The sequence below is a fragment of the Phocaeicola vulgatus ATCC 8482 genome, assembly GCF_000012825.1.
GTDB lineage: Bacteria > Bacteroidota > Bacteroidia > Bacteroidales > Bacteroidaceae > Phocaeicola > Phocaeicola vulgatus.
In genome coordinates, this window is sequence record NC_009614.1 from 3,574,507 (window position 1) to 4,035,879 (window position 461,373).

Annotated in this window: 394 protein-coding genes, 15 tRNA genes, 13 pseudogenes and 6 riboswitches (2 of these 428 cut by a window edge); of the genes and pseudogenes, 219 read left to right on the forward strand and 203 right to left on the reverse strand. The window is 42.0% G+C overall.

What is annotated here, in order from left to right:
• From BVU_RS14105 to BVU_RS14145, 10 genes are all read left to right on the forward strand, one after another.
• Nucleotides 1–1,133 carry the 3' portion of an efflux RND transporter periplasmic adaptor subunit gene (locus BVU_RS14105; protein ID WP_005843408.1) on the forward strand. 91 nt of this gene lie to the left of the window's left edge, so the window shows 1,133 of its 1,224 coding nt (coding positions 92–1,224); the start codon falls outside the window, past its left edge; its stop codon occupies nt 1,131–1,133.
• 41 nt (nt 1,134–1,174) lie between these two features.
• On the forward strand, nt 1,175–1,918 hold the full coding sequence (locus BVU_RS14110) for an ABC transporter ATP-binding protein (protein WP_005843409.1): 744 nt from the start codon (nt 1,175–1,177) through the stop codon (nt 1,916–1,918).
• 18 nt (nt 1,919–1,936) lie between these two features.
• Nucleotides 1,937–3,157: an ABC transporter permease gene (locus tag BVU_RS14115; RefSeq protein ID WP_005843410.1), complete on the forward strand. Its 1,221-nt coding sequence runs from the start codon at nt 1,937–1,939 to the stop codon at nt 3,155–3,157.
• 193 nt (nt 3,158–3,350) lie between these two features.
• Entirely contained in the window at nt 3,351–4,406 is a 1,056-nt protein-coding gene (locus BVU_RS14120) for a sensor histidine kinase (RefSeq protein WP_005843412.1), read from the forward strand.
• Complete coding sequence (locus tag BVU_RS14125) at nt 4,403–5,128, forward strand: LytR/AlgR family response regulator transcription factor (protein ID WP_005843414.1); 726 nt, start codon at nt 4,403–4,405, stop codon at nt 5,126–5,128. Before BVU_RS14120 ends, BVU_RS14125 begins: the two co-directional genes overlap by 4 nt.
• 378 nt (nt 5,129–5,506) lie before the next feature.
• Nucleotides 5,507–6,688, forward strand: a complete 1,182-nt coding sequence (locus tag BVU_RS14130; RefSeq protein WP_011965738.1) for a phage integrase SAM-like domain-containing protein — start codon at nt 5,507–5,509, stop codon at nt 6,686–6,688.
• Nucleotides 6,689–6,797: 109 nt separating this feature from the next.
• Nucleotides 6,798–6,959: a hypothetical protein gene (locus BVU_RS22550; RefSeq protein ID WP_172773460.1), complete on the forward strand. Its 162-nt coding sequence runs from the start codon at nt 6,798–6,800 to the stop codon at nt 6,957–6,959.
• 40 nt (nt 6,960–6,999) lie between these two features.
• Nucleotides 7,000–7,422 carry a DUF5053 domain-containing protein gene (locus BVU_RS14135; RefSeq protein ID WP_011965739.1) on the forward strand — a complete coding sequence of 141 codons (423 nt, stop codon included), beginning with the start codon at nt 7,000–7,002 and terminating at the stop codon, nt 7,420–7,422.
• A 275-nt stretch (nt 7,423–7,697) separates the two neighbouring features.
• Complete coding sequence (locus BVU_RS14140) at nt 7,698–7,922, forward strand: hypothetical protein (RefSeq protein WP_041174460.1); 225 nt, start codon at nt 7,698–7,700, stop codon at nt 7,920–7,922.
• A gap of 277 nt (nt 7,923–8,199) precedes the next feature.
• A complete protein-coding gene (locus BVU_RS14145; protein WP_011965740.1) occupies nt 8,200–10,704 on the forward strand; it encodes a fibronectin type III domain-containing protein in 2,505 nt (834 codons plus the stop codon).
• Between the two features lie 171 nt (nt 10,705–10,875).
• On the opposite strand, the gene BVU_RS14150 is transcribed toward BVU_RS14145, so the two are convergent.
• The 5 genes from BVU_RS14150 to BVU_RS14170 form a co-directional block, all read right to left on the reverse strand.
• On the reverse strand, nt 10,876–11,121 hold the full coding sequence (locus BVU_RS14150) for a DUF6965 family protein (RefSeq protein ID WP_011965741.1): 246 nt from the start codon (nt 11,119–11,121) through the stop codon (nt 10,876–10,878).
• 95 nt (nt 11,122–11,216) lie between these two features.
• Nucleotides 11,217–11,750 carry a hypothetical protein gene (locus BVU_RS14155; RefSeq protein WP_011965742.1) on the reverse strand — a complete coding sequence of 178 codons (534 nt, stop codon included), beginning with the start codon at nt 11,748–11,750 and terminating at the stop codon, nt 11,217–11,219.
• 3 nt (nt 11,751–11,753) lie between these two features.
• Nucleotides 11,754–12,152: a D-Ala-D-Ala carboxypeptidase family metallohydrolase gene (locus BVU_RS14160; RefSeq protein ID WP_011965743.1), complete on the reverse strand. Its 399-nt coding sequence runs from the start codon at nt 12,150–12,152 to the stop codon at nt 11,754–11,756.
• Nucleotides 12,149–12,535 carry a hypothetical protein gene (locus tag BVU_RS14165; RefSeq protein ID WP_005846666.1) on the reverse strand — a complete coding sequence of 129 codons (387 nt, stop codon included), beginning with the start codon at nt 12,533–12,535 and terminating at the stop codon, nt 12,149–12,151. Before BVU_RS14165 ends, BVU_RS14160 begins: the two co-directional genes overlap by 4 nt.
• Before the next feature lie 281 nt (nt 12,536–12,816).
• A complete protein-coding gene (locus tag BVU_RS14170) occupies nt 12,817–14,040 on the reverse strand; it encodes a site-specific integrase (protein WP_011965744.1) in 1,224 nt (407 codons plus the stop codon).
• Nucleotides 14,041–14,150: 110 nt separating this feature from the next.
• Here BVU_RS14170 and BVU_RS14175 point away from each other — a divergent pair, with 110 nt between their 5' ends.
• A complete protein-coding gene (locus tag BVU_RS14175) occupies nt 14,151–14,390 on the forward strand; it encodes a pyocin knob domain-containing protein (protein WP_011965745.1) in 240 nt (79 codons plus the stop codon).
• 36 nt (nt 14,391–14,426) lie between these two features.
• Nucleotides 14,427–14,822, forward strand: coding sequence for a hypothetical protein (locus tag BVU_RS14180; protein WP_041174461.1), 396 nt, complete (start codon nt 14,427–14,429; stop codon nt 14,820–14,822).
• Between the two features lie 385 nt (nt 14,823–15,207).
• On the opposite strand, the gene BVU_RS14185 is transcribed toward BVU_RS14180, so the two are convergent.
• The 50 genes from BVU_RS14185 to BVU_RS14425 all read right to left on the reverse strand — a co-directional run bounded on the left by BVU_RS14185 (nt 15,208) and on the right by BVU_RS14425 (nt 58,263).
• Nucleotides 15,208–15,477, reverse strand: coding sequence for a pyocin knob domain-containing protein (locus tag BVU_RS14185; protein ID WP_229108267.1), 270 nt, complete (start codon nt 15,475–15,477; stop codon nt 15,208–15,210).
• 36 nt (nt 15,478–15,513) lie between these two features.
• Complete coding sequence (locus BVU_RS21050) at nt 15,514–16,086, reverse strand: hypothetical protein (RefSeq protein ID WP_011965748.1); 573 nt, start codon at nt 16,084–16,086, stop codon at nt 15,514–15,516.
• Nucleotides 16,087–16,098: 12 nt separating this feature from the next.
• Nucleotides 16,099–16,596, reverse strand: coding sequence for a hypothetical protein (locus tag BVU_RS14195; protein WP_005853467.1), 498 nt, complete (start codon nt 16,594–16,596; stop codon nt 16,099–16,101).
• A 1-nt stretch (nt 16,597) separates the two neighbouring features.
• Nucleotides 16,598–16,870 (reverse strand): hypothetical protein, encoded by a 273-nt coding sequence (locus BVU_RS14200; RefSeq protein WP_005853470.1) that lies wholly within the window; start codon nt 16,868–16,870, stop codon nt 16,598–16,600.
• A gap of 14 nt (nt 16,871–16,884) precedes the next feature.
• Nucleotides 16,885–20,967 carry a hypothetical protein gene (locus BVU_RS22830; RefSeq protein ID WP_011965749.1) on the reverse strand — a complete coding sequence of 1,361 codons (4,083 nt, stop codon included), beginning with the start codon at nt 20,965–20,967 and terminating at the stop codon, nt 16,885–16,887.
• Nucleotides 20,964–21,791 carry a hypothetical protein gene (locus tag BVU_RS14220; protein ID WP_011965750.1) on the reverse strand — a complete coding sequence of 276 codons (828 nt, stop codon included), beginning with the start codon at nt 21,789–21,791 and terminating at the stop codon, nt 20,964–20,966. Before BVU_RS14220 ends, BVU_RS22830 begins: the two co-directional genes overlap by 4 nt.
• Before the next feature lie 3 nt (nt 21,792–21,794).
• Entirely contained in the window at nt 21,795–24,473 is a 2,679-nt protein-coding gene (locus BVU_RS14225) for a hypothetical protein (protein WP_011965751.1), read from the reverse strand.
• A gap of 160 nt (nt 24,474–24,633) precedes the next feature.
• Entirely contained in the window at nt 24,634–24,966 is a 333-nt protein-coding gene (locus BVU_RS14230) for an SH3 beta-barrel fold-containing protein (protein ID WP_011965752.1), read from the reverse strand.
• Between the two features lie 105 nt (nt 24,967–25,071).
• The gene (locus BVU_RS14235; RefSeq protein WP_011965753.1) at nt 25,072–25,557 is read right to left on the reverse strand and encodes an RNA polymerase sigma factor; all 486 of its coding nucleotides are present in this window, start codon (nt 25,555–25,557) and stop codon (nt 25,072–25,074) included.
• Nucleotides 25,554–25,823: a hypothetical protein gene (locus BVU_RS14240; RefSeq protein WP_011965754.1), complete on the reverse strand. Its 270-nt coding sequence runs from the start codon at nt 25,821–25,823 to the stop codon at nt 25,554–25,556. Before BVU_RS14240 ends, BVU_RS14235 begins: the two co-directional genes overlap by 4 nt.
• Nucleotides 25,824–25,923: 100 nt before the next feature.
• Nucleotides 25,924–26,493, reverse strand: coding sequence for a hypothetical protein (locus tag BVU_RS14245; protein ID WP_011965755.1), 570 nt, complete (start codon nt 26,491–26,493; stop codon nt 25,924–25,926).
• Nucleotides 26,490–30,353, reverse strand: a complete 3,864-nt coding sequence (locus BVU_RS14250; protein WP_011965756.1) for a phage tail tape measure protein — start codon at nt 30,351–30,353, stop codon at nt 26,490–26,492. Before BVU_RS14250 ends, BVU_RS14245 begins: the two co-directional genes overlap by 4 nt.
• Before the next feature lie 2 nt (nt 30,354–30,355).
• On the reverse strand, nt 30,356–30,514 hold the full coding sequence (locus tag BVU_RS14255) for a hypothetical protein (protein WP_241510164.1): 159 nt from the start codon (nt 30,512–30,514) through the stop codon (nt 30,356–30,358).
• Nucleotides 30,515–30,551: 37 nt separating this feature from the next.
• The gene (locus BVU_RS14260) at nt 30,552–31,073 is read right to left on the reverse strand and encodes a hypothetical protein (RefSeq protein WP_011965757.1); all 522 of its coding nucleotides are present in this window, start codon (nt 31,071–31,073) and stop codon (nt 30,552–30,554) included.
• Nucleotides 31,074–31,114: 41 nt separating this feature from the next.
• Nucleotides 31,115–31,291 (reverse strand): hypothetical protein, encoded by a 177-nt coding sequence (locus tag BVU_RS22555; RefSeq protein WP_169757510.1) that lies wholly within the window; start codon nt 31,289–31,291, stop codon nt 31,115–31,117.
• Nucleotides 31,288–32,121: a hypothetical protein gene (locus tag BVU_RS14265; protein ID WP_011965758.1), complete on the reverse strand. Its 834-nt coding sequence runs from the start codon at nt 32,119–32,121 to the stop codon at nt 31,288–31,290. The genes BVU_RS22555 and BVU_RS14265 overlap by 4 nt, the downstream gene beginning before the upstream one ends.
• On the reverse strand, nt 32,121–32,687 hold the full coding sequence (locus BVU_RS14270; RefSeq protein WP_011965759.1) for a hypothetical protein: 567 nt from the start codon (nt 32,685–32,687) through the stop codon (nt 32,121–32,123). The genes BVU_RS14265 and BVU_RS14270 overlap by 1 nt, the downstream gene beginning before the upstream one ends.
• Nucleotides 32,684–33,205 carry a hypothetical protein gene (locus BVU_RS14275; protein ID WP_011965760.1) on the reverse strand — a complete coding sequence of 174 codons (522 nt, stop codon included), beginning with the start codon at nt 33,203–33,205 and terminating at the stop codon, nt 32,684–32,686. The genes BVU_RS14270 and BVU_RS14275 overlap by 4 nt, the downstream gene beginning before the upstream one ends.
• Before the next feature lie 2 nt (nt 33,206–33,207).
• Nucleotides 33,208–33,630, reverse strand: coding sequence for a hypothetical protein (locus BVU_RS14280; protein ID WP_011965761.1), 423 nt, complete (start codon nt 33,628–33,630; stop codon nt 33,208–33,210).
• A 5-nt stretch (nt 33,631–33,635) separates the two neighbouring features.
• The gene (locus BVU_RS14285) at nt 33,636–35,324 is read right to left on the reverse strand and encodes a phage major capsid protein (protein WP_011965762.1); all 1,689 of its coding nucleotides are present in this window, start codon (nt 35,322–35,324) and stop codon (nt 33,636–33,638) included.
• Between the two features lie 25 nt (nt 35,325–35,349).
• On the reverse strand, nt 35,350–36,399 hold the full coding sequence (locus tag BVU_RS14290) for a hypothetical protein (RefSeq protein WP_049764323.1): 1,050 nt from the start codon (nt 36,397–36,399) through the stop codon (nt 35,350–35,352).
• On the reverse strand, nt 36,353–37,780 hold the full coding sequence (locus tag BVU_RS14295; protein ID WP_011965764.1) for a phage portal protein: 1,428 nt from the start codon (nt 37,778–37,780) through the stop codon (nt 36,353–36,355). The genes BVU_RS14290 and BVU_RS14295 overlap by 47 nt, the downstream gene beginning before the upstream one ends.
• Nucleotides 37,781–37,908: 128 nt before the next feature.
• Nucleotides 37,909–39,927 carry a PBSX family phage terminase large subunit gene (locus BVU_RS14300; RefSeq protein ID WP_011965765.1) on the reverse strand — a complete coding sequence of 673 codons (2,019 nt, stop codon included), beginning with the start codon at nt 39,925–39,927 and terminating at the stop codon, nt 37,909–37,911.
• Between the two features lie 63 nt (nt 39,928–39,990).
• Nucleotides 39,991–40,536 carry a terminase small subunit gene (locus BVU_RS14305; RefSeq protein ID WP_011965766.1) on the reverse strand — a complete coding sequence of 182 codons (546 nt, stop codon included), beginning with the start codon at nt 40,534–40,536 and terminating at the stop codon, nt 39,991–39,993.
• Between the two features lie 95 nt (nt 40,537–40,631).
• Nucleotides 40,632–41,435 (reverse strand): NAD-dependent epimerase/dehydratase family protein, encoded by an 804-nt coding sequence (locus tag BVU_RS14310; RefSeq protein WP_011965767.1) that lies wholly within the window; start codon nt 41,433–41,435, stop codon nt 40,632–40,634.
• A 51-nt stretch (nt 41,436–41,486) separates the two neighbouring features.
• Nucleotides 41,487–42,266 (reverse strand): DUF3560 domain-containing protein, encoded by a 780-nt coding sequence (locus BVU_RS14315; protein WP_011965768.1) that lies wholly within the window; start codon nt 42,264–42,266, stop codon nt 41,487–41,489.
• A gap of 41 nt (nt 42,267–42,307) precedes the next feature.
• On the reverse strand, nt 42,308–42,880 hold the full coding sequence (locus BVU_RS14320; protein WP_011965769.1) for a hypothetical protein: 573 nt from the start codon (nt 42,878–42,880) through the stop codon (nt 42,308–42,310).
• A 113-nt stretch (nt 42,881–42,993) separates the two neighbouring features.
• Nucleotides 42,994–43,746, reverse strand: coding sequence for a hypothetical protein (locus BVU_RS14325; protein WP_011965770.1), 753 nt, complete (start codon nt 43,744–43,746; stop codon nt 42,994–42,996).
• On the reverse strand, nt 43,715–44,368 hold the full coding sequence (locus BVU_RS14330; RefSeq protein ID WP_011965771.1) for a ParB N-terminal domain-containing protein: 654 nt from the start codon (nt 44,366–44,368) through the stop codon (nt 43,715–43,717). The genes BVU_RS14325 and BVU_RS14330 overlap by 32 nt, the downstream gene beginning before the upstream one ends.
• A gap of 57 nt (nt 44,369–44,425) precedes the next feature.
• On the reverse strand, nt 44,426–44,719 hold the full coding sequence (locus tag BVU_RS14335) for a hypothetical protein (protein ID WP_011965772.1): 294 nt from the start codon (nt 44,717–44,719) through the stop codon (nt 44,426–44,428).
• A 116-nt stretch (nt 44,720–44,835) separates the two neighbouring features.
• Complete coding sequence (locus BVU_RS14340) at nt 44,836–45,705, reverse strand: phosphoadenosine phosphosulfate reductase family protein (protein WP_011965773.1); 870 nt, start codon at nt 45,703–45,705, stop codon at nt 44,836–44,838.
• 26 nt (nt 45,706–45,731) lie between these two features.
• On the reverse strand, nt 45,732–46,724 hold the full coding sequence (locus BVU_RS14345) for a restriction endonuclease subunit M (protein ID WP_011965774.1): 993 nt from the start codon (nt 46,722–46,724) through the stop codon (nt 45,732–45,734).
• Nucleotides 46,681–47,787, reverse strand: coding sequence for a tyrosine-type recombinase/integrase (locus BVU_RS14350; protein ID WP_011965775.1), 1,107 nt, complete (start codon nt 47,785–47,787; stop codon nt 46,681–46,683). The genes BVU_RS14345 and BVU_RS14350 overlap by 44 nt, the downstream gene beginning before the upstream one ends.
• Before the next feature lie 17 nt (nt 47,788–47,804).
• The gene (locus tag BVU_RS14355) at nt 47,805–48,284 is read right to left on the reverse strand and encodes a hypothetical protein (protein ID WP_011965776.1); all 480 of its coding nucleotides are present in this window, start codon (nt 48,282–48,284) and stop codon (nt 47,805–47,807) included.
• Nucleotides 48,285–48,307: 23 nt separating this feature from the next.
• Entirely contained in the window at nt 48,308–48,979 is a 672-nt protein-coding gene (locus BVU_RS14360; RefSeq protein ID WP_011965777.1) for a hypothetical protein, read from the reverse strand.
• A 200-nt stretch (nt 48,980–49,179) separates the two neighbouring features.
• Entirely contained in the window at nt 49,180–49,497 is a 318-nt protein-coding gene (locus tag BVU_RS21740; protein ID WP_011965778.1) for a hypothetical protein, read from the reverse strand.
• Complete coding sequence (locus BVU_RS14370) at nt 49,494–50,843, reverse strand: PcfJ domain-containing protein (protein WP_011965779.1); 1,350 nt, start codon at nt 50,841–50,843, stop codon at nt 49,494–49,496. Before BVU_RS14370 ends, BVU_RS21740 begins: the two co-directional genes overlap by 4 nt.
• Before the next feature lie 2 nt (nt 50,844–50,845).
• On the reverse strand, nt 50,846–51,265 hold the full coding sequence (locus BVU_RS14375; protein WP_011965780.1) for a PcfK-like family protein: 420 nt from the start codon (nt 51,263–51,265) through the stop codon (nt 50,846–50,848).
• 5 nt (nt 51,266–51,270) lie between these two features.
• On the reverse strand, nt 51,271–51,435 hold the full coding sequence (locus BVU_RS22390; RefSeq protein WP_158303738.1) for a hypothetical protein: 165 nt from the start codon (nt 51,433–51,435) through the stop codon (nt 51,271–51,273).
• Nucleotides 51,436–51,525: 90 nt separating this feature from the next.
• Nucleotides 51,526–51,723: a hypothetical protein gene (locus BVU_RS22250; protein ID WP_105093543.1), complete on the reverse strand. Its 198-nt coding sequence runs from the start codon at nt 51,721–51,723 to the stop codon at nt 51,526–51,528.
• Entirely contained in the window at nt 51,705–52,361 is a 657-nt protein-coding gene (locus BVU_RS14380; RefSeq protein WP_373259863.1) for a hypothetical protein, read from the reverse strand. Before BVU_RS14380 ends, BVU_RS22250 begins: the two co-directional genes overlap by 19 nt.
• Nucleotides 52,246–53,187: a DUF4373 domain-containing protein gene (locus BVU_RS22835; RefSeq protein WP_241510162.1), complete on the reverse strand. Its 942-nt coding sequence runs from the start codon at nt 53,185–53,187 to the stop codon at nt 52,246–52,248. The genes BVU_RS14380 and BVU_RS22835 overlap by 116 nt, the downstream gene beginning before the upstream one ends.
• Before the next feature lie 29 nt (nt 53,188–53,216).
• Nucleotides 53,217–53,591, reverse strand: coding sequence for a RusA family crossover junction endodeoxyribonuclease (locus BVU_RS14395; protein WP_011965783.1), 375 nt, complete (start codon nt 53,589–53,591; stop codon nt 53,217–53,219).
• A gap of 2 nt (nt 53,592–53,593) precedes the next feature.
• Nucleotides 53,594–54,751, reverse strand: a complete 1,158-nt coding sequence (locus BVU_RS14400; protein WP_011965784.1) for a DEAD/DEAH box helicase — start codon at nt 54,749–54,751, stop codon at nt 53,594–53,596.
• The gene (locus BVU_RS21745) at nt 54,748–55,023 is read right to left on the reverse strand and encodes an HNH endonuclease (protein ID WP_011965785.1); all 276 of its coding nucleotides are present in this window, start codon (nt 55,021–55,023) and stop codon (nt 54,748–54,750) included. Before BVU_RS21745 ends, BVU_RS14400 begins: the two co-directional genes overlap by 4 nt.
• Nucleotides 55,023–55,724, reverse strand: a complete 702-nt coding sequence (locus BVU_RS14405) for a hypothetical protein (RefSeq protein ID WP_011965786.1) — start codon at nt 55,722–55,724, stop codon at nt 55,023–55,025. The genes BVU_RS21745 and BVU_RS14405 overlap by 1 nt, the downstream gene beginning before the upstream one ends.
• Nucleotides 55,725–55,747: 23 nt before the next feature.
• Entirely contained in the window at nt 55,748–56,200 is a 453-nt protein-coding gene (locus BVU_RS14410; RefSeq protein ID WP_011965787.1) for a hypothetical protein, read from the reverse strand.
• Nucleotides 56,200–56,577 carry a single-stranded DNA-binding protein gene (locus BVU_RS14415; RefSeq protein WP_011965788.1) on the reverse strand — a complete coding sequence of 126 codons (378 nt, stop codon included), beginning with the start codon at nt 56,575–56,577 and terminating at the stop codon, nt 56,200–56,202. The genes BVU_RS14410 and BVU_RS14415 overlap by 1 nt, the downstream gene beginning before the upstream one ends.
• Complete coding sequence (locus BVU_RS14420) at nt 56,564–57,484, reverse strand: PD-(D/E)XK nuclease family protein (RefSeq protein WP_011965789.1); 921 nt, start codon at nt 57,482–57,484, stop codon at nt 56,564–56,566. The genes BVU_RS14415 and BVU_RS14420 overlap by 14 nt, the downstream gene beginning before the upstream one ends.
• On the reverse strand, nt 57,481–58,263 hold the full coding sequence (locus BVU_RS14425; RefSeq protein WP_011965790.1) for a Rad52/Rad22 family DNA repair protein: 783 nt from the start codon (nt 58,261–58,263) through the stop codon (nt 57,481–57,483). Before BVU_RS14425 ends, BVU_RS14420 begins: the two co-directional genes overlap by 4 nt.
• A gap of 119 nt (nt 58,264–58,382) precedes the next feature.
• On the opposite strand from BVU_RS14425, the gene BVU_RS22395 reads away from it, so the two are divergent.
• Nucleotides 58,383–58,541 (forward strand): hypothetical protein, encoded by a 159-nt coding sequence (locus BVU_RS22395; protein ID WP_158303739.1) that lies wholly within the window; start codon nt 58,383–58,385, stop codon nt 58,539–58,541.
• A gap of 89 nt (nt 58,542–58,630) precedes the next feature.
• On the opposite strand, the gene BVU_RS22335 is transcribed toward BVU_RS22395, so the two are convergent.
• The 6 genes from BVU_RS22335 to BVU_RS14450 all read right to left on the reverse strand — a co-directional run bounded on the left by BVU_RS22335 (nt 58,631) and on the right by BVU_RS14450 (nt 60,163).
• Nucleotides 58,631–58,737, reverse strand: a tRNA-OTHER gene (locus BVU_RS22335).
• Nucleotides 58,738–59,196: 459 nt separating this feature from the next.
• Nucleotides 59,197–59,268: transfer RNA gene (locus tag BVU_RS14430), tRNA-Gly, on the reverse strand.
• Nucleotides 59,269–59,344: 76 nt separating this feature from the next.
• Nucleotides 59,345–59,418 (reverse strand) — tRNA-OTHER (locus BVU_RS14435).
• A 40-nt stretch (nt 59,419–59,458) separates the two neighbouring features.
• Nucleotides 59,459–59,659 (reverse strand): hypothetical protein, encoded by a 201-nt coding sequence (locus tag BVU_RS14440; protein WP_011965791.1) that lies wholly within the window; start codon nt 59,657–59,659, stop codon nt 59,459–59,461.
• Complete coding sequence (locus BVU_RS14445; RefSeq protein WP_229051060.1) at nt 59,656–59,910, reverse strand: hypothetical protein; 255 nt, start codon at nt 59,908–59,910, stop codon at nt 59,656–59,658. Before BVU_RS14445 ends, BVU_RS14440 begins: the two co-directional genes overlap by 4 nt.
• A 43-nt stretch (nt 59,911–59,953) precedes the next feature.
• Complete coding sequence (locus tag BVU_RS14450) at nt 59,954–60,163, reverse strand: hypothetical protein (protein WP_041174468.1); 210 nt, start codon at nt 60,161–60,163, stop codon at nt 59,954–59,956.
• A 113-nt stretch (nt 60,164–60,276) separates the two neighbouring features.
• Between BVU_RS14450 and BVU_RS22255 the strand changes: the two genes are divergently transcribed.
• Nucleotides 60,277–60,729 (forward strand): hypothetical protein, encoded by a 453-nt coding sequence (locus tag BVU_RS22255; RefSeq protein ID WP_011965793.1) that lies wholly within the window; start codon nt 60,277–60,279, stop codon nt 60,727–60,729.
• Nucleotides 60,730–60,745: 16 nt separating this feature from the next.
• Here the strand turns inward: BVU_RS22255 and BVU_RS14460 are convergent.
• The 3 genes from BVU_RS14460 to BVU_RS14470 all read right to left on the reverse strand — a co-directional run bounded on the left by BVU_RS14460 (nt 60,746) and on the right by BVU_RS14470 (nt 61,618).
• Nucleotides 60,746–60,815, reverse strand: a tRNA-OTHER gene (locus BVU_RS14460).
• A gap of 272 nt (nt 60,816–61,087) precedes the next feature.
• Nucleotides 61,088–61,276: a hypothetical protein gene (locus BVU_RS14465; RefSeq protein ID WP_041174470.1), complete on the reverse strand. Its 189-nt coding sequence runs from the start codon at nt 61,274–61,276 to the stop codon at nt 61,088–61,090.
• Nucleotides 61,277–61,306: 30 nt separating this feature from the next.
• The gene (locus BVU_RS14470; protein ID WP_041174471.1) at nt 61,307–61,618 is read right to left on the reverse strand and encodes a hypothetical protein; all 312 of its coding nucleotides are present in this window, start codon (nt 61,616–61,618) and stop codon (nt 61,307–61,309) included.
• 116 nt (nt 61,619–61,734) lie between these two features.
• Here BVU_RS14470 and BVU_RS14475 point away from each other — a divergent pair, with 116 nt between their 5' ends.
• The 9 genes from BVU_RS14475 to BVU_RS14515 all read left to right on the forward strand — a co-directional run bounded on the left by BVU_RS14475 (nt 61,735) and on the right by BVU_RS14515 (nt 69,211).
• Nucleotides 61,735–62,133 carry a helix-turn-helix domain-containing protein gene (locus BVU_RS14475; RefSeq protein ID WP_041174561.1) on the forward strand — a complete coding sequence of 133 codons (399 nt, stop codon included), beginning with the start codon at nt 61,735–61,737 and terminating at the stop codon, nt 62,131–62,133.
• Nucleotides 62,134–62,182: 49 nt separating this feature from the next.
• Complete coding sequence (locus BVU_RS21060; RefSeq protein ID WP_049764328.1) at nt 62,183–62,719, forward strand: hypothetical protein; 537 nt, start codon at nt 62,183–62,185, stop codon at nt 62,717–62,719.
• A 10-nt stretch (nt 62,720–62,729) separates the two neighbouring features.
• Complete coding sequence (locus tag BVU_RS21065; protein ID WP_011965797.1) at nt 62,730–63,851, forward strand: hypothetical protein; 1,122 nt, start codon at nt 62,730–62,732, stop codon at nt 63,849–63,851.
• A 459-nt stretch (nt 63,852–64,310) separates the two neighbouring features.
• The gene (locus BVU_RS14490; RefSeq protein WP_005843416.1) at nt 64,311–64,775 is read left to right on the forward strand and encodes a TspO/MBR family protein; all 465 of its coding nucleotides are present in this window, start codon (nt 64,311–64,313) and stop codon (nt 64,773–64,775) included.
• Nucleotides 64,776–64,900: 125 nt separating this feature from the next.
• Complete coding sequence (locus BVU_RS14495) at nt 64,901–65,596, forward strand: hemerythrin domain-containing protein (RefSeq protein WP_005843418.1); 696 nt, start codon at nt 64,901–64,903, stop codon at nt 65,594–65,596.
• On the forward strand, nt 65,593–66,204 hold the full coding sequence (locus BVU_RS14500; protein WP_005843420.1) for a response regulator transcription factor: 612 nt from the start codon (nt 65,593–65,595) through the stop codon (nt 66,202–66,204). Before BVU_RS14495 ends, BVU_RS14500 begins: the two co-directional genes overlap by 4 nt.
• 311 nt (nt 66,205–66,515) lie before the next feature.
• On the forward strand, nt 66,516–67,256 hold the full coding sequence (locus BVU_RS14505; protein ID WP_005843421.1) for a (Fe-S)-binding protein: 741 nt from the start codon (nt 66,516–66,518) through the stop codon (nt 67,254–67,256).
• On the forward strand, nt 67,253–68,620 hold the full coding sequence (locus BVU_RS14510) for a lactate utilization protein B (protein WP_005843424.1): 1,368 nt from the start codon (nt 67,253–67,255) through the stop codon (nt 68,618–68,620). Before BVU_RS14505 ends, BVU_RS14510 begins: the two co-directional genes overlap by 4 nt.
• Nucleotides 68,621–68,623: 3 nt before the next feature.
• Entirely contained in the window at nt 68,624–69,211 is a 588-nt protein-coding gene (locus BVU_RS14515; protein ID WP_005843426.1) for a LutC/YkgG family protein, read from the forward strand.
• 101 nt (nt 69,212–69,312) lie between these two features.
• On the opposite strand, the gene pflA is transcribed toward BVU_RS14515, so the two are convergent.
• Together pflA and pflB are read right to left on the reverse strand one after the other, a co-directional pair.
• Nucleotides 69,313–70,041, reverse strand: a complete 729-nt coding sequence (gene pflA / locus BVU_RS14520; protein ID WP_005843429.1) for a pyruvate formate-lyase-activating protein — start codon at nt 70,039–70,041, stop codon at nt 69,313–69,315.
• A 68-nt stretch (nt 70,042–70,109) separates the two neighbouring features.
• The gene (gene pflB, locus BVU_RS14525) at nt 70,110–72,338 is read right to left on the reverse strand and encodes a formate C-acetyltransferase (RefSeq protein ID WP_005847919.1); all 2,229 of its coding nucleotides are present in this window, start codon (nt 72,336–72,338) and stop codon (nt 70,110–70,112) included.
• Nucleotides 72,339–72,533: 195 nt separating this feature from the next.
• On the opposite strand from pflB, the gene BVU_RS14530 reads away from it, so the two are divergent.
• Nucleotides 72,534–72,875 carry an ISAon1 family transposase N-terminal region protein gene (locus tag BVU_RS14530; RefSeq protein ID WP_005844522.1) on the forward strand — a complete coding sequence of 114 codons (342 nt, stop codon included), beginning with the start codon at nt 72,534–72,536 and terminating at the stop codon, nt 72,873–72,875.
• A gap of 10 nt (nt 72,876–72,885) precedes the next feature.
• Entirely contained in the window at nt 72,886–73,854 is a 969-nt protein-coding gene (locus tag BVU_RS14535) for an ISAon1 family transposase (protein ID WP_418792646.1), read from the forward strand.
• 117 nt (nt 73,855–73,971) lie between these two features.
• Here the strand turns inward: BVU_RS14535 and BVU_RS14540 are convergent.
• The 5 genes from BVU_RS14540 to feoB all read right to left on the reverse strand — a co-directional run bounded on the left by BVU_RS14540 (nt 73,972) and on the right by feoB (nt 78,020).
• A tRNA-Glu gene (locus BVU_RS14540) sits at nt 73,972–74,044 on the reverse strand.
• Between the two features lie 355 nt (nt 74,045–74,399).
• Nucleotides 74,400–74,486: transfer RNA gene (locus BVU_RS14545), tRNA-Ser, on the reverse strand.
• A 211-nt stretch (nt 74,487–74,697) separates the two neighbouring features.
• The gene (locus BVU_RS22840) at nt 74,698–74,871 is read right to left on the reverse strand and encodes a hypothetical protein (protein WP_005847918.1); all 174 of its coding nucleotides are present in this window, start codon (nt 74,869–74,871) and stop codon (nt 74,698–74,700) included.
• 293 nt (nt 74,872–75,164) lie between these two features.
• Nucleotides 75,165–75,239: transfer RNA gene (locus BVU_RS14550), tRNA-Cys, on the reverse strand.
• A 312-nt stretch (nt 75,240–75,551) separates the two neighbouring features.
• A complete protein-coding gene (feoB, locus tag BVU_RS14555) occupies nt 75,552–78,020 on the reverse strand; it encodes a ferrous iron transport protein B (protein ID WP_005847890.1) in 2,469 nt (822 codons plus the stop codon).
• A gap of 120 nt (nt 78,021–78,140) precedes the next feature.
• Between feoB and tilS the strand changes: the two genes are divergently transcribed.
• Nucleotides 78,141–79,445, forward strand: coding sequence for a tRNA lysidine(34) synthetase TilS (tilS, locus tag BVU_RS14560; RefSeq protein ID WP_022509096.1), 1,305 nt, complete (start codon nt 78,141–78,143; stop codon nt 79,443–79,445).
• A 138-nt stretch (nt 79,446–79,583) separates the two neighbouring features.
• On the opposite strand, the gene BVU_RS14565 is transcribed toward tilS, so the two are convergent.
• The 6 genes from BVU_RS14565 to dnaN all read right to left on the reverse strand — a co-directional run bounded on the left by BVU_RS14565 (nt 79,584) and on the right by dnaN (nt 87,077).
• On the reverse strand, nt 79,584–81,284 hold the full coding sequence (locus BVU_RS14565; RefSeq protein ID WP_011965800.1) for a serine protease: 1,701 nt from the start codon (nt 81,282–81,284) through the stop codon (nt 79,584–79,586).
• A gap of 36 nt (nt 81,285–81,320) precedes the next feature.
• Nucleotides 81,321–82,088, reverse strand: coding sequence for a 23S rRNA (guanosine(2251)-2'-O)-methyltransferase RlmB (gene rlmB, locus BVU_RS14570; RefSeq protein ID WP_005847884.1), 768 nt, complete (start codon nt 82,086–82,088; stop codon nt 81,321–81,323).
• Between the two features lie 50 nt (nt 82,089–82,138).
• Nucleotides 82,139–83,800, reverse strand: a complete 1,662-nt coding sequence (recN, locus tag BVU_RS14575; RefSeq protein ID WP_005843444.1) for a DNA repair protein RecN — start codon at nt 83,798–83,800, stop codon at nt 82,139–82,141.
• Nucleotides 83,801–83,931: 131 nt separating this feature from the next.
• Complete coding sequence (gene coaBC / locus BVU_RS14580) at nt 83,932–85,128, reverse strand: bifunctional phosphopantothenoylcysteine decarboxylase/phosphopantothenate--cysteine ligase CoaBC (RefSeq protein WP_005847882.1); 1,197 nt, start codon at nt 85,126–85,128, stop codon at nt 83,932–83,934.
• Nucleotides 85,125–85,901 carry a 3'-5' exonuclease gene (locus BVU_RS14585; protein ID WP_005843449.1) on the reverse strand — a complete coding sequence of 259 codons (777 nt, stop codon included), beginning with the start codon at nt 85,899–85,901 and terminating at the stop codon, nt 85,125–85,127. The genes coaBC and BVU_RS14585 overlap by 4 nt, the downstream gene beginning before the upstream one ends.
• 51 nt (nt 85,902–85,952) lie before the next feature.
• The gene (gene dnaN, locus BVU_RS14590; RefSeq protein ID WP_005843451.1) at nt 85,953–87,077 is read right to left on the reverse strand and encodes a DNA polymerase III subunit beta; all 1,125 of its coding nucleotides are present in this window, start codon (nt 87,075–87,077) and stop codon (nt 85,953–85,955) included.
• Nucleotides 87,078–87,230: 153 nt separating this feature from the next.
• On the opposite strand from dnaN, the gene BVU_RS14595 reads away from it, so the two are divergent.
• A complete protein-coding gene (locus tag BVU_RS14595) occupies nt 87,231–87,608 on the forward strand; it encodes a DUF3127 domain-containing protein (RefSeq protein WP_005843453.1) in 378 nt (125 codons plus the stop codon).
• Nucleotides 87,609–87,857: 249 nt separating this feature from the next.
• On the opposite strand, the gene BVU_RS14600 is transcribed toward BVU_RS14595, so the two are convergent.
• Nucleotides 87,858–89,288 (reverse strand): DUF4270 domain-containing protein, encoded by a 1,431-nt coding sequence (locus tag BVU_RS14600; protein ID WP_011965802.1) that lies wholly within the window; start codon nt 89,286–89,288, stop codon nt 87,858–87,860.
• Between the two features lie 19 nt (nt 89,289–89,307).
• On the reverse strand, nt 89,308–90,132 hold the full coding sequence (locus BVU_RS14605) for a glycogen/starch synthase (protein WP_005843457.1): 825 nt from the start codon (nt 90,130–90,132) through the stop codon (nt 89,308–89,310).
• Between the two features lie 351 nt (nt 90,133–90,483).
• On the opposite strand from BVU_RS14605, the gene panC reads away from it, so the two are divergent.
• Entirely contained in the window at nt 90,484–91,332 is an 849-nt protein-coding gene (gene panC, locus BVU_RS14610; RefSeq protein WP_005843459.1) for a pantoate--beta-alanine ligase, read from the forward strand.
• Nucleotides 91,333–91,353: 21 nt separating this feature from the next.
• The gene (gene panD / locus BVU_RS14615) at nt 91,354–91,704 is read left to right on the forward strand and encodes an aspartate 1-decarboxylase (protein WP_005843461.1); all 351 of its coding nucleotides are present in this window, start codon (nt 91,354–91,356) and stop codon (nt 91,702–91,704) included.
• 246 nt (nt 91,705–91,950) lie between these two features.
• On the opposite strand, the gene BVU_RS14620 is transcribed toward panD, so the two are convergent.
• From BVU_RS14620 to BVU_RS14640, 5 genes are all read right to left on the reverse strand, one after another.
• Nucleotides 91,951–93,309: a transposase gene (locus BVU_RS14620; protein ID WP_011965174.1), complete on the reverse strand. Its 1,359-nt coding sequence runs from the start codon at nt 93,307–93,309 to the stop codon at nt 91,951–91,953.
• A 216-nt stretch (nt 93,310–93,525) separates the two neighbouring features.
• On the reverse strand, nt 93,526–95,526 hold the full coding sequence (locus tag BVU_RS14625; protein WP_005844705.1) for a fructose-1,6-bisphosphatase: 2,001 nt from the start codon (nt 95,524–95,526) through the stop codon (nt 93,526–93,528).
• A 9-nt stretch (nt 95,527–95,535) separates the two neighbouring features.
• Nucleotides 95,536–97,197: a putative transporter gene (locus BVU_RS14630; RefSeq protein ID WP_005847874.1), complete on the reverse strand. Its 1,662-nt coding sequence runs from the start codon at nt 97,195–97,197 to the stop codon at nt 95,536–95,538.
• Nucleotides 97,198–97,273: 76 nt separating this feature from the next.
• Nucleotides 97,274–98,071, reverse strand: coding sequence for an NAD(+) diphosphatase (gene nudC, locus BVU_RS14635; RefSeq protein ID WP_011965803.1), 798 nt, complete (start codon nt 98,069–98,071; stop codon nt 97,274–97,276).
• A 22-nt stretch (nt 98,072–98,093) separates the two neighbouring features.
• Entirely contained in the window at nt 98,094–100,223 is a 2,130-nt protein-coding gene (locus BVU_RS14640; protein WP_011965804.1) for a Tex family protein, read from the reverse strand.
• Between the two features lie 174 nt (nt 100,224–100,397).
• Here BVU_RS14640 and BVU_RS22265 point away from each other — a divergent pair, with 174 nt between their 5' ends.
• The 3 genes and pseudogenes from BVU_RS22265 to BVU_RS14655 all read left to right on the forward strand — a co-directional run.
• Nucleotides 100,398–100,619, forward strand: coding sequence for a hypothetical protein (locus tag BVU_RS22265; RefSeq protein WP_041174472.1), 222 nt, complete (start codon nt 100,398–100,400; stop codon nt 100,617–100,619).
• 125 nt (nt 100,620–100,744) lie between these two features.
• Nucleotides 100,745–101,863, forward strand: coding sequence for a PDDEXK nuclease domain-containing protein (locus BVU_RS14650; protein ID WP_011965805.1), 1,119 nt, complete (start codon nt 100,745–100,747; stop codon nt 101,861–101,863).
• An 8-nt stretch (nt 101,864–101,871) separates the two neighbouring features.
• Nucleotides 101,872–102,570: pseudogene (locus tag BVU_RS14655) on the forward strand (outer membrane beta-barrel protein); the annotation flags it as partial.
• A gap of 345 nt (nt 102,571–102,915) precedes the next feature.
• Here BVU_RS14655 and BVU_RS23125 read toward each other — a convergent pair.
• Complete coding sequence (locus BVU_RS23125; protein WP_368326776.1) at nt 102,916–103,200, reverse strand: hypothetical protein; 285 nt, start codon at nt 103,198–103,200, stop codon at nt 102,916–102,918.
• A gap of 11 nt (nt 103,201–103,211) precedes the next feature.
• Nucleotides 103,212–103,877 carry an Abi family protein gene (locus BVU_RS14660; RefSeq protein ID WP_011965808.1) on the reverse strand — a complete coding sequence of 222 codons (666 nt, stop codon included), beginning with the start codon at nt 103,875–103,877 and terminating at the stop codon, nt 103,212–103,214.
• Nucleotides 103,878–105,140: 1,263 nt separating this feature from the next.
• Here BVU_RS14660 and BVU_RS14675 point away from each other — a divergent pair.
• The 13 genes from BVU_RS14675 to BVU_RS14735 all read left to right on the forward strand — a co-directional run bounded on the left by BVU_RS14675 (nt 105,141) and on the right by BVU_RS14735 (nt 132,727).
• A complete protein-coding gene (locus tag BVU_RS14675; RefSeq protein ID WP_011965810.1) occupies nt 105,141–107,765 on the forward strand; it encodes a glycoside hydrolase family 2 protein in 2,625 nt (874 codons plus the stop codon).
• Nucleotides 107,766–107,890: 125 nt separating this feature from the next.
• Entirely contained in the window at nt 107,891–112,294 is a 4,404-nt protein-coding gene (locus BVU_RS14680) for a hybrid sensor histidine kinase/response regulator transcription factor (protein WP_011965811.1), read from the forward strand.
• Between the two features lie 165 nt (nt 112,295–112,459).
• Nucleotides 112,460–113,344 carry a sugar phosphate isomerase/epimerase family protein gene (locus BVU_RS14685; protein ID WP_011965812.1) on the forward strand — a complete coding sequence of 295 codons (885 nt, stop codon included), beginning with the start codon at nt 112,460–112,462 and terminating at the stop codon, nt 113,342–113,344.
• Nucleotides 113,345–113,373: 29 nt separating this feature from the next.
• A complete protein-coding gene (locus BVU_RS14690; protein ID WP_011965813.1) occupies nt 113,374–116,829 on the forward strand; it encodes a SusC/RagA family TonB-linked outer membrane protein in 3,456 nt (1,151 codons plus the stop codon).
• Between the two features lie 20 nt (nt 116,830–116,849).
• A complete protein-coding gene (locus tag BVU_RS14695) occupies nt 116,850–118,859 on the forward strand; it encodes a RagB/SusD family nutrient uptake outer membrane protein (RefSeq protein WP_008667374.1) in 2,010 nt (669 codons plus the stop codon).
• A 168-nt stretch (nt 118,860–119,027) separates the two neighbouring features.
• Nucleotides 119,028–120,761: a hypothetical protein gene (locus BVU_RS14700; RefSeq protein WP_005847858.1), complete on the forward strand. Its 1,734-nt coding sequence runs from the start codon at nt 119,028–119,030 to the stop codon at nt 120,759–120,761.
• Nucleotides 120,762–120,785: 24 nt separating this feature from the next.
• The gene (locus BVU_RS14705) at nt 120,786–121,454 is read left to right on the forward strand and encodes a DUF3826 domain-containing protein (protein ID WP_005844681.1); all 669 of its coding nucleotides are present in this window, start codon (nt 120,786–120,788) and stop codon (nt 121,452–121,454) included.
• A gap of 198 nt (nt 121,455–121,652) precedes the next feature.
• Complete coding sequence (locus BVU_RS14710; protein ID WP_011965814.1) at nt 121,653–123,335, forward strand: polysaccharide lyase; 1,683 nt, start codon at nt 121,653–121,655, stop codon at nt 123,333–123,335.
• Between the two features lies 1 nt (nt 123,336).
• The gene (locus BVU_RS14715) at nt 123,337–126,423 is read left to right on the forward strand and encodes a DUF6298 domain-containing protein (protein ID WP_011965815.1); all 3,087 of its coding nucleotides are present in this window, start codon (nt 123,337–123,339) and stop codon (nt 126,421–126,423) included.
• A gap of 186 nt (nt 126,424–126,609) precedes the next feature.
• Nucleotides 126,610–127,164: an RNA polymerase sigma factor gene (locus BVU_RS14720; RefSeq protein ID WP_005844675.1), complete on the forward strand. Its 555-nt coding sequence runs from the start codon at nt 126,610–126,612 to the stop codon at nt 127,162–127,164.
• 48 nt (nt 127,165–127,212) lie between these two features.
• Nucleotides 127,213–127,497: a hypothetical protein gene (locus BVU_RS14725; RefSeq protein ID WP_032938975.1), complete on the forward strand. Its 285-nt coding sequence runs from the start codon at nt 127,213–127,215 to the stop codon at nt 127,495–127,497.
• Between the two features lie 34 nt (nt 127,498–127,531).
• Entirely contained in the window at nt 127,532–130,732 is a 3,201-nt protein-coding gene (locus tag BVU_RS14730; RefSeq protein WP_005844670.1) for a SusC/RagA family TonB-linked outer membrane protein, read from the forward strand.
• Between the two features lie 24 nt (nt 130,733–130,756).
• Nucleotides 130,757–132,727, forward strand: coding sequence for a RagB/SusD family nutrient uptake outer membrane protein (locus BVU_RS14735; protein ID WP_005844668.1), 1,971 nt, complete (start codon nt 130,757–130,759; stop codon nt 132,725–132,727).
• Nucleotides 132,728–132,819: 92 nt separating this feature from the next.
• Here the strand turns inward: BVU_RS14735 and BVU_RS14740 are convergent, their stop codons facing one another.
• Complete coding sequence (locus BVU_RS14740; protein ID WP_011965817.1) at nt 132,820–134,475, reverse strand: IS1182 family transposase; 1,656 nt, start codon at nt 134,473–134,475, stop codon at nt 132,820–132,822.
• A gap of 527 nt (nt 134,476–135,002) precedes the next feature.
• Here BVU_RS14740 and BVU_RS14745 point away from each other — a divergent pair.
• Both BVU_RS14745 and BVU_RS14750 read left to right on the forward strand, forming a co-directional pair.
• A complete protein-coding gene (locus tag BVU_RS14745) occupies nt 135,003–138,107 on the forward strand; it encodes a SusC/RagA family TonB-linked outer membrane protein (RefSeq protein WP_005840245.1) in 3,105 nt (1,034 codons plus the stop codon).
• A gap of 14 nt (nt 138,108–138,121) precedes the next feature.
• Nucleotides 138,122–139,987 (forward strand): RagB/SusD family nutrient uptake outer membrane protein, encoded by a 1,866-nt coding sequence (locus BVU_RS14750; protein ID WP_005840243.1) that lies wholly within the window; start codon nt 138,122–138,124, stop codon nt 139,985–139,987.
• A 276-nt stretch (nt 139,988–140,263) separates the two neighbouring features.
• On the opposite strand, the gene BVU_RS14755 is transcribed toward BVU_RS14750, so the two are convergent.
• Nucleotides 140,264–141,622 (reverse strand): transposase, encoded by a 1,359-nt coding sequence (locus tag BVU_RS14755; RefSeq protein ID WP_008667781.1) that lies wholly within the window; start codon nt 141,620–141,622, stop codon nt 140,264–140,266.
• Between the two features lie 233 nt (nt 141,623–141,855).
• On the opposite strand from BVU_RS14755, the gene BVU_RS14760 reads away from it, so the two are divergent.
• Both BVU_RS14760 and BVU_RS14765 read left to right on the forward strand, forming a co-directional pair.
• The gene (locus BVU_RS14760) at nt 141,856–142,866 is read left to right on the forward strand and encodes a methylcobamide--CoM methyltransferase (RefSeq protein ID WP_005840312.1); all 1,011 of its coding nucleotides are present in this window, start codon (nt 141,856–141,858) and stop codon (nt 142,864–142,866) included.
• On the forward strand, nt 142,859–143,545 hold the full coding sequence (locus tag BVU_RS14765; RefSeq protein ID WP_005840314.1) for a vitamin B12 dependent-methionine synthase activation domain-containing protein: 687 nt from the start codon (nt 142,859–142,861) through the stop codon (nt 143,543–143,545). Before BVU_RS14760 ends, BVU_RS14765 begins: the two co-directional genes overlap by 8 nt.
• A 291-nt stretch (nt 143,546–143,836) precedes the next feature.
• On the opposite strand, the gene BVU_RS14770 is transcribed toward BVU_RS14765, so the two are convergent.
• The 5 genes from BVU_RS14770 to rho form a co-directional block, all read right to left on the reverse strand.
• Nucleotides 143,837–145,408 carry a sodium:solute symporter gene (locus BVU_RS14770; protein WP_011965818.1) on the reverse strand — a complete coding sequence of 524 codons (1,572 nt, stop codon included), beginning with the start codon at nt 145,406–145,408 and terminating at the stop codon, nt 143,837–143,839.
• A 33-nt stretch (nt 145,409–145,441) separates the two neighbouring features.
• Nucleotides 145,442–147,244, reverse strand: coding sequence for a corrinoid protein (locus BVU_RS14775; protein ID WP_011965819.1), 1,803 nt, complete (start codon nt 147,242–147,244; stop codon nt 145,442–145,444).
• A gap of 5 nt (nt 147,245–147,249) precedes the next feature.
• A complete protein-coding gene (locus BVU_RS14780) occupies nt 147,250–149,496 on the reverse strand; it encodes an alpha-xylosidase (RefSeq protein ID WP_011965820.1) in 2,247 nt (748 codons plus the stop codon).
• A 10-nt stretch (nt 149,497–149,506) separates the two neighbouring features.
• Nucleotides 149,507–151,387, reverse strand: a complete 1,881-nt coding sequence (locus BVU_RS14785) for a right-handed parallel beta-helix repeat-containing protein (protein WP_172773455.1) — start codon at nt 151,385–151,387, stop codon at nt 149,507–149,509.
• A 220-nt stretch (nt 151,388–151,607) separates the two neighbouring features.
• Complete coding sequence (gene rho / locus BVU_RS14790; protein WP_005840325.1) at nt 151,608–153,617, reverse strand: transcription termination factor Rho; 2,010 nt, start codon at nt 153,615–153,617, stop codon at nt 151,608–151,610.
• Between the two features lie 427 nt (nt 153,618–154,044).
• Here rho and BVU_RS14795 point away from each other — a divergent pair, with 427 nt between their 5' ends.
• From BVU_RS14795 to BVU_RS14915, 24 genes are all read left to right on the forward strand, one after another.
• The gene (locus BVU_RS14795; RefSeq protein ID WP_005840327.1) at nt 154,045–154,422 is read left to right on the forward strand and encodes a RidA family protein; all 378 of its coding nucleotides are present in this window, start codon (nt 154,045–154,047) and stop codon (nt 154,420–154,422) included.
• Nucleotides 154,423–154,584: 162 nt separating this feature from the next.
• Nucleotides 154,585–155,775 (forward strand): hypothetical protein, encoded by a 1,191-nt coding sequence (locus BVU_RS14800; RefSeq protein ID WP_005840329.1) that lies wholly within the window; start codon nt 154,585–154,587, stop codon nt 155,773–155,775.
• Between the two features lie 9 nt (nt 155,776–155,784).
• Nucleotides 155,785–156,576: an MBL fold metallo-hydrolase gene (locus BVU_RS14805; protein ID WP_005847828.1), complete on the forward strand. Its 792-nt coding sequence runs from the start codon at nt 155,785–155,787 to the stop codon at nt 156,574–156,576.
• A gap of 17 nt (nt 156,577–156,593) precedes the next feature.
• Entirely contained in the window at nt 156,594–156,971 is a 378-nt protein-coding gene (locus BVU_RS14810) for a VOC family protein (protein WP_005840337.1), read from the forward strand.
• Nucleotides 156,972–157,013: 42 nt separating this feature from the next.
• Nucleotides 157,014–157,847 carry a DUF3805 domain-containing protein gene (locus BVU_RS14815; RefSeq protein ID WP_011965822.1) on the forward strand — a complete coding sequence of 278 codons (834 nt, stop codon included), beginning with the start codon at nt 157,014–157,016 and terminating at the stop codon, nt 157,845–157,847.
• A 7-nt stretch (nt 157,848–157,854) separates the two neighbouring features.
• Nucleotides 157,855–159,720, forward strand: coding sequence for a ribosomal protection-like ABC-F family protein (abc-f, locus tag BVU_RS14820; RefSeq protein ID WP_011965823.1), 1,866 nt, complete (start codon nt 157,855–157,857; stop codon nt 159,718–159,720).
• An 83-nt stretch (nt 159,721–159,803) separates the two neighbouring features.
• Nucleotides 159,804–161,006: a tyrosine-type recombinase/integrase gene (locus tag BVU_RS14825; RefSeq protein ID WP_005840344.1), complete on the forward strand. Its 1,203-nt coding sequence runs from the start codon at nt 159,804–159,806 to the stop codon at nt 161,004–161,006.
• A 618-nt stretch (nt 161,007–161,624) separates the two neighbouring features.
• Complete coding sequence (locus BVU_RS14830) at nt 161,625–162,458, forward strand: transcriptional regulator (protein WP_011965824.1); 834 nt, start codon at nt 161,625–161,627, stop codon at nt 162,456–162,458.
• Nucleotides 162,459–162,474: 16 nt separating this feature from the next.
• Nucleotides 162,475–163,899, forward strand: a complete 1,425-nt coding sequence (locus tag BVU_RS14835) for a hypothetical protein (RefSeq protein WP_008652196.1) — start codon at nt 162,475–162,477, stop codon at nt 163,897–163,899.
• A gap of 569 nt (nt 163,900–164,468) precedes the next feature.
• Entirely contained in the window at nt 164,469–165,584 is a 1,116-nt protein-coding gene (locus BVU_RS14845) for a polysaccharide pyruvyl transferase family protein (protein WP_008652194.1), read from the forward strand.
• Between the two features lie 48 nt (nt 165,585–165,632).
• The gene (locus BVU_RS14850; RefSeq protein WP_008652192.1) at nt 165,633–167,165 is read left to right on the forward strand and encodes a hypothetical protein; all 1,533 of its coding nucleotides are present in this window, start codon (nt 165,633–165,635) and stop codon (nt 167,163–167,165) included.
• A gap of 6 nt (nt 167,166–167,171) precedes the next feature.
• A complete protein-coding gene (locus BVU_RS14855) occupies nt 167,172–168,455 on the forward strand; it encodes a Coenzyme F420 hydrogenase/dehydrogenase, beta subunit C-terminal domain (RefSeq protein WP_011965825.1) in 1,284 nt (427 codons plus the stop codon).
• Between the two features lie 400 nt (nt 168,456–168,855).
• Nucleotides 168,856–170,010 (forward strand): non-hydrolyzing UDP-N-acetylglucosamine 2-epimerase, encoded by a 1,155-nt coding sequence (gene wecB, locus BVU_RS14860; RefSeq protein WP_008652188.1) that lies wholly within the window; start codon nt 168,856–168,858, stop codon nt 170,008–170,010.
• Between the two features lie 153 nt (nt 170,011–170,163).
• Nucleotides 170,164–171,165, forward strand: a complete 1,002-nt coding sequence (locus BVU_RS14865) for a hypothetical protein (RefSeq protein WP_151851013.1) — start codon at nt 170,164–170,166, stop codon at nt 171,163–171,165.
• Between the two features lie 4 nt (nt 171,166–171,169).
• Nucleotides 171,170–172,336, forward strand: coding sequence for a hypothetical protein (locus tag BVU_RS14870; protein ID WP_011965826.1), 1,167 nt, complete (start codon nt 171,170–171,172; stop codon nt 172,334–172,336).
• A gap of 12 nt (nt 172,337–172,348) precedes the next feature.
• Nucleotides 172,349–173,458 carry an EpsG family protein gene (locus BVU_RS14875; protein WP_011965827.1) on the forward strand — a complete coding sequence of 370 codons (1,110 nt, stop codon included), beginning with the start codon at nt 172,349–172,351 and terminating at the stop codon, nt 173,456–173,458.
• A gap of 23 nt (nt 173,459–173,481) precedes the next feature.
• Complete coding sequence (locus BVU_RS14880) at nt 173,482–174,447, forward strand: glycosyltransferase family 2 protein (RefSeq protein WP_011965828.1); 966 nt, start codon at nt 173,482–173,484, stop codon at nt 174,445–174,447.
• Nucleotides 174,444–175,166: an IspD/TarI family cytidylyltransferase gene (locus BVU_RS14885; RefSeq protein ID WP_011965829.1), complete on the forward strand. Its 723-nt coding sequence runs from the start codon at nt 174,444–174,446 to the stop codon at nt 175,164–175,166. The genes BVU_RS14880 and BVU_RS14885 overlap by 4 nt, the downstream gene beginning before the upstream one ends.
• A complete protein-coding gene (locus BVU_RS14890) occupies nt 175,166–176,224 on the forward strand; it encodes an NAD-dependent epimerase/dehydratase family protein (RefSeq protein WP_011965830.1) in 1,059 nt (352 codons plus the stop codon). Before BVU_RS14885 ends, BVU_RS14890 begins: the two co-directional genes overlap by 1 nt.
• Nucleotides 176,221–177,054: a LicD family protein gene (locus tag BVU_RS14895; RefSeq protein ID WP_011965831.1), complete on the forward strand. Its 834-nt coding sequence runs from the start codon at nt 176,221–176,223 to the stop codon at nt 177,052–177,054. Before BVU_RS14890 ends, BVU_RS14895 begins: the two co-directional genes overlap by 4 nt.
• 104 nt (nt 177,055–177,158) lie before the next feature.
• Complete coding sequence (locus BVU_RS14900) at nt 177,159–177,971, forward strand: glycosyltransferase family 2 protein (RefSeq protein WP_011965832.1); 813 nt, start codon at nt 177,159–177,161, stop codon at nt 177,969–177,971.
• 11 nt (nt 177,972–177,982) lie between these two features.
• Entirely contained in the window at nt 177,983–178,996 is a 1,014-nt protein-coding gene (locus BVU_RS14905) for an NAD-dependent epimerase/dehydratase family protein (protein WP_008781500.1), read from the forward strand.
• Entirely contained in the window at nt 178,993–179,802 is an 810-nt protein-coding gene (locus BVU_RS14910) for a YjbH domain-containing protein (protein ID WP_011965833.1), read from the forward strand. Before BVU_RS14905 ends, BVU_RS14910 begins: the two co-directional genes overlap by 4 nt.
• Nucleotides 179,803–179,879: 77 nt before the next feature.
• Nucleotides 179,880–180,842 (forward strand): PD-(D/E)XK nuclease family transposase, encoded by a 963-nt coding sequence (locus BVU_RS14915; protein WP_011965834.1) that lies wholly within the window; start codon nt 179,880–179,882, stop codon nt 180,840–180,842.
• A 258-nt stretch (nt 180,843–181,100) separates the two neighbouring features.
• On the opposite strand, the gene BVU_RS14920 is transcribed toward BVU_RS14915, so the two are convergent.
• The 6 genes from BVU_RS14920 to BVU_RS14940 all read right to left on the reverse strand — a co-directional run bounded on the left by BVU_RS14920 (nt 181,101) and on the right by BVU_RS14940 (nt 186,042).
• Nucleotides 181,101–181,619: an N-acetylmuramoyl-L-alanine amidase gene (locus BVU_RS14920; protein WP_011965835.1), complete on the reverse strand. Its 519-nt coding sequence runs from the start codon at nt 181,617–181,619 to the stop codon at nt 181,101–181,103.
• A gap of 61 nt (nt 181,620–181,680) precedes the next feature.
• Nucleotides 181,681–181,791 (reverse strand): smalltalk protein, encoded by a 111-nt coding sequence (locus BVU_RS22400; protein ID WP_007852218.1) that lies wholly within the window; start codon nt 181,789–181,791, stop codon nt 181,681–181,683.
• Between the two features lie 275 nt (nt 181,792–182,066).
• Nucleotides 182,067–182,561 carry a DNA-binding protein gene (locus BVU_RS14925; RefSeq protein WP_011965837.1) on the reverse strand — a complete coding sequence of 165 codons (495 nt, stop codon included), beginning with the start codon at nt 182,559–182,561 and terminating at the stop codon, nt 182,067–182,069.
• A gap of 368 nt (nt 182,562–182,929) precedes the next feature.
• A complete protein-coding gene (locus tag BVU_RS21760; protein WP_008667139.1) occupies nt 182,930–183,124 on the reverse strand; it encodes a DUF4248 domain-containing protein in 195 nt (64 codons plus the stop codon).
• A gap of 383 nt (nt 183,125–183,507) precedes the next feature.
• Nucleotides 183,508–185,313, reverse strand: a complete 1,806-nt coding sequence (locus BVU_RS14935; protein ID WP_011965839.1) for a DUF3987 domain-containing protein — start codon at nt 185,311–185,313, stop codon at nt 183,508–183,510.
• Nucleotides 185,314–185,385: 72 nt separating this feature from the next.
• A complete protein-coding gene (locus BVU_RS14940) occupies nt 185,386–186,042 on the reverse strand; it encodes a BT4734/BF3469 family protein (RefSeq protein WP_011965840.1) in 657 nt (218 codons plus the stop codon).
• A gap of 159 nt (nt 186,043–186,201) precedes the next feature.
• Between BVU_RS14940 and BVU_RS22560 the strand changes: the two genes are divergently transcribed.
• The 6 genes from BVU_RS22560 (at nt 186,202) to BVU_RS14965 (ending at nt 191,541) form a co-directional block, all read left to right on the forward strand.
• Entirely contained in the window at nt 186,202–186,351 is a 150-nt protein-coding gene (locus BVU_RS22560; protein ID WP_005847786.1) for a hypothetical protein, read from the forward strand.
• 1 nt (nt 186,352) lies between these two features.
• Complete coding sequence (locus BVU_RS14945; RefSeq protein ID WP_005847784.1) at nt 186,353–186,514, forward strand: hypothetical protein; 162 nt, start codon at nt 186,353–186,355, stop codon at nt 186,512–186,514.
• A 162-nt stretch (nt 186,515–186,676) separates the two neighbouring features.
• Complete coding sequence (locus tag BVU_RS14950) at nt 186,677–188,245, forward strand: ATP-binding protein (protein ID WP_041174565.1); 1,569 nt, start codon at nt 186,677–186,679, stop codon at nt 188,243–188,245.
• A gap of 182 nt (nt 188,246–188,427) precedes the next feature.
• The gene (locus BVU_RS14955; RefSeq protein WP_005846765.1) at nt 188,428–188,736 is read left to right on the forward strand and encodes a nucleotidyltransferase domain-containing protein; all 309 of its coding nucleotides are present in this window, start codon (nt 188,428–188,430) and stop codon (nt 188,734–188,736) included.
• Nucleotides 188,733–189,134 (forward strand): HEPN domain-containing protein, encoded by a 402-nt coding sequence (locus tag BVU_RS14960; protein ID WP_005846767.1) that lies wholly within the window; start codon nt 188,733–188,735, stop codon nt 189,132–189,134. The genes BVU_RS14955 and BVU_RS14960 overlap by 4 nt, the downstream gene beginning before the upstream one ends.
• A gap of 103 nt (nt 189,135–189,237) precedes the next feature.
• A complete protein-coding gene (locus tag BVU_RS14965) occupies nt 189,238–191,541 on the forward strand; it encodes a DEAD/DEAH box helicase (protein WP_011965843.1) in 2,304 nt (767 codons plus the stop codon).
• 109 nt (nt 191,542–191,650) lie between these two features.
• Here BVU_RS14965 and yihA read toward each other — a convergent pair whose 3' ends face one another.
• A complete protein-coding gene (gene yihA / locus BVU_RS14970; RefSeq protein WP_005846771.1) occupies nt 191,651–192,253 on the reverse strand; it encodes a ribosome biogenesis GTP-binding protein YihA/YsxC in 603 nt (200 codons plus the stop codon).
• Nucleotides 192,219–193,700 (reverse strand): sodium:solute symporter, encoded by a 1,482-nt coding sequence (locus BVU_RS14975; RefSeq protein ID WP_016270447.1) that lies wholly within the window; start codon nt 193,698–193,700, stop codon nt 192,219–192,221. Before BVU_RS14975 ends, yihA begins: the two co-directional genes overlap by 35 nt.
• A 78-nt stretch (nt 193,701–193,778) precedes the next feature.
• Between BVU_RS14975 and recR the strand changes: the two genes are divergently transcribed.
• Genes recR through BVU_RS14990 form a run of 3 tightly spaced genes read left to right on the forward strand, consistent with a single transcriptional unit; the run spans nt 193,779 to nt 195,420 of the window.
• Entirely contained in the window at nt 193,779–194,396 is a 618-nt protein-coding gene (gene recR, locus BVU_RS14980; RefSeq protein WP_005846775.1) for a recombination mediator RecR, read from the forward strand.
• A gap of 20 nt (nt 194,397–194,416) precedes the next feature.
• The gene (locus tag BVU_RS14985; RefSeq protein WP_005846777.1) at nt 194,417–194,887 is read left to right on the forward strand and encodes a hypothetical protein; all 471 of its coding nucleotides are present in this window, start codon (nt 194,417–194,419) and stop codon (nt 194,885–194,887) included.
• A complete protein-coding gene (locus tag BVU_RS14990) occupies nt 194,884–195,420 on the forward strand; it encodes a GNAT family N-acetyltransferase (RefSeq protein ID WP_011965846.1) in 537 nt (178 codons plus the stop codon). The genes BVU_RS14985 and BVU_RS14990 overlap by 4 nt, the downstream gene beginning before the upstream one ends.
• Here the strand turns inward: BVU_RS14990 and BVU_RS14995 are convergent.
• On the reverse strand, nt 195,413–196,003 hold the full coding sequence (locus tag BVU_RS14995; RefSeq protein ID WP_005846781.1) for a YqgE/AlgH family protein: 591 nt from the start codon (nt 196,001–196,003) through the stop codon (nt 195,413–195,415). The genes BVU_RS14990 and BVU_RS14995 overlap by 8 nt on opposite strands.
• A 230-nt stretch (nt 196,004–196,233) precedes the next feature.
• On the opposite strand from BVU_RS14995, the gene BVU_RS15000 reads away from it, so the two are divergent.
• Nucleotides 196,234–196,307, forward strand: a tRNA-Asp gene (locus BVU_RS15000).
• A gap of 161 nt (nt 196,308–196,468) precedes the next feature.
• Here BVU_RS15000 and BVU_RS15005 read toward each other — a convergent pair.
• The 3 genes and pseudogenes from BVU_RS15005 to BVU_RS23040 all read right to left on the reverse strand — a co-directional run.
• Nucleotides 196,469–197,854, reverse strand: coding sequence for an energy transducer TonB (locus BVU_RS15005; protein ID WP_005846784.1), 1,386 nt, complete (start codon nt 197,852–197,854; stop codon nt 196,469–196,471).
• A gap of 29 nt (nt 197,855–197,883) precedes the next feature.
• Complete coding sequence (locus BVU_RS15010) at nt 197,884–198,351, reverse strand: immunoglobulin-like domain-containing protein (protein ID WP_011965847.1); 468 nt, start codon at nt 198,349–198,351, stop codon at nt 197,884–197,886.
• A 96-nt stretch (nt 198,352–198,447) separates the two neighbouring features.
• Nucleotides 198,448–198,766 (reverse strand): annotated as a pseudogene (locus tag BVU_RS23040) (mobilization protein); the annotation flags it as partial.
• Between the two features lie 209 nt (nt 198,767–198,975).
• On the opposite strand from BVU_RS23040, the gene BVU_RS15020 reads away from it, so the two are divergent.
• The gene (locus BVU_RS15020) at nt 198,976–201,435 is read left to right on the forward strand and encodes a glycoside hydrolase family 95 protein (protein WP_005846788.1); all 2,460 of its coding nucleotides are present in this window, start codon (nt 198,976–198,978) and stop codon (nt 201,433–201,435) included.
• Nucleotides 201,436–201,514: 79 nt separating this feature from the next.
• Here the strand turns inward: BVU_RS15020 and ric are convergent, their stop codons facing one another.
• Both ric and hcp read right to left on the reverse strand, forming a co-directional pair.
• Complete coding sequence (ric, locus tag BVU_RS15025) at nt 201,515–202,246, reverse strand: iron-sulfur cluster repair di-iron protein (RefSeq protein ID WP_005846790.1); 732 nt, start codon at nt 202,244–202,246, stop codon at nt 201,515–201,517.
• An 11-nt stretch (nt 202,247–202,257) separates the two neighbouring features.
• Nucleotides 202,258–203,916 carry a hydroxylamine reductase gene (hcp, locus tag BVU_RS15030; RefSeq protein WP_032939140.1) on the reverse strand — a complete coding sequence of 553 codons (1,659 nt, stop codon included), beginning with the start codon at nt 203,914–203,916 and terminating at the stop codon, nt 202,258–202,260.
• A gap of 114 nt (nt 203,917–204,030) precedes the next feature.
• On the opposite strand from hcp, the gene BVU_RS15035 reads away from it, so the two are divergent.
• Nucleotides 204,031–204,621, forward strand: a complete 591-nt coding sequence (locus tag BVU_RS15035; RefSeq protein WP_005846794.1) for a Crp/Fnr family transcriptional regulator — start codon at nt 204,031–204,033, stop codon at nt 204,619–204,621.
• 280 nt (nt 204,622–204,901) lie between these two features.
• Here the strand turns inward: BVU_RS15035 and BVU_RS15040 are convergent, their stop codons facing one another.
• On the reverse strand, nt 204,902–206,449 hold the full coding sequence (locus tag BVU_RS15040) for a sulfatase family protein (RefSeq protein ID WP_011965849.1): 1,548 nt from the start codon (nt 206,447–206,449) through the stop codon (nt 204,902–204,904).
• 478 nt (nt 206,450–206,927) lie between these two features.
• On the opposite strand from BVU_RS15040, the gene BVU_RS15045 reads away from it, so the two are divergent.
• The 17 genes from BVU_RS15045 to BVU_RS15130 all read left to right on the forward strand — a co-directional run bounded on the left by BVU_RS15045 (nt 206,928) and on the right by BVU_RS15130 (nt 224,758).
• Entirely contained in the window at nt 206,928–207,665 is a 738-nt protein-coding gene (locus tag BVU_RS15045; protein WP_005846801.1) for a NigD-like protein, read from the forward strand.
• Between the two features lie 220 nt (nt 207,666–207,885).
• Entirely contained in the window at nt 207,886–208,563 is a 678-nt protein-coding gene (locus BVU_RS15050; RefSeq protein WP_005846803.1) for a response regulator transcription factor, read from the forward strand.
• Nucleotides 208,564–209,850 carry a sensor histidine kinase gene (locus tag BVU_RS15055; RefSeq protein WP_005846805.1) on the forward strand — a complete coding sequence of 429 codons (1,287 nt, stop codon included), beginning with the start codon at nt 208,564–208,566 and terminating at the stop codon, nt 209,848–209,850. It begins immediately after the preceding gene.
• 102 nt (nt 209,851–209,952) lie between these two features.
• The gene (locus tag BVU_RS15060) at nt 209,953–210,390 is read left to right on the forward strand and encodes a PepSY-like domain-containing protein (protein WP_005847755.1); all 438 of its coding nucleotides are present in this window, start codon (nt 209,953–209,955) and stop codon (nt 210,388–210,390) included.
• Nucleotides 210,391–210,566: 176 nt separating this feature from the next.
• Nucleotides 210,567–211,370 carry a UDP-2,3-diacylglucosamine diphosphatase gene (locus tag BVU_RS15065; RefSeq protein WP_005846809.1) on the forward strand — a complete coding sequence of 268 codons (804 nt, stop codon included), beginning with the start codon at nt 210,567–210,569 and terminating at the stop codon, nt 211,368–211,370.
• Nucleotides 211,367–212,494 carry a glycosyltransferase family protein gene (locus BVU_RS15070; protein WP_005846811.1) on the forward strand — a complete coding sequence of 376 codons (1,128 nt, stop codon included), beginning with the start codon at nt 211,367–211,369 and terminating at the stop codon, nt 212,492–212,494. The genes BVU_RS15065 and BVU_RS15070 overlap by 4 nt, the downstream gene beginning before the upstream one ends.
• Before the next feature lie 135 nt (nt 212,495–212,629).
• The gene (locus BVU_RS15075) at nt 212,630–214,696 is read left to right on the forward strand and encodes an RNA degradosome polyphosphate kinase (protein WP_005846813.1); all 2,067 of its coding nucleotides are present in this window, start codon (nt 212,630–212,632) and stop codon (nt 214,694–214,696) included.
• Between the two features lies 1 nt (nt 214,697).
• Complete coding sequence (locus BVU_RS15080; RefSeq protein ID WP_011965850.1) at nt 214,698–215,612, forward strand: exopolyphosphatase; 915 nt, start codon at nt 214,698–214,700, stop codon at nt 215,610–215,612.
• Between the two features lie 142 nt (nt 215,613–215,754).
• Complete coding sequence (locus BVU_RS15085) at nt 215,755–217,302, forward strand: M28 family peptidase (protein ID WP_022509051.1); 1,548 nt, start codon at nt 215,755–215,757, stop codon at nt 217,300–217,302.
• Nucleotides 217,303–217,497: 195 nt separating this feature from the next.
• Nucleotides 217,498–219,033 (forward strand): F0F1 ATP synthase subunit beta, encoded by a 1,536-nt coding sequence (gene atpD, locus BVU_RS15090; RefSeq protein WP_005846820.1) that lies wholly within the window; start codon nt 217,498–217,500, stop codon nt 219,031–219,033.
• An 8-nt stretch (nt 219,034–219,041) separates the two neighbouring features.
• Entirely contained in the window at nt 219,042–219,296 is a 255-nt protein-coding gene (locus BVU_RS15095; RefSeq protein WP_005846822.1) for a F0F1 ATP synthase subunit epsilon, read from the forward strand.
• A 424-nt stretch (nt 219,297–219,720) separates the two neighbouring features.
• Nucleotides 219,721–220,812 (forward strand): F0F1 ATP synthase subunit A, encoded by a 1,092-nt coding sequence (gene atpB, locus BVU_RS15105; protein WP_012055505.1) that lies wholly within the window; start codon nt 219,721–219,723, stop codon nt 220,810–220,812.
• 31 nt (nt 220,813–220,843) lie between these two features.
• On the forward strand, nt 220,844–221,098 hold the full coding sequence (gene atpE, locus BVU_RS15110; RefSeq protein WP_005846828.1) for an ATP synthase F0 subunit C: 255 nt from the start codon (nt 220,844–220,846) through the stop codon (nt 221,096–221,098).
• Between the two features lie 10 nt (nt 221,099–221,108).
• Nucleotides 221,109–221,609: a F0F1 ATP synthase subunit B gene (gene atpF / locus BVU_RS15115; RefSeq protein WP_005846830.1), complete on the forward strand. Its 501-nt coding sequence runs from the start codon at nt 221,109–221,111 to the stop codon at nt 221,607–221,609.
• A gap of 5 nt (nt 221,610–221,614) precedes the next feature.
• On the forward strand, nt 221,615–222,172 hold the full coding sequence (locus tag BVU_RS15120) for a F0F1 ATP synthase subunit delta (protein WP_005846833.1): 558 nt from the start codon (nt 221,615–221,617) through the stop codon (nt 222,170–222,172).
• A gap of 121 nt (nt 222,173–222,293) precedes the next feature.
• A complete protein-coding gene (gene atpA, locus BVU_RS15125; protein ID WP_005846835.1) occupies nt 222,294–223,886 on the forward strand; it encodes a F0F1 ATP synthase subunit alpha in 1,593 nt (530 codons plus the stop codon).
• Between the two features lie 2 nt (nt 223,887–223,888).
• Nucleotides 223,889–224,758, forward strand: a complete 870-nt coding sequence (locus BVU_RS15130) for a F0F1 ATP synthase subunit gamma (RefSeq protein ID WP_005846837.1) — start codon at nt 223,889–223,891, stop codon at nt 224,756–224,758.
• Between the two features lie 87 nt (nt 224,759–224,845).
• Here BVU_RS15130 and BVU_RS15135 read toward each other — a convergent pair whose 3' ends face one another.
• On the reverse strand, nt 224,846–225,580 hold the full coding sequence (locus BVU_RS15135) for a class I SAM-dependent methyltransferase (RefSeq protein ID WP_012055506.1): 735 nt from the start codon (nt 225,578–225,580) through the stop codon (nt 224,846–224,848).
• A 250-nt stretch (nt 225,581–225,830) separates the two neighbouring features.
• Here BVU_RS15135 and BVU_RS15140 point away from each other — a divergent pair, with 250 nt between their 5' ends.
• The 3 genes from BVU_RS15140 to BVU_RS15150 all read left to right on the forward strand — a co-directional run bounded on the left by BVU_RS15140 (nt 225,831) and on the right by BVU_RS15150 (nt 230,033).
• Complete coding sequence (locus BVU_RS15140) at nt 225,831–227,453, forward strand: AAA family ATPase (protein WP_012055507.1); 1,623 nt, start codon at nt 225,831–225,833, stop codon at nt 227,451–227,453.
• On the forward strand, nt 227,425–228,738 hold the full coding sequence (locus tag BVU_RS15145; protein WP_049764444.1) for a vWA domain-containing protein: 1,314 nt from the start codon (nt 227,425–227,427) through the stop codon (nt 228,736–228,738). Before BVU_RS15140 ends, BVU_RS15145 begins: the two co-directional genes overlap by 29 nt.
• Before the next feature lie 143 nt (nt 228,739–228,881).
• Nucleotides 228,882–230,033: an OprO/OprP family phosphate-selective porin gene (locus BVU_RS15150; RefSeq protein WP_012055509.1), complete on the forward strand. Its 1,152-nt coding sequence runs from the start codon at nt 228,882–228,884 to the stop codon at nt 230,031–230,033.
• A 67-nt stretch (nt 230,034–230,100) separates the two neighbouring features.
• Here the strand turns inward: BVU_RS15150 and BVU_RS15155 are convergent, their stop codons facing one another.
• From BVU_RS15155 to BVU_RS15165, 3 genes are read right to left on the reverse strand one after another with little or no spacing between them, the layout of a single operon-like run.
• Nucleotides 230,101–231,189: a 2-aminoethylphosphonate--pyruvate transaminase gene (locus BVU_RS15155; RefSeq protein WP_012055510.1), complete on the reverse strand. Its 1,089-nt coding sequence runs from the start codon at nt 231,187–231,189 to the stop codon at nt 230,101–230,103.
• A 6-nt stretch (nt 231,190–231,195) separates the two neighbouring features.
• Nucleotides 231,196–231,984 (reverse strand): phosphonoacetaldehyde hydrolase, encoded by a 789-nt coding sequence (gene phnX, locus BVU_RS15160; RefSeq protein WP_012055511.1) that lies wholly within the window; start codon nt 231,982–231,984, stop codon nt 231,196–231,198.
• Nucleotides 231,985–232,026: 42 nt separating this feature from the next.
• Nucleotides 232,027–233,385 (reverse strand): DUF5690 family protein, encoded by a 1,359-nt coding sequence (locus BVU_RS15165; protein ID WP_005847737.1) that lies wholly within the window; start codon nt 233,383–233,385, stop codon nt 232,027–232,029.
• A 246-nt stretch (nt 233,386–233,631) separates the two neighbouring features.
• Between BVU_RS15165 and BVU_RS15170 the strand changes: the two genes are divergently transcribed.
• On the forward strand, nt 233,632–234,510 hold the full coding sequence (locus tag BVU_RS15170) for a hypothetical protein (protein ID WP_012055512.1): 879 nt from the start codon (nt 233,632–233,634) through the stop codon (nt 234,508–234,510).
• A gap of 379 nt (nt 234,511–234,889) precedes the next feature.
• Here the strand turns inward: BVU_RS15170 and BVU_RS15175 are convergent, their stop codons facing one another.
• The 5 genes from BVU_RS15175 to BVU_RS15195 form a co-directional block, all read right to left on the reverse strand.
• Nucleotides 234,890–236,947, reverse strand: coding sequence for a HelD family protein (locus BVU_RS15175; protein WP_005846861.1), 2,058 nt, complete (start codon nt 236,945–236,947; stop codon nt 234,890–234,892).
• Nucleotides 236,948–237,264: 317 nt separating this feature from the next.
• Nucleotides 237,265–240,918, reverse strand: coding sequence for an ATP-binding protein (locus BVU_RS15180; protein WP_005846864.1), 3,654 nt, complete (start codon nt 240,916–240,918; stop codon nt 237,265–237,267).
• A complete protein-coding gene (locus BVU_RS15185; protein ID WP_005846867.1) occupies nt 240,902–241,483 on the reverse strand; it encodes a condensin complex protein MksE in 582 nt (193 codons plus the stop codon). Before BVU_RS15185 ends, BVU_RS15180 begins: the two co-directional genes overlap by 17 nt.
• Nucleotides 241,484–241,488: 5 nt before the next feature.
• A complete protein-coding gene (locus tag BVU_RS15190; RefSeq protein WP_005847734.1) occupies nt 241,489–242,712 on the reverse strand; it encodes a hypothetical protein in 1,224 nt (407 codons plus the stop codon).
• Nucleotides 242,713–243,024: 312 nt separating this feature from the next.
• Nucleotides 243,025–244,200 (reverse strand): iron-containing alcohol dehydrogenase, encoded by a 1,176-nt coding sequence (locus tag BVU_RS15195; RefSeq protein ID WP_005846871.1) that lies wholly within the window; start codon nt 244,198–244,200, stop codon nt 243,025–243,027.
• 88 nt (nt 244,201–244,288) lie between these two features.
• Here BVU_RS15195 and BVU_RS15200 point away from each other — a divergent pair, with 88 nt between their 5' ends.
• Complete coding sequence (locus BVU_RS15200; RefSeq protein WP_005846873.1) at nt 244,289–245,956, forward strand: formate--tetrahydrofolate ligase; 1,668 nt, start codon at nt 244,289–244,291, stop codon at nt 245,954–245,956.
• A gap of 31 nt (nt 245,957–245,987) precedes the next feature.
• Here the strand turns inward: BVU_RS15200 and BVU_RS21770 are convergent, their stop codons facing one another.
• Complete coding sequence (locus BVU_RS21770) at nt 245,988–246,215, reverse strand: hypothetical protein (protein WP_005847732.1); 228 nt, start codon at nt 246,213–246,215, stop codon at nt 245,988–245,990.
• Nucleotides 246,216–246,338: 123 nt separating this feature from the next.
• Between BVU_RS21770 and BVU_RS15205 the strand changes: the two genes are divergently transcribed.
• Together BVU_RS15205 and BVU_RS15210 are read left to right on the forward strand one after the other, a co-directional pair.
• Entirely contained in the window at nt 246,339–246,575 is a 237-nt protein-coding gene (locus tag BVU_RS15205) for a hypothetical protein (protein WP_012055515.1), read from the forward strand.
• Between the two features lie 32 nt (nt 246,576–246,607).
• On the forward strand, nt 246,608–249,322 hold the full coding sequence (locus BVU_RS15210) for an alpha/beta hydrolase family protein (protein WP_012055516.1): 2,715 nt from the start codon (nt 246,608–246,610) through the stop codon (nt 249,320–249,322).
• Between the two features lie 283 nt (nt 249,323–249,605).
• On the opposite strand, the gene gcvP is transcribed toward BVU_RS15210, so the two are convergent.
• The 4 genes from gcvP to BVU_RS15230 are packed head-to-tail and all read right to left on the reverse strand — an operon-like array spanning nt 249,606 to nt 254,645.
• Nucleotides 249,606–252,455: an aminomethyl-transferring glycine dehydrogenase gene (gene gcvP, locus BVU_RS15215; RefSeq protein ID WP_005846879.1), complete on the reverse strand. Its 2,850-nt coding sequence runs from the start codon at nt 252,453–252,455 to the stop codon at nt 249,606–249,608.
• Nucleotides 252,456–252,490: 35 nt separating this feature from the next.
• On the reverse strand, nt 252,491–253,129 hold the full coding sequence (locus BVU_RS15220; RefSeq protein WP_005846881.1) for an MBL fold metallo-hydrolase: 639 nt from the start codon (nt 253,127–253,129) through the stop codon (nt 252,491–252,493).
• Nucleotides 253,130–253,146: 17 nt separating this feature from the next.
• Nucleotides 253,147–253,776, reverse strand: a complete 630-nt coding sequence (gene rsmG, locus BVU_RS15225; protein ID WP_005846883.1) for a 16S rRNA (guanine(527)-N(7))-methyltransferase RsmG — start codon at nt 253,774–253,776, stop codon at nt 253,147–253,149.
• Nucleotides 253,777–253,796: 20 nt separating this feature from the next.
• On the reverse strand, nt 253,797–254,645 hold the full coding sequence (locus BVU_RS15230; protein WP_005846885.1) for a DUF3298 and DUF4163 domain-containing protein: 849 nt from the start codon (nt 254,643–254,645) through the stop codon (nt 253,797–253,799).
• 178 nt (nt 254,646–254,823) lie between these two features.
• On the opposite strand from BVU_RS15230, the gene BVU_RS15235 reads away from it, so the two are divergent.
• Entirely contained in the window at nt 254,824–257,037 is a 2,214-nt protein-coding gene (locus BVU_RS15235) for a heavy metal translocating P-type ATPase (RefSeq protein WP_008781508.1), read from the forward strand.
• Nucleotides 257,038–257,124: 87 nt separating this feature from the next.
• On the opposite strand, the gene BVU_RS15240 is transcribed toward BVU_RS15235, so the two are convergent.
• A complete protein-coding gene (locus BVU_RS15240) occupies nt 257,125–257,673 on the reverse strand; it encodes a hypothetical protein (RefSeq protein WP_005846888.1) in 549 nt (182 codons plus the stop codon).
• Nucleotides 257,670–258,371, reverse strand: a complete 702-nt coding sequence (locus tag BVU_RS15245; protein ID WP_005846890.1) for a phosphohydrolase — start codon at nt 258,369–258,371, stop codon at nt 257,670–257,672. Before BVU_RS15245 ends, BVU_RS15240 begins: the two co-directional genes overlap by 4 nt.
• Nucleotides 258,372–258,583: 212 nt before the next feature.
• On the opposite strand from BVU_RS15245, the pseudogene BVU_RS22845 reads away from it, so the two are divergent.
• Together BVU_RS22845 and lipB are read left to right on the forward strand one after the other, a co-directional pair.
• Nucleotides 258,584–258,808: pseudogene (locus BVU_RS22845) on the forward strand (GNAT family N-acetyltransferase); the annotation flags it as partial.
• 66 nt (nt 258,809–258,874) lie between these two features.
• Nucleotides 258,875–259,525 carry a lipoyl(octanoyl) transferase LipB gene (lipB, locus tag BVU_RS22850; protein WP_032934762.1) on the forward strand — a complete coding sequence of 217 codons (651 nt, stop codon included), beginning with the start codon at nt 258,875–258,877 and terminating at the stop codon, nt 259,523–259,525.
• Between the two features lie 209 nt (nt 259,526–259,734).
• Here lipB and BVU_RS15255 read toward each other — a convergent pair whose 3' ends face one another.
• The gene (locus BVU_RS15255; RefSeq protein ID WP_005846895.1) at nt 259,735–261,399 is read right to left on the reverse strand and encodes a long-chain fatty acid--CoA ligase; all 1,665 of its coding nucleotides are present in this window, start codon (nt 261,397–261,399) and stop codon (nt 259,735–259,737) included.
• A gap of 211 nt (nt 261,400–261,610) precedes the next feature.
• Nucleotides 261,611–262,093 (reverse strand): PepSY-like domain-containing protein, encoded by a 483-nt coding sequence (locus BVU_RS15260; RefSeq protein ID WP_005846896.1) that lies wholly within the window; start codon nt 262,091–262,093, stop codon nt 261,611–261,613.
• 246 nt (nt 262,094–262,339) lie between these two features.
• On the opposite strand from BVU_RS15260, the gene BVU_RS15265 reads away from it, so the two are divergent.
• The 7 genes from BVU_RS15265 (at nt 262,340) to uxuA (ending at nt 267,927) form a co-directional block, all read left to right on the forward strand.
• Nucleotides 262,340–262,654: a hypothetical protein gene (locus BVU_RS15265; RefSeq protein WP_005846898.1), complete on the forward strand. Its 315-nt coding sequence runs from the start codon at nt 262,340–262,342 to the stop codon at nt 262,652–262,654.
• A 168-nt stretch (nt 262,655–262,822) separates the two neighbouring features.
• Complete coding sequence (locus tag BVU_RS15270) at nt 262,823–263,032, forward strand: hypothetical protein (RefSeq protein WP_005846900.1); 210 nt, start codon at nt 262,823–262,825, stop codon at nt 263,030–263,032.
• A gap of 652 nt (nt 263,033–263,684) precedes the next feature.
• Nucleotides 263,685–263,758: transfer RNA gene (locus tag BVU_RS15275), tRNA-Ala, on the forward strand.
• Between the two features lie 62 nt (nt 263,759–263,820).
• The gene (locus BVU_RS15280) at nt 263,821–264,126 is read left to right on the forward strand and encodes a DUF4286 family protein (protein WP_005846656.1); all 306 of its coding nucleotides are present in this window, start codon (nt 263,821–263,823) and stop codon (nt 264,124–264,126) included.
• Nucleotides 264,123–264,692, forward strand: a complete 570-nt coding sequence (ruvC, locus tag BVU_RS15285; protein WP_005846654.1) for a crossover junction endodeoxyribonuclease RuvC — start codon at nt 264,123–264,125, stop codon at nt 264,690–264,692. The genes BVU_RS15280 and ruvC overlap by 4 nt, the downstream gene beginning before the upstream one ends.
• Nucleotides 264,693–264,696: 4 nt before the next feature.
• Complete coding sequence (gene pulA / locus BVU_RS15290; RefSeq protein ID WP_005846652.1) at nt 264,697–266,691, forward strand: type I pullulanase; 1,995 nt, start codon at nt 264,697–264,699, stop codon at nt 266,689–266,691.
• Between the two features lie 57 nt (nt 266,692–266,748).
• On the forward strand, nt 266,749–267,927 hold the full coding sequence (gene uxuA / locus BVU_RS15295; RefSeq protein ID WP_005846650.1) for a mannonate dehydratase: 1,179 nt from the start codon (nt 266,749–266,751) through the stop codon (nt 267,925–267,927).
• Here uxuA and BVU_RS15300 read toward each other — a convergent pair.
• Nucleotides 267,910–270,129, reverse strand: a complete 2,220-nt coding sequence (locus BVU_RS15300; protein ID WP_012055519.1) for a patatin-like phospholipase family protein — start codon at nt 270,127–270,129, stop codon at nt 267,910–267,912. The two genes, uxuA and BVU_RS15300, sit on opposite strands and share 18 nt — an antisense overlap.
• A 198-nt stretch (nt 270,130–270,327) precedes the next feature.
• Between BVU_RS15300 and BVU_RS15305 the strand changes: the two genes are divergently transcribed.
• The 3 genes from BVU_RS15305 to BVU_RS15315 all read left to right on the forward strand — a co-directional run bounded on the left by BVU_RS15305 (nt 270,328) and on the right by BVU_RS15315 (nt 272,656).
• Nucleotides 270,328–270,816 carry a 3'-5' exonuclease gene (locus BVU_RS15305; RefSeq protein ID WP_005846646.1) on the forward strand — a complete coding sequence of 163 codons (489 nt, stop codon included), beginning with the start codon at nt 270,328–270,330 and terminating at the stop codon, nt 270,814–270,816.
• Nucleotides 270,817–270,849: 33 nt separating this feature from the next.
• Nucleotides 270,850–271,452: an IMPACT family protein gene (locus BVU_RS15310; protein ID WP_005846644.1), complete on the forward strand. Its 603-nt coding sequence runs from the start codon at nt 270,850–270,852 to the stop codon at nt 271,450–271,452.
• A 190-nt stretch (nt 271,453–271,642) separates the two neighbouring features.
• The gene (locus BVU_RS15315) at nt 271,643–272,656 is read left to right on the forward strand and encodes a porin (RefSeq protein ID WP_005846642.1); all 1,014 of its coding nucleotides are present in this window, start codon (nt 271,643–271,645) and stop codon (nt 272,654–272,656) included.
• Nucleotides 272,657–272,822: 166 nt separating this feature from the next.
• Here BVU_RS15315 and uvrB read toward each other — a convergent pair whose 3' ends face one another.
• Nucleotides 272,823–274,856 carry an excinuclease ABC subunit UvrB gene (gene uvrB / locus BVU_RS15320; protein ID WP_005846639.1) on the reverse strand — a complete coding sequence of 678 codons (2,034 nt, stop codon included), beginning with the start codon at nt 274,854–274,856 and terminating at the stop codon, nt 272,823–272,825.
• A gap of 165 nt (nt 274,857–275,021) precedes the next feature.
• Between uvrB and BVU_RS15325 the strand changes: the two genes are divergently transcribed.
• The 3 genes from BVU_RS15325 to BVU_RS15335 all read left to right on the forward strand — a co-directional run bounded on the left by BVU_RS15325 (nt 275,022) and on the right by BVU_RS15335 (nt 276,912).
• Nucleotides 275,022–275,858 carry an outer membrane protein assembly factor BamD gene (locus BVU_RS15325; protein WP_005853238.1) on the forward strand — a complete coding sequence of 279 codons (837 nt, stop codon included), beginning with the start codon at nt 275,022–275,024 and terminating at the stop codon, nt 275,856–275,858.
• Nucleotides 275,859–275,874: 16 nt separating this feature from the next.
• Nucleotides 275,875–276,210: a DNA-directed RNA polymerase subunit omega gene (locus BVU_RS15330; protein ID WP_005846636.1), complete on the forward strand. Its 336-nt coding sequence runs from the start codon at nt 275,875–275,877 to the stop codon at nt 276,208–276,210.
• Between the two features lie 249 nt (nt 276,211–276,459).
• The gene (locus BVU_RS15335) at nt 276,460–276,912 is read left to right on the forward strand and encodes a DUF4293 domain-containing protein (RefSeq protein WP_005846634.1); all 453 of its coding nucleotides are present in this window, start codon (nt 276,460–276,462) and stop codon (nt 276,910–276,912) included.
• A gap of 83 nt (nt 276,913–276,995) precedes the next feature.
• On the opposite strand, the gene BVU_RS15340 is transcribed toward BVU_RS15335, so the two are convergent.
• Both BVU_RS15340 and BVU_RS15345 read right to left on the reverse strand, forming a co-directional pair.
• A complete protein-coding gene (locus BVU_RS15340) occupies nt 276,996–277,679 on the reverse strand; it encodes a porin family protein (RefSeq protein ID WP_005846633.1) in 684 nt (227 codons plus the stop codon).
• Nucleotides 277,679–279,487, reverse strand: a complete 1,809-nt coding sequence (locus BVU_RS15345; protein ID WP_005853240.1) for a PBP1 and LysM peptidoglycan-binding domain-containing protein — start codon at nt 279,485–279,487, stop codon at nt 277,679–277,681. The genes BVU_RS15340 and BVU_RS15345 overlap by 1 nt, the downstream gene beginning before the upstream one ends.
• Before the next feature lie 154 nt (nt 279,488–279,641).
• On the opposite strand from BVU_RS15345, the gene uvrA reads away from it, so the two are divergent.
• The 3 genes from uvrA (at nt 279,642) to BVU_RS15360 (ending at nt 284,738) form a co-directional block, all read left to right on the forward strand.
• On the forward strand, nt 279,642–282,470 hold the full coding sequence (uvrA, locus tag BVU_RS15350) for an excinuclease ABC subunit UvrA (protein ID WP_012055521.1): 2,829 nt from the start codon (nt 279,642–279,644) through the stop codon (nt 282,468–282,470).
• A 14-nt stretch (nt 282,471–282,484) separates the two neighbouring features.
• Nucleotides 282,485–282,970: a Cys-tRNA(Pro) deacylase gene (ybaK, locus tag BVU_RS15355; protein ID WP_012055522.1), complete on the forward strand. Its 486-nt coding sequence runs from the start codon at nt 282,485–282,487 to the stop codon at nt 282,968–282,970.
• Nucleotides 282,971–283,076: 106 nt separating this feature from the next.
• Nucleotides 283,077–284,738 carry a peptide MFS transporter gene (locus BVU_RS15360; protein ID WP_012055523.1) on the forward strand — a complete coding sequence of 554 codons (1,662 nt, stop codon included), beginning with the start codon at nt 283,077–283,079 and terminating at the stop codon, nt 284,736–284,738.
• Nucleotides 284,739–284,801: 63 nt separating this feature from the next.
• On the opposite strand, the gene BVU_RS15365 is transcribed toward BVU_RS15360, so the two are convergent.
• Nucleotides 284,802–285,422, reverse strand: a complete 621-nt coding sequence (locus BVU_RS15365; protein ID WP_005846620.1) for a lysine exporter LysO family protein — start codon at nt 285,420–285,422, stop codon at nt 284,802–284,804.
• Nucleotides 285,419–285,697 carry a LysO family transporter gene (locus BVU_RS15370; protein WP_005846617.1) on the reverse strand — a complete coding sequence of 93 codons (279 nt, stop codon included), beginning with the start codon at nt 285,695–285,697 and terminating at the stop codon, nt 285,419–285,421. Before BVU_RS15370 ends, BVU_RS15365 begins: the two co-directional genes overlap by 4 nt.
• Nucleotides 285,698–286,315: 618 nt before the next feature.
• On the opposite strand from BVU_RS15370, the gene BVU_RS15375 reads away from it, so the two are divergent.
• Nucleotides 286,316–287,167 (forward strand): DUF4373 domain-containing protein, encoded by an 852-nt coding sequence (locus BVU_RS15375; protein WP_012055524.1) that lies wholly within the window; start codon nt 286,316–286,318, stop codon nt 287,165–287,167.
• Between the two features lie 177 nt (nt 287,168–287,344).
• Here BVU_RS15375 and BVU_RS15380 read toward each other — a convergent pair whose 3' ends face one another.
• The 3 genes from BVU_RS15380 to BVU_RS15390 form a co-directional block, all read right to left on the reverse strand.
• Nucleotides 287,345–288,649: a Na+/H+ antiporter NhaC family protein gene (locus BVU_RS15380; protein ID WP_005846612.1), complete on the reverse strand. Its 1,305-nt coding sequence runs from the start codon at nt 288,647–288,649 to the stop codon at nt 287,345–287,347.
• Between the two features lie 145 nt (nt 288,650–288,794).
• Nucleotides 288,795–290,285 carry a UxaA family hydrolase gene (locus BVU_RS15385; RefSeq protein ID WP_012055525.1) on the reverse strand — a complete coding sequence of 497 codons (1,491 nt, stop codon included), beginning with the start codon at nt 290,283–290,285 and terminating at the stop codon, nt 288,795–288,797.
• A gap of 21 nt (nt 290,286–290,306) precedes the next feature.
• Nucleotides 290,307–291,380 carry a LacI family DNA-binding transcriptional regulator gene (locus BVU_RS15390; RefSeq protein ID WP_012055526.1) on the reverse strand — a complete coding sequence of 358 codons (1,074 nt, stop codon included), beginning with the start codon at nt 291,378–291,380 and terminating at the stop codon, nt 290,307–290,309.
• A gap of 243 nt (nt 291,381–291,623) precedes the next feature.
• On the opposite strand from BVU_RS15390, the gene BVU_RS15395 reads away from it, so the two are divergent.
• The 9 genes from BVU_RS15395 to BVU_RS15435 all read left to right on the forward strand — a co-directional run bounded on the left by BVU_RS15395 (nt 291,624) and on the right by BVU_RS15435 (nt 302,000).
• Nucleotides 291,624–292,646 carry a sugar kinase gene (locus BVU_RS15395; RefSeq protein WP_005846604.1) on the forward strand — a complete coding sequence of 341 codons (1,023 nt, stop codon included), beginning with the start codon at nt 291,624–291,626 and terminating at the stop codon, nt 292,644–292,646.
• A 109-nt stretch (nt 292,647–292,755) separates the two neighbouring features.
• Nucleotides 292,756–293,430, forward strand: a complete 675-nt coding sequence (locus BVU_RS15400) for a bifunctional 4-hydroxy-2-oxoglutarate aldolase/2-dehydro-3-deoxy-phosphogluconate aldolase (RefSeq protein ID WP_008668653.1) — start codon at nt 292,756–292,758, stop codon at nt 293,428–293,430.
• Nucleotides 293,431–293,683: 253 nt separating this feature from the next.
• The gene (locus tag BVU_RS15405) at nt 293,684–294,502 is read left to right on the forward strand and encodes a M48 family metallopeptidase (RefSeq protein ID WP_005846598.1); all 819 of its coding nucleotides are present in this window, start codon (nt 293,684–293,686) and stop codon (nt 294,500–294,502) included.
• A gap of 498 nt (nt 294,503–295,000) precedes the next feature.
• Nucleotides 295,001–295,834, forward strand: coding sequence for a helix-turn-helix domain-containing protein (locus tag BVU_RS15410; protein ID WP_005846596.1), 834 nt, complete (start codon nt 295,001–295,003; stop codon nt 295,832–295,834).
• Nucleotides 295,835–296,042: 208 nt separating this feature from the next.
• A complete protein-coding gene (gene ileS, locus BVU_RS15415) occupies nt 296,043–299,531 on the forward strand; it encodes an isoleucine--tRNA ligase (protein WP_012055528.1) in 3,489 nt (1,162 codons plus the stop codon).
• Nucleotides 299,532–299,554: 23 nt separating this feature from the next.
• The gene (locus BVU_RS15420; protein WP_005846592.1) at nt 299,555–299,935 is read left to right on the forward strand and encodes a TraR/DksA family transcriptional regulator; all 381 of its coding nucleotides are present in this window, start codon (nt 299,555–299,557) and stop codon (nt 299,933–299,935) included.
• 109 nt (nt 299,936–300,044) lie between these two features.
• Nucleotides 300,045–300,683, forward strand: a complete 639-nt coding sequence (locus tag BVU_RS15425; RefSeq protein WP_005853257.1) for a lipoprotein signal peptidase — start codon at nt 300,045–300,047, stop codon at nt 300,681–300,683.
• Between the two features lie 3 nt (nt 300,684–300,686).
• Nucleotides 300,687–301,661, forward strand: coding sequence for a DUF4296 domain-containing protein (locus BVU_RS15430; RefSeq protein WP_016270477.1), 975 nt, complete (start codon nt 300,687–300,689; stop codon nt 301,659–301,661).
• Nucleotides 301,662–301,676: 15 nt separating this feature from the next.
• Nucleotides 301,677–302,000, forward strand: coding sequence for a hypothetical protein (locus BVU_RS15435; protein WP_005846585.1), 324 nt, complete (start codon nt 301,677–301,679; stop codon nt 301,998–302,000).
• 71 nt (nt 302,001–302,071) lie between these two features.
• Here the strand turns inward: BVU_RS15435 and BVU_RS15440 are convergent, their stop codons facing one another.
• Nucleotides 302,072–302,827: an RNA methyltransferase gene (locus BVU_RS15440; RefSeq protein WP_012055530.1), complete on the reverse strand. Its 756-nt coding sequence runs from the start codon at nt 302,825–302,827 to the stop codon at nt 302,072–302,074.
• A gap of 101 nt (nt 302,828–302,928) precedes the next feature.
• Here BVU_RS15440 and BVU_RS15445 point away from each other — a divergent pair, with 101 nt between their 5' ends.
• From BVU_RS15445 to BVU_RS15460, 4 genes are all read left to right on the forward strand, one after another.
• The gene (locus BVU_RS15445) at nt 302,929–305,253 is read left to right on the forward strand and encodes a BamA/TamA family outer membrane protein (protein WP_041174474.1); all 2,325 of its coding nucleotides are present in this window, start codon (nt 302,929–302,931) and stop codon (nt 305,251–305,253) included.
• Between the two features lie 16 nt (nt 305,254–305,269).
• The gene (locus tag BVU_RS15450) at nt 305,270–305,518 is read left to right on the forward strand and encodes a DUF6965 family protein (protein WP_005846577.1); all 249 of its coding nucleotides are present in this window, start codon (nt 305,270–305,272) and stop codon (nt 305,516–305,518) included.
• A gap of 52 nt (nt 305,519–305,570) precedes the next feature.
• Nucleotides 305,571–306,155, forward strand: a complete 585-nt coding sequence (locus BVU_RS15455; RefSeq protein ID WP_005846575.1) for a DUF6845 domain-containing protein — start codon at nt 305,571–305,573, stop codon at nt 306,153–306,155.
• A 461-nt stretch (nt 306,156–306,616) separates the two neighbouring features.
• The gene (locus tag BVU_RS15460) at nt 306,617–306,835 is read left to right on the forward strand and encodes a hypothetical protein (RefSeq protein WP_005846573.1); all 219 of its coding nucleotides are present in this window, start codon (nt 306,617–306,619) and stop codon (nt 306,833–306,835) included.
• A 133-nt stretch (nt 306,836–306,968) separates the two neighbouring features.
• Here BVU_RS15460 and BVU_RS15465 read toward each other — a convergent pair.
• The 5 genes from BVU_RS15465 to BVU_RS15485 form a co-directional block, all read right to left on the reverse strand.
• Nucleotides 306,969–307,041 (reverse strand) — tRNA-Lys (locus BVU_RS15465).
• 20 nt (nt 307,042–307,061) lie between these two features.
• Nucleotides 307,062–307,134 (reverse strand) — tRNA-Lys (locus BVU_RS15470).
• A gap of 24 nt (nt 307,135–307,158) precedes the next feature.
• Nucleotides 307,159–307,231 (reverse strand) — tRNA-Lys (locus tag BVU_RS15475).
• A gap of 88 nt (nt 307,232–307,319) precedes the next feature.
• Nucleotides 307,320–308,123: an MBL fold metallo-hydrolase gene (locus tag BVU_RS15480; protein WP_008668668.1), complete on the reverse strand. Its 804-nt coding sequence runs from the start codon at nt 308,121–308,123 to the stop codon at nt 307,320–307,322.
• Between the two features lie 153 nt (nt 308,124–308,276).
• On the reverse strand, nt 308,277–309,239 hold the full coding sequence (locus BVU_RS15485; RefSeq protein ID WP_005846569.1) for a winged helix-turn-helix domain-containing protein: 963 nt from the start codon (nt 309,237–309,239) through the stop codon (nt 308,277–308,279).
• 181 nt (nt 309,240–309,420) lie between these two features.
• Between BVU_RS15485 and BVU_RS15490 the strand changes: the two genes are divergently transcribed.
• The gene (locus tag BVU_RS15490) at nt 309,421–310,620 is read left to right on the forward strand and encodes a peroxiredoxin family protein (protein WP_012055532.1); all 1,200 of its coding nucleotides are present in this window, start codon (nt 309,421–309,423) and stop codon (nt 310,618–310,620) included.
• 88 nt (nt 310,621–310,708) lie between these two features.
• On the opposite strand, the gene uxaC is transcribed toward BVU_RS15490, so the two are convergent.
• A complete protein-coding gene (uxaC, locus tag BVU_RS15495; RefSeq protein ID WP_005846562.1) occupies nt 310,709–312,115 on the reverse strand; it encodes a glucuronate isomerase in 1,407 nt (468 codons plus the stop codon).
• Between the two features lie 325 nt (nt 312,116–312,440).
• Here uxaC and BVU_RS15500 point away from each other — a divergent pair, with 325 nt between their 5' ends.
• Nucleotides 312,441–313,880 (forward strand): tagaturonate reductase, encoded by a 1,440-nt coding sequence (locus BVU_RS15500; protein WP_005846561.1) that lies wholly within the window; start codon nt 312,441–312,443, stop codon nt 313,878–313,880.
• Between the two features lie 101 nt (nt 313,881–313,981).
• Complete coding sequence (locus BVU_RS15505) at nt 313,982–314,395, forward strand: hypothetical protein (protein ID WP_041174566.1); 414 nt, start codon at nt 313,982–313,984, stop codon at nt 314,393–314,395.
• On the opposite strand, the gene BVU_RS15510 is transcribed toward BVU_RS15505, so the two are convergent.
• A complete protein-coding gene (locus BVU_RS15510; RefSeq protein WP_012055533.1) occupies nt 314,358–315,086 on the reverse strand; it encodes a precorrin-2 C(20)-methyltransferase in 729 nt (242 codons plus the stop codon). The genes BVU_RS15505 and BVU_RS15510 overlap by 38 nt on opposite strands.
• A gap of 103 nt (nt 315,087–315,189) precedes the next feature.
• Between BVU_RS15510 and BVU_RS15515 the strand changes: the two genes are divergently transcribed.
• From BVU_RS15515 to BVU_RS15525, 3 genes are read left to right on the forward strand one after another with little or no spacing between them, the layout of a single operon-like run.
• Entirely contained in the window at nt 315,190–316,341 is a 1,152-nt protein-coding gene (locus BVU_RS15515; protein ID WP_012055534.1) for an ABC transporter substrate-binding protein, read from the forward strand.
• An 11-nt stretch (nt 316,342–316,352) separates the two neighbouring features.
• On the forward strand, nt 316,353–317,390 hold the full coding sequence (locus BVU_RS15520; protein ID WP_008668681.1) for an iron ABC transporter permease: 1,038 nt from the start codon (nt 316,353–316,355) through the stop codon (nt 317,388–317,390).
• 2 nt (nt 317,391–317,392) lie between these two features.
• The gene (locus tag BVU_RS15525; RefSeq protein WP_012055535.1) at nt 317,393–318,412 is read left to right on the forward strand and encodes an ABC transporter ATP-binding protein; all 1,020 of its coding nucleotides are present in this window, start codon (nt 317,393–317,395) and stop codon (nt 318,410–318,412) included.
• A 21-nt stretch (nt 318,413–318,433) separates the two neighbouring features.
• Here BVU_RS15525 and cbiD read toward each other — a convergent pair whose 3' ends face one another.
• From cbiD to BVU_RS15555, 6 genes are all read right to left on the reverse strand, one after another.
• Nucleotides 318,434–320,230 (reverse strand): cobalt-precorrin-5B (C(1))-methyltransferase CbiD, encoded by a 1,797-nt coding sequence (gene cbiD, locus BVU_RS15530; protein WP_012055536.1) that lies wholly within the window; start codon nt 320,228–320,230, stop codon nt 318,434–318,436.
• 25 nt (nt 320,231–320,255) lie between these two features.
• Nucleotides 320,256–322,067, reverse strand: a complete 1,812-nt coding sequence (gene cobM / locus BVU_RS15535; RefSeq protein WP_005853285.1) for a precorrin-4 C(11)-methyltransferase — start codon at nt 322,065–322,067, stop codon at nt 320,256–320,258.
• 21 nt (nt 322,068–322,088) lie between these two features.
• On the reverse strand, nt 322,089–323,270 hold the full coding sequence (locus BVU_RS15540) for a bifunctional cobalt-precorrin-7 (C(5))-methyltransferase/cobalt-precorrin-6B (C(15))-methyltransferase (RefSeq protein ID WP_041174567.1): 1,182 nt from the start codon (nt 323,268–323,270) through the stop codon (nt 322,089–322,091).
• Between the two features lie 4 nt (nt 323,271–323,274).
• Nucleotides 323,275–324,681, reverse strand: coding sequence for a precorrin-3B C(17)-methyltransferase (cobJ, locus tag BVU_RS15545; protein WP_012055538.1), 1,407 nt, complete (start codon nt 324,679–324,681; stop codon nt 323,275–323,277).
• Between the two features lie 678 nt (nt 324,682–325,359).
• Complete coding sequence (locus BVU_RS15550) at nt 325,360–325,920, reverse strand: flavin reductase family protein (RefSeq protein ID WP_005853288.1); 561 nt, start codon at nt 325,918–325,920, stop codon at nt 325,360–325,362.
• A gap of 5 nt (nt 325,921–325,925) precedes the next feature.
• Nucleotides 325,926–326,462, reverse strand: a complete 537-nt coding sequence (locus tag BVU_RS15555; protein ID WP_005853289.1) for a flavodoxin — start codon at nt 326,460–326,462, stop codon at nt 325,926–325,928.
• 136 nt (nt 326,463–326,598) lie between these two features.
• On the opposite strand from BVU_RS15555, the gene BVU_RS22565 reads away from it, so the two are divergent.
• Nucleotides 326,599–326,772, forward strand: a complete 174-nt coding sequence (locus tag BVU_RS22565) for a hypothetical protein (protein ID WP_016270485.1) — start codon at nt 326,599–326,601, stop codon at nt 326,770–326,772.
• Here BVU_RS22565 and BVU_RS15560 read toward each other — a convergent pair.
• Together BVU_RS15560 and BVU_RS15565 are read right to left on the reverse strand one after the other, a co-directional pair.
• Nucleotides 326,764–327,867 carry a PDDEXK nuclease domain-containing protein gene (locus BVU_RS15560; protein WP_008668694.1) on the reverse strand — a complete coding sequence of 368 codons (1,104 nt, stop codon included), beginning with the start codon at nt 327,865–327,867 and terminating at the stop codon, nt 326,764–326,766. The genes BVU_RS22565 and BVU_RS15560 overlap by 9 nt on opposite strands.
• A 146-nt stretch (nt 327,868–328,013) precedes the next feature.
• On the reverse strand, nt 328,014–328,814 hold the full coding sequence (locus tag BVU_RS15565; protein WP_008668696.1) for a GNAT family N-acetyltransferase: 801 nt from the start codon (nt 328,812–328,814) through the stop codon (nt 328,014–328,016).
• Nucleotides 328,815–329,484: 670 nt separating this feature from the next.
• On the opposite strand from BVU_RS15565, the gene BVU_RS15570 reads away from it, so the two are divergent.
• The 3 genes from BVU_RS15570 to BVU_RS15580 all read left to right on the forward strand — a co-directional run bounded on the left by BVU_RS15570 (nt 329,485) and on the right by BVU_RS15580 (nt 333,259).
• A complete protein-coding gene (locus tag BVU_RS15570; RefSeq protein ID WP_005853290.1) occupies nt 329,485–330,393 on the forward strand; it encodes a helix-turn-helix domain-containing protein in 909 nt (302 codons plus the stop codon).
• A gap of 31 nt (nt 330,394–330,424) precedes the next feature.
• A complete protein-coding gene (locus tag BVU_RS15575; RefSeq protein WP_005853293.1) occupies nt 330,425–331,312 on the forward strand; it encodes a helix-turn-helix domain-containing protein in 888 nt (295 codons plus the stop codon).
• A gap of 186 nt (nt 331,313–331,498) precedes the next feature.
• On the forward strand, nt 331,499–333,259 hold the full coding sequence (locus BVU_RS15580) for a 1-deoxy-D-xylulose-5-phosphate synthase (protein WP_012055540.1): 1,761 nt from the start codon (nt 331,499–331,501) through the stop codon (nt 333,257–333,259).
• A gap of 107 nt (nt 333,260–333,366) precedes the next feature.
• On the opposite strand, the gene BVU_RS15585 is transcribed toward BVU_RS15580, so the two are convergent.
• Together BVU_RS15585 and BVU_RS15590 are read right to left on the reverse strand one after the other, a co-directional pair.
• Entirely contained in the window at nt 333,367–334,524 is a 1,158-nt protein-coding gene (locus tag BVU_RS15585) for an ABC transporter substrate-binding protein (RefSeq protein ID WP_012055541.1), read from the reverse strand.
• A gap of 13 nt (nt 334,525–334,537) precedes the next feature.
• On the reverse strand, nt 334,538–336,715 hold the full coding sequence (locus BVU_RS15590) for a TonB-dependent receptor (protein WP_012055542.1): 2,178 nt from the start codon (nt 336,713–336,715) through the stop codon (nt 334,538–334,540).
• 53 nt (nt 336,716–336,768) lie between these two features.
• Nucleotides 336,769–336,972: riboswitch (cobalamin riboswitch) on the reverse strand.
• 182 nt (nt 336,973–337,154) lie between these two features.
• On the opposite strand from BVU_RS15590, the gene BVU_RS15600 reads away from it, so the two are divergent.
• The 3 genes from BVU_RS15600 (at nt 337,155) to metF (ending at nt 341,197) form a co-directional block, all read left to right on the forward strand.
• Nucleotides 337,155–337,535 carry a hypothetical protein gene (locus BVU_RS15600; RefSeq protein ID WP_005853300.1) on the forward strand — a complete coding sequence of 127 codons (381 nt, stop codon included), beginning with the start codon at nt 337,155–337,157 and terminating at the stop codon, nt 337,533–337,535.
• Nucleotides 337,536–337,643: 108 nt separating this feature from the next.
• Complete coding sequence (locus BVU_RS15605) at nt 337,644–339,947, forward strand: TonB-dependent receptor (protein ID WP_012055543.1); 2,304 nt, start codon at nt 337,644–337,646, stop codon at nt 339,945–339,947.
• Between the two features lie 296 nt (nt 339,948–340,243).
• On the forward strand, nt 340,244–341,197 hold the full coding sequence (metF, locus tag BVU_RS15610; RefSeq protein ID WP_005846514.1) for a methylenetetrahydrofolate reductase [NAD(P)H]: 954 nt from the start codon (nt 340,244–340,246) through the stop codon (nt 341,195–341,197).
• Between the two features lie 90 nt (nt 341,198–341,287).
• Here metF and BVU_RS15615 read toward each other — a convergent pair whose 3' ends face one another.
• From BVU_RS15615 to BVU_RS15655, 9 genes are all read right to left on the reverse strand, one after another.
• Complete coding sequence (locus BVU_RS15615; RefSeq protein WP_005846512.1) at nt 341,288–342,337, reverse strand: ribonucleotide-diphosphate reductase subunit beta; 1,050 nt, start codon at nt 342,335–342,337, stop codon at nt 341,288–341,290.
• A gap of 162 nt (nt 342,338–342,499) precedes the next feature.
• Nucleotides 342,500–345,019: a ribonucleoside-diphosphate reductase subunit alpha gene (locus BVU_RS15620; RefSeq protein ID WP_005846509.1), complete on the reverse strand. Its 2,520-nt coding sequence runs from the start codon at nt 345,017–345,019 to the stop codon at nt 342,500–342,502.
• Between the two features lie 61 nt (nt 345,020–345,080).
• Nucleotides 345,081–345,294, reverse strand: a riboswitch (cobalamin riboswitch).
• Between the two features lie 127 nt (nt 345,295–345,421).
• The gene (locus BVU_RS21780) at nt 345,422–345,631 is read right to left on the reverse strand and encodes a hypothetical protein (RefSeq protein WP_005846507.1); all 210 of its coding nucleotides are present in this window, start codon (nt 345,629–345,631) and stop codon (nt 345,422–345,424) included.
• 26 nt (nt 345,632–345,657) lie between these two features.
• Nucleotides 345,658–346,215: a hypothetical protein gene (locus tag BVU_RS15630; RefSeq protein ID WP_005846505.1), complete on the reverse strand. Its 558-nt coding sequence runs from the start codon at nt 346,213–346,215 to the stop codon at nt 345,658–345,660.
• Between the two features lie 19 nt (nt 346,216–346,234).
• Complete coding sequence (locus tag BVU_RS15635; protein ID WP_005846503.1) at nt 346,235–347,923, reverse strand: putative transporter; 1,689 nt, start codon at nt 347,921–347,923, stop codon at nt 346,235–346,237.
• 125 nt (nt 347,924–348,048) lie between these two features.
• Entirely contained in the window at nt 348,049–349,581 is a 1,533-nt protein-coding gene (locus BVU_RS15640; RefSeq protein ID WP_005846500.1) for an acyl-CoA carboxylase subunit beta, read from the reverse strand.
• A gap of 2 nt (nt 349,582–349,583) precedes the next feature.
• Entirely contained in the window at nt 349,584–350,099 is a 516-nt protein-coding gene (locus BVU_RS15645) for an acetyl-CoA carboxylase biotin carboxyl carrier protein subunit (RefSeq protein ID WP_005846497.1), read from the reverse strand.
• Between the two features lie 24 nt (nt 350,100–350,123).
• Nucleotides 350,124–351,635 carry an acetyl-CoA carboxylase biotin carboxylase subunit gene (gene accC, locus BVU_RS15650; RefSeq protein WP_005846494.1) on the reverse strand — a complete coding sequence of 504 codons (1,512 nt, stop codon included), beginning with the start codon at nt 351,633–351,635 and terminating at the stop codon, nt 350,124–350,126.
• On the reverse strand, nt 351,601–351,852 hold the full coding sequence (locus tag BVU_RS15655) for a cysteine-rich CWC family protein (RefSeq protein WP_005846492.1): 252 nt from the start codon (nt 351,850–351,852) through the stop codon (nt 351,601–351,603). The genes accC and BVU_RS15655 overlap by 35 nt, the downstream gene beginning before the upstream one ends.
• Before the next feature lie 63 nt (nt 351,853–351,915).
• Nucleotides 351,916–352,122, reverse strand: a riboswitch (cobalamin riboswitch).
• 92 nt (nt 352,123–352,214) lie between these two features.
• Nucleotides 352,215–352,434: riboswitch (cobalamin riboswitch) on the forward strand.
• A 129-nt stretch (nt 352,435–352,563) separates the two neighbouring features.
• On the opposite strand from BVU_RS15655, the gene nrdD reads away from it, so the two are divergent.
• Both nrdD and nrdG read left to right on the forward strand, forming a co-directional pair.
• Nucleotides 352,564–354,657, forward strand: a complete 2,094-nt coding sequence (gene nrdD, locus BVU_RS15660; RefSeq protein ID WP_005846490.1) for an anaerobic ribonucleoside-triphosphate reductase — start codon at nt 352,564–352,566, stop codon at nt 354,655–354,657.
• A complete protein-coding gene (gene nrdG, locus BVU_RS15665; RefSeq protein ID WP_005846488.1) occupies nt 354,641–355,108 on the forward strand; it encodes an anaerobic ribonucleoside-triphosphate reductase activating protein in 468 nt (155 codons plus the stop codon). The genes nrdD and nrdG overlap by 17 nt, the downstream gene beginning before the upstream one ends.
• Before the next feature lie 49 nt (nt 355,109–355,157).
• Here nrdG and BVU_RS15670 read toward each other — a convergent pair whose 3' ends face one another.
• The 3 genes from BVU_RS15670 to BVU_RS15680 all read right to left on the reverse strand — a co-directional run bounded on the left by BVU_RS15670 (nt 355,158) and on the right by BVU_RS15680 (nt 360,647).
• Nucleotides 355,158–356,354 (reverse strand): sirohydrochlorin cobaltochelatase, encoded by a 1,197-nt coding sequence (locus BVU_RS15670; RefSeq protein ID WP_005846486.1) that lies wholly within the window; start codon nt 356,352–356,354, stop codon nt 355,158–355,160.
• 33 nt (nt 356,355–356,387) lie between these two features.
• Nucleotides 356,388–358,448, reverse strand: a complete 2,061-nt coding sequence (locus BVU_RS15675) for a TonB-dependent receptor plug domain-containing protein (protein WP_005846484.1) — start codon at nt 358,446–358,448, stop codon at nt 356,388–356,390.
• A 131-nt stretch (nt 358,449–358,579) separates the two neighbouring features.
• Nucleotides 358,580–358,779: riboswitch (cobalamin riboswitch) on the reverse strand.
• A gap of 41 nt (nt 358,780–358,820) precedes the next feature.
• Nucleotides 358,821–360,647: a TonB-dependent receptor plug domain-containing protein gene (locus tag BVU_RS15680; RefSeq protein WP_367998260.1), complete on the reverse strand. Its 1,827-nt coding sequence runs from the start codon at nt 360,645–360,647 to the stop codon at nt 358,821–358,823.
• A gap of 2 nt (nt 360,648–360,649) precedes the next feature.
• On the opposite strand from BVU_RS15680, the pseudogene BVU_RS23130 reads away from it, so the two are divergent.
• Nucleotides 360,650–360,697 (forward strand): annotated as a pseudogene (locus BVU_RS23130) (hypothetical protein); the annotation flags it as partial.
• On the opposite strand, the pseudogene BVU_RS23135 reads toward BVU_RS23130, so the two are convergent.
• Together BVU_RS23135 and BVU_RS15690 are read right to left on the reverse strand one after the other, a co-directional pair.
• A pseudogene (locus BVU_RS23135) lies at nt 360,684–360,998 on the reverse strand (carboxypeptidase-like regulatory domain-containing protein); the annotation flags it as partial. The pseudogenes BVU_RS23130 and BVU_RS23135 overlap by 14 nt on opposite strands.
• A 52-nt stretch (nt 360,999–361,050) precedes the next feature.
• Nucleotides 361,051–361,257: riboswitch (cobalamin riboswitch) on the reverse strand.
• Nucleotides 361,258–361,390: 133 nt separating this feature from the next.
• A complete protein-coding gene (locus tag BVU_RS15690; RefSeq protein ID WP_005846477.1) occupies nt 361,391–363,079 on the reverse strand; it encodes a putative transporter in 1,689 nt (562 codons plus the stop codon).
• Nucleotides 363,080–363,314: 235 nt separating this feature from the next.
• On the opposite strand from BVU_RS15690, the gene BVU_RS15695 reads away from it, so the two are divergent.
• The 26 genes from BVU_RS15695 (at nt 363,315) to BVU_RS15820 (ending at nt 384,133) form a co-directional block, all read left to right on the forward strand.
• Nucleotides 363,315–364,643, forward strand: coding sequence for a cobyrinate a,c-diamide synthase (locus tag BVU_RS15695; protein WP_005846475.1), 1,329 nt, complete (start codon nt 363,315–363,317; stop codon nt 364,641–364,643).
• A complete protein-coding gene (locus BVU_RS15700; RefSeq protein ID WP_008668718.1) occupies nt 364,640–365,215 on the forward strand; it encodes a cob(I)yrinic acid a,c-diamide adenosyltransferase in 576 nt (191 codons plus the stop codon). The genes BVU_RS15695 and BVU_RS15700 overlap by 4 nt, the downstream gene beginning before the upstream one ends.
• Nucleotides 365,215–366,705: a cobyric acid synthase gene (locus BVU_RS15705; RefSeq protein WP_012055547.1), complete on the forward strand. Its 1,491-nt coding sequence runs from the start codon at nt 365,215–365,217 to the stop codon at nt 366,703–366,705. The genes BVU_RS15700 and BVU_RS15705 overlap by 1 nt, the downstream gene beginning before the upstream one ends.
• Nucleotides 366,698–367,708, forward strand: coding sequence for a threonine-phosphate decarboxylase (locus BVU_RS15710; RefSeq protein ID WP_012055548.1), 1,011 nt, complete (start codon nt 366,698–366,700; stop codon nt 367,706–367,708). The genes BVU_RS15705 and BVU_RS15710 overlap by 8 nt, the downstream gene beginning before the upstream one ends.
• Nucleotides 367,690–368,622: an adenosylcobinamide-phosphate synthase CbiB gene (gene cbiB / locus BVU_RS15715; RefSeq protein ID WP_008668725.1), complete on the forward strand. Its 933-nt coding sequence runs from the start codon at nt 367,690–367,692 to the stop codon at nt 368,620–368,622. Before BVU_RS15710 ends, cbiB begins: the two co-directional genes overlap by 19 nt.
• A 35-nt stretch (nt 368,623–368,657) precedes the next feature.
• Nucleotides 368,658–368,730 (forward strand) — tRNA-Gly (locus BVU_RS15720).
• A 129-nt stretch (nt 368,731–368,859) separates the two neighbouring features.
• A complete protein-coding gene (locus BVU_RS15725; RefSeq protein ID WP_012055549.1) occupies nt 368,860–370,074 on the forward strand; it encodes a site-specific integrase in 1,215 nt (404 codons plus the stop codon).
• 70 nt (nt 370,075–370,144) lie between these two features.
• A complete protein-coding gene (locus tag BVU_RS15730) occupies nt 370,145–371,002 on the forward strand; it encodes an AbiH family protein (RefSeq protein ID WP_012055550.1) in 858 nt (285 codons plus the stop codon).
• Between the two features lie 11 nt (nt 371,003–371,013).
• Nucleotides 371,014–371,988, forward strand: coding sequence for a hypothetical protein (locus BVU_RS15735; RefSeq protein ID WP_012055551.1), 975 nt, complete (start codon nt 371,014–371,016; stop codon nt 371,986–371,988).
• A 247-nt stretch (nt 371,989–372,235) separates the two neighbouring features.
• Nucleotides 372,236–372,823, forward strand: a complete 588-nt coding sequence (locus BVU_RS15740; protein WP_007569752.1) for a hypothetical protein — start codon at nt 372,236–372,238, stop codon at nt 372,821–372,823.
• A gap of 68 nt (nt 372,824–372,891) precedes the next feature.
• Nucleotides 372,892–373,323: a hypothetical protein gene (locus BVU_RS15745; RefSeq protein WP_005942262.1), complete on the forward strand. Its 432-nt coding sequence runs from the start codon at nt 372,892–372,894 to the stop codon at nt 373,321–373,323.
• The gene (locus BVU_RS15750) at nt 373,320–375,050 is read left to right on the forward strand and encodes a DEAD/DEAH box helicase family protein (RefSeq protein WP_005942266.1); all 1,731 of its coding nucleotides are present in this window, start codon (nt 373,320–373,322) and stop codon (nt 375,048–375,050) included. Before BVU_RS15745 ends, BVU_RS15750 begins: the two co-directional genes overlap by 4 nt.
• Nucleotides 375,051–375,536: 486 nt before the next feature.
• Nucleotides 375,537–376,553 carry a DUF3871 family protein gene (locus BVU_RS15755; RefSeq protein ID WP_012055552.1) on the forward strand — a complete coding sequence of 339 codons (1,017 nt, stop codon included), beginning with the start codon at nt 375,537–375,539 and terminating at the stop codon, nt 376,551–376,553.
• 70 nt (nt 376,554–376,623) lie between these two features.
• The gene (locus BVU_RS15760; protein ID WP_005942273.1) at nt 376,624–376,896 is read left to right on the forward strand and encodes a hypothetical protein; all 273 of its coding nucleotides are present in this window, start codon (nt 376,624–376,626) and stop codon (nt 376,894–376,896) included.
• A gap of 661 nt (nt 376,897–377,557) precedes the next feature.
• Nucleotides 377,558–378,058 (forward strand): DUF6717 family protein, encoded by a 501-nt coding sequence (locus tag BVU_RS15765; protein ID WP_012055553.1) that lies wholly within the window; start codon nt 377,558–377,560, stop codon nt 378,056–378,058.
• An 86-nt stretch (nt 378,059–378,144) separates the two neighbouring features.
• The gene (locus BVU_RS15770; RefSeq protein ID WP_007569762.1) at nt 378,145–378,411 is read left to right on the forward strand and encodes a hypothetical protein; all 267 of its coding nucleotides are present in this window, start codon (nt 378,145–378,147) and stop codon (nt 378,409–378,411) included.
• 650 nt (nt 378,412–379,061) lie between these two features.
• Entirely contained in the window at nt 379,062–379,532 is a 471-nt protein-coding gene (locus BVU_RS15775; protein ID WP_007569764.1) for a hypothetical protein, read from the forward strand.
• Between the two features lie 11 nt (nt 379,533–379,543).
• Complete coding sequence (locus tag BVU_RS15780; RefSeq protein ID WP_007569765.1) at nt 379,544–380,050, forward strand: hypothetical protein; 507 nt, start codon at nt 379,544–379,546, stop codon at nt 380,048–380,050.
• Between the two features lie 18 nt (nt 380,051–380,068).
• Nucleotides 380,069–380,461, forward strand: a complete 393-nt coding sequence (locus BVU_RS15785; protein WP_007569766.1) for a hypothetical protein — start codon at nt 380,069–380,071, stop codon at nt 380,459–380,461.
• A gap of 59 nt (nt 380,462–380,520) precedes the next feature.
• Nucleotides 380,521–380,814, forward strand: coding sequence for a hypothetical protein (locus tag BVU_RS15790; RefSeq protein WP_007569767.1), 294 nt, complete (start codon nt 380,521–380,523; stop codon nt 380,812–380,814).
• A gap of 12 nt (nt 380,815–380,826) precedes the next feature.
• Nucleotides 380,827–381,171: a hypothetical protein gene (locus BVU_RS15795; RefSeq protein WP_007569768.1), complete on the forward strand. Its 345-nt coding sequence runs from the start codon at nt 380,827–380,829 to the stop codon at nt 381,169–381,171.
• 13 nt (nt 381,172–381,184) lie between these two features.
• Nucleotides 381,185–381,562, forward strand: coding sequence for a hypothetical protein (locus BVU_RS15800; RefSeq protein WP_007569769.1), 378 nt, complete (start codon nt 381,185–381,187; stop codon nt 381,560–381,562).
• Nucleotides 381,563–381,585: 23 nt separating this feature from the next.
• Entirely contained in the window at nt 381,586–382,446 is an 861-nt protein-coding gene (locus tag BVU_RS15805) for a penicillin-binding transpeptidase domain-containing protein (RefSeq protein ID WP_012055554.1), read from the forward strand.
• Nucleotides 382,446–383,081: an XAC2610-related protein gene (locus tag BVU_RS15810; RefSeq protein ID WP_012055555.1), complete on the forward strand. Its 636-nt coding sequence runs from the start codon at nt 382,446–382,448 to the stop codon at nt 383,079–383,081. The genes BVU_RS15805 and BVU_RS15810 overlap by 1 nt, the downstream gene beginning before the upstream one ends.
• Nucleotides 383,082–383,101: 20 nt before the next feature.
• On the forward strand, nt 383,102–383,521 hold the full coding sequence (locus BVU_RS15815) for a hypothetical protein (RefSeq protein WP_012055556.1): 420 nt from the start codon (nt 383,102–383,104) through the stop codon (nt 383,519–383,521).
• A gap of 514 nt (nt 383,522–384,035) precedes the next feature.
• Nucleotides 384,036–384,133 (forward strand) — tRNA-Gly (locus BVU_RS15820).
• Nucleotides 384,134–384,750: 617 nt separating this feature from the next.
• Here the strand turns inward: BVU_RS15820 and BVU_RS15825 are convergent.
• Together BVU_RS15825 and BVU_RS22855 are read right to left on the reverse strand one after the other, a co-directional pair.
• Entirely contained in the window at nt 384,751–386,004 is a 1,254-nt protein-coding gene (locus BVU_RS15825; protein ID WP_008781520.1) for a hypothetical protein, read from the reverse strand.
• Between the two features lie 63 nt (nt 386,005–386,067).
• A complete protein-coding gene (locus BVU_RS22855; RefSeq protein WP_256187025.1) occupies nt 386,068–386,190 on the reverse strand; it encodes a hypothetical protein in 123 nt (40 codons plus the stop codon).
• Between the two features lie 863 nt (nt 386,191–387,053).
• Between BVU_RS22855 and BVU_RS15835 the strand changes: the two genes are divergently transcribed.
• On the forward strand, nt 387,054–388,667 hold the full coding sequence (locus tag BVU_RS15835) for an IS1182 family transposase (RefSeq protein ID WP_012055558.1): 1,614 nt from the start codon (nt 387,054–387,056) through the stop codon (nt 388,665–388,667).
• Nucleotides 388,668–388,805: 138 nt separating this feature from the next.
• On the opposite strand, the gene BVU_RS15840 is transcribed toward BVU_RS15835, so the two are convergent.
• A complete protein-coding gene (locus BVU_RS15840; RefSeq protein WP_012055559.1) occupies nt 388,806–389,099 on the reverse strand; it encodes a hypothetical protein in 294 nt (97 codons plus the stop codon).
• Between the two features lie 205 nt (nt 389,100–389,304).
• On the opposite strand from BVU_RS15840, the pseudogene BVU_RS15845 reads away from it, so the two are divergent.
• A pseudogene (locus BVU_RS15845) lies at nt 389,305–389,898 on the forward strand (phage integrase SAM-like domain and Arm DNA-binding domain-containing protein); the annotation flags it as partial.
• On the opposite strand, the gene BVU_RS15850 reads toward BVU_RS15845, so the two are convergent.
• On the reverse strand, nt 389,894–390,646 hold the full coding sequence (locus BVU_RS15850; protein ID WP_008669163.1) for a hypothetical protein: 753 nt from the start codon (nt 390,644–390,646) through the stop codon (nt 389,894–389,896). The pseudogene BVU_RS15845 and the gene BVU_RS15850 sit on opposite strands and share 5 nt — an antisense overlap.
• Nucleotides 390,647–391,249: 603 nt before the next feature.
• Here BVU_RS15850 and BVU_RS22860 point away from each other — a divergent pair.
• Together BVU_RS22860 and BVU_RS15865 are read left to right on the forward strand one after the other, a co-directional pair.
• Nucleotides 391,250–391,653, forward strand: a pseudogene (locus BVU_RS22860) (hypothetical protein); the annotation flags it as partial.
• A 418-nt stretch (nt 391,654–392,071) separates the two neighbouring features.
• Nucleotides 392,072–392,314, forward strand: a pseudogene (locus tag BVU_RS15865) (DUF6965 family protein).
• A 124-nt stretch (nt 392,315–392,438) separates the two neighbouring features.
• On the opposite strand, the gene BVU_RS15870 reads toward BVU_RS15865, so the two are convergent.
• From BVU_RS15870 to BVU_RS15900, 7 genes are read right to left on the reverse strand one after another with little or no spacing between them, the layout of a single operon-like run.
• The gene (locus BVU_RS15870) at nt 392,439–392,780 is read right to left on the reverse strand and encodes a DUF1622 domain-containing protein (protein WP_005846452.1); all 342 of its coding nucleotides are present in this window, start codon (nt 392,778–392,780) and stop codon (nt 392,439–392,441) included.
• A gap of 51 nt (nt 392,781–392,831) precedes the next feature.
• Nucleotides 392,832–393,362, reverse strand: coding sequence for an alpha-ribazole phosphatase (cobC, locus tag BVU_RS15875; protein WP_005846450.1), 531 nt, complete (start codon nt 393,360–393,362; stop codon nt 392,832–392,834).
• Nucleotides 393,356–394,105, reverse strand: a complete 750-nt coding sequence (locus BVU_RS15880; RefSeq protein ID WP_012055562.1) for an adenosylcobinamide-GDP ribazoletransferase — start codon at nt 394,103–394,105, stop codon at nt 393,356–393,358. The genes cobC and BVU_RS15880 overlap by 7 nt, the downstream gene beginning before the upstream one ends.
• 2 nt (nt 394,106–394,107) lie before the next feature.
• On the reverse strand, nt 394,108–395,145 hold the full coding sequence (gene cobT / locus BVU_RS15885; protein ID WP_005846445.1) for a nicotinate-nucleotide--dimethylbenzimidazole phosphoribosyltransferase: 1,038 nt from the start codon (nt 395,143–395,145) through the stop codon (nt 394,108–394,110).
• A gap of 8 nt (nt 395,146–395,153) precedes the next feature.
• Entirely contained in the window at nt 395,154–395,663 is a 510-nt protein-coding gene (gene cobU / locus BVU_RS15890) for a bifunctional adenosylcobinamide kinase/adenosylcobinamide-phosphate guanylyltransferase (RefSeq protein WP_012055563.1), read from the reverse strand.
• A 4-nt stretch (nt 395,664–395,667) separates the two neighbouring features.
• Nucleotides 395,668–396,192, reverse strand: a complete 525-nt coding sequence (locus tag BVU_RS15895; RefSeq protein ID WP_005846443.1) for an FHA domain-containing protein — start codon at nt 396,190–396,192, stop codon at nt 395,668–395,670.
• A gap of 15 nt (nt 396,193–396,207) precedes the next feature.
• A complete protein-coding gene (locus tag BVU_RS15900) occupies nt 396,208–397,338 on the reverse strand; it encodes an SPOR domain-containing protein (protein WP_012055564.1) in 1,131 nt (376 codons plus the stop codon).
• Nucleotides 397,339–397,456: 118 nt separating this feature from the next.
• Between BVU_RS15900 and BVU_RS15905 the strand changes: the two genes are divergently transcribed.
• The 3 genes from BVU_RS15905 to BVU_RS15915 are packed head-to-tail and all read left to right on the forward strand — an operon-like array spanning nt 397,457 to nt 399,907.
• Nucleotides 397,457–398,770, forward strand: coding sequence for a UDP-glucose dehydrogenase family protein (locus tag BVU_RS15905; protein ID WP_005846440.1), 1,314 nt, complete (start codon nt 397,457–397,459; stop codon nt 398,768–398,770).
• Between the two features lie 23 nt (nt 398,771–398,793).
• A complete protein-coding gene (locus BVU_RS15910) occupies nt 398,794–399,582 on the forward strand; it encodes a DUF4738 domain-containing protein (RefSeq protein ID WP_012055565.1) in 789 nt (262 codons plus the stop codon).
• A gap of 49 nt (nt 399,583–399,631) precedes the next feature.
• Nucleotides 399,632–399,907, forward strand: coding sequence for a hypothetical protein (locus BVU_RS15915; protein WP_012055566.1), 276 nt, complete (start codon nt 399,632–399,634; stop codon nt 399,905–399,907).
• A 385-nt stretch (nt 399,908–400,292) separates the two neighbouring features.
• Here BVU_RS15915 and BVU_RS15920 read toward each other — a convergent pair whose 3' ends face one another.
• Together BVU_RS15920 and serB are read right to left on the reverse strand one after the other, a co-directional pair.
• The gene (locus BVU_RS15920; protein WP_005853389.1) at nt 400,293–401,570 is read right to left on the reverse strand and encodes a DEAD/DEAH box helicase; all 1,278 of its coding nucleotides are present in this window, start codon (nt 401,568–401,570) and stop codon (nt 400,293–400,295) included.
• A 20-nt stretch (nt 401,571–401,590) separates the two neighbouring features.
• Nucleotides 401,591–402,823 (reverse strand): phosphoserine phosphatase SerB, encoded by a 1,233-nt coding sequence (serB, locus tag BVU_RS15925; protein WP_005842290.1) that lies wholly within the window; start codon nt 402,821–402,823, stop codon nt 401,591–401,593.
• A gap of 272 nt (nt 402,824–403,095) precedes the next feature.
• On the opposite strand from serB, the gene BVU_RS15930 reads away from it, so the two are divergent.
• Both BVU_RS15930 and BVU_RS15935 read left to right on the forward strand, forming a co-directional pair.
• Nucleotides 403,096–403,590: a TlpA family protein disulfide reductase gene (locus BVU_RS15930; protein WP_005842288.1), complete on the forward strand. Its 495-nt coding sequence runs from the start codon at nt 403,096–403,098 to the stop codon at nt 403,588–403,590.
• 158 nt (nt 403,591–403,748) lie between these two features.
• Nucleotides 403,749–404,369: an HAD family hydrolase gene (locus BVU_RS15935; RefSeq protein WP_005842285.1), complete on the forward strand. Its 621-nt coding sequence runs from the start codon at nt 403,749–403,751 to the stop codon at nt 404,367–404,369.
• On the opposite strand, the gene BVU_RS15940 is transcribed toward BVU_RS15935, so the two are convergent.
• From BVU_RS15940 to lon, 3 genes are read right to left on the reverse strand one after another with little or no spacing between them, the layout of a single operon-like run.
• On the reverse strand, nt 404,370–405,542 hold the full coding sequence (locus tag BVU_RS15940; RefSeq protein WP_005842283.1) for an LptF/LptG family permease: 1,173 nt from the start codon (nt 405,540–405,542) through the stop codon (nt 404,370–404,372).
• Between the two features lie 10 nt (nt 405,543–405,552).
• Nucleotides 405,553–406,683, reverse strand: a complete 1,131-nt coding sequence (gene tgt / locus BVU_RS15945) for a tRNA guanosine(34) transglycosylase Tgt (RefSeq protein ID WP_005842281.1) — start codon at nt 406,681–406,683, stop codon at nt 405,553–405,555.
• 2 nt (nt 406,684–406,685) lie between these two features.
• Nucleotides 406,686–409,163, reverse strand: coding sequence for an endopeptidase La (gene lon / locus BVU_RS15950; RefSeq protein ID WP_005842279.1), 2,478 nt, complete (start codon nt 409,161–409,163; stop codon nt 406,686–406,688).
• A gap of 181 nt (nt 409,164–409,344) precedes the next feature.
• Between lon and BVU_RS15955 the strand changes: the two genes are divergently transcribed.
• Complete coding sequence (locus BVU_RS15955; protein ID WP_005842277.1) at nt 409,345–410,049, forward strand: tRNA1(Val) (adenine(37)-N6)-methyltransferase; 705 nt, start codon at nt 409,345–409,347, stop codon at nt 410,047–410,049.
• Between the two features lie 80 nt (nt 410,050–410,129).
• Here the strand turns inward: BVU_RS15955 and BVU_RS15960 are convergent, their stop codons facing one another.
• Complete coding sequence (locus BVU_RS15960; protein ID WP_005853394.1) at nt 410,130–411,164, reverse strand: diacylglycerol/lipid kinase family protein; 1,035 nt, start codon at nt 411,162–411,164, stop codon at nt 410,130–410,132.
• A gap of 244 nt (nt 411,165–411,408) precedes the next feature.
• On the opposite strand from BVU_RS15960, the gene spt reads away from it, so the two are divergent.
• Both spt and BVU_RS15970 read left to right on the forward strand, forming a co-directional pair.
• The gene (spt, locus tag BVU_RS15965; protein WP_005842272.1) at nt 411,409–412,596 is read left to right on the forward strand and encodes a serine palmitoyltransferase; all 1,188 of its coding nucleotides are present in this window, start codon (nt 411,409–411,411) and stop codon (nt 412,594–412,596) included.
• Between the two features lie 87 nt (nt 412,597–412,683).
• Nucleotides 412,684–413,571 (forward strand): DMT family transporter, encoded by an 888-nt coding sequence (locus BVU_RS15970; RefSeq protein ID WP_005853396.1) that lies wholly within the window; start codon nt 412,684–412,686, stop codon nt 413,569–413,571.
• A gap of 7 nt (nt 413,572–413,578) precedes the next feature.
• On the opposite strand, the gene BVU_RS15975 is transcribed toward BVU_RS15970, so the two are convergent.
• The 8 genes from BVU_RS15975 to BVU_RS16010 all read right to left on the reverse strand — a co-directional run bounded on the left by BVU_RS15975 (nt 413,579) and on the right by BVU_RS16010 (nt 427,570).
• Nucleotides 413,579–415,831, reverse strand: a complete 2,253-nt coding sequence (locus BVU_RS15975; RefSeq protein ID WP_012055567.1) for an ABC transporter permease — start codon at nt 415,829–415,831, stop codon at nt 413,579–413,581.
• 59 nt (nt 415,832–415,890) lie between these two features.
• Nucleotides 415,891–416,565, reverse strand: a complete 675-nt coding sequence (locus BVU_RS15980; RefSeq protein WP_005853399.1) for an ABC transporter ATP-binding protein — start codon at nt 416,563–416,565, stop codon at nt 415,891–415,893.
• A gap of 19 nt (nt 416,566–416,584) precedes the next feature.
• Nucleotides 416,585–418,984, reverse strand: coding sequence for an ABC transporter permease (locus BVU_RS15985; RefSeq protein ID WP_012055568.1), 2,400 nt, complete (start codon nt 418,982–418,984; stop codon nt 416,585–416,587).
• Nucleotides 418,985–419,004: 20 nt separating this feature from the next.
• A complete protein-coding gene (locus tag BVU_RS15990) occupies nt 419,005–421,374 on the reverse strand; it encodes an ABC transporter permease (RefSeq protein ID WP_012055569.1) in 2,370 nt (789 codons plus the stop codon).
• 13 nt (nt 421,375–421,387) lie between these two features.
• On the reverse strand, nt 421,388–423,784 hold the full coding sequence (locus BVU_RS15995; protein WP_012055570.1) for an ABC transporter permease: 2,397 nt from the start codon (nt 423,782–423,784) through the stop codon (nt 421,388–421,390).
• A gap of 10 nt (nt 423,785–423,794) precedes the next feature.
• Nucleotides 423,795–425,045 (reverse strand): efflux RND transporter periplasmic adaptor subunit, encoded by a 1,251-nt coding sequence (locus BVU_RS16000; RefSeq protein ID WP_012055571.1) that lies wholly within the window; start codon nt 425,043–425,045, stop codon nt 423,795–423,797.
• Between the two features lie 84 nt (nt 425,046–425,129).
• Nucleotides 425,130–426,599 carry a TolC family protein gene (locus BVU_RS16005; protein WP_012055572.1) on the reverse strand — a complete coding sequence of 490 codons (1,470 nt, stop codon included), beginning with the start codon at nt 426,597–426,599 and terminating at the stop codon, nt 425,130–425,132.
• A 47-nt stretch (nt 426,600–426,646) separates the two neighbouring features.
• Nucleotides 426,647–427,570, reverse strand: a complete 924-nt coding sequence (locus BVU_RS16010) for a tetratricopeptide repeat protein (protein ID WP_012055573.1) — start codon at nt 427,568–427,570, stop codon at nt 426,647–426,649.
• A 223-nt stretch (nt 427,571–427,793) separates the two neighbouring features.
• Here BVU_RS16010 and BVU_RS16015 point away from each other — a divergent pair, with 223 nt between their 5' ends.
• The 11 genes from BVU_RS16015 (at nt 427,794) to BVU_RS16065 (ending at nt 438,600) form a co-directional block, all read left to right on the forward strand.
• On the forward strand, nt 427,794–429,161 hold the full coding sequence (locus tag BVU_RS16015; RefSeq protein WP_012055574.1) for a sigma-54-dependent transcriptional regulator: 1,368 nt from the start codon (nt 427,794–427,796) through the stop codon (nt 429,159–429,161).
• On the forward strand, nt 429,158–430,489 hold the full coding sequence (locus BVU_RS16020; protein WP_012055575.1) for a sensor histidine kinase: 1,332 nt from the start codon (nt 429,158–429,160) through the stop codon (nt 430,487–430,489). The genes BVU_RS16015 and BVU_RS16020 overlap by 4 nt, the downstream gene beginning before the upstream one ends.
• 159 nt (nt 430,490–430,648) lie before the next feature.
• A tRNA-Pro gene (locus BVU_RS16025) sits at nt 430,649–430,723 on the forward strand.
• 118 nt (nt 430,724–430,841) lie between these two features.
• Complete coding sequence (locus BVU_RS16030; RefSeq protein ID WP_012055576.1) at nt 430,842–432,056, forward strand: site-specific integrase; 1,215 nt, start codon at nt 430,842–430,844, stop codon at nt 432,054–432,056.
• Between the two features lie 526 nt (nt 432,057–432,582).
• Nucleotides 432,583–433,068, forward strand: coding sequence for a hypothetical protein (locus BVU_RS16035; protein ID WP_012055577.1), 486 nt, complete (start codon nt 432,583–432,585; stop codon nt 433,066–433,068).
• Nucleotides 433,065–433,559, forward strand: coding sequence for a hypothetical protein (locus BVU_RS16040; protein WP_012055578.1), 495 nt, complete (start codon nt 433,065–433,067; stop codon nt 433,557–433,559). The genes BVU_RS16035 and BVU_RS16040 overlap by 4 nt, the downstream gene beginning before the upstream one ends.
• 56 nt (nt 433,560–433,615) lie before the next feature.
• The gene (locus BVU_RS16045; RefSeq protein WP_012055579.1) at nt 433,616–435,436 is read left to right on the forward strand and encodes a hypothetical protein; all 1,821 of its coding nucleotides are present in this window, start codon (nt 433,616–433,618) and stop codon (nt 435,434–435,436) included.
• Nucleotides 435,437–435,931: 495 nt separating this feature from the next.
• Nucleotides 435,932–436,957 carry a DUF3871 family protein gene (locus tag BVU_RS16050; RefSeq protein WP_012055580.1) on the forward strand — a complete coding sequence of 342 codons (1,026 nt, stop codon included), beginning with the start codon at nt 435,932–435,934 and terminating at the stop codon, nt 436,955–436,957.
• A gap of 84 nt (nt 436,958–437,041) precedes the next feature.
• The gene (locus BVU_RS22865; protein ID WP_032946272.1) at nt 437,042–437,317 is read left to right on the forward strand and encodes a hypothetical protein; all 276 of its coding nucleotides are present in this window, start codon (nt 437,042–437,044) and stop codon (nt 437,315–437,317) included.
• Between the two features lie 41 nt (nt 437,318–437,358).
• Nucleotides 437,359–437,820 (forward strand): JAB domain-containing protein, encoded by a 462-nt coding sequence (locus BVU_RS16060; protein WP_012055582.1) that lies wholly within the window; start codon nt 437,359–437,361, stop codon nt 437,818–437,820.
• Between the two features lie 105 nt (nt 437,821–437,925).
• Nucleotides 437,926–438,600, forward strand: a complete 675-nt coding sequence (locus BVU_RS16065; protein ID WP_012055583.1) for a recombinase family protein — start codon at nt 437,926–437,928, stop codon at nt 438,598–438,600.
• A 164-nt stretch (nt 438,601–438,764) separates the two neighbouring features.
• Here the strand turns inward: BVU_RS16065 and BVU_RS16070 are convergent, their stop codons facing one another.
• Nucleotides 438,765–439,139: a DUF4405 domain-containing protein gene (locus BVU_RS16070; protein ID WP_012055584.1), complete on the reverse strand. Its 375-nt coding sequence runs from the start codon at nt 439,137–439,139 to the stop codon at nt 438,765–438,767.
• The gene (locus tag BVU_RS16075; RefSeq protein ID WP_012055585.1) at nt 439,139–439,957 is read right to left on the reverse strand and encodes a DUF134 domain-containing protein; all 819 of its coding nucleotides are present in this window, start codon (nt 439,955–439,957) and stop codon (nt 439,139–439,141) included. Before BVU_RS16075 ends, BVU_RS16070 begins: the two co-directional genes overlap by 1 nt.
• 529 nt (nt 439,958–440,486) lie before the next feature.
• Between BVU_RS16075 and BVU_RS16080 the strand changes: the two genes are divergently transcribed.
• The 3 genes from BVU_RS16080 (at nt 440,487) to BVU_RS16090 (ending at nt 445,050) form a co-directional block, all read left to right on the forward strand.
• Entirely contained in the window at nt 440,487–441,260 is a 774-nt protein-coding gene (locus BVU_RS16080) for a hypothetical protein (RefSeq protein WP_012055587.1), read from the forward strand.
• 18 nt (nt 441,261–441,278) lie between these two features.
• Complete coding sequence (locus BVU_RS21070) at nt 441,279–443,657, forward strand: leucine-rich repeat protein (protein ID WP_012055588.1); 2,379 nt, start codon at nt 441,279–441,281, stop codon at nt 443,655–443,657.
• A gap of 616 nt (nt 443,658–444,273) precedes the next feature.
• Complete coding sequence (locus BVU_RS16090) at nt 444,274–445,050, forward strand: phage integrase SAM-like domain and Arm DNA-binding domain-containing protein (protein WP_229035913.1); 777 nt, start codon at nt 444,274–444,276, stop codon at nt 445,048–445,050.
• 77 nt (nt 445,051–445,127) lie between these two features.
• Here the strand turns inward: BVU_RS16090 and istB are convergent, their stop codons facing one another.
• The 4 genes and pseudogenes from istB to BVU_RS23050 form a co-directional block, all read right to left on the reverse strand.
• Entirely contained in the window at nt 445,128–445,883 is a 756-nt protein-coding gene (istB, locus tag BVU_RS16095) for an IS21-like element helper ATPase IstB (protein ID WP_004288784.1), read from the reverse strand.
• A gap of 11 nt (nt 445,884–445,894) precedes the next feature.
• The gene (istA, locus tag BVU_RS16100) at nt 445,895–447,493 is read right to left on the reverse strand and encodes an IS21 family transposase (RefSeq protein ID WP_012055590.1); all 1,599 of its coding nucleotides are present in this window, start codon (nt 447,491–447,493) and stop codon (nt 445,895–445,897) included.
• Between the two features lie 138 nt (nt 447,494–447,631).
• Nucleotides 447,632–448,096: an immunoglobulin-like domain-containing protein gene (locus BVU_RS23045; protein WP_309582934.1), complete on the reverse strand. Its 465-nt coding sequence runs from the start codon at nt 448,094–448,096 to the stop codon at nt 447,632–447,634.
• Nucleotides 448,097–448,432: 336 nt separating this feature from the next.
• Nucleotides 448,433–448,702, reverse strand: a pseudogene (locus BVU_RS23050) (hypothetical protein); the annotation flags it as partial.
• Between the two features lie 788 nt (nt 448,703–449,490).
• On the opposite strand from BVU_RS23050, the gene BVU_RS16110 reads away from it, so the two are divergent.
• The 8 genes and pseudogenes from BVU_RS16110 to BVU_RS16140 all read left to right on the forward strand — a co-directional run bounded on the left by BVU_RS16110 (nt 449,491) and on the right by BVU_RS16140 (nt 458,425).
• A complete protein-coding gene (locus tag BVU_RS16110; RefSeq protein ID WP_241510161.1) occupies nt 449,491–452,529 on the forward strand; it encodes a SusC/RagA family TonB-linked outer membrane protein in 3,039 nt (1,012 codons plus the stop codon).
• A gap of 18 nt (nt 452,530–452,547) precedes the next feature.
• Nucleotides 452,548–454,220, forward strand: a pseudogene (locus tag BVU_RS16115) (RagB/SusD family nutrient uptake outer membrane protein).
• Between the two features lie 61 nt (nt 454,221–454,281).
• Nucleotides 454,282–454,973: pseudogene (locus BVU_RS23055) on the forward strand (potassium channel family protein).
• A 284-nt stretch (nt 454,974–455,257) separates the two neighbouring features.
• Nucleotides 455,258–455,557 (forward strand): annotated as a pseudogene (locus BVU_RS16125) (transposase); the annotation flags it as partial.
• A 434-nt stretch (nt 455,558–455,991) separates the two neighbouring features.
• Nucleotides 455,992–456,261, forward strand: coding sequence for a hypothetical protein (locus tag BVU_RS22875; RefSeq protein WP_049764364.1), 270 nt, complete (start codon nt 455,992–455,994; stop codon nt 456,259–456,261).
• Nucleotides 456,254–456,850 (forward strand): DUF1573 domain-containing protein, encoded by a 597-nt coding sequence (locus BVU_RS16130; RefSeq protein ID WP_229035951.1) that lies wholly within the window; start codon nt 456,254–456,256, stop codon nt 456,848–456,850. The genes BVU_RS22875 and BVU_RS16130 overlap by 8 nt, the downstream gene beginning before the upstream one ends.
• A 265-nt stretch (nt 456,851–457,115) precedes the next feature.
• Nucleotides 457,116–457,373, forward strand: a complete 258-nt coding sequence (locus BVU_RS16135; protein WP_012055598.1) for an NVEALA domain-containing protein — start codon at nt 457,116–457,118, stop codon at nt 457,371–457,373.
• Nucleotides 457,367–458,425 carry a BF3164 family lipoprotein gene (locus tag BVU_RS16140; protein ID WP_012055599.1) on the forward strand — a complete coding sequence of 353 codons (1,059 nt, stop codon included), beginning with the start codon at nt 457,367–457,369 and terminating at the stop codon, nt 458,423–458,425. Before BVU_RS16135 ends, BVU_RS16140 begins: the two co-directional genes overlap by 7 nt.
• A 220-nt stretch (nt 458,426–458,645) precedes the next feature.
• Here BVU_RS16140 and BVU_RS16145 read toward each other — a convergent pair whose 3' ends face one another.
• Genes BVU_RS16145 through BVU_RS22880 form a run of 3 tightly spaced genes read right to left on the reverse strand, consistent with a single transcriptional unit; the run spans nt 458,646 to nt 459,875 of the window.
• The gene (locus BVU_RS16145; RefSeq protein ID WP_012055600.1) at nt 458,646–458,921 is read right to left on the reverse strand and encodes a hypothetical protein; all 276 of its coding nucleotides are present in this window, start codon (nt 458,919–458,921) and stop codon (nt 458,646–458,648) included.
• A 28-nt stretch (nt 458,922–458,949) separates the two neighbouring features.
• The gene (locus BVU_RS16150) at nt 458,950–459,717 is read right to left on the reverse strand and encodes a KilA-N domain-containing protein (protein ID WP_049764365.1); all 768 of its coding nucleotides are present in this window, start codon (nt 459,715–459,717) and stop codon (nt 458,950–458,952) included.
• A 35-nt stretch (nt 459,718–459,752) separates the two neighbouring features.
• Complete coding sequence (locus tag BVU_RS22880) at nt 459,753–459,875, reverse strand: hypothetical protein (RefSeq protein ID WP_256192615.1); 123 nt, start codon at nt 459,873–459,875, stop codon at nt 459,753–459,755.
• A 171-nt stretch (nt 459,876–460,046) separates the two neighbouring features.
• Here BVU_RS22880 and BVU_RS16155 point away from each other — a divergent pair, with 171 nt between their 5' ends.
• Complete coding sequence (locus BVU_RS16155; protein ID WP_005852383.1) at nt 460,047–460,304, forward strand: hypothetical protein; 258 nt, start codon at nt 460,047–460,049, stop codon at nt 460,302–460,304.
• 253 nt (nt 460,305–460,557) lie between these two features.
• On the opposite strand, the pseudogene BVU_RS21790 reads toward BVU_RS16155, so the two are convergent.
• Both BVU_RS21790 and BVU_RS16160 read right to left on the reverse strand, forming a co-directional pair.
• Nucleotides 460,558–460,721, reverse strand: a pseudogene (locus BVU_RS21790) (transposase); the annotation flags it as partial.
• Nucleotides 460,722–460,845: 124 nt separating this feature from the next.
• Nucleotides 460,846–461,373 carry the 3' portion of an alpha-1,2-fucosyltransferase gene (locus BVU_RS16160; protein ID WP_005843472.1) on the reverse strand. It continues 318 nt past the right edge of the window, so only the last 528 of its 846 coding nucleotides appear in the window; the start codon falls outside the window, past its right edge; the stop codon is at nt 460,846–460,848.

Consider the following 461,373-nt stretch of genomic DNA (forward strand, 5'->3'; position numbering starts at 1 on the left):
GTACGGTCGATTTCTCAACGGAAACCGTAACGAAAGGTAATGTCAGCAATTTCATTACTGCTACCGGAACCATAGAGCCGGTGACAGAGGTGGAAGTGGGTACGCAGGTATCTGGTATTATTGACAAGATTTATGTGGATTACAATTCTGTGGTAAAGAAAGGAGAATTGATAGCCGAGATGGATAAAGTGACACTGCAAAGTGAACTTCAGTCGGCAAAGGCCACTTATGACGGCAATGAGGCCGAGTACGATTACCAAAAGAAATTATATGACCGCAACCGTAAACTGCACGAGAAGCAATTAATCAGCGATATGGACTATGAAGAAACGGTTTATAATTTCCAACGTGCCCAAAGTGCATTGGAGCAAAGCAAGGCGGCTCTGGCAAAGGCTGAGCGTAACCTGTCATACGCAACCATCACCTCGCCTATCGATGGAGTGGTGACCAGCCGTGATGTGGAAGAAGGACAGACCGTAGCATCCGGTTTCGAAACTCCGACACTGTTCACCATCGCTGCCGACTTGACCAAGATGCAGGTGGTGGCCGATGTGGATGAAGCCGATATTGCCGGGGTGGAGGAAGGAACCCGTGTAACCTTTACCGTGGATGCTTATCCCGACGATGTGTTCGAAGGAGTAGTCAGACAGGTTCGTTTGGGAAGTACGAACAGCACGAGCAGCAGCTCTTCAACAACCACCAGTACCACTGTAGTTACTTATGAGGTAGTGATAACAGCTGATAATCCCTATTTGAAACTGAAACCGCGTCTTACCGCCAACGCTACCATTTATACATTGACCAAGGATAATGTGTTGACCGTTCCCAACAAGGCTTTGCGCTTTACTCCCAACAAAGACATAGTGGGAGGTCGTAAGATAAACGATTGCCAGAGCAGTCATAAAGTGTGGACACTGGATAACAATACCTTTACCGCCCATCCTGTGAAAATAGGTATTACTGATGGCAGCAAGACAGAGATTGTGAGTGGCATCACTGAAAATACGCCGGTAGTGACAGAAACGGTAGTGAAAGGTGCTATGCCTGGAATGGAAGAGCCGTCTGCCGGAGAAGGTGAGAGAAGTCCGTTCATGCCAGGCCCTCCGGGAAGCAATAAGAAAAAGAACAAGTAATAAAAGGTAATGCTTCCGTTTACATTGAAAGAATAAATCATATGAAAAAGATAATCGAATTACAAAATATAAAACGGAACTTCCAGGTAGGCGATGAAACCGTCCACGCTCTGCGTGGCATCTCTTTTACCATTTATGAAGGAGAGTTTGTCACTATCATGGGTACTTCTGGTTCCGGCAAGTCCACTCTGCTGAATACTTTGGGATGTCTTGATACCCCTACCAGTGGTGAATACCTGTTGGATGGTGTGTCCGTGCGTACCATGAGCAAACCTCAGCGGGCTGTGTTGCGCAACCGTAAAATAGGTTTTGTATTTCAGAACTATAATCTGTTGCCTAAGACGACTGCCGTAGAGAATGTGGAGTTGCCCTTGATGTATAACTCGTCCATATCGGCTTCCGAAAGACGGAAACGTGCCATTGAATCACTGATAGCCGTGGGGCTAGGTGACCGTTTGGAACATAAATCCAACCAAATGTCCGGCGGACAGATGCAGCGTGTGGCCATTGCCCGTGCTCTGGTGAATAATCCTGCCGTTATTTTGGCTGATGAAGCGACCGGTAATCTGGATACCCGTACCTCTTTCGAAATTCTGGTACTTTTCCAAAAGTTACACGCCGAAGGCCGTACACTTATTTTTGTCACTCACAATCCCGAAATAGCCCAGTATAGCAGCCGTAATATCCGCTTGCGTGACGGGCATGTAGTGGAAGATACCATCAATCCTCAGATCCTTTCGGCCGCTGCCGCGCTGGCTGCCTTGCCCAAGAATGATGAGGACTAACCATAAAAAAGAATCATTATGAACGGAACGAATCTATTTAAAATAGCTCTCCGGGCTCTTGCCAACAACAAGCTCCGCGCTTTCCTCACCATGTTGGGGATCATCATCGGTGTGGCATCAGTCATTGCTATGCTTGCCATCGGTCAGGGCTCGAAAAAGAGCATCCAGCAACAAATCTCGGAGATGGGGTCAAACATGATTATGATTCATCCGGGAGCAGAGATGCGTGGAGGGGTCCGCCAAGACCCTTCGGCCATGCAGACACTGAAACTGGAAAATTATGAAAAGTTGAGCGAAGAGTGTACTTATCTCTCCGGCATTAGTCCCAACGTTTCTTCTTCGGGACAACTTGTTGCGGGGGCCAACAACTACCCGTCTTCGGTGAGTGGTGTAAGTATGGATTATCTTACCATACGTCAGCTCACCGTGGAACAGGGGGAGATGTTTACCGAGAATGACATCCGTACGGCAGCCAAGGTTTGTGTTATCGGTAAAACCATTGTCGATAATCTTTTTCCCGACGGATCGGATCCGATAGGGAAAGTGATTCGTTGTAATCAAATTCCTTTCCGGGTAATTGGTGTGCTGAAATCAAAAGGGTATAACTCGATGGGCATGGACCAGGACGATGTGGTACTGGCTCCTTACAGTACGGTGATGAAACGATTGCTGGCACAGACTTACCTAAGTGGAATTTTTGCTTCGGCTCTGACAGAAGATATGACCGATGAGGCTGTAGATGAGATAACGACCATTCTGCGTCGTGAACATAAGCTGAAAGAAACGGATGATGATGACTTTACCATCCGCACCCAGCAGGAGCTGAGTAGTATGCTCAACACTACAACAGACCTGATGACTACCTTGTTGGCTTGTATTGCCGGTATATCTTTGGTGGTCGGTGGTATCGGTATCATGAATATCATGTATGTGTCTGTAACAGAGCGTACTCGTGAAATAGGTTTGCGTATGTCGGTCGGGGCTCGAGGAGTAGATATCCTGAGCCAGTTTTTGATAGAGGCTATCCTGATCAGTATCACGGGGGGGCTGATAGGAGTGATTATCGGTTGTGGAGCCAGTTTTATGATTAAAACGATAGCACATTGGCCTGTATTTATCCAGCCTTGGAGTGTGTTGCTTTCATTTCTGGTATGTACCGTCACCGGTGTGTTTTTCGGATGGTATCCGGCGAAGAAAGCTGCAGATTTGGATCCGATAGACGCTTTGCGTTACGAGTAGGGATGAAAAGGTGTGGGGGTGAAGCAGAATTGATTTATGGGAATGCTAGTTGGGTTCCGGTCTTTTCCCGATTATCTGTTTATAATGTTTTTTGTAAATCAATTTTGTTTCACTGATTCCTGCCAGTCTTATTTTATGGAATAAGAATCATGGAAATCTTATTTCTAATCTAATCTTTCTTATCTTTGCCTGTATGAAACAGTTATTTTCACAACGACGTTTTTTGGAAATGAGTATCCATATTGTCAGTTGGTTGCTCGTTTTTGGCTTTCCGCTTGTATTCATGGACCGTGGAAGCGGCTTCAATCTGGCCCAATTCTTGAGGCATAGTTGTGTTCCTTTGTGCTATTTTATTATCTTCTATGTCAATTACTTGTGCCTGGTTCCCCGCTATATGTTCACGGACGAAATGCGTAAGTATATTCTGAGCAATGCCGTGCTGATACTTTGTCTGAGTGTGCTTCTTCATGTATTTCTGGAAAGTATAAGCACTCCTCCGCCTCCTGAGTTTGCACGTCATATTCCGCCCCGTTGGATATTTTATGCGCGGGATATGGGGATGATGATTTTTGTTGCCGGATTGGGTGCGGCCATTCGTACCAGCCTGCGTTGGCGTCAGGCGGAAGAGCGGTTGATAGAAGCGGAGAGACAAAAGACGGAAGCGGAACTGAAAAACTTGAAGAACCAGTTGAATCCTCATTTTCTGCTCAATACATTAAATAATATCTATGCTTTGATTGCTTTTAATAGTGACAAGGCACAAGAGGCAGTACAAGAGCTGAGTAAATTGTTGCGGCATGTGCTTTATGACAATCAGCAGACTTTTGTTCCGCTTGAAAAAGAATTGGACTTTATCCGTAATTATGTAGCTCTGATGCGTATCCGCCTGCCACAGCAGGTAGAAGTGAGTGTGAATTTGGAGGCAGACTCTGGAGGTGCGTTGCAAATCGCTCCCCTTATTTTCATATCGCTGATAGAAAATGCCTTCAAGCATGGTATCAGCCCCACGGTAGACAGTTTTATCAGTATCTCTATCTTTGGGCATACGGATGGTACGGTGAGATGTGAGATCCTTAACAGCAATCATCCGAAGTCCGGGCAAGATAAAAGTGGAAGTGGAGTGGGGCTGGAACAGGTAAGCAAGCGGTTGGAACTGATTTATCCGGGACATTACGAATGGATAAAAGGGATCAGTGAAAACGGACAGGTATATTCTTCTATATTAACTATACAGACTAAAAGTTTATGATACTGAATTGTGCTATTGTAGATGATGAGCCGCTGGCTTTGGAATTGCTGAGAAGCTATGTGGAAAAAACGTCTTTCCTCCGGTTGGTAGGGAGGTATTCCAGTGCGGTGCAAGCTATGACAGAAATTCCTCTTCACGAGGAGGTGCATGTCTTGTTCCTTGATATTCAAATGCCCGAGTTGAACGGTTTGGAGTTTTCACGCATGGTCAGTCCTGAAACAAGGATTATTTTTACTACTGCATTCGGACAGTATGCCTTGGATAGTTATAAAGTCAATGCCTTGGACTATTTGTTGAAACCTATCAGCTATGTCGATTTTTTGCAATCGGTGAATAAAGCGGTGCAATGGTATGAATTGAAACAAAAGGCGGATAATGGTGTTGATGCCGATGAGGCGGATGATTGTATATATGTAAAAAGTGATTATAAATTGCTCCGAATTGCTTTAGACCGGATATTGTATATAGAAGGGTTGAAGGATTATATTAAAATACATGTGGAGGATGAGCCGAAAGCTATCCTGTCACTTATCAGTATGAAAGCTATGGAAGAGAAGCTTCCTTCCAGTCGTTTTATTCGCGTACATCGCTCGTTTATAGTGCAAAAGAGTAAAATTAAGGTGCTTGATCGGGGGCGGATTGTTTTCGGTAAAGAGTATATTCCGATTTCCGATAGTTATAAACAGGAGTTACAGATATATTTGAATAGTCATTCTGTTTGAAAAATGTGATATTTGAATGATAAAAGTTGATATTTTGTCGATATCCTTTTGCAAAAAAGAAATAATCTTTTTATATTTGCAGCATAGACAAGGGAAGTTGTGAAACTTCTTAATAGAATAGTTTAGTTAAGTCTAGTTTAGTTTTTGTGTTGTAAATCGGGAGCCTGCAAGAGTGCACGAGCTCCCGATGTTTTTATATTGATTTTCAGGATTTTATGATATAGAATCAAACTATTAAGCCACTTTTTAGTATCAATGTTTATAGTAAATAAATGTCAAAAATGCGACGATTTTCTTGTCGGATTCTTGTCGAAAACGCGTTTTTGTTTCCGTTTTCTTGTCCAAGATTTCCGACTTTATTACTAAAAAAGACTAGTTATGGCAAATTTTTCATTGGTAATCGTTCCTGCAAAAGTATTAACAGGAGGAAAACATAAGGTGAGAGTGATGGTTTCCCACAATGGACAAACCAGATATATCCCCACTGATATAATCATTGATTCGATTAGTGAATTTAAAGAGGGTAGGGTAGTGAAACGCCCCGACAAGGATATCCTGAATCTCCGGCTTAAAAAAATATGTGATAAATATTTTGAGAGGTATATGGAACTGGAATTCTCCAATTGCCTGACATGTTCCCAGCTTGTCAGGCTCATTACAGACAATGGCAGGGACAAATGCCATACATTTGAAGAGGTGGTGGATGAATACCTTTCACAGATAGATGAAGAGGACAGAGGCAAGACATATAAACTCTACAGGCTGGCAGCGAACAAGTTCATCCAGTTCACAGGAACCGGAGCGCCTATGGAGCATATCACTCCAATCCGAATTAATGGTTATATAAGCGCTCTCAAAAAACAACGTCTGTCAAATACGACAATCAACATCTATATCACTTTGCTTAAGGTACTCATCAATTATGCGAAGAAGATGCAATATGTCAATTTCAAGGTTGATCCGTTCGTCACCGCAAAAGTACCGTCATCCAGAAAACGTGAAACCTTCATCACCGTGGAGCAGTTGAAAAGGTTACGAGATCTTGATGTGAAGAAACATAACATGATGATAGTGCGTGATATCTTCATGCTGACATACTATCTTGCGGGTATGAATCTGGTTGACATGCTGGATTATAATTTCAAGAATACTGACGAGGTGAACTATATAAGGAGAAAGACCAGAAACACCAAAGAGGGAAATTCCATGGTGTGTTTCACAATTCCCGATGAAGCTATGCCTCTTATCATGAAGTATATGGATAAAAAGACTGGGAAACTTGTTTTCGGCAAATACAGAACTTATGTGAGCTGTTATAATACTCTGACAAGGAAAATGAAGAACCTGGCTCTTGAAGTAGGTATAAGGCATGATTTTACATTGTACTCTGCAAGGAAAAGTTTTGTCCAGCACGGCTTCGACTTGGGAATCCCCTTGAGCACATTGGAGTATTGCATAGGGCAAAGCATGAAGGAAGACCGCCCGATATTCAATTATGTGTCTATAATGAAAGTACACGCGGACAAAGCTATCAGGATGATTTTGGACAATCTGAAATAAATATGATAAAAGGCAGAATAATTTCTTTAAAAGTTTGTACATAATATTTTTATTATGTAAATTTGTATCGTCATAAAGAAACAGAGTATTAACCATTAAACACAAATCAATGACAGATGAAGAGCTAAAGCAGGAAATTGAGAAAGTTAAAAAAATGATTTCAGATTATGAAAGTTTGAAAACGGTGATTGCTCCAACTTCTGAAGAGTATGAACGACAGATGAACATTTTGCTCGACAGGCTGGGCAATCTATTGAAGATGAAAGATTAACAAAAAGCCCCTCTTGGGAGGGGTTTTGAAACTATACGATATGGATAATTTACAGGAAAAATTAGCAGAACTGAAAACCTATATAGGGAAAACGGACGAAGAAAGCAAGGCCAGATTCGATTCCTTGTCTGCGGAAATAAAGGCAATGAAGTTGACGGATGAAGAGAAAACCATCTTCAGTAACTTTATGATGCAGGGACTGGAGGATATCAGTAACAGTATGGATGTCATAGAACGGGAATTAAGAATCAGGGAACAGCTAAAAGAGGCTGTTGAGATATTGCCTTTGGCTTATATTGCTAGAAACTACTTTGGAAAGAGTGCATCTTGGCTGTATCAGCGCATAAATGGATATAAGGTGCGAGGAAAGGTCTATACGCTGAATCATGAGGAAATAGGTATCTTCAACCGTGCACTGAAAGAAATAGGAGAAAAAATAGGCTCACTGTCCATTACTGGTTAATGGCTGTTTCTTATGACACCTGATCCCCATGGTTGAGCTGCCATGGGGATTTCTTTTTATTGGATAATGCCGAGAAAATTCATATCTTTGCAGTCACAAGTATGTAGAACATAATTCTTAGTGCTTGGTTTGACTTTGGTGAGGGGGTGGTTCCCCTCACTTTTTTTATATCGGAAATCTTTGTTTATTGTTTAGTATAATGTCTATAAATTGTATGACACCTTTGAGGTTATATTATGTAGAAGCAATGTCGCATCTATATAAACAATTTCATAATGAGTAGAATTATAAAGAATTGTCCATGTACGTTAGAAGTATGGAGTGGTCCAGATGAACCGATTTTAAAAGAATGGAATATGTATTTTAACTGTAAAAATGAAATAAAAGAGTATTTAAACAGTAAACTTCAAGAGTTTAAAGGGAATATGGTAGAATGTTATGTTTATCAACTGCATAAGGGCAAACTTAGTGAAGTATCGGTGTGTTTGGAAGTAAAGTAAAGAAAGTTTCCAGAAGGATATTGAAAAGGCAGCTTATTCGGCTGCCTTAGTTTTTTTTCTTTTGGGACTCATTATATCCTAAATTGCCCCAAATACATATTATGATTTTATGAGAGGATAAAAATATTCTAGTTCAGTTTAAACTGAATAACCCCTATTTTTTCACTTTTAGCTCCTTAATAATGTATTATAGTGTATATACTACATAGAGCAGTTTTGATTTATTCAATTATTTTAATACATTTGTGTCATTAAGTATAATATCAATCGTTGTAGTATGAAAATAAGTATTTTTTCTTATGCATTATTGTGTTTGTTGGGAATTTCGTTGGCTTGTTGTGAATCCAAAGATGAAAACTTAAAAAGTGGAAGTAGTCCAAATGACAAATGGGAATTTGCTTATGAAAAAAATTTTGTAGATAGTTTAGATGCTATTTATAATAAAAAAGAAGGTGTTATAGCATTATTTGGTTATAAAGATATTCCTACTGGATTAAATATTACCAATGAAGACTTTATTGTGAATAAAGGACGAATTATTTGTATAACAAGAGTAAATAAAGATACTCAAACTCTTGATGAATCTATGGCAACAATAATTGTATGTGATTCAACTTTATTCCCTATACGTATTGCAAATAAAGATATAAACATTATTGCATCGAAAAGAGACGAGTATCACTTTGATTGTATTTTTTATAATTTGCAAAAAGATGAATGGATAGAATGCAATAATCTTGAATATAATTTGAAGAATATCGAAGAAGTTTCTTCAACTCGTGCTTTAGCAACAGGAGGATATTCTGAATTTAATCCAAATAGTGTATTAAAAGTAATAAGTATAGCAACTAATATTGTAAATGGAATACGAAAAGGATGGAGCGATGATGTATTGGGGTTCTTTTATGAAAATTTGCAGATTTTAAGCCAATATAACGATGAGGTTGGATTAGCTGTAGGTGTAATTGCAACACCTGGGTGGTTTAAACTTCTTCCCGTAGCTGAATATTTAACAGCGAAACTCGATAAGTTGATTCTAAAAGAAATGGGGAAAGTACATTTTACACTTGAAGACCCTAAGATCATAGACGGAACTACATGCGAAATTTTTTATGAAATTGACGGGCTTCATCAATATGGAATTGTAAATACTGAAATTGGAATGGAAATATATAATAAAAGTGGATATTTCAATTATTCTTCATTAAAATCAGGAAATTATAAAGGTTCGCAAATTTGGGCAAATCTGTCAACTGGTCAATATACAGTCGAACTTTATGTAAGATCTAAGAAATTTCAATGGTTGGAATTTCGAGCTATGAAAACAATTTATATGTTTGAACTTGAATTAGACCATTATGACATTAATCCTAAAATAAAATATGTCAATGATGAAGTAACTTTTGATATTGATGTATATTTAAAGGGAGATAACAATGAATTGAACGAATGGATAAAACGTGGAGTACAATTCGGATATTATATAAAATATTCCAATAATACCCCTGAATATTATCCAGTTGCAAATTTTTCATCAATATTTGAAATGACTCCATTAACATGTAAATTGATTATAAATAAAAATAATTTCCCAGAGGAATATAAAAATTATTCAACTTATGAAGCAATCGCTATAGATTATTATATCGGAACTTATGCGACTTTTAGCAAAGATAATATTACTCATTTGGATGAAAAGCCGATAGACGGTCTTATTTATAAAGAAAAGCCTTTCACCATAACACAAGAAACTATATCGACAACAGAAACGTCGGCTACATTGGTATGTGAATATGGCAATAATTCCTTTTGGAATCTTACATGTGGAGTTGAATATTATTGGAAAGGAAATAAATCTGAAATAGATTTAGGACCTTTAGAAGATGGGGAACACAAAATAACGTTGACTGGATTAAAACCTAGTACAACATACACTTACAGATCGTTTATGAAACATGGGAATAAATATTTATATGCTGATAATGAAAAAACTTTCACTACAAATAGTGGTTGCCACATAGATTTTAATATTGAATATCCCAATTATTCAGATTCCAAAGCGGATGAAGTTGTATGCAGAATTGCCCTCTTGCCTGTTTATGAAAATGAGGATCAACGTAATAGTATAATAAAAAAGTATGCAGTATTATATAAAGACGGGAAAGAAGTAACAAGGTCATCATATGAATATTCAGATAGGATTATATTGACACATGTATTTAAACGTGAAGAATTGTCAGTAGACTATGTGAACTATACTGCTGTACCTAAAGATGGACATTGGCAGGCATCAATGGAATTTGAAAAACTGAATGAAAAAGGGGAAATTATAACTATGCCAACTGATGTTATGAAAGATGTGAATTTGAAATATGACACTAAACCGGTGATGGTAATTTATAAATGTGATATTGGTCGTTGTGATGCCTACCCAGACCCCAATTATACACATGATGAACATCGTTTCTTAATTAAAATGAGTAGTTTTACAAGAGGATCATTTTGGCGCAAGTCTTGGATAGGCATTTCTTCTAATGAGGTTATAGATGGAAAAGTCCATTGGTTTGGAGATGATTTTTCTTTAGGAGGAAACTGGGGAGTGGATTATACTAATAACAATAAACCGAATCAGTTATTGATGGAATTTAAAGACTATAATGGGAATGTTATTAAAAGTAACTCCATACCAATTCAGACAAATGAAAAAGGATGTGTTATAGAAAGTCATTATGATAATACTTCTGAGGTTATATCAAAGTATGGCAAGCAATGGAATTTCTAGGATGACATTTTTTACTAGGAATAATTTTAACGGTATGAGGCTGTCTTAAAAATGAGACAGCCTTTACTTTTGTTGCAAAAATAGCTTCTATTTTAACCCCACAGGGCATAAATACGAAAATCCCATTTTCCCCAGTTGATTGTATAATCCGATTGGAAAATTAAAGGCTGCTTATTCGACTGCATTTTCAAGGTTCTCTCTGATTTGTTGGAGCATCCGGAAAGCCTCGGCCATCTTATAGTTGCCCAGACATTGCTTAGCCTGCATGATACAACTTTCAACAGTAAGTTTCAAATCCGGGGTAAAAGCCGCTTTGTTAATCTGCATTTCTTTTGGAAGTTCATCAGCATGGTTATTGAACCATACGATCATTTCATTCAATTCCTCTTCGGAATAAGATTCTTTTTTTTCAGCCATAATACATAAGTTAATGTTAGTTCCGGCAAAGATAACAAAAAAAGTCCCGACTCATCACGAGCTGGGGCAGTCCAATTTATAAATTTAAAGTCTTATTATGAGGAATCATTATTACGCCAATGTTTTTTCGTCACCAGCCCAACAATAATCAGTACGGTTACACAAACACAGGCAAAACCTATTTGTTTAAGCAGCGTGGATTCTTTTTTCTCTTTTATGGTTTCTGACCGGTTTTCCTCACGGGTATTGGAAGTGGTTTCCTTGTCAGCTTTCACTTCCGTACTGTCTTTGGTTGCAGTTTCCTTCTTTCTATTCTTGCTGAAATCACCTTCTACGTGACCATCAGCCAGTAACGGAGGTTTCCCGGTCAGGCTGTCGGGCGGTTTTCGGGTATCATAGATACGAAAATCAATCACATAGTTACTATTAGTGGTAATGAGTTCGCTCAAAGAAGTACTTGATCCGTGTATGATGTTGACAGATTCACGTGTACTATCTTTCTGTATAATCTCAGTGTCTGAATTGACAGATTTATACGAGCTGCCACATGATCCGAACAACAGGAACAGACACATGAAAGGAGCCAGCAATATGTGCCGGCTTATCCAGTTCATAACTCTAACCAACATAGTCTACAACTTAAGAACTTGCATCCTGTTATTTCCGTCAGCCCGATAACTGACGTGCACCCAAGCGAAGTTAGACTCGTCAATCAATTGATCATAGGGCAGGTTCTTGCGGATATATTCAAATAACAGCTTGTTTTGCTGTCTGTCTCCAGTGTCAATATCAGCAGCTTCCCCCTTCATGTGCTGCGAGGTCTTACTTCCCTTGACGGCCGCATTAAGTTCCGGACAGCGATAACCACTGTTTACTGTTATAGGCTTTCCCCACCATGTGCGTAACGGGTCCAGTACGTTGTCCACCAAGGCAGTCAGAGCAGTCACATGCTCCTGTCTGCATCTGTTATTGATACCCAAGCGGTCAGCAGTTGTTGACTTGCAGAGTTCCGCAATCGTAAAAAACTTCATTTCTTTTCCTCCTTATCTTTAATTAATGTAGCCCTGCGTGGTGGAATACGACGGCCGCATTCGCTGTCGGGCCTGTCACAACGGTTATGTTCGGCATCTTTCAATTGCAGTTCCAGCTCGTGGCACTTATGAATCCATGCCAGCTTATCAGACTGTTCATTACGAAGCTCAACGTATAACGCATCAATCTTGGCGTCACGCTGGGCGATACGTTCTTCCAGCCAGTCAACCTGCTTGCGCTCGTTCTCATCCTCCATTGAATCGGCGGACGCATCCTCTTTCCGTGCGTTAGTCTTGCGGTTCACCCAGAACGTGACACCCCAACGGACAGCCTCCAATCCTCCGAAAGCCCCGATTATAGCCAACCAGTCGTTTAATTCCATTCTGTCTATTGTTTATCTGATTATAATACTACTTCAAAGATATGTCTATTTACTTACGTCATTGTTGCAGAATTACTTAAATCCATTGCCACGATATGACAATAAAAAAGAGCCTGATGACAATATTTATTGCCATCAAGCTCCTGGTTACACTGCAAAGATAGTGAAAACTATTCCATATTCAATCCATATTGAAAAAAATAATCAGGAGCAATATTTCGATTATCCGAAGAAATTAAAGAGTCACAATATTAATAGAAAACAAATAGGAAACATGAAATCTACCGGTTGTCTATAAAATCAGATGTTCTCAAGCCTTTATCAGGAAACATCTTTACTTTTTTCCTTTTCCTTTGAACATTTTTCAAGTCACGCACAATGGTGCTGGAAAGTACCTCCGAATAAATCTGTGTGGTCTTTACGGAAGTATGTCCGAGCAGCTTCTGGACTGTTGTAATCGCAACTCCCTGATGAACCAGCAGGGTGGCACAGGTATGACGGCTCACATGGTAGGTTATCCGTTTTTTGATACCACACAATCCGGTCAGCTTTCGAAGCTGCTTATTCACTTCCGAGTTACAGGGTAGGGATACAAGACTACCTATATCCGGATAACGGTCAAGAATGCCCAATGCCCTGCTTTCAAACAGCAGATGTAACGGCAGACGGATTTCCACCCCTGTCTTGACGGATTTGAAGTACAGCCACCGTTTGCCGTTTACTCTAATGAAATTCTCAGGTGTGAGCTGGCAGAAGTCAGAATAGCGCAATCCGGTATAACAGCAGAACAGGAAGGCATCGAGCACATGGCGCATGGACTTCTCTTCCACTTCGACCGTTTCCAGCTTCTTCAGCTCGTCCGGGGTAAGAAACTCATGTCTGCCTTTCTCCTGTTTGATTTTGTACTTTCTGAACGGATAAGCGTCCGCGTGCATATATCCCTGGTTGATTGCCTCATTGACCAAGGTACGGAGCTGTCTCATGTGCTTGGCTATCGTATTGACCGCATTGCCCTTTTCCCTTAAATATTGCTCAAAATCACGAAGGAATGTATAGGTAAGATCCTTGAAGTCCAATCCGGAACGGAAGTCATTCAGGACCGCCAGTGTCGAGTGCAGGTTGTCCTTGGTGGACTGCTTCTTGTCCGAATTGTCAATGGCTGATTTGGCGAAAGTGGAGAAGCTGACATTCACGGCACTTTTCTTCTTGACAGCATCCTTCAGTAGTGAGAGTGTGGCAGGTATTCCGCGCTTCCAATACCCCAACTCTATGCCTTGCAGATACAGGATGTATTCATAGAGCATTGCGTTGAGTTCGTTAGATTGGGGGTGGTTAATGACTTGTGCCCCCTCACGGCTCCAGCACTCCGGTTTGAGGTAAACATTGGTCTTCAGGTAGATTTTCCTTTGGTTCAAATAGGCTTCAACCTGTACAAGGGCCGTGCCTTGCTTATTCAGTTTCTTTTGGCGGTTAAAGACCAACCTGTATCGTATCTTCTCTAGCATATTTTTATTTTAAATTTAGCTATTTCCTCCAAAATAATCAAATTCGACAATATTAATCTTATAATCTTGACCTGGGAGAACTAATGAACAGTTTGAAGCTGTTCCCTTTCATGAATAAAGGGAGATTAACAGGAACAGATGACTTAAATAATGTATTAACATCAGGAATCTATGAAATTAGTGCCCCTACAACAGGGGTACTAAATGGGAAAGATATTCAATACGGAATCTTAATAGTATTCTCAGCAGGACAAAGAATACAGTTATTAGGTAATGGCTTATACGGAAATGCATATTTTAGGACAGGTAGAGATAATGGAAGATGGTATGATTGGGTATCTATATATTGACATAAAATCTATTCGAAACGAGAGCTGGGAGAACTTTTGCCACTTTCGACAAATACTAATAAGGGATTAACAAGGAGAACAGCATATTTTGATTTAATTCAAGGCAAATTATACAAGATAGCATATAAAGAGGAACTATATGTATATAAACCTGTAATATGCTTACTATATGTGCTAAGAAATGGAATATCGTCTTGCTATGTAGCTTCATTAAGTGGGTATCGTAATGGAGTTTCCCATTTTAAATTGATATGTGGAAATGATATCCAATTTAAGCTGTATCAAAAGTTGAATAGCGCTAATTATTTTGACATCATGCTGGAATGCCCTGATAATTCAGCTGGCATTATGGAGATAAAAGCCATGGATGATTTAACGGTTATTGAAACGACAGAACCATTAAGGGATTGGCAACAAATTGCAACAGAATAATAGCATAAGTTGAGAGCTGGGAGAACTCATCGGGATAAATGATACGTGGTTAAGGTTCAGAGATCAGAAAGGAATAGAATCTCAAGACGAATTAGATTCTATGCAATATAGCGGAATATACTTACTATCACAAAATTCAAAATTAGAATATGTCCGTAATCGTGTATTAGTTGTAATCGGCAAACCTAATATCTGTTGTATTCAGAATCTATATAATTATAGCGGAGATATTTATAAATATCGAGTGAAATGGTTTAGTAACAGTTGGGGTAATTGGCAAACCGTATCTTTGACATGATTAAAAAACGGGTGGTCCGGTACAAGCCGGTGCCACCCGATCCTGATATGCACAACGCCATGTGCGGTGCAAAGGTAATCCATGTTTCTAAGAAGCCAATACAAAAGACCTAAAATCTCCCCATACCCCATTATAATTACGGCGGAAACCAACAACATCCTCACCTAGACGGAATGTCATTTGAATGACATATCCTTGTCCATCGTTAAAAACTATCATTATGGAATAATTTGAAACAACACTAATTCCGTCTCGTCCGAATACATGATACATTCCGCTTGCAGTTGCACTATTTACCTCTTCGTCTGTACTTAATATACCTTTGGGCATAAACGGGAACAGCTTCAAACTATTCATCAGTCCTCCCAGGTCGGTTACGAAGTAAATTTTATGTCAATTATTACTGTGAATTATTATCTTAGGATCTTCCCAAGTTGAAACGTCTGGATAATTCCTTTTTCTAAATATTAATGTTCCGTCTATTGCTATTCCGAAGATGAAAACAGCATCTTCTAATTGTTTTATAACCAATCCTTGAACGACATTACCGTAGAATCCTTCTCCAGCAAAAGCATTGAAATTGGAAACGAAAGGTTGAATTGTTTTTATAGGCATTTCATTTACAAAATCCGTAAATTCACTCCATGAAGAAAACGATTTTGTTCCCTTCGGATTTCCCAACAGTTCTCCCAGGACTTTCGCGGCAGCCGAAGAAGATGTCAAAGTTGGGTTCTTGGAACCGTCCAAAGTACGGAGCCAAGAGAAGGTGTCGGACTGGGGCAACTGGTCCTCAAACTCATCTGTTCCGGCTGCCGCAGCGGCAGCAAATGTTGATATTTCTGATGCAGCGGAAACAATCCGTGCGGAAACTAATTCTGTCATCTCATCGACGGTCACCTGTCGTTCGTTGCCGTTTTTATCCACAGCTTTAAAGCCAACTATATTTTCTAAATTCAAATCACTCATAATATCCAAATTTTATAAAGTTCTTATATAAGTTTTCCACGCTTTTGAAGTGCCGCCAATCGATTTGTACAGCTTCTTCCTGCCACCTTTTATCTTGTACCGGGAAAGGTTGCTTCCGTCATAGTTCACGGGATAATCCAAATTGCCCTCGTTGGCATACGCCTCCATTTCGTATGAGATGGTATAATATGCCGAACTCGCAGGATGGCAGATAGGGTTTCCCTTAACCCACTCGACAAAATACCGCCAGTAGTATTTTACCCATGAGCCGATAACCTGTGCCTGACGCAAGTGTATGGTTTCGTGCGTCATACTCTCCTTACCCGCATAGGTCTGCATATACCTATCTATGTTCTCCTTGTTCTCGGCACGGTATATCATCCGTCCGCACCACATCATGAAACGGTATCTCTTGAAAGGATAATGCTTCATGGGAAGCAGCTCAGGAGTATCAAAATCACCCGGCTTGCTTGAGAACAGCATCTTGATTAATTGCCATAATTCTTTCATACTACTCCTTCTTTTTATCCAGATAATCATTCAGTGAGTCCGCCAGCAGACCGGGCAGCATGGAGGTGGAGCGTCTTATGATATCCACCTCCTCTTCGTCAAGTTCCACACCATCTACAGTCGACTTGAAGATTTTCTCCGCAAGGAGATGCGCCTTCAAGCCCGCTACGTTCTTATATATCCAGTCACCGAAGGCCTCAGTGATGTTACTGGCTATAAGCTTTTCTTTTTTAATCCCATCATAAATAGGGAATTGTGCAAAATTTATTCTCATACTTTATATTTAAATTATCCGCAATAAAACATAACCCAATAATTACCCATACACTTAATGAAGCCGGATGCAAAATCCAAATCAATATAAGACACCTCCTGTCCTCCGGGAGCAGGCAGGATCCGTCCTCCTGTCAATCTTACTCCGCCGCTCATACGTTTGAAGTATATAGTATGTCCCGGAACATCCGGAGGAAGCGTCACTTCTATATTGTCTCTATTAATAAACATCACATTATCATCGTTGTTGTTCAATGAAGCTTTGACAGAGATATTCCTCCAGTTGCCAACTATGCCACGAAGAGAAACATAGCTGTCATTGTTCGGATGAAGGAAAATGTTACCTCCCTCCACGAATAGAGGAATGCTCGGAGTCTTGATGTGCATCCCGATCATGGCATTTGGACTCTGTATGTCAATTCCAGCATCATACTTAATCCCTTCAATGGTGACAAACTGCGTGTTTCCCCCGATTCTTACGTTTGCAAATGTCCTTTCGTTATAAAACTCAATTTGTCCGGCAGACAAATTGAAACCGACGTATTTATTTGTTTCATTTTCATAAAGGATCTTTGAGGACAATATTCCCGAAGCGATGGAGAACGGACCGATACGTCCTTTATCCGCTGTGATTGTTCCTGTAATCTCTGCATTCTTACATTTAAAATACCCGGTTACGCCGTTGATAAGAAGAGTTTCACCTTTGTCATTAAAAGATTTGAGAACCTTGTCTTTGAACATGAAGCCGGCTACATTCGCACCATCGGCAAACAGGGTGTCAGTGGCGATATTCACAAACTTCTGCATAGCTTCCCAATTGGAATCACCGTTGACAGATGTGGGTGCAGCGGTAACGGAAGCGCCGTAATTTTTTACAAGGAAATTATAATAAACTCCCCCTATCAGATATATGACCTTATCCCGGTAATCCGCATTCCAGACGTAAGTCTGTCCGGAAGCCCATACGCCTCTGTCACGGGGAAACGCCCCTGTTGCTCCTGTCGCTCCTATGGAACCATCATTTGCAACACCCACCCCTTTTTCAGCGACAAAATTATTATTCCATGCGTTTGCGTCCGACGCGGATTTATAAGCCCGGACGGCAAACTGGGTGTATCCGGCTGTCGCTGGAACGGATATCTGATTGCTTAGGGTAGCACCTACGTGAGCCAGCCAGCTTCCGTTGTATTTGCGGGCTGCCAGATAAAGCGTGCTGCACGTGCTTACATTGCCTGCCACATTCTGTTTGCAAGTGACAAGGAATCCAGACGGGGATGGCGTGCCTGTTGAAGTGAAGTTGATCACGCTGACAGGACTGTCCAGCCAGTAGGATGCCGACGGTCCGACGGGAGCAACCATCTCCTGCCAGTCCGCATGTACCGTCCGGTTCGCAGATCTGCCGGCGAGGATGTATCCGCCGTCTCTTTTCCTGCGGAGTCTGCCGTTTCTGAACTTGGCGATTTTAATCGGAGGGTTGGAGGTTTCAACCTTGCTTAAGTAAGATCCTCCGGCAAACGATACTGTACTGTTCTTGGCATACGGAGTATTGGCGGATTCCCAATGACCGGCTGCTGTGATGCTCTCACCATCCTTTCCGTCACTGCCGTCCACAACCATCGGGACAGTTTCGACATCAACCGCCTGACCGTTCACGTAGAACACGAACTTCAAGCTACTGGTAAAATTACCGGAAGCCACCCCGACACCATCACCGATGGGAACCTCGGCCGCACCGTCACGACTGTACTTTAACTCCCCGTCCGTTGTGGCCGTAGTGACCGCACCGACTGTCTTCATACGCCGACAGGATACCGAAGCTACACTGTAACCGCCGTTCTTGTTCTTGCTGACCATCGTGGCCGAAGTGACAAGGCTATAAATTACCGCATCGGAACCGTCCGCCCCGCCACGGACACCGGTTATCTTGAAAGTCAGTTCACGGGTATAGAGCTGCCCGTTCTTCATTGCAGCCAGTGTGATGGTGACCGTATTCTGTTCCGGAACCGACTTTCCGGCAGCGACGGATATCGCCACCGCTCCGGTGGCCTTGCTTGTGCTTGCCGTGAAACCGGCAGGCGTGCTGACTGTTAAAGTCTCAAGGGTGAGTTTCTCGGTACCGTACCACATGGATACATGGGTAGTCCATGACTGTGCGGAAGTAGTAACACCGGTACTGGTAAGAGCGACGCTCACCATCTCATTGTCAAGGTCGGCCATGATATTCGACTCCCCGTCCTTACTCCAACGGTGCACAGGGGCCGGAGTGCTCCATTCACTCCATACTCCATCACGCTTCACACGTTTGCACGCCCATTCCACCTGATGGTCTGCATCCACGCCAAGAAAATCATCTGTCCAGCCTTCCGGTATATAATCATCCTGCTGCTTCGAATCCGGCTTGTCAGGGGTAAGGCCGATGATGTTGGTACGGGTGTAGATCCACTCGTAACCTTTGCCGTCCTTACCGTCAGTCCCGTCTTTGACCATGACCATCCACAAACCATTCCGGTATATGTAAGTACAATGGTCAGCCGTATTTCGGTAGCTGTCACCCTCCTTGGGATTGGACGGATGGGATGCGAACTCACCCAAGAAGGTGATACTCTCACCTTTAAGTTCACGACCGTCCAGCAGCATCTCCCAGTCTTCATGCACGGTCCAGTCGGCTGATTTCCCGGCAAGGATATAACCGCCATCCTTTTTCTTTCGATAATTGCCGTTCCTGAACCTTGCAATTTTAATCGGAGGATTGGATGTTTTCACCTTGGAGATAAAAACACAGCCCGCCAAAGTGACCATGGTATTGACCTCGTATGGGGTCTTAGAGGATTCCCAATGACCGCCACCTATTACAGACAGTCCCGGATCACCCTTGTCACCTTTGGCGGCTGATACAAGCCAGTCCGGATTGTTTTCGGATGGCTCGGAAGTAGTGCCCTTGTCATTGACGCACAACCATGTGGAACCGTTATGGGGCACACGGGAATAATACGCATACTTCCTGCCCGGCTCCCAGCTAGGGAAGTCGATAGGAACGCGGACTGTGCTACCGGTAATTTCATCAATTTGAAAAATCAATCCCGTCATGATGATATCCTGCAATACTGCCGAGAACCTGTCGCAGTTGATCCCGTTGATGGTCATACCCTTCTTCTTGCCGAACCAGCTCTTCATCTGTGCCGGCTCCGGGTCCCAGGTGTTGGCATTGTCAACAAGGGTGATGCAGCAGTTACCGTCACGCACGTCTATGATGATATAAGTCTGACGCTCCTTGTCGGTGAAGTTCCCCGTCTGTCCGAGACGCATCTCGTTATGGGGAACGAACTCATATCCGGGACGCGGAACCATCACGAATGTATTCTCGTCGTAATCTGCGGAAGTGATACGGTACTGTATTTTTCTGAAACCAATAAAGTCACCGGTAGTGACGCTTTTGTCATGCCAGAAGCCCAGGAGGATATCGTCCGGCTTCTGTCCCAGCGGTACACCATCCTCCAGATCAGGGGTGACAGTATAGCTGCCGTCACTATTGGCGACAAAGCTTTTTATCTTCAGCCCTCCGCCGGGACTTATAGTATTATATCCTTCAAAATAGGTCTGACGGTTGAAACGAAGTTCTGGTACACTCAGAGAGCTGCGCAGGACCAGAGCCTCCAGCTCGGCACGGGCGTCCTCACCGATGTAACCGCCCTGAACACCGGTGATAAAGTCACCGACAGTAAGACTTTTACCTATTTTTGCCCCACCCAAGAGTTTTAGTAGATATTTTGTTTCATCATCCTGATCCTTACGTAGGTATATTTTTTTAAGTTCTTCAAGCGCTTTAGAGATTTCAAACAGGACACGAAGAGATGAGAATACATTGTTGTCGGTGGGGATTGTTTCATTATCCAGTTTGGAAATAATCTCAAGATAAATGCCATAGCCACGGATGAACTTGCGTAAATCATCTAATGAAACTTTGCGCCCGCTGTTCAGTTCCAGAAAATCCATGCCGGTTAACACATTGGTTTGTGTCAACTGGTCTATAGTAAGGCTGTCAGCTTTTAGCTTAGCTATGATCTTATCGGTGAGTTCCTGTAATTCAAGTTCCGTCATACAGTCAATATTTTATTGGCAACTTTTCTAAAACTTTTGTCATCAACCCGACGTATCTTTATCAGGTTCTCGCTTTCTGTATAGTCCACAATCTTTATATCCTGCAGTATCTGTTTGAAGATATAGCTCTTATAACCCTCAATAGGCTGGCTCATTTCAGGGACATTGGCATCAGCCCGTATAAAGCGTTCCCCTTCAAAATAGACATAAGTACAGCAGAGGATTCTGTTCAGTAACTCTCCGAACCATACGGGACATCCTTGTGCGTTACCAAGCGTGAATGTCTTCTGGGTAGTTTCCAATGCGTAAATTTCAGACAGATTGTTATCATATGTGGTGAACTGTTCATTATTCACACCGAATACCCAGTTGTCATCCATGAAACCGCCGGGAGCACGCCAGTCAAAGAAATACTGAGTGTCGGAAATCCAAAAGACAGCATCCTGTCTTTGTCGGTTGTCCTTCATCGAATACTGTATAAGGGTGGTTCGGGATAATTCAGACGTGTCAGACGTGATACGGAAAGGTTCGGAAACCATCCCGTTGATATCAATGCGGTAACATCCTTCAGCCAGTGCGGTCAGAACATGATAATAAATCTTATCAGTATGGTTCATGCTCCATATTTGCCAGTCAATGACTGTTTCATGACCGGTCACTATGTTGATTACCTTGCCTGTAATCGGTCGTGATTCGGAGCGTGTTATAACCTGTATCATGACTTCATCAGACGGGGCGAATATTTGCATATATTTGCCGGAAGCCCTGCACATATCTGTAGAAGGCTTGAAAAAAATAGGAGTGAACGGACTTACTATATACATAATTTACACTATCTCTATCAATTCATATTTAAGTGCTTCGGTTTCTTGCGGCTTGACATCCAGAGACATGAGATTCCCCTTGAAAATCATTCCGTTCCATTCTATCTGTACAATCGTATTGTTCCAATCTTCCGGAAAAATGAAGCTGTCTGTGGAAAATTTGATATTTCCAGGACCGAATAGCGGGTCATCCAAGGAGACGTCCGTATTCACAGCCCTGTCATCCAGTTTGATGCCGGCATTACCTTCAGTTGATGCGAACTTTAACAGGCTGGTGAAGGAAGCCAGATAACGTTTGTTCGCCTCAATCATATAGACAGGAGCCAGCGGTGCATTGAATACGCTGTTGGTATAGGCACCCTCAACCATAATGGTTCGGTCTACAATATATTTTCCCCCGTTGTTGATGCATTTTACGGCAAACACCTGTTTATCGCTGTCAGAACTGCTTGTTTCCTCACCCCGTTTCCCTATGAGCTCTTCAAATCCGTAACAATCGGCACGGTATGGGGATATAAGCGACAGTTTGCTGTTGTTCAGTGTTACACCTGTTGTATAGGTGGTGCTGAAATTGAACTCATCATTGCCATTGTTTCCAAGATCATAATCCTGTTTCTCATAGCCAATTTCAATTTCGGAATAAATCCGGCTGCTGTCAACGGAGTATTCAGGCTCTGATATGGAGTGTATGGTTTTCAGATTGGTACTTCCGAAAACCTCATCACGATGCTTGAATACGACATAAGGAACCTTCTCACCCTCATTCACGTTTTCCTTCAAAGTGCATTTCATAAGGCTGGTACCGACAATCACATAATATTGCTCATTTGTAAAAAATACCATATCCGTTCTGGCGCGGTCCGCAATGTTATAATTGGATGAACCGGTGAAAGAACTGTAATATTTGTCATTGTCCGAATACATGAATTGTTTGCTTCTACGTACATACAGGATATTGGATTCATCCACTGGACCTGTGAATGAACCGGAGTCAGTCTCAACGGAGATTATTGTCCCTCCGAAAGTCTGTACACCCTCATAGTCGGATAGTCCGATATCATAAAGCTGGCATTCGAGTAACGAGGTCTTTTTTGAACCGTCATCATAAACTGCATGATAATACATATCATCCACTGTATCATGATAGTATCTGTCTTCGTGCACTTTATATGATTTGTTGGCATTGTCGTAAACCTGATATCTTTCATAACCGGGGAAATTGGGGGAACGGTCAAGAGTGATGGAAGCATACACAATGGCTAGGAAGTAACCGTCTGTGGTTGAGAAATGTAGGGTGAAATTATCTGTTATGGATGTAATATTTGCTTTGTATGTGGTAAATCCTTCAAAATCATGACTATTGTTTAGTATGTCCGCATAGGGCAGGTCGGTATTGGGCCGGCTTTTCATTTCAATGGTATAAACATATCCGAATACGGTTTCCATCCATTCACAGAACTTGCTGAAGGAGGAATAAATTTTCGCTTTCTCAAAGTTTCGTATGCTTTCGGCTGCCACAAGACGGGAACCGTTCAACCGCCAGTTGTCCTTTTCTGTAAAGGCGTTTGATATATATGTGCGGATGGTCGGTTTGATGCTGCAATAAATACGTTCGCTGTTGGCGCTAATGGACTCCAGTAGGCGGCTGAGCAATTTCAAGGGTGATATCACATCAATATTGACAGGATCGCCCAAGTCATTCCATGATGTGATACCGGTATTATTATGAATTCTGACCGTTCTTCCATCTTGAACGGACATACGCTGATGGTTGAATATAGCGTATTGCAATCTCTCACCGGCAAGTAGCTTCCCGCTCCATTTGACTGCGCTTGTGTTCGTATTCGCATCAAGACCCAGAAGATTTGAGTAACCGCATGTCAGAAGCTGTATATTGCCTGATGTGGTTATTTTACATAGTACATGACCGAATTTTTTAGATTCTATGTAAAAGTTGGAAAAATCTACTGTCACATAATTATCTTCGATGCATTCCAGAAAAAAAGATGAGGTGCATGAGTTTGCAGGAAATCCCCATCCGCAATCTGTTCCGAATTTCAAGAAGGTTTCTTCCTGGTCCATTGTGACAAAAGAACGGTTGTTCACTTCATTGGTAACGGTATAATTTACATACGGAATCCACCACCACGCATCTTTAGGGATAAATTTTTCCATATATTCCTTGTCTTCCACGGTTTCCCCGATAATTTGGAAGGAAACCTCATTACGGATACGCACACCATCATAATTCAAAGGAATGTCTTCACGCATCTCAGATACAGGATACTCATATATTGTACCTTTATTCGCCTTTATCAATGCGGCGGCGGAGTTATCTATACAGCCTATTCTTGCCCGGTATGAATCATATCTGAATGTGGAGAAGTCATGGGGACATTCAAAAAGTTTGTTGTAGGTCCAGTTATTGCTGATGCCATAAACGGCAAAGGAGGCCAGTGATTTTAATTTGTCCTTGTTATATAATGAAATGAACCGCTCTCTGGCTTCCTCAACGAATTCTATCGTACTGCCACATTTACGGACAACACCCCCCAAATCCACACGGCTGTATGTGGTCTTTATATCACTGATATTGGCAATCATACGTGATACGTCGATACAACTGTTGCCAGCTGTATCGACCGTATCGGAACCAATCATCAGATAATATTTGCAAATCATACAATCATAGTTTTACTTTCGGACAAATATAGAGAAAAAGCCGGCCGATGCTCCGGCTGGCTTTAATCTTGGAAATTCTTGGAAAGTATGACTGTAAATTAATATATTGATAATCAGTGAGATTTTCTTCTAGTGGAATGGAATGCGATTTTATTCAGACTTAATAGACTGTAATCAGATTCTCTATCCTGAAGCATCTCATTTCGTTCTTTCGGGCATCAAAATAAGCGAATGTCTTATAGCTGGGTTTCGTTATTCTTTTACCTCTTACGGTAGCGCCGGCAGGGAGGTTCATCAAAGTGCCTTCGGTGTATCTGATGGAGCCGTCTGTCTTTTCATAAGCGAATCTGACTGTTTCAGTTCTCATTTTCTTAGCCAGCCTGTAGAGTTCCCATGCCTTGAGCATACAATATCTCCAGCTCTTTCCCGTAGCTTTTAATAACTGGTGTGCATACTTCATTACCCTCACTCTGAAATTTGTTCTTGTTTCCATAAGTTCTGTTTTTGGTTTGACTTGTTGTTTTTTATTGTACTATAAAGATAATCATAATAAACAAGTTTTACAAACAGGAACTCTTCCATTTAAAATGTACGAACTCTATTTAACGGTTAAATCCAGTTCGTTCCTCAGCAGTTCCCGACCGTAAGAGATACGGCTTCTTACGGTATTTACTGGTATTCCGACCATTTTGCCTATTTCTTTGTATGAATATCCGTGTGCGTAGTAAACCACACAGTCCATACAGCAGGTTCTGTTATGGCATCTCCTTATTGCAGCCTGAATGTCATGTACCATCAAGTCATCAGAGGCTTGATTATGGGAGAATATCTCTTTAATGTTGTCACACCCCACAAATCGGATTAGTGATCTTCGATTATAGGCAGTGATATAGGTGTTCAGCATGATAACCTCACACCAGGGTTTCAGAGCCCTGCCCTCCTTGAATTTTTCTTTATTGCTTAAAACCTTATAGATGGTGTCACCGACAAGATCCTCGATATCGCATACGGATGAACAGTATCTTCTTGCTATTTTGAAAAGCCATGGATACAAATCTGCTATCTCACGATTGAAATCAGTCATTTTTTCACAATTTTAAGGGTGAATAATGATAATTCCTCACTCAGATTCTTTTCAAGCTCAAGATGATACATCTGCGCCTGTTTTAATAATTCACTTGCGGAATTTTCCAGTTTGTCGATAAGCGTGTCAATATTCCTTTCAGAGTGGCGGAGGGTGCTTTTCAATTCTGATAACTCGGAAATAATCCTGTTGCATTTCTGATCCAAACGATCCAGACCCGGCAATATGAGAGCAGCCAGGGCATTAACTATTCTTTTATTATTCATAAGTAAGTTGTTTGTAATTTCAAGAATAGTTACTAACTGTCTGTCCGAAAATTCGATACGTATTTAAAAAAGCGGGTGGAAATAAAAAGAATAAGGAGTTTTATCTGCTCCTTGTTCTTAATCTTATTTCAGTATTGGCGCGCTGGACTATGTTAGCGTAAACAGCGGCATTTATTGTATGTATGTCAATTTGCATTTTAAAATAAGTCATGACAAACGCTATTTCAGAATCAAAGGAGGCACGGATCGCATTTTCATTTATGGCAGGGTTATCTGCTACAGCCATATCCTCTGTTCTTTTTTTATAGAATTCAGCCTCATGTAACATATTCTCAACGGCCTTTTTGAGCCGGTCATCCGTCAGGTTAGCAGGGAGGCTCTCTTTTAGAGCTTCCCTCACCTGTTCGTATCCTTCAAGAATACAAAGCGATTTGCATAGTTTTAACAGGAAGATCCGGGCGTCAATCTTCAAGGCATTTTCTTTCTCAGCCATTATGGCTTTTACACCAGTTGGATTCATGAGTGTCCTGTATTCAAGGATGAACCGGGATGCAAGTTGTTTCATTTCTTTCTCAGAGGCATTCTCATTTTCTTCAAGCAACACAGAATTGTCACCACAGGACAATTCAATGAATTGTGCCAGTGACAGCTGGTTCAATCTCTCAATCATAATCTGGTTCTTTTATAAAGTTCATAATTAAAATCATAGGCATCACGATGCTGCTGCTTTGCCATCTTACGCATATCACTACGCATTCCTTTCAATTCATGGTTTAAGGAGGAGTAATCGTTGTTGACCACAATATTGTTCTCTGTTTTTCCAACGTGTTGCTGGCTGATATTGGGAAAGTCAACGGAGGACAGATGGTATAGGCCGGCATCGGGGAGTACTTGGGTCCCACGGGGAAGGTCTACAAGCGTAGGAACATCAGGTGTTATCCATGCTTTGCCACTGTAGACGACAATTTCTTTCTTGCCGCCATCGCCGACAATGGCAGGACCTCCTGTATGGTTGTCAGTTCCTTTGGCATATTTGGGAATCGGAGTTGCCATGATAGTGGCGACTTGTACAGCGCCCATGGCTCCGACTAATGCAGCCAGTACAAAATTAGGTAGTGCTTCGGTTATTGCTAGTGCTGTTGCTATGCTAGCATTGGCGATATTTGCAGCTTTATCCCAAACAGCCTGTTTATATTGGATATCCTGACGTCTTTTTTCCAATTCTTCTTCCTTTTTACGGGTCTTGTCCTCTGCGGCACGCTTTCTGGCCTGCGCTTCTTCCTCAGAAATAATTTTCTGCTCCTTTAGCAATTCTATTCTTTCTATTTCCGAGTCATGGGCATCAGTGTTCGCTTCGGACTCTTCCTCTATCTTATCCAGTTGCCCGTCATACAAGGTTCCGACCAGATCGCCGATGGTACTGACAGCCTGTGATGCTGTCTGAAGCCATTTTTTCAGATTCTTGATGCGTTCCTTGTAAGCTTTTTCTTCCGCCTTGTTAATTTTTTCAATGGCTGTAATCTCGGCATCTGCTTCCTTATTAGCCAGATCAGCTTTCAACTTACATAATTCCTCGGTAAGTTTCTTCCGGTCTTTTGCGCTTAAGTTGTCAACATTCAATTCCTGTTCAATGGCATCAATGGCGGCTTCTGTAGTTTTACGGACATAATCAAGTTTGATTAGGTATTCTTCTTCTGCATATTGCTCGGAAGACATGTTCTCTGTTTCTTTGCGTCTTTTCAGATTTAATAAATCTGTCTGGAACTGCCTGTCACGCACAGCCTGTTCGGCTGCCGCATTATCAGCAATTTGGAGAATCTGTTCGGATGCGAATTCTTCCAACAGACCCTGTCTTTTTTTCTTATACTTTTCATCAATAAGAAAGACATCCTCACCGGATTTCTCGGCGGTGTTCATCTCCTCCTCACGCTCCAGATCAAGCATCTTTATCTTAAGGTCTAGTTCTTCCTGAGTACCTTTTTGTATTATGGCCATACGATTTGAAAGATTATTTTTTTCAGCGTCTAGGGCAAATTTGATTTTAGCATCAGAGATTTCCTTTTCCATCTTTTCAGCAAGGTTATTTCTAGTAGCGCTTTCCTCCTCACTGTTACCTCTGATTGCTGCGATTTGCCTGCTATAATTCAGACTGATGGATTTAATCTGTTTTTCAAGTCCTTCATCCATCAATGCCAGTTCGCTTTGCTGATATTTCTCTTTTATGGCTAACCTTTCTTTCTCAGCTTTTTCAAGGGCTTTCTTCTCCTTGTCTGTCAGTCGGGTGGTGCCGATAGTTACATCAGTGGAATTTGATATTTTCCTGATATCCGCAATCTGTTTTTCCAAAGAAGTCACTTTAGTTACTTTATCCAGATATTCATTCCAGGTTTTTGTCTGTTCCTCGCTGAATTCGGCATTTGTCTTTTCCAGTCCAAACGCCTGTTTGAAGAATGAAGCATCTCCCATATCTTTCCATAACTGCTGGTTCTCATTATAGAATTTATTCCTTAAGGACTGTTGCTTTGATAACTCCTGCTCCAAAATGGCAATTCTTTCATTTTTGGCTTTTTCCAATGCTGTCGTTTCGTCATTCCCGGCCTTCAGATATTCATCTTTCAAACGGTTTATGGCAATAATCTCAGATTTTATGGATTCCTCCGCATAAGGGGATGCTGCTCTCTTGGCTGTTTCAACTTGCTTATCCGCAAGTTGTTCCGCGTTCATTAGCCATTCATTTATTTTGCGTATGCCATTTGTTGCCATGTCGATAAAATCCTTCATGGCTCCGGTATTGTCCATTATAGTCAGCATCAAAGATTCCCAGGCTGATGATAAGTTATACAATGCGCCTTGTACATTGTTCCCCATAGTATCGGCCATTTTATTCAAGTCATCTTCCACTCCTGTAATCTGGTCACGGAGAGGAACGATCTTGTCTGATGCGGTCAGAAAGGCGTTAAAAGCTGCCACACTTCGTTTATCGGTCATTTCCAGTGTGGAATTCAGATCAATCCCTTGTTCTTTTAATCTTTTCAATCCGTCAACCAATTCCGGTAATGTCTTAACCGGTCCACCAAGAGCTTGTGCTAATTTACCACTGCCATCAGCCAAATTCAGTAATATATTCCGGGTGGCTGTAGCCGACATGGAAGCATCAAATCCTGCGTCTGCCAGTTTGCCCAATAAGGCCAATGTGTCTTCTATTGTGAAGTTGAAGGCCTTGGCAACAGGTCCGACGATGGGCATTGCTGTCTGAAGGTAGGAAAAGGAAAGGGCGCTCTTGGTTGTTGCGACAGCCATTGCGGATACGTACCGTTCCGTTTCTTCCGTATCAGCCCCGAACATACGTAGAGCCGCACCAGCCAAAGCAGCAGCTTCCGGCAATTCAGCACCAGTAGCCTGGGCAAATTTCAGCACTCCCTCGGTCATATCAAGTATCTCTGTCTTGGAAAAGCCTAATTTGGATAATTCTATTTGCAGGTTGGTCGCTTCTGAGGCGGTGTATTTTGTCGCTTCTCCCAAACGCCTAGCATCTGCTGTCAAGTCTTTTATCTCTCCTTTGGTCGTACCCAATATGGCAGCGAGCTTACTGTTTGCCGCTTCAAAATCAATAGCTGTATTAACTCCTTGTCTGATAGCTCCTGTCAGCTTTTGAATTCCTGCAATAACCGCTTGAGCACCTAGCATTCCTTTGATCATACTGCCGACACCGATTGTTACTTGGCTTATTCCGCTGTTGAAGCTTGTTTTCAACAGATTGCCCGTACTTTTAGCAATGATTCCCATGTTCTTCATGGCGGAATTACCTCGTTGAATCTCCATCCATGCACGTTTTATGGATTCGGTATAATCACCAACAGTCATTTTCTGCTGGGTGTACCGGTCAGAATTACGCTTCACATAATCAGTATTAACCCCGATGGTGGAGTTTAGACGTCCGATAGTCTGGATATATTCCTCATCCGTGTCCCGTACAAGTTTCACAGCCTTGCGCAACAGCCTGTTCATGTCGTTAGCTTCCTGAATGCTATGGATTTCCTTGTAAGTGGCGGCAATGGCATCAGTTATAATCTTTTGACGCTCCTGTTCTGTTACGTTGGCAGATTTTTTAGCCGTATTCGAGGTTCTTTGAGCCTTTTCAACTGTAGCCTCTGCTTTGGCCAGTTTCTCCAATGATTCGGCATTTTTTTTGCTGGCATCGGTAAGCTTTTTCATCTGTGTGGCTGATAAGTTGCCACTCTTGATTTGTTCATCGAGGCTTTTGGCAACTCTCTCAGCCAATTCAGATTGTTTTTTTAATGCTGCATTCAAATCATTGGTCGCACCGTCAGCTTTTTTAGCCTGGGTTATAATGACAGCGTTTAGCTTGTCCAAGTCACCGACAACTTCGACATTCATTTTTAATCCTTTAGCCAGTTCCTTGGCTGCATCGCCGTAAATAGACTTTACTTTCTCTATTTCCAGACCAAGCTGTTTTACCTGTTCTATCTCTTTCTCATCAACAAGATCGGTTATCTTTAATTCTGTCATAATTACAAATAATGTCTGTATTCTACAATCGTGCCTTTTATCTCTGTGCCCAGTCGGTCAAATGAGTAACTGCCGTCAGCTTTCAAGTAGATGACATAAATACATTCGTCCAGCATGGCCGCTTTACGGGCGAGTTCACTTACACGTTTAAGTTCACTCATTTCTTTTTTTATCTTACAACCGCATGACATGATAATATTATTTATATCTACATTCTTTGAAAAAATTCTCAATCCATGGTCTGAGGTGCATTATGATGAAGTATTCCTTTGCGGAAGAGCCTAAAGCGAATATATTGTCACCATATTTCTTTTGGATATCGGGACCGTCTATAAATCCTTCCGTAAATACGCTCATACTCCTGTTCAATCTTTCCAACCTGATGCTGTCATAGAAAGTACCGGTAATGAAAAGGTTGGGAATCTCAGAAGGGCGCGGGGGCAGGTTTAACAGAAAACTGACTACCGGAGGTGTGATTTTTTCTTTCCATCGCTTGTACTTTTCAGGCTTATTCTGCCAGGGACCCGGCTCATTGAAATAAGGATCGTTGTCATAAGTAGGGCTCAGACATCTGTCTGTTCCGTCCATACCGCTATATAACTGTTCCTGAATACAGTCTCTGATAATGCTCTTGTTTGCATCCATGCAGTTCAGACATTCCTCTTCAAGTCCGGCGGCTATGGCATTGATTGTTTTTGATACTTCATATATGTTTGCCATAAATTAAAGATAAGGCCGGACAATGACGTCCGGCCGGGTTGTCAATCTTCTTTCGTAGCTTCCTTCCCCACAATCTTATCGTAGGTGTCAGAGAGCATCTTTTTGCGTGATGCCTCTTTGCGGTCTTGCCATAATACTTTAATGTGTCTTTCAATGAACTCTTCCTTTGTCATGGATTTTACAGCGTTCTCTACAAATGTCACTCCTTCGATTTTCATACCTGCTCGATATATTTGATATTGTTTTCAAATAGGATGGAAGGTGCCTTTAGAGATGGAGTTCCGGAATCTTTCGGAGTAATGGTCAGCACACCGTCAGCGTAAGTAGCGGTTGTTGCATTATCCAGCACTTCAGCGGCTTTGTCTGCTATGAGTTGTCCGAATTCAGGAGTACGGTCATAAGCACCAATCTTTTCAATAATCTTGTATTTATTGCTGGTCATGCTGACAAGTTCCACACCGATCAGCCCTCTGAGGGAATACTTGGGATCGAATCCTAATTGGATGAAGTCGAAATTCAGCAGGCTGTCTTCAATATCCATGTGGCAGAAACTTATTGTCATTGTTGATTTGGCGCCACTTGCCGGGTATTGGGTTACAGTTGGATAAACAGTGGACATCGGAATACCTGCAAGTAAGTCTGTACCGTCATTATACCCGATAAGCATATAGTCCTTGTTCCAGAAATAGACGTCCCATTCCCTGTTTGCTGCTTTCAATAGTTGTGCGTTCAGCACTTCATCAAAGCCTGCCAGAGTGAATGTATCCGTTTGTGCATTGAGTCCGTTAAACTGGTTGGGACCATATCCGACCGCGCTTATCTGGGCCTCTCCGCCGTTTTTTGCATATTCGAAAAACGGGGAGATTGGATAAATCCGGCCGGGGCGGTCCGCATGGCACATCTCTGCCAATTTTTCTGCTGTAACATCATCAGGAAGTTTTGTTCCCGGTTCGACCAGAATCGCTCCTTTAACTTTTGACCAATCAATCTTACAAGCCGAACTACCCGAATTAATATGGGTTCCGGCACAAGTTCTAATCTTTTTCATTATCTTCTACAATTGGGATTATTAATAGTTATTTCCATCGAGCTGATATCAATGGCATCAATAGGATCGCTCACTTCCTGTCCGGTGGCTGTCATTGCACCGTATCTGCCATAAGAATAGTTCTCGGAATAAACATGCCTTACTTTGTCATCCGCTCCCCAGTCAAACCGGTTGTCTTCGAGTAATACATCAAGTAACCTTCCATAAATCGGGCGCAAGATATTCTTGAAAGAGTTTACCTCGCGTTCCTCGTTTGTCCAATCTTTGGTTGACGGGCAGGCGATAACTAATGAAACCTTTGACTTTGAATAGTAATGCCGGCTGTCACGTCTCTCACTTATCGGACAAAATAAAGCGACAAGAGGAAACTTCAAAGGCAACTGCCGCTCAGACTGACTGTATACATCAAGAGTATCCTTGATATATTGACTGTTCCCGAAGATATAGTTCAATGGCGGATTATCCACCTCCTGAAACCCTCCGTTGCCGTCAGGACATAGAATCTTAAGATTCCGGGAAGCCTTGGAAACTACATCACGAAAGATATCCACTATATCCATTGTCATAGGTTAAAGCTGTTTATTGGAGTTAACAGATTCTTGTTGACGTTCACTTTGAACGGGCATTCATCGGAAGAAGCCCAACAAACGAATTGTTTGTTTCTTTCAACCATTGTATTCCATGTGCTTACCTGACGTTGGAGCGGGGAAACATGCTTGTTGGATGATTTCAACTGTATAAGTCCGGTAACAGTCGCATCTGTATTCATGTCACGTAAAATATGATAGAATACATAATCGGCAAAAGATTCACGTAACTGCCTGCACACATATTCATAAGGAGAAACAGTATCATTCTTTGTTTTTGGGGATTCATTTTCAATCATCTTAAGATAATCCGTAATCTGACCAGCAAGCGTGAATCCGACAACATCATTCAGGAATTTCCGTTGAAAAGAACGGATATACCCGTAAATGACATTGTTGGCGGAAAGTCCTTCAGCGGTCGGCATTTTGGCAGTAGTGGCGTTTCTTATCTGCCGGGGGCCGGATATGAAATATGATACATCAACAAGCATAGACATGACTACTTCTTTTTAGTTGTTTTCTTTCCGCTGGTGTTCACAGATGGATTGACATTATCCATATCTATGGACATGGAATCATCTTCTGGCAGATTATTGCTGTCGGTGATATTCAGTGTCTTACTGTCTTTCATATCGACTTCCTTTTCATCCGTTTCAGGCATACTGCCGCTGGCTTCCATCTCGGTCATACGTGCTCTCAGGGAATCTCGTTCACTGGTAAGTGATTCTATCTGCCCATCTTTCAGGGCCAATGTATCTGTCAGTTCTTTGACTTGGGCTTCAATGGCTTTTAACGCATAGTCCTCATGGACCAGCGTACCGGAGATAGGAGTGATTTTTATCAGCCCTCTACCTATACGGATACGCTGCTCACGAAGCACACGCCCGAGTTCCTTTTCGTCACCTTCAAGTATGTACTTCATATTCTTTATGCGGATTTAGTGATTGCTTCCAATACATCGTCCAGATCACCATAAGCGAATGCCCAGGGCATGTAGACAGGCATCATCAGTTCTTCCTGAATCATGACTGTGGTCATGTTTTTCAGTTTGGTGTTGACATCATCTGCGAATTCGATTGCCAGAGTGGTGTAGTCTATCAGAGAACAACCGTTCAAAAGGTCACCGGCAAAGTATTTGCCGACACCGATGGCGTTACATTCGATAACAGGTACGTTGCCGATATATTTACGACCGTTCACTTCGGTAATTAACTCAAGATTTCTGCCGGTTGTATCCTTGGCGGTGGAAATAGTGAAGACTGTGGACGGATGCAGAACCAAGGCATTAGGTGAATACTGGCCAAAATTAAGTACGGCGAAGATAGCGTTCACGACATCCTTCATGTTCGGGTCCTCCACAGAACCGAACATACCGCTTTTAATGGCTCCGGACATTTTGGCTACTGAAGTTTCGGTTCCCTTATAGTCAAAATCAATAGCGAATTTACGGTCATTGATTTTATGAATATCGAAAGTATCGTTCAAGCCTGTCTCTACTGTCGCACCTGACAGGGTCACCTTCATCTTGTCAATAATCTTGTCATTGGCTGCGGCTAGAGTTATGATTGTCTGGCCGTTTGCAGCCTCGAGTGACTCAATGGCACCGGCAGAGATGGTAACATAATTATCGGCAATGAATTTGGAAACACAATCCACGCCTTCATAACGGGTGATACCTTTCAGATTGTCCCCGGTACCGTCACCGAACATAATCTGATAGTTCTCGGAGAATTTGACCCATAAAGGCAGACGGTTGAGGATGAATGATACTACATACTGCTTTGCCTTCAACAAACGTTTTGACAGATTCATGTGGGTACCGATACGTTTTACATTCGTGAACTCTTCCTTGAATTTCAATGATGATTCAGCCAACATACCGTTTTCTGCTACAACCATGACATTGCGGTCAAAATCATAGACCTGTTCGTATGAGATGGACAGTGCGGACGGATCACCCTGTTCAACCATCATCAGATCACGGAGATTCAGTTTCTGTTCGTTGACTGCGGTGACAACACGTCCTGTCGAGCGGTTGTTGCTTCTTGGCGTATTGGAACTTTCGGTGATGGATACGATGCCTTTTAAATCAAGATTCATGGAACCGGATGTCTTGGTGCGGTTCGCAAAATAATCCTGGCATGCAGGACTGTCAAGAAATTCACCAACAGCTTTCTCCACTTCATTGACGGAAGTCATATGACCGCCTTTTTCCTTGATCTTGTCGAAAGCCTCCGCCAGAGCTGTCACCTTTTCAGCCTGTTCATCATAGGACTTTTTAATATCTTCAAAATTGGAAAGATGTTTCAACTGTTCTGTGATATTCTTGGAGATATCCTTGAACCTGTTCTCAATATCTTCCTTTGTCATCAGACCTTCGGCAAATTCATCACATACTTGTTTGCATTTCAACTGGATACTGCCCAAAAGAGATTTTTCCTCATCGGTCATGTCCTTTTCCTGTTTGGCGAAAGAAATCAGGGAGACAGGTGCTGCAACCAAAAGTCCGGTTACATGTTCCGGACCATTCAAGGCACATACTGTACAAACGACAGCCACAATGGCAAACATAATAAGGGATTGGTATTTCCCCACAATTTTTAAAAAAGTCTTCATTTCAAATTCGTTTTTGGGTTAAACATTAAATAAATTGACTCAATTTTGCAGCAAGCGAGAGATTCGTTTCGTGCTTCTCATTTCCCTTGTCATCAGCAGGCTGCCGGGTGTCATCTGACGGCGCGACAGCAGCTTCAGGTTTGGTATCTGCAATCTTGGAAATCATTGTTCTATATACACGGCTCCAGCAGTGAGGACAACGAACATAGCTTACGATATCCTCTATGCTTTTGCCTGTCAAGTCAACATCAAGGCTTTTATGGGCGTCAAGGACAGCTATAACCTGTTCACGGATTTCAGGTTTCAGTTTATCCATTTCGGTTCGGACAATATCCTCTACAATCCATCTCTGATACATGGCGGCAAGGTCAAGCACCTGATTGTTGAACGTGGTTTCAGCCTGTTGGTCATAGTCGAATGTATGACCGCATTCTGGACAGGTAACCATATTGCTGTTTCCTGTCAATGCCTTTTCGATAAGATCCAGTTTCATACTTAAATCATTTAACCGCTCATCCGAATATCTCATGTTCAGAGCTTTGTTTATCATTTCAAGAGATGATGTAAGTTTCGCGCGCTGTGTGTCAATACTGTCATCACTCTTTATATCCACAAGAAATGTCTGAGGGTTTGATCCCCATGCTTGTAAGGTGGAGGCTTCCCCAAGAAACCATTCTTTGACATGGGCCGGATCATTCACATCCCTGCGGACGGCTTTCACACCGATGGAATGCTCCAGTGTCTTGCCACATTCAGCATAAAGTTTGTAATCTTCAAATGTTTCCCGTCCGATCTGTTTGTTAAGGTTCATTTTGGATACGATAACCAGATTCATGTTATCTTCCCTCGCTTCAATAGGGCAACCTATAAGTTTTGTCTTGTCATGGTCCAGTAGATGTTTGCCACGTTTTAAGAAAAACTCGTTGATCGTTTTATTGAAAGAACCGCTATCAGAGATATCACCTTGCGTATCTTTAATACCGATACCATTAACGGCAATCGTAACAATGCCTTTCTGCTCATCAACATCATTCGCCTTCGTCTTCAACTGAAGGCTTCTCAACTCTTTGTCCATTGTCATTTGATTTTTTAGTTATACTTAAGATTTTCTTTACTCTCTCAAGCTCCTTGTCAGACATCTCGTACAGAAGTTTGTCAAACAGGGAGTTTTCAACTTTGCTTTCCCCGATACGGGCACGGTAATCATTCAGGGTGATGATACCATTCTGAAATTCGCCCATCGCACGTTCCGATATGATTTTAGAAACTTCCTCCTTTTCCTTCTGCCCTTCCTGAAGGCAGTCCACGTGACTGAAATCGACATCAATGTAATATCCGTCACGGTCATATCCCAACATACGTGTCAGTTCACTGGCGTAGCGCCTGGCTGCCGGGATTATCTTGGAGGTGTAGACTCCCTTCTCAGCGGATTTCTGATTATTGAATGTACTGTGGTCCTTGCGTGGTACAAGTTCCGGCGGAACACCAAATACACCGGCAATTATGATGGCATCATTCAATGTTTCTTCAAAAGGCTGTAATTCCTGAATGCTGAGGTTGGTGCGGATGAAATCCATAGGAACATCACTTAATCCATACGGAAACCTGCTGTTGTCAAGGCCGTAATTCCCGTTGAATTCCTCACGGAGATTTCTCTTTTCATCTTCGGTCATGGCAACTGTACCCGTTTCGTCCTTTTTTTCGGAAACGAATATTCCCAAGGCTCCACGTTTCATGTATATCACATTTCTAGCCTGATAAACAGGAATGAGATTGTCAATGGCCATCTTTACGGAATACAGCCGCGAATGACCTTTTATAAAGTTGTCATTTCTATAATCTGTGTTACCGTCCTGATCGTGATAAATGAAATTAGGATTGATCTGTTCAGCATAGTTCAGCCCGTACTGTAACAGGTAATAGTCAATTATATCTTCTTTCTCGGCATTACCGAATAAGGGGATATAGTTCTTCAATCGGATGGTAACCTTATCTGATGGAAGCACCCAATAATTTTTGCATTTTTTGTAAATTGGGGTCTTTAATGTTTGAAATGCTTCAGGTACAACGCATTTCAAATAGCTGTTACCGGTAGCATATTTATATACAAAATGTTGGTAGACAATCCCTTGAAATGAATTCAAACAATTAGGACGGTCTATCAGGTCATTGAACTGCTTGTTGTTCCATACGACCGAATCATCGGAAGCTTTTTTGAGCATGAACCTACCCCCAGCAATGCGGCTGGCAAGAAAGTCGATAGGGAAGAATATCTCACCGACGGTGTTGAAAAGAGTAAGGAAATTGGAATCAGCCACATATGGGCTGTATATGTCTTCGCTAAGTCTGAATCTTCTTTTTGACAGGGCGGAGAATATCTTGTCAACTTCCTGAGCTACAAGGCTGGAAATATCGGTGCTCTTCTTCTTTCCAAATATATTTTCTAAAATTGTCATATAGGAATCTGTTTCCGGCAAATGTAAAGAGAAGAAGCTTTCATTTTACAAAATACCTCAATCTTGAAAATAGGAGAGGGGAGGAAGTGATATGTAATAACTTGTATACAAGTTGATTATAACTTATTTTAGCTGGAACGCGATTTTATTATGTAGTGCCCCCAACCACTGAGAACCGTACTGGCTCCCTTATTTTCGCAATCAACGTTGTAGTCCATCAGGTTGGTTACAAAATTGCCGTATTCCCGTGATTCTTCAAATTTCTTGGGGGAAAGAAGAAGATTTTTTTTTATAAAGTCAGATGTGGCGGATATGCGTTTGTCTACATCGGAATATTCTTTTATCACTCTGATATCCGCCCCTTTCATCTCTTGTCTCAGCTCCTTTACCATCTGATAATAGACAGGAGAACATTCAAATATATGGGTCTTTGCTTCATGGCACATGATGGCCTTTTTTATCTCGTCAACGGATGATGTGTCTTTAAACATGGCATCTGTCAGATGCCATGTGTTGCCGCAACGGCGCGTATGTACAAGAAGGAATGTTCCAGCCACATTCGGCATTATATAAACCACGCTGTCTGTATAATTATGTACAGTATCCGGATTGAAGAAGTCGAGCATTCCTTTACCTGCGTATAAATTCCGTTTGCGCCGGTTGCTGAACTCGATAAAACTTTCGTGGCACAAGTCATGGACAATATATCGGAACGTGTCGGACAAATGCCCGTGTTCCTCATACGACTGCTTGGTAGTGGAGTTTTTCACTTTTGTTTTTAATATGCCACCATTGGAATCTTTCTGGACACTCATATAGTCCTCAAGAGATATCGTACAACTTTCGTCAATGCAGATTTCAATGCCGGGTATCTGGAAATCGAATATCGCATTGATGAACTCGCCTGTCATGGCAACGGACGGATTTCTGTCACCCACTTTGTCTTCTATGTCGAAACCTTCATTCTTTAATGTTTCGATGAACAAGTCCATCCAGGAGCGTTTCTCATCATCAAAAGTGTTGGCTGATTTGGTGGATGCATCGCCATGGACAAACAGCTTGTCGCAATACCTTATTGATTTCAGATATTTGGCGACCAGTTTGGATGATTTCCTCACTGTGTTATTCGGGGATTCGGCACATGTTTCATGGAACTGCCATATCTTTATGCCTGTAGTGAAATCCACTTGCCAGTAACTGATACTGATGAACGGCAGCACATTATTATCGACAGAAAGATGAACAGGCAGACTCGGATTATACGGGCGCTCTCCCGAATGCTGTCCTCTTTTGAACGAGCCGAAAAATTCACTGCCGGTACGTATGACTCCCCATTCGCCCAGTGCATAGACATTATAGTAGTCCGGATCGTTGATACGGTCTTTCTCGAAGTCGGCGACACACTGTTCATCGTAATAGCCGTATGTGCCGTCCGGAGATCCGACAACCCAGAAGTTATTCAGATAAGTGGACTGGATGAGGACAGTATCGCCCGGATGTTCCACAATCTCTTTCGTCCGGACATTCATAATCTGTTTGGGCTCATTCATTCTTAGTGACTTTACCGTTGTAAGTTCTTCAGGGATTCTCTTGCCACCCAAAGTTACTTCCATCGGGATATCATGCCATTTGTCCTTGTCGAATATCTCTTTCTTAATCCAGTGGGTAATTTTGATGGGGTTAAATGAACAGATTATTTGCTGGCCGTGCTTGCCACGCAGACGTTTCCTTATCTGTTTGAAATCTCCGTGTTCAAAATCAGAAAACTCTTCAAGAAACACACGCTTGTAATTCTCTAGTCCTTTGATCTTTTCGGAATCATCCAGACCGGAAAAAGTAATTTTAGCTCCATTGAACTTGCAGACTATGCGCCTTTCCTTAAAGTCAAAAAGATGATAGACATTCAAAGTCTTTGAAGCTTCCTTGAATGCTTCATATATGGAATCTTTCAGAGCTGCACCGACTTTTCTGAATACTTTAGTGTTCTCGGAATCCTGCAAGGTCATTATAAGGATAGCCTGAGCTATACTGAATGACTTGGCGGATGATGAACCGCCATACAGGATGATGAATCGTAATGAAGCATCCTGCAAATACCTCAAAAGATGAAAACAATTAGGATTGAGTTTCTTGTAATTTATAACCATATACTGTTCTATAAGTAGGTGATTCTCCTAGGGCAGATAAAGAAAAAGTGTTAGTGTGCTGTTCTATTTATCCGATTTGTCGTTTTCGTCAAAACCGATGCGCAGTTCACCGATCTTATCGCCGTCATTTTTTACATTGATGGTCTTTTCGGCATCCCATCCGTTCCATGCACCAAGAAGCCGGGCGGCTTCTGTCTTACCTGTGAACTCATAGGAAACTTCTCCTTTCTTGTTGGTTATCTTCTTCATTGCATTCCGGATACGTTTGGGCATTTGGTCGGGTCGCTTTAATTTTACTTTGCCTGTTGAAGAATCAAGTATATATAAGTCTTTGGGGTCAGCCATTACAATATCATAGAGAACCTTCTCAACCGCCTCACGTCTGACTGCGGAATCTTTGGCACGTTGTTCCTTAATTTGATTTATCCTTTGGGAGACCTTTGGGTTTGACAAGAGAAGGCTGGCTTCAGTCCATACACTTTCTGCCTTCATTTTGGAAGCATTGTAAGCCATGCGGTAGGCTTCGCTTGCATTGCCTTCGATATCTACATAATATTGGCAGAAATTTTCTTGTTTGAGTGTCAGTGGTCTGTCTTCTTTTGATGTCATATGGTTTTATATTTAAGCCTGCAAGAAAAAAAGATGGGGTTAAGACTTCTTTTCCTGCAGGTGGATTAAAACTTAAAAAGTAATTTCATTGGGCGCTATCCTTCCTCCGTCTTGGAATTTTGGGGCGTTTGGTTTCTCCGCCCGGCAAAAATCTTTCTGATTCCATTCTCTACGGAGGTGTAGGACAAAGGTACTAAGAAAATGTACCTGTCCACTACTTGTTCAGAATTGTCATGTTCACGGGTGGTCTCCACCAGTTCAATATCAATGCTTTTATACGATCCCACAATTTCTGCGAAGCTTTTTACGGTGATAGGTTGCATGTTCGCCACATTGACAAGGCGTTTGTGTGAGCCGTAGGCATAGATGAGTCCTTGTACCGCGTCATCAATGTATGTAAAGCAACGGATATTCCGGCCGTAGTTGTACAGTTTGACTTTTCCTCTATTGAGTAAAAACCAGAGAAGAGTTCTTTTACGTGGGAGGGAACCGTACACGTTATGAAGCCGGACGCCTGTCGCGTCTTTGCAATAGAATGAGGCGTACTGCTCGTTGAAGTATTTGGATATGCCATACATGGAGGTTGTGTTGCATGGATGGGCGGCAGACGAACTTGCGTATACCAATTTTACATGATATCTGTTGCAGGCATCAGCGACATTTATGAAAGTGTCAATGTTGTCTTTCCGGATTTGGGGGATGTTTCCATTGAATACGGAAGTCTGTGCGGCCAGGTGGAATACACAGTCTATATCTCCGTTTTTGAGGATGTCGCAAATGCTTGCGGCATCCTTGCCGTTTTTCCGGTCAATTCCGATCACTTCAACATCACGTCTTTTCAATTCCTGACAGAGGGCTTTGCCTATGAAGCCTTCGCTGCCAGTTACAATCATCTTCATCTTTAATCGTTTTAGAGTTAATAAATTGGGTTTTATGGGGTGGTTGTTCTATCACTCGGAAATAATCTTTTTCGCGCTGTCAATATTCCGATGGTTCAGATAGGACTGCCAGCATTCATTGCAGCGTGACCATTTGAAACCATTTTTCTTCAGTTGGTTACGTATGTCTGCATCCGGAATGGAAGGAAAGAACAGTTGCAGGCGGTTTTCTGAATAATTTTCAACCAGACTTACACCATTGATGGTGTATTCCTTATTCTCTGTCATTTTCATTTTTCTGGCTCTCTCAAGCTGTTCTTTGACCCGCCGGATATTAGATCCATTATTGGTAATGATATAACTGGGAAAACCTATTTCACCAAAACAGTCGGGAATGAAGAGTTGTGTTATCCCGTTTTCGGAATATCCTAACTCTTTCAGTTTATCATGTTTCTCAATTTCGGAGAGCTTCTTGGAGCGGAGAATCTTGTTGGTGGCTTTCATTGTTTCCTGTTTCTTTCCAAGGGTGGCCAGCTTTTCTTCCAGCCGTTCTACGGCATCGTCATCTCCCAAGTAAATTGAGGCATTATTTTCTGCCGCCTTGGCTTTCTGTTCAAAATATTCAGCTTTCTCGCTAAGCTTTACCGCTTTTCCCAGCGTATTCCATGAGCGGTCCAGAATTCGTCGATGAGTACTTTCTGAATGGTGCCCTATAAGTACGGGTTGTCCCATGGGGATGTTCTCCACTAACTTATGGCTTTGACTGTAAGCCTCCTTAGATTCTTTCATCGCTTTTTCTGCAAGTTCCCTGTACCTGCCAGTTTTCGCTTCTTGTCTTTCTTTTCTGTTCATAATTCAATGTTATTTGGTTTGACTATATGAAAAGGCCACGACTAATGCGCCGTGGTCTCGTTAAACAAATCCTGTTGTTTTTGGGGAACTATATCATCGAACAAGCCGGGAACACGCGGTTGCAGGGCTTCATACTCTTCCCGGAAAAACTCGGCTTTCGTGCGTCCCTTCTTCTTGCCTTTGCGGGTATGCACATCGAATGTATAAGGTGGAATGGGTATGGGGCTTTGTCTGATATCCTCAATCCATTTTTCTATATCGACATCCTTGCGGTCATAAATGAAGTTCTGCAAGTGGTCGGCATCACGATTCTTCCGGCATTCGCACAGCAGAAGAACAGCTTTGCTTACAAAGATACGCCCTTTGGGTTCTGTGGCTTTCTTGTTTACGACCTCGTGTCCCTGCCATAATGCTTCTATTTCTCCGGTCACGATTCCATAGCAATCCTCGGCGGAGATGGTGAACAAACGCTTCCATACATAATCCCTGTAACCACTGGTCCACAGTTCCAAAGCGAAAAAGCCTGCAACCGCTGCGTCAGCCCTTCTGATCGCTTTCTGCATTGCAGAAGATACTTCAAAAAAATCATAGCCTCCAACAGTTCTGATAGTCATAATTTTTAGTTTTTTGGTTTGACTTATTGTTTATTACATTAGTAAAGATAGTCGTAATTGACAAGTTTTGCAAACAGAATCTTCGCCATTTTATCGCCTTTTTCATCTGATTATCAGTATTTGAATTTACAGGTTATGTTATATTGCACGAGCTGCTTTGTCTTGTCCTTACCGTTGTTGGTTGCGCTCTTCAACAGGATGCTGTCACCAAAGTTTTTCTTGATGAAAAGAATGGACCGCCGTTCCTCTTCCTGATTGCGGATAGAGGCCAGCCCTCCTGCATTGACAAATGTATTTTTCTGCTCGAAGTTGTATCTGAGGTCTGTGAGTACACGCCGTTCCTTATACTTCATGTAACAACTTATCCAGAAATCTTCTTTGAGTCTCAGTTCCTCGTTCCACCAGGTATTTTTGTTATAGATAATTCCGTAACTGCATCCTGTTATCATCTTTGAAAGAGAAAGAAAGCTCGTTTCGTTATACATCACAGGTGATATCCGTGAGGTGAAGCCGAAAAGGTGGATATCCATAAGACTGGCCATTTCATGGAGTGAGAGGATAATCCGGGTAATCTTGTCTTTGTCTTTCACTCTTCCGGACTCGCCTTTCTCCGCATAAAGAGTTTTGCAGGCATGGACATCATCATCGAGCATGAACAGCTCCCCGAAATATCTTGCCATCCAATTACGTTTGGGGATAAGACCAATGATGTCATCGGGATGGGTGACAATCTCGCAATCCGGGTTAAATTCACGATACAGGTCTGCTTGGCTCTCGGCCACACAGACAATGGGATCATTCACCAGCTTTTTGGCGAACACTCTGTCATGCCTTTTATGGCTTGGAATTACTATTTTGCAAGGCATGGCGTACATCTTTTATATCAATGACATTCGATTTGCTTATCTTGCCGGTCTTGTAGGATTTCATGTGCTGCATATCCAACCGTTCACGGAGCCAGTTGCTGTCCACCTCATTACCGGAAATAATGATGAATAGTTCATGTTTCTCATCATATTTGGGAATGAGAGGATACAGGGCGTTGTCATCCGATATGGCGTTGAAACGATCCTTGAATTCATCCTTTTCCTTTTCTGGAGCGAACTCAATACCCCAGTCCTGTAACTCAGCCTTATCCCACTCGTTTTCCATAATATCCATATCATTCTCACCGAAACTTACATTATCTTTTGTGGCGTATTCACGAAGCTTGGCTACGGGTGTATCGTCTGGCAGCACCTTGCAGGGAAGTTCTTTATAGCCCAAATCCTTACAGGCACGTAAACGCAGGTTACCACAAACGACAATGTATCTGCCTTCTGATGGAAAAACGATAAGTTCACGGAGATCAAGCATCTCAGGAGAGTCGGAAATACTTTTTTTCATCGCTTCGAAGCGATAGTCCCGGAAGAAACGTGGGTTCTTCGGAAGCCCGGCGAGCTGGCCCTTGTTGAAGTCCAGCAGCTTTATAGAAATGTTTTTTGTCATAACTCACTATTTATCAACTACACTTAAAATCAACATCACTCAAGTCAGTCACAACACCTATTCATCCTTGTTGTCATTGAACTCTATCGTATCCTTGATCAGTTGCTCGATATTTGCGCATCCGATACGGCTTAGATAAGTTATGGTGGAAATGATGATACCTGCAGCGGCAATCTCCTGTTCTGAATAACCGGGCAGATGCTTGCTGTGATATTTCGAAGCTTCAAGCAATTCCCTCCATTTAACAGAAATCAATAAGATAAAGGCACGCCTGGAGGTATAATTATTGATTTTACCTTTGCGCATTGCTGTTTCAAGGCATCTCTTCGCCAATTTATTCAATGTTATCATTGTTTGACAGGTAATTGTTAGGACTATATTAATATTCTCAAAGATCCTGTATGATCGGGCGACTCTCTTGGTCTGGGATGGGTTATTTTCATTTTTGTTCGGTTATCCGTTAATTATTATTCGCATAATCCATGAAACATACTCATACAGGCGTAACCTCCTTCCGGTTCGAAAGCATCAAGTGTGGCGTTCTTATCGGTCACATACCAAAATACATCTTCTACTGTTGGATATTTTCGATTTGCACAAGCGTATTTGGGAATGAAACCCGACTTAAAGAATGATGCACCGGGACGTAATGCCCGAACTTCATCTTCTACATTCTTTAGCCTGCTACACATCTCCTTATCATTCAGAAGCATCTTTATATTTTGCAAATTTGACATCACACATGGGAAACAACCAACTCGCGAGAATCCTCTTGAATAAAGTGGATTTGGTTTTTGACCAGCATTAAGAATACAATCTATAACTTCTTGAGCAGTCCATCGAAAAACCGATCTTAAAACTGAGGCATCATACATTCCACACCACTCCTTCACATCTTTTTTTCTATATGAGGCGAATTTCCCTTTTTCATTGGGAGTAAAGTATGATTTAAAATACATGCACTCTTCTTCCATAGATGAACGTTTATAACTTTCTGACGCACGTATTCCTTCTATGATAATACAACTCTCTTGGAGAGATAGTATATAGTCAACCATCGGCTTAACTTTGAGGTCAACCGTGCAAAATCTACGAATAGGATCCGGGAAACGTCTGTACTTCTTACATATTTCTATAAAATTAAACTCCGGCTTAAGCGTTGTTATTCTAACACCCATCTGCTTACATACATCCGTTATGTGCTGGTATGTATCGGGATGTTCCCAGCCAGTGTCGCAAAATACAGCTTCTATCTTATCGGCTCCGTATTGCTTAGCAGCTTGGATTAAACATGCTTGAGAATCCTTGCCTCCGGAGAAACTTACTATTATCTTCATTTTATTCCTTTCTTTCTTATTTTGAATTATTTTTTTATAACTACCGCCATTGTACTAATAGAAGTGCCACTCTCTTTAAACTCGCCTGCGCTGATTTCAAACACTTCTCCATGTACTTCTTTCAGCCAGTTGCGGAAATCAATACATTTTTTTTCCGAAGCGAATTTCCAGTGTTGGCTGGTTATTGCTGCAAGGGTTCCACCTTGTTCTAATCGATCATACATAAGCCTGACATGCTCTATATCCTGATTACCGGAAAACGGAGGATTTGCAATAATCTTAGTGTAACTACCTACACTGTCTTTGGTAAAGTCTTCATCAAGCAATATTACGTTGCTAAGGGTATACAAAAACTCTCTGTTTTCCGGCATCAGTTCATAGCATTCCACTGTTACAGAAGGACAAGCTCGATGAATGGCTTTAATGAGAGCACCGCGGCCGGCACTCGGTTCCAGTACCGTATCATTTTCATGTATTCCGCCGGCAAGCATAACCAGCCAGTTCGCCACCTCAGCCGGCGTTTCAAAAAACTGGTATTCCTGCTGAAGATTACAGCGCTTCCCTTCTTTAAGAATTGAGAACACCCTCTCCGGATTGAACGGGAATGTAAACCCTTGAGCCTTTCCACCCTGCCAAGATCCGCCGGCTTCTTCAATCCATTTCTTAGCCTCGGCATACGATTTCTTATTGAACTGCACATTGGGAAGTTTCAACAAACCGTTCTCCAAGGTACAATGCCGCAGTATCTCTTCAACGCTCCAGTTCTTCCCACTGTCAGCTGTACCTTTCTTGCTTTCTTTATTCTCCTCAATGCCTAATAGCCTGTGCAATGATTTTTGTACACCGATAGCAATGGAGGCATTGACTGACATCCACTCCAGTATGGCTGTCAGAAACTCGGTGTCTACATGTCCAGTCTCGTCATAAATGGTTTCCTTGTCAATCAGGGTCGGAAGCTGCTTAAATGGTTCAAGGCTACCATGTAACGTTTCGATTAAAATCTCTTTTTTGCTCGTCATAACTCTTTTGTAAATAAATTCTTGTTGTGTCTACACTCCCATGACCTAAAAGGTCAGCCAGTTGAATAACATCTTTGTTTTTTTTCAGGAACATTTTAGCGAAAAAATGACGAAAGGCGTGTGCGTGCATCTTCCTTGAATCAATACCGCAATGTTTTCCCCATGCTTTCAAGTGCTGGGAAAAGCCCCGCTGTGTGATCGGACCGAATCTCCCTACCGCAAAAATCCCGGTTTTACCATGTTCCTTAGCATAAGCCTTCGCTTCTTGCTGTAGCTGTTTTTGAAAGAAAAATCGACGGTACTTGTTACCCTTCCCTCTTAGTGTTACCTCCCCGGATATAATGTCTTCCCACGTGAACTGCTGGAATTCTGACAGACGGGCACCCGTTGTACCCAATACTTTGATAAAAAAGTAGTAATCCTTGTTGGATTTCGTTTTCAGAAAATCCAGTAGGCGGTTGTACTCCTCTTCTGTCGGGACATTGTTTACATCGAGCTTGCGCTTCATCTTAGGTCGCTTAAGCTCTATCGGTTTTTTTAGCCATTTAGAAAATTTTTCCAAAGCGGTGATACGTAGACGGATAGTCTGTGGGGATAATGATTTTTCTTCTAAAGTCCGTATAAACCGCTTGCAGTTTTCCATATTGATCTCATTCACATATTCAAAGTATTGCTTCAAGGATGTATAATAAATATCCACTGTATGTGGCGAATAATCATTGTTGTCGGTCAACCACACTATAAAATCATTCAACAGTTTTCTATTCTTCTCCGAAATGGCATCAAGTCTTTCTAACGTCTTTATTTTCTGCTCTCGGCGGTTATATCCGATTTTAAGGTGATGTAATAAATCACAAATGGCTTCACTCATCAATGGATAACGTGCCCCAATATTGGCATTTTCACGCTTATAAGCCAGATAGCTACGACGATTGACATCTTCGGCACTTTCAAGAAAATCCGTTACATATTTGATATATTTACCGATGGTATCATAAGTCCTTCTTGTTGTATATAAGTAGGAAATATAATCAGTTAATATCTTCTGTCTGTCACTATTCATGGTTATTTATTGATTTGTTATGAGTAATACACTATTCCTTTATTCTCTACAGTCTTTTTCAGGACACAAACATAATGATCGAAAAAACGACACAGATATTCATTTAATTCTGGCTTTATAACAGACTCGTATTTCTCAAAATCATGCAGTATCTTTTCTGCTACCGTATAATCTATCGCACCTTCACAATCAGATGTTTGCAAAAATTCAATGAATGGCTTACCTATGAAGTTGTTTACGTTATTCCAAACGTACTTTACATCATGTTTCAAAACCACATGTGATATTATATCTCTGAAAATAGAATATTCTGAATAAAAAATATCACAGTCGGAATATAAAACATCAGCTTTATAGCAGCCTTCCTCAACCGTAGGTATATGGTTTATCGGTTCCATTCCGTGCGCTTGATAAACATACCACCCATTCCCGGTATTATCATATTCCTCTCTTGATATTTTATCGCCCAATTTTAAGGCATAAATACTTAATCCCATATTAGCTCCTTTCTTTCTTGGAATCAATATATGTCTCTCGCTTCATCGAATTGGAATACGGTTCTTTTCATTCTTCTAATTTTTGAAAAATAACTGGCCGCAACTCTTGACATATAACTAAACGGCTCCAATACATTACCTTTCCTTTCCGCAATGGTACATAATGTTTCCTCATATATGTAACTCCATACCTCTTCCAGCATTTGTGGCCTGTTTGTGAATTTACGTTTTACGATATAGGCGCATATACGTTTTTTGTACTTACTTAACTCCAATGCTATATCCGTAATGTCTTCGGTATCGTAATACAATTTCACTTTTTGAAGCCAATCCAGCGCATTCAAATTACATTGAACAACCTCTTTACTTGTCATTTGGGGCTTTATCTTGGAGCGTGCAAGTTCGAGAAAATCATATCTTGTTTTCAATTCTATCCTGCCATTGAGTGATACAACCCATACTCTGCCCAACTTGTTGGGATTGATATGGTGGGATACAGCATACATCAGCCGGTTGACACAAATAGCACGTTGTTTTTTTGTATCGTCATCATATAGAAGATATCTGCCATTAACAGGCTTTATTATCCTACATGTAGTTTTATTTCTTACGCGTTCTCCGTTTGTTTCATATTTAGAATATCCTTCTATATCAATCCATTGTTTGGGGGTGTTCTGCATATTGTAAGTTTTCATATTTTTCTTATTTTGAATTTCTTGTTTATTTCCTTTTCTGCCGCCTTGACTCCTTTCTTAAATCCCTCCACAAAGCTGTCAAAACAAGCTCTATGGATTTCTAAAGTACATCTTCGCATAAGTGGACAAATCGAACATTTTTGGCTAAGTCCGGCTGACTTCTTGGCTATTTTCGTTACGTTTTTCATTGGATTTTTAAATTAATTATTACGATTTCTTTCCGCTGCGACTTCACTCATACACATCTTGCACCAGGAGGTGAGACATTGGTATTCCTTATCCCCATATCTGACAGTCCTGTTATAGAACCGGTGGAGCGGAAGGGAACGTCCGCAATGCGGACAAACCTTTCTTCCTGCTTCCGTACCGGCAACCGTCTTGGCTTTACGGTGTACAAGCGTACATCCTCTGCATTCATCCAGTCTGCCTTTGTATTTCCGGCATTTGTGCAGGGAGATGCGCCCGCATGGAGCGAATTTCTCGCAGTCGAATCTGGGTTCTGTGTGATAGATGTTCATGCAGTAAGTTTTTTGATCAGACTCATGTTCTTCTCCACCAGCCGGATAATGCAGTCATGATACTCCGATGTTCCGTTGCATACGGCTCTTGACTGTACTATCTGAAAAGATTTAAGATTCACTTCGATGGTTTCCACATGTTTTTCTCCGACTATGGCTGTCATGATCAGGCATTCACTGCGTCTGTAATACCTGTTGGCGTATACACAATGGTGCATGGCTTTGCCCTCCTTGTAGAACTGGGTTACGCTTTCAAGCGGACGGATGACTATGCCGTCGCCTTTGATTTCCATGCCGAAGAATCTTTCCATCCGGTTGTAGAATGATGCTATATCCTCCTTGAGCTGCTTTTCTTTTTGGATAGCCTTTATTCTGTCCCTTTCCCTTCTTTGCCTTGCCTCAATTTCATTTTTCTTTCTTAGTAATCTGTCGTGCTCGGCTTTTAAATTTTTGGGACATACGTATTTGGCGTTATGCAGATCCTTGTGGAAATAGGACAGCAGGCTTATATAGTCATTCCACATGCTTGCATCTCTGATTATATAACGGTTGCGGTTGCAGATGTTGAAAGACGGTTTATATCGGAGTTGGTAATAGCCCGTTTTGTACATGTGCTTCAACATATCCGTCTGCCCGGTCTTGATACATAATTCCGCATCATTGCCACCTTTCAGAAGGTCTCGTATAAGTTTTGAGGGGGGTACATCGGGGAACCGTTTCCCGATTCCCCGCTTTCTTAATTCCGGGAGCAGTTTCTTTCTTGGGTATATCCATCCCCATATCGCATATAGGTCTCCACGATAATTCCAACTGTAACTGCCGTATTCACCCTTTATGCTCAGTGGTTCCGAATATATCCATCCGCTGCTTCCCATATTCATCGGTTTTGCCATGATGGTGCGTTTCCCCTCGACGGTGATCCATTCCTGAACCACTTCAAAGAAAGCATAGTGAATATAATCCTGTCTGCTGTTCAAATCAAAATTCCTTTTTCTGGCGTACTTGCAGCATAGTATATGTCTTATGATCTGGAACTCTCCGGCGGTCTGTAAGATGGACATGTACTTTTCTTCCTCGACTTTTCGTTTCCGGCTGACCTTTACGTCCAGTTTGTGGTGGCAGTACGGGCATTCGGTCGTATCACCGAGCAGGGTGGTTCTCAGCTCGCTATTGCTTGTGTCTATCCATGTTCCGCCGCACTCGGAACACCATAGCTCATCCTTGCACCTATATGCTTCGTGGATGAATATATGTTCTTTCGCCCATTCTTTTTGTACTTCGGTAACGGCGGACAGTTTGCCGCTTAGTCCGGTTACACGTTTCTCAAGTTTCGTTCTCGGTTTCATGATTAGAACAAGCTCATTTGTTGTACATTATCATCCGCTTTCTTTCGGACGTTTTTCTTCCTGAGTGTCTGGTATTGTTCTTCCGCTAGCCGTGCGATTGCTTTGTCACGTGCCGCTTTCTTATCTTCTTCGGTGAGTTCCACAGGTTTGGCGGAGGATGATACGGACGTTTTCTCTCCGGCAGGCAGCCGGTTTATTTTGATATCGTCCTCATCATAGTAGTGCACTGCCATCCCGTAGACCTCCTCGTCTGAAATCGCTACGGCGTTACCACGCTTCCTGGCTTCACCCATGATATAACTACAGCATTCATCAATGCTTTTCTTCTCATTCGCATATTTGGGGGCGAACAGTGAATCTTCTTCCGCCCGTTTGTCCAGATAGGCTTTGATTGCCTGTTTGAAACTTTCATTACTTGCCATGGTCGTTAGTTGTTTGTCAAAAATGGAATCATGCTTTTCATCTTATAAGCATCGTTAATGTTGATAACATCGCCGCTTTTCTCATCCGGACAGGTGGCTCCATCAAAGCTCTTTCTCGGATTTATCGGAGAAGGACTGATTTTGTTAATCAGAATGTTTTTAATATCCATAGTTTTAATGTATTGGTTTGACTTTTAGTTTGTTATATCAATAAAGATAAACGTTGAGAACAAGTTTTACAAACAGAAACTTCGCCATTTTTACGCCTTTTTACCAGAGGGTAAAACGGTCAGAAAACCACGCCGTACAGTCTCGTTAAAGACAGGCAGGTCCTCAGCTCTGACATACACCTCAGATTCATGATTCAGGGTAAGATATGAGCTGAAACCGAAACGTTCACATATCTCTTTACGTCTTTTCATGCCTTTGGAGCTCCACTTTATTCTGATTTTTTCCATAAATCTATTATTTGCTTGGATTCTGCATCACCGGATTCCGCACGGCGTTTTAGTTCGTTGTACCAGCTCAAAGAAGAATATCCTTCGGGTGGAGTGAATCTTCTGTTCTCTATCTCATTCTGGATTCTCTTTCGGTTTATAGCGTCCAGCTCATAATTCCTTTCTGACCTGAACTCCTTGAAAAAGGCATTGCCAATTCTTCTGGCATCGAAAGAGGCGAATGAATTATCATACTTTCCAGCTTTGTAGCGTGCGAAAAACAACATCAACTCAGAAAGTTTGTAAGCCTTAACCTGTGAGGCAAAGGACTGGCAGAAGATTCTTATTCCATCAGCAACTCCCTTTTCCTTGCTGTTGGAAGCCCCGAATATGCCAGACACCTGTATGTCAATCCAATATTCGGAGGAACCATGGCCGTAAAGCGCATCATACTGCATCAGCGAGGGACAGTCTGCCATATAAGCCTTTTCCGGATTCTGAAGGGTATATCCCCATTGAGTTGGTGAAAATACTCTTTCAACCTCAGAACGGTCTTTCCATTTGGTCAGCCAAGCCTTCTTCGAGGTCTCGCTTATGTTGTTGTAGCAAGCTAAGAGCGTAGGCGTTAGCTTCCTGCTTGCTTGTATAACAGCTCCTATTGTTCCCATTGTTTCGTTGTTTTTCAAGCTCAATTTTCAGCCATCTAGCAAAGTGTGATTTCGCATCCTTTGGTGCTTTCCTTACCTCTCCCTCGTTTTGAAGTTTCTCGAAAAAATGTTTTAAATACGTTTTGAACATATCTACCGTAAAATCCTTGTAACCGGAATTACGTGTATTCATCGTTACGATTTCACTCCAACTCATGTCCCTTGACAATTCCTCATAGCATTCGTCTAATTCTTTGCCTAAAATTTCGGGAGGGGGAAGATTTTCTTTATCTCTCGATAGAGAGATTTCTTTATTATTTCCTTTCCTTTTCTTTGTGGTGTTTTTGCATACATTAATGTCGGCAGTAAAAGGGTTATTGCATACATTAACCCCGCCATTGCAAACATTAACTATATCGCTCGATACATCTCCATCGTCGGAAGAAAAAACTTCCTTGTTTTCGCAACCGCTAACTTTGATTAATAAGTATCTAAAATCATCCACAGATTTACGCCTTTTAGATATTTTGAAATATCGCTTTTGGATGCCCGCACTGGTAAGAACTCCCATCGAATCAAACAGGTCTTTGTCAAAGAAGCCCCATAAGACTAAACGGTTCATTATGCTGTCGAGCAATTCAGAAGACACTCCGGGCAGGTCTCTAAGGAGTTTGAATTTCAGCAGATCATTCCACAATATGAAATATCCATTTCGGTATATCGCACAAAGCAGCTTGATTACAACAATTTCTCCTTTAATCCCGAATTCCCCGGATATGGCTACAATCTTCTCATCATTAAAGAAATCAACGTCAAAAGGGAAATAATCCAATCCCATTTTATTAGGTCTTGCCATAGGCGTTTCCTTTACCCGAATTCAACCGGGGTTATTTCATACTCGACACGCGGTTCTTTCCGGTCAACGAATTTTTCAATCTCTATGTACACGCACTGACGGTCGTTTTTGATTGTTCCCGTCATTTGCAGACAGTCAAGCAGTATCTTCAGTGAGTTGTCCAAATCCGGCCGTTTGCTGTTATAATAGACTTTTGCCCTCAGTCTGAAATATCCCTCAATCATCCGTCCCCGTTCGGGGCATTGGATATAAAAGTTCTTTTCGTATTCCTTGAGCACTTCCTGTTTTGCAAGCGAGGAATGTGTCTTTCGGGTCTTGGGGTCAAAATGAGAAACAATCTTATAACAATTGCTCTTTGATGGTATTTGTCCTCTTATGATATACATGATTATAATATTACGTTAGTTAATTGTTTGCCATTGCTCTTGATGCACCACTTGTCCTTTTCCGGTTGTTCTACCCTTAAATCCTCGACTTTCCCGAATGTCCTGATATTGCCACATAAGTCTATGACCCAGCCGTTCTTGCCGGGGCACGGACGAATGACACGTCCGACCATCTGATAATACAGTGAGAGTGACATGGTAGGTCTGCAAAGCACGACGGTGTCAAGTTCTGGATAGTCAAACCCTGTGGTAAGCACGCCGACATTGGCTACAACTTTTATTTTCCCGGCTTTGAATTCGGCAAGTATTCTCTCACGGTCAGATTTGGTGGTATCCGCGCTTACAACGGCGCTGTCAGGAATCTCCCGTGCAAGCATTTCAGCCTCGGCGGTGAACCGGGTGAAAACAAGCATGCCTTTACGTGCTCCCCCGACTTTGGGATGAAGCAATCGTTTCACTATGGAGATGAGATAGCCGTACAGATCCACACGCCGGAATTCATCAGACAGGCTTGCGTCGTCAAAATCAGCTCCGGAAGAGTTTCTCCTTACTTTGGTCAGGTCAATTCTCGTGACATCGTAATACTTCAACCGGGAAAGAAACCCTTTGGCAAGCAATTCGCTTACCTGGCAATAATACAGGACCTGGGAGAAGACACGCGGACGGGTACGGGTGAGAAACTTAAGCATACTTCCGTTCATGCAGGAATATAACCGGTATGGGGTGGCGGTAAGCCCTACAATCCTTCTTTCAGCCTGTTCGAAGAATCTCTTGTACATTCCATCGCTTGGCTTGACAAGATGGCATTCATCAATCAGAATGTTCTTGAAATGCTGGAAGTCCTTCATATGCCGGATGACACTGCCGATAGTGGCGAATGTGATGCGGCTGATCTCTTTCCGGCCCACTGACGCGGAATATATGCTGCAATCCCAAATTCCGTATGTTTGCAGCTTCGCAAAGTTCTGTTCCAATATTTCTTTATTAGGCTGGAATACAATCAGAGGCTCCTCAAGCCTCGCTGCTATATCCGCTATGATGAGTGATTTGCCCGCACCTGTCGGAAGTACCAAAAGACCGTTCCTGTCTGACTTCATCTTAAAACACATTACAGCGGCATCACTGGCTTTTTTTTGATAATCTCGTAATTGATATTTCATAGTCTGATAACTCCTTTATGAACTTTTTCGTGGCAAGAGGCGCATAAGGTGACAAGGCAGTCCAGATGTTCGAGTTCATGACCGACTATGGACATTCCGTTCACCTTATAGCGCATATGATGTACTTCCAGCGGATAGAGGGCGTTACAATGCCGGCATTTGTGTCCGTCCCTGATACGTATTTCCCTTGCAACCTTCTCCCAATATGGATTCCGTGTCAGGGAGAGCGCATACGCCGACTTGCGTCCCCTCTTATGCCGTAGCCTGCTCATCAGTTTTCTTCTTCGTCAGAATCAACACATCCCAATGCATCGTTCAGATCATCTTCATTGCCTAGCTCATCGTCGCTGTCATCCGGAATCATGTCATGTTCGTTGTCAAAATCATCATCGTCAGGTTTCTCCACTGCCGGAAAATCCAGTCCGAACAGTTCCATCATGGCTGTGCGGTTTCTATCCTCCTGCGCCCACAGGGAAGATTTGTCGTAAGATGAAATCTTTTCAGCCTTGACCAGCAGAACACGGCCGTTTATTACCGAATAGAAAAGGTAGTAGCCGTTCAGGGCTATACGGAATGTCTTGGTTGGCGGCAGCTTCTTTTCCTTTGTGCCTTCCGTCACCTTGGCGGCATAATCCTTGATCTGTCTGCTAACCGAATTAAGAGCCTCCTCAGCGTCCGCCTTCAGTCGTTTGGCCTCTTCCTTTGCACTCAGCAGTTCTGCCTCGGCACTTGGCAGCTCTTTCTCTACGAGCTCACAATACTTCTTTCTGATCTCGTCTTTTTCAAAATTATCCATATATCTCATTGCCAGTTCATTCTCCGGGAACATGACATTGAAATGCTCGTTGACAGCCTTGATGATCTCCTTCTCGTTTTCAGCATTTCCGAATGTCAGTTCAAGAGGGAATGTGTCTTTTACAACTTCCGGCAGGACAAACTGCAGTTCCTCCGGTTCATAATCGTTTGTAATCATAATTATATTTTAATTTGTTATTATTAATATCTGCCTTCATACTCGGCTACAAAGGCGGAATAGTACTTATCGGTAGGCAAGGGGAGTATGATGCCAAAATCATTGTTGACATCAGCCTTCACGCTTTCCATGAAGTTTGTCATTTCCAAGGTATTCAGCTTGCTTGTGCCACGGGATATGGTTTCGGTCTTTCCACCTATGGTCACCTGTTTGCTCAGAAATTTCTTGCAGTAGAGATCATGTATGTCCTGCACACCGTCAGCGGTGCTCCAATATTCCTCTCCTGTGTATTCCCTGAAACAGGCCCCGATACATCGGAACCATTGCCACATGAGGGCATTCTGGTTGAGGGTACGGGGCTTGGTCTTGCGTTTGATGGTGAGGGTATATTCCCCATTTCTCAGCAGGCTTAGCATGAACTCAAACGGTTTGTCAAGAGTTGCTTTACCGTCTTTCTTTATAATAGTGGCTTCCATCAGCAGGGCAACTCATCATCGGAACTGGCATGTTGTGTCTGCTGCTTGACAGTTACCATCTCCATGCTTTCTGCAAATGTCTCAACGACAGTATGCCTGACACCGTTCTTGTCTTCAAACGACCGGCTTCTGATTTCGCCTTCGACATATACCTTATCCCCTTTATGAAGATACTTCTTGGCTGTTTCGGCAATACCACGCCATACTACGATATTATGCCATTCGGTACGTTCGGGAATTTGTGTGCCATTTGGCAAAGTCTGTGCGCGCTTGGTCGTGGCAAGAGAGAACTGGCCGACGGCGACACCGCCCTCAAGATATCTGACATCGGGATCCTTTCCGAGATGTCCTAACAGGATTGCTTTATTCACACTCATTTTCTTTCTCCTTTCTTATGGTTATACGAATAGATGCTTTCTTTTCGACAGATTTCAGATACTTTGAATACAAATCCGGATAGTCAGTCTGGAATGCCTTGGTGTCGAATGACTTGCCTGTTGTGGCGGGAGTGACGGAAGCACGCAGTCGTCCGGCATCCCATACATTCACCCCATTCTCTATCATGGCGTTTTTCAGTCCTTCCTTCATCTGTTCGCTCTGTTCCTTGGCAAAATCCAGCTCTTCCTGGATATCAATAAGCATTTGTACAGCCGCCGCAGTCATCAACTGCAGGTTTCCGGCAGGTGCTATTTCTGTGGAAAGGTATTTCTCACCCTTCACTTCGCATTCCATGAGGCGCATTACTTCTTCATCAGACCTGCGCTCAACAGGAATAAGCTCGGACTTGTCTCCACGGAGCCAGACCCCGTACAGGTTTCTGACTTTCAGTCCGGGATTCTGCCTCTCAAAGAGGTATGCGTATATGGACAACTGCCAGCTAAGGGATTCTTTGTCTATCCGGTAAGTGGTCTTGATATCCGCCAGGCTGATCTCACCTTCCTTTTCCCATACACAGTCGATGTTGGATGCGAAGTACTCCTCATCGGATACTGTGTATTCGTTGGCCAGCGCGTCATATCCGGCATTCATGCGCTCACGTAAATAGTTCTCCGCCTCGATGCTTTCAGGCTCGAATCCTGTCGAGTCTACAAATTCGCATTGTGAATGGATGCGGCTGCCCTTGTCGGCCGCACGCCTCATCACATGGTCGGGAACGCCTTTGTACTTGTCGGGAAACAACTGCCGGCTGATCATACCGGTAATTCCCCGGAGCTGTTTCTCTCCAAGAAAATAGGTGTGGTTCTCTTCATTGAAAACCACAGGGGACTTTACTAATTTTATCATTTCTTTTCAGGATATTTTTTGCCCATTTCAATACAGGCGTTACGAAACTCGTTATTGTTCTGCATGACTGTGTATCTTTTCCAGACAGACAGGACCTGCGCCCGTGACTTGCAGGCATTCATCTCATCAACTGCCTGTTTCAGTTGCGCACCGGTAAAAGCGGCAGGAGCCTGTGCCGGATTTTTAGGCACGGTTCTGGCAGGTGCCTGTTCTTTCACTTTCTCTTTCACTTCACCGAAAACATATCTTACGTCACCTCTGCCGTCAACAATCACCAGTTTGGAGATTTCACGCTGCTGGTTGTATTCAATCGACTGTACGTTGAACTTGGCATTTGTTCCAAAACTCTTGGAGCCATTGTAGCCGGTTTTTTCATATATTTCCGAGGAATCCAACGTTATCCAGATGAAGGGAGCCGTGTAAAGCTCACGACCGATTCCCCAGTTGAAAGCGGCGCGTTTGAAGGCATCGGACGCCTGTCCTTTCTCCTTCTCGGTATTGGACTCCGTACCCACATCCTGTTTGTTTACCCATACGCCTTTATCAGTGTCCCAGACAGATATCGTGCAGAACAGGTTTCCGTTTATCAGTTCGTGGCTACGCTGCCAGTTGTTTGGACCATAGACCTCATCCAGCATACGCATATCAACACGGGCATCTTTATAGAGCAGGAGGGAACAGCCGTTCTGCTTCATCGTGCCGACTCTGCATTCAATCTCGGAAGCCAATAATGTTCTGATTTGACTTCCTTGTGCTTTTTCTTCTTTTTTAGCAGCCATAATTTAATTTTATTGGTTTGACTTTTAGTTGTTTATATCTATAAAGTTATCTTTTATTGACAAGTTTGGCAAACAGAATCTTCGCCATTTTATCGCCATTTTCCCAAAGAATTAGGAGAATGGAAAAGCCAAAGAATACAATTTTACTCTCCAGCTTCCCGTTCCTGATGATGAACTTGGATAGCAACCCCGAAGAGGGATTCTTTGGGGTATATAATACAATCAGCCAATATGCTGATACAATTTATAATTCTAATAGCATGTTTGTAAACCGGTAAAAAGGTGCACTATCTTCACAGACCATGCACCGAAATCACAAACATAAAGTAAATGCGACAAAACTACTAGTCAGGCCTTCACAGGTTCATGGTGGAGAAACCCGGATTCGAACCGGGATGAGTTGCCAGGTCCGCCACATCCAAGGTTGGCCTTCCTGTCATCTAATGGTGCGTCTGCCTATTCCGCCATTTCTCCGTTTTGCCACCGTACCGCTGTACGGTGGGCTTTTCTCATCTTAATCTATTATTATGAAAAAGACAATTATCCTCACGGACGTCACGCATGAGGGTATCGAACCCTCCCCGACGAAGATCAGTTTTCTGAACTCTTGGGAACCCCGGTTGTTTTATGCGTGTTATAGCCACCCCATCCCGTGAGGCGGCCCGCATTAAGTTTCATTTATGTGATTCGAAATTCACCCTCACGGGCTTTGTTCCCGGATAGTCGGTCAGGACACACCGGGATAAATGAAGATATAGAATATAACATATAAAAGAGGGCTTCCACCTCACGCTGTCCTTTCCAGCGGCTTTGGGTTAAATTATTATCTAACAAATTGTTCTCTGCTTCACTGCCTTGAAGTCTCTAACATGGCTACGTTTATACGGGTAGGTACGGCTCCCGCTCTTCAGGTAAAAATATGCAATTGCATCGTGGACGATACGGGACTTGAACCCGCGACCCTCAGCTTGGGAAGCTGATGCTCTGCCTCTGAGCTAATCGTCCATGCGCCCGGACACTTCCGGGCTTGATTGATTAATTAGTATTCAATATGATTGAAAGGTTCACCCTCACGGGCTACTGGTGCGGACGGGCGGACTCGAACCGCCGACCTCACGGAAAACCATGCGCTCTGCCTGACTGAGCTACATCCGCTTTGCCCGGACGCTTCCGGGCTGATAACAAGCAACCAGGATCAATCCTCACGGATCAACTTCTTTATATACCTGACCATATAACCGGGCATCATTCTTTCCCAAAGGAAAGCTGTACATATTGAATATACCAGCCCGATCACATTCAGATAAGTTATATGACCTTCATTATCCAGAGTGAAAGTCATCAGAGTGGGAACAGCCAGCAGGCTGATCCACATAATGAATAGTATTTTTTTCATTCTTGTTTCTTTTTTCCGGTTTTTCCAGTCTTTCTCATATTCCTGCAATGCATTAGTACTTGTGCGGCATTGCAGAACCATTTTCCGTTCTGCGAGTTTCTCGGCTTGACAGCCTCTATCTTGCCTGATTCGATCAGACGTTCCAGTTTTTTCTTTCCGCCTACTATTGCGGCTGCCTTTGTCTGTCCGAAATATTCTCCGGACATCACACGCATGATGTTATCCAGAAGGATATCAGCGGTATTGTCCATAAGCATAGTTGTCCTTACCTTGTTGTTGCATAGAAAAATCATATCACTGGGTTCTGGTTACTGTTACCGTTTTCTTTTCGATATTGGTTTTCGCGGACCATTTGTATCCGTTCGCACGTTCCACAGCCAGATTGGCACCATAAATCGTGCTGCCGATTGATCTGGCCTGACTTAAAGGGAATACCTCACATTCACCGACCGCCATTTTGCGGAGTGTCGGAACGATTTCTTTTTTTTCTGTTGTTTCTGTCATGATTGAAAAAAATTATAGTAATAGTTCTCCCGAGCCGATCCGGTCAGCGGCATCACGCCTTTTTCGGGAGATTTACTTAACTTTGTGGTGTCTAATCAAAAAATTAAGTGGTTATGGAAAAATATGAAATTGAAGAATGTCTTCACAAAGTATTTAAAAACTCACTTGATATGAAAGCCCAATGGATTTTCAAGATACAGAGTACAATACTCATGGTATCTTCAACAATCTTCGCTGTTATGGTTTCTTTTGCCAACGTTTCAAATGGCAGTCTTTGCAATCGTGTCCTCTTGGCATCCGCAATTTTATTAAATTCGGTATGTATCCTTTTCGCAAGCATATCTTTATTCGAGAATCGAGCCATGAGCAATGCATTGTCTCGCATTTCCTATAATAAAATAGTGGAATATAGAATGGGAATCCTTGGAATTGATTCTTCTTCCTCGAAGCAATACGTTGAGCGTAAGCCCATCTTCGCATTTTGTGAAAAAGCGTCTTACGTTTCATTTCTGTTATTTGTTTTAGCTTTGACAGCATGCGCCATATACAAGATTTGTTATACATAATTCAAATCTTAATTAGAGGTGACGGGCGGACTCGAACCGCCGGCCTCATGGGAACCATGTGCTCTGCCTGACTGAACTACATCACCTGTTATATATCGTAAATTGAAATCCATGTTTCAACGGCCCTTACAGGTCTAGCTGATTATTTTTACAACGACACGAGTCTGACCCTTACTCACAGCATTATGTCGTTGGCAGATTATGCTTACTCCCGTAGTCCGGTTTGTGCAGGAGGAAATCTGCGAACTCCTAAATACCAAGATGTCAAAGAACTCTTCTCTGTGTGTTCCCGGTCGCCCACCCAAGAGCATACTGGGTGGCGGTTGCCCGCCGGTGGTTTGGTTTGACTTCGGTGAGGTTACGGCTTCTGTACAAGAGAATCTTTCAAGATGCCTGCTGTAATTGCTATGGATTCAAGGGCAGCCTCAAGAACTTTGCATCTTTTTTCTGCCTCAGTCCAGAATTTTGCATTCTGGTCGCTTTGAAATTTCAGCTCCTTGTTTTGGGCTTCAAGTTCTTCAATTCGTTTTCTTAATTCTTCTTCCATGATGATTGATATTTGATTGGTATGATTGAATTATCTGGTTGCATATCCATTGGCCATGTCACCTGTCGGGTTGGCGTACAGGCTTTTCATCGTGAGTCCTGATTTTGGCAGGCGGGGCTTGATGTTCTGTGAGTAGTTATAGTCTTCCATGGCAAGAATGGCGTCTATCCAAGCTTGTCGTATGGCTGATTTCAAAGTATATCCCTTATAAACTTTCATGAACGCCCATGCCCTCTGCATGATGGCTTTGCGGTTATATTTGCCATCCACAACTAACCTATAGTCGCGTTTTTTTGCGCAACTTTTATTACTATTCGATTGGATATGTGAACTATTATTCATATATTTGTTTATTGATTGATTGGTATTGCAAAAGTAATCCATAAATGGATAATTTGCAATCATTTGTTTGAGTATATTATCCATATTTGGATATATTAACTATTGATTGTATTGGTATGGTTGAAAGAATTAAGTCTATTATCAATTATTATAAGCTAACTGATAGAGCTTTTGCTATTAAATGTAACATTAAGCAGAATACTCTTAGTAGGCAATTGGGAGGTACTAGTGAAGTTAGTCTATCCACTATTGATGCTATATTATCCACTTTTGAAGATATTTCCTCAGAATGGTTGTTGCGCGGGAAAGGAACTATGTTACTTTCGGATGTAGAGCATGAACGGAATATCATACCTGACACTAACATGGAACGGATGAACCGACTTGTAGATACGATTGCGACTCTACAAGGTGCACTCAATGAGAAAGATAAAACAATAAAGTTGCTTGAAGAAAAGGTAAAGCGCTTGGAAACTGAATTGGCAATGGTTAAGAATGAATGGAAAGTAGGATAATATGCTTTCTTCTTCTTTAAATTTATTACTAGAAAATGCAATAATATATATGGATGAACAATTAAACCTACTGAGTATAAAAGAAGGTTTGCCTGGAATGCATAAAGATTTATGCTCTCATTATTATTCAGCATGTATGACTACTTTACACCGTGCAGGTCATATAGTAAATGGAACTATTTTACATCTTGATGGTAATAGAAAAGGTAGTATACCTTTATATTGGGAAGATTATTTTGACGAAACAATTGATCGCTCGTGGAAAGAAATTAATTACTGTACCGATCATGCAGCAGTTTGTATGTCTTGTGTATTAGCTATTCATGAAACAGAATTTACAATTGTGGAACGTTCATGTAAAGGGGATGGCTTTGATTATTGGTTGGGATATAAAGAAGATCATTTATTTAATCACGCTGCAAGATTGGAAATATCAGGAATATTAAAAGAAAGTAGAACTAATACCATTGAAAAACGTTTAAAAGATAAGATGAAACAAACAGAACAGTCTGATGAAACTTGTCTTCCAGCTTATATATCTATAATTGAATTTGGAAAGCCTAAAGCACTATTTATAAAAAAGTAATTTGAGTACTATGGATATAAGGGAATTACATAACGAGGCTATGTATAAAGCGGAATTAGGAGATATACAGAAGTATCAAGGGAATTCTGAGTACGCAATAGATTTATATGCACAAGCGTATGAATTAGAAAAGAATGCGGCCTGTATTGCTTTAGAACATCATATGGGTGAACCAACAATTTCAATTCTTTTAAAGAGTGCAGCTTCTCTTGCTATGAGGTGTAGTTTAAATAGGGATGCAGAAAAACTTATAGGTTTAGCTCTTTCAGGAGAACCTCCAAGAGATATAGCGGAGGAACTTAGGAATATGTTGGAAACTGTTAATTTTCATCGCCATTTAGATTTGAGAGGAGTGATATTACAGGAAGATGAAGTACAATTAGTGATAGCAGGTAAAGGCGTAGGATATGGTTATGCTAAAAGTGATGATGTTTTAGACCGTGTAGATACATTTCAAAAATTAGCAATTAGAACAATAGAAAGAAAAGCCGGAAAGTCTTTTAGAAAAGCGGGGAAAATTCCCAATGAGCTTAAAGATGCTTGTCAACCATTTATAACTGTGCCTAGTGCTGCAAGTATGGCATTTAGAATGAAATTTGGTAGTGTTGAAAATATTACATTGAGTGGATTTGGTACATTCGAGAATGTTATTGAAGATATAAATGATAATATAGAATTAATTGCTAAAGGAGATATTGAGAGTTTAAAGCAGAATATATCAGATGAATCTTACTTTAATAATTTTATAGGTTTAACAAAGCAATTGGCTCCAGATGGAGATAGTGTTAATCTGTTTGGAATAACTTCTATATTAAAGGGAAAAGAAAGAAGAGTTGAGTTAACAAGCCCTAGAACCGAAATATCATTATTTATTAAAAACGCGGGAGTTGTTGTAGGTACTAATGAAAGTGATAAATTATCTGTTAATGCAGATAAAAATATTATTGGAGTTTTATCAGCAGCAGATAATCTTGGGAAAGTTAGAATTACGACTGCTAATGGCGAAAAGTACATAATTACAGTTCCAGATGGGCTTTCTGATATTGTAAAGACATATTGGGAGGAAGAAGTATCTGTTAAATATGTAATTGAAAAAAGAAGAAAAATACTAGTAGACATTGATGGAATATAATAAGCCCTCATTTCTGAGGGCTTTAAAGCATCCAGATTCAACATCACAATCATTCATCATCACAACTTGGACACTCTACATGCAATTACTAATGGTCAGATGAAAAGTTTGATTGGCAAATAAAAAAAATGAACGGTAAAATTGTGCGACAATTATAAGAATAATGGATTAATTTTTAACTTTTATGATATGAAAAGGCAGGATAGTACATAAATAATTACATTTCCGTGCTCTTGTCGGAAGGCAAAAAGCACTACTAATAACTTGTTGATATTTAAAAAGATAGGCTTAAAATTTGCAGACATGTCTAGTTTAGTTTTTGTGTTGTAAGTGCTCCCATCGTAAGCGAACGAATGGGAGCACGTTTTTTAGATACCTGCAGGGGAGAAGTGTTCTGTTTCTGCAACAAATCCGGAGGTTGGTTTGTTAATTATGGCATAAATAGAAACAATTCTCCTTATGAAAAGAATAATCCCCATACTGATTGCTATACTTATCTGTTTTGGTGTAGGCTGTACTGCTTCTTATTTTCAGTCGGAGTCCATACTCAACTGGTATCCTGCATTGGAAAAACCTTCTTGTACACCCCCTGATATAGCTTTTCCCATTGCTTGGAGTTTTATCTATCTGTGCATGGGAATTTCTATCGGGTTGATTTGGCATATATGGACAATAAGACGACAAATGATTATCAGATTATTCGGATTCCAGCTTCTGTTTAATTTTACATGGAGCATTTTCTTCTTTTATTTTCGGAGTCCGTTGCTAGGTTTTGCAAATATTCTGGTGCTGGATGTGCTTGTTATTTATTATATGATAGAAAGTTATCCGGTGAGGAAATCTTCGGCATATCTTTTTGTTCCTTATCTTTTGTGGTTGCTTCTTGCCACTTATCTTAACGGCTATATATTAATGTATAATTAAAAGACTGGCATTGGCCGGTTGAACGGGAATTATGGGTACAAGAGAAAATACCTATTTATAGTGATTGATAACCCTGGTGATTTTCCGTAACTTTGCGGCCATAAAGAGAAACAAAAAACATAACTATGTATAAAACAAGTAAATATACTCCGACGGACAAAATGAGTTATCTTATCTGTGATAACTATACATTGCTACAGGTAATGAGCCGTTTTGATCTTTCGTTAGGGTTTGGAGACAAGACAGTACAGGAGGTGTGCCGTGAAAATGGAGTGGATTGTCGTACTTTCCTTGCGGTGGTAAACTTCATGATTGAAGATAGCGACCGGATGGAGGATGATGTGAAGGATATTTCTATGCCTTCATTGATGAATTATTTAAAACAGGCACATCATTATTTCCTTGATTTCTGTCTGCCTACCATACGCCGTAAATTGATAGAAGCTATAGATTGTTCCACGGAAAACGAGGTTGCATTTCTCATTCTGAAATTTTTTGATCAGTATGCCGGAGAAGTGCGTAAACACATGGATTATGAAGATATGAATGTGTTTACTTATGTAGAGAATCTGATGACGGGACGAGAAACGGGAGGATTCCGTATCTCACAGTTTGCCCGCAGGCATGATCAGATAGATGCGACACTGACTGAGTTAAAAAACATCATTATTAAATATTATCCGGCAAAAGGAAATAACCATTTGTTGAACGCCGTATTATTCGACATATTCAGTTGTGAACAAGATTTGGCATCTCATTGCCGCGTAGAGGATTACTTGTTTGTGCCTGCTGTACTTAGGCTGGAAAAGGAGGGGAAATGAAACGGACAGAACTTGTGCACGTTGCGGTGGCCGAAACTTCAGTCATTGTGCGTAGCGGACTTGTGGCTGTGCTGAAGCGCATGCCTGATCTTATAATACAGCCGGTGGAAATAACTTCTCTTGAAGGACTGCAAAATTGTATGCAGGGACATCAGCCGGATATTCTAATCATAAATCCTACTTTCGGAGGATGGTTTAACGTGGACGAGTTCAAATCGAACTATCCACAGGCATCTGTCAAATGCGTTTCTTTGTTGTGTTCAGTCACAGATACCAATCTGTTGAAGGGATACGATGAGAGTATAGCGCTATATGATGACATCGAAGTTTTAAATAAAAAGTTAGTAGACCTGATGAATCTTGGTGTGGATGAAACAGATGGCGAACAGGAAGCGTTGAGCCAGCGTGAGAAAGAAATTATTTGTTGCGTGGTACGTGGGATGACAAATAAGGAAACGGCGGAAAAACTGTTCCTCTCCATTCATACGGTGATAACTCACCGTCGGAATATTGCGCGCAAGCTACAAATACATTCACCTGCCGGATTGACTATTTACGCTATCGTAAATAAACTGGTTGAACTAAGCGAGGTGAAGATGAACTTATAATACCTACAAATGGTGAGTGGAATAAGATAGAATACCTAAATGAAGTGATTGTGGATGTGGTCCCTAACCTCTATCTTTGCACTATAAGTTAGTCATATAGAAATTACGTAAACCACAAAGTTAGTTATTAGTTAAAAGTGCTCCCTGCGAAGTGATTCGCGGGGAGTACTTTTTTATTAGTAAGGCTTTTGCTCACAATATTATGCTTTTTTACCTATTCCGCTTCATTATTCGTTAGAAATCTCGTTGTTTTCTTAACAAATATCCTCTAACTTTGTTATTCAATATAGGACACATATTAACTAATGACAATGAAAGTAGGTTTATTTATTCCTTGTTATATCAATGCGGTATATCCGCAGGTGGGGATAGCCTCGTACAAGCTGCTGAAAAGTTTGGGAGTGGACGTGGATTATCCTCTCAATCAGACTTGTTGCGGCCAACCGATGGCGAATGCAGGTTTCGAGAATAAAGCGGTAGATTTGGCCCGTCATTTTGACGAACAGTTTAAGAATTACGATTATATAGTGGGCCCTTCGGCCAGTTGCGTCGTTTTTGTGCGTGATAACTACAGTCGTCTGTTGAAAGAAGACAAACATCGGTGTGCCAGCGAAGGTAAGATATATGATATCTGTGAGTTTATTCATGATATCGTCAAGCCTTCTTCGTTGAAAGCCAAGTTTCCACATAAAGTGAGTCTGCAAAACAGTTGTCATGGAGTGAGATTGATGAAACTTTCTTCTGCCAGCGAACTTAATATTCCTTATTTCAGCAAATTGCGTGATTTGCTCTCTTTAGTAGAAGGAGTGGAAGTTGTGGAACCGGAACGCAAAGACGAATGTTGCGGTTTCGGCGGTATGTTTGCCGTAGAGGAAGATGCGGTTTCCGTGCAGATGGGGCATGACAAGGTGATGCGTCATATTGCTACCGGTGCTGAATACATTGTGGGGGCCGACAGTTCGTGCCTGATGCATCAGAATGGTATCATTGCCCGTGACAAACTTCCTATCAAGACATTGCACATTGTTGAAATCTTAGCGGCAGGATTATGAGTACGAAACATTCAAAAGCAGCTGCGGAGTTTCTGAAAAACAAGAAACAGGCCGCATGGCATGACGAAACACTTTGGCTGGTTAGGGCAAAGCGTGACAGACTGAGTAAAGAAGTTCCCGAATGGGAGGAATTGCGTAATATGGCATGTGCTACTAAACTATATAGTAACAGCCATTTGGACGAATTATTGGTGGAGTTTGAAAACAATGCGCGTGCTAACGGAGCTCATGTCTATTGGGCAAAGGATGCGGATGAGTATTGTAACATTGTCTACAATATTCTGAACCAGCACGGAGTGAAGCATTTTATAAAAAGCAAATCCATGTTGGCCGAGGAGTGTGAACTTAATCCTTTTTTGGAAAGCAAAGGGATTGAAGTGGTAGAAAGCGACTTGGGAGAGCGTATCTTGCAATTGATGCATCTGAAGCCGAGCCATATTGTATTGCCTGCTATTCATATCAAACGTGAACAGGTAGGTGAGCTTTTCGAGCGAGAGATGGGTACGGAGAAAGGAAATTTTGACCCTACTTACCTTACACATGCAGCCCGGAAAAATCTCCGTCAGAAATTTATTCATGCTGAGGCGGCTATGACAGGTGCTAACTTTGCTGTAGCTTCTACTGGTGAGATTGTGGTATGTACCAATGAAGGAAATGCGGATATGGGTACTTCCCAGCCTAAATTACAGATTGCGGCTTTTGGTATGGAAAAAATTGTGCCGGATCGTGAATCATTGGGAGTGTTCACCCGTTTGTTGGCCCGTTCGGCTACAGGACAACCCATTACTACATATACTTCTCATTATCGAAAGCCTAGAGAGGGTGGGGAACTTCATATTATTATTGTAGATAACGGACGTAGTAAGATATTAGCCGACCCAAAGCATATCAAGACTTTGAATTGTATTCGTTGTGGAGCCTGTATGAATACATGTCCTGTATATAGACGTAGTGGGGGGTACTCTTATACTTATTTTATTCCCGGCCCTATCGGGATTAACCTGGGGATGTTGAAGGCGCCGTTACATTATTATGACAATGTGTCGGCTTGTTCTTTGTGTTATTCCTGTTCGTTTGTATGTCCGGCTAAAGTGGATTTGGCGGAGCAGATCTATTTGTGGCGCCAGGATTTGGATAAATTGGGTAAGGCAGACCGGATGAAAAAGGTAATGTCCGGTGGCATGGAATTCATGATGAAGCGCCCTTCGATATTCAATATGGCATTAAAATGGGCGCCATTGGTAAACGGAGTGCCGCGTTTTCTTATCTATAACGGATTGAATGACTGGGGGAAAGGACGTGAAATGCCGAAATTTGCTAAGGAGAGTTTCAATGAAATGTGGAAGAAAGGTAAAGTGAAGTAAATTATGAGCAGCAGAGAAGATATATTGCAGAGCATCCGGCGTGCTACACATGTAAAATATGAGAAACCGGATTTAAAGCCATTGGAAGATATGGCATTGACTTATCCCAGTAAGGTAGAACAGTTTTATTTCGTCATGAAGCAAGTAGGAGGAGAAGCCATTTTTTTGGAAAAAGAGGAGAACGTGAATGATTTCATTAAAAAAGCTTATCCTGGAGCCAAACGCATCGCTTCTAATCTGAAGAGTATTACTTGTGCAACATTTAATCCCGATGATTTGGAAGATCCTGCAGAATTGAATGGGACGGATTTGGCTGTCATAGATGGAAAGATTGGGGTTGCGGAGAATGGTGGGGTATGGATAGAGCAGGATGTAAAGCAGCGTGCCATTTATTTTATTGCCGAAAAGTTGGTTATTCTTCTAGATAAGAATAAGATTGTGAACAATATGCATGAAGCATATAAACTGATAGATACAGGCGAATATGGTTTCGGAACCTTTATTTCCGGTCCGTCAAAGACAGCTGATATTGAGCAGGCCTTGGTAATGGGTGCTCATGGGGCACGGGATGTGATGGTAGTGCTGATATAAATATATTGTTTCTTATACATAAAAAGGAGATGAGGCGAAAATTATGGGGCTCATCTCCTTAACGGAACTTAAGTACCGGATAGACGGTAAGTTTGTCTTTTCTAATTTAAATATACGGTATTGAAATATTCACCAAATAACGTTTTGGCTGTTTCCAATTGTTCTAAAGTATTTTCTTTTATTCCGTTCAGTTTGTATTCTTTTCCCATGGCTTCATATTTGTGTACGCCTAATGTATGATAAGGTAGTATTTCTACTCTTTGAATCATGTGATAGTTCTTGAAGTGCTCTCCTAATGCCCGTATGTCTTCCTCAAAGGAACTATAGCCTGGAACTAATACGTAGCGCAACCAAAAAGGTTTTCCGTTTTTTTCAAGCCATTCAGCGGTACGTATGGTTTGTTCGTTGCTACGTTCTGTCAGTTGCCGATGACGCACATTATTAAATTCCTTGATATCTAATAATACGAGGTCTGTCCATTTTAGCAGTTCCTCTACTTCCTCATTCCATATACTGCCGTTGGTATCTATACAGATGTGGATGTTTTGTTCTTTTAACCGCTGGAATAACGGAATCAGTGCTTTTGCTTGCAATGTAGGTTCGCCGCCGCTGAAAGTCACACCTCCTTTTTTACCGAAAAAAGCTTTTTGGCTGACAGCCATACGCACAATTTCGTCTATTGCCGTTTCCGTACTTTCACCTTTGGTGTCAATTGTGTCGGGGTTGGCACAATAGAGACATCGGAAATTGCATCCTTGTAAAAATACGACTAAGCGTAAGCCGGGACCGTCAAACGTCCCCATTGACTCGTAAGAATGTACTCTGATCATAATGGTTTGTCTTTAAACTGGTAAGGGCAGGTTTAAAACCCGCCCCTACGATTAATGTATATGTGATGTTACATTCTTTCGTGGAAAGAACGGCTGATTACTTCCAGCTGATGTTCACGGCTCAATTTGATGAAATTTACGGCATAACCTGATACGCGGATAGTAAGTTGCGGGTATTTTTCAGGATGCTCCATTGCATCTTCCAGCATTTCACGGTTCAGCACATTTACATTCAGGTGGTGTGCCCCTTTGGTGAAATAACCGTCCATCATGGTTATCAGATTCTCTATGCGGGTTTCCCGATCCACTCCTAGTGATTTTGGTACGATAGAGAATGTGTTACTGATGCCGTCCTGAGCATCACGATAGCGTAGTTTGGCTACAGAACTCAATGAGGCGATGGCACCGTTCTTATCACGTCCGTGCATCGGGTTGGCACCCGGAGCGAAAGCAACCCCTTTGGCACGACCGTCAGGAGTGGCACCTGTTTTCTTACCGTACATTACATTGGAGGTGATAGTCAGCAGTGACAGGGTAGGACGGGCGTTTTTGTATACCGGATGTTTCTTTAATTCTTCACTGAAGAAATAAACCAAATCTACTCCTAAGTGGTCTACGCGGTCATCATCATTACCGAAGCAAGGATATGTATTTTCAATATCAAAGCCTTCAGTCAAACCTATATCATTACGTTTGGCACGTACCTTGCCGTATTTGATGGCAGACAATGAGTCAATGGCAATGGACAGACCGGCTACGCCATATGCCAGATTGATACGTGGATCGGTATCAATGAATGCCATTTGAGCCTTTTCGTAATAATATTTGTCATGCATATAGTGAATGATATTCATCGCATCATTATACACACGTGCAATCTGCATTAATACTTTCTTATAATTAGACCATACTTCTTCAAAGTTCAGCAAGTCTCCTGTCAATACAGGAATATCTTTCACCATTACAGTTCCTGTATTTTCGCAACGTCCGCCATTGATAGCTAGTAACAGAGCCTTAGCCAGATTACAGCGTGCCCCGAAGAATTGGATTTGTTTGCCGATAGCCTGATAAGACACACAGCAGGCAATGCCATAATCGTCACAGTTACGCACTTCGCGCATCAGCGTATCGTTTTCGTACTGTATGGAAGAAGTGTCGATAGAAACCTGTGCGCAGAATTCTTTGAAACCTTCCGGCAACTCCGGACTCCACAGTACAGTCATATTGGGTTCAGGTGACGGACCCAGATTGTATAGTGTTTGTAAGAAGCGGAAAGAAGTTTTTGTTACTTTGGTGCGTCCGTCGTTGAATCGTCCGCCGATAGATTCGGTCACCCAAGTGGGGTCACCTGCAAAGATGTCATTGTATGATTGCATACGCAGATGGCGGACCATACGTAACTTGATGATAAACTGATCCACTAGCTCCTGAGCGAATGACTCGTCAATTTTACCATGATCCAAATCATATTGAATATAGATATCCAGGAATGAAGAAACGTTGCCCAATGACATAGCTGCTCCATCTTGTTCTTTCACGGCAGCAAGATATGCCATATAAACCCACTGAACCGCTTCTTGTGCATTAGTAGCGGGACGGCTCAAATCGAGTCCGTAATATTCACCCAATATTTTTATTTCTTTCAGTGCTTTAATTTGTTCGGCTACTTCTTCGCGCAGGCGGATACGGGCATCGGTCATCGGACTGGTGATATTGCGCAAATCTTCTTGTTTTGCTTCAATCAGTCGGTCGATACCATACAGTGCCAAACGGCGGTAGTCACCAATAATGCGTCCGCGTGCATAGTTATCGGGCAGACCGGTCAGGAAACCGAGTGAACGGAAAGAGCGGATTTCTTCGGTATAAGCATCAAATACGCCATCATTATGGGTTTTGCGATAATGAGTAAAGATATCCTTTACTTTTTCATCTACTTCCACACCGTTTTCATGGCAGGCTTTTTCTACGACCTTGATACCACCGTAAGGTTTGATGGCACGGCGCAGAAGTTCGTCCGTCTGAAGACCTACAATCAGTTCGTTTTCACGGTCAATGTATCCTGCTTTATGTGAGGTGATAGTAGATACTGTTACATTATCAAGGGAACGAACTCCGTTATTGGCACGTTCTTCTTCTAGTGCCTTGAGGCATTCGTTCCACACTTTTTTAGTTCGCTCTGTGGGGCCTGCCAAGAATGAGGCATCGCCCTCATAAGGGGTAATGTTGGTATATACGAAGTCTGAAACATTAATTTCCTTACTCCACAATCCATCCTTAAAAACTTTGTTCATTTCCATACTGTCATTATTAAGATGATTTAGGGCTGCAAAGGTACTCCTTTTTTGTGAGCTATGCATCACTATTAGTAGGTATAATGCGAATACTTGTGCATTTTTAAGTATAAAGTAGTCAATAAATGAAAAAATGGGTCAATGTAAAAAGCTGAGGGGTAAATTTATAAATTGTTATCTTTGTCTCCAAATTCATAGCTTATGGAGTTAAACGGTTATCGCCTTCTTCTTCCTGAAGGCACTTTAGATTACTTTGATCTTGTTGATGTGAAGGAAAGCGTAAATGAAGTTGTGTTCTACCTTGAGGAGAAAAATATCGTTCCTGAGAAGTATACAGATCAGGATACTGAGAGTAAAGGCTTTTATGATCCTGTTATTGTTCAGGATTTTCCTCTTCGTGGCAAGAAGGTCTTCCTTAATATTCGTCGTCGTCGCTGGCTCTTAAAGAAGCATAATGAGTATATCTCTCGTAACTGGCGTATGGTGGCTGAAGGTACTCGTATGACGCAGGATTTTGCGTCTTTTTTAAAAGAACTATATTGATAGCTATCCGATCAGTTGCAAGCTCTTAGGTGTTTTATCTGGAGTTGACGGGGATTTATTGGAGCGTCAATACCGTAACCATCTAAGTGGTTATCTCCATTGGGACCAACTTGTTCATGCAGAGGATTGGCTACTATTCGAAAAGAATATCGGTGCTTATATCTGTATTGATGAAGTAGCCCTCTCGCGTGGGGAACTCTATACTGTACTGACCAATAAAGAAGCTCACGGTGGTAAAGGTAGTATGATTGCCATCATTAAAGGTACGGACGTTCATACGGTCACTTCTGTCCTGCTTAAGCTATCCCGTCGCCGCCGTTACCAAGTGCGCGAGATTACTTTGGATATGGCTCCTAACATGGAGCAGATTGCACGCATCTGCTTTCCTGCGGCCAAACGTGTTACCGATCGCTTTCACGTACAGAAGTTAGCTTATGAAGCGGTGCAGGAGATGCGGGTAAAAGCTCGCTGGGAGGCTTTGGATGAAGAGTCCACTCAGATTGCTTATGCAAAGGCCTGTGGAAAGATGTATCATGCACCTGTTTTCGCTAATGGAGATACAAGAAAGCAGTTGTTAGCGAGAAGTATTTATCTGCTTTACAAGAAGGAATCCTTATGGACTCAGTCTCAAAGAATACGGGCTGAAATTCTTTTCAAGGAATATCCCGATATAAAGAAAGGATATTATCTGTCTATGCGGTTAGGCTTAATCTATCATCAGTGTAAGTTTAAGGATATTGCTTTGACAAGGCTGGCAAGGTGGTATGATGAAGTAGATAAATCAGGGTTCCTCACCTTTGGAAGGGTCGCACGTTCTATACAAACACATTATCTGGATATAATCAATTTTTTTGAAAGGAGGGCAACCAATGCCGAAGCTGAGTCATTCAATGCTAAAATCAAAGCATTTAGAGCACAGTTCAGAGGAGTAAGAGATAGAGCTTTTTTCTTATATAGACTTGCTAAATTATATGCTTAAATATAAAATCCCTCAGATTGTTACGTTGACCCGAAAAAATGATAAGTACTCTTTTTATTTTAGTTTTATAAAAAAATAAAGCTAATTGGTGACAATAAACCAATTAGCTTCTAAAGGTAGCGGAACCGGGAATCGAACCCGAGTTTCAGCCGTGAGAGGGCCGCGTCCTAGGCCACTAGACGATACCGCCATCAGTTGCCCTTAACTCTTTTTCTAAGACGCTGCAAAGTTAAAAGTTTGTTTTTAATCTGCAAAATAAAAAATGATTTTTTTTGTGCTGTTACTATAAAATAGGAATTTAATGGTCAGTCCGAAAAAACTGTGGGTATGTTATGTTAATACGCGAAAGTAAGCTATCAGTGCGGTTGGATTAAAAAAAACAACCCAATGCGATTCTGATCGCAATCTACATAAGTTACTACTGGTTATCTTCCCTGAAGTTTTAATGAAGTATTTTGAGCCGTCTTTTTAGGGCTTCCGAAAGCCTTGATCTCAAATCATTGAAAAATAAAAGCGGGTCATAAACTACTTTTATGACCCGCTTGCGGAAGCTGGGGGATTCGAACCCCCGGTACGGTTACCCGTACGTCAGTTTAGCAAACTGGTGGTTTCAGCCACTCACCCAAACTTCCTTCTTTTCAGAAGCGTTATCTCTCAAACGCGGTGCAAAGATAAGGGGATAAATTGAATTATGCAAACATTTTGCTCTTTTTTTAGATATATTTTTTTGATGGAAGTAATAAGATGCTGATAGTGAAGTGCTAATGGATGGAATTAATTTTTCTCCCAAAAATCCAAACATTCTTTAGCCACCTTATTGGGCAATGGTATTTTTTGATATATTCAATGCTGTCGGCGGATAATTGAGAAATTTGGGTTAGCTAATAAACTATCTAGTTTATTATAAATGTCATTTTCTTCAGGGTATACGTTGATGATAGGATGAAGTCTGTCTTTGCCTAATAAGTTGTAATGTTCCTCTTCTGCACCTCCTACAACTATAATTCCTTTGCTCATGGCATATAATGCATTTTAATCCCAGGGGATAAGAATAAAGTTGATCTAACATTATATCGCACCCGTCCATAAAATATTCACATTCGTCATACGGGGTGAAAACGGTTTGTTGTTTGATTTCGCATGCAGATGGATGTCTGTAATATAATTTATAGAGGGAGCTATAAAGCCTCAACATCTCCAGTGGAGTCGCGGGGGTGGAAAGCCCACCCTTCTCTACTTCTACCACAGAGGACGTAAGTTGCTGAAAAACAAAAGGATTAGAAATTTTCATTCTAATCCTTTCTTGCTTTTGGAGGTTCCTGGCGGATTCGAACCGCCGTACACGGTTTTGCAGACCGCTGACTAAGCCACTCATCCAAGGAACCTTGTCGTTAGCAATCTTTGTTTCTCGATTGCGGTTGCAAAGGTACGACATTTTTTTTAATCTGCAAATATTCTGCTATTTTTTTCTCACTTTTTCTGCATTTTTTTCGCAACCGTACTTTGGCTTGTTCTGCATAGACTTCATGGCGCAGTCCGAACTACAGCATTCACACGGATTGCTATTGTTCTTTATGCGCTTGAAATACTGAAAGATACGTATGCTTATCCATATGGTGCAGAGGCATACAGTTGCAATAACTATAATTTGTTGTAACTCCATGCTTGATAAACAAATAATTTTAGGTTTAGGTTTATTAAACGATAAGACTTCCTATTTGAAATACAGTAAATGCAACAAGCCAAGCCAATCCAGTGGTGTATCCTGCTGTGAATATGGCCCATTTCCAACTGCCGGATTCTTGCTTGATTGCTGCGAAAGTGGCAATACAGGGGAAGTAAATCAATACAAACAGCATGTAAGCTAATGCAACCAGTGGAGTAATGGGGATGCGGTTAGAAAGATTCACATTTTCCACATCTCCTTCATTTGTGTATAATACTCCTAGTGTGCTTACTACCAGTTCTTTAGCACCCACACCTGAAATAAGTCCGATTCCTAACTTCCAGTCAAATCCTAGCGGTTTGATAACAGGCTCTATGGCTTTGCCTATTTGTCCGATATATGAATTTTCTTGTTGCTCAGCCACGCTTTCGTAAGCATCATGTTGTGGATAATACCCTAGAAACCAGATAATAATTGAGGCAATCATGATAATGCCTCCCATCTTTTTCAGATATTGTGCTCCTTTTTCCCATGTATGGCGCATGATACTTTTAGAGGTAGGCATACGATAGGGGGGGAGTTCCATCACAAATGGAGAATCTTCTCCTTTCACCAGAAATTTACTGAAAATACGGGCCATTATTACTGCCAATAAAATGCCTGCTGTGTAGATGCAAAGTAACATAAAGCTGGCGCAGTTAGGGAAAAAAGCACCTATCATAACTAAATATATGGGAAGACGAGCACTACAGGACATTAAAGGATTCACCAACATGGTGATTAGTCTGGACTTTCGGTCTTCTATAGTACGTGTTGCCATTATGGCAGGTACATTACAGCCGAATCCCATAATCAGTGGAATAAAGGACTTGCCATGCAGTCCCATCCGGTGCATTATTTTATCCATGATAAATGCAGCGCGTGCCATATACCCCGAATCTTCCAATATAGAAATAAAAAAGTATAATATGAGGATATTCGGCAGGAAAACGATAACACCGCCCACTCCACCGATAATACCATCTATCAGTAAGTCTTTCAAAGGACCTTCAGCCATATTGTTCCGTATCAGGTTGCCCAACTGGTCTACTAGCCATTCAATACCTTGCATAGGGTAGTCACCCAAAACAAAGGTTCCCTCAAACATGATGTAAAGGAACAGGAAAAAAATAGGATATCCCCAAATGCGATGTGTCACAATACTGTCTATCACGCGGGTTGTTTGTTCTTTTTCCAAATGATTGTCGGTGAATGTTTCCTTCAAAGCTCCGGTAATAAAACCATATTTAGCATCCGTAATAGCTTGCTCGCTGTCTTCGTTCATCACTTTACGGATACGTAAGGTTTCCTTGTTGCGTATCGCTATAATTTCTTTGCCATTAGGCAGTGTAGAGATGAAATTTTCTATTTCCTTATCGTTTTCCAGTAATTTGATAGATAGGAAGCGGGTGGAGTATTTATGGCGTATGTCTTCGTTTTGACTGATTGCTTTTTTTACTTCTTCGATACTGCGCTCCAGTTCAGGACCGTGGTTAATGTGAATATGGCGCATATATCCGCGTGGGCGGGCATCTTCCTCTTCTTTGTGGCTTCCGAATTCGTGGTCGGGTACATAGGTTTTGTGCCAGTCTCTCAGATCTTCCAGAATTTCAGAACGTATTTCGCCCTTTTGTGACAGGAAATCCCCGCCTTCGTAAATACCGATGATAACATGGAACAGTTGGTCTATGCCTTCACCCCGCCGGCAGACAGTAGGTATCATAGGCACTCCGATCAATTGGCTTAACTTGATGTAATCCAGTTTGTTGCCGCTGCTTTCCAGTTCGTCATACATATTCAGTGCGATGACCATACGCACATTCATGTCAATCAATTGGGTGGTAAGATAGAAATTACGTTCCAGGTTGGAAGAGTCTGCCACATTGATGATTACATCCGGAGTTTCTTCAATGATATGTTTGCGTACATAAAGTTCTTCCGGAGTATAGGCTGAAAGAGAATAGGTTCCGGGTAAATCTACAATACGGAAATGATAACCTTGGAAGTCGAAAAAACCTTCTTTGGCATCTACTGTCACACCACTGTAGTTTCCTACATGTTCATGGGCGCCGGATGCAATATTGAATAGCGAAGTCTTTCCACAATTAGGATTACCTACTAAGGCTACATTGATTGTACGGCGTTTGCCTTTTGCCAGTGCCACCAGTTCTGATTCGGACACGGGTACATCTTCTGTTATGGAACCATGGTAAGGGTTTTGCATCGTGCGTGCTTCCTGCTCGCTTACCACCTCAATCATATCTGCCTCTTGTCTTCGGAGAGAGATCTCGTAACCTAGTAGTCTGTATTTTATAGGGTCTTTCAAAGGGGCGTTCAAGATTACCTCTACGGTTTTTCCTTTAATAAAACCCATTTCAACGATTCGCTTGCGGAAACCACCGTGACCTAAAACCTTGACTATTACGCCTTTTTCTCCTGTTCTTAATTCGGATAAACGCATCTTGTTTTAAATTTTTCGCAAAGATAAGTTATTACTTAGAAGTATGCAAACTATTTAGATTGTTTTTAAATAAAGAACAGGCACTTTGTTTTTGTCTTGCAGAACCCTTATCTTTGTGTCATGTTTCATTGGAATATTCAGAAGTATATAGAGGAAAAACAACTTTTCACTTTGCATGATAAGGTGTTAGTGGCATTGAGTGGCGGAGCAGATTCGGTAGCTTTGTTGCGTGTCTTGCTTGTTTTAGGGTATCATTGTGAGGCTGCCCATTGTAACTTCCATCTTCGTGGTGAGGAGTCCGATAGAGATGAAAGGTTTGTCAATGAGTTGTGTAAAGGGCTGGGAGTGACTTTGCATGTTACTCATTTTGATACAGTCACTTATGCTTCAAGGCATCATGTTTCTATTGAGATGGCAGCTCGCGAAATGCGCTATGATTGGTTCGAACAACTGCGTAAGGAGAGGGGGATGGCTGTTATTGCCGTAGCCCATCATCGGGACGATAGTGTGGAAACTTTTTTATTGAATTTGATACGTGGCGCGGGAATCAATGGCTTGAAAGGTATCAGTCCGCATAACGGCTGCATTGTACGGCCTTTGTTGGAGGTGAGCCGTCAGGATATTTTGGATTATTTGCGTTGTTTGCGTCAAGGTTATGTTACAGACAGTACCAATCTGCAAGATGAATATATGCGTAATAAAATCCGTCTGAATATTCTTCCGATGTTGCGTGAGCTGAATCCTTCTGTCAGTGAAAGTATAGCTGAAACATCCAGACGTCTGACTGATGTTTCTCTTATATATAATAAGGAAATAGAGGCGGGGAAAGAAAGGGTGATGGAAAAGTCCGGCCATATTCTTATTTCTCGTTTGATGGAAGAGAGTGCTCCGGCGGCTTTGCTGTTTGAGATTCTTCATCCGTTAGGTTTCAATTCCGTTCAGGTAGGAGATGTATTCCGCAGTTTGTCTGCCCAGTCGGGAAAAAGATTCGTTTCTGCCGGATGGGAGGTGCTGCGCGACAGGACGGAGCTGATTATTCGCAGGAGGAAGCCGGCGGATGAGGAAGTGGAGGAAAATGTGCCCCCATTCCGGCTTGCAATGGAAACGCAGGAAATAATGCCGGACTTTGTCATCCCCAGGAATAAGAATACGGCCTGTTTGGATGCGGATAAGGTGGTGCTACCTCTCACGGTGCGTAAATGGAGGCAGGGGGATAAGTTTGTTCCTTTCGGAATGAAAGGGAAAAAGAAGGTCAGCGATTATCTGACAGATCGTAAGTTTTCTCTTTTCCAGAAAGAAAATCAGTATGTGGTTTGCTCAGCAGACCGGATTGTATGGCTGGTAGGAGAGCGTAGCGATGACCGTTTCCGGGTGACGGAAGATACGAAACGGGTACTGATTATACGGCAGTTGGAAGATAAGTAGAATTTTTTTCTTTCCTGCTTTTTCATGAATGACAGGGAATGTTTCCTGAAATCTTGTAGCAAAAATCCGCGAATCATGCAACAAGATTTCAGAAATCATGTAGCAAGATTCGCGGATTTCAGATGGAGCTTCCCGGTATTATTTGCAATACTTCTGTATCAGTCCGTCTACCACTTCATCGCCCAGTTCTTTTGCTTTGGCAAAATTTGCACAGGCTTCTTTGTTTTTCTTTAATTGTATCTGGCAGTATCCCAGCATACGATATGCGGCTGCGGCTTTCGGGTCTAAAGAGATAGCCTTTTCCAATGCTTCTATTGCTTCGTTATGTTGCCCTACACGTAGATGCACCGAACCTTTTTCCACCCACATGGCTATATCCTCAGGAGTCATTTCTATTGCTTTATTAATGTCGTTGATAGCTTGCTGATACATTTTACATTGTATTTCCGCCTGTTCGCGTTGCAGATAAAAGGCGGCTGTAACGCGTCCACCGATAGCATCATAAAAAGTATCATAATCTATTACCGCTTCACGGTATTTGCCTGTCTGGGCTTTTATCTCTGCCCGTTCATAGAAATAAGGAGCCGCTTCCGATGTATAAGGCTTGGTGAAACGTGCCACAGCACTATCCATCAAGGCAATAACCTCGTTCATATCTGTTCCTTCAATCAGTTGTTTGGTTTTGGCTGCCGAGTAAAATGTAGCGGCAGAGGCTATGGAAGACTGGTTCACTTTTTCATAAGCGGCGTATGCCTCAGGATATTTTTTCATAGCAAACAGAATGTCTCCCTCCAATTGTGTGTAAATGGGTTGGTTGTCGGCCTGCATGGCATCATGAATAATGGAGAGAGCTTTGTCGTAACTCCAGTCACCGTATGGTTTCTTGTCACCTAAAGAGATGGTGTACGAATAAATTAATTTAGCGATATTATATTGCGTTTCACTCTTGTTGGCTGTCACTTCCAGTGCTTTCTTCAGGTCAGCATCTGCCAAAGCGTTGTGTTCATCATCATTAAATCCCATATAAGTAGTGGCACGGCGTATATATCCGTCCGCGCTGTTGGGATATTGTTCCAGGAAATCGTTTAATGTGGTGATATATTCGTCCTGATTTTGTTGTGAAGATGCCATGAACAGGTACACCAGTGCTTGGTCTTCTGTTTCGGGCAGTCCTTTTTTGATGCCGATTTTATTCAGTGACATGTCGTTCAAAGAAAGGGCAGTGATGCTCAGCGAGGCACCGTATGTAGCTCCGATGGCATAACTTTCCTTGGCTTCATCCGATGCGTTTTTTTGGATTAAACCTAATACTTCTCCATTGGCATTCATAATAGGGCAACTTACTGTTTTTTCGTTGGTTGTCATTGCCAGTGTATAGTAATATGCCTTGTCGCCGATGGTGTCTACTTTGGTGACGGTCCCTGTCTGGCAGGTTGCCGCTTTTTGAGTCGAGTAGGGTAGCAGATAGACTGTTTCACCTACCGATGCCGGCTGTGATGCCGATTTTAATGCTATGGTCTTTTTATCGGTTTCAGTATTAAATTTTACGATGTCATACATGGAGTTGGCTCCCAAGATACGCAATACAGGCAATTCTTTACTGTCCGCATTAATGATTACTGCACGTTCGGCTCCTTCAAACAGGGTATAATCGGATAATGCCGTTCCATTTTCATTGATATAGAATCCATTTCCTGTATTCTTGATTTTGTTATCTTTATCGTATGTAACGATGGAAAAAACGGCTTTTTTAGCTTTGCCGGCCCACTTTGGGGTTGCTTGTGCATAGCTTAGCTGGGCGGCTATGCCGCATGCCAGTATCAAAAGTACTTTCTTCATGATATAGTTAGTTGTTTGTTAACGATGATACGGTATTTATAAAGCGGATGCCGTTTTGTCTTCTGTGAAGCCGCGTTGCTTTACAGCTTCATAAATCAGAATACCTGCGGCAACCGATACGTTCAATGATTCTATTTTACCCATTAACGGTATTTTGATCCATTCATCGCACAGGGAAAGGTGTTCGTAGGGAACACCTGTGTCCTCGGCTCCCATAATGATACATACAGGGTCTTTATAGTTTGCTTTGGTGTAATCATAATCACCTTTTTCCGTGGCTGCTACAATCTTGAATCCGCAGTCTTTCAGATACTTGATGGTATTAGTCAGATTTTGTTCGCGGCATACGGGAAGAGTGTGCAGAGCTCCTGCTGATGTTTTCATTGCGTCGGCATTGACACTGACACTGTTTTTCGAGGGAATAATAATGGCATCTGCACCGGCACATTCGCAGGTACGGGCAATGGCTCCGAAGTTACGTACATCGGTAATTCCATCCAGCATGACGAATAGGGGTGTTTTTCCTTCTTCAAACAGGAAAGGTACCAGATCTTCTGTTTTCTGGTAGGTGACAGAGGAGATGAATGCTACAACTCCCTGATGGTTTTTCCGGGTAATACGGTTAATACGCTCCACGGGTACACGCTGAACAGGGATGAGGGTATTTTTCAAGCAGGCAAACAGTTCTTTGGACAGTTCGCTCTGTATATCTTTCTTCACCAATACTTTATCTATCTCTCTTCCGGCTTGTATGGCTTCAATAACAGCGCGTACACCGAAAATCATTTCATTCTTTTCTAACATATTTAATAAGTGGTTAATGGTTAGTGACAGGTGGTTAGTGGTAATTGGCACTAGCCACTTATCAGCGCCTTTGCATTGTTCAGGGCTGCCTCTGTCAAGGTAGCCCCACTTAGCATATTGGCAATTTCTTTTACTCTTTCTTCATCAGTCAGGCGGCGGATGTGGCTGTTGGTGCCTGTTTCCGTATCTTCCTTATATACTTTATAATGAGTGATGCCGCGTGCTGCAATCTGGGGCAGGTGGGTGATGCTGATGACCTGACGGTTTTGTTTTCCCATCTCCTGCATGATGAGCGCCATTTTCTCGGCGATGGAACCGGAAACTCCGGTGTCTATTTCATCAAAGATGATAGTAGGCAGTTTCACAGCTCCGGCTATCATGGCTTTCAGCGAAAGCATGACACGGGCAATCTCACCACCCGATGCTACGGAAGCTACATTTTGTAATGTTCCATTCTTGTTGGCCGAAAACAGGAATGTCACACTGTCCATCCCTTTACTGTCCGGTTCCTTGCGCGGATTCAGTTCCACCACAAAGCGCACATTGGGCATACCGAGAGGAACCAGCAGGCTTTGCATCTGTCTTTCAATGTGCTTGCCCGATTGGGAACGGAGTTTTGTCAACACAGCAGCTTGCTTTATCACTTTGTCATATAGCGTTTCTTTTTGGGCGGTAAGTTCTGCTATACGGTCATCAAAAGAAGTGATGGCGTTCAGCTTCTCATGATAGTCGGTTTGCACGGCTATCAATTCCTCTATTGTTTGTACGTGATGCTTCTGTTGCAAAGAGTAGATTAAGTTCAGGCGTTCATTTACATAATCCAGACGGGTGGGGTTGAACTCCACTTCCTCCTGTGCGCCTGCTATTTCATGCGACAGATCTTTCAGTTCTATGTAACAACTGTCTAAACGCCCTATCCATTCCTGGGCACGTGTGTACACTCTCGCTATGTTATGCAGGGTTTGCATACATTCTTTGGTAGCGGACAACAGGCTGGCATCTTCCGAAGCCATTATTTGGTCCACTTTGTACAAGCCCGCTTTTATCTCTTCGGCATGATTCAAGGTTTCGGCTTCCTGTTCCAGTTCGGTTTGTTCTCCTTCCTGAAGGTTTGCATCATCCAGCTGTTCCAGTTGGAACCGGATGTAATCTTCATCCTTCCGGCTTTGCTCGGCTTGCGTTATGAAGTCGGCCAGCTGTTTGCATACGTTCCTGTACTCGGTATAAATATCCTTGTATGCTGAAAGTTCGTTGTCATCCTGTGCCAGGATATCCAATACATTCAATTGGAATCCCTCACTGTTGAGCAACAGGTTTTGATGCTGGCTATGTACATCTATCAGTTTCTCGCCCAGTTCCTTCATCTGCGCCAATGAGGCCGGAGTATCGTTTATGAATGCGCGGCTTTTACCTGATGCATATAACTCGCGGCGGATAATACATTCATCCGGATCATATTCCAAATCTCTTTGGGTAAAGAAAGGCTCCATCTGATAGGCGGAGATGTTGAAACGTGCTTCTACAATACATTTATTGGCGCCTTTCTTGATCGCTTTGATATCGGCCCGTTGTCCCAGTAACAAGCCGATAGCGCCTAGAATAATCGATTTACCGGCACCGGTCTCTCCGGTGATGACAGAGAAGCCGGGGGTGAAACTGATATCCAATGTATCAATCAATGCATAATTCTGTATATAGATAGATTGCAGCATATTCTTGCTCCTTTTTAATAATTTGCTGATTTGTCAATTTGCTAATTTGCTGCGCTGTTGTATTCCGCATGGTAATTAGCACATTAGCACATTAGCACATTGGCACATTGGCAACATGGCAAATTAAGAAATTATTTATTATTTACCAGTCTGTCAATAATATCCCTTGCTACTTCCTGTTTGCTTTTCAGCGGATAAGGAGTTGCTCCCTGACGGTCTATAATCGTTATTTTGTTGGTGTCACAACGAAACCCGGCTCCTTGGTCGTTCAATGAGTTCAGTACAATGAAATCAAGGTTCTTACGTTCCAGTTTTCTTTGTGCATTTTTTGTTTCATCATTTGTTTCCAAGGCAAATCCCACTAATGTCTGTCCGTCTTTTTTCCGGTTTCCCAGTGCGGCGGCAATGTCTTGTGTGGGTTTCAATTGCAGTATTAAATTATCTTTCTCTCTTTTGATTTTATGACCGGCTACGGTTTCCGGGGTAAAGTCGGCCACTGCCGCACACAGGATGCCGGCCGAAGCTGTAGGAAACTCGCGGATGGCGGCTTCGTACATTTCTCCGGCACTTTCCACATCTATGCGGCGGATGTTAGGGTGATGGGCCTGAATCGTTACCGGTCCGCTGATTAGCGATACTTCCGCTCCACGTGAAGCGCATTCCTCGGCAAGTGCGAATCCCATTTTTCCTGAAGAATAATTGCCGATAAAGCGTACCGGATCTATTTTCTCGTAGGTTGGACCGGCGGTAATGACTACTTTCTTTCCGGCCATGTCTTGTTGTTTGGCAAAGAAAGCTTCCAGAATTTCCACTATTTTTTCCGGTTCTTCCATTCTGCCTTTTCCTACCAGATGGCTTGCCAGTTCCCCTTCTGCCGGTTCTATAATATGATTTCCGTAAGAACGGAGCGTGTCCAGATTCTTCCGGGTGGAAGGGTGTGCGAACATATCCAGATCCATTGCCGGAGCTACGAATACGGGAGCTTTCATTGACAGATAAGTCGTGATCAGCATATTGTCCGCTATTCCGTTGGCCATTTTACCAATAGTGGATGCGGTAGCCGGAGCGATAATCATGGCATCCGCCCATAGTCCCAAATCAACGTGGCTGTTCCATGTCCCGTCACGCTGGGCAAAAAACTCGCTGATAACAGGTTTGCTTGTTAATGCAGACAAAGTGATAGGTGTGATGAATTCTTTGCCTGCGGGGGTAATCACGACTTGTACTTCCGCTCCCTTCTTAATAAGTCCGCGAATGAGTATAGCCGCTTTATAGGCGGCTATACTTCCGGTTATACCTAGTACGATTTTTTTTCCTTTCATACTCATTTCATCATTCCCGATTCACGTAGTCTGATTTTTGTCAGTACGTTTTTCGTGTTCAGCGTAAAGTCACCGTTCAGTATCCAGCTGTAGTAGCCCGGATCTTTTTGTAATACTTCGCTGACCGACATTCCTTTGTATTTCCCAAAATTAAAGACTTCCACGCCTTTGTCATCATAAACAATGCGTCCGGCGAAATCTACGTTCTTGTTGAAACTTGAATATTCGGCTAGAAATGCCATATCGTTTTGCAATTCTTCCGGATAGCGGTCCAATTGGGATTTCAGTACTTCGTATGTGGCACGTGTGTCGGCTTCGGCTGTATGGGCATCTTCCAGATTCTTTCCGCAATAGAATTTATAGGCGGCAGACAGGGTGCGCTGTTCCAGTTTGTGATAAATCACCTGCACGTCAATGAATTTTCGTTTCATCATGTCAATGTCTACTCCTGCGCGCAGGAACTCCTCGGCCAGAACCGGAATGTCGAAACGATTGGAATTGAAACCGGCAAGGTCACATCCCTCAATGTCCCGGGCTATCTCTTTTGCCACTTCCTTGAAAGTAGGGCAGTCCGCCACATCTGCGTCATAAATACCGTGGATGGCAGAAGATTGTTCGGGAATATGCATTTCCGGATTGATACGCATGGTCTTCGTTTCTTCGTTGCCGTTTGGGTACACCTTCAGATAGCATATTTCCACTATTCTGTCTGTGTTTATATTTGTTCCCGTTGTTTCCAAATCGAAAAAAACAATAGGATTCTTCAAGTTCAATTTCATTTTCAGCTTGTATTATATATTGTTTTTCCGCCACATGGTGGCGTGTTGTTTTTAGTCGTTCAGCATCATAGGCATCAGCAGCATCAGCAGGTCTTCTTTTTCTTCCTGTTCTACAGGAACAATAACACCCGCACGTGAAGGATCAGCCAGTTCGAAAAGTATTTCCTGTGCCGAGATATTGTTTAAAATATCGATCAGGAATGTTGATTTAAAGCCGATGCTCATGGGGCTTCCTGTATATTGGCAAGTCAGTGTTTCTTCTGCTGAGGTGGAGAAGTCTATGTCTTGTGCGGAGATCTGGATCTGATTTTCACTGAGGCGGAGTTTTATCAAACTGCTTGCTTGTGATGAGAATACAGATACACGGCGGAGCGCACTGATCAGCATCATGCGGTCAATGGTGGCCTTGTGCGGATTATCCTGCGGAATTACTGAATTATAATTGGGATAGCGTCCTTCGATAAGACGGCATATCATGCTGTAGTTTTCTAATGTAAACGTAGCGTTACGGTCGTCAAAATCAATTTGCACATCTCCTTGTTCTTTCGGCAACAGGTTCTTCAGCAGGGTTGCCGGTTTCTTGGGCAGAATGAAAGCGGCTTTTTCATCGCCGTGTGCCACAAATGTTTTATTGCGTACTAATTTGTGCCCGTCTGAGGCTACGAAAGTGATGTCTTCGGTAGTGATATCAAAATAAATACCATTCATTACCGGACGTAACTCGTCATCGGCAGTAGCGAACAAGGAACGGTTGATACCCGCCAGCATCACCGGAGCGCCCATTGTTACGTGTACCGCATTTGCGCCTAATGCGGGAGCCTGCGGATATTCGTCGGCATTTTGTCCCATCAGGCTGTATTTACCATTCTGATATTGTACGGTGATTTCCAGATTCTCTGTATTTACCAGGAAAGTCAGTGGTTGTTCGGGTATTTCTTTCAGGGCTTCGAGTATGGTTTTTGAAGAAACGGCAAAGCGTCCGTCACCGTCACTTTCATTTACTTCCAAAGAAGTGGAGAGGGTCGTTTCGCTGTCAGAGGCAGTGAGCGACAACGTTCCGTCAGTCAGTTCCATTAAGAAACAATCAAGAATAGGTAACGAATTTTTAGAGTTGATTACTCGGCTAATAGCTTGTAAATGACTGAATAATCCAGTACTTGAAACGATGAACTTCATAGTTTTATATTATTATATTTATATTCTATATCTCTATATTCATTTAACTGCCAAAGTTACGAAAAGATTATGGTTCAAGCGCAAAAAATGGCGAAAAAATTAGTTTACTCGCAAGGAAAAGTGTACTTTCGTGGCGAATTTAAATAACGTAATATGGAATTAGCAGGAAAAGTAATAGCAGTCCTCGAACCGAGAGGAGGAGTTTCAAAGACAGGAAATGAATGGAAAGTACAAGAATACGTAATTGAAACGCATGATCAATATCCTAAAAAAATGTGTTTTGACGTATTTGGAGCAGATAAGATAGCGCAATTTAATATTCAGGCAGGTGAAGAGTTGAATGTGTTTTTTGATGTGGATGCCCGCGAGTGGAATGGTCGTTGGTTCAACAGTATCCGTGCGTGGAAAGTAGAGCGTGTGGGTGCCCAGGGACCTGTTGCACCGGATGCTCCGTTTCCTCCCATGAATGCTGCTCCCGCTGCACCGGTAGATTTTGCCGCGACAGACGAGAAGGATGATTTGCCTTTCTAGGGGATAGAGGATTCCCATAAACATAAATAAGCCGGCAGAATCCGTGAAAAGGATTTTGCCGGCTTATTTTATATAGTCTGTTTTTATGGTCATTCTCAATCATGGTGTGAAGTGTTGATGGGATATTTGCGTTCCATGAATTTCCATTTATCATCCGGTGTGGTATGATTACGGTGGAGTAAATTAAACAGGCGGAAACTATATTGCTGTAGTTGCCGCCTGTTCTTTATTTGGTTAAATAAAAAAGTCTTAAAATGTAGTGTAGAAGATTTGCATTTTCAGCTTATTCTCAGGATTCGTTCCACCTTTTAACATAGCGCTTTCCATACCTAAGCTGTTGGATATTTCAACTATTTCATTGTTTGAATTGGATACTGCTTTGACAGGTATGATGACAACTCTGTTCCAGTCCGGATTTTCAGCGTCCCATTTTTTTCCGTCTTCTTCCTTTTCAGGATCTCCACCTGCTGCTGTTATGCCTTTTTTCCGTTCCTCAATACAGTAAGTGATTAAGGGAGCGATGTTGGTAAAGGTGTATGTATTGTTACTGCTGCTATATGAACTTAAGAAAGAAGTCTTGTTGTCGATAATCTTGTTTTCTTCAAAGAACGAGAACATATCTTTCTTTCTGACCATCAATACATATTGGGGGATGCCCATTTTGTATTTGGACTCTTTCTCGTTGTAGCGTGTGAACGATACATTTACACCATTTAGCGTATCTCTTTTATGTTCATTGTAAATCTCTGCAATGGGGAAAGTCGCTTCTGTAAAAATACCTGCCGGACTTTTGAGGTAAGTATGGTCCGGATCTTGGGCTAACTCTTCCAATCTGCTACCGTTACTGAAGTGGTTGGCTTGTATCACTTCCTTGGTTGCTCCAAAGAAATAGGACTTGTAAACCAACGAATCCCGCTTGCCGGAAGAACTTTCTATCAGGGCTTCAAAATTAAGATTCAGGCTTAAACCGTCAATGTATAAAATGGTTCCGTCGCCATGAGTACAGCGAATGTAAACTCCCTTTAATACATTCTTGATAAAACTTTCAGGAGTCTTGAAATACTCTTTGTTCTCCTTGTATTTGTTGAAGATGTGATCGCCTAATGAATTGGGCAATTTGATAGTCTGTATAATTGTTCTTTGCTTGACACCGCTGCTTGTGGTTGTAGTTTCATCTTTGCTTGTAGACGGACCTACTGCCGAATAGGCTTTTACAGCGATAGGCTTTCCTTTTTCGTTGTAATAATCTTTAGGATCCACACTGGTATAGAAAGTACTTAGTTCTTTTTCAGGAATAACCTTGTCCAATGTGTCAACCTGTAAGCGCATGGCATTCAGTGAGTCACCAAAGAAAGACCCGTATTGCAGACTTATATTTACTCCGATGACTTTGGTCAGCTCTTCTTCAAATTTGAAGTTGTCCATACAGGTGAACTGTGCTATAAAGTCGGCAGTAAATTCTCCAAATTGCTCATCGGTATATCGTCCTAAATATGCAGTACTGGTACGTGCATAAACAGAGTCGGCCAACAGAGATTTGGTGGTAAACTCATAACTGTCTGTATTTGCCGGAATCTTATCTCCACCGGGGATAAGATCAGTCCCGATGCCGGTTGTTGAATCATCGCAACTATAAATAAGTGCAGCCAACAACAATGCGCATAAGTATTTGATTTTCATCTTTATTATTCTTAGTGAGTTATTTCTTTTCAAACTCCCATACTTTGTCATAGAACTCATTGAAAGCATCTACATAGGTATCGGCAGGCTGATAGTCGAGCACGGGCACACCCGATTCACGGGCGAACTTCATGACATTCTCGTTCACTTTTTCGCTGTTTTGTATCACACCGTCGGAGTAGGCAATGGCCAGTTTGCACAGCTCCTCGTAATTTGCCGGAGATTTGACGATGCTTTCCACATCATTCTTTTCAATGCCTTTCAGCATGAGTTTTTCAGTCAGATTACCTTCGCAGTCCGATTTGAAATCATCTTCAAACACCGAAAATACTACTTTTGAGTCTCTGAATGACGGTTCATCCTGATAAGCCTTCTTGATATAAAGAGGTACAAATGCACTCATCCACCCTTGGCAATGGATAATGTCCGGACACCAGCGTAATTTCTTTACCGTTTCCAATACGCCGCGTGCATAAAAAATAGCACGTTCGTCATTGTCTTTGTATTCTACACCGTTTTCGTCAGCTACCATTTGGCGGTGCTGGAAATAGTCGTCATTGTCAATGAAGTAAACCTGCATACGTGCAGCTTGGATAGATGCTACCTTGATAATCAGCGGATGGTCCGTATCGTCTATGATTAAATTCATGCCGGACAGGCGGATGACTTCGTGTAATTGGTTTCTGCGCTCATTGACATTGCCCCATTTTGGCATAAAAGTTCTGATTTCTCTGCCTTTTTCCTGAATAGCCTGAGGAAGAAATCTTCCCATGTTTGCCATTTCGGATTCGGGAACGTAAGGGGTAATCTCTTGTGTAATAAATAAAACTTTATTTGCCTTCATCTTAACTTTTTGTTGCTCATAATCATTTTGCAAAGATATAAAAAAAATAGATGAGAGTGGCAAGAAACGAGGAATAATAATTCCTTATGATATGTTAAGTGGCTGGTAATTAGTAATTAGCAGTTGGAAGTTAATGGCCGATGCCTTGCGGAATTAGGTGAAAAATGGGAAAGAACAGGTGGCCGGCCGGTGGCTGAAGAGGGCTTATTGCGCCATATCTGCAAGCTATTAACCACTTATTACTAACCACTCATCATTAATTAAAACTCTTTTTTTCTTCGTTATCTCCCAAATAATGGTTTACTTTGCAGCCGTTTTAAATGAAACTACTCAAACAAAAGAGATAAAAAGATGAAGTTAGTTCAAACAATCAAAGAGCTTCAGTCAGAGCTGGATGCCCTGCGCAGTGAGGGAAAGACAATAGGTTTGGTACCTACGATGGGTGCACTCCATGCCGGACACGCTTCGTTGGTGAAACGTGCTGTTGCAGAAAATGATGTAGTGGTGGTAAGTGATTTTGTGAATCCTACCCAGTTTAACGACAAAAATGACTTGGCAAAATATCCGCGTACATTGGATGCCGATTGTGAATTGTTGGAAAAAGTAGGGGCGGCTTTTGTTTTTGCTCCGTCTGTAGAAGAGATTTATCCTGAGCCTGATACCCGGCAGTTCAGCTATGCGCCGTTGGACACAGTGATGGAAGGCCGTTTCCGTCCGGGACATTTCAATGGAGTATGCCAGATAGTGAGCAAGCTGTTTATGATTGTAAATCCTACCCGTGCTTATTTCGGTGAGAAAGATTTCCAGCAGTTGGCTATTATTCGTGAAATGGTGAAACAGATAGGGTTCAACGGACTGGAAATTGTAGGTTGTCCTATTGTGCGTGAGGAAGACGGGCTGGCATTGAGCAGCCGCAATGCACGGCTTTCTGCGGTGGAGAGAGAGTATGCGCTGAATATTTCGCAGACTTTATTTAAGAGTTGTACTTTTGCAAAATCTCATCCGGTCGCTGAGACTCAGAAGTTTGTAGAAGATGCGATTGCTGCCGCTCCGGGTTTGCGTCTGGAATATTTTGAAATAGTAGACGGCACTACGCTTCAGAAAATAACGGATTGGGAAGATACGGATTATGCAGTAGGTTGCATTACGGTATTTTGCGGAGAGGTACGTTTGATAGATAATATAAAATATAAGGGATAGTGATCGTTAACCATTAGAATTATGATGATTGAGGTATTAAAGTCGAAACTGCATTGTGTCCGTGTAACGGAAGCCAATTTGAATTACATGGGTAGTATTACGATTGACGAGGACTTGATGGATGCCGCCAACATGATTGCCGGCGAGAAAGTGCACATTGTGGATAATAATAACGGCGAGAGGTTTGAAACTTATATTATTAAGGGTGAGCGCGGTTCGGGATGTATTTGTCTGAATGGGGCTGCTGCCCGGAAAGTACAGGTGGGTGACATTGTGATTATCATGTCATACGCCATGATGGATTTTGAGGAAGCTAAATCGTTCAAGCCGACGGTGGTTTTCCCTGATTCGGCGATGAACAAGATTGTATAACGATATTTTTGTTCGGTAATCCAAAAGCCCGGTAGACGTGAGTCTGATACGGGCTTTATTTTTTTAGGGATATTCAGTAAATGTCTCTAAAAAATAAGATGGCATATGAAGATGATAGGGCATGACCATTTCATATGCCATTCTTATTGTCATTTTTCCGTGCTTTCTCACATACTTCTATCCGACAGGACATGACGTTCCGGAAGAAGTCTGATGACCTCTTCTGATTCTGTGAGTAAAATCATATCATGCTGCTTTAGCTGTTTTGTTTCTGATTTTTTCTATCATCAGTATGGCATTTGCCGTATGTATTCCAAAGAAAATCCACAGTATTTCCGTCTTCCTGTTTCTGGCCTTTATCCTTGAGAGCGAGTAATGTTGCTTTTGAGTGCCGAAGCTTCCTTCAAGCCGTGTTGCCCTTTCTTTTGAGAGTTCGCTTCTAAGCACCTTCCTCAAAGGCTCATCTTTGGCCGCCCTTCCCTTGCGCACAAAGGATGTGGATATCCCATATTTTGTACAGAACTTTCTGTTGGCATTATTGGCATATATGGAATCGGCAGCCACACATCTTACCCTTACATTCATAAGCTTCTGCTGCATACGGATACAGTCCTTCAAGCGTATACCCTCATTGAATGCCTTGAACGAGAGGTGTTCGATGAACGATATGCCGTCTATCTGTATATTATTGACCTTTGCACCGAACTCGACGGACTTGTTTTCCTTGCCTCTGACGATGGGACGTACATAATGACGGTCAATGCTGACGATGCGGTCACTGACTTTCCGCCCTTCAAACATTTCCTTTTCTTGTACAAGCACCTTTCTGATGATGGAAAGACGCTTATGATAATCCTGGGTATATCGGAGTAAAGCACCGTACTCGCTATGGATCCCATCCCTTTGACTGAGGAGCTTTTCAAGAAGCTTGATCATACGGCGCTTAAGCATTCTTGTCCTTGAAGCTCTCCTCTTTCTTTTCTTGCAGTAGGACAGATAGGATTCCGCCACATTCCTGTATTTGTTGCGCGGACGCCTTATGCCCAACTCCCTGCAATGCCGGCATATATGCCTGTAGAGCCATTCGAGGCTTTCCCAAAGGAGTTTCATGTCCGTAGGAAAACGCATGTGGCTTTCATAGCATGTGGCATCGGTCATGCAGACGTGAAGGTTATCAAGATAAGGTTTCCAGTGTGAAGCCAGGAGCTCCTGGAAAGAATCAATGTCAAGGCGGGATGCTATCTCATTACGGATGGCACTGACTATCTTGAAGTTGGTTATGGGAAGGGACGGGGGAATCATAATTCCACAGAAAATCTGGTAGTGTATGTTCCCGTTCAGATGTTCCACCAGTTGCCTGTCGGAGAATCCGGTGTATGCCTTCAGGACCATAAGGGCGATCTTTGCGGAAGGACTGAATCTGTTCCTGCGTCCCAGGCGCCGGTCCGACAGGCCGGCGGCTTTTGCCATACATTCAAACGGAAAGACCGAATGAAGCTTGCCAAGCTCACTCTCATTAAAACTCTTGCGGTATTTTTCCAGAATATCAAATTCTGTAAAACCCAAAGTAGGGTGAATTTCTGAAATATTCACTATCTTTGCCATATCTTATTAGTTTGGATATTTCCCCCGTTTTGGCCGTCAAATCTTATTTTCGGGGGAATACCTAAAGATACAAAAAAGCCAACTAATTCGCAATACTTTGTGTATGAATTAGTTGGCTGATTTTGTAATATTTAATGAATGTCCCTTTTTATCCGCAATCATAGGGGGCAATAAACTTTCATTTATTATCCGGTAGTATGATTGCGGATAATCTGTTTATATGGATTTCTCCTTGATAAGTCCTGTCCGGTAGGCCATCAGCAATTTCTTTAAATCGTTGATCTGTGTCACCAGTTCCCGTCCTTTGTCAGTGTCCTTTACCATCATGCGTTGGGTGCTCATTTCTACTATCTGGGTGCTCGATTTGATATCCTGCCCTTCTTCAATGGCTTTTTGCATTGAGGTGAACGGTTCGTGCTGTACCAGTTGGAATCCGCGCGAATGGTATACCAGTGTATATCCGGCAATTCCGGTTTCCGAATGGTACGCTTTAGAGAATCCTCCGTCTATGACCATCATCTTGCCGTTTGCTTTTATCGGATTCTCACCTTGGATGGTTTTTACGGGTACATGCCCGTTGATGATATGGCGGTGTGTTCCTATCACGCCGAACTCGTCCAGCAGCATATCACATACTTTTTCTTCATTGCGCAGGCTGTAATAGTGACCTTTCACTTCCTTGTGCAACTCTTTCTCTTTTAAGAAGTAACGTTCAAAAGTAGCCATTTTGTCTTTGTCGAAAGCAGGGGAGTCTTTGCCACACCACAAGTACCATACATAGTCTACGGCAAAGGGTCTGTCCTCGTTGTCTTCCTCAGCGAAGAAGGCGGTACGGATCAAGTGCCCTACCTTTTCCAGCAAGGCTTTTCCTTTGTACATTTTTCCGGCTATGGACACATCTTTCAGCGTACCGTCGGCATTCAGGGGTATGGAGGCGTGGAACAGCAGATTTGAGTTGCTCACCGTGTACATACATCCGTAACGGAACAGGCAGCGGATATGTTTTTTCAATTTCTCACTGCTGACAAACGAACGATGGAGTTTGTTCATAATCTCCCGTTCTTCGTCTGTCAGCTTATAAGGATCGGCAGGATTTACCGTAGGAAGAAAGCTGTCTTTCAGTTCATATTCTTTTCCATTGGGCATTGTGATAGTCTTACGCTCAAAATCTATACGGTGTAGCAGCATACGGTCGTCCATCTCGAAATCGGGGCGGCGCCTGATAATCTCTGCTTCCAGCTTGAACTGGATAACACTGATTGCTTTGTGCATCTGGCCTATCATGCGCAGTGTCTTGGCATTGTAAGTACAGTCTTCTTTCTCTACTTTCGGTCCGAATAGGGTGCAGGGATCGTCTGCGTATGTTTCCATGGCAAAGGTGGCCAAGGGCAGAAGGTTGATGCCATATCCATCCTCCAAGGCGGCAAGGTTGCCATAACGCATGGCCAGGCGTAGCACGTTTGCCATACAGCAGTCGTTGCCGGCTGCGGCTCCCATCCATAAAATGTCATGGTTTCCCCATTGTACATCGAAATTATGATAATCGCATAATATGTCCATAATGCGGTGGGGGGCGGGACCACGGTCGAATATATCACCCAGCACATGCAGTGTGTCTATGGTGAGCCGTTGGATGAGGTTGCATAAGGCAATGATAAAGTCATCGGCGCGGCGGGTAGAAATGATGGTGCTGATGATGACGTTAATATACGCCTGCTTGTTGGGAACCATTGAGTTTTCGTGCAACAACTCCTGAATGATATACGAGAATTCTTTGGGAAGCGACTTCCGCACTTTGGAACGGGTATATTTGGAGGATACATTCTGGCATACACGTACCAGTTGGTTCAACGTGATGACATACCAGTCGTCCAAATCCGTTTCCACTGCTTTTACCAGATCCAGTTTTTGTTCCGGATAATAAATCAGCGTACATAGTTCTTTTTTTTCATTCTCGCGCAGGGTATTGCCGAATATTTCATTTACTTTTCTTTTGATGGCCCCGGAAGCATTCCGCAATACATGCTGGAATGCTTCGTACTCTCCGTGCAGGTCGGCAAGGAAATGTTCTGTACCTTTAGGCAGGTTCAGAATAGCTTCCAGGTTGATTATTTCCGTACTGGCATCGGCTATAGTGGGGAAACTATGCGACAGCAGTTGCAGGTATCGCATATCTTCCTGTATGGTTTCCGGGGTGATAGAATTATAAGCGTTCATAGCTGGAAATTATATAAAAAACATAAGTATTAATTGGGCTATAATGACCCGGCTGAACATGGACAGCGGATATACGGTGGCATAACTCACTGCCGGATTATCACCGGGTAACGTGTCATTGGCATAGTTCAATGCCATAGGGTTTGCCATGCTTCCACACAGCATGCCACAGGTGCTTCCGAAGTCGAGGTGGCTTATGCGGAGGGCCACTAATGCCATAATGACTACTGGAATAAAGGTGATGGCGAAGCCTACAGCTATCCAGATGGCTCCTTCGGGGCGCATCACTGTCTCGAAGAAATGTGCGCCTGCATCCAGTCCCAGGCAAGCCAGATAGAGGGATAACCCGATACCGCGCAGCATCAGGTTGGCACTCCGGGTGGTATAAGTGATGAGGTGGAAACGGGGGCCAAAGCATCCGATAAGAATTCCTACTACGATAGGTCCGCCTGCCAGGCCTAATTTAACGGGAGTGCTGATGCCGGGGATGGCGATAGGGATGGAGCCTAGTATCAATCCCAGTACAATACCTATAAAAATGGCGGCAAGATTAGGGTCCTTCAACGTTTTAACCGCATTGCCCAATACTTTTTCCACATTCTCTATGGCTTTGGCTTCTCCCACTACGGTCAGCCGGTCGCCCAGTTGGAGGATCAGCCCCGGTGTGGCAAGCAGTTGTACCCCGCTGCGCATCACACGGCTGATGTTGATGCCATAGCTGTTGCGCAGACGTAAAGAGCCTAGTTTTTTCCCGTTTATTTCGGGGCGGCTGATAACGATATGTTTGGAAATCAATTGGCTGTCTATGGCATTCCAGTCGATGTCTTCTTTATTCCAATCCTGGTTTTCCTGTTCGCCGAAAAGAATCGTGAGCGAGGGAGCGTCCTTTTCGGTGGTGATAACCAGCAGGCGGTCATTCTCTTTCAGTATTTTTTCTGAAGTGGGGATGCTTACCGTGCCTTCCCGCCATAAACGGGAGATAACAAATTTAGGATAGCTTAATAAAGCTACTTCTTTTATGCTTTTATTGAAAATGGCGGGATTGTGCACTTTGAAGGTGGCAATGAATGTCTGATTGGTGTCCTCGTGCTCGTGAATGTCGATATCTGAGGGACGGACAAATAATTTGCGTACCAGCAGCATGGCCAGAATAACACCTACCACTCCCAGCGGATAGGTTACGGCGCAACTTAACGCAGCGCCACTGGCGGGTTCCCCCATTTGTTTCAATGTCTGTTGGGCGGCCCCCAAAGCGGGAGTATTGGTGGTGGCTCCACAAAGGATGCCTACCATATCGCTCATCGGTATGCCTCCCAGTTTGCTGAAAAGCACCGTCATGACCGTACCTGTCAGAATAACGCCTATGCCCAGCATATTGAGCTGTACGCCGCCTTTACGGAATGAACTGAAAAAGCCGGGACCTACCTGCAAGCCAAGTTCGTATACAAAAAGCACAAGACCGAAACTCTCGGCGTAATTCAGCATATTCGGGTCGATTGAGAATCCCAGGTGTCCGGCCAGAATACCGGCAAAAAAGACGAAGGTAACTCCCAATGAAATGCCAAACAGGTGGATTTTACCTAAACCGAGCCCCACGGCAATGATAATCGAGAGGATTACAACCGCCTGTAAAGGCGTGTGTTCAAAAAATAAGCTATTTAACCATTCCATATTGCAAAGATAGTACATTTTTAAGTTCTGCAAGCGATAAATAGGTATTTATGGATGGAACATGACTCATCTCGTTCTATAAATGATTCTTTTCCTCCAGCCACGCATCAATCAGTTTTCTTGCCAGGCTCAGCTTTTTGGGTATCTCCGGCAAGTTGTCTTTGGTATAGAAAGCGCCGGCACTCAGTTCTTCTTGTTGTAGTTTGATGTTTCCGCTTTCATAATCGGCGGTGAAGCCTATCATGATTCCGCTGGGATAAGGCCACGGCTGGCTGCCGAAATATTTCAGGTTTTTGATATGGAGTCCTGTTTCTTCCAGTACCTCGCGGTGCACACATTCCTCCAAAGTTTCGCCCGGTTCAAGAAAACCGGCTACCAAACCGTTGAAGGTTCCCCGGAAGTTGCGGGCGTGGACCAGCAGTATGCTGTCTTCCCGGCGTATCAATACAATGATGGCAGGAGAGATGCGCGGATAAATTTCCTGACGACATTGGGGGCATTTTTTAGCAATAGGAGAAATCTGTACGGTAGGTACGCCGCACATGGGGCAATAGCGGCTGTTCTTGTCCCAATTCAGTATCTGGAAGGCTTTGCCACCCACATTGTACTCTTCCCAAGGCAATACGTCGTATGAACTCCGGAGATCCATCATCAGGTGGCGGTCATTTTCGCTGCCGGGCACCGGGGCATGTACGGAGAAAGTCTTGGCAGTGCGTCCCTCTATCTCTCCGATGGTGTGGATAGTGCTTCCCACCGGAACAGGCATGGGAGGCTCTGTTCCGAAAGGTATGGTGTACATTCCGTTCTTTTTCTCTATCAGCAGCTGATCCTTATAAAAAACGAACCAGCCGCAGGTTTCTATATCTTCTTCCATATTCTTTTTTACCTTGTTGCAATTATTGATTCAATCCTTTCATAGTGAGCTGGATGCGCTTGCGCTCTAGGTCTATGCTCATCACTTTCACTCGTACATGCTGATGGATGCTGACTACGGTGGTGGGGTCGCTCACAAATTTGTCGGCCAGTTGTGATACGTGCACCAGACCCTTCTCTTTGATTCCTATATCTACAAAGCAACCGAAGTTGGTAATATTGTTCACAATGCCGGGCAGTTCCATTCCTTCAGTCAAATCCTCTATGGTCTTTACATTCTTGTCAAATTCAAAAACTTGGATTTGTTGCCTTGGGTCGCGTCCCGGCTTGTCCAATTCCTGCATGATGTCTGTCAGGGTGGGAAGCCCCACTGTCGGGGTGACATACTTCTTGATATCAATCCGGCTGCGCAGTTCTTTGCTTTTTATCAGTTCGTCTACGGTGCAGTTCAGGTCTTTGGCTATTTGCTCCACTATGGGATAGCTTTCGGGATGCACGGCCGAGTTGTCCAGCGGATTCTTCGCTTGTGGGATACGCAGGAACCCTGCGCATTGCTCAAACGCTTTCGCTCCCATCCGGGGTACTTTCAATAACTCCTTGCGTGAACTGAAAGGCCCGTTCTCGGTGCGGTAATCCACAATGTTTTGAGCCAAGGCAGGACCTAGTCCCGATATATAAGTCAGCAGATGGCGGCTGGCGGTATTGAGGTTCACACCTACCAGGTTCACACAACTTTCCACTGTCTGGTCCAATGATTTCTTCAATAAAGTCTGGTCCACATCATGCTGGTATTGTCCCACTCCGATAGATTTGGCATCTATTTTCACCAGTTCGGCCAGCGGGTCCATCAACCGGCGGCCTATGGATACGGCTCCACGCACGGTCACGTCGTATTCAGGGAACTCGTCTCGGGCGGTTTTCGAGGCCGAGTAAATGGATGCTCCGTCCTCGCTTACTACAAATACTTGCAATTCACGGTCATAGCGTTGTGAAGTGATGAATTGTTCTGTCTCACGGCTGGCGGTGCCATTGCCTATGGCGATTGCCTCTATCTGATATTGTTCTACCAATTTCACGATGCTGCGGGCTGCCTGTGAGTATTCATTCTTGGGCGGATGCGGATAAATGGTTTCATTGTGCAGCAAAGAGCCTTGTGCGTCCAGACAGACTATTTTACATCCGGTACGGTAGCCGGGATCAATTCCCATGACCCGTTTCTGTCCCAAAGGAGGAGCCAGCAGAAGCTGTCTCAGGTTTCCGGCGAAGACGCGGATTGCCTCCTCGTCGGCTTTCTCCTTGCTCAAGGCTGAAAATTCGGTTTCGATGGAAGGCTTCAGAAGCCGCTTGTACGCATCACGCACTGCCTCACCTACCTGGCGGCTGCATTCATTGTTGCCACGGACATACATTTGTTCCAGCCGTCCGGCGCACTCTTCGTCATCAGGACTTATACTTACTTTCAACAGGCCTTCCGACTCTCCCCGGCGGATAGCCAGCAGACGGTGGGAGGAACAGCGTTTCAAAGGTTCGCTGAAATCGAAATAATCGCGGTATTTGGCAGCTTCTTCCTCTTTGCCTTTCACCACTTTGGAGGTGATGACAGCTTGTCGGGAAAATTGGTTGCGCAGTTGGTTGCGGGCGCGCTCGTCCTCGCTCACTTGTTCGGCTATGATGTCGCGCGCGCCTTTCAGCGCATCCTCTTCGTCTTTCACATCTCCTTTCACAAAAGCGGGGAGACGGCTGTCCAGATGGTTTTCGCGTTGCAATAACAGTAAGGTGGCAAGCGGTTCCAGTCCTTTTTGCCGTGCCGCTTCGGCGCGGGTCTTACGTTTCGGCTTATAGGGCAGATATATGTCTTCCACTTCGGTGGCATCCCAACTCTGTTCAATGCGTTTGCGCAATTCTTCTGTCAGTTTGCCCTGTTCTTCTATGGTAGAAAGAATGGTTTCTTTTCGCTTGGCCAGTTCACACAACTTGTCATTTCTGTCTTTAATTTCGCCTATTTGTACTTCGTCCAGCCCTCCGGTTGCCTCTTTCCGGTATCGGCTTATGAAAGGGATGGTAGCTCCCCCGCCCAGTAGAGATAATGTATTGTCTACTTGATGTACGGAAACCTTCAGGGCTGCGGCAATCATTTTATTGAATAGTTCCATGTCTGTTGTTTTCTTTTGGGGGCAAAGGTATAAAAAAGGTATGGGTTTTTCCGTATAATTTGAGGTTGAAAACAGTGTATCTTATCCGTTCGCTCGGTATTCTCTTGATTTTGAAATGACTGCATCGATCCAGGAAGTCATGGAAACATTGTGTTTATTGGATGACAACTTATCATGGGAAAAGAAAAATACAGGATAAATAATTATTTATGTAAAATCAGAATCACGATGAATGCAAAAGTACTTGTTTTGATATTTTTGTTAGGATTTGTTGTTGAATATCCTATATATTCTCAAGAACATAATGGTAGAACCTATACTATAAAAGGGGCTTATAACTTGGTCGAATTTATAGAAATGCTAAAAGAAAAGACCGGTTGTAAGATAACATTATGACCAACAGCAGAAAAGAGGTTTCTCAATGAGAAGATAGCCCATAATGGGTATAACTAATAATATTGTAAGAATTTGATGTACAATCGAATAAAAAGCGTAACTTTGTGGAAATATCAAAGAAGATTATGACTAAAAAAACAGATAAACAAGCAATTGATAACTTGGCAGATAATTTCAATGGTTATGCGGCACTGCTTCGTAAAATCAAGCAGCGGGTATTGGTTGCCCAACAACGAGCGATTTATGCCGCCAACGAAGAAATGCTCCGAATGTATTGGGATATTGGAGGTATGTTGCAGCAAAGTCAAGATGCAGATGGTTGGGGCAAGAAAACCTTGCAACGCTTGTCCGTGGACTTGAAGAACGATTATTCCGAAATAAAGGGTTTTTCTGTGCGCAACATGCAGTGTATGATACAGTTCTTCAACGAATACAATCAAGAACTTACGATGGTGAAAGGTGCTGATTCTTCAATTGCGCAATCAATGATTGCGCAATTAGGCGAATATAATTTTTCCTTTCCTATCAAACATCTAGGTTGGACGCATAACCTGATACTCTTACAACAAGTCAAGGATATTCGCGCACGGCATTGGTATATGGTGCAAAGTATTACATCGCATTGGAATACACGCTATCTGCAAGAAGCTATCAAACTTGATGACTATGGCAAGCATGGTGCGTTGGCAAACAATTTCACTGAAACCCTGCCTGTTCCCGAAGCAAACGATGTGAAATCAATGCTCAAAGACCCGTATATATTCGATATGCTGACCTTTACCGACCAATACAATGAGCGTGATGTAGAAATCGGTTTGGTGAAACATATAGAGAAATTCCTTGTGGAAATGGGTGCAGGTTTTGCTTTCATGGGACGACAATACCATATTGAGGTGTCAGGAGATGATTACTATATTGACATATTGATGTACAATACCTTCCTACACCGCTATTTGGTGATAGAGTTGATAGATACGGAGTTTATGCCGGAATATATCGGTAAGCTGAACTTCTATTGTTCTGCTGTGGATGACATCCTTTGCCGGGAGGGGGATAATCGAACCATAGGTTTGCTACTTTGTAAAAGCAAAGACCGTATCAAGGCTGAATATGCTTTGCGTGACATTCAGAAGCCAATAGGCATATCCGACTACGAATTAGGGCAAGCCTTGCCGAAAGATTTCCGTGGCAGTTTGCCTACGATTGAGGAAATAGAGAAAGAACTGGAATCTGATAGCCACTAAACATATACGTTACATATCTGAACGGATATTCCGAACTTCAGGGAACACCGGGATTGCGCCCTATGACAAACTATAACCTGAATGGTACGTACATACTGAAACAGAAGTATATTTTCGGTCTGTTCTACACGCATACATCCGATTACTTTGCCCAAACACCTTATCAGGCAACAGGCCGACTGGCATTGATATACAAAAATACCAACTGGAATTATATGCGTATGATAGGTGTGAATGTCATTTTGCCGCTCAGCATGGGAAACTGGTATGATGCAAGACTCACGCTTGTAGGCATGCAGGCACGGCAAAAATGCGACCGTTTTTTTGATGTACCATTTGACCGCAAAAAATGGCTGTTTATCGGCACACTTGACAACAGCTTCAAAGTAGGCAAGAACCTATCCTTTGAATTGATAGGAAACATACAGACACCTTTCATTCAGGGAACGTTGGATCTTGCCAGTTCATTTAATCTCACAGCCGGAATGAAATGGAATTTTGCCAAGGACAGATGTTCGCTTACGGCACGTTGCAGTGATATATCCAACTCCAGTATGCCGGATATGAAGGTTCACTTCAAGGAACAATATTTGGATATGGATAGCGGATACTATACCCGTACTGTATCTCTGAATTTCACATACCGTTTCGGTGGTTATAAAAAACAGAAAGTAAAAGGAGTGGATATATCACGATTTGGACACTAAAAAAAATGAAAAACAAATAGTGCAACGTAATTTGTATTAGATGCTTACTGATAATGGTTTATGCTATCAATGCTCTATTAATCAATAGTTTACTGGTGGTAAGCCGGAAATATGGTCGTAGCCTTTAAGGGTATATTCTAAGTGGTGAATATTTAACCCTTTTAGTTATTATTAACTCATCTACGGTGTCAATACGAGCGATTTATTCTTTTTTTCGGTGCAATTCGTTTCCGATATTTCACTTCTATTTGGGCTCAATGTCTAAGCCAATACAAAGGTACAATATTTTATCCGATATTGTTTGTTACTTATTGTTTTTTGGAAATAATTTTATTGTAGATATTATTACCTCCACAAAGGCTCTTGTTCCCGATTACGAGGGAAGCCCAACAAGCGAGTGTTCACTGATGGATGGCTTATCAAGAGTTGCTTGAAATCGGTAATGAATGTATTTTCAAGAACAATGGAGTTGAGCCAATACACAACACAGCATAATTGTGGATAAAGAGTTTGTTCTCGGAATGAGAAATCAGCAATCCATGTATTTGGCATACGTTCTGGCATCTTTGGTTTTACCGGAAAGACACGGTTGGACAGTCGTGAATGATGAGCACAACAATTACGAAGCACCGCAAGACACTCTAACCAGCTTCTAAAAAATTGTGATGATTCAAACCGAACTCTCTTGCGACAGCATGTTTTGCCGTGGCATTTGAAAAATTGGAATAGAGCTTAGAGAGTGTTCCCATTGAGATAACCTCCAATGTTTTCCATACAGGAGGCAGCTCTGGTTCGTTGTATTTGCGGAAATGCTCAGTAATAAAATCATCGTGTGAGCGTTCCACCTCTTTACGGATAACAGCTAAATTGGTAGTAAAACGAGCCTCATTGGTGGCAAAGTTTTCGTCCATAAACCAAAATGCTCCAAATTCAAGAGCAAAGTGCTTGATTATTTTTGTGCGAACAGCAACTTCAATCGTTTGAATGGCAGTAAAGAGCAAAGCCCTAAGTTGCTTATCAAAGGAATACAGGTCGATAATATCTGCAAAACGACAACCTTCTCTAAATTGATGCGTAGTGTGGTCAGCTTCAAAATGTCGCCAATAACCAGCAAGACGAAAATAGCTTATGATGTCAAGGGCTTTAACAGCTCGCTCAACATCATCAATAAGCAAACCTCTTTCTTTGAGAATATCAATTTGTTGTTCCGTGGTTATGGCTCGATTTGTATACCTGACTCCCATAAATAAAAATGTCCCGCTGGGTACGCTAATCTTACGGGAAGCGAGCGGGATTTGTTGGTGCAAAGGTAATTAATTATTTCTAACCTACCAAACAATAGAGCAAATATCAAACAGATATTTTTATCTTACCGCTTCTTTTTCAAATGTTTTTCCGTAATTCTGTACTCGGATTTGGGTAACCATTTCCATGCATTTGAAAATAAAGAAGCGTTATGCTACTCTTGTAAGTGCGAAGCTTGAGAAACTAAACACAAAATCAACAAGAATAGGCATGGTAGTTCCCACGTTATAGCGTGGGCTGCTTTACCATATCTGTTGATTTAGGTTTTCTCAGGACCTGCACTTTAAAATGTGGTTATTGGCAGTGTCACACTTCTTTTTTAGGAGAAAGTGTTACGACAAAAAGAAAAAAGTCAATAGATCTAGCAGTTCAATCCGGGGCAGCTAACGAAGTTGTGTCTAGATATGGATCGGCCTCAAAAGAACATTTAGTATCCTATTCTGGTGTTGACTCACAGTACATAAATGGGATTAAAATTTGGAATAAATAAATCGGGTGTCTTTCTGCAAAGAAAAAGAGTCGTTCCGATGCGTTTCCAGGGCTCACAAGGCTCAAGGCTCACTTATGCGGTATTTTAAACCTTGGTAGATGTGTAAGTATTTGCTTTACAGTCTGTTTGGTGGGACAAAACGTGCGGGTTGAATATTATTCTTTGGTCTTTGGAAAGTTCAGGATTGTCTTGACTTTGTCTGTCGTTTTATAGAATTTGTGTTTGCTTTGACCAGGCTTGTTTTTTGCCGGGTTTTATTCATAATGGCCGGATCAATGGATATGGGGCACATTCGGATTTTTCACGATGCCCGGAATGACCAAGTGATGATGTCAATAGAAGTTTCTTTTATTTATACATTTTTCTTTCCGGTAAATGTCGGATGCGTTCGTGTATGTCTGGGGCTCATTATATTATTCATTTTATTTTTCAGAATATAGTCTTGTCCCCTTCTTTTTATTGTAATTAATTAAAAATCAGCGCGTTATTAGGTTTCTTGAAGCTTGTTTTGGGCTTAAATACCGCCTAAGTGAGCCTTTGAGCCCTGAGCCTTGGAAAGCTTGGTGAAAAGACCTTGTAATTCCTTTCAAAAGACCTGTTCTTTGTATAAAAAGACCTTGACGTTTTTTTAAAAGAACCTTGTCTTTGACGCCAAACATCAGGACCTTTTTTTAAAATGTCTGGATCTTTTTCAAAAACAACAAGACCTTTTTTCAAAAGGAACGGGTACAAACGGACGGCCGGTCCGTCTCTTTTCCCAGATAGTGTAATAATTATGAAGAAACTGTTTATTTTACTTGTGTGCCTGTTGCCTGTGTTGGCACAAGCTCAAATGGAAACCTCTGTAGCCGGATTCATCCCTTTATCCGGTAGCGGAAGAATAGTATATAATTTCAATCCCGGATGGCGCTTTCATCGTGGAGACATAAAAGGCGCGGAAGCCGTACGTTTTGATGATACATCCTGGCAGGTAGTGTCTGTTCCGCATACTGTGGAACTGATGCCTGCCGAGGCAAGCGGTTGCCGTAACTATCAGGGTGTGGCATGGTACCGGAAACATTTTGTGATTCCTCAAGATATGAAAGGAAAAGAGGTGTCGCTTCATTTTGAGGGAGCTATGGGAAAACAGGTGATTTATTTAAATGGCAAGAGGGTGCAAGAGCACTTGGGAGGATACCTTCCTTTCACTGTGCAACTGACGGAACAGGGGGTACAGCCCGGAGACAGTTGCTTGCTGGCAGTGATGACGGATAATAGTGATGATAAGAATTTTCCTCCGGGAAAACGTCAATATACCTTGGATTTCGCTTATCATGGAGGAATTTACCGGGATGTGTGGATGATAGGAAAATCAAGTGTAGCTATTACAGATGCCTTGGAGGCCGATAAGGTGGCCGGAGGTGGAGTTTTTGTGCATTTTGACAATATAAGCGGGAAAAAAGCGGAAGTGTATGTGGATACGGAAGTGCATAACAGTGGAAAGCAGACGCGTACCGTAGCCGTGGAGACGGTTTTGGCGGATGCCGGCGATGTTCCCGTAAAACGGGTTTCGCAACAGGTGAAGCTGCAAGCAGGGGAATCGAAGACGGTGCGGCAACGGTTTGCAGTTCGCAATCCTAAGTTATGGTCTCCTGACTCGCCTTATTTGTATAGGATACAATCTCGTGTCAAAGCCGGACATGAAGTGTTGGATGGGGGAGTGACACGTGTGGGGATCCGCAAAGCGGAATTTAAAGGTAAGGATGGCTTTTGGTTGAATGGCAAGCCTTTTGGTCAATTGGTCGGCGCGAACCGTCATCAGGATTTTGCATACGTGGGTAATGCGCTGCCCAACAGCCAGCAATGGAGGGATGCCAAACGCTTGCGTGATGCAGGATGTACCATTATCCGTGTAGCTCATTATCCGCAAGATCCGGCATTCATGGATGCTTGCGACGAAATGGGGCTGTTTGTTATTGTGGCTACTCCGGGATGGCAATATTGGAATAAAAATCCGGAGTTCGCAAAGCTGGTACATCGGAATACCCGTGAGATGATACGCCGGGACCGCAATCATCCCAGTGTGCTGATGTGGGAGCCTATTTTGAATGAAACGCCTTATCCGCGCGATTTCGCACTGGAGGCGTTACGGATTACACGGGAGGAGTTTCCTTATCCCGGACGTCCTGTAGCGGCAGCCGATGTTCATTCGAAAGGAGTGGCGGAAAACTATGATGTGGTGTACGGATGGCCGGGAGATGATGAGAAGGCAGACCGTCCGGAACAATGTATTTTTACTCGTGAGTTTGGCGAGAATGTGGATGACTGGTATGCACATAATAATAATAACCGTGCCAGCCGTAGCTGGGGGGAACGCCCGTTGCTGGTGCAGGCGTTGTCATTATCAAAGAGTTATGATGAAATGTACCGCACTACAGGGCAGTTTGTCGGTGGGGCGCAATGGCATCCTTTTGACCATCAGCGGGGGTATCATCCCGATCCGTATTTCGGGGGCATTTATGATGCGTTCCGTCAGCCTAAATACGCTTATTATGCTTTTCGCAGCCAGTCTGCCGCGACATTGAAGCATCCTGTGGCGGAATGTGGGCCTATGGTGTTTATCGCCCATGAGATGTCTCCTTTCTCGGATGCCGATGTGGTGGTGTTCAGTAATTGTGACTCGGTTCGTCTCTCTGTCTATGACGGTACTGAGAGCCGGACGCTTCCGGTTGTTCATGCGCAGGGACACATGCCTAATGCCCCGGTGATATTCAAGGATGTATGGGATTTCTGGGAAGCACGCGAGTATAGTTATAAGCAAAAAAACTGGCAGAAAGTAAATATGGTGGCAGAAGGAATTATAGACGGTAAAGTGGTTTGCACCTATAAGCGGATGCCGTCACGCCGCAGCACGAAGTTGCGTATGTATGTGGATACGGAAGGAAAGCAATTGGTGGCAGACGGTTCGGATTTTATCGTAGTGGTGGCCGAAGTGACGGATGATAGCGGTAATGTGCGCCGTCTGGCAAAAGAAAATATCGTATTTACTGTAGAAGGTGAAGGACGAATTATAGGGGATGCCTCTATCAATGCCAATCCGCGCACGGTGGAGTTTGGCTCTGCTCCCGTATTGATCCGTTCTACCCGCAAGCCCGGCAAAATAAAGGTGAAGGCCCATGTGCAGTTTGAAGGAACGAATGCACCGGTTGCTACGGAAATAGAATTAGAAAGTATTCCGTCAGAACTGCCTTTCTGTTATACGGAGGAGGAGACGGATGCCCAATCAGCCGGAGCAGGACTGGCCGGAAGCCCTGTTAGAACAGAAAGAATGGCGGGGAAAGTTGTGCTGACAGAAGAGGAAAGGCAAAAAGTATTGATGGAGGTGGAGAGACAGCAAACTGAATTCGGTACGGAGAAGTAATATAGATAGAACGCGGACTTATCTCGTTCCAATCTAACCAATAATTGGTATTTAACTAATTTCAATTTAAGTACCAACGGATTTTTTCTTATCTTTGATCTCGGTTTGAAGAAAACTAAATACTTATGAAGAAATATATACTTATTATACTTTGTTGCCTGACAAGCTTTCCTCTGTGGTCATATAATGTGAATATGATTGTGGAACATTATTCTGTAGATCAAGGGCTTCCTAATAATACGGTAAACTGTACCTTGAAAGACAGAGATGGCTTTATCTGGTTCGGAACCTGGTATGGCTTATGTTGTTTCGATGGAGTGAAGTTTAAAACATTCAATAAACAGGAGCACGATTCGGATGTGCCGCCACGTAAGATCCAGCGCATAGTCGAGGATAAAAACGGGTATATATGGGTAAAGACCATTGACCGTAAGTTGTATGTCTTCAATAAAGTGACCGAATGTTTTCATGCTGTTTATGATGACATGAAGAACTATTCGGAGAATATTCAGGTGATAAAATTACAAAATACGGCCGAGGGGGATGTGTTGTTGCTGACCAAAGATAAAAATCTGTTGTTGGCCGGGGTAGATGAAAAGGGGCAGGTAACTATCAAGATTCTGTTCGACTCTCGGGACGAGATAAACAAGCATGATTATACACTGAAACACCATGTCCTGTGCGAAACGGAGGAATATATCAGTTGGATAGGAACTGATTATAAGGTGTCTGCCGTGCATAAAGGAGCGGAATTGGCATCCCGGCCTGCCGATTTCATAACCAGTAAGATTAATTCCGGTGACAAGGATAGTTTTACCAGTTTCTTTGAGGATGGCAGGAAGGTATGGGTCGGAGATCGTGCGGGTATTTTTTACAGTATCGATGTAAGGACCGGTTTGGTAAACCGGTATGTACTTTCCGAAATAAAAGGTGCGATCAGCAATTTGCTGGTTACTCCGGCAGGTTATGTCTATCTCAGTGTGGCCGGACAAGGTACATACGAATATGATTTGGCCGAGCGCAGGTTGCAAAAGATAAATACTGAAATGAATGACGCTATGGTTACTCATGCATTCATAGACCAGTATGATAAAATATGGTTTCACGAAAATGAGAAGGCGCTGATTTATTATGATCCGTTGAACCATACCGCAAAACGGTTTCCGTTTACCATGTTCGGCAAGATAACCACCCTGTATTCGGAAGATGCCGGCGAAAGAGGGCTTTTTTTCCTGTCTCCGGCAGGAGAGGCCTGGTTGTTCGACAGGGAACATGTGGAGATGGTTTATATTAATAAATTGAAACAACTTTCTAATGATAGGGCAAATCAGCAGTTTTATCATCTGATGTTGGATAATGACGGGGTATTGTGGCTTTCCTCTGCCGATGAAGGGGTGTATTGCATGAATTTCCCCAAGAAGCAATTCAATCTGCTTTCGTTGTCTCCGCAATCAGCCGGTCGGGAAAATTATGCGACAGGGGTAAGAGCCCTTTTCCAATCAAAAAGTGGCGATATCTGGGTGGGCACCCGTTGGCAGAGTGTTTATCGGATGGACCGGAACGGTGTAACCAAACATGTTTTTTCGACAGGTGACGAGCATATAGGTAATGTATATCACATCATGGAAGACGACAAGGGAAACCTTTGGTTCTCTACCAAAGGCGACGGATTGGTGAAAGCTGTTCCTGATGAGAAAGCTGCAGGTGGTTTCCGTTTTAAACGCTATCTGCATAATTTGTCTGATTTGTCGTCGATCAGCGGGAATGATGTGTATTTCACTTATCAGGATGAAAAGAAAGGTATCTGGGTGGGTACTTTGGACGGAGGATTGAATCTGCTTTGTGAGGAAAATGGGGAAGTCACTTTTAAGAATAAATATAACGGATTCAAGAACTATCCTACGTATGGCCTTTATATGGAAGTGAGAAATATGATAGAGGATAATGACGGGCGTATGTGGGTAGGTACGATGGACGGGCTGATGTCTTTTAAAAACAACTTTGCCTCAGTGGAGCAGATTGATTTTGAAACCTATCGTGGTTCCAACCGGGTAAATTATGCCGATAGCGATGTGTACGCGCTTTATAAAGACGAGTTCTCTCAGATATGGGTATGTGTGTTTGGTGGAGGATTGAGCAAATTGTCGGGATACGATGAGGAAACGCATAAGCTTTCATTTAAATCGTATGGCTGGGAAGACGGATTGAATAATGATGTGGTGATGTCTATTATAGAAGATGATAACGGTTTTCTTTGGCTTGCTACAGAAAAAGGACTCTCTTGTTTTGACAGAGCGACAAGCCAGGTGCGTAACTATGACAAATATGATGGCTTTCCTCCGGTTGTGATGGAAGAAAACACCGCACTGAAAACGCTGGACGGAGAACTTTGGCTGGGGTGTAAAGAGGGTATCTTGACCTTTTCTCCCGATAAGCTGGAAACGCAAAGATTTGATTATAATACATTTATTGTAGGATGTCAGATATCAAACCGGGATATACGCAGCTATACGGACCATCCCATTATTGACCGGTCCATTACCTATACAGACAGGATTACATTGAATCATAACCAGTCCATGTTTACTTTAGAGTTTGCGGCGTTGAACTATAATAATCAGAACCGTGTGTCTTACAAATATATTTTGGAAGGATATGAAAAAGAATGGCACTATAACGGGAAGAACCGTATAGCATCCTATACCAATGTTCCTCCCGGCAAGTATCTTTTCAGAGTACAGACACTGGATGAGGCAAATCCCGGTTTGGAGTCTTTCCGTGAGTTGACCGTTGTCATTCTGCCGCCTTGGTGGGCCAGTTGGTGGGCGTATGTTATCTATATGATTATAGCCGTAGCCTTATTGCTGGTGGCTATAAAATTATCTCTTTTCATGATTAAGGTGAAGAATGATGTGTATATCGAACAAAAATTGTCCGAATTGAAAATCAAGTTCTTTACCAATATCTCGCATGAGTTGCGTACTCCGCTGACTCTGATCCAAGGGCCTATTCAGGAACTGAGAGAAAAGGAGAAACTATCTCAGAAAGGAATGCAATATGTGGATCTGATGGAAAAGAATACCAAACAGATGCTGCAACTGGTCAATCAGATATTGGATTTCCGTAAAATACAGAACGGCAAGATGCGTCTGCATGTGTCGTTGTTCAACCTGAATGAGATGGTAGACTCTTTTGAGAAAGAATTCAGGGTGATGGCCGAAGAAAATGAAGTCAGCTTCACGTTCCAGCTGGCCGGTGAGGATATCATGGTATGGGCGGATAAGGAGAAAGTGGCTATCGTGATCCGCAACATCATCTCCAATGCGTTCAAGTTCACTCCTGCCGGGGGAAATATTTATGTCACGATGGGAGTGTCGGATGATGACAGGCATTGTTATGTACGGGTGGAAGATAGCGGTGTGGGGATTCCCCAAAGCAAGCTTTCCGAAATCTTCGAGCGTTTCTCGCAGGCTGACAATGCACGTGGCGCTTATTATCAGGGAACGGGCATCGGATTGGCTTTGTCTAAGGAAATTATCAGTCTGCATCATGGGGAAATCTATGCAGAGAGTCCTGAAGGGAAGGGAGCGGTCTTTACCATTGAATTGCAACTGGGTAAGGAGCATTACAAACCGTCGGAAGTCGATTTCTATATGGGCGGGGAAACGGTGAGTGTTCCTGAGGCTGAATCTGTTTCTGCCTCTGCCGGCAAGGAAAGCGAGGAGGAGAAAGAACAGCCTGTCGATTCGTCTTTGCCTACCGTGCTGATTGTAGAAGATAATAAGGATTTATGCAATATGTTGAAGCTGCAATTGGAAGATAAATTCAATATTTATATGGCCAATGATGGTGTGGAGGGGCTGAAGAAAGTACATCTTTATCATCCCGACATGGTAGTCACCGACCAGATGATGCCGAATATGGATGGAATAGAGATGTTGCAACGCATCCGTAAAGATTTCCAGATCAGTCATATTCCGGTGATTATCCTGACGGCGAAAGGTAATGATGAAGCGAAGACCAAAGCGATAAGCATGGGAGCGAATGCCTATATCATCAAACCTTTCAGCAAAGACTATCTGGTAGCACGTATCGAACAGTTGCTGAATGAACGTAAATTGTTCCGTGAACGTGTATGGCAGCAGCCCGAAGAACATAAGGAGGAACAGGATACATACGAACAGTTCCTGGTGAAGAAAGATGTGCAGTTCATTGAAAAGATTCATCAGGTTATAGAAGAGAATCTGGATAATAGTGATTTTAATATAGATACTATAGCATCGACTATCGGGCTGAGCCGCTCGGCTTTCTTTAAGAAGTTAAAGAGCCTGACCGGGTTTGCTCCGGTGGATTTAGTGAAAGAGATTCGTCTGAATAAATCAATAGAGTTGATTAAAAACTCGGATATGAGTATTTCAGAAATAGCTTTTGCCGTGGGCTTCAAGGATTCCGGTTATTTCAGTAAATGTTTTCGTAAGAAATATGATCAGACTCCGAGGGAATATATGAATGAATGGCGTAAAGGTTGATTTCTTGACCTTATAAAGCAGGAATCCCGTAAACAGATGTAGGCGAGCGTCGTGTTTGCGGGATTGTCTTATTTGTTTGCTAAGTTATTTTTGGACTTTATTAAGATTTAGTGATTACATACTTTTTTGTGATTCGTCTTAATTCTAAACAATAACTAGATTACGATGAATGTGAAAAAAATTATCAGTTTAATCATGCTCCTGTTTATGTTACTGCCTTTGGGAGCACAGAATTCAGAGGGAAAACAACGCTATAAAATAGCTGCGTGTGACTGGATGATGCTAAAGCGTCAGAAGATCGGTTCTTTTCAATTGATGAAGGAACTAGGAGGTGATGGCATAGAAATGGACATGGGAGGCTTGGGAAAACGGGATACTTTTGATAATAAGTTCCACCAGCCCCATTTCTGTAAATTATTTAAAGAAACAGCACAGGAACAGCATATTGAAGTCCCTTCTGTGGCGATGTCCGGATTCTTTGGACAATCTTTCTTGACTCATCATAATTATAAAGCTTTAGTGCAGGATTGTTTGAATACGATGAAGGTGATGGGGGCCCAAGTAGCTTTCCTTCCATTAGGCGGCATAAAAGAGGACTGGACAGTAGCGGGTGATGCACGTCAGGAGTTGGTAAGCCGTTTGCACGAAGTGGGAGAAATGGCAGTGAAAGATGGAGTAGTGATAGGTATCCGTACTCCTTTGGACGCCGGAGGGGATATAAAACTGTTGAAAGAAATTAATTCGAAAGGTATAAAGATTTATTATAGTTTTCAAAATGCGTTGGAAAATGGACGCGACCTCTGTAAAGAGTTGAAAAAATTGGGAAAGGATCGGATTTGTCAGATACATTGTACGGATACAGACGGGGTTACTCTTCCTTATAATACCCGTCTGGATATGAATGCCGTAAAGCATACCCTTGATAAGATGGGGTGGAGCGGATGGCTGGTCATTGAACGGTCACGGAATAAGGATGAAGTCCGGAATGTAAAGAAAAACTTCGGGACGAATGTCGCTTATCTGAAACAGATATTTCAACAAGAAAAATAAGATAATATTTTAATTTTAAAAATGATTCTATGAAGAAAGAAAATGCATTTCTTCAGAAGCTGGACAAGATTGGCAACTTGACACAAGTGGTCTGTCTCAGTCTGTTTCTGACAGGAGTTTCTGTTCAGGGAGTATCCGCTGAGACAGGATTTCCTATATCCCAGTCGGTGCAACAGACTAAAACTGTCACCGGACAGGTGGTTGATGAAACTGGTGAACCGGTGATTGGTGCCAGTGTGATGGTGGAAGGAACTACAAACGGTACCATTACTGATTTTGACGGAAGATTTGCTTTGCAAGTCCCTTCGGGCAAGAAGGTTGTCATTTCATTTGTGGGGTATGTGCCGCAAACGATTGCTCCGAAACAAGGAAAAGACTTTAGAGTGGTGCTGAAGGAAGATTCCAAAATGCTGGACGAAGTGGTTGTAGTCGGTTACGGTACTCAGAAAGCAAAAGATGTGACAGGATCTATCGGGGTTATTACTCCTTCGGAAATTTCAGATTTGCCGGTGTCGAATTTGGGTGCTGCGCTAGCGGGACAGATACCTGGTTTGAGTATCAGTGGTGGTGACAGCCGTCCGGGTGAAGGGGCAACTATGTCTATTCGTCAATCTTTCTCGTATTCTAAAGATGGTGGTAGTACTAATCCGATGGTCATAATCGATGATGTGATTCAGATAGATGCCAACAGCGGTCTTCCGACATTAGAAACTTTCAATGCCCTTGATCCTTCTGAAATTGAAAGTATTTCAGTCCTTCGTGATGCCAGTGCTGCCATTTACGGTTCCCGTGCTTCGCAAGGTGCTATTATTGTAAAGACCAAACGAGGTAAATCAGGAGCTCCCAAAATCAATTATTCAGGTAAATTCGGATTTAATGATGCAGTGGGACATCCTAAAACCTTAAAAGGAGCAGCTTATGGACGTTTTGCCAATTCCTTTAATTTGGCCAATAATAAGATAAGTATGGATCCGGATGGAAACTGGATGAATAAAATTTATAATGAAGCGGAACTGGCCGAGATGGATGGCTTGAATTACAATTGGCTGGATGAAGCCTGGTCCGGCGCTTTTACAATGAACCATTCGGTCAATGTAAGTGGCGGTAGCGAGAAAGCTACTTATTTTGCGGGTGCTTCTTACTATACTCAGGGGGCGAATCTTGGAAAACAGGATTATAATAGATGGAACTTCCGTGCAGGTGTGGATATCAAATTGACTTCCGATTTGAAATTTTCTGCAACCATAGCGGGTAACCAGCAGGAAACCACATCGAGTTTTACCAAAGGTTTAAGCAATTTGAACGGTTATGGGGGAACTAAGCCCGGTGAATCCGGTGATTATTTGGTTCTTGCTCATATGCCGAATTATTTGCCATGGGAGATAACATTGGATGATGGTAATACCTATTATACATCTCCTTTGTTGAATAGTTACTCGAGTGCGGGTAATGCAACATCGGGCAATAAAATGAGTACATGGAATTATTTTGCTATGGAGAATAATGACGGTTCTTATTCCACGAATGATAATTTCAGTTATGATGCCAACTTCTCCGTCACTTATGCCGTTCCGTTTATCAAAGGTCTTTCATTCAAGGGAAGCTATGCGTTGAAGCGTAGTGCCAGTGATAGTGAGCAGGCATTTATGCCATTTACGTTGGCTTATCTGAAAGCAAGCGATGCATTGACACCCGGAAATCGTTTTTATAGCGATCATCCGTCTGTTTCCGATTATCAATTAAAAGAATTTACGGGAAGCACTCGTGTGGTATATTCAGACCAGATGGCTAAAAACGAGCAATTGAACTTCTATGTGAATTATGAAGGAAAGTTTGGCAAGCATAGCATTGCCGCCATGGCTGCAGTGGAAAAAATGCAGGCTTATATGCATTCCAAGCGGATGTTGTTTAATAACCCTGACCCGGATGGTTATTTGGGTACTTCGCCAAGTGCGGGAGCGATGGATACAGGTAATTCTATTACATATAAATACAAACAGGGTTCTTTGTCTTATTTAGGTCGTGTAAGCTATAATTATGCCGATAAGTATTTGTTCCAATTCCTATTCCGTAGCGATGCTTCCACTAAATTTGCTCCGGCCAATTATTGGGGCTTCTTCCCGGGTGTTTCCGTGGGGTGGGTAGCTTCGGAAGAAGAATTTATGAAGAAGTTGCTGCCGTCATGGTTTGAATACATGAAAGTACGTTTCTCATGGGGACGTACCGGTAAAGATAATATCAAAGCATGGGGATGGAAGCAACTCTATTCATTGGATCCTAGTAGAGGATATGGATTCGGTTCTAACGGTGGTATCCTGCAAACGGGTATCAAGCCGGGAGCGACTCCTAATCCTGATGCGCATTGGGATAATACCGATAAATTTAATCTTGGTTTTGATTTGCGTTTCCTCAATAACCGTTTAAGTGCGACTGTGGATGTGTACTATGATATAAACTCTGACATCTTGAATCAGAATATCGGTGGTATCATAGGTACTCCTATTTTTGCAGGAGGTGCTTTGACAGAAGTGAACTTTGGGCGTATTGATGCTTTTGGTAGTGAATTCTCTTTGAATTGGCGCGATAAAATAGATCAGGTGAAATATAATATCGGAGTGAATTTTGGATTTAATGGCAACAGGGTAAGAGAATGGCCCCAGTCTGCTCCGAGTTATATACAGGAAAATTCTGTAAGAGAGGGTGCTTCTACTATATTCCCTACATACGGGTATAAAGTATGGAGAGGTACAAGTTCCGGAGATGGTATTTTACGGAACAGTGATGATATTGAGAATTATTGGAACTATTTATCGGCCAATGCAGAAGCCGCAGGCACTTCTCCGGAATATTTGGGCGTAAAAGATGCCAGTCAGTTAAAACCGGGTATGTTGGCTTATCAGGATTTGGGTGGCGTATTGAATGAGGATGGTACGCAGTCGGGGCCCGACGGACGTATTGCCAAGACCCAGGATTATGCCAAACTGAATAAGAGTGGAAAGACATATGGTTTTACCACCAAACTGGGGGCGGAATGGAAAGGTATCAGCTTTAATATGATGATTGCCACTTCATGGGGTGGTTATCGCCAGATTGACGTCAATAAAATCACAACATCCAGTGGGGATATGCTTTGGACACCGGACTCATTCTGGGAAGATATGTTTGATGAAAGAAATAATACGACGGGGAAATATCCTAATTTAGGTTTAGACAACAGAATATCAGGATCAGTAATTGCACCGTCTGATTTTTGGTCTATCAGTACGTTCCGTTGCTATATCCGTAACTTAAGTATCGGTTATACGCTGCCTAAGGCATGGTTGTCACCTTTAAAGATCCAGTCGGCTAAATTAAGTCTGACAGGTAATAATCTATGGGATTTCTATAACCCGTATCCCGATCATTATCGTAATATGTATTGTGGAACAACTTCATTGTATCCTACATTGAGAACGTGGTCGTTGGGAGTAAATGTATCATTCTAAAATTAAAAAGAATCATTGATATGAAAAAGCGCATATTATATACTGTGTTATTGGCAGCCGGATTGGCATTTAGCAGTTGCAGTGACCAGTTCTTGCAGGATATGAATCCGTATGACAGTTATTCACCGGAAAAGACTTTCGGCATCGAATCTAATTTGGACTTATATATTCAGAATGTGTATTATAACTATTTTTATAAGTCGGGTATGACCCCTCCACAGTCATACGGCTTGTCCGGTAACTGGAATGACTATTCAACTTATACGGAGGAGAAATGGGGTATCGAGAAGAAATTTGACGCTTCCAGAAGTTTGAAAAAAGCTACGGACTGTGAAACTTATTTTGGCAGTAATCTGGCTACGAATATAAAGAATGATCCATATAGCCGTATCCGCAGTTGCAATGAAATTCTGGAAGGAGTTGATAAATATGGTCAGGACTTGTCGGAAGCTGCCATAAAAAAAGCGAAAGGACAGGCTTATTTCTTCCGTGCCATGCAGTTGTTTGATTTGGTACGTGTATACGGAGCTGTTCCTGTGGTAAATAAAGTGCTTATGGCGGCCGACCGTGAGGGAGCTAAAGATTATAATCGTGAAAGTGTGGAAACATGTGTCAACCAGATCTTGAGTGATTTAAAAGAGGCTGCGAATCTGCTTCCCACTCGTAAAGAATGGGGAAGTGACCAGTATGGACGGTTGACCAAGGAAGCTGCATTGGCATACAGAAGCCGCGTGGCGCTGGTATTTGCAAGCCCTATCTTTAATGCAGATTGGAATAATACAGGCAGTAAACGCTGGAAAGATGCGTTGGATATTACTCTAGAAGCACAGGCTTTCTTGAGCAGCGAAGGTTATGGTTTGTATGGCAATTCCGCCAAAGACTGGAATGAAATGTTCTACAAGTTTGACAATCAGGAATGTAAGGAGGTGATTATGGTCAAACTGTTGGCTAGCTCTACCTCTAAAAATGATGAACATAGTGGATGGCAGAAAACAATCCGCTTGAAAACAATGGGTGGCAGTGGTTCCGGTTATCATGTTCCTATGGGTATGTTGGATATTTTCCCGATGGCGGATGGTTCCAAAGCTGTAAATGATGATGGTGAGGCGATAAACGGGTACGACCGTTCTTTATTCTTCAAGAATCGTGATCCGCGTTTCTATTACACGTTTACTTTCTCCGGAGCGAAATGGGGATATGATCAGGATGCAGATGCCGTAGTTTGGAATTATCGTTGGAGTGAAACGAAAGAAGATGGTTCTCAGTTGCATTATTACACGGAAAATGAAGGCAGCAGTCCGGCGATAGTACGTAAAATGTCCGATCCGGCTGAAAATAGTGCAAACACATATCAATGGGATGGCACTGATGTATACGAATATCGTTATGCTGAATTGTTGTTGAACCTTGCAGAATGTTATGCAGCTACGGGGGATATAAGTAATTCAGTGAAAACAATTGGTGAAATTCGTGCCCGTGTAGGTATTCCTGCATCCAATAATTATGGCTTGGGAACGATTACCGATAAGAATGAAGCTATTAAGGCTTGTCTGCGTGAGCGTCAGGTGGAATTAGCTTATGAGGGTAAGCGTTATTGGGATTTATGGCGTTGGATGCTGTATAATGATGATGCAAGTGATAACAATACCACCTGTACTACCTTGGGTATTGAGCCGTTAAATGGTACTGCCCGTGTGGGTAAATATTTACAAGTGAAGGATTATGACGGAAAGGCAGATCCTCTTGTTTCTGTCATTGCTGATTTTGAGCCTGTAGATGTGGATAATGCGGCAGACTTACAAGCCGAAATGAATAGGTTGGGAGAGTTCTGGAGCCAGCACTTTGTTTTACAGGATAGAGAAACTCCGGTAGATAATGTGAATGGTCAGGAAGCAGTAATTTCATGGCAGGAAAACTATTACCTGTCCGGTCTGCCCTCTAATGTATTGAATATGAATCCGTGGTTGGAACAATCAAAAGGATGGTTGGATTATTATGAATCAGAAGGCACATTGGATGCTAGGAAATAATTTAATACGATAGTTTTATATCTGCTAGTTTATTATGACAGATACAAGCATTTTTGAGTACATATCCCCGAAAAGTGCGTCTTGAAAAAGATAATTGTTAAGAAAAAGAGAACGGAATATAAATTCCAACTTACTTATAGCACAGATATAATTTTTTAAGAATAAAGTATGAAAAGAAAAATGTTTTTAGGACTGTGTATGGCTACTTTTATTGCTCCAGTGGCAATGGCCCAGTATCCCCAGTTGACTGAGGAAGCGAAGCAAGCCTACCAGAAAATGATGAGTGAAGAACGTCGCCGCTCTGACGAAGCCTGGGCAAAAGCATTGCCTGTTGTACAGAAAGAAGCGAGAGAAGGTCGTCCGTATATTTCGTGGGCTTCCCGTCCATACGATTTGCCGCAGGCACGAATTCCTGCTTTCCCCGGTGCTGAAGGAGGAGGTATGTACAGTTTCGGCGGTCGTGGCGGTAAGGTGATTACCGTGACTAATTTGAATGACCGTGGTCCCGGTTCTTTCCGTGAGGCTTGTGAGACAGGTGGAGCACGTATCATTGTCTTCAATGTTTCAGGTATTATTAAATTGGAATCTCCCATTATCGTCCGGGCTCCATATGTCACTATTGCAGGACAGACAGCTCCGGGTGACGGGGTATGTATTGCCGGAGAGTCTTTTTGGGTAAATACGCATGATGTAGTGGTACGCCATATGCGTTTCCGCCGTGGCGAAACAAAAGTATGGCATCGTGACGATTCTTTCGGAGGCAACCCGATTGGAAATATCATGATTGACCATTGCTCTTGTACTTGGGGATTGGATGAGAACATTTCTTTCTATCGCCATATGTACGACCCCAGCGAAGGACAATATGAATCAAAAGATCTGAAACTGCCTACCGTAAATGTTACCATACAGAATACTATCTCGGCAAAAGCGCTGGATACTTACAATCATGCATTCGGCAGCACTTTAGGTGGTGAGAATTGTGCATTTATGCGTAACCTGTGGGCAAGTAATTCGGGACGTAATCCTTCCGTCGGTTGGAATGGTGTTTTCAATTTTGTAAACAATGTGGTGTTCAACTGGGTACATCGCTCTTCGGACGGTGGCGATTATACCGCTATGTTCAATATGATAAACAACTATTATAAACCGGGACCGGCCACTCCGAAAGATACTCCTGTGGGGCATCGCATCCTGAAACCCGAAGCGGGACGAAGCAAATTGGATCATAAAGTGTATGGCCGTGTTTATGCTGATGGTAATATTATGGAAGGCTATCCTGCCATTACAGAGGACAACTGGGCAGGTGGTATCCAGATTGAAACTCAGCCGAATACAGATGGATATACGGAGAATATGCGTAGCAACCGTCCTTTTGAAATGCCGTACATCCGCATTACTTCCGCACATGATGCATACGATTTTGTACTGAAAAATGCAGGTGCCAACATTCCTTGCCGTGATATTGTGGATGAACGTATTGTAGAGGAAGTGAGAACAGGCGTTCCTTATTATGATAAGAAGATGGCCAAGGATGCTAACGGTGATTTGACCGGGCTGGCTCCTAAATCAATGGGAGAAGACGGACAGTTTAAATATCGCCGCTTGCCGAAAGATTCTTATAAACAGGGTATCATCACCGATATCCGCCAGATGGGGGGATATCCGGAATACAAAGGCACTCCGTATGTGGATACGGATGGTGACGGTATGCCCGATGAATGGGAAAAGGCAAATGGCTTGAATCCTAATGATCCTTCGGATGCTAATAAGGACTGTACCGGTGACGGCTATACAAATATTGAGAAATATATTAATGGTATCAGCACTAGAAATTGTATTGACTGGTCTGATTTGAGAAACAATTATGATACATTGGCTTCTAAAGGAAAGTTGATGTAATAAACGGAGGAAAGAAGACAGGATATGATACAAAAGTCAGGTATAATGTTTCTGTTGCTCATGGCGGTAGTCATTACCGCCGGAGCAGTGGATTTGGACCGTGAAGGCCGCGATCCGGCTTACGTGGAATCTATTGTGAAACGTTCGCAGAAGATTGTAGATAAACTGGAGTTGACAGATACCGTTGCCGCCCGTGAAGTGACAACTATCATAGCCAACCGTTATTTTAAACTGAATGACATATACGAAACGCGCGATGCCAAAGTGAAGCTGGCAAAAGAAACCCTGACGGGCGATGCGAAACAAGAAGCCGTTAAAGCTGCCGAAGCTGAAAAGGATGCGGCGCTTTACCGTACTCATTTCGCTTTCCCGGCCGATCTTTCGCTCTATTTGGATGCCAAGCAGATAGATGCAGTGAAAGATGGCATGACTTATGGTGTGGTAATGGTAACTTATAAAGCTACGGTTGACATGATTCCTACCTTGAAAGAAGAAGAGAAAGCGCAGATTATGGCATGGCTTGTTGAAGCCCGTGAATTTGCCATGGATGCTGAAAATTCAAATAAGAAACATGCTGCTTTCGGCAAATACAAAGGCCGGATTAATAATTACCTCTCTAAGCGGGGATATGATTTAGTGAAAGAACGTAAGGCTTGGTATGAACGTATCAAGGCACGTGGAGGAAAGATATAAATTAATGTTTATTGAAAAGCGGAAAAGGAGCTTGCCCGGTGAAACGGTGTCAAGCTCTTTTTTATGTGCGGATAGAGAGTACAACAGGCTTTCTGTTCCGTCTTTGATATAGAAATACTCGCAATGTGTGTTTGAATCATGTTAAAAGCAGGGTGTTATGTTACGAAGTTATAGAAAAAATAATAATTTAGCGACCAAATGAATCAACTAAAGAAACTATTTGCAGTGGCAGCATTGACTGCATGTGTGTTGCCTGTGGCGGCACAGTATCCTGTAATTCCTGATTCGGTAAAAATCAGAGGAGAAGAACAACAAAAGGAAATAGACCGGAAATCGGATGAGGCATGGGCGAAAGCATTACCTGTAGTAATGTCCGAGGCTGCTCAAGGACGTCCTTATAAACCATGGGCATCCAAACCGGAGGATTTAATAAAGAGCAACATACCTGCCTTTCCCGGGGCAGAAGGGGGAGGGGCCTATACTCCCGGTGGACGTGGAGGAAAAGTAATTGTGGTCAATTCGCTGGCCGACAGTGGGCCCGGAACATTGCGTGAGGCATGTGAGACCGGTGGCGCGCGTATTGTTGTGTTCAATGTTTCGGGCGTTATCCGGCTGAAAACTCCTATAAACGTCCGTGCTCCGTATATCACTATTGCAGGTCAGACAGCTCCGGGGGATGGGGTTTGTGTAACAGGAGCCTCTTTCCTGCTTGATACGCATGATATTATTATCCGCCATATGCGTTTCCGTCGGGGGGCGCAGGATGTGTTCTTCCGGGATGATGCTTTGGGAGGTAACTGTGTGGGTAATGTTATTATCGATCACTGCTCTGCCAGTTGGGGACTGGATGAAAACATGTCTGTTTACCGCCATGTATACAATCGCGATTCCACAGGGCATGGTCTGAAGCTTCCTACTGTCAACATAACTATTCAGAACTCTATTTTTTCGGAAGCTTTGGATTGTTACAATCATGCTTTCGGGGCGACTATAGGTGGGCATAACAGTATGTTTTGCCGTAACTTGTTCGCATCCAATATCAGCCGTAACTGTTCCATTGGCATGAATGAGGATTTTAATCTGGTAAACAATGTGACTTTTAATTGGTGGAACCGTTCTGTTGACGGGGGAGATGAAACCAGCCGTTTGAATATTATTAATAATTATTTTAAACCGGGGCCTATCACTCCGAAAGATAAGCCGATTGCCCACCGGATTGTGAAACCCGAATCAAGTCGTGACAAGAAGAAACCGGATACATTTGGTAAAGCATATGTAGCCGGAAATGTAGTGGAAGGTAATGCGCGTGTGACAAAGAATAATTGGGATGGCGGCGTGCAGGTGTACGATATGCCGGACGCAGGGAAGTTTACAGATCAAATTCGTGTAAACGAGCCTTTCTCAATGCCCCATGTGACTATTATGGATGCCAAAACTGCCTATAATTATGTATTGGAAAATGCCGGGGCTACTTTCCCTAAAAGGGATGCGGTGGATGCCCGTGTGATGAAGACGGTGAAGACAGGGAAAGCTATTTACGTGAAAGACGCTCCTGAATTCGTTAGTACTTATGTAAAAAGACGTCTTCCTGTTGACTCTTATAAACAAGGGATCATTACAGATCCCCGTCAGGTAGGTGGTTTGCCCGAATATAAAGGTACTCCTGTGGTTGATACGGATGGTGATGGTATGCCGGATGTCTGGGAGGTGAGATATGGACTCAATCCTAATGATCCGGGTGATGCGGTAAAAGATTGTAATGGTGACGGGTATACCAATATTGAAAAATACATTAATGGCATAGATCCTGCAAAGAAAGTGAATTGGACGGATATAAAGAACAATCATGATACTTTGGCAAAACGTAAAAGTTTGATGTAAAATGAATTATAAGTTATTATTATTTGGATTTTTGAGTTTGGGGTTTGCGCGGATTTCTGCGCAAACCTTTCCTTTACAGGTGAAGGAAGAAAAACTGACTTATGTGACTGATGAACGCGGAAACCGTATTCTAGATTATTCTTCTTGCGGTTACCGTAACTCGGAACACCCTATACCTGATGTGGCGAATGCCGTTTTTGTTTCATGGAAGCCTGGAGATAATTCCTCTCGTATTCAGCGTGCCATTGACTATGTATCTTCATTGGCTTTGGATAAAAATGGTTTTCGTGGGGCTGTTTTGCTGGATAAAGGAACTTTTGAATTGAATGAGAGCTTGCGTATTTCTGTGTCGGGAGTCGTGCTGCGCGGCAGTGACAGGGAACAGACCGTATTGTTGAAAAAGGGAGTGGACAGAGGAGCTTTGCTTTATATTGAAGGGCGGAATGATTTGGCTGTTACGGATACCTTGGATGTGTTGACATCATACGTTCCTGTAAATACTTGTACTTTTCAGGTAACCAATAATGTACAGCTGGTTTCCGGAGAGCGGGTCCGGATTGTCCGCCCCTCTACGAAAGAATGGATTGCTTCTGTCGGTTGTGATATTTTTGGCGGAGGTATTTCCGCTTTGGGCTGGAAAGAAGGAGAGATGGATTTGGTTTGGGATAGGTCGGTAAGTAAGGCGGATGGAAACCAATTGACTTTGGATGCTCCTTTGACAATGGCTTTGGATAATAAATGGGGAACTGTCAAAGTGTTACGTTATAGTTGGCCGGGCAGAATCGCAGAAGCAGGTTTGGAGAATCTGACATTGGCTTCTGACTATGATAAGAAGTATCCTAAAGATGAGGATCATTGCTGGACGGGGGTATCTATAGAAAATGCCGAAAACTGTTGGGTGCGCAGGGTAAATTTTAAGCACTTTGCAGGAAGTGCTGTGATTGTACAGCGTACCGGCTCTAAAACAACTGTAGAAGATTGTGTATCCACAGAACCTGTTTCAGAGATAGGTGGAATGCGTCGCAGTACATTTTATACTATGGGGCAGCAGACACTTTTTCAGCGTTGTTATTCTAAACAGGGTATTCATGATTTCTCAGCCGGATTTTGTGCGGCAGGTCCGAATGCTTTTGTACAGTGTGATTCGGAAGAGTCGTTAGGATTCAGCGGTTCTATTGATTCCTGGGCTTGCGGGTTATTATTTGATGTGGTAAACATTGATGGCCATGATTTGGTGTTTAAGAATTTGGGACAGGATAAAAATGGTGCCGGTTGGAATACAGGCAACAGTCTTTTCTGGCAATGTACAGCTGCCGGGATAGAGTGTTATTCACCGGCAAGAGATGCGGTAAACCGTGCATACGGTTGTTGGGCGCAATTCTCGGGTGACGGCCAATGGGCGGAATCAAATAATCACGTACATCCCCGCAGCTTGTTTTATGCACAGTTGGCGGCACGTTTGAATAAAGATTGTTCTGACCAGGCACGTATTCTTCCCAGGGCTACCAACGCAACCAGCAGTCCTACCGTAGAAGCGGCAATGGAGATGGCAAAGGAAGCTTATACTCCCCGTCTTACTATGCAAAAATGGATTGAGGAAGCACCTTATACAGCCAGTGTGTCTTCCGGAAAACTGAAATCTTTAGAAGATTTGAAGTTCAAGACACCTATATATAAGGAAAAAGAGGATCATCTGTTTGCCATTATTAATGGACGTATGCAGGTGGATGGCCGGTTACTGGTAGGCGGCAGGCAGGAGGTTCCTTGGTGGAATGGGAAACTGAGGACCAGCTTCTTGTCTAAAGCCAAGCCACATGTTACCCGTTTCGTGCCGGGACGCGAAGGACTTGGGCTGACGGATAGAATTGATTCTACGGTGAATTATATGGTGAAGAATCAGATTTTGGTTTTAGATCATAATTACGGTTTGTGGTATGAGCGTCGTCGTGACGATCATGAGCGTGTCCGTCGCCGTGATGGAGATGTGTGGGGGCCATTCTACGAACAACCGTTTGCCCGCAGTGGAGAAGGTACTGCTTGGGAAGGATTGAGCAAGTATGATTTGAACCGTCCCAATGCATGGTATTGGAACCGGTTGAAGCAGTTTGCCGAAAAAGGGGCGGAGAAAGGTCTTTTGCTTTTCCATGAGAATTACTTCCAGCATAATATCTTGGAGGCGGGAGCACATTGGGTAGACTGTCCTTGGCGGTCGGCCAATAATATCAATCAGACCGATATGCCTGAACCTGTTCCTTTTGCCGGTGACAAACGTATCTTTGTAGCGGATATGTTTTATGATATCAGTCATCCGGTACGTCGTGAGTTTCATAGAAAGTATATTCGCCAATGCTTGGATAATTTTGCCGATGATGCAAATGTGGTACAACTGATCAGTGCGGAGTTTACCGGTCCGTTGCATTTTGTACAATTCTGGCTGGATGTGATAGGAGAGTGGGAGAAAGAAACCGGTAAGAAAGCGACCGTGGCGTTAAGTGCGACAAAGGATGTTCAAGATGCCATTCTGAATGATACGCAGCGTGCGAAATTAGTTGACATTATTGATATTCGTTACTGGCACTATAAAGTGGATGGTCTTTATGCTCCCGAAGGTGGAAAGAACCTGGCTCCCCGTCAGCATGCCCGTAAAATGAAAGTAGGTAAGGTTACTTTTGATGAAGCTTATCGGGCGGTGAGTGAATATCGTAAGAAGTTCCCGGAAAAAGCGGTTACTTACTATGCGCAGAATTATCCGGATATGGCTTGGGCTGTCTTCATGGCAAGTGGCTCTTGCTCGGTTGTTCCGGTTGCCGATGAAAGCTTTTTAACTGATGCGGCTGCTATGGATATGGAGGATACTGGTACAAATAAGTATCAGAAACTGGTAAAATCTGGTATTGGAAGTATCATTTATTCCCATTCTGCAACAGATATTCCTGTTCATTTATCACCTGGGAAATACATATTGAAGTCTGTTGATCCGAAGACCGGAGCAATAACGGTGATTGCTAAACGATTGAATATTAAAGATATATATATGCTTAAAGCAGAGGAAAACAAAGATTGTATTTATTGGTTTCATAGAATTTAGTACATGGAAGGAGAACCGGACTTATTTTGGTTCTCCTTTTTAATGAAAATCTGTATTATTTAGCATATATGTTTTTCAGCAGGTTATCTGTTTTTTCGGTCCAATAATCAAATATTACCTAAAAAAGTAGCGTATCCTCCCTAGTTTTGCATCATCATCAAAACAACCTATAATTAGTATACTGTGATGGAACAAAACTTAAATGATAAGACAGCTTGCTTGGTAACCGCTTTCCAATCGGGAGATGTAAGTGCATTCTCTACATTATATGATATGCATATTAATCTTCTATTTAATTATGGATGTAAGTTAACTACTGACAAAGAATTGTTGAAGGACTGCATTCATGATGTCTTTGTAAAATTGTATACAAAGAAGGCTGAATTGGGTATCATTGACAACTTCAAATCATACCTCCTCATTTCCTTGAAAAACAAGTTATGTGATGAACTTCGCAGACGGATGTTCATGTCGGAAACGGCTGTTGAGGAACTGAATCCCGTTGCAGCAGGTGATGATGTAGAACATCAATATTTGGAAAAGGAAAAAAGTTGTTTTGAAAATATAAAAGTAAAACATTTGTTGGCTCAATTATCTCCGCGCCAACGTGAGGCACTTACCTTATATTATATAGAAGAGAAGAAATATGAAGATATTTGTACCATTATGGATATGAATTACCAGTCGGTACGAAATTTGATGCATAGAGGTATTACAAGATTAAGGGAATTGGTAGGATAATATTTTAAGTTTTCAGGTGAGTACAACTTTGAACCACTATCCGTCATAATGAAAAATGATTGTAACGTGGATACAAAAAAGATGTATAGCAAGGTAGAAGACTTTTTGAAGGATGACGACTTTATCAAGTATGTTCTGGATGATGCTCCTGAATCAGCTTTTCATTGGGATAAGCTTTTAAAGGAGCACGCAGAACTGCTGAAAGTATTTGAAGAGGCCAAGAATGTATTATTGGTTTCTGATGAAGCAATGGAAGTAATGACTTTATCTGAAGAAAGAAAACTAAAACATCGTATTTTTACTACATTAGAGATAAATAATATGGATTATTAATTAATTTGTTAACCATAGAAAAATGAGAAAAGACATGAAGAAATGTCCTAAGCCGTTGGGTTACGGAATCAGACGAACACCTGTTGTGTTAGGATTATCAGCTGCATTATGTATGCCGGCTGCTTTTTCGTATGCAAATGTGGGTGGTAGAATGGATAGTGAGTCGGTGCAGTCTGTTTTGCAAACGCATACAGTTAAAGGTACAATAGTGGATGAAACAGGAGAACCGTTGATTGGTGTGTCCGTGATAGTGAAAGGACAAGCTACTGTTGGAACGATTACTGATTTCGATGGAAATTTCGTTTTAGATATTCCTACAGGTAAGGGGATGCTTGAGGTATCGTATATCGGTTATAAAACTCAGACTGTGACCATAGGTAAGAACACTCAGATCACTATTAAGATGGAACCGGATACTCAGGCTTTGGAAGAAGTGGTAGTTATTGGTTATGGTGCTGTTAAGAAACGGGATTTGACTGGCGCTGTTTCTTCCGTTAAAAATGAGGATATAACTTTGACACCTGCTACTAATCCTATGCAAGCACTTCAAGGACGTGTTGCAGGGTTGGATATAACTCAGGCCTCAGGGCAACCGGGTGAAGGGCCTAAATTGCAATTGCGTGGAACTCGTTCATTTACAGCTAGCGGTGATCCTATGTTTATTATTGATGGTATGCCGGGTGATTATTCTACATTGAATCCTAATGATATTGAGTCTATTGAAGTTTTGAAAGATGCTTCTTCGACAGCTGTTTATGGTGCGGCAGGTGCCAATGGTGTTATTATAATTACTACTAAAAGTGGTAAAGCAGGAAAAATTAATATCAATTTGAATGCCTATGTCGGTTTCAACGGATGGGCCACGGTTCCTGAGATGCGTAGTGGTGACAGTTATATCAATGTACTTCGTGAAGCAAACCAAATTGCCGGAACATATTCTACGGATGAGGCATTATTTTCTTCCCCCGAAGCTTATAAGGCACATTTGAACGGACAATATATAGACTGGGCTGATGAACTGTTGCAGACTGGCGTTACACAAAATTATAGCTTGTCGGTTTCAGGAGGTACGGAAAAAACAAAAGCATATTTCTCTTTAAACTTCTCAGATGAGCAGGGACAATTTACAGGTGATGATTATAAAGTATATTCTACCAATATGCGTATTGACCATGAAATAAAAAAATGGTTAAGTGTTGGTGTGAATATGCAAGGATCTTATGTCTATAGAAATAAAGCATATTCCAGATTTATTAATTCATTAGTGTCTGTTCCTTTGGGAACCGTTTACAATGAAGATGGAAGTATCAATGTAACTCCGGTTCCGGGTGATGGAAATACTATTAATTTATTATTGAATCAAGATAAAAGTGTATACCGTGATAACAATCAAAATTTCAAGCTGTTTTTAAATCCTTATATTGAGATTCGTCCCTTTAAAGGAATGACTATCCAGTCACGGTTGAACGCTAGTCTAGGGTACGATAAAAAGAATTATTTCCAAGGTATCGGTTCCTATCAATATTATGCATCAGATGGTCCTAATGCTTCTGGTACTTCTGCTAGTGTTTATGCCCAGATTGATCAGAACAGAAGCTATAATTATAAATGGGAAAACATTTTCACTTATAATTTTAATATCAAGAAAGACCATGAATTTACTGTAACAGCAGTTACCTCATGGAATCATAATCAAACGGATAAGTCTTGGCAAAAGCAGGATAATATAAAGAATAATTCGTACTTATGGCATAACATGGATGGTACGGGAATTGTTTATTCCAATTATACTATGTCTAAAGGGCTAGGTTTGGTAGGACGTATCAATTATTCGTATTTAGGTAAGTATTTATTCTCTGCATCGGTTCGTCAAGATGGATCTTCAAGACTGGCAAAAGGTAATAAATGGAGTACTTTCCCAGCCGTGTCTTTAGGATGGAGAATATCGGACGAGAAATTTATGCAAGGGACCAGTAACTGGATGAATAATTTGAAACTGCGTTTGGGTTATGGTGTGACTGGTGCAGCATCTATTGATCCCTATTCTTCTGTTGCGACTGTAGAATTGGATGGATATTATAGTTTGGGCGGTCAAAAAACAAATAGCTATAAATTTTCAGAGAATGTAGCGAATGCTGATTTGACTTGGGAAAGATCTCATAACTGGAATATTGGTTTGGATGCATCTTTCTTCAATAACCGTATTGATTTAAGTGCCGATTATTATATAACAAATACGGATGGTGTAATTTGGAAGCAGAATTTGCCGGTTGTCAATGGTGCGTACAATGCTTCTAAGTTATATTATATGAGCAAGAACATTGCAAAGACACAGAATCATGGTTTGGAATTAACATTGAATACACGTAATATTGTTAATAAAGAATTTACATGGACTTCTGCTTTGACTTTCACTTTGAATAATGAAAAAGTAAAATCATTGATAGGCGGTACGGCAGACCATGTTAAGAATGAAGACTATTACTTGTCTATAGGTTATCCTGTAAATTCATTCTATGCTCCAAAAATTGATGGTATGTGGCAGTTGGGTGAAGAAACAGATGCAGCAGCATTTGGCTGTGCTCCTGGTGATATTAAAATCAATGTGCCAGGAATGATTAAGGAAGCCGATGGTAAGTTCTATAAAGTAGGGGATGATGGTCAGCCTTTGACTGACAAGAATGGAGATATTATCTATTATACTAAAGATAATAAATATACTTATAGTGACGCTGATTCGCAAGTATTAGGTCATAATGCTCCCAAATGGACGATGGGTTTCCAAAATTCATTCACATACAAGAATTTTGATTTGACTATTTATGCCTATTTCCGTTGGGGACAGATGATTAATTATGAAATGTTAGGTTGGTATGATTCAACAGGTAAGGGTAATTTCCCTACTTATTTTAACTATTGGACGGAATCTAATCCTTCAAATGATTTCCCGGCATTAAATGCTAATCGTGAAACGAAAAGTTATATAGGATATGGTAGTTTGAATTATGTAGATGGTTCATTCTTTAAAATAAAGAATATTACTTTAGGATATACCTTCCCGGAACGTTTGTTGAAAAATGCCGGCATCAGCAAATGCCGTTTATATGCTACTATTACTAACCCATTGACCGTTGCTAAAAGTCATTTGTTGAAAGATTATGATCCTGAAATGAATGGTGCTTTGAAGTATCCATTATCCAAGCAACTGGTATTTGGTGTGAATGTTTCATTCTAACAAAAACATTAAAGACAAAAGACAATGAAAAGATCATTATATAACATGGCTTTAGCCATTTGCACAGCAGCAGCTATGTACTCATGTTCTTTGGATGAATATAATCCTAGCGATACATCTGGAGAAGGAGAGTTGAAAACTGTAGAAGGCTTGAAAAATTTGGGTACTTATTGCTATTCTCCACTTTATGACCAAATGTTTTCTGCTTCCGATTATTTGGCTGTAGCGGAAACCGGTACAGATTTATGGCTTACCCAAAATAATAAAACAACATTGCAGCAATTGTTCTATTATGAAGGGTTGACTACTAGTACTAATGCTACAGACAAACTGTTTTCTCAAGCTTATGCTTGTATTAATACTTGTAATGCAGTGATAAATCGTGCAGCAGATGTAACTGAGGGAGATAAGAATGTACTGAAAGTTGTAGTAGCTGAAGCAAAGTGTTTGCGTGCTTATTATTATTTGGTACTTGTGACCAATTATGGCAATGTGACGTTAGTAACTACAGAGTCAACAGATACCAAAATAATGAATCCCACTCGCTCGTCACAGGAGGAAATTTACAATCTTATTATAACTGATTTGCAAGAAGCTGCTGCTGACTTGAATACAACTCCTATGGATGGTAATTATGCCCGGGTAACAAAGAAAGCTGCTTTAGGTTTGTTGGCCAGAGCTTATGCGCAGGGAGCAGGTGAAGGTTTAAGCGAAAATGGTGTTTCTTATTGGCAGCGTGCGAAAGAAGTTGCAGAAGACTTGATTGCCAATATGGCTTCTTATAATGCATATTTGTATGATGATGTTGAAGATGTATGGGCACAAAGTAATAATCGTAACAATAAAGAAGCTTTGTTTATAGCTTCGGGACCCCAGGCAGGAACTGATGCTTTTACATATGGTTCGTATGGAGCGAATAAATTATTTACTTTCACATTCTGTGATCCTAATAAATTGAGTGATATTTATCCTGTGGGCAGTAAGCAAAATTACTTCTATGGTCGTGTGAATAATAATTATTATGCGCCTTCTAAATATTTAGTGGACTGTTTTGATGCACGTTATGATAAACGTTGGGAAAACTCATTTACAACAGCTTTTTCTCTGTTCTCCATGGTACAGGCTGGATGGCGCACATACGATGATAAGAATGCAACAATTACATTAACTGAAGATTTGTGCACTAAGTATGGTATTGATTCTAAATTTGTAGGAAAGAAGATATATCCATATGTTGATGTTAATGCTATTAATCTAGGTTCTAATGGTGGTAATCAATATGTTGCCAGTGTATGGCCTAAAGGAGAATATTCTGGTGATGTCAATAAATTGGTTAAAGTGAAGAATCCTTATGTGAATCCTTATCCATTAGCAGAGGATGAAGATCGTTTTATTGTTTATTTATCAAAAGAGTATTTGAGTGATGCTGAAAAAGCAAAGCGAGGATATATTTGTGTGAACATTGATGATTTGTTTGCAGCAGATGGTAAATACAAGGAAACATTTATTGATGCCCAGCAGACAAATACCTATACTTTATTTCCTTCATTGAATAAGTTTAATTTTAATTTCGAGGGAGGTTTTTATGGAAGTAATTTGCAATGCAAAACTGGTGACATGTTTATTATGCGTATGGCTGAAGTGTATCTGATTGCGGCTGAAGCGGAAGAACGTTTGGGAAATGGTGCAAAAGCAGCTGAGTATTTGAATGTTCTTCGTAAGCGTGCTTGTCGTAATGAAGCTGATTTCGAAGCTAATATGAAATTGACTACTGCTACAGAGGATGATGTGTTGGATGAATATGCTCGTGAATTGTGTGGTGAGTTTACCCGTTGGGCTTTACTGAAACGACATAAAGCTTTTGAAACTCGATTGCCTAAATATAATCCTCGTGCTGCCGTAAATTTTAGCCAGAAGAATTATTTACGTCCTATCTCATATACATTCTTAAATCAGATAGAGAACTCTGCTGAATACGGTACTAATGGTTATTAATATAATTTTTTGATAGTGACATAAAGAAGGTGTGTCGTAATGCACGATGCACCTCTTTTTTGTTCATCACTATACAAATCTGTTCATTTTCTTTAAGCTGCGATCTTTTGAAGATTTCTTTGATTTATGTGTTCCCAGCATCTAAAAACAGCAGTTGTAAGTTCATAAAACAGTCTAATCAGCCAGTTCATACCTTCTTTTGTCAGTTTTGCACACATCTTTTTTATATTGAAGGCAATGGCTAGGAAGGCAAAGTCCATGAAGACCTTGTCCTTTCCAAAATGTCGGAAACGTTTGTAGTTCATATTGTTTTTAATTTGTCCGAACACGGCTTCCGGTTCTATGCATCTCTGCCCTCTGTGTTTCAGTCCTTTCTCAGAGCAGAGCAGTTCTTTGGCTCTCCGCTTGTATTGTCTAAGCCTATGATTCAGTTCTATCGTCCTGTTTCCTTTTGCTTTAAAACAGCGGCATCGCAGGGGATAGCCTTCACACCTGACAGCTCTGTACCGTGCATTTTCGCTGACATATCCGGATGCGGTTTTCACATTCCTGGTGCCTATCCTCCGCATCCTTTGCCCCATAGGGCAGATGCAGAAGTCATGTTCTTCATTGTAGTAGAAGTTTTCGGCCTTGAACGGGTCCGGTTTGAATCTCGGCCGCTGCTCCATGTGGAAATAGTTGTACTTTACGTAGGCTTCCATGCCGTTTTCGGACATGAAGCGGTAATTCTCTTCGGAGCCATAGCCGGAATCAGCAACCACCGTATGGGCCATCCGGTCATACCTGTTTGAAAAAGATTGCAGGAAAGGAATCAGGGTCAGTGTATCCGTAGGGTTCGGGAAGAGTGCAAAATCGGTGATGAACTGATTTTCGGTGCCGATTTGAAGGTTGTAACCGGGCTTCGTCTGTCCGTTGCGCATGGCATCCTCCTTCATTCTCATGAAAGTAGCGTCATTGTCCGTTTTGGAATAGGAATTCCTGTCCTGCAGCGTGTCCAGACGGTTGTCGTATTCCTGTAGCTTGTCCCTGTGCTCTTCCAACTCCTTCAGCTGTTTGCGTTTCTTTTTCAACGCAGTCTTTTCCTCTTTCGTGGAGGGTTCAGGAACCTGTTCGAGTGCTTGACGCAATTCTCCAGCCATTTCAGTCAGCATGGCTGGAGTGAACTCAATCTCCTCATTGCTTTCCGATGAGTTCTCCTGGGCGATGACATTGTCTATCTGCCCTAGCAGGATATGTATCTTCTTCATCAGGCGTTCACGGTTCCGCTCAACCGTTTTCCGCCAGACGAAAGTATACTTATTGGCTTTGGACTCAATCTTTGTCCCGTCAATGTATTCCACATTCAGGCTGATGAAGCCTTTGGAAGAGAGAAGGAGTACGGTTTGCGTAAACACCTCGTTGATTTCCTTCTTCACCCGGTTGCGGAAACGGTTGATGGTAATGAAATCCGGTTTCTCATATCCGGCCAGCCAGATATAATGGATGTCACGGTGAAGGAGCTTTTCAATTTTCCGGCAGGAGTAGATGTTGTTCATATAGGCATACAGAATGACCTTGAGCATCATCTTGGGGTGGTAAGGGCTGCGGCCGCATTCCTTATACAGCTTTCTGAAACTTTCAAGATTCAAGCCCTTAACCAGGGCGTCAACCATGCGCACCGGATCGTTTTCTGCAATATCCTCATCAATTCTTTGAGGAAAAAGAACGGTTTGGTTGGGATTGTAAGGACGAAAATGTATCTTTGTCATAGTGAAATTCTTATGCCTAAAGATACAAAATCTTTAGGTAATAACAAAGCCCCAGCTTGTGAAAGTCGGGGCTTTGTGCGTAAAAGAAAGAAGGGGTGCATTTTGACACACCTTCTTTTTATTTGTTAATATGATGAGGTCTTTGGTCTTTTGATTATCGGGATGTTCTGTCTTTTCGTATATAAAGATTGGAGGTGGTTTCTATGTAATCCTTTTATGTTCTTATAAATAATCGGAGCATGGCTTTGAATTGAAGCCTCACAGTAACACTACGGTAGATATAAATTGTGCACGAATGGGAGTTGGAGGGAGATAATTCGTGGGGCTACCTGTATTAGAATCTTATTGGCTAAAATCAGGTATTTATAAATTTAAGTTTGTGATTCAGTTAAAAAGAAATACTAAATGAAAGAAAATGTATTTTTGATTTAACCTATTTTTACAATTAATTTTGAGTACAGAGGTTTTTTATCTACGTCATTTTAATAGATATAATAAAATAAATCTAGTTAACTATTATAACAGAAATGAAAAGCATGAAAAAAAGTCCGAAACAAAATTGGGAAAGTAATATCAGACGTACTCCCATTATTTTAGGGTTATCGGCAGCATTATGTATGCCGTCTGCATTTTCTTATGCAAATGCAAGTGATCCTGTTGCCGGTGAATTGGTTCAGTCTGTCCAGCAAGGACGTACTGTTACAGGTAAAATCATAGATGACACAGGGGAGCCGTTAATTGGTGTATCCGTACTGGTGAAAGGTACAACGGTGGGTACGATTACCGACTTTGACGGTAATTATTCTCTGGAAGTTCCTTCAGGTAAGCATATTCTCGTCATATCTTATATAGGATATAAAACGCAGGATATAACGGTAGGAAAAAGCAATCAGCTGAACATTAAAATGGAGGCCGATACGCAGGCTTTGGATGAAGTGGTCGTTGTGGGTTATGGCGTGATGAAGAAACGTGATGTGACAGGTGCGGTATCTTCAATGAAGAATAAAGATGTAGTAATTGCTCCTACTAATAATGTCATGGAAGCCTTGTCTGGTAAAATTGCTGGTATGGACATTATGAAAACTAGTGGTCAGGTAGGTGAAGATGTTGAAATTCTATTGCGTGGCTCTCGTTCTATTTATGGTGATAATACTCCTTTGTTCATTATTGATGGTATTCCAGGGAGTTATAACCAAATAAATCCTTCTGATATTGAAACTGTAGATGTATTAAAAGATGCTTCGTCAACAGCGATTTATGGTTCTGCTGGAGCTAATGGTGTAGTTATTATTACGACTAAACGTGGAGCAGTAGGTAAGGCTACGGTAAATTTTGATGCTTATTATGGATTTAGTGGTACTCCTGATTATTATCATGGTATGGTTGGTGATGAATGGACGAGATATCAGCGTGAATCTTATAAATATATTAATGGACAATATCCAGCTGATATGTCTGCCATTCTTACAGATCCCGTTAAATTAGAAGCTTATAATCAAGGAAAATGGATTGATTGGGTAGATGAAGCGGCTGGGAATACCGCTACGACTCAGAAATATAGCTTGTCTGTAACAGGAGGCTCAGAGAAGACAAAGATATTTGCATCGGCTGCTTATACTCGTGAAGAAGGATTGTTGAGTAATGATAACATGGGTAAGTATGCAATGCGGTTAAATGTTGATCAGGAAATATTTTCATGGGCAAAGATTGGTTTTACTTCAAACTTGACATATACAGATAGAAATCAAGGTGTAAAAAATACTTTTACTAAAGCTCTTTCTGTATTTCCGTTAGGAGATGCTTATGATAAGGATGGTAATATTAATCATGAGTACGCTCCTAATGAATACTCTCCATTGGGTGATTTTATACCTAATCAGTATGTGAATAATACTAAAGGTACTTATATCAATGTAAATGGAAATCTAGAATTGACTCCGTTGAAAGGGTTGAGTTTTAAATCAGTAATAAGTGCTACTTTGAATAATTCTCGTGCAGGAACATTTCTAGGTGCACAATGTAATGCTAATCTTCCGACTTATGCAAGTTCTCCACATGCTTCTATTTTAAATTCTTATACACGTGGTTATACATGGGAAAACATATTATCTTACAATATGACCATTGCTGAAGACCATTCTGTTGGAGGTACTTTTGTTACTTCTTGGAGTCATAATCAAGAAGAAAGTAATATGGCGGCAGGTAGTGGTCAGGATTTGGATTCTTGGTCATTTTGGCGTTTGACATCTGCTACTTCACCTCATGTCGAATCTGATTTTTCACAGACTCAAAAATTGTCTTATGCTGTTCGTTTTAATTATTCATATAAGGGAAAGTATTTATTCACATTTTCCAATCGTTGGGATGGAGTATCTTGGCTGGCTAATAAATGGGATAGTTTCCCGGCAGCGGCATTGGCATGGCGTATTTCTGATGAGGCTTTTATGGAATCAAGTAATGATTGGCTGAGCAACTTGAAATTGCGTATTGGTTATGGTGTTACAGGAAATTCAGGAGGTATTGGTGCATATGGAACTCTTACCAATGCGATAATTTATTCTAGCTCAGGTATTAGTATTGGAGGTAATAATGTTCCATTTGCTCAGTATACAGGTACCTATTCTAATCCGGATCTTGGCTGGGAAAAGTCACATAACTGGAATATAGGTGTTGACTTTGGTCTTTTGAGTAATCGTATTGATGGTTCAATTGAATGGTTTACTACAAAAACGAAGGGATTGTTGTTTAAGCGTACTTTACCTGTAACTACTGGTAACACAGGTTGGGGGCGTCCGTTGGATATATGGGAGAATTTGGCTGAAACTAGTAATATGGGAGTTGAAGCAACTATTAATTCTCATAATATAAAGACTAAAGATTTTTCATGGGATACAACATTATCGTTTACTTGGAGTAAAGAAAAGATAAACTCTTTGCCTACAGGTGACTTGATCAAGGAAAATCTATTTGAAGGACAGCCAATTCATGCCTTGTATGACTATAAATATGCTGGAATTTGGGGAAGTAATGTTCCTCAAGAAACATTGGACGCTTATGGTGTGAAACCGGGTTGGGTAAAAATTGAAACACTTGATAAAGATGGTGATGGTGGTGTACATAAATACGGTGAAGATGACCGTCAAATTTTGGGACACACTAATCCTGATGTTATTCTTGGTTTGAATAATACGCTTACTTATAAAAACTTTGATCTTTCAATTTTTGCGATGGCACGTTATGGACAGACAATCAAAAGTAGTCTGATAGGATGGTATAGGGCAAGCTCTAACTATTCTATTAATCAGCCAGCTGGTGTAGATTATTGGACAGAAAATAATCAAGGCGCTTATTATCCGGTTCCGGGTAGTGGTGACGAGCAAAAGGTAATGTCAGCATTGACTTATCGTGACGGTTCTTTCATCAAAGTAAAAAACATTACTTTAGGATATACTTTGCCACAATCTGTATCACGCAAGGTTTTAATGGAGAAATGTCGTTTTTATGCAACGGCATATAACCCTTTCTTGTATGTAAAAGATAAGGAATTGAGAGGTACGGATCCTGAAACGAATGGTTCGGATGCCTTCCCGTTGTATAAGCAGTTTGTATTTGGTATAAACGTTACATTTTAAATAAGAGGACAACAATGAAAAATAAATTGAAACATATATTCTTTGCATCTGCATTGATGGCGGCTGCGACCAATTTTACGGCTTGTTCATTGGATGAAGTGAACCCGGGAGAATTTACAATGGATTCTTTGGCTGAGACAGAGGAAACTTATGAGAAAATCATAAATAACTGTTACTTCGCTATGGAACGTTATTTCTATGGAGCTAGTGGAGCTAGCGGAATAGAAAGTAACAATTGGATGGCGATGACAGAAGCTACTACGGATTTGTGGACCTATCAGCGTAATAAATCGACTTCGTATACTCAGTGGTTTTGGTTTTATGCTGGTGCATCACCTAATACCACTTATACTGACAATTTTTGGAGTGGTATTTATGATGGTATTGGTGCCTGTAATATAGCTATATCAAAGGTTGATAAAGTGCCGTTCAAAACAGAAGAAGCTCGTAATGCAAAAGTGGCTGAAGCTCACTTCTTACGTGCTGTATATTATTTTAATGCGGTAGAACAATTTGGAGGGGTGACTGTTCTGACAGAACCTACTACTGAGAAGAATTATCATCCGGAGCGGACGGAGCCTATGAAAATTTATGAAGATATCATTCTTCCGGATTTGGAATTTGCTGCTAAATGGTTACCGATTGGTAATGATGCGACAACTACTACTCCGACTAGAAAGGCTGCCATTGGTTTTTTAGCTAAAGCTTATTTGCAGACTATAGAATATGATACATCGAAAAAGTATGCAACAAAAGCTTTGGAGTATGCTAAGATGTTGATTGATGATGCTGAAGCTGGTGGTGCTAAATATAATACTCATTTATATGCTTCATATGTTGATGTTTTTAAAGAGTCAAATAATTATGAGAACAAGGAAGCCCTTTGGAAACATCGATGGTTCTCGGGAAATGGTTCACATGGCTCAAGTAGTGGAAACTACCGATTGAATAGGAATGATGAGTATTTTTTGTGCAATGTATTTAATTTTGGTGCTATAACTGATACTCAAGAATTTCGTTTGGCATGGGAGGGGGGGCCTAATGGCTTATTTATGCCTACCCAACATTTGTTAAGTCTTTATGTGCAGGAAGACGGAACTTTAGATCCTCGTTTTCATGAATCTTTTACAACAGAATGGAAGGCTAATACCGCTTATACATGGGATAAGGGTACTGTAAATAGATTTGACCGTGAAAGTAACGTGGAAGGAAAGAAAATTGAGGTAGGTCAATTGGCTATAAAATTTATTATGCCACAAGATGAAAATTATGCTGAAGAAAGTGCGAAGAAATTGGAAAAGGATTATTTAGTTGTTGATTATAAGGATGTGTATGATGATGCTAAGAAGAATGTAAAGATGAACTATTCATATTCGAATCCGTCTGAGGGGTATACATCAGATGGAAAATCAGAAAATTTGTTTAATTTCTTCTACCCTTCGCTAAATAAGCATAATAGTAGTAATTATTATGTTGCTAATGCAAGTAAGAAACGTAATGGTAATTTGAATGCCACATTTATTATGCGTACTGCAGAAATGTATTTGATTGCTGCTGAAGCTGATATTTATGTAAATGGTGGCTCTAACGCATTAAAATATATAAATAAAATTCGTACACGTGCTGGGGCAAATCCGTTAGTTGGTGTACCTACAATAAATACAGTGTTGGATGAAAGAGCGCGTGAATTGTGTGGTGAATATGCTCGTTTTTATGATTTGAAACGTACTGGTATGTTGAAAGATAATAGTTATTTAGAAGAACATCACCCTGATTTGGCGCAATTCTTTAAGCCAGAATATGCGTTACGTCCTATTTCTACTAATTTCACTTCTACTTTGGAAGGTGGAGGAGGGTATTATCAGAATCCGGGGTATTAATCAATAATTCTTTCTGAGAGGATGTACTAAAATTCGAGTACATCCTCTTTTTTGTTATATCAAACTTTTAGTTTTATAGTATATTGTTCCTATTTAGGGATATTCAGTAAATGTCTCTAAAAAATAAGATGGCATATGAAGATGATAGGGCATGACCATTTCATATGCCATTCTTATTGTCATTTTTCCGTGCTTTCTCACATACTTCTATCCGACAGGACATGACGTTCCGGAAGAAGTCTGATGACCTCTTCTGATTCTGTGAGTAAAATCATATCATGCTGCTTTAGCTGTTTTGTTTCTGATTTTTTCTATCATCAGTATGGCATTTGCCGTATGTATTCCAAAGAAAATCCACAGTATTTCCGTCTTCCTGTTTCTGGCCTTTATCCTTGAGAGCGAGTAATGTTGCTTTTGAGTGCCGAAGCTTCCTTCAAGCCGTGTTGCCCTTTCTTTTGAGAGTTCGCTTCTAAGCACCTTCCTCAAAGGCTCATCTTTGGCCGCCCTTCCCTTGCGCACAAAGGATGTGGATATCCCATATTTTGTACAGAACTTTCTGTTGGCATTATTGGCATATATGGAATCGGCAGCCACACATCTTACCCTTACATTCATAAGCTTCTGCTGCATACGGATACAGTCCTTCAAGCGTATACCCTCATTGAATGCCTTGAACGAGAGGTGTTCGATGAACGATATGCCGTCTATCTGTATATTATTGACCTTTGCACCGAACTCGACGGACTTGGTTTCCTTGCCTCTGACGATGGGACGTACATAATGACGGTCAATGCTGACGATGCGGTCACTGACTTTCCGCCCTTCAAACATTTCCTTTTCTTGTACAAGCACCTTTCTGATGATGGAAAGACGCTTATGATAATCCTGGGTATATCGGAGTAAAGCACCGTACTCGCTATGGATCCCATCCCTTTGACTGAGGAGCTTTTCAAGAAGCTTGATCATACGGCGCTTAAGCATTCTTGTCCTTGAAGCTCTCCTCTTTCTTTTCTTGCAGTAGGACAGATAGGATTCCGCCACATTCCTGTATTTGTTGCGCGGACGCCTTATGCCCAACTCCCTGCAATGCCGGCATATATGCCTGTAGAGCCATTCGAGGCTTTCCCAAAGGAGTTTCATGTCCGTAGGAAAACGCATGTGGCTTTCATAGCATGTGGCATCGGTCATGCAGACGTGAAGGTTATCAAGATAAGGTTTCCAGTGTGAAGCCAGGAGCTCCTGGAAAGAATCAATGTCAAGGCGGGATGCTATCTCATTACGGATGGCACTGACTATCTTGAAGTTGGTTATGGGAAGGGACGGGGGAATCATAATTCCACAGAAAATCTGGTAGTGTATGTTCCCGTTCAGATGTTCCACCAGTTGCCTGTCGGAGAATCCGGTGTATGCCTTCAGGACCATAAGGGCGATCTTTGCGGAAGGACTGAATCTGTTCCTGCGTCCCAGGCGCCGGTCCGACAGGCCGGCGGCTTTTGCCATACATTCAAACGGAAAGACCGAATGAAGCTTGCCAAGCTCACTCTCATTAAAACTCTTGCGGTATTTTTCCAGAATATCAAATTCTGTAAAACCCAAAGTAGGGTGAATTTCTGAAATATTCACTATCTTTGCCATATCTTATTAGTTTGGATATTTCCCCCGTTTTGGCCGTCAAATCTTATTTTCGGGGGAATACCTAAAGATACAAAAAAGCCAACTAATTCGCAATACTTTGTGTATGAATTAGTTGGCTGATTTTGTAATATTTAATGAATGTCCCTATTTACATATTTAAATTTATGTATGAGTACAATGTTTTTTCATATGCGTCATTAAACATAGCCAATATAGGTAAAGAATAAAAGACCATGAGTAAACTGAATATGAAAGAGTGGATAAACGAAATTATCCAAAAGAAAGAAGTGGTGGCTATGCCCATCATGACCCATCCGGGCATAGAGATGATAGGGAAAACGGTACGCGATGCCGTCACTGACGGACAAGTGCATTACAACGCCATCAAGGCATTGAGTGAGAAATATCCCACAGCCGCCGCAACCGTGATTATGGATTTGACGGTAGAAGCCGAGGCTTTCGGAGCGGAGATTGTCTTCCCCGAAAATGAGGTTCCCAGTGTGGTGGGGCGTCTTCTCAATGATGAAGAAGCTATTGACAAACTGGAAATCCCTGCCTTGAATAAAGGAAGAATCCCCCAGTATCTGAAAGCAAATATGCTGGCAGCCAAGACCATTACGGACCGGCCCGTCTTTGCCGGTTGCATCGGCCCTTACTCATTGGCAGGACGTTTGTATGACATGTCTGAAATCATGATGCTTATTTATATCAATCCGGAAGCGGCCAATTCGCTGTTGAAGAAATGTTCGGATTTCATTCTCCGTTACTGTATGGCATTGAAGGCCACAGGAGTGAATGGGGTAGTGATGGCCGAGCCGGCTGCCGGACTCTTGTCTGATGAGGACTGCACGCAATACTCGTCTGTTTTCATTAAGGAGATAGTAGAGAAAGTGCAGGACGATCACTTCACGGTCATTCTGCATAATTGTGGAAATACCGGTCATTGTACCAAGGCAATGGTAGCTACAGGAGCTGCCGCTTATCATTTTGGAAATAAAATAGATATGGTCGAAGCTCTGAAAGAAGTACCTGCCGATGCCCTTGCAATGGGAAATCTTGATCCGGTGAGCTTGTTCAAGGCGGCTACTCCGGAGGTGATGAAGAAAGCCACACTCGATTTGTTGGAAGCTACCCGGTCCTATCCCAACTTCGTGCTCTCCAGCGGATGTGATACACCGCCTCATACGCCATCTGAAAATATTGATGCATTCTTTGCCGCATTAAATGAATTCAATAATGCTTGAAAAAGAACTTTCTTTTGCTGATCTGTCTATCTCATTGTCCGAACTCTATGAGGCAATGGGGTATGCAGATGCTGTGCCCGACGAAGCGGTAGAAAAAGAAGTCCGTGGGGTGCTTGGACGGGTGGAGGCAGTAACTTCTCCCCGTTTTTGTTTTTTCATATCCGGTGGAGAGTTGGATGAATCGAAAGACTCGCTTTCTGTCGGCGATACGTGTTTCAGTATAGGTAAAATAATCACCCGGCAGCTGCGTGGTTCGGAATCCTTCGCTTTCTTTGCCGCGACTGCCGGAACCGGTTTTGAAAGGTTCCAGCATACGTTGCAGCAAGAGGGGGATATGGTAAAGGTTTATATAGCGGATGCCATAGGAAGTGTCATAGCCGAGAAGACTGCGGATTGTATGGAAATTGCGTTGGATGAATACATCCGCGACAGAGGGTGGAGGCATACCAACCGTTTCAGTCCCGGATATTGCGGCTGGCATGTGTCGGAGCAAAAAAAATTATTCCCTTTATTTCCTTCAGCGGAACCTTGCGGCATCCGGTTGACAGATTCCGGTTTGATGCTTCCTATAAAATCGGTCAGTGGAGTAATAGGCCTGGGGGATGGTGTCCGTAAACTGGAATATACTTGCGGTCTCTGTACGTACGATAGATGTTACAGGCGGAAGCAGCGAGGATAATAGGATGACTACAAAAATCAGAGTTCCCAAATGGCTAGATGTTGTTATTAATCTCATTGATTTTGCAATTTGTTGCAACCTTAATGAATCTCCTGTCCTATCAGACAGGGTATAACAGCCGTTCCCATCTGTTATAACAACCACTTTCATCTGATATTCCACCCCGGTGAGACTCCAGTTCCACCGGGGTGAAGCTGCAATCTCACCGGGGTGGGACTGCCTCACCACCCAAGTGGGATATCAAATGCAGGCATATAAAAATACAATCTTTTCAGCCTTCTGCTCCTTCTTTTAATGCCCATTGAAGAATAGATAAAGCCCGACCATGACAATAGCCAGTAACGCCCATGCAAGGATAACGGATTTAGCCGGCTTCTCCATGACTTTCTTCATATTTAATGTACATTCTTGTCGATGTTTATCCCATAAGGATACCAAGATCATGCCTGCGCTGATGATAACGAACAGGTAGAAAGACAGCATCATGAAGTGAGGCCATGCTGTATATTTTTCCGCAGGAAATACCCATAAATAGAGAATACCCACTCCCATGCTGAACGCCGTGCCAAGCGTCAATGCCATGTTGGCAGCCATCGTGGTAGTTCGTTTCCAGAAGATGCCGAACAGGAAAACAGCCGCCATAGGCGGTGCGATAAATCCCAGTACCGATTGGAATACATTGAACAGATTCAATCCTTTGATACTGTCTATGGCAATGGTGATGATCACCGAAATCAGTGCTCCCGCCACTGTAACCACGTGTCCCGTACGGATGATCTCTTTCTGGCTGGCAAGTGGCCTGAATTTCTTGACATAAATATCCATCGTGAAGACGGTACTCAGCGCATTCAGGGCAGAGCCGACAGTGCTGATCAGTGCGGCGGTCAATACGGCCAGTACTAATCCCACCATGCCTACAGGAAATAAGTTAGTGACCATAGTCATGTAGGCCTCATCGGGGTTCTTCAAGCCCGGGTAGAGTGCCAGACAGATGATACCCGGAAGGATATAGAGAGGAACATCCAGTATCTTCAACCAGCCGGTGAAGTTGGCACCCATTTGGCCTTCTTTCAGATTCTTGGCAGCCAATACAGGCTGTACCATGGATTGGTCTGTGCACCAGAACCAGACTCCCATGATGGGATAACCCAGAATGATGGGCAGCCACGGGAAGGCAGGATCGTCATTCGGGCGGAACAGGTTCCAGTAATCGGCCGGAACCGCTTCGGCCAATGCGCTGACTCCACCCACCTTGTAAAGCCCTGCTATAGTAAGCGTGGCCGATACGAAAATAAGCAGAAGCATCTGGAATACATTGGTATAGGCTACCGCTTTCAGCCCTCCGGCCATGGTGAAGAATGCGGAGATAACGAGCAGGATCAATGCCGATTGCCACATGGGAATATCGAAAACCTGACGGATAAGGATACCTCCGGCGAATAAGGTCAGGGCAAGCCACGAGATAAGGATCGTCACAATGGTGTACCAGGCAAGAATGTTGCGGGTGGACTGTCCGAAACGCCGCCCCATGAACTCCGGCAAGGTGGTGATACGCGCTCCCAAATAACGGGGGGCAAAGACAAAAGCCAGCAAGCAGATGAAAACAAACGCATACCAGGCATAATTGCCCGAAACGATGCCGGTGGTGAATCCGGCACTGGCTGAGGCTATCAGCATGGAGGGGCCCACATTGGTTCCCCACATGGAGAAACCGATGTGATGCCACTTCAGGGAACGCTCGGCGAGAAAAAGGCTGCTGCCTTTTTTGCGTTTCAGACTGGCCCATATACCGATGCCTATAAGAATCAGAAAGTAGGCAATAAGAATGCCCCAATCTAACGTATCTAAATAATTAGCGTGCATAATTCATGTATCAGATTAAGATGAATATTCCGTTTATTTATGAAGCCCCATCAGTTCCTTGGCTACCGCTACGGCCGTATTGGCATTGTCGCTATACCCGTCTGCACCTATTTCATCGGCAAATCCCTGGCTTACCGGAGCGCCGCCTATCATCACTTTTACCTGATGACGGATACCGGCTGCTTCCAAAGCGTTGATCACCTCCTGCATATAAGTCATGGTTGTTGTCAGCAAGGCGCTCATGCACAGGATGTCTGCCTTGTTTTTCTTGACCTCTTCCACAAATTTGTCGCAAGATACATCTATGCCTATGTTGATCACCTCAAAGCCGCAGCCTTCCAGCATGGAAGCTACTAGGTTCTTGCCGATATCATGCAAGTCGCCTTTCACGGTCCCGATGACCACCTTGCCTATGGTGGTCGAGGCACTCCCTTGCAATAAAGGCTTCAGAAGTTCCAAAGCTCCCTTCATGGCGCGTCCTGCCATCAGCAGTTGGGGCACGAACGCTTTTCCGTCCTGGAAGCGTTGTCCCACTTCGCCCATAGCCTTTATCATGTAGTTGTTGATAATTTCCTGGGGCTGTACTCCTTCGGCGATGGCTTTCTTGGTTACTTCTATGGCCGGTTCCAGCTTTCCGTCCACAATGGCATTGAACAAAGGTTTCAAGGCCTCATTCCCGGCTGCCGCAGAGTCTTTGACGACGATTGTTTCTTGTTTTGTTGCAGCGGCTTCTTCTTTCAAAAGGTCTTCTTTGGATACGTCAGAGGAGGAAGAGGAGTATTCCTCAACAATGCGCATCGCTTGTTCCACTTCTCTCTCGTTATGGAAGTCCATTTCCAGATGCACACCGTCCGCACCGATATTGTCCAGCAAGGGTTTCAGTTCGTCCAAGGTTACCCAACAAGCCATGATACTTTTGCCTCCGGCAAGGATCTTCTTGTAAAGGTCGTACCATTTGGGTGATCCTCCTTGTGGCTCACCTACGCCCGGAGTCCATTGAATGGCATTCAGTTCCTCAATTTCAAGAAGGGCGGGCAGGTGATGCATGGCGCCCACACCGTCCAAATGATACAGGGTGTAGTCTATCTTTTGGCATTGTTCGCGGATGAACGGTTGCACGAAGCGACGATAATCATCTTCGCTGATCATGGTAGAAATATCGCTTTGTAATTTGCTCATTTTACCGGGAGCCCATGAAGAAAAATAGCAGAAAGCCATTTCGTCCCCTTCACGGATGATGTCGTAAAGTTCATCAAAGACTTTGAAATAGATATCATTGATTTGTTGCATTTGCTGTTCCAGCACTTCGGGCTGCATCACGGTATCCAGCAAAACTTTGTCTGTACCTTTCAAGGCGGCCAGTACGTCCAGCCCTTCCATCAAATCGGGCATTCCTACGTAATAGTGACCGTTTGCTTTCGCCTTGCATGCCTTCAGCAATTCTTTATGCAAGATCCAGTTGGGATGCTCGGGATTGAAAACAATCTCATCGTTGAAATCGGGATCGGGATGAATCCAAATGGTATCTTCCCCTCCTTCGAACACGCCGCCCAAGATGGCTGCCAATGAACCGGGGCCTAACTGGGTATTGGCTACCGGCAGGATATCTGCTTTCAGACTGCTGTGTGCCACGTACCAGTCCAGGTATTCTGCACGCCATTGCGGATCGAACCATTTCTGATTCAGGTCTTTTGCCGGGGAGGGTGCAGGGATATCCGCATGAGGTTTCACACCTTCCTGAAAGTGCTCCCACATGTTCAGTATGATTCCTTTATGGTTCCACCAATCTATATATCGTTTCTTTGTCTCGTCTAAATTCGTTTTCCAAGTTTCCATATTCGTCAGTTCTTAAATATTCCTTTAAAATGAGGGTCTATGTGTAGACCGATGCTTTTGCTTAAATCCATATCGTCCGTGCATTCCACTTCATCCGGATAAACGGGGATGGTCGCTCCTTGACGTACATATACGGGCATTTCGTCCAGAGGGACATCCAGATTCTTCAGCCAGCGTCCTCCTTCCAAGCGTTCACCTGTGAAGAAATTCACCCATTTTCCTTCGGGCAGATAGACATCCCGGCGGTTCTCGCTGTTCATGACCGGGGCTACTAGGAAGTCGTTACCAAAATAGTATTCATCGTCGATGTGCCAGCACAATTTGTCTTCGGGGTGATGAAAAATCAGAGCTTGCAAGAGAGGTGCTCCGCTTGCGATGGCCTTACGGCTTTGTTCTACGATATAAGGTATAAGCGTATAGCGCAACTTCCACCACTTTTTTATCATAGGTGCGATAGCGGGATAATGCCACGGCTCGCGTTTGTTTGTTCCGTGATAACGGATGTGGGAGGAGAATACACCGAATTGTGTCCAGCGCATATATACATCATCGTCCACTATAGAGTTCATGAAGTTGGGCAATGTGTGGAATCCGGGGACATCATGACTCCAGAAAGCGAAGCCGGAAAGCCCGAAATGCAAGCCGCCTTTCAGCGAGCCTGCCATCCCATCCCATGAACTGCATGAGTCACCTCCCCAATGCAGGGGATAGCGTTGGCATCCCGCCCATGCCGAGCGTGCCCATACGATGCCGTCACCGGTTACGTCTTTTGTGATTTCATAAGCGGCTTTCTGATAAAGCAATGCATACAGGTTGTTCAGCAATTCGGGTTTCATGCCTTTATAGAGGGCATCCATGTGGATGTTTTCTCCAAAATCGGTTTTGATGCAGGTCACGCCCATATCCAGCAGATTCTTCAGCAGTCCTTTATACCATTCGGTTGCTTGGGGATAAGTGAAGTCAATGGTTCCGGCATAGTCCAAAGCGGAGAAATTGGAACCTTCCGAATCTTGTTTCTTTGTCAGCGGAGCTATATAATCGTTTTTGCGTGCTTCGTCTATCTGTTCGGCGTTCTCCGCCACGTAGGGGAGTTGCCATAAGGACACGCGATATCCTTTTTTCTTCAGTCCTTGGATGAACCCTTTGGGATCGGGAAAGCGTTCTTCGTTGAATTTCCATTCGCACAGCCAGTCGGTCTTGAACCAGCCGGTATCCAGATGGATGACATCGCAGGGGTAATGTTCGGCACGCATCCGGTCGCATATCTCATTTACTTCATCAGCGCTGAAGTAGGTCATGCGGCTCATCCAGATGCCGAAACTCCAGAGGGGAGGCATGGAAGGATATCCGGTCAGATCCCGATAACCCCGGAGGATTTCTTCCATCGTGTCGCCTGCTATGACGAAAACATCCAGCATGGCCTGGTCGCTTAGGAACTGTACCGAGCGGGTGGATTGCCCGGCCAGTGACAGTTTGCTGTGGGCACAGGTGTGATAGAATGTTCCATACATCCGGCTGGAGAGGTAGAAAGGAATATTCTTATAGGTACGGCGGTTGTTCACACCTTGTCCGTCCTGGTTCTTTAAGAAGAACGTTTGTCCGCTTAAGTCCATTTTGGCAAAGCGTTCCCCTGTTCCGGCAAAACATTCATCGGGTTTTGATTCAAAGGAAAGGGTGGCACGTTCCTTCACTCCGTTTCGTTTGCAGAAAGCCAGTGGCAGCGCATCGTAACGGGGAGGGGAGAAGTGGTCGTAGGCAGCCAGTCGGATTTCACGTTTGCCGTCGGGGTAAAGGCGAAGATCCAAGGTCTCTTGAGGATCGGGCAGCAGTTCGCTCCAACGGTCCAGTACCGGGGGCTTTACATGGATAAGTGCCCGTTGGATTCCGTCTTGGGTAGTGATCAACCATTCCCCTTCTGTTTGTGTCACTTGCAAAGGGAGTTTCTTTACCCGGTCACTGAATTGGAGCATTTCCGACTGATCCGTCATGCTTTCTTCACCGAATCCGATAAAGAGCCGGGTGATACCTGAGGTGTACTGACGGATGACCAGCGTATACTCTTCACGGGGCGATGTCGTATCGGGCGCCATATCGTTAGAGAGCACTTGCTTTTGAAAGGGGACGTTTATACAGATATCCCCGTCTTTTTCATAGACAGAGGTGGGCTTGTATGCTTTCCATAATGATTCGTCTCTTGACAGATCGGGATCAAAGTCCAGAAAATCGAATAAGTGGTAATTGGTTGGTTTCATTCTCTTTTTGTTATTTTGTTTTTATAATGATTCTTGGTTGTGACACCCCACCTACAGCGACCCTGCCTGCCTTTTGTCTTATACTTTCATCTACTTGCGGACCATTCTTCTTCCACACATTATGAGGTCCCGGACGGTTGGAGTCGAAACGTTCGGACGGACACCAGTTGTTTTCTACGGTATAGCCATCCGTTGCTTCATCAAAGTAGATGTAAAACGCACGGTCGTTGGTAGCGTAGGGCGCGTCAATTAAATGTTCAATCCGGTTATTGCGCATCACGGAGCCGGGTTGGTTGGAGAGGGTATAAAGTCCTCCTGTATCATACAGCCTCCGGGCAAAGTGGTGGACGTAATTGGCTTCAATCCGATTGCCGCTCATTCCGCTTTCCTGCAGGGTCCATCCCCAGCCCACACAGATACCTGAATAATTGACGTGGCAGACTTCATTATGTACGATATGGATATTCTTTACATATCCGGCTCCGATGCCTACACCTCCCCAATCTTCATTGGTCACTTCCTCAATCAGGTTGTTCCGTATGGTGATTCCCGTACATAATTCCTGTTCATGAAAAGGTGTATAAGGCACATGGGTTTCAAATCCTTCATCGGGAAAGGTGCCCACCAGTAAGGCTGTGCCACCAATATCGGTGAAATGGCAATTCTCGACAATGGAAGTCGATACGGCGCGTTCATAATCTACTCCGGTGGCTGCTAAATGCTGGAATGTGCAGTGGTTGAAGTTTATGTTATTGCCGCATTTTATCTGTATTGCAGCTTCGGGTCTGCCTATCCATGCCTGGTTTTCCAGTTCCGCTTTTTCGGGTAGCCCCGGTATGGGTAGTCTGTAAGCATCCAGCAGATGGAAGCCTCCTTGCAATGTAACGTGTCCTTGATAAGAGGGGCGCATCCATGAAGTATGTTCGAAAGATATATTTTGAAAATGTATATTCCTTACCGGGCGTTCTAATGTTCCGCTTATAGTCAGTAAAGTCTCTAAAGCCGGAATAATGACTTGCGCCTTCGTCATGTCTTCGTGAGGACGCGGGTAATAATAGATGCGTCCGGAAGGGTAATCCTGATACCATTCTCCGGGCTGGTCCAATAGTTCCAGAGCATTGACCAGACAAAAGGAGGAGTTTCCTTTTTCTCCGTCAATGACAGGTTGAGGCCAGGGATGGGCAAACTCCAACCGGCTTTCGGGATCATGAAAACGGACGATTGTATTTGCCCCTTCAGTAATCATTTCCTTCACTCTCAGTATGGCGATGGCCCAACGTTGGTGAACGATCATCTCTACTTGTGAAGCGGCATTCAACCCTGCTGTTTGTGGAGTGGGAATGGTGATCGTCTCTTCCTCAGGGTTAAAATCAATCATGCGTTCCATTACTCCGTCGGGAAACTGTGCGGCCCGCTGTGCTTTTGTTCCGTTGACCCACATTTGCCGGGTTTCCAATATCCTGTTTCCCATACGGGGCGCTTCCGCTACCCATATTTTATTTCTAAGTGTTTCTGGTATTCTGGTATCTTTGCATCCTTGTTCCCAACCTGTCACAGGAACTCCGCCACTTAAGACTACACGGGCATTGGGAACAGCGGTGATACGGGTGGGAGAGTCTGTTGTCCCGCTATCTTCGGGGCGGATGAACAGGCTTTTATATTGTGGGTATATTCCTTCCTCCAATAGGATATTTATGCCTCCGGTTGTTTCGGGTGATTGCAATCTTCTCCATTCGCGCGCTTGCTTGATGGCTTGTTCCAGAGTCTGGAGGGGAGATTGGCGTGTACCGGCAGCATTGTCGTTACCGTAGGGAGAAACATAAATATCTCCTGCGGTTAAATAAAAGGTATAACTGACAAATGCGATAAAGCAGATTATTTTTGTTTTCATGGGTTCTCCGGATTTAAAGGTCTTTTTAATCAGACGGAAGGAATCTGGTTTTGTACCCATTGGATAATTTGCCAATGTGTCAATTTGCTGCATTCTACTCTGCGTGGTCATGGGCATATTAGTAAATTGATGCATTGATATATTGATTGAAGTATAATAAAAAACAGGCCATACCTTAAAAAGGTACAGCCTGCGTCATTTAATAAAAGAGATTTATTTTTTATGAGTTCATGCTCATCAGGAATTCTTCGTTGTCTTTGGTATTTTCCAAACGACTCTTTACGAAATCCATGGCTTCGATAGGATTCATATCTGCCAAATACTTGCGAAGAATCCACATACGGTCCAAAGTAGTCTTGTCGAGCAGCAAGTCGTCGCGGCGGGTGCTTGATGCCACGATGTTTACTGCCGGGAAGATACGTTTGTTGCTCAAGTTGCGGTCCAGCTGGAGTTCCATGTTACCTGTACCCTTGAATTCTTCGAAGATTACTTCATCCATCTTGGAACCGGTGTCAATCAGTGCGGTTGCGATAATGGTCAGCGAGCCACCGTTTTCAATGTTACGGGCAGCACCGAAGAAACGTTTGGGCTTATGCAGGGCATTTGCATCCACACCACCGGACAATACTTTGCCGGAAGCGGGAGAGACGGTATTGTATGCACGTGCCAGTCGGGTGATAGAGTCGAGGAAGATTACCACATCGTGACCGCATTCTACCATGCGTTTCGCTTTTTCCAGTACGATACCTGCAATCTTTACGTGACGTTCTGCCGGTTCGTCAAATGTAGAAGCGATCACTTCGGCATTTACGCTGCGCGCCATATCTGTCACTTCTTCGGGACGTTCGTCAATAAGCAGCATGATCATGTACGTTTCCGGATGGTTGGCTGCGATTGCGTTAGCGATGTCTTTCATCAGGATCGTCTTACCGGTTTTGGGTTGCGCCACAATCAAAGCACGCTGTCCTTTACCGATAGGTGAGAACATATCTACCACACGGGCTGAAAGGTTATCACTATATCCCCCTTTGCAAAGTTTGAACTTTTCATCGGGGAACAGCGGGGTCAGGTGATCAAACGGAACGCGGTCACGTACCAATCCGGGATCCAGACCGTTTATCTTTTCCACCTTTACCAACGGGAAATATTTTTCTCCTTCTTTGGGCGGACGGATAGAGCCTTCCACTACATCACCGGTCTTCAAACCGAACAGTTTTATTTGCGATTGTGAAACGTAAATATCATCGGGTGAGGAAAGATAGTTGTAATCGGATGAACGGAGGAAACCGTATCCGTCGGGCATGATTTCCAATACCCCGGTACCGGTCAGGATACCTTCAAATTCGTAAGGCTTTTCCACCTGTTTGCGTTCCGGTTGTTGAGGAATGCTGGCAGACGCTTCTCCCTCAGCCGTCGTATTGTTATTATTGTTTGCCTGACGAGGATTGTTGTAATTATTGTTGCGCGGATTGTTGTACTTCTGATTTTGATCGCGCTGCTGGCGTGGTTGGAATTTGGGGGCAGGTGTCTGTACCGGAGCCGGTGTTTCTACTTTGGTAGCCTCAAATTTGCCGAACAACTCAGTAGGAAGTTCTATTTTTTCTGAAGGAAGATCCTCGATGGGAATAAAATCATCGGTTTCACTGCCGAATTCCAGTTCGGGAAGAATCACTTCTTTTTCTTCGGGAATAGCCGGTGTTTCTTCTTTTTTTGCTTTTTTGGGTGTCGGTTTCGCCGGTGCTTCAGCTTTCACTTCCTCTTTTGCAGTTTCTTTCGTTTTCGTTGCAGGTTGTTCTTCTGTCTTGGCTGTTACTTTCTTACTACCCGGTTTGCGTCCTCTTTTTTTAGGTGTTTTTTCTTCCGCGCTTGTTTCGGCCACGGCTTCTGTTTGTGGTGTTACCGCTACAGGAGCAGTCTCTTTTACTGTTTCGGCAGCTGCGGCGGCAGGCTGCGGGGTATTGGCTTCCAGTTTCTGTGCCTTGTCCTTGGTTGCAGTATAGACCTTGTCACCGTCTTTTTTAACGTTGATACGTGATCTTTTACGGGGTTGACTTTCATTGGCTTTTTCTGCCGCTACTTTTTGGGTTGCTCCGACTATGGCTTGCTCGTCCAGAATTTTATAAACCAGATCTTCTTTTTTTAGAGAGTCTGTTTTCTTGATACCCAACTCTTTGGCAATCGATTGTAATTCCGACAAGTCTTTGTCGTTTAATTGAATAATGTTATACATAGAGTATAGTTATTAGTAATATATTTCTTTATAATCTTTTAATGGTATAATTAAGGAGCGCAATCTACACAAAAATGTGTTAGAAGGGGGAAATGCACTCATAATTACGATTATGGGATTGATGTTGTTTTGATTGTTATCAGGAAGTAAACAGACTTTCCCGGATAGGGAACTGACGTATTTACCGAGGACAAAAGTAGATATTTTTTTTTAATCTCATGCATATTACAGAAGATTTTTTGCCGAATTTAATGAAATTAATAAAAAAAACGACGTGGGGAAACATCCTTTCTGTCTGTGAAAACCCTGATGTTAAATGAACGTAAAAATAGGTCAGATTGTTCAGTAGAGTCTGCATGAAATAGCGAAAAAAATACTAATTTAGCCCGTCAAATTTGATTTTTACTTAATTATAAATAGAGAAAAGATGAAAAAAGTGATTTTTACAGAAAAGGCTCCTGCTGCTATAGGTCCTTACAGTCAAGCTGTTGAAGTGAATGGTATGGTATTCCTGTCAGGTCAGATTCCCGTTGATCCTGCTACCGGTGAATTTGTTCCGGGAGGAGTGACTGAACAAACTACCCAGGTTTTTGAGAATATCAAGAATGTATTGGCAGAAGCCGGTCTGACTACCGCTAATATCGTAAAAACAACCGTATTTTTGGCAGATATGTCTTTGTTTGCTGAAATGAACGCTGTTTATGCCAAGTATTTCGAAGGAGATTTCCCTGCCCGTTCTGCTGTAGCTGTTAAGGCTTTGCCGAAAGGAGCGCTTGTGGAGATAGAGAGTATCGCAGTGAGATAACGAGCTTTTCGCCACCGATTGCACGGATTGATGCAGATTGTTTCTATTGAAAAGCAATTGCTTGATATGGAACCTGTGTCAATCAGTGTAGTCTGTAGTGAATGATGGTGGATGGGGAATCATAAAAACAACTGATTAACAGATAGCGTAGAAAAGTGGAATATGAAACAACTGAACAAGTGGCAATGGTCCACATTAATATTATCTGCTATACTGGTAATGGCATTTTCAGTCTTTATTTATCGGTATGAGCCTTTTAAATCCGGGTTCGAGATTACCGACCAGCTGGGTGGTAATATTTTCCCTGCAACCATTCTTTCTACCGCAACCACAGATGCCAGTTTAATCGTACCTGCCGATTCCGATTATATCGGAAATCCCAAGTCGTGTATCGCCATCCGGCTGAAGAACAGTTATGCCAATAGCAAATTGCGTATAGAAGTGGCCGAGACTCCTTTTTTCTCTCAGTCTGTATCTGAGTTTATTTTACCCAAGGCGGGGAAAGAATATCTGGTTTTCCCGGATATTATATGGAACTATCAGGCTTTGCGTGATAATAATCAGGCAGTGCCCGTTAGCATCTCCGTCAAGGCGGAATTGAATAAGAAAGAACTTCCACAGCGTTTGAAAACCATCTCGATGCGCAGTATCAATGAGTGCCCTTTAGGATATGTGGACGATAAAATGAAGTTTCACGATACGGGAGAGTTTTTTGCGGCCTACGTCAACGAGGAGCATCCTCAGATTGACAAATTATTGCGTGAAGCCTTGGATACACGTATCGTCAATCGTTTTCTTGGGTATCAAGGTAATGCACACCAGTCGGAGAATGTGGACAAACAGGTCTATGCATTGTGGAATGTGTTGCAAAAGCGGAACTTTAAGTATAGCTCCACCACCAATACCAGTCTTTCGTCCAATGTGGTTTATACACAGCGCGTCCGTACCTTGGACGATGCGCTGGAATCCTCGCAGATAAACTGTGTGGATGGCAGCGTGTTGCTGGCCTCACTGATGAAAGCCATCAATATCAATCCTATCCTGGTGCGTATTCCGGGACATATGTTTGTGGGTTATTACACAGACAAATCACATAAGAATATGAATTTTCTGGAAACCACGATGATAGGGGATGTGAATCTGGATGATTTTTTTCCGGATGAGAAGCTGGATTCTACCATGGTGGGCAAATCCCAGAACCAGATGTCGAAACTGACCTACGAGAAATCAAAGGAATATGCTACGAGGAAATATCGGGAGAATGACTCCCTGATACATTCGGGTAAAGTGAATTATATGTTTCTGGAGATTGATAAAAAGACCCGTGCGCAGGTGCAACCTATCGGTAAATAAATTTGTTGTATGGATATGGAACTTACTTATATATATCATAGCGGATTCGCCTTGTCAGGCGATGGCTTTACTGTAATCATGGATTATTACCGTGATTCGGAGGATGGACAGGCGCAGGCGGATTTGAACCGGTTGATGGATGGGACTTTCAGCAATCAAGAGGCGGGAATGCCGGAAGGAACTGTACACAGCGAATTATTGCGGAGACCCGGAAAACTGTATGTGCTGGCCAGTCATTTTCATCCGGATCATTTTAATAAAGAGGTATTGCAATGGCGTGAACAGCGGCCGGATATCATCTATATTTTCTCGAAAGACATTTTGCGTCATCGCAGGGCGCAGAAAGAAGATGCCGTCTGGCTGAAAAAAGGAGAGGAATATAAGGATGAAACATTGAGCGTGCGTGCTTTCGGTTCCACGGATGTGGGAGTATCGTTTTTGCTTCAGACAGGTGGAAAAAAGATTTTTCATGCCGGTGATTTGAATAACTGGCATTGGATGGATGAGAGTACCGAGGCGGAGTGGAAGGGAGCCGAGAAGAATTTCCTGCATGAGCTGGATGATCTTTACGCCTATACGCCCGAAGTGGATGTGGCGATGTTTCCCGTTGACCCCCGTTTGGGAAAAGAATACATGCGGGGTGCCGGACAGTTTGTAACAAAGATAAAAACTCATATCTTTGTACCCATGCATTTCACACCGGAGTATGCCAAGGCAAATGCTTTCCGCGACTTTGCCGAAGCGCATGGAGTGCGTTTTGTGTCATTGACACATCGCGGACAAAAAATAGAGATTGAATAACAAAAGAATAACACAATATGAAAGTAAAAGGAAGATTTGATCATTTCAATATCAATGTAACTGATCTGGACAAGAGTATCAAGTTTTATGAAACAGCGTTAGGTTTGCATGAGTCTCATCGTAAGGAAGCTTCGGACGGTTCCTTCGTGCTGGTGTATATGGCCGATGACCACAGCAATTTCTTGTTGGAACTGACCTGGTTGCGTGACCATACCCAACCATACGAGTTGGGTGAGAACGAAAGCCATCTGTGTCTGCGTGTGGAAGGTGATTATGACGAAGTCCGTAAATTCCATAAGGAAATGGGATGCGTTTGCTTCGAGAACACCGCTATGGGCTTGTATTTCATCAATGATCCTGATGATTACTGGATTGAGATATTGCCGGTAAAGTAAAACGATCGTTTCCGTTAGTAATGAATTAAAAAGATAGAGACTATGAAATACATTTCTCCCGGTGGCTGGTTCTCATTGGAATACCCGATGGGCTGGCACGAGTTTGAAGATACAGAAGAGAGTTTTTTATTCTATAATCCTGACCGGTGGACAGGTAATTTCCGCATATCGGCCTATAAGGATGAAGCGGCTGACTATGGTCCGCAGTGCATCGCATACGAATTGAAAGAAAATACCTCTTCCGCCCTGGTGAAAGTGGGCAAGTGGGATTGTGCTTACAGCGCGGAAACTTTTCAGGAAGAAGGCGCCTGGTACACCACTCATATCTGGGTGACAGGAGAGGGGGATCTTTCTTTCGAATGTTCTTTTACCGTGTCCAAAGGAGGAGACAAGCATCCGGCGGAAGAAATCATCCGGTCTTTGCAGGTCCGCAAAGAAGGTGTAAGTCACCCGCGTGAGATCATTCCGATCCGTGTCTTGGAAATCGGGGAGGTGAACACCGCCTTTGAGTGGGCTTCTACCACGATTAAAAAGCAACTCACCAAGGATTTCACTGCGTCGGAGAGTGATATTGACAGTATACAGCAAGTAATGGACAGCGGACGTTTCCAGACTCAGCAGCGTATGGCGTGGGAGAATTTCGGTATTGCTTTCGGAGCCATTTTGGTGAATGAGATGGAAGGTATGGAATGGGTGACTGTCATTGAGGGACAGAAAGAATATCCCGCCTTGCAGTTTATGTGTTCGGATATGGTGCTGGACCCTGCCGCACTGGTGTGGGGAAAAGCTAAAAAGGGACTCCCCTGCGACTTGAAATCCGAATTCAGGAAAATTAAGCGAGAGGCGGAGGCAGTGTTGGATGATTTAAATAAATAGACAAATAATGACCCCATATATGCAAGTAGACGGGCTTACCAAGTCATTCGGTGACTTGGTATTGTTCCGAAAGATTTCATTTGGAGTGGCCGAAGGACAACGCATCGGTCTGATAGCAAAGAACGGTACAGGCAAGACTACCTTACTTAATATAATAGCCGGTAAGGAGGGATATGATGAAGGAAGCATCGTCTTTCGTCGTGATCTGCGGGTGGGCTATTTGGAGCAAGACCCACATTATCCCGAAGACCTGACCGTGCTCGAAGCCTGTTTCTATCACGGAAACAGCACGGTGGAACTCATCAAAGAATATGAAAGCTGCATGGAAACCGAAGGCAATCCGGGACTGGAAGAGCTGTTGGCACGGATGGAGCACGAAAAGGCATGGGATTATGAACGGAAGGCGAAACAAATCCTTTCTCAATTAAAAATCCGGGACTTCAGCCAGCAGATCAAACATCTTTCCGGAGGTCAGTTGAAACGGGTGGCTTTGGCGAATGTGCTGATAACCGAGCCCGATTTCCTGATTTTGGATGAGCCTACCAACCATCTTGATCTGGATATGACGGAGTGGCTGGAGGGGTATCTCGGCCGGGGAAACATCAGTCTGCTTATGGTGACGCACGACCGTTATTTCCTGGACCGCGTCTGCTCTGAAATTATCGAGATAGACAATCAGCAGGTCTATTCATATAAAGGGAACTACAGCTATTACTTGGAAAAGAGGCAGGAGCGTATCGAGGCGACCAATGCCGAAATAGCCCGTGCCAATAACTTGTACCGCACAGAGCTGGAGTGGATGCGCCGTATGCCCCAGGCACGCGGACATAAAGCGCGTTATCGGGAAGAAGCTTTCTACGAACTGGAGAAAGTGGCGAAGCAGCGTTTCAACGACGGCAATGTGAAACTGGATATGAAAGCCTCTTACATCGGCTCCAAGATTTTTGAGGCGGATCATCTGTACAAGCGTTTCGGTGATTTGAAGATTCTGGAAGATTTCTCGTATATCTTTGCCCGTTATGAGAAGATGGGCATCGTGGGAAACAATGGTACGGGAAAGTCCACGTTCATTAAAATACTGATGGGCGAACAGAAGCCGGACAGTGGAACATTGGATATCGGTGAGACAGTCCGTTTCGGTTACTATTCTCAGGATGGCCTGAAGTTTGACGAGCAAATGAAGGTCATCGACGTGGTGCAGGATATTGCCGAAGTCATCGAATTGGGAAATGGCAAGAAACTGACCGCATCCCAGTTCCTGCAACATTTTCTGTTTACTCCCGAAACACAGCATAGTTATGTATATAAACTGAGTGGGGGAGAACGCCGCCGCCTGTACCTGTGTACGGTATTGATGCGTAATCCCAACTTCCTGGTGCTGGATGAGCCTACCAACGATCTCGATATCATCACCCTTCAGGTATTGGAAGAATATTTGCAGAACTTCAAGGGCTGTGTAATCGTAGTAAGCCACGACCGCTATTTCATGGACAAGGTGGTAGACCACTTGCTGGTATTCAAGGGACAGGGAGACATTCGTGATTTTCCGGGCAACTACTCCGATTATCGTGACTGGCGCGAGGCGAAAGAGCAGCGCGACAAAGAGGCGGAAAAGCCAAAAGAGGAAAAGACCGCCCGCGTGCGCCTGAATGACAAGCGGAAAATGTCTTTCAAGGAAAAGAAAGAGTTCGAGCAGCTGGAACAAGAAATAGCCGGGCTGGAACAGGAGAAGGCCGATATAGAAGCCGCCCTTTGCAGCGGTACGCTGGGAGTGGAGGAACTGACGGAGAAATCCAAACGATTGCCGGAACTGAATGATTTGATTGATGAAAAGACCATGCGCTGGTTGGAACTGAGCGAGATAGAAGGATAGAATAACCGGAGGTGCAACAGTGTACCTGATGCCATATTGCTATATTCGTTTTGAATAACAAAACCATAATATAGAAAAGAAATATGGCATCCATTAAATTGAAATTCCGCCCATCGAGCGTAAAAGGAAAAAAGGGCGTATTAAGTTATCAAATTATTCATTACAGACTGACACGGCTCATCAAGACTTCTTACCGGATCATGCCTTCCGAGTGGGACGACTCCACCGGCAGTCTGCTTATTTCAACACAGTCTGAATGTAAAGCGCGTCTTCTGCTGATACGTGACCAGACGAATTGGGAGATGACGCGGTTACAAGGTATTATCAATGATCTGGAGCGGACCGGTGTGGAATACACCATTGATGATATCGTGGCTTCTTTCCGGAAAATCCCTTCTGTAGAGAGTGTGTTCAACTTCATGCAACGATGTATCAATAAACTGGAGCGGCAGAAAAGGGGACGGACGGCAGAAGGTTATACCTCGACAATGAACAGCTTTATCCAATTCAGAAAGAATGAAGATCTGAGTTTTGAAGCCTTTGATTCGGAGCTGATGGAGATGTATGAAGCCTATCTGAAAGAGAAGGGCTTGGTAAAGAACAGTACTTCCTATTATATGAGAATCTGGCGGAGTGTGTATAACCTGGCTGTAGAGCAAGGCTATACCACCGACAAGAAACCTTTCAAACATGTCTATACCGGCATAGACAAGACCGTAAAACGGGCCGTTCCCTTTAAAATCATCAAAATGATCAAGGAGCTTGATTTGTCATTCGAACCCCAGTTGGAGCTGGCAAGGGATATTTTCCTTTTCAGTTTCTATACCCGGGGCATGTCGTTTATTGATATGGCACACTTGAAGAAGAGCAACCTCCAGAATGGAATTCTGACATACAGCCGGAAAAAGACCGGGCAGCGGCTGACTATTCTGTGGGAGGAGCTGATGCAGGAGATTGTGGATAAATACAAGGATGACACTTCCGAGTACCTGCTGCCTATCTTGCGGTATTGTGACATAAATGACCGCAAGCAATATAAACTGAGGGCCAAGCAGATAGGACGGGGTTTGAATAAAATAGGCTTGCGGCTGGAATTAAAGGCGCCGTTGACTTTCTATGTGGCGCGCCATAGCTGGGCCAGCATAGCGCAGGACAGGAAGGTGTCTACAGACATCATCCGCGAAGGGCTGGGGCACGATAATGAAAAGACCACTCATATTTATCTGGCATCCATCTCCACTTCACAGATAGACCGAGCCAATCAGATCATTTTAAGGGGGTTGTAGGGGAAGTATTCATTCAGGCTGTAGGATGACAGCCTGAATGTTCTATTGGCTTGGATAAAATCAGATCATTTTCGGAGAAATATTTCTAGAATCCTAACATAAGAGCTGGGAGAATATTCAATATTCGGCAAAGTAATCAAAATATGCCTTGTTGGTGATAGATACAAAATATTGAATGACTTTTGTATGGGGAGATATAGAAATATGCAGAATGCTGATCTAAAGGATCGTGCCATTAGGAAATACTGTGTGACTTCGTGTGATATCTAATTTGGGATAATTTATTTTTTATCATGAACAAGTGTGATAGATCTGAAAATCAGCTGTTTGATAGCATGATTCGTTTTATAAAAAATGGGGTTCTCTTAGTAAGAGATCCCCATTTGGCTGCAAAAATAGCTATAATTCCCAAGAAATGGAAATCTTTTGTTGCTTTAAAATGCTTTTAACAAGAAATGTATGAGAATTGTTCGTAAAAGGTTATGAATTACGATATGTATGTTTCACATTATCAATAAATTAAATAGAGAAGGGGATCTCTTACTAAGAGAACCCCAAAAATGAAGCTTCAACAAGCCTTCATTTTAGAAGTACAAATGATAAATAATTTATGTTTTGATGCAAATCTGTAATGATGCGGATTTGGGTACTGAATACTCCTTTCCGCAAAATCAAAACATAACGGGTAAAGCGCCTAGGTTACTGCCATGCAGTTCAATCGCTTCCTGCCCAGACCAGGGGTCAGATCTGATAACCACGTCACAGACGGGGGAAGAAAAAGAATATCCTGACCACAAGTGGTATTATATGTTCCTGCGCAACAGAGAGCTGAAACGCTATATCGAAATCTTTACAGGCAGGAGGGCTGTGATGATTAATACCCGGTCTGGCATAAGGGAAGAAAGATATTTCTGCTTCAAAGTGTTTTCATATACCTCTGCTGACCATAAAAGACGTTTTGAACGGTGTCCTTATAGCAAGGAAGAATATGCGGCCCGTCGGGAGTCCGCCTTTGCCGTAAAGGAGGCGTTCGCGACAGGCTCTGTACAGAAGTTGAACGCTTTGACGGATGAAAAGGAAATCACGGGTGATGGTTATCTGTTTGTATGTGCCCCGTTGGATGAATTGAATCTCATCCTTGCCCATCTGTTTCCCCGGCAGTATCTTGCAAAAGACCGCAATTCCTATAGCGTGGCTGTTATTCCCCATAGACAGATGGAAGAATTTATTTATCTGTATGAATCCATGCCTTATAACATTGAACTGATGGATAAGCCTCTTGAGGAGTATATTCAGAAAAAGCAGAAGATACGTATTACGGGTGGTGTTTTTCAAGGGAAAGAGGGATGCATCATGCGTCTGCATCGGAATACCAAGCTGGTGTTTGCTTTTGGTAATATGACGGTGGCTATTAGTTATCTTCAGGCTTTTCCGTTTGAGAAGGTGGAGTGATAAACTTACTTTATTTATGACAATAAGTGACTTTCTTGTACTGGTAACTATTGTACTTACTTTAGTAACAATTGCTGTATCAAATAATAAAAAAATATGGCTGTATAAGTTCTATAAGAGAGATTACTGTCTTCTTTTGGGGGCTGTCTTGTGTATACATTATTTGATAGGTTTCCCATGGTTTGAACAAAGAGGATGGATTATTCCTGAACTTGTGGTGAAAAATGGTATTCCTGCTAATATTTGGGCGTATATCATAGCTTTCTTAACTCTTAGCTATCTTATTTTTATAATTGGTTGGAGGAAAAATTTCCCTTGCAGTAAGCATGAGGACATAATCAGATATTACAAGGGGTTAATAAATGGAAATATATGTCTGCTTATGGAATATTTGGATGATTACCACAAAGATAAGATACAACAAAGAAATCGCATAGTCAATGGCGTAGCTAAGGATGAGGATAATAAGATGCCTTTTGAATCAAAAAGTAGTAAGCCGAAGAAAAAAACTCAAAATTTGAATGGTGAAGTTTTGCAGAAAGTTATTTTCTTACCGGAATTTATCGAAAAATCTTCTTCTATAAATCCTGTCTTCTTTTTAGAATGTGTGTATCAGTTGAAAACTGATACACTTTGTGGCGCAGAAGATAGTATTTTTTTTTATTTTCGTAATTTGTTGAGAACCAAATCCATGGGCTTTGTGAGAGAGTTGGTAGAGCCTCTTAATTATAAAGAGAACAGTAATATAGAATATGAACTAAGAGGAACTTTATTTTTATCGCTTATGTTTGCTTATATAGACTTTGTTACTAAATTTAAGATTTATAGGGCATTTGGGGAAGAAGCGTTGTTGGAAGCAAATATAGGAAACCGGATTTTCTCACTTGAAGTGGATGAGTTTCATAATCATGAGTATCACCAGACTTCTTGTTATATGTGCCTGCGTTTCTATGACATTTTATTTCATCGTTTATTTGCCTCATGTGATGAGAATAGGGAGGAAATACCTTTTATTTATCCTTATTACTTGAAATTGGTATGTGATTCTTTGCTGGATAAATATCATCAATATAGTGCAAGGTCGTATGCTATGAAATATATGGATGATGTAGTCGATTATATTTATCAATGGCTTGATTGTATTGCTCGAAAAGGAATAATAAGTTATACTTATGACCTGGTGAAGATATTGGTTCAGATACATAAGGAAAAAACAAAACATATTTACACTTTGGAGTCCGTTCAACAGTTAATAAAGGCATTTTTAAGATTTTCTAGAGATTATGGAAAAGAGAATGCTATGGTTGCTGTTTTTTGGAGGTATATAGAAGATTTGAATAGGCAAGAGCCTCAATTGCTTTATTTAGCATTGAAAGAGGAATCTGTATCCCGAGAAACTCTTTTTTATGAGGATTTTCAAAAACTTGTAAGTGGCAAATAATTAATATTCAAATTAGAATTTAAAATCGATCACTATTGGAACAACTAAAAATAAACATTAAAAGATAATCCCATTGGGAATAAAATTTATAAAAAAATGCCTTTGTATGGTTTTCTCTATAAATAAAAATGGTCTGCTAACGTAGTGGCTTATTTCAATGTTGTTTTTTAATATTGTCTTTGATATATTTAAGCACTCGGGCTATTTGGGGGATGTTAGTAACATGATACGTATTTTTACTTCATAATATAAAATTTTGCATTAAGGCGGTAAGTAATAAAGATCTTAAATCTTTATGAAAATGTTTTTTCTTTGGCGAAAAGTAAAGGTACTTACTTATAAATTTAAAGGCTATTTCCATAAGGTTTGGATACTTATTTTGTATGAAAATTATAAAATGAATAAGTTCATTTTGTTATGTTTCCTATTTTATGTAGCTATTCTGAAGAACGAAAGAGAGTATATAGTATATTTCAGTTAAAAGTTAATAAGAATTTTATTTTTAATCAAGTTTATGTGGCATACCTGCTTAGTAAATAGAGGGTATGCTGTATGGGTTATTTACGAATATGAGAATAGCACTGATTATATTTCCAATACATGCTAGTCATGGGTGTATTTTACAGACATATGCTCTATATAGGACTTTGAGGAAACTGGGGCATGATGTGTCGATAATAGACAGGCAGTGGGATAAATTATCTTTGAAAAATCAGCTCGTTTACGCTGTTAAATCTCTTATTATCAGTATTAAGAGGAAATGCATTAGACCATTGACAATTGAGGGGACAAGGAAGATTATAATGTCAGAGTTACAAACGTTTGTTGATAAGCACTTATCAAATCGTAAGATTTATTTTCGAACCCCTCGGTATGAAGAGTTACCGCATTATGATGCTTTTATAGTAGGAAGCGATCAGACTTGGCGACCTAAGTATGTTTCAGATATACTTTATTATTATCTTTGTTTTGTACCTGCGGAGGAAAAAGTGAAGCGAATAGCATATGCGCCCTCTTTTGGTACGGAAGAGTGGGAATACTCCGAACAACAAACTTTACAATGCAGGGAATTGGTGAGCCGATTCGATGCTATTGCTGTAAGGGAGGATTCCGGAGCTAAATTGTGTGGCAAATACTTGGGCATCAATGTAGAACATGTATTGGATCCAACCATGTTACTCAATAAAGAAGATTATCTTAGTGAAACAGGTATTATGCCTAGTGAACAGAATAGGTTGAGCTATTATCTGTTGGATAACTCTAAAAGTAAGATGCAGATAGTAGAAGAAATATGCAAAGAACTTCATTTGACAGTTCAACGCATCAATACGGAAACGGAAAATCATAAAGCAGGCATCAAGGAACGTGTAGCACCATCTATCGAAAAATGGATTGAGGGCTTCGTTAATAGTAAATTTATTGTAGCTGATTCTTTTCATGCTACAGTATTCGCTATAATATTCAATAAGCATTTTATTACAATAGCCAATAAAGATAGAGGGATAGCGCGTTTTGAATCCTTGTTAAAAATGTTCGGTCTAGAAAATAGACTTATCACGGACATAAGGCAAGTGACTCCAGAATTGGTGCATGAAAGTATTGATTGGGGGAAAGTTAATCAGACGATGTGGGCAAAGCAATCATCATCGTTGGATTATTTGAAATTTAATCTTGGAAACATATAAGTAGCTTATATATAAGGTTATATTTTATAAACTGTATATTTCAATTAAATGCCTGAAATTTCTTCTACAAACAAGCGAATTGCAAAAAACGCACTGCTGCTTTACTTTCGTATGCTATTTATGATGTTGGTAAGTCTTTATACTTCCCGTGTGGTATTGGCTACTTTGGGGGTGGAGGATTTTGGTATTTACAATGTTGTAGGTGGAGTAATAACTATGTTCAGCTTTTTTAATGGTGCGATGTCTTCTTCCACACAACGTTATATAACATTTGAACTAGGAAGAGGGGATTTCGATCAATTGCAGAAAGTCTTTCAAACTAGTGTGAATATCCATTTGTTAGTTGCACTGCTTATTTTGTTTTTAGGCGAAACGATTGGGCTTTGGTTCTTTTATGAGAAGATGGTAATACCTGCCTCTCGTATGACTGCCGCTTTTTGGGTATATCAGTTTTCGATAATCACTATGATGGTTATGATAGTGAGTGTACCTTATAATGCAGCGATTATTGCCCATGAAAAGATGTCAATTTTTGCTTATATTTCGATTCTTGAAGTATTGTTGAAGTTGGGTATTGTTTATTTGCTATATCTTACAAGGTCAGATAAACTAATTATGTATGCAGCTTTGCTTTGTGCTACGCAATTGCTTATCCGTATTGTTTATGGTCACTACTGTAGTTGTCATTTTAAGGAAGTTCGTTACTATTGGGGTTGGGATCTTAAGTTATTTAAAGAAATGTTGTACTTTGGTGGTTGGAACTTGTGGGGCGGTTTTGCTACAGTTCTTTTTTCCCAAGGAATAAATATTTTGCTAAACATGTTTTTCGGTCCGTTCGTGAATGCAGCCCGTGGTATAGCAGTGCAGGTGCAGGGAGCTGTCACCCAGTTTTCTACTAACTTCCAAACTGCTTTGAATCCACAGATAACAAAGTCGTACGCATTGGGAGATTTTACTTATATGCACAGTTTGATATTCCGTAGTTCCAAATTTACCTTTTTGCTGCTTGCTGTCATTTCTTTTCCCATATTACTTGAAACAGAGATGATATTGCAGCTATGGTTGAATATGGTTCCTGCTTATACAGTTGTGTTTGTTCGGCTTATGCTTTGCATTACTATAATAGATGCTATGGGAGGTGCATTTATGGTAGCAGCACAATCTACGGGGCGTGTCCGTTTCTACCAGTCTGTGGTGGGTGGTATACTTCTTGCTATAGTTCCGGTTTCTTATGTAGTTCTTCGGCTGGGGGCTGCACCTTGGAGTGTATTCCTTATTCATTTCTGTGTCTGTACTGTTGCATTTTTTGTTCGTTTGTTTATTATTCGTTCTATGATACATTTGTCGCTATATAGCTATTTCCATGCTGTCTTGTTACGTTGTTTATATGTGTTGCTGTTAGCAATGCCTTTACCGATTGGTTTGTTGTATATATTTCCTGCTACATTGTGGGCTGGGATTTCAGTATGTTTTGTATCTGTATTGACAATTTCTCTTTCTTCGTATCGGGTAGGGTTGGCAGAAGGAGAGAGGAAATTCATAAAGGAAAAGATACGGATGTTTTTGAGCAAAAGTAACTAATTGAATATGATCGATATAACGGATAAACAGTCTTGTTGTGGCTGTTCTTCTTGTGTGCAGAAATGTCCACGTCAGTGTATATCGCTGCATGAAGATACGGAAGGTTTTCTTTATCCAGTGGTAGATAAGGGGGATTGTATAGATTGTGGACTGTGCGAGAAAGTATGTCCTTTGCTTCATTGGGGCGAAGCACTTGTTCCGATGGAAGTGCTGGCTGTGAAGAATAAGAATCAAGAGGAGCGTATTCACAGTTCTTCTGGAGGCGTGTTTATAGCATTGTCACGTCAGATAATCATGGATGGAGGTGTGGTATTTGGGGCTGTCTATGATGAGAATTGGGAGGTAAGGATTACTTATTCCGAAACACTGGATGGGGTTCGTCCTATGATGGGAAGCAAATATCTTCAAGCACGCGTAGAAACAGGGTTTGCTGATGCTGAACGTTTTTTGAAGCAGGGGCGTTATGTTTTGTTTTCGGGGACTCCTTGCCAGATAGCTGGACTTCATAAGTATCTTCGGAAAGATTATCCTAATTTATTGTCTGTGGATTTTCTTTGTCACGGTGTGCCGAGTCCTGGAGTGTGGCGGAGATATTTGAAAGAAACAATGAGTGACTTACAATCCGCCCGTAGGGCGGCAGCTGGAAAAAATACAGTTTTCCCTTCTCTAAATGTCATGCCCACGATAGTGGGTATAGAATTTAGAGATAAGACACTGCACGGCTGGAAAAAATACAGTTTTGTTGTCCGTGGAAAGTCCGCCTTTAATGCGGACAAAAATTCAGTTTTGTTGTCCGATATACACCGTGAAAATCCTTTTATGAGAGGTTTTTTATCTGATATTTATCTGCGCCCTTCTTGCTATGAATGTAAGTGTAAGAATGGAGTGAGCCACAGTGATCTGACTATTGCTGATTTTTGGGGGATAGACCGCCTGATGCCTGATTTTGATGATGATAAAGGGATAGGATTGGCCTTGGTGAACACGGTAAAAGGAAAACAAATATTCAAACGATTATCCATAGATATACGCTTGTCTGCGTTATCTGATGTAGTGGCGTTAAATGGTGGCTTTAAGGAATATAGGCAGCCACATCCTGCTCGTTTGGTTTTTTTTCGACGCTTTGCTGTTGGAGAAACAGTAGAGAGTATTGTGGAGGATATACTTCGTGTTCCGTTATGGCGAAGAGTAATGAGGAATATAAAGACATTTTGTAAGATGATAATTAACAGGAAACAATTGACTATTATTCCATTGTTTATTAGAAGAAGCAAAAAACGAGATAAATAAAGTGATATGTCATTAAAAGGGATGACTATGATAAGATAAATGATATTTCTAGTCTTGTGTATGCCATGGATATGTTTGAAGTCAGTTTATATTATTACGTTAAGGAAAGAAGAAGTTAAATAACGAATAGGTATTACACTATATAGTGATTCTATGCTTAGATGACAAGTCAAATAATTTATTCCTCAAACATTGTATTCTCAATTTGAGAATAATGCGATTTGTGAAATGATATAATCAGTAAAGGATGGGAACGTATGAGAACTATAAATTAGAGGGAATGTTGTAAACATATGCTTTTTGTTCTCTATTATTACTTTATTGCGTTATTTATTTAGACTTTTTGATACATATTTAAAGATAGTCCCTCCCCGTTAGTGTAAATTAGAAAAATTAGAAAATGAAAACAGTAATGCTCGTTTTTGGAACTCGCCCAGAAGCTATTAAAATGGCTCCATTAGTGAAAAAATTCCAAAAGTATTCAAGTGATTTCAAAACTGTAGTGTGTGTCACAGGCCAGCATCGAGAAATGTTAGACCAAGTACTTAAAATTTTTGATATCAAGCCTGATTATGACTTGAATATTATGAAACAAGGACAAGATCTCTATGACATCACGGCTCGTGTGTTGTTAGGAATGCGAGATGTGCTGAATGAGGTAAAACCTGATGTGGTACTAGTACACGGAGATACTACTACATCAATGGCAGCATCCCTTGCGGCCTTCTATCAGCAAATAGCAGTAGGTCACGTTGAGGCAGGTCTCCGTACATATGATATTTATTCTCCTTGGCCCGAAGAGATGAATCGCCAAATAACGAGTCGCATTGCTACATACAACTTTTCACCGACACCATTATCCGAAAAAAATTTAAAGGAGGAAAAAGTTCATGGGAATATTTATGTTACGGGGAACACTGTAATTGATGCTCTTCATATGGTGGTAGAGAAGTTGAAAAATGATGTAACTCTTGCGGCAAAGCAGGAGCAAATGCTTGCTAAGGCTGGCTATGATGTTGCTAGATTGGCTGATGGTAAAAAATTAGTTTTAATAACAGGTCATCGTAGAGAAAATTTTGGAGAAGGTTTTATCAATATGGTGACTGCTATCAAGAATTTGACAGAGAAATATCCTAATGTTGATTTTGTCTATCCAATGCATCTTAATCCTAATGTGCGTAAGCCTATTCATGAGGTGTTTGGAGAGAATTTGTCCGATTTAGGTAATATGTTTTTTATTGAGCCATTGCAATATTTGGAGTTTATTTATTTGATGGAAAAGTCTACCATTGTGCTTACTGACTCTGGTGGTATACAAGAAGAAGCACCAGGGCTTGGTAAGCCCGTACTTGTAATGCGAGATACAACGGAGCGTCCAGAAGCTCTTGAGAGCGGTACTGTTCGTTTGGTTGGTACCAACCATGATTTAATCGTTGAAGAAGTTAGTACATTGCTTGATAACCAGTCTGTTTATGACAAAATGTCGAGAGCGGTTAATCCCTATGGTGACGGAAAAGCGTGTGACAGAATTGTTTATGCATTAAGAAATAGGTAAAACATTAAATATATTACGTTAAAGGCGCATAAGCTGTATCTTGAGAAATTGTTGAAAAGATATTGAGAATGTAGTTATGTGGAAATGTATGAATTTATTAACTGGTTGGAAGTATTAAGAGATAAACAATAGAAATAATACTTTATGAAAAATATGAAAAAGAAGAAAGTCATATTTTCTTATGACTATGAGCTGTTTTTCGGTATAATGTCAGGGACAGTACAGAAAACGCTCATAGAGCCAACAAATTTATTACTTGACTGTATGGAGTCGGTAAGTGCACGAGGAAACTTTTTTATTGATTATTTGATGTTTGAGTGTCTGGAAAAACTGAGTGATGAAAGAGCGAAGTCGGATTTGAAATTAATGAAAGAGCAGGTGAAAGATATGGTTCGACGTGGTCACCGTATTGAACTACACCTTCATCCTCATTGGATAGATGCTAAGTATAATGGTGATGGTACGTGGGACTATACTGACTATACTCATTACAGTCTGTACTCATTGGACGAGGATGTAAGGTCAAGAATGTTCAGAGATGGAACAATTTATCTTACTAAATTGGCAAGAGAGGTAGATCCTGATTATACGATTTGTGCATTCAGAGCAGGTGGATGGACTATTCAGCCTTTTTGTATTTTGAAAGACTGCTTTAAGGAGAATGGAATTGTTATTGATTCATCTGTTATGCATGGTATATGTCAAGATAATAAGTACTCAAAGTTTGATTTCCGTTATGCTCCCAACAAAGAAATATACAGGTTCTTGGACGATGTATGTGTCGAAGATGAAAATGGTGAGTTTGTTGAAGTACCGATTACGGTTTATAATAGAAACATACTAAAAAAAACAATAGAAAAGGTTATACGAACTTTTTCAATCAAGAAGAAGTGTATTGCAGATGGGACTCATCAACGACTTGATTTGCCAATAGAACCAAGACGTAAAAAATGGTTAAAATCAATGCCTACAGCATTCTCTATGTCTAGTCGGAATCCTTTTATTGCAGCATTGGCATTCAGGGCATCCAATAAATCGCTGATAACTATTATTGATCATCCTAAAGACTTTACGGAAAATGCCTTGTCAATTATTAAGTTGTATATGAAAAAGGCGGATTCGATAACATATCATGACATTAAACAAAAGCTATAATAATATGAACAAAAGGAAGATATGCATTATTATGCATAATGATTTAATGGATTATCCGCCAATGATTTCATTAATTGATATAATGAAAGAATTGGGAGAGGATATCATATATATTGGTCATTACACGGATTCGCCAACTACAAGAAGATTCGAGGAATTAGGGGTGAAGTTAATAAAATTAGGCTGTATAAGATCAAATTCAGACTGGACAAACTTAAAAATTTATAAGCAATATAAGAAAGCTCTTTCGGAGCAGCTTAAAAGCTTGAATCTTACATCTAGTGATATCATATGGTATGTTTATTCTCAAACATCCAATTTTATACACGATATATTATCTCGGTATAGATATGTCATTCATTATTTTGAATATGCACCTCAAAATGATAGTTGGAAATTCAGATTGCTCTATCCTTCTTACAATCAATTGGAATTTGTGAGGAAAGCAATTGGAATAGTACATTGTGAGTATAATAGAGGGCAGATTTATAGGGCTATAAATGGTTTGGATAAATCTCCATTTATATTGCCTAATAAGCCTTACGTGAAGGAACATTCTATGGACGAAAGTGGTATGCCTGATGATATAAAAAAACTAATTATGGACGTGAAGCATAAAGTTCAGGGCAAAAAGGTTATATTATATCAAGGCTTTTTTGCTTCTGTAGAACGACGATTAGAGGAATTTTGTCAGGCGATAAATCAGATGCCTTCAGATTACGTTATGATTGCTATGGGGAAAGGACCTAATAATTATTACGATGTATTAAAAAAGAAATATCAATCTGATAAAATTCTTTTTATACCCTTTATTATACCTCCTTTTCATCTATATGTAACAGAAATGGCATCAATTGGTGTGATGTCATATTCTCCACATCAGAAAACTCATGCGGGTGTAGTGAACGCTCTTTACTGCGCTCCTAATAAGATTTTTGAATATGGCAAATACGGGAAACCTATGATAGCCAATGATGTTCCTGCCCTTAAATATATTTTTAAAGAGTATCATTGTGGAGAGGTTGTTGACTACCCAATTACTCCAAATGCGATTTCTACTATTTTAGAGAAATTGTTTTCCAATTATGATATGTATTCTAAAGGGGCTTTGGAGTATTACCAATCGGTTGATTTAATCAAAATAGTCAAGGGTATTTTGGCTAGTATATAATTCTATAGAGTTATGATGCCATATATACTAGTATTTATGGTTTGTATTTTCTTAACTTCGATAAGTTCAAGGAAAAAAATCATTCCTTTACTATTATCATGTCTGATATTATCATTATTTGCAGGATTTCGTGACAAAAATATAGGATCTGATACCGATTTTTACCCTCATTGGTATATATCAGAAATTCGATATATTCATAATTTAATTGATTTAATTACCATTGAAACAGAGAGGAATTTAGATAAAGGTTATCTTTTTTTATACTGGATTGCTTCTTGGATTGGTAATCAATATTGGATAGGGCTTTTCTTGACAGAATTGGTAATATCTGTTTTTACTTTTCTTGGTTTTATTCGTTTAAGTAGATACTTTAAGGGTGGAATTGCCATTTTTACAATGGCATTTCTTTTGCTTGTTTTTAACTATACGCTTAATGCTATGCGTCAGGAATGTGCCATCTCTATATGTTTTTTTGCATTTTCATATTTGTGGGAAAAGAAATGGATTCCTTATTTATGTTGGACTTTTGTCGCATGTACTTTTCATTCAAGTGCAATTATAACTTTAGCTCTTCCTTTCTTAATGATGATTTCTTATATATCTAATGATAAAAAGAGGAATTTGTTGATATCTTTCTTGTTTTTGATGATGTGTACAGTAACTATGGCTTTTTGGACTCTTTTGGATATGATAGGAGATCTGGGATTGTTTAATGAGGCTTACACTATGCGATATGGCGAAGGAGGAGCATTCGAAGGAGTTGAGAGGCTCCCATACGCTCCTTTGCTTCTTTGTTTAGTATTCTACCTGATAATGTATAATTCATATAGAAAAAAAATTATGGACAAAAATATTTTTCTATTCCAATTTCTTATTACCACAATTTATTTATTGTGTTTGACATTTCAACTACTGAGTGTCTTTTTATATCGAATTGGATTGTATTTTTATATCTTAAGTATTTATTTTTTTTCTATTGAATTGTCTTCTAAGAAAACAAATCCTGTTTTAAAAATTGGATGTATCCTATATTTAATGGCATATTGGATATTTCTTTATGTAGTAAAAAACACAAGTGAAACTTATCCTTATACTTCAAAAATATTGGGGATTGATTAGGTGTAAACGGATAGATTATTTTTATGAGTAGAAATGACAGTTTAATAAGTATTATTGTTCCAGTTTATAATGTGGAGCAATATTTGTCTCGATGTGTAGACTCATTAGTTAATCAGACTTATCATAATATTGAAATTATTTTAGTTGATGATGGAAGTCCAGACCGGAGTGGAGAAATTTGTGATGAGTATGCTAAAAAAGACAAGCGTGTAAAAGTTATTCATCAATCTAATGGAGGACTTTCAGATGCAAGGAATACGGCCTTGGATATAGCTAAAGGTGACTATCTGATGTTTGTTGATAGTGATGATTGGATTGAAAAAAAAACGTGTGAAATTCTCAATCGTTTGGCTTCTGATTATAAAGCAGATACTGTTATATTCGGCTTAAACTTTGTATTCGATTCTGGTAAGGTTATTAGGAGTAAAAGAGGTATGGCAGGATTAACAGATAAGAATATGTGTATGAAATATCTTATACATAATGTTGCGAGAGGAGGTATTTTTAACTATGCTTGTAATAAAATGTTTTCGTCTCACTTATTTGAAGGTTTAAGATTTCCAGTCGGAAGACTTGCAGAAGATCAAGATGTTATATATAAGTTGATACATAGATCTCAAAGGATATATGTAACCGAACAGCCACTTTATAATTATTATCAGAGAGATGGAAGTATAACTGCAGCACAATATTATCCTCGCCTTATTCGAGATAGGCATGAATTATGGCTAAAGAGATTGGACTTTATTCGAGAGTATTATCCTGATTTAGAGAATTACCAGATAGCTCAGATTCTTGGTGCTGCTTATGTTGGTATTGTTAAATTGGAAGGTAATAAGCAAAATGGGGAGTTAAAGAAAAAGTTGATATGTTTTTCTAACAAATATATTTTAAAAGAAAAAGAATTATCAGTGTTGGATCGTAAGATAAAATTGCACTACTATTGTTATCCATTATTTTGGTTATACGTAAAACTATTTATAAAATGAATATAGCTGTTATAATTGCAGGGGGATCAGGTCAGCGAATGGGTCAGGACATTCCAAAACAATTTATCAATGTGTATGATAAACCTGTTATTATTTATACGTTGGAAGGATTTCAGCGACATCCTCAGATAGATGCCATTGAAGTGGTATGCATTGATGGATGGCATGATGTCCTTTGGGCTTATGCTCATCAGTTTAATATCACCAAACTTAAATGGGTGATAAGTGGAGGAAATACAGGACAGGAAAGTATCAGGAATGGCGTGTTCAATCTTGAGGGTAAAGTTGGTGATGAGGATATAATTGTGATTCATGATGGCATTCGGCCATTGGTGGATGAAACGGTTCTTACCGATGTGATAATGAAAGCCCAAATACATGGGAATGCAGTTACTTCATTGCCCTATAATGAGCAAATTTTCGTTGTAAATCCTGAGAATGAGAAAACAACGAAACAGTATATTCCACGTGAAATATTGAGAAGGGTTTCTACTCCGCAGGCTTATAAGTTTGGAAAACTAGACTGGGCGTATCATGAAGCGTTTGAGAAGGAGATTGGTATTAAAGGCTCTGCCTATACCAATACGATGATGGTAGAATTAGGTGAAACACTCTATTTTGCCGCCGGTTCAGATAAAAATATTAAACTGACTACAAAAGATGATTTGGAAATGTTTAAGGGATATCTAAAGAAAGAAAAGGATAATTGGTTGAAGTAATGAATCTGATAGAAAATACTATGTATCAGGATGATATAATGAAAATTATAACTCATCCTCTTCCTTGGAATAAGTTGCAGAATAAGGCTTTGTTAATTTCTGGAGCTACTGGACTTGTTGGCAGTTTCTTAATAGATGTTATCATGCTACTGAATAGGGAGCAGGGGTTGAATTGTAAGGTTTATTCTCTTGGAAGGAATGAAGATAAGGCCAAATCAAGATTCAGTTATTGTTATGAATCTTCTTTATTTCAGTTTATATCATACGATATTAATCTGCCGTTTGTTAGAAATGATATTGGAAGTGTGGACTATGTTCTCCATTTGGCTAGCAATACACATCCTGTTGCCTATGCTACAGATCCAATAGGAACCATAACAACCAATATTATTGGAACTCAGAACATGTTGGAGTTTGCTTGTGCTCATCATGCATCACGCTGTGTTTTCGCTTCCTCAAATGAAATCTATGGTGAAAATCGAGGGGATATTGAGAAATTTGAAGAAAAATATTGTGGTTATATTGATTGTAACACGATTAGAGCAGGTTATCCTGAGAGTAAAAGATGCGGTGAAGCTCTATGTCAGGCTTATATAAAACAAAGAGGGTTGGATATTGTGATTCCACGTCTAACTCGTTCTTATGGTCCAACTATGTTGATGAGCGATACAAAAGCCATTTCCCAATTTATTTGTAAGGCTATTGTCGGAAAAGATATAGTGCTTAAAAGTGAGGGAACTCAGTATTACTCTTATACATACGTGGCAGATGCTGTATGTGGGTTGTTGTATGTTTTGCTGCTAGGGAAAAAAGGAGAGGCGTATAATATTGCTGACGAATCTTCAGATATTATGTTGAGAGATTTAGCGAAGATTATAGCAGACTCTGTGGGTAATAAAGTCGTGTTTGAGATTCCTGATGCAATTGAAAGTATGGGATACAGCAAGGCAACAAAGGCAAGACTAGACAGTACAAAACTTCAGGAACTTGGCTGGAAATCCATATATGATATTCAATCGGGGATACAAAGAACAATCAAAATATTGAGTGAATTATGACGAACGAATATGAGCATTTAAATGCAATACAGAAAATTGGGCTGAGTATATTGAAAGAGATTATTGCTATCTGTAAACGCCATGATTTGACGTACTATGTATATGGAGGAACATTGTTAGGAGCTATTCGTCATCAAGGCTTTATTCCGTGGGATGATGATGTGGATATTGCAATGTCCCGCAAAGATTTCGAGAAATTAAAGCAATATCAAAATGAATTTCCACAATATATGTTTTTAGATACAATTCAACAGAAAGGGCATCAATGGACAGCAGCTCATGTCGTGGATACAAGATATAAGCTTGAGGTAGGAAAGGGGATGAAAAAAGCCACGATGTCTGTTTGGGTGGATATTCTTATTATTGACGGTGTTCCAAATCCTGGAACTTTCAAATACAAGATATTTAGTGCGGCATATTTGACAGCAAGACTGCTCTATAAATTCTCAAATTTTAGTAATGAAGTTGATTTAGAAAAAGATAGATCTGCTATAGAGACCTTTTTTATTTCTTTTGCTAGGATTACTCATATTGAAAAGGTGATAAATCAGCATTGGGCTGGATGTTTCATTGATTGGATATCTCGCAGGTACGATTTGGATAAATGTGAGTATGGAGCCACTTTGGGTGGTCCGCAAAAAATGGGTGAAACACAGCCTAAATACTGGTTTGGTAAAGGTAAAGAACTTCTTTTTGAGGATATTATCGTGAATGGTATGGAGGAAACGGAGAATTTCCTTACTAAGTTCTATGGTCCCAATTACATGACTCCTCCGCCCTTGGATAAAAGAAACCAGCATAATGTAAGGTTAGTTGAGAAGATTGTTTAAATCGTAATAGTTGTAAATATAGTTTTAAATATTCACATGAAAGACACTGAAAAAAACTTGTGAGAGTGCTATTTATTTATATTCAATGTTTATTTTAAAATTGTATGATAACAGTTTCTATCGTCACCTACAAGACGAATCTAGGAGAACTGTCCAAATGCTTGCAGTCACTAATCTCTTCTCTTGTTTCCCAAATTTATATTGTCGATAATTCCAACGAGCGGTATATTGCAGATTTCTGTCAGCAATACCCCAATGTGATATATATTGGCAGTGAAAATGTAGGCTATGGAGCAGGGCATAACCAGGCATTGAGACAGGTACTCAACTCGGGTGGAAAATACCATTTGATTCTTAATTCGGATGTATATTTTGAACCTTCGGTTTTGGAATTTCTGGCAGCATATATGGATGCACATGCGGATGTAGCACAGGTACAGCCCAATGTAGTATACCCTGATGGAGAGCAGCAATATACCTGCCGTCTTCTTCCCACACCTGCCAATCTGATTTTCCGACGTTTCCTACCTAAGAGAATGGTGGAGAAGATGAATATACGTTATCAACTAAAATTCGATGACCATAAGAAAGAAATGAATGTGCCCTATCATCAAGGTAGTTTTATGTTTTTTCGTCTGGAATGTTTCAAAAAAGTAGGATTGTTTGATGAAAGGTTCTTCATGTATCCTGAAGATATTGATATAACTAGGAGAATGCACAAATGGTATCGAACTATGTTTGTTCCTAGTGTGACCATTGTACATGCTCATCGGGCAGCATCTTATAAAAGTAAGAAAATGTTGAAGATTCATATGGTTAATATGATTAAGTATTTCAATAAGTGGGGATGGATAGTTGATAAAGAACGTTCTGCTTGGAACAGAAAGTTATTGGAAGAATTAGGATATAAAAAATAATATTTTCTATAATGAATTACTTTATTACAGGTGGTACCGGTTTCATTGGCACCCACCTCGCCAGTCTTTTGCACGAAGTGCATCCCGAAACAAGAATTTACAACTTGGATATTGTAGAGCCGGGTACTCCATTACCGACAGTAAAAAATTATAAACCGGCTTTAGGAAACGGGGAGGAACATGCAGCCACATTCATCTATTGTGATGTACGCCAGCCGATAGAGTTGGAAAAAGTAAATATCACTCCCGATGATGTGATCTTTAACTTCGCCGCCGTTCATCGCACTCCCGGTCATCCCGATCCTGCATATTTTGAAACAAATATCCGTGGTGCGGAGAACGTCTGTGCCTTTGCCGAACGGCATGGCATCCGGAAAATAGTTTTCACCAGTTCCATAGCCCCTTACGGTGCTGCCGAGGAACTGAAGGAGGAAACCACGCTGCCTATGCCCAACACCCCATACGGCATATCCAAGCTGGTTGCGGAAAAGATTCATCAGACCTGGCAGGCAGGAGGTGAAGGCCGCCAGCTTACCATTGTCCGTCCCGGTGTGGTGTTCGGACGGGGAGAGAACGGAAACTTTACGCGTCTGTATTGGGGCATTCGGGGGCATAAATTTATGTACCCGGGACGCAAGGATACCATCAAGGCCTGTATCTATGTGAAGGAACTGGTGCGGTTCATGCTTTACAGATTGGAACATCACGACAGTGGGGTGGAACTGTATAATTGTTGCTACGAGCCCGCCTATACGATAGAGCACATCGTAGAATCCATGAAAAGAGTGACAAATATGAAGGTAAAAGTTCCTTTCATGCCGGGATGGCTGATCATGACTGCTGCTGGTATAGCCGGAGCGCTAGGCTCTCCGATGGGCATCTGTCCGGCACGGGTGAGAAAGCTGCAGATCTCTACGAATATCTGCGGAAAAAAACTGTCCGCTTCGGGCTACCGTTTCCGCTACACCTTTGAAGAGGCGCTGGCGGACTGGTACAAGGATAATGGTAACCTGTATCTGCAATGAGGAGGCTGATACTTTTTCTTTTGTTTTTTGTAATGATCGGTGCGGTACACGCCCAGTTCACCTACGGGACTACAGGACTGTTGAATATGCCTACTGCCGATATGCAGCGTGACAAGACGTTCATGTTTGGCGGTGGCTTTCTGGAGAAACATGCCACTCCCGCCCGTTGGACCTACAATACTTTCAACTATTATCTTGACATCACTATTTTTCCCTGGCTGGAAGTATCCTATATTTGTACATTGCACAAGGCCATGGAGGTTGATCCTGCATATGGTCCGGGTTTCTGGGTTCCTTCCACGTATGGGAAGTTTGTCAACCAAGACCGTAATTTTGCGGTACGTTTACGGCTGTGGAAGGAAGGCTGGTGGAAACCTTGGACCCCGCAAATTGTATTGGGCGCGAATGACGCTCTTAATAATTCGTGGACGGAGGGTAGCAAGATTGAAATGAGTTCGGCTACGGCAAATGGTTTTTACAGCCGCTATTATCTGGCTGTTACCAAGCATCTTTCCATGAAGGAGGTGGGAGAGTGGGGCTTGCATCTGGCATATGTTTATAACAGGCGGAAGGATTATCCGTTAAACGGTCCCGCCATCGGTGCCAACTTCCGATTCTCTCTGTCCCCGACTTCCTTTATCAACAAAGCGATAAATAACTTGAATCTGATGGCAGAATACGATAGCAAATCGATAAACTGCGGCTTTGAGTACAGCTTCTGGAAAGACTACATCAACGCCATAGTAGAACTGAACCGTTGCAAGTACTTTTCCGGTGGCTTAGTCTTCAAAATCCATTTAAAATAATAAAAAGCGCTCATTCATAGGAATTTCCAGATAGAATTCGTTTCTTTGCGGTCAGAAACCATAAAATCATCTTTATTATGTCATCCCGCTTTGTAAACCCTTTCACGGATCTCGGCTTCAAGATAATCTTCGGCCAGCCTGCCAGCAAGGATCTGCTGATAATCCTGCTTAACGAACTGCTGTCGGGTGAGCATCACATTGAAGACCTGACGTTTCTGGACAAGGAGGACCGTTCGGAGAATATTCACGACAAGGGCATCATCTATGACCTTTACTGCCGTACCTCTACGGGCGAGTACATCATAGTGGAGATGCAGAATCGTTGGCATAGCCATTTCCTGGACCGTACGCTTTATTATGTGTGCCGTGCGGTGAGCCGCCAGATGGAGAATCCGTCCTCTAAAGAGGTATGTGTTCCCGATACTCCGTTGGAGGGGGATTGCGGTCTGCTCAGGGAAGAAGAGGCTTCTTACGGTCTCCGTTACAGGCTTCCTGCCGTGTACGGCATTTTCCTGATGAATTTCAAGGAGGACGGTCTGGAAAGGAAGTTCCGTACTGACACCGTGCTTTCCGACCGGGACAGCGGTCGTGTGGTGAACCGGAATTTCCGTCAGATTTATCTCCAGTTTCCTTATTTTACGAAGGAACTGGACGAATGTTCTACTTTATCCGATAAACTAATGTATGCACTGAAGAATATGAACAACTGGAACAGAATGCCCGATGCGCTGAAAGAACAGGTTTTCAGCCATCTTGACCGCCTTGCCGCCAAGGCTCACCTGTCTGAGGGTGACCGTATCGCTTATGATAAGGCGGTGGACCGTTATAACGTGAGCCGTATTGTGGAAAATGATATCCGTGAACAGGCTGTCGCGGAAGGAAAAGCGATAGGAAAAACAATAGGAAAAGCGGAAGGAGAGGCGGAAGGACGTTTGAAGGAGCGTTTGGAAATTGCCCGTAAACTGAAAGAGAACGGTTTTTCCATAGCGGATATTGTCCGGGTTGCCGGACTTTCAGCGGAAGAAATTGATAAGCTGTAACGGTGTGCACGATTGATTGTACTGCTAGGTGATTTGCTTCTGTTTTGTAGAAAGATGAATGGTGGGTAGGGTAAATTAGAATGATGTCAATGTCGGTTCTCTATAGGGCTATCGTATACGATTAGTATGGTAGTCTGTAGATTGAGTAAATTCATTATTGTAAAACCTTTCTACAAAGAAAAACAAATCATACGTAAGGGCATTCTCCATGCAGTTTCCCCCAAAGAAGAAACTGCATGGTGATTGCCACTTTCTTTATTATTTCTCCAAGTACCCGAATACCCCCTCCGCATCGAAACACGGACAAGCCTTCGGGATACTTCCCGGCATATCCCTGTGTCCCCTTATCCGGACACCGGGAAAGATTTTCACCATCCGCATCAGCAACAAAATAAATTGTTCCGTCTGTTCCGGTGTCCGGGTATCTGCCGGACGTCTGTCCGCATCCAGCCCGCCCTCATAGCAGATGCCTATGCTGCAACGGTTCCAGGGGCGGCAGTGCGCACCCACTTCCAGAAGCTTGCGGTGCTGGGTCACACTTCCGTCACGACGGATATAAAAATGATACCCCACCGTGCGGAAACCTCGCGTCTTGTGGTCACGGAGCAGTTGCTCGGCGGTGTAATCCCGGGTGGAGCGTGTGGTGCTGCAATGAATGACGATATATTTCACGGAAGCGGAGGATGCCATCATCGGGCCGGCCTCTTGAGTGAGGAGAGCACGTTCGTTCGGGATCTCTTCCTCACCGATTATCATAGGGAAAGTTTCTTGAATCATGGTTGAATTGAAATAGGGAATTAAAAATTAAAAAGTGTCATGCGATGGGCCAGGGGGCTTTTTAAAAGAGAGTGGTGCAACTGGTTACGCCCAAGGCGGTGAGCGCTGCTATGGCAGCTTGGATAATGGCGTGCAGAATTTGCTTCCAGGTGATTTTCTTTGAATTGTTCATAGGGATATTTGTTTTAAAGGATTTGTTTTTTTCTGTCATTCCGGACAAAGACGAGGAATCTGTGGGCATAAAAACGATTGCATTCAGATTCTTCACTTTGTTCAGAACAACAGTTTCATTTCAGAAAGTCAGATCTTTATAGAAATACAGGTCTACTTCAGAACAACAGTTTCATTTCAGAAAGGCAGATCTTTACAGAAACACAGGTCTACTTCAGAATAACCGTTTCATTTCAGAAAGGCAAAATACTATCAGACTTCAGAAGCCCGGAAAGTTCAGGCGTTTTCTTCCGTCTTGTCGTCTGGTCCGGAAGCCTCTCCCGTCAGGTCCACGGTGTTTTTCCCCGCTTTCAGGGTTTTAACCACCAGCTTGGCAGCCTTTCGGGTAGGGACCAGGTTGAATACGCTGTCTTTCAGCAAGCTGAGGAAACGGGTCCCGGCTTTCCAGCGCACGTTCAGGTCTTCCACATGGATGGCGGGATTGTATGTCTCCAGTGATTCGGCTCCCATGCTGTTGATATGAATGGAGAAAGTGCCCAGATCGCCCATCTGGATGCGTTGTCCTGCCAGAAGCTGCTCCCGCATACAGTCCACCGCTTGGATCAGGACCGCCTGGATGTCGGCACGGTTGTATTTGGAGCCGTGGGTCGAGATATGCTCGGCAAACTTGTCCAGTGTCATGATTTCTGAGTACTGGGCGTTGGCATAAGCCTTCTTGGGAGCATCCTGGTCACTGGGATTGGCACGGAGTGAGATACTGTAGTTGATCATCGTTTTTGTTTTTAAAGGGTTATTATTATCGGAAAAGTGTCAGGTAGGAGCAAGGCGCACACTGCTGCGGCGTTCGGTGAAACTTGGGGCAAGATCCGCGGAATCTTGTACCAGGATTTTTGTAATCTTGTGCCGGGTTGCGGCTTCTTCCTTCTGACACTGCAAAGATAACTTCACGTCCGTGCGGCGTGACCCCTTCCGACCCCTTTTGACCCTTTGGGGAAACTGTCCGGGAATTCGGCCAGCACTTGCGTCATGTGGTGACTTCAGGGCGGATTTCACGCTTCCCTCTTTATTCTTTCCGCGTAATCCACGCTCAAAGAGAGAGGAAGAGTTCTCGGACAGTCTGTGGCAGATTCCACGGGGAATCACGGTTCTCCCAGGTGGAGGTAGACGAGTTGCAACTGGCGGCAGGTGAAGGATTTCTGACAGGGATGGTATCCGGTGGCTTCCAGGGCGTGGAGCAACGGTGCGCACCGGGCGATCCAGCGCATCAGATGACGCACGGCTACTTTCGGCGTACTGTCCGGAAAATAGAGAAGGGCTGTTTCGGTCTTATTCATGAATGGTTTCTTGTTTAACGTGAGTTTGATAGATGATGATAATGAACCAACGGCCAATCACCTATGGTATAGAGTGCGGCCCGGTTGGCACATTGGTAAATTGTACATAGCAGCAAATCAATAAATCGGTACATTGACACATGGGCAAATTATTCAAATCCCCTTTCGGCATAAAGCGTGCCCGATTGTTTTTATACTAACCGGCATGGAGTGTCGTATATAAAGTTTATCCGGAGTTTTCCGAACAATCCCAATGAACTGCCACAAACGATTTTTGCTATCCGGGAACAACGGCCGCACTGAGCAGCGACGGGGACACGGGGACAGTGGGGACAGCCCCTTTTTTCCTCACACACACATGCGTGTACATATAGAGAGCCGGGTCAGTTCTTGTGATACGTCCCCTTGCCGTCCACACTCACCAGCGCCCCTTGTTTGGTGAGCCGTTTGAGCCAGGTCAGCGCGGTGGATTCAGGTATCCTCCTGTCGTGCGCTTTTTCCAGCAGCATCCGGCGGGTAAACTCGTCCTCCATCTCGGCAAAGAGCATATCCTTGTCCGCCGTGCTCCGGCGCTTGATAATGGAGGAGGACAGAAACGAAAGAACATGGGTGGCGTGCAGATAAAGCGGCTCCACCAAGGCAAGCACGGCATGGAAATCATCGTCTGTAATCACCAGGTTCCAGCGCGGGATGATACGGTCCTTCAGATTATCGGAAGAAATATGCGCGTCAGGTTTCACCAGAGAAGGGTCTTCCAGGCTTCGCAGGATGGCGACTATCGACATCATGCGGCACGCATTGACGGCAAGACGGATGACGGAACTGCTCATCTCGTCCCCGTTGATCTTGCCGGAACGATGGAACAGCTTGTCGAACAGGAAGTTGAACTGTTTATGCTGGGCATGAGTCAGCTTCAGGGTAAACAATCCCCGAAGCGTCAGCTCGTCCAGCGTGTTTTTCCATTCGTTGCCCATCAGGCGGAATTCCTCGTCCACATCCACCTCATCCTCGCCGAACTGGTCTGCCCACTGGGTGACGCGTGGCATATAATAAAAGTTCTGGCGGGAGAACAGACCGTTCTCCGCCGTGGGGATCAGGGGCTTTACCTGTGCGGGCGTACCCGAGAGCAGCACGGAGAGATAGCTTCTGCTCACCTCCTGATATTCGCGGTCGGTGCGCCGGTTGTAGGACAGGCGGTCGTGGTCGAACGCCTTGCGCAGCGTGTCGCTCCAGTTTCCGTATTCGGTCCCTATGGCGGTGGATACGGTGTCCGCCTCACTTTCGCAGATGATGCCCGTTCCGTTGGAATCCATGATATTTTGCAGGATGCCTGTTCCGGTGTTGTTTCCCGATATGAGGAACATCCGGTTGGGAGGCAATACGGGAGCTTCCTGATTTTTCCGTTCCTTGCCCAGAGAGTCGTAGGCAGCCTTTTCCCGGCGGTAAGTTTTCATCGCCTCTTTCACCTCGCTGCGTATCTTGTCGTGTATGGGTTCGATGAGGAGCCGTACCCACGTCAACGCGCTTTTTCCCGAGGCGGACGGGGCCACGACGAAAGTCTGCATACAGGGGGCCTGCCACTTCCGGCCGTACTGGCACCGCACTATGTGGGAGAGGGAGGCGCCCAGTACGGTAAACGCTCCCAGGAGCAACACATCACGCTGTTCGGGCTTTTTACCGAAGGAGATGATTTTCTCCAGCAGTTCCGGCCACACGTAGTCCTGTGGAAAGGTAGGCAGGGGGGAATAAGGCTCGGAGCCTTCGGTGAGCTGTTCCTCTTCGTCGGTATCATCGGAAACGTCATTTTCCACCTTATTATATCGCGCGCACGTGTGTGGAAAATCCGGGGCTGTCCCTGCTGTCCCCATTGTCCCTGCCTTGTGAGAGCCGGCGCTGCCGGAAATCTTCACTCCGCATTGCCCGGCCAGATGGAACACGGTTCCCAGATGTATATCTTCTTTATCGGCATGAAGCGCGTTCGAGAACAGTGCTTGTGCATTTTTTTCGTCGTATTTGGAGGAAAGGGAGCAGAGGGAGAGGAAATCATTGCGTCCCGCTTCCCCGCAATCGTTTGCGATGGCGAAAGCCAGTTGTACATATTCAATGTAGGTGGGAGCGATATCCGCGCCTGCCATGCGGACAGCTTCGGTCAGCTGCCGCAAGTTTTCTAAAGGATTGTTCATGTTCATGATATTTGTTGTTTTTTGAGTGCCTGTTTAAATTTTGTCCGGCATTCTTTTGAGTATGCTTTTCTATTCTTCTTAAATTTCCCGGCGTATCAATGCTTCCTCGTCATACGAGAGGAAACAGGCCCGTACCAGGTCCTTGCCGGAACGGTCCACGCCTTTGCCGGAGCGGCTCGTTTTCTTATCTTCCCCGTCCGGGTGGCTGTCATAGATTGCTTGTACGTAGTTCATCGCCCAGTGGATGTTTTCGGAGGTATTCTGTCTGGTGTCGGGTATGCGTGCCAGGTCGTAGGGGATGAACGCTTTTACTCCGCGTCCGCCGGGGCTGGTGAATGCCAGTACAGGGCGCAGGAGGCGGTCGTCGAACAGTTGTCTTTTCAGCTTTTCCGCTTCCCCACGGGAATCAAGATGGTCTATGTCCACCACAATCAAGCCCGACGGTCCGGTCAGGCTGTCGCTTTTGCGGTAGGAAAAGACACCGCAGGGGGTAACGTAGGGCAGTGTCTGCTGCTTGAGCATACGATAGGCTTTTTCATCCCCGTTTTCCGCTGCCCGGCGCACGGTCTCGGTCAGTGTTTTCAGGCGTTCGCTGGATGTGATCAGTTTGTACACTTCCTGTAAGGTTATTTCCTTGTAGGGCGTTAAGGTGGGCGGCTGGACGGTTCGTCCGGTGGCACTGTCCTTTACCGGTGATATCGGTGGCAGAAACAGTGACATTTTAAATTGGTTCATTCGTTTTTATTTATTAAGTTTGCAAGCCCTGATATTTATGAATCAGGTTATTGGTTTTCAATGTTACAAAGTTCGATATAATAACCGAGATACGTGTGTTTTTGTCCTGAATGAGGACATGTAAATGAGTATTCATATAAAAAAATACGATTTAATCCGATGGAACATTTGAATCCTGTTGATCAGGCCCGGCAATTGGCTGCCGAGGTAGTGAAACGTCTGGGCCAGTTGAATCTGCACAGACGGGAGTTGGAGCGTAAGCTCCATGTGGCTAATGGCTTTTTTACCAGCTTGGAAGAAAAAAAATAACATGACGCTTCTTCTTTTTTTCGAGGTGAAGGCGGTTATAGAAGAACACTATGAGAGGCGTATCGAGTTTTACAGGTATGTCAACCCGCCGCTGTCACGGGAGGCGGAACGTGAACTGGGGGAGTGGAAGGGAAAAGTGAGGGAGATAATGGGGATGTGTTGAAGTTCCGGTAGGAGGATGTAGCGGGGCACTCCCGGAGGTGCGTACATTCTTTGCGGGGAAATCTTTGCAGGGAAGAAAATGAACTATATTTTGTGGCAGATGCAACAGGAAGTGGCGGAATTTGTTTATCTTCGTAGCGGTAATGTTAAAATGGAAAAAATGATGGAACAGCAGCAATTGAAGAAATGCCCGATAGGCATACAGACTTTTGAGGAAATAATCAACAAGGGTTACCTCTATATAGATAAGACGGAATATGTTTACCGGATGGCGCACGGCGCCTCCAAATATTGTTTCCTGAGCCGTCCCCGCCGGTTCGGCAAGTCATTGCTGACTTCTACGTTGCACAGTTACTTTGCCGGGAAGAAGGACCTTTTCAGGGGATTGGCCATTGAGAAGCTGGAAACCGAATGGACGGAATATCCGGTGCTGCACTTCGACATGAGTCTGGCGAAGCATGTGGACAAGGATACGTTGGAAAGCATGCTGAGCTTCCAGCTTAGCGGATATGAACAAATTTATGGCAAGTCTGAGGAGGCTGTGAAGCTGAACGACCGGATGACTTCACTCATCATGCGTGCCAACGAACAGACCGGCCGACAGGTGGTAGTCCTTATTGACGAGTATGACGCGCCTTTGCTGGATGTGATGCATGAGGAAACGGATCTTCCCGTTCTCCGTAACGTGATGCGCAATTTTTACAGTCCGTTGAAGGCGTGCGACCCTTATCTTCGCTTTGTGTTCCTGACCGGCATTACCAAATTCTCCCAACTCAGCATCTTCAGCGAGCTGAACAATATCTTGAATATCAGTATGCTGAAGCCCTATGCCGCCATTTGTGGCATCACTCAGGAAGAAATGCAGGAACAGATGACAGCTTATATAGAACGGCTTGCCGTTTCGCAGGAAATGAGCAAAGAGGAAACGTTGCAGAAGTTGAAGGAGAAATATGACGGTTATCATTTTACCTGGCCTTCGCCCGATATCTATAATCCGTTCAGCCTGCTGAATGCCTTTGCCAATGACGAGTTGAACAATTACTGGTTTGGCAGCGGCACGCCCACTTATCTGATAGAGATGCTACGCAAGTTCCACGTCCTTCCCTCCCAGTTAGGGGGAAGTATGCAGGCTATGGCTGCTGATTTCGATGCGCCTACGGAGAAAATGGAGGGCATTGTTCCTCTGCTCTATCAGAGCGGTTACTTTACGATAAAGGATTACAACAAGCTGGCCGAACTGTATACGCTGGACATTCCGAACGGTGAGATACGGATCGGGCTGATGCGCAGCTTGCTGCCTGGCTATCTGGCCCATAACACGCTGAAAGGCAATACGACCATCGCCCGTATGTATCTTGCGATAGCCGGGGGAGATATGGACGGGGCCTTGCGTCTTCTTCAGGAATTCCTTTCTACTGTTCCGTATTGTGATAACACGAATTATGAGGGACATTACCAGCAATTGTTCTACATCATCTTCTCCCTGTTCGGGATGTATGTCGATGTGGAGGTGCGTACCCCCAAGGGGCGTGTGGATGTGGTGATGCGTGTTGCCGGTAAGCTGTATGTCATTGAATTGAAGCTGGGTAGGTCTGCGGAAGCGGCCATGGCCCAGATCAATCTGAAGCAGTATCCCGAACGCTTTTCCCTCAGCGGATTGCAAGTGGTGAAGGTGGGGATCAATTTTGATGTGGAGAAACACACCCTGGGGGATTGGGTCATAGAAGAATAGGCCGTATATGATGTAAGAACTCTTTCATTGCAGGGACGGTAAAAGCGAAAAATAATGGAACAGGAACTTTTCGATAGGATATCAATTAAGATGCTGAATATTTGTTTGTTTGAAGAAAAATTTCGTTCTTTGTATTAAGCTTGATTGCAGTTAACAACAAATTCAATCTAAAGATAAGGAGTATGAAGCGTCCTGAAATCGTGAAATCTATACAAAATGCCTTACATAAGGTTGCTCCTGGTATAAAGGTGATACTTTATGGAAGTGAGGCGCGGGGTGATGCGCGTAGTGATAGTGATATAGACCTGTTGCTGTTGATAGATAAGGATGTGGTTACTTTGGAGGACAAGATGCTTTTAACTGCTCCTTTATATGACATTGAGTTAGAAACCGGTGTTCAAATCAATCCGTTTATAGAGTCGATGAAAGAATGGGGAAAACGTTTCACTCCGTTTTATGAGAATATAATGAAGGAGGGGATATTGTTATGACTCCGGAACAGCGGTTTGATATTGTTTTATATAGGCTGAATTCAGCCAAATCATTGTTAGATGAAATAAAAGATCATATAGAGCGTGGTTATTACAATACGGCAATGAATAGGATGTATTATGCCTGTTTTTATGCTGTGAGTGGATTGTTGTTGCAGTCGGAGATAGACGGAGTCAAGAGTCATGAAGGTGTACGTCAAAAATTCAGCCAGCATTTTATTCTTACAGGTAAATTCCCTAAAGAATGGGGACGCTTTTATTCTATTTTGTTCAATAATCGTTCAGCTGCCGATTATGAAGACTTTAAGAACTTTGATTTAGCAGCAACTCAGGAAATGTATCCTAAAGTCTGTGCTTTTATAGGACTTATTGATAATTGGGTTTTCGATAAAAATTAATCCGTAAAGAATAAGATATTTACTATAGGCTGCATGCAATGATGCATGTGGCCTTCCCTTTTTTTTGTTGCCGGTAGCGACCGGCATCCGCATAATGTATTGCATGAACGACACTCTTCGCGACTACCAGCAGGAGATGAAGCTCCGCCTTTTCAAGGAGTGGGAGCTTCACCGAAGTGTGATGGTACAGATGCCCACCGGTACGGGCAAGACGCATCTGCTGGCCGCCATAGTAAGGGAATTCCTGCGTGGTTCCGGCAGCCGGGTATGGATCGTGGCGCACCGCCGGGAGCTGGTGGAGCAGATAGAGGAAACCGTGTCCCGGCACGGGATGAGCAAAGAGGACGGAAGGGTGAGGGTGATGTCCATCCAGTGGCTGTCACGAAACCGGAAAAGCATGGACGAAGAGCCGGATCTGATCGTTATCGACGAGGCGCATCACGCCCTGGCGGAAACCTACCGGATACTTTGGGAGAACTATCCGGAGGCAAGGAAACTGGGTATGACCGCCACTCCCTGCCGGCTGAACGGCAAGGGATTCACGGACTTGTTCGACAGCCTGATCACTTCGTGGACTGTCGCGGAATTCATCGGAAAGGGTTGGTTGTCATCCTTTGACTATGTGTCTATCCGTGCGAACAGCAGGGAACAGCGGTTGATAGACTCGCTGAAGAAACGGGGTGCGGACGGGGACTACCAGGTAAAGGAGATGAACGAGGTGCTGAACCGGGAGACAAGTATCGGCCGGCTGTATGAGAGCGTGGAACGATATGCCTGCGGAAAGAAAGGAATCGTATATGCTGTCAGCATCGCCCATGCCCGCCGGATAGCGGCTTGTTATAGCTCACACGGACTGGAGGCTGTGGCTATCGACAGCAGGACTCCGGCTTCGGAACGCCGGGAACTGGTGGAGGATTTCAGACGGGGGAAGGTGAAAGTGCTGGTCAATGTGGATATCTTTTCCGAAGGCTTCGACTGTCCCGATGTGGAGTTCGTGCAGCTGGCACGTCCCACGCTTTCCCTGGCGAAATACCTGCAACAGGTGGGACGTGGGCTGAGGAGGTCGGCCGACAAGGCGTCCTGTATGCTGATAGACAATGTGGGTCTGTACCGCATCTTCGGTCTGCCTGCCCGGAACCATGACTGGGCGGCGATGTTCGAGGGGCGGATGATTGGCAACGCGCTGTCCCGGGCACGGGCGGAAACAGGCAGGCTGTCCGTATCCGGTCCGCTGCCGGAGGAGGAAAGACAACGGGAGGATGAACTGGAGGTGGTGATAACGCACGACCGGCTGATGGACTTCCTTACAAACCGGGAAGATTCCGCAACGGAAAAAGGCGGACAGCCCGTTTTGAAAAGTTATTATGACAGACAAAGCGGGCTTTGGGGATTGAGGCGCGGGGAGAGGATGACGGTAAGGCCCCGGTATCCGGAAGTGTTTGATATCTGTGGAGACCGGGCGGCAGTGAGATTCGGGAATAACCGGGCAGGTGTGGTGAATGAGACCGGACAGCCCGGAATACAGCTGGACCGCTGCCGGAAAATGAAGTTCATGAAGGGGGATCTGCTTGCCGTGACAGACTGTGCGGGCAATGAATCTTACATCGACCTGAAGGTAAACAGAACCTATCGGGAGAAACCCGTGGTGTTGTCATTCGGCTGTATGGAATTGCCATACGGCGGTGTGGAGCTGCTGAAGGTGGGAGCGTTCTTTTTCAGCCGTACCGGAAAACCGTATGTCTCCATGCGAGGGGTGGATCAGAACGGCATCTACTTTTATGACTTTTATCTGAAGATACCGGATTACCGTGTTCCGAAGGACTGCCAACTGGTGGATCCTGTCTGGACTACCTTGTTTGATGTTTTCGCCTGTGTGCTGGCAGGGGATGAGGAGGAAGTGTATTGGTGCTGTGGCCGTCTGGCGGACCGGAGCATCGTGGTGATGGACGGGAACGGGAATTATTATCATGTGGAGAAAGGGAAGGAAAAGCGGTATATAGCCTGTAACACTCCCCGGCCGGGCGAGGAAGATTTCCATACGGTGATGGAACGTCTGAAGGAAGAAGCCGGGCGGCGTGCCGGGATAGCTCAACGGAAACAATTGCAGGAAGAGGAACAGAAAAGGCTGAAAAGGTTGGAAGAGATCAGGGATGCATTGCCTTTCCGGATGGGGATGAAATGGGGCTTGAAACTGGGGGAGCGTATCATTGTGCCTCCCAAATACAGGAAGATTCTGCCTCCTGTGGGCTATTATTGCGCTTACGAGGAAAACGCCTGCCAATGGGGAATAATGGCTCTGGACGGAAAAGTGGTGGTGGAGGCCAGATACCAGAAGGTGGATATAGAATGCAACGGTACGGTGCATCTGACGGTGATTCCGGGTAAGGTGAAGACCATAAAACTCTGAGCGTTTGCCGGAACGGAATGCAAATGGCGCAAATGACACAAATAGGAACGGGTATAAATTTGTGTCATTTGCGTCATTTGCGTTCTAAGTAGTCACCACTAGGTAAACGCTATGCCTTAAGCGACCGGTTAATGCTGTCAATATAATCCAGAATCTCCTGTCTGCCTGTTTTCTTTTCAGAGGAGGATACGAAATGAGGAGGGAGTTCTTCCCACTGTTCTGTCAGTTTTTTCAGATATTTGTTTACATTATCCTTAACCTTGCCATTGGTCAGCTTGTCGGCTTTGGTGAAGATGATAGAGAAGGGTACTCCATTTTCTCCCAGCCATTCCATAAATTCCAAGTCTATTTTCTGAGGCTCCAGACGGCAGTCTATCAATACAAACAGATTGGTCATTTGCTCGCGTTCCAGGATATAATCCTCGATAATCTGCTGTATCTTTTCTACCTGTTTCTTGCCACGGGAGGCATATCCGTATCCCGGTAAATCCACCAGATACCATTCTTTATTGATCAGAAAGTGATTGATCAGCAAAGTCTTCCCCGGAGTGGAGGAAGTCATAGCCAGTTTGGGACGTTTGGCCAACATGTTTATCAGACTCGATTTACCTACATTTGAACGGCCGATAAATGCATATTCGGGCAGGTTGTCCTGCGGGCATTTCTCTACTTTTGTGTTACTTACTACAAATTCTGCACTGAGTATTTCCATAATTCTTTGTTTTTATACTTAAACAAGTCAGCCCCATAAAAGTCAGGAAGCCGTTAAACATTAACATTTCATAGCCAAACTGATAGCCGGTGGAGGTGAACACCAGCCGGTCTATGGCATAACATAATAGCGGCGAGGCGATGGCTATGTAAGGAACAAAACGGTCGCGCGGCCGCATTGGGGTGAACAGCCCGAATGCAAACAGCCCCAATAACGGGCCGTAAGTGTACGAGGCGATGGTATAGATGGCGTCGATGACACTCTTGTTGTTTACTGCCTTGAACAGCAGGATGAATCCGATAAAGAGGACTGATATGCAGAAGTGCACAAGCTTCCTCCGTCTTTCCGCTTCCTTGCCGGACAAATGGCTTATGCCCGCTATGTCTATACAGAAGCTGGTGGTGAGGGCGGTCAATGCCGAATCGGCGCTGGAAAAGGCGGCTGCAATGATGCCGATGGTAAAGAATATCAGTACGGCGAATCCCAGATGGCCTTCCGCCGCAAACAAGGGCAGTATCTCATCCCCGGCTGCCGGCAGGGGGATGTTCAGTTGCGAGGCGAATAATAACAGCAGGATTCCGAGTGACAGGAACAGGAAATTGACCGGAACGAATGAGATGCCGTAGCAATACATGTTCTTTTGGGCTTCACGCAGGTTCTTGCACGACAGGTTCTTCTGCATCATATCCTGATCCAGCCCTGTCATGACAATCGTGATGAAGATGCCGCTGAAAAACTGCTTGAAGAAGTTCTGTTTGCTGTGCCAGTCGTCAAAAACAAAGATACGGCTGTGCTCATTTTCCCGGATGGCATGTACCAGTCCCGGAAAATCCAGATCCAGCTGGCCGGAAACCTCATAAAGTATTAATCCCAGCGCCAGCAGCAGGCAGAGTGTCTGCAAGCTGTCCGTCCACACAATCGTGCGTATGCCGCTGCGGCGGGTGTACAGCCAGATCAGTAAGACAATCCCTATCACCGTGGCGGCGAAAGGAATATGAAAGGCGTCGAATACATAATGCTGGAGGATAAGGCATACCAGATAAAGGCGCGCTGCGGCTCCGATGATCTTGGACAGAAGGAAAAAGGAAGCTCCCGTCTTATAAGCGTGCCTTCCGATCCGGTCTCCCAGATACGTGTAGATGGAGGTCAGGTTCAACCTGTAATAAAGCGGCAGCAGAACGTGGGCGATGATGAGATAGCCTATGAAGAAGCCGAAACAGGTCTGCATATAGGTCATGTCGATGCCGCGTACCATACCCGGAACGGAAACGAAGGTAACTCCCGAAAGGGAGGCTCCGATCATTCCGAAAGAAACAATATACCAGGGAGAACGGCGGTTGCCGCGGAAGAACGCGTCATTATCGGAATGACGGCCGGTAAGGCGGGCTACAAGCAGCAGTATTCCGAAATAGAGCAGTATGGTCAGCAGAATATAAATTCCGTTCATGTTATTTTTTTGAGTGCAAATGTACTCAAAATCGTTGAAATTGCGTAAGTTTGCATCCATTATAATACAAAATAACTGATGAACCAACAATATCCGTCCATGCTGCTGGAAAAAGCGGTAGGAGAGTTTGCCAAGTTGCCGGGTGTGGGACGCAAGACCGCCATGCGGCTGGTATTGCATCTGCTCAGACAGGATACGGCTGTGGTAGAGGCGTTTGGTAATGCGATGATTACCTTGAAACATGAAGTGAAATATTGTAAAGTGTGCCATAATATATCGGACACGGAAACTTGCCGTATCTGTTCCAATCCGGCACGGGACGCTTCCACGATCTGTGTGGTGGAGAGTATCCGTGATGTGATGGCGGTGGAAGCCACGCAGCAGTACAGGGGGCTGTACCATGTCCTGGGGGGAGTCATCTCGCCCATGGATGGCATAGGCCCTTCCGATCTGCAGATAGAAAGTCTGGTGGAACGGGTGAAAGGCGGTGAGGTGAAGGAAGTGATCCTTGCCTTGAGCTCGACGATGGAGGGGGACACGACGAATTTCTATATCTCGCGCAAGCTGGACGGCATGGACGTGAAGCTGAGTGTGATAGCGCGTGGTATCTCTATCGGGGATGAGCTGGAATATACGGATGAAGTGACGTTGGGACGTTCCATCATAAATCGTACTTTGTTTACGGGAACGGCATAAACTGGGAAAAACAGAAAGAGATGGAAAAGAAGATAAGACAATTGCTGCGATACTTGCAGATAGAATATGTGGCGGTATGGGTGTTGCCTTTGCTCCTGGTGGCTCTTTATGAAACAGGGGTGATGACCGAGGGGGCTTACGCGGGCGATGTCCGTATGGATTATGTCTTGCAGACGGTAGGGATTTTATTGGCGGTGGGGCTGATTCCTTTATCGCTCCGGCTGTTTAGCCTTTCCTTGGTGAAGAATGTGAAGCAGCGTTCATTGCCGGAAGCCTTGAAAAGTTATCGCCGCTGGAGTGAGATAAGGACGGGGATGCTGGTGGTTCCCGTATTGGTGAACTTGTCATTTTATTATCTGACTCTGAACAACACGGGCGTATTGTGTGCCATGATGGCGCTGATCGCTTCCCTGTTCTGTGTCCCTACCCGCAAGCGGATGCTGGATGAGCTGGATTTGGTAAAAGAGGAGAATGAGGAGCCTGCTTTATGATGAGTGACCGGCATTTTCAAGGGAACAGGATAAGGCTCCGTGCACCGGAGCCGGAAGACTTGGAAGTCATGTTCCGCTTTGAGAACGCTACGGATGTGTGGGAGATGAGCAATACCACAGGCCCGTATTCGCGTTTTCAGTTGAAGCAGTACATAGAGCAGACCCAGAATGATTTGTTTGCCGACCGCCAGTTGCGCCTGATGATAGAAAACGGGAACCGGCAGGTGGTGGGGATTGTGGATCTATGTTCTTTTGATCCTTTGCACAACCGGGCCGAGGTGGGGATTATGGTGGATAAATCCTGTCGCAGGCAGGGGATAGGGCGTAATGCCCTGGCTTTGCTGGAAGAACACTGTTTCCGTTATCTGGGAATTCATCAGTTGTTTGCCTATATCGCTGTGGAAAACCTTCCTTCCCGCAGACTCTTTGCGGCGTGCGGGTACAAAGAGAGTGCGGTATTGAAAGAGTGGGCGCATACGTTTGGCGGTGGCTATACGGATGTGCTGGTTGTCCAGAAGCTGAATCTCAGTTGAGGGAGGGGTATTGGGGATAGCGGGCCCAAATGGCGTATTTGCCTCCCATTTCGTTCAAACTGGTATGCCATAAGTCGCGGAAGTGCTGGTTGAGCAACGTTTCTTTCCCGGCTTTTCCTATGAGCCATGAGTTCTCTTTTATTTCTTTGGCAAGTTGTCCATGATCCCATCCCGCATAACCGGCAAAGAAACGGATCACTCCTTCAATGGGCTTCCCGTCCAGTATATATTGTTGCACGGCATTGAAATCACCATTCAGATAAAGCCCGTTTCCCAGAGGCAGTGCGCCTTCCAGATCTTTTAGCGTATGCAGGAAAAATATTGTCTCCCGGCTCACCGGCCCGCCTTTATACACTGGGACCCGCTGTGCGAACTCCAATTCGGGGATGAGGTCATTGAGCAGAATGTGGTAACGGAAATCTTTATTCATGATAATACCCATACTTCCCTCGTCATTATGCTCGATAAGAAGCACGACTGCTCTTGTAAAGTGGTAGTCGTTCATGAAAGGGGAGGATATAAGGATGCTTCCCTGTTGTGGAAGTACTTTATTTGATTCTACTTGAAAAACATGCATATCCATAGTTGCGTTTCCTTTTATTTACACGACTAATATACATATTATATTTAAAAAATACATGAAGTGCTCTCTTTTTTTTGTATTTTTATTTTTCTTGTATCTTAAATGGCTTATTATCAGAGTTGATGTAAAAAAGTTCAAGAAAATATTCGTAAAATGCTTGCAGATATCGAAATTTTGCGTACCTTTGCAACCGCAATCGAGAGAGATGCAGTATAAGAAAAATGAAATTTGGTGCGTTAGTTCAGTTGGTTAGAATACATGCCTGTCACGCATGGGGTCACGGGTTCGAGTCCCGTACGCACCGCATTAAACATTGAAAATCAATAGTTTAAAGAAGTAGTGCCCACTTTTACATCTGTTAATGTAAAGGTGGGCTTTTCGTTTTATTCAAGCACATTGTTGCGAGGGGAATGGTGATTTTCGAATATTACGGGAATATGAGTAATAAATGTTTCATAGTTGCTATTATTTGAGTTTAAAAGCTACTGGGACTGTATATTTCACCTTTATGGCTTTTCCTTTTAGTGTGCCGGGTTTCCATTTAGGAAGCATTTTTATCAGACGTAGTGCCTCATTATCCAAAGAAGACTCAACACTCCTTACTATGTTAGGTTCTATTATGTAACCGTCTTCGTCTATGATGAATTGAACAATAACTTTTCCTTGTATTCCTTCTGTTTGGGCTTTGGTTGGATATTGCATATTGTCGTTGATGAATTGTAACAATTTATCCATACCACCGGGAAATTCGGGCATGTCATCCACTACATGATAAACTTCATCTTCTTTTGGAGGAGCTTGAGTAGGAATAAATCCAGCTCCATAATTATCCGGTTTTTGGGGGATTTCTATTCTAATAGCATTTTTTATTTCTTGCTTATTATCAGTCAATCGAAATTCGGTCATCATCAATATGTCATGACGCAATGGAGTATCAGCATCAAGCATGACTTCATAGAAAAAACGGTAACGTCCCGGTTTATTGGAGTGAACTTCGGGATAAAGATTTGCTGTAAACAAATGATGCCCACCGGGAAGTACCATATAACCTATATCTATGGCAGCGTCATTGATGGGCAATGCACGCCAAGTGCCATTCTCGTCTTCATAAGTAATGAAATAATGCTCGCCACACATTATGTTCTTGTTTCCTTGATTTAGCAAAACAAAGGAAGCTGTGGATGCCTCAGTGGAGTAAACGGAATATTCCGGATGCAGGGAAATACCGAGCGTATCAGTTATACTAATTCGCTCATTTATTATCGGCTGTTCCGGTCCTTCAAAACGAATGGCGGGAGAATCCATGAGTTTTTCCCGGAATGCTTGTCGGGCTTCGGGAGTGTTGAGAATAAACCTGACTTCAACATTCCGTAATCCTACACCCCAACTGGTCATATTATTTTTCAGCTTCTTGTCTGTCAATGTGTCAAACCGCTGGTTCAACTCGTCTACGATGCTCATAAGTTGTTGCTGTGAATAATTACTTTCAGTAACTTGCTCCAGTCGAAAAGCTTTGCTACCGGCAGTAGATTCCAAAATTCGCCTTGCATGCGCTGTGTCACCTCTTACCTGAAAAACCAACGTGGAACCGTCAAAGAACATACCTTCCAAGAAAGAAGGGCAACGCGGGCTACCGATGAAACCTCCTATAGAATTCGGATCATTTCCATAGACCCTGCTTAAGGCTTCAATGACTTGCAAGCCTGCAGATTGGTCAACAACAGTATCTTCTACAAAATAGACAGCTTCACCTGTAGAGTCTAATTTGCTTGTAAGATTTGATTTTGGTGCCTTATTCGCACATCCCATAAAAGAGTAAAATAGAACTCCTACCCATATTTTTGTTTTCATAACATTGAATTGTTTAGTGAAAGGGATGTTTATTCTATTTCAAATTCAGCATTGAGATTGATTTTCTCCAAATCATTCCACATTGATGTGGAAATACGATATTTGCCGGGAGTTGTTTTATAGTATTTAATAGGAAAACTGAAACAATAATATATAGGTGGGGTAATCGGTATAATTTCGTCATCAAAAAAAACTGTGGGCTTTTTCGTCCAAAGCCTTACCCATTGATTATTTTCCCATCTTTCTAAAATCCATCTTCTGCCATAACTTAGTGGAAGTTTCTGAGGATTGAGGACAATAGCGAACACTTCTTCACTTTCAGTGGTATAATGCCCATGTAGCATATTCATGCGTACTGTTTTCCCTAAAGTATCGGTGCTTACACAGATTGCATCCGCACTGCCGATTTCTACACAGTTTTCTTGACTGGACTGATGCGTACACCCGATAGTGAAAAGACAGAAAAGACAGAAGAAACATGAAAATATAGTTTTCATCTTGGTTTATTTATCAGTGAAACAAAGTATTTACAAAAATACTCAAAGTGCAATTCATTAACAATTAGAATTACACTTTTATTTTCTACCAAAGAATTATATTCTCAACTCTCTTTGGGGCCTGTTTTTCTCTTTTGGAGTGTGGCCTACAGCCAGCTTTTCCTTAAGCTCTTTAAATTCATCTTGAACCATTCAAGTATAGGCATTCCGTCAATGCACAACCGGAACTTTCCTTTCTTCTGCGGATTCCTCTTTACTGTTGCCGTTGAATATGCCGTTCCGGACTTTTCCCGGTGTTCCCGTGAATGCAGTTTCCCCTGAACCCTACGGGTTGGAAGTAGGCAAGCAGTCTTGTCAGTTCTTCCGTGAATCCCATTTCCCGGCATTGCTCGGCTATCGGCAGCAAGTCTTTTATATCTCCCCGCCCTGACTTGCTTCCACTGTCTCCTGTAACGGAAATATTGAGAAAATACGATTATGTGATTCCGGTTATCAGATAGGGAGGAGGTGTAATATTTGGTCTTTTCTTTATCATAATTGTTTTTTAGACAATAAAATGCTTCTGTCTTTTCGTTTGTATGGTTAATAGAATTATATTTGTACATTATACAATATCTATTAACCATGAAAACTTATTCATTATTAGCAGGCATTTTATTGTCTTTTTCGTTATCTATTCAGGCTGGTGATCTGAAATTGTGGTATAAGCAACCTGCCGGAACGTGGGTGGAAGCGCTTCCGGTCGGCAATTCCCGGATGGGAGCGATGGTATATGGCGGAACGGCCCGTGAAGAACTTCAACTAAACGATGAAACCATGTGGGGAGGCAGTCCCTACCGGAATGACAAACCGGAAGCATTGGAAAGTCTGCCCCAAGTGCGTGAACTGATTTTCGCCGGAAAAAACATGGAGGCTCAGAACTTGATTCAAGAAAACTTTTATGCCGGAAAGCATGGTATGCCCTATCAGACAATCGGCAGTTTGATTATAGAAACCCCCGGACATGAAAAGGTTACCGATTATTATCGTGATCTGGATTTGGAACGTGCGGTGGCTACTACCCGTTACAAAGTGGATGGCGTGACTTTTCAACGTGAAGTTTTTGCATCATTTCCTGATAAGGTGGTAGTGGTCCGTTTGACAGCAGACCGGCCGGGAAAACTGAATTTTAAGGTCGGATATGTGTCGCCATTGGAGCATAAAGTCAGCAGGAAAGGAAAGAAATTGGTTCTGACCGGAAAGGGTAGGGATCATGAGGGAGTGAAAGGATTGATTCGTATGGAAACACAGACACAGGCTGATGTGGATGGAGGTAAGGTGAAAATTGATGACCAAAACATTACAGTGGAAGGAGCGGACAGTGTTACTCTGTATGTTTCATCGGGTACGAATTTTATTAATTATCACGATATAAGTGGCAATGAGAGTAAAAAAGCGTCCGGATATCTGTCTCTGGCATTGGGACGCCCTTATAGTCAGGTTTTACAGGAGCATATAGCTCTTTATAAAGAGCAGTTTGACCGTGTAAGATTGGATTTGGGAACCAGTGAGCGGGCTAAGTTGGAAACTGTCAAACGCATCGAACTGTTCAATGAAGGTAAGGATGTTTCTTTGGCGGTGTTGCTTTTTCAGTATGGACGTTATTTGCTTATTTCCTCCTCCCAGCCGGGAGGTCAGCCTGCCAATTTGCAAGGTATATGGAATAATAAACTGGCTGCTCCATGGGATGGAAAATATACCATCAATATTAATACGGAAATGAATTACTGGCCGGCTGAAGTGACCAATCTGAGTGAAACGCACCAGCCCTTGTTCGAAATGGTGAAAGAATTATCAGTTACCGGCAGGGAAACGGCACGGACTATGTATGGATGCAACGGATGGGTGGCTCATCACAATACAGATATATGGCGTGCCACCGGTCCGGTGGATAAGGCGTTTTATGGTACATGGCCCATGGGAGGTGCTTGGTTGACTACCCACTTGTGGCAGCATTATTTATATAGTGGGGATAAGTTGTTTCTTTCCGAAGCCTATCCGGCATTGAAAGGAGCTGCTGATTTTTATCTTGATTATTTGACTGAACATCCTGAATACGGTTGGATGGTGACTGCTCCGTCCATGTCTCCGGAACATGGACCTTCGGGAGAGGATACTAAAAAAGCTTCAACGATTGTGTCAGGTTGTACGATGGATAATCAGATAATTTTCGATGTGCTTAGCAATGCATTGCATGCGTCAAGAATTCTGAAAATGTCCGCTTCTTATCAAGATTCTTTGCGGTCTATGTTAAATCGTCTGGCCCCGATGCAGATCGGGAAATACAATCAGCTACAGGAATGGCTGGAAGACTTGGATAATCCGAATGACAAGCATCGCCATATTTCTCATGTATATGGATTGTTCCCTAGTAATCAGATATCTCCTTACACCCATCCTTTGCTTTTCCAGGCAGCTAAAAACACGTTGTTACAGCGTGGCGACGAAGCTACCGGTTGGTCCATTGGCTGGAAAGTTAATCTGTGGGCCCGTTTGCTGGACGGTAATCATGCGTTCCGGATTATTAATAATATGTTGAAGCTGCTGCCTGGAGATGAAGTGAAAGAGGCTTATCCGCAAGGACGGACTTATCCTAATCTGTTTGATGCTCATCCGCCTTTCCAGATTGACGGCAACTTTGGCTATACTGCCGGTGTGGCTGAAATGTTGTTGCAGAGCCATGACGGAGCTGTACATTTGCTTCCGGCTCTTCCGGATGCCTGGGCCACAGGAAGTGTGCAAGGACTGGTTGCCCGTGGAGGATTTGTGGTGGATATGAACTGGAATGGCGTGCAGCTGGATAAAGCGAAGATTCATTCCCGTTTGGGAGGTAATTTGCGTTTACGTTCGTATGTTCCTTTGCGTGGGGTTGGATTAAAAGAGGCAAAAGGTAAGAATCCGAATGAATATTATATGCAGGCAGATATCAAAGAGCCTTTGGTTTCCAAGGAGATAAACCCGCAATACCCTGCTTTGTATAAGGTGTATGAATATGACTTGATGACAGAACAGGGACAAGATTATATAGTGGAGCGTGGGTTATAATACATGAAGATGCCCAAAGTGATTTGTGCATTATTTCACTTTGGGCACTTTTGTGAATGGAAGTGTCATGGTGTAGTTATCAGATGGCTTCCTTCTTTTCCAATTCTAATGCTCTGGGAAAAATGATATTGTTTTCCAGGTGGATATGTTCATGTAATGCCTCTTCAAATTGTTTCAATTGTTGTAAAACCAAGCGGAAGCTGGCACAAGCATCTTCAGGGGCGGTGAATCCGTTGGTTAATGAAGAGATTTTTTCAAAACGTTCTCCTTCGTGATTATGTTCATCTTCCATCACTTCGATGGGATACAGAATGGTGCCGCAATGGAATTTAGCTACTTTCAAGCCTTCCTCTTTGGCTTGGAACATTTCATAAACATAAGGAAATAATACATTCTCTTCTTTTGATAAATGATTTTCCAAATCAAGAAGCGAGTCGCGGAACAGTGCCTGGACTTGCAGTAACTCTGGATGATTCTTTGAATGCGCTTCGGTTACTTTGGTTAATAATGCTTCTATTTGCGGACCTTTGGCACGGATTCCCCGATGGTGTATTTTCAATACATAGTCTATTAATAAATCGATGGGCCATCCGGCAAAGTCAGGAGCATTACTAACCGTATTCTCTTGTAATTCATTTAATTCATGTGCTACTGCTTCGGGATCAATACCACGGTTCCGGCAGGCTTCTGCAAACGGAGTATTGCCATGGCAGCAAAAATCAATATGGTAACGGGAGAATACTTTGGTTGTATCAAAGTTGCCGGCTACAATTTGTCCGACTGTACATGAATGGTAATTTTTCTGTTTCATAATTATTCCGTTTATCCGTTCGTTAATCCCCATTTTCTCATATCACTTTCTACTGTACCGATACCGCTTACTCCAAAGTTTTCGACCAGTACTTTCGTCACGTTGGGCGAGAGGAATGCGGGTAAGGTGGGACCAAGATGAATCTCTTTTATGCCCAAACTGAGTAATGCCAGCAATACGATTACCGCTTTCTGTTCATACCAGGCGATATTGTAAACAATGGGCAGTTCATTGATGTCATGTAGCCCGAATACTTCCTTCAGTTTGAGGGCGATGACTGCCAATGAATAGCTATCGTTACATTGTCCTGCGTCCAAAACACGCGGAATGCCATTAATGTCACCTAACCCTAGTTTGTTATAACGATATTTAGCACATCCCGCAGTCAAAATGACTGTGTCTTTGGGGAGCATCTCGGCAAAAGTGGTGTAGTAATCACGACTGCGCATACGTCCGTCACAACCTGCCATGACGATGAACTTACGGATAGCTCCGCTCTTTACCGCTTCTACGACCTTGTCTGCTAGTTGTAATACCTGATTATGGGCAAAACCACCAACGATTTCTCCATGTTCTATTTCTGTCGGTGCGGCACATTGTTTGGCTGTTTCTATAATTTCAGTATAGTCCTTATGTCCTTTCTCGTCTGCTGTAATATGCTTGCAGCCGGGATATCCGGTAGAATTAGTGGTAAACATGCGTTCTTTATAAGTGGCATTGGGCAGAGGGGGAACGATGCAGTTGGTTGTGAACAGGATAGGACCATTGAACGAGGTAAACTCCTCCCGTTGTTTCCACCAGGCATTTCCATAGTTTCCTGCAAAATGTGTATATTTTTTAAATGCCGGATAGTAATGTGCAGGAAGCATTTCACCGTGAGTATATACGTCCACGCCACTGTCTTTGGTTTGTTCCAACAATTCTTCCAGATCATGCAGGTCATGTCCGCTTATCAGAATACCGGGGCGAGTACCTGTTCCTATATTTACATGGGTAATTTCCGGATTGCCATACCTGGAAGTATTTGCCTTGTCGAGCAGAGCCATTGTTCGAACGCCTATTTCACCTGTTTTCAGTGCTAATACAGTCAGTTCATCAGCCGATAAAGATTTTGTTGTAATTTGTGCGATGGTGTTCTGCATGAAACGATGAATACTTTCGTCATTATGTCCTAACCTCATGGCATGTTCCAGATAAGCAGCCATTCCTTTCAGACCATACATAATCAGTTCTTTTAAAGAGCGTAGATCCTCGTTTTGTTCACGTAATACGCCGACTGTTGCGGCTTTTGCATCATATTCATCGTGGCTGCCTTTCCAATTTAATTCATCGGCTTCCGGCAGAGGAATGTCCTTGGCAGAGGCTTGATGCTTAAGGTCATCACGTATTGCTAATCCTTTGTCAATGCGTTTCGTAATGCTTTCGTCATCGAAATTGGCATTGGTAATGGTACAGAATAAGGCGTCTACAATGAAATTGTCCACTTCTTTTTCAACGGGGAGGGAATGCTGGCGCAATTGATCCGCCACAACAGAAATTCCTCGTACTACAAAGAGCAATAAATCCATGGTACGTGCTGTAGTTGCATTTTTTCCACAAACACCTTTTAAGGTGCAACCGAAACCTTTGGCCGTTTCCTGACATTGGAAACAAAACATGTTATTCTCCATATCTTTTTTCATTTTAATGATTTCTATTACTTTTGTGCAAAAGTAGACGGTTTTCGTCTTTTAAGTTGTACCATATGTTACAGCGGATACAAATAACAGTTAAAAGAAAGTAGGATGGAACTGACAGGATTATTGCAGATGGCTCCTTTCCGGGGAATGAAAGAGGAAGAATTGGTTGCTTTCCTATTCGGACTTCCGAATAGTTTGAAGCACTTTGAACCGGGTGATATCATTGCCCGGCAAGGTGACTTATGTAAAGGGCTGTACATTCTTGCATCGGGAAGTGTACGGGCGGGAATGATAAATGATGAAGGGAAAGAACTGACGGTAGAAGAAATTGGAGCTCCTAACTTGCTGGCTTCGGCTTTTATTTTTGCCACTGAAAATCGTTTTCCCGTTAATGTAGAGGCAATAGGACCTTGTGAGGTTTTTGTAATAGGTAAAGAAAGATTTTTAGAATTTATGCGTTTGCATCCATTGATGATGCAGAATTTTTTGAAGGATATTTCGGACAGGAGTGTCTTTTTAAGCAGGAAATTGAATGAGTTTGCTTTGTTGAATTTAAAGACTCGTTTGTTGAAATATCTAGAAACACATTCTGTTATTCATAATCAGCAGGAGGTGGCGCAGAAGCTGGGAGTTACTCGTCCGTCATTGGCCAGGGCGCTGTCTGAACTGGTGAATGAAGGGAAAATAAAGAAATAAATTGAGATTTCTTTTTTATGGGTAAAGTGGAAAAACGTATCTTGTATCTTTGAGAGTTTTTGTGTGTAACCCATTCTTGTGAAAGTGTTCAAGGTGTTTTGTTATAAATACTTTGACTTTAAAGAAAAGGATCTTTGTCTATAAGGATTGGTTCTTTTGAAATGAGGACCATATTGAAATTTTCTTGATTAAAAAAGAGGGTGAATTCAAGACCCTTTATGTGATTCTTTTGTCTTGATTCACCCTTTTGGAAATATTGGGTTGGTGTGTATTCAGCATGTTACTTCATCTGAATACTTTTATCTCGTACTTTTCTCAATATTTGTTGTAATTCGAATACTTTTTCGGGATGTTCAGTCGCTAAATTCACCTTTTCACCTGCTTGTTTCATATCATATAACTGGGGAATACCTAAATAACCAGTTTCAATTTTCGGACCCCATGGAATCATTTTAGGACCATCGCTGCCTTCAATAAATTTCCAATCTTTAGTACGCACGGATAGGGTGTGATTGGATGCCTGTTCAATAACCCATGGGCGGTCTGTTTTGTCTTGTCCTAATAGATTTGCTAATCGGTTGTAGCTGTCGGGAGCACTTCCTTTCGGAATACGGGCATCTACCAGAGAAGCTAGTGATGCCAGCCAGTCTATTTGCGAAATAAGCACATCGCTGACTTCCGGCTTGTTGATGGCTTTAGGCCAGTGTACAATTACAGGAACACGAGTCCCCCCTTCAAATGCACTGTATTTTCCACCTCTCAGGTTGCCGGCAGGTTCGTGCCCGTTCAGTAACTCTTCTGCCTTGTCATCATATCCGTCGTCTACTACCGGTCCATTGTCGCTGGAAAGAATAATTAATGTGTTCTGGGTTAATCCCATTTTATCGAGGGCTTCGAGTAACTGACCTACACTCCAGTCAAATTGTGCGATAGCATCACCGCGCAGTCCCATCTTGTTTTTACCACGGAAACGATTGTGTGGAAAACGGGGAACGTGCACATCATTAGTGGCGAAATACATAAAGAAAGGCTCGTCTTTATGTTGTTTGATAAAATCAACTGCATGTGCGGTAATGGAATCGGCTATATTTTCATCTTTCCATAATGCTTTGCCACCTCCTTTCATATAACCGATTCGGCTGATACCGTTCACGATAGACATATCATGACCGTGACTCGGTTTCAGATTATATAAAAGTTCAGGGTTGTCTTTTCCGGTAGGTTCACCGGGGAAATTTTTTATATAGCTTACTTCTATCGGAGCTGAAGGATCATAATTGGCTACTTGGCCATTCTCGATAAATACACAGGGAACCCGGTCGGCTGTGGCTGCCATGATATAGGAATAGTCAAACCCCAAATCACCTAGAGAAGCAGAGAGAGGAGCATTCCAGTCTTGTTGTGCAGTTTTATCACCTAATCCTAAATGCCATTTGCCAAATGCTCCTGTGGCATAGCCGGAGCTTTTAAACATATCTGCCATAGTATATTGCTCGGGACGTATAATCATTCCTGCATTGCCGGCAGCTACATCTGTTCCGGGTTTACGCCATGCATATTCTCCGGTCAGCATGGAATATCTGGATGGGGTACTGGTAGCGGCGGTAGCGTGTGCGTTGATAAATCGTATCCCTTCGGATGCCAGACGGTTGACATTTGGAGTTTGTACGTTTTTTGCTCCATAACACTCCAAGTCACCATATCCTAAATCATCAGCATAGATGAAGATAACATTGGGCTTGTCTGTATTTTGATTTTTGTTTTCCGCATGAACAGCCAAGCATGAAGTAAGTGCCAATGAAAGCATTCCGTAATGTCTTTTTTTCATAGTAATTATATTGTTTAGTGAGTAATCAATTCTACAAAGATAAAGATATATTTTAAAAACGGGGATTAATTCTACAAAATTGTGGAATGAAATTGTGGTATTTCTACATAATGTGAAAAATGAAATAATGGTTATTTTGTTGATTTTTAGAGTATTGGATGCCGATGTGCCCCATGGCATATTTTTTGTTATGTAAATTAATGTAATACACTAAAAACTAAACTTTAAAATATATAACCATTTGCCTTAACAAAACAAGGCTGAAAAGCCATGTTCCCCCTGAATGGGAAAATCTGTATATAACTCAGTTTTAAGCTTCCCGGTTCGTGACGAATCGGGAAGTTTCTATTATTTCCTTGATGAATCTGGTTTTTCTACAAGACTTTTACTGAAAATAAGTTAATATTAATGGATGATATGCAGTATTCGATCTCTTTCTTACTTTTAAAAGTAGAAAATAGATTAATACATTATAGTTATGAAAAAGTTGAACCTTTTATTATTAGCATTCCTGGCAGTTATGGGAGTCACTTTCCAATCATGTGATGATGATGATGGTTACTCTCTTGGTGATGTGGCAGTGGATTGGGCTACTGTAAATGTGAAAGGTGCCCATGTTTATGACTTTACAGGTGACAGATGGGGACAAATCTGGCCTGCAACGACTGATTATTTTTGGTATTCCCCGATAGATGGACAACGGGTTATTCTTTATTTCAATCCTTTGTATGATAATTATCCGGAAGGATATGATTGCTCAGTCAAAGTGTTGAGTATAAAGGAAATTCTAACTAAACCTATAGAGGAGCTGACAGCAGAGAATGAAGAAGAGTTTGGAAATGATCCTGTAGATATATTTGAAGATAATATGTGGATTAGTGGCGGTTATTTGAATATTATTTTTAATCAGAACATGCCTTCTAAAGTGAAACATTTGGTTAGTTTGGTAAAAAACACTACAATTACGCCCGATCAGGATGGCTATATTCATTTAGAATATCGTTACAATACGTATGCTGATACTACTGGTTATTGGAGAAACGGTGCGGTATCCTTTAATTTGAATTCTTTGGAAATAACATCGGAAACAAAGGGTATAAAGGTAAAAATAAACTCGGCTAAAAATGGTGAAAAGGAAGTCTCTTTTGATTTAAAAGAAACACCGTCACCAGTAGGCTTGAGCCAAATGGATTTTTCTCAAATGGAAATCAAATAATTAGGGTTTGATTAGAGAGAGTTGTGTGTGGCCCCTTGCGTCTTGTTGTGGTAGATGCAGGGGGCTGATTGTATAGTTGATAACGATTTTTAGTTTGATATTTGTTGTTTATTAGTCGGGTGATGGAAAAAATTGTATGGTTTCTTCGTTTTTTTTCTTATTTCAGTGTTTTTTCAGAATTATCTTGTTTCTTTGTCTTTAAGAACCAAAAGTAGGACTTATGAAAATACTATTAGTAGAAGACGATGCTAATTTGCGTGAAGTGACTCAGCGCTCATTGGAAAAGGAGCGTTATGTGGTGGAAATTGCTGCCGATTACCGTACCGCATTACAAAAGATAGAGGATTATGATTATGACTGCATTTTGCTGGATATTATGTTGCCGGATGGCAGTGGCCTGGATTTGTTGGAAAAGTTGAAAGAAATGCATAAACGGGAAAATGTGATCATCCTTTCAGCCAAAGACTCTATAGAAGACAAAGTACTAGGATTGGAGCTCGGAGCTGATGATTATCTGCCTAAACCTTTTCATTTGGTGGAACTGAATGCACGTATCAAAAGTGTGATACGCCGTCATCAGCAAGGTGGGGAAAATAGTATCAAATACGGAAATATAGAAATTTTTCCCGATAAATATGGGGTGACCGTAGCTGGAAAGAAGCTTGAACTGAACCGTAAGGAATATGATATTCTGGTTTATTTTATGAACCGTCCCGGCAGATTGGTTAATAAAAGCACACTTGCCGAATCCGTATGGGGCGACCATATAGATCAAGTCGATAATTTTGATTTTATCTATGCCCAAATCAAGAATTTACGAAAGAGATTGAAAGAGGCTGGAGCTACTCCTGAACTGAAGGCTGTTTATGGTTTTGGATATAAAATGGTAGTGGAATAAATGAAACTGATTTATTATATCATTATCCGTATATCGTTGGTGTTGTCGGTTTTATTGACTGGCTGGGCCATCCTTTTCTATTTTGCTGTAATGGATGAGGTGAATGATGAAGTGGATGACTCATTGGAGGATTATTCGGAAATTATCATCATACGTGCATTGGCGGGAGAGGAGCTTCCTTCTAAAAATACAGCTTCCAACAATCAGTATTTCCTGCGTGAAGTGACGAAGGAATATGCAGGATCTTGTGATGATATCATTTATAAAGATTCTATGGTTTATATTCCTGAAAAAGATGAAACTGAACCTGCACGAATCCTTACGACCATTTTTAAGGATGATGGCGAAAAGTTTTTTGAATTGACGGTAGCGACTCCTTCTATAGAAAAAGAAGATTTGAAAGATGCTATGGCAGGTTGGATTATTTTTCTTTATATCGCTTTATTATTGACTATAATTGTTATTAATGTGTGGGTGTTTTATCGGAATATGCGTCCTCTTTATGTATTGCTTCATTGGTTGGATAAATATCGTATCGGTAAGGTAAACGAGCCTTTACAAAATAATACCCGGGTTTCAGAATTCAGAAAATTAAATGAAGCGGCTGTTCGTTATGCAGAGCGCAGTGAGCAGATGTTCGAACAGCAAAAACAATTTATTGGTAATGCATCTCATGAGATGCAGACACCACTGGCTATTTGTCGTAATCGGTTGGAGATGCTGATGGAGGATGAAAATCTTTCAGAAAGCCAATTGGAAGAGTTGATGAAAACCCACCAGACTTTGGAACATATAACGAAGCTGAACAAGTCTTTGTTATTGCTTTCGAAGATAGAGAACGGTCAATTTACGGATACTGTCCAAGTAGAAGTGAATAAATTATTGAGGCAATATCTGGAGGACTATAAAGAAGTGTATCAATATCGTGAGATCATAACAAGTATAGAGGAAGAAGGTGTTTTCTATCTTACGATAAATGAAACATTGGCAGTGGTGTTGCTTACCAATTTGTTGAAGAATGCTTTTGTGCACAATATGGACGGTGGGCACATCCGGATTGTCATTACTCCCCACAGTGTGATGTTCTGCAATACAGGGGCGGCACAACCGCTGGATGCCCGGCGTATTTTTGAGCGTTTTTATCAAGGAAAGAAAAAAGAAGGCTCTACCGGTCTAGGTTTGGCAATAGCAGATACGATATGTAAAATGCAGGCTCTCAGGCTTTGCTATGAATATAAGAGCGGGGAGCATTGTTTTACACTTTATGCATCCACTCATAATCAATAAAAAAAATCGTGTTTTTTTTAGAATTTCAAATTCTTTTCAGAATCTCCCTTCATATTTGCATCAGAAAACAGAATGTAGAACCAAATAAAAAAAATGACGATTATGAAAAAGGTATTATTATTGTTAGTGTGCTTATTTACGTTGCAAACAGTGGTATGGGCGGATGATGACAAACCTATTCAAGTAAACCAATTGCCTCAGACTGCACAGACTTTTATCAAAACTCATTTCCCCGATAATAAGGTGGCGATGGCTAAAATGGAAACAGACTGGTTTGATAAAAGCTATGATGTGATTTTTACTAATGGAGACAAACTGGAATTCGATAAAAAAGGTATTTGGACAGAAGTGAATTGCAAATACAGCGCTGTACCTGTCGCTGTGGTTCCTGACGCAATAAAGAAGTACGTTGCTACGAATTACCCCGATGCCAAGATGCTCAAGATCGAGAGGGACAAGCATGACTATGAAGTGAAACTTTCTAATGGTTGGGAGATAAAGTTTGATATGCAGTTCAATGTGATTGATATTGACAATTAATTGTTAGTTATAGATTGAAGTATGGTTTATGTATGATAAACTGAAGCTTTGCAGGCCGTTTCTTGTTCCATGAAGAAACGGCCTGTCTTTTCATTAATTTTAATAGCATAGTAATTTTGCCGACACGATCTTGTAACAGATAACATGGATATTTGCATAGTTTTAATAATAAAGATATGCATCTGAGAACGTATTATCCTACAGTGGTTTTATCGGATATCCATCTGGGAACCTCTCATTCTAAAACAATAGAGGTCAGTAACTTTTTGAAATCTGTCAATTGTGACCGTCTGATATTGAACGGAGACATTATAGATGGTTGGCATTTGCGCAAGGCAGGTACTAAGAAGTGGCAAGCAAAACATACTGATTTCTTTAAGGTTATCATGAAGATGATGGAGAACTTCGGTACTGAAGTTATTTATGTGCGCGGCAACCACGATGATTTTTTGGACAGCTTGGTCCCTATGACATTCTATAACGTAAAAATCGTCAAAGAATACATCCTTGAAACACATGGAAAGCGTTATTATGTGACACATGGCGATCTATTCGACCGGGTTACCACACAGATGAAATGGTTAGCCCGGTTGGGCGATGCAGGTTATACATTCCTCTTATGGGCGAACCGCTTTTATAACCAATATCGTACCCAGCGGGGGAAACCGTATTATTCTCTGTCACAGGCCGTCAAACAAAAAGTAAAGTCGGCTGTTTCCTATATATCGGACTTTGAGAAAGTATTGGTGGAGTTTGCACGTGTACGTAAATGTGACGGAGTGATTTGTGGTCATATCCATCATCCGGCTAATACCTATTATGATGGTATTCATTATCTGAATTCGGGCGATTGGGTAGAAAGCCTTTCGGCACTGACAGAGGATGCGGACGGGAATTGGAATATCATGGAATACCATCATGTACTAGCTGATGAGAATGAAGATAATAAAGAGTTTACCCTAATACATACAGCCTCATGAAATTTTTATTTATAGTACAGGGTGAGGGGAGAGGACATCTTACTCAAGCCATTACGTTGGAGGAAATATTGCGCCGGAACGGTCACGAAGTAGTGGAAGTACTGGTAGGTAAAAGTAGTTCGCGCCGCTTGCCGGGATTTTTCAATCGTAACATCCATGCTCCTGTAAAACGTTTTGTCAGTCCTAATTTTCTGCCTACACCAGCCAACAAACGGGTGAGTTTGATGCGGAGCGTGGCATATAATCTAGTGAAACTTCCTGTGTATATCAATAGCATTAACTACATTCGTCAGCGTATCGAGGCCAGTGGTGCGGACAGGGTTATCAATTTCTATGAATTGCTGACCGGACTGACTTATTTCCTGTTCCGTCCCTCTGTTCCGCAGATCTGTATAGGGCATCAATATCTGTTCTTGCATAAAAGTTTTGAATTTCCAAAGGCTGATAAAGTAAGCTTGGCTCTTTTGAAGTTTTTTACCGTATTGACCAGCTTGGGGGCGAAGGAACGTTTGGCTCTTTCTTTTCGTCACATGAAGGATGATCCTCAGAATCATATCCGTGTGATTCCTCCCTTGTTGCGTAGGGAAGTGACTTTACATGAACCTTATTCCGGTGACTATATACATGGCTATATGGTTAATGCGGGTTTCAGTGAAAATGTAATGAAATGGCACAGGCAACATCCCGGGATACCGCTTCGTTTCTTTTGGGACAAGTGGGAGGAGGAACCGGTGAAGAGAGTGGACAATACATTGAGCTTTTATCAACTGGATGATGTGGAATTTTTGAGGCAGATGGCGGGATGCAAGGCTTATGCCAGTACTGCCGGATTTGAATCGGTGTGCGAGGCCATGTATTTAGGCAAGCCTATTCTGATGGTTCCTGCCCATATAGAACAGGACTGTAATGCATATGATGCCGAAAAAAGCGGTGCGGGTATCATTTCCTCCGATTTTAATTTGCAACAGTTGCTGGAATTTGCGAAAGATTACCACCCCAATCGTGATTTTGTGTATTGGGTACGTGGAGCTGAATATACTTTGTTGAATTTGTTAGAGAGTGATTCTTCCAATTATCAACAAGTTTTATTTAATGAGATGTATTTGGTTGAAGAGTTTATTTGATTTTCTTATAAAAACTCTCTTTAAGTCATGGCTGTATGCGTCGGCTGTGACTTTTTTATTGTTATTGATTTGTAGTTATATTGACATGTTATTGTAATGTGTATGACGTATTTTTGCTAAAAATATTAAAACCGTATGGAGAAGAAGAAAAAGGAAGATAAATATTATCTGCCGAGAGATATCAGTTGGATGTATTTTAATCGTCGCATTTTGCAGGAAGCCATGAAAGAACGTGTTCCTATACTGGAACGGTTGAGCTTTTTAGGAATTTACTCTAATAATTTGGATGAATTTTTCAGAGTACGTGTAGCTACTCAAAGCCGGGTGGCCGAGTGCGAAGATAAAGCGGCGCATTCTGAACGGGAAGAAGCATTGAAACTGATTAGACAGATAAATAAACTGAACAACAGGTACTCTAAAGAATATGAAGGTGCGATCAAGCAGGTAACGGCAGAATTGGAGAAAGAAAATATTTGTTTAGTCAATCATGTACAACTGGATGAGGAACAACAGTTATTTGTCGATTCTTTTTATCAACAACGGCTGAATGGGTTTATTAGTCCTGTCTGGCTGAAATCAGTAAAACAACTGGGTAACGAAGCGGATGAAAATATCTTTTTGGCTGTAAAGATGAGGAAAGAAGGACATAAAGTTGGAGAATATGCAATTATAGAGCTGCCTGTAGCACAGGCAGGGCGTTTTATCCGTCTGCCGGATAAGGATGGTAAAAATTACCTGATGTATTTGGATGATGTGGTACGCTATTGTTTACCATTGATATTTCATGGTATGAACTATAAACATTTTGAAGCGTATGCTTTCAAGTTTACCAAAGATGCGGAGATGGAGATAGACAATGATCTGCGTAACGGAATGATGCAGAAAATTTCTAAAGGAGTAAAGAGTCGCAAACGAGGTGAGCCTTTACGGGTTATTTATGATGCCAGTATGCCTAAAGATCTTTTAAAACGTGTCATGAACAAGTTGAATCTGGATAAGTTGGATACAGTATTGGGCGGTGGAAAATATCATAACCATAAGGACCTGATGCGTTTTCCAGACTGTGGCCGGAAAGATTTGAAATACCCTGAATGGACTCCTGTTTTGAAAAATGAGCTTTCGGGTAACGTTGGTATGTTGGAGCTGATTCGTAGGAAAGATCGTTTTATTCATGTGCCTTATCATAGTTTCGATTCTTATATCCGTATATTGCAGGAAGCGGCGATTAATAAAGAAGTAAAAAGTATCAAGACAACCCTCTATCGTTTGGCTAAAGATTCGAAAGTGGTAAAAGCATTGATTAATGCGGCACGCAATGGAAAGAAAGTAACAGTAGTTATTGAATTGCTGGCACGTTTTGACGAGGCTTCCAATATAGATTGGTCAAAGAAAATGCAGGATGCCGGTATCCGTGTGATATTTGGGGTGGAGGGACTGAAGGTACACTCTAAGATTACCTATATATCCATGAAAACAGGTGCGGATATAGCTTGTATCAGTACAGGAAACTTTCATGAAGGTAACGCCCGTATGTACACTGATTATATGTTGATGACGGCTGCTAAGAATGTGACGCGTGACGTGAGTTTGGTCTTTGATTTTATAGAACGCCCTTATTCTCCCGTTCGCTTCAAAGAACTGTTGGTATCTCCTAATGAGATGAAGCAAAAATTTAGCCGTCTTATTAATGAAGAAATTAAGAACAAGCAGGCCGGAAAACCTGCTTACATTTTGATAAAGATTAATCATATTACTGATCCGGTAATGGTGAAGAAACTGTATGAAGCATCTTCGCATGGTGTTCGGATAGACTTGCTGGTTCGTGGTAATTGTTCACTGATTACGGGAGTGCCGGGAGTGAGTGATACAATTCGTATCAATGGCATCATAGACCGTTATCTGGAACATTCGCGTATTTTTATTTTTGCCAATGGTGGTGATGAGAAAATGTTCATTGGTTCGGCTGACTGGATGCCGCGCAATTTGGATAACAGGGTGGAAGTGATTGCTCCCGTTTACGATCCGGAAATAAAGGCAGACTTGAAGCGGGTAGTGGAATATGGTTTGAAAGATACTCTGCAAGGACGGGTGGTGGACGGAACAGGAGAGAATCGTCCTTGGATATCGGAAGATAAGACAGCTTTCCGTTCGCAGGAGGAATTATACAAATATTATTTAAATGAAAACAGAATAAAGGATTAAGATGGGAAAAGTGAATTATGCTGCTATTGATATTGGTTCTAACGCTGTGCGCCTTTTGATAAAAAGCATTGACAGGGAGGCTGTGCAGGAGAAAAAAATTAAAAAAGTGATGATGCTTCGCGTACCCCTACGACTAGGGTTCGATGTTTTCTCCATAGGTGAATTGTCCGAGAAGAAAGCGGATAAGCTGAGACGTTTGATGAAGGCTTTCCGTCAGTTGATGAAAATTTATGATGTGGATGATTACAGGGCATGTGCTACTTCGGCTATGCGGGACGCGCGTAACGGGAGGACGATAATCAAGAAAATCGAAAAGGATACAGGTATCCGCATTGAGATAATTGATGGTCAGGAAGAGGCTCGAATGATTTATAATAATCATATAGAGTGTATGGAAGACCGTCTGGGTAATTATATGTATGTGGATGTGGGTGGTGGCAGTACAGAGATTAATCTGTTGACTAACGGTGAGTTGGTATGGTCGGTGTCTTACAACATCGGTACGGTGCGTATGCTAAGTAATGCTGTTAAAGAAGGAACTTGGCAGCAAATGGAAGAAGAGCTTATGAAAGTGACGGAAGGTGTTGCCGCGATCAATATCATCGGATCGGGTGGGAATATTAATAAGTTGTTCCGCCTGGCAGATAAGAAGGATAAGAAGTTGCAACGTTTGCCGGTCAGTTCGTTGCAAACAGTCTATGATGTGTTGAAACCGCTGACTCCGGAGGAAAGGGTAGAGGCATTCAGTCTAAAGCAAGACCGTGCCGATGTAATTGTGCCTGCTGCGGAAATTTTTCTGAAAATTGCAGAAGTAGTGCATGCAGAATATATTTATGTTCCGGTCATTGGACTGTCTGATGGTATCATTGACAATCTGTATGCCAAAAGCCTTGAGAAAGAAATGAAAGTTGAATAAACTTTCATTTTAATACTGTTTGTATTGTACGACTTCAAAAATATTCGGTTTATCCTGATAAATTGTTGGAAATTAATAGTTGAAGTTCCAAAATTTGCTATATATTTGTAATCGTTAACAACTAACAAACAGAAATACCATGATGAACAAAATGTGCATGGCAGCTGTTATAGCTGCTTCTTTGTATGCAGGGACTACTTTTGCCCAACCTGCCGCCGTAAAGAAAATCATTGAAACGGGCCAAACAGATAACCGGGTGATGCATCAGTTGGATATTCTCACCAATCGTTTTGGGGGAAGAGTTATAGGCTCGGATGCGTATGAGAATGCAGCCGAGTGGATGATGCGTGAATATAAACGATGGGGTATTGATGTACGCTTGGAAGAAGCTGGAGAACTGCCGGTAGGTTTTAACCGTGGTCCATGGTTCGGACGTTTAATCGGGGGAGATCAGGCAATGGATCTGCATTTTGTCACTCCATCCTACACTTCAGGTACTAAAGGTCTGCAACGCGGGCATGTTTTGATAGAGCCCCGTACTCAAGAAGAGCTGGACCGCATGAAACATCAGTTGAAAGGCGCTTGGGTGTTGATCTCAGGTGAAAATGTAGGTTGGCCTGTTGACCGTTCTGCTAAAGGAGATTCGTTGAGAGCTGCTATCAAAGCTGAAAATATAGAAATAGAAAAGCAGAATGCTGCCTTGATGGAAGAGAATTGGAGCAAAGGAACCAAACATGCCATGAAGCCTTTGCGTGAAATGCCGGGACTATTTTATAAAGAGATGTGTGAGGCAGGAGCACTTGGCTTTATTCAGTCGGCACCTGTACCTTTACGTGCTTTGTATGATCGTGCTTTATTGAATGATCCCCATACTACGTTTGATAATTTGCCCGAAGTCTGTGATATCAAGTTGGATGAACATCAATACAAGATTATTAAACAGATGGTGAAAGAACGACGGAACTTTTGGCTGGAATTTGATATTCGTAATCATTTCAAACTAGGTCCTGTGAAATATCATAATGTCGTAGCATCCATTAAGGGCACTAAATATCCGGATGAATATGTTATTATAAGCGGACATCTTGATTCTTATGATGTGGCAACCGGTGGTATAGACTGTGGCACAGGCATTGGTCCTATGATGGAGGCTGCCCGTATGATTGCACTTTCCGGTGCAAAACCTAAACGTACTATACTGTTTGTGGCTTTTGCTGGAGAGGAATTTGGATTATTGGGTGCAAAAGCATATGTCAAGACTCATGCAAAAGAATTGGGAAAGATTGCCAATCTGTTCAACCGGGACGGAGGGCCGACTCCACCGGTGGGAATCTCCGTTCCTCAGGCTATGTATGATGATTTTGTGGAAGTGTGCAAGCCTGTGAAAGAGATCCGTGCGGATTATCCGTTTGAGGTAAAGGTTGCGAAACCCTTTAAACGTCCTACTCAAAGCGGCGGTACGGATGCCAGTGTTTTTGCAGTGGAAGGAGTGCCTACTTTTGGTTTCAATACACAAGACATAAAAGGATATAATTTCTCTTATGGGGAAATATGGCATACGGAACGTGATCTTTATACGAAGAATATACCAGAATACCAAGAGCATGCAGCTACGGTAACAGCAGTGGTTGCTTTGGGAATTGCTAATTTAAGTAAACAGTTATCTCGTGAAGGAATGCACAAAAAGTAGCGGAAATGTTCTTTTTTTCTTCTTTTGGTGGAATAATGTCGTATTGATGTGTAAAAAATGTTAGCTTAAGTTCAATCTACTGAGATAATCTTTACCTTTGCTGCGCATATAAAGCAAAAGGTAGGTAAACAAAAAGCCTGCGATATTTGTTAATATAGAAAAGGTAAATTATCAAATAAAAGTAAATAGAAGCTTATGTCACAGATTATTGGACATATTTCACAAGTTATCGGACCGGTAGTCGATGTGTATTTTGAGGGCAAAGGCATCGACACCGATCTGCTTCTTCCAAGCATTCATGATGCATTGACTATCAAACGCAATGACGGCAGAATTCTAGTCGTGGAAGTTCAACAACACATTGGTGAAGACACAGTGCGTACTGTAGCTATGGATAGTACGGACGGTTTGCAACGTGGTATGGAAGTAATTCCGACAGGACATCCTATTACTATGCCGGTTGGTAATCAGATTAAAGGCCGGTTGATGAACGTAGTAGGTGAGGCTGTGGACGGTATGCGCCCGTTGAGTAAGGAAGGGGCGTTTCCCATTCACCGTGAGCCCCCTAAGTTTGATGAATTGTCTACTGTGCAGGAAGTGCTCTTCACAGGTATCAAGGTTATTGATTTGCTGGAACCTTATTCAAAGGGTGGTAAAATCGGATTGTTTGGGGGGGCCGGTGTAGGCAAGACTGTGCTTATTATGGAGCTGATTAACAACATTGCCAAGAAACATAACGGCTTTTCTGTTTTTGCCGGAGTCGGTGAACGTACACGTGAAGGCAACGACCTGTTGCGTGAAATGATTGAATCTGGTGTAATCCGCTACGGAGAAGAATTTAAGAAAAGCATGGAAGAAGGTCATTGGGATCTTTCCAAAGTAGATTATAATGAAGTTGAAAAGTCACAGGCCACATTGGTGTACGGACAGATGAACGAGCCTCCCGGCGCGCGTTCTTCCATTGCCCTTTCGGGGCTGACCGTTGCCGAATCTTTCCGTGACCGCAAAAACGGTGACAGCAACGGACCACGTGACATTTTGTTCTTTATCGACAATATATTCCGTTTCACTCAGGCAGGTTCCGAGGTTTCGGCTTTGTTGGGCCGTATGCCGTCAGCCGTGGGGTACCAACCGACATTGGCAACGGAAATGGGACAGATGCAGGAACGTATCACTTCTACCAAGAATGGTTCTATCACCTCGGTACAGGCTGTGTATGTACCTGCTGATGACTTGACAGACCCTGCGCCCGCTACTACATTTACTCACTTGGATGCAACGACCGTATTGAGCCGTAAAATTACCGAACTGGGTATTTATCCGGCTGTAGATCCGTTGGAATCAACCTCACGTATTCTTGATCCGCTGATTGTAGGGCAGGAGCACTATGATGTGGCTCAGCGTGTGAAGCAGATATTGCAGCGCAACAAGGAGTTGCAAGATATCATTTCTATTTTGGGTATGGACGAATTGAGTGATGAAGATCGTCAGACTGTAAACCGTGCGCGTCGGGTGCAGCGGTTCCTTTCACAACCGTTTGCCGTAGCCGAACAGTTTACAGGTGTGCCGGGTGTCATGGTTTCTATCGAAGATACGATAAAAGGATTCAAGATGATTTTGGACGGTGAGGTGGATTACTTGCCGGAACAGGCATTCCTGAATGTAGGAACGATAGAGGAAGCAATAGAAAAGGGAAAGAAGTTGCTGGATGCTGCCAGCCATAAGAAATAAAAGTAAGTATGGAACATCATGAAGATCTTCATTTGATAGTGGTTTCTCCGGAAAGTACTTTGTTTGACGGCAAAGTGGAAATAGTGACACTACCGGGGGAATTAGGCTCTTTTTCTGTCCTGTATGATCATGCTCCGCTGATATCATCACTGATAAAAGGCGAGATAAAATACACGGAGGACGAATTGGAGAAATCAATTGGAATATCGAGTGGGTTCGTTGAGGTGAGGGACAATATAGTTTCGGCCTGTGTGGAAATCTAATACATAATTATGTTTTTGTTAGCCGTAAAGAGAAAATTTATCATATCGTTGACCATATTAATGGTTGTATTGAGTTGGGGAGGAGCCTTGGTATTTCACACCTTGTTGCCTAGGTATTATTTTGCCTGGTATCCCTCCATACCGATATTTTTTTATCTTTTCGGCCTCTTTTACATATTTATGTTCGGATGCTGTTATCGGGTAAGTCCGCAAAAAATGGTGGCGGTTTACTTGGTGGCGAAAGTGACGAAGATGATGTTGAGCATCTTGATTATGTCCGTCTATGCAGTGGCGGTGGCACATCAAGTACTGTCATTTATAGGAACTTACATGGTATTCTATATTATCTTTCTGATTTTTGAAACCCGCTTCTTTTTTCATTTTGAGATAAAACATAAAAGTAATAGGTACAAGTATAAGTAATATGAGAAGTTTACGATATATAGGAACGGTTTTAATGTTGCTGATCGCTTTTCTGCAAGGAGCCAATGCCCGGGAAGAGTCGGATACTGACTATAAAGAGCAGCAGGTAGACGTAAATGAAATCGTTTTCGGACATATAGGTGATTCGTATGAATGGCATATCACTGACATAGGAGATACACCTATAGCTATACCACTGCCGGTAATCGTAAAAAGCAGTACAGGATGGCACGTTTTTCTTTCTTCTAGGTTTGAGGAAGGAAACGGAGAGTATGAAGGACTGTACATTGCTAAAGACGGTGAATATAAAGGTAAGATAGTGGAAAAGGATGCTAGCGGTAACGAAGTAAAACCTTTGGATATCTCTATTACAAAGAATGTTACCGGATTGTTTGTCAATAGTGCCATTCTGGTGATTCTAGTGTTGAGTTGTGCCCGTTGGTACAAAAAACATCCAGTAGAAAAGGAAGCTCCTAAAGGAATGGTGGGCATGATGGAAGCTTGTATCCTGGCAATCAATGATGATGTGATAAAGGGTTGTATCGGTAAGGATTATAAGCGTTATGCACCTTATCTGCTGACGGCTTTCTTCTTTATCCTGATCAATAATCTGATGGGATTGATTCCTTTCTTCCCCGGCGGTGCGAATATTACAGGTAATATTGCCGTTACCTTTGTGCTGGCTATCTGTACGTTCCTGGCTGTGAATCTATGGGGGAACAAGGAATATTGGAAAGAGATTCTATGGCCTGATGTTCCTTGGTGGTTGAAGGCTCCGTTCCCGATGATGCCGATTATTGAGATTTTCGGAATCTTTACGAAGCCATTTGCATTGATGATCCGTTTGTTTGCCAATATGATGGCCGGTCATGCTGCTATTCTCAGTTTGATATCCATCATTTTTATTACGGCGAATATGGGACCTCTGATCAATGGTTCCATGGGATTTGTTGCTGTGGCATTCGGAATCTTTATGACTGCGCTGGAATTATTGGTCGCATTTATTCAAGCATACGTATTTACCATGTTGTCCGCGGTCTTTATCGGGTTGTCCCGTACAGAAGAGATGCGTGAAGAAAAAGAAATGAAATAAATTAAATAATTAATTCAAAAAACAAACTATTATGTTACTAGCAGTTTTATTACAGTCCGCTGCTGCGGCAGGTTTAGGGAAATTAGGTGCTGCACTTGGAGCAGCTATTGCAGTAATCGGTGCAGGTATCGGTATCGGTAAAATCGGTGGTTCTGCCATGGAGGCAATTGCCCGTCAGCCGGAGGCGGCAGGAGATATCCGTATGAATATGATTATTATCGCCGCGTTGGTAGAAGGTGTGGCCCTGATCGCCATTATTGTTTGTTTATTAACTTTGTTCTTATAATTAATTTAGCATGTCATTATTAACACCTGATAGCGGTCTGTTATTCTGGATGGTCATCGTTTTCGGTATCGTTTTTGTCATTCTGGCAAAATACGGTTTTCCGGTGATCACCAGAATGGTGGATGAGCGAAAACAATATATAGACAAGTCACTGCTTGCTGCACGTGAAGCCAATGAGCAATTGGCTAATATTAAAGCAGACAGTGAAATGATATTGGCTAAGGCTCACGAGGAGCAGGCGCGCATCCTGAATGAAGCGGTCGCAACCCGCGAACGTATTCTGAAGGAAGCCAAAACACAGGCTCAGGTTGAAGGACAGAAACTGCTGGATGAAGCGAAAAAGCAGATTCAGGCAGAAAAAGACAGCGCTATCAGCGACATCCGCCGCCAAGTAGCTGTACTGTCTGTCGACATTGCTGAGAAGGTTTTGCGCAAGAACCTCGATGATGAGAAAGAACAAATGGAAATGATTGACCGTTTGCTGGATGAATTAACTGTTTCTAAAGACTGATTGTTATGTATATAGGAGTCATTTCAATGCGTTATGCTAAGGCTTTGCTGGCCTATGCCGACGAAAAGGGGACAGAGGATACTGTTTATGAGGAAGCCGGAATATTGGCAGATAGTTTCTCGAGAATCCCCGAACTTCGACAGGCATTGGATAATCCTGTATTGCCTGCTGAAACAAAGTTGAAACTGATTTGCGAAGCCGCCGGAGGAGGTAAGGTGAGCGAAGAATTGAAACGCTTTGTGGAATTGGTACTGGAGGAAAGAAGAGAGAAATTCTTGCAGTTTATGATTATGTCATACATTGACCTTTATCGGAAACAGAAGAATATCAGCGTCGGTAAAATCACGACTGTTTGTCCGGTAGCGGAAGAGGTAGTCAACCGCATACGGGCATTGGTCGTAGAGAAAACTCATGGAACTGTAGAGTTCAAAACCAAAATAGATCCGAAACTGGAAGGTGGTTTTATCTTTGAAATCGGAACTTACAGATTGGATGCGAGCGTAGCTAACCAGATAAAACGGGTAAAGCAACAGTTTATAGCTAAAAATAGAAGAATAGTATAAAATTAAAAATTATAAGTTAGAAAGTAAAAGTATATCAGTTTGTATCTTTTGGTTTTTAATTTAAGGTTAATACCTGGTCGGGCTTTAATTTTTAATTTTCAATTTTTAATGTAAAAAGATTATGTCTGAAAATATAAAACCCAGCGAAGTATCCGAAGTTTTACTTCAGCAGCTGAAAGGCATCGACACCCACCTGCAATTTGACGAGGTGGGGAATGTGCTGCAAGTGAGCGATGGCGTAGCACGTATTTACGGTCTGCGCAACGCGGAAGCCAATGAGTTGCTGGAGTTTGAAAACGGTATCATGGCTATCGTGATGAACCTGGAGGAGGACAATGTAGGTGCGGTATTGCTAGGTCCTACTGATCAGATTAAGGAAGGAATGGTGGTGAAACGTACCAAACGCATTGCTTCTATTAATGTGGGCGAAGGTATGTTAGGGCGTGTCATCGATCCGTTAGGCGTACCATTGGATGGCCGCGGACAGATTGGCGGGGAACTGTGCGAAATGCCTTTGGAGCGTAAAGCTCCCGGAGTGATCTTCCGTCAGCCTGTGAACCAGCCTTTGCAGACAGGGCTGAAGTCTGTGGATGCCATGATTCCTATCGGGCGTGGACAACGTGAGTTGATTATCGGGGACCGTCAGACCGGAAAAACCTCTATCGCTATAGATACGATTTTGAATCAGAAATCCAACTATGAAGCGGGAAAACCTGTATATTGCATTTATGTAGCTATTGGTCAGAAGGGTTCCACTGTAGCCAGTCTGGTGAATACGCTGCGTGAACGCGGTGCGATGGATTATACCATAGTGGTAGCTGCCACTGCTGCCGATCCGGCTGCATTGCAGTATTTTGCTCCGTTTGCCGGAGCGGCTATCGGAGAGTATTTCCGTGACACCGGCCGGGATGCCTTGGTAGTGTATGATGACTTGTCAAAGCAAGCCGTAGCCTATCGTGAAGTATCCTTGATTCTGCGTCGTCCCTCCGGTCGTGAGGCATATCCGGGTGATATCTTCTATCTGCATTCACGATTGTTGGAACGTGCGGCGAAGATTATCAACCAGCAGGAAGTGGCCGAACAGATGAATGACCTTCCACCCAGTTTGAAAGGCAAGGTAAAGGCAGGTGGTTCACTGACTGCATTGCCTATTATCGAAACACAGGCAGGTGATGTTTCCGCGTATATTCCAACCAATGTCATTTCCATTACAGACGGTCAGATATTCCTTGAAACCGATTTGTTCAACCAGGGTTTCCGTCCGGCTATCAATGTGGGTATTTCCGTATCCCGTGTGGGAGGTAGTGCCCAGATCAAGAGCATGAAGAAGGTGGCAGGTACATTGAAGATCGATCAGGCACAATATCGCGAACTGGAGGCTTTCTCCAAGTTCAGCAGTGATATGGATCCTGTAACGGCAATGGCTATCGACCGGGGACGTAAGAACAACCAGTTGCTGATACAGCCGCAGTACAGTCCGATGCCTGTCGGAGAACAAATAGCCATCCTTTATTGTGGTACACATAGTTTGCTGCGTGATGTACCCTTGCATAAGGTGCAGGATTTCCAGAAATCATTCCTGGAAATGATGCGTGCCGACCATCAGAAAGATGTGCTTGATGTATTGTCAAGCGGTGTGATAAATGATGATGTAACTGCAATTATAGAGAAAGTAGCAGCTGATACGGCTCAACCATTTAAAGTGAACGAATAGTCATGGCATCACTGAAAGAAGTAAAAGGAAGAATAGCCTCAGTAAATAATACGCGGAAAATTACTTCGGCTATGAAGATGGTAGCCTCTGCCAAGTTGCATAAGGCGCAGGCTGCCATAGAAAACATGCTTCCTTACGAACGAAGGCTGAATCACATCCTGACCAATTTTCTGAGTGCGGATAGTGAGGTGGAGTCTCCTTTCATTGTGAAACGTGAAGTGAAGCGTGTGGCTATCGTCGTGTTTGCCTCCAATACCAGTCTGTGTGGCGGGTTCAATGCAAATATCATCAGGCATCTGACGGTTATTCTGGATGAATACAAGTCCCTGGGTATGGAGAACGTGCTTTTGTACCCGGTAGGCCGGAAGGTAGCGGAAGGTGTGAAGAAATTGGGATTCAAGGCCGAAGGCGATTTCCAGCATATGGCGGATAAACCTTCCTATCAGGAAGCTGCCGCCTTGGCAGAGGACTTGATGAGGCGCTTTCTGCATCGTGACATAGACAAGGTGGAGTTGCTGTACAACCATTTCCGTTCTACAGCAGTACAGGTCCTGACGCGTGAAACCTATCTTCCGATAGACTTGACACAAGAGAAGAAAGAGGAGGACAAAGGCAGGATACCCGATTATATTGTGGAACCGTCTGTAGATGTGGTGATGGGGGAATTGCTCCCGAAGGTACTCCGTATGAAGATGTTCACGGTATTACTGGATTCGAATGCTTCCGAACATGCCGCCCGCACTATGGCTATGCAGATTGCTACAGACAATGCGAATGATTTGTTGCAGGATCTGACGGTGATGTACAATAAGAGCCGCCAACAGGCAATTACCAATGAGCTGTTGGATATAGTAGGCGGTTCAATGGCCTGATTTTTTTTCTTGGGGCAAGATACGCAGCATCTTGCCCCAAGAATTTGAATATCATGCGACAAGTTTATCGGAATCTTTCTATAAGTGTCATCCCTTCCATCGAAGGCGGGTTAAATAATCATAGTGCTCCCCCTCTTTGATAAGCTCCGCCTCGAATCCATTCCCGGCAGCATACAGGCTGAGTGTCTGAAAATCGACATAAAGCCAGTCGAAAGAATCTCCTTTTATATTTTTGTATTGCATCCGGAAGTCTATTTCGCCATAATAATCTCCTGCCAGATCAATCAGGAAACTCCCGTCCTCATCTTCAAAAAGATAACGGAGATCACTGGAATCCATCAAGATACATCCCCCGGGGCGAAGCAGTTGTTTCATCTTTTGAAAGAAAGCTGCCATATTTTCCAACTTCCCGATAATGCCCGATCCGTTCATCAGCATGAGGATTGTATCGAATGTTTCTAGAAAATGCGGATCGAAAAGATTCATCTGACGGACATTCCTTACCCCTCTTTTTTCCATTACTTCTACAGAACGGGGGGAAATGTCGATGGCGCATACCTCTTTTCCCATCTCTTGCAAGGCCAGTGCATGGCAGCCGCTTCCGGCTCCTACGTCCAGAGTATTTCCTTCGGCCATTTGTAAGGCAATCTGTTCCAGTTCCGGCATTTCGTCATAAGGGCGGAATAATTGATTCACGGGTATTTCGTCTTCCTCGAACTGTGAGGAAAATACACGTAACTTATCTGCTTTGTTGTGGTGGAAATAATCGGCGATGGCAGTTCCCATCGGGTCTTTATCGGAGGAAAGCAAGTTTGTTTTCATTTGGAATCATTGTTTGTTGTTGAAGTTGCAAAGGTAGGCAATTTAGTGGAGAAAATACTACATGCTTGTGTAAGATATAAACCTTGTCACTGTAACTTATCCAATCTATCATGAAAAAACAGCAATTCTGCAAAAAGAAAAAATACATTCTAATGAGAAATACATCCTTTTTTCAGATATTTGCATAAGAAACAAGGAGTGGTTGGTGGTTAATGCACCACTAGTTGATCATCATTAGTCGATAATTTTTATGAATACATTGAAACCTCGTATAGCATCTCTGTTACAACAACTGAATGAAAGGGTTTTTGAAAAGGAGCATATTGTGGCTCTGGCTCTGCTTTCGGCTGTGGCAGGGGAAAGCATTTTCCTTTTAGGCCCTCCGGGAGTAGCTAAAAGTATGGTAGGGCGCCGGCTGAAACTGGCATTCCGCAACGCTTCCGCATTTGAATATCTGATGTCACGATTCAGTACGCCGGACGAAATATTCGGCCCTGTCTCCATTTCCAAACTGAAAGACGAAGATACGTATGAGCGTATTGTCGATGGTTATCTGCCTTCTGCCACCATTGCTTTCCTGGACGAGATATGGAAAGCCGGACCGGCCATTCAGAATGCATTGCTCACCATTATCAATGAAAAAATATACCGTAACGGACAGTTTTCCATCCGTGTTCCTCTGAAAGGGCTGATTGCCGCTTCCAATGAACTGCCTGCCCAAGGACAGGGACTGGAGGCCTTGTGGGACCGTTTCCTGCTTCGCTGTCTGGTGGGAGGCATTGAGGATATGGGAGAATTTGACCGGATGATTTCCTCTACGGATGAAACGGAACCGGTGGTGGACGAGCAACTGCAGATCACCGATGAGGAATACATCCGGTGGGAAAAGGAGATGGCTGCCATTAAAATCCATTACTCTATTTTCGAAGTGATTCATGCCTTGAAAGACCGGATAGAGCAATATAACCTCCAGATACAAAATGAGGGGGGTGTGTCGTCTCCTCTGTATGTGTCGGACCGCCGGTGGAAGAAAATGGTGAAGCTGCTGAAAGCTTCCGCTTTCCTGAACGGATCGGACACTATCCGCCTTTCGGACTGTACATTGCTGTCCTATTGCCTTTGGAGTGAGATGGATCAGATGGAGGCGGCAGAGGAGATGGTGAATGCTGCCATTCAGAAAAGTGCCGAAGGCTATCTGCTGAATATAAAAGGGCTGGAACAGGACATTGAAGAACTGAAAGACCGACAATCGTCCGAACACAGTTTGCGTGAAGTGAACGATCCGGGCATACAGGTTATCGATACTTATTATTATCAGGTAGAAGGCGTCCGGATGAAAGAGCGCCTCCTTATTTTTGCAGCCGACTATCAACATCTGGATCAGACCGGTAAATTATTCTACCTGCATAAGGACAAGTACAAAGCCAACTGCTGTATTCTGAAGAAATATGATTCCATACTCCATGCCAAAGTTCCGCGTAATAAGATATATACGCTGAAAAAAGGGCTTCGTTCCATTTATATCAATAATTATGAATATCACTTGATGTGCTATGAGGATTGTCCTCCACCGCCGCCCGAACCCGAGCCGGAGGATTTCGGAGCCAAATATAAATCGGTGGCCGAAGCGTTGGACAGAGTGGAGAAGGATTGGTCCGGGCTGCTGGATGCGGAAACGGAATATTATGAGAAGCATTTGTTTCTCAGCGAAAGGCAGCGGGCTTCCATGCAGAGGATGCTTCGCCACCAGAAGAATACCATAGACCGATATAAGAATGATTTGAACGAAATGGCAGATGCGTACCGAAAAGAGAACCAGGAATATAAGATTGAGAGATCTGAAGATGATCTATTCTCAGGAACTGAAAGATAGGACATTCAAAGCATACGAGGAGGATGTGAGCAACGGGGTGGTGCGTCAACGCGAACTGGAAGAGAAAGTGTTGATGTACTATCGGCGTACCACACCTTCTTTGCAGGAATATTATTCCCGCTACACTCCGGAGTGGGAGGCTTTCTATTCTTCGGAACATCTGCCAGATATGGCATTCTTGCAATACTTGAAGCAGATGCGCGGTGCTTTCAAAAAGAGGTATGAACTGGCGGAACTGAATATTGACTATTATATCAGTTTGCTGGAGAACGCTTCTCTGCTGAGAGGAGAGGGGGCCCGGACCAAGGAGTTCTTTTTGGATAAATGGCATCAGTTGCTTACCCGCAAAGAGTATGACTATCAGTACATGCATATAAACAGTTTATGTGAAGGTTTTGATTTGTTGATCCGGAAGCAAGGAAAGGAGTCGGGTAACAAACTGTTGGGGTCGCGCATGGAGTGGCTGCTTCATAATTATCCTGATTTGTACCGGAGGATGCTTCCGTATGAAACAGTGATGAAGCGCAATCCGGCTATCCGGCAATTGGCGCGTCTGCTGGGCAAGAAGCACCGGGACCAACAAAAATACGATTCTTTGTCGGGCGTAGATAAAAAGAGGCTGATCAGGCACTCTCCGCATAGTGATATCACAGGGGTGACTTTGGGAAATGATTTGAACAGTTTGCTGCCCGTCGAGTATTGCTATCTGGCGGATGATGCGCTGCGTGCCGTATTTATGGAACGATATGCCGAAAAGAGATTGCAACTGTTCGATTACCAGTCCAAGGAAACGGAACCGGTAAAGGATGACAAGCATAAGGTTTCGGGGCAAGGACCCTATATTATCTGTGTGGATACTTCCGGCTCCATGCAGGGAAACAGAGAGATCTTGTCCAAATCGGCTATTCTGGCTATAGCGCAACTGACGGAGAAAACCCATCGGAAATGTTATGTCATCAATTTCTCGGATGAGGCTGTATCGTTGTTGATTGAAGATTTGGGGCGGGATATGCCCAGGTTGGCGGAGTTTCTGAATAAACGTTTTGACGGTGGAACGGATATAGAGCCGGCTCTTCGGGAAGCTGCGCATATCATCAACGGAAATGATTTCCGTGAATCGGATATCGTATTGATCTCAGATTTCGAGATGCCGCCTTTATCCCGCAATTTAATGGAACAGGTAAAAGTGATTAAGCGGAGGAAGACTTCTTTCTTCGGATTGGTGTTCGGCAACAAGCCTGAGATGGAATACTTGAATCTTTGTGAACGTTATTGGGAAATGTAAGTTACAATTCTGTTACATAAATATGAAATGAATATTACTTGCTTTCTGCGCGTAATAACTTCATCATCAAATTAATGGTTATTCATTTTTAGTATAGGTCATTCCTCTTACATTTGTTATAAAGTAAAAAACAAAAGAATACAATGGGAAGAATGACTTATGTTAAAGCATTGATGTGCCTGTTATTTCCCTCTGCTGCTTTAGTTGCCCGCGCGCAACACCCGGTTGCCGGGGATTTGAAGTGTAAACTGACCGGACGGATGCTTATGGATGGTGGCGTTTATTTAAAGAATGACAACCTGTTTGGTAACGGTACGGAGTTTAATGACTTGCGGTTGGGGGTGAAAGCGACCTATCAGAATTGGAGCATGAAAATGGAGGTGGGGTATGTAGGGAATAAGGTTTCCATAAAGGATGCCTTTGCTGCTTATACTTCGGGCAAGCATATTATTCAGGTGGGACAATTTTATGAACCTTTCACCTTGGACATGCTATGCAGTACGTACGATCTTCGTTTTCACCAGTCACCGGGAATCGTGCTGGCTTTGACCAATGGCAGACGGATGGGAACCTCTTATACCTACAATGGAAAACATTATTATGCTTCCGGAGGCTTCTTTACAGACAGTGACCTGGGTAATGTGAAAAACATTTCACAAGGATATGCCATAGACGGTCGTTTGGTGTATCGTCCTGTAAACGAAGAGGGAAAATTGTTACACATAGGTGCGGCGGTGGTGTATCGTACTCCGGATAGCGCATTGCCGGGAGATGAAGACGAGAATACGTTTATTTATAAATCTCCGGGGGTGAGCACTATTGATAACCGGAATCTTATTTACGCCAAGGTAGATCATGCAAAGTACCAGTTGAAACAAGGGGTGGAATTAATGATCGCTCATCAGAGGTTCTTTTTGCAAGGGGAGTATATACGGACTATGGTGAAGCGTGAACAGAATTTCACAAATTATACAGGACATGGCGGATATGTGCAATGCTCCTGGTTGTTGACAGGCAGGCAATATGGGTATGATGAAGCATTGGCTTGTCCGGGCAGACCTGTGGGGCGGGCATTGGAGCTGTGTGGAAGATTTAATATCCTTGATATGAATAATGAGGAAGCCGGTGTGTGGGGAGGGGCTCAAAAGGATTTTTCATTGGGCGTGAATTATTACATGAATAAGCATATAGGGATGAAGCTGGCTTATAGCTGGGTGATGCCGGGAAAGCATATAAAGGAGATTAGTGATAAGAATTTCAGTGTCGTGCAGCTCCGGTTCCAAATGATCTTGTAACGGAAGAAGGGTAGAAACAAATTCGGGCGCAATCACTGCGCCCGAGCCATAAAGCTAGATTTATTTTTTATTTTGCGACGGTCTTGATAGCTTCAATCAATCTGCTGAAATCTTCGGGGAACACATCACCGATGTTTCCGATGCGGAAAGTATCTGCCTGGGAAATCTTTCCCGGATAGATAACGAATCCTTTTTCCTTCAACTGATGATAGAATTCCTTGAAATCGAACTCCTTGTCAGGATAAAGGAAGGAAGTGATGACAGGGGATTGGACTTCATCTTTCAGTAAGGTCTTGAATCCCAGTGACCGCATACCTTCTACCAGTACATCGTGATTACGGCAGTAGCGTGCATGCCGGGCTTCCACACCGCCTTCGGCTGCCAGTTCGTCCATGGCTTGTTTAAAGGCACGCACTACATGTGTAGGCGAGGTGAAGCGCCATTTTCCATGTCCTTTCTCCATCGCATCCCATTGGTCGTAGATGTCCAGAGAAAGACTCTTTGATACTCCTTTACAATATTGTAATTCGGATTTACGTGCAATGATGAAACCAAAGCCGGGAACTCCCTGAATACATTTGTTGGCACTGCTGATCATAAAGTCGATGCCTAATTCCTCTACATCCAACGGCACGCCGCCAAAGCTGCTCATTGCATCCACTATCAGCTTTTTACCATGCATCTTTACCATGTGGGCTATTTCCTTTAACGGGTTCAGGATACCGGTTGTAGTTTCGCAATGTACCACTGCCACATGCGTGATTTCTGCATTGTGTGCCAGATAATCATCCACATACTCCACAGATACTTGTTCTGTTTCATCAAAGGCCAGCATATCATAGTTCATTTCATGATATTCTGCAATGTTTCCCATGCGGTCTCCGTATGCACCGTTGCTCAGAATCAATAATTTGTGTTTGGGCGTAATCACACTTCCCAAGGTCGCCTCTACGCAATAAGTACCGCTTCCCTGCATCAGGATGCTGGTGTACTCATCTGTTTTTCGTGTAGCCAGTTGTACCAATCCTTTACGTATTTCCTCTACGATGTGAACATTGTAGTCTTCATCCCATGTGCACCAGTCGGTCATCATGGCTGTTTTTACGCTTTCAGAAGTGGTTAAAGGGCCGGGGGTTAAAAGTAAGTATGGTCTCATAATCGTTTAATTCATTTTATGGTTAATAATTTCAATAATTTCGGGAAGTTCGGCAATGGTGTTTACTACATAATGCGCACCTGCCATATACATACGTTTTCTGACTGCTGCCATGCGTCTGTTCAACTCTTCTGCAGGCAGTTTTCCGGTTTCCTCTTGGGTGAGTCCCATTTCGTTGCTGCCCAGAATCACACCGACAGTCCATACACCGGCATTCACACCTTCTTTGATATCGGCTATCGTATCCCCGTATTTTATTACGCTTTGAACGGAAGGTATGGCCAGATCAATCATGTTCTGGTAAATCATGTAGGGTTGCGGACGTCCTGCCGGAAGATTGTTGGAAGTCACACAGTTGTCTGTGGTATAGCCATGGGCGGCGGCACCGGGCAGCACAATGTTCATCATGGCAGTAGTATATCCGGTGGTGGAACCTATCTTGATGCCGTCCCTTTTCAGTTTCTCGATTACTTCGATTACACCGGGAATAGGAGTCGTATATTCTTCCAGGGAGGCGAACAAGTGTTTTTCGAATTCTTTGTATATGGATACCACATCTTCCTCAGTCCAGTTGCGGTTATAGTTTTGTTTGAATTGCTCCGTCACACTTGGTAACTTGAATAATTCACGGATATGGTCTATTTTGGTCATACCCATGGGGCCTCGTGCTTCTTCCATTGTCACTGTCAGTCCTTTCTCGGCAAAAGCTTTCAGGAAAGCGGCTACCGGAGCGAAGCATCCATAGTCTACAGCCGTTCCGGCCCAGTCCATAATAACACACTCAATTTTCTTCATCTTCTTGTTTGTTGTTTATTTGGTTATACTTTTATTTTTATGTTATGGGTTACAGATGTTTTCTGCTGTTTCCTTTAAGTTGGTTAACGCCATCGGTGAAACGATGATCTTTTTATTTTTTTCTTCTTTTCTCAGCTGTCTTTCCAATTTATACCGTTGCATCAGATAGATGGCCGAACCGATGAATGCAATGCTGCACACAATGCCTACCCATCCCGAGAACTGGTTATAGAACTCCATCCAATTGATATCCGGGCTGCAAAATTCCTTGAACAGCAGTACACAGACAGTTCCTGTATATCCGATAAAGTCGATGGTGGCAATGAAGAATCCCACATTTCCTTTAATCTTGAAGCAGGCTATGAAGCGCTCGAAGAACAGAGTCTGGAAACTAAGATAAACGATGTACAGGCTCAGACTTTGGAGGAACAGCCAGTAAAGGGTAGGCAGTTGCAATGCATCATAATTAAAAGCCAGATAGCTGATTGTGCCCGCTCCACCAATAACCATAGCCAGAAGCACCTGCAATACTCTGTAGTTGCTGTTTATTAACGACATCATGGCAAAGATTCCCAAAATAATCAGCGTCACCATACCGTCCACTTGTGCGAACAACCAGGAAGAAATAGTGCTGACATCAATGATATTGACCAGAAAATCTTCTTTTATATCACGTAAAATAGTGATAAACAGATTGGCGAAGAACAGCATGATCAGCAAGGGCATATAACTTTTGAACAGTTGTCTGCGTTGCTCTCCGTTCAAGGTGACACGTTCCGAACGGAGGGCGCGGTCTTCATCTGTGGGTTGTGGCAACTTGTTGAGCGACCACCCCATGAGGATAAGGAGCGGGAAGGCTAAACCACCTATCAGGGCGGGCATCCAGAATTCTGTGACACCAAATGTATTGACTACAAACAATCCCATAGATTTAGCCATTCCTGAGCTCACCGCCATACTTACCCCCAGCAAGCTGGCCAATATATCGGTAACTTTGCGTCCTTCTATGAAACTGAAGATGACTCCCCACATGCATCCCAATGCCAGTCCGTTGAAGAATAGGGCAAACACATTAAAGGGTTGGGGGAGTAATCCGAAGAAGACTAAAGCGAGTTCTGCAAGGGCTACGGAGCATACCATGAACTTCAACCGGTCCTCGCGCTTCAATTCTGAAACAATCTTGATGGCAAAGAACTTTGAAATAAGGTAGCCGAAAATCTGCATGATGGTAGTGGCTACTTTATAGTCCATCCCGAAGAAATCCATTCCGTCAAAGGTGGCAGCTGTAAAAGGTTTGCGCAGGGCATATACCAGTGAGTATGACAGTAGTGCCGCCCCTCCTGCCCACAGGATAAACAGGAAACTGGATATCTGTTTGTTTGTTTCGCTTTTTGCTTCCATTATACTAATTGATATTGACTAATTGTTTTGTTTCTTTTCTTTGTAGGAACCTCACTCCTCGTGTCCTTGGATTGCTGTTTCCGGAAGCAAAAGTAGGGGCCTTTCGAGAGAGAAAAAATGAATCTTTATGATTAATATTTTTCATATTCCACCTGTTGTATGATGTAACATTAATGTAATGTATATGTCATTGTATGTTCATATAAAAACTTGTATTTTGCAAGTTCAATAAAGAAGAAGAGAACAATGAATGATTTGATAGAAATATACCGAAGAATAGAATATCTCCGTAACAATGGTTTGAAAATGAAGGAGATAGCAGATTATGTAGATATGGCTCCCAGTGTCTTGTCTGCTCTTTATTCCAGCGTTCTGCCCACTTATGTAACCTCATTGAAACAAGGACACTCTGAAGAAGATTCATTAGATTTGGCTTTGGCGCAGGTCAATAATGTGTCAAAAAAACGTCTGTTGGGCAATTTGGCAAGTACCAAAGAGTTGCTTTTCAGTTTGGAACCTGCCCATGGTGAGGCAAAGACCAATCCTTTTATGGAGATGATGACTGCCGAGATGCAGCGTTCCGTGCAGGAAGTTTATAATTATAGCGGAAGTTATCTGAGCTATAGTCTTTCTTCTTCGTGCCAATGCCTTAAAGTGGAACCCTATCTGATAGAGGCTTCCGAAGACAATACGTATGTGAAGGTGACTCACATGAGTGCCTATAATACAACGCATCGGGGAGTGGGATTATTCAATAATCATCAGAACGGGTATATTTTCTTTAACGAGCGTGAGTCACCGCAAATGGCTTTGTTCAGTATTTATCTGCAATTGCCGATGTATGATTTTCCGCCGTTCCTTAAAGGTTTGTATCTTAGTCTGGATTACAACAGGAATCCGATAGCGCGCCGTATCTTGTTTGTAAAGCAAGGAGACAGTACAGACATGGAGGAATTCCTGGAACTGAAAGGGGAGCTGGTTCCACTCGATAAGTTGACAGAATTACAAAAGAAGTATTATGACTATACTTGTCAGGAGGGAGATTGTATCCGTACCTGCATGGTTCCGTCTCCCCAACTGAATGAAAATGATTTGGAGAGGGAAAAAAAGATTTTGTCTTTATGATTCGTACATTGGAAACGGCTTGTAATAACAACATATCGCATCCGTCGCTGTTACATAAGCCTTTTCTCTTCCTTGATCAAGCCTTTTTATACGGATGTATTCTATCTCCCAAGTCTTTGGAGTTATCTCCATAAGCTTTGGAGTTGACTCCCAAGGCTATGGAGATAACTCCAAAGGCTTGCGGAGATAAAACAAACAGGAAGAAAACCTTTAACCCTACGGCGGGAAAGGTTTAGAGATATGGGTAAGATCTTTTAAGGATGAATCAGATTACAAGGCTACGCATTCCTTACGGAGGAATACCCTTTTGCAGACTTGCTCATCCACTGTAGGGATGGATTTCATGCCATTCCTGCAATGGATGATGTTTTGTCAATGCTTATGATAGAAATGTACTTATATTACCCGATGCGGAAATATAAAGTTTATGCATGGCACGGGTGCAGGCTACATATAACATGCTGCGGTCTATTTCTGTTCTATAGTTTTTATCAGTTACAAATGGAACAATCACTTCGTCAAACTCCAGCCCTTTTGCCATGTGGGCTGTAGTAATGACCACCCCATTGACAAAAGCTACACTTTCTTCTGTCAGCAAACAGATCTTATCAGACAAATGATTGATGGCTGCATACAACTTGTCCGCTTGTTTTACGGTTTTGCATATAATACCCATGGATACATCAGCTCCTTTCAGGAAAGAGGTGATGAGGTTTTCTATCCATTCTATCTCTTTCTTTTCAGTAGGCAGCAAGGCGACTGCCGGTTCCTCTCCATGACGCTCTATAGCTTCCAGTTCCTCGTTCTTGGCAATGCGTTGGGCAAACTCTGTGATTTCATACGTGGAGCGATAACTTTTACAAAGCTTCATCACTTCCGAGCCGACCAGTACACGTTGGATCTGTTCGCAGGTGGTGGAACTGTATGGATTTACTGATTGCTTTGCATCTCCCAATATTGTTTTCCGGCAGGGGAATAATTTAGCCAGAACTTTGTATTGTATCGGAGTATAGTCCTGCATTTCGTCTACCAGCAGATGCTTGATGCCATACATGGTTTTATTATCTTCCAGGGCCAGTTTCAAATAAAGTAATGGAGCTACATCCGCATATTCCAATTTCCGGTTTTTACCCTGCTTGAACATTTCCGGTTTTCCCAGCCAGTCATAAAATCCCTTGTACAAGTCGAGGTCTTTATTGTTGAACATCTTTTTCAGTTCATTACCCAACTGCCGTATCTGTATTTTTCCCATCGGCTCTTGGTGATAGGTGAAAGTCAGTTCGCGGGCAATTTCTTCTGCCATTGGTTGGAAACGGCTTCGCATGGGCAGGCGGTGCCATGCCGCGAAACGTTCTTTCAGGTACTCGGCAGGGATAGGGATACGCCCTGCTTTCAGGTCGGTTGGCCGAAATGCGTTTTGTTCCAAATATAGAATGTATTTATCCATCTGCTGGATAAATTCGGTGGTGGATTTGAATCGGATACGTTCTATAAAATCTTCTTCCTCTTTGTCCAGTATTTCGGCCACCTGGTCAAAGAAGGTTTGTATTTTATATTTGTTGTCCAGTATTTTGAGCATTAATTCCTCAAAGCCGCATTCTTCAATTTTTTCTTCTCCCAATTCGGGAAGTACGTTCGAGATGTAATCGGCAAATACTTTATTGGGGGAAATGATCAGGATATCATTGGACGTGATTTCCCCTTTGTGCCGATATAGCAGATAGGCTACGCGGTGCAAGGCGATGGATGTTTTTCCTGAACCGGCTACTCCCTGGATAATCAGGGTGTTCGATGTATCATTACGGATAATTTTATTCTGTTCCCGTTGGATGGTGGCGACTATATTCTTCATCCGGTCATCGGAGTTTCCACTCAATTCCTTCTGAAGGATGTCATCTTGAATATTCAGTGAACTTTCCAGCATGAATTCCATTTTTCCGTCACGGATGCGATACTGGCGTTTCAGACGGATGTTACCTTTCACTTCTCCCGAGGGGGCGTCGAAATGTGCTTCTCCTAATTCATAATCATAGAACATGCTGGAGATGGGGGCACGCCAGTCGTGTATCAGATTTTCATTGGTGGGAGGATTGAAAAATGAGTGTATACCTATATATAATGGCAGGACTTCGGGTTGCCCTTTTTCTTGAAAGTCGATGCGACCGAAATAGGGGATGGCCATCATTTTGCGATAACGTTTCTTTTTCTCGGCCAAGGACTCGCTGGCTGCTACTTGTTGGGTGACTATCTGCCGGACCGCACTTTTCTCGGCTCGGTCCAGTTCGGACAGATTTTCCCACAAGTAGAGTTTGTGCTCCATTACGTCTTTGGATTTATCTTCAATGGCCTTATCCATCTGTTCGATATTGGCAGCTAATAAAGCAATAATATCCATGAGATAGGCTTTTTCTTCCTTTTCAGTCCGGTTAAATATCATAGCGCGTATTGGTTTGTAGTTTTATTACCGGGCGAAATTACACAAATATGTTTAATGTTATTCCCTTTGTATGGAGAAAAGTGGATGTAAATTTGTTCTTTGTCCGGTTGTTTGGGTTACTCTGATATGAATATTGCAGGAATGGAAGCCGCTCTTTTCTTTGTGGAAAAAAGGTGGAGGAACTTTCACAAGCTCTCCGTCCCAACCGTAGCAGGTACATGTAAGGAGAATGTTCACGGAAAAAGAATAATGCACAATCTTTTTTTGAGAGATTGTGCATTATAATATAGAAATATACAGTTTGTTATTACTGGCTTTTATAGCTGTTTATCTGAGATTAACCGTGCGATGCGGGTCTTGTTCTGTGTTCCTTTGGTAAGCAGGTAAACGTGCTTATACGCATCGCGGTTCAGTTCGGTGGGAGAACCGTTGATAAGAATGATGTTCCGGTCATTGGCGAATTTCAGGATACCGCTGATGTTGTTGGGATGTAGTTTGCCTATTTCATCCATCATGCAGTGTAACTTGAAATCTTTGAATTTGCGGGATGCTCCTTCCTTGAACACATTCAGCAACATGATGTTTATCATCGCTTTTACCAGAATGTCGGTTCCTTCCGACCCCACATTGGCTATCTTCTCGATAAATCCGGTGTCATTGCCGTTCTCCACAATGCGGAAACGCAACTCGAAGGAATCATACAGGCGGATACTGTCATAGCGGTAAGCATGTATTTCCTTGATAAAGGTACGCAGCAAAGTGATAGCCTCTTCTTTCACCAATTGCTCTTTGGCAGAGGAGAACAGGTTGGTTTCCGGTGAGAGGTCATAGCCGTAATCATGGTAATATTTCTGTATCTCACGCAGAATATTCACTACGCGGTTGCTGCTCTCTTCCACTTTCATTTCAATGCGCTGGATGACTCCCACAAAATTGCAGGTGGCGAAACCTTTATTGATTTCACGGATCACATCTTGAATATCATCTTCCGATGAAGTCAGCATGGAGGTGTCCATACTGATACGTTTGAAGGTATCCCAATGCTCGTTGTTGATGCGGCGGATGTATTCGTCTATGCGGTGTTCTTCCACAAAGTCGTGCAGTTCGTCGGCAAAGCGTACATATTCCCAATCCTCGTTGAATTTTACGCGGAACTTGAAGGTGTTGTCCTCATCAAAATGTCCGGTGAAAAGGTTCACTTCTTTACGGAGCTTGCTTTGCACCTGCGTGAATTGGTTGGCCTGGCGGGTCAGTTCGTCAATCAGCTCCATACAGGTCTTGGTGGTCTGCATGGTTTGCGTGTTTTCGGAACGGAATATATCCTGATGCGGTTTATACCAGTCGTATGCCGGAATCTTGCTGTAAGCCTCCAGGTTCTTTTGCAGTTCCCTTACATTTTCTTCCGCTTCTTCCCATTCTTTGTTCAGAAGGTCTATTTTTTCTTGTAGGGAGGATGTTTCCACTCTCAGCGTTTCCCGTTCCAATTGGAGCAGACGTTTTTGTTCATCGTGCTCCCGTTGCCATCCGGGAATACGGTCTATCAAATCCCGTTTGTCTTTTTGGTATTCGATGACCAGTGTCGCATTCTCCTTAATGAAAGAAAGCTCTTTTTCCAGTTGGACCAGTTGGTTGGCAATGTCTTGCAGACGTTCGGTATCTGCTCCCTGCGAGTGAAGCTCTTTCTGCATATCCGCTTCATATTCGGTTTTGATGGAGGAAATTCTGCGTTGTTCTTCTTTTTCTTCCTTCCCGATAACTTCCGCTTGTGTCTTTTTTTCGGCGGCAAGAGCCTGTTGTTGCTTGTTCCATTCCTGCTTCAGGCTATCCAGTTTCTCTGTCTTTTCTTTGTTCAGGTTTTTTAGCTTGCTGTTTATACCGTCCAGTTCGGCAACCCGTTTGCGCTGTTCGTTTTCCAATCGGTTTATTTTGGCATTCCGTTCCTCATTGGCTTTCTTCTTCCACTCTTCCAAGTCGAGCATATCCTGCTGGTATTGGCGTTCCAATTGTTCCAGTTCATACTCTATTTGGCTGATAATGGCTTTTTGTTCCTTTATCTGCGGTTGGTATTTGCGTTTCAACTGTTCCTGCAACTCCTCCCTTTCAGTTTGCTGGCGTTGCATGGCAGCAGTGATTTCTTCCAGACGTTTTTCACCGTTTTCTTTCTCGACGATATAATCGTCTATGGATTTGATGGGGCGGTGGATGCTGTCTAAATTAATGGAAATGCCATAGAATGAGTTTCCCCCCTCAATGGTAATTTGCGGAAAAAGCCCCCGTTGCCATAAAATGCTCTCATCACACAGTTTGCCGATATTCTCTTCCCATCCCTTTTTGTTTTCTTTCAGCCAGCCTTGCAAGGTGTCTTTGCTGTTGTTCAGAAAAGCTTGTAATTCGTCTATGCGGGGACGGAGTTGCAGCATCTCCTGTTGCAGTTTTTGCAAGGTCAGGTCTTTTTCTTTCAACTGTTTCTGCTGTTCCTCTTCCCAAGTCATGGTCAGTTCCTTGATGATGAGCTGCGCTTGGGCGATACGGTTTTTCCGTTCCGTATGAAAGTTGGCATAGTTTTGGATACGTGTTTTCAATTCTTGTTGCTCTTCCTCAAAGAAAACCTCCTTTCTGCATAATTTTATCTGGTAATCTATAGCGTTCAGTTCGCCCAGTTTCTCGGCTTTCAGCGGATGGAGTTGCTGTGACAGGCTTTCGAACTCCTGGTAAAGGGAATCAGTGAACCGCTGGTATTCTTTGCGGGCCTCTTCCAGACGCTCGTTGTATGCATTGTTTAATGTATCCAGTTGTTTGATTTTCGCTTCATGAATCTTGTTCCATTGCTCGTCCAAGGCCTGAATCAGCGATTTATACTTGGTGGATATTTCCATATATTGTGAGGTAAGGATGCGTTGTTCTTCCAGCAATCCCACCTGCCGGTTCTTCCATTCCTCTTTTTTGGAAGAGCGTTCTATAATCTCTTCTATGTTCTTGTTCTGATAGTCCTTTTCTTTGCCTAATGCCTTTTGCAGTTCGTTGTTCAGCACTGCCAGCGCTTCCTGTAACTTGTCGCTGCGTTTGCGCGATTCATCCTGAAGCTCCTGTTTCCGGCGTATCAGTTTTCCTTTGTCGGCATCCGTGCGGTCTTGTTTCTCTTTCCATTGGGGAAGGATACTTTCGGCTTTGCGGAAAGCGGCAACCAGTTCGCGGCAATTCTGCACCAGTCCGCCTTGCAGTTTGGATGTTTGTTGGGATAACAGTGTGATTTCCCGAGCCTGTTTCCGGGTTTCCCGTTTCTGAAATTCTTCGATATCCTTCAGACGGGTTTCAAAGTTTTTCAGATGCTCCTTGTAACTGTTCAGGTCGATGGCCGTTTCATCTTCATTCAGAGAAGAAATGATTGTTTTCTTGATAAATTCAGCATCCAGTTTCGAATTCAGCAACACGTTCTGTATAGTGCGCGGAATATTCTGGTATTGCTTGCTCTCCATCAGCGAGTACCGGCTGAACTCAGGACTTGTACTGTTTCCATACAGAATGTTCCGATACTCGTCGTAGGTATAGATGATACGTGAATATTCTATGCCATATTGGTCCAGCACGGCACGCACGCGGTCGCTCTCGCTATAGGCCACCCGATTCTCGTCTATAAAGAATTCTTTGCGGTAAGGAGAGTGGATGAAGCGGTAACATACACGGTTCATCGATTTGAAACTCAGAATACAGAACGCACCGTTCTCTGTTGCCACTTCGTAAACGATATACGAATTGGAGTAGGGAAAATAGTAATCCGTGTAATTCTGCTTTTCCACCGAAATGCCCAGCCGTTGCGTGTCGGCATTGTAAAAGAAAAGGATAGCACGCAGAAGGGTACTTTTTCCCACTCCCTGCGTACCGATGAAGTGAACGTTTCCGTCCAGATAGATATCGTCCGAATAAGGGATATTCGCACTATTGATAAAGATAATTCTACTCAGGTTTCTCATCTTCGGTTTCGTCGTAAATGTTGATACTTTCAATCAGTCTTTCCAGATAATGCCAGGCGCTCATCACTTTATACGTATTGGTTTTCTCATTTTCCTGTTCCAGGAACGAGTCTTTGGTGAGCTGGCGTATCATGTTTTCCAGCACTTCCTTGCGGATGTCCTTGTCCGAGAAGTGTTTCCGCATACCGTCCAGTTTGTTTTGGAGCAGCATGTTGATGTTGGTTTCCACCAATATCTGTTCGGGCTGGAAGCGGAATCCGGGACCGAATGTTTCATCGTAGGTTTTGAAAAAATCGAGCACATCTATCCAGTAATAGGCACGCATGATTTTTTGCTCCAGTGTGGCTTTAGGTTCTATACGGGAGAAGAAGAAATATTCGTTTCCCCGTTCCAGTGTATAGTTTATTTGTGAGAAATACTGATAGAGAGATTCGTAGTTCTCATCTATTTCATTATACATATCGCGTACTTCTTCGCTGGTGCTGTTGGAACTGATGAACAGTCCTTTTTGCAGGTATTCAAAGATGGATGCGGTATTATCGGGTATTTGTATATTTAAATCCATAATTCTCAGAGTGGGTATATTTTAGCATATTCATATTGATTGTGGAGTCCGAACTCGTTCCGGATTTCCAGTTGGCTCTCGTAAAGTGAGACAATCTGACAGAAGAACGTGGTACGTTCCTTTTCATCCACTTCGCGATGGAAATGATATTGCAACAGAAAGGAAAAAAGGTCGCTGACCGGCTCTCCTTTCCAGCGGGCTTCTGCCCCCGACTGCACAAAGGCGGTTACCACTTCGTCCAAATTAATCACTTCTTCGTACATGGCCTGTGCTTCCAAGTCTTCTTCACTGAAAGCTCCGGCTTCATTTTTCCGTACAATTTCACGATACTTCTGATTGCTGATAACTTTCAGAATGATGGGACGCACTTCGTCACTGGCCAAATAGCTGGGGGACAGTTTGAACGATGCTTGTGTATTGCCTTCCAACAGGAGGGAGCGTTCCCGTTCCATTATTTCAGACAGATTACTCCGGGCACGTAACTCGAACTGATCTTGCAGATATTTTACTTTTCGTATTTTTTCTACCAGTATCACCTGATTCTTTATTTGGTTCAGGTAATTGATGATATCCTGCTGGGCACGAATCAGACTGTGAGCTGATAGTTGCAGTTCCTGCCGCAGTTCGAGCAGGATGCGGGTCAGCTCTTCGTCAGTGGCTTGGCGGAAGAAATCCCGTTCTTCATGCAGAATCAGATGTTCGGTAGAGTCTATCAACCGCTGGATGTTGATTCGTTTCTTGTCCAGATTTTGCAGTTTGGCTATTTTTATCTGGTATGTGGGCTCGTGTTTGAAAGCATTATCAATATTGTGTTGAAGGTTGATAATGTTCCGTATCGTTACACGTGCCAGTTTCTGAAAGGTAATCTTGATATTGCGTACATAACTTTCCTTGCGCGACTGGATCTTTTCTTTCAGGTAGTAGTCCATCAGTTCGTGCAGGTACTCTATGTTTTCCTCTACGGTAGCCGTGTTGATTTCCTCGTTCGCTTCCAGCAGCAGTTCGAAGAAATCAAGGAATCGGGCATCCAGTTCCACAAAGTTTCCGTTTTGGTGTATGATTTCCTTTTCGATGAGTATCTTTAAACGGTTTTCATCCTCTTTCAATAGGGCTAGTGCGTCCGAGTATCGAAAACTAAGTACTTTTCTCTTCTCAAACATCTCTACCAATAGCCCTTTAGCTACAAAAATCGTATTTATTATTTCGTGAATTGATCGGAATATATACATTGTTTTTTCTCCAAAAAAGTCCGGCGAAGTTACTTTAAATGGTTGGAAAAACCTAGCGTTTTATGCTAAAAAGCATATAAATAGTGAAGTAAAAGGTGGAAAATGTTGGAGTATAAATGGGCAAGAGGGAAGTCGTTGCATGAAGTGTCTGTCGCTTAATGGTGCTATATTTCTCAGATGCGGCTGGCACGAATAACGTAGTTCGTGCCGGCGCGTCTGGAAAATAGAATACTTTAGGAGCTTTACGGTTCTGAATGAAATAAAGGCAGATAAACCGGATGCCTATATTTTAGAACAGTTGGGCTGTGCGGGTTATTTGCAGGCTAGTTCGAATATCTCTTTACTGTATTCTTTGTTCAGTTTTACATAATTACCTACTAATTCACCTTTGTTTTCATGCAGTTTTTTCACTAGCAGTTCAATATCAGGATGTTCTATACCCAATTCTTTGAAATTGACCGGCAGGCCCATGTATCTGAAAAAATGCTTCAATCGTGATATGCCGGCAAGTGCCATTTCTTCCAAATCCTCATTCTCGGGAACTCCGAAAACGCGGTTTGCAAACCGGGCAATCTTTTTCGGGTTATGTTCTGCCATGAATGTCATCCATGCAGGTACGATTACTGCTAGTCCTGCTCCATGTGTCACATTATATACAGCACTGATTTCATGTTCCAGAAAATGTGATGCCCAGTCTTCCTCACAACCTACTCCGCAAGTACCGTTATGGGCAATTGTCCCACACCACATGATATTGGCGCGTGCTTCGTAATCGTTCGGGTTCTGCTTCACTTTATATGCTTCTTTGATGATAGCCATCAAAGTCCCTTCACACAGCCGGTCACTGATTTCTACATCGGGAGTGTTGGTAAAATAACGTTCCATAATGTGTACCATCATATCGGCAATGCCACAAGCTGTCTGGTAGGGGGGGAGAGTATAGGTCAGCTCCGGATTCATCACAGCAAAAACAGGCCGTAGTAATTCCGGTACACGCAAACTTAGTTTTTGCAGACCTTCCAGTTTGGTAATCACCGTATTGCCCGAACCTTCGCTGCCGGCAGCGGGAATAGTAAGTACCACACCCACTTTTAAGGCCTTCTTCACTTTGGCTTTTCCTATATAGAAATCCCAAAAATCACCTTCGTAGGGCACTCCTGCCGCAATGGCTTTTGCAGTGTCAATGACAGAGCCTCCCCCTACGGGAAGCATAAAGTCCACGCCTTCTTTGCGCGCCAGTTCAATGCCTTCGTAAACTTTCGGGTCAGTAGGATTAGGTTGTACGCCTCCTAATTTTACATAATCCACTCCTGCCTGTTGCAGAGAATCTTCTATGCGTTGCAGTAATCCGCTGCGAATAATAGAGCCTCCACCGTAAACAATCATTGCCTTCCGGGCGTTATACTTTTTAGCAAGAGTACCGGTTTGGATATCTGTATCCTTGCCAAATACAAACTCGGTAGGGCTGTAAAATACAAAATTGTTCATTTGCTTACTCCTTATATTATTTTGTTGTTTGAAACCAAAACAAAGTTAAGGAAATATATTACCTTTGCCGCCTAAATTTAGTAAAAAGATGAAAACGGACATTGAAATAGCACGCAGCATTGAGCTGGTCAAGATTAAACAAGTGGCTCGGGAAACCGGTATTCCTGTAGAGCACATCAGTAACTACGGGCGCTATATTGCCAAAGTGGATGAAAGTCAGATAAACGAAGAAAAGGTGCAGCAGAGTAACCTTATTCTAGTTACTGCCATCACTCCTACCAAAGCCGGTATTGGTAAGACCACTGTTTCCATCGGATTGGCTTTGGGACTGAATAAAATAGGAAAGAAAACAATTGTTGCCTTGCGCGAGCCGTCGCTAGGTCCTTGTTTCGGAATGAAAGGGGGAGCTGCCGGAGGAGGATATGCCCAAGTTTTGCCGATGGATAAGATTAATCTTCATTTTACAGGTGATTTTCATGCCATCACTTCCGCTCACAATATGATTTCGGCCTTGTTGGACAATTACCTTTATCAGAATCGTGATAATGGTTTCGGATTGAAGGAAGTGCTGTGGCGTCGTGTGTTGGATGTGAATGACCGTTCCCTCCGTTATATTGTTACAGGACTAGGACCGAAGACCAACGGAATTACCCAGGAGTCAGGTTTTGATATTACTCCTGCATCTGAAATTATGGCTATTCTGTGTCTGGCCAAGGATGAAAAGGACCTGCGTCGTCGCATTGAAAATATTTTATTAGGTTTTACGTATGACAACAAGCCTTTTACTGTAAAAGATTTAGGAGTTGCCGGAGCCATTACAGTTCTTTTGAAAGATGCTCTTTCTCCTAATCTGGTACAAACTACGGAACATACTGCTGCCTTTGTTCATGGGGGGCCGTTTGCCAATATCGCTCACGGTTGCAACTCTATTCTGGCAACCAAGATGGCAATGACTTTTAGTGATTATACTATTACCGAAGCCGGATTCGGGGCTGACCTGGGAGCGGAGAAGTTCTATGATATTAAGTGCCGTAAAGCAGGTGTCACACCTAAACTGACCGTCTTGGTGGTTACTGCCCGTGCATTGAAAATGCATGGCGGCGTATCACAGGATAAGATAAAGGAACCTAATCTGGAAGCTTTGAAGCAGGGTGTGGCCAATATGGATAAGCATTTGCGTAATTTGAGATATTTCGGTCAGACAGTTGTCGTTGCGTTTAACCGTTATGGGGATGATTCGGAGGAAGAAGTGGATTATATCCGTACCCATTGCGAGAAGAAAGGTGTGGGCTTTGCAGTGAACAACGCCTTTACTGATGGTGGCGAAGGGGCAGTAGAATTGGCGGAACTGGTTGTGAAAACCATTGAGGAACAACCTTCCGAGCCTTTGCAATATGCCTATGATGATGAGGATAGTGTAGAAACTAAAATATCGAAGGTGGCTTGTAATTTATACGGTGCCAGCATTATTACGTATAGTGCCGCTGCCCGTAAGAAACTGAAGCATATTGTAGAATTGGGATATGGAAATTTCCCTATCTGCATTGCCAAGACGCAGTATTCATTCTCTACCGACCCCAAAATTTACGGTGCGGTAGACAATTTTGAATTCCATGTACAAGATATTGTGATGAATGCCGGAGCTGAGATGCTGGTAGTCATTGCCGGAGAAATAATGCGTATGCCGGGATTGCCGAAGGAACCGCAGGCATTGCATATTGATATCGTGAATGGTGAAATAGAGGGGTTGTCGTAACCCCTCTTTTTTTTACTGAACTTATACTGTTTTACATTGACGAGATTAAACACCAGGTGTAAATGGAAAGTCCGATACCTGTTACCAATCCTACAGATGACCATCTGATAAACAACTTGTCTTTATATTTGCAGCCATAGCATAAGCCTGTAATGGCGCACATGGAAATTCCGATTGGAAATACAAAGAATCCTATTGAGATAATCCCGATAAGTATAATGATACCCATGATGGTTAGAACTTTGTTTCTTGCTGTCATAGCTTTTATTGTTTGGTGTTGAATGTATATGGATTATATGCGACAGTAAAAGTACAAAATTATTGTTTAGAATCAGACTTTTATCCGTTTTTTATATATTTGCATTATTTAAAAAGTGGATGGATGGCGGGTGTCTTGACTCCCGGACGGCATCGTAAATGCATGTCTCGGATTCGTAGTAGGAATACAAAACCTTCTGTCAGAAATGAGCACTTGAATGGGGCATTGTTTACGCTGAACCATTTGTTCTTGGAAAATTTTGCAGTACGTCATGCGGTTTCGTATGGAGAGAGCGGCAGGGAATTAAATCTGGTTGCGGCCGAAGATAAAACGGAATATGAGAAAGATAAGCTTTTATAAAAATCGAACTAATCAGTAACGATAAAATGGATATGAAACATGTAAAGTATCTGGCTCTTGTCCTATGCATAGGGAATCTGTCGCCTGTGATGGCGCAGACAGCCTCGAAAAGTCTCACAGTAGACAATTTAGTTGCCTGGCAGCGTATCAGCGGGCAAGCTATTTCTGATAATGGAAAGTGGGTGGCATGCAAGATGGAACCTTGGGAAGGAGATGCTGTGGTGAATTTGTATGATGCACAAGGGAAGGAACTTGCCACTTTTCCGCGGGCGGACCGTTTTCTTTTCTCGGCTTCTTCCGACTATTTGGTTGTGTCGCAGAAACCCGGCAAGATGATAGTGGATTCTCTGAAAATAAAGAAAACGAAGAAAGAAAAGATGCCGATGGATGCATTGGTCATTTATTCGCTTTCGGGCGGCAGGGAAGTGATTGATTCACTGAAAACATTCAGGCTGGCAGAGAAGGCGGACTGGGTTGCTTTTCAGAAGGGAAGGAAAGACTCGACTTTGTATGTCCAACCGTTGAATGCAAACCTCAGTACCCGGTATGAGGCTCCTGCTGTGAAAGCTTTCAACTTTGCGGAGAAAAGCGGAATGCTTTATTATATTACCGCAGGTGATAAAGCAGAGGAAAAGCCGGGATTGTATCTTCTGAATACGGAAACAGGTGTGAAGACGCTGATAAAAGAAGGTGACGGGGTGTTTAAACAGGTAACTTTTGATGAAGATGGAGCAAACTTGGCTTTCTTATATTGTGCACAGAAAGATTCTTGTTATAAAGCCATGAGCTTGTGGCTGTCACAGCAGGGAGCACCGGCAACAGAAGTTGCGGCACGTGGCAATCGGGCTTTTCCGAAAGGATGGGTAATCAGCGAGCATGGGAAATTACAATTTTCGAAGAGTGCTTCCCGGTTGTTTTTTGGCACATCGCCTGAGCCTAGACAAAAGGATACGTTGCAATTGGCGGAGAACCGTCCCAATGTGCAGGTGTGGAGTTGGGACGAGCCGGTGCAATATACTGTACAGGATTATAATAAGGAGAAAGAGCTGAAAAGAAGCTATCAAGCGGTTTATCATATAAATGGTGGTCGTATTTGTCAGCTGGCAGATGAGGAGCTGTCTCAGATTTTGCTGGGAGATGAAGGAGATGCCCCGTTGGCATTGCTTTCCACTTCGCGTCCTTATTCATTGTCCTCCATGTGGGAAGGGCGGACACGCAGTGATTATTACACAGTGTCTTTGGAAGATGGCAGCCGTAAATTACTGGCATCGGCGGATTATGGCAGATACCGTCTTTCACCACAAGGCAAGTATGCGTATTGGTATGCTGAAACAGACAGTTGTTGGTATACTCTTTCTATGGCAGACGGGAAAAAAAATCAGTTGACTAGCCCCGCTTCTTTCCTCGCATGGGATGAAGAGAATGATGTACCTGACTATCCGAACGCACATGGAACTGCCGGATGGACGGAACGGGATGAGTCCCTTTTAATTTATGACCGTTATGATATTTGGAAATTCGATCCGGATGCCATGAAGGAACCTGTCAATCTGACGATGAATGGACGTAAGAACCGGATTTCATATCGTTTGGTAAAACTGGATAAGGAGGAGCGTGTGATTGACCTGAACAAGCCACAGTTGTTGAAAGGCTTTAATGAAGTGACCAAAGGGAACGGGTATTACAAGGCTCGTCTTTCCACCGCTGCTTCTCCCAAAGAATTGATGGCGGGTAACTATATGTTACGCAGTATTTCTAAGGCGAAAAATACAGACCATGTAATCTATACGATGGAAAGTTTTGAGCAATATCCTGACCTTCATTATGCTACACTCGATTTCAAGAAATCTATTCGGCTGACTCATGGCATTGACCAACAGAAAGACTATTTGTGGGGAACTGCCGAACTGGTTTCGTGGATATCTTTAGATGGCCGTAAGTTGGAAGGGGTGGTGTACAAGCCTGCCGATTTTGATCCGGCCAAGAAATACCCGATGATTGTGAGTTTCTATGAGCGAAATTCGGAAACTCTGTTTAATTACCGGATGCCGGAACCCCATCGGTCTACCATTGATTATCATCTTTATAACAGTAACGGGTATATTGTGTTCAATCCGGACATACGTTATGTAGACGGTTATCCGGGTGAGAGTTGCTATAACTGTCTGATGCCGGGGGTTGCCATGCTGATAGGCAAAGGTTATATTGACGAGAAAGCCATAGGGGCGCAGGGACATAGTTGGGGCGGTTATCAAGTGGCTTATCTGGCTACACGTACTGATTTGTTTGCGGCTATTGAGTCAGGTGCTCCGGTGGTCAATATGTTCAGTGCCTACGGAGGTATCCGTTGGGGATCGGGGCTGGCACGCTCGTTCCAGTATGAACATACTCAGAGCCGTCTGGGCGGTACGCCTTGGAGTACTCCGTTGCGTTACTTGGAAAACTCTGCTCTGTTCACGATGGACAAGGTACAAACACCTGTTTTAATCATGCATAATGACGCTGACGGACATGTGCCCTGGTATCAGGGAATAGAATATTTTGTGGCAATGAAACGTCTTGGAAAGCCTTGCTGGATGCTGAACTATACAGGCGAACCGCATTGGCCGACAAAGATTGCCAACAAAATAGATTTTCAAAAACGTATGTTCCAGTTCTTTAATCATTATCTGAAAAAAGAAGCAATGCCTGGATGGATGTCCGATGGGGTTCCGGCTGTAGAACAGCCTTATGAATTAGGATACTGATATTATGTGTTCGGACTGCTATGGAACTCAAGTTGCTCCTACTGTGGATAAAGTAAAAGGATAGTTCCTGAAAAGAGGGAGGAGGTGTGTTAAAACTAAAATGACAGTTCCGAAAAGTTACAGATAGTAATTATAAACTTAAAAGGGTCGTATCAAGCTCTGTCTTGAGTAATGATACGACCCTTTCTTTAGTTTTTTAGGATGCTCAAATTTCAAATTATAAATTCATATTTTCAAAAACTGAATTTTGATCCTCTCTTCTTCTTTTTAGTACAATGCTTTTTTATTCAAACTTACCATAACGGGTAGGCAACAGTTTGCGGTCACCTAATGTATTATCTACCCGGGCTACATTGATCCAGAATTTGTTATCACGTACCGATTCGATAGGATAAGCGGCTTTCTCTCGGCTGTAGCTGTGATTCCATTCATTGGCCACCACTTCATATTCAGGATGCGGGGCGTTGACCAATACATTATCTTCTTTATCGGCACTGCCATTCTTCACTTCTTGAATTTCCTGCCAGATGGTTTGCATCACAGTGACGAAATTATCCAGTTCCCATAAACTTTCACTTTCAGTCGGTTCAATCATCAATGTTCCATGAACCGGGAAAGAAAGGGTGGGCGCATGATAGCCATAGTCCATCAGACGCTTGGCGATGTCATTTTCGCTGATACCGGTTTCGTCATGCAGATAGCGGCAATCTAAAATCATTTCATGACCCACAAAGCCCGTAGCACCGGTATATACAATGCCGTAGGTATCCTTGAAGCAAGCTGCCAGATAATTGGCGCTCAGAATAGCAGTCTTGGTGGCATTGGTCAGACCTTCGGCGCCCATCATGCAAATATAACCGTAAGTAATAGGCAGGATTCCTGCGCTACCGTATGGAGCTGAAGAAACCTGATTGGCACTGTTACCCCAAACTTGATGTCCCGGAAGGAACGGAACCAGATGTTCGGCTACACAAACGGGACCTACACCTGGACCGCCACCACCGTGAGGGCTGGCAAAAGTCTTATGCAGATTCAAATGGCATACATCAGCACCGATGGTACCCGGATTGGTCAGACCTACCTGTGCATTCATATTTGCACCATCCATGTAAACCTGTGCTCCGCATTTATGAATAATTTTACAAATTTCTGCAATTTCCGGTTCAAAGATACCATGAGTGGACGGATAGGTAATCATTAATGCAGCCAGATCATCCTTGTTGGCTTCTGCTTTTGCACGTAAATCTTCTACGTCTACATTACCTTTATCGTCACAGGCGCAAGTCACCGTGGTATATCCGCATTGAATGGCTGAAGCCGGATTCGTACCGTGGGCTGATGCCGGAATTAATATCTTGTTGCGGTGTCCCTGTCCGATACTTTCCAGATAAGCGCGGATGATACGAAGTCCTGTATACTCTCCTGCTGCACCTGAATTAGGTTGCAAAGTGACTCCTGCAAATCCGGTAATAACCTTCAACTGCTCGCTTAAGTTATTAATTAATGTCTGATAGCCTTTTGTTTGATCCTCAGGTGCTAACGGGTGTATAGCCATCCAGCCTAAGTTGCTGAGTGGGAGCATTTCCGAAGCGGCATTCAGTTTCATGGTACAAGAACCCAATGAAATCATGGAATGTGCCAATGAGATATCTTTACGTTCCAAACGTTTGATATAACGCATCATTTCGGTTTCAGTATGATACTTGTTGAATACCTCATGGGTGAGGAAGGAAGTACGGCGGCGTAGTTCACGATTCAGTGAGGATGCTTCGGGAATGTCTGTTACTTCTTGAACGGTTTCTTCGGCAGCAATGGAGAAGATGGAAAGTAACAGGTTTACATCTTTCAGGTCGGTGGTTTCATCAATGCTGAAACCTACATCGCCATTATCATAGTAACGGAGGTTTACTTCTTTACTCAATGCGATGGTACGCAGCTTCTGAGCCGAAACATGGTCGGGCAGACTGAAACGCAGGGTGTCAAAGAATAATTCATTATGCTGTACATATCCCAAGCGGGTTAGGGCTTTGTTCAACCAGGTGGTAATGCTATGAATGCGTTTTGCTATATTTTTGATACCTTCCTGCCCATGATAAACGGCATAGAAGCCGGCCATTGTAGCCAGTAATGCCTGTGCGGTGCAGATGTTGGAAGTTGCTTTTTCGCGTTTAATATGTTGCTCACGGGTCTGTAAAGCCATACGGTAGGCCAGTTTGCCATATTTGTCTTTAGACCAGCCGATGATACGTCCCGGCATATTGCGTTTATATTCGTCACGTGTAGCGAAGTAGGCTGCGGACGGACCTCCGTAGAACAAGGGGATACCCAGGCGCTGGGTACTTCCGAATACGATGTCTGCTCCCCATTCGCCGGGAGGAACTAACAATGCCAAACTCATGATGTCAGCATCCACGGCTACTTTACAATGGGCGGCATGTGCCTTTTCCACAAACTCACGATAGTCTTCCACGCTACCGCTGGCATTGGGGTATTGAAGGATGCAGGCAAAGATTTCCGGAGTAAATACCAATTCCTTGTAATTTCCTACTTGGATCTTCATGCCTTGCGGAAGGGCGCGGGTCTGGATGACTGCCAGATTCTGTGGGAAAATCTCTTCATCCACAAACAATACGTTGGCTCCGCTTTTTTGTTGGTCGCGGGTGCGAAGTCCATACATCATGGTGGCGGCTTCGGCAGCGGCGGTAGATTCATCCAGCAATGAGCAGTTTGCCAATGGCATGGCTGTGAGGTCGGATATGACAGTCTGGAAGTTCATCAGTGCTTCCAAACGTCCTTGTGAAACTTCGGTTTGATAAGGAGTGTACGAGGTGTACCACACAGGATTCTCGAATACATTGCGTTGAATGACCGCCGGAGTAATACTGTCATACCAACCCATACCTATATAAGAGGTATAAATCTTGTTTTGTGAAGCTAGTTCGGTAATATGCTCTGCAAACTCCCGTTCCGTCATGGGAGCAGCCAGTGGCAGAGGTTCTTTCAAACGGATTTTGGACGGAATTGTTTTGTTAATCAGTTCATCAAGGCTCTTTACGCCAATCTTTTCCAACATAACGGGAAGGTCTTCTTCCTGTATACCGATATGTCGGTCTGCTAATAAATCTGTTTTCATGGTAGTAGTATATAAGTTGAATTTTAAGTTTTATCTTATCGGAAAAAAGGGTTGTTCGCTTTTTCTGCTCCCACAGTGGTCGGGTCTCCATGACCGGGATAGACTACCGTGTCGGGGGGGAGTACAAACAAACGACTGCATATATGCTCGCGAAGTTCGTCGAAGTTACCTCCTGTAAGGTCTGCACGTCCTATACTTCCTTGGAACAATACATCACCGCTGAAGATACAGTGGGCTTCTTTGCAGTAAAAAACAATGCTTCCCGGCGAATGACCCGGTACATGGATAGCTTCCAGTTGGGTATTGCCGAAAGTAATGATATCTCCATCAAAGATATATTTTCCTAATGGCACGGGTGCTTCGGGCAATTGGAAACCAAACATACGTGATTGTGCCGGTGCTTGTTCCAGCCAAAATTCATCCGCTTGATTTGCTTCGGCTTTTAGCCCGTATTCTTGCAACAGGAATGGGTTGCCGAAAATATGGTCCAGATGGAGGTGCGTATTCAACAAATGTTTCACTGTCAGGCTATTGCTGTCAATATATCTTTTTAAGGCTTGCTTTTCTTCTTCATAAAAGCAACCGGCATCAATAATGACGGCTTCCTTTGTTTCGTCCGATAGCACGTAGCAGTTTACCGGAAACATATTGAATTCAAATTTCTTTATTTTCATGTTTTTTTTATCTATAATTATAAACCGCTGATGGTTACATAAACCACTTTCTTGGTTTTAAAAAAATCTTCCGTGAATTCATTTTTCAGATCATAAAGCATTGTTTTGTGCTTCACGGGCATTGTTTCTTGTTCCAACTCTCCGCCTTTCAGACAAATCAGCCCGTTGGGCAGGGCGTTATGTTGTTCTTGTCTGATGTTTTTACGGATAATTTTTATTAGATCGCCCAAAGGCATGACAGCACGACTTACCACGAAGTCGAATTTCCTTTTTTCTTCTTCGGCGCGGCAATGACGGAAAGTGACATTCTTCAGTCCGATAGCATTGGCTATTTCTGTAGCTACTTTCACTTTCTTTCCGATACTGTCCACCAGATGGAATTGGACTTCAGGGAATAAGATGGCCAAAGGGATACCCGGGAAACCGCCCCCTGTGCCCAAGTCCATAATTTGGGTATCAGGGGTGAAGTTTATCACTTTGGCTATGCCTAGCGAGTGCAATACATGATGTTCGTACAGATTAGTGATATCCTTGCGTGAGATTACATTGATTTTGCTATTCCAATCCGTATATAAATCATACAATGCGGCAAACTGTGTTTTCTGCTGTTCGCTGAGGTTAGGGAAATATTTCAGTATTAATTCCATTCTATACTTAAAATCGTTATTTAATGTATCATATATTTTTCTACCGATGTGTAGGGCAAAGAAAGGGTGATGACTCCTACAGCATAGGGAGCGATATCATATTTGTTATACAGGAAAGATACTTTTTCCTTTTCTAACAAGAAATTGTCGGGTACGTACATATTGGTAGAATTCAAGATGCCTGCATTCTGAAGTCCTTCCAGTGAGGTGATGGAGCTGTCTTCCAGACGGGTAGCCATCTCTGTTATCAGTTCTTCCAGCAACATGTCGCTCATCGGTTTTTCCGATCCTGCCATAAATACATCTTTCAAAGCAAGCAGTTTGCCGGTATTCTTTTCGAAGTTCATCCATTTGTTCCATGAGTTGGGATGTGCCCCGCCTGTATATTCAAAAGTTTCTGCAATGAAATTCAGAATACCTTCTTTGCCTTCGCTGAAATGGGTGGTCAGTCCGTATTCATAATTGTACCATGTGGGAAGTTCGTCTTTGGGAGTTCCATTTTTTATATCTTCCTGATAGAACTCGTTCACATCTTTGCGGTAGTTGTTAATGTAGGTATTTTTAAAAGAATCTACAGCAACTTCCGGATTCATCCGGATATATTCTTTTCCCAAAACGTGGGCTTGTATGGTACGGTTGATGCGTTGTGCTATGCTATCCGCAGCATCAGATTCTGCTAAATAACTATAATCAATAGTAATCTTACAGGCGGGAGAGACTGTGTCATCTTGTAAATGGGCTTGTTCTTCCACCTTTACAGTCTTTACAGTTTCACTATCAATTTGTTTTTGTCCGTTACATCCCGATAATAAAAAGCAGGATACAAGGCAAGTTGCCATAACAGACAATACGAGATTTCTTTTTTTCATAACTTTTTGTTTATTTGCATGGATTACTTATCCTAACTTTCTCCACAAATATAGAATAACTTCGTGAAATGTCCATCTAAAAAGCGAAAATATATTTATCTGTTTGCAACAAGATTGCATGAACTTTTTGCTAAATTTGTCCGTTGATAAGCTATAATAAATAAGTAAAGAAATGAATATGAGCGATATGACAAAAAAACTATATCCCGTTACGGGAATGCATTGTGCGGCATGTGCCGGCAACGTGGAGAAGATTGTAAGGAAGCAAGAAGGCGTGGAAAATGCATCGGTCAATTTGGCGGCGGCTACTTTGGCGGTGACTTATAATCCGGATATTGTGTCTCCGCAACAACTGAAAGAGGCTGTGATGAAAATAGGTTTTGATTTGATAATAGATGAGGATAACTCTGTGCAGGAGCAGGAGGAAGCAGAGCAATCTTATTACGGACAGTTGAAGCGGAAGACTATCGTTGCTTGGATTTTTGCTTTACCGGTAGCTGTTTTGGGGATGTTTCTGATGAATGTTCCGGGAGTAAACTGGTGGATGCTGTTGCTTTCACTTCCTGTTATTTTATATTCGGGGCGTTCTTTCTATATGAATGCCTGGAAACAGACGCTTCAGCGTACCAGTAATATGGATACGTTGGTGGCACTTAGCACCTCCATCGCATTTTTGTTCAGTTTGTTTAATACGTTCTATCCCGAATTTTGGTACAGCCGCGGATTGGAACCTCATGTATATTATGAAGCTGCCACTGTTATAATAGCTTTCGTATTGGTTGGCAAGCTGATGGAAGAGAAAGCAAAAGGAAAAACTTCCACAGCTATTCGTAAACTGATGGGATTACAGCCTCGGACGGCCCGTGTGGTGAAAGACGGCAGGGAAGAGGATATCTTGATAGCCGAACTTCAGGTTGGCGATAAGGTGAGCGTCCGTCCCGGTGAGCAAATTCCGGTGGATGGAGTCATTGTCGGAGGAAACACCTTTATAGATGAGAGCATGATAAGCGGTGAACCTATTCCTGTAGAGAAAAAACAGGGTGATAAGGTGCTGGCCGGCACTATCAATCAGAACGGTGCATTTACTATGACTGCTCAAAAGGTGGGGAAAAATACGGTGTTGGCACAGATTATCCGCATGGTGCAGGAAGCACAGGGGTCTAAAGCTCCGGTCCAGCGTATTGTGGATAAAGTGACGGCGGTTTTTGTTCCTGTTGTCCTTGCTGTGGCTGTTTTTACTTTCCTTGTTTGGATAGTGGCAGGTGGAGCGGATGACTTTTCTTATGCCATGCTTTCAGCAGTGTCTGTTTTGGTTATTGCCTGTCCGTGTGCTTTGGGACTTGCTACTCCCACTGCTTTGATGGTAGGAATTGGTAAAGGGGCCGAATCACATATTTTGATAAAGGATGCGGTAGCCTTGGAGCAGATGCGGAAAGTGGATACAGTGGTACTTGATAAAACGGGTACTGTAACTGAGGGGCGCCCTGTGGTGACCGGATGGTTGCATGATGCCGGATGGCAGAACGAGCATAAGGGAATTCTGTATGCTGCTGAATTGAAATCGGAACATCCGTTGGCTTTGGCTATTGTCGAGGCTTTGAAAAAGGAAGGTGAGAAGCCGGCGCTCATTGATTCTTTTGAGAGTCGGACAGGACGGGGGATTGTGGTGACCCGTGGAAATAAAACTTTTTGGGCAGGAAGCCATCGGTTACTGAAAGATTTTGGAGCGGGAATTTCCGACTTGTTGAAAGGGATGGTGGAGGATTATGAGAAGAGTGGCAAGAGTCTGGTTTATTTTGGCGAGGGAAATACATTGCTGGCGGTTATAGCCATTAGTGACAAAATAAAAGATACTTCCAGACAAGCGGTCAAACAATTGAAGGAGAGTGGAAAGTACATTGTATTGTTGACTGGTGACGGTCATCTTACTGCACAGAATGTGGCCGGAGAAATTGATGCGAATCGTTTTATTTCGGATGCTTTGCCGGTCGATAAGGAGAATGTTATTAAAGAATTACAAGCTGAAGGAAGAGTCGTAGCTATGGTAGGTGACGGCATTAATGACTCACAGGCGTTGGCACGTGCCGATGTAAGTATTGCAATGGGTAAAGGTACGGATATTGCCATGGATGTAGCGATGGTTACGTTAATGACTTCGGATTTGTTGTTGTTACCCAAAGCTTTTAAACTTTCCCATAAAACTGTACGTTTGATCCATCAGAATCTTTTCTGGGCGTTTATCTATAATTTGATAGGCATTCCGGTGGCGGCAGGTATTCTGTTCCCATTGTATGGTATCTTGCTTAACCCGATGATTGCCAGTGCTGCCATGGCATGTAGTTCTGTCAGTGTAGTGTTGAACAGCTTGAGCCTGAATTGGAGAAAGTTGTGATTGAATTAAAAATAAATAAAAAAGCAGCCGTGCATAGATTTTGTTTTGCATGGCTGCTTTTCATTTTTCTATCTTTTAGTTTATAATTCAAAAAGGATTGTTTCTTCCTCTTTGTACTTCTATTCGTATTCCGAAGTTCCCATTCTCCGATTTCATTTCGAAAGCTCCGTTGAAATTATTTCTTTCCCAAGGCAATGCGCTTGGATTCCGTACTTTGTTCCCGTCGGCATCATATTCACCGTATGTGGTGATGTGTAATCCGTTTTTCAATTTAAAGGTTGCACTTTGTAAGGTGGGAGGCATTGATATTGTTCCGAATCCATAGATTCCCATTCCCGGATACATGGGGGTAAATACATGGTTGTAAGACCCTCTGTCATAAATGATATTCATATTGGGACGGAATATTTCATTGTAATTCGCAATCGCATTATTGTTGTAAGGCTGATAATAAAGTTGCGGGGCTATCAGAGGGGGAGGGGCCATAATCATGGAACCCATATCCAGCATAAATCCGTTAAAATTCTTGTAACCATCCAATGAAATGGGCGGAATACTATCTGTTACCACTTCGGACTGCGCAAAGGTAGTAGCGGCAATCAGAAACATAGAAATGGATAGAACCAGCTTTTTCATATACTGTTATTTTTTTTGTTCCGGACAAATATAGGGATATTTTCTAAATTCTGTATCGTTTCTGTTTCCTGTGAATAGATCTTTTCAAATACTTTATGAAGTTCTTCCTCATCGGCTATCAGTTGCCTCAACTCCTGCAGATGTGCAGCATTGGCTGATTGAGGTATCCATAATCTTAAATAACCACCTTCAGCATATTTTTCTTTCAAATGTGTCAGAAAACGTATGTATTGTTTTTCTTTGTCCAGTTCGGGATAGTTGGAAAGACCATATTGTACCGTCCGTCTCAAGGTGATGTCCGGATCAATAATGCGGTCGGCCTCCGCTACAATTTTGCCATAAATGCTACGGGGAACATGCTTGTTGGATGCACGGTGATCTTCTACAGCCTCTTTCATAATCAAAATATGCTCTTCAGGGAACCATTGCCTTAACTTCTGGTCTGCCCATAGTATTTTTCCTGAAATGAGATGGTGGAACTCCCGTCCCTCACAGAGTCCCAGGTCATGGTAAGAGGCAATAACATACACCATCATGCGGCTCACATCATAATATTGAGACAAATTGAGGCTTTCTGCTATAACTTTCAATACATGATCTACACGATGTGCTTTGTCAAAACCAGCGTATCGTGGGATAATTTCACTTGCGATATAGTCGCGGAATTCTATTGGAAAATCATTGATGTACGGCAACATATTCTTTCTTTTGATTGGGGTTGCAAATATACAATAATTATCCCACCTTTGCAGAAAAAAGTAATATGTATCAAATAATTCAACCTACGCCCGATGACTTTGATGAATTGACCTGTTTATGGGAAGCTTCGGTGCGTGCTACTTATCATTTCATACCTGAAGCATATATTCAGAAGTTAAAGCCACTGGTATGGAGTGTTTATCTTCATAGTATGCCGCTTTACATGATTCGTGACAATGCTGGTATAGAAGGATTCATGGGTATTAATGGGACTATGCTTGAAATGCTTTTTGTTCATCCGCGTGCCATAGGTACGGGAATAGGGAAACAATTGATGCGTTATGCTTTGGAGCATTGCCATGTACGTTATGTCGATGTAAACGAACAAAATAAGAAAGCGTCCGGCTTTTATGGCCATTTTGGATTTCGGGTTATTGGCAGGGATGCAAAAGACGCATCGGGCGAACCCTATCCTATTTTACATTTAAAACTGGGAGGTATCATGAAAATTGAAAATTGGGGATTAGTTCCCTATTCTGAGGCTTGGAAACGGCAGACGGAGTTGTTTAATGCCGTGGTGGAAGCTAAACAAGTGGGAAAAACGTATGAGAATAGAATTATTTTTGTAGAACATCCGCATGTCTATACATTAGGCAAGAGTGGAAAGGAAACGAATATGCTGCTGGGGGAGGCACAATTGAAGATGATTGGTGCCACCCTTTATCATATTGATCGAGGAGGGGATATTACTTATCATGGTCCCGGACAATTGGTTTGTTATCCTATCTTGAATTTGGAGGATTATCATTTGGGGTTGAAGGAATATATTCATGTGTTGGAAGAAGCGGTGATCAGGGTCTGCGCATCTTATGGCATTGAAGCCGGGCGAGTGAAGGGAGCGACCGGAGTATGGCTGGCCGCGGGAACTCCGCAGGAACGGAAAATTTGTGCAATAGGAGTGAGAAGCAGTCATTTTGTGACAATGCATGGATTGGCGCTGAATGTAAATACGGATTTGCGCTATTTCAGTTATATCCATCCTTGCGGATTCATGGATAAAGGGGTTACTTCATTACAGAAAGAATTGGGGTGCGAAGTGCCTATGGAAGAAGTGGCAGGACGTTTGCAGAACGAATTATCTGAACTTTTGTAGTTATACCGTATGTGTGGCTTTATACATACGGGGCGGAGGGATTAAAAATCCGATTGTGTTATCATGTTGTCAACTGTAGGGGCAGGGTTTGCCTGCCCAAATGCATAAGCAAACCATTTTTGGGCGAGCGAACCTTGCCCCTACTGGCAAAATGATACGCCATTTTACTTTTGATACATCTTCATATTATGAAGAGAGCTTTTTTTGATTTATTCTTTTATATCTTGGTACAAGAAGCGCTTGATACTTTTCTTGGCTGTTTTTTCAAATTCCTCAGGATATAGCTTGAAGCGGGCTATTTGGGAAAATGCCGGTAATTGTTTGTTCAGTTCAAGGCGGTTTTCTTCCATTACCCGTACAAGGTCTGATTGGCTCAAGCCGTGAGCAAAAGCATCATCGGAATCCGGATAGATTAGGCCCACCAGTTTGTCTTGTTGCAGAATAATCAGTGACTCTGACACGTATGGCATATTGTTTAGCTTGGACTCTATTTCTTCCGGATAAATGTTTTGTCCGGAAGAAGTGAGTAACAGGTTTTTGCAACGTCCTTTGATAAAAACATTTCCGTCTTCGTCTATTGTCGCCATATCGCCTGTATGCAACCATCCTTCAGTATCAATGACTTGCCGTGTCGCTTCCTCGTTCTTATAATAGCCCAACATCAGGTTGGCTCCACGGCATACCAGTTCACCCGCAATGGCTGATGGGTTAGGAGACAGTACTTTGGCTTCCATACGTGCGGCAACTTTTCCGCAAGATGCCAGTTTCAGTTCTGTCCAATGACTATGGCAGATGATGGGACCACATTCAGTCATTCCGTATGCAATGGTGTATGGGAAATCTATCATTTTTAGAAAGGCTTCCACTTCGGCATTGAAAGGAGCCCCTCCGATGATGATTTCGATGAAATTTCCGCCGAAAACTTCCATCGCCTTCTGCTTGATAAGTTCTTTTATCTTATCGCTGATGATGGGAACATGTAATAGCAGTTTACCTAATTTGTTGTCTACCTTGGGAAGAATATTTTTCTTGAATATTTTTTCCACAATCAGTGGCACGCAGGCTATGACGCGCGGGCGGATTTCCGCAAATGATTCGGCTATGATTTTGGGCGATGGCATGCGGGTAAGAAACCATAGATGGGCGCCTGCTGTGAAACCGTAAAGAAAATCGAAAGTCATGCCGAATACGTGTCCCAAAGGTAACATGGATACGACGCTGTCACCTGCTTTCAGACCTATTTTTTCTTTACAGTAGAGCACGTTGGAGAGTATGCTACGATAAGGCAGCATTACGCCTTTGGAATATCCGGTAGTACCTGAAGTGTAATTAATGATGGCCAGGTCTTCTGATTTTTCTTTTTCATAAGAAATATCATCGGGACGAAATCTGCAAGGGAATTTGTGCCCGAATATCTCATTCAGATGGTCGCGGGCATAAGCCAGTTTTTCCGAACGGGATACGGGTACACCGAAATCTTTCAATTCTATGATACCTTCCAAATGAGGCATGGCTGCTTCATTCAAGTTCTCCCATATCTGATCGCCTACGAACAACAGGCGGGCTTCAGAGTGGTTTACAATATTGTGTACCTGATCGGCTTTGAATTCATGTAGGATAGGTACTACTACGGCACCATAGGTGATGACGGCAAGGTAAGTTACTGTCCAATGAGCGCTATTACGCCCGCAGATGGCTATTTTATCTCCCTTCTCAATGCCGGCATTTTCCAGCAAGATATGTATTTTCTCTATTTTACGGGCCACATCTCTGTATTGTAATGTGATGCCTTTATAGTCTGTAAGAGCGTTTAAATACCAATTTGTTTTTATACTTTGCTCGATAAGAGCAATAAAACTCTGTTCTAGTTCCATGATAACTTTTGCACATTTATAGGCTGAGTGTGCGCAAAAGTAGTAAAATGAGGTAAGGGGGATGGGAAATGAAACAGTTTTTTACATTAATTTAACGCCCTGAAAATGTAGATTCTTTTATTATTTTACTTTAAAATGCTAGTTTATAATCGTTTGCCAATTGTTGATGTGTCCCTTTTCCGGAAATGTTATTTGTTCAGTCATAATAGTATTAGAATTCAAAGATTCCGGGGGATAATGTAGGATTGATATAACTGACGTCACGTGTTTGCAATAGCCTGCCATTCAGTGTGTAGAATAATTGTTTGGTGGCCGACGAATTGTTTAGGTTAACAGTAATTACGTACAGAGTGGTTCGTTTAGGAAATTCTATGAGATTTACATTGGTGGCAGTCCACATGGCGTATGGACTCAATGTAAAATCATTATATACGTTAGGTGTCAGTTGATCTGTAGTTTGTAAATCGGTATTAGTCATTACCCATTGGGCATTACCGTTCATCCATACTTCTTTTTCAAAACCATTTTGGGTAAAAGAGGCCACATAATAATTCCCTTGTTGGCTCCAGCTTACGTTCGTGGCATGTGGATATATCTTTTTCAGTGCTATATGAAATGTAGTGGGAGAGGTAGCAGACAAGGTGGTGATCAGTACCCATAATATTACACATATAGAATAACATCTCTTCTTCATGGTATTTAAATGTTTTGATGAGGTTGATAAAACAGCTTGGCTATACTTTTTGTTCGCCGGTATAAAACCTGATTTTGTGGATTTTTTCCACACTTTTGTGGCGTTGTCAACAGGAATCTACACTCCTGAAATGAAAAAGCGTATATGTATGTGGTTGATTTTTAGTTAGATATTAAAATGAGCAGATTTGTGGCACGCTTCTTGTTTTATTGTTGTCGGTAAAAATGAATAAAAAATAAAGTAATTATGAAAAAGGTATTAGTAACATTGGTATTAGTGATGACTTTAGGCGTGTCTGTTTCTTTTGCTCAAGCGGCTCCGGTAGAGGTTCCGGTAGTGGAAAAGCCTCAACAATCTAAGAAGTTGGTTTTCTCGGAAATCTATATGAATGATGTGCCGGAAGCCGTGATGGACAGGCTTGCACTGGAAGGTGCTATGATAAAGCAGGCTTTTATGGCCTATGGCATTGATGGAAGCCGTATTTATAAAATTAATGTGTTGACAAGTGATGCTCATGAACAGACATTGTTCTTAGGTGAAGATGGTAAAATTTTGCAATAGTTAGTATATTTATAATAGTGCTTTTACATGAATTCCCGGCTTGTGATAAGTCGGGAATTTTTTTAGTTAAATTGTTTCTTGACGATATTCGAAAAATAATTAAGAAATCTCTTGTGCATAATAATTGTAGGTTTTATCTTTGCCACTCAAATTTAAAAAGGTGATACAATGGAAACTTATGATATATATTTTAAAGAAGGTAATGATTTTGCTAATAAAGGATTTTCATTGAAAGATAAGGCTAAGGCCATTAGAATGGCGGAAGATATGTTGGCTGAACGCAAAGGATATGTGAAGGATTTTGTTGGAGGAACTATTTCCGTAATGTGTAAAGAAACGAAAGAGGAAGTTTGGTCCAAGCCGATAGAGGAGGTTTAATGCAATTTTTACATCTTTTTTTGCCTTGCCAATCATAGAGTTGTGAAATACAGTGCTGTAATTGAAATGGTACGTAGCCGTTAATAGCAGCAACCCTTGGTTGTATTTGTGGTGGATTTGTTATTGGCGGACATGAATATTTCTTTCTCTTCTAGGATATTCGGTATATTTCTCCTTTCATGCTTTTGCCGGACTGATATAGATAATGCCGGGTAGCACTTGATAGGACGATGATTGTTCTTTTACTAAGATGCTTCAGTATGACTTTTTTCCGATCCTATCCATTCTTGACATATAGTTGTTATTCATAGCTAAATACACCGTATTCCCAATGAAGCTTTCTGTGGGGATCCCTTTGGTGTTCGTGTAACTATTGTGACTGTTATTATGCCGATGGGGTATAGTATTGATACAACAATGATTTTTCATAATAACTTTTAACTTATGATTTAGATAGCTCCGACTTGTCACAAATCGGGGTTATCCGCTTGTTATGCTATTAAACTTGGTCAGCTATTGGTTAACAATTTCACGCAACAGTAACTCTTTGGAGTAAAAGTGGCAAATAAATTTTTTGTTCACATGAAAAAAACTTTCCCAAAAGCTTTGTATTATTGATTTTCTATGTATCTTTGCATCGTTATTATTTCTCGGGGTATTAGCTCATCTGGCTAGAGCGTTAGACTGGCAGTCTAAAGGTGGCGAGTTCGAGTCTCGCATGCTCCACTTTTTTAATGATAAAATGAAGGTCTGCGAAGCAGGCCTTTTTTAATTTAAAGACTATAGATATGTTAATTTATAATACAACTTATCAAACAGGCATTGACGATGCGCGTAATTTTGTCATTTGGCTTAGTGAAAGCTATATTCCCGAAGTGGAAAAGACGGGAATATTGCAAAATCCCCGTCTTACGCACATCCTTAGTCACAAAGAACAGGATTCAGAATGCTTTTCATTGCAATGGGAGGTGGAAGATACAGCGGCCTTGCATCGTTGGCATACTCAGCAAGGGATGCATCTGAATGAGGAAATGATGAAGATATTTAAAGATAAGGTGGTTGGCTTTCCCACTTTGATGGAGGTGATTAAGTGATTCAGCCGGTAAAAGAGAAAATCATTCTGGGTATAGATCCTGGAACAACCATAATGGGGTATGGCCTGCTGAAAGTAGTAGGTACTAAACCGCAGGTAATGACTATGGGGGTCATTGATCTTCGTAAATATGGTGACCATTATTTAAAACTGCGCCGTATTTTTGAACGGGTGGTTGGTATAATAGAAGCTTATTTACCTGATGAGTTAGCTATTGAGGCGCCTTTTTTTGGAAAAAATGTGCAGTCGATGTTAAAATTAGGGAGGGCACAGGGAGTGGCTATGGCTGCTGCTTTGAGCCGTGATATTCCTATAACAGAATATGCGCCGTTGAAGATAAAGATGGCGATAACCGGTAATGGGCAAGCCAGCAAGGAACAGGTCGCTGATATGTTGAAAAGGATGTTACATATACCGGAGAGTGATATGCTGCCTTTTATGGATGCAACAGATGGGTTGGCGGCTGCTTATTGTCATTATTTACAAATGGGCAGACCGACATTGACTAAAGAATATTCCGGCTGGAAAGATTTTATAAATAAGAATCCTGATAAAATAAAAAGATAAGATTATGAATGTGAGACATGTTATTTGGGCATCAATTGTTTCTACTACTATTAGTTGTCAGTCTGTGAAAAAAGAATATAATTCGTTTGATGAATATCCTGTCCGTGAAGATGCGCTGACTGAAATGGAGTACTCGCCTGCCGAAACCAAGTTTTCACTTTGGGCTCCTACAGCGGAAGAGGTGCGTGTCCTTTTATTTGAATCGGGTAATGAAGGTTCAGCTTCTAATACTTTTCCAATGGAGATGGGAGAGAATGGTACTTGGAATATTTCAATAAAAGAGGATCTGAAGGGTAAATTCTATACCTTTAATGTGAAGGTAAACGGGAAATGGTTAGGAGACACTCCGGGAATTATGGCAAAAGCCGTAGGGGTAAATGGTAAGCGGGCAGCTGTGCTTGATCTTCGTTCTACAGATCCGGAAGAATGGGAGAACGATGTGCGTCCTCCTTTGAAGAATTATGCTGATATTACGGTTTATGAGATGCATCATCGCGATTTCTCTTTGGATTCTGTTTCCGGAATTCAAAATAAAGGCAAGTTCCTGGCTTTGACGGAGCAGGGTACTACCAGTTCTTCAGGCGAGAAGACAGGTATTGACCATCTGAAAGAATTGGGAATTACCCACGTGCACTTATTGCCGTCGTATGATTATGCCTCGGTGGATGAAACAAAACTGGACAAGGCCCAATATAATTGGGGGTATGATCCGCAAAATTACAATGTGCCTGACGGTTCTTATTCTACAGATCCTTATAAACCCGATGTCCGTATCAGGGAATTCAAACAAATGGTACAAGCTTTACATAAGGCGGGAATCAGAGTGGTGCTTGATGTGGTGTATAATCACACCTTCAATACAGACGAAAGCAATTTCGAACGTACGGTTCCCGGTTATTTCTATCGCCAGACGAAGGACGGGCAATGGGCAAATGGTTCGGGATGTGGAAATGAAACGGCAAGCGACCGCGCCATGATGCGTAAATATATGATAGAATCTATTTTATATTGGATTAATGAATATCACATAGACGGCTTTCGTTTTGACTTGATGGGGATACATGATATTGAAACCATGAATGAGATACGTGCGGCTATTGATAAAATAGATCCGTCTATTTTTATGTATGGTGAAGGATGGGCTGCCAGTTCTCCTCAATTAGAGGCAGACAGGCTGGCGATGAAAGCCAATGTGGAAAAGATGCCCCGTATCGCCGCTTTCTCAGATGAAATGCGTGATGGATTGCGAGGTGGTTGGGATGATGATACTAAAGGAGCTTTTCTAGTAGGGGAGCCAGGACACGAAATGAGTATCAAATTTGGAATTGTGGGAGCCATCGAACATCCGCAGGTTATAAGTGATTCTGTGAATTATAGTAAGAAACCTTGGGCTTTACAACCTACCCAGATGATAAGTTATGTAAGTTGCCACGATGACATGTGCCTTGCCGACCGTCTGAAAGCTACCATGCCGGATGCTTCGGTAGAGGAACTGGCGGCTTTGCAGAAGTTAGCGGAAACATTTGTCTTTACTTCACAAGGAGTACCGTTTATATTTGCAGGGGATGAGATGATGCGTGACAAGAAAGGAGTTCATAATTCTTATAATAGTCCTGACAGTATTAATACGATAGATTGGAAAAATAAGACCGCACACAAAGATGTGTTCGAATATGTGAAAGGTTTAATAGCTATGCGTAAAGCACATCCCGCTTTTCGTATGGGGGATGCCGATATGGTACGTAGGCAATTGGAGTTTTTACCTGTAGAAAATACGAATGTGGTTGCCTTTATCTTGAAAGATAATGCAAATGGTGACTCATGGAAAAATATCATCGTGGCTTTGAACAGCCGTGCAGAGCCTGTCAAGCTGGACATTCCGTCGGGTAAATACACTGTAATCTGTAAGGATGGTAAAATAAACATGAAAGGCTTGGGACAGGTTTCAGGTGATGAGCTTATGGTACCGGCACGTTCTGCCATGATTATACATCAATAGAAGGCTCAAAGAGGATTAATAAAGACTTTGTCATACAGACTAAAACACATAATACGAATGGAAAAGACATGGAGATGGTTTGGGAAGAAAGATAAGATAACGCTTCCCATGCTTAGGCAAATCGGGGTGGAAGGAATCGTGACCGCCCTTCATGATGTACCTAACGGTGAAATCTGGGCTTTGGAAGCTATCCAAAGTTTAAAAGATTATATTGAATCTCATCAATTGCGCTGGTCGGTGGTAGAAAGCCTGCCGGTAAGTGAAGCTATCAAATATGCCGGTCCTGAACGGGATCAATTGATAGAAAACTACAAAGTAAGCCTTGCCAACCTAGGTAAAGCGGGTATCAAGACCGTATGCTATAACTTCATGCCTGTCATTGATTGGATACGTACCGATTTGGAACATCCTTGGGAGGACGGAACCAGTTCTTTGTACTTTGACAAGATCCGGTTCGCCTATTTTGACTGTATGATTCTTCAGCGTGAAGGGGCGGAGAAAGACTATACCGATTTGGAATTACAACAGGTGCGTGAATTGGATAAGACTATAACCGAAGCCGAGAAAAACGAATTGGTCGATACCATTATAGTCAAGACGCAGGGATTTGTAAATGGTAATATAAAGGAGGGAGACCGGCATCCGGTAACCATATTCCGCCGTCTTTTGTCTTTGTATGATGGGATAGACCGTGATGCCCTGCGTGAAAACTTACGTTATTTCTTGCAGGCTGTCATGCCGGTGTGTGATGAGTACGGTATAAATATGTGCATCCATCCGGACGATCCCCCTTTCCAGGTATTGGGCTTGCCGCGTATTGTGACCGGTGAGGAAGATATCAACTGGCTTCTCCATGCGGTTGATAACCCGCATAACGGGCTGACATTCTGTGCCGGTTCGCTCAGCGCCGGATTGCATAACAACGTACCTTTGTTGGCACGTATGTTTGCACACCGCACTCATTTTGTACATTTGCGCAGTACCAATGCGTTTCCCAACGGGAATTTTATAGAAGCATCTCATTTGGGAGGGCGTGCTCATGTGATAGAGTTGATCCGTATTTTTGAGAAAGAACGTCCGGGTGTCCCGATGCGTGTGGATCATGGGCGCATGATGCTGGATGATGCCGGCAAAGGATACAACCCGGGGTATTCGTTTCATGGCCGTATGATGGCCTTGGCTCAGATAGAAGGCATGATGGCGGTTATCAACGAGGAATCAAAACTTAAATCCTAGATTGACGTACATACTCACTTTATTGGCTCGGTTTGCATAGTTTAGTGATGCCTCTAAGGGGCCGAACATACTATCCAAACCGTAGCCTATACCACAGCCGAACATGGTATCCTGTTCCAACAGGTACCTCAGCTTGCTTGCACTCAGCGCATAATTGCCCGTTAACGTCAGATAATGCACACTTCCCATCCGTTGGCGGAATTTCATGCTTCCTATCAGTAACGCATTCTTTGTTAATTCCACATTGTTTATCCCGACAAATGGTAGTTGCTGTTGCAGGAAACGTCCTTGCACATCCCCCCCCATCGCATTGAGTTTGGAGTAAGGAATATCTTTCCCTATCAGAAAACGTCCGTATATGGCAGGCAGTATGGAGAATCTGCGTGTAACGGGAATCACTCCCTGGCAATAGCCTTTTATGGCAGAGAAAGGAGCGTGGTCGTCATATTTGGTGAAATTATCCGTATAAAGTGAATAGGACGCTCGTGCTGATATGCCTTTGGTAGGGAAATATGCCTTGTCGAAAGTTTCGTAATGCATTTGTGCGAAATAGCTGAAGAAGTGTTCTGTTCCTACGTCAAAACCTTGGTTCCCTTCCTGGTATAGGAATTTGTCATAGTCATATAATTCATACCTCAGCCCCACGGCAAAGCGTATGTTTTTGTACCAAACATCCGAAAAGGATAACTCTCCCAAATGATAGCGGTAGGTAGAGTTATGTGATTTATCTCCATGATGGTAAAAGTTTATATCATTGTACTGGAACATATATGCCAGTCCGATGTTCTTCAATGGAGCCGGTTCGAATCCATAATCTATGCGGGCGGCATAACGTTTGCCCAATCGTCCTGTCAGTGACAGCGTAGTGGGTACTTTTCCCCGGAAATTGCTGGTGACATTAATGAGCAGACTGGCTGTTTCTTCCGAATCAAAACGGATTCCTACGTTCAGCTTATTCTCATATTTCTTGCTTAAAAGAAAATGCAGGTTATAACCTCCGCCGGGGGCTTCGGGCAGATTGTAAGTGGCGCTGGAATATTCTAGATTGGAGCATAGTATGGCTGTTGCTTCTTCTATGCGGCGAAGGCTTATTTCGGAGTCTTCTTTCAAATCACAGCGCTTCAACAGCCACCGTTTGTCTTTTTCGTCCAATCCGTCAAAGGTGATTTCTTTTATATACACTTTGCGGTTGGGGGAGTACGGATAGCTGGGAAGGGGTTTCGGCATATAGGTACTGTCCAGCCCCAGTTCCTGCTTCAACTTTATCAAGGAGTTTTTTTGTGCCAATGCCGCTTCTTCTCCCCGACGAATCAGTGTGTCCACCGCACTGGGGGTGAAACTGGCGGCAGAATACCCCTCCACATCCACCTTTATATATGTATCGGTTTCTTTCAGATTCTTTTTATAAAGTTCCAGTCCCATTAAATTGATGAGTTGCCCCAAGATACTGCCGGTGCTATTCAGTTCGTTGGCGGGTTTCAAGTCATTTTGAACATCCACTCCTATAATAATGTCCGCCCCCATGGCACGCGCTACATTTACAGGGTAGTTGTTTACCACACCTCCATCCACTAGAACCATACTGTCCAGCCGGACCGGAGTGAATACTCCCGGTATGGCCATACTGGCCCGCATGGCCGTAGCCAATACACCTTTGTGAAAATTTACCTCGTTGCCATTTACAATATTTTCGGAAACACAGGCGAAGGGAATAGGTAACTTGTTGAAATCGATGGAATCATGATATCCTACGGTCAGCTCACTGAACAGGTTTGCCAGGTTCTGTCCCTTTATCAATCCTCCTACGGCTTGCGTTTTGGCATTTTTACCGAATGGCAGGGAAAATACATATTTTTCGGAAGCCTCCCGTTCCGCCATATTCTGTTCGCTGCGTGGTATTTTGTCACTCAGCAGAAAGGACCAATCCTGCCGGCGAACCATGCTATCCATCTGTTCGGGAGTATAACCGATGGAATAAAGTCCGCCTATAATGGAGCCCATACTGGTCCCTACCACGTAATCTATAGGGATACCCGCTTCTTCTATAACTTTCAAAGCACCTATATGTGCCATTCCTTTGGCTCCTCCGCCGCTGAGAACAACGCCCACTTTTTTTCGGGGCCCAGGTTGGGCCGTTGTGTGAACGGAGATACAAAGTAACCCTGCTGCTATTAACAGGGTCGGGAATTTCATTTTTTTCATTTTACTATAAATCTAGTTTAAGTTAAAAAACAAAAACAGTGCAAAGATGGTCTAATCTTTCAGCTTTCACAAGTGCTGATTGTCATAGATATTGGTCTATTTTGCTGCTGAGGTTTCAAAGATAGGGAATTGTACCGGAAAAAAGAATTTTGTATATCGCTTTTTTGTCGTACCTTTGTCTGTGTAACGAAAAAAAGTATGGATAATTTTGCAGCAATAGACTTCGAGACGGCAAATAATGAACGTACCAGCATATGTAGTGTAGGGGTGGTTATTGTGAGAAATGGTGAGATAGCCGACCGGTTCTACAGCCTCGTTCATCCCGAACCGGATTACTATTTGTATTGGAACACCCGTATTCATGGATTGACACAGGAAGATACTGCCCATGCTCCTGTTTTTTCGGAAGTATGGAAGCAGGTTGCTCCTAAAATAGAGGGGCTTCCGCTGGTTGCGCATAACAAAGCCTTTGATGAGGGGTGTTTGAAAGCCGTGTTCCGTACTTATTGTATGGATTATCCTGATTATGACTTTTATTGTACCTATCAGGCTTCCCGGAAGCTGAAAGGGTTGAGAAACCACCAGTTACATACGGTGGCCGGTTTTTTTGGTTTTGAATTGGAGAATCACCATCATGCGCTGGCTGATGCTGAGGCGTGTGCATGGATTGCCAGACAGATTCTGTGAGTTATAATTAAAGATTTATGATTTCTGAAACCCATGATACAAGAAGATACTTATAAAACCATTACAGACATTGCCGAAGGCATATATACGGAGAAACGGAGTAAATTTATAGCTATTGCCATTCCGGTACGTACCATAGAGGAAATAAAGCAGCATCTTGACACGTATCAGAAGAAATATTACGATGCCCGTCATGTGTGTTACGCTTATATGCTGGGGCATGAAAGGAAGGATTTCAGAGCAAATGATAACGGAGAGCCTTCGGGTACCGCAGGAAAGCCTATTTTGGGGCAAATAAATTCCAATGAGCTGACGGATATCCTTATTATAGTGGTCCGTTACTTTGGAGGTATAAAATTGGGAACCAGCGGACTGATTGTCGCTTACAAGGCTGCCGCTGCCGAAGCAATAGCTGCTGCTGATATAGTGGAAAGAACAGTGGATGAAGAAATCACCGTATCCTTTGAATATCCTTTTATGAATGATATCATGCGCATTGTGAAAGAAGACGAGCCTGCCATCTTGGAGCAATCATATGATATGGATTGCCTGATGAGGCTCCGGATACGTAAATCCATGATGGGAAAACTCCGTGCACGTCTGGAGAAGGTGGAAACTGCCCGTATTATTGAATAACTCTGTCGGTACGTCGATATTTTTGGGGCCATATTCACTGCGTTCACAGCAGATGAGAAGAATACGGAATGTGGCTGTAAAATGTCTTCCCCATATCAAATGAAACATATTTGTAATATGGATGAAATATTACAGATATACCGAACCTATATCTTTGCAGCCGTAAACAAAGAAAGTCACATTAATAAAAATGAGAAATACACTTGTAGCGTCTGCTTTTACAATGCTGAGTATTGCAACTGCTTCCGCACAGCTGACTATTCCTAAAGAATATCTGCCGGAAGTACATGGAACGATCCGCGGTAAATATGAAGTTCAAACCACTAACGGAATGCAACGGTTCCAGGTACGTAACGCCCGTGTCAGTCTGGACGGGAAGGTTCTTCCGGTAATTGCTTATAAGGCTGAAATAGACTTGTCCGATGAGGGAAGCATCAAGATGCTGGATGCATATGCCCGCTTTGTCCCCAATGATACATGGAATGTCACACTAGGACAGATGCGTGTGCCTTTCACCATAGACGCTCATCGATCTCCCCACCAACAATATTTTGCCAATCGTTCGTTCATAGCCAAACAGGTGGGGAATGTGCGTGATGTGGGTGCTACCGGAGCTTTCTCTTTAAAGAAGGGACTGCCGTTGAAACTGGAAGGCGGACTGTTCAACGGCTCCGGACTCACCAATCAGAAAGAGTGGCACAACACGTTGAATTATTCTGTTAAGCTTCAATTGATGCCGTGGAAAAATTATAACTTGACTTTGAGTACCCAGAAAATACATCCCGATAAAATCAGCATTTATATGTATGATATCGGTACTTACTACGAGTTTGATAATTGGCATATAGAAGCCGAATACCTTTATAAAACTTATGCGAAAAACTCATTTGATGATGTACATGCTTTCAACGCCTTTGTCAATTACGACTTGTTTATCAAGAAAGGCCTGTTTCGGAAAATTTCATTTCTAGGACGTTATGACAGTATGGGAGATCATAGTAACGGTAATGCGGATGAGGATGGTAAGCTTTACATTACCGATTATTCCCGCCAGCGTGTGACTGGAGGTGTGACATTAAGCTTTGGAAAGGCTTTTCAAGCGGATTTGCGTCTTAATTACGAGAAATATTTCTATGATAAACTATCTTTGGCAAAAGAGTCCGAACAAGACAAGTTTGTGATGGAATTAATGGTACGGTTCTGAAAAAAGCAGGGGAACACTCCCTGCTTTTTTGCTGTTTGTCCTTCTTGTCTTTTCCTTTTCCATCCCTGCCTTTATTCCGGAACTCACCGGCATATCCGTGATATTTCTTCGGGTAACAGGCTTTTCCTCGACAGGCAGTGCGCCTTCTTCCGCCAAGGAGACAAGCCTATCCCCATCTCTCTTTCATCATATCTTCCAGTTTCAGCAGCTCATCCCTGTATTGTGCAGCTTCTATAAATTCCAGCTTCTTGGCAGCTTCCTGCATCAGTTTCCGGGTACGTTCTATCGTTTTCTCCATCTGTGGCTTGGTCATATACTGAACAATCGGGTCGGCAGCCGTTGTATCGGAAGATGGCTCGATGTATGCCTTGGGGCCTTGAGTGGTTCCGGCAACTTCGTTGCTGTTGTTGCCCAACAAGGCAGCATTCCGCGCACGCTGTATCTGTTTGGGGGTGATTCCATGCTCTTCGTTATATGCCAGCTGTTTTTCACGACGGCGGTTGGTTTCGTCTATCGTTTTTTTCATGCTGTCCGTCATGCGGTCTGCATACATGATTACTTTTCCATTGATATTGCGGGCGGCGCGTCCTGCTGTCTGGGTCAGCGAACGGTGGGAGCGGAGGAACCCTTCTTTGTCTGCATCCAGAATGGCGACCAAAGACACTTCGGGCAAGTCCAGACCTTCACGAAGCAAATTCACACCCACCAGTACATCATAAACGCCCTGACGTAATTCATCCATAATCTTGACGCGTTCCAAAGTGTCCACATCGCTGTGGATGTAGTTGCAGCGGATGTCATTGCGCAGCAGATATTCGGTCAATTCTTCTGCCATGCGTTTGGTAAGCGTGGTCACCAGTACACGTTCTTCTTTCTCGATGCGTTGCTGTATCTCTTCCATCAGGTCGTCAATCTGATTCAGACTGGGGCGTACTTCAATTACCGGGTCCAGCAATCCGGTAGGACGGATAACCTGTTCAACGATAATGCCTTCACTTTCCACCAATTCATAATCGGCAGGTGTGGCACTGACATAAATCACTTGTTTGGCCAGTTCCTTGAACTCTTCAAATTTTAGAGGACGGTTGTCAAAAGCCGACTCCATCCGGAAACCATATTCCACCAAATTGGTTTTTCTGGCCCGGTCACCACCATACATGGCACGTATTTGCGGTACGCTGACATGGCTTTCGTCTATTACAATCAGGAAATCATCCGGAAAGAAGTCCAGCAGACAGTAAGGACGGGTACCTGCATTACGCCCGTCAAAGTAGCGGGAATAATTTTCTATGCCCGAACAATGCCCCAGTTCGCGAATCATCTCCATATCGTATGTCACGCGCTCATAGAGTCGTTTCGCCTCATACATTTTTCCTTCCTCCTCGAATTTGGCCACCTCTTTCGTCAAGTCGTCCTCAATCTGATGAATAGCTCTCAACTGGCTCTCTTTGGTGGTCATAAAAAGATTGGCCGGATAAATTTTGTATTCATCAAAAGTTGCCAGACGGATTCCCGAAATAGGGTCTATCTCTTCAATGGCATCAATTTCATCGTCCCAAAACATAACCCGGAGGAGATTGTCGCTATATGCCAGGTAAATGTCTACCGTGTCACCTTTTACGCGGAAATTCCCGCGATTCAGTTCTATGTCGTTACGCACATACAGGCTGTCCACCAAGCGGCGTAAAAATACATTCCTGTCCAGCAGTTTGCCTTTTTTTATCTCGATTACGTTATTATAGAAATCCGACGGGTTCCCCATACCGTAGATGCAGGACACGGAAGACACCACCACCACGTCCTTCCGTCCCGACAGCAGGGCAGAGGTGGCAGCCAGCCGCAATTTGTCAATCTCTTCATTAATGGCCAGATCCTTTTCTATATAGGTGTCGCTGGACGGCAAATATGCTTCCGGCTGGTAATAGTCATAATAAGATACATAGTATTCCACAGCATTATTGGGAAAGAAACTCTTGAACTCTCCGTATAACTGGGCTGCCAATGTTTTGTTATGGCTTAATATCAAGGTGGGCTTATTGATGTTTTTAATTACATTTGCAATCGTGAAAGTCTTGCCGGACCCGGTGACCCCCAATAAAGTTTGTGCGGGGACTCCTTCCAGCACCCCTTCGGTCAGCTGGGCGATAGCTTCCGGTTGGTCACCGGTGGGTTGGTATTCGGAAATCAATTCAAAATTCATAATAGCATGTTTGGTTTAATGAGATGTAAAAATACAGTTATTTCCTTAGATATTATCTATTCATCTCTAAAAAATAGACTCTTGTCGACTTTTTAGCATTTAAAAACATGGAAATATTGCATTATTCGGTGGAAAGGCGTAAATTTGCGCAATTATTTGAATAAGATGAAAAAATATATCATTATAGCTCTTGTCTCCGGTACGGTTCTAACGTCTTGTGGAGAGTATAACAAAGTTTTAAAAAGCACGGACTACGAATACAAGTACGAAGCGGCCAAAAGTTACTTTGGCAAAGGGCAGAATACTAAGGCGGCCACCATTCTGGAGGAATTGATTACCATCATGAAGGGAACGGATAAGGCTGAGGAATCACTTTATATGTTGGGTATGACCTACTATAATCAGGGTGACTTCATCACAGCTTCGCATTATTTCACCACTTATTATAATACTTATCCGCGTGGGGTCTATACGGAACAGGCCAGATATTTTTCAGGAAAAGCATTGTTCCTGGATACTCCGGAACCTCGTTTGGACCAGTCGAGCACCTATAAGGCTATTCAGGAGTTGCAGATGTTTATGGAATATTTCCCTACCAGTAGCCGTCGGCAGGATGCACAGCAAATGATTTTTGATTTGCAGGACAAGCTGGTGATGAAAGACTATCTGGCTGCGAAATTGTATTATGATTTGGGCTCTTATACAGGAAACAGTACTTATAGCACTACCGGTAACAACTATTTGTCTTGCATCGTTACCGCCCAGAATGCTTTGAAAGACTATCCCTATACCAAGATGCGCGAAGATCTTTCTATCCTGGTCTTGCGTGCCAAATATGATATGGCGAAAGCGAGCGTGGAGGAAAAGAAAGAAGAGCGTATGCGTGAAACGATAGATGAATATTATTCTTTCAAGAATGAGTTTCCCGACAGCAAGTATACTAAAGAAGTGGAGAGCATCTACAAGGATGCCAATAAGTACGTAAAAGAATTTAATGAATAAAACTAAATAAGAAATTATGGATTACAAAAAGACAAACGCTCCAAGTAATACTGTTACCCGTGACATGATGGATTTATGTGCAGACACAGGTAACATTTATGAAACTGTTGCTATCATTGGCAAACGTGCCAACCAGATTAGTGTTGAGATGAAGAATGATCTTTCAAAGAAATTGCAGGAGTTTGCCTCATACAACGATAACCTGGAAGAAGTCTTTGAAAATAGAGAGCAGATCGAAATCTCACGTTATTACGAAAAGCTTCCGAAACCGACATTGATCGCTGCTCAGGAATATGAAGAAGGCAAGGTTTATTTCCGTAATCCTGCTAAAGAAAAAGAGAAACTACAGTGATTTTTCATTTGGGGCTGTGCAAAAGGTCTTTACCGCAGGTTACACAGATCGTTCTATTTTGAAACATGAGTCGTTTCGTGTGGAAACTGTATCAATCTGAGTAATCTGTGGTACATTTTGATGCACCTCACATTATATTAGCCCTGTTATGCTGAACGCAGTGAGGAATCTGATAACCATTCACTTTGTGTTTTCAGGTTTTTCACTGCGTTTAGAATGACGGGTTGTATGATTAAAATTAAAGAGACTATGATACAACGCATTCAATCTGTTTATTTACTTGTTGTTACCATTTTGATTATTATTTGCCTGTGTAGTCCTGTAGGCTCATACATAGGAAGTGATTATAGTGTTTCCGCTTTAACAAATCTGTGTCTTACTATGGCGGATGGTACTAAAGATTATGCTCCATGGGCCTTGTTTGTGATTTTGCTGGTTGTTGCGGTTCTTGCTTTCGGCACTATCTTCTTGTTCAAAAAACGCATGTTGCAAATCCGTCTGACTATTTTCAGCACCATTTTGTTGATCGGGTATTATGCCACATTGGTCACTTTTATTTTTATGTTGAAAGAAGAGTCTATGACATTTTCTCCTTCATGGACTGTGTGTCTGCCGTTGGTTGCCATCATTTTGAATTGGCTTGCCATCCGCGCCATTGGTAAGGATGAGGTATTGGTTAAAGCATACGACCGTTTGAGATAAGCTGAGGGAATTATTATGTATGATATAAAAAGCCTGCAAGATTCATCTTGCAGGCTTTTGTATTATGAGAGAGAGTCCTTTTTTTATTTAGTAATATCTATCAGATAACTCAGCCGTATGCCTATGAATGAATGGGCTGATCTTTCGAAGAAATCTCTTTTCGAGTTCTTGTAAAAGTCGCTCAATCCCATGTAGTAACGTCCTTCCAGCAGGAAATGTCCGATACCGGTACTTACTTCCAGACCGGCGCCGGCTGTGATACCATAATCAAATTTATTCTCCACCTCTTTACCGTGTTCCGGTCTTGTTGTAGAAGTAGTCCAGTTTATCTTTTCGTTGTCACCCAGGAAAAAGCCGATTTGTGGTCCTGCATTGAAAAAGACCTTCACTCCCCGGTTCAATGCATCCTTGCCGAATGCCAGATGTGCCATGAAAGGGATTTCCAGATAATTCATGGTGCGGCTGTAAGAATTGCCGGAATCATCTTCTATCTTTTCGTCCCATCCGCGTTGTGAATAGTTTATTTCCATTTGCACGCCACACATCATCTTGAAATATTTCTCGGACATATATCTCATGGTAACCCCCATAGACATGGTGTTCAAGGTGTTCAGTTTGATTTTCGGGTTGAAGCTGACGGAACTCATGTTCAGACCACCATTGATGCCGACGGCAAAATTATGACGTTCTTCACCCAACTGTGCAGCTGCCGGCAATGCAAAGAGCAATGCCAGTACAAGCAGCCCGAAGTTCTTATACTTTTTCATTATTCAAAATCAAGTTTAATCAGTTCAAAGTCCTTGGTAAAATGAACGAAGAACACTTTACGATTGATAAATCCACCCCAGTTGTTTACGCGTTCAAATTTAAATCCGGTCTGGATAGGGGTGACAGCCACCTTGTCCAGTTTGTCTTCCAGTTTGTTGCCGTATTGGGACAGGCCCTTCAGGAAGAAATATCCTGTATCGAATCCCAGCATACCATATTTAGGGAATGAGTTGAGCATATCCTTGCTGTACCATTTGCGGTAAGCCGATGAGAACTGAACGGCTTCCGGAAATAAATTGTTTGTGTAAAACGAAGAATAGAAATAGGTGTCCAGTTCATAGAAACTGGCCAGATGGTCGTTGGTATAGGTCTGCCATTCCGGATAGCCGAATAACTGCATACGGTAGTCGGGATTGTCACGGGAGGTCACAATCAGTTGTGGTAACAGTTTTATCAATGCCACGTTGGTGCCGGAAGTCGGGATGAATACATTATCCATACTATGGTTCATCGCGCCTTTCAATGATTCCGGAGTAATATTTTCCCCTTTTAATTCGGTAAAAGGAATGCGTTTGGTTTTTAACTCCTCTTTCAGTCCTTTTATAAAATCCACTTTGTCTTTGTCACCATCTTCTGCATCCAGGAAGATAACATTGGCGGTTGTAAACTTGCGGGTAAAATGCTCGTAAACTTCCGAGTACAGATAAGATTGGGGAGTATTTATCTGATAGATGGCGGGATTGCTGAAAACTTCATTCCCTTTGGAGGTAAAAGGTACTACCAGCCGGATATTGTTTTTCTTGGCGAATTCCGCAACCGGTTTCACCTGGTCGGGATAAGCCGGGCCGAAGATAATATCCATGCTCTTCAATTCACTTCTATCCAGAATGTTCTTGATGGAAGAAGTATTGTTATGGGTATCGTATGAGTACAGGTCGATGGATACTCCTTTTTCCTTCAAGCTGTCTACTGCCATCAGGAAGCCTTCATAGTATTCCACCATACGTGTCTGTTCGTCACGGTTGCCCTTGCCGTCTGTCATGAATGGCAGCATTACGGCAGCTTTGATGGTAGATATTTTGCGTGCCTCCTTCTTGCTTTCATTAAACAGCTGGTCGTCCGTGGGGATTACGGCAGGCGTATTATCCACAGGCGTTTCAGTCTTTGTATCCTTAGGATATGGAATACAAAGGAACCTTCCTTTTTTCAGTTTTTCGGTACGCAACTCAGGATTGGCGGCAATCAGTTCGGCTTCTGTAATGCCATACAGGCGGCTGATGCTGAATATCGTTTCCTTGCGTTCCACTTTATGCATATCCCTGCAATTGGGTTTCAGTGGGGTGGAAGTGGTGGCCGGTCTGATAGTCTGTGCGGCTTTCACCTCGTTCATGATTATCTCCTCGCTGTCCGTCACTTTGGCGGGAATTACGATAACCTGTCCGATACGGAAATTCTCCGCGCTCAGTCCGGGATTTGCCTGGCAGATGCGTTGTGCGGTTACTCCATAGCGTTGTGTCAGCTTGTACAAGGTTTCACCCGACTGGATGGTATGGAACATCTGCTGTTCCGTTCCGATGTTCTTTTGTGGAATCTTCAATGTTTCACCGGTTTTAATTTTCTGGTCGCTGCCGGGGTTCATTTTAACGATATCACCGGTAGTGACATTATACATGCTGGCTATGGAATAAAGACTTTGCCCTTTGGTAATGGTGTGCAGGAAATAGCCGGAAGACTGTGTTTGAGCCATCATTCCGGTGCTGCTGGCAGACAAGGCTGCGATAAGATATAATGCTCGAATAAATTTCATTTGCAGTGTGTTGATTAAACTGAGTGGCAAAAGTACAAAAAAAACTGTTTTATTCACATTATATAGAAAGAATAGAAAATATTATTAGGCTTTTTAATTAAATATTTCGTCGGGAAGCATTAATTTTGCAAAGATTACGCAGAGTAAGAAGATTATGAGTGAAGAAAAAGAACTGATTAATGTATACGGTGCCCGTGTACATAACTTGAAAGATATAGATGTCGAAATTCCACGGAACAGCCTGACGGTGATAACCGGATTGAGCGGAAGCGGTAAATCGTCTTTGGCATTCGATACCATCTTCGCCGAAGGGCAGCGGAGATACATTGAGACCTTTTCCGCATATGCCCGTAATTTCCTGGGAGGGTTGGAGCGCCCGGATGTGGATAAGATTACAGGACTCAGCCCGGTAATTTCCATCGAACAGAAAACGACAAACAAGAATCCCCGCTCTACCGTGGGGACTACGACAGAGATATACGATTATCTCCGTTTGCTCTATGCCCGTGCAGGAGTTGCTTATTCTTATCTTTCGGGAGAGAAAATGGTGAAATATACCGAGGAACAGATCATCGGCCTGATTCACCGGGATTATCAGGGTAAGAAGATATTCATGCTTGCCCCGTTGGTACGTACCCGCAAGGGGCATTACAAAGAACTTTTCGAACAAGTGCGCAAGAAAGGTTATCTGTATGTCCGCGTGGACGGCGAGGTGCGCGAAATTGTACACGGCATGAAGTTGGACCGTTACAAGAACCACGATATCGAAGTCGTGATAGACAAGCTGGTCGTATCGGAAAAGGACGACAAACGGCTGAAACAGAGCGTTGCCACTGCCATGCAGCAGGGTGAGGGGCTGATTATGATTTATGATGCCGATACCCGGGAGGTGCGCCATTACAGTAAGCGGTTGATGTGTCCTGTCACCGGACTGTCTTATAAAGAGCCTGCCCCTCATAATTTCTCGTTTAACTCTCCGCAGGGAGCCTGCCCCCGTTGTAAGGGGCTGGGGTATGTGAATCTGATTGATGTGGACAAAGTGATTCCCGACAGGAATCTTTCCATTCACGAAGGAGCCATCGCTCCTTTGGGCAAATATAAAAATGCCATGATTTTCTGGCAGATAGAGGCCCTGCTTGAAAAATATGATTTTACGATCAAGACACCGGTCAAGGATATGCCGGATGATGCGATAGACGAAATACTCTATGGCTCGGATGAGCGTATCAAGATAAAGAGCACCTTGATTCATACCTCTTCCGATTACTTTGTAACTTATGAAGGGATTGTGAAGTACATCCAGATGATGCAGGAGAAAGATGCGTCGGCCACTGCCCAGAAGTGGGCGGAACAGTTTGCCAAGACTGATGTTTGTCCCGAATGCAAGGGCGCGCGCCTGAACAAGGAGGCGTTGCATTTCCGTATCCACGACAAGAACATCTATGAACTGGCAAGCATGGATATCAACGAACTGTATGACTGGCTGCAACAGGTCGATCCTTTTCTGGAAGACAAGCAGCGCATGATTGCCGCCGAGATTTTGAAGGAGATCCGTACCCGTCTTAAGTTTCTGTTGGATGTGGGACTGGATTATCTTTCACTGAACCGCACCTCGGTATCCCTTTCGGGAGGCGAGAGCCAGCGCATCCGTCTGGCAACTCAAATCGGCTCCCAGCTGGTGAACGTGCTTTATATTCTGGATGAACCGAGTATCGGATTGCACCAACGGGACAACCTCCGCCTTATCAACTCCTTGAAGAAGTTGCGTGACACAGGTAACTCTGTCATCGTGGTGGAGCATGACAAGGATATGATGCTGGCGGCAGACTATGTGGTTGATATGGGACCGAAGGCAGGCCGTTTGGGTGGGGAAGTAGTATTCCAAGGAACTCCGAAACAAATGCTTCAGACAGAAACACTTACCTCTAAGTACTTAAACGGACAGATGAAGATAGAGATACCGGCCGAACGCCGTCCCGGTAACGGGAAATCCTTATGGCTGAGAGGGGCGAAGGGAAACAACCTGAAGAATGTGGATGTGGAATTTCCTTTGGGAAAACTCATTTGCGTCACAGGGGTGTCCGGCAGTGGCAAATCCACGCTGATAAACGATACCTTGCAGCCCATCCTGTCACAGCATTTCTACCGTTCTTTGCAGGAACCTCTGCCCTATGACAGTGTGGAGGGACTGGACTATATAGATAAGGTGGTGAATGTAGACCAGTCGCCGCTGGGCAGGACACCGCGTTCCAATCCGGCCACCTATACAGGAGTATTCTCGGATATCCGGAATCTGTTTGTCGGTCTGCCCGAAGCGAAGATCCGTGGCTATAAGCCGGGGCGTTTCTCGTTCAATGTAACCGGAGGACGCTGCGAGGCTTGCGGCGGTAACGGATACAAGACTATCGAAATGAATTTCCTGCCCGATGTGCTGGTACCTTGCGAGGTTTGTCACGGCAAACGATATAACCGCGAGACGCTGGAAGTGCGCTATAAGGGTAAATCCATAGCCGATGTACTGGACATGACCATCAATCGTGCTGTAGAGTTCTTTGAGAATGTGCCTCAGATTCTGAATAAAATCAAAGTGCTGCAAGAGGTGGGGTTAGGATATATTAAACTGGGACAGCCCTCCACCACCTTGTCGGGCGGAGAGAGCCAGCGTGTGAAACTGGCTACGGAACTGTCCAAGCGTGATACCGGCAAAACGATGTATATTCTGGATGAGCCTACTACCGGGCTTCATTTCGAAGATATCCGTGTGCTGATGAATGTACTGAACAAACTGGTGGAGAAAGGCAATACCGTTCTGGTTATCGAACATAACCTGGACGTGATCAAACTGGCGGATTATATCATCGATATGGGTCCCGAAGGCGGAAGGGGCGGAGGACAGGTGCTTGCTGCCGGAACTCCTGAGGAAGTGGCCGGAAGCAAGAAAGGATATACCCCGAAATTTATAAAAGAAGAATTGGAAAATTAACCGGCATACCAGCAATGAAAGAGAAAATAGCTAAAACCAACGTAGCCCGTCTGCTTGATAAGGCCAAGATAGCATACGAGCTTATTTCATACGAAGTAGACGAGAACGACCTCAGCGCTGTTCACGTTGCCGCCAGTTTGGGCGAGAACATAGAACAAGTCTTCAAGACTTTGGTGCTTCATGGGGATAAATCCGGATATTTTGTCTGTGTCATACCCGGCGAGCACGAGGTGGATTTAAAAATGGCGGCAAAAGTCTCAGGTAACAAGAAATGCGACCTGATTCCCATGAAAGAGCTGCTTCCCCTGACAGGATATATCCGGGGAGGATGTTCTCCCATCGGCATGAAAAAGCATTTCCCCACCTATATACACGAGACTTGCATCGCATTCCCGTACATTTATATCAGTGCCGGTATCCGCGGATTACAGATAAAAATAGCGGCCGATGACCTGATAAAAGAAACGAAAGCAGAGATTTGTTCCCTTTTCACCGAATAAATATGCCAAAAAGAGTCACATTTGTGGCTCTTTTTTTTTCAGATAGACTAAAAGTTATATCTTTGCAAAAAAAGAATACTAACTATTAATTAAATCTTTATCAACTATGTTTGAAGGACAGCCTAAAGGCTTATACGCATTAGCTCTCGCCAATACCGGCGAACGCTTTGGTTATTACACCATGCTTGCTATTTTCACTCTCTTCCTGCAAGCGAAATTCGGCTTTACAGCCGCCACGACGTCAACAATCTTTGCCAGTTTCCTGGCAGGAGTGTATTTCATGCCGCTTATCGGAGGTATCCTGGCCGATAAATTCGGTTATGGCAAGATGGTTACTACCGGTATCGTTATCATGTTTGCCGGTTATGTGCTGCTGGCTATCCCGATGGCAACCAATATCGGATTGTATTCCATGTTCGGCGCTCTTGCCCTGATTGCTTTGGGAACCGGACTTTTCAAGGGAAATCTGCAAGTAATGGTAGGTAATCTGTATGATGCTCCTGAGTATAGCGCGAAACGTGATACCGCTTTCAGTTTGTTCTATATGGCAATCAACATCGGCGCCCTGTTCGCTCCGACTGCCGCTACTGCCATGACCAACTATGTGTTGGGCAAAGCAGGCTTCAGCTATGTGCCCCAGATACCTTCTTTGGCACACCAGTTCCTGGACGGTACGATTACCGCCGAAGGTGAGGCCACACTGACTGCCATGCAGACCGCACAGAATTTCACAGGAAGTATGGCTGATTTCTGTACTACCTATATTGATAAATTGTCTGAAGCCTATAATTATGGTTTCGGTGTAGCTTGTATCTCACTGGTTGCCTCTATGGCTATTTATGTTATTTTCCGTTCTACATTCAAACATGCCGATTACAACTCCAAGCAGGCTAAACCGGCCAATGTACACGAAGAAGAGCTGACTCCCGCACAGACCAAAGAACGCATCGTCGCTTTGTTACTGGTATTCGCTGTGGTTATTTTCTTCTGGATGGCATTCCATCAGAACGGTCTTACCATGACCTTCTTCGCCCGTGACTACACGGCACATGAGGTAACCGGTCTGGATCGCCTTGGCTTCAGCGTATGGAATCTGGCTCTGCTTATTGTAACCGTTTATGCAGGTTTCTCACTGTTCCAGTCCAAGACAGGCAAGGGCAAATTGATTTCAGGCGTTATTGCTACCTTGGCTCTTGTGGTTTTAGGAGTCAATTATGGTACTATGGACCCTACATTGCCTATCCTTCCTCAGATTTTCCAACAGTTTAACCCCTTCTTCGTTGTCGCTCTGACTCCGGTATCACTGGCAGTATTCGGTTCATTGGCAAAGAAAGGAAAAGAGCCATCAGCTCCGCGTAAAATCGGTATCGGTATGGTGATTGCCGCAGTAGGTTTCATGTTGCTGGCATTCGGCTCATTCGGTCTGCCTACTCCTGCCGAAGTAGAAGCCAATGGTATTGCCGAGAGCGCGTTGGTTTCACCCAACTGGCTGATCTCGACTTATCTGGTATTGACTTTTGCCGAATTGTTCCTGTCACCGATGGGTATCTCATTTGTTTCCAAGGTAGCTCCTCCCAAGTATAAAGGCGCTATGATGGGACTTTGGTTTGTGGCTACTGCTATTGGTAACTATCTGGTAGCTATCATCGGTTATTTGTGGGGTGATATGCAGTTGTGGATGGTATGGAGTGTATTGATTGTGTGCTGCTTGCTTTCCGCATTGTTCATCTTCTCTATCATGAAGAAACTGGAAAAGGTTGCGAAATAATTCCCGCCTATATTATATATGAAAAAGAAGCCCGCTTAACCAATCAAGCGGGCTTCTCTTTTTTTATAAATTACAGAAGAAGGATACGAAAACAGGAACACTCATATCAATCAGTATTCCGTGGAATATGGCCAGGGGAATCATGTCTTTTCCCGAATAACGTGTGATGGATGGCAGCAATACATCCATCGAGTTCACTCCGGCAGCCGAGATAGGAGCCAGCTGTCCGAAATATTTCCGTATGAGCGGAGCACCGAGCAATGCCATCATCTCTCGGAAAATATTGGCCAGTAACGCAATGGTTCCCAATTCGGTGGCCAGTTGTAATCCGATAGACGGTTCCTTGAACTGTGTGATCAGGATGGAGGATAGTGAATAATAGGCAAAGCCGCTGCCCACCGCCATACAGTCGAATACACTCCATTGGCTTAATAGCAGGCTGGCCAGTGCCGAGAAAAGCAAGGTTCCCGCAATGGTAGCCATCGGTACCAGGAGCATTTTCAGCCGTAAGCTTTTAATCAGTTCTTTCAATTTCTTATTGCTGCCTATGCTGATTCCTACTTGGAGCATCAGTGCATAAAGCACATACATGGAAACAGAGTGCATGTCATACTGGAAATTATTGACAGCTCCAATCATACATCCTGCACAAAAAAATGCGACAACAACCAAACTGCCTTTCATTGTTTGCCTCCTTTCTTAAAAAACAGATGAAATACCAGAAAAGAAGCTAGCATACTGCCCAAAATGCTTAATGTAGCCAATATAGCCGCCTGCCATCCGAATCTGCCTAAATTGTTAATGATTAAGCTGTTGGAGCCGATAGAGATTCCCAAAACAAACAGCAGCAGGAAGATAGTGAGTGATGTACTCTTTTCTATTTTCTGTAAAAACTGCAAGTTGCGCAATACATATCCTATACCGATACCAACAAACATAATAGATATAATAGTAAACATAGCAATCAATTTTTTTAGTAAAACATATACAACCCGACGGTTTCACCGAATGAGAACCATCATGCAATATATCTTTCATCGGGCACGTGTGTGGGTAGGATGAAAGTTGGGTAATAAATTACGTGTGAGTGGAAATCTAAACAAATCCGCTGAACCAATGTACATGCACAATGAAGTGATTACACAGGGGGGTATTTCCCGATGTAAGGTGATGTATGCTGTATGTAGTCTGTAATTGGTTCATATCATTGATTCATTTGCGGTGCAAAGATAATCCTTTTATGTATATTTTCAAAATAAATATTCATAAATCTTCTTCTGTTACCTTTGGACGGATATAGCGTGTGTTTTAACATAGGATCATTTATTGGGAATTTATCTCCGAATTCTGGCGATAAAAAATATTCATTAATTGCAGGGGATAAGAACTTTATCTTTTCTGGAGAATTATACTTTTTTCTTGAATTGAATGTGCTGTGTAAGTGTTTGTGTACTAGTTGTTTATATTTGTTTGAGATAAAAATGAAGATAATGTCATAATTGGTGGCAATTATCTATACACCCTATTGATATTTTTTGTTTCTTTGTAATCTATTTATATACTAACACACCAAAGGAATGGATTACACCGAACAGTTTATCCGGCTGAATTGCAGTTTGATGTCGGATTACAAAATGATGAAGCTGAATGCCGAAATGAAATGCATGGGAATAGGATTATATATTCAAATGATATTGTTCCTGCGAAGGCAACAGGAATACAAACACGATTTTAACGAACTGGATTTGTTGGCTGAACAATGGGGGGCTACAGTGGAAGATCTGCAGCATCTCATTAAAGACTTTAACTTGTTTGTCATAACGGAGGACGGATATTTCCGATGCCTGTATCTGGATGAGGTGATGGGTTATCAGAATAAGCTTTCGGAGCAACGTGCCGCCGCCGGTAGCAAAGGCGGAAGAAGCAGCAAGAAAAAGACTGTGCAGACAGCTGAAAAAGTAATCACTTCTACTGTCCTCACGGCAGCGGATAAAGAAGCGAATGACGATGCAGGCAATAAGGAAAACAACACGGAAAGCAATGCGGAAAACAGTGTAAAATGCATGAAAAACACGATTGAAAAAAGTGATGATGAAAATGTAACCGAAAACACACTGCAATGCATTGATAATGAATGTGTTAATGGGGATTTGCAAGCAAGCTTTAAGCAAAACTTTATAAGAGAAGAAAAGAATAGAGAAGAGAAGAAAAAGAAAGATGATGTTAACATCATACAAAGAAACATCGGCATCGGCAACAACATGTTTTTTTGCTATGAAAAAAATGTCAGGGTAACACTTCGACAGAAACGCTATATCAATGAGATTTTCCCTATCCGGGTTCGGGTGGATACACCACGCACGATTCCGGATTTGGAAGAAAGAGGAGTTGGACCGCCCATGGATAAATGCATATCGTATCTTTGTTGAATGCTATTTGCCTCCCCAGGTACGCGCCGTTAATCACGGAAGATATGGATCTTTCACGTGTAAGATGCTATATCTTACAGCTGTAAGATTATAAATCTTTCACCTTCATCGTCTGGACATTGCGAAAGAGTTCAGCCGGTCTGTGCGTGGTGGAATATAACCGTCTGCCGCTTGTTTTCACGAATACCGTCTGGGGTATCTCAAGAAGATGCTCAGCAGGGCAAATATCCCGATGGCTACCGGATAGTACAAGTATTCGATAATGCTCAAAGGAGACAGGGAAGCCAGTTTGGCAGCAATCAGCATTTGTGCTCCGTAAGGGATGATTCCCTGGATGACACACGAGAAAGTATCCAGAATACTTGCACTCTTGCGTTTGTCCACCCTGTAGCGGGTAGCGATATCGTTGGCAAGCGGTCCCACTGTGATGATGGCTATCGTATTGTTGGCTGTGCAGAAATTGGCGATACTCACCAAAGCCGCGATGCAAAGTTCGGCTCCGCGTTTGCTGTTGACATGTTTGGTCAGTTTTTGGATGATATAGTCCACTCCGCCATTAAAACGGATCAGTTCCAGCATACCGCCTGCCATCAAGGTGATGATGATGAGCTCACCCATCCCGGTGATCCCTGTGCCCATGGAGCCGAGCCAGTCGAACAGGCCGATGCTCCCCGTGAACAGGCCGATCACTCCCGTTGTGGCGATGCCCAGTATCAGTACGAGTGCCACATTCATACCTGCTATGGCGGTTCCCAACACAACCAGGTAGGGGAGGATTTTGATCCATTCCACCGACTGGATGTCGTGGGTGGTCATCACGTCCATCCCTCTGAAAATATAGTAGCCGAAAACCATCAGAGCGGCCGGAAGGGCTATCATGAAGTTTACCCGGAACTTGTCACGCATGGCGCATCCCTGGGTACGGGTGGCGGCGATGGTGGTATCCGAGATGAATGAAAGGTTGTCGCCGAAGAAGGCTCCTCCCACCACGATACCTGTCATGAAGGCCAGGTTCATGTCGGTTTTCTCTGCGATGCCTGCTGCCACGGGGACTAGTGCCACGATGGTTCCTACCGAGGTTCCGATGGAGAGTGAGATGAAACAGGCAGCCAGGAAGATGCCTGCCAGCAGCAGATTGTCCGGCAGCAGAAGAAGCGTAAGGTTGACGGTCGCGTCAATGGCCCCGATATCTTTGGCACTTTGGGCGAATGCGCCTGCCAGGATGAAAATCCAGATCATCAGCATGATGTTCTTGTTGGCTGCGCCGATGGAATATTGCAGCATTCGCTCATTCAGGCTCAGGCCTTTGGTGATGCATACCGCATAGACCGAGGATACCATGAAAGCAATCGTGATGGGGACTTTATAGAAGTCGTTTACAATGATGGAGGTCACCAGATACAGGCATAGAAATACCAGCAGTGGACTGAGTGCCCATAGACTGGGCTTATTGGTTATTGGAGTTAATTTTTCACCGTTCATGAATTTGTATTTTATAAAATGAGGTGCAAAGTTACAAAAAGACTTGCTGTATAACAATATATGGGGGAAAAAGGTCACAGCCCCACCTTCGTAACAGGGAAGGCAGGGCTGTAAGGGTATTGGGAAAGTTGGGGATAAAATTGGATTATAGTGTCACGCCTGTCTTGAAGATGGCGATTTCACGATAATTCTTCTTTTCATTGTTTACCGGTTCTCCGCTGGCAACACGGATGATATAGTCTATAAAGCGTTCGCAGGTCTTTTCCATCGGTTCGTTTTCTACGATGACTCCGGCATTGAAGTCAATCCATCCCGGTTTGTTTTTAGCCAGAGTGGAGTTGGTGGAAATCTTCATGGTAGGAACAAACGTACCGAACGGAGTACCGCGGCCGGTAGTGAAGAGCACCATGTGACAGCCGCAGGAGGCGAGGGCGGTGGCAGCTACCAAATCGTTGCCCGGTGCGGAAAGCAAGTTCAAACCTTTCACTTTCAGGCGGTCGCCATAGCCCATAACTCCGTCAACGTATGCTTTGCCGCATTTTTGGGTACATCCCAACGCTTTGTCTTCCAGGGTGGAGATACCACCTGCCTTGTTGCCCGGTGACGGATTTTCGCCCACTGGTTCGCCGTGTGACAGGAAATATTCCTTAAAGTCATTAATCAGGTGTACGGTCTGCTCGAACAGTTCCTTGGTGCGGCAACGGTTCATCAGGATGGTTTCCGCACCGAACATTTCGGGAACCTCCGTCAGTACGGAAGTACCGCCCTGTGCAATCAGGAAGTCGGAGAACATACCCAGCAACGGATTGGCGGTGATACCTGAGAAGCCATCCGAACCGCCGCATTTCAAGCCTACACGCAGCTCGGACAAAGGAACATCCTCGCGTACATCGGTCTTGGCTTTGGTGTACAGTTCACGCAGAATCTTCATACCCTCTTCAAATTCATCCCCCACTTTCTGGGTTACCATGAACTTTACGCGGTCTGTGTCGTAATCGCCCAGAAACTCGCGGAAAACATCCGGCTGGTTGTTCTCGCAGCCCAGACTGACAATCAGTACGGCTCCTGCATTAGGATGCAGAATCATGTCGCGGAGAATTTTCTTGGTATTCTCGTGGTCATCGCCCAGCTGTGAACAGCCATAGTTGTGAGGGAATGCCACGATAGCGTCCACACCTTCGCAGTTGGTTTCGCGGCGTAACGCTTCGGCCAGTTGTCCGATGATACCGTTTACACAACCCACGGTGGGGATAATCCATACCTCGTTACGGATACCTACATCACCGTTTTTGCGGCGGTATCCTTTGAACGTCAGGTCTTTCTTCGGGATATTGAGGTCTACGCTGACCGGATTGTAGGTGTAATCCAACAGTCCGGCAAGGTTTGTCTTTATCTGGGTTTCATTGATCCAGCGTCCTTGTTCCACGGCAGTCACGGCATGGCCGATGGGGTAACCATACTTGATGATATTCTCGCCTTGGGCGAAATCTTTCAGTGTCACCTTATGGCCGGCAGGCACGTCTTCCTTCAACGTGATGGCATGACCGTCTACCGTGATGGCCTCGCCTGCTTTTAAATCCGAGATAGCCACCACTACGTTATCAGCCGGATTGATTTTCAAATACTTTGTTTCCATTTCTATTTTTAGTTATCAGATTTACTTTTTATGCGCATCCAGATAGAAATCCACGTTCTCCACCGAAAGCAGGATGATGGGCATGTAATTGCATTGTTTCACCTCTTTCTTGAAGATCAGGTGATTGCACAGGCTCTCTACGCCGCTGTATCCTTGTGCGGTAGGTTGCTGAGCAATCAGGAAATCCACTGCGCCCTCTTTCAGACAAGAGACGTTCCGGTGTAATAAATCGTACCCAATCAGTTTGAAATTTTTCATGTTGTGTCCGATGAGATATTCTCCTATAATGTACACTTTCGAGTTGAAAGTGATGCCGCACGTAACCTGTGGGTTCTCTTGGAAAAAGCGGTTCATCAGCGCCTCGTCCTCGTCCGGACGCTTGGCGTAGAGGTTCAGTTCCACTATCTTGCAGTCGGGAAAATGCTCCTGCATATATTTTCTGAATCCTTTTTCACGGTTTTCCTGCTGGTTTGATCCCAGGCGGCCTTCGTTGATTTGTCTGAAGATAACGATTTCTTTGGGACATTCTCCCAACATCATGGCCATGCGGGCGGCAAAGTATCCGCTTTGGTCGGATTTCTGCCCGAAGAATGCCAGCGGGTTCAGACTGGCCACGTTGGAGTCTATAAATATATAAGGTATTTCCCGTTCTTGTAACTTGTCGGTGAATCTGGCCGTCATCTCAGGAATAGTGGGGGCGAGCAATACGCCGTCCGGCTCTTGTTTCAGTATTTCCTCACCGGCATTGATGAAGGAGGAATATTCATATTGGTCATAGTACATCACGGACAGGGTGATGTGGAAATCCGAAAAGGTTTCTACGGCTCTTTTCATTCCCAGTTCCACATCGGTCCAGTAATCGCCTTCCTTGTGCTGTGGCAGCAGGCAGACAAACAGATACTTTTTGTTGGATGCCAATGCGCTGGCATACATATTGGGCTGGTAATCCAGTTGCTTCAATATTTCTTCCACCCGTTTCCGGCTGGCTTCGGATACCCCTGTGCGGCCATGCAATACACGGTCTACTGTGCCGACTGACACATCTGCCAGGCGCGCGATATCCTTGATTCTGATTCTTTCGGGCAGTTTATTCATACCTTAATTATATATATTGTGCTCGTGCACACTGATAATTTATTTTTTTTCGATACAAATATATAACAATTTTTGGTTTTAAAAAAATAAATAGTACCTTTGTGCACGCACACGGATGAATTATTTGAGTGGTCTGTTGAGTACAAGGTTACGATGTGATTCGTCTATGGATATGTAAACCAGTATTTTAATTGGGTTGAAAGTTAAACGAATAAATATATAACAATTTAAAATCACGAAATTATGGGAAAAGTAGTAACCTTAGGTGAAATTATGTTGAGATTGTCAACTCCGGGAAATACACGTTTTGTACAGTCGGATTCATTTGATGTTGTTTATGGCGGTGGTGAAGCGAACGTAGCGGTGAGTTGCGCGAACTACGGTCACGAAGCTTATTTCGTAACTAAATTGCCGAAACACGAAATTGGACAGTCTGCTGTGAATGCATTGCGTAAATATGGTGTGAAGACCGATTTCATCTGTCGTGGTGGCGACCGCGTAGGTATCTATTATCTGGAAACAGGAGCTTCCATGCGTCCTAGCAAAGTAATTTATGACCGTGCCCACTCGGCTATCGCCGAAGCCGATCCTTGCGATTTCGACTTTGACGCTATCATGGAAGGTGCGGACTGGTTCCACTGGTCGGGTATCACTCCGGCTATTTCTGACAAGGCTGCCGAACTGACCAAACTGGCTTGTGAAGCTGCAAAACGTCATGGCGTTACGGTATCTGTAGACTTGAATTTCCGCAAGAAACTGTGGACAAAAGAAAAAGCACAGTCTATCATGAAACCGTTGATGCAGTATGTAGATGTATGTATAGGTAACGAAGAAGATGCCGAACTTTGTCTGGGCTTCAAACCGGAAGCGAATGTGGAAGCCGGTGAAACCAATGCGGAAGGTTACAAAGGAATCTTCAAGGCTATGGCAAAAGAATTCGGCTTTAAATATGTGGTTTCTACCTTGCGCGAATCATTCTCGGCTACTCACAACGGCTGGAAGGCTATGATTTATAACGGAGAAGAATTTTATGAATCAAAACGCTATGACATCAACCCGATTATTGACCGGGTAGGTGGTGGCGACTCATTCTCCGGAGGTATCATTCACGGTCTGCTGACCAAACCGAATCAGGGTGCCGCCCTTGAATTTGCTGTTGCCGCTTCTGCTTTGAAGCATACTATCAACGGTGACTTCAACCTGGTATCTGTAGATGAAGTGGAAGCATTGGCCGGTGGCGATGCCAGCGGACGTGTACAACGCTAAATTTGTTTTTTATAGGAACACGAATGACGCAAATAACGCAAATTTTTGATACATGTTTTATTTGTATCATTTGTGTTCCTATCTTTCATTTAAACTAAAATATAACATTATGGCTCGTTTTGATAAAATAGCAGTGTTGGACAAGATTGGTTCAACCGGTATGGTTCCTGTATTCTACCATAAAGATGCAGAAGTGGCAAAGAAAGTGGTGAAAGCTTGTTATGACGGCGGAGTTCGTGCATTCGAATTTACAAACCGTGGTGACTTTGCTCATGAAGTGTTTGCGGAAGTTGTGAAATACGCGGCAAAGGAGTGTCCTGAAATGGCTATGGGAGTAGGTTCTATCGTTGATCCTGCTACTGCCGCTCTTTACTTGCAATTGGGTGCTTGCTTTGTGGTAGGTCCGTTGTTCAATCCTGAAATCGCTAAAGTGTGCAACCGTCGTTTGGTGGCTTATACTCCGGGATGCGGAAGTGTGTCCGAGGTAGGTTTCGCTCAAGAAGTAGGTTGCGATCTTTGCAAAATATTCCCGGGTGATGTATTGGGAGCAAAATTGGTTAAAGGTCTGCTGGCTCCGATGCCTTGGTCTAAACTGATGGTAACCGGTGGTGTGGAACCGACTCAGGAAAATCTGACTTCTTGGATTAAGGCAGGTGTGTTCTGTGTGGGTATGGGTTCTAAATTGTTCCCTGGCGACAAGGTAGCCGCGGAAGACTGGGCGTATGTAACGGCAAAATGTAAAGAAGCATTGGGCTACATTGCGGAAGCCCGTGCAAATAAATAAGAAAAAGATCAGCTCATGCCCGCAAGGGGTTAGTGAATTAGGGCGTGGGTATCATTTTGTTTAAAGGTGTATATAAAATGGGTAAGGGCCATCGCGAAGTGGATTCGCGATGGCTTTTCACTTTCCGGCGGGTGCTTGAGGCGGGGCGTTGGCAAAAATATTCTTGTAAAGATTGGTAGATAGAATAAAAATGTGTTCTTTTGTACCGTTTCTTAAGAAATAAAATGAAGCGTTTAATCTAAAACACACAAAAATGAAAAAAGCATTATTAAAGGTGGCCGTCATGCTGTTATGCTTGGCGGGGGTAACTCCTGCAATGGCCCAGTTTAATTTGAAGAAGGCAGTGGGGGGAGCCGTGAAGGCTGCAAAGGCGGTGACTTTGACCGATGAGCAGATGACAGAGTATGTAAAGGAGTACATTGACTGGATGGATAAGCATAATCAGGTTTGTGCAGACGATGATCCGTATACTGTCCGTTTGAAAAAACTGACTGAAGGGTTGACCGAAGTGGAAGGGATGCCGCTGAATTTCAAAGTATATTATGTGATTGATGTAAATGCGTTCGCCTGTGCAGACGGTAGTGTGCGGGTATTCTCTTCATTGATGGATATCATGACAGACGAAGAACTGTTGGGGGTAATAGGCCATGAGGTAGGCCATGTGGCACACAAGGACTCAAAGAACGGCTTCCGTACCGCATTGCTGACATCGGCATTGAAAGATGGTATTTCATCACAAGGAGGAAAAGCGGCTGCTCTGACAGATTCCCAGTTGGGTGACTTGGGAGAGGCATTGGTCAATGCTACTTATTCACAAAAACAGGAACGCGCCGCCGATGATTACGGTTACGAATTTCTGAAGAAAGCAGGTAAGAATCCTTGGGCGATGGCATTGTCATTCCAGAAATTGAAAAAATTGCAAGAAGAGGCAGGAGCAAAGAAAAGCAGCAAGCTGAATCAGTTGTTCTCTACTCATCCCGATCTTGACGCACGTATCCAGCGTATGGAAGAACGTGCTACAAGCGAAGGTATTGAAAAACCTGCAAACACGATGGGGGAAACAGGGAAATAAATGGTTTCCGGCAATGTGGATATACACATAATAGAGGGTGTCCGTTTCAATGGCGGACACCCTCTTCTTTTTTTGGGAGATTTTTTTGCATGACCTTATCTTGCCTCCCGGCGGGATAAAATCTGAATTTATTATGAGAGAAATCCTTATTGGGAGAAAATCAAAGTCCAAAGTTCAGGTTAAAAGAATCAAGTGTTCTTTTTCGTCTAGATTATAGAAGGAAATCTCTTGGCACAAAGATACGCTTATTTTAATGGTTGACGAATTCCCTGTAGGGTTATATCATAGCTAGATTTCCTAAAATGATGGCAAAAATTCCTTTTTTCTTTCTGATACTTTGCCTCCTCTTTACATCGTGATATGTGCTATGCGTTGTAAATCAGATTGTTAATTATGTATATTGCTTCTGGACTGTGCAATAACAGGGTGGTTTAATATAAGTGAAAATCACTATCTTTGTATAAACCAACAGAAAGAAATGCACAAAACAGTTTAGCCATGATGAATTACGCATACGATACATCTTTGCAGGAAACGATGATACTGACTGAAGCGTTTCACACAGACAGGGTCATCTGTGACAATGGTAGTCTGTATAAGTTTATATGGGTCCAGGAAGGCAAACTGACATTGATAGTAGACCATGTGGAAATAGAGATGGAGCAGGATGAAATCATCTCTGTGAGTAATCTTCACCGCACGGAGTTCAAGAATGTATCGGGCAGGTATCTTGCTCTTCTTTTCAACGAGAATTTTTACGGCATTTACAAGCACGAGAAAGAAGTATCGTGCAGCGGAGTGCTGTTTAACGGAACTTCCGGTATAGTGCATCTGCGGCTCCCGATAGCCGATTCCGAACTGTTGCACGAGGTGGTGGACAGAATGGTTACCGAATACATCCTGCGGGATAACCTGCAGGGAGAAATGCTCCGCCTGCTGTTGAAACGTTTCATCATTCTGTGTACCCGGCTGGCCCGTAAGCAGTTGTCCGGCTTTCCGGTTAATGAAAAAGGTTTTGACATCATCCAGCGTTATTATGTGTTGGTGGACAATCACTTCAAGGAGAAAAAACAGGTACAGGCATATGCTGCTTTGTTGCATCGTTCTCCCAAGACGCTTTCCAATTTATTTGCCGCCTACGGTATGCCTTCCCCTTTGAAGATTATACAAGAACGAGTGGTGACCGAAGCGAAACGGCTGTTGCTGCATACCTCGCACAGCATCAAAGAGATATCGGTGATTTTGGGCTTTGAAAGTGTGGGTACTTTCAGCCGCTTCTTTAAGAATATGACGGGGGAAAATACCTCGGCATACCGGAAAAGACTGCAATAACAAGAACCGGTCCTTGTTGCTGTTGATTTTGATAAGAACAGGGGCTTTTCCCATGCCTTATGCAGTTATTCTGAAACAGTATCCGTTATCTGATTAAAAAAACAAGCGTCAAAACTTTCTATCTATCTAATTTTCTTGTAAATTTGCACCTTAATTTTTGGAAGGCATTGCCTTTTAGTTAGAGAATACAAGAAAACGATATAAAATTATGAGTAAGAAATTTGCTGAACACTCGCAACTCAACCTATCACAGGTCAATAAAGATGTGCTGAAGAAGTGGGATGAAAACGATGTTTTCGCCAAGAGTATGACAGAACGTGAAGGATGTCCTTCTTTCGTGTTTTATGAAGGACCTCCCTCGGCCAATGGTATGCCGGGTATTCACCACGTGATGGCGCGTACCATTAAAGATACTTTCTGCCGCTATAAAACCATGAAAGGGTTCCAGGTAAAGCGTAAGGCCGGATGGGATACTCACGGACTGCCTGTGGAACTGGGTGTGGAAAAGGCATTGCATATCACCAAAGAGGATATCGGAAAGACCATTTCTGTTGCCGAGTACAACGCAGCTTGCCGTAAGGACGTGATGAAGTTTACCAAAGAGTGGACAGACCTTACTCATAAGATGGGTTACTGGGTGGATTTGGAGAATCCCTATATCACTTATGACAACCGCTATATTGAAACGCTGTGGTGGCTCTTGAAGCAGCTTTATAACAAAGGTCTGTTATATAAAGGCTACACCATCCAGCCTTACTCTCCGGCTGCCGGAACAGGATTGAGCTCGCACGAGCTGAACCAGCCGGGCTGTTACCGTGATGTGAAAGACACCACTGTGGTAGGACAGTTCAAGATGAAGAATCCGAAACCCGAAATGGCGGAATGGGGAACGCCTTATTTCCTGGCATGGACCACTACTCCGTGGACATTGCCTTCGAATACGGCATTGTGCGTAGGACCGAAAATAGACTATGTGGCTGTGCAGACTTACAACGGATATACCGGGGAAAAGATGACCGTAGTGTTGGCGAAAGCTTTGCTCTATACTCACTTTAACAAGAAAGCGGAAGAATTGGCGCTGGAAGACTATAAGCCGGGTGACAAACTGATTCCGTTCAAAGTAGTGGGTGAATATAAAGGACCGGATCTGGTAGGCATGGAATATGAACAGCTTATTCCTTGGGTGAAACCGGTGACAGTGGATGAAAACGGGAAATGGCAAGAAGCGGCCGGTGAGGCATTCCGCGTTATTCCCGGTGACTATGTAACTACCGAAGATGGTACGGGTATCGTACATATCGCTCCGACATTCGGTGCAGACGATGCTTTTGTGGCACGTGCGGCAGGTATTCCTTCTCTGTTCATGATAAACAAGAAGGGGGAAACCCGTCCTATGGTGGATCTGACTGGTAAATTCTATCTGTTGGACGAACTGGACGAGGCTTTCGTAAAGGAATGTGTGGACGTAGAGAAATATAAGGAATATCAGGGCCGGTGGGTGAAGAATGCTTATGATCCTCAGTTTACTGTAGATGGCAAGTACGATGAAAAAGCTGCCGCTGCCGCCGAATCACTCGATATCTATATCTGTATGATGATGAAAGCCGCCAACAAGGCGTTCAAGATAGAAAAGCATGTACACAATTATCCGCACTGCTGGCGTACTGACAAACCGGTGCTCTACTATCCGCTGGACAGTTGGTTCATCCGGTCTACCGCAGCCAAAGAGCGCATGATGGAACTGAACAAGACTATCAACTGGAAGCCGGAATCTACCGGAACAGGCCGTTTCGGCAAGTGGCTGGAAAACTTGAATGACTGGAACTTGAGCCGTTCTCGTTATTGGGGAACTCCGCTGCCTATCTGGCGCAGTGAAGAAGGAGAGGAGCTTTGTATCGGTTCCGTAGAGGAATTGTATGATGAAATAGAAAAATCAATAGCTGCCGGATTTATGACCGTCAATCCTTATAAGGAAAAAGGTTTTGTTCCGGGCGAATATAACGGGGAGAATTATGACAAGATAGACCTTCACCGTCCGTATGTGGATGATATCATCTTGGTATCTGAAAGCGGCAAGCCGATGAAACGTGAGGCGGACTTGATTGATGTGTGGTTCGACTCCGGTGCGATGCCTTACGCGCAGTTGCACTATCCGTTCGAAAATAAGGAAATTGTGGACAACCGCACTTATTATCCTGCGGACTTCATTGCAGAAGGGGTGGACCAGACCCGTGGCTGGTTCTTTACGTTACATGCTATCGCTACGATGGTATTCGACAGTGTGGCTTACAAGAACGTAATCTCTAACGGCTTGGTTCTGGACAAGAACGGAAACAAAATGTCAAAACGTCTGGGCAATGCGGTAGATCCGTTCGGCGCTATCGAACAGTATGGCTCCGATCCTTTGCGTTGGTACATGATTACCAATTCTTCTCCGTGGGATAACTTGAAATTTGATACCGACGGGGTGGATGAGGTTCGTCGTAAATTCTTCGGTACTTTGTATAATACCTATTCGTTCTTCGCACTTTATGCCAATGTGGATGGCTTCGCTTATCAGGAAGCGGAAGTGCCGGTAAATGAACGTCCGGAGATAGACCGTTGGATTCTGTCTGTTCTGAATTCATTGGTGAAGAACGTGGACGCTTGCTACAACGATTACGAACCGACCAAGGCGGGACGTTTGATTACAGACTTCGTAAATGATAATTTGAGTAACTGGTACGTGCGCTTGAACCGTAAACGTTTCTGGGGTAATGCCATGTCACAGGATAAGCTGTCCGCTTATCAGACATTGTATACTTGTCTTGAAACAGTGGCCAGGCTGATGGCGCCCATCGCTCCGTTCTATGCCGACCGGTTGTATACGGATTTGATTGCGGCTACAGGTCGTGACACCGTGGCTTCTGTACACTTGGCCAAGTTCCCGGAATGTAATGAGGCATTGATAGACGGAGAACTGGAAGCGCGTATGCAGATGGCTCAGGATGTTACTTCTATGGTATTGGCATTGCGCCGCAAAGTCAATATCAAAGTGCGCCAGCCTTTGCAGTGTATCATGGTTCCGGTGGTGGACGAAGAGCAGAAAATGCACATCGAAGCCGTAAAAGACTTGATTATGAGCGAAGTGAACGTGAAAGAAATCAAGTTTGTAGACGGAGCCGCAGGCGTATTGGTGAAAAAGGTGAAATGTGACTTTAAAAAACTCGGCCCGAAATTCGGCAAACAGATGAAAGCTGTCGCCGCAGCCGTAGCCGGAATGTCGCAGGAAGCTATTGCCGAATTGGAGAAAAATGGTAAATATACCTTTGTGCTTGATGGTGCGGAAGCGGTTATCGAAACAACGGATGTGGAGATTTTCAGTGAGGATATTCCGGGATGGCTGGTTGCCAATGAAGGTAAACTGACTGTGGCCTTGGAGGTTACCGTAACCGAAGAACTGCGTCGTGAGGGGGTTGCCCGTGAATTGGTAAACCGTATACAGAATATCCGTAAGAGCAGTGGTTTTGAGATAACGGACAAAATAAAAGTGGCATTATCTAAAAATCCTCAAACCGATGATGCGGTAAATGAATATAATACTTATATTTGTAACCAGGTTCTTGCTAACTCCCTGGAATTAGTGGATGAAGTGAAGAACGGTACAGAATTAAATTTTGATGATTTCTCACTTTATGTGAGTGTCGTAAAAGAATAATTAACCTTTTAAAACTAAGTTATATGGCTGAAAAAACTAGATATTCAGATGCGGAACTGGAGGAATTCCGTGCCATTATCATGGAAAAACTGGAATTGGCTCAGCGTGACTATGATAGACTGAAAAGTAGTATCATGAATAAGGACGGTAATGATACGGACGATACTTCTCCTACTTATAAAGTTTTGGAAGAAGGTGCTAATACATTGTCTAAAGAAGAAACGACCCGGTTGGCGGCACGTCAGCTGAAGTTTATTCAGGGGTTGCAGGCGGCATTGGTACGTATCGAGAACAAAACTTATGGTATTTGCCGTGAAACCGGCAAGTTGATTCCGAAGGAAAGGCTTCGTGCAGTACCTCATGCAACACTGAGCATTGAGGCAAAGAACGAAGGAAAGAAATAAAATAGTGGTTAATGGTTAGTGATTAATAGTTAATGAGTTTCACTGTCATGTTACAGTATTAACCGCTAACGGCTAATCATTAACCATTAATTAATTTTCAATTTAATAAATGAAGAAACTACTCACCAAAGGGCAGCTCTCTGTTCTTATCGTCTTTGCAGTTCTGATTATCGACCAGATAATAAAGATATTGGTAAAGACCAATATGTACTGGCATGAGAGTATCCGCATAACAGATTGGTTTTATATCTATTTTACAGAAAATAACGGCATGGCTTTCGGTATGGAAATATTCGGAAAGTTATTCCTTACTACCTTCCGTATTGTAGCTGTGGGATTGATTATCTGGTATCTGGCAAAAATAGTGAAACAGAATTATAAGACTGGTTATATTGTATGTATCTCTTTAATTTTGGCAGGGGCTATCGGTAATATTATAGACAGTGTGTTCTATGGCGTTGTTTTTAATGAAAGTACTCATAGTACCATCGCTTCTTTTGTTCCGGTAGGTGAAGGGTATTCGGAATGGTTGCATGGTAAGGTGGTGGATATGTTCTATTTTCCCATTATTGAAACCAACTGGCCCGAATGGATACCGGGAATAGGAGGGGAACATTTCATATTTTTCAGTCCGATATTTAATTTTGCCGATGCTGCCATCAGTTGCGGTATTGTGGCGTTGTTGTTATTTTACGGTAAGTATCTGAATAAGAATATTCACCCGTCAGCAGAAGAAATTAAAGAATAAATGATGCGTCGCAGGAATATTACTTGGGTGTGGCTGCTGGGTGCGGCTTTTATGGTGGGGTGTGGCAAGCAAGTGCCTGAAGATATTATCCAGCCGGACAGGATGGAGAATATCTTGTACGATTATCATTTAAGTATCTCCATGGGCAATAATCTGAGTTATTCTGATAATTATCAAAAGGAGGCGTATAAGAATTATGTCTTCGAGAAGTATCATATTACTGAAGCTGATTTCGATTCGTCCATGGTGTGGTACACACGTCACACGGAGGAACTTGCCGGTCTTTATAAAAAGGTGGGGGAACGCTTCCGCAGTGAGAAAAAACGCATGCAGGAGTTGCTGGCGTTGCGTGAGGATAAACCGGCTGCATCGTTGCCGGGAGATACTGTGGATGTATGGTATGACCGTAAGCTTTATTGGCTGACAGATGTTCCGTTGGCGAATAAGGTGACTTTTGAGATTCCCGCCGATAGTAATTTCAAAGCAAAGGATGCTTTCCTGTGGTCTGCTGATTATATATTCCTTTCGGAAGGGGAACGGAGAGCCACTATGGGGTTCAATATTTTGTTTGATAATGATTCTGTGGTGGGGCGTGTGAAGGATATCACGTGTTCCGGTGTGCAGACTTTGTATATAAAGCCTGATTCTGCTTTTGCCATCAAGAGTGTGAGCGGATTTATTTACTATATGGATAGTGATTCGTCAACGAATAAGCCGGGACTGATTATCAATAATATTGCTTTGACCCGTTATCATGAACCGGTAGATACAATGACAGTTGCCGGAAAAGATAGTTTGGCTGTGGAACAGCGTGTTGGAACTGATTCGGTGGTAACAGAGAAGAAAGCAGATTCGATTCAATCGGTGGATATCAGGAAAAATGTTCCCGTCCGTATGAATCCACGTGAAATGAAGGAGAATAATGCGGCAGATCATTCTCACTCAGATCGTCCTCAGAGAATCAAGCGCAGAAATTAATTATCTTTTGTGGGTATGAGACGTTTTGCTTGTCATTATCTTTATGTTTCGGCGGATGGCTGTTATTCTAAATATGTAGTGGAGTTGGAAGACAGCGGTAGAGTGCGTGCATATTTTCCATTGAAGGAGGAGCTTAGTGCGACACAATGGATAGGCGGAGTGATTATTATTTCTCCGATGTATGGGCTGGAGATTTGTTCCGGAGAGAAGTTTGCTGATTTCCTGCACCGTGCCATGCTGGAAACAGGATGTGAACAGCCTGTATATGCATGGCATATAGCTGATTTTGATTTGCCGGGAAAGGAGTTTACAACGGGAAGCAGACTGGTACGTTTATAATATATGCTTAGGGTAGCGTTATAGTATTTCCCATTCAGAAATTGTTACATATACCGATGGAAATATGAATTTTAAGGCAATAAACGTCTTCTGAACTCCGAGCAAACCACTGCTGTGGCAATTGCCACATTCAATGATTCGGAGGTTTCCCGTTCTTGAGGATAATTGGGAATATATAACTTCTTGTTTATCAGTTTCTCTACTTCAGGGCTTACTCCTTTTCCTTCATTTCCCATGACAATCAATCCATGGGCCGACAGGGATTCTGTATAAATAATGTTCCCGTTTAAAAAGGTGCCGTATACAGGAATATCGGTCAGGCTTTCAATAAGCTGTGGTAAAGAACAGTAATGAACTTTTACTCTTGCCAATGCCCCCATGGTTGCCTGTACGGTTTTGGGATTATACACATCTGCTGTTCCTGTCGAGCAGAAGATATGTTCAATGCCAAACCAGTCTGCCAAGCGGATAATGGTTCCCAGATTCCCTGGGTCTTGTACATCGTCCAGCGCCAGGCATAGAGAACTTTTAATAACTTCCGGATTTAAATCATAAGAAGGTTGTACAAAAACGGCCAATACCTCTTGGGGCGTCTTTTGAAGACTGGCACGTGACAACTCTTCTTGTGTTACTTCAATAATTTCGTTGGCCGTGGCAGAGTGGTTCATTTTCAGCCAATTGGAAGTGGCAATCAGTAACTTGCAAGGGAAGTGTCCCAATAAATCGCCTACCAATTTATGCCCTTCGGCCACAAAAACTTGTTCTTCTTTGCGTTTTTTTTTCAGTTCCAACGAACGGATATATTTTATTTTGTTTTTGCTCAGCATGATAATTTCTATTTAATAACAAATATTTGGAGCAAAGCTAAGAAGATATTTTCAATTAATATCTATCTTTGTAGATAAATTTGCGAAGGTTACGGATTTGTATGAAGAAAAGCGCACGCCCATATATATGCACATTTATTATAGCACTATGCACCTCGTGTTCGGTCAGTAAATTTATTCCTGAGGATAAATATTTATTGGATGAGGTCAGGATTGTATCTGAAACGAAGGAGGTGAAGCCGTCACTATTCAATTCATATATTCGTCAGAATCCTAATGCCAAATGGTTCAATTTGGTTAAGATACCTATGCGTACTTATTGCGTCTCAGGCGTGGACTCCACTAAATGGATTAATCGTTTTTTTAGGAAGATTGGTGATGCTCCGGTAATCTATGATGAATCTGTTGCCCTGAAATCCCAGGAGGAAATAGAGAAAGCGGTACGTAATATGGGGTATATGGGGGCTACTGTGCACCTGGATAAAAAAACGAGGAAGAACAAATTGAAATTGGCTTACCGTATTCATGCCGGGCATCCTTATAAGGTACGTCATGTGGTGTATGATATAGATGATTTGGTTATCAGTGACTACATGCGGCAGGTTTCTGCCCAAAGTTTGTTGGCGCCCGGTATGCTGTTTGATGTGAATGTGCTGGATGCTGAACGGCAGCGGATTACCAAATTATTGCAGAATAAGGGTTATTATAAGTTCAACAAGGATTTTTTGGTCTATCAGGCGGATACGGCTAGAAATACCTATTTGGTGGACTTGACTTTAAGATTACTTCCTTATCAGCGTAGAAAAGAAGATTTGCCGCAGAAGCATAGACAATACAAGGTGGGAGAAGTGAATTTTCTGGCGGATGATGAAATCATGTCGGTACAGGAAGGTACTTTGGAAGAATTTGATTCTTTGCGATACAAAGGATATAGTATGTATTACAAGGGAAAGGCTTTTCTCCGTCCGCAAGTGTTGGTTGATTTCAATCGTATCCGTCCGGGAGAACTGTATAGTGAACAGGATGTGCAAAACACCTATTCCAATCTGGGGCGTTTGCGTGCCTTGAAATACTCTAATATTCGTTTTCGTGAAGTGAATGGAGAAAATGGTACGCAACTGGACGCATACGTATTTTTGGCGAAGAACAAAAATAAATCCATGGCGTTTGAAGTAGAAGGAACTAATTCGGCTGGTGACTTGGGAGCGGCTGCCTCGGTTTCTTTTCAGCACCGCAATGTATTCAAAGGTTCCGAAACCTTTATGATGAAAGTGCGTGGCGCTTATGAGGCCATTACGGGATTGGGGGTGGCTTCACAGGATTATGTGAATGATAATTACATGGAGTATGGGGTAGAAAGCAGCTTGAATTTCCCTCAGTTCATGTTTCCTTTTCTATCATCGAATTTTAAAAAGAAAATTAGAGCGACTTCAGAGGTCGGCTTAAAGTTCACATCGCAAGTTCGTCCGGAATTTTCGCGTACACTGGCTTCTGCTTCATGGAGTTATAAATGGACTGACAGGAAACGTATGCAACACCGTTTGGATTTGGTAGATGTCAATTATGTATATATGCCTAGAAAGTCATCGGCTTTTCAGGAATATTTGGACAGCATGAGTCTGAGGAATTCAGCTTTGAAAGCCAGTTATGAAAATCAGCTTGTTGTGCGTACAGGGTACAGCTTTACCTATAACAGTGCAGGAAACGCCATGATGCGTACACCTACTAAAAATTCCTATTCTATTCGTGCCAATATTGAAGAGGCTGGTAATTTACTGTATGCTGCTTCCAAATTGGTTCACCCTAATCCGAAAGATGGAGAAGATTATGTGCTGGCGAATATTCCTTTTGCTCAATATGTGAAAGCAGATTTTGATTTTGCAAAGAATTTCATGATAGATCCGCGTAACTCATTTGTGTTTCATATAGGAGTGGGGGTGGCTTATCCGTATGGTAACTCTAAAATGCTTCCTTTTGAAAAGAGGTATTTTTCCGGTGGCGCGAACAGTGTACGTGGGTGGTCTGTACGTTCTTTAGGACCTGGTGTTTATAAAGGTAGTGAGGATGGGAGAATGGACTTTATCAACCAGGCTGGTGATATTAAATTGGACTTGAATATAGAATATCGTACTCATTTGTTTTGGAAATTGAATGGAGCGGCTTTTGTGGATGCCGGTAATATCTGGACTATTCGTGATGACTCCGGACAGGAAGGTGGTTTGTTCAAATTTAACGAGTTTTATAAACAGATAGCTGTAGCATACGGTTTGGGAATCCGCCTTGATCTGGATTATTTGATTTTGCGTTTTGACGGTGGCATGAAGGCCATAAATCCTGTGGAAACAGGTAAAAAGCGATATCCTGTTATCCGACCACGCTTTAGCCGTGATTTTGCTTTTCACTTTGCAGTAGGTTATCCATTTTAAAGAAAATATATATAATATGATAAAAGAAAGAAAGAGAACATATACTCAAGAAGAGGTTAATGAGTTGAAAAAATGGTTTGATTCTCAGGAACTTCCCCCAACAATGCAGATAGATAAGGCTGCTTTTACTCCTAATTTAAAGGATACGGTAGATATGCTGTTTGAACAGGCCTATGTATGCTACGAAAATCCCAAAATGCAGGGATGCCTTTATTTGTTAGAGAAAATTAAGAGCAATTTGGAAAAAAACGGGACAGGAGCGTGAGCAATTATCATTTCATATTGTTATCAAGGTATTATAATTTAATACTGGCAGTATGAAGAAGAATTTATTATTGTATGGTGTGTTTCTTTGCGCCCTCTCCATATCCTCTTGTTCCGGTGGCTCCAAGAGTAGTCACGTTATGGATAGCAGTAGCATGAGTGTGGAGAATGCGAATGAAGTGATGAAGTATTATGATACCTCATTGAAAATCTTGAAAGACTTAGTTAATGAGAATGAGATAAAAGCGGTGCTGGGCTATTTGGATCAGAAGATGCCGGTAGATTCTCTGCCTGTGGTATCACAGCCTGTGGTTTCTGTTCAAGATACAGTGTTTGTTTCTAATCCGGGAAATTACTTCAGTGAGAATGATCGTCAGAATCTGAAGGAAAATTATGGCCGCTTGTTCCGGTCTATTTCCGCATTTTATGAGAACTATAAGACTTACCGGCTGTATATGCAGGATCAATCATATAAAAAGGATAATAATGCTTTGGCGGATAAGATAAGAAAAGAGGAGCTATTATTGAGTATTGCTTTATCTGAATACAAACAGGTTATTTTTGATATATTAACTCCGATAGTTGAAGGGGCTAAAATAACCCTGACCCCTATAAAGGGAAATGTTAAAGATAAATAGAAGTATAACAGGCAGCCGGAAGGCTGCCTGTCTGGATTGTATTATGTAAATTAAATCCTTGTTGTTCTCTGCTTTGTTGTTGAGGAAGCTATTTCATTTCCAATCTTCTTGATTTTTCTCTCTTAACTATTTTCAGCCTGTTCAGGAACTATTTTTAGATACATCTTTTATACGTTTCCCCTTTGGAGAAACTTGACATTCCGGTAGGAGATGCTTGCTTGTGGATTTTATTGTTTAAGCTTGTGCTATAATGATGGAAAAAAACAGAAGGTAGGTATATGGGATAAATAGAACTCGGATGGATCACTGATATTGTTTTAATTGTTCATTTAATAGCTTGAATATAATAAAATTGTTAATAACTTTCACATAACTTTTCTATAAATAATGTGAAGTTTAATAAGGGGTTTTTTATCTTTGTAGCAGATTAATTGTAAAAAAGTACTGTAATATTATTTGTTATGGAAAAATCGTATGTTATAAATAGAATTAAAGAATTATGCAATAAAAAGAATGATAGGGAGATAGCTTTGGATTTCTTTTATAATAATAGGATATTTCATGCAAAATATTTATTTTTAGGCAATGACCTTTATGTTACAGATACACTAAATGTTATTGAGTTAAAGGATTTGGATATGGGAGTTTTGAGCAGAATTAGCGAATTATTAAAAATATAAGATAACTGATTTTCCTTGTGCAGTCATTAATGGCTGTACGCTCATTTGTATTTTAAAGCGGCGGCCCGGGAGGGGTAGCCGCTTTTATTTGACGGGCTTATAAAAAAAGGAATAACCGAAGTTACTCCTTTTGTACACCCTCAGGGATTCGAACCCTGGACCCACTGATTAAGAGTCAGTTGCTCTACCAACTGAGCTAAGAGTGCAAAATGCAAACCATTTTTTGTACACCCTCAGGGACTCGAACCCTGGACCCATTGATTAAGAGTCAATTGCTCTACCAGCTGAGCTAAGAGTGCAAATTACAAACTGTTTTTCTTTCGTACACCCTCAGGGATTCGAACCCTGGACCCACTGATTAAGAGTCAGTTGCTCTACCAACTGAGCTAAGAGTGCATTCATTTCTGATTTGCGGTTGCAAAGGTAGGTGTTTTCTTTTAAACATCCAACATTTTGCACCATTTTTTTACCTTTTCATCGAAATTTATTCAAACTCATAAACATCTGAAGGTGTATTCCGCTTTAAAGCAATGACTTGCACATCTTTGCCGACGATAATCCCTTTGTTTCGTAGTGAGAGTTCTACTGTCTTGTATGCCAGTTCGGGGTGGTTGTTGTCTTTGCTAAGATGACAAAGCCAAATGTATTTAAGACTTTCATTGATATTTTCTGCCAAAAAATCGGCGGTTTCGCGGTTACTCATATGTCCATTAGGCCCGGCAATACGTTCTTTTAAATATTGGGGATAAGGTCCCATTTTCAACATCTCTTCATCGTAATTCGCTTCCAATACCAAATAGTTTGCTTTACATATATATTCGGCGGCAGTGGGGGTGATGTGCCCCAAGTCAGTAAGGAAAGAAAATATTTTACCGTCTATATTCATGCAATAGCCTACATTGTCAGTTCCGTCGTGAGGCACTTCAAAAGCTGTAATCGTGAAATCTTCCAATTCCATTGTCTCACCTTTGTGCAGATAGTGTACGCAGGTCGATAATTTCTCGGTCATGCAATAACTTTTGTTGATTCCTGCATGTACTTCCGGAGTGGAGTAAACAGGAATTCCAAATTTCTCTCCTAAATGCCCTACTGCTTTGATGTGGTCGGCATGATCGTGTGTTATGAATACTGCCCGGATGATATCCAGTCCGATTCCAAGTTCTTTTAATGTTTTTTTTATTGTACGGATGCCAATGCCTGCATCCACCAATATGCCATATCTGTCTGTTCCGAGAAAATAGCAGTTGCCGCTACTTCCGCTTGCGAGACTTATAAATTTGATTTTCATTTTGTTGCTCTCCCAATTCTAGTGAATCCCCACGTTTTTTGTGTTAAAAGAGCCGCAAATATACATAAAAAAAGGAGGAAATAAAATAGAAACAGGCTTTTTCGGAAAGATGATTTAGCGGATATTGTTTTAAAAGAATGCCTGGAATCTGGATTATGGAATACGTAGATAATAACCCTTTCCTCTGACTGTTATTAATTTATATTCTTGGAATTCTTTTAAAACTTTCCGGATTGATTTGATGTGTGCATCTATTTTTTCATTGGCATTATCATCCGTAGGCCAGAAACTCTTTTTTATTTCTTCACGGCTTACGCAAGTTCCTGCTCTTTCATAAAGCATATTTAGTAAAGTGAGGTCTAATTTCTGAATGTTGCACTTTTTGTTTCCTATATACAACTCTTGTTTCTCCATGTCTATGTTCATACGGGTAAGGAGTGTTTGAGTATCCTTTTCCTTTTTAAGAAAAATGAGTATGAAAATAAGAATCATCAATTGTCCGATGAGCCAAAAGAGTGTGTTGTCTATGTGTCGTAAAATAGTTTTGAAGTCATAATTTACCCATGCTTGTACCTTGATGTTCTGGGTGATATCTACTATGTATCGGGGAGTATTGTATGCCGTTCGGGGAATTGCAGAACTTTGGTCGCTGTGTTGGGAAATGGATTTGTTATAATAAATAGTTCCGGTCCTGCCGGTTATGCCATGATCGGATAATATTTTTCTAAAGGTTGCATTTAACTCATCGGGCTTTATGGGTTTTAGTTGGGATAGAATGTATTGGTTCAGCATACGTTTGGCGGTCTGCTCGTCCAGACTGTCTTTAAAGGTATAGATTGTTTTTCCTTGTCTGGTTCTTATGGTGTAGCTTTTTACTTTTTGGTGTAGGCTGGGAGCGATAGTATACATTTTTATATCCCAGTTTGTAGGTTCGGGATGATAATAGCTGATGTAGGCAAGTCTTTCATTGTAATCTTCCGTAATGGCGGATTTGAAAGCGTGGTCTATTTGGGTATTCACTCGTTCGGCACTATTATGAAAAGCGATATAAACAGTATATAGAACGGTGATGGTGACTGCCATAAATAAGATAATGTGTGTTTTTGCCCTTTTCATCGTATGAATTTTGAATGCAAAAGTAAATAACGTTAAGGAAAAAACAGGTGTTTTATCTGATCTTTTTCTGAAAAAGGAGAAAATTCAGAAAGAGTTCAGATAAATATTTTGCAGAGATACAGGCTTTTCTTCTTCTTTGCGTCAGCAAAATATTTTGCGAATCAATAAAAGCAAGAAACGTATGAGAACAAAAGCTGTTTTATTTTTTCTCTTGTTATTGCCGGTATATGTGGTGAATGGCCAAGATGACAAGAGAGAGTATTTGAAAAAGGTGTTGGATAATTTAGAGCAGATTAAGTCAGCAACGTATAAAGTAGAGGGCGAAGTCTGGAATCCTGGTGATACAATTCCTTCCAGTATTAGAAAATATATGGTGAAAGAGTTCGATAATCCGGCTGATTCTACGATAGGGGCAAGTTTTGTGAATTTGGGAACAGATGATGGTAAAGAGTTCCAATTCGGTTATAATGGTGAAGTACGTGTGTTGGTGAATCATGCTGTCAAGGAAATAAAAATCGATAATTTTACCACCAGACCGTTACCTTTCAGACCGTTGACCCCACCTTTCTTTAATTATTGCAAGAATATTGTCAGGTATACTTTGGAAACAGAAGACAGCATAGTTACCACATTGGAAGATTGTGGGGATTATTTTCATTTTAAACTTGTCATAAACGAAGATACACAAGTGGAGTTCTTTGGTAAAGCTTATCACATGCCTCCACCTCCTTTTTATGTAGAGCCGACCTCTATTTATGAACTGTGGATTCACAAGTCGAATGGTTTGCCTTATAAGAAACGGAGAGCGATGTCCCATAATATATCGGTGGAAACTTGCTGTAATGTGGAAATAAACAAAGAAACAATTGACAGGTTTGATGTTTTCGATTATGTTCCGCAAGGTTATGAAACAAAAAAATATGATTATGGCGCTCCTTCCAGGAATATGGCCGCTAATCTGACGGGTAAGAAAGCACCAGAATGGACATTGAATGATATAAAGGAGCGTCCCGTGTCATTGAGTGATTTGAAAAGTAAGGTCATCTTGGTAAATATAACAGGAATAGGCTGTGGAGCTTGCCAGGCTTCTATCCCTTTTCTGAAAGAACTGAAAAGAAAGTACCAAGAAGAAGATTTTGAATTGGTAGCCATTGAAAGTTGGAGCCGGATGCATTCACTTCAGAATTATGCAAAGAGAAAGGAATTGAATTATATGTTTTTGGATGGAGATGATAAAGTGATAGAAGATTACCGGACGGGTGGGGCAGCTCCGTACTTTTTTATTTTGGATAAAGAACGGATTATACGGAAAGTCATCCGAGGATATGGCATGGGAAAAACCGACAAGGAAATAACGGAGACTATAGAAGAATTGCTATGACTGGAATGAGGATGGAACAAAAAGTGAAAACTTTTGCAGACACATTTGTTCCATCCTCATTTATTTATATTCAGCATTCTGACGGTTGTCAGAATTGGAAGAACTTCTTGGCATTATTATAGCAGATATCTTCCACCATCTGATTGACGCGTTCTATTTCGCAAGCAGGGATTTCGCCGTTTTCCACATCATTACCCAGCAAGTTGCACAAAGTACGGCGGAAATATTCGTGACGCGGATAAGACAGGAATGAACGAGAGTCTGTCAGCATACCTACGAAGCGGCTCAACAAGCCTAACAATGACAGTGCATTCATCTGCTTTTCCATACCGTCTTTCTGATCGAGGAACCACCATCCGGAACCGAATTGAATCTTGCCTGGAATTGTGCCATCCTGGAAGTTGCCTAACATGGTGGCAATTACTTCATTGGCGCAAGGATTCAAGTTGTAAAGGATAGTTTTGGTCAGTTTTCCTTCTGTATTCAGGCGGTCAAGGAATTTAGCCATCGCTTTGGCGGTGGTAAACTCACCGATTGAATCGAAACCGGTATCAGGTCCCAGAAGTTTGAACATCTTGGTGTTGTTGTTGCGGATTGCTCCATAGTGGAACTGCTGGGTCCATCCTTTTTCCCAATCCATTTCCCCAAATACGATCAGCATGGCTGATTTGAATTTCAGAATTTCTTCCTTGGTCAGTTCTGTACCACCATATACCTTATTAAATATAGCATTGATTTCAGCATCAGTATAGTCTTCAGCATAAAACTCTTCAATTCCGTGGTCAGACAATTTACAACCTTGTTCAGCAAAGAAGTCATGACGTTTCCGCAAAGCAGCCACCATGTCATCGAAAGAAGATATCGTGACACCGCTTACAGCAGACAATTTTTCCATATAAGCACGGAAATCAGCGGGAACTTCTACTGCCATCGCCTTGTCCGGACGCCAAGTGGGAAGCATTTTAATTTCGAATCCGCTTTCACGGGTTTTGATGTGATATTCCAATGAATCTACCGGATCATCGGTTGTACAAACGGTTTCCACATGATAACGACGCATCATGCCTCGTGCGGAGTATTCCGGTTTGGCAAGCTTTTCATTACATTCATCAAAAATCTCGCGGGCAGTTTTCGGATTCAATACTTTATTGATTCCAAATGCGGTTTTCAATTCCAAATGAGTCCAATGGTATAATGGGTTGCGGAAGGTATAAGGAACTGTTTCCGCCCATTTTTCAAATTTTTCCCAGTCCGTGGTGTCTTTACCGGTACAATAACGTTCGTCCACACCGTTGGTACGCATGGCACGCCATTTATAGTGGTCTCCACCCAACCAGATTTCTGTCAGTGACTTAAACTGATAGTCATCAGCAACCATCTGGGGAATCAGGTGGCAGTGGTAATCGATAATAGGCATTTTAGCCGCATGTTCATGATACAACTTCTGCGCAGTTTCTGTCTGAAGCAGGAAGTTTTCATCCATAAAGTTTTTCATAAGTAGTCTTTTTATATCTATATAATTGTTGTTTATTTTGACTTTCAGTAAAAACTCATTCTAAAAAAGATGTCAAAGAGCATCTCTTTAGATTTATTAACCGTTATCGAACACGAAAGTAGAAATTTTATTTGGAATAACAAAATTATTTGTATCTTTGCGGCGAAGATTTAAAGATTTTAAATGCTTGGTTCAATGATGATATATAAAAACTTAAATATATATTACCATTTAAAAGAAAGCATGAATACTATGAGTACACAATAAAATCTGATTCGTCTTCAATAAGTACAGGTATGGATAAACACATAATATAATTAAAAATATGAAAGCATTAAACAAGGAGACAGCAGCAAAGACTCAACGTCCCGAAAGAATCATTCAATTTGGTGAGGGTAACTTCCTGCGTGCGTTTGTGGATTGGATTATCTACAACATGAACGAAAAAACTGATTTCAACAGCAGTGTGGTGGTGGTTCAACCTATTGAAAAAGGTATGGTTGACATGTTGAACGCACAAGATTGTCTGTATCATGTAAACTTGCAGGGTTTGGATAAAGGACAGGTGGTAAACAGCCTGACAAAAATTGATGTGATCAGTCGTGCCTTGAATCCTTATTCTCAGAATGATGAATTTATGAAATTGGCGGAACAGCCGGAAATGCGTTTCGTTATCTCTAATACGACAGAGGCCGGTATCGCTTTTGATCCTGCCTGCAAGCTGGATGATGCCCCTGCTTCATCTTATCCGGGCAAACTGACCCAGTTGCTGTATCACCGTTATAAAACGTTCAATGGTGACAAGAGCAAAGGTTTGATAATTTTCCCTTGCGAATTGATTTTCCTGAACGGCCATAAACTGAAAGAAACCATCTATCAATATATTGATTTGTGGAACTTGGGTGAAGACTTCAAGCAATGGTTTGAGGAAGCTTGTGGTGTCTATGCTACTTTGGTAGACCGTATTGTGCCGGGATTCCCCCGCAAAGATATCGCTGCTATTAAAGAAAAATTGCAGTATGATGACAATCTGGTGGTACAGGCAGAAATCTTCCATTTGTGGGTAATTGAAGCTCCGCAGGAGGTCGCCAAGGAATTCCCTGCCGACAAAGCCGGTTTGAATGTATTGTTCGTTCCGTCTGAAGCTCCTTATCACGAAAGAAAAGTTACTTTGCTGAACGGTCCTCACACAGTGCTGTCTCCGGTAGCTTATCTGTCTGGAATCAACATTGTGCGCGAGGCTTGCGAGCATGAAGTGGTAGGTAAATACATTCATAAAGTTATGTTCGATGAGTTGATGGAAACCCTGAACCTGCCGAAAGAAGAATTGAAGAAGTTTGCGGAAGATGTTTTGGAGCGTTTCAACAATCCGTTTGTTGATCACCAGGTGACTTCTATCATGCTGAATTCATTCCCTAAATATGAAACTCGCGACCTCCCGGGCTTGAAAGTTTATCTGGAGCGTAAGGGTGAGTTGCCTAAAGGCTTGGTATTGGGACTGGCGGCTATCATCACTTATTATAAAGGTGGTGTTCGTGCTGACGGTGCTGAGATTGTTCCGAACGATGCTCCTGAAATCATGAATCTGCTGAAAGAACTTTGGGCTACAGGCTGCACTCAGAAAGTGGCGGAAGGCGTGTTGGCAGCAGAATCTATTTGGGGTGAGAACTTGAACAACATTCCGGGTTTGACCGCCGCAGTAAAAGCTGATCTTGACTCTATTCAAGAAAAGGGTATGCTGGAAACAGTAAAGGGTATTCTCTAATCAGATTAATTGTTAGAAATAGTTTATAAATTCCTTGAGGGAGATTTGGTTATAAAACTGAATCTCCCTATTTTTGTATCTATACAAGATAGATGTGGCATATGGAAAAACAAGAATTCAGACCCGGCTATCCTTTATGGATTTGGGCAGTTATTGCTATTATGTTGGTGGCGTGTACATGCCTTTTTATAGCGCATGGAAGATATGCATCTTTGCTGGTCCTGACTCCTCCTCTGTTGATAACGGGGGTAAGGTTATTGTCTGTTTATACTATTACTCCTGATTCTTTTATCTTAGCTATAAGAGGGATGAAGCCTCGGCATGTTTTTCCTTTGCAAAACATCACAGAGATAGAAAAGGAGTACACAAAGTCTGGTAAACTCAAGTCGATTGTGATCCGTTACCGGAAAGAAGGAATGTACCACAATTTTTTAGTTATCAAGAAAGATGATGTAAATATTGAAGGTATTCTGAACGCTATTTTGCACTATCGTCCTTCCGTGTCTGTTCGTTAAAGATGATCATTAAGGAAAAATAAGGAAATACTCTTCTTTTCAGTTCCGCCTGATGGGAAGAATGATATTCTTCGGCTGTCGATATATTTTCAAAATAATGATAACTGTATTGGGGGTGGGACTCCATGTAATCCTTTACTATGTCTGCACATTGAGATAATTTCATGATAACCGGCACATGATGATGGCTTAGATACATGTCCAGTTCGTCCGAAGTAATATTGCCCGGAATAATGACCAGTCTTTCTTTTTGGCTGATGAGATGTAGTTTTGCGGCCGCTTCCGCAGCGATGAATGAAGGAATACCGGGAAGTTGCTCTACGGGGATTCCATTTTCTTCGAGGAGATCCAGTACATAGTGAACGGAGGCGTAAATTCCCGCATCGCCTTCTACTGCTACCGCCAACCGTTTTCCTGCTTTTTGTTCCAGCCTCATTTCTTCGAAAAGTTGCCGATAGACTTTGATTGCTTTTGTTCTGTCTTTGCTCATCGGGAGCGAGAATAGGTGTATATCTCCTTTGATGCCTAGCTTATGTAACAGGGTGGCGGCACGTGACAAGATTTTGTCTGGTTCCCGAACCGTTGATGGACAATATATTATGTCTGCTTGCTGTAAAGCATGCAATGATTTCAATGTAATCAGTTCGGCATCACCGGGTCCTAAAGAAACAAAATAGATCGGATGACTCATCTTTTGTAGGTATTTACAGTTTTTAAGCACGCAAAAGTGCTGAAAAATTCCGTATAAAGCAAGAGAATTGATTACCTTTGTTGGCTGAAAAACAGAAAAGAACATGAAAAAACTAATATGGGCTTCGGGCCTTTTGTTATTATTGACTGTTACAGCCTGCCAAAATAAGCACAAACAGGGCTCCGGGAATCTGGAGCATAAGACATTGACAGATTCTTCTATTGTGAAGATTATTCCGGAATATGCCCAAGGGTTTAAAATAACCTATACGGATCAGGCTTGTCTGCTTGACATTCAGGACCCTCAGAATAAAGAAAGTCAGTCTTTTCATTATGCTTTGGTGCCAAGAGGTGTGGAAGCGGAAAACATACCTGCGGATTATACGGTTATTGAAACTCCCATACGAAGCGTTATCTGCATGACTTCCCTGCAACTTTCCAATTTTATCAAGTTGGAAGAGCTGGATGCGGTGGTGGGTATCACTAGTACACGTCATTTGTTTAACAAGAAAATAAATGATCGTTTGAAAGATGGAAGCATTCATAAGATAGGTATTGAAGGGAATTTCGATAATGAGGTGATTATGAGTGTAAACCCGGATTTGATTTTGATCTCTCCTTTTAAACGAGGGGGGTACGATGCTTTGAAAGAGGTAGGCATTCCTTTGATGCCGCATTTGGGATATAAGGAAATGACTCCTTTGGGACAGGCTGAATGGATAAAGTTTGTGGGCTTGTTATTGGGAAGAGAAGATAAAGCTAATAAGCAGTTTGCCGCTATTAAGAAAAGATATAACGAACTGAAGGAACTGACCGGTCGGGTGACAAAACGCCCGGTGGTATTCAGTGGAGAATTGCGGGGCGGCAATTGGTATGCTGTAGGAGGGAGGAGTTTTCTCGCACAATTGTTTAAAGATGCCGGTGCCGATTATTTTTTGAAAGACGATGAACAGTCTGGAGGAGTCACCCTCGATTTTGAAACAGTTTACAGCCAAGCGGCAGGTGCCGATTATTGGCGTATTGTGAATAGCTATCAAGGAGAATTTTCTTATAACACGTTGAAAGAGGAAGATGCCCGTTATGTTGATTTTAAAGCATACAAAGAGAAAGGGGTGATTTATTGTAACATGCGTGAAAAACCTTTTTATGAGAGTATGCCTACAGAACCGGAAGTTGTTCTGGCAGATTTGATTCAAATCTTTCATCCGCAGCTTTTGTCCGGTCACCAACCGGGATATTATGAATTGCTTAAATAGGAAAATAGTATATGAAACGACCTGTTGCATTTTATATGCTGTTAATTATGGCTTCTATTTTTCTGTTTTTCTTCCTGAATCTGGTATTAGGTTCTGTTTCCATACCGCTTCGTGCTGTGTGGAATATCCTTTGGGGAACAGGGAATGAGTCTGTTATATGGCAAAATATTATTTGGAAATCACGGGTACCACAGGCGCTTACCGCATTGGCGGCGGGGGCGGGGCTCTCTGTCAGCGGTTTACAGATGCAGACTGTTTTCCGCAATCCTTTGGCCGGTCCGTCGGTACTGGGCATCAGTTCGGGAGCCAGTATGGGAGTTGCTTTTGTGGTGCTTCTTTCGGGCAGTTTGGGTGGTGTTGCTTTGAGCAAGCTAGGCTTTATGGGGGAAATAGCCCTTACCATAGCAGCTATTGCAGGTTCACTTTCCATTATGGCACTTATTGTTTTCGTTTCCCAAAAAGTAAGGGGCAATGTTACTTTGCTGATTATCGGTGTGATGATTGGTTACATAGCCAATGCGGTGATCGGTGTGCTGAAATTTTTCAGTGTGGAGGAGGATATTCGTGCATATGTCATTTGGGGGTTGGGAAGTTTTGCCCGTGTATCGGGAGATCAGATGACTTTATTTATATGTATCATGGTGGTATTGTTGCCACTTTCCTTCCTGCTTGTCAAAACATTGAATCTTTTGCTGCTGGGAGATGCATACGCACGGAATCTCGGATTGAATATAAAACGTGCCCGTCTGCTTGTCATTACTTGTTCGGGAGTATTGGTAGCTATTGTTACCGCATATTGCGGCCCGATTATTTTTCTGGGGCTGGCCGTTCCGCATCTTTGCAGGGGAATGTTCCGCACATCCGATCATCGTATTCTGATGCCTGCTTCTTTACTGGCAGGTGCGTCATTGGCATTGGTATGTAATCTGATTGCCCGTATGCCCGGTTTCGAAGGTGCATTGCCGGTAAATTCGGTGACGGCTTTGGTAGGTGCTCCGGTAGTGATGTCGGTTTTATTCAATAAACGTCGCAATGAAATGAATGAGTAATGATGAATCAAGAAACTATACATATTCGGAAACTGACTACCGGTTATCCCGGTAAGGGGGGAACCAAGATTGTAGCGAAGGACATTGATGCTACTATCCGCAGTGGGGAACTGACTTGTCTTTTGGGGGCGAATGGAGTAGGGAAATCTACTTTATTGCGTACTTTGTCTGCCTTTCAGCCGCCTGTAGGAGGAGAGATAGAAATAATGGGAAAGAAACTGACGGATTACACCGATAAACAGTTGGCGACAGTTATCGGAGTGGTATTGACCGAAAAATGCAGTCTGCGGAACATGACCGTAGAAGAACTGGTGGGTATGGGGCGCAGTCCTTATACCGGTTTCTGGGGAAATTTAAGCAAGGAGGACAAGAATACAGTAAACGATACCATTGAGCTGGTAAGGATTGAGGATTTGAAATACCGGATGGTACATACTTTGAGTGACGGTGAGCGTCAGAAAGTAATGATAGCAAAGGCGTTGGCACAGGAAACCCCGGTGATTTTTCTGGATGAGCCGACTGCTTTTCTTGATTTCCCCAGTAAAGTGGAGATTATGCAATTGCTTCATCATTTGTCACGTTCTACCAACAAGACGATTTTTCTTTCCACCCATGATTTAGAGTTAGCTTTGCAGATTGCTGATAAGATTTGGCTGATGGATAAAGCCAATGGAGTGACTATAGGAACTCCTGAAGATCTTTCCATAGACGGATGCCTGAGTAATTTTTTCTCCCGTAAGGGTATTGTTTTTGATATGGAAACCGGACTGTTCCGCATTGACAATGAGTTTGAAAAAGAAGTCCGTCTGGTGGGACATGGAAATAAGTATGCGATGGTACGGAAAGCCTTGCAGCGGAATGGTATTCTGGCAAGCCGGCGTGTTGAGTCCGATTTTTATATTGAAACGGGAGATATGACTACCAGTGGATATATTATCCACCCGGTAGCCGGGAGGACGATAAAGGTAGATACCATAGAGGAATTGTTAGAACAGGTCACTGCTATATTGGCTTCCGTTTAGCAGCAGCGTCTAAATAATCAGTTATTGTATCCTGAAAGGAATATTTCCTTCTTCATCAATCAAGAGGATTGTCAATTTTCCTTCGGGCAATAAGGGGACGCAATGCGCAAAACAATGTTCCAACAAACACGGAAAGAACTTTCCGCCGTCTTCTTCAGACAGCAAGGTCCATAATTCACGGGCTAATGTCAACCTTTCTATCATGCTTTCAACATCCGGAGAGCATCCGGCTTCCATTGCCACCTGCCTTAGGAATTCTTTATTCATCACCACTTTCTTACTGTGTGTGTCCAGATTTCCTTCGGCCAGTTTCACCGCCTTGCCTATCATAATGCCTAAAGTAACCAATGGAACCTTAAGCTTGGCAGCTATCTTGAGTGTCTCCCCTATAAAATTTCCATAATGTACAAAAGCCTGAGCAGGTAATCCCGGATACTCCTTCTTCACAAAACGTTCGCTTTTTGCTCCCGAATTAATGATGAGTCTGGATGAGCCCACAGCCACACAAACCTCCACTTCCCTGCGGATAGCCTCGACAAAAGCTTCTGAAGAAAAAGGACGGACTATGCCCGAAGTTCCAATGATGGAAATGCCGTCCACAATTCCTAGTTTAGGATTGAAAGTACGTTGTGCCAACTCTTTTCCTCCGGGAACGGAAATGGTAACATCCAGCCCTTTGTCATAAAGCGCCGATAATTCTTTCATTATCATTTGTCGGGGGATGCGATTGATGGCGGGTTCCCCGATTTCCAATCCCAGCCCCGGAAGGGTGACTCGTCCCACTCCTTCACCTTGCAGGAAACGGATGTCCGGGTGATTGCTAAAACTTACCGTTACCACAATGGATGCGCCGTGAGTGACATCCGGATCATCTCCCGCATCTTTAACAACGGTGCAGGTGGCACTGTTCTTTTCTATTTCTGTATGGGCTACCGGTAAGGTCATTTCCTCGTCATCGGGAAGGCGGAAGGATATCATTTTCTGTTCTTCCCCTAAAATCAGAGCCGTCAATGCTGCTTTTGCAGCTGCAGTAGCGCAGGCCCCTGTGGTGTAGCCGCTTCTCAACGGGTAAAAAGCAGGGATGTTCTTTTCTATCTGTTTTCTCAATCCATATTCACCGGTAACGATCATGAAATGCCTGGGAAGGGGAGGGCGTTTTATAGCAAAGACCGGGATTTTTGCAGCCTGTGCCGCTTTCACTTTCTCCGAAAATCCTCCGGATTCTCCGCTTTCCTTGGTCAGAATGGCCTGTGGATGTAGTGTCTCTAATAAAAGAGTTTCGGATTCTCCGGCATGATAGAATACCAGATTTCCTTTCGGGAAGCCTTGTTCTTGGGCTAATGTGATGGAAGTTTCCCGTTCCAGTACGCGGAACCAACAGGTATGTTTCTCCCAATAAGGGCGTAACTTCCCGATGGTCTGTACTCCGGTCAGTGCCAGCAGGTGATCGGTTCCTGCTTTCTCTAACCGGTAAATGGCATCTGCATAGTCTTCACACCAGATGATGTTTTCGGTGCGTGGAGGATACTTCCTTTCAAAACGTATGACAGGAAGATGTAGCGTCCGGCTTGTTTCATCCACAGTCCGGTGGAGTTGGGAGGCAAACGGGTGGGCAGCATCCACCAACAAACGGATGTTGTTTTGGCGGCAGAAACTTTCCATTTTCTCCGTGTCCATTCCTCCGGTGATACGGATGCCGTGCTTGCATTGTATCTCCTGCCATTCTCCTTTGGTAGAGTAGAAGTAGGGCTTTCCGGCTTCATCGGCAACTTTCACGGCGGTGCGTCCTTCGGTGGTTCCTCCTAAAATCAGTATCATAGGCTGGATGTGAATGATTCTTTTTTTACTTTCTGAACAAGTGTTTGAACTCGTGCGCATAGAGCCGGGACAGACCTTTCCGGTTGTCTATCGCTTCGCCTACTACCAATAAGGTAGTCAGCGTCAGGTTATTGTCACGTACTATCTTAGCCAAATCCTTCAACTCTCCGCGATAAATCTTTTCTTCTTTCCAAGTCAGCTTATAACAGGCGGCAACCGGAGTCTCGGGAGGATATGCCTGCATCAGCTCTTCCTGTACCTGTTCCACAATGCCCGCACTTAAATAAATGCACATTGTACTTTGTGATTGCGCCAATTTATGTAATTGTTCTTTTTCGGGCATCGGAGTACGGCCTTCCCCACGGGTGAGGATTATGCTTTGTACTTTTTCGGGGATGGTGAACTGTGACCTCAATGCTGCCGCAGCCGCCTGGAACGAGGAGATCCCCGGAGTGATATGATAACTCATCTTGTAGCGGTCGAAGAAAGCCATTTGTTCCTGGATGGCTCCATAAATGCAAGGGTCTCCCGTGTGCAAGCGTACAATAAACAATCCTTTATCATAAAACTCTTTCATCAAGGCGAACTGTTCCTCCAAATCCATACCGGCGGAACTGCGTACGGTCGCTCCTTCTTTAGCATAAAAGGTCAGTTCGCGGGGAACAAGACTTCCGGCATACAGAACAAGATCCGCTTTCTCCAACATTCGTTTTCCGCGTACCGAAATCAGTTCGGGATCACCGGGACCTGCACCCACTATCTCTATATGTCCGCCACGCATGGCTGTCGCACTGACGGCTATGGCAAAAGTGAAGTGGTTTCCTTCTGTCAGCATGCCCTTTTGCTTTTCCAATACAAGTGTTCCTTCACCGCTGCTTTTCAAGGCTGTGCTTTCGGCCACTCCATAGACGCCTGTCACTTCGAATGCCTTTTCAGACGGATGGGGAACTGTGATATCTTTCAGTTCTTCCGCAGGATAAATATGGGTTTCCGTATCGGCCCATCGCCGGTGGAGGATTTCCAGCAGAGGCTCGTCTTTTTTCAGTTCGATGGTATTGAGGGAGGCGAGAGAGAACGGGCACAAACCATGTCTGTGCATCACGGCTTCTATGTATTCCGCAATGCCCGAAGGATCGCATTGTTTCCGGCAACCTATTCCCAAGTGGAGGACGGCGGGATGGAAGCAGAGCATGGGAATCTCCGCACTATATATATAAGGTGTAACAGCAATAATCAACTTGAATTCCGATTGGGGCATGTCTTCGAAATGATAGAACACTTTTACGTGTGCGGGAAGCGTGCGTTCCAGATACTCCGTACCTTTATCCTTTATATCGAGCAGCAGCGCCGTTGGTTCCCGGTTGACAAAAAGTGTGACCAGTCTGTTCATTTCTGCATGAGGAACAGTTATTTTCCAGCCATATTTTCCAGCCAGCGTGTCCAGCGCCCATAACCCGGCATTGTCACTTTGGGTGGTAATCACAGCTTCTCCTCCTGTAATGGCGGCAATATGGCGGGTCAGTTCATTGGCTCCCCCCACATGCCCGGAAAGTACTGAAATGACAAAGCGCCCCGTACTGTCCACACAGACCACTGCCGGATCTTTATATTTGTTTTTTATGCATCCTGCAATGCTGCGTACACAGATTCCCATGGCACCGATAAAGATGATGCTGTCGAAGTCATTGAAATGCTCCTCTATGAACCGATGGCAGGATGTGATGGAAATACAGCCTTCGCATTCGTTTTTGGTATAAATAAGGGTATCCGGCAACTCTCTTTGTAGTGTTTTTGCCAACGGCAGGCTGGCTTCTGATATCAGTATGATTGCTTTCATTTGTTATCTGTTTTAAATCATTTATTCCGCTCTCATTATCTCTATCGGATTAAAGGCATCCACAGCAATACGGGTACACTGTGTTACCTTCTTGTTGATTTGCGTTATACCTTTTGTGAACAGGGCCTTGCTCTCTTCCGAAACCGAATTGAATACAATGACTCCGTCAGGCAACAGCACTTCTTTGATTTTTTGTAGAATCTCTATCATTTTTCCTCCATGACCACCTATAAATACGGCATCGGGGGCGGGAAGTCCGCCGAGTTCCGTTTCCAGAAAATCACCCATGACGGTTGTAATGCCGGGCGTGCCGAATTTACGACTGTTGCGTTCCATTAACTCTTTACCTTCCGTACGCTGTTCGAATGCTGTCACTTTCAGCTCCGGAAATTGGAGCTTGGCTTCTATGGAAACAGAGCCGGTGCAGAAACCGATGTCCCAGAATGATTTCTTTTCCCTTAATGTCAGCATACTGAGAGTAAGCAAGCGGACAGGCATTTTGGTAATCATTCTGTTGCGTCCGTTCAACAGATGAAACTCACTTTCGGGAATTCCGAACGGACGGGGATGCACCTTGTTTCTTTGCAGTATCAGGCAATTGGGAAAGCGGAAAGCAGATTGGGAGGCTTCCTCTAAAGAGAATGTACGTACAGATTCTTCCTCGCCATTGCCTAATGCTTCCCCCACGGTCATGCGGTAGTTGTCATATCCATACTCCAGCATCCGGGCGGCAATGGTGGCAGGTGTCTTTTCCCGGTCGGTCAACACGCCTATCAGTTTATCTCCTCTGATTAAAGCAGAGTCGAATGCATCCCAAGGACGTCCGGTCAGCGACAAGGTCTGCATCTCCTGATAGGGGAGCAATATACGGTGTGCCAGCATTTGCAGCGAGTTGAAGGTGGGGAATAAGATAATCTTTGCCGACGGGAGTTTTCTCATGACGGTATTGGCGAAGCCGAAAAACAACGGGTCGCCCGAAGCGAAAACGATTATTTCGGGATGTTCCTCGTAACGGGAGAATACCGTATCCAGCGGGACGGTGATGTCTATCCATACGGCATCTTCCGGCAAATAAGCGTGTACCAGTTCGTGATGACGTTTTCCTCCCGAGAAGACTTTCCCTTGAGAAACCAAGTTCCGGATTTCAGGAGAAAGAAATTGATTCCGGTTATCGCTTATACCTATTATATAGAATGTTTGCATGGACTTATACATCTCTTCCCGGTTTCAGTTGTTCCGCATCATCAAAAGTAAGGATGGCATTTACCAGAGTCGCTGCCAGATTGCTTCCCCCTTTGCGTCCTTCTACTATCAGTTTGGGGATGTGGCTGAAAGGTTTCACCATGTGTTTGCTTTCGCAAACGTGCACAAAGCCCACCGGAGCAGCGATGATGCCGCATGGATGCGCTTTTTCTTTCCGTATCAGGTCACACAGTTCCATCAATGCTGTAGGGGCATTACCGAATACATATAAAGCTTCCGGATGTTCCTCTGCTGCCATACGTATACCGGCCTGTGTACGGGTGATTCCTTTTTCTTTTGCCAATGCTGCCGCGCGTTCGTCACCCAGATAGCATTTCACCCCGATGCCCATCCGTTCCAAAGCACCTTTACGGATGCCCGCGGCAGCCATCGTCACATCCGTAATAATTGTACGTACTTTTCCTTCATTCAATATTTTATACAGACATTCTACGGCAAGAGGATCTATATGCAATATGTTTTCCATCTCGAAATCGGCTGTGGTATGGATGGCATGCAGTAATGCCCATTTGTGATCCGAAGGAATATTTTTATTTTTCAATTCTTTCTCAATAGTACGGAAACTGTTTATCATAATCTCCTGACCGATTCCTGTCGCATCGGTGGTCTTTTCCCGGTAATAACCACGTGGAGTGATTAATTTCCCTTCCTGATGATAAGATTGGGAGTTGCCAATCAATACCACTGTAAACATATCCACCTGTTCGGGATCGAACTCTTGCAAAGTGGTGATTGTCACGGTTTCTTCCTTACGTCCGGCCTGACGCACAAAGCCTACCGGAGTTTCGGGGTCACGCTCTTTCAGAAAAATTTCTTTTAATCTGTAGAGTTGCCAATACCGCCCTTCGCTTTTGGGATTATAGACCGCCGTTACAAAATCTGCCGTTGCGGCTGCATGGATGCGTTTTTCAATCCGGTCCCATGGTGTCATGAGGTCGGAGAGGGAAATCACACAGAAATCGTGACCGATGGGGGCTCCCAACAGGGAAGCCGCTTTCTGAAAAGCACTGATACCCGGCAATACTTCTATTTCCACCCGGCTGCCACGCTCGCGTTTCATTTCGTAAACCAGCGGAGCCATGCCATAAATTCCGGCATCTCCCGAGCTGATAACGCATACAGTCTTTCCCTGTTCCGCCAGCTCGAAAGCCTGTTCGGCACGTGCTTTTTCACGTTTCATTCCGGTGTCTATACATTCGGTGCCCGGTTCCAGATAGGGTTCGATAAACTGGAAATAGTATTTATAGCCGATTACTACATCGCTGTTCTTGACTGCTTGTATTACAGCGGGGGTTATATCTTCGGGTGAGCCGGGACCAATGCCGGCTACGATTAATTGGGCCTTTTTCATTTTTTATTATATAATTATTCCTTTCCGGAATCTGATTTAAAAGTTTCCTTCAGTGCTTTCAGCCAATATAATCCTCTGAATGACAATGCGCTGTCCTGACAGTAGTTCCTTCATCTTGCTTTCAGGCTTTTACATAGACGGACTGAAAGTGGTGGCTGGCATGAGGAGCCAAACTTAACCGTACAAAGTTACTTATTTGAGCGGGAGAAACAAGTCTTTTCTTTCTATAAATTATGGAAATCTTTTTTTATCAGGCTTAACAATGAATAAGGCATCATTCAGAATGTGCCGTAGTCGGGAAGTCGGCAAAGCAGAGGATATTGCCGGTGAGAATTAAAAAAGGAACTAAGAATTATAGAGATTTGCTGATAGATAAGTTTGAAGAAAAAATGTTGGCGGAATCATTGGGGGGCACTATGGGGATGGTTAAGCCTTTTTATTCCTGCACTTAACCCTTTTTAAACCTATGATTTCTATCTCCATAGCCTTTGGAGTTAACTCCAAAGCTTATGGAGATAACTCCAAAGGCTATGGATTTAACTCCGCAAGCTTGGGAGATAGAAATCATTCGTTCAAAAAGGCTTAGTCACAAGGATGTGAGAGCTTAGGAATCGGCTTGCCGGAGTTTGTTCTGTATGGAAGAAGCTGCCTCCGCTGTTTGTATCATATCGGATTCCGTTATTTTAAGGCCTTGCCATCCGAGAAAGCATTACCCACTTTTTCTCCTACTTTCAGATAATCATTATTGAACGGGTCGAAGATGACGGGAATAACTTTGGAGGCATCCACTTTTCCATTCTGATCCAGTACACGTTCATCTACACTTACATTGACTATTTCGCCGCGCAGGATACAGGTTTCGGGATTGTAATCCTTCAGCTTGCATTCCACAGCTACGGATAATTCATCAATCAGCGGGGCATCCACAAATTCCGACCGGGTGGCATGGAATCCCGCACGGGCGAATTTGTCCGGAACCTTGTTGCCCGAAACAATGCCTACATAATCGCAAGCGATGATTTGCCCGGCTTCTGCCATGCTCACTGTGAATGCTTTGCGTTTCAGGATGTTGGCCGTTGTCTTGTGACCTTCGCTGATACAAATACTGATTTCATTCATTTCACTGATACCGCCCCAAGCCGCATTCATGGCATTGGGAAGACCGTTTTCATCGTATGCGGCGATGATAAATACCGGTTGCGGATAGGTAAAAGGTTTTGCTCCTAAATTCTTTCTCATACTATTTATTTTTTAGTCCATTGTTTAATCTCTTCTTTGGTAGCACCGTTCATCAGCCTGCCTTTCTGCCAGTTCAGGCTGGGGTAGGCTTTCTTTAATTCTTGTTCGGCGTTAGAAATGCGGCTTCCACCCGAGGTAGCGAATGGAATGAGGATCTTGCCTGTGAAATCACCTTTTTCTATAAAACTGTTGATGATTCTTGGAGCCAGGTTCCACCAAATGGGGAAACCGATATAGATGGTATCATAGGCTGCCAAGTTTTGGGGCTGGGAACGCAATGCGGGACGTGACGAGGCATCTGCCATTTCCACACTGCTGCGCGAGGATTTGTCGTGCCAGTCCAGGTCGGCGGAGGTATATTTCTTTGCAGGTTGTATTTCGTAGAGGGCTCCGCCTGTCACCTCCGCTATCTGTTTGGCGGCTTTCTCTGTTGTACCTGTCGCCGAGAAGTAAGCTACTAATGTTCTGTTGCTCTGTTTCTGTGCGTTTACGGTAATACACAGTATCATGATTACCGTCATAAATAATCCGAGTCTTTTCATACGATTTATGTTATTTGGTTCAAATATACGTTTTAATATTTTATGATGTTGCAAATTTAGGTATATTTGCTTGAGTTCTTTGTAGATAAATTACGGGTATCCTGACCTTAATTACTGATTCTGCCATATATAATATATGGATCAGGATATCAAGCTGATTATCAAAGAAGAAATCAGTCTATTACTAACGGCAGGTGACAAAATCGTAACAAAAAACGAAGAAATTAGCTTGGTGGCGGGTTTCTTATGTAAAGGTAATAAAAGGCGATTACCTGTCCGAAAAAGAAATAAGGCTTTTGCTTTACAATAGCTTTCTCAAATCCTCAATGTCCGGCAAAGCGTTACGAAGCCGTTCCGGCATGTCTTTAGATGCATGGTAAGTAGCAACCCCCATCGGCTTGTTATAATCACGAACGGCAAACTCTACAAAGGTTTGATTCATTTCCCTGCAAAGGATTATTCCGATAGAAGGGTTTTCATGCGGCTTCCGGATATATGTGTCTAAAGCAGATAGATAAGTATTCAGTTGTCCCAAATAAGATGTGCGGAATTTTCCGGATTTCAGTTCGACTGCGACCAAGGAATTAAGCTCCCGATTGAAAAAGAGCAAATCAATAAACATTTCTTCTCCTGCAACCTCCATACGATACTGATTGCCTATAAAACTGAAATCTTGTCCGAAGGTCATGATAAACTTCTTCACATTGGCAACAATCGCCTTTTCTACTATCTTTTCGTCTAAATCCTCCTCCTGTTCATTCAGTTCCTCCACATTAATGAAATCAAGCAAGTATTCATCTTTGAATGAGCAAACAGCTTTTAGAGCTTGCTTGGTATCAGGCAATGCTTGTGCGAAATTGTTAGGAAAAGTGCCCCGATGGCTGTACAGGTCTGTTTTTAAGTAATCCCTTAAAGTGTATTTACTCCAATAGCGAGTGGCGCACTCATGTATATAGAACAGCCTTGCTTCCAAAGTCTTAGCTTTGGATATTATTTCAGTATGATGACTAAAGCCGATTGAAAGGAAGTCTGACCAGTTAAATTCATCAGCCAGTGGCTGGCGAATTTCTACAAGAAGTAATTTTTCATCCAATACTAAATCGTCAGCCAGTGGCTGGCGATTTAAAACAGATTCCCATGCTTCATAAAATATTCGCATGTTCTTTATATTCGAAGCTGAAAATCCCCTTAGCCCCGGCAATTCTTTTTGCAATAGGGAAGATATCTGTTCAATTGCACCTTTTCCCCAAAAGCCAGTACGGGAATTTTCCGACACATAACGTCCGATGCCGTAATAAAGAGATAGCTGTTCCTTGTTCACCGATGCGGCTGCACGGTACTGGCTGCGTAGGATAGCTTCTTTTATGCTCTTTACAGCTTCTCTATAATTCTGATTTATATCCATTTGTATTTTGTTATATGTGACAAAAGTACAAAAATAATGCTGGCGAAACGACAAAACTTTGTTTTCTTTTCGCCAGCACATATTTTGCTGTCAGTATAAATAAGTTTAGTTTGTTCCTTTGTCTATATATCCAAAACGAACTTGACTTAATCTGTAACCTTTTTATTATAATACTCCAAAAACGCCACTTCACCTATCTCACTTAACAGTTTTTGATTTTCAATAAAATCCTGTCCATGCTTTTGCCAACGTTTGGCAAATCCTTTAAATCTGGTACATGGGAAGTTGCTGCATTGGAAACAATGTGTTATCTTTTTCCCAAAACAACATAAATGAAATGTTTTGCATTTTTCACAACGAGAATGATTTAACTCGGCTCCTCTGCAAGCTCTTTTTTCTCTCGTATATATGGGGCATCCCCCACAAAAGACACCACAAGCAGGAATACGACCATTATAAGGCTTGATTTTAGCCATTTCCCTTGCCATCCAAAAGTTAGTGAGAGAAAGCTGATTCGCTTTGCGCTTTTGTTCTTCCTTTACTATATAACCTTTTTTTTCAAAGAAAGGGCGAGCAGTCAAGCTCACTTCGGATGTAATCCGCATAATTCCGGCTGTAATTGCATATCGTTCTATTTCTTCCAAAAGCATCGTAGCAATACCTTTACCTTGAAAGTCCTTGTGAACAAACATAGAATGTAAATAGCCTTGAGACGTAATAGATGAAAAACCAACGATTTGTGACTGTTGATTAACAGCTACAATAAAATAGTGGGTCTTTATCATCTCTTCAATGTTAGAAAGGTCATCTCCGCAGGATGCCCAATCCTCAACTTCTGCCTGCGAATAATCCTTGCTATTTACCGCAAGAACAGTGTTTTGAAATAATTCTTTTAGCGCAATAGTATCCGTCTGTTGAGCTTCCCTGATTGTAAAGTCTGTTTTCATATCTATTATATTTATGGTAAATTCTTTTCAGTCTTTCTTATTTTGTAGCTATTATGGAATAGACCATCAGAATATGATTACTTTAATGTTTTATCCTATATTTAAAAGTCAGATTTCAGATGGATATCTACCCTGTTGTTCCCCGGTTTATTTCTAAATAATCAAAATCCGCATTCATTCTTTTAATATTAAATGGATTATATGCAAATATAGCAAAAGGTACAGTATATCATTCATTGTGAATTGCACTTTTTACTGTATTTCAGCAAAATACCTTTCTTTACAGGCTAAAACCTTTGCTCCTTTTCTGCACCTCTTTCAGTTGTATCCTTTGATAGAGTTTGCTAAACAGCTCCCTGAACCAATCGGATACATTTTTTTGATTGATGATTAGCATCAATTTGTTCCTGCCACATCGTCATCGAAAAAGCAATGTCCTTTTAGCTCAACAAGTGTATGAATGTGCTGCCATATATATGGAGTGGGTAGCCCGGCAGGAACATTCCGGCTCTTCTTTTTATTCCCGGATGGGATAAGATTCGGTAACTAAGGTAAGATAATCCGTAATTGAGGTTATAACCTTGTCCGGATAACTTCTTATTTTTGTGACCGGAATATTTCAAATAACTGAAAAAGCTGTATTTTAGCAGACATTAAACAAGTTAGAATGATGGATAAGATATTAAATTTAGACAGTGTGGACCAATATAACAGTCTATACGGACTTGAAACACTGAATCCGTTGGTCAGTGTCATTGATTTGAACAAGGCTACCCGGCAGATGGACTATGTGCACTGGAACTATGGCGTTTATGCACTTTATCTGAAATTGGAGAAAGCTTGTGATATCAAATACGGGCGTCGGAGTTATGACTATCAGGAGGGAACCGTGGTATGTTTTGCTCCGGGACAAACAACGGAAACCACATTGACCACCGACCGTGTGCAGTTGAATGTGCTTGGCATTCTTTTTCATCCGGATTTGTTACGGGGGACCACGCTTGGAAAAACAATAAAGAAATATACCTTCTTTTCGTATGAAGTGAGCGAGGCGCTGCACCTTTCGGAAGATGAGCGCAATATTATGACAGATTGCCTGAAGATTATCCGTATGGAACTGGAACGGGGGGTGGACAAGCACAGTAAGACCTTGCTGGTAAACTATATAGAACTGCTTCTTAATTACTGTATGCGTTTTTATGAACGTCAGTTCGCCACCCGCAGTCATTCGAACCGTGATGTGTTGACACGCTTTGAAGGGTTGCTTGACGATTATTTTGAGGGCGAACTTGCCGAGCGTGACGGATTACCTACCGTGAAATACTTTGCTGACAAACTGTGCCTTTCATCCAACTACTTCGGGGATATGTTCAAGAAGGAAACCGGCAAGACTCCACAGGAATATATTCAGGAAAAAGTGATAGAACTGGCAAAGGAACGGATGTCCGACAGGAGAGAAACCGTCAGCAGGGTAGCCTATTCACTGGGATTTCAATATCCGCAGCATTTCTGCCGGTTGTTCAAGAAGCGTGTGGGCTGTACACCGAATGAATATCGGGCACAAAACCTTCTTTTATAGTATTCTGTCGTAACAAGCAATGCAAGAGACTATGTTGGACTTGAGGACTGTATATGAATGTAACCGCTGTCTGGGTTGCAAGACATTGCATCCGCAGGTGGGCATCATCAATCTGGAGAATCCTTCATTGGAAGAGGATGCGGTGAAGTTTGAATTCTATGCTGTCTTGCTGATTGAGGATTGTCCGGGCGGTTGTTGCTGCTGCGGACGGAAATACTATGATTACTCCAATGCTACCATGGTGTTTCTCACTCCCGGCGAGATCTTTCGTATGAGTAAGGAGAATACGTTGCCGGATAAAGGATATCTTTTGGCATTTCATCCTGACCTGTTGTTCCGCACCTCACTGAAGAATCATATTAAAAATTATACCTTTTTCCATTATCGCAAGGAAGAAGCGCTGCATCTTTCGCGGCGTGAGACAGAGAAAGTGACGTGTTGCCTCTCGAATATAGAGGATGAGTTGCATCATCCCATTGATACTCATAGCAGTATTATTCTTTCCCGGCATATAGAACTTCTGTTGGATTATTGCACCCGGTATTACGAACGCCAGTTTATTACCCGTGAGAATAAGAACAAGGCTCTTTTGGAAAACATGGAACGTTTGTTTGTGGAATATATCGCATCCGGAAGGTTGCAAGGCGGCAAGTTGCCCACATCCGGCTATATGGCGGGAGAGCTTGATTTGTCTGTCGCTTACTTCGATGATCTGCTGAAGTTTGAAACCGGCAAGACTTTGGAGGAATATTTGCAACTGAAGCGGCTGGATATAGCCAGGCACATGTTGTTGCAGGACGGTCATACGCCTGCTGCTGTGGCACGGAAGTTAGGCTATCCTAATGTGCAGTGCTTCAGTGTGCTTTTCAAGAAAATAACAGGTGTCGCCCCCAGTGATTACCGGCTCTCGCAGAATTGATAACCGGGTTGCAGTACCATGTTTTTGTGATACAGTTCCCTTCTGTAAAAATGGTAATTCTATCTGTAATTTATCTACAAAGAATGAATGGGGCCTGGCTTATCTTTGCATTGTGAAATGAAAGCGGCTTTGTCCGCATCGGAATGAAGCAAGACAACAGATGAAATCATTTAAACAGGTAGAACGATGTATATTGAACAAGTAAATTCTCCGCAAGACATAAAACAGTTTTCTGCGGAACAGTTAAGACAGTTGGCAGGTGAAGTCCGCAATGCATTATTGACCAAGTTAAGTGCTCACGGAGGACATGTGGGACCTAATCTGGGAATGGTGGAGGCTACAATAGCATTGCACTATGTATTCAATTCACCGACGGATAAGATGGTATATGATGTATCCCATCAAAGTTATACACATAAGATGCTGACCGGGCGTAAGGATGCTTTCCTGAATCCGGAGGATTATGATGTGGTGTCCGGATACACCAATCCCCGGGAAAGCGGGCACGATTTTTTCACTATCGGCCATACTTCCACCTCTGTCAGTCTGGCTTGCGGTCTTGCCAAAGCCAGAGATCTGAAAGGCGGACACGAGAATATCATAGCCGTGATAGGGGATGGATCGCTCAGCGGCGGAGAAGCTTATGAAGGTCTGAGCAATGCGGGAGAAATGGGAACCAACCTTATTATAGTGGTTAATGATAATGAAATGTCCATTGCCGAAAACCACGGCGGGCTCTATCAGAACCTGAAAGAACTGCGCGACACGGAGGGACGGTCGTCCTGTAATTTCTTCCGTTCTCTGGGGTTGGATTATCTTTATGTGGGAGAGGGGAATGATATTCCGTCTTTGGTTGCGGCTTTTGCCAAGGTGAAAGATACATCACGTCCCACAGTGGTTCATATTCACACACAGAAAGGAAAGGGATACGCTCCGGCAGAAGCCGACCGGGAGGAATTTCATTGGGAGATGCCTTTCGATCTGGAAACGGGTAAGCCGAAGGTGGATTGCAGCGGTATGGAGGATTACCATAGCCTGACCGGGAAGTTTTTGTTGGAGAAGATGAAGGAGGACCACACGGTTGTTGCCATCAGTTCGGGTACTCCTACTGTGATAGGTTTTACTCCTGAACGCCGGAAACAGGCAGGGCGTCAGTTTGTGGATGTAGGTATTGCCGAGGAACATGCCGTGGCATTGGCATCGGGTATCGCTGCCGGTGGCGGACGTCCGGTGTACGGGGTTTACAGTACTTTTATCCAGCGTTGCTATGACCAGTTGTCTCAGGATTTGTGTATCAATGGAAATCCGGCGGTGATCACTGTGTTTATGGGGACAGTAGCCGGAATGAACGATGTGACTCATCTGGGTTTCTTCGATATTCCGCTTATCAGCAATATCCCGAATATGGTTTATCTGGCTCCTACGTGTTCCGAAGAGTATTTTGCTATGTTGGAATGGGCTGTCCGCCAGACGGAATATCCCGTTGCCATCCGTGTGCCGGGAGTGGCAGTGGTGCATCGTAAGGAAGAGTTTGACACGGATTATAGCGAGTTAAACCGCTACAAAATGACAGCCAGGGGAGAAACTGTCGCTATTCTTGCATTGGGTTCTTTCTATGATTTGGGACAGGCTTTGAAGAATAAGCTTCGGGAAGAGTCGGGTGTTGAGGCTACTTTGATTAATCCCCGTTACATAACAGGGCTTGACGAACCGATGCTGGAAGAGTTGAAAGTGGGGCATCGTATTGTCGTAACGTTGGAAGACGGGGTGCTGGATGGAGGATTCGGCGAGAAGATAGCGCGTTATTATGGTAATTCTGAAATGCGGGTGCTGAATTACGGACTTCGTAAAGAATTTGCAGACCGCTATAATCTGGATGAGCTGATGAAAGCCAACCGGTTGACTGACAAGCAGATGGCGGAGGATATTGCCGGTATATTGGAATAACCTTTTACGGAATGGCTGAAGTCCGAGACTTCAGCCATTTTTGTAATAGTGAAATAGATAAGCCGGATTAAAACTGTTTGTTACCATAAGCATGAGAACTGGAATACTTATTCTTTTTCCAGAAGCGAATAAAACACAGGATGATAATCGGGAAGTAGTTCCGGGTGAAAAGCTTTTATCATGTCACTCAGAAGAACATCGGGTGAGAGGGGAAGATTCTCATACAAAGGTATCCATTCCAGATTGCAATAAATAACCTTCTTTTCTTTAAAAGCCCGGAAATCAGCATATTGTGGATTGGAAGCTTTTAATGCTTCATAAGAGAATTCTCCTTTATAACCATTCATCACTCTCCAGTAGCCGGCATTATATCCTTTGGCGTATACGGTTTCAAAATCCATGAGTACACCTCCTGTTTCAGGATTATCCTTCATAAAGTAATCGGCCCCTGCGTCGGCGAACAAGCGGGCATAGAAACTTTGTCCTCCGGGTACATACCAGGTATCTCTTCTCATTTCTCCACTGAATACACTGGGACGCTGTTTTACATTGGAAACTTTGGCTTTCAACAGGTTATAGCGTTGTTCCATTTGTGCAAATAATTGGCATGCCTCTTCCTCTTTACCGATAAACATACCTGCTACCTTGATCCATTCGGACAGCCCCAATGGTGATGTTTCCTTGAATGCCCAATAGGGGACCAGAGGGATGTTCAGCTCTTTCATCACTTCATACCCTCCCCGGCGGTTGGGAGATACGAAAATGATATCGGGTTGGGATGCAATGATAATTTCCGTATCAAAGTTTCCTTCCATTCCTATCTTTTTCACCCGTCCGTCTTTTAATCGGGCAAGCCATTCCTTATTCTGCATCCGGCGGGTGGTACTTGTCGCTACCACTTTGTCATAAGCGTTCAGACCGGTAAAACCTGCCAGTTGCGGCGTGGTCATGCAGATCACTCTGTCTGTCGGAGTCGGAATAACGGTATAGCCATCGGGTATCTCGGCTTTTGTTCCTTTAGGAACTAAGGCGAAAAGTTCGGGTATTGCATGGTTATTGTTCGGCTCCGAGATGGACAGAAGCTTTACTCCATCCGGACGAACAGTTATTTTGAAGCCTTTGGCATAACGGGGGGCCAGGGCTGTTTGTATGGTATCTGCGGAAGGTAGCCCGTTTTCACTCACCGGGTTGCGGCTTTTATAGCCGCAACCTGCCAGGCAGAAAGTTGTTATGAGCAGATAGACAAGTCTGGTTTTAGAGGTCATGCTAAAAATAGTTTTATTGCTTGAAACGAACCAGCAGACTGACATAGAAAGAGCGTCCCGGTGTCAGAGTTGCATAATTACTGTTATAAGGACGGTCATCTGTGTAATTGAAAATGTTTTCAACTCCGACGGCGGGTTCCAGAGCAACAGATTTTAAATTGAATGAATGGCGTGTGTTGATATCCCAAAGCTGGTGGGCGGGGGCGTTGCCGTAAGTTTTAGACCAGCGTGTACCTTGATAGCGTCCGTTGATTGCAATATTGAATGTATAATCATTCCATGTTTTTCGCCAGCTGGCATTGAAATTACCCGAGTGACGTACTGTTCTTTCCAAACGGATGTCTTCCGTACGGTTGCGCCCGTCCGTGTAAATATAGTTTGCTCCGAACATGAAGCCTGTGAAGGGACGGACTGAAAAACCTATGTCAAAGCCTTTCACACGTGCCTTTTCTATATTGCGGTACTGGCGTCTGCGAGTGATGCCGTTTTCAATATCTTCGGGCGTTGTTCCTATATCTTCCGCTTCAATCTTGTCTTTCAGGTCATTCTGATAAATGGACGCGGCAATGGAGAACAAACGATGATTGTATTCTATATTCAAATTATAGAAATTGCTCTTTTCCGGGTCCAGGCCAGGGTCTCCGACCGTGATTTGTCCACGGCTTTCAGAAACGGCATACATTTGTTGCAAGGTAGGTGAACGGAATCCGGCAGCGTAGGATGCACGTACATTCAGTTCTGAATATTGGTACATCAAGGATAGTTTGGGCGTGAACTGGCTTTTAAACTTTTCATTATAGGCATACCGTATACCTGCCACTACGCTGATTGCATCCAGTAGTTTTACTTCGTCCTGTACGTATGCTGCCAGTGTATAAACACTTTGGTATTCATTATTCAGCATCTTGCTGGTTTCAGTCGGCTCCAAGCCTTCGAATACATAGTCCAGTCCGGTAAAAAGTGTATTGTTCTTGTGGGTTTTGAATACACCTTTTAGATTGGCATTGGTGTAAGTCTGGTCTTTACTGAGGACTTCGTCACCGGTTTTATGCGTTTTTGCATCATTTATATAGTCATAAAAAGAACGGAAATTGGTGGTGCTTATATTCCCTTCTATATATGAAGCCCGCTTAGCCAACAGATATTTGGCTGTTCCACCCACTGTATAGGACTGATGCCGGTTGTTGTAATCGTAGGCTCCGGTACGGTCGTTCTCGCTGATAAAAAGATTACCGTTCAAATGAAGGCTTAAACGCTCTGTGGCTGCGTAGCTCAAGGTTTGGCTCACATTATGCGAATGATTCTTATAGACCGGTTTCTTTGTGGTTTCCACCAGTTCTCCCTTGCTTTCCTCATACGGATTCAGTTGCCATCCATCCGAAGTGCGGTAATTATAGTTCAAGTGTGCGGATAATTTTCCATCATTGGCGTCTGCGTTGACTGATTCTGAAATTCGTCCGTGAGAACTTACACGGGTATTGGAAGATACATTCAATGCAGATTTAGGATCATCGGTAATGATATTGATTACTCCTGCGATGGCGTCACTGCCATAAAGGGCGGAAGATGCTCCTTTTAATACTTCAATACGTTTTACGGCATCCATATTGATCCGGTCGTAATCTATAGATCCCGAAATATCTCCGGCTACTTTTTTACCGTTAATTAATACGAGGAGGTATTTATCAGGCAGTCCGTTTACGTATAGGGTTGTTCCCATAGCGGTGGTTTGCACCGAGATAGAGGGAACCAGTTTCACCAAGGCATCCTGGAAACTGGATGGATTGGCATTTTGCAGATCACGTTGGGAAATGACCTCTACGGGTACAGGGCTGTCTTTCAGCTTGTGGTGAGTTCCGGTTCCGGTTACCACTACCTGATCCATGTTGAAAGTGGTACTTTTCAGCCTTATCACCATTTCTTTTTGACTTTGACTGACTTTCTGAGTGACAGGAGCATAATTCAGGCAACTGGTACGCAGGGTATACGTTCCCTCTTTGATGTCTTTCAACAAAAATTCTCCTTTAGGATTGGTAGCACATCCTATTGTAGTTTGTTCCAAACGTACGTTAGCGCCTTCCACCGGCTTTCCTGTACGGGCATCCACTACTTTTCCACTTAACGATATCTGGGCGGACGCACACACCACCATGCAGCCGAATAAGGCTGTCAGTAAACATTTCTTTTTCATCGAAATAATTTAAGAATTAATAATTAGCTTTCCTGGCCCCGGGAAAGCGTGAATTATCTATGTTCAGACCTGGCAGGTTTCCTGGCTTCACCCTGAAAAGCGCCTTCCCATTTCTTACAAAGGAAACAGTGGCATGGCGAGAGTTGCTTTTCATTGACGGGTTTCACAGTAGCGGGCACTGCTTCGGATTCTATGACCGAATTCCCTTTTATGCAAATACGGAAAGTACTTACATCACCAAATCTGATGCAAAGGTAGGGTTTTATTTTAAAATCTTTTGGGATTCTGAAAATAAAAGAAACATTTTTGTGATGTTTGATACTGATTTATAGGCTTCTTAATATATAAGGAAGGGACAACTAAGGACGAATGGGCATTTTCTTTGGCAGGATGAGAGGCTTGTTTCCGGTTTTAAATCCATAACTACTATTAATAGGTATTGACTGCTATTGGAAATAGTTCTATCTTTGCCCCCGTTACGATGAAGAAGCATTTGATTCATATTCTAAAGCTTTTCCTTCCACTGATATTTATTGCCTATTTGGGAGGTATTACCCTTTTTACTCACTCGCATGTGGTAAATGGGGTGATTATCGTACACTCGCATCCGTTTAAAGGGGAGCATCAACATACGGAAGTGGAATTGGAAACTATCTTTTTCCTTTCTTCTTTTGCTGCTTCCGGTAGTTTGTTCACTCCGTCTTCCACAACGGTCTTTTGGGTATTGCTGTGTTTGCTGGCTGTGCCGGCTGTAGAACGCATCAAACTGATACGAACCGGTTGTGGCATTTATTTGCGTGCGCCTCCCGCTGTTTGTTAAATAGTATATTTTTATGTTGGTGGAGTGATTTTCCGTTACATTATCTGTTTGCGGATTCATTCTTCTGACCGCTATCCTTTTATTTATTAATAAACAGAATAACAACACATGAAGAAATATATATTTTTCTTGATGGGAGCAGTGTGTTTTCTACTCTCATCATCGGCTGTGCACGCCAATGAATTGAATAAGTCCGATGCCAATATCATAGGTCATGTATTGGATAAGAATACGGAAGAGCATCTTTCTTTTATCAGCGTATCGCTGAAAGGAACTACCATAGGAACTATGACTGACGCCAGTGGACACTATTTTCTTAAAAATCTGCCTGAAGGAGAATTTACCATGGAGGTAAGTGCTGTCGGTTACAAGACGATCAGCCGGAAAGTAACTTTAAGAAAAGGGAAAACTTTGGAGGAGAACTTCGAGATAGAAGAGGATTTGATAGCATTGGACGGAGTGGTGGTGTCTGCCAATCGTAGTGAGACCACCCGCCGCATGGCACCTACGTTGGTTAATGTGATGGATGTGAAAGTGTTTGAGAACACTAATTCCTCCACCTTGTCGCAAGGACTGAATTTTCAGCCCGGAGTGCGGGTCGAGAATAATTGTCAGAACTGTGGTTTCCAGCAAGTACGTATCAATGGGTTGGATGGCCCTTATACGCAGATATTGATTGACTCGCGTCCTATATTCAGTGCCTTGGCCGGTGTATATGGATTGGAACAGATACCTGCCAATATGATTGAGCGTGTAGAGGTGATGCGCGGAGGAGGTTCGGCTTTGTTCGGTTCTTCAGCCATTGCGGGAACCATTAATATAATCACCAAGGAGCCTGTACGGAACTCAGGGCAGTTGACACATACTCTGACAGGCATAGGCGGTACTTCTTCTTGGGATAATAATACGACACTGAATGCTTCGTTAGTGACTGATAATCATAAGGCAGGATTGTATATTTTTGGACAGAACAGAGAAAGAAGCGGTTATGACAATGATGGCGATGGCTACACCGAATTGCCAAAACTGAAAAATCAGACAGTCGGTTTTCGTTCTTTTATCAAAACAAGTACATATTCAAAACTGACTTTTGAATATCATCATCTCAGTGAGTTCCGTCGTGGCGGGAATAAACTGAACCGACCTCCCCATGAAGCGGATATAGCCGAACAATTGCAGCATACTATCAATAGCGGGGGAGCGAAATTTGATTATTTCTCTCCGGATGAGAAACAGCGGCTGAGTGTATATGCTTCTGCACAGCATACAGGACGCGACAGTTATTATGGTGGAGGACAAGATGTGAATGCGTATGGCGCGACCACGGATTTTACCTGGGTCACAGGATCGCAGTATATCTATAGTTTTGATAAATGTTTCTTTATGCCTGCCGATTTTACCGGAGGACTGGAATATAATCAGGATAACTTGACGGATGATATGTGGGGGTATAACCGTTATACCAAACAAGAAGTCCGTATAGCCAGTGCATTTTTCCAGAATGAATGGAAGAACAAGCAGTGGAGCTTTTTACTTGGAGGGCGTTTGGATAAACATAATATGGTGGATCATGTAATCTTCAGTCCGCGTGCTAATCTTCGTTACAATCCGACCGAAAATATGAACCTGCGTGCCAGCTATTCTTTCGGATTCCGTGCACCTCAGGCCTTTGATGAAGATTTGCATATAGAAAATGTAGGTGGGACTGTGTCTATGATTGAACTGGCAAAAGACTTGACAGAAGAAAAATCACAAAGTCTGAGTATATCGGGAGATTTGTATCATCGTTGGGGAGATTTTCAGGGAAACTTGCTTATAGAAGGTTTTTATACTTCGCTTTCAGACGTATTTGCCTTACGTCAGAAAGGAGAGCGTGACGGTATTATTATCAATGAACGGTATAACGAGAAAGGAGCTAAGGTATATGGTTTGACTTTGGAAGGAAAGATTGCTTACCGTTCCTTACTTCAATTGCAGGCCGGCGTTACCATGCAGAAGGCCGAATACAAGCAGGCACGTGCATGGAGTGATGATGAAACGGTTCCGATGGAGAAAAAAATGTTCCGTACTCCGAATACTTATGGATATTTCACTTTGTCATACAACCCTTTCGTACCGATGACTATTGCATTATCCGGTACTTATACCGGTAGTATGATGGTAGAACATAAAGCAGGTTTTATTGATAAGGACATTGCTGTGAATACACCTGATTTCTTTGAATTGAATCTGAAAGCCGGTTATGATTTCAATTTGTATAAAGGCATAACCATGCAGGTCAATGCTGGAGTACATAATATCTTTAATGCGTATCAAAGTGACTTTGACCGGGGGGCAAAACGTGATTCCGGTTACATTTATGGACCGGGTATGCCGCGTTCTTACTTTGCCGGAGTGAAATTGAGTTTTTAATTTGTATATATTATTGCCGGGAGAGGAGCGCTGTCCGCCCTCTCCCGGCAATTTGCGTCATAGAATAAATAACCTGTTATAGGACTTTCGAACAGGTTATTTTAGATAATAATTCTTTTGATACTTTTTATTTAGAATAATTATCTAAAATAAAATGCTTTATTGGATGTAAAATCTGCTATTCCTATCTTTGTGAAGAAATAAATCTGAAATGTGATTAATATAAAGATAAATCTTCTATATAGCTGTCTGTTATATGGATTTATCGGAATTAATAAGTAAAAAGGTCAAAAAAGATGGGTATTGCTGAGTTGATAAATAAGGAAAAGAAAACAGCATTTTCTTTCGAGGTTCTTCCACCGTTGAAAGGTACTGGAATTGAAAAACTATATGCTACAATAGATACATTACGGGAGTTTGATCCTCTTTATGTCAATATTACCACTCATCGCAGCGAATATGTGTATCGCGAGTTGGGGGGTGGCTTATATGAACGTAATCGTTATCGGCGGCGTCCGGGTACGGTAGCGGTGGCTGCGGCTATACATAATAAATATGATATTACTGTTGTACCGCATATTTTGTGCAGTGGTTTCTCGCGTGAAGATACGGAATATATATTGCTTGATTTGCAATTCTTAGGTATTACTAATCTGTTGGTACTCCGGGGTGACAAGGCAAAAGATGAATCTTCTTTTGTTCCCGAGAAAGATGGTTATGCCCATGCTTTGGAGTTGGAAGAGCAGATCAATGCTTTTAATGAAGGCAAATTTATTGATGGAACGCCGATTCAGGCTCCTTTAACTCCTTTTCGTTATGGGGTGGCAGGCTATCCGGAGAAGCATGAGGAATCTCCCAACATGGAACAAGATTTATATTGGTTAAAAAAGAAAGTGGAAGCCGGAGCCGATTATGTAGTGACACAAATGTTTTATGATAACCGAAAATACGTTGACTTTGTGGAGCGTGCAAGAAAAGAGGGGATTAATGTTCCTATCGTACCGGGCATCAAACCTTTTTCCAAGCTATCACAACTCAGTGTTATTCCTAAAACATTCAATGTGGATTTACCACAGGAATTGGTTGTGGAAGCAATGAAATGCAAGGATGATAAAGAAGCGCGTGCATTAGGCATAGAGTGGTGTATCAATCAATGCCGGGAGCTGATAGCATATGGGGTTCCGGGGATACATTTTTATACAGTGGGTGCGGTGGATAATGTGAAAGAGGTGGCGACAGCTGTTTATTGATAGTCTTTAATGGAAATGTTTCTGTCAGGTCATTTATTGCTCCGTATCTTAACGGTTTAAGATGCGGAGCAAAATTATTTTGTAAATGGGTTATAAGTCATCTTCCAAAGCTGTGCTTTTGGCATAAGCCGTACTCTTTGCTTCAAAAAAATCAGTCTTTACCATATTGGCATTGGAATATTGAGATACCCAGTGCATGCTTTCCGGCTCTTTATGGTTTTCTTCGTACAGAGGGCCAAAACCTAAACTACTCCAACGGAGATTGCCTAAATATTGAATATAATCTTCTATCATTTTCCGGTTGAGTCCCTGTATATTGTCTCCTATCACATATTGTCCCCATTCTATTTCCTGCTTGACCCCCTCACGCATCATGTATTCATATATTTTTACTTTATCGGGAGTGAATAAATCCGGTTCCTCTTTCTTTAATTCCAGAATAATGTTGCGGAATAACCACAGATGCGTGTTTTCATCTCGATTGATATATCGGATTTCTTGTGCGGAACCTGACATTTTTCCATTACGGCTCAAGTTATAGAAAAACATGAATCCGCTATAGAAATAGATTCCTTCCAATATATAGTTGGCGATAAGGGTTTTCATCAATGTGAATCCATCCTGACTTTCCTGAAATTCGTTATAGCAATTGCCTATAAAGGTATTTCTTTTCAGCAGGTGTCCGTCTGTCTTCCATTGGTAAAGGATCTCGTTACGCTTTTCGGGGCTACAGATAGAATCCAGCATGTAACTGTAGCTTTGGCTGTGTACACATTCCTGAAAGGCTTGGATATGGAGGCATAGATTAACTTCATTGGCTGTGATGTATTCGCTGATGGTGGGCAGATTATTGCTTTGTAAAGAATCAAGGAACACTAAAAAACTCAGGATTTTATCATAGGCGGTGCGTTCTGCCTGGTCCAGGTGAGGATAATCCTTGGTGTCTTGGGTGAGATTGATTTCTTCGGGAATCCAAAAATTATTCATGGCCTGACGATACCAGTCACTAACCCATTTGTAGCGCATATTATTGAAATCATTCAAATTGGTGGTGTTTCCTCCAATCATTCTTCTGTGACGGAGGTCGGTATCTCCCTCAGGATTGAAAAGGGCATTCTTTTTTAATTTTATTGTATTCATGATTTATTGTTGTTTTATATTCTGTCTTCTTGTTTTACTGCTAACTCAAGGCTGTATATTAAAAATAAATTTGTTATTCATTTCTTGTAGGGGCGCAAGCATGGTGCCCCTACAAGAAATGTCTTAGCATGACAATTCAGTACTGGAGTGTTTACGAAAAGATCAGGAAGCACAGCTTTCACATTCTTCTACTTCCAATGATTTGCTGCGGACATAATATACTGTTTTTACGCCACATTCCCATGCTAGCAAATACAGGTTTAATACTTGTCTCAGGGTAAATTCATTGGTAATGTATAGATTCAGACTTTGTGCCTGGTCTATATGTAACTGCCGGATCCCTGCGGCACGGATACTCCATGTCTGATCTGTCAGATAAGCACTTTTATATATCCAATAGGTCTTATCGGACAATGCCGGTGCAACACGTGGCAGCATGGCTCCTTTCTTTTCTTCCAAGAAGAAACGTTTCATTACCGGATCTGTTCCGGCAGTGGTTCCGGCAATGATACTGGTGCTGCTGGTGGGGGCAATGGCAAGAAGATAGGCATTTCTCATTCCTTGTGTGGAAACCTTTACAGCCAATGCTTTCCATTCTGGCGAATTGTAACCCCGTTTTATAAAATAAGCTCCGGTCTGCCAGTCGCTGCCTTCAAAATAATGATAGGCCCCTTTTTCTTTTGCCAGTTCGCTACTTGCTGCTATGGCAGCATAGTTGATACGTTCGAAAACTTTATCCATAAAACTGAGATGTTCCTCGCTTTCCCAACGAATGCCGCGAACAGCAAGAGCATGATGATAGCCGCTGACTCCCAAGCCGATACTGCGGTAGCGATGATTGGTAATCTGAGCGAAAGGAATCGGATAAAAGTTCAGTTCAATCACATTATCCAATGCCCGTACTACAGTTGCCACCTTTTCTTTCATTTGTTTTTCATCCTCCAAGGGCAAATGTCCTAATGAAAGGCTGGCAAGATTACATACCACAAAGTCTCCGGGCCGGATTGTTTTGACTACCACTGTATCACCATCTTCCGTACATATCTCTGTAGAGACTGTTTCAATGGAGGACATGTTTTGTGCTATTTCCGTGCAAAGATTGGAGCAATAAATGATTCCCCGGTGCGCATTGGGATTGGCACGGTTCACGGTGTCACGATTGAATGTAAAGGGAGTACCTGTTTCTACAGCCGAACGCAGTATCAGTCTGACGATATCTTTGATGCTCATGCTGCGCTTGGAGAGTCGGGAGTCATTTACGCAATCCATGTATCTTTGTTCCCATTCCTCTCCGTAGTAGTCTTCCAGACAGTATCCTTTGACGGTCATTATTTCATTGGGGCAGAATAAATGCCATTGCTGGTTTAAATCCCGTTTCGCCATACGCCAGAATAAGTCCGGATAGCATACGGCGGGGAAGATGTCGTGCGCTTTCATCCGGTCATCTCCATTATTGGTCCGGAGTTGCAGAAACTCAGGCAAGTCTTTGTGCCATACATCCAGATAGACGGCTACGGCTCCCTGACGCATACCTAACTGGTCAACGGCTACAGCAGTGTCATTCACCAGTTTCATCCATCGGATTACACCTCCGGCCACACCTTTGAATCCGCGTATGTTTCCACCTGCGGCACGAACTTTGCCAAAGTACATTCCCATTCCTCCTCCAAATTTGCTTACCATCGCAAAATTGTCTAAGCTGCGGTAAATGCCTTCCAGACTATCGGGCACTGTATCGATGAAGCAACTGGATAACTGGTGATAAGGTTTTCGGGCATTTGCCAGGGTAGGAGTGGCCATTGTGACTTCCAGACGACTTAATATATCATAGAACTTTTTTACCCATTGCAGTCTGTTCTGTTTTTCGGGCATAGCGAGATGAAGGGCAATCCCTAAATACATTTCCTGCACAGACTCTATAGGTTCGTGTGAACGGGTACGGATCAGATAACGTTTGGCAAGCAGATCCAGTCCTGAATAATTGAAAAGCTTGTCACGTTCGGGACACATGAAGCCGGCTGCCGTTTCTATCTCCTGTGGAGTATAGGAGGCCAAGATATAATTACCATACAAGCCCTCGTCGGTGAGGTAGCGTAATTTATCATAAAATGAAAAGATGCCGGCAGCTTCCGCCTGTTCGGTCAGTTTCTTTGTCAATCGGAAATTCAGCAGACGCGCTGCAATGAATTCCCAGTCGGGAGTTTCTTGTGTTGTCAGTTCTACAGCCGCTTTGACAAGTGCCGCCAACCGTTCCCCGGATGTCATATCCGGTTTACAGAAACTTGTGAATTTCTCTGCGAGAAAGGTTAGACTATATTCCTTCCCGGAGAAGTCTTTTTGTATCTCTTTCAGTATATTTGCTATAGTATCATCACCGGTTCCGGTAATGATTTGACTGAGGACTTTTCTTCTTTCTGTGCGCTGCCAACGGTAAAGTATATAGTTTTTGGCTTCTGCGTAAAAGCCATGTTCCATCAAGCTACGTTCCACTTCGTCCTGAATGCGTTCTACACTACGATTTGCTTCGTTTTGATGCAGAAATTGTTCCACTTCATCTACTATGGTGTAGACAGCTTCATCTGTTATTTCTTTTTGGGTACTGATAAAACTTTTCCGTATGGCAACGGCTATTTTTTCCCTGTCGTAGGATTCTGTTGTCCCATTCCTTTTAATTATTTGCATGAGATGCTGTTGGTATGAATTATTGTATATTTTCGTACCGCTTCCCTAACCCCACGAGTAGAAACGGCCTTTGATGAATGGCAGGTCTTCTGACTGGCTCCTCATTTCCGATGCCTTCCCGCGTTCTCGTTATGTGGAGTCAGGCAGTGGCAATAGGTACGTATCGGAAATTTTATCGGAGTTTCACAGCAGCGGGACTGTCCGGGATTTACACCCGATTCCCTTTTAATCCGGATAGAGGACATCTATTCGGAACCGATTCGGGAACAAAGATAATGGAAATTGGAATTATTACAGCATTGAGTTAGTTTAAAAATCAGAAATGATTTATAAAAGTTGGATGGTATTAAACATTTTGGACAAGTTCTACTACCATGCTTCCAAGCAGCACAGCTACTATTGTTATGAGTAACCAATTGATATACTTGCTTTTCGATCTCGTCTTTTCTTTTTCTGAATGACACTGATTTTTACCATATAACCGAATGATTCCCCAATGCGATTGGCACTGCGTATCACTCGTGAAGTATGTACACCACATCCCATCATGTGAGCGGAATATTCAGAAATAAATCCACTGACATCTATCAAAGTTTCGGCTGTCTTATCCATTTAAATGAAGTTATGTTTTTCTTTTTTTAGAATCCATAGACACGACATGGCTTTCCAGTGGAAGGCATTTCCTTGTCAATTTCAATCTTTAATTTTTTTATATTCAATATTTCTTCTCCTTCAAGCATCAGGCACATAATAAGAAAACAACCGTTTTTCTCACATTCCATATCGAATAACCGGTGTTGTGAAAACATGCCTAACCCATGTGAGTCAATAAGAATAAACTTTGGATGGTTATAAAGTAATGCAGCCAGAGAGTCCCAATTAAGCTTCATGTCAAACATAAAGAAGTCTTTGGTTGCATAGTCGTTGGTTGCCATATTGCCGGTATATAAAACCAATGCTTTACCTTCTATGTCCAAGTTATTAAAGTATTCGTCGGCTGGTAGTCCGTTCCGACAATCTACCACGACGGCATCTGTTACATATTCTTTATAGCGGGGAGCTTCCATATAGCAATCCATGTGGGTGCCGATGTGTCCGAGACGTTCCGTTTCTTTGGCATCAAGTTCGAACTGTGCCAAATCTTCATCACTTAACTGTAAATGTAGTTCTTTGGTAATCGTTTCTTGTTGGTACATATTTAAAGAATTTTAAAGTTTAACCTAATGAGAGTATCAATAATTGAGCCGTAAGTACGCGTAGGAACATAGCAAGCGGATATACGGTGGCATATCCCACGGCCGGAGCGTCACATGAAGTCAGATCATTGGAATAGGCGAGGGCAGGCGGATTAGTATTTGCTCCTGATAATACACCAATAAGGGTATAATAGTTTAATTTACAGGCATAACGCCCAATGAGCCCCGTTATGATTAATGGTACGGTCGTAATAATAGCTCCATACATAATCCAAATATATCCACCTTCATTTACAATTGTCTCTATAAAATCTTTCCCGGCTCCCAACCCTACACAAGCTAGGAATAAGGAAATCCCGATTTCTCTTATCATCAAGTTAGCACTCATCGTGGTGTATGTAATCATTTTATATTGAGGACCGAAACGACTGATAAGAATGGATACAATAAGCGGTCCACCTGCTAGACCAAGTTTTACTGGTTGTGGAATACCTGGAAACATAAATGGAATACTTCCCAAGATACATCCTAATGCGATGCCGAAAAAAATGGGGATAAGATTGGGATGATTCAGTCTCTTCATGGAGTTTCCCAAAACCTTTTCGGCATGAGTGACAGCAAGTTCACTACCAACTATAGTTACACGGTCGCCCATTTGCAACTGTAAATGTGGGGAGGCTACCAAGTCTACTCCTGAACGGTTGATACGGGTGATGCTCGCACCGAAGTTATTTCGTATCTTAAGTTGTGAGAGCATTTTTCCATTTAACTCAGGCTTTGTTATCAAAATGCGGCGTGAGATAAGTTTCTTGTTTAACTGTTCCCATTCCATTTCTACCTGTTTGCCAAAAAATACTGTAATCGCTTCAATGTCAATAGGGTTCGAGATAACCAGAATCTTGTCATCAATATGTAATATCGTTTCTGAATTTACTAGTTCCACTTCCTGCTGTCCGTCATGATGGCGTATGCGCGAAATGACGAAGTTGCGGTTTACCAAAGGACGTATTTCCTTAATGGTCTTCCCATGTATTGCTTCATTTTTTATCTCTAATGTAACGGGGCGTACGGTCAGTTCCTGTAAATGTCCCAATCCTTTTTCGGCATCGGCTTCTTCTTGTGATGTTTTGATATTAAGAATGTATTTCAGTGCAAGCAATGAGAGAATGGCACCAACCACCCCCAAGGGATAGGCAACAGCATATCCCATCGCAATCTCCGGTGCATCTATGCCATTTAAATCACTATTTGCCTGTTGGGCGGCACCAAGGCCGGGAGTATTGGTAACAGCACCAGAGAGAATGCCGACCATGGTGGTTATGGGAGTTCCGGTAGTAAAATGTAAAATGATAGTAATGACTACACTGATAAAAATAGCCCCCATAGCCAACATGTTCAGCGTAAATCCTCCTTTCTTAAAGGCTGAGAAGAAACCGGGACCCACCTGCAAACCAATGGAATAGACGAACAAAATAAGACCGAATTCTTTTAGAAAATGTAGCAGGTGTTCATTCAGATTCAGATTGAAATGGCCGAATACGATACCGACAAAAAGAATCCATGTGACACCAAGTGAGATGCCGGATATTTTTATTTTACCCAGCATAATTCCAAAGGCGATAACTAGTGACAGAATGAGTACGGAGTGTGCTACACCTCCGCCCCAAAGATTGGGATATCCTTCAAAGAGGTTTTTAAGAAGTTCCATAGTATTAAGAAATATATTTATTTTTAACTAAGTCATCATTTTATATTTAAAATTTCCCATCATGTGGGTTGGTAAAAGTATCCCCGGAAAAATCACTTCTGCGGGGATACACACACATTGAACAATTACAACGGCATATTGCCGTGCTTTTTAGGCGGATTGCTTTGGTTTTTGTTGTGACACATTTCCAAAGCCTGAATGAGTTTATAGCGGGTGTCACGGGGCATAATCACTTCATCAATCAAGCCGCGTTCTGCCGCACAATAAGGGTTAGAGAATTTATCTTCGTAATCTTTGATTATTTCTTGTTTTTCTTCAGGAGTGGATTTCCGATAGAGGATATTTACAGCTCCCGCAGCTCCCATAACGGCTATTTCCGCCTGTGGATAAGCCAGGTTCACATCGGCTCCCGTCGGTTTGCTGGACATGACAATGTAGGCACCTCCGTAAGCTTTACGGGTAATTAAAGTTACCTTGGGCACTGTAGCTTCGGCGTATGCATAAACTATCTTCGCACCGTGGCGGATGATGCCGTTGTGTTCCTGTATTGTTCCGGGCAGGAAGCCGGGAACATCCTCGAAAGTGATCAGAGGAATGTTAAAGCAGTCGCAGAAACGGATAAAACGGGCAGCCTTGTCACTGGCGTCAATGTCAAGGACGCCGGCCAGCCAGGCGGGCTGATTGGCAACAATACCTACGGAACGACCTCCCAGGCGACCGAACCCCACCACCACATTTTTAGCAAAGTGAGGCATCACCTCGAAGAAATACTGGTTATCCAGCACCGGTTCGATGATATCCTTTATATCATAAGGCATATTCGGATCTTCGGGAATGACAGTCTGCAACGCCTCCACCTGACGATGGATGTCATCGTTGCAGGGAACCAACGGCGCATCCTCCATATTGTTGGAAGGCAGGAAACTCAGCAATTCGCGGATACTCATCAGCGTTTCCTCCTCATTGTCGCACATAAAATGGGTCACACCGCTTTTGCTGCTGTGGGTATAGGCACCGCCCAGTTCCTCCTTGCCCACCTCCTCGTTAGTCACAGTCTTCACCACATCCGGGCCGGTGATGAACATGTGGCTCTTCTCTTTTACCATAAAGATAAAATCGGTTAGTGCTGGTGAGTAGCAGGCTCCTCCGGCACAAGGACCCAAGATGGCGGAAATCTGCGGGATAACACCTGAGGCGATAGTGTTCTGATAGAAAATAGAGGCATATCCGGCAAGGCTGTTCACCCCTTCTTGGATGCGTGCGCCTCCCGAGTCGTTCAGGGCGATAACGGGAGCTCCCGTCTTCAAAGCCAGTTGCTGAACCTTTACAATCTTGGCAGCATTGGTCTCGCTCAGCGAGCCGCCATGTGCGGTAAAATCATATGCATAGACAAACACTGGACGGCCGTCTATCTTTCCGTAACCGGTGACCATACCATCTCCGGCAATCTGCTTCTTCTCCATGCCGAAGTTGGTACAACGGTGGTTCACCAGCTTGTCCAGTTCATTGAACGTACCTTTGTCCAGCAACATTCCGATACGCTCGCGAGCGGTCATCTTCCCTTGGGCGTGTTGTTTCTCGATCTTGTCCACACCGCCGCCCAGCGACGCGCGTTTGTCCAGCTCTTCAAACCGGCTGTATATTTCTTCTCTTGTCATGATCAATCTTCTTTTATTATATCCAATACTATTAATACCTGGTTAGCATTGACGGAATCCCCTTCATTGACCAGGATATCCCTTACCGTGCAGTCCGAGGTCACTTTGTAGTTGCTCTGCATCTTCATGGCCTCCAGCACTACCACAATATCCCCGGATGACAGACGGTCTCCTTTCCGGACGGGAATTTTTATAACCTTTCCGGGCATGGGAGCTACAATCTTGTCATCCTGTCTCTCCTCGCCGCCCTTTTTCATACGCAGATACTTGGTCTGGGTGTCCACTATGTCCACATGATAGGAACGGTAGAACATATTCACATCATAACTCTTTCCACCCTCCCCACGGATCAGTTCGGCATTGAAGGAATTGCCATCGTGCAGGATGGAACAGCTTCCGTTCTCGGCCATAACGATATCCACATCATACGGTTTTCCGTCAATCATAAACTGTACCTTGTTTCCTTCCTTGCTCACCAACGTCACATCGGCTACGCGGTCTCCAATATGTATTTCCATACTTTTGCTTAATTAAATGAAGAATCAGATTCTCAATACTCCTTTCTGCAAGCCGAACTCACGCCAGCGGCTGATGGGACGGGCATCAGACAGCTGGGGACTCTTGTTCTCTTCCAGATTCATCAGATAGTCAATATAAGAGGCGATCATGGTGATATTCTCAATCTCCTCATTATTACCGTTGCCACGGAGCAGCATACGCGAGTTCTTCTCTATGAACAAGGTATTATACTCACCCTTTACAAAGTCGGGGGTATGCATGATGCGTTTCAGATAACTGAGGTTGGTCTTCAGGCCCGTAATCTTGTACTCGTAAAGTACCCGGCGCATACGTTCTATGGCATATTGGCGGGTCGTAGCCCATACAATCAGCTTGCCTATCATCGGGTCGTAATAGATGGGAATCTCGTAACCTTCGTAAACGTAGCTGTCAATGCGTACGCCGATGCCGTTAGGCTCCGTCAGCTGTTTGATGATACCCGGCGAAGGCATGAAGTTGTTCTCCGTGTCTTCCGCACAGATACGACATTCGATGGCATGACCGCGCTGGAAAAGTTCTTCTTGCTTCAGGTGCAGCACCTCGTTATTGGCTATACGGATTTGTTCTTTTACCAGATCCACGCCCACCACTTCTTCGGTGATGGGATGCTCCACCTGCAAACGGGTGTTCATCTCCAGAAAATAGAAATCGCGGTTCTTGTCCACCAGAAACTCGATAGTTCCGGCTCCCGAATAGTTCACCGCCCTGGCGGCAGCCACTGCCTTTTCCCCCATCTCCTGGCGGAGTTCCGGAGTAAGGAACGGAGACGGGCTCTCCTCTACAATCTTCTGGTTGCGACGCTGGACAGAACACTCGCGGTCAAACAGATGGATTACATTGCCATGATTGTCACCCAGAATTTGAAATTCTATATGATGGGGTTCCTCCACAAATTTTTCCAGATAAACCGTATCATCCCCGAAAGAAGACATGGACTCGGAACGGGCGGTGTTATATGCCTCCACCACTTCGTCTTCACTGTGTATCAGCCTCATCCCTTTACCGCCGCCTCCCATAGAAGCCTTCAGCATGACAGGATAGCCTATTTCATTACAGATACGTACCGCCTCTTCGGCACTTTGCAACGGCTGTTCCGTACCGGGGACCACGGGAACGCCTGCGGCAATCATACGCTTACGGGCGGCAATCTTGTCACCCATCGCTTCCATCGTCTCGGCGGAAGGGCCGATAAAGATGATCCCCTCCTCTTTGCACCGGCGGGCAAAATCAGCATTCTCGGACAAAAAACCATAACCGGGATGAATGGCATCGGCTTTGCATCGTTTGGCAGTCTCTATTACTTTTTCTATATTTAAATAGCTTTCCCTGGCTATAGCAGGACCTATAAGATAGGCCTCGTCAGCATACATCACATGATGAGAAGTGCGGTCGGCTTCTGAAAAGACAGCAACGGTCCGTATGCCCTTTTCTCGGCAGGAACGCATTACACGTAAGGCTATTTCACCTCTGTTTGCAATCAATACTTTCTTTATCATTTTTCTTCTTATTATAACGGGGGTTAATTTCGCAGGCATAGAAACTGTCCTTGACGGCTTTCAGGCAGTCATGGCACAGGCAATCGGAATAATTCTCCATTAAATAGGTGCGTTGCAGAGCATCCAGTCGGACAGTTGCGCAATGACACGATAAAATATCATTGTGCATACAATCAAATGTTGCACCACAACGTGGACATACCTTTTTCATAGGCATTCCTCCCGTAAATTTTTTATTTTCTTATTTTCTTTCGTACTGCTTTCCTAATCCCACGAGTAAAAACAGCCTTTAATGAATGGCAGGTCTTCTGACTGACTCCTTATCTTGAAGCCTTCCCGATGTGAGGATTGTCACATCAGTGGCAAAGGTATTTTTCAAGATTCCAGCAGAGTTTCACAGCAGCGGGACTGTCCGGGATTTGCACCCGATTCCCTTTTAATCCGAATAGCAGATAGACTATCCGAAACCAATTCGGGGCAAAGATAATGGATTTTATAATTAAACGAAGCGGAAAAGATGAAAAAAGTGTTGCTTGAAGTTTTTTTTCTTTTTCCAGTTGTTTTATTGATTTAATTCCTAACTTTGTCAGTAATATCGGTTTCCGGATTAGCCGTTGGCGCGAAACGGAATTAAAAGGGAATCCTGTGCAAATCAGGAACTATCCCCGTAGCTGTAAGTTTTATCCTCCCATAGTGTGGGGAAGTGTTGTGACATTCTTAGCCACTGGTTATTGTGAAAACCGGGAAGGCGCTACAACGGAAACAAGTCAGAAGACCTGCCGTTATTGTTTATATCATTCATGGCTTTCGGGTGAAAGGCGATAGAACGAATCATACTGATCCTTTTTATTACTGGTTTCCATGAATTGTCGTGTGTGAAAGACTTATATTGAATAATGTGTGTTTTGTATAACCTTAATTTATAAGTATGATTAATTCAGAGGTATTTATTATTAAGAGAGATGGTAAAAAAGAAACTTTCTCTCTTGATAAAATTAAAAATGCAATAGCCAAAGCATTTTTGTCAGTAGGAAGTTTTGCTACCCAGGATGTGATTACTACTGTATTGAGTCGCGTTAGTGTCAGTGATGGAATGAATGTGGAAGAAATCCAGAATCAGGTGGAGGTGGCCCTGATGGCTGAACATTATTACAGTGTTGCCAAGGCGTATATGCTGTATCGTCAGAAACATTTGGAGGATCGTGAGGTGAGAGATAAACTGAAGTTTTTGCTTGACTATTGTGACGCTTCCAATCCGGCAACCGGCAGTAAATATGATGCGAATGCCAATGTGGAGAATAAGAATATTGCTACGCTGATAGGAGAGTTACCCAAATCAAATTTTATTCGTCTCAACCGTCGTCTGTTGACTGACCGTTTGAAAGACATGTATGGAAAGGAATTGTCCGATCGTTATTTGGAACTTCTGAATCATCATTTTATTTATAAAAATGATGAAACTAATCTGGCTAATTATTGTGCCAGCATTACTATGTATCCTTGGTTGAATAATGGTACGATAGCAGTGGGAGGGAACTCTACGGCTCCTACTAACTTGAAATCTTTTTGTGGTGGATTTGTCAATATGGTTTTTATTGTATCCAGTATGTTAAGTGGTGCCTGTGCTACTCCAGAGTTTTTGATGTATATGAATTATTTCATTGGTTTGGAATATGGGCAGGAATATTATAAGTATCCCGATAAGATTGTTGATTTATCTACCAAACAAAGAACAATAGACAAAATCATTACAGACTGTTTCGAGCAAATAGTATATTCTATTAACCAGCCTACAGGGGCGCGTAATTTTCAAGCCGTCTTTTGGAATGTAGCTTACTATGACAAATATTATTTTGAAAGTCTTTTTGGTAACTTCTTTTTTCCCGATGGAAGCCAACCTGACTGGAATTCACTAAGTTGGTTGCAGAAACGTTTCATGAAATGGTTTAATAAAGAGCGTACACGTACTGTTTTAACATTTCCTGTAGAAACAATGGCGCTTTTGACTAAAGATGGTGATGTATTAGATAAGGAATATGGTGACTTTACGGCTGAAATGTATTCCGAAGGTCATTCTTTCTTTACTTATATGAGTGATAATGCAGATTCTTTAAGTAGTTGCTGCCGTCTTCGCAATGAGATACAGGACAATGGTTTCAGCTATACTTTGGGAGCAGGTGGGGTTTCTACAGGCTCAAAAAGTGTGCTGACTATTAATTTGAACCGTTGCATCCAGCATGCGGTGAAATCCGGTATACTTTATCCGTTTTTTTTGGAAGAAGTGGTTGATTTGGTACACAAAGTCCAGTTGGCTTATAATGAGAATCTGAAATTGTTGCAGTCGAAAGGTATGCTGCCTTTGTTTGATGCTGGTTACATCAATATGAACCGTCAGTATCTAACTATCGGTGTTAATGGTTTGGTGGAAGCAGCGCAATTTATGGGTATTGAAATCAATGATAACCCTAAGTATGAAGCATTTGTTCAGGAGATTTTAGGAATGATTGAACGATATAATAGGAAGTACCGTACAAAGGATGTTTTGTTTAATTGCGAAATGATTCCTGCTGAGAATGTAGGAGTGAAGCACGCTAAATGGGATAAAGAAGCAGGCTTCCAAACATTCCGAGAATGTTATAACAGTTATTTCTATATTGTAGAAGACAAATCGTTGAATGTTGTCGATAAATTCCGTCTGCATGGACGCCGCTATATAAAGCATTTAACGGGAGGCTCGGCCTTGCACATGAATTTGGAAGAACATCTTAGTAAGGAGCAGTACAGACAACTACTTCGGGTAGCTGCTATAGAAGGCTGTAATTACTTTACATTTAATATACCGAATACCATTTGCAATGAATGTAAGCATATTGATAAGAGATACTTGCATGAATGTCCTGAATGTCATAGTCGGAATGTGGATTATCTGACACGTGTTATCGGGTACATGAAGCGGATCAGTAATTTTTCTCAGGCAAGGCAGAAGGAGGCTGCACAAAGATATTATGCTCCGTTACGTTGATTATGACATCGTATTTCAAGAAATTCCGGATGAAGTCACTCTGGCGATCAATCTCTCTAACTGTCCCAATAGGTGCAAGGGCTGTCATAGCCCTCATTTGTTGGAAAATGTAGGAGAATCTTTAACGGAAGAAAGTCTTGGGCATCTTTTACAGAAGTATGGAAAGGCGGTGACTTGCGTCTGTTTTATGGGAGGCGATGCCGAACCCTTTGAAGTGGAAAGGTTGGCAGGATTTCTTCACCGACAGTCTATCGCTTTGGTAAAGGTGGGTTGGTATTCGGGGAAGAATGAATTGCCGGAAGGTCTTTCCGTTCAGAACTTTGAATATATAAAGTTGGGACCGTATATTGAAAAATTGGGTGGCTTGAAATCTCCTGATACCAATCAGCATTTCTATCGGATATACGGGGATGAGATGAAAGATATTACCTATCGGTTTTGGCGTATCTGAAAAAGGCGGAAATAAATTCCGCCTTTTTCAGATAAATATATTAAGTTGGTTATGCTTCCGGTTGATAGTCTTCACCATTCTCCCATGCACTGTCATCATTCCAGTTTTCATATAAATGGTTTACCCAAATTTGGCGAATCTCAGGATAACTGCCAAGGGCTTTCATATTACATCCGTCTTTAATACCATGATCGGCTCCGGCTTGATCTGTCGGGTGGCTTTCGAATGTTCTGTCCACTTTGAATCCTAATTTCTCCAAACGTTCACGCCAGCTATATTCATTTGTATTGATTTCCACATTGCTTACATCGTCATCTTCGGCCATAGCTTCCAATCCCCAAAGGTCGTTGTGGGCATGGTCACCGGCAATTGACATGAAAGGTGCAAGATAAACATTTACTTCTGATGGGTTCAGACCGTTCTTTTCGCAATAGCTCATCACCTTAGAGTACATACAGTCGGGATATTGGGTTTTGTCAAATCCTTCTACAGGAATTCTATTAGCCGGTTCTTCCTCTATTTCTTTCGGGAAGAAAAGCATGTCACCATAATCCACAGTACCTACAAAGATATTGTTGTTGGCAGCAAGTTCCTGCAATGCTTTTTCCATGTCAGAGTACTTTTTGTTAGCATTGTAATTCTCATCCGGATTACCGTGTCCCATTAGAAGCACGATGTTGTTCTTGCCTGCTAATTTAGACTCATAGTGTTTGTAAAGTATCTCTGCTACATCTTTAGTATCTTCTGCACTGGAAAGAAGGTTGGTACCTTTCAATACATCAATATGCGGATACCATTGAATCATAAAGTATTTTTTTACATCAGTATTCATTAATGAAAGATATTCTTCGCCTGGAATTACATGCAATGATTGTACAGCCACACGTTTGTATCCTGCATCGCCTATTGCTTTCAACCATTGGTCCAATTCATAACGTGCTATGCCGGTAGATGCTTCTACACGTCCGATACATGTACGTGAAGTAAATGACATATAAATATCCGTATTGGGGAATTTAGCTTTAAAATCCTCAATCACATCATCATAAACAGAAAGGGACTCATTATAGGTACTGCCAAAAGTACAGAGCAAAATGGCTGTGTCGTGTTGCTTGGTTCTGGTTACTACATCCACAGCAGGATTAACAGTACTTTCTTCATCATCATTGTCACTACAGGAACTGAATCCTGTGCAAGTTGCGGCAGCAACAAAAGCCGCCATCAGATAATACTTGAATTGTTTCATACTAATAAAAATTAATTTATAAATTGTTGGTTATTAATTGTTTTTGAATTTAATGAGGGCGGAGACATAAAAAGTTCTTCCGGGAGTTGATGTGGCACGATTCCGTCCGAAAGGAGTACGGTCTACATAGTCAAATACATTATCTACCCCGGCATTCATCGTTAATGACCACCGTTTCATTTTTAATAATGAGTGGGCTGTGTTGATACGCCAAGTTTGGAATCCGTCGGCATTATTATCATTTATATAACGGCGTGTAGACTGATATCTGCCATAGATGCCGATACCCAAACGATACAGTTTCCATGAATGTTGCCATAAGATATTTAAATTTGCATTATGGCTGGAAGTAGCATCAATAGGAAGATATTTCATATAATCTATACCTTTGTTAGGATATTGCGCTTTTGGATCAGCATAACTATATCCGCCGGCAAGGCTGAGAGATTTTGCAGGACGATAGTTGAAGGTGAAATCCATACCATAAATACGTGCCTTTGTCAGATTCTTATATTGTTTGCTCTTTTCTACTTCAAGAAACTTTTCATCGGGAGTTACGGAAATTTCAACCAGCTCAATCATGTTGTGAAGATAATTCATGTATCCGGTTAAACTGGCTTGGAATTTTTGCCCTACGTACTCGATACCGATTGAAGCATATTGTGAGGTTTGTGCTTTTAGATCTGTGTTGCCATGATATGCAGTCAAAGCACCGCCTCCGATAACGCCGGTATAATTATAATAAAGTTCTTTAATAGTGGGTGCTTTGTAGCCTAAAGCATAAGACGCACGCAAATTAATATGTTCTCCGGGTTTATAAAGTCCTGATATTTTCGGACTGAAATTCAATCCTGTTTCCTTGTGTTGTGTTCCTCGTACCCCGGCAGTCAGAACCAGATTTTCTCTGGCTGTCCATTCCTCCTGTATATAAGCTGCCAACGTATAAACGGAAGCGCGGTCACCGTCAATGTGATGAGGTGATTCCAAATGATTGTACTGATATTCGATTCCTGCATTTAAAATATGGTCCTCTCCAAGATAAAATACACTTTTTACCTGGCCTAATATTTGTTTCTGAATACTTTGTTTGATACGTTGACCGGCAAAGTAGGTGATACGTTCATGGCGGTCATTGTCTAGAAAATAATCAGTATGCTCGTTTAGCTTATAGTCATAGAAGTAACCGTATCTGCCATAAGATAGGTCTGCTGTCAGATAATTCCGTTTTCCTAATTTATATTTACTTCCTACTGCAAATGTATAGTTGCGATAATAAAAATCGTTGGCTTGATATTTCCAAGGACCGTGTGTACGCATTACCCAACGCTCATAATAAGTGCCTTCTGCAGTGAGGTCTAGTTTGCGATTGACTTGCCATTCAATGTTCTCGGACAGGGTATAGTTTGAAGAACGGTTTACGGTCAACATAGTAGAGCCGGATTTCAATTGATTCTGATCCCACTGTAGGTCTGTATTCCGCCAGCCATCGGTATGCCGGAAGTTGATTCCGGTTACAGATTTTATCTTTCTATAGTTAAAGCCGAAACTGGTACTTTGACGTATATCGCCATATTCACCTATGCGGGATGTGTTGGTGAGCTCCATTTTTTCACGGTTACGTTTGGTTATGATATTGATAACTCCGGCTATTGCGTCACTGCCATAAAGTGAAGAAGCGGCCCCTTTTACAATCTCTATGCGTTCTATATTAGCTGGATTTAATTGATTCAAGTCGTTTTGCCCTCCTACATCGCCATTCATTCTTTTTCCATTTATCATGATCAGGATATAGTCATTGTTCAATCCGTTTAGTTGGATATGGCTCCCCATATCACCATCATGAAAGGTCAATGAAGGACTAAGACCACTGAGCAAATCGTCTATACTGCGTGCCTGATATTGTTCCAAAGCTTTGCTGGTTATGACTTCAGTCTGTACGGGAGCATCTTTCAGATAATGTTCAGTACCTGTACCCGTGATGACCACTTCATTCAGTAATACGGACAATTCTTTATCGTCTTTATCTTTGAGAATACTTTGGGCACTTGCAATTTGTGTACCTAATAGTAGAATAGCAGGAAGTAAATACCTCATATTATGTTTTATTTAATTTGCAAAATAAAACATCAAGTTTCCCTCTGATAAAGAGGAATGCCACAAAGGAATAGACGTTGGAAAACGCTTGTTCGAATGGACACATACTTCTAATCCTGGAAGCTTGGTGTTTATTGTTCAACAGACTTAGCAGGTATTCTGGCTTTCCTCTGATTGGAAACCTTCCCATTTCTTCAAATGAAACAGTGGTTTTAGACTATCCAATCAACATCATGAGGATTTACAGCTGCAGGTACAGCCCCGGATTTACACCGGGTTCCCTTGCATCGGGCTATGTGATAGCCCGATTACTAATTCCGTTGCAAAGATAGAGGTTTATTTTATATTATCTTCGATAAGTCTTTGATTTTTTTAGCTTTTAAATTTTAAAGACAGACTGATGTAGAATGAACGTCCGGGGGTAAGTGTCGCATAATTGCTGTTATAAGGACGGTCATCCATATAATCGAACAGGTTTTCCATGCCGCATCCGGGTTCGATGATTACAGATTTTAAGTTGAAAGAATGGCGTGTGTTTAAATTCCACAATTGATACTCGGGAGCATAACCGTAACTTTTAGAGAAACGCTTGCTGTTGATACGGCCGTTCAAATTTATATTCAACCGATATATTTTCCATGAATGCGCCCATTGGGCATTGATATTGTATGCGTTTTTTATACTTTTGTCGATGGGTTGTTCCAATTCCACATCTTGGGTATTAAGATGAGTGTATCCTCCGCTTAAATTGAACCCGGCACCTAGGTATGCATTGGCGGATACATTGATTCCGTGGACTTTAGCCTCCGCTATATTATCACGTTGACGAACTTCCTTATGACCATATTGCTCCATAGCTTTATCTCCCGTGGCAATCGTATTATAATCTATCATGTCACGAATATTATTATAAAAAGCATTGACTGATACTGAAAAACGCTCATGTACATACTCTGCACTCAATGAGAAATAATTATTCTTTTCCGACTTTAAATCCAAATTACCTATTGTCAACCTGTCATTTTTTTTAGCTATGTCAGTGGCATAGAGTTCAGACAGGGTAGGAGTTCGGAAACCTGCTGCATAGGAGGCACGGAAATTGAATTTGCCGGGTTTATACATCAGTGCTACATTGGGAGTGGCATGATTTTTGAAATTTTCATGATAAATGTAACGTACACCAATCAAAGCCTGTAGGTTTCTCAGTAACTTTATTTCATCTTGTGCAAACAAGGCCAGTGTATAAGCATCTTCTTTGGCTATATTGTCTGTTTGACTTTTCAAGACATCAACGATATATTCTGTGCCGACTGAAAGTTTGTGCCGGTTACCTAATTTAAAAATACCTTTTATGCTAAGATTGTGATTACGGGTCCGTTTGCGCACTTGCTCTTCACCTGCTTTTCCATTATAGGTTTTATTGTCTTTAAAAAAACAATAAGAGGAAGAAAAATGATCGGCGTAACAGTCTGCGGTAATATAATTCCCTTTATTTATCATGTATTGGGCACCAATGCCATAATTAAAGGTTTCATGCAATATGTTGTAGTCGTATGCTTCATAAGGGCGGCGTGTCTTGTTGTCATAATATCCGCCGCGGGCATAAAAAGAGAGTTTGTCGGTAGCATCGAAAGTGAATTTTTGATTGACAGTATTTGCATAGAAGCCTGTAGAAGCTACTTTCCCGGTTTCTTCCAATTCATGAGTTTTGGAGTTCTCCTCGTATGGATTCAGTTGCCATCCTTCGGCCTGCTGACGGCGATAAGAGGTGTAGGAGCCGAACTTGCCGGTATTGACATCTATGTTTACGGACTGGGTAAAACGTCCTTTACTGGCATAACGGGTATCGCTGGAAACATTGATAGCATTTTTTGCATCATCAGTAATGATGTTGATAACTCCTCCGATAGCATTTGTTCCGTAAAGAGCGGAAGAAGCGCCGTTCAATATTTCAATACGTTTGATTTTGGCAACATTGATTCGAGCATAGGTGTCATCTCCATACAGGCGTTTGCCATTTTCCAGAAAAATGAAATAATCATCAGGCAATCCATTCAGACTCAATGTTGTCCCCATGCCGTTGGTCATACTTGAGAAAGACGGGGTCAGCTTTTGTAAGGCCTCGTCCAGCGATGTTACACTGGCATTACTTAAATCCTTTGCAGTGATAACGGAAACAGGCACGGGACTGTCCGTCATGCGGTGGTGTGTTCCTGTACCGGTTACTACTACCTGGCCTATATTGGTAAAACTGTCTTGTAGCTTGATAAGAAGATTCTTTTCACCTCCTTTTGTCGTGATAGACTTGGGTGTGTAACTGACATGCGTGATTCTTAATACGTGTTTCCCATCAGGGAGATTGCTGATGGAAAACTCGCCTTTACCATTTGTGGTGCATCCTGAAAGGCTTTGATCGATACGGATATTAGCTCCCACTATAGGTTCGTTGGTATCGGCACTCACAATCTTTCCACTGATACTGACTTGTGCCAGTACGTCAATAGCCAGACAGCTTAAAGTAATTGCTGTCAATAATAACTTTACTTTCATCGAAAGAATTTAAGAATTAATAATTCACTTTCCTGACCCCGGGAGAGCATGATTATCTATGTTCGGACTTGGCAGGTTTCCTGGCTTCACCCTGAAAAGCGCCTTCCCATTTCTGGCAAAAGAAACAGTGGCTTGGTGAGAATTGCTTTTCATCAGACGGGTTTCACAGTAGCGGGCACTGCTTCGGATTCTATAACCGAATTCCCTTTTATACAGGCAGAGAAAGGCTGCCTATATCACCAAATCGGGCACAAAGGTAGGCAATTATTTTATATATGTTTTAAGATTAATGAAAAAATGGTTGCTTTTGAAAGAGGTGGGGGATTTTGAACCGTAGGAGTGAATTAGATTCACTCCTACGGTAATATGAATTTGCAATAATTCTGGCGGGATCAGGCAAGTGCCAATATTAATATTTGTGCTGTGAGTACACGTAAAAACATGGTAAGCGGATAAACGGTGGCATAACCCACTGCCGGAGCGTCACAAGAGGTCAAATCATTGGAGTAGGCTAATGCGGGCGGATTGGTGGTGGCTCCGGACAATACTCCGATCAAGGTGTAATAGTTCAGTTTATAAACATATCGTCCTATTATACCTACAATCAGTAAAGGCAGCAGCGTAATAATGGCGCCGTATGCTATCCATACATATCCACCCTCGTTAATGATTGTTTCGATGAATCCTTTGCCGGCTCCTAATCCTACGCAAGCAAGGAAAAGCGAGATACCGATTTCACGTACCATCAAATTGGCACTTATGGTGGTATAGGTTATCAGTTTATAATGTGGTCCGAAACGGCTTATCAGGATGGATACGATAAGGGGGCCTCCTGCCAGTCCCAGTTTTACCGGTTGGGGGATACCGGGGAATAAAAAAGGAGTGCTTCCTAGAATACACCCTAATGCGATGCCTAAGAAAATAGGGATCAGGTTGGGATGATTCAAACGTTTCATGGAATTACCTAGAATCTTTTCGGCATGGGCTACAGCTAGTTCGCTACCCACAATCTTCACCCGGTCACCCATTTGCAATTGCAGGTTGGGAGTGGCCACAAGGTCTACACCCGAACGGTTTACACGGGTAATGCTTGCTCCGAAGTTATTCCTGATTTTTAGTTGGGCCAATGTCTTACCGTTCAATTCAGGCTTGGTGATCAGAATTTTTCTGGAGATAAGTTGTTTGTTTTGGAAATCCCATTCCACATTCACTTGTTTTCCAAAAAAGACAGTGATAGCTTCTACATCTATCGGATTGGCGATAACAAGAATCTCATCGTGTATGTGAAATACTGTAGTGGAGTTCACCAGTTCTGTTTGTCTGTCTCCGTCACAATGCCGTATGCGTGAAATCACAAAATCACGGTTTACCAATGGCTTGATTTCTTTTATTGTTTTACCTTCTACGGCTTCATTGCGTATTTCTAGTGAGATAGGGCGTACAGTCAGTTCTTGTAGATGCCCCAATCCCCGTTCCGCATCGGCTTCTTCGGTTTTTGTGTTGATGCGCAGGATATATTTCAATGCCAGCAGGGAGAGAATACACCCTACTACTCCCAATGGATAGGCTACGGCATATCCCAGTGCTATTTCGGGAGCGTCTATACCATTCAGATCACTGTTTGCTTGCTGTGCGGCACCTAGTCCCGGGGTATTGGTTACAGCTCCAGAAAGAATTCCTACCATTGTGGTAATGGGGACACCTGTTATGAAATGGAGTATAATGGTGATGGTCACACCTAAAAATACAACCATCATGGCAAGCAGGTTCAGTGTGAACCCTCCTTTCTTGAATGCTGAGAAGAAACCGGGACCCACTTGTAGTCCGACTGAGTAGACAAATAATATCAGACCGAACTCCTTTAAGAAATGCAACAGATGTTCGTCCAGGTTCAGATTGAAATGACCGAATACAATTCCTACAAAAAGTATCCAGGTTACTCCCAATGAGATACCTGCCACTTTTATTTTTCCTAACATGATGCCGAAAGCAATGACCAGTGAAAGAATAAGTACGGAATGTGCTACTCCGCCGCCCCATAAATTAGGGTACCCTTCAAAGAGATTTCTAAAAAGTTCCATAATTCATTATCTAGTTTAATTATTTATAGTATCAATTTTATCATTGTTGTATAGCTGTCATTCTGGCAAAAATGACTGCAAAGGTAGCTTATTTAATTGATAAACCATAAAACTTTAATTGCTTTCTAAGGATATTTACTTGATATGTCGGAATTATGAATTAATCTGTTATTCTAATTTCGATAATTTGCAATTTGCACTATCTTTGTATCCGTTTTTAAAGAAATACTAAAGAATGAAGCCACAATTACTCATAGGGGCCGCTACATCGGGAAGCGGAAAAACGACTTTTACGATGGGGCTGCTGCGGGCATTGCACAAACGAGGTCTGCGGGTACAGCCTTTTAAATGTGGTCCTGATTATATTGATACACAATTTCATACGCTGGCTGCTGACCATGAGTCGGTGAATTTGGATACTTGGATGGCATCAAATACCCATGTACAACATCTGTATAATAAATATGGAGATGGAGCCGATGTATGTGTAACCGAAGGAGTGATGGGATTGTTTGACGGTTATCAAAGAATGCAGGGAAGTAGTGCTGAAATAGCCAGATTGTTGAATATCCCTGTAGTGCTTATAGTAAGTGCGCGTTCTACAGCTTATTCTGTGGCTCCGTTAATTTATGGTTTCAAGCATTTTAATCCGGCTGTGAAGATTGCAGGTATTGTTTTCAATCAAGTGTCATCTCCTTCTCATTTCGCTTATTTACGTGAGGCTTGTGTTGATGCAGGAGTGGAATGTTTGGGATATCTGCCTATGACAGAAGGGTTGAAAATTCCATCCCGGCACTTGGGTTTGACATTGACAGCCAAACGTTCCATGAACACCTTGATAGAACAGGCTGCGGAATTGGTTGGAAAATATGTGGATTTGGATAAGCTGCTGAGTATTTGTCATCGTAATTTCCCGTGTCGGTATACATTGCCTTATAGTTCAGAAACAGGGGTGGAAAGTTTTACTCCTTCTGCTAAAAAGATGAAGATAGCCATAGCGCGGGATCCGGCTTTCAACTTTATCTATAGAGAAAACATAGACCGCTTGTCTGCGCTAGGAAGCATTACTTATTTCAGTCCTGTATATGGTAGTGATTTGCCGGATGCTGATTTGGTTTATTTACCCGGAGGATATCCGGAATTGTTCGCCCGTCAACTACATCGGCGCAAAAAGTTAATGGAAGCATTAAGAACTTATGCAGAGGAGGGGGGGAAAATTTTGGCCGAGTGTGGAGGTATGATGTTTCTCACCCGTTCCTTGACAGCCCGCCAGGGAGGGACTGCATATGCCATGACGGGTATTTTGCCTTTGGATTGTACCATGGTGGGTGCCAGACTTCATCTAGGGTATCGTCGTATAGAATATAAAGGGATGGAGCTTCGCGGGCATGAATTTCATTATTCCAATGTTGTTGCTCCTGACGCTATGCCTTCTGTAGCAAAACAATTTACGGCAAGAGGAATGGAAGTGAGTACCCCGCTTTATAGATATAAAAACGTGATAGCCGGATATACTCATCTATATTGGGGGGAAACGGATATCTTGAAATTATGGAAAGTATGAAACGTATTTATACACGAACCGGAGATAAGGGCATGACAGGAATTCATGGTGGAGAGCGGGTTTTTAAAGATGATATCCGCATTGAAGCTAATGGATGTATTGATGAGTTGAATGCTGTTATAGGAATTGTGCGTTCGTTTTTACCTCAGGAGCACGAATGGCAATCCTTGCTTTTTTCAATTCAGAAAAACATGATGGCAGTGATGAGCCATGTGGCTACACCATCAACTATCCGTGAAGGGAATCCTAATATCTTGCCTGATGATTTATGCTCTTTTTGTGAGGAAGCAATGGATACATTGATGGAACAGATGGAGGATAATAGTTCCTTTATCCTTCCCGGAGGAACGCCGGTATCAGCGCAGCTGCAGTTTGCTAGGACGGTGGCACGCCGGGCTGAACGGAGATTATGGACTTTGCATAAACAAGATCCGTTACCGGAGATAATTCTTCGGTTTATCAACCGGCTGTCCGATTTGTTTTTTGTTATGGCCCGTTATGAGATGCAACAACAGAACTGGACGGAAGAAAAGTGGCAGTCCTTTGCATATAAAAGAAAGAAGAAAGAGTGATGAAAAAGAATTTACACCCGATTATGTTGGCAGGAACAGGCAGTGATGTTGGCAAAAGTGTCATCGCTGCTGCATTATGCCGCATTTTTAAACAGGACGGTTATCGACCGGCACCTTTTAAGGCACAGAATATGGCACTGAATTCATATGCCACTCCGGAAGGGTTGGAAATAGGGCGTGCACAAGCTGTACAGGCCGAAGCGGCTGGAGTCCCTTGTCATACGGACATGAATCCTTTGTTGTTGAAACCCAGTTCCGATCATACTTCGCAAGTGGTATTAAACGGTCGTCCCATCGGTAATCGTAACGCTTTTGAGTATTTTCGCAAGGAGGGACGTGAAGAGCTGAGGCAGGAGGTAAACGCAGCCTTTGACCGTCTTGCCGCACGTTATAACCCTATTGTAATGGAGGGAGCAGGGAGTATTTCCGAAATAAATCTGCGGGATACTGATTTGGTGAATATGCCGATGGCCTGTTATGCGGATGCGGATGTGATTTTGGTAGCTGATATTGACCGGGGAGGAGTATTTGCCAGTGTCTATGGTTCGGTCATGTTACAAACTCCTGAGGACAAGAAACGTATAAAAGGAGTAATCATTAATAAATTCAGAGGGGATATCCGTTTGTTTGAGTCTGGTGTGAAGATGATGGAGGATTTATGTGGTATTCCTGTCTTGGGAATAATACCTTATTATAGAAATATACATATTGAGGAAGAGGATTCCGTAGGCTTGGACTATAAACGGATGCAAGCCGTGGAAGGCAAAATAAACATAGCAGTTGTTCTGTTGCGTCATCTCTCAAACTTTACAGATTTCAACAGATTGGAACGGGATGAACGGGTGCACCTTTATTATACCAATAATACGGAAGATCTGGCCAAAGCTGATATTATTCTGCTTCCTGGCAGCAAAAGCACTTTGGATGACTTGTATGAGTTGAGACGGAACGGGGTGGCGCAAGCTGTCCTACGTGCGCATAGGGAAGGGGTTACTGTAATGGGAATTTGTGGGGGATACCAATTGATGGGACTTGAGATTCACGATCCGGAAGGAGTGGAGGGAGAGATCCGTCAATTGCCGGGACTGGGACTGCTTCCCGTCATTACTACGATGCAAGGGGAGAAGGTGACGCGGCAGGTGAATTTTCATTTTCTTGAGAATGCGGAAACTTGCCAAGGATATGAAATACACATGGGAGAAACCCGCCCGGTTCCGGGGGAGGCTGTAGTTCCTTTGAATAAACTGGAAGACGGTGGAGAGGACGGTTGTTTTGTAAACCAAAAATGTATGGGAAGTTATATTCATGGAATATTGGATAATCAGGCATTTATAGATTATTTGCTGGAACCATACGCAGAAAAACTGGAGTGTCATACGGTGTTGGATTACCGGACTTATAAAGAAGAACAATATGATAAATTGGCAGAGCATGTACGCAGTCATCTTAATCTGCCTTTGTTGTACCAAATAATGAGTGGGAATGATTGAAGGACATGGTGATGATGCTTATAAGTATAAAGCAATAAAGATAAATTTCAGTTCAAACGTATATAATCATGTAGACCATAGCGGATTACATCAACATTTGTTTCAGCAGATGGAAAGTATCCGTACGTACCCCGAACCGGAACCTTATTCGTTGGAAAAGGTTTTAGCGGAACGGTTTCATCTTTCGTCTGAAGAGGTTTGTGTGACCAATGGGGCTACGGAAGCCATTTATTTAATAGCTCAGACATTCAGGAATCAGATTTCGGCTATCTTGATGCCCACTTTCAGCGAATATGCGGATGCTTGTCGTCTGCATGGTCATAAAGTGGTTCCTATATATAATTTGAACCGTTTGCCGGATAGGGGGAGGTTGATATGGTTATGTAATCCTAATAATCCCACAGGAGAGCTTAGGGAGAAGGAAGTCTTGACAGCCTGTATAAAACAAAATCCGCAGCGTATTTTTATCATGGACCAGTCGTATGAATTCTTTACACAGAAGGCTTTGCTTACAGCCAAGGAGGCTGCGGAATTTCCGAATGTTATTCTGTTGCATTCCATGACAAAACGTTTTGCCGTGCCCGGCTTGCGTTTAGGATATATCACTGCATGTAAAGAACTGCTACATGAAATCCGGACACAGCGGATGCCTTGGTCTGTTAATCAGTTGGCTATAGAGGCCGGGCATTATTTATTGTCTTCTTCTCAATATGATATAGATATCTCTTTGTTATTGAGGGAAAAAGAGAGATTAGTTCAATCTTTACTTTCAATAGGGGGAATGGAGATCTGGCCATCGGATACTCACTATATGTTAGTTCAATTGCGGATGGGAAAGGCGGCGGCTTTGAAAGAATATCTGGCAACAGAGCAGGGAATTCTTATTCGTGACGCATCCAATTTTGAAGGGCTGAATGAACACTTCTTCCGTATTGCTACACAAACTCCGGAAGAAAATGACAAACTGGTAGAAAGTATAAAGAAATGGACATATATGTATTAATTCTTCCGTTGTTGATAGGATGGATATTAGATAAATTGCTTGGGGATCCGATAGGATTGCCGCATCCAGTGGTAGGATTCGGGAAGCTGATCTCTTTTTGTGAGAAACGATGGAACTGTGGGACACATCGGATGTTGAAAGGAGGGGTGGCGGCCATTATGCTTATTTTGCTAGTGTATGCAGGATCTGTTTTGGTATTGCATTATCTGTTTGTGCTAAACCGTTGGTTGGGTATTATTCTCTCTGCTGTGCTTGTTTTCTATTGTTTGGCAGGAACTACACTTATCAACGAAGTAAGGCAGGTTTTTTTGGCTGCGGATCATTCTTTGGAGGAAGGAAGAAAGCAGGTTTCCCGTATTGTAGGGCGTGATACTTCGGAACTGACAGATCAGGAAGTGCGTACGGCTGCTTTGGAAACATTGGCTGAGAATTTGAGTGATGGGGTTATTGCTCCATTATTCTGGTATTTGCTTTTGGGAGTTCCCGGTATGCTTGCTTATAAGATGGTTAATACGCTTGACTCTATGATAGGCTATAGGAATGAACGTTATCTTCAGTTTGGTTGTGTCGCTGCACATATTGATGATATGGCGAACTATATTCCGGCTCGTCTAACTGCATTTTTAATGGTGCTGTGTGCAGGGCGTCCCGGTTTGCTGAGATTTGTAGGTAAATATGGTAACCGGCATGCGAGTCCTAATTCAGGTTATCCGGAGTCTGCTTTAGCAGGTATCTTGAATTGCCGTTTTGGAGGTCCTCATGTTTATTTTGGAGAGATAGTCTATAAACCTTTTATTGGAGATAAGGATCGGTTTATCCATACACAGGATATGCATAAAGCTGTCGATATAAACAGGAGAGCAGAAATCTTGATGGTTATAGTAAATATTGTTTGCTTATATTTGGTCGGTTGAAAAATATATATTACTTTTGTTTCCGTTTTAGAGATGCGGCAGTAGCTCAGTTGGTAGAGCATCAGCTTCCCAAGCTGAGGGTCACGAGTTCGAACCTCGCTTGCCGCTCATAATGAAAGCCTTGATAGTTAATAGATTAGCTATCGAGGTTTTCTGCTTTTAGCAGGTTACGGAAAGTCTATTTTCGGGTGGTTTCAGAGGGTGCATGTAAACCAAGATGTAAACCGAAAATTCATTATGAATGCCTGTGTTTCAGTAGTTTGCTACAAATCTAAGACATTATCCAATGGTGAAAATCCATTGATGCTCCAAGTATCTAAAGGAGGAAAGCGTAAATACCAAAGTTTAGGCATATCCATCAATCCTAAATATTGGGACTTCACACGAAACAAACCTAAGCCTAACTGCCCTAATAAAGAATATATCCAAAAGATTATCTTGGATAAACAAAGGGAGCTACAACAACGCATGTTGGAACTAAACAGCGAACAAAAAGAATACACTACCACCACTTTACTCAATAATGAGAATACAAAGTTTGAGCTAAAAACAGTCAGTATGTTCTACAAGGAACTTATAGAGCAATACACACGGGAGGATAAATGTGGAAACCGTCTTATCTATAAAGGCTCATTCAATTCACTCAAAGTTTTCACTAATGGGAAATTGGATATTCCATTTAATGAAATAGATATTGCTTGGCTTAACAAGTATGAGAAGTGGCTACGCTCCAAAGGTAATAGAGAAACTACAATCAGCCTACTTTTTCGCACGCTCCGTAGTGCATACAATAAAGCTATCAAAGCAAAGTGTGCCCGAAAGTCCGATTATCCGTTTGATGATTACAAGATTAACAAATTCGATACCACTACCCAAAAGAGAGCCATTGCCAAAACAGACGTGCTGAAATTCACAACAGAAGTGCAGCCCATCGGAAAGCAACAATATATGGAGTTAAGCAAAGACATATTCGTGTTCAGCTATCTATGCGGTGGAATCAATTTCACAGACATAGCTAATCTGACAAACGAGAATATCCAAAATGGCAGGCTACACTATATTCGTCAAAAGACAAAAAAGCCAATCAAGATAGGAATACCGCAAGAAGCCATGCAGATAATCGAAAAATATTCAAAGGAGAGCAAAGGCTATCTATTTCCGATTTTAGATAGCAAGATACACAAGACCGCCCTACAAAAGCAGAACAGAATACATAAGATATTAGGAAAGGTCAATAAGAATCTAAAACTACTTGCCGCACAGCTTGGAGTTGAAGCCAACTTGACAACCTATGTCGCCCGGCACTCATTCGCAAGCGTCCTAAAGAAATCGGGAGTAAACATCGCATTGATAAGTGAAGCATTGGGACATTCAGACTTAGCCACCACTCAAATATACTTGGATAGTTTCGATAATGAGCAAGTGGATGAAGCCATGAGGAATCTCCTTTAATCTATAAATAAATCCCATTTGCAGCAATGCAGGTGGGATTTTCTTTATATTTTTGCAAAAAAAGGACAAAATGAGAAATATTGATTTTAATAAATACCAATCAGCTCTAATCATAGGAAATGGATTTGATTTAAGTTTAGGTTTATCCACAAGCTATATGGACTTTGTGAATAGTGATGAATTTCAAATCTTGCTGAATATGCAAAATCAATTAGCTATCTATTTAAAAGTAAATGCTGAATTACAAAACTGGATTGATATAGAAAATGAGTTAAAGCTTTATTCGAAAAATGAAGATAATGCAAAATTCAAAACTGAGTATGAGGCTTTATGTAAACAATTAGTTGTTTATATTAATAATATTGATTATTCAAGTATAAATAAGAATTCTAAAGCTTATGAAGTACTTACAAATTTGTCTTCAACAAAAAACAATATTATTTTAGATTTTAATTATACTGCATCAACAAGGCTGATATTAAAGCAATGTGGGCTATCTGACGAGGATATAGATAATAGATTAATAAAAGTTCATGGAGAAGCATCTAATAACGATATAATATTTGGAGTTGAAGATAATGCTGGAATAAAAAAAGAGCATGTTTTTTTGCGTAAAGCATATAACATAAAATATAAGGCACTTAATTTTTCTGAATTATATGACAGAATAAAATCAGTTGCAATTTTTGGGCATTCTTTAGGAGAAACAGACCATACATATTTTAACAAACTCTTTCAGGAAAGCTGTATGTATAACAAGTTCTCAACTAATAACAATAAAGAATTTTGGCTCTTTTATTATAAAGAAAATGGCTACCACTGTATGATGCAACAATTAGATTCATTAACGCATAATAGCCTAACCTCATTTAGGCAATATAACAGAGTGAATTTTATCAATACAGATAAAGAAAAAGTTTTTATCTAACATAGCAAGCAATGGAAATAGAAGAACTGCCCGATTTGAAAGTTAATTGGATTGAAAGCTACAAATACCTTGCTGAACCACTATTAGAATATGTGTGGGAAGTAGCCAATCACTTCCTGCCCGATTATGAAGATGTGTCCGCTGCACCTGCCATATTCGCCAACAGATATGCGGAAAGAAACTTGTCCGTTGAAGAAAGGTACGAGAGAACACAAGAAATGAAAACTTTCAAAGGAACTTTGGAAGAATACAAGAAACGAGAATACAGAAAGCTGGATGATTCTTTCAAAGAGAAGTTTCTAACTAATGAAGATTTACAGAATACCATTGAAGCGTATAAGTTGGATGTTAGCAAGTTTTGGTATCTACTTCTGTTCGTATATGACTTTATAGAGGATATTGGTACAAACGCACCTGCATTAAATAAGTCCGTATTGGAGGATTTTAGCTATTTTCATACCAACCTATCGGAAGCTACCAGTATCACCCTAAAGAAGAATAACAAGAAAAGCTATGTCGTTGAAAGGGAGGACACAATCAGAATCATTCAAGCAGCCTTGCAGCATTTTGTCAATACATACAGCGATATTATACATAGTGAGCAAGATAGAGAAACCATGATTAAACAATTAAAGGACATAGGTTTGGAGGGCTTTATCAGAAATGACTTATCGTCAAAAATCAGCTTTACGGACAAGTTCAGTCTTGACATATCTTATAAGAAGTGGAAATTTACGGATATGTTTCTGTCTTTTATTGAAAGAAGAAAGGCTACCACCATACCCGATAAAAAAGTAAAGGTATCTAAAGACAAGATGATGCTTGTTTCAAGGCTTATCTATACAGTGGGCTATGATGGCAAAAGATATAATGAAGAATACGATTCGGAGGGTAACAAGAACAGAATGTTATCCAATCTCCTTAGAAGATACAAGAACGAGAAATTTCCGTCTGTCATAGCTAATAACTACAACGTAGTTTCATAAACGACATACATAAAAACATAGCAGAAATGCGTACTGAAAGGGTTGTTCTTTTCGGTACGCATTTTTTTTGCGTACTGGAATGGGCACGTTTTCTACACACATGGGCATTAGGCAAAATGCTTTGTTACCCCTTATTTCTGCCCTAATTTTGCAATGTCAAAAGGGAACAAATAAGTAAGTGCGCATAGCTTTAGTAGTTCTTTAATGACTTAATAATTAATATGTAAAATATCTAAAATTAGGAATTATGAAAAATTTAAAATTTGCAGAAGCATTAAATAGTGAAGTAGAAAACATAGTAGAAAACACTAAAGTAAGTGCAGCATTCGTGCAGGAACTGAAAGAAGCATTCCTCATGTTTCCCGTCAGAACGGATATGCGTTTCAAACAATCCTCAAAAGGAGAACTGATTATATCGGTCACAGTCGTTTATGCTACTGGCATGACACAACATTTTGAGGGTGCAGGAGATGCAGACCTTATTTCGGCAATACATTTCGGCATGGCTAAAATGATAAACGGCTTGCACGACTACAAAGCAGAGGAACATGAGGTCGAAATTGCCCAAGAGGGTGAAAACTTGGTAATGGAACTGTTCAAGCAGTACATGAACTCCACTATGAGGGGCTATATTGAAGCGGACTGGTACAACAACAGCGGCGAGCGTTACCGTTGCGTGAGATTTTCTTCCACATTCAACGGGAATGTAAAGTTCTGCATGAAAGCAACGGATGAAGTGAACAGCCTTATCTGTGAAGCCTGCAAACCCGAATGGATGAAGAAATCAGAAGCGGAAGCCAAACAACAAGTTCCCAAACAGAATGAAGTAGCCTAAACAATCAGCTTGGAAGGAAGTCGAGGGAACAATCTCTCTCGGCTTTCTTTTTAATCGGAACAGAGAAAATGAAACAGATACAGTTTGCCCAAACATATAATAATGAAGCTGCACACAGACAAGTGAAGCTACTAATGAAACAACACAAGCAGCTTTATATCCAAGTGAACGGTGAAGCATGGATTAGCAGTCAAGGAGTAACGAGTATAAGATACCAACTCAACGCACAAGGCTGGCAGTGGATTCTTAATTATCTGCAAACGGGAGATTATGAGGATTTTGGAGTATTCCCGTCCAGACTATCCAAGCTATGCAGCGAGTTCCAAGAGGATGTGGTAAAAGAACTAATAGAACAGAAATACAATATTGCAAGAATCCCTTTTTTACGGGAAACCGAAGCCTATATAAGACTTAGAGGGCTGTTCCGTTTCGGAAAACTCTTTTTCAGCATAAGGAGAAGCGATGAATTTATAGATTATCTAAACAGCAAAGGATTATGATTACTCTACATAAAGGTCAATACCTGTCTGACGTAATGAGTGAGATTCCGTCAAACTGCATACTTTCCAAAAGAATACCCGGCTGTGGTGCTACCACTTTGGAGCTTGAAACCCAAAGAAATTCCATTATCGTAGTTCCCAATGTACCCGTCATCAAAAGCAAGTGCGGAAAATACAGCAATCTGTTAGGCGTTTATGAAGATGTCACAACAGATAAGATTCGCAATTATTTGACTAATAACAGACTACATAAGATAATGACTACTCCCGAAAGTTTTGGAAAAGTGAAAAACGCTTGCAGTGGTATTGACATTTATAATCATTTCTTCCTGCTGATGGATGAATGCCACCAATTAATCAAGGATGTGGATTACAGAACGGACATAGTGCTGCCCATGAATGACTTTTTTCGTTTCAAAAGCAAGGCTCTTGTTTCCGCCACTCCTATCGGATTCAGTGACCCAAGATTTAAAGAGTTTGAAACAGTGGAAGTAAGTGCCGATTATGATTACAGACAAGAAATTGCGGTTACACATACTTATAATATATACAAGGCAATAAGTGAATATTTAGGCAATCACACAGAGGAAACAGTCTGCTTTTTCGTCAATTCCGTGGTAATGATTTACTCCATAATGAAACAGTTCGGCATATTGGAGGATTCTACCGTTTACTGTGCGCCAAAAAGCCGTTTGAAACTGAAAAATGAATACTCCTTTGATAATGCTTATAATGATTGGAACGCAGATACCATGAAGAAATATAACTTCTTCACTGGCAGATTCTTTACGGCATTCGACTTGGATTTGCCTTATCAGCCCGATTTGGTAATGGTTACAGACCCTTATAATTCCGAATATACCATACTTGACATAGATACGGACTGCATACAGATTTGCGGAAGATTCCGTAACGGTATAAAATCGGCAACACATATCTATCGGGTGAATCCCGAAATCATAACCAAAGACAGGGAACAGATAGAATGGGAAATTTCGGCACATGAATTTGCCTATAACACGATACAAACCTTATACAAAAGTGCGGATAACAGAGAAAGCAGATTCGCTTTCGGTGCAGTTCTTGAAACCATGCCGTTCCGTAAATTCCTATATTCGGACTTTACAAAGAACTGGTTTGCCATAGACAATGAGATTAATTCCGTATTGGTGAACAACAGATACCAATCAAGACAAGAAATAAAGAACTGGTACAATGACTGCCATTTCTTCAATCCCACATTTGAGAATTGCGAATATAACGAGAATGACGAGAAATTAAAGATTGCCAAGACTACACGCTCGGTAAAGGACAAACACAGAAAAATGGTACAACTTCTTAGTGAAATGGAAACTCCCTACTCGGAATACGCCTTAGATTTCATTAATGATATGCGGAAGATTGACCCGTTCATTGTGGAAGCGTTTGAGACTTTGGGCAAAGAGAGGATAGAAGAACTTAACTATTCCAAAAAGAAAATCAAAGAAGAAATGATTCTGACACAACGTAAGGGGAATAAAGTTATCAGACTGGTTAAGAATATATTCAAGGTTGGTAACAGATATTCCAATGAGAAAATAGTTAATGAATTAACGAGAATATATGAGAGATTGAACATACACCCCGAAGAAAATATAGAACCGAAACTTATCGGTCTCTATTATCAAGCAAATCCATTTAAATCGGGTAATATAAGAGGCTATCAATTAAATTCGGAATTAGTTTAGCTAAATGGGACAAAATCTCATTTTCTTGCCTTTCTATACCCGATACAGAAATTAAGTAAAATGTCCCTATCAACCTTAATAACTAATGAAACAGAGTAATTTTCGTACTAACTAATAATATACAGTCGCAGGAAATTCTTGCGGCTTTTATTTTTGGCGCAGAACCACAGCCCCACATTTTCCCCGATTCCGATTTTCCGAATATTTCCACGTTAGGAAGAGTTATATAGCCTATACTTTATAATATACCACATACAGCTAATACCATTAAAAAGACTACCTAACTAAAGAATCACCTATATTCAGTTTTGCTAAAAGTCAAGAGAGCAAATATTATAAGGTACTTTATACAGAAAGCCCCCCTCCCCATTCAATCAGTAACCTTAAATATATAAGAGTGTCTGCCTTTACAGTGTACTACCCCCTTAGTCCCCCTCTGTATATTGATATAAAAAAGAATTATTAATCATTTAAACTTTTATCAATATGAGAAATTTAGTTATCATGCCAACAGAGAACAAAGAGAGAATGAATTTAGGTGAGTTTGCAGAAGAAGCAACCATTATTGAAGAAACTGCAACACCTAAAAGGGTAAATCATTTCATTGAGGCAAACACCCAAGAAGCTACCTTGCAACATTTGAAAAATGACTGCATTACTCCCGTTTTTGCAAAAGACAATGAGCTTACAGTAAACCATGCTGCATTTATTGAAACAGTTTGGGAAGCTGCAAACTCCTACTACAATGGTGAGACTATTGGAACACCCAATGTTCGTGTTAGTCATGTGATTAAGGGTCGCATTCCCGAAGCTATCCACAAACCTGCCAATCAGTTGTTGGAATCAGACAAAACCATCTACTATGAGAGGGCAGCTTTCAGTATTGACATTCCTACAATCTATGAAACGGTTGAGGGTAACAAGTTGAACCTTTCAATAGTAGGGGTTAGAGCCTATAACCAAATGAATCTGTATTCAAAGAAAGTTCCAGAGTTGTTTAGGTTGGCTATTGGCTTTAAGAACCAAGTATGTTGCAATATGTGCATCTTTACAGACGGTTACAAGGATGATTTAAGAGTGAGCAATACAAGTGAACTTTACCGTTCTGCCTTGGAACTGTTCAACAACTACAATCCTGCCAAACATCTGCATTTGATGCAAAAGTTGGGCAATACTTCAATGAGTGAGCATCAATTCTGCCAAATATTGGGTAAAATGAGACTTTATCAGTGTTTGCCCAATGGCTACCAAAAGAGACTGCCAAGAATGTTGCTTACTGATACACAAATAAACAGTGTTGCAAAAGCCTACATTAATGATGAGAACTTTGGCAGCTTTGGAAATGACTTGAATATGTGGAAATTTTATAATTTGCTCACTGGAGCAAATAAAAGTTCATATATTGATTCATTCTTAGACCGCTCTTTAAATGCTACTGAAATGGCAGTTGGAATTAATGCAGCCTTGCATGGGGATGAGCATTACAAATGGTTTATTGACTAATTAATGAGAGGACATCTATTTATTAGGTGTCCTTTCTTATCTATTTTACAAACCTTTTAAATAATGAGATATGGAATTACAAGAAAGCCGTGAATATAAGGCTGCAAAAGAATTGGAAAGAGCTTTGAATGATATGAGTTGGAATCCTCAAAAATTTGCTGAAAGTACAAGATATTATCACCGTACATTACAGCAGGAATTAATGAAAACCATTGTGGCAATCATTAAAATGGTTGGTGATAAGGGGTACAGAACAGACCTTAGAAATCAAGCCTCACATGAACTTTGCAGAAAGATTATTGACAGTGGGGTATTGGATGATTGTTACTTGCCTTTTATATAATGTAATGAGAGGACATCTATTTATTTAGGTGTCCTTTCTTTTTTATTCACTTAAAAATACTACAAAATGGAAGATAATGGAAAATTGATTTTATGGGGTACATTGGTAGTTCTACTACTGATAATGATTGGTATTATCAATCCTTTTTTGCTGATACTGATTTTATCCATCTTTATTTATGCGCAATCTTAGTTACACTTTTTTATTGGAATGGGACAAAGTTTGAAATTTCTGTTGTTATCATACCTTTTTCAGAAATAGAGAATTTTGTCCCGTTCTCTAATATACAGTAACTTTCAAAAACTGCAATGTAAGAGAAACTACAAATAATGGTTATATCTAAATCTGATAGGGCATAGTTCCAAGCCAAACAGATTGCGATAACGTAATTAGCCCTACATTAATGCAAGCGTAAGAAAATTATCTTTTTAAAAAGCCATGATATGGCTTGTAGTTTATGGTATGTGCAATTTTGGGGAACTACTTATATGCCATACTAATCTACTGATTATTTAGCTATTCCATAAAATAATTTCTGAATTATGCAAACATATGCAAAGTATTGAAATACAGTTTATTTTGATAATTCAAATTAAACACATAGCTTTGCAGTGTCCGTTTACAAAATCCCATTTATTTAATCATTTAAAATTTATCAGCTATGAGTAATCTTAAAACTTACTTCAAGAAAAGTGTGTCCGTATGTAAGAAAAGCTCTGCCTATATAAGAGCTATACTCGTTCTTGCAAAGGCACTATATCATGCAATGGTGGGCAATGGAAATTATGAGGTATCATTTACCAAGATAGGGCGCAAATGGTACTGTAATGTTCCGGGCTTTCCCAAAGAACTGTTTGAACATACGCTCATGGTTGGTGGTGCATCCAACTATCTTGAATATTACTCTCGTGGAGAAAATGAGATTGTGGCTACTATCAGAATTGCTAAAGAATGGGAAGATAAGTTTTATTGCGGAGTTAGATTATATAAGGTAAGTTCCACTTTAACGGGTGGTGCTTTCTATAAAGACCCAAGCGGAAATTTTGGTGAAGAACTTTGGCTTTGTCCCGTTACTCTATTCTTATTGGGCAAATACCCGAAACTAATCTTTATCTATAAGATTAACAAAAACTACCTGCATTGTCCCATCTGTATTGAGTGATTGGGCAAATTTATCCTCACAGATACCGCTATAATTGCAAATGAATCACTAATTTTGTGGTCTAATTAACTAAAAACACAATAGATATGGAAGGTATGTTCTCTTTAGGCAATGTTGGATTATGGAGAATGGCAAGCAATGGCTATATGTCTCTAACTGGAGAAGTGGGTGAATTATTCATTACCAAAATTTTAGGAACTATCATTCTTAAATTGAAATATAAAGATATTGTTTACGCAGTTTCAAAAAACGCAAATGAAAGATATTTTAGAGTACCAACCTCGGAAGGTGGATATTTCTTCTACTTTGACAGCTTTAATGAATTAAAAGAGGCTATTGAAAAAGGCAAATAGCAGACTGATTATTAAATAGTTCGCAGTATTTGCGGACTTTTTTTATATCCATTATGAAGATTAGATACTTCTTTCATTCATTACTTAGTTAGGCAACAAACCCATATACCTTATAATCTCTAATAGAACTACATCTTTCAATCCGCAGAAACTACGGGTACTTTTTTCGGGAAGAAATCTTCTTATAGTCCCCATTCAAAAAAAGTACCTGCTTATGCTATTACAAAGAAAAGAAGCTGAATACTTCTCTAATTACTTACTAAAGATATGCTTTAGAACATTTAGAACTGCATTTATCAGCGTTTTATCTTTAGCTATTCAAAACTTTTCGCTAACTTTGCAACAATTCCAGTAGTCTTAATGCGTTAAGACACTGAAAGGACATATTTAACGAAAAGGTGTTATTGAAATTATCTTTATTGGTAAATTCTCGCAAAATTTTCCTGTAGCAAAGATAATGGACGGTAGCACCACATCTTTGGTATGTATAGCCATTATTGGCTTTCTACATATCCTTTGGTGTGGGCTATTGTCTTTATCCGCTACGAGGCAATGCGAGAAGCCCACCAATGGATAAGGATGATAAGTTCCCACACCTTATTTTTTTATTCGCTTCTTCGGGGAATTGGGAAGTACAATATTAGTGAGCAATGAAGAAGATTATTTCAATTTTAGCTTTTACAGTATTGCCAACAGTTGCTTATTCACAACTTCCATTAGTTGAATACAAACCCGTAATAGTTGGCAAAAGTAATAACAACAGTAGCAACGAACATAACCAAGGTAATAGTAATGAGTATTTCCCGAATGTGCCTTCATATTCTACTCCTAATCGTTCCACCACACAAAACTATCAGACAATAGGAGCATATTTTTTTGATACAAGTTCACAGAATTTTAAAAGAACGAAAATTAAAATCAATTTCGGGGAATCCTATTCGGGAGAAACTGAAATCTATGTTAGGGCAGTATTAGACCGTTCTTTATATAGAGAAAGTTGGAGAGACTGTAACAACAGAGCCGTTAGGGTCAATGCTTTGTTAGACAAGGAAATTATAGTGAATAATTTTGAATGGAAAGTAGAGCATACGGCTTTGGGTACTATTTACTTTAATTACTAATTGTTGAGATTATGAGAACTTTTATTCTGATTTTGTTTTCTCTATGCTTTGTCACCATATATGGGACAAATACAGAAAGTAATGATGTTGCATTATCCATAAACCAAAATTTTCAAGGCAGTTTTTCCTATAAATATGGTGAACGGAGAATAGACAAAGAACTGTATATACATAATTTAGGGAATAATGTTCAATCTTATATCGCAAGTAAAAATTGGAATGAATATAAATGTGAGGAATTTAGAAATGCGTATGGGAAATATATGGATGCACTGAAAAAAGACAGACTATCCGCAGATGATTTTGGAACAATATATGATTCTAAAGGAGAGTTAGGAAATGCTGACAATGATGATTATTGGTATGACAACAAAGGAAATAGGATAAGTGGTGCGGAGTACAGAGCTTTAAGTGTACGCAAACAAAAGAAGTATCGGGCTTTTTATGCCAATAAAGAAGTTGCCACATATTTCAATGAGATTGCTAAGGCTATAGTAAACAGAAGATATTCAGATTAACAATCGAACTATACGGTTATGAAAAAATATTTATTAGGACTTCTACTGTTTTTCGTTTCATGTGGAATAGGTAAAACCTATCTATATGAATTAGACTTTACGGAAGATAAAGACAGAAAATCGGGAAATATATTCAATGTGTTCGTACATGACAAAAAAGGTAACGCTTTCGATGGAACAGCATGGTCAAGCGATGGAAAAACTCTATCCATAGAAGTAAACAATGGCATTCTTGTTTGCTTAAAGATGTATTATGAAAATGGGGAAATGGCTACATATAGCACATTACAACAACGTACCTATTATGATAAAGATGGGAATGTGATAAGCGAAACAGATTTTAGAGCAGGAATAGATTCTGAAACTTTGTCACGCATGAGGATGGCTTCAATGGAGTTAGAGAAAAGATAGCTTAGATAACAGCCCAATATGATTCAAACCTCAATAATATATAATTAAAGTAGCTAAGTATGAAGCAGTTAAATAAATGCGTGTTGTTTTTTATCGTGCTATTCCTCAATACTACTTATCTATTTGCAGACATTGGTAATCGTGGTAGATGGGATAACGGTGGAACTTCTAATTTTGGAATGTCCTTATGGGTACTTTTGGGTATTATCGCAGGAGGATTCTTTGCATGTATTTTTATTAAAAACGGCTTGGAGAATGGATTCAAAGACAAGGAACTGAATAAAACTGGATGTATGTCAATAATTGCTACTATTGTTGGATTATTGGTTTTAGTATCTATGTGTTCACATTAAATAGAAGTATGTATGAAATTCAAATTCTTAGCATTCATATTAATCGCATTCAGTATCAATCTATATGCTGATGAATACAAGTTTGATTATGCAGTTATTGACAATGAGAAAGTGACGACTGTAAGTGCTTCAAATATTACAGCCCATCTTATTAGTGAATCTAAAGCTACTGTAACTTATAAAAATGAGACCGTTACTCTAATATCTAAAGATGGTTACGAATACAAAGGCTTTGGTGAAAGTGGAGTGGTAATCGTTTCTAATAGAGTGAATGGTGTATTAAGTAGAATTACCATAGGAGGAACTTTTAGAGGACAAACCGTTATACTTGTTTATAAGCGGATTAATAGCAAATAACATCTTGATAATTATGGATATTCTCAAATATATTGTATGTCTGATTATTGCAGCTATCATTTATTTTATAGTCGGGCTTATTGCTTGGAATATTGTATGTTCATGGGTTGATATGTCATCTTGTACATTAGTGGAAATTAGTAATTATAGAATATACACATACTCTGGAATAGCTTGTATTTCCGCGATTATAGCTGAAATAAGAGTAGGAATAAAAAATGGGCGTGATATGGACGGGGCATGTACAATTCTATTTGTCACTGGATTTCTTGCACTTATGGCTAATCATTGGGAAAGCATGTGGGATAGTGTCGCTGTTATCCTAACTATTTTATACAATATTATAAATATTGTAATAATGGCATATTGCTTTTATAAGAGTAATGAATGATATTTCCATTTACATAAACTACCATGAAAAATACTGTTATCCTTTTAATTAGCATAGCTACATTTATAGACTGCACCAAACAAAAAGCGGAACAAGTTTCTACCATAGACAGCACTTTACAAGTAAGTGTTGATTCTATCCTGCAAAACAAGCTATCCGAACTTAATGCTACGGTAGGGCAAGTTATTATAATGGAAGTACGGACGGGAGAAATTAAAGTTTCTGTTGGTTCTGATTCTATTCTGCAAGAATCGGGATTAGTGCGTATCGCTTCACTTTTGGCAGTATTGGAAACAAAGGCAGTCAAACTATCCGATTCGATAGATGTTGCAGATGGTGTCTTAGCTATTGGTAAAGATACATTGTGCGACCATAATTGGCATAGGGGTGGATATGGAAAAATCACAGTGGAACAAGGCTTTGGAGTAGCATCCAATATCGCCAATTACAAAATAGTAAAAAAAGTATTTGAGAATGAACAAGCCTTTTCGGAAGCACTTGCAAAGTATGGTTATCAAGTGAAAGACACAAGTCTTGTTTATAATCCTTTGGGATATGGCATTCTCACCACTCCATTACAGAACTTGACTTTCTTTAATTACATAGCTAAAAGTAAGACTGCCATAAAAGAAGCATTGGAATACTCTGTTTCTAATGGATTAGCTAAACCTGCCCAATCAGATAAAGTTAAAGTAGCTGGAGCAACGGGAACAATTCAACTTCCGAACGGTGAATATGCGGTAGAATTTTGCGGTTACTTCCCTGCCGATAATCCGAAATACAGTGTTATCGTTACCATTAATAAGACAGAATTACCTGCAAGCGGTGGACTGATGGCAGGTGATGTTTTTAGGCAGATTGTTGATATTATGAATGAAAGATAATGAGAAGATTGCTATTTATCATTATTGGGCTACTTAGTTTAGCGGCTTGCAAAACAGACAAGACATCTGTTCCGCAAGAATTTGAGTGCTTTAATCAGCCACATATATACATAAAATACAAACAGCCTATAAACGGATATACAGTAAAGGTTATGTGGTTGCAATATGGTGAGGTAGGTAATGCTCTATTCTGTTTAGAGAAACAAGGAGTACAATACTACTACTTTGCGGAGAAATGGACTGATAAGATTCTGTATGATAAGGGTAACACATATCCGCACAACACAGTTATAGAGTTGGATTATACGGCTAAATTAAAGAGCGAAGAATACCTTTCGGATGATTCTCCTTTCTTCTTTTCTGATGTTGATTTTGACGGAGAAGAGGAGTTCATTATCAACCGCTATAAAAGTGGTTCAAGGGATTCCAATGCTTATGATGTGTACGACGTCAGCCCATACGGTTACTTTATACAGAAAACAGAAGTACCATTTACAGAGTTGGAAAACGGACAATGTAAGTTTGATTCAGAGAACAAGACTATTACTGTTTTTGGCTCTAATGGATGGAACAACGCTATTAGGCATATCTACCAACTAAAAGACAGAAAATTTGAATTAGTACAATCAGAATAACTATTTCAAAATCAAACGAAATGAAAACATTTAGATTTATTGGAATGGCTTTATTAGCCATAGTAATGTGTGTGAACTTTGCTTCTTGCAGTAGTGATAATGATGAAGAAAGTAACGGTGGTAAATCAACACAAGAACTGTTACAAGGCGTATGGTATGATGCCTATACAGACGATTGTCCCTACTTTATTGTCGAGAAAGGCTATTGCTACTTTGCCAACCAACCCTCAACAGTTTACTATGTTGAGAAGTACAAATACACTTTTGATTCTAAAAACAATACGCTGATGTGCTATGGATATGATGAAGAAAGTGATACCTACGATAATGAGCCGTGGTATATAAGAGTTAAATCTGTATCAGATACCAAACTTATTATAAAACTTTTGAACGATGACAATCAAACCGTTGATGATACAAGAGATTGTGTAAAACAATAGCAGACCACTACTTGACAGACAAAAAGCCAACCTACCCATTTGAAGTATATACTTCAAACAACGGATAAGTTGGCTTTTTCAGTTCTGAACAAACATCTTATTAACTACAAAACTATGTGTTTCACAAGCATATTTATAGATGCAGAGAACACAAAACAATAAGAGTAGATTTTTCAGCAGGTAGATTTTTAAGAAGATATAGCTTTATATACCTACTACTGATTTTTATACCGATACTATATTATGCAATGTCAATACAATATATGAATACTTTTTCAGTAGGGAGAAAGCTACTTTATACTATTATATACTATATCAGTAGATAGATAAAAAACTGATAGTCAAAAGCAAAACTATAAGAAAGAATCATTGGATAACAGCACAATATTGACTAACTTTGTGGTGCAGTTCAATGCTGCAAAGAGATTATTAATTTATTGTTGAATTTATCTTGTTTACGTGTAAACCAACATGTAAACCGCAACTTGAAAGGACTTCTTCTAAGAAGATATAAGCGGCAGTAGCTCAGTTGGTCACTTTTAATCCGCAGGATTAAAAGGCATCAGCTTCCCAAGCTGAGGGTCGCGGGTTCGAATCCCGTTTGCCGCTCCAAAGAGAATTCTGATAGTCAGGTAGTTGGCTATCAGAATTCTCTTTTTTAGCACTATTTGAGGAAGATGAATACAGGTGGTTTGAACATCATTATGTAAATTGATTGAGCAGTATATGGCTAATGAGAAATATGGGAACAGATTTGTTTATAAAGGCCCATGCAGTATATTCATACGCTAAAGTATCGGCACTTACACGAATTGCATCTGCATTGCTGCTTTCTATAACGATTTTCCTTGGTTGGATTGATGTGTACATCCGATAATGAAAAGACAGGAGAAATATGAAAACGTTATTTTCATAATCTCAAATTATATGTGAAGAAACAATGTCTTTAGAAAAGTAATAAAAAGTGCAATCCATCAATAATCAGAATTGCACTTTTATTTTCCACTAATTTATATTCTTAATTTTCTTTTTTGAGGGATATCCAAAGATACAAAAACTAACTGATTAGCAATAATTTAACTTGAATAGGTTGTATAATTTTGTACTATTGAAAGAATATCCCTAAACATATTGGATTTACTGGGTACAGATATAGAGAAAGTCCTTATTTTTTGATAATCAGTCAGAAGCTTCTTTATTAATTGGTGCAAAAATGCCAAGTACACACATTACAACTCCAGTTCAACCACAAATATCCATTTCCCTATTTTTAAATTCCCAGACACAGCCAGATCAATAGCCGCTTCGTTATTTTTTGTCTTGTCAGTCAAGCCGACACATAAGGTATACTTTCCCTGCAATTCTGCCGGAATATTAAACCGACTCAAATAATTGTATGATATTCCCTTCAACCATTCGGAAGGTTCTGCTTCCGGTTCTGTATAAAGAAATACAATTTCCTTTTTTTCATTCATCAAAACAAAACTAACCTGATATTTATAATTCCAATTGGGATGATTATTAGGCAATACACCCACACCATAGTTTTTCCATGAATGAAACAAAGTCAACGTTTTGTGGTCTTGCTCCACCTTTATATAGTCCGGATAAAGACGATAACCGCCTAAAGTTATAAAACGCTGAACTTGGTCCGGCAGCTCTTCTATCCAGAATTTGCACTGTAAAGGCATACGCAAATCCAGCGTGTTACAATGGCTGTCCAAAGCATCAGTCACAGAAACGGTAAAAGCTTCTTTGAAATCGTTCATGGCAAAACGTTTGTCTCCTTGGAAATGCTTGTATTTTGAGTTATCACCATCTTGTGCGTTAAACCACCAGCATCCCTCACCAATAAGAGCTCTTTTTGGGAAAAGTTCGTCATGCACCATCGCACGTTCTTCATTAGAAAACCAAAAACTGCCTATACCATCCCTGCGAGGAAGAAACCCCAGCTTGTCATATACTAGCGGCTTGGAAAACCTGTAGTCGCTCTGCGAAAGATTCATTACCGTAAGCACTTTTTTGAAGTGTCTTGCATACGATTCGGTTATCTGTCGGATAACGCTTTCCAGATTATCTTGCTTTTCGAGTACCAGTCCATGTCCTTCTCCCCATCTTCCCAATCCATATGCATCAATATAATCTACCTCATCCGGATTGTCATATTCCTTTGCAAAAGCCTCTATGAACTTGTCCAGCTTTTCAAGGAATACTGGATTATCATAATAAGGCTGGGTTTTGCCTTCATCGTCTATTGGGCTTTCTGTGGCTCCGGCTTCGTACACATAGGACGGTACTCCGTCTACACCATGAAAGAACACCCTGAAGGCCAGTTTAAGCCCTTTGTCTTTGGCTTTTTGTATATACCATTTATACCGTTCATTGTAAATCCATGCATATTTGCCCTCCTCGGGTTCCAAATCTTTCCACAGCATTCTGATGTACAGAATATTGGAATAATCAGCTGCTTTGCATTCTTCCATCTGTTTCCAAAAAACTTCGGGAGTATAGATGTTGCTTTTATTGTGGCGTGTTCCCTGAAAAGATCAGCCTTCTTCGTACATCATCCATCCCATGGCAGGATTTTTCAGTACGGTGGTCAAATCCGGGCTATAGTTTACCCATTTGTTCATTTGGGCTTGAAGTGAGGCGGATCCCAATAGGTGCATGCTGCACAAAAGGATTGCGGTTAGGCGTAAAATGGAAATACTTTTCATGATTAGAATTAATATTATTAAAAATGTATTTTATAAAATCATTACAAAAGGTTTTTGATAAAAAAATAATCTGAGTCATTGCATGAGAGTTAATGAAACGATATACTTTTATGTCCATTGCTAAGACATTTTTTCTTCTCTAGATCCTAATATTGAAAGATACCGCTTTCGTTACTTGCTAAAACTTCAGTTGAATTACCTTGATAAATGTTTATATTAATTATTAAAAGTAAAGTAATTAGAATTGCAATCGTTTTCATGTGTCATTATATTTAAAGTTTATATATAAGCAAATTTAAGGAATAATCTGTTACGTTGTTTTCAGTAATAGGACTTTAACTAAATTTCTTTTAGTTTTTTTTGACAACCTCAATAACATACTCTTTCGGATTGGCTATCAGTCATGCGTCTTTCTTTTGTTCTTTCAGAATGTTTCTGTCAATGACCCTGTATTACAATATTGTTTTAAATGTGTTGTATGTTGGTCTATATATAGTTTATTCTGTGCATTTTTTATGCATAAGATTTTTCTTTAAAATATTTGTTATAGCTTTGCTATCACAAATAACTGAATGTGTTTTTATTTTTAGATTCATTAAACTGGGATGTTGTAAGGCATCTTGATAAGTAAAGCAGTTTGTATTGAAAAAGGCAGGATTGGTGAATCCCGTCTTTTTATGTATCTTTTTGTTATAAGAATGAAGGTGTGTCAAAATGCGCACCTTCTTTTTTTATGCACAAAGCCCCGACTTTCACAAGCAGGGGCTTTGTTATTACCTAAAGATTTTGTATCTTTAAGCATAACATTTTATACTATGACAAAGATACATTTTCGTCCTTACAATCCCAACCAAACAGTGCTTTTTCCTCCAAGAATTGACGAGGATATTGCAGAGCATGATCCAGTTCGGATGGTTGACGCTCTGGTTGAGAGCCTGAACCTTGAAAGTTTCAGGAAGTTGTATAAGGAATGCGGGCGCAGCCCTTACCATCCCAGGATGATGCTCAAGGTCATTCTGTATGCCTATATGAACAACATCTACTCCTGCCGGAAAATCGAAAAGCTCCTTCACCGTGACATCCATTATATCTGGCTTGCCGGATATGAGAAACCGGATTTCATCACCATCAACCGTTTCCGCAACCGGGTGAAGAATGAAATCAACGAGGTGTTTACCCAAACCGTACTCCTTCTCTCTTCCAAAGGCTTCATCAGCTTGAATGTGGAATACATTGACGGGACAAAGATTGAGTCCAAAGCCAATAAGTATACTTTCGTCTGGCGGAAAACGGTTGAGCGGAACCGTGAACGCCTGATGAAGAAGATACATATCCTGCTAGGGCAGATAGACAATGTCATCGCCCAGGAGAACTCATCGGAAAGCAATGAGGAGATTGAGTTCACTCCGGTCATGCTGACTGAAATGGCGGGAGAATTGCGTCAAGCACTCGAACAGGTTCCTGAACCCTCCACGAAAGAGGAAAAGACTGCGTTGAAAAAGAAACGCAAACAGCTGAAGGAGTTGGAAGAGCACAGGGACAAGCTACAGGAATACGACAACCGTCTGGACACGCTGCAGGACAGGAATTCCTATTCCAAAACGGACAATGACGCTACTTTCATGAGAATGAAGGAGGATGCCATGCGTAACGGCCAGACAAAGCCCGGTTACAACCTCCAGATCGGCACCGGGAACCAGTTCATTACCGACTTTGCACTCTTCCCGAACCCTACGGATACACTGACCCTGATACCTTTCCTGCAATCCTTCTCAAGCAGATATGACAGGCTGGCCCATACGGTGGTTGCCGATTCCGGCTACGGTTCTGAGGAGAATTACCGCTTCATGTCAGAAAACGGTATGGAAGCCTACGTCAAGTACAACTACTTCCACATGGAACAGCGGCCGAGATTCAAACCGGACCCGTTCAAGGCCGAAAACTTCTACTACAATGAAGAACAAGACTTTTGTATCTGCCCCATGGGACAGAAGATGCAAAGGATAGGGACTAGACATGTGAAAACAGCATCCGGATATGTCAGCGAAAATGCCAGGTACAGAGCCATCAGATGTGAAGGCTGTCCGCTAAGATGCCGATGTTTTAAAGCAAAGGGGAACAGAACGATAGAGTTGAATCACAGACTCAGAAAATACAAGCAAAAAGCCAAAGAGTTGCTCTGCTCAGAGGAAGGGCTGAAACACAGAGGACAGAGATGCATAGAACCGGAAGCCGTGTTCGGACAAATGAAAAACAATATGAATTACAAACGTTTCCGCCATTTTGGAAAGGATAAGGTCTTCATGGACTTTGCCTTCTTTGCCATTGCCTTCAATATAAAAAAGATGTGTGCAAAAATGACTAAAGAAGGTATGGATTGGCTGATTAGACCGTTTTATGAGCTTACAGTTGTTCTATTTAGATGTTGAGAACGCATAAATCAAAGAAATCCTCAAAATATCGCAGCTTAAAAAAATGAGTCGATTTTTATAGTCAATGAAAAAAAAGAAGGCGCATCGTGTATTACGACACACCTTCATTCTTTATTCAAAGAGACGCAAAATATATTATTTCAGTATTTCACCTTTTTCATTGAAGAACACCGTACTTTCAGTTCCTTCCTTGTCTGTCAGAACAACCTGATAGGTCTTGCTGCCATCCTCTGCCGCTTCCTTGACGGTTGATTCCGCAAAATTTTTGGCGATTGCTTCCGTTACCGCTGCCGGAAGGTCTTTCACTTCAATAGGGGTGAAGTCATTTACTGCCATGACTGTTTCAACACCTGAGGTCAAATTTTCGGCAAATGCCACTGTTGTTCCTAATCCCATTACCAATGCTACTGCAACAAAAGATTTTTTCATAATCTTATATTTTTAATGGTTATTGTTTTACGATAATGATAGGACAATTTTTATGCCAAAAGAATAACTAATCTGATTATCAGTTGGTTAATATTTTACTAATTATATGTGAAATGGAAAAAATCCTCATATAGTGTGGGATGATGTGGAAATGTTCCACATTGATACCTTTCTTCCATTAATCTTTTCGCACCTTTGCGGAAAAATGGATAAAATCAGATACCGTCTTGTATATAACCGCCAGAACACACTTAACAGGCAGGGCACGGCTCTTGTACAGGTTGAAGCCTATTTGAACCAAAGGAAAATCTACCTGAAGACCAATGTTTACCTCAAACCGGAGTGCTGGAGCCGTGAGGGGGCACAAGTCATTAACCACCACCAATCTAACGAACTCAACGCAATGCTCTATGAATACATCCTGTATCTGCAAGGCATAGAATTGGGGTATTGGAAGCGCGGAATACCTGCCACACTCTCACTGCTGAAGGATGCTGTCAAGAAGAAAAGTGCCGTGAATATCAGCTTCTCCACTTTCGCCAAATCAGCCATTGACAATTCGGACAAGAAGCAGTCCACCAAGGACAACCTGCACTCTACACTGGCGGTCTTGAATGACTTCCGTTCCGGATTGGACTTCAAGGATATTACCTATACATTCCTTCGTGATTTTGAGCAATACTTAAGGGAAAAGGGCAATGCGGACAATACGATAGCCAAGCACATGAAACAGCTCCGTATCTTGGTCAATGAGGCAATCAACCAGGGATATATGCACGCGGATGCTTATCCGTTCAGAAATTAGAGATGGTTTTACCGTTTAGATCCAATACAAGTTCCTTCCCTTTTGCCACCTCAACCGGTTTCTCCAGAATAATGTCATCAGACAATATAAAGCTACCTCCGTTCTGGGCGGCTTCATCAAGAGCACCCGCACCAAAGAATTTCACGATACGGGAAACTGAAATTTCCTGCCCGTTGTTATCTATAAGAGTCACTTTCAGAACGGCCTTTTCTCCACTTATTCCTTTCTTGTTGATTTTGACTGTCGTTCCGGTACATTTCCCATCCGTAAATACAGGTTCCTTAATTTCCACATCCTTATTTTCAGCACGGGGCACAATCTCTATATCTGTAGTACCGTCCTCGCTTCTCAATTCCGCAACCAAAGCCTTATAATTTTCTGTTGTCAAACCAATAAATTCAATATCAATTGTATTACTAACGGAAGTTACCGAGAAAATATCGCAACCATCCTTGAACTTGACAGATAATATTTTGGTACGTGGTACGGTCAGCTTGGTCTTTCCGTCAGCCAGAGTGAATATGACATTATCAGGATCACTTGTGTAGTCCACTCCGTTTTCCGCAAATACCGCATCACCTCTGTCGCCTTTCTCCCCGGTCGCCTTAATCCCTGTCGATTTCCAGTTTTTGCCGCCATCCGTTGAGATTTCCCATTCATTTGTCGTGGCGTTGATTTGAACTTGGGGGGCAATGGCATCGTCCCCTTTGGCTCCTTGCGCCTTTATTTTTGTATCAGTCATACCTATCCACCAATTACCGTTCTCGCCGATATGAGGTGTGATGCCGTCAGATTTACTTTATGATGTAAGAAAAATCATACTATCCCTTCTCATTTGGAGAATCCATATATCCCGATTTACAAGACGAACATAACGCTTTTTAAACTAATGTTATCAGATATTTATTAAATAATTGGTGCAAAATTAACTAAAAAATGATGCTGGCCTGTAATATAATTTTTTACATTCCAGACCGATTCAATATATTTATATTCTTCTTTGGTAAATCGTTTTTTATTCTTATTTTGCAGAGTCTTTTTTATTGACATATCGTGACAATGGATTTTAGTGTTTTGGCAGCGATGGTGCAAGCGGATAGGATTTTTAAGTGTGTATTTTATAATCAATCAGATAAACAATAGGCAGAATGGAATTAAATGACTGGTTGGCTATAACTGGGGCTTTAAGGGATTGGAAGCTGTCCGCTGGGATTCATATTCTGTGTAAACCGCAAAACGCACGGAAGGAGAATGCGTCTGCCGATTCGGTGGAGAATGAGAACGAGCGGAAGCAGGTTGACTGGTTGGAAAAGCGTATAGTCCAGTGTACTGCCAAGAGTGTAGAAAGGACAGCACTCGTAAGTCGGTCAACATCGTATATGGCTCTATCATCTCTTTGAATGAACTGATTGCAACCAATGGCAACTACGTGATTAATTTTCGGATTTATGGTACAAGAAAACCGTCTGACAGCCCGACCAGGAAAGTTTTGTTACTGGCTGACGGTCACGTAGAAGGTGATTTCAGCAAGAATAGAAAGAAGGAAACTGCAACCAAAGACTGTACGGAGGTGAAAGCCGACAAGGAAACCACTTCCGATATCCATGAGGAAAAACGGTCAGAATCATAAAGGATAAAAAAGAATCCACTTTGCTTAAACAAAAAGGCTTTACCTGTGTTTGTGTAACTGTTTTGTTTGTCGTTGTGCTGATAGTAAAACATTGGCGCAACAGACAATCTTCATCATAAGACTTTAAATTTATAAATTGGACTGCCCCGGCTCGTGATGAGTCGGGGTATTTGTTTAAATACAATTTCCCAATTGGATTACACAATCAACTGAAGAGAATAGAATTTTATGTATTTTTGCCTTGTATTGTGGGGTAGAAGCCAATCTCATAACAAAAATTACTCCTTGTTTTGGGGATCTATTGTAATACGCAATAATGTGACAAAAAATATTTTTAGAAATAGGCAAATCCTTTTGAACAAATTCGTCATTGTTTTGTTCTTGAAGAATAAAGTAGATTGTCAAAACGTAACTAATCTGAACCGTTCCGGCTTGTGATAAGTGGGAGCGGTTTTATTTCAACAATATTTTTGTTAAAAGATAGCGCGTGAATTATATGTTCTTTTATTTTTGTACACAGTTGACATGAATTTATGTATCATGGTGAAAAAGAAATCTTATTCCGAAGAGAAATTAAATGAAATGATCGTATGGCTCAATAATCATGCCAATGAACTTCCTAAGGAAATGCAGATAAATAAATTCGCTTTCACACCAAATTTGAAACTTACTGTTGAAAGTTGCATCATGCAGGCTAAATAATGTTTGGGTAACTATAAGATGGCTGGAGCTTTTAGACTGCTCCAACAAATCGGAGAGAACCTTGAAAACAATAAATGATATTCTTCTATTATTTAGTAAGTAAATCAAGATGTTTCTTTCATCGACAAAAATATGAAAGTATGCAATGTGTGTGCAACTTAAAAAGCCAATATGTATAAATGATTAGTTTTTCAGTGCTTTTTTATTTTTCTTCACTTTCCAATTCTTTTATCTCTTTATTGAGGAATACGGATAGGATGGTTCTTAAAACAACAATACCTCCCAATAGGGCCAATTCATTCAAAGTGGGCTCCAATACTGTTTTCAAAATATCCGAAGCTATCAGAAATTCTAAGCCAAGAAGCAGATAAGTTCCGAATGTAGCTCTTAATTTTCGTATATTGGTAATGGAATACCCTCCGGTAAAACGTCGTATTTCATTCTTCAAAAAAGAGATGATACCTATCAACGCTCCGTATGTGACAATCAAAAGGCTTGTCACACTTATAACAGCTGCTAATAAATCCAAGAAATGAGTAAGCATATTTATTTGTCTTTATGAATAGAACAAATAAATAAGCGATATGTTCTTACATCATGATAACTCTATCTTGACAATTCCTCCATAAGGAGTGAGTGCGCCAAACGCCTCTTCGGGTTTAATGATACCTGCATAAATCTGTGCGTTCAGTAAAATGCCGCCATGAGCAAAGATCGCGACTTGTTCATACGGCTTTTGGCGAAGTTCGTCTAGAAAATCGGCAACACGCCGGTATTGATCTTCAAAGGACTCTCCATTGGTCGCTTTTACATGCAGATAATCTGCATACCATCTTTCCAGGTTAGCGTCGGCAATTTCATCGAACCGATGCATTTCCCAATCTCCGAAATTTAGTTCCTTCAGGCGGTCGTCCCGTTCTGCATCCGGGTAGCCGCAAAAGGTAGCCAGGCGTACACAACGGGTTAACGGGCTGGTATAAACCTTATCAAAAGATAAACCTTGTAAATGGGCTGCCGTTTGAGTTGCCTCCATTTCAAAAGTCGGCTTTAAGGGTACATCCGTCTGTCCGTAACAAACGCCTTGCGGAACATCAACAGCAGTATGACGCATGAAGTATATTACCATAGATTTGTATAGATTAAGTTTATAGTCAGATAAAAAGAAAACTCACATAATAGGAAAGTCGCTCCGCAACAATCACCGGTATATCCTTGCAGGCGTCTGCGCATGAGTGACATTAAAAGGATGAACATCATAGCAGGAGCGATGGCTGCCCACCAGTATCCTTTATCCAGTAATAAAAGCATAGGTAGGGCTCCGGCCATAAAAGCGGATAATAAAACATCTGGGCTCATACGGTCATATATGACTTTTGCTTTCGATTCTTCTTCTTTACGGGCGTATGGAAGCGTGTTGATGATTTGTGCGGCACAAAACTTGCTCCAGGCATCTCCGCTTAATATGGCCGCACATGCCAAGGGTACAGAAAGTGTGGTGAGTATATTCCACATCAATCCATAATAGAATAATAATCCGAGCACTCCGTATGTGCCGATATGTGAATCCTTCATGATGGACAGAATCTTGTCACGTGATGTACCGCCCCCGAAGCCATCGCAGAAGTCTGCCAATCCATCTTCGTGTAAAGCACCTGTTACTAATAACCGGGCAGCCAACGCCATGAGCACAGCTATTTGTACAGGCAGAAATTCTGCTGTGATCCATAGAGTGCCTGCCATGATACCTCCTGTCAGCCATCCAACAAAGGGCCAGTAGTCCACTACTCGTTTAAAGTAAACAGGTGGTACGTCAGCTATTTTCCAAAACGGAAGGCGTGTGAAAAAAATGAGGGAGGCAAGCAGTTTCATGGTTAAAAATATTTAGTGATGGAGGCATGGGCGAAATTGTCCATCTCATTCATCATGTTTACAGAGGAAACAACGATGGGATAAGCGCATATCGCTCCTGTTCCTTCTCCCAAGCGCAGACCTAAATTTAATAAAGGGCGTACTTTCATGGCGTCCAATACTAGTTTATGACCGGTTTCATCTCCCTGATGTCCGAATATGGCATACGACAAAACTTCCGGATGAAGTTTTGAGGCGGCCAGTATGCAGTTGGTCATGATGAAGCCGTCTACCAGAATAATCATTCTTAATTCTGCCGCCCGGAGCATGCCGCCTATTGCCATAACCATTTCATATCCTCCGAACCAGGCGATGATATCTTTTGCAGAACCGTCACCGGCATAATGGTCAACCGATTGTTTCAATACATTGTATTTATGGCGGATGCCTTCTGAATCCAGTCCGCTTCCCGCACCTACACATTGCTCTAATGAAATACCTGTCAGCAAATGCATCCAGACAGAGGAAGGGGAGGTGTTGCCAATACCCATTTCGCCAAAACTGACCACATTGCAGCCGTCAGCATGAATCATATCCGTTATCTTTGCTCCACGTTCCAGGCATAATTCCATTTCTTCCATACTCATTGCAGGACCTTTTAGAAAACTGTGCGTGCCACGTCCTACGCTACAGTTGATAATGCCTTTCTCGTAAGGAAGATCGTAATCGACTCCTGAGTCTACTAATACAAGCTTAAAACCATGTTGGCGGCATAAAAAATTAACTCCGGCACCTCCATGTAAAAAATTACTTAGTTGTTGCCAAGTGATTTCTTTGGGAGACTTGCTTACCCCTTCTTCTACTATACCATGATCGGCTGCAAAAAGTACGTTGTGCGGATGGCTTAATGTAGGGGAGAGGGTTTGTTGGATTAATCCGATTTGCAATGCAAGGTCTTCCAGAACGCCCAATGAACCTTTGGGCTTTGTCAAATTGTTGATTTTGTCTATCAATGCCTCCCGAAGACCTTCATCGGGATACTCAATATGAAAGTTTTTCATTGTATTTATTATTTTATAGGAACAGGAATTCCCGATACCATCAAATATACTTGGTCTGCTTTTGAAGCTATATATTGATTCATCCAGCCCTGTAAATCTGTAAAGCGGCGTTGGATGGCGTTTTCGGATACTGCTCCGGAACCTATTTCATTGGTTACGAAAATAAAAGTGGCATCTTGCCGGATAAAATTATCAAACTCCTGTTTGACAGCCTGCAATGCAACCTCTACATCCGCATCCAAATCAAAGAAAAAGTTGGTACACCATAAGGTGACACAGTCAATCAATACTACATTATCCTTTACTTGATGGCGGCTCAGTTCTTTTTCTTCTTCTATATTCGTCCATTCCGGTCCGCGCCTTTCTTGATGTTTGATAACGCGTTGGCGGAATTCTTCATCCCAAATACGGGAAGTAGCTATATAAACGGGAGTGGGTGATAAGCTTAATGCCAATTTCTCCGCGTATGAACTTTTTCCCGAACGTTGGCCTCCTGTGATTAAGATAATACGTCTCATTGTCTTACTTCTCGGTGGCACGCAGAATCAACGTAGTCGCACCTAATGTGATGATAGCGCCTTCCTCGATCCGTATCCGGTCCTTGTTCCCCAAAATCTCGTTCATCAGAAATGTTCCTGTAATGCTGTCATTATCACGCAGGGTATAAATGACTTCCCCTTGTTTGTTGCGTTTCACATTAATGATACAATGCCTTCTGTCCATGCTCGGATCTGATGTCTCGATGGGAATGTCCACTTCAGTGCCTTTGCTTCTGCGTCCTATCAGGTTGTCACCTTCCATCAGGGGTAATACTTGTTTGTATCCGAATACATTTTCTACTACCACGATACTTCCAAAATCCTCTTTATTGGCTTGTTCGTCCAATATTTCTTCTTTACGGGTTGCTTTCAGTTTGGACTTTCCGATACGGATACTGAATTGTTTTTTACAATGGTCGCATACAAAGACCAACGATTGGCCTTCTGTATATTTGGTTTCATCAAAAGTTATATAGTTGTCACATTTGGGACACAAAACTCTTTTCATAAAAAATAATCTTGTTTATTTGGAACTCAATATCCATGCATTCTTGAATGCATCATTTTGTTTCAGTTCATTTAATTTTTTATAAGCAGCGGCTTTATCTGCAAAGTTGCACAAAGACAGGCGATAACGTCCGTTACCTTCTATGATTGTTACATCCTTGTATCCTTTTTGCTTGTACTCATTAAGTACTTGCTGTGCGTCATTGGCTGTCGGTAAACTGGATACGATGATATAATACTTATTTTTTTTACTGCTCGAAGGTGTTGCTGTTTCTTTCTTCTCAGGGGCAGGTTTACTTACAGTAACAGGCTTGGCAACTGGCTGTTCTGTGTTGTTCAATTTTGCTGCAACAGTATTCTTGGGCACTGCTTCTTGTGCTTTTCCTACCTTCTCTACTTTTACAGTTACAGGTTTCAACGTGTTTTGATTATTTTTGATATTCGTCTTCTTGGGTTGCTGCGGTCTGGAAGGAACGGTTACCAAGGTCGTTGCCAAAGATTGGGAACGAATGGCGTCAAACAGACCATCCGTACCTAAAGAAGCATAATTACCTTTGTCCACATATGTGTTCTCTACCGGAACAGACAAGAAGAAAAATAAGACTACAGCTATAGCCACAGCTACTGCATTTCCTATCCACTGACGTTTGAAACGTACAGTTCTCTTCCTTTTTTCTTGTCGGGGAAGTAATTCTCTGGTTGCTGCAGATGTTGTTGAAGTAAGATATTCTAATCTGTTGATGGAAAACGAACTAAGCCCGTATAGGGTAGGTGATAATGCACCGTCCTCATTGGGATGGAACTCGTATGTGCTATGAATATTATAATGTAAGACCCCTATGCCATGCATTTCTGCACATCCATTTTGGTATAGTTGTTCTTTCAATCCAGCTACCTCTTCTTCTATCATGCGTGTGGCATCAGGAAAATCGGTGTGATGGGCTTGCATATACGATTGAACTAATAAACCATCGTTTATAGTCAATTGGGGATTGAAACCAATAGTACGTACAGGGGGAAGATAAAGATTTTCTTCCTTGATATACCGTGCCGGTTGATAGTGCGCTATAAAACCGCCAAAGTCTGGAATAATCACACAGTCATTTTCCAGTAACAGAATTTCTATATGTCTAGCCAATTCAATCATATCGCAAAATTAGCATTTTTATTCCGTTTCAGCGCAACTTTTATGGAAGAAAATAACAACTCACTCATAATTTATTGTAATTTTGCAGCGAAAAAGTTAGACTAACGAATTAAATAAAATGAATATAGCGATTGTAGGAACCGGGTATGTAGGACTTGTTACCGGAACATGTTTTGCCGAAACTGGCGTAGACGTAACTTGTGTAGATGTAAATGCGGATAAGATTGCTAATCTGCAACAGGGTATTATTCCTATTTATGAACCGGGATTGGAAGATATGGTCTTGCGTAATGTAAAGGCTGGACGTCTTCATTTCACCACCTCTTTAGAGAGTTGTCTGGACAATGTGGATATTGTGTTCAGTGCTGTGGGTACTCCTCCCGATGAAGACGGAAGTGCCGATTTGCGTTATGTGCTTGAAGTTGCCAAGACGATTGGTGCTAATATGAAGAAATACACCTTGGTCGTGACCAAGAGTACGGTGCCCGTGGGTACGGCCCGGAAAGTAAAAGCGGCTATCCGGGAGGAATTGGAGAAAAGAGGGGAGTCGATAGATTTCGATGTGGCTTCTAATCCGGAATTCTTGAAAGAAGGTAATGCTATCGATGACTTTATGAGTCCGGACCGTGTGGTAGTGGGCGTAGAGTCGGAAAGGGCTAAAAAACTGATGACCAAGCTTTATAAACCTTTCATGCTGGTTAACTTCCGCGTTATCTTCATGGATATTCCTTCTGCCGAGATGACCAAGTATGCGGCAAACTCCATGTTGGCTACCCGTATCAGCTTTATGAACGATATTGCCAACTTGTGCGAACTGGTGGGAGCTGATGTAAATATGGTACGTGACGGAATAGGTTCCGACAGTCGTATCGGGCGTAAGTTCTTGTATCCGGGATGCGGTTATGGTGGATCTTGTTTCCCGAAAGATGTGAAGGCGTTGATTAAGACTGCCGAGCAGAATGGTTATTCCATGCAGGTGTTGAAAGCGGTGGAAGATGTGAACGAGAATCAGAAAGGCATTTTGTTCGAGAAACTGGTAAAAGTATTCAATGGAGATTTGAAAGGCAAAACAGTGGCTTTGTGGGGACTTGCATTCAAGCCCGGTACGGACGATATGCGTGAGGCTCCGGCTTTGGTACTTATTGAGAAATTGAAACAGTCGGGTTGCAATGTCCGCGCATACGATCCTGCTGCTATGGATGAGTCCCGCCGCCGGATAGGAGAGTCGGTTTATTATGCGCACGATATGTATGATGCGGCTCTTGATGCGGATGCGTTGATTCTGGTAACCGAGTGGAAAGAGTTCCGTCTTCCTACCTGGGGAGTAATCAAGAAGGCGATGAAGCAGCCTGTAGTGCTTGACGGACGAAATATTTATGATGGTGACGAACTACAGGAAATGGGGTTTGTTTATCATTGCATCGGTCGATAAATAAAAAAATAGAGAGAATAACCATGTACAAACGTTTTTCGATAATAATGTTGGCTGTTGCGCTGTCTTCTTGTGGAACTCCGCAACAAAAAGCATCCGCTCTGGAAGAAAACAAGGAGGCAAAATCTTTGTTGGAAGGTATATGGTTGGACGATAATACGGAAACGGCATTACTGAGGGTGAAAGGCGATACCCTGTTTTATGCAGATGCCGCTACGGCTCCCGTTGCTTTTAAAATTATAGGCGATTCGTTGATTACGTATGGTGCACGGACTAATGGTTATAAGATTGAGAAGCAGGGGGAGCATATTTTTTGGTTTCATTCGGCTGTGGGAGATGTGATACGCCTGCATAAGTCTGATACGGAGAATGATTCTCTGGCATTTATCCATACTCGGGAAATCCCTGTTTATAACGAAGTTATTAAGAAAGATTCGGTGGTGACATACGATAATGTCCGTTATCGCGGATATGTGTACATTAACCCGTCAAAGATTAAAGTAATGCGTCCGGGAGTTTCGGAGGAAGGACTTGGGGTGGATAATGTATATTATGACAATATCATACACATTTGCGTGTATGAAGGCAGGAAGAGTCTTTATGCCAAAGATATCACCAAGCAGATGTTCAAGGGGGTGGTTCCGGATGATTTCTTGCAATGGGCTATATTGTCGGATATGGATTTTATGGGTGTCGATTCGAAAGGGTATCATTATCAGGCCACGGTGTGCATACCTGACGGCGCGTCTTGTTATATGGTCAATATCACTGCCGGCAAGGATGGAGGACTTGCATTCGAGTTGGTAAGGTAGTCGTGGCTATGTCATTTTTTTATTTCGCGATTACTATTTGGTCACTATCATGCTCTATAGAGAATATCCTGAAAAATCCTTCAAAAGCTTCAGCCTGCTCGCAAATGCCCTGCCCATCGGTATTCCGGCTGAAGGATTGGACTTGGGAATTCTTCAGCCGGAGATTGGAATCCTTCAGCCGGATTGGTATTCTTCCGATTCTTGGGGAATTGGTTTTCCTGAAGGATATTTTTCGGCTGAAACATTTCACAATGCATATCCTTCAGCCGGAATGCCGATGGGCAGGGCGTTTGCGGAATGGCTGAAAGATCTGAAGGAAAAATAAGGCGTTTCGGCATGTAGATGCCGTTATGGAAAAAACAACAGGTCAAATTTTAAAAAGCTCTTGTTCTTTCAATGAAAACGTCCTGTTCTTTTTTTTAAAGACCTTGTTCTTTTCTGAAAAGAACAGGACGTTTGAGAGGTTAGTAACGTACATGCCGGAAGGTTAGTAACGTGTCACCCCATACGTTACTAATGTGTGGGGTGTAAGGTTAGTAATGTTACAGGTGAAAGATTATATATCCTACAAGCAATACATATAATGGATGTTTGTGATTGCCTCGCATCTATTTTGCAGATGAGCCATGAAGTGACCCTCTCCATAAAATAAAATTGGAGGAAAACAAGTCCGTCTTCCTCCAATGGTTTTTAGATATCATCTCTTCCGTCTATTCTTTTGGGGTGTTTCTTCTATTATTGGCATTGGGCTTGCCCGTACCGTTCTTTTTCCCCTTATAATTGCCTTGTTTTCTGGAGCCGCCACCTTTGTGATTGCTACGACCGGCGCCACTTCGCGGGTTGTATTCGGGCGCTTCTCCCAATTCCTCGGGAACCGGGATTTTATAGATGTTCCTACCCAGGAAATTTTCAATAGCTTTGAATTGGGTCTGCTCTTTCTCACTGACAAAAGTAATGGCGCAACCATCATGGTTGGCACGAGCTGTACGGCCGATGCGGTGTACATAATCCTCGCTGTCATGTGGAACATCGTAGTTGATTACCAAACGAATATCGTCAATGTCTATTCCTCGCGAAACAATATCGGTAGCAATCAGAATATTGATTCTGCCACTTTTAAATTCACGCATAATCTGTTCCCGTTGGGACTGCTCCAAGTCTGAGTGCATTTCACCTACGTTCAGTTTCATCCGCTTGAATGCTTGTGTCACCTCCTTTACTTTCAATTTGGAAGAGGCAAAGATAATGACACGTTCGGGTGTTTGATCCTGGAAAAGGGATTGAATAATTCCCAATTTCTGGCGTTCATAACAGATATAAGCCGTTTGGATAATCTTTTCCGCAGGTTTTGAAACCGCTAATTTTATTTCTACCGGATTGTTTAAGATCGTTTTTGCCAATTGTTGTATTTTAGCCGGCATAGTGGCCGAGAACATGATGGTCTGACGTTCTTTCGGCAGATATTTCACTATTTGCATAATGTCATCCGAGAATCCCATATCCAGCATACGGTCCGCTTCATCAAGAATAAAGAAAGAAACTTTAGACAAGTCTACGTAACCTAGGCTGAGATGACTTATCAGACGTCCCGGAGTAGCAATGACTACATCGGCCCCCAAAGTTAAACCTTTCTTTTCTTGCTCGAAGCGCACACCATCGTTTCCTCCGTAAACAGCCACGCTGGATGCCGGTAGAAAATAAGAGAAACCTTCCATTTGCTGGTCTATCTGTTGCGCTAATTCGCGTGTGGGTGACATGATCACACAATTGATGGCATCTTCCGGATATCCGCCTTTGCTTAATTGATTAAGAACGGGCAAAAGGTATGCGGCAGTCTTGCCGGTTCCGGTCTGTGCCACTCCGATCAAATCTTTTCCTTCAAGAATGACCGGTATGGTATGTTCTTGTACAGGAGTGCATTCTTCAAATCTCATGGCATCTAATGCCTGAAGCACCCCTTCTTCTAAATTTAGTTCTGAAAATTTCATATATATAGTTACTTCTTTCTTTAGAGTTTGCCGCGTTCTTCCAGGTAAGAGTCCTTGAAGCCCAGGAAATAGAGGACGCCGTCCAATCCGATCGTATTAATGGACTGTTGTGCGTTAGCCACTACTTTGGGTTTTGCATGGAATGCTATACCCAAACCGGCTTCGGACAACATGGGCAAGTCATTCGCTCCGTCTCCTACAGCAATAGTTTGTGCTATGTCCACACGTTCTACTTGAGCGATCAGTTTCAGCAGTTCGGCTTTACGTTTTCCGTCAACTACATCTCCCAGATATCTTCCGGTTAATTTGCCATTTACTATTTCCAGTTCATTGGCATATACGTAATCTATGCCGAATTTATCTTTCAGATAATTGCCGAAATAGGTGAATCCACCGGATAGGATGGCTATTTTGTAACCATATCTTTTCAACACGAACATCAGACGTTCCACACCTTCGGTGATGGGAAGGTTTTCTGCGATTTCTTTCATTACGCTTTCATCCAGTCCTTTCAGCAAAGCCACCCGTTCTGTGAAGCTTTCTATGAAATCAATTTCTCCACGCATGGCGCGTTCTGTGATTTCTCGTACTTGGTCACCCACACCGGCGCGTTCGGCTAATTCATCTATACACTCTGTCTGTATCAATGTGGAATCCATATCAAAACAAATCAAGCGTCGCATACGCCGGTACATATTGTCCAGCTGGAAAGAAAAGTCCATTTCCAGGTCACTGCTCAGTTTCATTAACGCCTGTTGCATCTCTTCCCTTTGGCGGGGGGTGCCACGGACGGAGAATTCGATACAAGCCCGTACATTCGCTTTTCGTTCATCCAATGGAATACGCCCTGTAAGACGTTTGATAGCATCAATATTCAAACCTTGTTCCGCCAATATTCCTGTGACTGCCGCGATTTGTTTGGCTGTCAGCTTGCGTCCCAGTAAAGTCAGGATGTACCGGTTCTTGCCTTGCATGTTTACCCATTCCTCATATTCTTCCACAGTAACGGGATAGAAACGGATATTGATGCCTAATGCGGAAGCTTTAAATAGCAACTCTTTCATGATATTCCCTGAATCTTTTTCCTGGCTTTTGAATAAAATGCCTAATGACAGGGTGCTATGAATATCGGCCTGGCCAATATCCAAAATGGTAACATCATATTTTGACAAAATTTCCGTAATGGAAGCGGTTAATCCCGGCCGGTCAAGACCGGTAATTCTGATTAAAATAAGTTCAGTATTATTATTCATACTTTGTGGTTGCTATTTACAGATTGCAAAAGTACGTAAATAAATCCTTATCAGCTATATTTTCTGCATTCTTTTTTCTCGATGAAAAGGACGATTTTATGCTATATAACATATTTTTTGAGAAAAAATCTTGGAGTTAATTTCAAAACTCCTTACCTTTGCCGCAGATTTCCAATTTAAATGGTATTGATTATCAGTACTAAAGATAATGTTCCGGGTGGAAATCACTGTTTAAGGGCAGTCTCGGATAGTATTAACTAAGATCGAATTACATGATTAAAAATGTAAAGTGGATTTTTGTTGTATTAATTATTAGTTCCTTGATTTCATTCTCTTTTGTAGGGAAAAACACGCCGACAGAAGGCTTGACCATAGGAGACAAGGCTCCTACATTTACTATCTGTGGCGAAAAGCAGTTGATTGACTTGAAGGATTTAAGAGGTAAATATGTACTGCTAAGTTTTTGGGCCAGCTATGATGCTTTGTCAAGGATGCAGAATGCTACTTTGAATCATGCCGTCGCGCAGGCCGACAATGTAGAAATGGTTTCCGTTTCATTTGATGAATACAAGTCGATATTTAACGAGACCATTAAAAAAGACCAGATTTCAACTTCTAATTGTTTTGTGGAATTGGCTGGTGTTTCATCGGATCTATATCAGACTTATCGCTTGAAAAGAGGCTTTAAGAACTTTTTGTTAGATGAAAATGGTGTTATCGTTGCCAAGGATGTCACCGTATCCGAACTCTCTTCTTATTTGAATTGAGAGAACATTTCCGAAAGGAAGAAAAATACAACAAAAATAATTACCGTGGATTCTCAATGGAATCTGCGGTTTTTTTTGCTATATGGTATTTTATTGACTTACATCATTTACCATTCACAATCAAATGCCTACCTTTACAGCGGATAAATAAAAAGATTATGAAACAGATTAAGAATATTGTGTTTGATTTCGGCGGGGTTGTCATTGGCCTTGATCGTGAACAGGCTGTAAAGGCATTTGAGCGGATAGGAGTGAGGGAAGCGGACAGTTTATTAGGGAAATACCACCAGCAGGGGATTTTTCAGGAAGTAGAAAATGGAAACATAGATGCTGAGACTTTTCGCTGTGAGTTGAGTAAAATCTGCGGGAAAGAATTGACTTATCAAGACGTGGAAAATGGGTGGAAAGGATTTGTTACGGACGTGCCGCAATATAAATTGGATTACCTGAATGAGCTTCGTAAGAAGTACAAGGTATATATATTGAGCAACACCAATCCTTATGTGATGGGATGGGCGAGGAGCAATGCATTTACTTCTGCGGGAAAGCCATTGGACGCTTATGTTGACAAGATTTATACTTCCTACGAAGCCGGTTCCACCAAGCCGGATCCTGGCATCTTTAACTATATGATCAAAGATAGTAAACTGAATCCGGCTGAAACAATATTTGTAGATGACGGTGCGGCCAATATTGTTATTGGTAAAGAACTGGGCTTTATTACGATGCAACCGGAGAACGGCGAGGATTGGCGTCAAAAACTAGAAAAGCTCCTATGATTATTTAGGAGCTTTTCTGTATAAATAGATAGCAATAAATGTGTAAAGTATATTAGGAATCCATACCGCTATAATAGGAGGGGTGTTTCCGTTGACAGCAAAGGTTGCTGACACTGTTTGGAACAAAATGTATGAAAAACTAAGTGCTAACCCTACTCCTAAATGCAGTCCCATTCCTCCTTTCATTTTTCTGGATGATAAGGAAACACCAATGGTTGTCAAGATAAAAGCGGCAAAGGACATGGCTATACGTTGGTAATATTCAATTTCAAATTCCTTTATGTTGGCGAACCCACGTCTTTTCTGCTTGTCTATATATTCTTTCAGTTCAGGGCTTGTCATGGTTTGTTGCTGCCCTTTCATAATCAGAAAATCTTGAGGCTCCATTTTAATGATCGTATCCAAACGGTCACCCCGAGTGATTTTCTCACGCATACCTTCCATCTCACGTATCATATAGTTCTTGATTGTCCATTTGTGTACAGATGCTGTATCATAAGTGACACTTCGGGCAGTAAGGTGGGCAACCAGTTTCTTGTCATCAAACTTGTCTAAAGAGAAACGGTATCCCGTTTTATTATAATTTTCATAACGTTCTATGTAGGCAATGACCCCGCTGTCTACTTCCAGTTGCACATTCCGCACATATTCCTGTTTCTTTTTTTTCTTATAACGGTCCTCAAAATCCAAACGGGTTACATTTCCCTTAGGTATGACGTATGCTCCCAGTCCGAAAGTAACAACGGAAATGATTGCGGCCGAAATCATATAGGGCCGCATCATTCGTTTAAAACTCATTCCGGTGGAGAACATGGCAATGATTTCCGAGTTTTCTGCCAGCTTGGAAGTAAAGAAGATAACAGCGATAAAGACAAACAAGGGGCTGAACAGATTGGAGAAGTAGGGGATGAAGTTCATGTAATAATCAAATACAATCGCTTTCAGCGGAGCTTTGTTATTGATGAACCTGTCTATATTTTCGTTCACATCAAATACTACTGCAATGGAGATAATCAATGCAATAGCGAAAAAGTAGGTTCCCAGAAACTTCTTAATGATATATATGTCCAGTCTTTTCACCCATTTATCCAGTTTCAGCCAACTGATATTCGGCTTCCACCATTTTTTATCCTTTGGGGATGAATCTGTGTTTGTCTTGAACCAATTCTTCATTTCTAGTAATTTATAATCTTGTAGATAAGCGTTTTACCATCATTGGTTTCCACGTAGAGAAATCTCCTGCAATGATGTGTTTACGGGCCTCGCCTGCTAGCCACAGATAGAATGCCAAGTTGTGGATAGAAGCGATTTGCATGGCCAGCAGTTCTTGTGCGTGGAACAGATGGCGCAAGTAAGCACGGCTGTACATGGTATCTACATACGATGCTCCTTCGGCCTCGATAGGAGAATAATCATCCTCCCATTTCTTGTTGCGCATGTTCATTATGCCGTTTTTAGTGAATAACATTCCATTGCGTCCGTTCCGGGTCGGCATTACACAATCAAACATATCTACACCGCGTTCTATACCCTCCAGTATATTTACCGGTGTACCGACTCCCATCAGATAGCGGGGCTTGTCTTTGGGTAAGATTTCATTGACAACCTCTATCATTTCGTACATTTTCTCGGTTGGCTCACCTACGGCCAGGCCACCGATGGCATTTCCGTCAGCTCCCTTGGAGGCAATATATTCCGCTGATTGTTTGCGTAAGTCGGGATAGACACAGCCTTGTACTATGGGAAATAATGACTGTTGATAACCATATTTGGGATCGGTTTCGTTGAAATGCTTTATGCAACGGTCCAGCCAACGATGGGTAAGCTGCATTGATTTTTTTGCGTATTCATAATCTGCGGTTCCCGGAGTACATTCGTCAAAAGCCATCATGATATCTGCACCGATAGTCCGTTCTATGTCCATCACCCGTTCAGGAGTGAACAGGTGTTTCGAACCGTCTATATGTGAGCGAAATTCCACACCTTCTTCTCTCATTTTGCGGATACCTGATAAGGAGAATACCTGAAAACCACCACTGTCAGTCAGCATAGGACGGTCAAAGCCGTTGAATTTATGCAGACCTCCGGCACGTTCTATTATATCCAGTCCCGGTCGTAAATACAGGTGGTAAGTGTTGCCCAGGATTATCTGTGCTTTAATGTCCTCTTTCAACTCATGTAAATGCACGCCCTTCACCGTTCCCAATGTGCCTACAGGCATAAAGATGGGGGTTTCTATTTGCCCGTGGTCAGTTGTTATCAATCCGGCACGGGCATTCGATTTGGGGTCTGTATATTGTAAGTCAAAAGTCATATTTATTTCTTTTCTTCTGTTTTTTGATTGGTAATATTAAAATCAATGGCATCGTTTACTTTTTCATTGGTGAGAGCCAAAGCCAATACTTCCTTAATATCCGTGACATAATGGAATGTCAGTCCTTCTAGATACATCGGCTGAATTTCTTCAATGTTCTTGCGGTTTTCCTCACATAAAATGATGTCTTTGATTCCGGCGCGTTTAGCGGCTAGGATCTTTTCTTTGATACCGCCTACGGGCAGGACTTTTCCACGTAATGTGATCTCGCCTGTCATTGCCAGATTTGCTTTCACTTTACGCTGGGTGAGGGCGGATGCCAATGAAGTCACCATGGTGATACCGGCTGACGGACCATCTTTAGGGATGGCTCCTTCAGGTACATGGATGTGGATATTCCAATTGTCAAAGATATCTTCCTGTAAATTCAGCAGTTTGGTATGTGCCTTGAGATATTCCAAAGCCAGCATGGCCGACTCTTTCATTACGTCACCCAAGTTCCCGGTCAATGTCAGTTTACCGCCTTTTCCTTTGCTTAAACTGGTTTCTACAAACAAAATTTCACCTCCGACAGCTGTCCACGCCAGCCCTGTGACAACACCGGCGTATTCATTTCCTTGGTATTTGTCGCGGCTATATTCTGGCGTGCCCAGATATTTGCGTACATCGGCAGGTTTTATTTCATGCATCACTTCATAGCCGTCACGTGCAAATTCCAACGCTATTTTACGCATTACCTTGTTTATCTTCTTCTCAAGTTCGCGCACCCCGCTTTCACGAGTATAATTTTCTACAATACATTCCAAGGCAGCTTTAGAGAACTTCACATATTCTTTTTTAATGCCGTTGGCTTCCAGTTCTTTGGGAACAAGATGCCGGCGGGCTATTTCTACTTTTTCTTCTGTGATATATCCGCTGACCTCTATCAACTCCATACGGTCCAGCAGAGCAGGAGGGATGGTGCTCAAATTGTTTGCCGTAGCGATGAACATTACTTTAGACAAGTCGTAATCTACATCCAAATAGTTATCGTGGAAAGTGTTGTTCTGTTCGGGGTCAAGCACTTCCAGCATAGCGGAACTGGGATCTCCGCGGTGGTCACTGCCCAGTTTGTCTATTTCGTCCAAAATGATAACCGGATTAGAGGACTCGGCTTTTATCAAACTTTTGATGATACGGCCCGGCATGGCACCGATATAAGTTTTACGATGGCCACGGATCTCGGCTTCGTCATGCACACCACCCAATGACATACGTACATATTTACGTTTCAATGATGCCGCTATGGAACGTCCTAAAGAAGTTTTACCGACTCCCGGAGGACCATAAAGGCAGATGATGGGTGATTTCATATCACCTTTTAGTTTCAGCACTGCTAAATGTTCAAGGATACGCTCCTTTACTTTCTCTAGTCCGTAGTGGTCTTTGTTCAATGTCTTTTCGGCATTACTTATATTCAGGTTGTCAGTGGTAAAGACATTCCAAGGTAATCCTAACAGGGTTTGCAAATAGGTAAGTTGCACATTGAAATCCGGTGATTGGGAATTTGTCCTTTCCAATTTGGAAACTTCTTTTTCAAAGAGTTCTGCCATTTCCGGACTCCATTTCTTGGTTTTTCCTTTTTGGCGGAGTTCATCTATTTCATCTTCCTGTCCGGCACCCAGTTCATCCTGTATGTTTTTAATTTGTTGCTGCAAGAAATATTCGCGTTGCTGACGGTCAATATCTTCGCGTGTACGCATTTGAATGCTTTGTTTGATATCAGCCAATTGTACTTCACGATTTAAGATCTTGACCAGCATATACAGGCGGCTTTGCAAATCGCCAGCTTTTAGCAATTTTATCTTTTCTTCTACCGGAATAGGGAAGTTTGCACAAATGAAATTTACCAAAATTTCCGGATTGTCCAAGTTCTTGATTGCAAAAACCGTATCCGGACTCATCTTCTCGGAAGCCTCTATGAACTTACTCGTCAAATCCTTGCAGGTGTCAATCAATGCTTTGAATTCGTCCGTTTCCAGTTGGTCATTTGCCTCCGGAATAGGAGTCACCATCCCTTTCAAATATGGAGACGTTTTGGTGATACTGTCCAAATGTACTTTGGGCCCGTTTGACTGCATAATTACTGTGGTATTTCCACCTGGCATTTCGAATACACGGAGAATCTTCCCGATAACTCCTACATGGTACACATCATTAAAACCGGGATCGTCCATATCTCCCTGTATCTGACAAACTACCGCTATGGGAAGTTTTTTCTTGTATGCAGCATTTATCAATTTCAATGTGCTGGGGCGTCCAATGGTCACAGGCATTACTACAGATGGAAACATTACCATGTTGCGTAAAGGCATAACAGGTATTTCTTTATTAAATTCCATAGCAGTTACTTCATCCGGATCCGTTTGGATTTCAGCTAACATAGAGATGTCATCGTTATCAGTATTCAACAAAATATCCTCTTTCTTATTCCTCTTCATAATTTATTCCTCTTGTGTTAAATTGAGCCCAATGCCCAAAACGGGGACAAAGTTAATCATTCCTTGTCGAATAAGGAAAATTCATGGGAACTAATTGAGTTTTAAAAATCAAATATTTCCTAATAATTGGAGTAATTAAATGGATTTTCCTATTTTTGACAGCTAATTTAATAAATATAGTATGCCAAATCCTTATTTTTCTTTTAAGCAATTTACTGTTTATCATGATAGATGTGCCATGAAGGTTGGTACGGACGGAGTTTTATTGGGAGCTTGGGCCGATGTGGTTTCCGCCCGTAATATTTTAGATATTGGTACTGGAACCGGATTGATTTCTTTGATGATGGCACAGCGGTGCAATGCCCGGATAAGAGCGGTTGATATAGATGCGGATGCTGTGGAACAGGCTCGTGGAAATGTGGCGGCATCTCCGTGGCAGGATAGGATAGAAGTGGAGTTGCAGGATATTTGTCATTTTACATCGGAAACACTCTTTGATGTCATTGTTTCCAATCCTCCTTATTTTACCGATTCATTGAAATGCCCAGGGAAACAGCGTAATATCGCCCGGCATACAGATTTTCTTGATTTTGACAAATTAGCAGGATCTGCAGCCCGTTTGCTTCATCCCGAAGGCGTTTTTTCTGTGATTATTCCTGCTGATGGTAAAGAATCTTTTTTGATGGCTGCCACTCGTTACGGATTACATCTCTCACATCAGACTTTCATTCATACAAAACCTGGATCGGAGCCCAAACGGGTGCTGCTTGCTTTCAAATTCTCTGTGGATAAGTGTGTTATAGACGATTTGACCATCGAATTATCACGTCATGTGTATAGTGAAGAATATATAGCCTTGACTAAAGAATTCTATCTGAACATGTAGAGAGCGGATTATTCTGAACATCATAAAGAAACTGTTTTTATTTGCAGAGTCTTTACTGATGTTCAGAAAAAAGATATTTTTTATTGTTTTTTGGATAGACGACGCAATAAACTTTTGTTAAGTTCAAATAAATGGCTGTGCCGGAAAGCAAAAGTTTCAGCTTTAGGTTTCATACCACTGAATATTTCGGATATTTGCTGTAAGAGACTAAAAGGTTCGTTCTCTTTTTTTTTATCAGAAACAATGATGTTGAGTCCGTGTGGAATCAATTCTACCTCAATATCTTTTCCTCCCATGATCGGATCTCCGTCATAATGCATAACTCCGGGTTTTGAACGATGTATTTTAATCTTTTTAGTACGGAATGTCTTGATCCGGCTGTTTTGGTCTATGGTTTTGTTGAAAAGTTGAAAAGATAAAGAAGGAACATCCAGCACTGTGAACGGCTCTAATATTGTGACATCCATCAACCCATCGGTTAACGAGGCCTGTGGAGCAATATATGCGTTGTTCCCATATTGGGAGGCATTGCCGCAGGCTATCAGGAAAGCTTTGTATTTTACCGTTCCTTCTTCATTTTCTATTTCATAAGTTTCAGGTTTGTAACTCAGACTTTCATGCAAGGTATTTTCCAGATAGGTTAGTAGTCCGCGTTTACCTGAATCAGCAAACTTTAAGCTGACAAACGCGTCAAAACCTACTCCGCATGTGCAGAAAAAGGGTATATTGTTTATTTTTCCGTAATCAATACAGGCAACAGAACTTTCGTTTATAATGTCAATAGCAGCCTTGGGTTCCAAAGGAATTTGTAAATGCCGTGCCAGTCCGTTTCCCGATCCGCAAGGTATAATGCCTAATGCCGTATCCGTATGTATCAATGCACGTCCTATTTCGTTTATAGTTCCATCTCCTCCAATAGCCACTACTATATCTACTTTCTCTTTGGCAGCTGTAGCCGCAATCTTTTCAGCATGGCCGGCATATTGTGTTTTGACAATCGTATAATCATAAAGTGTACGGTTTATACGTTCGTCAATCCATTTTAATATGGCTCTTTTCCCCTGTGTCCCCGAGATAGGATTAACGACAAATACAATTTTCTTTTTCGTGGTCATACTTTTACTTTGGTAGTTTAGCTCTTTATTAAACGCAAAAGTAATACATTTTGTTTATAACTGCCCTAAATCCTAAAAGTTTTGATGCCCCTAAATATTTTTTTTGAAAAAAAGTACAATCGGTTGTAGAATTTACTATCTTTGCAGCCTGTTTTGACGGGAACACCTTGAAAACAGAATGTATTAGTGAGTTTATATACATTATTTTAAAGTAGGCCGACGAGGCTTACATATACAATAGGATATGGGATTATTACAAGACAAGTTAAGTAAATTCAGATTGCCTCAACTATACATGGAAAGAGGCGTTTACCCTTATTTTCGTGAGATAGACAGCCATCAGGATACAGAGGTTATCATGGATGGTAAAAAGGTGCTGATGTTTGGCTCCAACTCATATATGGGGTTAACCTACGATGAACGGATTATTGAAGCAGCTGTTGCTGCAACCCGTAAATATGGTACAGGTTGTGCAGGTTCACGCTTCTTGAATGGTACGCTTGACCTGCACGTTCAGTTAGAAAAGGAATTGGCGGAATTCGTAGGGAAAGATGATGCATTGGTTTATTCTACCGGTTTTACTGTAAATGAGGGTGTGGTATCTTGCCTGACAGACCGCAATGACTACATTATCTGTGATGACCGTGACCATGCTTCCATCGTAGACGGACGTCGCCTTTCTTTCTCCACCCAGTTGAAATACAAGCACAATGATATGGAAGCCCTTGAGAAAGAACTTCAGAAGTGTAAACCGGAATCTGTGAAACTGATTGTGGTGGACGGGGTTTTCTCTATGGAAGGTGATTTGGCTAACTTGCCTGAGATTGTTCGTTTGAAAGACAAATACAATGCAAGTATCATGGTGGATGAAGCACACGGCTTGGGTGTGTTCGGTCGTGACGGGCGAGGTGTCTGTGATCACTTCGGACTGACAGATCAGGTAGATGTTATTATGGGTACATTCTCAAAGTCACTGGCTTCTATCGGTGGTTTTGTTGCTGCGGATAAAGATACAATCAACTGGTTGCGTCACAACTCACGTTCATATATATTCTCTGCAAGTAATACTCCTGCTGCAACAGCTGCTGCACGTGCTGCACTTCATATCCTCAAGAGTGAGCCCGAACGTCGTGAGAATTTGTGGAAGATTACAAATTATGCTTTGGATTGTTTCCGTCAGGCCGGTTTTGAAATCGGTGATACTGAAAGTCCGATTATTCCACTTTATGTTCGTGATACGGATAAGACATTCGAAGTGACTAAACTGGCATTTGACGAGGGTATATTTATTAATCCTGTTATTCCACCGGCTTGTGCACCACAAGATACTTTGGTGCGTGTTGCTTTGATGGCTACTCATACAAAGGAACAAGTTGACTATGCTGTGGATAAACTGACTAAATGCTTTAAGAAGTTGGAAATCATAAAGTAAGATATCACAGGTTGCCTTTACAAAGGCAACCTGTTTTTTTATTATGTATTATTGTCTATCTTTGTATCCGCTTTACTTGAAAAGGACATGAATCGGATAAAAGGTATTTTATATGCAGCAGTGTCTTCTGCGACTTTCGGATTGGCACCGTTTTTTTCCATAAGCTTGTTGGCTATTGGATATTCTTCTTTCGAAGTGCTGACTTATCGTTGGGGAGTTGCTACAGTTGTCTTGCTTGTTTTTGCTTTTCTTACCAAATGTGATTTTCACATAGGGTATAAAGATTTTAAAACAATTTTCGGACTGAGCTTGCTGCGTGCGCTTACTTCGTTCAGTCTTGTCATAGCTTATCAGAATATTGCAAGTGGTGTTGCTTCTATCATCCATTTTATGTATCCGCTGGCTGTTGCAGTAACAATGGCTGTTTTCTTTAGAGAAAAAAAGTCTATTGTGACTTTCGCTGCTATCGTTTTATCATTAGTAGGAGCATCTTTATTATCTTCCGGAAATATAGAATATAATGGTGGAAATAGAATGATGGGATTGATAGCGGCCTGCATATCGGTTTTCTCTTATGCCGGTTATATAATAGGTATAAGAAAAACCAGAGCAGTGGAAGTTAATTCTACGGTATTAACTTGTTATGTGATGGGGCTGGGAGCCTTGTTCTTTTTGCTGGGAGGACTTTTCTATGATGAGGGGGTCCGTTTGGAAACCAATGTAATCACTTGGCTCTATATCGGAGGACTGGCACTTCCTGCAACTGCGATCTCTAATATTACGTTGGTGAAGGCTGTAAAATTGGCAGGACCGACGTTGACTTCCTTATTGGGTGCATTGGAACCTCTTACGGCAGTCCTGGTAGGGGTATTTGTATTCAAAGAACTCTTTACTACATACAGTGCTTTGGGCATAATCCTTGTTGTGATTTCTGTAAGCTTGGTTCTTTTTCAGCAAAAGAGAACATATACATAGACGTTTGCTATTCAGCTTTTAGGCTGTTTACCGGATTAGTGCGTGCACTGAGATAACTATGTATTGTTATCGTAATGGTTGTAATTACCAATACAATAAGAACAGGGGTCAGGAAATTCCATTGTGTGGCTGAAATTCGATAAGCAAATTGCTCCAGCCAATGTTGCATTAATAACCACGTTATCGGAATAGCGATGATGTATGCTACTAGTATTTGCCATAGAAACGAACGGTTTAGTAACCATACTATTTCCCAATTGGAAGCACCGTGCACTTTACGGATTGCAATTTCACGGGTACGATGACGTACAGCGTACCATGAAATACCGAACAGGCCAAAACAGGTCAGGGCCAATGCAATAAATGAGTAGCTGATAAGGATTCGGGAGAGTATAATTACTTTGTTATTACGCAACATAAATTCTTTATGCATATCTACATATTTGAAACCTCTGTCACCATTCATTTCCTTCCATAATTTTTCAATAGATACCAATGTTTCTTTATAATATTCAGGAATGAGTTTTATTTGTATGAATGTTCCTTTCTGAATTAAATCTTGTTCTGTTCCAATAGATATTTGTTGACCACCGATTTCCTCTTCCAGGGAGTTTAATGGGAAGTTCTTGAAAATACCTGCAATAGTACTTAATGAATCCGAGAATTCATCAAATTCATTTAGTTTATGACCTATGTGGGAAACATCTATGTTCAGCAGACGCGCAAGCTTTTCATTGATAAAAGCCGGATGAGTATATTCCCGACAGGCTTGGGAGGGAGATACTCCGGCAATTTGCCGGATATGCATGGTTTGGAAGAAAGTTGTGTCGGTAGGGATGTGTGCTATAGAATTATGTTGGATACTACCGTCTGTTTGTCGGATAGGAAGTTCACGAAGCCAACAGTAAAGTACAGAACTCATGGAAAGACTTATAGACTCTATTCCATCCATTTGTTTTTGTGCAAGAGTGGTTGCATACACTAACCCGATTGAAAATATAAACTGGATGGTAACAAGCAACCATATAAATTGTTGCTTTTTCTTTCCTGTATAAGCTTGCCGATACTTGCTCAAAGTCTGTTGAGAGAGTTTATGGCTGATATACAGACCAGGAATGACAGCCATGAGGAAAATGAAGGATAAAAGTAAAGGTAGAACTTGCCGGCTGAAAAAGAAAGAGAAGGAAAGGCGGGTAGACAACAGGTTGTTAAACCACGGCAGCATGTCATTAATAAGCAATAATGATAACAGGAATGCAAATAAAACGGTAAGTGCTGCATCAAGAAATAACTGACTGCGGATTTCTTTTGATTTTGCTCCCATCAGCTTTTCTATATGTATCATTTTAAGTTGCTGCAGGGTACGTGAGAGAGTCAGATTTGTATAGTTGAAACAAGCGATGATAAGCACAAGCAGGGCCGAAATCAGACTGATATATAGTAATAATACATCACAATGTTGGAAAAAAGCCAACTGTTGCTGCTTGCTGTCTTTTCCTGTATTAAAGTATAGTTCTTTTATCGGATCAATATAATATCGTGAATCCGGTACTAATGCTGGAATCTTGTCTTTTTTAATTTTTTCCTGTAAAGCTAAGGGAGATGCACCTGGTTGTAGTTTCAATAATACAGGACCACCCCATGATTTGTCGGATAGTCCTGTCAGCAAATCAAAATGCAGAAAAGATTGTGGACGATCTTCTAATATAGCTGCTACTTTATAACTTTTACTTTGTCCTTCTTTATTGATTATTTCCAAGATTTCTCCAATACCGGAATGATTTCCGAAAAGTTGGTGGGCAAATCTTTTGTTTACAGCAACTTTGTCCGGAGTCGTGAGGACTTCTTCCAGGCTGCCTTCTGAAGTTGTATAAGGAAAAAATTGATTTAAAGTAGAGTCGGCACTGATAAAAAGAAACTGTTTGATATCTGTTCCATTATATTTGCAAAGATTACCAGACATTCCGTTTACACGCAGAATATCTGTAATTTCAGCATATTTTTCTTTTATCTGTGTGGCTGCGTCTGAGGTAGAGTAGGCTACTTTAATACCTTCTTCCATTGGAGAGTCTTGACGTAATAGATAAATGAGGTTACGGTCGGTATTATATTTTTCCACATTATATTCATGGATAAAAAAAGTCATAAGCAGATTGGTGCATCCTAATCCAGCTGTAAGACTGAATAGCGAAATCAGAAAAAAAAGTTTGTTTCGCCACCAGTTGCGGGCAATAAGTTTGATGTTTAAGAAGACGTTCATTGTTATAATATCCTTTTGTTATTATAGAGGTGGTTAAACCACCTCTATAATAAATTGACTTATATTTTTATTTCATTCACCACCTGCCCGTCAAACAAATTAATGGTTCTCCCCGCATAGCCGGAATCGTGTTGGGAGTGGGTAACCATAACAATTGTTGTTCCTTCTTTATTCAGTTCGGTCAGAAGTTCCATTACTTCCTTGCCGTTTTTGGAATCCAGATTGCCGGTAGGCTCATCTGCTAGAATCAGTTTCGGATTTGCTACTACAGCACGGGCTATTGCAACACGTTGTTGCTGTCCGCCGGATAGTTGTTGTGGGAAATGTTTTACCCGATGGGCAATAGCCATACGGTTCATGGCATCTTCTACCCGGCGTTTGCGTTCTGCCGCCGGAATCCCCATATACAATAAGGGTAACTCGATATTTTCGAATACATTCAATTCATCAATCAGGTTAAAGCTCTGGAACACGAATCCGATGACCCCTTTACGTAAATTGGTGCGTTGTGCTTCGGTAAATTTGGAAACGTCTGTTCCGTTCAGTTCGTAAGTGCCTTCCGTGGGATTGTCCAAAAGGCCGAGGATATTCAGCAGGGTGGACTTTCCACAACCGGATGGTCCCATGATGGCTACAAATTCGCCTGCTTTGATTTCTAGATTGACATTGTTCAATGCCCATGTTTCGACTTCTTCTGTTTTGAAGATTTTCTGTAAGTTTACTGTTTTGATCATAATCTTATATTTTATAAAGTTATTCGTTTTTGATTACTTTTGCAGGGTTAATTCGTGCAATTCCCAGAATACGGAATAATACCGTGAGGGCCGTAATAAATATTATTCCGATGAAAATTCCTGCCCAATATATGATACCGTCATTAAAGAATACAATATATGCTTTTTTCCATATTTGTATGACTATATAAATTAATGGAAATGCAATAATTGCGGAAACAGTCAGCAGTTTTATATAAAGGCGGGCAAACAATAAAATAATCTGTTTCAATCCTGCTCCATTTACCTTCCGGATAGCTACTTCCTTTTGTCTGCGTTCCGTATCCAATGTGATGGTCGAATAAACTCCCAACAAAGTAATGAGCAGGCTGACGATAGAAAAGAATAGAATAATCCCTTTCAATTTATTTTCTATTGCTTGTGCTTCATATATATCTTCCTGCAATGTAGTGACATGAGGATGAATACTTTCCGGGAGTGTTTCTTTCAATGTCTTTTCTATCATTTTTTTTATTTCAGCCGTTTTCCCCGGCTCGCATTTCAGATAGCAATGACCTACATAATAATTGAAGTCGCTGGGTAAGAATACAAATCCAGGACTTTGATTATATACATCGGCGATAAAATCGTCACATACACCGCAAATGGTATAACTTTCCGAGTAATTGTATAAAATAGTTCCTAACAGATCTTTTTTCTGGCGTTCCGCCCATGTTTTGTCTACTACCAAATCCTCTTTGGCTTTTAATGTGTGTCCCGATAGTAAAGGTATGTTCATGAATTGGAAGAAGTTAGTGGAAACATTCATGACATTTACTTCAAAACTGCTTTCCGGGTTACCTTTTTCCATTTGCATCCCAGTACCTGATATACCTTTCAGATAACTGATGTCTGCCAATAATTTGTCTTGTACACCGGAAAATTTGGATATACGTTCTATTAAAGCCAGTTTCTCTTCATTCTTCATAAACATATAATCTATGGAGAAACTTAGTATATTGGCTTTTTCTTTTTCAGTCAATGTGTTGAATAGGGTAGATTCCGTTTTCTCCGCTTGCATATAAAGAGCTACGGTAAATGCGACAAAAACCCAGCATATAAAAAATTGGATGCCTAACAGAATATTCCGCATTCCATGTTTATGACGTTTTATCTCACTGCCATGAATCTCTGTCTGGATGGGTGTGTAATGTATGCGCAATACAGTTATAAAGCATAATATCATACATAAAAATAAGATGAATACCATATACTCTGCGGTCTGTATAAACAAGAGGTTCTTTTCAATGATAAGAACGTAATTAAATAAATTGAAATTCAAATAGGGACTGATTATTTCAATCAAGCAGAACGTAAACAAGAAAGCGATGAATGCAATGATGACAGACTGGACAAAGAGTTGGTAAAAAAGTTGCTGGTTTCCACTGCCCATAACTTTGCGTATCCCGTATTCACGGTTACGATTCAAAAAAGTTCCCATAAGAAAATGGAAGAAATTAAGAAGTCCGGTCAGTAAAATCAACAGGCCTACTATCATGGTTATTCCTGCAAAATAAGGAGCAATGGACTTATCCCAAAATTCCTCTCCAAAGGGCGAGGCGGTTATAGCTGTTTCTTCGTCATATATGTGGTGCTTCATATTTATGGAGCGAAAACGGGCTTCTAATTTTCGAGCTGTTTTACCCGGATGTAGCAGGGCAAAACCAAAACCTCCGGTCATATTATTACGACCGTTGAATTGCAATGTTCCTTCACTGTCATTCAAAGTCAGCATATCCAGTTTCTCAAGAAAACTCAGGCTGGTATTCAGGGGAATATCTTCTATCACGGCTTGAATGGTATAGGCTATGCCTCCAGTACGAGGAGTGGTATCCGGTGCTGTAAAAAGACGTTGTGTCAATATCATACGTTTGCCTATGGGATTTTCTGATTCACCGAAAATCCTTTTTGCTAAAGAGCGGGTCAGTATGATGGCATTGGGGGTGTTGGAGGCTACTGCCCATGATCCCTGTAGTATTCGGGGAGTGAATACTTTCCTAAAAAGAGAGTCTACTTCCATTGTCATCAAATGATCGTATGGCAATTCTTTCCCTTCTTTTATCTCTACGTTGTAACTCCGCTCTCGGGGATAAACGGTAAAGGTAAAATCTTGAACCTCATCGAATCTAAGTTTGCGCAATTCTTCAATCGTTGTTGCCGGAATACCAGAATACAAATCTCCCCGTGTTGTACATAAATTTATGTCTGCTATGAGTTCTTTATTGGAAAAGCAAGAATCTACTTCGCTGATGAACCGGCTACAATAAAGACAGATACTAAAACATAATATCCCGACGGATAGCCCTACGATAGATATCAGATTTTGTATCTTATTTTTTAATAAGTGGCGCATTGCCATTTTTATATAATGCCTTAACATATTTCCGTTGTTTTATAAAATTATTCTGTTTTCATGATTTGTGTCGGATTAATATATGCCGCCTTTTGTATTTGGTATGCTAAGGTGCCCAGTGATATGATTATTACCAACAGCAATGATATGATAAAAATGTCTATACTGACAGGTGCCCTTACTGCAAAATCTTGAGTATAGGTATTTATCAGATAATAAGCCAAAGGAATAGCTATGACAAATGCTATAATTAAAACGGTTATATATTTGCGGAATAACAGTCGGTAAAGGTCTTTGGCACTTGCACCGTTCACTTTACGAATCGCTATTTCCCGATATCGTTGGCGAATGTCAAAAAGAGAAATCCCTAACAGGCCAAGACTGGAAATAATAATAGCCATACCTGCAAAAATAGAATAAATAGTGGCTGTTTGGCGGTCTTGTGTATACATCGCTTTGATATCATCTTCCAGGAAAGTATATTCAAAGTCTTCACTTCCATAGACTTTATATTCCAAATTACGTAAGAAATCAATCACTTCTTTCTTTTTGCCGGGTGTATAAGCTATCTGATAAAGATCACCACTGAACCGTGCTCCGACAGGATAGATAGTAGGCTTGATTCCAGATGTCAAATGTCCTTCAAAATAATCCTCTACTACTGCAACGATAGGTTGAAGAGAAGCGTTAGCATTAGCCCTTTTTTGATTTTCTTCAATCACTCCAGCGCCATTGATTGAAGTATAGCCTAATGCTTTCAGTGCGGCTTTGTTTACAACAAAAACAGTGCGCCGGTTTTCTTTATTTATATCGGGTATCTCACCTTCAATTACTTTTATATCATATAATTTGAAAAATGCAGGAGTGGCGTAATGAATATTCAGAAACACCTTTTCTCCTTTATTGTTCAGATAGTTTGTACCAAAGGTAGGAGTAAGGATATTTTCATTGCTAGGTTCGTACAATTCAATAAAAGGACATGCATTAAGTTCATTATCCAATTGCATGACACGTTGGCGACGTTGTTGCATACTTTCATAAGTATAACTGCTAAAATCTTTCGATTCATATACTAAATTTACATTCATTATGTTTTTAGTACGAAAGCCGGGTTCGGTATTTAACAACATTCCAAGTTGTCGATTAAAATAAAGTGATAATACCACTAACAAAAAAGTTATAATATACTGTGCCCCTAGAAAGAACATACGAAAATGTTTGGAATGACTTTGGACACCGATAGAGCGAATGGAAAGAATGGGGGAGGTGTAATTGTATTTAATGTATGGATAAATAGAAGTTATTACTGGTAACAATAATAAAATACTTGCCGAAAGCCATCCGTCGAAAGCCGTATAAGAAAAGTGAATGTCGAACAAATATTCAGTAGGGGCAGACATTATTTCAATAATAAGCCAGGATACTAATAAGGCGCTCAGAACTAGTAATGTATTTTCAATCCATATATTGGCAAACAATGTTTTGCCGCATACACCAAATACTTTCTTCAATCCATATTCTTTTCCGCGGCGTAATAATGCTACCAGGTAAAGATTAATAAAATTCAAGATGCCGGTGAGGAGCAATAACAGGCATACGCCCGACAAAATGATTAAGTGGGAATGGTTTCCCGAAAGAAACATAGCAGGTTCACGGTCTGTTAAAGAACCGTCCCAGTAAATATCCTTCACAGAAATTAAAGAAAATGTATGTGTGCGAGTGTCATATTTAGGGTCATTTATATACCGTGGAACACTACCTGTCTTATTTATGGCATTTATATCTGTACCGGGTAGGAAACGATAGAGCTCTGTATTCATCCTTTCCCAATGTTGGGATAATTTAGAAGAGAGGATGATATCAAAGTTAATTGTAGTTTTACACTCAGGTTCTCCTACAATGCCTTCTACGGTAATATCTTTGCCATTGCTATAACGTAGTACTTTACCTATCGGATTTTCATTACCGAAAATCTTACGGGCGTATTTTTCTGTTAATAATGCCGACTGAGGTGTTGTGAGAGATAGCTTTCCTTGCACTATAGGATAATGAAATAACTGGAAAAATACACTGTCGGTAACGAGGCAACGTGCCGGAATACGGTTGGTACCGGAAATGACATAGTCCTTTTCCAATGGAATATAGGTGGTCATAGCTTCTACGAAACGATTGTCGATAGAAATGGTATCATAGTTATATTGTTTCAGTCCACTCAGTCCCCGGTTACCTTCTGTATTGGTACAGATAGCATACACATGCTCCCTGTCGATGCAATGTGTGTCCACTGTCAGTTCCCTATGGATATATCGCATCAAGATGATACTGCATGCCAGACTGAATGCCAGTCCCAGCAAATTAATGATAGTATACGATTTAGAACGCATTAAAAAGCGCCAAGCATATTTCAGTGTTTTCATATTTAATGTGTGTTTATTCTGATCTTATAATTTTTGCGGGATCAATTTGAGCAGCTTTGTGTATTTGCCAAATTAATGTGCTTGATGAAATAAAGGAAATGATAGCTAGAACTGCTAAATAAATTCCTATATCTACAGGTATTTTTAGTACAAAATCCCGTGTATACATATATATGAGGTAATAGGCAAGTGGAATAGCCAATACAAATGCACAACCTATTACTTTGATATATTTGCGGAACAATAGCAGGTAAAGGTCTTTCATCCCTGCGCCATTTACTTTGCGGATGGCAATTTCACGATAACGTTGTCGGATATCAAATAAGGATAATCCAAATAATCCCAAACAGGAGATGATGATTGCTATCAAGGCAAAGACAAAGTAAATGTTTGCTGTTTGACGGTCCTGAGCATAAAGTTTGTGGACTTCATCTGTCAACCAAGTATAGGTGAAGTCTTCGGTATTATATATTTCTTTCTCTGTTTTCTTCAGATATTCTATGACTTCTTTTTCTTTATCGGGGTTGACGGCAATCAAAAAATCGCTGTTGCCGCTGCTGGGCCCTACGACAAATGCCATCGGTTTTATTCCTTCAGTGAGATGGCTTGGGTAATAATCGTCTATTACAGCCACTACAGGCATAAGTTTGGTTCCACCTTCTTCCATTTCTCCTTTTTCGCTGACACTAATCCAAAGCGGGGATTCGCTGCGTACAAAAGCATCTTCTAGCCGAGTATAGCCCATAGCTTTCATTGCTGCTTTGTTCAGTACCATTTTATTGTCACTCCAACCTTCAAATTTTTGGGGGATTTCTCCTTCCAGTACTTTTAAATCATATAGTTGGAAGAATTGTGGAGAAGGAAATAGGGTGAGCATGGGTTGACGGGTATCCTGGTCATTTAACAACATGCAGATAGAGCCTCCCCTTAATATAGAATAATGGGAATTCATCCACATTTCAATGTGAGGACACTCGTTTAATAGTTGCTTGATACGGTCTTGGCGGGCAAAGCGCTCATTGCGCTTTTCTTCTGTATCAGAGCGCAGATAATTTTTGTTTTCGTGTAACAACTCAGCTCTGAGAATTCTTTCTGTCCGATATCCGGGAGAGGTATTCAGCAGGAAATGCAGTTGCTTGCCAAAGTAAAAGGACAGGATAAGGAGTAATATGGTTATAATGTATTGAAAAAAAAGGAATGTCATACGTACAGTGATAGCATGACGGTTTGATGTTATTGAACGGATAGACACAATAGGAGGGAGATAATTATATCTGATGTATGGATAAATAGAAGTGACCAAAGGTAATAATATGATGAATCCCAAAGACAATTGCCAGTCGAATGCCGAATAGCTAATTTGTTCATTCATTAACCGGCTGACTGGTACTTGGGTTGCTTCTATCAACAGCCAGGCGGTTAGCAATGCGGCAAAGGCTAATAACAGATTTTCTATCCATATTTGTAAAAACAAAGGTAGACGCTGCAAGCCGAATACTTTCTTTACTCCATATTCTTTAGAACGTTTCATCATAAATACCATATAAATATTGATGAAATTCAATATACCTACCAATAATAGCAATATGGTTACTCCTGAAAGAATATACAGGTGTGTACGGTTACCGAATTGCATGATGGAATCGTAATCGTCATCGTGACCAATGGAATTTCTCCAGTATAAATTTTTCCAAGTAATAAATTCCCAGCGTATTCTGTTTCCCCTTTTGTCCTTTCTGTACACATTGCTTGCTTTGTTTATCTTATCCAGATCTACACCGGGGAGTATGCGCATCAGTGATATATCCATACGTTGCCAGTGTTCCACCAATCTGTATGATACCAGTAGATCGAACCGAAGTAATGATTTGCATCCCAATTCTCCAATCACTCCCTTGATGGTGATGTTTTTACCATAATATTCCAATACTTTTCCTATCGGATTTTCTTTACCAAATATATTACGGGCATAGCGCTGGGTGATGATGGCGTCACCAGGGGCATCTAAATGGGCCTCACCGGCTGCAACCGGGTAGTGGAAGAAATGAAAAAAAGTGGAGTCAACTGCTGCTATATTCATTGCATAGTTACTGTTTTCATATACCACATTGTCTCGCTGCTGTAACATCAGGCGGCATTGTTCCACTATTTGATGGTCAGGAATATAAACAGAATCAGTTTCAGACCAACCTTGTTGCAAACTTCCCGGATGAAGATTTCCTTCTATATCCCGTATAGGAATGATGATATGTTCCGGATCTACGCTATGTGCATCCACCGTCAGTTCCCTATGGATATATCGCATCAAGATGATGCTGCATGCCAGACTGAAAGCCAGTCCTAGCAAATTAATGATAGTATACGATTTAGAACGCATTAAGAAGCGCCAGGCATATTTCAAAGTTTTCATGTTGCATGTTTTATTTTAATATCAATTCTTCTGCGTCACCAAAGGTATCATATCCTGTGATAATTACAAATTCTCCAGGCTGTAAACCTTCAGTGATTTCATATTGAAGCGGGTTTTGGCGTCCTATATTCAATGGAACTTTTACAGCTTTTGTTTTTGATGGGTTTATTTTGTAAATCCATTGTCCTCCAGTAGACTGGTAGAAATTTCCACGTGGGATAACTATAGCTTGTTCGGGTTGGCCCAATTCTATTTGTACCCGGAAGCTCTTTCCTACACGGACATTCTCGGGCATTTCTCCGGTAAATACCAAATCTACATCAAACATACGGTCTTTTACCTCAGGAACTACTTTAGTAATTCTCAGGGGGTAGCGTTTCCCTTGATAGTTTACGGTAGCCGGAAGACCTGTTGTGATGCGGTCAATGTAATATTCACTTAAAGAAGTATGAATTTTATATTGATCCAGCACTTTTATTTCAGCTATACTTTCTCCCGAAGCAACCTGTTGGCCGGGAGTTACTTTCACAAAACTTAGTTGGCCGCCAATCGGAGCTTTTATTATCAAATCCTCCAACCGTTCTTCTGCACGTTTCAGTTTTTTGCTTTCACGTTCCAGATCATTTTTCAATAATTCTTTGCGGATAAGGGTTACGGATGAATCATGTTTCAGGCTTTCCATTTGTAATGCCGTATTTTTCAGTTTATACTTATATTCATCTTCAGATACTTGAAGCTCAGCCTTGCTCTTAATTCCCATTTTGAATTCCTCTTTGTCCAGTCCGAAGCTCTTGCGCAGTCGTTCCATCTCATATTGTGCCTGTAATGTCTGTTGCTTCAGTGTCAGACTCTTTTGTTCCATTTCTATCTCTTTCTCTTTATAAGTGATTCGTTGTTTTTCCCATTCGTCACGTTGGTCTTCAATGGAACGAATCAGATCCGGATTAGTCAATATCAACAAGGTGTCACCTTGTTTCATCATATTCCCTTCTTCTCCAACAATGCGGTCTACACTGCCGGCTTCACGAGTATTTACTTTGATGGTAAGAATGGGTTGCACCAGTCCTTCCACATCTACATACTCCATAAATTTGTCGTCTTTTACTTCGGCTATCTGAATGTTGTCTGTTTCGATACGCAGCTTGCGAGGACCTAATGAAAGGCTTATCACATAGATAAGGAAGATAATGAAGGCCAGTGCAGCTATCATATAGTAGCGATAGCGGATGTACCACGGTTTCTTTTCAATTTTTATATCCATTAGTTTATGTTTTTTGATATAATTTTTTTTATTTCTTTTTTTAGTATGGCGATAATACAAAGATCATTTATATCTGCCGTGTAGTTAAGGTTTAGGTATAGTACATGAAATCTCTGCTTTTCTGAGGAAATCATATCCCGTCATACTTCTAATACCATAATACAGACTCCAATAAGTTTTCAAAGCTGTTATATAATTTCTCCGTGCGGTATCTTTTTCTGCAATGGCGGCATTGAGGTCCAGAATTGTCGATTTTCCTAAGATATAAAGCCGACGTGCTACATCGTGGCGCCGGTCGGCCGTCTTGTCCGTCTTGGCGGCTACTGCTACACGGTATGCTTGAAGATTGAATTGACGGACCATTTTACATACATTCAATTCAAAATCTTTCATTCCCTGTTCAGCCTGTGTATCTACTAAGTCTACATTGGAACGAGCTACACGAACGCGTCCTTTTCCACGACCCCAATCCAGGATAGGTAAAGAAATACCAATACTGGCATATTGTTGGTTCATGGGGTTTCGGTAAGAATCTGCAAATTTATTTCCGGTTTGAGAAAGCCCGAATTGTACATACAGGTCGGCTTTCAAACCTGCATTGGCTTTTGCAGAAGCTAATGCGCTGCGGCTTTCTAATTGTTTGCGTTTATAAGTGTCAGGATCGGGACTGTTTTTGAATGCCAGTTGTAATGCTTTTTGTAAAGGGATTTCGAGTTGAGGAATGCTGTCTTCCGGAACAACTCGTAAATTTATTTCCCGATTAATGCCAAGGAAGGAACGGAGTGTTTGCATTTGGTCCTCTACTTCGATGCGGGCATTCATCATATTGGTTTCTTCTGTCAGTTTGTTTATTTCCAGCTGTAGCATTTCGTTTTCAGTTATGGTTCCTATATTATATCTTCCCTCGGCATACCTGTATAAAGTATCGGCAGAAGCATAGTTGTAGGCGGCTATGTCAAGATTAGTTTGTGCAGTTGCCAGGTTGAAGAAAAGAGTGCTGGTTTCTGAGGCTACAAGTTCCAATGCTTCTGCATATGCTTTACGGGCTTCCCGGTAGCGAAGGGGTTCGATACGGTGATCCCATTTTAAAGAATTATATCCAAAAAGTTGCTGCTCGTAACCTATTACTATGGGTTGGGTGTTATACGCTGTATGATTATCTTCGAATTCATCAATGCGTTGGGTGGTAGTTTTTACAAACAAGCTGCCACCGGTAAACCATATATTTTGATTTATTTTAAGGCTGAGATCTGTGCTTAACTGGTCTTGCTGGATAAATTGATTTGTTCCATCCGGTTGGGTAATCTTGTTTATCTCCCGATTTAGGGTAGGAGATGAAGTTAATGTGACGGAGGGAAGATAATTCGCCCGGAAAAAACGGTAGTTCCAATAAGCTGCCCGATAGGTATGACGGGCAGCTTGTGCTTCCGGTGAGTTTTCTTGTGCTATTTCAATAGCTTGTTGCAAACTCAATGTTATTGATTCTTCTTGTTGTGCTGTGGCTGTTTCCGGGCGAAGCAGAAGAGAAAGTGCTATAATACAATATAGTTTCATGTTCGTTTTTTTATGTCTTTATACCTATTAGTACTTTTGGCTTATAGTTAGGTGAACAGGAGTGGGGCTTCGGTGTCTTCTTTGGATAAGTCGCTTTTTATTTTGGTTAATGCTTCCTTTGCTTTTTCATGACCGTTGTCTATAGCTTTTTGGAACCAGAACCGGGCTTGTTGTAAGTCTTTTTCTACGCCTTTGCCCCACTGATACATGCGTCCCAGGTTGTATTGTGCAGGAGCATTCCCCTGTAAAGCAGCTTTGGTCAGCCACTCGGCTCCTTTAGCAAAGTCTTTTTCCATTCCTTCGCCATAACAATACATATTTCCTATATTATATTGAGCTATCGGATTATTCTTATCTGCTGCTTTTTTAAACCAAAAAAAAGCTTCTTCAAAGTCTTGGGGGACCCCAAGTCCGTTTTTATATAAATAACCGATATTGTTCATGGCGTCCGTATTACCATGAGCTACAGAACGTAGGTACCAAGTCATAGCAATGTAACAATCCTTACGTACTCCCCAACCGTTTTTATAAAGGCTCCCCATACCAATTTGAGCTTCTGGATTTCCTTGAGTGGCAGCTTTGTTCAACCATTTGAAAGCTTGGCTGTAATCCTTAGTGACTCCCAAACCATATGTGTACATAAAGCCTATATTGTTTTCAGCATACGTGTTTCCGCCCGCTGCCGATTGATGAAAAAGTTTCAAAGCCTTATCATAATCAATTTCACCTCCTAAGCCTTTTAAATACATATCGCCTGTCAGATATTGGGCATGATGGGCCGTATCAATGCGAGCTATCTTTTCTAATAACTCGCGTGCTTTTTCATATTGTCGATTAACATAGTGAGTTTGTGCTTCTTCCCACAATTGATGGCAGTCACCTATATAAAGCATATAGATCTTATTGCCGAATAGAGTTACTATGCTTGCTATAAGGCATAAATTGATAGCTATTACTGATTTTTTTTTCATAACTTAATATATTAGTATTGTAGACTAATCAAATAGCGTGCCATTATCTTATCTCTTTGTTTACCAGTTTTTTGTGGGATAAAAGATAATGATGTTTCTGTGCGGATACGCACAAAAATAGTGCGTATCCGCACAGACAACACATTAAAAAAAACAATATCTTTGCAAAAAAGCGGATAGAAAATCTTTTATTCGTATAACAAGATATATTGAGGATAAAATAATGAATGCAAAAGGAAAAATATTGATTATAGATGATAATGAGGACGTGCTTTTTGCACTAAACCTTTTATTGGATCCCTACGTGGAAAAAATAAAAGTTACTACTCAACCGACTCGTATTGAGCATTTCATGACTACTTTTCAACCTGATGTTATTCTGCTTGATATGAATTTTCGTCGGGATGCTATCAGCGGGCAGGAAGGATTCGATTGTCTAGAGCAGATATTAAAGTTAGATCCGCAGGCTATTGTCTTGTTTATGACTGCTTATGCGGATACAGATAAAGCAGTACGGGCCATTAAGGCTGGAGCTATTGACTTTATTCCCAAACCTTGGGAAAAAGAAAAACTACTTGCTACGCTTTCATCGGCTATCAAACTTCGTGATTCTCGTAAAGAGGTCAGGCAACTGAAAGAACAAGTTGTAGCATTGAGCGCGCAGGATGAAGAGATGCCTCAAATGATAGGTCACTCAGTGCCTATGCGAGAGGTTTTTGATACTATTCGGAAATTATCGGATACTGATGCTAATATTTTGATATTGGGTGAAAATGGAACCGGTAAAGATTTGGTGGCCCGTTCTCTACGTTATTTTTCTCCTCGTCGTGAATGTCCTTTTATAACGATTGACTTGGGGAGCATACCTGAATCATTATTCGAAAGTGAATTGTTCGGCTATGAAAAAGGGGCTTTTACAGATGCCCGCAAAGCAAAGGCGGGACGTATGGAGGTGGCATCAGGAGGAACGCTTTTTTTGGATGAAATAGGGAATTTGTCATTACCTATGCAGGCCAAATTACTAACAGCCATAGAAAAACGGCAGATTTCACGTTTGGGAGCAACGGATATAATTCCTATTGATGTTCGGTTGATAAGCGCAACGAATGTAAATATCCGAGAATTGGTGGAGGAGGGTAATTTCCGTCAAGACCTATTGTATCGTATCAATACGATTGAGATTACTATTCCTCCATTGCGGGAAAGGGGAGAGGATGTTCTCTTACTGGCTGATTATTTCTTACAACGGTATACTCATAAATATAAGAAAGAGATAAACGGACTGAGCCGCGAAGCCAAGCAGAAACTCATGCGTTACCATTGGCCGGGTAATGTCCGCGAATTGCAGCATGCCATAGAACGGGCAATTATTCTTTCGGACTCGCCATTGTTAAAGCCTGCAAATTTCATGTTGCAGCCACAACCCGAGAAGAGGGTGAATACGGATGAGATACTGAACTTGGAACAATTAGAACGCAATGCCATAGAACGTGCTATGAAACGCAGCGAAGGGAACTTGAGTCGTGCAGCGGAATATTTGGGGATTACCCGTTACGCTCTTTATCGGAAACTTGAAAAATTAGGGTTATGAGTCGTTTACAAACTTTACGGATGATAGCTTGTATGTTATTAATGGGGGTAGTAGCTATAGCTGCATATCTCTTTTATCAACATTCGCTCTATTTTTGCTTGTTTTTTTCGCTGATGATTATGGCAGGTATTATCATTTATATCTGTCAGTGGCAGTATAAAACGACCCGTATGATATCGCGAATGATAGAAGGTATTCGTTATGCAGATTTCTCTTTGAGTTTTTCTACCCAGCACAAAACTCGTACAGAACAACGATTGGCACAAGAAATAAATAATGTTGTTGCTGAATTCCGTACTCGGTTGTCCGAGAATGAAGAGCGATATCAATATTATGAAACATTATTGAATACTGTTGACAGCAGTTTGCTGGTAGTAGATAGTCAGTGCAATATACATTGGATGAACCGGGCAGCCATGCAGGATTTGTGCGGTTATCGTATTCATTCTGTCAGGGAATTGGCTCTGTTAAATTCTGATTTTCCTACTATTATCCTGTCATTACAGCCTGGAGAGATTAAAACAGTACGAATACATAAAGGAGATATTATACAAGAATTGGCTGTTACGGTATCTGAATATTCCGCTCAACATGGTACGGAACTCCGGTTGGTTAATTTAAAGAATATCCATGCTGTATTGGAGGAAAATGAGATGGAAGCATGGCAGAAGCTGATTCGTGTACTCACTCATGAAATAATGAACTCCATTGCGCCCATTATTTCATTAAGTGAAACATTAAGTGAGCGTGCTGTACAAAATGGTATGAATGAGAGAGATTACAATATCATGTTGCAAGGGATGCAGACTATTCATAGAAGAAGTAAAGGGTTGCTGAATTTTGTGGAAAACTATCGTAAACTTTCTCGTCTGTCTGCTCCGATACTGGCTCCAGTAAATATAGGTGATTTACTGAGTGATATGAAAAAACTGTTTCCTAATAAAAACATACAATATATATATAAAGTAGAAAACCCAGAAACGACACTGATGCTGGATCGTTCACAGATAGAACAAGTATTAATCAATTTACTAAAGAATGCAGGTGAGGCTTGTGTAGAGCAAATCTATCCCGAAGTTATCATTAGCACACATTGTGATTTAGAAAAACATCTATTTTTCCTTTCTGTCTGTGATAATGGTAGTGGCATTCTTCCAGAAGTATTGGATAAAATCTTTGTTCCTTTTTTTACAACGAAGCCAACAGGTAGTGGTATAGGACTCAGTTTATGCAAACAAATTATGAATTTACATGGTGGAAGTATCTCGGCGAGTAGTGAAATCGGAAAGGGGAGTTGTTTTACACTGAAATTTCTTTGTTGCGGATAAAAAAAGTTTTAAGGTTAATGTTTTGATTTATAATTTGATAAGTAATGATGCGAAAAAAAAGTAGAAAAAAATCGCTTTAAATATTTGCATATATAAAAAAAAGCCGTACCTTTGCATCGCTTTTGAGAGATAAGGCGATTGAAAAATAAAAAAAAGATTCGGGGTGTAGCGCAGTCCGGTTAGCGCACCTGCTTTGGGAGCAGGGGGTCGTGGGTTCGAATCCCGCTACCCCGACAGATGAGAATCAAGGAGTTACGGTAAAATGTAGCTCCTTTTTTTTATTCTCCGAATGGGGCGGTTTACTTTTGGTTTAACCAAGTGAGTTAAACCGAGAGTTAAACCAAAAATGAACATGGATGCTACAATTTCAGTGGTTTGTTACAAATCCAAGACCCTATCTAATGGCGAACACCCTCTAATGCTTCGTATCAGTAAAGACGGAAAGAAGAAATACCAAAGTTTGGGAATATCTGTAAATCCCAAGTTTTGGGACTTTCAGAAAAATAAGCCGAAACCTAAATGTCCTAACTTGGAGTATCTTCAAAAGATTATTCTTGATAAGAAGCTGGAACTTCAAAAGAAAATGCTTGAAATAAAGTCCGACCAAAAAGAATACTCGGCTGCAACTCTGATTGAAGCAAATGAAAAGCTACAGGTTGCTAAAAACGTAGATTGCTTTTATAAAGAAATAATTGCTCAATGTGAGATTAACAACAAATGTGGCAATAGGCTGGTTTACCTTAATTCCTATAACTCTTTGAAAAGATTTACTAATGGAAAATTGGAAATCCCCTTTAACACCATAAATGTGGCATGGCTCGAAAAATATGAAAAATGGCTTCGGAGTAATGGCAACAAAGAAACAACAATCAGTTTAATGTTCCGTACCTTACGAAGCACATATAATAAAGCAATAAAAGAAAGATGTGCCCATTTGTCAGATTATCCTTTTCAAGAATATAAAATCAGTAAATTCGACACTTCTACTCAAAAGAGAGCCATAGCTAAAACGGATATGTTGAAGTTTACAGAAACTTCCCAACCGATAGGACAGAAAAAATATGTGGAGTTAAGTAAAGACATTTTTATATTCAGCTATCTGTGTGGCGGTATAAACTTTACTGATATAGCTAATTTAACACAAGAGAATATCGTTAATGGTAGGTTACACTATATCCGTCAGAAAACTGGTAAGCTAATCAAGATTGGAATACCCCAAGAAGCTATGCAAATTATTAAAAAATACACCGATGAGAGTAATGGTTATCTATTCCCGATATTGAACGTAAAAGTCCATAAAACAGCTTTGCAGAAGCAGAATAGGATTCATAAAATACGTGGCAAGGTAAATGACATTCTAAAGACACTTGGTAAGCGATTGGGAATTGAAGCTAATATAACAACCTATGTGGCTCGCCATTCATTCGCAAGTGTCCTTAAAAAATCGGGAGTAAATATTGCATTGATAAGTGAAGCATTGGGACATTCAGACTTGGCGACTACTCAAATATACTTGGATAGCTTTGACAACGAGCAAGTAGATGAAGCAATGAAGAATTTGCTGTAACTTAAAAAGAGTTCTGCCCTATATATAATAAGGTGGAACTCTTTGTTTCCGTTAAAAGGTTATCAATGAATGTTATATGTGCATATGTGGGACAAAAATGTTTTGAAATCCATTTTGTGAATTAAAAAATAGCTGTACCTTTGCATCGAACAACAAAGAGTTGTTGGAGCTAAAAGACGCAATTACGTGTCACTAATTAAGTGGGTTGATTTGAAAGATTTAAACTTGCGTACGGAGTTGTAAAACTCTATTTCAACCATATCACAACAGAAGATTTATCTTCTTTATTACAAGCATCTTGTTCTTCATGATTCCCTCGTATGGTATGCATGGACGAAAAGAACGCTGTTAATTTCATAAGGCAATCAAAAGGATTGCTCTGAAGTTAAAATTGTAAAGCACATAATTTATGTGTTCGGCTATTATTGGTCGAAGCAGGGTATGTTGCATTACAAATTCAGAAAATGAAATTAGTGGCTTTTTTTGTGTCCATACGCTTCATCTTTTAATTAAAAAAAATAAAACGATGAAAAAACAAAAAAAAGAAATCACGCTTCGTGACATTGAAACGATGTACGGAAATGAGGGTACAAGAGTTGCAGAACTACAATCTAGATTAGCACTGGTGCCAGAATGGTTATCCGTCTTTTTAAATGAACAAGAAAAAAAGGCTTTAACCCAAAGAGTGCTTAATGGAACAACAGACGATAAACTAGATTTTTTCAATGACTTAGCCTATGGGAAATGGCAGTTCATGATGTTAGTTGATTTGACTTGCAAAACTAATCCGGAAGATGTTTTTCTTGCAACAGTCGAGGATTTTAATGCGGATAGAGTAGATGCTACACTCTCGGAAATTCAGCAACGCCTAAATTGTAGTGTGTTCAAAGTGTGGCAGCGAGGAGAACATTTCTTTTTGAGTAAAGCAGATGAAGATTTTCAAGATGCAACTATCCGTAGAATCGGTTGGCTGATTGACCCTAAACATGACGACAAGGAGGATAAAGAATGATTCAATTCAGTTTTGAAAAGGTTTCCGGCATTGGCAACCGCGAACCATATAATAATGCGGCTGCGCATGAAGAATTGAAGTCCATGATGTCACGTTTTGACAGATTGAACATCTTCTTCGACATTGACGAGGACGGCTACGAAGTGATAAAGGTCGAAAGCACATGCGTGAAACGCTTCGCGTATCAGTTGAACGATAAATCCGCAAACTGGCTTATGACATACCTTTCTACTGGCAAGAGTGAGGATTTTGGAGTAGAACCGTCCGAAGTTCAGAAGTCAGACCAAACTAACGGTAACGAGTATCGAAAGAATATGCTCAAACTGTTTGTGGAAAGTAAGGCTGTAAACATTCAGTTTACACCCGAGTTCAGAGACCGTAGAGGGCAACTAACAGCAGTAGCCAACTTCAAGTTCGGTAACATCTTCTTCTTTATAAACCGAGACGAGGATATTGTTTCGTACTTGCAAGAGAAAGGGTTAACTCGTTAAATCTAAACGGAGCAGAGGAAATGCAAATTTCCTCTCTCCTTTTTAAATCCACATAAATGAAAAAGGAATATATACCTATATATAAAATAGCTGGTAAAATCCAGTACTTGACAGAAGTCCTGCCACAGATAGAAACAAACACTATCCTTTGTAAGACATTAACCGGATTGGGTGCAACCTACTCCGAAATAAAGGCTAAGCGACATTCTGTTATTATCGTTCCCAATGTTCCGCCTATCATTGGCAAGTGCAAAGACCCGAAGCATAAGAATGACAATCTGTTCGGTGTCAAGCAAGGGGTGACAACAGAAGAAGTCATTGACTATATTGAAAAGACATTAGCCGCAGGAAAGTTTATCAAGTTGATAAGCACTCCCGAAGGATTTGCTAAAATCAAACGGGCTTTCGAGGAACTGGAACTTGACATATATAATATATGCTTCTTCCTATCCGATGAATGCGACAAGCTGATAAAAGATATCGATTACAGAGCTGATATAATTCTTCCTATGGATGATTTTTTCAGATTCAGAGAAAAGGCATTTGTTTCAGCCACTCCCATATTACCGAGTGACCCACGTTTTGAAAGTCAAAGTTTCAAAATAGTAGAAATACAGCCGACCTTTGATTATAAACGTCCTATCAGCATTGTGCAGACCAACAATGTTTTGGAAGCATTGAAAGAAATTCTACCACAGATAAAAGCACAACAAGAGCAACCACGCAGTATTTGTTTCTTTGCCAACAGTGTTGATATGATACACCAGTTGATGAGTAAATTGGGAATTGAAAATGAGTCCGCTGTGTTCTGTGCAGAAAAAAGTGTTGAGAAGTTGAAGAAGAAAGGATTCAAACGCGCTTATGAACACTGGAACAGTAAGCATAAAATGCCTTATATGTGGTTTACTTGTAGATTTTATACGGCTGTGGATATTGAATTGGAAGAACGGCCCGATATAGTATTTGTCACTGAACCGTATTTTGCAGAATACACTATCATTGACCCATGTACTGATGCGGTACAAGCAATAGGACGATTCAGAAATGGTACTTCTTTGGCTATTCATGTTGTCAATGCCAATGAGAACTATCCGATACGCACCAAAGCAGGCATCAAGGAATATCTCAAAGGTTGCAGGGATGCTTACAAGACTATTAAAAATCTTTATGAATGTGCAACATCTTCAGAAAGCCGAGATGCTTATAAGGCTGCATTGGATATACTGCCATATAACCGGATGCTGAAAAACGGTAAGACCAACTATTTCGCGATTGACAATTTTATTGATGAAGCATTGGTTAAGTCTGCCTACAACAATATTGATTCAGTGGTGAACCGATACAAGGAAAGCAGTTTGTTTTTACCGGAACAGACATCACCTCTTTTTTACAAATTTGGCGATAAGGAAAGGTTGAGACTGATGGATAAGAGCAGTTCTATCAAAGAAAACCGAAAGCGTATCATTGAAATACTGGAATCATTGAAGGATGACAGAAATTCCCCATTAGCGCAATCGTTTATCAGTGACATTAGGCAAGTTGATGCTTTTATTATTGATGCTTACGATACGGTGGGCAAAGAAGTTATTGAAGTAAACAATTATTCATTCAAAAAAATCAAAGAAGCCATGATTATGAAAAACTATAGAGAAAAAACAAGCGGAGTAGAGTTTGTTCAACTCCTTAAAAATTCCTTTAAGATTGGCGAGAAATACACTCGTGAATATATCAAAAAAGAATTAAAGCGTTTATACGCATTGGTTAAGACTGCACCTAAAAATGCGATTACAGCCATGACTATAAAAGATTTCTTCAAAATTCAAGAGTGTAAAATCGGAAATCAAAAAGCTATCAGAATATTAGAACCATTAATATAGGATAGTACTTTTTTTGATGAAAGTTAGTTTTATAGGGTCTGTTTTAAAAAGGTACTCTATCATTAATATTTAGCTTTATCAAATTATTTATAAACGAAGAGTCTTCGCTAATGAAAGTGAGGACTCTTTTTTTATTTGAACACGTCACCATGTCGTAATTCATTCCCCCATGCTGTGCCGGATGATAAAAACGGAGGTACACTACCTTTTTATACCCCCTCATGGCTATGGAAGAAAAAAGCATTCTTTACTTCACGATGATACTATTACCTCACATCATCCATGAAAAAGAATGTCTTTTGTCAGCAGCGTATATGTTCACAATTCTATTCCCGTAGCCGAGCAATAATTTACTAATGCTCCGAATTTCTTTTAAAAGAATATTTAGGGAAAGACATAGAACGAGCCTTAGATGCAAGCGAAGAAATTCACTTGTGTTTAGGGTTTGTTCTTATTAAATCCATTCAATCAATAATCATTTAATTCAAATTTATTATGGAAGCATTACAAATTATGCCTATCATGGCACAGAACCAATCGAGATTTAACTTAGGCGAGTATGCGGAAGAAGCTGCCATTATCCAAGACGAACCAACCGTACAGCCGAGCGTGAACTTTTTGGAAGCCAACACCGATGCAATCACTATGGACGAGCTTACAAACAAATGCGTTGTTCCAACTTGGGCTAACCAAGAATTGACTATCGCACATCAAGACTTTATTTCATGTGTGCATGATGCGGCTTGCTCATTCTATGCAGGTGAAAGAGTGAACGAGCCGGACATCAGAGTTTCACACATTGTACGTGGTAGAACTCCCCAAAGTTTGGGAAAGAAAGCATCGGAACTGCTGGAGTGTGAGAAGACACAATTCTACCAACGTCTTGCATTTGCCTTTACCATTCCAACCATTATCGAAACGATAAGAGGGCAAAGGCTTGAACTGTGCATCGGTGGGGTAAGGAACTATTCAGACCTCAACCTTTATCGTGCATCCAAAGGTTTGGAGAAGTTTTCTGTTTTTGTGGGTTGGAGAGTTAGAATTTGTAGCAATCAAATTTTAACGGGAGAAGGTGTCAAGTTCAATATGGAAGTGACCAATATCAGCGAACTTTACAGAAACGTGCTTGAATTGTTCCACAGCTTCAATCCTGCAAAAGAAATCCACTTGATGCAGTCACTTACCAACACTTCATTGTCCGAGACACAATTTGCACAGATTGTCGGACGGATGAGAATGTTTCAAGCATTGTCACCTGCAAGGCAGAAAGCTATTCCAAAACTTCTAATTACGGACAGTCAGATTAATTCTGTTTGTCGCGACTACTATCACAACGAAGTGTTCGGAGCAAAGGACAACGCCATATCAATGTTCGATTTCCACAATCTTTTGACGCAGGCTAACAAGGGAAGCTACATTGATACTTATCTGCAACGAGCAGTAAACGCTACGGAAGTCAGTGTAGGAATTAACAACGTCCTGCAAGGACTTGATAACAAATACGCTTGGTTCTTGGGCTGAGTGGATTGTTGATTGACAGAGGAAAGGGCAGCTATTCAGTTAGTTGTCCTTTCTTCATTTTATTAATCATCAAATATTACAATCATGGATAAATCTAAAATTGAAAATGCTATCAATCATATCATCTCTTTACAAGAAAGACTATGCTACTGTGAAAACAATTTGCAATATATCAAACGCTTGCAAGCACTTAAATATTGGCTGCACAAGTTTGATTCATTTTTGGATAGGAACAGTAGGCTGCATGGTGAATATGCAGCAGTTTATGAAAGCTACTTCCATACTTGCTGTGGATTCTCATTCTATGATAGAGTATGCAATTCAATTCTTGTTTATGAATATGGCGACAGACCATTTTAACTGTCCAATTTTTCTTCCACCACCACATTAATGTTGATAGAATGAATAGTAAAATATTAGACATAGATTATACTGTTGGAGAAGTGGAACTCACTTACAAATCCACATCAAAAAGCCGGAATAAAATATATAGCTCGGAGGACGCTTATAAATACTTGCTTCCTACCTACAAGGAGGGTACAATTTGTTACAAGGAATATTTCAAAGTCTTGTTCCTAAACCAATCCAGCCAAGTTTTAGGATATACTCTTATATCAGAGGGAGGAATAACAGACACAACCGTTGATGTAAGAGTAATTCTACAAGCTGCATTGCTTACCAATTCAGTAGCTCTTATCCTTGCTCATAATCACCCAAGTGGTAATTTGAAACCAAGCAGGCAGGATATGGAAATTACTAAGCAGGTCAAGAATGCAGCCCAACTTATGAGAATTACAGTAATAGACCACCTCATATTAACAGATGCAGGATATTACAGCTTTGCTGATGAAGGACAGTTATAGCGTATCATCTTGAAAAGGACATTCAATTTTTAAGTTGGGTGTCCTTACTTACATAAGCTGAACGAACATTCAGCACTTGTAACCAACTACTAATAATTGTGAATTATGAAGACATACATAGCATATTTAAGGCAATCCACCATGAAACAGCAAATATCGGGTCTTGGTGTAGAAGCACAACGGGAGATTATACACAACCATGTAAAGAATAAACCCATACTTGCTGAATATATTGAAACGGAGAGTGGGAAGAAATCTAACAGACCTCAACTTCTTGCAGCTTTGGCAATGTGCAGGAAAACGAACTCTATTCTGATTGTCGCTAAATTGGATAGACTGTCAAGAAATGTTGCATTTACTTCAAAGCTGTTGGAGAGTGATGTTGAGATTGTGTTCTGTGACTTTCCACAAGCCAACAGATTAATTCTGCATATCATCAGTAGCATAGCCGAATATGAAGCAGGGCTGATTAGTCAGAGAACCAAACAATCACTTCAAGCCAAAAAAGCAAGGGGTATGCAGCTTGGTAAATCGGAGAACTTGATGAATAAATTTGAACAAGCCGTTCAGCATAGTATCGTTACCAACAAGGCTAAAGCGGATAACAATTCAAATAACATGAGAGCGATAGCACTGTTACGGTCACTATCAATGCAAGGCAAATCATTATCCGAAATGACTTGTCTGTTGAATGAGCAAGGCTTTGTTACATCTAAGGGATGCAAGTTTCAGATTACACAAGTTAAGAGATTACTTGTCAGAGCAAGGTTGATGTCGTGAAGTCACTTTGAAAGGCAGGACAAATTTAGAGCAAGGTCAATCTTATATGCCCCAATTTAAATTTGTCCTACCTAAAAAAACAGCCGGAGAAATAATGGCAGTTTTTATAAATAGACAAGCCAACCTATCTCTAATATATAAAGTGATAGATTGACTTGCCGTTATTAATAGCATAAATAAAACCAAGGCACTATTGTCATTATCAATAGCATTAAAAATAAAATATAAAGTAATACTCGTAGTATATGGTTCGGGTATTTCTTCTTAATAAAAGCCGATACCATGTTTATGTGTAATAAAATATGAATAGCAAGCAGAATGACCAACACAATTCCTGCCCACAAATGAATTTCGCCCCAATCATGCCTTCCCAAGCCCAACAATTGTGAACTCCATGGGGTAGCACCTTGAAATTTGACAGCATGACGAGAAGGAATGACTATTTCCAATATGAAGCCACTTATACTCACCAATGCCATTGCTGTCAGCATAACAAAGTCTATGACAATGTTAAGTAGCATTTTGTTCTTCCTAAACATCATTCTTTATGATTGTGTCCATGGCATTCATGGTGGTGTTCATGGGATGAGCAGCCCACTCCCGAATCTGTAAGCTTCCCGTTTAAGTAGTCAGTGGCAATATCCAAAATATTACCCGAACACCCCCTTATAACTTTGATATGGTGGGTTGTAAGTACATTTAAAGCACCTTGCCCCATATTCCCTGCCAACATGACGCTGACTCCCATGTTTTCTAATTCTCCTGCGATATTGGATTTACATCCGCATCCTTGTGGAGAAGGAATAGTCTCGCTGCTTAGAATCTGATTGTCTTGCCCTACTGTCAAGATTGTGTAATACTCACAGTGACCGAAATGGTTGTCAACTGCATTTTCTCTGGTTGGAATTGCAATTTTCATCATAATCTCATTCTTATTAATGTTAATATTACTAATGCTTATGTCGTTGGAGTGGCACACTGGACATTCCATTTTACGGATTTTAAGTGCAGGTTTGATATTATTGAATACAAAACCGCATACTCCGCAATGGAACCATTCACTATCAGTGTACGCTACTCCACCTTCTATCATTATAGCAACACCACGCACCAATGCTTGGGCAATTTTCTGCCTTGCACTGGTATATATTCGGCTAAGAGTAGGACGTGATACCCCCATTGAAACAGAAGCCTCTTGTTGAGTTTTCATTTCATAATCACATAACCGTATCGCTTCATACTCCTCGAAATGCAAGAATATAGCATCTTTGCGACAAATGTTTGAGGCTATCGGTTTAAAACCTGCAACAGGAGGCATATTATTGACTTTACGGATATTTTTGGGACGTGGTGACATTGAATATTTATTGTTTTTGACTGCAAATATAATGAACAAATGTTCATAACAAAAAAACAAGCCGCTTTTTAACACAACAGATAAAAACTTTGATTTATATTCCCTTGAATACTATTGATTTAAAATAATTCATGTTTGAGAGCATAGAATTTACTATTAATCCTCACTTCATGCTTAGTGATTTAAAACCTTTCGCTATCTTTGTACCAATTCCAATGAACTAATGCGTTAGGGAGTTGGAAGGACATATTTAACGAAAGGTGTTATTGAAATTATCTTCCGCTAACAAATTCTCGCAAAATTTGAAACGGTACGAAGATGATAGCAGTAGCACCCCACCATTTGATATATACCTACCTTATATTTATAAGGCTTTTAGATATTGTCAAAATTGGTGTGGGTTGCTATTGTTTTATCCGTACCAAAGGCAATGCGAGAAGCCAGTTAGCGAGATAAAGCAAATAGTGTTCCCACATCTTTTTTTATTTATGGCTCATTGTAGGGAGCAGGTGAGCATAAAGGTGCAAATATGAAAACCTACTTACTGGATATTCTTAATAGATATAAGAAATTTAGCGAGAGTTTAGATGTAGAAGCCATTCTTTGCTCTAAATCATGGTCTGTTTTCAATGACTCCGGTTGCAAAGAGATATATTTATTTCAGCATGACGGTAGTCTGATAATCTCTGTAAGTGGAGAAGTAACTAATGCTACATGGAAATATATTCCAGTAAACCAATCTATTTTAATCAGCACAAAGAGTGCTTCGTATATGTTGCATCCTGCGTTTGTTGATGATATAATTTTTGCTTTGCAGTTGGACGGAACAAATCAATATTCTTTTATGATTGATGAATTGCAAAGAGATACATTCGCTCCCAAAAGTTTATCAGATATTGAGAAGTACTTTATCACCAAAAAACAACTTGAACTTGAAAAGGAAAAACAACTATTAGCACAACGTGCCTATGATAAAATTGTTGCACGTGAGCGACAAGAACAACAGAGAAAACAAGAAGCGGAAGAGGCTTTAATAGAAGAAGCTCTAAGAGAAAGTAAGCTTTATCAAACAGTTCTTTCTATTGCATGGATACAGATGTTTCTAATTCCTATCATTCTAATTCCATGCTATTTGTTTTCTGACGAGTTTAATAACAATGGTTGGAAAGACAGAATAAGTCTTATTATGGTTCTTGCCTTTTTAGGAGTACTCTTGTTCGTTATTATTAGCTTTTTTATCCTTGACCCGATTAAAAACAGAATCATAAAACGGATTAAAGAAAACAATATTCATAATTCCTAATTTAATAGCTAACTTGATATGAAAATATTTAGATTATTGACAGCTTTATTATTGATTGCTGTATGCGCAGGATTGGGTTCTTGTGGCGATGATGAATTAGACACAAAGCCATTGGAACCAGTTATAGATGAAATTACAATTAGTGATACTTCTTTCGATTTTGAAGCTAATGGTGGGGAAGAAACATTGTCTTTTTCAACTAACAGAGATTGGACTGTAAGCCTTGCCAATACCGCTAATGGTGAGAATTGGTGTACGGTTACTCCTTTAAATGGAAAAGCAGGAGATAACAACATTCAAATCAGAGTGGCAGCAAACAAAGGCTATGATGATAGGAATGTGTCTCTTACCATAGCAGCAGGTGGCACAAGCAGAACTGTTATCATCAACCAAAAGCAACAAAACGCTTTAACCCTTACAGCAAATAAATTTGAAGTAGGTAAAAATGGCGGTAAAATCAATGTGGAAGTAAAAGCCAATATCCAGTATGAAGTAATTATATCGGAAACATCCAAAAATTGGATTAGCCAATCAGCTAAAACACGTGGATTAACCAGTAATAATCTTTCGTTTGATATTGCACCAAGCGAAGAATATGATAAACGAACCGGAGAAATTATAATCAAAAGTGGTGAATTTTCTGAAACAGTCCATGTGTACCAAAGCGGAGAAGGTGTTCTGTTGCTCACTAAAAGCGAGTATTCAGTGAGTGACAAAGGAGAAACGATTGCTGTTGATTTAAAAAGCAATTTTGCATTTGATGTCAAAATGCCCGATGTGGATTGGGTGCAGTCCGCAGCAAAGACTCGTGGAATGTCAAGCCATACCCTTTATTATACCATTGCTCCAAATGAAACTTATGACAGCAGAGAAGCAGAGATTATCTTTTACGATAAGAACAGTGCAGTGAAAGACACTTTGAAAATAATGCAGGTACAGAAAGATGCTATTATTATAGGAAAGAAAGAATATAAAATATCTGCCAATGGAGAAACTGTTGGAATAGAATTAAGTTCAAATATAAACTATGACATATCACTGCCCACTGATTGCAGTTGGATAAAAGTGATTGATAAACCAATAACAAAGGGATTGGAACAGCATATTATTTATTTGAAAACTGATAAAAATGACACTCCAAATCAGAGAAATTGCGAGATAATAATCTCAAATAAAGCAAGTAATATTAGCGAAACGATAAAAATCATTCAAGAGAGTGGAGGTTATGTACATATTCATAATAAACTATATGAGATAGTAGGCGAAACGACATCCGTCCATATCGACATAGATGCAAATGTTTATTATACTCCTATTGTTCCGGCTGAATATTATTGGATAAAATATGTTAGGTCAAATGGGAATAGATTATACTTTGACATAGAAGAAAACTATTCTAATGAAATAAGAAAAGGGCATATCATAATTGATAGTCCTGCTATCTTGAAACAAGACACTATTCAGATTATTCAGACCCCAAAATCTAATTGGATTAAGAAAACCATACACCTTGATGTAGCTGGAACTTTAGAAAATCTGATAAATAGTGAGCAATTATTTCAAATAAATGAATTGACTTTAACTGGTAGCTTAAATGATGATGATTTTATAGTTTTGAATGACATGACAAGTAAACGAGGAAATCTGTCTTACTTGGATTTAGCTGATACCGATGTAAAAAGTTTAATGAATAAAGCTTTTTCATGGACTCTTTCAGAAAGCTCACTAAGTGATTTCGACTCCAAATTAATATCAATCATACTGCCCAAAAATTGTAAAGAAATCGGTTGGGAAGTTTTTGACGGATGTACAAGATTACAAATCGTTTCTTTGCCAAGTACATTAGAGAAAATAGGAATGTTTGCGTTCGCACAAACAGCTATAAAATCAATTAACATTCCCTTTAAAGTGACACGCATAGAAGAAGCTACATTTTTAATGTGCCAAAATTTATCATCTATCACTATGAAAAATGTGGCTTTTATTGGCAATAATGCGTTTACCCAATGCTCCAATCTATCTCAAATAGATTTACCGAAAAGTCTTGTAACAATAGAACACAACGCATTCTCAGATACAGGAATACAGCAGGTGGAATTGCCTAATGGATTTACTGAATTATCTGACAATCTTTTTATGGGTTGTACGAAATTGGAAAAAGTAATTTTACCTGCAAGTTTAAAATTTATGAATGATGGCTGTTTTAGTGGTTGTGAGCAATTAAAAGATATTTATATTTATGCTCCAACTCCTCCCAGTTATCGAGACATTTATGACGATGCGTTTAGAGATGTTCTTCTTGATAATTGTGTGTTACATATATCCAAAGGAAGCTATGCAGCATATCGTCATGCCGATGGTTGGAACAAATTTACTAATATAGTCGTGGAAGAATAGTAGCAATATTAATAAATGATTCCAATTTGATATTAAGATATAAAAGGCGGCATTGATTATCTTTGCCGCCTTTATTTATGCATTTTCATGAATAAGCAGTATATAACAGCTATAATGTGTTTCAATTAATAATAGTACCTTTTTTAGTGAAAGTTAGTTTTATAGACCCCAATTCAAAAAAGTACTATGCTTACTTTGAATAACTATATGGATATTTGAAACTTCATTTTATAATTGCTATTTTTGCAATGCAGGTTTATTCTGCAAAAGAGATTATTAAATTATTGTCAAACACTTCTTGTTTTTCCTCCAAGTTAAACCAAGAGTTAAACCGCTTCATTTAAGCGAAAAGTAGATATAAGCTAATCAATTTAATGCCAGTTATTTAATGATGATATTAATAAGGTTAGCGCACCTGCTTTGGGAGCAGGGGGTCGTGGGTTCGAATCCCGCTACCCCGACAAAAGAAAAAGGCTTTGATAATCAGTGGTTTGATGCTGTTTTCAAAGCCTTTTTTATTATAAAAATCTTCATTTTATTGATTAAAAAAAAGGAATTTTTGCCCATCAATGGACACAAAAACTTATCCAAAACTTATCCTTTAATTTTAATCAGTATGGCAACTCTCAAACTAACAATTTTCAAAGCAAAAGTTTTAAAAGATGGCAGACATAAAATTAGAGTGGCCGTTTGCCATAAGCAGGAAACTTGCTACATTATCACTCGGTTTATCATAGATAATCTCTCCCAGTTCAAGAACGGACAGGTGGTAAAACGCCCGGATGCCGCAATGATAAATACAAAATTGCGTAATCTTCTCAATAAGTATCAGGAAAGATTGGACAAGATAGATAATCCAGGTATCTATTCATGTACACAGTTGAAGGATTTCATCTTAAGGGAATCTGTGGATACACAGGGGGAATCATTTAAGTCTGTGTGTGATGCATATATTGAGGAACTGTTTAAAAACAGTAAAACCAACTATGCTAATATGATGAGGGAAAGTGAGGCTCATTTCTTGAAGTTCCTGCGTGGGGATGTACGACTTGTCGATATTACCCCGGAACTTATAGAGCAATATGCAGCGTATCTTGAAAAAAAGAATTGGAGCCGGGCGACATTGGGGATAGTAATGAGAAATACGCGGACAATCATAAACAGGGCGATAAAAAAGAGAAAGGTTTCATATAATGTACATCCTTTTGTAGATTATTCTATTCCGCAATCTCCTGTACGCGATGTCAGTATCAGGCTGGAGTCTTTGTCCAAGATACTTAATGCTGAGGTTGACAGTAATTATCTGTCAGTAGCCAGAGATTTGTTCTCTCTTTCATTTTATCTCGGAGGTATTAATATGACTGACTTGATGGATATGGATTGTAGATACTAATTGAAAAGTGCGCTGTATTCTAATTGAAAAGAGCTCCATCCATAACTTGTTACAAAATTACTATAAGTTTAAAATATTCATTTATCTTGTCTCATTTTTTGTGTTTCCTTAAGCCTATAAGACAGTCCGGTCATATTAACCAGATAAGCTTTATGTGTAAGCCTGTCAACCATTGCCGCCACAAGCACCTTGTCCTTTATGATTTCATTCCATCTGTTAAAAGCCAAATTAGTAGTAATGATTGTAGCCTTTTTTCCGGCTCTTAACGACAGGTGGTTAAAAAGCAGTTCTCCTCCTTCCTTGTCACAACTGACATATCCGAACTCATCACAGATGACCAGATCGTATTTTTCAAACCTTAATTGTAGCGTCCTCAGTGTCTTTGCTGATTTAGCCTCCCTTATCTGGGTAAGCAGGACCGGCACTGAAGTAAACAATACGGTAAAGTCCTGTTGGCAGGCCTTTATTCCTAAAGCCGTAGCAATATGCGTCTTTCCCGTTCCCGGATTTCCATACAGGACCAGGTTTCTTCCCTGTCTGATGAAGTCCAGTGTCTCCAATTCAGGTAATATTACCTGTGCCTCTTTGGGCATGTCTTCCATAACAAGCTCATGCAGATACTTCATTTGTGGAAATCCCGCAGATCTTATCCTTGATCTTCTTCTACACTCCCTTCTCCTGGCGCTTTCCTTTCCAAGCAATTCCGTCAAGAACTGCAGATGGTTCCAGTTTTCTTCAGCTGCCAATGAAAGGGTGCATTCCAGTTCCTCTTTAAAGGCCAGAAGCTTCAGTTCTGCAGCATAGTCATAAATGGTTTCTTTTTCTGATTTCATATATTATAAACTTAAATGGTTGGTATTATATCATGCACTTCATTGTATCCTGTCATGAGCGCCGTGATGCCTTCAAGCATATCCACAGCTTCTCTTTCTATATTCTCCTGTTGTGCCGGGAGAACAGGCGGTTCCATGGTTTCTTCTGTCTCTCCCTGTACGCTACCATGCAGCATGGCCTTTACCTGGTCCGGAGATATCTTTCTGACACCACGTCCGGTCAGCTCCTTGCATGCCGTGACAATGTCCGTTCCGGAAAATCCATTTTTTCGGGCATAGTCCAGCAACAGAACAAACGTCCTGTTGTCCTCCTTGAAATGGATGTCATACAGCCTTCTCAGTTCTTCCGGTGCTCTTTGCCAAACCACAGAGTGGGGCAATGCCCCCGGTTTACGGGAAAGTGTACGCAAATAGTGCTCCAGCTTGATGCACCAGTCTCCACCGCAATAACTGCGTTGATGAGAGGCCACTTTCTCCTTCCCGTACAGGATGACGATTTTTTCACTATAAACCTTGACATGTACTTTTTCTCCCACAAGAGAATCAGGTACGGAATAATGAACATTTTTCATGCTGATAGTTGACCATTTATCCACAATGTACTCATAGACCTCAAAACAGCCCAGATTACCGGGAAAAGGCTTCAGCGATGACAGGTCAGCTTCCAGACGTGATGTTTTCTCCGCTGTTGAAAGACTGCCTTGCTCGTTGTTGACCTGCATACATACCCGGTTTAAATGCTCCTGGGCAGAATGTATATCACCAAAATGGTCTGTCAGGCAGAAAGCTTTCCTTCTGACATATTCCACGCTGCGCTCCACATGTCCTTTCTCCCATCCGGCCCGTACATTACAGAAACGGTACTCAAAACAATAGAAACCGGACATCTTCATCAAAGCTTCTGTAGGTTTCTTATCACCACCGACAAAGCTCTTGACGGCTACACGCATATTGTCATAGACCATCATGGCGGGGACACCATGTATATCCCTGAAAAAGTTACGGTGGGATTCCATGAAGGCAAGCGTATTCTGATGCCTGAAAAGATAGGCGTATCTGCCATTGCTATGCCCGAAAGTGAATACGGCCAGATAAAACTTGGTTTTGACGCCGTCAATAAAAAGAAGAACTTCACCCCAGTCAAACTCGGCAATGCATCCAGGCTCATAGAACAACCGGATAAAGGCTTCGCTCTTTTTCTTCTCTTTGTATGACTCTATATTTTTTATATAACTGCATACTGTGGCGTAACTGATGGTGTATCCTTGAGATAACAGAAACTGGTGGATATCCTTTTTCAACATGCGCTGTTTGCGAAGTCCGGTAGCTATCTTAACGGCATTCTTCTTCAGGCAAAATCCTATCTTATCCTTAATCTCTTGTGTGAGCCGGCGAGGACGGCGTCTGGAACTGTCATACCTGGGCTGGATGGTAAGCAAATCACTCAAAGCCTCTTCTGGATTGTCCGTGCGGATGGCTGATTCGTACTTTGAAAGAATATTGTCAACGGTATGACGGCTGACATGAAGTTCACGAGAGATACGCCGTTTGCTATAACCGCATACTCTATACATGTGTATTATTGATTGTCTTTCTACCATAGTCTTCATTTTACCTTTGCATTTGGATTATACAAAGGTCATTATACTTATCCTATGGTGGCGCAATTTTCAACTGGAATATTGGCGCACTTTTCAATTAGTATCTACAATTCGTAAGAAGCTTTATATCAACTTTTTTGGGATAATTTACATATTCACGCTGATTACATCGGAAGAATCACGAACAGCTTCTTTGATGTCTGCCAGCCGGAATTCGGTCATGAGCATAATTTTCTGTTTTTTATCGGTTAATTCCACCTCATAGAAGAACCTGTATCTGCCCGGTCGGTTGGGCAGGACATTCGGGTTTAAGTGAGCTTTAAACAGAAATTGTTTTCCAGGTTTGATGATATAGCCAACGCAGTGGAAGTTTGTATTTATGGGAAGAGTTCGCCAGACTCCATGTTGGTTTTCATAAGTAATCCGGTATGGGTCTCCACACCCTATCTCGTGGTCGCTCTGATTGAATAGTACAAAAGTGGCGGTATGAGCCGTGTATGGGTATGCAGAGAATTCAGGATATAAATGGATGCCCAAAGTGTCGGAAGTGTATCGTTGATTGTTGGGTGTTGGTTCTATGGGTCCTTCAAAACGGATAGCGGGTGAGTCCATGACCTTCTTACGGAAAACGGCTCTGGCTTCCGGAGAGTTTAGACATAAATTTACAACAAGATGATTACCTTTTATGCCCGATCCAGATATATTGCCGTCTAATCGAGTGCCCTCTATTTCTGAACGCGCATATCGTTTTCGCAGTTCATTCTGTATCTTTTGCAGTTCTTGCTCTGTAAACACAGAATCCTTTACACTCTGAGTAGCTACAGGAAGATGGCAGATCGTGTCTTGGGTATGAACGGAGATTGTTTGAGCGCCTTGTGTAATCGAAGCTGAATCACTCTTTACCGCAGGCTGATTGTTGCTGGACGGTTTACCGCTACACCCCACAAGCAACCATACCAAGAGAAGAATCAATACCATTCCTAAAGCTAAATAAAGCATTGTCTTAAAATAGGCAACCTTATCCAGCTCTTCTTTTTCCAAAGTTTTCTGGCGGATATCTTCCATTTTTTCCACCGTCATCTGAGAGAGGTCAGTCTTTTTTCCTGTATCCAATAACCGGTGGTAGGTGTCTGTTAGCCTCTCCCGATTCCGTTTGCGCAACTCTCGATTTTCTTTATCGCGTTGCAGCATGTCGTTGATACATCCTAATGTTCCCATGAGTTCTTAATTAGATTATCTGCCTTAAAAATAACAATAAAAAATGAAATGTTAAAGAATCAATTAGTTAAATGCTTCCTTTTTTTGTTTTTTATAAAGGGTTAGTAAAATTAAGAACGAAAGGTGAGGACGTTGATTTAATTACATCACAGATTTGTAATCTAATAATGCCCCAATTACGAGATCTGTTTTAATATACGTATTATGGAATAATATCCTTGATCTTCGTTCACGTAGAATCCATATTACACAGCCAGTCAGACATCTTGGTATGCTTCGTAATACAGTAATTTTAATCCCTAAACCTAAGCTCCGAGGATGTATATCAGTAAAAAGAACGGCATTACAAGCTCCTCTATACAATTACTATCAAATACAACCATGGTTATACTACCAGATAAATTTTATTTTGAAGTTACAGATATCGGAACTTCTTTCACCGTTTACGTAAACGGTATTTTTTCATCAAAAAAATTATAAATATTGGATTGTATTTTAATTTATATATTTGCGTTGAAAAATAAAATAACCTTTAAAAAAGAGCGAATTTATTAACTTGTTAATTGAAAAAATCATAATTAGAAAAACTGCTTAAAACCGAAATAGAAATCACAGATAAATTTTCATAAAACACATCTTCAAATATTAAAGCTATGAAAAAAGAGCGACTAAAGTTAGTAAGCGCTATGTTACTTTTATCCGGCTTTTCTACCGGATATGTTCAGGCCGCCCCTCATGCAGCGGCTGTAGAAATGCATTCTGTATAACAGGACAATGCTTGTACGGGAGTGGTTGTGGATCAGAACGGTGAAACCGTCATCGGTGCGTCTGTTGTTGTCAAAGGGACAACGAACGGAACAATAACGGGACTGGACGGAGATTTCAGTATTCCAAACGTAAAGAAGGGTGATGTCATTGTCGTTTCATATGTGGGTTATATGAACTCTGAAATCATATGGGAGGGCAAGCCCTTGAAAATAGCACTGAAAGAAGACAGCAAGACCTTGGACGAGGTTGTTGTTGTAGGTTATGCGACTGTCAAGAAAGCCAATCTGACCGGTGCGGTTTCTGCCGTCGATGACAAAGTGCTGGCAGACCGTCCCATCGTCAATCTAGGACAAGGTTTGCAAGGAACAATCCCTAACTTGAACATCACCACCAGCGGACAGCCAGGAAAAGGCTCAAGCTTCAATGTCCGCGGTGAAACGTCCATCAACGGTGGTAGCCCGCTGGTTTTGGTTGACGGAGTACAGATGGACCCGAACCTGATCAATCCGCAAGATGTGGCAAGCGTATCTGTATTGAAGGATGCAGCTTCTGCCTCTATCTATGGAGCCCGTGCCGCTTATGGTGTTATCCTTATCACAACCAAGAGCGGTCGCAAGAATATGCCTACACAAGTGTCATTCGATGCATCTGTCTCATTCAACAGCCCGATAACCCGTCCGGAATATATGAATTCCATGGAATATGCGCACTGGATGAACGCCGCAAACAATACGACCAGCGGCCGTGACCTGCTCAGTCAGGAGGAAATGGAGCATATAGAGGCTTATTTCTATGATCCGGTCAATAACCTTCCAGTCTTTGTGGCAAAGGACCCCAGCAGCTGGCAGTACGGAAACTGTCAGGCCGGCAAATATGCCTATTGCGGAAATACGGATTGGATGAAAGAGATGTATAAGAAAACTTACCCTGTCCAAAAATATAATGTAAATATTAACGGTGGTAGCGACAAGGCCACTTATTATACCTCGGTGGGTTATATGGACCAGGGATCACTGATGCGTTACGGGGATGAGGGCTTCCGTAAGTTCAATATGGTGAACAATATCAATTATGACATCAACAACTGGATGAACGTATCCATGAAGACAAGCTATATCCGTACCGAACTGGACGGACTTGCCCAGGATGCCGTGCACGGAGAGTCATGGATCGGTAACGACACACAACCTCTCATGCCTGTAAAACATCCTGATGGTAACTGGTCAGGTCAAGGTAATTACACCAACTTTGCCGCAGTTTTGGATGAGATGGGTTCACGTAAGACCACGAAGAATGACTTCTGGAACACCCTTGCCTTGAAACTTACCCCATTGAAAGGACTGACAATCAACATGGACTATACATTCAACTATTATGCGGAACATGGCAAGGTACACAGAAAAACATTCAACGAATACGGTATAGATGGCAAATTCTTACAGGTTTTCCAACACTCCAGGCCAAGCGGCGTGTCAGAAAGCCAGGCCAATGACACATACAACGCTTTCAACCTGTTCGGTGACTATGAACTAACTTTGGGCAAACATTATTTTAAAGTAATGGCCGGTTACAATCAGGAAACCAAGCATACCCGTGGCTTCTCGGCAAGCCGGGATGAGCTTATCTCCAATGACCTTCCCTCAATGGACGCCGCTACCGGAGAGAAATATGTGGGCAACTCGGATGACAGCTGGGCCACAAGAAGCGGTTTCTTCCGTGTAAACTACAGTTTTGCGGACCGTTATCTGTTGGAGGTGAACGGCCGTTATGACTTGTCGTCCAAATTCCCGAAAGATGACCGTTCCGTATTTAGTCCTTCCTTCTCTTTGGGCTGGAAATTATCGGAAGAAAGCTGGTTCAAACAAGCCACTAACGGATTTTTTGATGAATTGAAGATAAGAGCCTCTTACGGTAGTCTGGCAAACCAGGCTTTGGATAATGGGTGGTACGCTTATCTGTCCAATTATGGAACAGGTACCTTGGGATATATCATGGGGGGAAAACAGCCCCAATATGTATTGCCCGGTGGTCTTGTAAGCAATACCGTTACCTGGGAAAAGGTTACCCAGTGGGACTTGGGGCTTGACTTTGTCATCCTGCAGAACCGTTTGAAGGGTACATTCGACTATTACCAGCGTAAAACGACCGATATGTTGGGACCGGGTAGAATATTGCCTAATATCCTAGGTATGAGTGAGCCCTTGGAGAATGCCGCCGATATGGTAACACGCGGTTGGGAACTGGCATTAACCTGGAATGACCAGCTGGACAACGGATTGCATTACAGTGTGGGATTCAATCTTTCTGACACCCGGGCGGAAATCACTAAATATGACAATCCGACCAAGTCATTGTCTTCTCCATATTATGAAGGACAGATAGTCGGTGACATCTGGGGATATGAATCCAGCCTGTTCCAGTCTGCCGATGAGATAGCTTCGGCTCCTGACCAGTCCAAACTGGACGGCGGAATCAGCAAAGTGCCCGGTGATATCAGATTTATGGATATTGACGGCAACGGTGTCGTGGATTATGGAGAGAATACGGTTGACAAGCCGGGTGACATGAAGATTATCGGTAACAACAAGGCGCGTTACCGTTACGGATTCAATATCTCGGCGGACTGGAAGGGCTTTGATTTAGGAATATTCTTCCAGGGTGTCGGAAAACGTGACCTGATGCTCCCCTATACATTTAAATGGCAATACGGAAGCATGTGGCAGGTTTCTACAGCTGTAGGTAACGATTACTGGCGTGAAGACAATGCAGGGGGCTGGCTTCCGGTGGCACGTTTCAATGGCAGCCAGGCTTTAGGTCAAAACCAGACACGCTATCTGCTTGACGCATCCTACCTGCGTCTCAAATCATTGTCTTTCGGATATACCCTGCCTGTTTCCCTGACGAAACAATGGGGAATACAGAAATGCCGCGTATATTTCACCGGAGAGAACCTGCTGACTTTCAAGCATACTCCGGAAGGATTTGACCCAGAACTGGACGATCCATACAAGTATCCGCAGCAGAAATCGCTGGCTTTGGGACTTAATGTTGTATTCTAATCTTAACACAAAACTTTTATGAAACTGAAATATGTACTTTATATGGCGGCTGCCCTGTCTCTGACAGGCTGTAATGACTCTTTTCTGGAAAGAGGCCCGCAAAATTTGAATGACCAGAGTTTTTGGATATCTGTCAATGACCTGAAAGCCTATGCCAATGCCTTTTATGGTCTGATACCGGGAGGAGTCAGTGTTCTAGATGACACGGACAGTGACATCCAGGTCCCCAACGATATCAATTCTTTCCTATGGGGACAATATGTCGTGCCTACAGAAGGTGGCGTATGGCAAAAATCAAACTGGCAGAATATTCGTAACATCAATTATTTCATGACACATTATCAGAGTGTGCAGGCTGCCGAAGCGGATGTCAACATTTATGTAGCTGAAATGCGTTTCTTCCGTGCGCTGGAATATTTCAACAAGATTCAGCTTTTGGGAGATGTGCCTTGGCTGGAAGTTGACCTGAATGTGGACAGCGAGGAACTGTACGGTCCGAAAATGAAGAGAAACCAAGTGTTCCAAAAAATCATCGAAGACCTGGATTTCGCCATCCAATGGCTGCCGGAAGCAGGCAGTGAAGAAGCCAACCGCCTGAATAAGGACATAGCCAGACACGTAAAGGCACGTTTCTGCCTGAATGAAGGTACCCATTATAAATACCATGATGAATTGGAATATGCCTCAGAAGCAGAAAAGTGGTTGCAAATGGCTGCAACTGAAAGTGACAAGCTTATCACATCAGGAAGATATGAAATCTATAATACGGGCCATCCACAAGAAGACTATTTCAATATGTACCGCATAGACGACAAGAGTGACCTGAAAGAGGCCGTCCTCTACGTGGATTATAAGACGAACATACGTGAACACAACATGGCAGCTGCAGGACGTGAGGCCGGATGCGGTTTCTCCAAAAGTTTTGTAGAAAGCTTCCTTTGTTCGGACGGGCTTCCCATTTCACTAAGTAATAAATATTTAGGCGATGAAACAATGAGAAAGGAAACGGCCAACCGTGACCCCCGTCTGAAACAGCTGATCCTCACCAACGATTTTCCGACAAACGTGACAGATGACCTGAAGGACTCTACTTTTGTGGTGAATGAGGATGAGTTTATCACCCAGCACTGTTTCACAGGATACAGACCTATCAAAGGATTCAATCCCATATACTCACAGGCGTTGTATATGAAAAGCTCCTTCGATGGCATCGCTTACCGTTATGCAGAAACCCTGCTGATCAATGCGGAAGCAAAAGCGGAATTGAATACCATCACCAATGCGGATTTGGATAGAACTGTCAACCAATTAAGAGACCGTGTTGGAATGCCTCACCTGACAGTAATGTAGGTTTTACCGATCCCAAATGGCCGGACTGGGGATACAGCCTGAGCCCTGTTTTACAAGAGATCCGTCGTGAACGCTGCATTGAGTTGGCAGGAGAAGGTTTCAGATTCAATGACCTGAAACGTTGGAAAGCCGGTAAACTGCTCAATAATGTACTGACTTATGTGGGAAAAAGAAAACCTGACGGTAATCTGGCCATTGTATATCCCAACTACACGAATCCCGACCTTTCATATCAGGCAGGAAAAAGCCGTACTTGGGAGGACAAGATGTACCTTTATCCGATTCCGACAGGAGAACTTCAGAGAAATCCGCAATTGTTACCACAGAATCCGGGATGGTAGATGTAGTAACAATAGATTTCCCAGCTGTGATTTAGATTGACAAGGAAACCACCATGGGCAGATATGTACTGGTGGTTTCCTTTTATTTTATCAGGTCGATTTCTATGGAATAACCTTGGTTTTTCTTTATTGTATGTACAACGTAGAGTGAAATTGACAAATATCTCCAATGATGCTAGTACTGATATCAAGGCACAAAGTATCGACATATCCATAGAATAGAAGTGGAAGATGGGGCTGTCTGACAATTTTGATTTGTTTTTGGATATAGAGCCTTCTTTTCTCTTTTGGGTAAATGAGGATAATTGAGGACGCAAACTTACCCATATAGCTGTGGATGTTATAGATAAAGATCTTCTATCTGTGGGATGGCGTTCGACTGAAGTCGGATTGAACTTCCGAATTATCGGTATGGCTCTTGCTTCTGCCAGAGAAGAACTTGAAACAGTCTACACAGCTAGTTTTATTACAATTTGCTTTTCCGCCATTTTGATGTACTATATTGAAAGGAATGCACAACCTGAAGTCTTTAAAAATATCGGTGACGGAATCTGGTGGACCATTATTACATTTGCTACAGTCGGATATGGTAACATTTATCCCATTACCTTTTTGGGGGAATTATTGGGTTGTATTATTTGTCTGGTAGGTGTGACAATGGTAGCTATTCCGATCGGTATCATTAGTTCTTCTTTTATCAATATCGTACAAAAGAAGAAACAAAACCTAGAAAAAGAAAATGATAGTCAATAAGAAGGTTGATATAATTAACTTTTGCTAATAGATAGGTTGTAAAAGAGATTTTGTAGCGTTTATTTGCGATTTTTTCTGCAAATAGTAGACATATAGATAATTATTGTTATTTCTCAACTACTTAATAGAGAATGGGAAACTTTAGTTATATGTAGATAAAATAGTACGAGCAATATTGTTTAGGTTAAGCAGAATGGTATGAAGGATTGTTTTAAAGTGAGGATGTAAATAAAACTGTGTCAGCAAAGAGTAAAATATTAACTTTGCTAACACGGTTTTTTTGTATGAAAGAAGAATTTGATTTTGAGAGTATCAAGAACAAGGCAATTGAGCAGCTGAGAGCAGGTAAGCCCTTGTTAGGTAAAGACGGTGCTTTTGCCCCTTTATTGGAAAGTATCCTGAATGCAGCTCTAGAGGGTGAGATGGATGCACATCTTACAGAAGAAGAACGTCAAATGGGTAACCGCCGTAACGGGAAAATGCAAAAGCAGGTCCAGACACCATTAGGTGAGGTAACCGTATCCACTCCTCGTGACCGTAATTCAAGTTTTGATCCACAATTTATTAAGAAGCGTGAGACCATTCCCCTATTACAGGAAAAGAAATATACTATACAGGCAACCTATACGACAGGGATAAAAGAAAATCATACCGGTCAAAAATGTAAAAATAGATATCGCCAAAAGCCGAAATGATACTACTACCATTTGGCTGGATAATATACATTTTACAAACTTCTTCAAAAAACTATGGGCTAAATTACAACAATCACTAAACCTCAATATCTAGATTTTATCTATAAATCACCTATAACTTACCTCAAAATAAGTACTTACATCATAATGCTCATTCTTCCAGGGGGGCGGAATGAGCATTATGATGATTTCGTTACGAAATCAAACAGACTGTTGCTAAGGAGATTCTAGGTAAACTATGCTGTGCCGTGTTGTACAACATAGTTGTAAACAGCAAAGACATTGAAATTTAGGTTAACTTTACACAATTAAAGAAGCTAAATATGAAAAGCACAATCTTTATCTTTCTTTTGCTCGTAACAATGTCCTGCCAGAACAGTGAAAGGAAACAAATCGAGCAACTGGTAAAAGAATGGACCGACAGGGAAATCCTTCTGCCCGAAGGACCTGTCTTCACCCGCTTCGCCACTGATACTAATCCAACCTGCCAGATACAAGGTAATCGTATTTGTGGATTCGGTGGGCTGCATCAGTTGCAAGCTCCAGTTACCCAAATGGAAGGACCTGATCAACGAGGTGGATTCATTGAGTGAAACAGACATTCCGTTTCTGTTCTTCTTCCAGACAAAGAATGTAAGTGAAATTAGACATATCCTTAGATGCGACAACTTTGCAAATCCAGTATGCATCGATACAGCAGACGATCTTTACAAACTGAACCGATTTCCCAGCAATATGATGTTCCAGACTTTTCTAGTGGATGCCGGTAACCGGGTGAAAGTCATTGGGAATCCAATCCACAACCTATCTGTCAAAGAACTCTATCTAAAGGAGATAGCAGGCATCAAGTCTACTGCATGGTCCGTTACGATCATCCAACTAGATTCCACAGAATACCATTACGATACAGTAGGTGAAAATGAGACTGTTGATAAAAAGATTACACTCTACAATGCAGGAAAGGAAGTGTTCCGCATAAAGGGTGTCACCACTTCCTGCGACTGCATGATGGTGAACTACGGATGGGATGAGATACAGCCTGGTGAGAGCGCTGTCATGACAGTGAGCTATAAAGCGGAAGAACCGGGTGATTTCTGGCGGACCATAACCGTATACGGAAATGTTGCAGAAAAATCCTTTACGCTGGATTTCTACGGATCAGTCAGAACGGGTGATGGATAAGTGACGGTTCTTTAACTCCTGATACCTGTATTCAATTTATGTCGAATCCAACAAGTTTAAAAGAGAAGAGTTGCTTCCAATGCAAGATAATTCAATGTTTTGAAGTACTACAAATCGATGATTTGTATCTTCATAAAGAGTTTATGGAAACAATAATAACACATAAATGAATAATGTCATGAAGAAAATTTTCGGTAAAATTTACCCGAAGTATTGTTTTTTAGAATAGCATTATTATATTTGTAAATATTTAAATTCTAAATACTTGAAAGATGAAACAAACATTAAAACTATAGCCTTAGCTATAGTTTTAATCGCAGGATATAATGTGTATACATCACAACAAGATGTAAAGATGTTTAGTTTAACTTTAGCTAATATAGAAGCTTTAGCTATGGATGAAACAACCCAATGTGATAATGCCAACGGATATCGTAGGATCCTTGAGGGAGATGAACGAATATATGATTGCTGCTATCTGGAAAAAGTAGGAAAAGGAAAAGAGGATTGCAAAAGATGGTGAATAAATCTATACTTTTAAAATCATTGCATATATATTTTTTTATATATGCAATGATTTTTTGTGGTTGTCAGCATACCATAAAAGTTCAAAACGAAGTAAAAGAATGCACAAAGGGCGATTTAAAGAATGAAACTATCCATTCTGTTGCTATCAAACTTCCTTTTTTATTTTATCCTGAAAGATGGTGTCTAAATGATAGTAAATTATATGTGTTAAATAGTCGGATTAATCCGTTTTTAACTATCTACAATCTGCAAGAAAATTCATATATACAATATGGAAATATAGGTCAAGGTCCTAAAGAATTCATTGTTCCATCATTATGTGAAATGAAAGAGCCAGAGAAGATTGGAATTTACTCAAACAGCATGAATAAACTAGATGTCCTTCATTTCAACTCTGATTCATTATTGTATGTTAAGACCTTGCATTTTCCTTTATGGAATAAACAAAGAGGAATACCTAAAGCATATACTCGTTTGATTCAATATAATGATAGTTTATTCATTGGTACAAGTTTTATGCCCAAAGAAATTTCGGTGGAACTTATGAATCTAAAAACAGAAAAAGTAGTGAATAGTGTAAACTTTCCTTTAAAGCCTAAGGAAGGAGAATATTCAAGACCTTACGAGTGTAAAATTGCAACTGAAATGAATTTTATTGTTGCAGCTTACCGTTATATCAATCGTTTGGAGATTTACAAACTCTCTGATCAGAAATTTCAACTTAATACTATTATAGGAGATGCAAATAATCAATATGATTTATATCGCTTAAACAAAGATAATGAAATGATTCTTCATTATTCTGACATAGTTTGTGGAAAAAATCAAATTTATGCTCTTTATCGAGGTGTAAAAGAAAAAGAACTATCTTCCGCAAATAGCAAGATAGAAGTGTATTCCTATGATGGAACACATTTACGAACTTTTGATTTAGGAAGAAGCATTGAGAAAATATTAGTAGATGAATCTTCTATGCGCATTTATGCTTTCGATAGAAATGAAGAAAAAGACATTGTGTTTTGCTATGCAATAGAATCAAATACATGATACCATAGTGTAAATTATTACATTAATGATATAATAAAGATTCTAATCTCTACTTTTTTCTTTGTTTACATCTTGACAATACTCATAATCTCAGGTTTTCAAACTACAAGATAAGCATAATACTTCTAAAAAATCTAATATGTCTTGGAACGGGATGAACTCAATCCGGGTGCAAAACTAATATATTTCAATGATATATGTTGCTTTTATCGCCTATAATTCAGTGTTTACGTGTATTTTTCCGAAAGTACGAACTATCGGCGGCAATTTTATAAAATCGGCTGGCAAAAAGAAAATCATTCATCCCATTCACGGGTTGTAATGTGTTAGGGGTATCTGCTTTGTCATTTTTATAATATTTGAGAACTTTTTTTAATTCATTACGATTTTCTTTTGCATAGATAAGGGCTTTATCTAACATTTTATCCTCATGTTCATAGTAATATCTGAATGTAAGGATTAATATTAAAGAAAGAACAATATATATTTTTTTCATATAATAGCATATTATTAAAGTCGTTCTTTCATTTTAGTAGCTTGCGATCGTTGTTATCACCCTCTAACACTTTCATCTGTTGAATTGCAATCTGATTAAGTTTTATCAACCGTTCACCCTGCGGAATGCCTTGGTCTATGAATACCGCATTGAGGTTCTCCATATTTGAAAGGCAGATCAATTCGTTTATAGAGGCATAGTCCCGGATATTCCCCTTCAGTTCTGGGTGCTGTTTACGCCACATCTTGGCGGTCATGCCGAACATCGCCACATTCAGCATATCGGCTTCGTCAGCATAGATAATACTGGCTTGTTTGGCGGTTACCTCTGTCGGGATAAGGTTCTGTTTGATTGCATCGGTATGTATGCGGTAATTTATCTTGGATAGCTCACGTTTGGCAGACCAGCCTAATTGGGTTTGTTCCTGTTCTTTCAGACGTTGGAACTCTTTCAACAGATAGAGTTTGAATTGGGGAGAATCCCAAGAGGCAAATTCAAACGCAATGTCCTTATGGGCATAAGTGCCGCCATAGCGTCCGGCTTTTGCAATAAGTCTTCTCGAATTTGTCTTTTCAGTCCATTGCTTCACTGACAGAATAAACCGGTTCAGTCCGGCTTCATTTTTAATTCCCTCGAATTCGGGGAAATTAAAATCCGGATTGTACATTTCTTCCCATATTCCAAGGAACTCTATCGTATTTTTGTTGCGTAACCATTTTTCGATAAGAGCCAGTCCGTTCTCTATGTTACGCACCATATCCGTTAATGATATATAATCCTTGTCATCGTGGTTGATATTACTTTAATAACGGCACAACGCTTCCCCAGTTTCTATATTATACCAATTTTTACAGACATATACCAAGTATAACAACCATCATCCACATTCAAGCCTTCCACATCAAGAACCAAATCCTCATCCCGAAAATCATTCAACACTTCATCCTCTATCATAGTGCAGAACTGACCGATCAAAGCATGCAAAACACCATTAAATTAAAAATCCAGAGTAAAAATAGATTTTTTTTCTATATGATAATATTATTTGAATTGCAAATAATATTATTTATCCATTGTTTTATTTATTATTTTATCTATCTTTGTATATTGTCAAAATAATCAGTTATGAATATATCAAAAGAAGGAATAGCGATAACAAAACGTTTCTTTGAAGCGATAGATATGCTGAAAGCACAGAAACGTATGCGTGGGCTTCTTACATACACCAAGGCCCATGATATAAATTATTGGAACATAAATACAGTCAGAAACCAGCCGGAAGTAAGTGTCCTAAAACCTGAATGGATAGCGTACTTGGTCCTTGACTATGGGATTTCGGCTGATTGGATTTTGACGGGTAGGGGAGGGATGTTTAAACAATAAATGTTCAAAAACTTATCCTTATAATCAAATCTGTTGTTTGTAACTTATTTATTTTCAGATTATTGATTAATAAAATGGAGTCTGCTTTGGGAGCAGGGGGTCGTGGGTTCGAATCCCGCTACCCCGACGGATGAGAATCAAGGAGTTACGGTAAAATGTAGCTCCTTTTTTTATTCTCCGAATGGGGCGGTTTACCTTTGGTTTAACCAAGTGAGTTAGGGTCAGCGGATTTTCCCGGTTGGCAAGCTTTCTTTTAAGCGTATAGCCTAGCCAGTCTGAACATGAAGAATTTCCATCAGCCACCCCTCTTAACTGGCTTCGAAAAGCTTTGATTTTAGCATTGAACGACTCTGCTGAAGCATTTGTCAATCGTTCTTCAAAATAATTTATGATGGTCGTACTATGGTTTGAAAAGGTGTGTTAAACCAAAAATGAACATGGATGCTACAATTTCCGCTGAGCCGAAATTTCGGCTCAGCGGATTCCGAAATGCCAATTATTTTTTAGCTTTCCAGACGTGCGTATTCATGTGTATTATGGATTAACTCACTGGTACTTTTATCCACCCCGTAGGATAGATATCCGGAGCTTCGGAATGCTGGAACCAACGACTAGGCACAATTACCGTTTTGTCCATATTGGGATTTAACCATGCTCCCCACCAGCTGAATGTACTGTTGCAGATGATGTGATGTTTGCAATGACTCATAAGCATCATATCTTGCCAACTGTCTTCATCCGTATTCCAATCAATATATACTGCATTCTGCAATGGAAGATTTTCCTTTACCCAAGCAATGTCATCTGAAAAAATATAGTAAGATGGAGAGGCAACTCTTCTGCTCATTTCCGCTATTGCGTTTTGATAGTAAGGTAACTGGCATACACTTCCGGTAGTAGCCCAATGCTTGGGTTGCAAATAATCTCCACGACGAATATGTAGAGATACTGCGTTTTCATCCTTGTCCAAAATTTCAAGCATATTAAGACTTCTACTGTTGGCTTTATTCTTGTCAAAAGTGAAAGACTCCCTAACTTCATCCTTAATATCTGCAAAGAAACGTTCCGA

Excerpts from the sequence above, each read along its gene's own strand:
- BVU_RS14110 (WP_005843409.1), top strand. The coding sequence starts at position 1,175 with ATGAAAAAGATAATCGAATTACAAAATATAAAACGGAACTTCCAGGTA.
- BVU_RS14115 (WP_005843410.1), top strand. The coding sequence starts at position 1,937 with ATGAACGGAACGAATCTATTTAAAATAGCTCTCCGGGCTCTTGCCAAC.
- BVU_RS14120 (WP_005843412.1), top strand. The coding sequence starts at position 3,351 with ATGAAACAGTTATTTTCACAACGACGTTTTTTGGAAATGAGTATCCAT.
- BVU_RS14125 (WP_005843414.1), top strand. The coding sequence starts at position 4,403 with ATGATACTGAATTGTGCTATTGTAGATGATGAGCCGCTGGCTTTGGAA.
- BVU_RS14130 (WP_011965738.1), top strand. The coding sequence starts at position 5,507 with ATGGCAAATTTTTCATTGGTAATCGTTCCTGCAAAAGTATTAACAGGA.
- BVU_RS22550 (WP_172773460.1), top strand. The coding sequence starts at position 6,798 with ATGACAGATGAAGAGCTAAAGCAGGAAATTGAGAAAGTTAAAAAAATG.
- BVU_RS14135 (WP_011965739.1), top strand. The coding sequence starts at position 7,000 with ATGGATAATTTACAGGAAAAATTAGCAGAACTGAAAACCTATATAGGG.
- BVU_RS14140 (WP_041174460.1), top strand. The coding sequence starts at position 7,698 with ATGAGTAGAATTATAAAGAATTGTCCATGTACGTTAGAAGTATGGAGT.
- BVU_RS14145 (WP_011965740.1), top strand. The coding sequence starts at position 8,200 with ATGAAAATAAGTATTTTTTCTTATGCATTATTGTGTTTGTTGGGAATT.
- BVU_RS14150 (WP_011965741.1), bottom strand. The coding sequence starts at position 11,121 with ATGGCTGAAAAAAAAGAATCTTATTCCGAAGAGGAATTGAATGAAATG.
- BVU_RS14155 (WP_011965742.1), bottom strand. The coding sequence starts at position 11,750 with ATGTTGGTTAGAGTTATGAACTGGATAAGCCGGCACATATTGCTGGCT.
- BVU_RS14160 (WP_011965743.1), bottom strand. The coding sequence starts at position 12,152 with ATGAAGTTTTTTACGATTGCGGAACTCTGCAAGTCAACAACTGCTGAC.
- BVU_RS14165 (WP_005846666.1), bottom strand. The coding sequence starts at position 12,535 with ATGGAATTAAACGACTGGTTGGCTATAATCGGGGCTTTCGGAGGATTG.
- BVU_RS14170 (WP_011965744.1), bottom strand. The coding sequence starts at position 14,040 with ATGCTAGAGAAGATACGATACAGGTTGGTCTTTAACCGCCAAAAGAAA.
- BVU_RS14175 (WP_011965745.1), top strand. The coding sequence starts at position 14,151 with ATGAATAAAGGGAGATTAACAGGAACAGATGACTTAAATAATGTATTA.
- BVU_RS14185 (WP_229108267.1), bottom strand. The coding sequence starts at position 15,477 with ATGAATAGTTTGAAGCTGTTCCCGTTTATGCCCAAAGGTATATTAAGT.
- BVU_RS21050 (WP_011965748.1), bottom strand. The coding sequence starts at position 16,086 with ATGAGTGATTTGAATTTAGAAAATATAGTTGGCTTTAAAGCTGTGGAT.
- BVU_RS14195 (WP_005853467.1), bottom strand. The coding sequence starts at position 16,596 with ATGAAAGAATTATGGCAATTAATCAAGATGCTGTTCTCAAGCAAGCCG.
- BVU_RS14200 (WP_005853470.1), bottom strand. The coding sequence starts at position 16,870 with ATGAGAATAAATTTTGCACAATTCCCTATTTATGATGGGATTAAAAAA.
- BVU_RS22830 (WP_011965749.1), bottom strand. The coding sequence starts at position 20,967 with ATGACGGAACTTGAATTACAGGAACTCACCGATAAGATCATAGCTAAG.
- BVU_RS14220 (WP_011965750.1), bottom strand. The coding sequence starts at position 21,791 with ATGTATATAGTAAGTCCGTTCACTCCTATTTTTTTCAAGCCTTCTACA.
- BVU_RS14225 (WP_011965751.1), bottom strand. The coding sequence starts at position 24,473 with ATGATTTGCAAATATTATCTGATGATTGGTTCCGATACGGTCGATACA.
- BVU_RS14230 (WP_011965752.1), bottom strand. The coding sequence starts at position 24,966 with ATGGAAACAAGAACAAATTTCAGAGTGAGGGTAATGAAGTATGCACAC.
- BVU_RS14235 (WP_011965753.1), bottom strand. The coding sequence starts at position 25,557 with ATGACTGATTTCAATCGTGAGATAGCAGATTTGTATCCATGGCTTTTC.
- BVU_RS14240 (WP_011965754.1), bottom strand. The coding sequence starts at position 25,823 with ATGAATAATAAAAGAATAGTTAATGCCCTGGCTGCTCTCATATTGCCG.
- BVU_RS14245 (WP_011965755.1), bottom strand. The coding sequence starts at position 26,493 with ATGATTGAGAGATTGAACCAGCTGTCACTGGCACAATTCATTGAATTG.
- BVU_RS14250 (WP_011965756.1), bottom strand. The coding sequence starts at position 30,353 with ATGACAGAATTAAAGATAACCGATCTTGTTGATGAGAAAGAGATAGAA.
- BVU_RS14255 (WP_241510164.1), bottom strand. The coding sequence starts at position 30,514 with ATGAGTGAACTTAAACGTGTAAGTGAACTCGCCCGTAAAGCGGCCATG.
- BVU_RS14260 (WP_011965757.1), bottom strand. The coding sequence starts at position 31,073 with ATGGCAAACATATATGAAGTATCAAAAACAATCAATGCCATAGCCGCC.
- BVU_RS22555 (WP_169757510.1), bottom strand. The coding sequence starts at position 31,291 with ATGAAAATCGAAGGAGTGACATTTGTAGAGAACGCTGTAAAATCCATG.
- BVU_RS14265 (WP_011965758.1), bottom strand. The coding sequence starts at position 32,121 with ATGAAAAAGATTAGAACTTGTGCCGGAACCCATATTAATTCGGGTAGT.
- BVU_RS14270 (WP_011965759.1), bottom strand. The coding sequence starts at position 32,687 with ATGACAATGGATATAGTGGATATCTTTCGTGATGTAGTTTCCAAGGCT.
- BVU_RS14275 (WP_011965760.1), bottom strand. The coding sequence starts at position 33,205 with ATGTCTATGCTTGTTGATGTATCATATTTCATATCCGGCCCCCGGCAG.
- BVU_RS14280 (WP_011965761.1), bottom strand. The coding sequence starts at position 33,630 with ATGAAGTACATACTTGAAGGTGACGAAAAGGAACTCGGGCGTGTGCTT.
- BVU_RS14285 (WP_011965762.1), bottom strand. The coding sequence starts at position 35,324 with ATGAAGACTTTTTTAAAAATTGTGGGGAAATACCAATCCCTTATTATG.
- BVU_RS14290 (WP_049764323.1), bottom strand. The coding sequence starts at position 36,399 with ATGGACAAAGAGTTGAGAAGCCTTCAGTTGAAGACGAAGGCGAATGAT.
- BVU_RS14295 (WP_011965764.1), bottom strand. The coding sequence starts at position 37,780 with ATGACAATTTTAGAAAATATATTTGGAAAGAAGAAGAGCACCGATATT.
- BVU_RS14300 (WP_011965765.1), bottom strand. The coding sequence starts at position 39,927 with ATGGTTATAAATTACAAGAAACTCAATCCTAATTGTTTTCATCTTTTG.
- BVU_RS14305 (WP_011965766.1), bottom strand. The coding sequence starts at position 40,536 with ATGACATCAAAAGAAGACAGACCACTGACACTCAAACAAGAAAATTTC.
- BVU_RS14310 (WP_011965767.1), bottom strand. The coding sequence starts at position 41,435 with ATGAAGATGATTGTAACTGGCAGCGAAGGCTTCATAGGCAAAGCCCTC.
- BVU_RS14315 (WP_011965768.1), bottom strand. The coding sequence starts at position 42,266 with ATGAACAGAAAAGAAAGACAAGAAGCGAAAACTGGCAGGTACAGGGAA.
- BVU_RS14320 (WP_011965769.1), bottom strand. The coding sequence starts at position 42,880 with ATGACTATCAGAACTGTTGGAGGCTATGATTTTTTTGAAGTATCTTCT.
- BVU_RS14325 (WP_011965770.1), bottom strand. The coding sequence starts at position 43,746 with ATGCCTTGCAAAATAGTAATTCCAAGCCATAAAAGGCATGACAGAGTG.
- BVU_RS14330 (WP_011965771.1), bottom strand. The coding sequence starts at position 44,368 with ATGACAAAAAACATTTCTATAAAGCTGCTGGACTTCAACAAGGGCCAG.
- BVU_RS14335 (WP_011965772.1), bottom strand. The coding sequence starts at position 44,719 with ATGATAACATTGAATAAATTGGCGAAGAGATGCCTTGAAACAGCAATG.
- BVU_RS14340 (WP_011965773.1), bottom strand. The coding sequence starts at position 45,705 with ATGAAGATAATAGTAAGTTTCTCCGGAGGCAAGGATTCTCAAGCATGT.
- BVU_RS14345 (WP_011965774.1), bottom strand. The coding sequence starts at position 46,724 with ATGACGAGCAAAAAAGAGATTTTAATCGAAACGTTACATGGTAGCCTT.
- BVU_RS14350 (WP_011965775.1), bottom strand. The coding sequence starts at position 47,787 with ATGAATAGTGACAGACAGAAGATATTAACTGATTATATTTCCTACTTA.
- BVU_RS14355 (WP_011965776.1), bottom strand. The coding sequence starts at position 48,284 with ATGGGATTAAGTATTTATGCCTTAAAATTGGGCGATAAAATATCAAGA.
- BVU_RS14360 (WP_011965777.1), bottom strand. The coding sequence starts at position 48,979 with ATGAAAACTTACAATATGCAGAACACCCCCAAACAATGGATTGATATA.
- BVU_RS21740 (WP_011965778.1), bottom strand. The coding sequence starts at position 49,497 with ATGAACATCTATCACACAGAACCCAGATTCGACTGCGAGAAATTCGCT.
- BVU_RS14370 (WP_011965779.1), bottom strand. The coding sequence starts at position 50,843 with ATGAAACCGAGAACGAAACTTGAGAAACGTGTAACCGGACTAAGCGGC.
- BVU_RS14375 (WP_011965780.1), bottom strand. The coding sequence starts at position 51,265 with ATGGCAAGTAATGAAAGTTTCAAACAGGCAATCAAAGCCTATCTGGAC.
- BVU_RS22390 (WP_158303738.1), bottom strand. The coding sequence starts at position 51,435 with ATGGATATTAAAAACATTCTGATTAACAAAATCAGTCCTTCTCCGATA.
- BVU_RS22250 (WP_105093543.1), bottom strand. The coding sequence starts at position 51,723 with ATGGAAAAAATCAGAATAAAGTGGAGCTCCAAAGGCATGAAAAGACGT.
- BVU_RS22835 (WP_241510162.1), bottom strand. The coding sequence starts at position 53,187 with ATGGGATTGGATTATTTCCCTTTTGACGTTGATTTCTTTAATGATGAG.
- BVU_RS14395 (WP_011965783.1), bottom strand. The coding sequence starts at position 53,591 with ATGTATATCATAAGAGGACAAATACCATCAAAGAGCAATTGTTATAAG.
- BVU_RS14400 (WP_011965784.1), bottom strand. The coding sequence starts at position 54,751 with ATGAAATATCAATTACGAGATTATCAAAAAAAAGCCAGTGATGCCGCT.
- BVU_RS21745 (WP_011965785.1), bottom strand. The coding sequence starts at position 55,023 with ATGAGCAGGCTACGGCATAAGAGGGGACGCAAGTCGGCGTATGCGCTC.
- BVU_RS14405 (WP_011965786.1), bottom strand. The coding sequence starts at position 55,724 with ATGATTACAAACGATTATGAACCGGAGGAACTGCAGTTTGTCCTGCCG.
- BVU_RS14410 (WP_011965787.1), bottom strand. The coding sequence starts at position 56,200 with ATGGAAGCCACTATTATAAAGAAAGACGGTAAAGCAACTCTTGACAAA.
- BVU_RS14415 (WP_011965788.1), bottom strand. The coding sequence starts at position 56,577 with ATGAGTGTGAATAAAGCAATCCTGTTAGGACATCTCGGAAAGGATCCC.
- BVU_RS14420 (WP_011965789.1), bottom strand. The coding sequence starts at position 57,484 with ATGATAAAATTAGTAAAGTCCCCTGTGGTTTTCAATGAAGAGAACCAC.
- BVU_RS14425 (WP_011965790.1), bottom strand. The coding sequence starts at position 58,263 with ATGGCTGCTAAAAAAGAAGAAAAAGCACAAGGAAGTCAAATCAGAACA.
- BVU_RS22395 (WP_158303739.1), top strand. The coding sequence starts at position 58,383 with ATGGAAAAGCCAAAGAATACAATTTTACTCTCCAGCTTCCCGTTCCTG.
- BVU_RS14440 (WP_011965791.1), bottom strand. The coding sequence starts at position 59,659 with ATGAAAAAAATACTATTCATTATGTGGATCAGCCTGCTGGCTGTTCCC.
- BVU_RS14445 (WP_229051060.1), bottom strand. The coding sequence starts at position 59,910 with ATGGACAATACCGCTGATATCCTTCTGGATAACATCATGCGTGTGATG.
- BVU_RS14450 (WP_041174468.1), bottom strand. The coding sequence starts at position 60,163 with ATGACAGAAACAACAGAAAAAAAAGAAATCGTTCCGACACTCCGCAAA.
- BVU_RS22255 (WP_011965793.1), top strand. The coding sequence starts at position 60,277 with ATGGAAAAATATGAAATTGAAGAATGTCTTCACAAAGTATTTAAAAAC.
- BVU_RS14465 (WP_041174470.1), bottom strand. The coding sequence starts at position 61,276 with ATGGAAGAAGAATTAAGAAAACGAATTGAAGAACTTGAAGCCCAAAAC.
- BVU_RS14470 (WP_041174471.1), bottom strand. The coding sequence starts at position 61,618 with ATGAATAATAGTTCACATATCCAATCGAATAGTAATAAAAGTTGCGCA.
- BVU_RS14475 (WP_041174561.1), top strand. The coding sequence starts at position 61,735 with ATGGTTGAAAGAATTAAGTCTATTATCAATTATTATAAGCTAACTGAT.
- BVU_RS21060 (WP_049764328.1), top strand. The coding sequence starts at position 62,183 with ATGGATGAACAATTAAACCTACTGAGTATAAAAGAAGGTTTGCCTGGA.
- BVU_RS21065 (WP_011965797.1), top strand. The coding sequence starts at position 62,730 with ATGGATATAAGGGAATTACATAACGAGGCTATGTATAAAGCGGAATTA.
- BVU_RS14490 (WP_005843416.1), top strand. The coding sequence starts at position 64,311 with ATGAAAAGAATAATCCCCATACTGATTGCTATACTTATCTGTTTTGGT.
- BVU_RS14495 (WP_005843418.1), top strand. The coding sequence starts at position 64,901 with ATGTATAAAACAAGTAAATATACTCCGACGGACAAAATGAGTTATCTT.
- BVU_RS14500 (WP_005843420.1), top strand. The coding sequence starts at position 65,593 with ATGAAACGGACAGAACTTGTGCACGTTGCGGTGGCCGAAACTTCAGTC.
- BVU_RS14505 (WP_005843421.1), top strand. The coding sequence starts at position 66,516 with ATGAAAGTAGGTTTATTTATTCCTTGTTATATCAATGCGGTATATCCG.
- BVU_RS14510 (WP_005843424.1), top strand. The coding sequence starts at position 67,253 with ATGAGTACGAAACATTCAAAAGCAGCTGCGGAGTTTCTGAAAAACAAG.
- BVU_RS14515 (WP_005843426.1), top strand. The coding sequence starts at position 68,624 with ATGAGCAGCAGAGAAGATATATTGCAGAGCATCCGGCGTGCTACACAT.
- pflA (WP_005843429.1), bottom strand. The coding sequence starts at position 70,041 with ATGATCAGAGTACATTCTTACGAGTCAATGGGGACGTTTGACGGTCCC.
- pflB (WP_005847919.1), bottom strand. The coding sequence starts at position 72,338 with ATGGAAATGAACAAAGTTTTTAAGGATGGATTGTGGAGTAAGGAAATT.
- BVU_RS14530 (WP_005844522.1), top strand. The coding sequence starts at position 72,534 with ATGGAGTTAAACGGTTATCGCCTTCTTCTTCCTGAAGGCACTTTAGAT.
- BVU_RS22840 (WP_005847918.1), bottom strand. The coding sequence starts at position 74,871 with ATGAGCAAAGGAATTATAGTTGTAGGAGGTGCAGAAGAGGAACATTAC.
- feoB (WP_005847890.1), bottom strand. The coding sequence starts at position 78,020 with ATGCGTTTATCCGAATTAAGAACAGGAGAAAAAGGCGTAATAGTCAAG.
- tilS (WP_022509096.1), top strand. The coding sequence starts at position 78,141 with ATGTTTCATTGGAATATTCAGAAGTATATAGAGGAAAAACAACTTTTC.
- BVU_RS14565 (WP_011965800.1), bottom strand. The coding sequence starts at position 81,284 with ATGAAGAAAGTACTTTTGATACTGGCATGCGGCATAGCCGCCCAGCTA.
- rlmB (WP_005847884.1), bottom strand. The coding sequence starts at position 82,088 with ATGTTAGAAAAGAATGAAATGATTTTCGGTGTACGCGCTGTTATTGAA.
- recN (WP_005843444.1), bottom strand. The coding sequence starts at position 83,800 with ATGCTGCAATCTATCTATATACAGAATTATGCATTGATTGATACATTG.
- coaBC (WP_005847882.1), bottom strand. The coding sequence starts at position 85,128 with ATGAGTATGAAAGGAAAAAAAATCGTACTAGGTATAACCGGAAGTATA.
- BVU_RS14585 (WP_005843449.1), bottom strand. The coding sequence starts at position 85,901 with ATGAAATTGAACTTGAAGAATCCTATTGTTTTTTTCGATTTGGAAACA.
- dnaN (WP_005843451.1), bottom strand. The coding sequence starts at position 87,077 with ATGAAGTTCATCGTTTCAAGTACTGGATTATTCAGTCATTTACAAGCT.
- BVU_RS14595 (WP_005843453.1), top strand. The coding sequence starts at position 87,231 with ATGGAATTAGCAGGAAAAGTAATAGCAGTCCTCGAACCGAGAGGAGGA.
- BVU_RS14600 (WP_011965802.1), bottom strand. The coding sequence starts at position 89,288 with ATGAAAATCAAATACTTATGCGCATTGTTGTTGGCTGCACTTATTTAT.
- BVU_RS14605 (WP_005843457.1), bottom strand. The coding sequence starts at position 90,132 with ATGAAGGCAAATAAAGTTTTATTTATTACACAAGAGATTACCCCTTAC.
- panC (WP_005843459.1), top strand. The coding sequence starts at position 90,484 with ATGAAGTTAGTTCAAACAATCAAAGAGCTTCAGTCAGAGCTGGATGCC.
- panD (WP_005843461.1), top strand. The coding sequence starts at position 91,354 with ATGATGATTGAGGTATTAAAGTCGAAACTGCATTGTGTCCGTGTAACG.
- BVU_RS14620 (WP_011965174.1), bottom strand. The coding sequence starts at position 93,309 with ATGGCAAAGATAGTGAATATTTCAGAAATTCACCCTACTTTGGGTTTT.
- BVU_RS14625 (WP_005844705.1), bottom strand. The coding sequence starts at position 95,526 with ATGAACGCTTATAATTCTATCACCCCGGAAACCATACAGGAAGATATG.
- BVU_RS14630 (WP_005847874.1), bottom strand. The coding sequence starts at position 97,197 with ATGGAATGGTTAAATAGCTTATTTTTTGAACACACGCCTTTACAGGCG.
- nudC (WP_011965803.1), bottom strand. The coding sequence starts at position 98,071 with ATGGAAGAAGATATAGAAACCTGCGGCTGGTTCGTTTTTTATAAGGAT.
- BVU_RS14640 (WP_011965804.1), bottom strand. The coding sequence starts at position 100,223 with ATGGAACTATTCAATAAAATGATTGCCGCAGCCCTGAAGGTTTCCGTA.
- BVU_RS22265 (WP_041174472.1), top strand. The coding sequence starts at position 100,398 with ATGGGAAAAGAAAAATACAGGATAAATAATTATTTATGTAAAATCAGA.
- BVU_RS14650 (WP_011965805.1), top strand. The coding sequence starts at position 100,745 with ATGACTAAAAAAACAGATAAACAAGCAATTGATAACTTGGCAGATAAT.
- BVU_RS14675 (WP_011965810.1), top strand. The coding sequence starts at position 105,141 with ATGAAGAAACTGTTTATTTTACTTGTGTGCCTGTTGCCTGTGTTGGCA.
- BVU_RS14680 (WP_011965811.1), top strand. The coding sequence starts at position 107,891 with ATGAAGAAATATATACTTATTATACTTTGTTGCCTGACAAGCTTTCCT.
- BVU_RS14685 (WP_011965812.1), top strand. The coding sequence starts at position 112,460 with ATGAATGTGAAAAAAATTATCAGTTTAATCATGCTCCTGTTTATGTTA.
- BVU_RS14690 (WP_011965813.1), top strand. The coding sequence starts at position 113,374 with ATGAAGAAAGAAAATGCATTTCTTCAGAAGCTGGACAAGATTGGCAAC.
- BVU_RS14695 (WP_008667374.1), top strand. The coding sequence starts at position 116,850 with ATGAAAAAGCGCATATTATATACTGTGTTATTGGCAGCCGGATTGGCA.
- BVU_RS14700 (WP_005847858.1), top strand. The coding sequence starts at position 119,028 with ATGAAAAGAAAAATGTTTTTAGGACTGTGTATGGCTACTTTTATTGCT.
- BVU_RS14705 (WP_005844681.1), top strand. The coding sequence starts at position 120,786 with ATGATACAAAAGTCAGGTATAATGTTTCTGTTGCTCATGGCGGTAGTC.
- BVU_RS14710 (WP_011965814.1), top strand. The coding sequence starts at position 121,653 with ATGAATCAACTAAAGAAACTATTTGCAGTGGCAGCATTGACTGCATGT.
- BVU_RS14715 (WP_011965815.1), top strand. The coding sequence starts at position 123,337 with ATGAATTATAAGTTATTATTATTTGGATTTTTGAGTTTGGGGTTTGCG.
- BVU_RS14720 (WP_005844675.1), top strand. The coding sequence starts at position 126,610 with ATGGAACAAAACTTAAATGATAAGACAGCTTGCTTGGTAACCGCTTTC.
- BVU_RS14725 (WP_032938975.1), top strand. The coding sequence starts at position 127,213 with ATGAAAAATGATTGTAACGTGGATACAAAAAAGATGTATAGCAAGGTA.
- BVU_RS14730 (WP_005844670.1), top strand. The coding sequence starts at position 127,532 with ATGAAGAAATGTCCTAAGCCGTTGGGTTACGGAATCAGACGAACACCT.
- BVU_RS14735 (WP_005844668.1), top strand. The coding sequence starts at position 130,757 with ATGAAAAGATCATTATATAACATGGCTTTAGCCATTTGCACAGCAGCA.
- BVU_RS14740 (WP_011965817.1), bottom strand. The coding sequence starts at position 134,475 with ATGACAAAGATACATTTTCGTCCTTACAATCCCAACCAAACCGTTCTT.
- BVU_RS14745 (WP_005840245.1), top strand. The coding sequence starts at position 135,003 with ATGAAAAGCATGAAAAAAAGTCCGAAACAAAATTGGGAAAGTAATATC.
- BVU_RS14750 (WP_005840243.1), top strand. The coding sequence starts at position 138,122 with ATGAAAAATAAATTGAAACATATATTCTTTGCATCTGCATTGATGGCG.
- BVU_RS14755 (WP_008667781.1), bottom strand. The coding sequence starts at position 141,622 with ATGGCAAAGATAGTGAATATTTCAGAAATTCACCCTACTTTGGGTTTT.
- BVU_RS14760 (WP_005840312.1), top strand. The coding sequence starts at position 141,856 with ATGAGTAAACTGAATATGAAAGAGTGGATAAACGAAATTATCCAAAAG.
- BVU_RS14765 (WP_005840314.1), top strand. The coding sequence starts at position 142,859 with ATGCTTGAAAAAGAACTTTCTTTTGCTGATCTGTCTATCTCATTGTCC.
- BVU_RS14770 (WP_011965818.1), bottom strand. The coding sequence starts at position 145,408 with ATGCACGCTAATTATTTAGATACGTTAGATTGGGGCATTCTTATTGCC.
- BVU_RS14775 (WP_011965819.1), bottom strand. The coding sequence starts at position 147,244 with ATGGAAACTTGGAAAACGAATTTAGACGAGACAAAGAAACGATATATA.
- BVU_RS14780 (WP_011965820.1), bottom strand. The coding sequence starts at position 149,496 with ATGAAACCAACCAATTACCACTTATTCGATTTTCTGGACTTTGATCCC.
- BVU_RS14785 (WP_172773455.1), bottom strand. The coding sequence starts at position 151,387 with ATGAAAACAAAAATAATCTGCTTTATCGCATTTGTCAGTTATACCTTT.
- rho (WP_005840325.1), bottom strand. The coding sequence starts at position 153,617 with ATGTATAACATTATTCAATTAAACGACAAAGACTTGTCGGAATTACAA.
- BVU_RS14795 (WP_005840327.1), top strand. The coding sequence starts at position 154,045 with ATGAAAAAAGTGATTTTTACAGAAAAGGCTCCTGCTGCTATAGGTCCT.
- BVU_RS14800 (WP_005840329.1), top strand. The coding sequence starts at position 154,585 with ATGAAACAACTGAACAAGTGGCAATGGTCCACATTAATATTATCTGCT.
- BVU_RS14805 (WP_005847828.1), top strand. The coding sequence starts at position 155,785 with ATGGATATGGAACTTACTTATATATATCATAGCGGATTCGCCTTGTCA.
- BVU_RS14810 (WP_005840337.1), top strand. The coding sequence starts at position 156,594 with ATGAAAGTAAAAGGAAGATTTGATCATTTCAATATCAATGTAACTGAT.
- BVU_RS14815 (WP_011965822.1), top strand. The coding sequence starts at position 157,014 with ATGAAATACATTTCTCCCGGTGGCTGGTTCTCATTGGAATACCCGATG.
- abc-f (WP_011965823.1), top strand. The coding sequence starts at position 157,855 with ATGACCCCATATATGCAAGTAGACGGGCTTACCAAGTCATTCGGTGAC.
- BVU_RS14825 (WP_005840344.1), top strand. The coding sequence starts at position 159,804 with ATGGCATCCATTAAATTGAAATTCCGCCCATCGAGCGTAAAAGGAAAA.
- BVU_RS14830 (WP_011965824.1), top strand. The coding sequence starts at position 161,625 with ATGCAAATCTGTAATGATGCGGATTTGGGTACTGAATACTCCTTTCCG.
- BVU_RS14835 (WP_008652196.1), top strand. The coding sequence starts at position 162,475 with ATGACAATAAGTGACTTTCTTGTACTGGTAACTATTGTACTTACTTTA.
- BVU_RS14845 (WP_008652194.1), top strand. The coding sequence starts at position 164,469 with ATGAGAATAGCACTGATTATATTTCCAATACATGCTAGTCATGGGTGT.
- BVU_RS14850 (WP_008652192.1), top strand. The coding sequence starts at position 165,633 with ATGCCTGAAATTTCTTCTACAAACAAGCGAATTGCAAAAAACGCACTG.
- BVU_RS14855 (WP_011965825.1), top strand. The coding sequence starts at position 167,172 with ATGATCGATATAACGGATAAACAGTCTTGTTGTGGCTGTTCTTCTTGT.
- wecB (WP_008652188.1), top strand. The coding sequence starts at position 168,856 with ATGAAAACAGTAATGCTCGTTTTTGGAACTCGCCCAGAAGCTATTAAA.
- BVU_RS14865 (WP_151851013.1), top strand. The coding sequence starts at position 170,164 with ATGAAAAAGAAGAAAGTCATATTTTCTTATGACTATGAGCTGTTTTTC.
- BVU_RS14870 (WP_011965826.1), top strand. The coding sequence starts at position 171,170 with ATGAACAAAAGGAAGATATGCATTATTATGCATAATGATTTAATGGAT.
- BVU_RS14875 (WP_011965827.1), top strand. The coding sequence starts at position 172,349 with ATGATGCCATATATACTAGTATTTATGGTTTGTATTTTCTTAACTTCG.
- BVU_RS14880 (WP_011965828.1), top strand. The coding sequence starts at position 173,482 with ATGAGTAGAAATGACAGTTTAATAAGTATTATTGTTCCAGTTTATAAT.
- BVU_RS14885 (WP_011965829.1), top strand. The coding sequence starts at position 174,444 with ATGAATATAGCTGTTATAATTGCAGGGGGATCAGGTCAGCGAATGGGT.
- BVU_RS14890 (WP_011965830.1), top strand. The coding sequence starts at position 175,166 with ATGAATCTGATAGAAAATACTATGTATCAGGATGATATAATGAAAATT.
- BVU_RS14895 (WP_011965831.1), top strand. The coding sequence starts at position 176,221 with ATGACGAACGAATATGAGCATTTAAATGCAATACAGAAAATTGGGCTG.
- BVU_RS14900 (WP_011965832.1), top strand. The coding sequence starts at position 177,159 with ATGATAACAGTTTCTATCGTCACCTACAAGACGAATCTAGGAGAACTG.
- BVU_RS14905 (WP_008781500.1), top strand. The coding sequence starts at position 177,983 with ATGAATTACTTTATTACAGGTGGTACCGGTTTCATTGGCACCCACCTC.
- BVU_RS14910 (WP_011965833.1), top strand. The coding sequence starts at position 178,993 with ATGAGGAGGCTGATACTTTTTCTTTTGTTTTTTGTAATGATCGGTGCG.
- BVU_RS14915 (WP_011965834.1), top strand. The coding sequence starts at position 179,880 with ATGTCATCCCGCTTTGTAAACCCTTTCACGGATCTCGGCTTCAAGATA.
- BVU_RS14920 (WP_011965835.1), bottom strand. The coding sequence starts at position 181,619 with ATGATTCAAGAAACTTTCCCTATGATAATCGGTGAGGAAGAGATCCCG.
- BVU_RS22400 (WP_007852218.1), bottom strand. The coding sequence starts at position 181,791 with ATGAACAATTCAAAGAAAATCACCTGGAAGCAAATTCTGCACGCCATT.
- BVU_RS14925 (WP_011965837.1), bottom strand. The coding sequence starts at position 182,561 with ATGATCAACTACAGTATCTCACTCCGTGCCAATCCCAGTGACCAGGAT.
- BVU_RS21760 (WP_008667139.1), bottom strand. The coding sequence starts at position 183,124 with ATGAATAAGACCGAAACAGCCCTTCTCTATTTTCCGGACAGTACGCCG.
- BVU_RS14935 (WP_011965839.1), bottom strand. The coding sequence starts at position 185,313 with ATGAACATGAACAATCCTTTAGAAAACTTGCGGCAGCTGACCGAAGCT.
- BVU_RS14940 (WP_011965840.1), bottom strand. The coding sequence starts at position 186,042 with ATGAACCAATTTAAAATGTCACTGTTTCTGCCACCGATATCACCGGTA.
- BVU_RS22560 (WP_005847786.1), top strand. The coding sequence starts at position 186,202 with ATGGAACATTTGAATCCTGTTGATCAGGCCCGGCAATTGGCTGCCGAG.
- BVU_RS14945 (WP_005847784.1), top strand. The coding sequence starts at position 186,353 with ATGACGCTTCTTCTTTTTTTCGAGGTGAAGGCGGTTATAGAAGAACAC.
- BVU_RS14950 (WP_041174565.1), top strand. The coding sequence starts at position 186,677 with ATGGAACAGCAGCAATTGAAGAAATGCCCGATAGGCATACAGACTTTT.
- BVU_RS14955 (WP_005846765.1), top strand. The coding sequence starts at position 188,428 with ATGAAGCGTCCTGAAATCGTGAAATCTATACAAAATGCCTTACATAAG.
- BVU_RS14960 (WP_005846767.1), top strand. The coding sequence starts at position 188,733 with ATGACTCCGGAACAGCGGTTTGATATTGTTTTATATAGGCTGAATTCA.
- BVU_RS14965 (WP_011965843.1), top strand. The coding sequence starts at position 189,238 with ATGAACGACACTCTTCGCGACTACCAGCAGGAGATGAAGCTCCGCCTT.
- yihA (WP_005846771.1), bottom strand. The coding sequence starts at position 192,253 with ATGGAAATACTCAGTGCAGAATTTGTAGTAAGTAACACAAAAGTAGAG.
- BVU_RS14975 (WP_016270447.1), bottom strand. The coding sequence starts at position 193,700 with ATGAACGGAATTTATATTCTGCTGACCATACTGCTCTATTTCGGAATA.
- recR (WP_005846775.1), top strand. The coding sequence starts at position 193,779 with ATGAACCAACAATATCCGTCCATGCTGCTGGAAAAAGCGGTAGGAGAG.
- BVU_RS14985 (WP_005846777.1), top strand. The coding sequence starts at position 194,417 with ATGGAAAAGAAGATAAGACAATTGCTGCGATACTTGCAGATAGAATAT.
- BVU_RS14990 (WP_011965846.1), top strand. The coding sequence starts at position 194,884 with ATGATGAGTGACCGGCATTTTCAAGGGAACAGGATAAGGCTCCGTGCA.
- BVU_RS14995 (WP_005846781.1), bottom strand. The coding sequence starts at position 196,003 with ATGGATATGCATGTTTTTCAAGTAGAATCAAATAAAGTACTTCCACAA.
- BVU_RS15005 (WP_005846784.1), bottom strand. The coding sequence starts at position 197,854 with ATGAAAACAAAAATATGGGTAGGAGTTCTATTTTACTCTTTTATGGGA.
- BVU_RS15010 (WP_011965847.1), bottom strand. The coding sequence starts at position 198,351 with ATGAAAACTATATTTTCATGTTTCTTCTGTCTTTTCTGTCTTTTCACT.
- BVU_RS15020 (WP_005846788.1), top strand. The coding sequence starts at position 198,976 with ATGAAAACTTATTCATTATTAGCAGGCATTTTATTGTCTTTTTCGTTA.
- ric (WP_005846790.1), bottom strand. The coding sequence starts at position 202,246 with ATGAAACAGAAAAATTACCATTCATGTACAGTCGGACAAATTGTAGCC.
- hcp (WP_032939140.1), bottom strand. The coding sequence starts at position 203,916 with ATGGAGAATAACATGTTTTGTTTCCAATGTCAGGAAACGGCCAAAGGT.
- BVU_RS15035 (WP_005846794.1), top strand. The coding sequence starts at position 204,031 with ATGGAACTGACAGGATTATTGCAGATGGCTCCTTTCCGGGGAATGAAA.
- BVU_RS15040 (WP_011965849.1), bottom strand. The coding sequence starts at position 206,449 with ATGAAAAAAAGACATTACGGAATGCTTTCATTGGCACTTACTTCATGC.
- BVU_RS15045 (WP_005846801.1), top strand. The coding sequence starts at position 206,928 with ATGAAAAAGTTGAACCTTTTATTATTAGCATTCCTGGCAGTTATGGGA.
- BVU_RS15050 (WP_005846803.1), top strand. The coding sequence starts at position 207,886 with ATGAAAATACTATTAGTAGAAGACGATGCTAATTTGCGTGAAGTGACT.
- BVU_RS15055 (WP_005846805.1), top strand. The coding sequence starts at position 208,564 with ATGAAACTGATTTATTATATCATTATCCGTATATCGTTGGTGTTGTCG.
- BVU_RS15060 (WP_005847755.1), top strand. The coding sequence starts at position 209,953 with ATGAAAAAGGTATTATTATTGTTAGTGTGCTTATTTACGTTGCAAACA.
- BVU_RS15065 (WP_005846809.1), top strand. The coding sequence starts at position 210,567 with ATGCATCTGAGAACGTATTATCCTACAGTGGTTTTATCGGATATCCAT.
- BVU_RS15070 (WP_005846811.1), top strand. The coding sequence starts at position 211,367 with ATGAAATTTTTATTTATAGTACAGGGTGAGGGGAGAGGACATCTTACT.
- BVU_RS15075 (WP_005846813.1), top strand. The coding sequence starts at position 212,630 with ATGGAGAAGAAGAAAAAGGAAGATAAATATTATCTGCCGAGAGATATC.
- BVU_RS15080 (WP_011965850.1), top strand. The coding sequence starts at position 214,698 with ATGGGAAAAGTGAATTATGCTGCTATTGATATTGGTTCTAACGCTGTG.
- BVU_RS15085 (WP_022509051.1), top strand. The coding sequence starts at position 215,755 with ATGAACAAAATGTGCATGGCAGCTGTTATAGCTGCTTCTTTGTATGCA.
- atpD (WP_005846820.1), top strand. The coding sequence starts at position 217,498 with ATGTCACAGATTATTGGACATATTTCACAAGTTATCGGACCGGTAGTC.
- BVU_RS15095 (WP_005846822.1), top strand. The coding sequence starts at position 219,042 with ATGGAACATCATGAAGATCTTCATTTGATAGTGGTTTCTCCGGAAAGT.
- atpB (WP_012055505.1), top strand. The coding sequence starts at position 219,721 with ATGAGAAGTTTACGATATATAGGAACGGTTTTAATGTTGCTGATCGCT.
- atpE (WP_005846828.1), top strand. The coding sequence starts at position 220,844 with ATGTTACTAGCAGTTTTATTACAGTCCGCTGCTGCGGCAGGTTTAGGG.
- atpF (WP_005846830.1), top strand. The coding sequence starts at position 221,109 with ATGTCATTATTAACACCTGATAGCGGTCTGTTATTCTGGATGGTCATC.
- BVU_RS15120 (WP_005846833.1), top strand. The coding sequence starts at position 221,615 with ATGTATATAGGAGTCATTTCAATGCGTTATGCTAAGGCTTTGCTGGCC.
- atpA (WP_005846835.1), top strand. The coding sequence starts at position 222,294 with ATGTCTGAAAATATAAAACCCAGCGAAGTATCCGAAGTTTTACTTCAG.
- BVU_RS15130 (WP_005846837.1), top strand. The coding sequence starts at position 223,889 with ATGGCATCACTGAAAGAAGTAAAAGGAAGAATAGCCTCAGTAAATAAT.
- BVU_RS15135 (WP_012055506.1), bottom strand. The coding sequence starts at position 225,580 with ATGAAAACAAACTTGCTTTCCTCCGATAAAGACCCGATGGGAACTGCC.
- BVU_RS15140 (WP_012055507.1), top strand. The coding sequence starts at position 225,831 with ATGAATACATTGAAACCTCGTATAGCATCTCTGTTACAACAACTGAAT.
- BVU_RS15145 (WP_049764444.1), top strand. The coding sequence starts at position 227,425 with ATGATCTATTCTCAGGAACTGAAAGATAGGACATTCAAAGCATACGAG.
- BVU_RS15150 (WP_012055509.1), top strand. The coding sequence starts at position 228,882 with ATGGGAAGAATGACTTATGTTAAAGCATTGATGTGCCTGTTATTTCCC.
- BVU_RS15155 (WP_012055510.1), bottom strand. The coding sequence starts at position 231,189 with ATGAGACCATACTTACTTTTAACCCCCGGCCCTTTAACCACTTCTGAA.
- phnX (WP_012055511.1), bottom strand. The coding sequence starts at position 231,984 with ATGAAGAAAATTGAGTGTGTTATTATGGACTGGGCCGGAACGGCTGTA.
- BVU_RS15165 (WP_005847737.1), bottom strand. The coding sequence starts at position 233,385 with ATGGAAGCAAAAAGCGAAACAAACAAACAGATATCCAGTTTCCTGTTT.
- BVU_RS15170 (WP_012055512.1), top strand. The coding sequence starts at position 233,632 with ATGAATGATTTGATAGAAATATACCGAAGAATAGAATATCTCCGTAAC.
- BVU_RS15175 (WP_005846861.1), bottom strand. The coding sequence starts at position 236,947 with ATGATATTTAACCGGACTGAAAAGGAAGAAAAAGCCTATCTCATGGAT.
- BVU_RS15180 (WP_005846864.1), bottom strand. The coding sequence starts at position 240,918 with ATGAGAAACCTGAGTAGAATTATCTTTATCAATAGTGCGAATATCCCT.
- BVU_RS15185 (WP_005846867.1), bottom strand. The coding sequence starts at position 241,483 with ATGGATTTAAATATACAAATACCCGATAATACCGCATCCATCTTTGAA.
- BVU_RS15190 (WP_005847734.1), bottom strand. The coding sequence starts at position 242,712 with ATGTATATATTCCGATCAATTCACGAAATAATAAATACGATTTTTGTA.
- BVU_RS15195 (WP_005846871.1), bottom strand. The coding sequence starts at position 244,200 with ATGAACAATTTTGTATTTTACAGCCCTACCGAGTTTGTATTTGGCAAG.
- BVU_RS15200 (WP_005846873.1), top strand. The coding sequence starts at position 244,289 with ATGAAAACGGACATTGAAATAGCACGCAGCATTGAGCTGGTCAAGATT.
- BVU_RS21770 (WP_005847732.1), bottom strand. The coding sequence starts at position 246,215 with ATGACAGCAAGAAACAAAGTTCTAACCATCATGGGTATCATTATACTT.
- BVU_RS15205 (WP_012055515.1), top strand. The coding sequence starts at position 246,339 with ATGGCGGGTGTCTTGACTCCCGGACGGCATCGTAAATGCATGTCTCGG.
- BVU_RS15210 (WP_012055516.1), top strand. The coding sequence starts at position 246,608 with ATGAAACATGTAAAGTATCTGGCTCTTGTCCTATGCATAGGGAATCTG.
- gcvP (WP_005846879.1), bottom strand. The coding sequence starts at position 252,455 with ATGAAAACAGATTTATTAGCAGACCGACATATCGGTATACAGGAAGAA.
- BVU_RS15220 (WP_005846881.1), bottom strand. The coding sequence starts at position 253,129 with ATGAAAATAAAGAAATTTGAATTCAATATGTTTCCGGTAAACTGCTAC.
- rsmG (WP_005846883.1), bottom strand. The coding sequence starts at position 253,776 with ATGGAATTAATACTGAAATATTTCCCTAACCTCAGCGAACAGCAGAAA.
- BVU_RS15230 (WP_005846885.1), bottom strand. The coding sequence starts at position 254,645 with ATGAAAAAAAGAAATCTCGTATTGTCTGTTATGGCAACTTGCCTTGTA.
- BVU_RS15235 (WP_008781508.1), top strand. The coding sequence starts at position 254,824 with ATGAGCGATATGACAAAAAAACTATATCCCGTTACGGGAATGCATTGT.
- BVU_RS15240 (WP_005846888.1), bottom strand. The coding sequence starts at position 257,673 with ATGAAAAAGCTGGTTCTATCCATTTCTATGTTTCTGATTGCCGCTACT.
- BVU_RS15245 (WP_005846890.1), bottom strand. The coding sequence starts at position 258,371 with ATGTTGCCGTACATCAATGATTTTCCAATAGAATTCCGCGACTATATC.
- lipB (WP_032934762.1), top strand. The coding sequence starts at position 258,875 with ATGAAAATTGAAAATTGGGGATTAGTTCCCTATTCTGAGGCTTGGAAA.
- BVU_RS15255 (WP_005846895.1), bottom strand. The coding sequence starts at position 261,399 with ATGGAACTAGAACAGAGTTTTATTGCTCTTATCGAGCAAAGTATAAAA.
- BVU_RS15260 (WP_005846896.1), bottom strand. The coding sequence starts at position 262,093 with ATGAAGAAGAGATGTTATTCTATATGTGTAATATTATGGGTACTGATC.
- BVU_RS15265 (WP_005846898.1), top strand. The coding sequence starts at position 262,340 with ATGAAAAAGGTATTAGTAACATTGGTATTAGTGATGACTTTAGGCGTG.
- BVU_RS15270 (WP_005846900.1), top strand. The coding sequence starts at position 262,823 with ATGGAAACTTATGATATATATTTTAAAGAAGGTAATGATTTTGCTAAT.
- BVU_RS15280 (WP_005846656.1), top strand. The coding sequence starts at position 263,821 with ATGTTAATTTATAATACAACTTATCAAACAGGCATTGACGATGCGCGT.
- pulA (WP_005846652.1), top strand. The coding sequence starts at position 264,697 with ATGAATGTGAGACATGTTATTTGGGCATCAATTGTTTCTACTACTATT.
- uxuA (WP_005846650.1), top strand. The coding sequence starts at position 266,749 with ATGGAAAAGACATGGAGATGGTTTGGGAAGAAAGATAAGATAACGCTT.
- BVU_RS15300 (WP_012055519.1), bottom strand. The coding sequence starts at position 270,129 with ATGAAAAAAATGAAATTCCCGACCCTGTTAATAGCAGCAGGGTTACTT.
- BVU_RS15305 (WP_005846646.1), top strand. The coding sequence starts at position 270,328 with ATGGATAATTTTGCAGCAATAGACTTCGAGACGGCAAATAATGAACGT.
- BVU_RS15310 (WP_005846644.1), top strand. The coding sequence starts at position 270,850 with ATGATACAAGAAGATACTTATAAAACCATTACAGACATTGCCGAAGGC.
- BVU_RS15315 (WP_005846642.1), top strand. The coding sequence starts at position 271,643 with ATGAGAAATACACTTGTAGCGTCTGCTTTTACAATGCTGAGTATTGCA.
- uvrB (WP_005846639.1), bottom strand. The coding sequence starts at position 274,856 with ATGAATTTTGAATTGATTTCCGAATACCAACCCACCGGTGACCAACCG.
- BVU_RS15325 (WP_005853238.1), top strand. The coding sequence starts at position 275,022 with ATGAAAAAATATATCATTATAGCTCTTGTCTCCGGTACGGTTCTAACG.
- BVU_RS15330 (WP_005846636.1), top strand. The coding sequence starts at position 275,875 with ATGGATTACAAAAAGACAAACGCTCCAAGTAATACTGTTACCCGTGAC.
- BVU_RS15335 (WP_005846634.1), top strand. The coding sequence starts at position 276,460 with ATGATACAACGCATTCAATCTGTTTATTTACTTGTTGTTACCATTTTG.
- BVU_RS15340 (WP_005846633.1), bottom strand. The coding sequence starts at position 277,679 with ATGAAAAAGTATAAGAACTTCGGGCTGCTTGTACTGGCATTGCTCTTT.
- BVU_RS15345 (WP_005853240.1), bottom strand. The coding sequence starts at position 279,487 with ATGAAATTTATTCGAGCATTATATCTTATCGCAGCCTTGTCTGCCAGC.
- uvrA (WP_012055521.1), top strand. The coding sequence starts at position 279,642 with ATGAGTGAAGAAAAAGAACTGATTAATGTATACGGTGCCCGTGTACAT.
- ybaK (WP_012055522.1), top strand. The coding sequence starts at position 282,485 with ATGAAAGAGAAAATAGCTAAAACCAACGTAGCCCGTCTGCTTGATAAG.
- BVU_RS15360 (WP_012055523.1), top strand. The coding sequence starts at position 283,077 with ATGTTTGAAGGACAGCCTAAAGGCTTATACGCATTAGCTCTCGCCAAT.
- BVU_RS15365 (WP_005846620.1), bottom strand. The coding sequence starts at position 285,422 with ATGAAAGGCAGTTTGGTTGTTGTCGCATTTTTTTGTGCAGGATGTATG.
- BVU_RS15370 (WP_005846617.1), bottom strand. The coding sequence starts at position 285,697 with ATGTTTACTATTATATCTATTATGTTTGTTGGTATCGGTATAGGATAT.
- BVU_RS15375 (WP_012055524.1), top strand. The coding sequence starts at position 286,316 with ATGGATTACACCGAACAGTTTATCCGGCTGAATTGCAGTTTGATGTCG.
- BVU_RS15380 (WP_005846612.1), bottom strand. The coding sequence starts at position 288,649 with ATGAACGGTGAAAAATTAACTCCAATAACCAATAAGCCCAGTCTATGG.
- BVU_RS15385 (WP_012055525.1), bottom strand. The coding sequence starts at position 290,285 with ATGGAAACAAAGTATTTGAAAATCAATCCGGCTGATAACGTAGTGGTG.
- BVU_RS15390 (WP_012055526.1), bottom strand. The coding sequence starts at position 291,380 with ATGAATAAACTGCCCGAAAGAATCAGAATCAAGGATATCGCGCGCCTG.
- BVU_RS15395 (WP_005846604.1), top strand. The coding sequence starts at position 291,624 with ATGGGAAAAGTAGTAACCTTAGGTGAAATTATGTTGAGATTGTCAACT.
- BVU_RS15400 (WP_008668653.1), top strand. The coding sequence starts at position 292,756 with ATGGCTCGTTTTGATAAAATAGCAGTGTTGGACAAGATTGGTTCAACC.
- BVU_RS15405 (WP_005846598.1), top strand. The coding sequence starts at position 293,684 with ATGAAAAAAGCATTATTAAAGGTGGCCGTCATGCTGTTATGCTTGGCG.
- BVU_RS15410 (WP_005846596.1), top strand. The coding sequence starts at position 295,001 with ATGATGAATTACGCATACGATACATCTTTGCAGGAAACGATGATACTG.
- ileS (WP_012055528.1), top strand. The coding sequence starts at position 296,043 with ATGAGTAAGAAATTTGCTGAACACTCGCAACTCAACCTATCACAGGTC.
- BVU_RS15420 (WP_005846592.1), top strand. The coding sequence starts at position 299,555 with ATGGCTGAAAAAACTAGATATTCAGATGCGGAACTGGAGGAATTCCGT.
- BVU_RS15425 (WP_005853257.1), top strand. The coding sequence starts at position 300,045 with ATGAAGAAACTACTCACCAAAGGGCAGCTCTCTGTTCTTATCGTCTTT.
- BVU_RS15430 (WP_016270477.1), top strand. The coding sequence starts at position 300,687 with ATGCGTCGCAGGAATATTACTTGGGTGTGGCTGCTGGGTGCGGCTTTT.
- BVU_RS15435 (WP_005846585.1), top strand. The coding sequence starts at position 301,677 with ATGAGACGTTTTGCTTGTCATTATCTTTATGTTTCGGCGGATGGCTGT.
- BVU_RS15440 (WP_012055530.1), bottom strand. The coding sequence starts at position 302,827 with ATGCTGAGCAAAAACAAAATAAAATATATCCGTTCGTTGGAACTGAAA.
- BVU_RS15445 (WP_041174474.1), top strand. The coding sequence starts at position 302,929 with ATGAAGAAAAGCGCACGCCCATATATATGCACATTTATTATAGCACTA.
- BVU_RS15450 (WP_005846577.1), top strand. The coding sequence starts at position 305,270 with ATGATAAAAGAAAGAAAGAGAACATATACTCAAGAAGAGGTTAATGAG.
- BVU_RS15455 (WP_005846575.1), top strand. The coding sequence starts at position 305,571 with ATGAAGAAGAATTTATTATTGTATGGTGTGTTTCTTTGCGCCCTCTCC.
- BVU_RS15460 (WP_005846573.1), top strand. The coding sequence starts at position 306,617 with ATGGAAAAATCGTATGTTATAAATAGAATTAAAGAATTATGCAATAAA.
- BVU_RS15480 (WP_008668668.1), bottom strand. The coding sequence starts at position 308,123 with ATGAAAATCAAATTTATAAGTCTCGCAAGCGGAAGTAGCGGCAACTGC.
- BVU_RS15485 (WP_005846569.1), bottom strand. The coding sequence starts at position 309,239 with ATGAAAAGGGCAAAAACACACATTATCTTATTTATGGCAGTCACCATC.
- BVU_RS15490 (WP_012055532.1), top strand. The coding sequence starts at position 309,421 with ATGAGAACAAAAGCTGTTTTATTTTTTCTCTTGTTATTGCCGGTATAT.
- uxaC (WP_005846562.1), bottom strand. The coding sequence starts at position 312,115 with ATGAAAAACTTTATGGATGAAAACTTCCTGCTTCAGACAGAAACTGCG.
- BVU_RS15500 (WP_005846561.1), top strand. The coding sequence starts at position 312,441 with ATGAAAGCATTAAACAAGGAGACAGCAGCAAAGACTCAACGTCCCGAA.
- BVU_RS15505 (WP_041174566.1), top strand. The coding sequence starts at position 313,982 with ATGGAAAAACAAGAATTCAGACCCGGCTATCCTTTATGGATTTGGGCA.
- BVU_RS15510 (WP_012055533.1), bottom strand. The coding sequence starts at position 315,086 with ATGAGTCATCCGATCTATTTTGTTTCTTTAGGACCCGGTGATGCCGAA.
- BVU_RS15515 (WP_012055534.1), top strand. The coding sequence starts at position 315,190 with ATGAAAAAACTAATATGGGCTTCGGGCCTTTTGTTATTATTGACTGTT.
- BVU_RS15520 (WP_008668681.1), top strand. The coding sequence starts at position 316,353 with ATGAAACGACCTGTTGCATTTTATATGCTGTTAATTATGGCTTCTATT.
- BVU_RS15525 (WP_012055535.1), top strand. The coding sequence starts at position 317,393 with ATGAATCAAGAAACTATACATATTCGGAAACTGACTACCGGTTATCCC.
- cbiD (WP_012055536.1), bottom strand. The coding sequence starts at position 320,230 with ATGATACTGATTTTAGGAGGAACCACCGAAGGACGCACCGCCGTGAAA.
- cobM (WP_005853285.1), bottom strand. The coding sequence starts at position 322,067 with ATGAAAGCAATCATACTGATATCAGAAGCCAGCCTGCCGTTGGCAAAA.
- BVU_RS15540 (WP_041174567.1), bottom strand. The coding sequence starts at position 323,270 with ATGCAAACATTCTATATAATAGGTATAAGCGATAACCGGAATCAATTT.
- cobJ (WP_012055538.1), bottom strand. The coding sequence starts at position 324,681 with ATGAAAAAGGCCCAATTAATCGTAGCCGGCATTGGTCCCGGCTCACCC.
- BVU_RS15550 (WP_005853288.1), bottom strand. The coding sequence starts at position 325,920 with ATGAGAAAGAATTTAGGAGCAAAACCTTTTACCTATCCGCAACCGGTA.
- BVU_RS15555 (WP_005853289.1), bottom strand. The coding sequence starts at position 326,462 with ATGAAAAGACTCGGATTATTTATGACGGTAATCATGATACTGTGTATT.
- BVU_RS22565 (WP_016270485.1), top strand. The coding sequence starts at position 326,599 with ATGGATCAGGATATCAAGCTGATTATCAAAGAAGAAATCAGTCTATTA.
- BVU_RS15560 (WP_008668694.1), bottom strand. The coding sequence starts at position 327,867 with ATGGATATAAATCAGAATTATAGAGAAGCTGTAAAGAGCATAAAAGAA.
- BVU_RS15565 (WP_008668696.1), bottom strand. The coding sequence starts at position 328,814 with ATGAAAACAGACTTTACAATCAGGGAAGCTCAACAGACGGATACTATT.
- BVU_RS15570 (WP_005853290.1), top strand. The coding sequence starts at position 329,485 with ATGGATAAGATATTAAATTTAGACAGTGTGGACCAATATAACAGTCTA.
- BVU_RS15575 (WP_005853293.1), top strand. The coding sequence starts at position 330,425 with ATGTTGGACTTGAGGACTGTATATGAATGTAACCGCTGTCTGGGTTGC.
- BVU_RS15580 (WP_012055540.1), top strand. The coding sequence starts at position 331,499 with ATGTATATTGAACAAGTAAATTCTCCGCAAGACATAAAACAGTTTTCT.
- BVU_RS15585 (WP_012055541.1), bottom strand. The coding sequence starts at position 334,524 with ATGACCTCTAAAACCAGACTTGTCTATCTGCTCATAACAACTTTCTGC.
- BVU_RS15590 (WP_012055542.1), bottom strand. The coding sequence starts at position 336,715 with ATGAAAAAGAAATGTTTACTGACAGCCTTATTCGGCTGCATGGTGGTG.
- BVU_RS15605 (WP_012055543.1), top strand. The coding sequence starts at position 337,644 with ATGAAGAAATATATATTTTTCTTGATGGGAGCAGTGTGTTTTCTACTC.
- metF (WP_005846514.1), top strand. The coding sequence starts at position 340,244 with ATGGGTATTGCTGAGTTGATAAATAAGGAAAAGAAAACAGCATTTTCT.
- BVU_RS15615 (WP_005846512.1), bottom strand. The coding sequence starts at position 342,337 with ATGAATACAATAAAATTAAAAAAGAATGCCCTTTTCAATCCTGAGGGA.
- BVU_RS15620 (WP_005846509.1), bottom strand. The coding sequence starts at position 345,019 with ATGCAAATAATTAAAAGGAATGGGACAACAGAATCCTACGACAGGGAA.
- BVU_RS21780 (WP_005846507.1), bottom strand. The coding sequence starts at position 345,631 with ATGGATAAGACAGCCGAAACTTTGATAGATGTCAGTGGATTTATTTCT.
- BVU_RS15630 (WP_005846505.1), bottom strand. The coding sequence starts at position 346,215 with ATGTACCAACAAGAAACGATTACCAAAGAACTACATTTACAGTTAAGT.
- BVU_RS15635 (WP_005846503.1), bottom strand. The coding sequence starts at position 347,923 with ATGGAACTTCTTAAAAACCTCTTTGAAGGATATCCCAATCTTTGGGGC.
- BVU_RS15640 (WP_005846500.1), bottom strand. The coding sequence starts at position 349,581 with ATGACAAGAGAAGAAATATACAGCCGGTTTGAAGAGCTGGACAAACGC.
- BVU_RS15645 (WP_005846497.1), bottom strand. The coding sequence starts at position 350,099 with ATGGAAATACATATTGGAGACCGCGTAGCCGATGTGACGTTGGTGAGC.
- accC (WP_005846494.1), bottom strand. The coding sequence starts at position 351,635 with ATGATAAAGAAAGTATTGATTGCAAACAGAGGTGAAATAGCCTTACGT.
- BVU_RS15655 (WP_005846492.1), bottom strand. The coding sequence starts at position 351,852 with ATGCCTATGAAAAAGGTATGTCCACGTTGTGGTGCAACATTTGATTGT.
- nrdD (WP_005846490.1), top strand. The coding sequence starts at position 352,564 with ATGATTAATTCAGAGGTATTTATTATTAAGAGAGATGGTAAAAAAGAA.
- nrdG (WP_005846488.1), top strand. The coding sequence starts at position 354,641 with ATGCTCCGTTACGTTGATTATGACATCGTATTTCAAGAAATTCCGGAT.
- BVU_RS15670 (WP_005846486.1), bottom strand. The coding sequence starts at position 356,354 with ATGAAACAATTCAAGTATTATCTGATGGCGGCTTTTGTTGCTGCCGCA.
- BVU_RS15675 (WP_005846484.1), bottom strand. The coding sequence starts at position 358,448 with ATGAGGTATTTACTTCCTGCTATTCTACTATTAGGTACACAAATTGCA.
- BVU_RS15680 (WP_367998260.1), bottom strand. The coding sequence starts at position 360,647 with ATGACGGACAGTCCCGTGCCTGTTTCCGTTATCACTGCAAAGGATTTA.
- BVU_RS15690 (WP_005846477.1), bottom strand. The coding sequence starts at position 363,079 with ATGGAACTTTTTAGAAATCTCTTTGAAGGGTACCCTAATTTATGGGGC.
- BVU_RS15695 (WP_005846475.1), top strand. The coding sequence starts at position 363,315 with ATGAAGCCACAATTACTCATAGGGGCCGCTACATCGGGAAGCGGAAAA.
- BVU_RS15700 (WP_008668718.1), top strand. The coding sequence starts at position 364,640 with ATGAAACGTATTTATACACGAACCGGAGATAAGGGCATGACAGGAATT.
- BVU_RS15705 (WP_012055547.1), top strand. The coding sequence starts at position 365,215 with ATGAAAAAGAATTTACACCCGATTATGTTGGCAGGAACAGGCAGTGAT.
- BVU_RS15710 (WP_012055548.1), top strand. The coding sequence starts at position 366,698 with ATGATTGAAGGACATGGTGATGATGCTTATAAGTATAAAGCAATAAAG.
- cbiB (WP_008668725.1), top strand. The coding sequence starts at position 367,690 with ATGGACATATATGTATTAATTCTTCCGTTGTTGATAGGATGGATATTA.
- BVU_RS15725 (WP_012055549.1), top strand. The coding sequence starts at position 368,860 with ATGAATGCCTGTGTTTCAGTAGTTTGCTACAAATCTAAGACATTATCC.
- BVU_RS15730 (WP_012055550.1), top strand. The coding sequence starts at position 370,145 with ATGAGAAATATTGATTTTAATAAATACCAATCAGCTCTAATCATAGGA.
- BVU_RS15735 (WP_012055551.1), top strand. The coding sequence starts at position 371,014 with ATGGAAATAGAAGAACTGCCCGATTTGAAAGTTAATTGGATTGAAAGC.
- BVU_RS15740 (WP_007569752.1), top strand. The coding sequence starts at position 372,236 with ATGAAAAATTTAAAATTTGCAGAAGCATTAAATAGTGAAGTAGAAAAC.
- BVU_RS15745 (WP_005942262.1), top strand. The coding sequence starts at position 372,892 with ATGAAACAGATACAGTTTGCCCAAACATATAATAATGAAGCTGCACAC.
- BVU_RS15750 (WP_005942266.1), top strand. The coding sequence starts at position 373,320 with ATGATTACTCTACATAAAGGTCAATACCTGTCTGACGTAATGAGTGAG.
- BVU_RS15755 (WP_012055552.1), top strand. The coding sequence starts at position 375,537 with ATGAGAAATTTAGTTATCATGCCAACAGAGAACAAAGAGAGAATGAAT.
- BVU_RS15760 (WP_005942273.1), top strand. The coding sequence starts at position 376,624 with ATGGAATTACAAGAAAGCCGTGAATATAAGGCTGCAAAAGAATTGGAA.
- BVU_RS15765 (WP_012055553.1), top strand. The coding sequence starts at position 377,558 with ATGAGTAATCTTAAAACTTACTTCAAGAAAAGTGTGTCCGTATGTAAG.
- BVU_RS15770 (WP_007569762.1), top strand. The coding sequence starts at position 378,145 with ATGGAAGGTATGTTCTCTTTAGGCAATGTTGGATTATGGAGAATGGCA.
- BVU_RS15775 (WP_007569764.1), top strand. The coding sequence starts at position 379,062 with ATGAAGAAGATTATTTCAATTTTAGCTTTTACAGTATTGCCAACAGTT.
- BVU_RS15780 (WP_007569765.1), top strand. The coding sequence starts at position 379,544 with ATGAGAACTTTTATTCTGATTTTGTTTTCTCTATGCTTTGTCACCATA.
- BVU_RS15785 (WP_007569766.1), top strand. The coding sequence starts at position 380,069 with ATGAAAAAATATTTATTAGGACTTCTACTGTTTTTCGTTTCATGTGGA.
- BVU_RS15790 (WP_007569767.1), top strand. The coding sequence starts at position 380,521 with ATGAAGCAGTTAAATAAATGCGTGTTGTTTTTTATCGTGCTATTCCTC.
- BVU_RS15795 (WP_007569768.1), top strand. The coding sequence starts at position 380,827 with ATGAAATTCAAATTCTTAGCATTCATATTAATCGCATTCAGTATCAAT.
- BVU_RS15800 (WP_007569769.1), top strand. The coding sequence starts at position 381,185 with ATGGATATTCTCAAATATATTGTATGTCTGATTATTGCAGCTATCATT.
- BVU_RS15805 (WP_012055554.1), top strand. The coding sequence starts at position 381,586 with ATGAAAAATACTGTTATCCTTTTAATTAGCATAGCTACATTTATAGAC.
- BVU_RS15810 (WP_012055555.1), top strand. The coding sequence starts at position 382,446 with ATGAGAAGATTGCTATTTATCATTATTGGGCTACTTAGTTTAGCGGCT.
- BVU_RS15815 (WP_012055556.1), top strand. The coding sequence starts at position 383,102 with ATGAAAACATTTAGATTTATTGGAATGGCTTTATTAGCCATAGTAATG.
- BVU_RS15825 (WP_008781520.1), bottom strand. The coding sequence starts at position 386,004 with ATGGAAGAATGCAAAGCAGCTGATTATTCCAATATTCTGTACATCAGA.
- BVU_RS22855 (WP_256187025.1), bottom strand. The coding sequence starts at position 386,190 with ATGCACCTATTGGGATCCGCCTCACTTCAAGCCCAAATGAACAAATGG.
- BVU_RS15835 (WP_012055558.1), top strand. The coding sequence starts at position 387,054 with ATGACAAAGATACATTTTCGTCCTTACAATCCCAACCAAACAGTGCTT.
- BVU_RS15840 (WP_012055559.1), bottom strand. The coding sequence starts at position 389,099 with ATGAAAAAATCTTTTGTTGCAGTAGCATTGGTAATGGGATTAGGAACA.
- BVU_RS15850 (WP_008669163.1), bottom strand. The coding sequence starts at position 390,646 with ATGACTGATACAAAAATAAAGGCGCAAGGAGCCAAAGGGGACGATGCC.
- BVU_RS15870 (WP_005846452.1), bottom strand. The coding sequence starts at position 392,780 with ATGCTTACTCATTTCTTGGATTTATTAGCAGCTGTTATAAGTGTGACA.
- cobC (WP_005846450.1), bottom strand. The coding sequence starts at position 393,362 with ATGGTAATATACTTCATGCGTCATACTGCTGTTGATGTTCCGCAAGGC.
- BVU_RS15880 (WP_012055562.1), bottom strand. The coding sequence starts at position 394,105 with ATGAAACTGCTTGCCTCCCTCATTTTTTTCACACGCCTTCCGTTTTGG.
- cobT (WP_005846445.1), bottom strand. The coding sequence starts at position 395,145 with ATGAAAAACTTTCATATTGAGTATCCCGATGAAGGTCTTCGGGAGGCA.
- cobU (WP_012055563.1), bottom strand. The coding sequence starts at position 395,663 with ATGAGACGTATTATCTTAATCACAGGAGGCCAACGTTCGGGAAAAAGT.
- BVU_RS15895 (WP_005846443.1), bottom strand. The coding sequence starts at position 396,192 with ATGAAAAGAGTTTTGTGTCCCAAATGTGACAACTATATAACTTTTGAT.
- BVU_RS15900 (WP_012055564.1), bottom strand. The coding sequence starts at position 397,338 with ATGATTGAATTGGCTAGACATATAGAAATTCTGTTACTGGAAAATGAC.
- BVU_RS15905 (WP_005846440.1), top strand. The coding sequence starts at position 397,457 with ATGAATATAGCGATTGTAGGAACCGGGTATGTAGGACTTGTTACCGGA.
- BVU_RS15910 (WP_012055565.1), top strand. The coding sequence starts at position 398,794 with ATGTACAAACGTTTTTCGATAATAATGTTGGCTGTTGCGCTGTCTTCT.
- BVU_RS15915 (WP_012055566.1), top strand. The coding sequence starts at position 399,632 with ATGCTCTATAGAGAATATCCTGAAAAATCCTTCAAAAGCTTCAGCCTG.
- BVU_RS15920 (WP_005853389.1), bottom strand. The coding sequence starts at position 401,570 with ATGAAATTTTCAGAACTAAATTTAGAAGAAGGGGTGCTTCAGGCATTA.
- serB (WP_005842290.1), bottom strand. The coding sequence starts at position 402,823 with ATGAATAATAATACTGAACTTATTTTAATCAGAATTACCGGTCTTGAC.
- BVU_RS15930 (WP_005842288.1), top strand. The coding sequence starts at position 403,096 with ATGATTAAAAATGTAAAGTGGATTTTTGTTGTATTAATTATTAGTTCC.
- BVU_RS15935 (WP_005842285.1), top strand. The coding sequence starts at position 403,749 with ATGAAACAGATTAAGAATATTGTGTTTGATTTCGGCGGGGTTGTCATT.
- BVU_RS15940 (WP_005842283.1), bottom strand. The coding sequence starts at position 405,542 with ATGAAGAATTGGTTCAAGACAAACACAGATTCATCCCCAAAGGATAAA.
- tgt (WP_005842281.1), bottom strand. The coding sequence starts at position 406,683 with ATGACTTTTGACTTACAATATACAGACCCCAAATCGAATGCCCGTGCC.
- lon (WP_005842279.1), bottom strand. The coding sequence starts at position 409,163 with ATGAAGAGGAATAAGAAAGAGGATATTTTGTTGAATACTGATAACGAT.
- BVU_RS15955 (WP_005842277.1), top strand. The coding sequence starts at position 409,345 with ATGCCAAATCCTTATTTTTCTTTTAAGCAATTTACTGTTTATCATGAT.
- BVU_RS15960 (WP_005853394.1), bottom strand. The coding sequence starts at position 411,164 with ATGACCACGAAAAAGAAAATTGTATTTGTCGTTAATCCTATCTCGGGG.
- spt (WP_005842272.1), top strand. The coding sequence starts at position 411,409 with ATGGGATTATTACAAGACAAGTTAAGTAAATTCAGATTGCCTCAACTA.
- BVU_RS15970 (WP_005853396.1), top strand. The coding sequence starts at position 412,684 with ATGAATCGGATAAAAGGTATTTTATATGCAGCAGTGTCTTCTGCGACT.
- BVU_RS15975 (WP_012055567.1), bottom strand. The coding sequence starts at position 415,831 with ATGAACGTCTTCTTAAACATCAAACTTATTGCCCGCAACTGGTGGCGA.
- BVU_RS15980 (WP_005853399.1), bottom strand. The coding sequence starts at position 416,565 with ATGATCAAAACAGTAAACTTACAGAAAATCTTCAAAACAGAAGAAGTC.
- BVU_RS15985 (WP_012055568.1), bottom strand. The coding sequence starts at position 418,984 with ATGTTAAGGCATTATATAAAAATGGCAATGCGCCACTTATTAAAAAAT.
- BVU_RS15990 (WP_012055569.1), bottom strand. The coding sequence starts at position 421,374 with ATGAAAACACTGAAATATGCTTGGCGCTTTTTAATGCGTTCTAAATCG.
- BVU_RS15995 (WP_012055570.1), bottom strand. The coding sequence starts at position 423,784 with ATGAAAACTTTGAAATATGCCTGGCGCTTCTTAATGCGTTCTAAATCG.
- BVU_RS16000 (WP_012055571.1), bottom strand. The coding sequence starts at position 425,045 with ATGGATATAAAAATTGAAAAGAAACCGTGGTACATCCGCTATCGCTAC.
- BVU_RS16005 (WP_012055572.1), bottom strand. The coding sequence starts at position 426,599 with ATGAAACTATATTGTATTATAGCACTTTCTCTTCTGCTTCGCCCGGAA.
- BVU_RS16010 (WP_012055573.1), bottom strand. The coding sequence starts at position 427,570 with ATGAAAAAAAAATCAGTAATAGCTATCAATTTATGCCTTATAGCAAGC.
- BVU_RS16015 (WP_012055574.1), top strand. The coding sequence starts at position 427,794 with ATGAATGCAAAAGGAAAAATATTGATTATAGATGATAATGAGGACGTG.
- BVU_RS16020 (WP_012055575.1), top strand. The coding sequence starts at position 429,158 with ATGAGTCGTTTACAAACTTTACGGATGATAGCTTGTATGTTATTAATG.
- BVU_RS16030 (WP_012055576.1), top strand. The coding sequence starts at position 430,842 with ATGGATGCTACAATTTCAGTGGTTTGTTACAAATCCAAGACCCTATCT.
- BVU_RS16035 (WP_012055577.1), top strand. The coding sequence starts at position 432,583 with ATGAAAAAACAAAAAAAAGAAATCACGCTTCGTGACATTGAAACGATG.
- BVU_RS16040 (WP_012055578.1), top strand. The coding sequence starts at position 433,065 with ATGATTCAATTCAGTTTTGAAAAGGTTTCCGGCATTGGCAACCGCGAA.
- BVU_RS16045 (WP_012055579.1), top strand. The coding sequence starts at position 433,616 with ATGAAAAAGGAATATATACCTATATATAAAATAGCTGGTAAAATCCAG.
- BVU_RS16050 (WP_012055580.1), top strand. The coding sequence starts at position 435,932 with ATGGAAGCATTACAAATTATGCCTATCATGGCACAGAACCAATCGAGA.
- BVU_RS22865 (WP_032946272.1), top strand. The coding sequence starts at position 437,042 with ATGGATAAATCTAAAATTGAAAATGCTATCAATCATATCATCTCTTTA.
- BVU_RS16060 (WP_012055582.1), top strand. The coding sequence starts at position 437,359 with ATGAATAGTAAAATATTAGACATAGATTATACTGTTGGAGAAGTGGAA.
- BVU_RS16065 (WP_012055583.1), top strand. The coding sequence starts at position 437,926 with ATGAAGACATACATAGCATATTTAAGGCAATCCACCATGAAACAGCAA.
- BVU_RS16070 (WP_012055584.1), bottom strand. The coding sequence starts at position 439,139 with ATGTTTAGGAAGAACAAAATGCTACTTAACATTGTCATAGACTTTGTT.
- BVU_RS16075 (WP_012055585.1), bottom strand. The coding sequence starts at position 439,957 with ATGTCACCACGTCCCAAAAATATCCGTAAAGTCAATAATATGCCTCCT.
- BVU_RS16080 (WP_012055587.1), top strand. The coding sequence starts at position 440,487 with ATGAAAACCTACTTACTGGATATTCTTAATAGATATAAGAAATTTAGC.
- BVU_RS21070 (WP_012055588.1), top strand. The coding sequence starts at position 441,279 with ATGAAAATATTTAGATTATTGACAGCTTTATTATTGATTGCTGTATGC.
- BVU_RS16090 (WP_229035913.1), top strand. The coding sequence starts at position 444,274 with ATGGCAACTCTCAAACTAACAATTTTCAAAGCAAAAGTTTTAAAAGAT.
- istB (WP_004288784.1), bottom strand. The coding sequence starts at position 445,883 with ATGAAATCAGAAAAAGAAACCATTTATGACTATGCTGCAGAACTGAAG.
- istA (WP_012055590.1), bottom strand. The coding sequence starts at position 447,493 with ATGAAGACTATGGTAGAAAGACAATCAATAATACACATGTATAGAGTA.
- BVU_RS23045 (WP_309582934.1), bottom strand. The coding sequence starts at position 448,096 with ATGGACTCACCCGCTATCCGTTTTGAAGGACCCATAGAACCAACACCC.
- BVU_RS22875 (WP_049764364.1), top strand. The coding sequence starts at position 455,992 with ATGAAAAGCACAATCTTTATCTTTCTTTTGCTCGTAACAATGTCCTGC.
- BVU_RS16140 (WP_012055599.1), top strand. The coding sequence starts at position 457,367 with ATGGTGAATAAATCTATACTTTTAAAATCATTGCATATATATTTTTTT.
- BVU_RS16145 (WP_012055600.1), bottom strand. The coding sequence starts at position 458,921 with ATGAAAAAAATATATATTGTTCTTTCTTTAATATTAATCCTTACATTC.
- BVU_RS22880 (WP_256192615.1), bottom strand. The coding sequence starts at position 459,875 with ATGATAGAGGATGAAGTGTTGAATGATTTTCGGGATGAGGATTTGGTT.
- BVU_RS16155 (WP_005852383.1), top strand. The coding sequence starts at position 460,047 with ATGAATATATCAAAAGAAGGAATAGCGATAACAAAACGTTTCTTTGAA.